The 461,373-nt window shown below is 41.3% G+C and carries 348 protein-coding genes, 16 tRNA genes, 1 other RNA gene, 12 pseudogenes and 2 riboswitches (2 of these 379 cut by a window edge); of the genes and pseudogenes, 119 read left to right on the top strand and 258 right to left on the bottom strand.

Going from position 1 to position 461,373, the window contains the following annotated elements:
- The 24 genes from hisS to HXT45_RS03790 all read left to right on the top strand — a co-directional run.
- A protein-coding gene (gene hisS, locus HXT45_RS03905; protein ID WP_421782296.1) for a histidine--tRNA ligase crosses the window boundary here: on the top strand, positions 1-666 show its end. It extends 735 nt beyond the left edge of the window; 666 of the gene's 1,401 nt are visible here — the last part of the coding sequence; its start codon lies off the left edge, out of view; its stop codon occupies positions 664-666.
- A 142-nt stretch (positions 667-808) separates the two neighbouring features.
- Positions 809-2,605 carry an aspartate--tRNA ligase gene (gene aspS / locus HXT45_RS03900; protein WP_016840150.1) on the top strand — a complete coding sequence of 599 codons (1,797 nt, stop codon included), beginning with the start codon at positions 809-811 and terminating at the stop codon, positions 2,603-2,605.
- A gap of 202 nt (positions 2,606-2,807) precedes the next feature.
- Entirely contained in the window at positions 2,808-3,578 is a 771-nt protein-coding gene (locus HXT45_RS03895; RefSeq protein ID WP_004137994.1) for an amino acid ABC transporter ATP-binding protein, read from the top strand.
- 55 nt (positions 3,579-3,633) lie between these two features.
- Positions 3,634-4,506, top strand: coding sequence for a glutamate ABC transporter substrate-binding protein (locus HXT45_RS03890; protein WP_421781308.1), 873 nt, complete (start codon positions 3,634-3,636; stop codon positions 4,504-4,506).
- 1 nt (position 4,507) lies between these two features.
- A complete protein-coding gene (locus HXT45_RS03885; RefSeq protein WP_421781306.1) occupies positions 4,508-5,185 on the top strand; it encodes an ABC transporter permease subunit in 678 nt (225 codons plus the stop codon).
- Positions 5,186-5,190: 5 nt separating this feature from the next.
- Positions 5,191-6,294, top strand: coding sequence for an amino acid ABC transporter permease (locus HXT45_RS03880; protein ID WP_421781304.1), 1,104 nt, complete (start codon positions 5,191-5,193; stop codon positions 6,292-6,294).
- 259 nt (positions 6,295-6,553) lie between these two features.
- Positions 6,554-7,303: a UMP kinase gene (gene pyrH, locus HXT45_RS03875; protein ID WP_421781302.1), complete on the top strand. Its 750-nt coding sequence runs from the start codon at positions 6,554-6,556 to the stop codon at positions 7,301-7,303.
- 153 nt (positions 7,304-7,456) lie between these two features.
- Entirely contained in the window at positions 7,457-8,011 is a 555-nt protein-coding gene (gene frr / locus HXT45_RS03870; protein ID WP_421781300.1) for a ribosome recycling factor, read from the top strand.
- Positions 8,012-8,015: 4 nt separating this feature from the next.
- A complete protein-coding gene (locus tag HXT45_RS03865) occupies positions 8,016-8,957 on the top strand; it encodes a phosphatidate cytidylyltransferase (protein WP_004130869.1) in 942 nt (313 codons plus the stop codon).
- 97 nt (positions 8,958-9,054) lie between these two features.
- On the top strand, positions 9,055-10,014 hold the full coding sequence (gene lgt, locus HXT45_RS03860) for a prolipoprotein diacylglyceryl transferase (RefSeq protein WP_115793941.1): 960 nt from the start codon (positions 9,055-9,057) through the stop codon (positions 10,012-10,014).
- 62 nt (positions 10,015-10,076) lie between these two features.
- Positions 10,077-10,742, top strand: a complete 666-nt coding sequence (gene rpe / locus HXT45_RS03855) for a ribulose-phosphate 3-epimerase (RefSeq protein ID WP_004130865.1) — start codon at positions 10,077-10,079, stop codon at positions 10,740-10,742.
- Between the two features lie 95 nt (positions 10,743-10,837).
- Positions 10,838-11,440 (top strand): CDP-alcohol phosphatidyltransferase family protein, encoded by a 603-nt coding sequence (locus HXT45_RS03850; RefSeq protein WP_004130863.1) that lies wholly within the window; start codon positions 10,838-10,840, stop codon positions 11,438-11,440.
- A gap of 44 nt (positions 11,441-11,484) precedes the next feature.
- Positions 11,485-12,516, top strand: a complete 1,032-nt coding sequence (locus HXT45_RS03845; protein WP_004130861.1) for a DUF881 domain-containing protein — start codon at positions 11,485-11,487, stop codon at positions 12,514-12,516.
- A gap of 27 nt (positions 12,517-12,543) precedes the next feature.
- A complete protein-coding gene (locus HXT45_RS03840) occupies positions 12,544-12,876 on the top strand; it encodes a small basic family protein (RefSeq protein WP_004130859.1) in 333 nt (110 codons plus the stop codon).
- 14 nt (positions 12,877-12,890) lie between these two features.
- Positions 12,891-13,772, top strand: coding sequence for a DUF881 domain-containing protein (locus HXT45_RS03835; RefSeq protein WP_004130857.1), 882 nt, complete (start codon positions 12,891-12,893; stop codon positions 13,770-13,772).
- An 18-nt stretch (positions 13,773-13,790) separates the two neighbouring features.
- Positions 13,791-14,231 carry an FHA domain-containing protein gene (locus tag HXT45_RS03830; RefSeq protein ID WP_004130855.1) on the top strand — a complete coding sequence of 147 codons (441 nt, stop codon included), beginning with the start codon at positions 13,791-13,793 and terminating at the stop codon, positions 14,229-14,231.
- Positions 14,232-14,240: 9 nt separating this feature from the next.
- The gene (locus HXT45_RS03825; RefSeq protein ID WP_421781296.1) at positions 14,241-14,759 is read left to right on the top strand and encodes a MerR family transcriptional regulator; all 519 of its coding nucleotides are present in this window, start codon (positions 14,241-14,243) and stop codon (positions 14,757-14,759) included.
- A gap of 269 nt (positions 14,760-15,028) precedes the next feature.
- Entirely contained in the window at positions 15,029-15,193 is a 165-nt protein-coding gene (locus HXT45_RS03820; RefSeq protein ID WP_004130853.1) for a hypothetical protein, read from the top strand.
- 14 nt (positions 15,194-15,207) lie between these two features.
- Positions 15,208-15,411, top strand: a complete 204-nt coding sequence (locus HXT45_RS03815; protein WP_004130852.1) for a hypothetical protein — start codon at positions 15,208-15,210, stop codon at positions 15,409-15,411.
- A 238-nt stretch (positions 15,412-15,649) separates the two neighbouring features.
- On the top strand, positions 15,650-15,940 hold the full coding sequence (locus HXT45_RS03810) for a hypothetical protein (RefSeq protein ID WP_421781294.1): 291 nt from the start codon (positions 15,650-15,652) through the stop codon (positions 15,938-15,940).
- Positions 15,941-15,968: 28 nt separating this feature from the next.
- Complete coding sequence (locus tag HXT45_RS03805) at positions 15,969-16,922, top strand: hypothetical protein (RefSeq protein ID WP_018639284.1); 954 nt, start codon at positions 15,969-15,971, stop codon at positions 16,920-16,922.
- 2 nt (positions 16,923-16,924) lie between these two features.
- On the top strand, positions 16,925-17,215 hold the full coding sequence (locus HXT45_RS03800; RefSeq protein ID WP_018639283.1) for a hypothetical protein: 291 nt from the start codon (positions 16,925-16,927) through the stop codon (positions 17,213-17,215).
- Positions 17,212-17,910, top strand: coding sequence for a zonular occludens toxin domain-containing protein (locus HXT45_RS03795; protein ID WP_018639282.1), 699 nt, complete (start codon positions 17,212-17,214; stop codon positions 17,908-17,910). The genes HXT45_RS03800 and HXT45_RS03795 overlap by 4 nt, the downstream gene beginning before the upstream one ends.
- A gap of 141 nt (positions 17,911-18,051) precedes the next feature.
- Positions 18,052-19,155 (top strand): protein rep, encoded by a 1,104-nt coding sequence (locus tag HXT45_RS03790; protein WP_004130846.1) that lies wholly within the window; start codon positions 18,052-18,054, stop codon positions 19,153-19,155.
- 5 nt (positions 19,156-19,160) lie between these two features.
- Here the strand turns inward: HXT45_RS03790 and HXT45_RS03785 are convergent, their stop codons facing one another.
- The 12 genes from HXT45_RS03785 to HXT45_RS03730 all read right to left on the bottom strand — a co-directional run bounded on the left by HXT45_RS03785 (position 19,161) and on the right by HXT45_RS03730 (position 33,024).
- Complete coding sequence (locus HXT45_RS03785; protein ID WP_016635311.1) at positions 19,161-19,874, bottom strand: HAD hydrolase-like protein; 714 nt, start codon at positions 19,872-19,874, stop codon at positions 19,161-19,163.
- 81 nt (positions 19,875-19,955) lie between these two features.
- Complete coding sequence (locus tag HXT45_RS03780; protein WP_004130843.1) at positions 19,956-20,303, bottom strand: RNA polymerase-binding protein RbpA; 348 nt, start codon at positions 20,301-20,303, stop codon at positions 19,956-19,958.
- Between the two features lie 58 nt (positions 20,304-20,361).
- Positions 20,362-22,944: a DEAD/DEAH box helicase gene (locus HXT45_RS03775; RefSeq protein WP_253254087.1), complete on the bottom strand. Its 2,583-nt coding sequence runs from the start codon at positions 22,942-22,944 to the stop codon at positions 20,362-20,364.
- Between the two features lie 10 nt (positions 22,945-22,954).
- The gene (locus HXT45_RS03770) at positions 22,955-23,329 is read right to left on the bottom strand and encodes a hypothetical protein (RefSeq protein WP_004133149.1); all 375 of its coding nucleotides are present in this window, start codon (positions 23,327-23,329) and stop codon (positions 22,955-22,957) included.
- A 1-nt stretch (position 23,330) separates the two neighbouring features.
- On the bottom strand, positions 23,331-25,259 hold the full coding sequence (locus HXT45_RS03765; protein ID WP_115793940.1) for a helix-turn-helix transcriptional regulator: 1,929 nt from the start codon (positions 25,257-25,259) through the stop codon (positions 23,331-23,333).
- Between the two features lie 227 nt (positions 25,260-25,486).
- The gene (locus HXT45_RS03760; protein ID WP_004133153.1) at positions 25,487-26,914 is read right to left on the bottom strand and encodes a UTP--glucose-1-phosphate uridylyltransferase; all 1,428 of its coding nucleotides are present in this window, start codon (positions 26,912-26,914) and stop codon (positions 25,487-25,489) included.
- A gap of 155 nt (positions 26,915-27,069) precedes the next feature.
- Positions 27,070-27,921 (bottom strand): translation elongation factor Ts, encoded by an 852-nt coding sequence (gene tsf / locus HXT45_RS03755; protein WP_004130831.1) that lies wholly within the window; start codon positions 27,919-27,921, stop codon positions 27,070-27,072.
- 29 nt (positions 27,922-27,950) lie between these two features.
- A complete protein-coding gene (rpsB, locus tag HXT45_RS03750; protein WP_016792016.1) occupies positions 27,951-28,751 on the bottom strand; it encodes a 30S ribosomal protein S2 in 801 nt (266 codons plus the stop codon).
- A 269-nt stretch (positions 28,752-29,020) separates the two neighbouring features.
- On the bottom strand, positions 29,021-29,509 hold the full coding sequence (locus HXT45_RS03745; protein ID WP_016801421.1) for a peptide deformylase: 489 nt from the start codon (positions 29,507-29,509) through the stop codon (positions 29,021-29,023).
- A 126-nt stretch (positions 29,510-29,635) separates the two neighbouring features.
- The gene (locus HXT45_RS03740; protein WP_004130827.1) at positions 29,636-31,693 is read right to left on the bottom strand and encodes an AMP-dependent synthetase/ligase; all 2,058 of its coding nucleotides are present in this window, start codon (positions 31,691-31,693) and stop codon (positions 29,636-29,638) included.
- A 263-nt stretch (positions 31,694-31,956) separates the two neighbouring features.
- A complete protein-coding gene (locus tag HXT45_RS03735) occupies positions 31,957-32,538 on the bottom strand; it encodes a hypothetical protein (RefSeq protein ID WP_116689559.1) in 582 nt (193 codons plus the stop codon).
- A 410-nt stretch (positions 32,539-32,948) separates the two neighbouring features.
- Positions 32,949-33,024, bottom strand: a tRNA-Gly gene (locus HXT45_RS03730).
- Positions 33,025-33,351: 327 nt separating this feature from the next.
- On the opposite strand from HXT45_RS03730, the gene adhP reads away from it, so the two are divergent.
- Positions 33,352-34,362 (top strand): alcohol dehydrogenase AdhP, encoded by a 1,011-nt coding sequence (adhP, locus tag HXT45_RS03725; protein WP_016792006.1) that lies wholly within the window; start codon positions 33,352-33,354, stop codon positions 34,360-34,362.
- Positions 34,363-34,448: 86 nt separating this feature from the next.
- Here adhP and HXT45_RS03720 read toward each other — a convergent pair whose 3' ends face one another.
- Positions 34,449-35,465, bottom strand: coding sequence for a glycosyltransferase (locus HXT45_RS03720; RefSeq protein ID WP_421781290.1), 1,017 nt, complete (start codon positions 35,463-35,465; stop codon positions 34,449-34,451).
- A gap of 120 nt (positions 35,466-35,585) precedes the next feature.
- Positions 35,586-35,738: riboswitch (FMN riboswitch) on the top strand.
- Positions 35,739-35,743: 5 nt separating this feature from the next.
- On the opposite strand from HXT45_RS03720, the gene HXT45_RS03715 reads away from it, so the two are divergent.
- From HXT45_RS03715 to HXT45_RS03705, 3 genes are all read left to right on the top strand, one after another.
- A complete protein-coding gene (locus tag HXT45_RS03715; RefSeq protein ID WP_421781289.1) occupies positions 35,744-36,343 on the top strand; it encodes an ECF transporter S component in 600 nt (199 codons plus the stop codon).
- 58 nt (positions 36,344-36,401) lie between these two features.
- On the top strand, positions 36,402-38,795 hold the full coding sequence (locus tag HXT45_RS03710; RefSeq protein ID WP_421781287.1) for an energy-coupling factor transporter ATPase: 2,394 nt from the start codon (positions 36,402-36,404) through the stop codon (positions 38,793-38,795).
- A 235-nt stretch (positions 38,796-39,030) separates the two neighbouring features.
- A complete protein-coding gene (locus tag HXT45_RS03705; protein ID WP_004117809.1) occupies positions 39,031-39,336 on the top strand; it encodes a YhbY family RNA-binding protein in 306 nt (101 codons plus the stop codon).
- Between the two features lie 76 nt (positions 39,337-39,412).
- Here the strand turns inward: HXT45_RS03705 and HXT45_RS03700 are convergent, their stop codons facing one another.
- From HXT45_RS03700 to HXT45_RS03685, 4 genes are all read right to left on the bottom strand, one after another.
- Positions 39,413-40,786 (bottom strand): replication-associated recombination protein A, encoded by a 1,374-nt coding sequence (locus tag HXT45_RS03700; protein WP_018639249.1) that lies wholly within the window; start codon positions 40,784-40,786, stop codon positions 39,413-39,415.
- Between the two features lie 110 nt (positions 40,787-40,896).
- Positions 40,897-43,425 carry a DEAD/DEAH box helicase gene (locus tag HXT45_RS03695; protein WP_421781285.1) on the bottom strand — a complete coding sequence of 843 codons (2,529 nt, stop codon included), beginning with the start codon at positions 43,423-43,425 and terminating at the stop codon, positions 40,897-40,899.
- Positions 43,426-43,507: 82 nt separating this feature from the next.
- Positions 43,508-45,715 carry a bifunctional cytidylate kinase/GTPase Der gene (gene der / locus HXT45_RS03690; protein ID WP_018639245.1) on the bottom strand — a complete coding sequence of 736 codons (2,208 nt, stop codon included), beginning with the start codon at positions 45,713-45,715 and terminating at the stop codon, positions 43,508-43,510.
- Positions 45,712-46,485 (bottom strand): pseudouridine synthase, encoded by a 774-nt coding sequence (locus HXT45_RS03685; RefSeq protein ID WP_421781283.1) that lies wholly within the window; start codon positions 46,483-46,485, stop codon positions 45,712-45,714. Before HXT45_RS03685 ends, der begins: the two co-directional genes overlap by 4 nt.
- A gap of 238 nt (positions 46,486-46,723) precedes the next feature.
- Between HXT45_RS03685 and HXT45_RS03680 the strand changes: the two genes are divergently transcribed.
- On the top strand, positions 46,724-47,662 hold the full coding sequence (locus HXT45_RS03680) for an MIP/aquaporin family protein (protein WP_018639242.1): 939 nt from the start codon (positions 46,724-46,726) through the stop codon (positions 47,660-47,662).
- Between the two features lie 24 nt (positions 47,663-47,686).
- Here HXT45_RS03680 and HXT45_RS03675 read toward each other — a convergent pair whose 3' ends face one another.
- The 15 genes and pseudogenes from HXT45_RS03675 to HXT45_RS03605 form a co-directional block, all read right to left on the bottom strand.
- The gene (locus tag HXT45_RS03675; protein WP_373271614.1) at positions 47,687-48,016 is read right to left on the bottom strand and encodes a DUF3017 domain-containing protein; all 330 of its coding nucleotides are present in this window, start codon (positions 48,014-48,016) and stop codon (positions 47,687-47,689) included.
- A 200-nt stretch (positions 48,017-48,216) separates the two neighbouring features.
- Positions 48,217-49,857: a bifunctional phosphoribosylaminoimidazolecarboxamide formyltransferase/IMP cyclohydrolase gene (gene purH / locus HXT45_RS03670; protein ID WP_032819170.1), complete on the bottom strand. Its 1,641-nt coding sequence runs from the start codon at positions 49,855-49,857 to the stop codon at positions 48,217-48,219.
- A gap of 71 nt (positions 49,858-49,928) precedes the next feature.
- Positions 49,929-51,257, bottom strand: coding sequence for a DUF6350 family protein (locus HXT45_RS03665; RefSeq protein ID WP_060785988.1), 1,329 nt, complete (start codon positions 51,255-51,257; stop codon positions 49,929-49,931).
- Between the two features lie 95 nt (positions 51,258-51,352).
- A complete protein-coding gene (locus HXT45_RS03660) occupies positions 51,353-51,934 on the bottom strand; it encodes an adenine phosphoribosyltransferase (RefSeq protein ID WP_004130797.1) in 582 nt (193 codons plus the stop codon).
- 17 nt (positions 51,935-51,951) lie between these two features.
- Positions 51,952-52,371: a preprotein translocase subunit YajC gene (gene yajC, locus HXT45_RS03655; protein ID WP_060785989.1), complete on the bottom strand. Its 420-nt coding sequence runs from the start codon at positions 52,369-52,371 to the stop codon at positions 51,952-51,954.
- Between the two features lie 68 nt (positions 52,372-52,439).
- Positions 52,440-53,519 carry a Holliday junction branch migration DNA helicase RuvB gene (gene ruvB, locus HXT45_RS03650; RefSeq protein ID WP_060785990.1) on the bottom strand — a complete coding sequence of 360 codons (1,080 nt, stop codon included), beginning with the start codon at positions 53,517-53,519 and terminating at the stop codon, positions 52,440-52,442.
- A gap of 5 nt (positions 53,520-53,524) precedes the next feature.
- The gene (gene ruvA, locus HXT45_RS03645; protein ID WP_060785991.1) at positions 53,525-54,163 is read right to left on the bottom strand and encodes a Holliday junction branch migration protein RuvA; all 639 of its coding nucleotides are present in this window, start codon (positions 54,161-54,163) and stop codon (positions 53,525-53,527) included.
- A gap of 60 nt (positions 54,164-54,223) precedes the next feature.
- The gene (gene ruvC / locus HXT45_RS03640) at positions 54,224-54,805 is read right to left on the bottom strand and encodes a crossover junction endodeoxyribonuclease RuvC (RefSeq protein WP_004130785.1); all 582 of its coding nucleotides are present in this window, start codon (positions 54,803-54,805) and stop codon (positions 54,224-54,226) included.
- A gap of 6 nt (positions 54,806-54,811) precedes the next feature.
- On the bottom strand, positions 54,812-55,570 hold the full coding sequence (locus tag HXT45_RS03635; RefSeq protein ID WP_004113651.1) for a YebC/PmpR family DNA-binding transcriptional regulator: 759 nt from the start codon (positions 55,568-55,570) through the stop codon (positions 54,812-54,814).
- A 76-nt stretch (positions 55,571-55,646) separates the two neighbouring features.
- Positions 55,647-56,297 (bottom strand): CDP-alcohol phosphatidyltransferase family protein, encoded by a 651-nt coding sequence (locus HXT45_RS03630; protein ID WP_004133174.1) that lies wholly within the window; start codon positions 56,295-56,297, stop codon positions 55,647-55,649.
- Positions 56,298-56,431: 134 nt separating this feature from the next.
- Positions 56,432-56,502 (bottom strand) — tRNA-Gln (locus HXT45_RS03625).
- Positions 56,503-56,588: 86 nt separating this feature from the next.
- Positions 56,589-57,611 carry a ribose-phosphate diphosphokinase gene (locus tag HXT45_RS03620; protein ID WP_421781280.1) on the bottom strand — a complete coding sequence of 341 codons (1,023 nt, stop codon included), beginning with the start codon at positions 57,609-57,611 and terminating at the stop codon, positions 56,589-56,591.
- A 148-nt stretch (positions 57,612-57,759) separates the two neighbouring features.
- The gene (gene nadD / locus HXT45_RS03615; RefSeq protein ID WP_004130778.1) at positions 57,760-58,539 is read right to left on the bottom strand and encodes a nicotinate-nucleotide adenylyltransferase; all 780 of its coding nucleotides are present in this window, start codon (positions 58,537-58,539) and stop codon (positions 57,760-57,762) included.
- Entirely contained in the window at positions 58,540-59,175 is a 636-nt protein-coding gene (locus HXT45_RS03610; RefSeq protein WP_248901168.1) for a phosphoribosylglycinamide synthetase, read from the bottom strand. It abuts the gene before it with no gap.
- 16 nt (positions 59,176-59,191) lie between these two features.
- A pseudogene (locus HXT45_RS03605) lies at positions 59,192-60,549 on the bottom strand (glutamate-5-semialdehyde dehydrogenase).
- Positions 60,550-60,621: 72 nt separating this feature from the next.
- On the opposite strand from HXT45_RS03605, the gene thrC reads away from it, so the two are divergent.
- Positions 60,622-62,139: a threonine synthase gene (gene thrC, locus HXT45_RS03600; protein ID WP_128814095.1), complete on the top strand. Its 1,518-nt coding sequence runs from the start codon at positions 60,622-60,624 to the stop codon at positions 62,137-62,139.
- 11 nt (positions 62,140-62,150) lie between these two features.
- Here the strand turns inward: thrC and HXT45_RS03595 are convergent, their stop codons facing one another.
- The 7 genes from HXT45_RS03595 to HXT45_RS03565 form a co-directional block, all read right to left on the bottom strand.
- Entirely contained in the window at positions 62,151-62,861 is a 711-nt protein-coding gene (locus tag HXT45_RS03595; RefSeq protein WP_128814094.1) for a regulatory protein RecX, read from the bottom strand.
- Between the two features lie 22 nt (positions 62,862-62,883).
- The gene (gene recA / locus HXT45_RS03590; protein ID WP_128814093.1) at positions 62,884-64,041 is read right to left on the bottom strand and encodes a recombinase RecA; all 1,158 of its coding nucleotides are present in this window, start codon (positions 64,039-64,041) and stop codon (positions 62,884-62,886) included.
- 243 nt (positions 64,042-64,284) lie between these two features.
- Positions 64,285-64,518, bottom strand: coding sequence for a DUF3046 domain-containing protein (locus tag HXT45_RS03585; protein ID WP_004130765.1), 234 nt, complete (start codon positions 64,516-64,518; stop codon positions 64,285-64,287).
- Positions 64,505-65,245, bottom strand: coding sequence for a CinA family protein (locus HXT45_RS03580; RefSeq protein WP_421781277.1), 741 nt, complete (start codon positions 65,243-65,245; stop codon positions 64,505-64,507). Before HXT45_RS03580 ends, HXT45_RS03585 begins: the two co-directional genes overlap by 14 nt.
- Before the next feature lie 4 nt (positions 65,246-65,249).
- A complete protein-coding gene (gene pgsA, locus HXT45_RS03575; protein ID WP_004130762.1) occupies positions 65,250-65,864 on the bottom strand; it encodes a CDP-diacylglycerol--glycerol-3-phosphate 3-phosphatidyltransferase in 615 nt (204 codons plus the stop codon).
- A 124-nt stretch (positions 65,865-65,988) separates the two neighbouring features.
- Positions 65,989-68,688, bottom strand: a complete 2,700-nt coding sequence (locus tag HXT45_RS03570; protein ID WP_421781275.1) for a DNA translocase FtsK — start codon at positions 68,686-68,688, stop codon at positions 65,989-65,991.
- 255 nt (positions 68,689-68,943) lie between these two features.
- Positions 68,944-69,019 (bottom strand) — tRNA-His (locus HXT45_RS03565).
- A gap of 132 nt (positions 69,020-69,151) precedes the next feature.
- On the opposite strand from HXT45_RS03565, the gene purT reads away from it, so the two are divergent.
- The 6 genes from purT to purD all read left to right on the top strand — a co-directional run bounded on the left by purT (position 69,152) and on the right by purD (position 79,374).
- Complete coding sequence (purT, locus tag HXT45_RS03560) at positions 69,152-70,525, top strand: formate-dependent phosphoribosylglycinamide formyltransferase (RefSeq protein ID WP_421781273.1); 1,374 nt, start codon at positions 69,152-69,154, stop codon at positions 70,523-70,525.
- Between the two features lie 170 nt (positions 70,526-70,695).
- Positions 70,696-71,475, top strand: a complete 780-nt coding sequence (gene purC, locus HXT45_RS03555) for a phosphoribosylaminoimidazolesuccinocarboxamide synthase (protein ID WP_004133193.1) — start codon at positions 70,696-70,698, stop codon at positions 71,473-71,475.
- Positions 71,476-71,600: 125 nt separating this feature from the next.
- Complete coding sequence (locus HXT45_RS03550; RefSeq protein ID WP_421781271.1) at positions 71,601-75,374, top strand: phosphoribosylformylglycinamidine synthase; 3,774 nt, start codon at positions 71,601-71,603, stop codon at positions 75,372-75,374.
- 86 nt (positions 75,375-75,460) lie between these two features.
- Positions 75,461-76,954 (top strand): amidophosphoribosyltransferase, encoded by a 1,494-nt coding sequence (gene purF / locus HXT45_RS03545; RefSeq protein WP_421781269.1) that lies wholly within the window; start codon positions 75,461-75,463, stop codon positions 76,952-76,954.
- A 75-nt stretch (positions 76,955-77,029) separates the two neighbouring features.
- Positions 77,030-78,064, top strand: coding sequence for a phosphoribosylformylglycinamidine cyclo-ligase (gene purM / locus HXT45_RS03540; RefSeq protein ID WP_421781267.1), 1,035 nt, complete (start codon positions 77,030-77,032; stop codon positions 78,062-78,064).
- Positions 78,065-78,096: 32 nt separating this feature from the next.
- Complete coding sequence (purD, locus tag HXT45_RS03535; RefSeq protein ID WP_421781265.1) at positions 78,097-79,374, top strand: phosphoribosylamine--glycine ligase; 1,278 nt, start codon at positions 78,097-78,099, stop codon at positions 79,372-79,374.
- Here purD and HXT45_RS03530 read toward each other — a convergent pair.
- Positions 79,371-81,452, bottom strand: coding sequence for an LTA synthase family protein (locus HXT45_RS03530; RefSeq protein ID WP_248901163.1), 2,082 nt, complete (start codon positions 81,450-81,452; stop codon positions 79,371-79,373). The two genes, purD and HXT45_RS03530, sit on opposite strands and share 4 nt — an antisense overlap.
- A 294-nt stretch (positions 81,453-81,746) precedes the next feature.
- Between HXT45_RS03530 and HXT45_RS03525 the strand changes: the two genes are divergently transcribed.
- Together HXT45_RS03525 and HXT45_RS03520 are read left to right on the top strand one after the other, a co-directional pair.
- Positions 81,747-83,126 carry an alpha/beta hydrolase-fold protein gene (locus HXT45_RS03525; protein ID WP_004133205.1) on the top strand — a complete coding sequence of 460 codons (1,380 nt, stop codon included), beginning with the start codon at positions 81,747-81,749 and terminating at the stop codon, positions 83,124-83,126.
- A 2-nt stretch (positions 83,127-83,128) separates the two neighbouring features.
- Positions 83,129-85,885 (top strand): bifunctional lysylphosphatidylglycerol flippase/synthetase MprF, encoded by a 2,757-nt coding sequence (locus HXT45_RS03520; protein WP_128831768.1) that lies wholly within the window; start codon positions 83,129-83,131, stop codon positions 85,883-85,885.
- 74 nt (positions 85,886-85,959) lie between these two features.
- Here the strand turns inward: HXT45_RS03520 and HXT45_RS03515 are convergent, their stop codons facing one another.
- From HXT45_RS03515 to HXT45_RS03490, 6 genes are all read right to left on the bottom strand, one after another.
- Positions 85,960-88,557 carry an ATP-dependent Clp protease ATP-binding subunit gene (locus HXT45_RS03515; RefSeq protein ID WP_421781262.1) on the bottom strand — a complete coding sequence of 866 codons (2,598 nt, stop codon included), beginning with the start codon at positions 88,555-88,557 and terminating at the stop codon, positions 85,960-85,962.
- Between the two features lie 82 nt (positions 88,558-88,639).
- Positions 88,640-89,845 carry a DUF3027 domain-containing protein gene (locus HXT45_RS03510; RefSeq protein WP_128814089.1) on the bottom strand — a complete coding sequence of 402 codons (1,206 nt, stop codon included), beginning with the start codon at positions 89,843-89,845 and terminating at the stop codon, positions 88,640-88,642.
- Between the two features lie 18 nt (positions 89,846-89,863).
- Positions 89,864-90,253 carry a cold-shock protein gene (locus HXT45_RS03505; RefSeq protein ID WP_115793912.1) on the bottom strand — a complete coding sequence of 130 codons (390 nt, stop codon included), beginning with the start codon at positions 90,251-90,253 and terminating at the stop codon, positions 89,864-89,866.
- Between the two features lie 121 nt (positions 90,254-90,374).
- Positions 90,375-92,432, bottom strand: coding sequence for a sensor histidine kinase (locus HXT45_RS03500; protein WP_421781259.1), 2,058 nt, complete (start codon positions 92,430-92,432; stop codon positions 90,375-90,377).
- A 2-nt stretch (positions 92,433-92,434) separates the two neighbouring features.
- Positions 92,435-93,175: a response regulator transcription factor gene (locus HXT45_RS03495; RefSeq protein WP_004130734.1), complete on the bottom strand. Its 741-nt coding sequence runs from the start codon at positions 93,173-93,175 to the stop codon at positions 92,435-92,437.
- A gap of 60 nt (positions 93,176-93,235) precedes the next feature.
- On the bottom strand, positions 93,236-93,970 hold the full coding sequence (locus tag HXT45_RS03490) for a hypothetical protein (RefSeq protein WP_421781257.1): 735 nt from the start codon (positions 93,968-93,970) through the stop codon (positions 93,236-93,238).
- Positions 93,971-94,131: 161 nt separating this feature from the next.
- Here HXT45_RS03490 and HXT45_RS03485 point away from each other — a divergent pair, with 161 nt between their 5' ends.
- A complete protein-coding gene (locus HXT45_RS03485) occupies positions 94,132-94,425 on the top strand; it encodes a WXG100 family type VII secretion target (protein WP_101889275.1) in 294 nt (97 codons plus the stop codon).
- Between the two features lie 114 nt (positions 94,426-94,539).
- Here HXT45_RS03485 and groL read toward each other — a convergent pair whose 3' ends face one another.
- Entirely contained in the window at positions 94,540-96,165 is a 1,626-nt protein-coding gene (gene groL / locus HXT45_RS03480) for a chaperonin GroEL (protein WP_004133211.1), read from the bottom strand.
- 323 nt (positions 96,166-96,488) lie between these two features.
- Entirely contained in the window at positions 96,489-97,169 is a 681-nt protein-coding gene (locus tag HXT45_RS03475; protein ID WP_421781255.1) for a LytR C-terminal domain-containing protein, read from the bottom strand.
- A 133-nt stretch (positions 97,170-97,302) separates the two neighbouring features.
- On the opposite strand from HXT45_RS03475, the gene HXT45_RS03470 reads away from it, so the two are divergent.
- From HXT45_RS03470 to HXT45_RS03415, 12 genes are all read left to right on the top strand, one after another.
- The gene (locus HXT45_RS03470) at positions 97,303-98,004 is read left to right on the top strand and encodes a uracil-DNA glycosylase (RefSeq protein WP_004133214.1); all 702 of its coding nucleotides are present in this window, start codon (positions 97,303-97,305) and stop codon (positions 98,002-98,004) included.
- A 109-nt stretch (positions 98,005-98,113) separates the two neighbouring features.
- A complete protein-coding gene (locus HXT45_RS03465; RefSeq protein ID WP_421781253.1) occupies positions 98,114-99,250 on the top strand; it encodes an AAA family ATPase in 1,137 nt (378 codons plus the stop codon).
- The gene (locus tag HXT45_RS03460; RefSeq protein WP_421781251.1) at positions 99,247-100,263 is read left to right on the top strand and encodes a DUF58 domain-containing protein; all 1,017 of its coding nucleotides are present in this window, start codon (positions 99,247-99,249) and stop codon (positions 100,261-100,263) included. The genes HXT45_RS03465 and HXT45_RS03460 overlap by 4 nt, the downstream gene beginning before the upstream one ends.
- An 18-nt stretch (positions 100,264-100,281) precedes the next feature.
- Positions 100,282-100,830: a hypothetical protein gene (locus tag HXT45_RS03455; protein WP_421781249.1), complete on the top strand. Its 549-nt coding sequence runs from the start codon at positions 100,282-100,284 to the stop codon at positions 100,828-100,830.
- Positions 100,827-102,017, top strand: coding sequence for a vWA domain-containing protein (locus HXT45_RS03450; RefSeq protein WP_421781247.1), 1,191 nt, complete (start codon positions 100,827-100,829; stop codon positions 102,015-102,017). The genes HXT45_RS03455 and HXT45_RS03450 overlap by 4 nt, the downstream gene beginning before the upstream one ends.
- The gene (locus HXT45_RS03445; RefSeq protein ID WP_421781245.1) at positions 102,014-103,051 is read left to right on the top strand and encodes a vWA domain-containing protein; all 1,038 of its coding nucleotides are present in this window, start codon (positions 102,014-102,016) and stop codon (positions 103,049-103,051) included. The genes HXT45_RS03450 and HXT45_RS03445 overlap by 4 nt, the downstream gene beginning before the upstream one ends.
- Positions 103,048-103,671 carry a DUF6466 family protein gene (locus tag HXT45_RS03440; RefSeq protein ID WP_421781243.1) on the top strand — a complete coding sequence of 208 codons (624 nt, stop codon included), beginning with the start codon at positions 103,048-103,050 and terminating at the stop codon, positions 103,669-103,671. Before HXT45_RS03445 ends, HXT45_RS03440 begins: the two co-directional genes overlap by 4 nt.
- Positions 103,672-103,804: 133 nt before the next feature.
- Positions 103,805-104,056: a hypothetical protein gene (locus HXT45_RS03435; RefSeq protein ID WP_128831774.1), complete on the top strand. Its 252-nt coding sequence runs from the start codon at positions 103,805-103,807 to the stop codon at positions 104,054-104,056.
- A complete protein-coding gene (locus HXT45_RS03430) occupies positions 104,056-105,678 on the top strand; it encodes an alpha/beta hydrolase (protein WP_421781241.1) in 1,623 nt (540 codons plus the stop codon). The genes HXT45_RS03435 and HXT45_RS03430 overlap by 1 nt, the downstream gene beginning before the upstream one ends.
- Before the next feature lie 64 nt (positions 105,679-105,742).
- Positions 105,743-107,185 (top strand): adenylosuccinate lyase, encoded by a 1,443-nt coding sequence (gene purB / locus HXT45_RS03425; protein ID WP_421781239.1) that lies wholly within the window; start codon positions 105,743-105,745, stop codon positions 107,183-107,185.
- Between the two features lie 59 nt (positions 107,186-107,244).
- On the top strand, positions 107,245-109,680 hold the full coding sequence (locus HXT45_RS03420) for a lysylphosphatidylglycerol synthase transmembrane domain-containing protein (RefSeq protein WP_421781237.1): 2,436 nt from the start codon (positions 107,245-107,247) through the stop codon (positions 109,678-109,680).
- A 243-nt stretch (positions 109,681-109,923) separates the two neighbouring features.
- On the top strand, positions 109,924-110,205 hold the full coding sequence (locus tag HXT45_RS03415) for an HU family DNA-binding protein (protein ID WP_004112617.1): 282 nt from the start codon (positions 109,924-109,926) through the stop codon (positions 110,203-110,205).
- A gap of 102 nt (positions 110,206-110,307) precedes the next feature.
- On the opposite strand, the gene HXT45_RS03410 is transcribed toward HXT45_RS03415, so the two are convergent.
- The 9 genes from HXT45_RS03410 to lepA all read right to left on the bottom strand — a co-directional run bounded on the left by HXT45_RS03410 (position 110,308) and on the right by lepA (position 120,319).
- Entirely contained in the window at positions 110,308-110,718 is a 411-nt protein-coding gene (locus HXT45_RS03410; RefSeq protein ID WP_004130708.1) for a Fur family transcriptional regulator, read from the bottom strand.
- 26 nt (positions 110,719-110,744) lie between these two features.
- Positions 110,745-111,917, bottom strand: coding sequence for a 5-(carboxyamino)imidazole ribonucleotide synthase (gene purK / locus HXT45_RS03405; RefSeq protein ID WP_016635808.1), 1,173 nt, complete (start codon positions 111,915-111,917; stop codon positions 110,745-110,747).
- A complete protein-coding gene (gene purE / locus HXT45_RS03400) occupies positions 111,901-112,365 on the bottom strand; it encodes a 5-(carboxyamino)imidazole ribonucleotide mutase (protein ID WP_410294377.1) in 465 nt (154 codons plus the stop codon). The genes purK and purE overlap by 17 nt, the downstream gene beginning before the upstream one ends.
- Positions 112,366-112,533: 168 nt before the next feature.
- Positions 112,534-113,175, bottom strand: coding sequence for an ABC transporter ATP-binding protein (locus HXT45_RS03395; protein WP_421781234.1), 642 nt, complete (start codon positions 113,173-113,175; stop codon positions 112,534-112,536).
- Positions 113,176-113,341: 166 nt separating this feature from the next.
- Positions 113,342-114,706, bottom strand: coding sequence for an ABC transporter permease (locus HXT45_RS03390; RefSeq protein WP_421781232.1), 1,365 nt, complete (start codon positions 114,704-114,706; stop codon positions 113,342-113,344).
- Positions 114,707-114,730: 24 nt separating this feature from the next.
- Complete coding sequence (locus HXT45_RS03385; RefSeq protein WP_016635812.1) at positions 114,731-116,101, bottom strand: ABC transporter permease; 1,371 nt, start codon at positions 116,099-116,101, stop codon at positions 114,731-114,733.
- Between the two features lie 517 nt (positions 116,102-116,618).
- Complete coding sequence (locus HXT45_RS03380; protein WP_415680804.1) at positions 116,619-117,074, bottom strand: tripartite tricarboxylate transporter TctB family protein; 456 nt, start codon at positions 117,072-117,074, stop codon at positions 116,619-116,621.
- A 45-nt stretch (positions 117,075-117,119) separates the two neighbouring features.
- Positions 117,120-118,385 (bottom strand): radical SAM family heme chaperone HemW, encoded by a 1,266-nt coding sequence (hemW, locus tag HXT45_RS03375; protein WP_421782293.1) that lies wholly within the window; start codon positions 118,383-118,385, stop codon positions 117,120-117,122.
- A gap of 53 nt (positions 118,386-118,438) precedes the next feature.
- Entirely contained in the window at positions 118,439-120,319 is a 1,881-nt protein-coding gene (lepA, locus tag HXT45_RS03370) for a translation elongation factor 4 (protein WP_101889263.1), read from the bottom strand.
- A gap of 182 nt (positions 120,320-120,501) precedes the next feature.
- Here lepA and rpsT point away from each other — a divergent pair, with 182 nt between their 5' ends.
- Positions 120,502-120,762: a 30S ribosomal protein S20 gene (gene rpsT, locus HXT45_RS03365; RefSeq protein WP_004130697.1), complete on the top strand. Its 261-nt coding sequence runs from the start codon at positions 120,502-120,504 to the stop codon at positions 120,760-120,762.
- A gap of 102 nt (positions 120,763-120,864) precedes the next feature.
- On the opposite strand, the gene HXT45_RS03360 is transcribed toward rpsT, so the two are convergent.
- From HXT45_RS03360 to HXT45_RS03350, 3 genes are all read right to left on the bottom strand, one after another.
- Entirely contained in the window at positions 120,865-121,593 is a 729-nt protein-coding gene (locus HXT45_RS03360; RefSeq protein ID WP_421781229.1) for a GntR family transcriptional regulator, read from the bottom strand.
- Between the two features lie 234 nt (positions 121,594-121,827).
- The gene (locus HXT45_RS03355; protein ID WP_421781227.1) at positions 121,828-123,201 is read right to left on the bottom strand and encodes a PTS ascorbate transporter subunit IIC; all 1,374 of its coding nucleotides are present in this window, start codon (positions 123,199-123,201) and stop codon (positions 121,828-121,830) included.
- Between the two features lie 390 nt (positions 123,202-123,591).
- Positions 123,592-124,785, bottom strand: coding sequence for an SLC13 family permease (locus HXT45_RS03350; RefSeq protein ID WP_116689595.1), 1,194 nt, complete (start codon positions 124,783-124,785; stop codon positions 123,592-123,594).
- Positions 124,786-125,048: 263 nt separating this feature from the next.
- On the opposite strand from HXT45_RS03350, the gene HXT45_RS03345 reads away from it, so the two are divergent.
- Positions 125,049-126,764: an acetolactate synthase large subunit gene (locus HXT45_RS03345; protein WP_421781225.1), complete on the top strand. Its 1,716-nt coding sequence runs from the start codon at positions 125,049-125,051 to the stop codon at positions 126,762-126,764.
- 150 nt (positions 126,765-126,914) lie between these two features.
- On the opposite strand, the gene HXT45_RS03340 is transcribed toward HXT45_RS03345, so the two are convergent.
- The 11 genes from HXT45_RS03340 to HXT45_RS03290 all read right to left on the bottom strand — a co-directional run bounded on the left by HXT45_RS03340 (position 126,915) and on the right by HXT45_RS03290 (position 142,839).
- Positions 126,915-127,880 (bottom strand): nucleoside hydrolase, encoded by a 966-nt coding sequence (locus HXT45_RS03340; RefSeq protein WP_101889260.1) that lies wholly within the window; start codon positions 127,878-127,880, stop codon positions 126,915-126,917.
- Positions 127,881-127,897: 17 nt separating this feature from the next.
- Positions 127,898-131,053 (bottom strand): alpha-mannosidase, encoded by a 3,156-nt coding sequence (locus HXT45_RS03335; RefSeq protein WP_421781221.1) that lies wholly within the window; start codon positions 131,051-131,053, stop codon positions 127,898-127,900.
- Between the two features lie 120 nt (positions 131,054-131,173).
- On the bottom strand, positions 131,174-133,276 hold the full coding sequence (gene dnaG, locus HXT45_RS03330; RefSeq protein WP_421781219.1) for a DNA primase: 2,103 nt from the start codon (positions 133,274-133,276) through the stop codon (positions 131,174-131,176).
- Positions 133,277-133,332: 56 nt separating this feature from the next.
- Positions 133,333-134,616 (bottom strand): deoxyguanosinetriphosphate triphosphohydrolase, encoded by a 1,284-nt coding sequence (locus HXT45_RS03325; protein WP_421781217.1) that lies wholly within the window; start codon positions 134,614-134,616, stop codon positions 133,333-133,335.
- Between the two features lie 72 nt (positions 134,617-134,688).
- A complete protein-coding gene (alr, locus tag HXT45_RS03320) occupies positions 134,689-136,044 on the bottom strand; it encodes an alanine racemase (RefSeq protein WP_421781215.1) in 1,356 nt (451 codons plus the stop codon).
- Positions 136,045-136,159: 115 nt separating this feature from the next.
- On the bottom strand, positions 136,160-136,705 hold the full coding sequence (locus HXT45_RS03315; RefSeq protein WP_016786277.1) for a hypothetical protein: 546 nt from the start codon (positions 136,703-136,705) through the stop codon (positions 136,160-136,162).
- Positions 136,706-136,765: 60 nt separating this feature from the next.
- Positions 136,766-137,266 (bottom strand): S-ribosylhomocysteine lyase, encoded by a 501-nt coding sequence (locus HXT45_RS03310; protein WP_004113527.1) that lies wholly within the window; start codon positions 137,264-137,266, stop codon positions 136,766-136,768.
- 208 nt (positions 137,267-137,474) lie between these two features.
- A complete protein-coding gene (locus HXT45_RS03305) occupies positions 137,475-139,163 on the bottom strand; it encodes an ABC transporter ATP-binding protein (RefSeq protein ID WP_421781213.1) in 1,689 nt (562 codons plus the stop codon).
- Positions 139,153-139,998 (bottom strand): ABC transporter permease, encoded by an 846-nt coding sequence (locus HXT45_RS03300; protein WP_032819335.1) that lies wholly within the window; start codon positions 139,996-139,998, stop codon positions 139,153-139,155. The genes HXT45_RS03305 and HXT45_RS03300 overlap by 11 nt, the downstream gene beginning before the upstream one ends.
- A gap of 23 nt (positions 139,999-140,021) precedes the next feature.
- Positions 140,022-140,990 carry an ABC transporter permease gene (locus HXT45_RS03295; protein ID WP_020759006.1) on the bottom strand — a complete coding sequence of 323 codons (969 nt, stop codon included), beginning with the start codon at positions 140,988-140,990 and terminating at the stop codon, positions 140,022-140,024.
- A 166-nt stretch (positions 140,991-141,156) separates the two neighbouring features.
- Entirely contained in the window at positions 141,157-142,839 is a 1,683-nt protein-coding gene (locus HXT45_RS03290; RefSeq protein WP_020759007.1) for an ABC transporter substrate-binding protein, read from the bottom strand.
- Positions 142,840-143,389: 550 nt separating this feature from the next.
- Here HXT45_RS03290 and pdxS point away from each other — a divergent pair.
- Both pdxS and pdxT read left to right on the top strand, forming a co-directional pair.
- A complete protein-coding gene (gene pdxS / locus HXT45_RS03285) occupies positions 143,390-144,223 on the top strand; it encodes a pyridoxal 5'-phosphate synthase lyase subunit PdxS (protein ID WP_042711222.1) in 834 nt (277 codons plus the stop codon).
- A gap of 28 nt (positions 144,224-144,251) precedes the next feature.
- The gene (gene pdxT / locus HXT45_RS03280; RefSeq protein WP_004133262.1) at positions 144,252-144,845 is read left to right on the top strand and encodes a pyridoxal 5'-phosphate synthase glutaminase subunit PdxT; all 594 of its coding nucleotides are present in this window, start codon (positions 144,252-144,254) and stop codon (positions 144,843-144,845) included.
- Positions 144,846-144,949: 104 nt separating this feature from the next.
- Here the strand turns inward: pdxT and HXT45_RS03275 are convergent, their stop codons facing one another.
- A complete protein-coding gene (locus HXT45_RS03275) occupies positions 144,950-146,713 on the bottom strand; it encodes a glycoside hydrolase family 13 protein (protein ID WP_004133263.1) in 1,764 nt (587 codons plus the stop codon).
- A gap of 202 nt (positions 146,714-146,915) precedes the next feature.
- On the opposite strand from HXT45_RS03275, the gene HXT45_RS03270 reads away from it, so the two are divergent.
- Positions 146,916-147,686 carry a type III pantothenate kinase gene (locus tag HXT45_RS03270; protein ID WP_004133265.1) on the top strand — a complete coding sequence of 257 codons (771 nt, stop codon included), beginning with the start codon at positions 146,916-146,918 and terminating at the stop codon, positions 147,684-147,686.
- A gap of 50 nt (positions 147,687-147,736) precedes the next feature.
- On the opposite strand, the gene HXT45_RS03265 is transcribed toward HXT45_RS03270, so the two are convergent.
- From HXT45_RS03265 to map, 12 genes and pseudogenes are all read right to left on the bottom strand, one after another.
- Positions 147,737-149,179 carry an extracellular solute-binding protein gene (locus tag HXT45_RS03265; RefSeq protein WP_421782290.1) on the bottom strand — a complete coding sequence of 481 codons (1,443 nt, stop codon included), beginning with the start codon at positions 149,177-149,179 and terminating at the stop codon, positions 147,737-147,739.
- Between the two features lie 16 nt (positions 149,180-149,195).
- A complete protein-coding gene (gene glmS, locus HXT45_RS03260; protein WP_421781209.1) occupies positions 149,196-151,103 on the bottom strand; it encodes a glutamine--fructose-6-phosphate transaminase (isomerizing) in 1,908 nt (635 codons plus the stop codon).
- 81 nt (positions 151,104-151,184) lie between these two features.
- Positions 151,185-151,313 (bottom strand): annotated as a pseudogene (locus HXT45_RS03255) (amino acid ABC transporter permease); the annotation flags it as partial.
- 398 nt (positions 151,314-151,711) lie between these two features.
- Positions 151,712-152,548: an amino acid ABC transporter ATP-binding protein gene (locus tag HXT45_RS03250; protein ID WP_421781207.1), complete on the bottom strand. Its 837-nt coding sequence runs from the start codon at positions 152,546-152,548 to the stop codon at positions 151,712-151,714.
- A gap of 83 nt (positions 152,549-152,631) precedes the next feature.
- Complete coding sequence (locus HXT45_RS03245; RefSeq protein ID WP_248901140.1) at positions 152,632-153,627, bottom strand: amino acid ABC transporter permease; 996 nt, start codon at positions 153,625-153,627, stop codon at positions 152,632-152,634.
- A 129-nt stretch (positions 153,628-153,756) separates the two neighbouring features.
- A complete protein-coding gene (locus HXT45_RS03240) occupies positions 153,757-154,683 on the bottom strand; it encodes an ABC transporter substrate-binding protein (RefSeq protein WP_020759049.1) in 927 nt (308 codons plus the stop codon).
- A 481-nt stretch (positions 154,684-155,164) separates the two neighbouring features.
- Positions 155,165-155,653, bottom strand: coding sequence for an SsrA-binding protein SmpB (gene smpB, locus HXT45_RS03235; protein ID WP_004130644.1), 489 nt, complete (start codon positions 155,651-155,653; stop codon positions 155,165-155,167).
- 53 nt (positions 155,654-155,706) lie between these two features.
- Positions 155,707-157,023, bottom strand: coding sequence for a CHAP domain-containing protein (locus tag HXT45_RS03230; protein WP_421782288.1), 1,317 nt, complete (start codon positions 157,021-157,023; stop codon positions 155,707-155,709).
- A 205-nt stretch (positions 157,024-157,228) separates the two neighbouring features.
- Positions 157,229-158,152, bottom strand: a complete 924-nt coding sequence (ftsX, locus tag HXT45_RS03225) for a permease-like cell division protein FtsX (RefSeq protein ID WP_415704738.1) — start codon at positions 158,150-158,152, stop codon at positions 157,229-157,231.
- On the bottom strand, positions 158,152-159,453 hold the full coding sequence (gene ftsE, locus HXT45_RS03220; RefSeq protein WP_421781204.1) for a cell division ATP-binding protein FtsE: 1,302 nt from the start codon (positions 159,451-159,453) through the stop codon (positions 158,152-158,154). Before ftsE ends, ftsX begins: the two co-directional genes overlap by 1 nt.
- A gap of 111 nt (positions 159,454-159,564) precedes the next feature.
- On the bottom strand, positions 159,565-160,686 hold the full coding sequence (gene prfB / locus HXT45_RS03215) for a peptide chain release factor 2 (protein WP_004130635.1): 1,122 nt from the start codon (positions 160,684-160,686) through the stop codon (positions 159,565-159,567).
- A gap of 130 nt (positions 160,687-160,816) precedes the next feature.
- A complete protein-coding gene (gene map / locus HXT45_RS03210) occupies positions 160,817-161,590 on the bottom strand; it encodes a type I methionyl aminopeptidase (RefSeq protein WP_018641288.1) in 774 nt (257 codons plus the stop codon).
- 91 nt (positions 161,591-161,681) lie between these two features.
- Between map and HXT45_RS03205 the strand changes: the two genes are divergently transcribed.
- On the top strand, positions 161,682-163,814 hold the full coding sequence (locus HXT45_RS03205; protein ID WP_421782256.1) for a M13 family metallopeptidase: 2,133 nt from the start codon (positions 161,682-161,684) through the stop codon (positions 163,812-163,814).
- A 155-nt stretch (positions 163,815-163,969) separates the two neighbouring features.
- Here HXT45_RS03205 and HXT45_RS03200 read toward each other — a convergent pair whose 3' ends face one another.
- Positions 163,970-165,190, bottom strand: coding sequence for a CAP domain-containing protein (locus HXT45_RS03200; RefSeq protein WP_116689610.1), 1,221 nt, complete (start codon positions 165,188-165,190; stop codon positions 163,970-163,972).
- Positions 165,191-165,590: 400 nt separating this feature from the next.
- Between HXT45_RS03200 and HXT45_RS03195 the strand changes: the two genes are divergently transcribed.
- The gene (locus HXT45_RS03195) at positions 165,591-166,169 is read left to right on the top strand and encodes a single-stranded DNA-binding protein (RefSeq protein ID WP_116689611.1); all 579 of its coding nucleotides are present in this window, start codon (positions 165,591-165,593) and stop codon (positions 166,167-166,169) included.
- Positions 166,170-166,374: 205 nt separating this feature from the next.
- Here the strand turns inward: HXT45_RS03195 and HXT45_RS03190 are convergent, their stop codons facing one another.
- From HXT45_RS03190 to HXT45_RS03135, 12 genes and pseudogenes are all read right to left on the bottom strand, one after another.
- The gene (locus HXT45_RS03190; protein ID WP_165845263.1) at positions 166,375-168,204 is read right to left on the bottom strand and encodes a proline--tRNA ligase; all 1,830 of its coding nucleotides are present in this window, start codon (positions 168,202-168,204) and stop codon (positions 166,375-166,377) included.
- 78 nt (positions 168,205-168,282) lie between these two features.
- Positions 168,283-169,740 (bottom strand): PIF1 family DEAD/DEAH box helicase, encoded by a 1,458-nt coding sequence (locus tag HXT45_RS03185; protein WP_116689612.1) that lies wholly within the window; start codon positions 169,738-169,740, stop codon positions 168,283-168,285.
- A gap of 93 nt (positions 169,741-169,833) precedes the next feature.
- Entirely contained in the window at positions 169,834-170,541 is a 708-nt protein-coding gene (orn, locus tag HXT45_RS03180) for an oligoribonuclease (protein WP_248901135.1), read from the bottom strand.
- Positions 170,542-170,628: 87 nt separating this feature from the next.
- Complete coding sequence (locus tag HXT45_RS03175) at positions 170,629-170,937, bottom strand: type II toxin-antitoxin system RelB/DinJ family antitoxin (RefSeq protein ID WP_050567581.1); 309 nt, start codon at positions 170,935-170,937, stop codon at positions 170,629-170,631.
- A gap of 209 nt (positions 170,938-171,146) precedes the next feature.
- A complete protein-coding gene (gene guaB / locus HXT45_RS03170) occupies positions 171,147-172,691 on the bottom strand; it encodes an IMP dehydrogenase (RefSeq protein ID WP_248901133.1) in 1,545 nt (514 codons plus the stop codon).
- Between the two features lie 166 nt (positions 172,692-172,857).
- Complete coding sequence (locus tag HXT45_RS03165) at positions 172,858-173,961, bottom strand: MraY family glycosyltransferase (protein WP_101889605.1); 1,104 nt, start codon at positions 173,959-173,961, stop codon at positions 172,858-172,860.
- Positions 173,958-174,635, bottom strand: a complete 678-nt coding sequence (locus HXT45_RS03160; RefSeq protein WP_421782251.1) for an L-threonylcarbamoyladenylate synthase — start codon at positions 174,633-174,635, stop codon at positions 173,958-173,960. Before HXT45_RS03160 ends, HXT45_RS03165 begins: the two co-directional genes overlap by 4 nt.
- Positions 174,628-175,536 carry a peptide chain release factor N(5)-glutamine methyltransferase gene (gene prmC / locus HXT45_RS03155; protein ID WP_004130604.1) on the bottom strand — a complete coding sequence of 303 codons (909 nt, stop codon included), beginning with the start codon at positions 175,534-175,536 and terminating at the stop codon, positions 174,628-174,630. The genes HXT45_RS03160 and prmC overlap by 8 nt, the downstream gene beginning before the upstream one ends.
- Positions 175,537-175,602: 66 nt before the next feature.
- A complete protein-coding gene (gene prfA / locus HXT45_RS03150; protein ID WP_004132881.1) occupies positions 175,603-176,700 on the bottom strand; it encodes a peptide chain release factor 1 in 1,098 nt (365 codons plus the stop codon).
- Positions 176,701-176,867: 167 nt separating this feature from the next.
- Positions 176,868-177,080, bottom strand: a complete 213-nt coding sequence (rpmE, locus tag HXT45_RS03145; RefSeq protein WP_004114884.1) for a 50S ribosomal protein L31 — start codon at positions 177,078-177,080, stop codon at positions 176,868-176,870.
- Between the two features lie 98 nt (positions 177,081-177,178).
- Positions 177,179-186,366: pseudogene (locus HXT45_RS03140) on the bottom strand (InlB B-repeat-containing protein).
- Between the two features lie 540 nt (positions 186,367-186,906).
- Complete coding sequence (locus tag HXT45_RS03135; protein ID WP_421782248.1) at positions 186,907-187,521, bottom strand: 50S ribosomal protein L25/general stress protein Ctc; 615 nt, start codon at positions 187,519-187,521, stop codon at positions 186,907-186,909.
- Between the two features lie 392 nt (positions 187,522-187,913).
- On the opposite strand from HXT45_RS03135, the gene HXT45_RS03130 reads away from it, so the two are divergent.
- Positions 187,914-189,983: an AMP-dependent synthetase/ligase gene (locus HXT45_RS03130; protein ID WP_421782246.1), complete on the top strand. Its 2,070-nt coding sequence runs from the start codon at positions 187,914-187,916 to the stop codon at positions 189,981-189,983.
- 883 nt (positions 189,984-190,866) lie between these two features.
- Complete coding sequence (locus tag HXT45_RS03125; protein ID WP_421782244.1) at positions 190,867-195,258, top strand: Tat pathway signal sequence domain protein; 4,392 nt, start codon at positions 190,867-190,869, stop codon at positions 195,256-195,258.
- 604 nt (positions 195,259-195,862) lie between these two features.
- On the opposite strand, the gene era is transcribed toward HXT45_RS03125, so the two are convergent.
- The 6 genes from era to HXT45_RS03095 all read right to left on the bottom strand — a co-directional run bounded on the left by era (position 195,863) and on the right by HXT45_RS03095 (position 201,594).
- Positions 195,863-196,933 (bottom strand): GTPase Era, encoded by a 1,071-nt coding sequence (gene era / locus HXT45_RS03120; protein ID WP_421782243.1) that lies wholly within the window; start codon positions 196,931-196,933, stop codon positions 195,863-195,865.
- A gap of 9 nt (positions 196,934-196,942) precedes the next feature.
- Entirely contained in the window at positions 196,943-198,478 is a 1,536-nt protein-coding gene (locus HXT45_RS03115) for a hemolysin family protein (RefSeq protein WP_421782286.1), read from the bottom strand.
- Positions 198,468-198,995, bottom strand: coding sequence for an rRNA maturation RNase YbeY (gene ybeY, locus HXT45_RS03110; RefSeq protein ID WP_421782241.1), 528 nt, complete (start codon positions 198,993-198,995; stop codon positions 198,468-198,470). The genes HXT45_RS03115 and ybeY overlap by 11 nt, the downstream gene beginning before the upstream one ends.
- A 2-nt stretch (positions 198,996-198,997) precedes the next feature.
- The gene (locus tag HXT45_RS03105) at positions 198,998-200,299 is read right to left on the bottom strand and encodes a PhoH family protein (RefSeq protein WP_421782239.1); all 1,302 of its coding nucleotides are present in this window, start codon (positions 200,297-200,299) and stop codon (positions 198,998-199,000) included.
- A 3-nt stretch (positions 200,300-200,302) separates the two neighbouring features.
- The gene (locus HXT45_RS03100) at positions 200,303-200,671 is read right to left on the bottom strand and encodes a histidine triad nucleotide-binding protein (protein WP_421782237.1); all 369 of its coding nucleotides are present in this window, start codon (positions 200,669-200,671) and stop codon (positions 200,303-200,305) included.
- A 125-nt stretch (positions 200,672-200,796) separates the two neighbouring features.
- Complete coding sequence (locus HXT45_RS03095) at positions 200,797-201,594, bottom strand: 16S rRNA (uracil(1498)-N(3))-methyltransferase (protein ID WP_421782235.1); 798 nt, start codon at positions 201,592-201,594, stop codon at positions 200,797-200,799.
- Between the two features lie 145 nt (positions 201,595-201,739).
- Here HXT45_RS03095 and HXT45_RS03090 point away from each other — a divergent pair, with 145 nt between their 5' ends.
- Positions 201,740-202,927, top strand: a complete 1,188-nt coding sequence (locus HXT45_RS03090; RefSeq protein WP_421782233.1) for a succinate dehydrogenase/fumarate reductase iron-sulfur subunit — start codon at positions 201,740-201,742, stop codon at positions 202,925-202,927.
- Between the two features lie 13 nt (positions 202,928-202,940).
- Here HXT45_RS03090 and HXT45_RS03085 read toward each other — a convergent pair whose 3' ends face one another.
- From HXT45_RS03085 to HXT45_RS03065, 5 genes are all read right to left on the bottom strand, one after another.
- The gene (locus HXT45_RS03085) at positions 202,941-203,786 is read right to left on the bottom strand and encodes a TIGR00730 family Rossman fold protein (RefSeq protein WP_421782231.1); all 846 of its coding nucleotides are present in this window, start codon (positions 203,784-203,786) and stop codon (positions 202,941-202,943) included.
- A gap of 100 nt (positions 203,787-203,886) precedes the next feature.
- Entirely contained in the window at positions 203,887-205,146 is a 1,260-nt protein-coding gene (locus tag HXT45_RS03080) for a Na+/H+ antiporter NhaA (RefSeq protein WP_115761834.1), read from the bottom strand.
- Between the two features lie 151 nt (positions 205,147-205,297).
- Positions 205,298-205,370: transfer RNA gene (locus HXT45_RS03075), tRNA-Ala, on the bottom strand.
- A 133-nt stretch (positions 205,371-205,503) separates the two neighbouring features.
- Positions 205,504-206,700: a hypothetical protein gene (locus HXT45_RS03070; RefSeq protein WP_115761833.1), complete on the bottom strand. Its 1,197-nt coding sequence runs from the start codon at positions 206,698-206,700 to the stop codon at positions 205,504-205,506.
- Between the two features lie 104 nt (positions 206,701-206,804).
- Positions 206,805-207,800 carry a DMT family transporter gene (locus HXT45_RS03065; protein ID WP_018619060.1) on the bottom strand — a complete coding sequence of 332 codons (996 nt, stop codon included), beginning with the start codon at positions 207,798-207,800 and terminating at the stop codon, positions 206,805-206,807.
- Between the two features lie 658 nt (positions 207,801-208,458).
- On the opposite strand from HXT45_RS03065, the gene HXT45_RS03060 reads away from it, so the two are divergent.
- Positions 208,459-208,863, top strand: a complete 405-nt coding sequence (locus HXT45_RS03060; RefSeq protein ID WP_004132948.1) for a pyridoxamine 5'-phosphate oxidase family protein — start codon at positions 208,459-208,461, stop codon at positions 208,861-208,863.
- A 223-nt stretch (positions 208,864-209,086) separates the two neighbouring features.
- Here the strand turns inward: HXT45_RS03060 and HXT45_RS03055 are convergent, their stop codons facing one another.
- The 6 genes from HXT45_RS03055 to HXT45_RS03030 all read right to left on the bottom strand — a co-directional run bounded on the left by HXT45_RS03055 (position 209,087) and on the right by HXT45_RS03030 (position 213,185).
- A complete protein-coding gene (locus HXT45_RS03055; RefSeq protein ID WP_115793872.1) occupies positions 209,087-209,536 on the bottom strand; it encodes a DUF3021 family protein in 450 nt (149 codons plus the stop codon).
- A 69-nt stretch (positions 209,537-209,605) separates the two neighbouring features.
- Positions 209,606-210,127, bottom strand: coding sequence for a LytTR family DNA-binding domain-containing protein (locus tag HXT45_RS03050; RefSeq protein ID WP_115793871.1), 522 nt, complete (start codon positions 210,125-210,127; stop codon positions 209,606-209,608).
- A gap of 178 nt (positions 210,128-210,305) precedes the next feature.
- The gene (locus HXT45_RS03045) at positions 210,306-211,127 is read right to left on the bottom strand and encodes a histidine phosphatase family protein (protein WP_060785516.1); all 822 of its coding nucleotides are present in this window, start codon (positions 211,125-211,127) and stop codon (positions 210,306-210,308) included.
- A 24-nt stretch (positions 211,128-211,151) separates the two neighbouring features.
- On the bottom strand, positions 211,152-211,574 hold the full coding sequence (gene rsfS, locus HXT45_RS03040; RefSeq protein ID WP_115793870.1) for a ribosome silencing factor: 423 nt from the start codon (positions 211,572-211,574) through the stop codon (positions 211,152-211,154).
- Between the two features lie 45 nt (positions 211,575-211,619).
- Entirely contained in the window at positions 211,620-213,029 is a 1,410-nt protein-coding gene (glmU, locus tag HXT45_RS03035) for a bifunctional UDP-N-acetylglucosamine diphosphorylase/glucosamine-1-phosphate N-acetyltransferase GlmU (RefSeq protein ID WP_115793995.1), read from the bottom strand.
- Positions 213,030-213,112: 83 nt separating this feature from the next.
- Positions 213,113-213,185 (bottom strand) — tRNA-Arg (locus HXT45_RS03030).
- A gap of 248 nt (positions 213,186-213,433) precedes the next feature.
- On the opposite strand from HXT45_RS03030, the gene HXT45_RS03025 reads away from it, so the two are divergent.
- Positions 213,434-213,507, top strand: a tRNA-Leu gene (locus tag HXT45_RS03025).
- A gap of 245 nt (positions 213,508-213,752) precedes the next feature.
- On the opposite strand, the gene pyk is transcribed toward HXT45_RS03025, so the two are convergent.
- Both pyk and HXT45_RS03015 read right to left on the bottom strand, forming a co-directional pair.
- Positions 213,753-215,192, bottom strand: coding sequence for a pyruvate kinase (gene pyk, locus HXT45_RS03020; RefSeq protein WP_115793869.1), 1,440 nt, complete (start codon positions 215,190-215,192; stop codon positions 213,753-213,755).
- A 203-nt stretch (positions 215,193-215,395) separates the two neighbouring features.
- The gene (locus HXT45_RS03015) at positions 215,396-216,742 is read right to left on the bottom strand and encodes an ATP-binding protein (RefSeq protein WP_421782226.1); all 1,347 of its coding nucleotides are present in this window, start codon (positions 216,740-216,742) and stop codon (positions 215,396-215,398) included.
- Positions 216,743-217,367: 625 nt separating this feature from the next.
- Here HXT45_RS03015 and HXT45_RS03010 point away from each other — a divergent pair.
- Positions 217,368-217,673: a type II toxin-antitoxin system RelB/DinJ family antitoxin gene (locus HXT45_RS03010; protein WP_421782224.1), complete on the top strand. Its 306-nt coding sequence runs from the start codon at positions 217,368-217,370 to the stop codon at positions 217,671-217,673.
- Positions 217,670-217,831, top strand: a pseudogene (locus HXT45_RS03005) (type II toxin-antitoxin system RelE/ParE family toxin); the annotation flags it as partial. The gene HXT45_RS03010 and the pseudogene HXT45_RS03005, both read left to right, overlap by 4 nt.
- 78 nt (positions 217,832-217,909) lie before the next feature.
- Here HXT45_RS03005 and HXT45_RS03000 read toward each other — a convergent pair.
- The 10 genes and pseudogenes from HXT45_RS03000 to HXT45_RS02955 form a co-directional block, all read right to left on the bottom strand.
- Positions 217,910-219,628: a DUF262 domain-containing protein gene (locus tag HXT45_RS03000; protein ID WP_101889618.1), complete on the bottom strand. Its 1,719-nt coding sequence runs from the start codon at positions 219,626-219,628 to the stop codon at positions 217,910-217,912.
- A gap of 8 nt (positions 219,629-219,636) precedes the next feature.
- A pseudogene (locus tag HXT45_RS02995) lies at positions 219,637-219,860 on the bottom strand (helix-turn-helix domain-containing protein).
- Positions 219,861-220,395: 535 nt separating this feature from the next.
- On the bottom strand, positions 220,396-220,677 hold the full coding sequence (locus tag HXT45_RS02990) for a type II toxin-antitoxin system YafQ family toxin (protein WP_421782222.1): 282 nt from the start codon (positions 220,675-220,677) through the stop codon (positions 220,396-220,398).
- Complete coding sequence (locus HXT45_RS02985) at positions 220,674-221,000, bottom strand: type II toxin-antitoxin system RelB/DinJ family antitoxin (protein WP_004130540.1); 327 nt, start codon at positions 220,998-221,000, stop codon at positions 220,674-220,676. The genes HXT45_RS02990 and HXT45_RS02985 overlap by 4 nt, the downstream gene beginning before the upstream one ends.
- A gap of 172 nt (positions 221,001-221,172) precedes the next feature.
- The gene (locus HXT45_RS02980) at positions 221,173-222,792 is read right to left on the bottom strand and encodes an InlB B-repeat-containing protein (RefSeq protein WP_421782220.1); all 1,620 of its coding nucleotides are present in this window, start codon (positions 222,790-222,792) and stop codon (positions 221,173-221,175) included.
- A 501-nt stretch (positions 222,793-223,293) separates the two neighbouring features.
- Entirely contained in the window at positions 223,294-225,408 is a 2,115-nt protein-coding gene (uvrB, locus tag HXT45_RS02975) for an excinuclease ABC subunit UvrB (protein WP_421782219.1), read from the bottom strand.
- Positions 225,409-225,498: 90 nt separating this feature from the next.
- The gene (gene coaE, locus HXT45_RS02970; RefSeq protein ID WP_018638941.1) at positions 225,499-226,179 is read right to left on the bottom strand and encodes a dephospho-CoA kinase; all 681 of its coding nucleotides are present in this window, start codon (positions 226,177-226,179) and stop codon (positions 225,499-225,501) included.
- Positions 226,180-226,248: 69 nt separating this feature from the next.
- The gene (locus HXT45_RS02965; RefSeq protein WP_004130533.1) at positions 226,249-226,797 is read right to left on the bottom strand and encodes a TM2 domain-containing protein; all 549 of its coding nucleotides are present in this window, start codon (positions 226,795-226,797) and stop codon (positions 226,249-226,251) included.
- 233 nt (positions 226,798-227,030) lie between these two features.
- Positions 227,031-227,147 (bottom strand): annotated as a pseudogene (locus tag HXT45_RS02960) (dephospho-CoA kinase); the annotation flags it as partial.
- Between the two features lie 55 nt (positions 227,148-227,202).
- On the bottom strand, positions 227,203-227,727 hold the full coding sequence (locus HXT45_RS02955) for a GNAT family N-acetyltransferase (protein WP_128831803.1): 525 nt from the start codon (positions 227,725-227,727) through the stop codon (positions 227,203-227,205).
- Positions 227,728-228,028: 301 nt separating this feature from the next.
- Between HXT45_RS02955 and HXT45_RS02950 the strand changes: the two genes are divergently transcribed.
- A complete protein-coding gene (locus tag HXT45_RS02950) occupies positions 228,029-230,464 on the top strand; it encodes a sialidase family protein (protein ID WP_421782216.1) in 2,436 nt (811 codons plus the stop codon).
- A 141-nt stretch (positions 230,465-230,605) separates the two neighbouring features.
- Here HXT45_RS02950 and HXT45_RS02945 read toward each other — a convergent pair whose 3' ends face one another.
- From HXT45_RS02945 to HXT45_RS02935, 3 genes are all read right to left on the bottom strand, one after another.
- The gene (locus HXT45_RS02945; protein WP_115793863.1) at positions 230,606-230,935 is read right to left on the bottom strand and encodes a TM2 domain-containing protein; all 330 of its coding nucleotides are present in this window, start codon (positions 230,933-230,935) and stop codon (positions 230,606-230,608) included.
- Between the two features lie 271 nt (positions 230,936-231,206).
- Positions 231,207-232,712 (bottom strand): 30S ribosomal protein S1, encoded by a 1,506-nt coding sequence (rpsA, locus tag HXT45_RS02940; RefSeq protein WP_004130522.1) that lies wholly within the window; start codon positions 232,710-232,712, stop codon positions 231,207-231,209.
- A 163-nt stretch (positions 232,713-232,875) separates the two neighbouring features.
- A complete protein-coding gene (locus HXT45_RS02935) occupies positions 232,876-233,760 on the bottom strand; it encodes a bifunctional methylenetetrahydrofolate dehydrogenase/methenyltetrahydrofolate cyclohydrolase (protein WP_004130520.1) in 885 nt (294 codons plus the stop codon).
- Between the two features lie 283 nt (positions 233,761-234,043).
- On the opposite strand from HXT45_RS02935, the gene HXT45_RS02930 reads away from it, so the two are divergent.
- Entirely contained in the window at positions 234,044-235,114 is a 1,071-nt protein-coding gene (locus tag HXT45_RS02930; RefSeq protein WP_415691273.1) for a metal ABC transporter solute-binding protein, Zn/Mn family, read from the top strand.
- Between the two features lie 83 nt (positions 235,115-235,197).
- On the opposite strand, the gene HXT45_RS02925 is transcribed toward HXT45_RS02930, so the two are convergent.
- The 5 genes and pseudogenes from HXT45_RS02925 to HXT45_RS02905 all read right to left on the bottom strand — a co-directional run.
- Positions 235,198-235,806: a pyroglutamyl-peptidase I gene (locus tag HXT45_RS02925; protein ID WP_415691274.1), complete on the bottom strand. Its 609-nt coding sequence runs from the start codon at positions 235,804-235,806 to the stop codon at positions 235,198-235,200.
- 140 nt (positions 235,807-235,946) lie between these two features.
- Positions 235,947-237,258: pseudogene (locus tag HXT45_RS02920) on the bottom strand (ISL3 family transposase).
- A gap of 159 nt (positions 237,259-237,417) precedes the next feature.
- Positions 237,418-239,058 (bottom strand): mercury(II) reductase, encoded by a 1,641-nt coding sequence (gene merA / locus HXT45_RS02915; protein ID WP_001031938.1) that lies wholly within the window; start codon positions 239,056-239,058, stop codon positions 237,418-237,420.
- Positions 239,059-239,086: 28 nt separating this feature from the next.
- On the bottom strand, positions 239,087-239,425 hold the full coding sequence (gene merR / locus HXT45_RS02910; RefSeq protein WP_115761820.1) for an Hg(II)-responsive transcriptional regulator: 339 nt from the start codon (positions 239,423-239,425) through the stop codon (positions 239,087-239,089).
- A 5-nt stretch (positions 239,426-239,430) separates the two neighbouring features.
- Positions 239,431-239,565 (bottom strand): annotated as a pseudogene (locus HXT45_RS02905) (pyroglutamyl-peptidase I); the annotation flags it as partial.
- Between the two features lie 346 nt (positions 239,566-239,911).
- Here HXT45_RS02905 and nox point away from each other — a divergent pair.
- Both nox and HXT45_RS02895 read left to right on the top strand, forming a co-directional pair.
- Complete coding sequence (nox, locus tag HXT45_RS02900) at positions 239,912-241,252, top strand: H2O-forming NADH oxidase (RefSeq protein ID WP_116285943.1); 1,341 nt, start codon at positions 239,912-239,914, stop codon at positions 241,250-241,252.
- Between the two features lie 196 nt (positions 241,253-241,448).
- The gene (locus tag HXT45_RS02895) at positions 241,449-242,582 is read left to right on the top strand and encodes a 4-hydroxybutyrate dehydrogenase (RefSeq protein WP_415696420.1); all 1,134 of its coding nucleotides are present in this window, start codon (positions 241,449-241,451) and stop codon (positions 242,580-242,582) included.
- Between the two features lie 162 nt (positions 242,583-242,744).
- Here HXT45_RS02895 and HXT45_RS02890 read toward each other — a convergent pair whose 3' ends face one another.
- From HXT45_RS02890 to HXT45_RS02880, 3 genes are all read right to left on the bottom strand, one after another.
- Positions 242,745-243,398: a TenA family protein gene (locus tag HXT45_RS02890; RefSeq protein ID WP_415696419.1), complete on the bottom strand. Its 654-nt coding sequence runs from the start codon at positions 243,396-243,398 to the stop codon at positions 242,745-242,747.
- Positions 243,399-243,698: 300 nt separating this feature from the next.
- The gene (locus HXT45_RS02885; RefSeq protein WP_004130169.1) at positions 243,699-245,777 is read right to left on the bottom strand and encodes a YhgE/Pip domain-containing protein; all 2,079 of its coding nucleotides are present in this window, start codon (positions 245,775-245,777) and stop codon (positions 243,699-243,701) included.
- Positions 245,767-246,534 (bottom strand): ATP-binding cassette domain-containing protein, encoded by a 768-nt coding sequence (locus HXT45_RS02880; protein ID WP_032819532.1) that lies wholly within the window; start codon positions 246,532-246,534, stop codon positions 245,767-245,769. Before HXT45_RS02880 ends, HXT45_RS02885 begins: the two co-directional genes overlap by 11 nt.
- A 671-nt stretch (positions 246,535-247,205) precedes the next feature.
- Here HXT45_RS02880 and HXT45_RS02875 point away from each other — a divergent pair.
- Positions 247,206-249,008 (top strand): ABC transporter ATP-binding protein, encoded by a 1,803-nt coding sequence (locus HXT45_RS02875; RefSeq protein WP_004130173.1) that lies wholly within the window; start codon positions 247,206-247,208, stop codon positions 249,006-249,008.
- Between the two features lie 369 nt (positions 249,009-249,377).
- Entirely contained in the window at positions 249,378-250,709 is a 1,332-nt protein-coding gene (locus tag HXT45_RS02870; protein WP_016636140.1) for a Na+/H+ antiporter family protein, read from the top strand.
- A gap of 157 nt (positions 250,710-250,866) precedes the next feature.
- Here HXT45_RS02870 and HXT45_RS02865 read toward each other — a convergent pair whose 3' ends face one another.
- From HXT45_RS02865 to HXT45_RS02855, 3 genes are all read right to left on the bottom strand, one after another.
- Positions 250,867-251,700: a nucleoside phosphorylase gene (locus HXT45_RS02865; RefSeq protein WP_421782210.1), complete on the bottom strand. Its 834-nt coding sequence runs from the start codon at positions 251,698-251,700 to the stop codon at positions 250,867-250,869.
- A 165-nt stretch (positions 251,701-251,865) separates the two neighbouring features.
- Positions 251,866-252,444, bottom strand: coding sequence for a LemA family protein (locus HXT45_RS02860; RefSeq protein ID WP_115757190.1), 579 nt, complete (start codon positions 252,442-252,444; stop codon positions 251,866-251,868).
- A 41-nt stretch (positions 252,445-252,485) separates the two neighbouring features.
- Positions 252,486-253,472, bottom strand: a complete 987-nt coding sequence (locus HXT45_RS02855; RefSeq protein WP_165845264.1) for a DUF3137 domain-containing protein — start codon at positions 253,470-253,472, stop codon at positions 252,486-252,488.
- A gap of 379 nt (positions 253,473-253,851) precedes the next feature.
- On the opposite strand from HXT45_RS02855, the gene HXT45_RS02850 reads away from it, so the two are divergent.
- The 6 genes from HXT45_RS02850 (at position 253,852) to epsC (ending at position 259,436) form a co-directional block, all read left to right on the top strand.
- On the top strand, positions 253,852-254,451 hold the full coding sequence (locus HXT45_RS02850) for a sensor histidine kinase (RefSeq protein WP_004130184.1): 600 nt from the start codon (positions 253,852-253,854) through the stop codon (positions 254,449-254,451).
- A gap of 76 nt (positions 254,452-254,527) precedes the next feature.
- Complete coding sequence (locus HXT45_RS02845) at positions 254,528-255,328, top strand: energy-coupling factor transporter transmembrane component T family protein (RefSeq protein WP_128831807.1); 801 nt, start codon at positions 254,528-254,530, stop codon at positions 255,326-255,328.
- Positions 255,310-256,164, top strand: a complete 855-nt coding sequence (locus HXT45_RS02840; RefSeq protein WP_128831808.1) for an energy-coupling factor ABC transporter ATP-binding protein — start codon at positions 255,310-255,312, stop codon at positions 256,162-256,164. Before HXT45_RS02845 ends, HXT45_RS02840 begins: the two co-directional genes overlap by 19 nt.
- Positions 256,161-256,964 carry an energy-coupling factor ABC transporter ATP-binding protein gene (locus HXT45_RS02835; RefSeq protein ID WP_421782205.1) on the top strand — a complete coding sequence of 268 codons (804 nt, stop codon included), beginning with the start codon at positions 256,161-256,163 and terminating at the stop codon, positions 256,962-256,964. The genes HXT45_RS02840 and HXT45_RS02835 overlap by 4 nt, the downstream gene beginning before the upstream one ends.
- A gap of 541 nt (positions 256,965-257,505) precedes the next feature.
- Positions 257,506-258,438, top strand: a complete 933-nt coding sequence (gene cysK, locus HXT45_RS02830) for a cysteine synthase A (RefSeq protein ID WP_016799380.1) — start codon at positions 257,506-257,508, stop codon at positions 258,436-258,438.
- A gap of 140 nt (positions 258,439-258,578) precedes the next feature.
- On the top strand, positions 258,579-259,436 hold the full coding sequence (epsC, locus tag HXT45_RS02825; protein WP_060785534.1) for a serine O-acetyltransferase EpsC: 858 nt from the start codon (positions 258,579-258,581) through the stop codon (positions 259,434-259,436).
- A gap of 7 nt (positions 259,437-259,443) precedes the next feature.
- Here the strand turns inward: epsC and HXT45_RS02820 are convergent, their stop codons facing one another.
- The 4 genes from HXT45_RS02820 to HXT45_RS02805 form a co-directional block, all read right to left on the bottom strand.
- The gene (locus HXT45_RS02820) at positions 259,444-259,866 is read right to left on the bottom strand and encodes a GNAT family N-acetyltransferase (RefSeq protein WP_018638233.1); all 423 of its coding nucleotides are present in this window, start codon (positions 259,864-259,866) and stop codon (positions 259,444-259,446) included.
- A gap of 126 nt (positions 259,867-259,992) precedes the next feature.
- Entirely contained in the window at positions 259,993-261,249 is a 1,257-nt protein-coding gene (gene sstT, locus HXT45_RS02815; RefSeq protein ID WP_060785535.1) for a serine/threonine transporter SstT, read from the bottom strand.
- Positions 261,250-261,443: 194 nt separating this feature from the next.
- Positions 261,444-262,745: an MFS transporter gene (locus HXT45_RS02810; RefSeq protein WP_421782202.1), complete on the bottom strand. Its 1,302-nt coding sequence runs from the start codon at positions 262,743-262,745 to the stop codon at positions 261,444-261,446.
- A gap of 594 nt (positions 262,746-263,339) precedes the next feature.
- Positions 263,340-264,482 carry a hypothetical protein gene (locus HXT45_RS02805; protein ID WP_421782200.1) on the bottom strand — a complete coding sequence of 381 codons (1,143 nt, stop codon included), beginning with the start codon at positions 264,480-264,482 and terminating at the stop codon, positions 263,340-263,342.
- A 626-nt stretch (positions 264,483-265,108) separates the two neighbouring features.
- Between HXT45_RS02805 and HXT45_RS02800 the strand changes: the two genes are divergently transcribed.
- Positions 265,109-266,218, top strand: a complete 1,110-nt coding sequence (locus tag HXT45_RS02800; protein ID WP_421782198.1) for a Panacea domain-containing protein — start codon at positions 265,109-265,111, stop codon at positions 266,216-266,218.
- A gap of 91 nt (positions 266,219-266,309) precedes the next feature.
- On the opposite strand, the gene ssrA is transcribed toward HXT45_RS02800, so the two are convergent.
- The 3 genes from ssrA to guaA form a co-directional block, all read right to left on the bottom strand.
- Positions 266,310-266,706: a transfer-messenger RNA gene (gene ssrA / locus HXT45_RS02795) on the bottom strand.
- Positions 266,707-266,873: 167 nt separating this feature from the next.
- Positions 266,874-268,556 (bottom strand): alpha-amylase, encoded by a 1,683-nt coding sequence (locus HXT45_RS02790; RefSeq protein WP_421782196.1) that lies wholly within the window; start codon positions 268,554-268,556, stop codon positions 266,874-266,876.
- Positions 268,557-268,657: 101 nt separating this feature from the next.
- Positions 268,658-270,220: a glutamine-hydrolyzing GMP synthase gene (gene guaA / locus HXT45_RS02785; protein WP_421782194.1), complete on the bottom strand. Its 1,563-nt coding sequence runs from the start codon at positions 270,218-270,220 to the stop codon at positions 268,658-268,660.
- 374 nt (positions 270,221-270,594) lie between these two features.
- Here guaA and HXT45_RS02780 point away from each other — a divergent pair, with 374 nt between their 5' ends.
- The 3 genes from HXT45_RS02780 (at position 270,595) to HXT45_RS02770 (ending at position 276,428) form a co-directional block, all read left to right on the top strand.
- Complete coding sequence (locus HXT45_RS02780) at positions 270,595-273,072, top strand: phosphoketolase (protein ID WP_421782192.1); 2,478 nt, start codon at positions 270,595-270,597, stop codon at positions 273,070-273,072.
- A gap of 300 nt (positions 273,073-273,372) precedes the next feature.
- Positions 273,373-275,031 (top strand): phosphate acetyltransferase, encoded by a 1,659-nt coding sequence (gene pta / locus HXT45_RS02775; protein WP_346284121.1) that lies wholly within the window; start codon positions 273,373-273,375, stop codon positions 275,029-275,031.
- Positions 275,032-275,198: 167 nt separating this feature from the next.
- On the top strand, positions 275,199-276,428 hold the full coding sequence (locus tag HXT45_RS02770; protein ID WP_004130229.1) for an acetate/propionate family kinase: 1,230 nt from the start codon (positions 275,199-275,201) through the stop codon (positions 276,426-276,428).
- 102 nt (positions 276,429-276,530) lie between these two features.
- Here the strand turns inward: HXT45_RS02770 and aroA are convergent, their stop codons facing one another.
- The 5 genes from aroA to HXT45_RS02745 all read right to left on the bottom strand — a co-directional run bounded on the left by aroA (position 276,531) and on the right by HXT45_RS02745 (position 281,562).
- Positions 276,531-277,910: a 3-phosphoshikimate 1-carboxyvinyltransferase gene (gene aroA, locus HXT45_RS02765; RefSeq protein WP_421782189.1), complete on the bottom strand. Its 1,380-nt coding sequence runs from the start codon at positions 277,908-277,910 to the stop codon at positions 276,531-276,533.
- A 50-nt stretch (positions 277,911-277,960) separates the two neighbouring features.
- The gene (locus tag HXT45_RS02760) at positions 277,961-278,854 is read right to left on the bottom strand and encodes an energy-coupling factor transporter transmembrane component T family protein (protein ID WP_353582659.1); all 894 of its coding nucleotides are present in this window, start codon (positions 278,852-278,854) and stop codon (positions 277,961-277,963) included.
- Positions 278,855-278,856: 2 nt separating this feature from the next.
- On the bottom strand, positions 278,857-280,434 hold the full coding sequence (locus HXT45_RS02755) for an ABC transporter ATP-binding protein (RefSeq protein ID WP_421782187.1): 1,578 nt from the start codon (positions 280,432-280,434) through the stop codon (positions 278,857-278,859).
- Positions 280,435-280,626: 192 nt separating this feature from the next.
- The gene (locus HXT45_RS02750; protein WP_020758098.1) at positions 280,627-281,229 is read right to left on the bottom strand and encodes an ECF transporter S component; all 603 of its coding nucleotides are present in this window, start codon (positions 281,227-281,229) and stop codon (positions 280,627-280,629) included.
- Positions 281,230-281,488: 259 nt separating this feature from the next.
- Positions 281,489-281,562 (bottom strand) — tRNA-Pro (locus HXT45_RS02745).
- A 135-nt stretch (positions 281,563-281,697) separates the two neighbouring features.
- Here HXT45_RS02745 and HXT45_RS02740 point away from each other — a divergent pair.
- Positions 281,698-282,750, top strand: a complete 1,053-nt coding sequence (locus tag HXT45_RS02740; protein ID WP_020758097.1) for a hypothetical protein — start codon at positions 281,698-281,700, stop codon at positions 282,748-282,750.
- Between the two features lie 126 nt (positions 282,751-282,876).
- Here the strand turns inward: HXT45_RS02740 and glgX are convergent, their stop codons facing one another.
- Positions 282,877-285,000, bottom strand: coding sequence for a glycogen debranching protein GlgX (gene glgX / locus HXT45_RS02735; RefSeq protein WP_032835868.1), 2,124 nt, complete (start codon positions 284,998-285,000; stop codon positions 282,877-282,879).
- A gap of 224 nt (positions 285,001-285,224) precedes the next feature.
- Between glgX and HXT45_RS02730 the strand changes: the two genes are divergently transcribed.
- The 6 genes and pseudogenes from HXT45_RS02730 to HXT45_RS02705 all read left to right on the top strand — a co-directional run bounded on the left by HXT45_RS02730 (position 285,225) and on the right by HXT45_RS02705 (position 291,087).
- A complete protein-coding gene (locus HXT45_RS02730) occupies positions 285,225-285,692 on the top strand; it encodes a YraN family protein (RefSeq protein ID WP_421782184.1) in 468 nt (155 codons plus the stop codon).
- Positions 285,692-287,030 (top strand): annotated as a pseudogene (locus HXT45_RS02725) (YifB family Mg chelatase-like AAA ATPase); the annotation flags it as partial. The gene HXT45_RS02730 and the pseudogene HXT45_RS02725, both read left to right, overlap by 1 nt.
- Positions 287,031-287,119: 89 nt before the next feature.
- Positions 287,120-287,377, top strand: a pseudogene (locus HXT45_RS02720) (ATP-binding protein); the annotation flags it as partial.
- Positions 287,374-288,900, top strand: coding sequence for a DNA-processing protein DprA (gene dprA / locus HXT45_RS02715; protein ID WP_421782182.1), 1,527 nt, complete (start codon positions 287,374-287,376; stop codon positions 288,898-288,900). The pseudogene HXT45_RS02720 and the gene dprA, both read left to right, overlap by 4 nt.
- Before the next feature lie 90 nt (positions 288,901-288,990).
- On the top strand, positions 288,991-290,934 hold the full coding sequence (locus tag HXT45_RS02710) for an FAD-binding protein (RefSeq protein ID WP_421782181.1): 1,944 nt from the start codon (positions 288,991-288,993) through the stop codon (positions 290,932-290,934).
- A gap of 66 nt (positions 290,935-291,000) precedes the next feature.
- Positions 291,001-291,087, top strand: a tRNA-Leu gene (locus HXT45_RS02705).
- A 91-nt stretch (positions 291,088-291,178) separates the two neighbouring features.
- On the opposite strand, the gene HXT45_RS02700 is transcribed toward HXT45_RS02705, so the two are convergent.
- The 8 genes from HXT45_RS02700 to HXT45_RS02665 all read right to left on the bottom strand — a co-directional run bounded on the left by HXT45_RS02700 (position 291,179) and on the right by HXT45_RS02665 (position 301,491).
- A complete protein-coding gene (locus HXT45_RS02700; protein WP_421782179.1) occupies positions 291,179-292,033 on the bottom strand; it encodes a Nif3-like dinuclear metal center hexameric protein in 855 nt (284 codons plus the stop codon).
- Positions 292,034-292,090: 57 nt separating this feature from the next.
- Positions 292,091-295,102 (bottom strand): DNA polymerase I, encoded by a 3,012-nt coding sequence (gene polA / locus HXT45_RS02695; protein WP_004132529.1) that lies wholly within the window; start codon positions 295,100-295,102, stop codon positions 292,091-292,093.
- A gap of 96 nt (positions 295,103-295,198) precedes the next feature.
- Complete coding sequence (locus tag HXT45_RS02690) at positions 295,199-295,987, bottom strand: ANTAR domain-containing response regulator (RefSeq protein ID WP_004130254.1); 789 nt, start codon at positions 295,985-295,987, stop codon at positions 295,199-295,201.
- Between the two features lie 214 nt (positions 295,988-296,201).
- The gene (menA, locus tag HXT45_RS02685) at positions 296,202-297,302 is read right to left on the bottom strand and encodes a 1,4-dihydroxy-2-naphthoate octaprenyltransferase (protein ID WP_421782176.1); all 1,101 of its coding nucleotides are present in this window, start codon (positions 297,300-297,302) and stop codon (positions 296,202-296,204) included.
- Between the two features lie 56 nt (positions 297,303-297,358).
- Positions 297,359-298,132 carry an energy-coupling factor transporter transmembrane component T family protein gene (locus tag HXT45_RS02680; protein ID WP_020759066.1) on the bottom strand — a complete coding sequence of 258 codons (774 nt, stop codon included), beginning with the start codon at positions 298,130-298,132 and terminating at the stop codon, positions 297,359-297,361.
- A gap of 14 nt (positions 298,133-298,146) precedes the next feature.
- On the bottom strand, positions 298,147-300,003 hold the full coding sequence (locus HXT45_RS02675; protein WP_421782175.1) for an ABC transporter ATP-binding protein: 1,857 nt from the start codon (positions 300,001-300,003) through the stop codon (positions 298,147-298,149).
- Between the two features lie 125 nt (positions 300,004-300,128).
- Positions 300,129-300,710 carry a tryptophan transporter gene (locus HXT45_RS02670; RefSeq protein ID WP_415688190.1) on the bottom strand — a complete coding sequence of 194 codons (582 nt, stop codon included), beginning with the start codon at positions 300,708-300,710 and terminating at the stop codon, positions 300,129-300,131.
- Between the two features lie 151 nt (positions 300,711-300,861).
- Entirely contained in the window at positions 300,862-301,491 is a 630-nt protein-coding gene (locus HXT45_RS02665; protein ID WP_115757230.1) for a tryptophan transporter, read from the bottom strand.
- A 591-nt stretch (positions 301,492-302,082) separates the two neighbouring features.
- Between HXT45_RS02665 and HXT45_RS02660 the strand changes: the two genes are divergently transcribed.
- Positions 302,083-302,155 (top strand) — tRNA-Arg (locus HXT45_RS02660).
- 29 nt (positions 302,156-302,184) lie between these two features.
- Here HXT45_RS02660 and HXT45_RS02655 read toward each other — a convergent pair.
- Both HXT45_RS02655 and HXT45_RS02650 read right to left on the bottom strand, forming a co-directional pair.
- On the bottom strand, positions 302,185-304,830 hold the full coding sequence (locus HXT45_RS02655; protein ID WP_421782173.1) for an ATP-binding cassette domain-containing protein: 2,646 nt from the start codon (positions 304,828-304,830) through the stop codon (positions 302,185-302,187).
- A 434-nt stretch (positions 304,831-305,264) separates the two neighbouring features.
- The gene (locus tag HXT45_RS02650; RefSeq protein ID WP_018641225.1) at positions 305,265-306,632 is read right to left on the bottom strand and encodes a dipeptidase; all 1,368 of its coding nucleotides are present in this window, start codon (positions 306,630-306,632) and stop codon (positions 305,265-305,267) included.
- A 137-nt stretch (positions 306,633-306,769) separates the two neighbouring features.
- Between HXT45_RS02650 and HXT45_RS02645 the strand changes: the two genes are divergently transcribed.
- Together HXT45_RS02645 and HXT45_RS02640 are read left to right on the top strand one after the other, a co-directional pair.
- Positions 306,770-307,426 (top strand): DUF3043 domain-containing protein, encoded by a 657-nt coding sequence (locus HXT45_RS02645; RefSeq protein ID WP_415696393.1) that lies wholly within the window; start codon positions 306,770-306,772, stop codon positions 307,424-307,426.
- Between the two features lie 171 nt (positions 307,427-307,597).
- Positions 307,598-308,383, top strand: a complete 786-nt coding sequence (locus HXT45_RS02640; RefSeq protein WP_102704984.1) for a DUF4191 domain-containing protein — start codon at positions 307,598-307,600, stop codon at positions 308,381-308,383.
- Positions 308,384-308,484: 101 nt separating this feature from the next.
- Here the strand turns inward: HXT45_RS02640 and HXT45_RS02635 are convergent, their stop codons facing one another.
- From HXT45_RS02635 to HXT45_RS02625, 3 genes are all read right to left on the bottom strand, one after another.
- On the bottom strand, positions 308,485-309,030 hold the full coding sequence (locus HXT45_RS02635; RefSeq protein ID WP_004130272.1) for a low molecular weight protein-tyrosine-phosphatase: 546 nt from the start codon (positions 309,028-309,030) through the stop codon (positions 308,485-308,487).
- A gap of 18 nt (positions 309,031-309,048) precedes the next feature.
- Positions 309,049-309,672 (bottom strand): dihydrofolate reductase, encoded by a 624-nt coding sequence (locus HXT45_RS02630; protein WP_421782282.1) that lies wholly within the window; start codon positions 309,670-309,672, stop codon positions 309,049-309,051.
- A 79-nt stretch (positions 309,673-309,751) separates the two neighbouring features.
- On the bottom strand, positions 309,752-310,624 hold the full coding sequence (locus tag HXT45_RS02625) for a thymidylate synthase (protein WP_421782170.1): 873 nt from the start codon (positions 310,622-310,624) through the stop codon (positions 309,752-309,754).
- Between the two features lie 116 nt (positions 310,625-310,740).
- On the opposite strand from HXT45_RS02625, the gene HXT45_RS02620 reads away from it, so the two are divergent.
- Both HXT45_RS02620 and HXT45_RS02615 read left to right on the top strand, forming a co-directional pair.
- A complete protein-coding gene (locus HXT45_RS02620; RefSeq protein ID WP_004132549.1) occupies positions 310,741-311,160 on the top strand; it encodes an OsmC family protein in 420 nt (139 codons plus the stop codon).
- 151 nt (positions 311,161-311,311) lie between these two features.
- Positions 311,312-312,550 (top strand): glycosyltransferase, encoded by a 1,239-nt coding sequence (locus HXT45_RS02615; protein WP_004130279.1) that lies wholly within the window; start codon positions 311,312-311,314, stop codon positions 312,548-312,550.
- Positions 312,551-312,657: 107 nt separating this feature from the next.
- Here the strand turns inward: HXT45_RS02615 and HXT45_RS02610 are convergent, their stop codons facing one another.
- The 3 genes from HXT45_RS02610 to HXT45_RS02600 form a co-directional block, all read right to left on the bottom strand.
- Positions 312,658-313,701 carry a universal stress protein gene (locus tag HXT45_RS02610; RefSeq protein ID WP_004132552.1) on the bottom strand — a complete coding sequence of 348 codons (1,044 nt, stop codon included), beginning with the start codon at positions 313,699-313,701 and terminating at the stop codon, positions 312,658-312,660.
- Between the two features lie 226 nt (positions 313,702-313,927).
- Positions 313,928-314,695 carry a C40 family peptidase gene (locus HXT45_RS02605; RefSeq protein ID WP_115757237.1) on the bottom strand — a complete coding sequence of 256 codons (768 nt, stop codon included), beginning with the start codon at positions 314,693-314,695 and terminating at the stop codon, positions 313,928-313,930.
- A gap of 99 nt (positions 314,696-314,794) precedes the next feature.
- Positions 314,795-315,820: a CHAP domain-containing protein gene (locus tag HXT45_RS02600; protein ID WP_421782167.1), complete on the bottom strand. Its 1,026-nt coding sequence runs from the start codon at positions 315,818-315,820 to the stop codon at positions 314,795-314,797.
- A gap of 145 nt (positions 315,821-315,965) precedes the next feature.
- Between HXT45_RS02600 and HXT45_RS02595 the strand changes: the two genes are divergently transcribed.
- Positions 315,966-316,232, top strand: a complete 267-nt coding sequence (locus tag HXT45_RS02595; RefSeq protein ID WP_004130283.1) for a hypothetical protein — start codon at positions 315,966-315,968, stop codon at positions 316,230-316,232.
- Positions 316,233-316,303: 71 nt separating this feature from the next.
- Here the strand turns inward: HXT45_RS02595 and HXT45_RS02590 are convergent, their stop codons facing one another.
- Positions 316,304-317,725 carry a sensor histidine kinase gene (locus tag HXT45_RS02590; RefSeq protein ID WP_421782165.1) on the bottom strand — a complete coding sequence of 474 codons (1,422 nt, stop codon included), beginning with the start codon at positions 317,723-317,725 and terminating at the stop codon, positions 316,304-316,306.
- Between the two features lie 166 nt (positions 317,726-317,891).
- Here HXT45_RS02590 and phoU point away from each other — a divergent pair, with 166 nt between their 5' ends.
- Positions 317,892-318,572, top strand: coding sequence for a phosphate signaling complex protein PhoU (phoU, locus tag HXT45_RS02585; protein WP_421782280.1), 681 nt, complete (start codon positions 317,892-317,894; stop codon positions 318,570-318,572).
- Positions 318,573-318,718: 146 nt separating this feature from the next.
- On the opposite strand, the gene HXT45_RS02580 is transcribed toward phoU, so the two are convergent.
- On the bottom strand, positions 318,719-319,459 hold the full coding sequence (locus HXT45_RS02580) for a phosphoglyceromutase (protein ID WP_004132563.1): 741 nt from the start codon (positions 319,457-319,459) through the stop codon (positions 318,719-318,721).
- A 156-nt stretch (positions 319,460-319,615) separates the two neighbouring features.
- Positions 319,616-321,292 (bottom strand): lysine--tRNA ligase, encoded by a 1,677-nt coding sequence (gene lysS, locus HXT45_RS02575; RefSeq protein ID WP_115793828.1) that lies wholly within the window; start codon positions 321,290-321,292, stop codon positions 319,616-319,618.
- A gap of 433 nt (positions 321,293-321,725) precedes the next feature.
- On the opposite strand from lysS, the gene HXT45_RS02570 reads away from it, so the two are divergent.
- From HXT45_RS02570 to HXT45_RS02560, 3 genes are all read left to right on the top strand, one after another.
- A tRNA-Pro gene (locus HXT45_RS02570) sits at positions 321,726-321,799 on the top strand.
- Between the two features lie 130 nt (positions 321,800-321,929).
- Positions 321,930-324,020 carry a DUF4037 domain-containing protein gene (locus HXT45_RS02565; RefSeq protein ID WP_421782162.1) on the top strand — a complete coding sequence of 697 codons (2,091 nt, stop codon included), beginning with the start codon at positions 321,930-321,932 and terminating at the stop codon, positions 324,018-324,020.
- An 85-nt stretch (positions 324,021-324,105) separates the two neighbouring features.
- Positions 324,106-324,756, top strand: coding sequence for a DUF4125 family protein (locus tag HXT45_RS02560; protein ID WP_421782160.1), 651 nt, complete (start codon positions 324,106-324,108; stop codon positions 324,754-324,756).
- A 25-nt stretch (positions 324,757-324,781) separates the two neighbouring features.
- On the opposite strand, the gene HXT45_RS02555 is transcribed toward HXT45_RS02560, so the two are convergent.
- From HXT45_RS02555 to hflX, 6 genes are all read right to left on the bottom strand, one after another.
- Positions 324,782-325,480: an HAD family hydrolase gene (locus HXT45_RS02555; RefSeq protein ID WP_421782158.1), complete on the bottom strand. Its 699-nt coding sequence runs from the start codon at positions 325,478-325,480 to the stop codon at positions 324,782-324,784.
- A 13-nt stretch (positions 325,481-325,493) separates the two neighbouring features.
- Positions 325,494-325,955, bottom strand: a complete 462-nt coding sequence (locus HXT45_RS02550) for a metal-sulfur cluster assembly factor (protein ID WP_101889654.1) — start codon at positions 325,953-325,955, stop codon at positions 325,494-325,496.
- Positions 325,956-326,032: 77 nt separating this feature from the next.
- Positions 326,033-326,692, bottom strand: a complete 660-nt coding sequence (gene sufU, locus HXT45_RS02545; protein ID WP_004130296.1) for a Fe-S cluster assembly sulfur transfer protein SufU — start codon at positions 326,690-326,692, stop codon at positions 326,033-326,035.
- A gap of 28 nt (positions 326,693-326,720) precedes the next feature.
- Positions 326,721-328,067 carry a SufS family cysteine desulfurase gene (locus tag HXT45_RS02540; protein ID WP_421782155.1) on the bottom strand — a complete coding sequence of 449 codons (1,347 nt, stop codon included), beginning with the start codon at positions 328,065-328,067 and terminating at the stop codon, positions 326,721-326,723.
- A 192-nt stretch (positions 328,068-328,259) separates the two neighbouring features.
- Positions 328,260-329,222 carry an L-lactate dehydrogenase gene (locus HXT45_RS02535; protein ID WP_004130300.1) on the bottom strand — a complete coding sequence of 321 codons (963 nt, stop codon included), beginning with the start codon at positions 329,220-329,222 and terminating at the stop codon, positions 328,260-328,262.
- A 130-nt stretch (positions 329,223-329,352) separates the two neighbouring features.
- Positions 329,353-330,822, bottom strand: coding sequence for a GTPase HflX (gene hflX / locus HXT45_RS02530; protein ID WP_020758225.1), 1,470 nt, complete (start codon positions 330,820-330,822; stop codon positions 329,353-329,355).
- A 168-nt stretch (positions 330,823-330,990) separates the two neighbouring features.
- On the opposite strand from hflX, the gene HXT45_RS02525 reads away from it, so the two are divergent.
- Together HXT45_RS02525 and hrpA are read left to right on the top strand one after the other, a co-directional pair.
- Positions 330,991-331,692 (top strand): class I SAM-dependent methyltransferase, encoded by a 702-nt coding sequence (locus HXT45_RS02525; RefSeq protein ID WP_016787395.1) that lies wholly within the window; start codon positions 330,991-330,993, stop codon positions 331,690-331,692.
- A gap of 28 nt (positions 331,693-331,720) precedes the next feature.
- On the top strand, positions 331,721-335,800 hold the full coding sequence (gene hrpA, locus HXT45_RS02520; protein WP_421782153.1) for an ATP-dependent RNA helicase HrpA: 4,080 nt from the start codon (positions 331,721-331,723) through the stop codon (positions 335,798-335,800).
- 27 nt (positions 335,801-335,827) lie between these two features.
- Here hrpA and HXT45_RS02515 read toward each other — a convergent pair.
- Positions 335,828-335,986 (bottom strand): annotated as a pseudogene (locus tag HXT45_RS02515) (nucleoside hydrolase); the annotation flags it as partial.
- A 101-nt stretch (positions 335,987-336,087) separates the two neighbouring features.
- On the opposite strand from HXT45_RS02515, the gene HXT45_RS02510 reads away from it, so the two are divergent.
- From HXT45_RS02510 to HXT45_RS02500, 3 genes are read left to right on the top strand one after another with little or no spacing between them, the layout of a single operon-like run.
- Positions 336,088-336,570: a hypothetical protein gene (locus HXT45_RS02510; RefSeq protein WP_018616207.1), complete on the top strand. Its 483-nt coding sequence runs from the start codon at positions 336,088-336,090 to the stop codon at positions 336,568-336,570.
- Between the two features lie 45 nt (positions 336,571-336,615).
- A complete protein-coding gene (locus HXT45_RS02505; protein ID WP_421782151.1) occupies positions 336,616-336,876 on the top strand; it encodes a hypothetical protein in 261 nt (86 codons plus the stop codon).
- The gene (locus tag HXT45_RS02500; RefSeq protein WP_421782149.1) at positions 336,837-337,445 is read left to right on the top strand and encodes a GIY-YIG nuclease family protein; all 609 of its coding nucleotides are present in this window, start codon (positions 336,837-336,839) and stop codon (positions 337,443-337,445) included. The genes HXT45_RS02505 and HXT45_RS02500 overlap by 40 nt, the downstream gene beginning before the upstream one ends.
- A 197-nt stretch (positions 337,446-337,642) precedes the next feature.
- On the opposite strand, the gene HXT45_RS02495 is transcribed toward HXT45_RS02500, so the two are convergent.
- The 13 genes from HXT45_RS02495 to HXT45_RS02435 all read right to left on the bottom strand — a co-directional run bounded on the left by HXT45_RS02495 (position 337,643) and on the right by HXT45_RS02435 (position 354,860).
- A complete protein-coding gene (locus HXT45_RS02495) occupies positions 337,643-339,046 on the bottom strand; it encodes an MFS transporter (protein WP_016635694.1) in 1,404 nt (467 codons plus the stop codon).
- A 130-nt stretch (positions 339,047-339,176) separates the two neighbouring features.
- On the bottom strand, positions 339,177-340,133 hold the full coding sequence (locus HXT45_RS02490) for a nucleoside hydrolase (RefSeq protein ID WP_174191378.1): 957 nt from the start codon (positions 340,131-340,133) through the stop codon (positions 339,177-339,179).
- Positions 340,134-340,566: 433 nt separating this feature from the next.
- Complete coding sequence (gene glnA / locus HXT45_RS02485; protein ID WP_004132594.1) at positions 340,567-341,904, bottom strand: type I glutamate--ammonia ligase; 1,338 nt, start codon at positions 341,902-341,904, stop codon at positions 340,567-340,569.
- Between the two features lie 188 nt (positions 341,905-342,092).
- Positions 342,093-342,785, bottom strand: a complete 693-nt coding sequence (locus HXT45_RS02480) for a hypothetical protein (RefSeq protein WP_004130326.1) — start codon at positions 342,783-342,785, stop codon at positions 342,093-342,095.
- A gap of 154 nt (positions 342,786-342,939) precedes the next feature.
- On the bottom strand, positions 342,940-346,491 hold the full coding sequence (dnaE, locus tag HXT45_RS02475; protein ID WP_004130328.1) for a DNA polymerase III subunit alpha: 3,552 nt from the start codon (positions 346,489-346,491) through the stop codon (positions 342,940-342,942).
- A 52-nt stretch (positions 346,492-346,543) separates the two neighbouring features.
- Entirely contained in the window at positions 346,544-347,518 is a 975-nt protein-coding gene (locus HXT45_RS02470; RefSeq protein WP_004130330.1) for an RluA family pseudouridine synthase, read from the bottom strand.
- Positions 347,511-348,005, bottom strand: a complete 495-nt coding sequence (locus HXT45_RS02465) for a signal peptidase II (RefSeq protein ID WP_020758213.1) — start codon at positions 348,003-348,005, stop codon at positions 347,511-347,513. Before HXT45_RS02465 ends, HXT45_RS02470 begins: the two co-directional genes overlap by 8 nt.
- A 71-nt stretch (positions 348,006-348,076) precedes the next feature.
- A complete protein-coding gene (locus HXT45_RS02460) occupies positions 348,077-349,390 on the bottom strand; it encodes a DivIVA domain-containing protein (protein WP_004132601.1) in 1,314 nt (437 codons plus the stop codon).
- Positions 349,391-349,654: 264 nt separating this feature from the next.
- Positions 349,655-349,948, bottom strand: a complete 294-nt coding sequence (locus HXT45_RS02455) for a YggT family protein (RefSeq protein ID WP_004130342.1) — start codon at positions 349,946-349,948, stop codon at positions 349,655-349,657.
- 212 nt (positions 349,949-350,160) lie between these two features.
- Positions 350,161-350,625: a cell division protein SepF gene (locus tag HXT45_RS02450; protein ID WP_004130343.1), complete on the bottom strand. Its 465-nt coding sequence runs from the start codon at positions 350,623-350,625 to the stop codon at positions 350,161-350,163.
- A 24-nt stretch (positions 350,626-350,649) separates the two neighbouring features.
- Complete coding sequence (ftsZ, locus tag HXT45_RS02445; RefSeq protein WP_018616189.1) at positions 350,650-351,858, bottom strand: cell division protein FtsZ; 1,209 nt, start codon at positions 351,856-351,858, stop codon at positions 350,650-350,652.
- Positions 351,859-352,087: 229 nt separating this feature from the next.
- On the bottom strand, positions 352,088-353,242 hold the full coding sequence (gene dusB, locus HXT45_RS02440; protein WP_421782145.1) for a tRNA dihydrouridine synthase DusB: 1,155 nt from the start codon (positions 353,240-353,242) through the stop codon (positions 352,088-352,090).
- A 97-nt stretch (positions 353,243-353,339) separates the two neighbouring features.
- On the bottom strand, positions 353,340-354,860 hold the full coding sequence (locus HXT45_RS02435; protein ID WP_004130346.1) for a glycine--tRNA ligase: 1,521 nt from the start codon (positions 354,858-354,860) through the stop codon (positions 353,340-353,342).
- A gap of 184 nt (positions 354,861-355,044) precedes the next feature.
- On the opposite strand from HXT45_RS02435, the gene HXT45_RS02430 reads away from it, so the two are divergent.
- Together HXT45_RS02430 and HXT45_RS02425 are read left to right on the top strand one after the other, a co-directional pair.
- A complete protein-coding gene (locus HXT45_RS02430; RefSeq protein WP_004132604.1) occupies positions 355,045-355,431 on the top strand; it encodes an MTH1187 family thiamine-binding protein in 387 nt (128 codons plus the stop codon).
- Between the two features lie 77 nt (positions 355,432-355,508).
- Complete coding sequence (locus tag HXT45_RS02425) at positions 355,509-356,738, top strand: M20 family metallopeptidase (protein ID WP_004130350.1); 1,230 nt, start codon at positions 355,509-355,511, stop codon at positions 356,736-356,738.
- 26 nt (positions 356,739-356,764) lie between these two features.
- Here the strand turns inward: HXT45_RS02425 and HXT45_RS02420 are convergent, their stop codons facing one another.
- The 6 genes from HXT45_RS02420 to HXT45_RS02395 all read right to left on the bottom strand — a co-directional run bounded on the left by HXT45_RS02420 (position 356,765) and on the right by HXT45_RS02395 (position 363,090).
- Positions 356,765-357,559: an isoprenyl transferase gene (locus HXT45_RS02420; protein WP_004112377.1), complete on the bottom strand. Its 795-nt coding sequence runs from the start codon at positions 357,557-357,559 to the stop codon at positions 356,765-356,767.
- Positions 357,560-357,639: 80 nt separating this feature from the next.
- Positions 357,640-358,857 carry a phosphotransferase enzyme family protein gene (locus tag HXT45_RS02415; RefSeq protein ID WP_115761786.1) on the bottom strand — a complete coding sequence of 406 codons (1,218 nt, stop codon included), beginning with the start codon at positions 358,855-358,857 and terminating at the stop codon, positions 357,640-357,642.
- 108 nt (positions 358,858-358,965) lie between these two features.
- Positions 358,966-359,889 (bottom strand): ABC transporter substrate-binding protein, encoded by a 924-nt coding sequence (locus HXT45_RS02410; protein WP_421782142.1) that lies wholly within the window; start codon positions 359,887-359,889, stop codon positions 358,966-358,968.
- Positions 359,890-360,061: 172 nt separating this feature from the next.
- Positions 360,062-360,682 carry an ECF transporter S component gene (locus HXT45_RS02405; RefSeq protein WP_004130359.1) on the bottom strand — a complete coding sequence of 207 codons (621 nt, stop codon included), beginning with the start codon at positions 360,680-360,682 and terminating at the stop codon, positions 360,062-360,064.
- 36 nt (positions 360,683-360,718) lie between these two features.
- A riboswitch (TPP riboswitch) is annotated at positions 360,719-360,820 on the bottom strand.
- Positions 360,821-360,906: 86 nt separating this feature from the next.
- Positions 360,907-361,659: a DNA repair protein RecO gene (gene recO, locus HXT45_RS02400; RefSeq protein WP_115793815.1), complete on the bottom strand. Its 753-nt coding sequence runs from the start codon at positions 361,657-361,659 to the stop codon at positions 360,907-360,909.
- Positions 361,660-361,713: 54 nt separating this feature from the next.
- Entirely contained in the window at positions 361,714-363,090 is a 1,377-nt protein-coding gene (locus HXT45_RS02395) for a DivIVA domain-containing protein (protein WP_415680725.1), read from the bottom strand.
- A gap of 164 nt (positions 363,091-363,254) precedes the next feature.
- Between HXT45_RS02395 and HXT45_RS02390 the strand changes: the two genes are divergently transcribed.
- Positions 363,255-363,328, top strand: a tRNA-Val gene (locus tag HXT45_RS02390).
- Here HXT45_RS02390 and HXT45_RS02385 read toward each other — a convergent pair.
- The gene (locus tag HXT45_RS02385; protein WP_396230237.1) at positions 363,319-364,236 is read right to left on the bottom strand and encodes a PDZ domain-containing protein; all 918 of its coding nucleotides are present in this window, start codon (positions 364,234-364,236) and stop codon (positions 363,319-363,321) included. The two genes, HXT45_RS02390 and HXT45_RS02385, sit on opposite strands and share 10 nt — an antisense overlap.
- Before the next feature lie 248 nt (positions 364,237-364,484).
- Between HXT45_RS02385 and HXT45_RS02380 the strand changes: the two genes are divergently transcribed.
- Positions 364,485-366,239 (top strand): zinc-dependent metalloprotease, encoded by a 1,755-nt coding sequence (locus HXT45_RS02380; protein ID WP_115793812.1) that lies wholly within the window; start codon positions 364,485-364,487, stop codon positions 366,237-366,239.
- A gap of 53 nt (positions 366,240-366,292) precedes the next feature.
- Here HXT45_RS02380 and HXT45_RS02375 read toward each other — a convergent pair whose 3' ends face one another.
- On the bottom strand, positions 366,293-367,933 hold the full coding sequence (locus HXT45_RS02375) for an ATP-dependent helicase (RefSeq protein WP_421782139.1): 1,641 nt from the start codon (positions 367,931-367,933) through the stop codon (positions 366,293-366,295).
- 151 nt (positions 367,934-368,084) lie between these two features.
- Here HXT45_RS02375 and HXT45_RS02370 point away from each other — a divergent pair, with 151 nt between their 5' ends.
- Both HXT45_RS02370 and HXT45_RS02365 read left to right on the top strand, forming a co-directional pair.
- Positions 368,085-369,728 (top strand): phosphotransferase, encoded by a 1,644-nt coding sequence (locus tag HXT45_RS02370; protein WP_421782137.1) that lies wholly within the window; start codon positions 368,085-368,087, stop codon positions 369,726-369,728.
- A gap of 59 nt (positions 369,729-369,787) precedes the next feature.
- Complete coding sequence (locus HXT45_RS02365) at positions 369,788-370,012, top strand: DUF3107 domain-containing protein (protein ID WP_020758939.1); 225 nt, start codon at positions 369,788-369,790, stop codon at positions 370,010-370,012.
- Between the two features lie 68 nt (positions 370,013-370,080).
- Here the strand turns inward: HXT45_RS02365 and HXT45_RS02360 are convergent, their stop codons facing one another.
- Positions 370,081-370,977: a PHP domain-containing protein gene (locus tag HXT45_RS02360; RefSeq protein WP_421782135.1), complete on the bottom strand. Its 897-nt coding sequence runs from the start codon at positions 370,975-370,977 to the stop codon at positions 370,081-370,083.
- A 79-nt stretch (positions 370,978-371,056) separates the two neighbouring features.
- On the opposite strand from HXT45_RS02360, the gene HXT45_RS02355 reads away from it, so the two are divergent.
- Positions 371,057-371,683: a vitamin K epoxide reductase family protein gene (locus HXT45_RS02355; protein WP_230953873.1), complete on the top strand. Its 627-nt coding sequence runs from the start codon at positions 371,057-371,059 to the stop codon at positions 371,681-371,683.
- Positions 371,684-371,739: 56 nt separating this feature from the next.
- Here the strand turns inward: HXT45_RS02355 and murI are convergent, their stop codons facing one another.
- The 5 genes from murI to HXT45_RS02330 all read right to left on the bottom strand — a co-directional run bounded on the left by murI (position 371,740) and on the right by HXT45_RS02330 (position 377,996).
- The gene (gene murI / locus HXT45_RS02350) at positions 371,740-372,522 is read right to left on the bottom strand and encodes a glutamate racemase (RefSeq protein WP_020758203.1); all 783 of its coding nucleotides are present in this window, start codon (positions 372,520-372,522) and stop codon (positions 371,740-371,742) included.
- Between the two features lie 53 nt (positions 372,523-372,575).
- Positions 372,576-374,198 (bottom strand): ATP-binding cassette domain-containing protein, encoded by a 1,623-nt coding sequence (locus tag HXT45_RS02345; protein ID WP_421782132.1) that lies wholly within the window; start codon positions 374,196-374,198, stop codon positions 372,576-372,578.
- A gap of 16 nt (positions 374,199-374,214) precedes the next feature.
- Positions 374,215-375,963, bottom strand: a complete 1,749-nt coding sequence (locus HXT45_RS02340) for an ABC transporter substrate-binding protein (RefSeq protein WP_116689699.1) — start codon at positions 375,961-375,963, stop codon at positions 374,215-374,217.
- Positions 375,964-376,104: 141 nt separating this feature from the next.
- Positions 376,105-377,112, bottom strand: coding sequence for an ABC transporter permease (locus HXT45_RS02335; protein ID WP_004130387.1), 1,008 nt, complete (start codon positions 377,110-377,112; stop codon positions 376,105-376,107).
- Positions 377,109-377,996, bottom strand: a complete 888-nt coding sequence (locus HXT45_RS02330; protein ID WP_116689700.1) for an ABC transporter permease — start codon at positions 377,994-377,996, stop codon at positions 377,109-377,111. The genes HXT45_RS02335 and HXT45_RS02330 overlap by 4 nt, the downstream gene beginning before the upstream one ends.
- A 464-nt stretch (positions 377,997-378,460) precedes the next feature.
- On the opposite strand from HXT45_RS02330, the gene HXT45_RS02325 reads away from it, so the two are divergent.
- A complete protein-coding gene (locus HXT45_RS02325; protein WP_116689701.1) occupies positions 378,461-378,736 on the top strand; it encodes a BrnT family toxin in 276 nt (91 codons plus the stop codon).
- A complete protein-coding gene (locus HXT45_RS02320; RefSeq protein WP_116689702.1) occupies positions 378,714-378,917 on the top strand; it encodes a hypothetical protein in 204 nt (67 codons plus the stop codon). Before HXT45_RS02325 ends, HXT45_RS02320 begins: the two co-directional genes overlap by 23 nt.
- Before the next feature lie 101 nt (positions 378,918-379,018).
- Here the strand turns inward: HXT45_RS02320 and ileS are convergent, their stop codons facing one another.
- From ileS to HXT45_RS02305, 3 genes are all read right to left on the bottom strand, one after another.
- Positions 379,019-382,429, bottom strand: coding sequence for a mupirocin-resistant isoleucine--tRNA ligase (ileS, locus tag HXT45_RS02315; RefSeq protein WP_421782129.1), 3,411 nt, complete (start codon positions 382,427-382,429; stop codon positions 379,019-379,021).
- Between the two features lie 263 nt (positions 382,430-382,692).
- Positions 382,693-382,998 (bottom strand): type II toxin-antitoxin system YafQ family toxin, encoded by a 306-nt coding sequence (locus HXT45_RS02310; RefSeq protein WP_004124725.1) that lies wholly within the window; start codon positions 382,996-382,998, stop codon positions 382,693-382,695.
- Positions 382,995-383,297: a type II toxin-antitoxin system RelB/DinJ family antitoxin gene (locus HXT45_RS02305; RefSeq protein ID WP_128831833.1), complete on the bottom strand. Its 303-nt coding sequence runs from the start codon at positions 383,295-383,297 to the stop codon at positions 382,995-382,997. The genes HXT45_RS02310 and HXT45_RS02305 overlap by 4 nt, the downstream gene beginning before the upstream one ends.
- Before the next feature lie 172 nt (positions 383,298-383,469).
- On the opposite strand from HXT45_RS02305, the gene HXT45_RS02300 reads away from it, so the two are divergent.
- Positions 383,470-383,619: a DNA-binding protein gene (locus tag HXT45_RS02300; protein ID WP_172534983.1), complete on the top strand. Its 150-nt coding sequence runs from the start codon at positions 383,470-383,472 to the stop codon at positions 383,617-383,619.
- 7 nt (positions 383,620-383,626) lie between these two features.
- On the opposite strand, the gene HXT45_RS02295 is transcribed toward HXT45_RS02300, so the two are convergent.
- The 4 genes from HXT45_RS02295 to HXT45_RS02280 form a co-directional block, all read right to left on the bottom strand.
- Positions 383,627-383,699: transfer RNA gene (locus HXT45_RS02295), tRNA-Arg, on the bottom strand.
- Positions 383,700-383,816: 117 nt separating this feature from the next.
- Positions 383,817-384,125, bottom strand: coding sequence for an exodeoxyribonuclease VII small subunit (locus HXT45_RS02290; RefSeq protein ID WP_128831834.1), 309 nt, complete (start codon positions 384,123-384,125; stop codon positions 383,817-383,819).
- A 122-nt stretch (positions 384,126-384,247) separates the two neighbouring features.
- Positions 384,248-385,588 (bottom strand): exodeoxyribonuclease VII large subunit, encoded by a 1,341-nt coding sequence (xseA, locus tag HXT45_RS02285; protein WP_421782125.1) that lies wholly within the window; start codon positions 385,586-385,588, stop codon positions 384,248-384,250.
- Positions 385,589-385,710: 122 nt separating this feature from the next.
- The gene (locus HXT45_RS02280; RefSeq protein ID WP_421782123.1) at positions 385,711-391,614 is read right to left on the bottom strand and encodes a S8 family serine peptidase; all 5,904 of its coding nucleotides are present in this window, start codon (positions 391,612-391,614) and stop codon (positions 385,711-385,713) included.
- Positions 391,615-392,052: 438 nt separating this feature from the next.
- On the opposite strand from HXT45_RS02280, the gene HXT45_RS02275 reads away from it, so the two are divergent.
- Positions 392,053-392,126 (top strand) — tRNA-Lys (locus HXT45_RS02275).
- 173 nt (positions 392,127-392,299) lie between these two features.
- Here the strand turns inward: HXT45_RS02275 and HXT45_RS02270 are convergent.
- The 17 genes and pseudogenes from HXT45_RS02270 to mraZ all read right to left on the bottom strand — a co-directional run bounded on the left by HXT45_RS02270 (position 392,300) and on the right by mraZ (position 414,558).
- Positions 392,300-393,443, bottom strand: a pseudogene (locus HXT45_RS02270) (IS1249 family transposase).
- A gap of 464 nt (positions 393,444-393,907) precedes the next feature.
- Positions 393,908-395,107: an elongation factor Tu gene (gene tuf / locus HXT45_RS02265; protein WP_102704959.1), complete on the bottom strand. Its 1,200-nt coding sequence runs from the start codon at positions 395,105-395,107 to the stop codon at positions 393,908-393,910.
- A gap of 170 nt (positions 395,108-395,277) precedes the next feature.
- Positions 395,278-397,407, bottom strand: a complete 2,130-nt coding sequence (gene fusA, locus HXT45_RS02260; protein ID WP_004130136.1) for an elongation factor G — start codon at positions 397,405-397,407, stop codon at positions 395,278-395,280.
- A 42-nt stretch (positions 397,408-397,449) separates the two neighbouring features.
- Complete coding sequence (gene rpsG / locus HXT45_RS02255; protein WP_004127577.1) at positions 397,450-397,920, bottom strand: 30S ribosomal protein S7; 471 nt, start codon at positions 397,918-397,920, stop codon at positions 397,450-397,452.
- A 3-nt stretch (positions 397,921-397,923) separates the two neighbouring features.
- Entirely contained in the window at positions 397,924-398,295 is a 372-nt protein-coding gene (gene rpsL, locus HXT45_RS02250) for a 30S ribosomal protein S12 (RefSeq protein ID WP_003813881.1), read from the bottom strand.
- A 274-nt stretch (positions 398,296-398,569) separates the two neighbouring features.
- Positions 398,570-399,772, bottom strand: coding sequence for a cell division protein FtsQ/DivIB (locus tag HXT45_RS02245; RefSeq protein ID WP_116689706.1), 1,203 nt, complete (start codon positions 399,770-399,772; stop codon positions 398,570-398,572).
- 128 nt (positions 399,773-399,900) lie between these two features.
- The gene (gene murC / locus HXT45_RS02240) at positions 399,901-401,409 is read right to left on the bottom strand and encodes a UDP-N-acetylmuramate--L-alanine ligase (RefSeq protein WP_116689707.1); all 1,509 of its coding nucleotides are present in this window, start codon (positions 401,407-401,409) and stop codon (positions 399,901-399,903) included.
- Positions 401,410-401,411: 2 nt separating this feature from the next.
- The gene (locus HXT45_RS02235; RefSeq protein ID WP_165845272.1) at positions 401,412-402,629 is read right to left on the bottom strand and encodes a UDP-N-acetylglucosamine--N-acetylmuramyl-(pentapeptide) pyrophosphoryl-undecaprenol N-acetylglucosamine transferase; all 1,218 of its coding nucleotides are present in this window, start codon (positions 402,627-402,629) and stop codon (positions 401,412-401,414) included.
- A 199-nt stretch (positions 402,630-402,828) separates the two neighbouring features.
- Positions 402,829-404,226 carry an FtsW/RodA/SpoVE family cell cycle protein gene (locus tag HXT45_RS02230; RefSeq protein ID WP_116689708.1) on the bottom strand — a complete coding sequence of 466 codons (1,398 nt, stop codon included), beginning with the start codon at positions 404,224-404,226 and terminating at the stop codon, positions 402,829-402,831.
- The gene (gene murD, locus HXT45_RS02225; protein WP_116689709.1) at positions 404,219-405,787 is read right to left on the bottom strand and encodes a UDP-N-acetylmuramoyl-L-alanine--D-glutamate ligase; all 1,569 of its coding nucleotides are present in this window, start codon (positions 405,785-405,787) and stop codon (positions 404,219-404,221) included. The genes HXT45_RS02230 and murD overlap by 8 nt, the downstream gene beginning before the upstream one ends.
- A 9-nt stretch (positions 405,788-405,796) precedes the next feature.
- Positions 405,797-406,900: a phospho-N-acetylmuramoyl-pentapeptide-transferase gene (gene mraY, locus HXT45_RS02220; protein WP_018619883.1), complete on the bottom strand. Its 1,104-nt coding sequence runs from the start codon at positions 406,898-406,900 to the stop codon at positions 405,797-405,799.
- Positions 406,897-408,687: a UDP-N-acetylmuramoyl-tripeptide--D-alanyl-D-alanine ligase gene (locus HXT45_RS02215; protein ID WP_165845304.1), complete on the bottom strand. Its 1,791-nt coding sequence runs from the start codon at positions 408,685-408,687 to the stop codon at positions 406,897-406,899. The genes mraY and HXT45_RS02215 overlap by 4 nt, the downstream gene beginning before the upstream one ends.
- Positions 408,688-408,761: 74 nt before the next feature.
- Positions 408,762-409,955, bottom strand: coding sequence for a UDP-N-acetylmuramyl peptide synthase (locus HXT45_RS02210; protein WP_116689711.1), 1,194 nt, complete (start codon positions 409,953-409,955; stop codon positions 408,762-408,764).
- A 28-nt stretch (positions 409,956-409,983) separates the two neighbouring features.
- On the bottom strand, positions 409,984-412,038 hold the full coding sequence (locus HXT45_RS02205) for a peptidoglycan D,D-transpeptidase FtsI family protein (RefSeq protein WP_115761767.1): 2,055 nt from the start codon (positions 412,036-412,038) through the stop codon (positions 409,984-409,986).
- Complete coding sequence (locus HXT45_RS02200) at positions 412,038-412,712, bottom strand: hypothetical protein (protein ID WP_115761766.1); 675 nt, start codon at positions 412,710-412,712, stop codon at positions 412,038-412,040. Before HXT45_RS02200 ends, HXT45_RS02205 begins: the two co-directional genes overlap by 1 nt.
- Positions 412,712-413,782 carry a 16S rRNA (cytosine(1402)-N(4))-methyltransferase RsmH gene (rsmH, locus tag HXT45_RS02195; protein ID WP_115761765.1) on the bottom strand — a complete coding sequence of 357 codons (1,071 nt, stop codon included), beginning with the start codon at positions 413,780-413,782 and terminating at the stop codon, positions 412,712-412,714. The genes HXT45_RS02200 and rsmH overlap by 1 nt, the downstream gene beginning before the upstream one ends.
- Positions 413,779-414,558 carry a division/cell wall cluster transcriptional repressor MraZ gene (gene mraZ / locus HXT45_RS02190; protein ID WP_421782116.1) on the bottom strand — a complete coding sequence of 260 codons (780 nt, stop codon included), beginning with the start codon at positions 414,556-414,558 and terminating at the stop codon, positions 413,779-413,781. The genes rsmH and mraZ overlap by 4 nt, the downstream gene beginning before the upstream one ends.
- A 199-nt stretch (positions 414,559-414,757) precedes the next feature.
- Between mraZ and HXT45_RS02185 the strand changes: the two genes are divergently transcribed.
- Positions 414,758-417,034, top strand: coding sequence for a HelD family protein (locus HXT45_RS02185; RefSeq protein ID WP_421782113.1), 2,277 nt, complete (start codon positions 414,758-414,760; stop codon positions 417,032-417,034).
- A gap of 234 nt (positions 417,035-417,268) precedes the next feature.
- On the opposite strand, the gene nrdR is transcribed toward HXT45_RS02185, so the two are convergent.
- Complete coding sequence (gene nrdR, locus HXT45_RS02180) at positions 417,269-417,715, bottom strand: transcriptional regulator NrdR (protein ID WP_032812895.1); 447 nt, start codon at positions 417,713-417,715, stop codon at positions 417,269-417,271.
- Positions 417,716-418,027: 312 nt separating this feature from the next.
- A complete protein-coding gene (locus HXT45_RS02175; RefSeq protein WP_016783656.1) occupies positions 418,028-418,390 on the bottom strand; it encodes a LysM peptidoglycan-binding domain-containing protein in 363 nt (120 codons plus the stop codon).
- A gap of 160 nt (positions 418,391-418,550) precedes the next feature.
- On the opposite strand from HXT45_RS02175, the gene lexA reads away from it, so the two are divergent.
- On the top strand, positions 418,551-419,273 hold the full coding sequence (lexA, locus tag HXT45_RS02170) for a transcriptional repressor LexA (RefSeq protein WP_004130078.1): 723 nt from the start codon (positions 418,551-418,553) through the stop codon (positions 419,271-419,273).
- A 186-nt stretch (positions 419,274-419,459) separates the two neighbouring features.
- Here lexA and HXT45_RS02165 read toward each other — a convergent pair whose 3' ends face one another.
- The 7 genes from HXT45_RS02165 to trmB form a co-directional block, all read right to left on the bottom strand.
- Complete coding sequence (locus HXT45_RS02165) at positions 419,460-419,939, bottom strand: GreA/GreB family elongation factor (RefSeq protein WP_016635771.1); 480 nt, start codon at positions 419,937-419,939, stop codon at positions 419,460-419,462.
- Between the two features lie 57 nt (positions 419,940-419,996).
- Entirely contained in the window at positions 419,997-420,404 is a 408-nt protein-coding gene (locus HXT45_RS02160) for an FKBP-type peptidyl-prolyl cis-trans isomerase (protein WP_004130076.1), read from the bottom strand.
- A gap of 268 nt (positions 420,405-420,672) precedes the next feature.
- Positions 420,673-422,151 (bottom strand): L-serine ammonia-lyase, encoded by a 1,479-nt coding sequence (locus HXT45_RS02155; protein ID WP_421782276.1) that lies wholly within the window; start codon positions 422,149-422,151, stop codon positions 420,673-420,675.
- 62 nt (positions 422,152-422,213) lie between these two features.
- Positions 422,214-424,928: an HAD-IC family P-type ATPase gene (locus HXT45_RS02150; protein ID WP_421782274.1), complete on the bottom strand. Its 2,715-nt coding sequence runs from the start codon at positions 424,926-424,928 to the stop codon at positions 422,214-422,216.
- A gap of 25 nt (positions 424,929-424,953) precedes the next feature.
- Entirely contained in the window at positions 424,954-425,691 is a 738-nt protein-coding gene (locus tag HXT45_RS02145; RefSeq protein ID WP_101896642.1) for a hypothetical protein, read from the bottom strand.
- 119 nt (positions 425,692-425,810) lie between these two features.
- Positions 425,811-425,882 (bottom strand) — tRNA-Glu (locus HXT45_RS02140).
- 144 nt (positions 425,883-426,026) lie between these two features.
- A complete protein-coding gene (trmB, locus tag HXT45_RS02135) occupies positions 426,027-426,968 on the bottom strand; it encodes a tRNA (guanosine(46)-N7)-methyltransferase TrmB (protein ID WP_421782111.1) in 942 nt (313 codons plus the stop codon).
- Positions 426,969-427,161: 193 nt separating this feature from the next.
- Between trmB and galE the strand changes: the two genes are divergently transcribed.
- Positions 427,162-428,172: a UDP-glucose 4-epimerase GalE gene (gene galE, locus HXT45_RS02130; RefSeq protein ID WP_415702543.1), complete on the top strand. Its 1,011-nt coding sequence runs from the start codon at positions 427,162-427,164 to the stop codon at positions 428,170-428,172.
- Between the two features lie 74 nt (positions 428,173-428,246).
- Here galE and HXT45_RS02125 read toward each other — a convergent pair.
- The 6 genes from HXT45_RS02125 to nrdD form a co-directional block, all read right to left on the bottom strand.
- Positions 428,247-428,319: transfer RNA gene (locus HXT45_RS02125), tRNA-Phe, on the bottom strand.
- Between the two features lie 42 nt (positions 428,320-428,361).
- Positions 428,362-428,435: transfer RNA gene (locus HXT45_RS02120), tRNA-Asp, on the bottom strand.
- Between the two features lie 143 nt (positions 428,436-428,578).
- Entirely contained in the window at positions 428,579-430,768 is a 2,190-nt protein-coding gene (locus HXT45_RS02115) for an ABC transporter ATP-binding protein (protein WP_421782108.1), read from the bottom strand.
- Positions 430,758-432,701, bottom strand: coding sequence for an ABC transporter ATP-binding protein (locus tag HXT45_RS02110; RefSeq protein ID WP_421782106.1), 1,944 nt, complete (start codon positions 432,699-432,701; stop codon positions 430,758-430,760). The genes HXT45_RS02115 and HXT45_RS02110 overlap by 11 nt, the downstream gene beginning before the upstream one ends.
- Positions 432,702-433,119: 418 nt before the next feature.
- Positions 433,120-433,827 (bottom strand): anaerobic ribonucleoside-triphosphate reductase activating protein, encoded by a 708-nt coding sequence (gene nrdG / locus HXT45_RS02105; protein WP_421782104.1) that lies wholly within the window; start codon positions 433,825-433,827, stop codon positions 433,120-433,122.
- A 144-nt stretch (positions 433,828-433,971) separates the two neighbouring features.
- Positions 433,972-436,419 (bottom strand): anaerobic ribonucleoside-triphosphate reductase, encoded by a 2,448-nt coding sequence (gene nrdD / locus HXT45_RS02100; RefSeq protein ID WP_421782102.1) that lies wholly within the window; start codon positions 436,417-436,419, stop codon positions 433,972-433,974.
- Positions 436,420-436,656: 237 nt separating this feature from the next.
- Here nrdD and HXT45_RS02095 point away from each other — a divergent pair, with 237 nt between their 5' ends.
- The gene (locus HXT45_RS02095) at positions 436,657-437,079 is read left to right on the top strand and encodes a DUF3052 domain-containing protein (RefSeq protein WP_004130062.1); all 423 of its coding nucleotides are present in this window, start codon (positions 436,657-436,659) and stop codon (positions 437,077-437,079) included.
- A 179-nt stretch (positions 437,080-437,258) separates the two neighbouring features.
- On the opposite strand, the gene HXT45_RS02090 is transcribed toward HXT45_RS02095, so the two are convergent.
- The 8 genes from HXT45_RS02090 to hpt all read right to left on the bottom strand — a co-directional run bounded on the left by HXT45_RS02090 (position 437,259) and on the right by hpt (position 452,697).
- Positions 437,259-439,097, bottom strand: a complete 1,839-nt coding sequence (locus tag HXT45_RS02090) for a DEAD/DEAH box helicase (protein WP_421782100.1) — start codon at positions 439,095-439,097, stop codon at positions 437,259-437,261.
- Positions 439,098-439,381: 284 nt separating this feature from the next.
- Entirely contained in the window at positions 439,382-445,045 is a 5,664-nt protein-coding gene (locus HXT45_RS02085; RefSeq protein ID WP_421782097.1) for a GA module, read from the bottom strand.
- The gene (locus HXT45_RS02080) at positions 445,005-445,166 is read right to left on the bottom strand and encodes a hypothetical protein (protein WP_347343772.1); all 162 of its coding nucleotides are present in this window, start codon (positions 445,164-445,166) and stop codon (positions 445,005-445,007) included. The genes HXT45_RS02085 and HXT45_RS02080 overlap by 41 nt, the downstream gene beginning before the upstream one ends.
- Before the next feature lie 278 nt (positions 445,167-445,444).
- Positions 445,445-446,533 carry a lipid II:glycine glycyltransferase FemX gene (locus HXT45_RS02075; protein ID WP_421782095.1) on the bottom strand — a complete coding sequence of 363 codons (1,089 nt, stop codon included), beginning with the start codon at positions 446,531-446,533 and terminating at the stop codon, positions 445,445-445,447.
- 281 nt (positions 446,534-446,814) lie between these two features.
- On the bottom strand, positions 446,815-448,491 hold the full coding sequence (gene ettA, locus HXT45_RS02070; protein ID WP_004130043.1) for an energy-dependent translational throttle protein EttA: 1,677 nt from the start codon (positions 448,489-448,491) through the stop codon (positions 446,815-446,817).
- 97 nt (positions 448,492-448,588) lie between these two features.
- Positions 448,589-449,098, bottom strand: coding sequence for a DUF3180 domain-containing protein (locus tag HXT45_RS02065; RefSeq protein WP_004132692.1), 510 nt, complete (start codon positions 449,096-449,098; stop codon positions 448,589-448,591).
- Entirely contained in the window at positions 449,098-451,935 is a 2,838-nt protein-coding gene (ftsH, locus tag HXT45_RS02060) for an ATP-dependent zinc metalloprotease FtsH (protein ID WP_421782093.1), read from the bottom strand. The genes HXT45_RS02065 and ftsH overlap by 1 nt, the downstream gene beginning before the upstream one ends.
- A gap of 207 nt (positions 451,936-452,142) precedes the next feature.
- Positions 452,143-452,697, bottom strand: a complete 555-nt coding sequence (gene hpt, locus HXT45_RS02055; RefSeq protein ID WP_004132695.1) for a hypoxanthine phosphoribosyltransferase — start codon at positions 452,695-452,697, stop codon at positions 452,143-452,145.
- A gap of 69 nt (positions 452,698-452,766) precedes the next feature.
- On the opposite strand from hpt, the gene tilS reads away from it, so the two are divergent.
- Entirely contained in the window at positions 452,767-453,837 is a 1,071-nt protein-coding gene (gene tilS / locus HXT45_RS02050) for a tRNA lysidine(34) synthetase TilS (RefSeq protein WP_421782090.1), read from the top strand.
- A gap of 468 nt (positions 453,838-454,305) precedes the next feature.
- Here tilS and HXT45_RS02045 read toward each other — a convergent pair whose 3' ends face one another.
- The 5 genes from HXT45_RS02045 to HXT45_RS02025 all read right to left on the bottom strand — a co-directional run.
- Positions 454,306-455,958, bottom strand: a complete 1,653-nt coding sequence (locus tag HXT45_RS02045) for a D-alanyl-D-alanine carboxypeptidase/D-alanyl-D-alanine-endopeptidase (RefSeq protein ID WP_421782088.1) — start codon at positions 455,956-455,958, stop codon at positions 454,306-454,308.
- A 162-nt stretch (positions 455,959-456,120) separates the two neighbouring features.
- Entirely contained in the window at positions 456,121-457,773 is a 1,653-nt protein-coding gene (locus tag HXT45_RS02040; RefSeq protein ID WP_421782086.1) for a hypothetical protein, read from the bottom strand.
- Between the two features lie 20 nt (positions 457,774-457,793).
- On the bottom strand, positions 457,794-458,672 hold the full coding sequence (locus HXT45_RS02035; RefSeq protein ID WP_421782084.1) for an ABC transporter ATP-binding protein: 879 nt from the start codon (positions 458,670-458,672) through the stop codon (positions 457,794-457,796).
- Between the two features lie 335 nt (positions 458,673-459,007).
- The gene (locus HXT45_RS02030; RefSeq protein WP_004130024.1) at positions 459,008-460,234 is read right to left on the bottom strand and encodes a glycosyltransferase family 2 protein; all 1,227 of its coding nucleotides are present in this window, start codon (positions 460,232-460,234) and stop codon (positions 459,008-459,010) included.
- On the bottom strand, positions 460,231-461,373 hold the 3' portion of the coding sequence (locus HXT45_RS02025) for an AI-2E family transporter (protein ID WP_004130021.1). Its footprint extends 498 nt past the window's final position; 1,143 of the gene's 1,641 nt are visible here — the last part of the coding sequence; its start codon lies off the right edge, out of view; its stop codon occupies positions 460,231-460,233. The genes HXT45_RS02030 and HXT45_RS02025 overlap by 4 nt, the downstream gene beginning before the upstream one ends.

The raw sequence follows: 461,373 nt of genomic DNA, 5'->3' as shown, positions 1-461,373 counted from the left end.
AACGCTTTATGCGATAAACACAATATTTCTAGAGATGCTAACAATGAATCTTACGCTTTAGCGATTGAAGGCGTAGAAACGCTTGCGATGATTGTAGACGATGCGTCAAAAATTCGTCCAGGATCCGTTGTTGCTGATTTGAAGATTGCGCGCGGCTTGGATTACTACACTGGCTCAGTCTACGAGACTTTCCTAGAAGGCGCTGAATCCTTGGGGTCAATCTGCTCTGGTGGAAGATACGACAATCTTGTTTCTCAAGGAAACAAAAAGTATCCAGGAGTAGGTCTTTCTATAGGACTTTCGCGCTTGCTTTCTTACATGCTTCACACGTCTGGAGCTACAGTTTCACGCGTTTCTCCTGCTGCAGTTTTGGTTGCAGTTTGGAATGAGGAAGATAGGCCATCTTGTAATCAGATTGCTCAAAAGCTTCGCTCTAGAGGAATCGCAACAGACGTATCTCCAAGTGCTGCAAAGCTTGGTAAACAAATCAAGTATGCAGATAAGTTGGGTATTCCTTACGTTTGGTTCCCAGCAGATAGTACAGATTCTGAATCCAGCAAAGACGAAGTAAAAAACATTATTACGGGAGAGCAAGTTTGCGCAGACGTTATGTCTTGGCAGCCAGATGACGCATATGCTCATCAAACTGTTTCTTGCGCCCAATAATTGCAATTTGATTTTAAGATTTAAGATTTAAGATTTGCAATTTGCTTTTTAAGATTTTAATATTTGAAAGCGCGATTCATGCGGTAAACTATTAAAGTCAAAACAAAAATTAACAAAATTATTCAAACAAGGAAGTGGACTTATGAGCCAGACGGCGTATCGCACACACCATGCCGTTGAAGTGACTGAGACATTAGTTGGACAAAACGTAACCATTGCTGGTTGGGTTGATCGTCGCCGCGACCACGGTGGCGTTGCCTTTGTAGACGTTCGAGACAACACTGGCTTAGTGCAAGTTGTTATTTACGATGAAGAAACTGCGCGACCATTGCGTAGCGAGTTTGTTGTGCAAGTTACTGGCGAAGTTCGCTTGCGTCCAGATGGCAATGAAAATGACCATTTAGCAACAGGAAAAATCGAAATCGTTGCAAATAAAGTAACAATTCTCGCTAAGTCCGATGCGTTACCATTCCAAGTTTCTACAGCTTTGGAAAACGAGTCCGAAAACAAGCTTCCTAGCGAAGACGTACGTTTGAAGTACCGTTATCTTGATTTACGCCGTCCATCTATGCAGCGTAATCTAAAGCTCCGCTCTAATATGGCTAAGGCAGCTCGTCATGCTTTGGAAGATATGGACTTTACTGAGGTAGAAACACCAACATTTATTAAGTCCACTCCAGAAGGCGCTCGCGATTTTGTTGTTCCAGCACGCTTGGTTCCAGGCTCTTGGTACGCTCTTCCACAGTCTCCTCAGCTCTTAAAGCAGTTGCTTATGGTTTCTGGTGTTGAGCGCTACTATCAGCTTGCTCGTTGCTATCGCGATGAAGACTTCCGTGCAGATCGTCAGCCTGAGTTCACTCAGCTCGATATGGAAATGAGCTTTGCAAGCCAAGAAGATGTTATGGCTATGGCAGAGCGCGTTATCGCTGCTATTTGGAAGGAAGCAGGCCACGAAATCACTCTTCCTTTGCCTCGAATCACTTGGCAAGAAGCAATGGATAAGTACGGTTCCGATAAGCCAGATTTGCGTTTTGGAAACCCACTTATTGAGTTGACTGACTTCTTTAAGAACACTCCATTCCGCGTGTTCCAAGCTCCTTATGTTGGCGCTGTGCTCTTTAAGGGCGGTGCCGAAACACCTCGTCGTCAGTTTGACGCTTGGCAGGATTGGGCTAAGCAGCGCGGTGCTAAGGGTTTGGCTTATGTAGTCTTTGGTGAAGATGGTGAGCTCAAGGGCCCTGTTGCTAAGAATCTTAGCGAAGAAGAACGCGCAGGACTTAAGGAAGCTGTTGGTGCGCAGGATGGCGATGCTGTGTTCTTTGCAGCAGGAAGCCGTGAATCTTCTCAGCTTTTGCTTGGTGCAGTTCGTGTAGAGCTTGCTAGCCGCGCAGGATTGCTTCACCCAGACGAGTTTGCTTTCACTTGGGTTGTTGACTTCCCACTGTTTAAGCGAACGGATGATCCAGACGATGACGATGTTGCAGTTGGCCACTCAAAGTGGACTTCTATGCATCATCCATTTACAATGCCATCTGCTGATTGGATTGACAAGTTCGATAAAGACCCAGAGCATGCAATGAGCGATTCTTACGACATTGTTTGCAACGGAAACGAGATGGGCGGCGGCTCTGTTCGTATTCATCGCGATGATATTCAAGACCGTGTGCTTGACGTTCTTGGAATCGACAAAGCAGAGGCAGAAGAAAAGTTTGGATTCTTGCTTGAAGCGTTTAAGTATGGTGCTCCACCTCACGCTGGTATTGCTTTGGGCTGGGATCGTACTGCTGCAATTTTGGCAGGTGCAAGCTCGATTCGCGACGTAATCGCCTTCCCTAAGGCTGGCGGCGGCCGCGATCCTCTAACTGGCGCTCCTGCTCCAATCTCTGCTGAACAGCGTGCAGAAACTGGCGTTGATTACGATCCAGAAGAAGACGAATAGTCGCAAGCGTTAAACAAGAATTAATATTCATATATGCCGTTAAGTCGTTTGGTTAACTAAACCAAAATCAAGGCTTAACGGCATTTTTTTAAGTAAAATTAACATTTTTGTATCATTTTTAATGTTTTTCGTAACTTTATAGGTGGTTAAAAGTAACTATTACGATAAACGCATGTAACACAAGAACATTAGAATCCTTTTTATGGATACTAAATTAAACAACACAAAAAAAGTAGCACAGCCATTGGTGGAACTTAGCCATGTTGAAAAACATTATGGCAAGCTTCACGTTTTGAAAGATATTAACTTAACAGTTAATAAAGGCGAAGTGCTTGTTATTATTGGACCTTCTGGTTCTGGCAAGTCAACAATGTGCAGGACGATTAATCGTCTTGAAACAATCGACTCTGGAGATATTCGCATTGATGGTAAGCCTCTTCCTCAAGAAGGAAAAGAACTTGCTGCATTGCGTGCGGAAGTTGGAATGGTGTTCCAATCCTTTAATCTTTTTGCAAACAAGACAATTCTAGAAAACGTTACGCTTGCTCCTATTAAGGTTCGCCATATGGAACAGCAAGAAGCGGAAAGTTTAGCAATGGATCTTCTTGCAAGAGTTGGTGTAGATAATCAAGCAAACAAGATGCCTTCTCAGCTTTCTGGAGGTCAGCAGCAGCGAGTGGCAATTGCTCGCGCGCTTGCAATGCACCCAAAGGTTATGCTTTTTGATGAGCCTACATCTGCGCTTGATCCAGAAATGGTTAACGAAGTTCTTGATGTTATGGTTGAGCTTGCAAAAGAAGGTATGACAATGATTTGCGTTACTCACGAGATGGGCTTTGCGCGTAAAGCTGCAGACAAAATCGTGTTTATGGCAGATGGTCGTATTCTTGAGCAAAATACGCCAGAAGAGTTCTTTGAGAATCCAAAGACAGATAGAGCAAAAGACTTCCTTTCAAAGATTTTGACTCATTAATTTGATTCTTAATTGAAATCATTAATATCGATTTTTAAGTCTTTAAGAGGTAGCTATGAAATATTTACACAATATTGCTCTTAAGTGTAAGCGTTGCAGACTGGGATTCAGGCATACATATCGCGCAATTTTATCTATGGTTTGCGTATTGTGCTGCGTTTTCCCGCTTAGCGCTTGCAGTAGCGATAATCGAAGCAATGTAATACGCATTGGTATTAAGTTTGATCAGCCTGGTCTTGGTTTCAAAAAGTCTGGAACCTACGTTGGTTTTGATGTAGACGTTGCAAAGTATGTTGCCAAAAAGTTGGGTTACTCCGAAGATAGGATTGTTTGGAAGGAATCGCCTTCAAAACAGCGCGAAGCAATGCTTCAAAATGGTGATGTGGATATGATTGTTGCAACATATTCCATAACAGATGCCAGAAAAAACACTGTTTCTTTTGCAGGACCATATTTTATTGCTGGTCAAGATTTATTGGTTCGCAAAGACGAGCATAAAGTAAGTGGCCCAGACGATTTAGATGGAAAGCGTTTATGCTCGGTAACTGGTTCTACGTCTGCAATAGTTATTAAAGAGAAGTACTCTTCAAAAGTTCAACTTATGCAACAGCCTGGTTATGCGGAGTGTGCAACAGCATTATTCTCTGGAATCGTAGACGCTGTTACAACAGACGATATTATTCTTGCTGGCCTTGCTACAGCATCGCGCGGCAGACTAAAGCTTGTTAGTAAGCCATTTACTGAAGAACACTACGGAATTGGCATTAAAAAAGGAAACACTAAGCTAGCTAAGCGAATTAATAATGCTCTTAAAGACATGATTAAAAATGGCTCATGGAAAAGAGCTTTAGACGATAACATGCGCGGAACTGGTTTTAAGCCAAACGCAAAGTATAATCCGCCAGTACCAAATGAGGGGGAGGAGTAAAATGCACGACTTTGTGCAATTATTTACCTCGTACAATATTCCAGGAGCATTCTTGGTAAATATTGAAATCACATTATGGAGCGTGCTTTTTTCCACGATTCTTGGTGTGATTTTAGTTATGATGAGGATTTGTCCAATTCATTCGCTTCGCATTATTGCAAGCGCATATGTTGAGTTCTTTAAGAATATGCCTCTAACTATAATCATGGTTTTTATGGTTCTTGGCGTGTACGCACAGCTAAAGCTCGGTTTTTCCACTGTTTTTAGCGTAAACTTCTTCTGGCTTGCAATTGCTGGCTTGAGTTTCTACACTGCAGCATTTGTTTGCGAATCTTTAAGATCTGGCTTAAATACAGTACCTTTGGGTCAGGCAGAAGCATGTAGAGCGCTTGGGCTTAACTTCTTCCAATCGGCTTTTAATGTGATTTTGCCTCAAACATTTTGCGGATCTGTAGCACCTCTTGGAAACACTTTTATTGCGTTGCTTAAAAATTCCACTGTTGCTGCTGCTGCATCTGTTGCAACTGAAACATCTACTCTTATGAGCGAGATGATTGAGAGGCATGCAGATTTGATTGTTCCAATCTTTTTGATTTTTGCGTGCGGATACATTGTGTTGATTATTCCAATTGGTATTCTTACAACTTATTTGTCTAATAAGCTTGCGGTTAGAAGGTGATAAAAATGGCAAAAGAACAAGAAAAATCTCTGTTATTTGATGCGCCTGGGCCTAAGGCTCTAAAGAAGATTCGCATTGCAAATATTGTTGCGTGCGTTGTGTTTGCGCTTATTGTTATTGCTTTGCTTTTAAGACTTAGCAATCCTCCAGAAGGCGAAAATCAGCTTTCGTGGGCATTGTGGAATCCAGCTGTAGAATCGGAAGCTTGGAGCGATTTTTATCTTCCAGGATTGTGGATGACTCTTAAAGCTTCGCTTCTTGCTGTTGCAGGATCAATAGTTTTTGGACTCTTGTTTGGTCTTTTAAGACTATTGCCTAGCTTGATTCTTCGTAGCATTTCTGCAGTTGTTGTTGAGTTTTGCCGAGCAGTACCAGTTCTTTTGCTTATGATCTTCCTTTGGCGAGGATTTGCATTTGCTGGAATAAGTGGAGCGTCTTATTGGGCTGTTGTTTTGTCTTTGATTTTGTACAACGGTTCTGTTGTTGCAGAGTTAGTTCGATCTGGCGTTGGAAATCTTCCTAACGGTCAGCGCGAAGCATCTTTAGCTCTTGGACTTTCGCAATATCAATCTTTAACACAAATCGAAATGCCGCAAGCAATAATCGCAATGCTTCCTGCAGCTGTAACTCAGCTTGTTGTTGTGTTAAAAGATACTGCATTGGGTTCCATAATTATGTACACTGATTTGCTCCAAGAATCTAGACGACTTGGATCAATGTACTTTAACATTTTGCAAACTTTGACTGTTGCTGCAGTTGTATACTTCTTGATTTGCTGGGCGCTTTCTTGGTTTGCTGAATGGCTTCCAGCAAAGCTTAGTAGCAGAACTGCAGCTCCAACAGAGCCAGAACCTGTTGCACCAATCGCAATTATGGATCCTTCTAACGTGAATCAGATTGCTGTTGCTAAGGAAGTTAAAGAGCTGCCACATGGTGGAACTCCTAGAAAGTACCACGTGCATCACCGCGGCACAAACGCTTCTATTCACCATTGGCGTCGTACGCGTTACTTGCAAGGCTACGATGAGCATCATCTAGAAACAGGTGACGAGAATCTAGAAGATAGTCAAAATACTAACCAAGATAAAAATAATAAAAAGCATGATTAATCTTAACTTTTAGATTAATCATGGATTGATAGCGCAATGGGTTTGATTCCGCCTATTGCGCTATTTTTATTCGTTTGATTTTATTCGTTTGAACAAAACGCTTTTTAGTATTTACTAAAACACGACTAAACATGTTCAAAATAAAAATCGATAAAAATCGACACAATCATGTTAAAAATCGTGTTGTGATGTGTCGTCATTGAAAGATATCATAGCAAAGATATGCTTGCGTTCGCCGTTATGACTGGAGGAAAGTTTTATGACTATCGCACAAGCGGGGGAAAGCAAGTCTCGTAGAGTTTTGTTAAAGCTCTCGGGAGAAGCATTTGGCGGTGGCGCCGTTGGTATAGATACTCATGTTATTCGTAGAATTGCTGGCGAGATTGTAAAAGCAGTGCATGAAGGCGTGCAAGTTGCAATCGTTGTTGGCGGCGGAAACTTCTTCCGCGGTGCAGAGCTTCAACAAGCTGGCATCGATCGTAGTCGTGGCGATTATATGGGTATGCTTGGAACTGTTATGAATTGCTTGGCTTTGCAAGATTTTCTTGAGCAAGCAGGTCAGGCGACTCGCGTTCAAACTGCTATAACAATGGGTCAAGTTGCTGAGCCTTATATTCCACTTAAAGCGATTCGACACTTAGAAAAAGGCCGAGTTGTAATTTTTGGGGCAGGCGCTGGAATGCCTTATTTTTCAACCGATACCGTTTCTATTCAGCGTTCTTTAGAGATTCATTGCGATGAAGTTTTAATGGGCAAGAATGGCGTTGACGGAGTTTATAGTGCAGATCCCCGCAAAGATCCTAATGCTAAGAAATTCCTCACTCTTAATTACCATCGCGCGCTTGTTGATGGTCTTGCAGTTATGGACGCTTCTGCGCTTTCTATGGCTAGAGACAACAGCCAAAATATTCGCGTATTTGGTCTAGAAGGAGAAGGAAACGTTACTCGCGCATTAGTCGGAGATCAAATCGGAACTTTGGTTTCTAACGATGAGCCTACATTTGCTTAATAGATGAAATATTAGTGAATAATCATCAATAAATAATCATCAATAAATAGAACATGCAAATTAGGCAATAACTTAATAACCTAAAATTTAACAAACCTAAAATTTATAAATAAAATTTTAATTGGCACAACTAATACCAATAAAGGAGAACACATGCCAGCTATTGTTGATCAGGCTCTTGAACAAATGAACAAGTCCATTGAAGCTACAAAAGAAAACTTTATGGGCATTAGGACTGGTCGAGCTAATCCTGCTCTTCTTAATGGAATTATGGTTGACTATTATGGCGCGCCAACTCCTATTAAGGCTGTAGCTTCTATTGGCGTTCCAGAGCCAAGAACTCTTTCTGTTACTCCTTTTGATGCATCGCAAGCAAATGCTGTTGAAAAAGCTATTCGCGATTCAGATTTGGGTGTTAGCCCTAACAGAGATGGCAATGTTATTCGCGTTACAATGCCAGAGCTTACTGAAGAGAGGCGCAAAGAATACGTAAAGCTTGCTAAGACCAAGGCAGAAGAAGGCAAGGTTGCTGTTAGAAATATTCGCCGCAAGACTAAAGAAAGCATTGATAAGTCTGTTAAAGATGGCGAAATTGGCGAAGACGAAGGCGACCGCTTGCAAAAAGAACTAGATAAAGTAACTAAGCAAGTTACTGATTCCTTAGACGCTTTGCTAGAAGGCAAGCAGAAGGAAATCATGGAGGTTTGATTCTTTGGATTCAAATGCTACGAACGATGCTTATGAAGCTTTAACAGATATAAACAAGCGAACTGGCAGGAACATGCCACAAGCTATTGCAACTGCAGTGCTGCTGATTGCTGTAATTGTGGCATGTCTTCTTGTAAGCATAGATGCTTTTGTTGTTCTTCTAACTGTTTTTATGCTTCTTGCATTGTGGGAATTGCACGTTGACTTTGCTACAGCAGGATTTAGGATTCCTTTTGCAATTCTGTCTATTTGCTCGGTTATTACGATTTTTTCAACCTTCTACGCAAAGTGGCATGCAGTTGCAATGGCAAGTGGAATAACAGCCTCGCTTATTTTAACTGTTATTTTTGCAACTCTAAATAGCACTGTATCTAAAAGAACTATGCGTGCTGTAGAAAAGAAACTACAGCATGCAACTTCTAAAAGCCCAAAAGCTAGTACTTTTACTAATACAGCTGTTTCGTTGTTTGTAGTGTTGTATATTCCTCTTCTTGCTTCTTGCATTATTTTATCTATAGCTGATTCTAAACAAGCTGTAGCGCACGCAATGCTACTTATATTTTTACCTGCTTTAAGCGATACGGGCGGACTTTTTGCTGGAGCATGGTTAGGTAAACATAAGCTTTCTCCACGAATATCTCCAAAAAAGTCTGTTGAAGGACTTATAGGATCTATGCTTCTTGCACTAATCGGAGCTTACGCGATTGTTGCTGGATTCTATGGAACATCTTGGATTAAATTCTGGTGGATGCCTGCTGTTATGGGCATTTTGTCTGGAATTGTTGGAACTTTTGGTGATTTGTGCGCATCTATGCTTAAACGAGATATTGGCATTAAAGACATGGGTCATTTGCTTAAAGGTCATGGCGGGGTTTTAGATAGAGTGGACTCAATCTTGCTGTGCGCGCCGGTTTTAATGGCATTAATCAAAGCTGTTGGATTCTAATATTAGTTTTTACCAATTAGAATTTACCAATTAAACGTTTTAACAAAAGTCCTTATGTTTTGTTGAAAGTAAAAGAAAATAAAGGAAAGTAAAGAATATGACAATTTGCGCTATTCCTAGTCCAAGTATTTCTCAAATTACATTCGGACCTATTACATTAAGATTTTATGCGCTTTCGATTCTTGCTGGAGCACTAGTTGCAATTTGGATTGCTAATCGAAGATGGAAGCGAGAAGGCGGAGATTTTAACCAAATTCTAGATATAGCCCTTGTAAGTCTTCCTATGGGAATTGTTGGCGCGCGTCTATATCACGTTATTACAACTCCAGAGAAGTTTTTTGGCGCAAATGGCGATTTTCTAGAAATTTTTAGGATTTGGAATGGTGGACTTGGAATCTGGGGCGGAGTAATACTCGGATCTTTGGCTGCTAGTGCATTTTGCGCGTACAGAAAATATCCTATAAGCCTACTTGCTGATTGTGCAGCTCCTGCATTGCTTGTAGCTCAAGGAATAGGGCGTTTAGGCAATTGGTTTAATCAAGAACTTTATGGCGCTCCTACAACACTTCCATGGGGATTAAAACTTAATTATTCGGCATCAAATGCAATTGGTCACGCTGAAAGATGCTACGACGGTCTTACATGCCCAGAAGGCACACTTTTCCATCCAACGTTCTTGTACGAGATGCTTTGGAATTTTGCAGGCGCTGCTTTGCTTATATGCTTTAGCAAAGCACTTAAAAGCAAGCTTAAGTCTGGTTCCGAGTTTGTTCTTTACGTAATGTGGTATACAGCTGGAAGAATGTGGATTGAAGCTTTACGCATTGATTTTTCACACACTTTCCTTGGAGTAAGAATTAACGTTTGGGTGTCGATTGCAATTTTTATTGCTTCGATTATTGTTTTTGTTATTTTGCAAAATAGTAAAAAATCGCGAGCAAATCTTGTGAACCGTTTGATTGACATTACAGCATACGAGCGTGAGCGCGAACTTCAATCCAAAACAAAAATGGTTTACAAAAACGAAGCGAAAGAGGAATCTAAGTTAAATAGTTAGATTTAGTTAGTTTGAGTTAGATTTTGTTTTTCTAGTCGCTTGCTTTTCTTAGAATGGAACACATGAATATACAAATAGCACCTAGCATTCTTTCTGCAGATTTTTGCAATCTTGAAAGAGATCTTATAGCAATTTCCAATGCTGATCTTGTTCATGTTGATGTTATGGATCATCATTTTGTACCGAATTTGACTTTGGGGGAGCCGATTGTAAAGCGCATTTGCGAAGTTACTAATCTTCCTGTAGATGTTCATTTGATGATTGAAGACCCAGACCGTTGGGCACCAGAATACGCTAAGCTCGGAGCTGATTCTGTTAGCTTCCACATGGGTGCAACTCACGCTCCTGTGCGTCTTGCGCGTCAGCTTAGAGATATGGGTTGCAAAGCTTGCTTTGCAGTTCGACCGGCCGAGCCAGTTGAGCCTATTTTCGATATTTTAGACGAGTTCGACATGGTTCTTATTATGACTGTTGAGCCTGGTTTTGGTGGCCAAAAGTTCTTGAGTAATCAAATGAACAAGGTTCGCCGTTTACGCGATGAGATTACGCGCCGCGGATTAAGCACGCATATTCAGGTTGATGGCGGTGTTAGCCCATCTACTGCTGCAACTGTTGCACAAGCTGGAGCAGATGTTCTTGTTGCTGGCTCTGCAGTTTACGGAGCAAGTAGCCCAGCTCAAGCAATTGATTCTATTCGTAATATTGCTCAAGAAGCTTGGCGCGCATAGAAATATTGGGGCATAAAAGTGCCCCAATATTTTATTATTCGCAATAGTACTAGTATTGAAAATTTTATTTTTAGCAAGTTTTAAGGAAATTAGGTATGGTCAAATTCGTTTATAGTCAGGAATATAGTCCTGAAGCGCTTAATCGAGTTCTTACTGTGCCTAATGTTATTAGCTTTTTAAGAATATGCTCAATACCTTATCTTGCTGTTTTAATTGCGCAACACAAAATGTGGCCTGCTTTAATTGTTCTTGCAATAGCTGCACTTTCTGATTGTATTGACGGTTATATTGCAAGAACTTTTAATCAAGTTAGCAAATTAGGACAGATTCTAGACCCCATTGCAGATAGGCTTCTTATAGTTTGCAGCACATTAGCTTTAGTATTTGCAAAGATTATACCTTGGTGGGCATTAGCTTTAGTTGTTTTGCGAGACGCAATAATGGCAATTTTAATTGTGATTCTTGCACAATACGACTATGGCCCTTTGCCTGTTAATTTTATGGGCAAAACTGGAACAGCATTGCTAATGGTAACTATTGTTCTATTTATGATTGTTTTCGCTATTGCAGCAGAGCCAATGCTTATTCTATATGCTGCTGCAATAGCGTGCGCAATTTGGGGAATCACACTTTATTGGTTTGCAGGAATACTATATTGTATACAAGCTTATAAGCTACTAATAAAAAAGGCTAAATAATCCTTACGATTTTTTAAAAACGAGTTAATAGCAACGGATAAATCATGGTGGAAAAGACTTCTAAGCTAAATCAAAGTGGGGATTATGCCTCTAGTGGCACAATCCCAGAGTCTTTTCCTGCTCCAACTGTTGTTTTGTTTTCTAAACGCAGAGCAGTATTTTCTAAATCCGTGTTTGGTTTAGGCGCTCATCATGTTACAAATTCATCTTATACTTTTTCATCGCATCGAGATAGGCATCGTAGGCTTGAAGATTATTCTCTTAGACTAATAGATGATTTAAGCAACAGGCCAGTTGATCCGCTTTTTATGGATTCTAGACTAAATAAGCAAAATGTTAGCAAGATTAGTCTTTGGATTACAAGAATAATTGTTTTTGTAATTTGCATTGCTGTTGGTACTGTTGGTAGTCAATTCGTACGTAAACTACACGCTGATTCGCGTAAAGCTATACGCGTATCTTTAGCGAACGAGCTTACGACTCACGCAAGCAGATTCGACAATCTTGTTAAAGAAGTTGCAAAGCTTCGCGCTAGTGTAGATAAAGAGTCTAAAAGAATTAACACTCCGTACGAAAATCAAGTTGATAAATCCGACAACATGACTAATGGCACTCACGCTGTATATGGCCCTGGTGTTGTTTTGACTATTGCAAATCCTATTTCTGCAAGTAACGATGTTTCTAATGGTTCTATTCCTAGAGAAATGTCTAAAGGCGCTAGAATCAAGGTTGTTAGCGATCGAGATATTCAAATCTTTGTTTCTATTCTTTGGGATGCTGGAGCAGAAGCAATATCAGTTAACGGATACAGGATTGGTTCTCAAACATCGATTCGTACTGCAGGATCCACGATTCTTGTTGGAGTTAATCAAACTCAAAGCCCGTATACAATTGAGGCAATAGGAGACAGCTCAAGCCTTATTGAAAAGTTAAATTCTCAAAAGCATTCTGAATGGTTTACATCTCTTACAAATGCTGGCATTAATCCACAAGTCTCAGCTACTAATAACTTAAAGTTATCGGCAGCTGGAACGGGAGAAGTAAATTTTGCAAAAGAGTTGACGAGTAGAAGATAGAAAAATAGGAAAGATAGGAAATAGGTTATGACAGCTATTCTTGGATTGATTTTAGGAGCACTTATTGGTATTGTTGTGCATCCAGATATTCCAGTGGTTATTCAACCGTATTTGCCAATCATGGTGCTTGCTGCACTAGATGCTCTTCTTGGCGCTGCTAGAGCTTATTTTGAGCGCAGCTTTTCCGACAAAGTGTTTGTTATTTCGTTCTTCTCAAATGTTATTGCTGCAACGCTTTTAGTTTTGCTTGGCAACCAGCTTGGAGTTGGTGCACAATTGCAAACGGCTGTTATTGTTGTTTTAGGAATACGAATCTTCTCTAACGTTTCTGCAATTCGTCGTTTTATATTTAGGGGATAGATTCAGGGGATAATATGAAACATCCACTTGCGAATACTTCAAAAAACAGCGTAAAAAACAATGAATTAAGCGATAATAATATTGATAAAAATATAGACAATATTGTTAAACGGCTTCATCGCCAGCATGCTAAAGATAGAGAAAGCGACCGCACTCAAACAGGTTCCTTCCCGAAAGTTACGCGCAAAAATAAGCCATCTTTGCAAGGTCATGTTACAAGAACGCGCATTCTAACAGGCTTGCTTGTTATGCTTCTTTGCGCTCTTCTTAGCTTTGCATATATGATTCAAGTAAATCGAAGTGCTCTTGTGTACCAAACTATGAGCGAAGACGAGCTTACACGATTGATCACGGAAACTAATTCTCAAATACAAAATCTTGAACAACGAAAGTTTGAATTAACAAGTCAGCTTAATTCTCTAAAAGCATCTGTGAATAAGCAAGAAGAAGCTGCTAGAATTGCTAAGCAAAATTCGCAAACAAGCGGCTTGATTTCTGGTAGACTTCCAGCAATTGGAAAAGGTGTTATTATTCATATTACAGCTGGAGAAAAAGAGCGCGTAGATGCTGCAACTATGTTTCAGCTTATAGAAGAGCTTCGCAATGCTGGTGTGGAAGTTATGTCTATTAACGACATTCGTATTGTGACTTCTAGCTATATTTCCGACGCTAAGCATGGATTGCTGTGTGATGGAATCGAGATAAATCCTCCTTACATAGTTAAGGCGATTGGCGATGCGCAAAATTTGCAAAACGCCGTAAATATTGCAGGGGGAGTTGGATCTAGATTAAAAGTTAAATTTGGCGCTTCCGTATACGTTTCAACGCCTGAAGAGGTTGAGATTCGTTCAACACGCGAACCAAAACAGTATCAATATGCAAAACCGGTCGAATAAGAAGGTAAAATAGCAATTATGACTGAACCTATTCCTACAGCTGGCGAAACAACCATTATTGGCATGCCAGCAATAACTATTCCTGTAAATTCTAGTGCAGACCGCCCTCTAAAGCAGGATGATTTAGACACAATAGCAAAACTACTGCCAGGCACCGCTTTGCTTATTTCTACACGTGGGGCAGTTTCTGGGTCTCGTTATTTGCTAGACGAAGATGTTGTATCGGTTGGGCGTGATTCCAGAGCAGATATTATGCTTGACGATTCTACTGTTTCTAGAGCGCATGCTGTTTTTAGAAGGAATGGGAACGTTTTTAGCATTGCAGATGCGGGCAGCTTAAACGGAACATATGTTAATCGTAATCGAGTTGATGAAGCAGTTCTTAATAATGGCGATGAGATTATGATTGGCAAATATCGCTTAATGTTCTTTACGCAAAGTGCTGTTAGTAAACGATAATAAACAATAATGATGTTAAAAAACTCTTCTAAAAAGAATGCGCTGGCCGATTTTGATGAATCTAATAATCAGCCAGTGCAAGGGGAGTTGTTTTCTTTTTCTAGCGATGGAGAAGAGTCTGTTGGGTATCGCGGAAGCGTTGCAATGAAGATTGCTGGAATAACCTATAGGCAACTTGATTATTGGGCTAGAAAAAACATTATTGAGCCTTCGATTAATCCTTCACACGGGTCTGGATCCAGACGTTTATATTCTTTCAAAGATATTTCTATTATGGCGGTTGCTAAGCGACTTTTAGACGCTGGAGTAAATCTTACAAATGTTACAACAGCTATAGTTTTTTTGAATTGTTATAGTGTTAGTCATCTTGAACGCATGACAATAATTTGCGATGGTCAATCCGTTATGGAATGTAACAATAATCAAGAAAACATGTTTAGCATGCTAGAAGGCGGCTCAGCTGTTTTTGCAATCGCAGTTGGATGCATTGTTAAGCAAGTACGAGCTGATTTATCTAAAGAATCTTAAAACTAAAGAATCTTAAAACATAAAATTTATATCATATTGAAAATATCGAAATATTAAGAATAAAAAAATAATGAATAATAAAAAATGAAAGTGGTGTGCTGATTCTAATTCTTATGTAGTGTGTTGTATTCGTGATTTATAACAAATCTGACATAACGTACATTATCGGATATTGTCGTCGTTGGCTTAGTTCTCGTGGTTTAACACTATATCTCAATCTTAAAGATGTTCCAAAACTAAAATCTAGATAATTGAAAGGGGGTGATTAAATGACTGATGTTAATGCTACTTTGCGACTTGTGCATGCAACGTCTAAGGCGAATAATCCTTATGATTATGTTGCTGTTATTGTTGCTGGTCAAGAGATTTCTCGTCTTTTTTTGAAACCTCTTGAAGTTAAGTATTTATTTGATTCTAAAAATGTTGTTATTTAGTAAGGAGTTTTATTATGTATTCTGCACAAATTTTAGCTGATGGTTCTGGTATGGCTGGTTGGATTGCTTCGTTTCAAACTGCTTGGAATACTGGAGCAATGTGGAATGAGCTAACTGCAGCGGGTGCTCTTATTGGTCTTGTTGTGGTTTTTTCTTTTGGTTACCGTATTATCCGTAAATTGGTTAAAGGCGTTTCTAAAGGTAAAGCTAATATTTAACGTTTATTGTTGTCATTGGATAAGCTATGTATGATTTTCAACCTTTTTATGATGTTATTGTTGAGTTAGGAAAGACGCTTGTTCCGCTTGCCGTTCCTGCTATTTGTACATGGCTTATCCTTTCCTGGATTTTTGATTTATTGTATAGATCATAATGCGTTTTGTTGATTCTCGTAATACTAAAGGTTTAAGTAAGCCTGTTTATGGTGATTCGTTTTGTATTGTTGATACAAATCGTTTGTTTTCTTATCGTGCTGGTGATTGGTCATCGAGACGTAAGTATGCTGTATATGTTAAGGCTGGTGTAAGTGCTGATGAGTGGTTTTTATCTTCGTATGCGCAAACCTATGATAGTCGTTCTCCTTGTGAGAATTATGAGACGTATTCGGTACAAGTGCAGCCCTCTACTCATTTTTTTACGGCAGAACTCGTTACTGATGCTTTGTTATGTACGACGATTATTTGTTCGATTGTTTGGCTTATTGTGCGTCCTATTTTTCCTCGTCGTTTGCGTTCCGACCGTCGCTAATGCTTCTATTAATACTCCTGTTGATAGCGTGCCCATTAATGGTAACATTACTGTTTCTAATGGTTCTCTTTCAAATTTAGGTACTGGTGCGGTTGCTTTAGCTCGTGGACAAATTATGTCTATTGATGCTATTTATCCCGTTGGTTTGCAAGCTGGTGATATTGTTGCTGTTTCGATTCATCAATTGAATTCTGATACTTCGTTTGGCGTGAAGTGGGGTGCTTTATCGAATTATCCTTATTCTTCCCTTTTACAGCTTGATGTTGCTGCTAAGACAGCGTATTTTAAGTGTCTTTCTTCTTCTTGCGCTTTATCGTCTGTGGCTAAGCTTCAAAATGATGCTAATTATTTCATTACTGCTTTTCGTATTCGGGGTGATAATCTTGCTGATATTAAGGCGTATTTGGATCAGTTTAATAATTGGTTTTCTACGCTTTCTAATCGTCTCATTAATGTGAATGATACGCTTGCTGATATTCGTTCTAAAATTGATGGTATTTTTACTTGGTTTCGTTCAATTAATGATTATCAAGATATACGCACTGGTAAAGTTTTAACTGAATTACATAAGTTAGAAAAGTTGTTGAAAGATCAGGAGCGTGATCGAGAAGAACAGAAGAAAAAAGAACAGCAAGCTAATGCTGATGCAGAAAAAAAGAAAAATGAGTTTTCTAAGAAGAGTGATAATGATACAAAAGCTGAAAATAATGTTAGTAAGCTTTCTTCGCTTTTTACGAATCTTTTTACTACATCTCCTAAACCTCCTAATATTAGTGCATCATATAATGGTGTAAAATTGGATTTTGATTTTGATGCTATTCCTGCTCCTCCTGCATGGCTTATTGCGTTAGAAGCTCTCCCCCTTTTTTATATTTCTTTACGTTGTTTTGCTAAATTGCTTCGTCTAATGCCTGAGCTTGTGCGTGCTTGGCGTGAGCGTTCTATGTCTTTGAGTATGGTTTTTGATTTCTTAGGAGTGTAGGTATGCTTGATTTTGTTCGTGTTGGTATTCGTACTGCTGTTATTACTGCTATTTTTGTGGCACTTGGTGTTCTTCTTGCTGGTTTGTTTAAATTATTTTCTATTATTCCGTTTCCTGATGTTTCGCTTGTTATTGATGCTTTTAGTATTGCTTTTTGGTTTCTTCATCGTTTTGCGCCACCGCTTGTTTGGACAATACTTTTTATTTCTTCTTTAATTGTTTTTAAGTTTACTGTGTATGTGGCGTATTTAGTTAATCTTGCGGCTAGTTGGGTTTTGGAGATATTTCAATGAAAATAGATTTTGAGTCTTTTAGGCATAAGTCACCTAAAGCTTTTACAGGTTTTCCTACAGGAACGCGCGTGTATAAGGGTTTTCAAGGATCTGGTAAAACTCTTAGTATGGTACATTATGCGCTTAAAATTTTAAAAGATTATCCGGATTGCATATGCTATAGTAATATTATTATTAATCATCCACGTGTAAATCTGTTTTTTACGAATGATGAATTAGAAAACATTCTTAATATGACCGTTGGTGATAAAGGGTTATTACTTCTTCTTGATGAAGCGCATCTATTTTTTAATAAGAAACGTGGTATTAGTCTTGATTTTCTTGCTGCGATCTCTCAACAACGTAAAAATCGTTTCCATATTGTTATGTCCTCACAAATATGGGAAGAACTCGACATTAGTTTACGTAAACAGGTAAAAACAATTGTTAATTGCCATAGCTTATTACGTACTATTATCGTTAATGATGTATCAGATGGTGAAACACTTTCTTATGATAAATTACAAGGCGCATATGTAGCTAAAAAATTGTATACGTATGTTTTTCATATGACAAAACGAGAAACTTCACTCTATGACACATACCAGCGTATCGCACGCAATGACGAATACTCACACACTTCTACACGCTCTACGGACTCGTCGTCATCCGCAATTCAAATCAACCTTCCCAAACACGCACTTCTCCGTGCGTAAAAATCAGACCGTCCGAACTGTTCGCACAGTACTGTGCGCAGTTCGAGACGGCAAAATAATACTGCAACCAATGGTTGCAGTATTATCATAATTTTTTTATAATAGCATAATCAATACAATTTCTCTTTAAGGATAATTGAAATGACAGTAAATATCAAGTCTCACAAGCTTCGCCAAGCTCTTGGTAATTCGGAAAAAGCTTTCAATATGCTCTGGTCTTTACGCTCTACAATGCAGAAAATTGCTTCTAAGCATACGTTGAAAGATTGTGGGCATGTTATTAATCATGCTGCTGCGGTTCAAAAAGTAAGATCAGACGGGTCTGCCACATTCGGTGGTCTTTCGACGTGTTCGAATGTTTGGTGTTGTCCTGTTTGCTCTGCAAAAATTTCACATTATCGTGTTGAACAACTAAAAGTTTTGGTTGACTGGGCTAAGCGCAATAACTACGTAGTGAGCTTATTGACATTGACTCAACGTCATCATAAAGGCGATAATCTTGCTGATTTATGGAAAAATATCAGTGCTGCATATGCTCGCTTGCAATCTATGTCTGGCTTTATGAATTTTCGTAATAATATTGTCGTTGGTTCTGTAAAAGCTACAGAAGTTACTTATGGTGACAATGGTTGGCATGTTCATTTTCATATTCTTTTTATAACTACTCGAACTTTTGAAGGTTATCACTGTAATAAACGTGGTGACACTATTCGCGATTATATTGCAGCTAAGTTTGGTTTATTTCTTCAAAAATTCGGTGGTGACTTTATCGCTGCGTCTGGTGGCATGGATTGGCAAATTTGCAAAGACGGCACAGAACGCATAGTCGCCAAATATGTCAGCAAAGTTCACGGAGATATTGCTAAAGAATTAACTTTAGGTAACTTCAAAAAAGCTCGCGTTAAGTCTTCTCGCACTCCGTTTCAGATACTTGCTGATATTCAAGAAGACAACTTTCAAAACAAGCAAGATATAGCTATTTTTCGTGAGTATGAGAAAGCTAGTCATTACAAACGACAAATGCATTTTTCACACGGTCTTTTTGACATGCTACCACTAGAAGATTTAGACGACGAACAAATCTTAGAACAGCGCAGTGATCGTGATACACTTTTCTTCATCTCAAAAGACGATTGGGAAGTCATACGCGAAGACGGTACAGCTCCCCAATTACTCGCTTTTGTTGAGTCTACAGATGACGTAAGAGACATTATCGGATACTTATATAGAATTATTTTTATATAGAAATATTATTTGCGCAAAGTATTATCAAAATATTCATCAATAGCAATGCTCAAATCACAAACATTGTCAATAATCCTATAAGCACCGTGCTTTTTAAGCTCACCAGGCTCTGCGTAGCCCCAAGCGCAACCAAGACAATCAATGTAGCATGCTAAAGCACCATCTGCGTCCGTCCATCGGTCGCCAACCATTAATGCCTTGTCTAGCGAATAGTCAAAACCAATATTTTTCAAAACATAGCGAATAACTTGGTCTTTTTTAATTCTAGACATATCGGCACTCGCGCCGTAAATTCCATCAATCAAATCTGTTAAACCAAAATAATCACAAATAGGCTTAACTTGATATTCTGGCTTGCAAGATGCTGTAGCAAGATAATATCCAGATTCACGTAGTTTCTTTAATTGTTCTGGAATACCTTCGTAAACCTTATTCAAAAGACTTCCAGTGATTTTACTACCACTAGGATTTTTCGGATCTGTAAAAGTTGCAACTTCGGAATAATACTTTCGATACAACTTTACGCCTTCTAATTGCAAATCTTCTGGCATGCCATTTCGTTGAAAAGATTCAAGAATAGACGGTCCTACAAAGCGCATCATCTCTTCATCGTCTGGAATTTGCATGCCTAAATCGCTCATAGCTCTTTTAGCACACGCAATAATTCCCATATGAGATTGAGTCAAAGTGCCATCTAAATCAAGCAAAACAACTTTCATGGAGTTTTCCCTAAAATCCTAAATTAAATAATTAATATTAGTGATTAATCACAAAATTAAAGTAAAACTACACATCAAAGACTACTCGTAATCAGGAATCCAACCTTCGTGATGCATTTTCAAGCGTTTATCAAGCAAAGCTTTTAGCTCTTCTTCGCTTCTACGCTCTAAAAGCATATCCCAATGAGTTCGAGTTGGCTTATTAAAATCATCATCTGGCCTATCTGCGTCGCCTTCTTTATGCGCTAAAGCACCGCAACGGCATTCCCATTCTTCTGGAACTTCTGCACCTTGAGCAAGAGGGAGAATAGTCCTATGCCCTTTAGGACAAACATATGTAACATCATTACGAGCTGCAAAATCAACATTATCGTCGGATTCTAGCGACTTTGCACCAATGCTCATACCACGTAAACTGCGTTCTGCCATATTATATTCTCCTTTTAGTTTCCATTATAAAGCTAGCGAATTGCACGGACTATAAAGATTAAACATCACAATAGGCTACTACCCCACGATTAATTATTTGAACTGCTTCATATGCTTTGTGTGCTAAAGAATCGTCTACATTAGGCAAAATTCTTAAATAATCGCTAAGAACAGCAAGCTGATTAAGCAAGTCTATAAGTCTTTTGGCAAAGCGCACAAAATCTCCACCCGTAATATCCGTATTTTGCAAAATATCAAGCAAGTCAGCGCCTTGTGCCCAATCGTATATAAGGTCTACTGCGCCAAAATCTAGCGATTTCAACGCATCAAGATGATTGTTTAAGCACATATTGCTTATGCGCATAAACAATTCTTTTAATCTAGAAACAGTATTGAATACAGCGCCGTCTAATCCACCAGGATATCTTCTTGGCTCTGATCCCACTGGCCCTCTAGACTCATAAACCAAAGAAGATACACAACTCAACAGCTCAATAGGAGTTAAATCGTTAAAAATACCTTCGCAAATGGCTTGCGCAAAAACAACATCAAGCTCGTTATAAAGTCGTCTAAGAAGCTGACCCTTATTAGTCAAAACAAACGTATTACCTGTTTGTTTTAAGTAATCCAAACTACATAAAACATTACAAATATTGTCAAAACATCTTGCAACAGAACCAGTTCTAGAATTATAACGTTCTTTAACTTGATTTAGCTCTTTTGTTTCTCTAGCCCAATAATATCCCCAATGTAAATGGTTTTGAATATCTGGACAATTTGCACAAGGATGGTTTCTTTCTTGAATGCGCAAGCTAGCAATTTTGTTATCTAACTCTTTGAATGCATTTGAACGCTCTAAATCGCTGGAAAACAGAGTATGCTTAAGTTTTCTACGCTGATCATGTTGAGCGTCTTTAAGGCGCATTCTAAGAGTCATAAACTCAGCAAAATCGCCATTAGAACAATGGAAAGCTTGCTCATAGCCACTAATCGCCTCTTGAAGTTCTTCAATACGACTCAAAAGGCGCGCTGCCGAAGCGTTCGCTTCCCATTGAGCAAATGAGCTACTAAGCGTTACTCGAGCTGTTTTTGCATCGCTATTATTAAGAAGATTAACAGCCATGTTAAAAGTTGGAACAAAGCTAGAGTGAAGAGGATAAACACGCTTACTAGAAAGAGAAGCCGCTTTAGCTGGGTCAAAATCAGGATTGTCTATTAAAACAGCATGACCAATATCGTCAATTCCGCGTCTTCCAGCTCGGCCAGTAAGTTGAGTAAACTCGCCAGGCGTAAGAGGAACATGACCTGTACCATCATACTTAACTAGCTTTTCTACAACAACACTCCTAGCTGGCATATTTAAGCCTAAAGCAAGTGTTTCTGTGGCAAAAATAATCTTAATAAGACCACGCTCAAAAAGAGTTTCAACAATATGCCTAAAAATCGCGATCATACCTGCGTGATGAGCCGCAAATCCTTGTTCCAAAGCGTATCTAAAGCGTTCAAATCTAAGCGCTTTTAAGTCACTTTTAGAAAGCTTATTTTGCGAGATCATTGAATCAACAATTCTACGAATCTCGTACATCTCTTCATCGCTTGTAAGAGCTAGACCAGCGTTTAAGCATTGCTGAACAGCTTGATCGCAACCAGAACGTGAGAAAATAAAGTAAATCCCAGGAAGCATATTAAGATAATCAAGCTCGTCAATAACAGCCCATCTTTTAGGAGTATGACGAACAGTTAAAGACGACTTGGAATTTTTTTGTAAATCACTAGAGCGATCGCGCGATTTTCTTTTAGAAAATCGCCCTTTAGAGAATCTCTTATCTTTACTTAAATAAGAAGATTTTTTGCGCAAAGCAGCATTTTCCCACTGGCTTAACTTTCTAGTTAAAGCAAGATTTACACGATTCGTTGGATTGCCATTTTTGTCTGAATCGTAAAGATTAAGAAGCTCTGGCTCTGTTTGGCCATCTTTTTGGATAATAACATGACGTTCAAGAGGAACAGGCCTATGCTCATCTACGATTAAATGAGTGTTTCCGCGAACAGAAGAAATCCATGCGCTAAAATCTTCAACATTAGAAACAGTTGCCGAAAGTCCAATAATTTTAACGCTTTGCGGAAGATGAATAATAACTTCTTCCCAAACTGCTCCTCGGAATTTATCTGCTAAATAGTGCACTTCGTCTAAAACAACAAATCCAAGCGAATTAAGTGTTATTGAACGCTCATAAAGCATATTTCGTAAGACTTCTGTTGTCATAACAACAATATCTGCTTCACTGTTAACAGACGTATCTCCTGTTAACAGACCAACTTTATTAGAGCCGTAAACTTCGCAAAAATCATGATATTTTTGGTTGCTAAGAGCCTTGATTGGAGTTGTATAGAAGGTTTTAACACCGCGATTAACGCCCAAAAAAACAGCAAAATCTGCTACAACAGTTTTACCAGCACCTGTAGGAGCAGCAACAAGAACGTTATCTCCATTTTCTAGAGCATCAATTGCCTCAAGTTGAAAATCATCCAAATCAAAGCTTAAGGAACTTTCAAATTTAGCAGCCATTGATTTAGAATGTTGCAAAGTCTTGCGAAACGCACTAAATCTTTGAGACGGAGATAATGGGAGCGTAGTCATAAACTATTCTTTAGTTTCCTTTAGTTTCTTTAGATTCATTAAAAATTGGATTGTCAATATCTTCTTTGCGCAAAGACAAGTTATTCCAATGTTGCCAAACAATTCTATGAGAATCTCCTACTTTTTCTCTGCGCTTTAAAACTCTAATTCTAGCCTCTTCTACACGTTGCGCAGCATCGAAAATCGGACGCGTAAAAAATGGATATGAATCCTTTTTCAACGAATCTTCACTGTTTTGCAACTTTTCAAAACAAGAATAAGCCTTAGTATAAAAACTCGTGCAATTCGTTAAAATCTTATACGCGCATTTAAGCGCGTACGCAAGCCCTGCGCCAATCATGCATAGCATAAAAAGAGTTAATAAAAGCCAAATCCACCATGGCATTTTAATTCTCCAAGTTTTGGCAATCGCTATTATTAACGCTTAATTCTCGCTGTGCTCGAGCAATAATCATAGTGCGCAAAGTTTCTGGAGAAACAGCTTTAATATGACGAGCGTGAGCAATGCAAAATGCAACAAACCAAGAGTCGGAAGAAACCGTTAAATGAACCTTAACGCCAGTTCCACAAGGCTCGATTGTAGCTCCAGAAAGACTCTTTAAGAAGTTCAAATCTGGCTCATCTGTAATAAAGCATGTTTGAGTACCATTGTCAAAACTCCATTTTCTAAGTTCGCTAACTGGAACATCTGGAATTTCTACAGGGCAAATAGGCTTAATAACTTCTGCACGCTCAATTCTTGCAACGCGCAAAACCTGCCAAATTCTCGGCAAACCGTTCGCTTTATTAATCGAAGTGTCTTTTGCAACAAAACTACGCTTATCTTGTGGAGTTTGATCTTCAACATCTGTCCAAACAGCAACGTAGTAAACGCCTTCATCAACAAAAATCTTAGAAGGAGCAACAATCTTTCTGCGTGTTCTACCAGCGCCATCTGTGTACTCCATGTCGATTAATGCATTAGCACTAATAGCGCTGCGAACAACAGAACAATTTCTAGGCTCTACCTCGTAACCAGTAAGGCTAAGCCAAGGAGTCTCCCCTGGGCTAACATGCCTACGCAAACGCATGTAAAGCGCTTTGGCTTGATCTCTTTGTTCAGCAGGCAAAAGAGGAGAATGCGCAAGGTAGTTGATAGAGGCCGTAAGCATACTCATATATTGTTGAGAAACTCCAGCTAAACGCTCAAGACCAAGCGAATTAGTTGCGGAAACAATACCTTCGGCTTCTAAAAGAGACCAATCAATATCGAAGAATTGGCTACCTGCCATCTCGCCATCGTCGGAAACAGTAGTAAGCGTATTAATGTCTTTATGCAAAATCGCAACAAATCTACGAAGCTCATCATCATTCTTAGGTTTGCCAATAAATCTTACAGCAAGCTCATTTAGTGGGAATTCTTCTCCAAGATGAGCAGAAAGGAAGAGCATTAGTCGAAGTCTGCGATCTACTTCGCTTCCAGTTTGGAAAGACGTCTTTTTTTGACGAGACTTGTCTGGCTCGTTTTCCGAAAGGGCTTGATTATCTTCCGCATTAGAACGTGCAGAATCAACGCTTTGATCAGCGTAATTCTCGTCGCATTCAACGAATTGCGTAGCAGCATTAAGTCTTCTATGGAAAGCGTCCACAGCTTCTTGAGGACTTACAACGCAAGAACCTGGGTGCTCAAGAACAAACATTGCTAAATCGTCGGAATCAGTGTATGCAACGTTCAAATGTTCACCATCAACGTCAACAGTTGCTGCAAATCTTCTAGAATCAATAACCTTAACCAATGCGTCTGGAATTGTTTGAGTTCCAAGACCAGGGGCAATCGAATCTAAGCCCAAACCAGGAATAGGTGTTTGAGGAACTCTAGGAGCAGTACGAGATGCAGAAGAATGTTGCTGATCTACTTTGCGCGATTCAGAAGAAGAAATCGACATAGAACGAGCTAAATAATTAGCAGCCGCAAGAACAGGAAGCTCTTCTTGTTCAAAACGAATACGCACGCGTGGTTCGTCACCAAGTTGCAACCTGTATGATGCAAAATCTTGGCCTTCTGACTTTGAAGAATATTCAGGCTGACGAGATTCAATCGCAATACCCATAGCTGCAAGCTTTGCACGATCTCTTTGGAATTGCTTTGCAAACGCAGCCTTTGCAGCTTGGTCGGCAAGCTCTCCATAAGAATCGGCATAAGCCTTAACTCGTTGCGCAATCTGACGCGAAGTCAGCCATTGTGGAAATGCGGAAGACAACACAGCTAGCACATCAAGCTCGTGTTTACCCCACTTATCGGAAAAACGACGTCTTCCGTTACTTCCTTCTGCCATTTGTCCTCACGTATCGTTTCTTTTGTAGTTTCATCTTGTGTTAAAAACATGCGAAAAATGCTAAATTCTCAACACACACCTTAACTATTTTAATGGTGTTTTGCCATACGTGTGGACATTTTCAAAAAAAGTCATCAATTTTCTTAAAAAGCCATTAATCAACACTATAAAAACGTTGGAATAAGGCCATTTTCCACACGACACGCCCGAATGAATTTATTTTGTGATTACACCCACTCATCTGGTTCAATGCCCTGAGGCCCCACAAATTCGCCATTTGGAACGTAGCTTGGCTCCCCCGCATCTTCTAAAACAGCATCCGCAAACATAGAAACTTGACTTCCAAAAGTCCAATCGCCTCGTATTGTAACGGATTTTGCAGCCGCCAAAGCTGGAACAGAATACGGGAATCTTTCGTTAAAATCATCAATAGTCTTGTAGAATCGTGGATCTAAATCCACATTTGGAAATATGTAATTGCCATCTTCCATCTCGTAAGAATCTGTAAGATGGAAGCGGTCAGAACGCATTATAAACAAATCGTTAGTTGTCTTTACAGGCAAAAATCGCATTCTATCAACCTCAACGCAAATTGCATCATCAAAAAGAGAAACAGCAGAGCCCATAGCAGTTTCAAGCTGAATCACTTTTTCGCTTGAATCATCAGTTGGGTCAACAGTCTTGTGATTGCAAATAACTGGAAGAGGGAGAACACCTTTATATTTTTTAAGAATCTTTTGCAAAGCATCAACACGAATCCAAATATTGTTAGTATTAAAATAAGGATGTTTATTAATACTTTGCGCACTTCTTCTATCTTCTGCAGCAACTTGAGTCATTTCACGAAGCATCATTCTGCCAGTTTCAAGACTTCTAACAATATGACCACCTTTACGGTCTGCTTGAGTACGCTTAGCAACCTCAATCATGATTGATGCACCAGTATTTTCAAAATGCTGAGCAAGAGTCCTAGACGGTCTCGCACCTAAATTGTCGGAGTTAGAAATGAACAAGTACTTAATGCCATTTTTCTTTAGAATATCCAACAATCCAGATTCCCAAATAGTTGAAAAAATGTCACCGTGACCCGGAGGACACCATTCTAAACTACTATCTTTAGAACAAGAAACAGGCTCACCCGTTTCCTCTAAAAGCTTTGGCTCTTGATGCTGAATAATTTCAACAGGAATATTTTCTTGAGAAAACTTTTTTGTACGCTTTAATACTTGCAAAGTATCTTTAGACGTGCGGAAAGAGTTCATAAAAATCAAAGGCAAATCAACGCCTAAACGTTGACGCGCTGTAAGAACTTGACCAATTATAATGTCAATAAATCTCATTTGACGAGCTTTATGCCTTCTAACTGGCAATAAAGACTTTGCGCAAGACAAGCCCATTGATGTTCCAAGACCACCATTTAGCTTAATAAATGCCGTTTTTGAGAATGCGTTAACAGCTTTATTATGATCAATTGTTTCATAAATCTCATGAAAATTTGGTACAGTCTTAATAGGCTCTACTGCGTTTTCGCGAATAAATCCGCCAGTTTTATCTTCATTCCACACTTTATAAAGACGTTCAAATTGGCTAATAGCAACTTCGCTCATACCGTGTTCGCGCATCTTTGCAGCGGACAATTCAAAAGTGTTGTCCATTTAACGCAGCCTCCCTGTATGCATTTTGATTAATAGTTTATCTGCTCAAACAATATGTTGCAAACAAAAATGGACTCACGCGTTAAACACGCAAGTCCATTTTTACATTTCAAATAGTTTTCAGTAAAAGAAAATTATTTGAAACTTGGCAAAAACTATTCAGCAGAGCCTTTGCCAACCTCAACACGAGCGAAAGCTAAAGCAGAGCCGCCAACTTCCTTGAACAAGTCGCCAATAGTCTTGGAAGGATCCTTAACATAAGCTTGCTCAAGAAGAACAGTTTCCTTGAAGAAGGCGTTCAAACGGCCTTCAACAATCTTTGGAACGATCTTTTCTGGCTTTCCTTCTGCCAAGGACTTTTCGGTAGCAACGCGACGCTCGGACTCCAACACATCTGCTGGAACGTCTTCGCGGCGGAGCCACTGAGCACCCATAGCGGAAATTTGCAAAGCAGCTTCGTGAGCAACCTTAGCGCCTGCTTCGTCGGTAGCAATCATAGAAACAATGCTTGGAGGTAATTCAACGGACTTCTTGTGAGCATAAACCTCAACGTGAGGACCGTTAACCTTGGCAATCTGGCCAACCTTAACGTGCTCGCCAAACAATGCTGCTGCTTCTTCAACTTCTTCCTTAACAGTAGCATCTCCAGCCTTAGCGGCAAGAAGCTCTTCTGCATTAGAAGCATTGGCTTCAATAGCATTGTTCAACACAGTTTCGGAGAATTCAACAAACTTTGGTGTCTTAGCAACAAAGTCAGTTTCGGAATTCAACTCAACTGCATAACCAGTTTCGCCTTCTGCAGTCTTAACAACCTTAGAAGCAACGGTTCCTTCTTGAGCCTTGCGACCTTCACGCTTGCCAGCGGCCTGAATGCCCTTAGCGCGGATGATTTCCTTAGCGCGAGCTACATCGCCTTCGGCTTCAGTAAGAGCCTTCTTAACGTCCATCATGCCTGCGCCAGTTTCTTCGCGCACCTGCTTAATCAACGCTGCAGTAATTGCTGCCATTTTGTTCTCCTCATTAACTGCCAACAGGCTTATTCAGCCTTGGCTTCATTGTCGGACTGTTCAGATTCCTTAGTGAGCAGTTCCTTTTCCCATGCTGCCATTGGCTGAGCATTGGCATCTTCAGCCTTTGCACCCTTGCCAGCGTGATCAAGCAAACCTTCTGCAACAGCATCGGCCATCAAGCTTGTAAGAAGCTCTACACCACGAATTGCATCGTCGTTTGCTGGAATTGGATACTCAACGGATTCTGGATCGGTGTTGGTGTCAACGATTGCCACAACTGGAATACCGAGCTTGTGTGCTTCTTCAACAGCCAAAGCTTCCTTGTTAACGTCTACAACAAACATTGCAGAAGGAGTACGGTTCATATTGCGAATACCGCCGAGCTGCTTGGAAAGCTTATCCTTTTCGCGCTCAAGAAGCAAAAGTTCCTTCTTGGTTAAACCAGATCCACGAACGTCGGTAAAGTCCATTTCCTCGAGTTCCTTCAAACGCTTTACGCGAGTAGAAACAGTTTGGAAGTTAGTCAACATACCGCCGAGCCAGCGCTCACTTACGTAAGGCATGTTTACGCGAGTAGCCTGATTTTGCACAGCTTCTTGAGCCTGCTTTTTAGTACCCACAAACAAAACAGTGCCATTGTGAGCAACAGTCTGCTTAATAAAGTCATAAGCCTTGTCGATCATGTCGAGCGACTTGAACAAATTGATGATATGAATACCATTGCGCTGAGTAAGAATGAACTGCTTCATCTTTGGATTCCAGCGACGAGTTTGGTGACCGAAGTGCAAACCAGCCTTCAGCATTTCGCTCATGGTAATCTGTGCCATATCTATATACCTTTCTTGTCGGTTCTTGCCTGGCCATGTCTGTTCGCATGCAACTTGGCTAGCATATAACTAAATCCAAGCCGACCGACACGAACGGACGCGTACATGGCGCGTATATGCGCATTCTGATAGACAATAAAAAACGAGCAATCGTATAACGCGACAACACTCATGCTCAAAGCGAACACGCAAATCCAAATTATAACAGAAGCTTTATACTAACTTTATAATCAATCTCTATAAAAAATCGCGATAATTTATTAAATTAGCTACTTAGAAGAGCTATTGCGCAATTGGCGTAAAGCTTGCTTTCTAACATCTTTTTCTAAACGGTCAATATACACATGACCATCAAGATGGTCACATTCATGTTGAATCATGCGGGCCATTAAGCCTTTACCTTCTAAAACAACAGTTTTACCGTCTAAATCTATTCCTCTTGCTCTAGCATAATCAGCTCTGCGGGTCTTGTACCACAATCCTGGAACCGATAAGCAGCCCTCATCTCCGTATTGTTCACCATTAAGCTCTTCTATAACAGGATTTAAAATATAGCCTATTGTTCCATCAATGTTATAAGAAAATGCTCTAAGATTAACACCAATTTGGTTTGCGCTAAGACCTGCACGACCTGGGTCGTTTACAGTTTCTAATAAATCTTCTACAAGACTTCTAACAGATGGTGTAATCTCGCGAATTTCATCACAAGGCGTTCTAAGAACAGGGTCTGGAACAACGCGGATTTGTCTAATAGTCACGGCACTCCTTAAAACAAAAGGCTAATTAAAATCGCAATCCATAATTATACAAGCTTTATCGTAATACCAGCTGTAAATCTATATTTGCAATTGTTAATTAGCCTATTAGTATCTTATTTTATAATCTTATTCACTAACGGTTTGGTTTACTCCATCTTCATTATTTGAATAAGATTCCTTAGAATCGGATTGCAAAGGTAAATCTTCTCCAAAACGCTTCAAATGCGTTGCAGCTTGATCAATAGCTTGCTTAACTTTAGGAGTAACAACCTCCTGAGCTTGCTTAACAGTTTCTTGAGCCTGCTTAACAGTTTCGGTTGTTTTATCTAAAATCTTAACCGTTGCAGGAAGTGGCCTACTATTAGGTTTTGGAGCATAAAGCTGCGTTTCAATAATATCGCTATATTTCTTCAAAACCTTTGGACGCACAACCTTCATGCTTGGCGTTAACGTACCAGCATCTTGAGAGAATTCTTCGTCCAAAATAACAAATTTACGAATAGACTCCGCTCTAGAAACTGTGCTATTAGCTTGATCAATAAATTGCTGAACAACAGATCGGATTGCATCATTTTGTGCAATATCTTTCATTGGAATAGTCTCATCCATTCCTTGATTATTAAGCCAAGAACGAACCATATCTGGCTCAAGCTCAATAAGAGCAGAAACAAATGGCTTTCCATCTCCAACAACCACTGCATGCGAAACAATAGGACACTTTGCAATAATGGTTTCAAGAGGAGCAGGACTTATGTTCTTTCCACCAGCAGTGATAATAATGTCTTTTTTTCTGCCAGTAATTGTTAAGAAGCCCTCATCATCAATCTCGCCTAAATCGCCAGAATGAAGCCATCCATCTTGGTCAATAACTCCTGCAGTAAGCTCTGGCTTTCCGTAATATCCAACAAAAACATTAGGACCTTTTACAAGAACTTCGCCATCATTTGCAATGCGAATTGTGATTCCAGGACCAGGCTTTCCAACAGAACCAACTTGATTAGCATGCTCAAAGTTAACAACACATGGAGCAGCTGTTTCCGTCATTCCATAACCTTGAATAAAAGTTATTCCATCTAATCCATTAAAGAAGTGAGCAAGCTCTGCATTTATTGGAGCACCACCACAAGCTAGCCACGCTAAATTAGGACCAAGTGCAGATCTTATAGAAGAACCAACAGTCTTCATATAAAAATCGTGCTGCAATTTTGCATAAATAGAATGCAATTTTCCTTCGACTTCGTCTTTAGACCACTCAACAAAATGCTGAACAGCCTTAGCAAAGATTCTACCGCGGATTCCAGCTCCAGCTTTTTGAGATGCTGCGTTATAAACTTTTTCAAACACTCGAGGAACGCCAAGCAAATACGTAGGCTTAAAACTACGCAAATCTGCCAACAAATGTTTAGCGTTTGGAACATATCCAATAACGCCATTCGCTCCAACTGCAACATATTGAATATACCTTGCAAAGCAATGTGCAAGAGGAAGGAATAGAAGTATTCTACTTGGCTTATACAACATGTCGTTTAGAACATCGTATGCTGCGTAAACAATGTGCGTAAAGTTTCTATTAGTAAGCATTGCTCCCTTTGGCTTGCCAGTAGAGCCAGAAGTGTAAACAATAGTTGCTAAATCATCTGCTTTTATTTGATTAATAGCATTATTTAGCTCATCGTCGCTTATTGATTTTCCAAAATCAATAACAGCATCAATACCATTGGCCTTAAAGTTAAAAACCGTTTTTAATGAAATTCGCTTATTGTCTTGACGAACTCTTTCCAAGCATTGCGCATGCTCGTCGTCTCCTGCAAAAGCGATAACAGGCTTTACTTCCGAAATAATATCTGCAGCTTGAAGAGCGGAGTCAGTTTCGTAAATAGGTATGCTAACAGCACCAATACAAGCGCACGCAAAGTCCACAACACCCCATTCATAACAAGTTGGAGAGTAAATAACGATTTTGTCTCCTTGCTTAACGCCAAGAGCGATTAAGCCTCTTGCAGTAGAACGAACTTTGGATAGCATCTGTGATGCGCTAACATCGTGCCATTGACGAGTATTGTCATCTTGCCATTGTGCAATCACACCTTGCGGGTCTCGCATTGCCCTATTGGCAAGCAATGAATAAATTGTGTCACCATCGTTAGTTGGGTGAATGTCTTCTACAGAAAATTCTCGCAGCATATTCTTAATTGTACGGTATAAGCATGCCAACACAAAACTATGAAGATACAAAAATATGCACAGAAAATTAGCGTTTTTTACAAAATAACAATTTAACAAATAACGATTTAGAAAACCCCTTGAGTAAAACAGCAAATGCAAATTATATTCTAGGGGCGTTACGCAAATAAGCTACATAATCCAACATGTTTATGCATGTACATACTTAATTAAATCAATAACTACTTAAAATTCATATTATGCAAACTACGATTAGGTAAAACCTAACCTATATCTGCTAACGTGCAAACCCATTTTCCCATTATGAATCTAAGTGTTAAAGATGTCCAATATTCTGTATCTCCAATATGAAGCAAAACGACTGCCTCTAATTGTGATGGAGAAACCAGTATTCCGTTTATCATCTTCGGTATTGTTGGATTACTTCTTAGCTTAGAAACTTCTGCCTCATTATGCTTATCTTTGTAGCATTCATTAATCAAGTACCACATATTCTCGAGTTTGTATATACACTCTTTTGTTAATGCTCTTTTCATCTCTGGCGATATTGGCCTGCCGTGAGAAATATCACCTACTATGCACGCTACTTTGCATATTTGCATTGCAAGATATAGGTACATCTTTTTACCATGCGTATTATTGAAACACGATGATACGTGATAACTTGCCATTGAGCGAGAAGACCCAACTGGTATTAAACCTTCATAAACTGGAAAAGGTCTTCTATTTTTAGTCTGGAACCGCGACGGATCTACTTGATCTGGGAAGTTACTATTAATAACCTCCCAAAATGTCTCATTATCATCGTCGTTTGCGTATAACAGAGTGTTAGAAAAATTTCTCATTCTCTCCTTCTTTCCTAAAATTTTGTCAAGTCATTTATTTTTTAATTCCTTATTTGTTAATTTTGTTTTCACATTATTTTCTAATGTTTAAGTAAAGCATACAGCTTATTGCAAAAAATAAAAGAGTTAATTTAATATGTGGATAAAACATTCATAACGCTTGAATTTTCACCGAAAAATCAAGGATTATCTAACAAAAGTTATACACATTGAATAAAAAGAATTGCTTTATAGTCCAAAGCTAAGCTGACTAATTCTATTTTCAGAATATTCATCAGCTTAGCTTTACGCACTTTTTTCCTATAACCCTTTTGGCTGCCTATAACCCAAAGCTGGCATACGTGCTGAGACATGTAATAGAAAATAAAAAAATCTCAGCAGATATGAGGAAAGTCTGCTGAGAAATCAAATGGAGCGGACAGCGGGACTCGAACCCGCGGTCTCAACCTTGGCAAGGTTGCGCTTTACCAACTAAGCTATATCCGCAAACAAGATGCCATAGTAGCCTGATTTATTGTTTAATGCAAGTTATAATCAAAAATAAAAAATGTATAGTGATTTTCTGCTGTATTCAAGCGATTTTACGGAGTGTTGAGCAGAAGAAAAAGATAAGAAAACGATAAGAAAAATATTGAATACGATAATTATTATCATTAAGCCATAAATTTTTATAAAACTTTTTCTTAAAATGTGATTTTTATCATGAAAAATCGTAAAAATAATGTAGAATAAAAATAGCTTTTACCAAACAGGTAAAAGAAAACTGAAAAAGCAATGTTTTTCAACGATGAAGCATAGAACAAGGAGGTTTCTATGAAGGCTATTGTTGCAACCAAAGATAAGAAGGCTCAGGTTGTAGAGAAGGAACTTCGTCCATTGGAATTTGGTGAAGCCTTACTCGATATGGAGTGCTGCGGCGTATGTCACACCGATCTTCACGTTAAGAACCAAGATTTTGGCGATAAAACTGGTGTTGTTCTTGGCCACGAAGGTATTGGTATTGTTAAGGAAGTTGGCCCTGGTGTTACAACATTAAAGCCAGGCGACCGTGCATCTGTAGCGTGGTTCTTTAAGGGTTGCGGTCATTGCGAATATTGCACCACTGGCCGAGAAACACTTTGCCGTAGCGTTTTGAACGCAGGATACACTGCAGACGGTGGCATGTCGCAAGAGTGCATTGTTGCAGCTGACTACGCTGTAAAAGTCCCAGAAGGCTTGGATCCAGCTCCTGCAAGCTCCATCACTTGCGCTGGCGTTACAACCTACAAGGCTATTAAGGAGTCGGGCGTACACCCAGGCGAATGGCTTATTCTCTTTGGCCTTGGCGGTCTTGGTAATCTTGCGTTGCAATATGCAAAGAACGTATTTGGCGCACACGTAATCGCAGTAGATGTTAACGATGCTCAGCTTGAATTTGCTAAGGAATATGGCGCAGATTTGTGCGTAAACCCACTTAAGGAAAATGTTCCTGAATTTGCTATGAAGAAGGTAGGCGGCGCTCATGGCGCTGTTGTAACCGCTGTAAGCAAGGCTGCTTTTAACAGCGCAGTTGACTCTGTACGAGCAGGCGGCACCGTTGCAGCTGTTGGTCTTCCACCAGAAGATATGGAACTCAGCATCCCTCGCCTTGTTCTCGACGGAATCCGCTTGGTTGGATCCCTTGTTGGAACTCGTAAAGATTTGGAAGAAGCGTTCCAGTTTGGTGCTGAAGGCAAGGTTGTTCCAAAATGCCATATGCGCAAGATGGAAGACATTAACGACATCTTCGACGAGATGCTCAGCGGTAAGATTCGCGGTCGAATGGTAATCGACCTCTCCCACTGAAAAAAGAGATAAAATAAAAAACTAGAAGCCACTTAGTAAACGCTAGGTGGCTTCTAGTTTATGTTTTAAGACTTAATGTTTTGTAGCTATTTTAACGGAGGCATTGGCTTCCAATTAGGATCATGCAAAATTTTTCTGCTTGCAATCCAACCAGTAAAAAGCTTTTTAACGCCACTTAAAATATGCTCACGATCTACAGCAACAAGCCTAATAAGCTCTTTTGCAGCAGTTAATGCTGTTCCAAGAGCAAACATAAATGGTCTAAAATCACCGTGGATCATAAAGTAGCGCGCCATAAAGCCACGATTTCTCATAATATGGTAACGATTCATGTCGGAAGTGGAATTTAGTTGGCGAACACCAGCAATATCCCAATTAGGAATATTACGAGTTCTGCGAAGAATAATGTCATTTACAACAATCGGATTGGTAACCTTGCTAGCAAGATAGCCATAAGTAGTGTCATCCCAATAAATAAAATAGCGCGAATCTGGAAGTCCGATTTTCTCTACAATATTGCGCTTAAACAATCCACCTTCAAAGCACATTGTGTTCATAACACGGTAGCCAGATGGCCCAAATGCTGCTGGCGCGATTGGATTAGGGATTCCAAGAGAAACAATAAAGTTATATTGCCAATAAAAATCGCCACCGTCGTAGTCCAAACGGCTTCCTTGAATAACATCGTGGCTTTTAGTCCACTTGCAAAGACGCTCAATAGATTCTGGAACAGTTTCAACATCATCGTCCATAACCCAAAACCATTGTGCGCCAAGCTCATACGCTTTTTTAACGCCAGCACTAAAACCGCCAGCTCCCCCAAGATTGCTACTTTGTGGCGCGTAAACAACTCGGTTTGAATCGCCAGAATCGTCCGCGCTAGAAGCGCCCCATCTGCGCGAAAGAATATCGCCTAAATCATCCACCATTTTGCGCGTTTTTTCGCTACTTTCGTTGTCTACAATAATAATTCGCCAAGGGCATTGATTCAGGCACTCAAAAGATTTAAAAAGATTTGCAAGAAGCTCCTGGCGCTTATAAGTAACAACAATAATCGCAAGCTTATCTATAGAATTAACAGAAGTATTCGTAATTTCACTCATGCTTTTAATCTTACACTTAGCATTGCCATCAAAAAAACGTTACAAGTCAAAAGTTACCCAAACGTGCTAAATGTTCTTAGCACTTAGCAATAAATGTTCTTAGCATAAGATAAAAATAAAGTGTAGTTTCAGGGAAGGTGAAAATCCTTACTGGCGGTAACGAGGTAATTCTTGAATTAGTGAATTGTCTCGAAGCCCGCGAGCGGCACCACTGCTGCTGATTCGGTTAAAATCCGAAGCCAACGGTTAAAGTCCGGATGAAAGAAACGGAGGCTCTAATGAGCATTTCACGCGAAAATAATCATAAAGCAAGCAATCACACAGCAAATAATCACGCAACTTACTCTGGCACAAACTATTGGTCAAGCGAAAAAATTGCTAAATACGCGCTATTCGTTGCGCTCTCTATTGCTGTAAGCTTTATAGAATTTCCACTTATTCCAGACGTAAACTACCTTAAATACGATCCTTCGGGAATTGTGTGTTTAATTGCAGGATTTGCCTACGGGCCATTCGCTGCTGTAATCGTAAGCGTACTAGGATTTGCTCCGCACTTCTTCACTAATCCGTTTGGCGCAATAATGGCAATATTGGTTTCAATGGGCGCTTCTGTTAGCGCTGCAATCGTCTACAAAAAAATTAGAACCAAAGAAGGCGCTATTATTTCGCTTGTGGTTGGCTCTGTAGTTGCGATTGCTCTTGCAATAGTCGGAAATCTTATTATTACGCCGCTTTATGCTCATATTAGCGTTGAGCAAGTTGCTGCTCTTATAGTTCCAGCTCTGCTACCGTTTAATGTGATTAAGCTTGCGATTCATTGCGTAGTAACTATGCTTGTTTATAAGCCTGTTTCAAAACTTCTTAACTACAACAAATAGTAAACAAATAGCATTAGCCAAAATAGCATTAGTCAATTAAGTAAAAAGCAAGCTAATTATGCAAAGCAATAAAGTTATTCAATATAAAACAAGTTGCAAAGACGAAAAAAGCAATATGGATTATTGTGCTAAAAAAGATAATGCTGTTTCTTTGCAAAAAGTTCGCTTTAGCTATGATGGCGGAAAAACTTGGATTCTAGACGGAATAGATCTTGAAATTGCATATGGTCAAAGAATCGCAATAATCGGCAAAAATGGTAGTGGAAAGTCCACGCTAGCTAAAATTATTGCAGGACTTTCTTCCCCAGATTCTGGAATTGTTACGCTATGCGGAATAAAAGTTTTTGAAGCAAACAATGTTGATTCAAAAGCGTACCAAAAAGCACGAGAATCTATTGGAGCATTGTTTCAAAGCCCAGAAGACCAAATCGTTACAACAGTTGTAGAAGACGATGTTGCTTTTGGGCTTGAAAACTTGTGCGCTTCTAAAGAATTTATGAAGCAAAATATAAGCAAAGCTTTACGCGCTGTAAACATGGAAAATCACCGTTTTAGCGACCCAAGCAATATGAGTGGAGGTCAGCAGCAGCGCGTTGCTATTGCGTCGTCGATTGCTACAAAATCAAAACTTCTTGTATTAGATGAGCCTACAAGCATGCTTGATTCTTGCGCAAAAGCAGACGTAAATAAGCTTTTTGACAAATTACAAACGCGCGGCACAACAATCGTTCAAGTAACACATAAGATTAGCGAATGCAAAAATGCGGATCGAATATTAATGCTAGAAAATGGAAAATTGCGTGATGTAAGTTTATTGGAATTAGAAGAATTCTACGCGGAAAAATCGCCAGCTGTTATTGGATCAAAAAGCATGACGGAAAATGTAGAAAAATCAAATGCAGAAAATTCGAATGCAGAAAGCAAAAATAAATGTGATTCAAATAAAGCAAGTAAGAATGCAGCAATTGAAATATCTAATTTAAGTGTGAGCTATGCAAATAGTCAAAATCCAATAATAAGAGACTATTCTCTAAGCGTAAAAGCAGGCGAAATCGTTGCAATAATGGGAAAAAACGGGTGTGGAAAATCCACGCTCGCAAAAGCAATATGCGCACTTATTAAATACGATTCTGGATCTATTTGCGTAAACGGAATAAAAATTAGCGAGAAAACAAGCAAATCACAAATGCGAGGAATTCGCAAAAACATTGGTTACGTTATGCAATTGCCAGAACAGCAACTTTTTGCGCAAACTGTTTTTGAAGACGTAGCATACGGTCCAAAAAACTTTGGATTAGAGGGATGCGAATTGCGTTCCATAGTATTGAACGCACTAAAATCATTGCATATTGAACATTTAGCGCAAAAATCCCCATTCGAGCTTTCTGGAGGCCAGCAACGATTAGCAGCAATCGCGGGAATTTTGGCTTGCAATCCAAAAATCTTGGTTTTAGACGAGCCTACAGCAGGATTAGATTTTGAGTATGCAAAAATCGTGCTAAAAATTTTAAGCGATTTACACAATAAAGGCGTAACAATTATTGTTATTACGCACGATTTTAGTGAAGCAAAAGCACTTGGAGCGCGCATAGTTACGTTAGATTCGCGCAAAAAGAAGGAAATTCAAGAACACGCACAAGACGAAAAGCTTGAAAATGCTAGCGAGAATGGTAGCGAAAACAAAAATAAGTCATTGCTAAGCTTATTCAATACGCGAATAATACTAATATCATGCTTAATTCTTATGTTTAGCGCGTTTAGCATTACAAACTTCTATCAACTAGGAATTCTTGCACTGTCAACGCTTGCTCTAATATTTCTCGCTAGAATATCGCCTATAAAATTATTCTTGTCATTGCACATGTTTATTGCAATATTCGTATTTTCTGGATTGTTTAATCTTCTAGTTGTGCATTCTGGAAGAGGACTTTTTAGAATCGGACCGATATTAATAACAGACGATGGAATAAAGTTTGCAATACTTTTCGCTTCAAGATTTTCGCTTGTTATACTAATCGGGTCAATAATTGTACTAACCATAAGCCAAACGCGATTGACTGAAGCATGCGCGTCTATTATTTCGCCTCTTAAAAGCGTAGGATTGCCAAGTCAAGAAATTGCTCTTATTATGAGCCTTGCTTTACGATTTTTGCCAACTCTTGCAAAAGAAGCAGAATCTGTTGCTTTAGCTCAAATTGCAAGAGGCGGAAACATAAAAGACGGGTCTATAAAAAAGCGATTGCAAGCAATAACATCTCTTATAGTTCCAGGATTTGCAAGCGTGATTCGGCACGCAAACACACTGGGACTTGCGCTAGATTCCAGATGCTACGTTCCTGGAGCTAAACGCACACACTTACATACAGAGAAAATTCACATAAAAGACTTTGCGCTTTTAATAATTACATTAGGCATTGTGTGCGGAATAATTTTTGCTGGAATATTTATATAACTGATAATTGGAATATTTGTATATTGAACTCATTGAACGTGTTGAACGCGGATTCTTACGGTTAATGTATAATCCGATAAGCATTGAAAATTTAAGCGTTACAAGTAGATAATCAATAGTCGATAGTTGGTTGTTGATAATTGCGTTTAACAATATAGCGTTTTGACGTTTTAATGTTTTGAAAATTGGCGTTTTAACGTTTTATGCATGTTGAACGCGATTTGGAAGGAAAATAATGGCATTAACTAAAAAGCAAATTAAGCAATTGCGCGCGCTCGCTAACACTTTAAGCCCATTGCTTTACGTTGGAAAAAACGATATTAGCGATGCTGCTGTTAAGCAAGCAGACGAAACAATGCAATCTCACGAGCTTATGAAGTGCGCTGTGCAAGATGGCTCTGGCTTAAGTGCTAAAGAAGCTGCGCAGGAACTCGCAGAACATCTTGGTGCAGAAGTCGTTCAAGTAATTGGCAACCGCTTTGTGCTGTTCCGCGTTTCAAATCGCGAAGATATTGACCACATTATGCTTGTTCGTGAATAAAACTCTCTTAAAAAAAAATAGTAATACTGCATTAAAAGGCTTCTTAAAATTCTAAGGAGCCTTTTAATTATCGACTTTATTTATTGTCATCGGGATTGTGGAGAATATTGCGGATTTGAGATAAACGTTGTGAAATCTCGTGCTCGTATCCGCGATTATTTGGGTGATAATATTCGCGGCCAACTAGCTCATCTGGCATATATTGTTGAGATGCAACAGCTCCTGGGTAGTCGTGAGCGTACTTGTAGCCTTCGTGATTTCCCCAACTTTTCATCAAAGCAGTCGGAGCGTTACGCAAATGAAGAGGAACTTGACCAATATTTCCAGCATCAACATCTTGCAAAGCCTTATTAATCGCATTATAGCTTGCGTTTGATTTTGGAGCAGTTGCTACAGCAATCACAGCTTCCGAAAGAATAATCCGCGCTTCTGGCATGCCAATTAAAGCAACCGCTTGAGCTGCAGCAACAGTTACTTGCAAAATTTGCGGAGCCGCCATACCAACTTCTTCGGCAGCAGCAATCATAATTCGCCTTGCAATAAAACGCGGGTCTTCCCCAGCTCTAAGCATTCGCGCTAAATAATGCAAAGAAGCGTCAACATCACTTCCACGCATTGACTTAATAAAAGCAGAAATCACATCGTAGTGGTCGTCTCCATCTTTGTCGTAACGAACTGTAGTAGTATCCATTACGTTAGAAACAATATCGGCAGTAATAACAGGCTTCTTTTTGCCATGCTGCAAAGCAACATCTCCTGTTACTGCTCCTGCAGCCGCCTCTAAAATCGTAAGAGTTTTGCGAGCGTCTCCCCCGCTTAAACGAATAATTGAATCTATTGCATCGTCATCAATCTTAAGCTGATTATTAAGACCATTTTCGCTTGAAATTGCGCGTTCTATAAGCGTGCGCAAATCTTCTACACTAAGAGACTCAAGTTTAACAACTACTGATCTGCTAAGTAGTGGCTTAATAATTGAAAAGCTTGGATTTTCGGTAGTAGCACCGATAAAAGTTACATCGCGATTTTCTACGCTTGGAAGCAAAGCATCTTGCTGTGATTTAGAAAAACGATGAACTTCGTCAATAAACAGGACTGTTTCTTGACTTTTACTAACTAAACGCTCATGCGCGCGATCTAACACCGCTCGAACATCTTTAACTCCAGAAGTTACAGCAGAAAGCTCTTCAAACACGCGACCAGACTGTTGAGCCACAATATAAGCAAGCGTAGTTTTACCAACTCCAGGAGGCCCAAACAACACAACAGAACTTGGAGATGTAAGAGAACCTTTAGATTGCGGATTTGCAAGCCTGCGCAAAGGCGAACCATCTTTTAGCGCATGAGTCTGCCCAAGAACGTCTTCGATAACGCTCGGTCGCATACGCACAGCCAATGGACGTGTTACATCGCTAGGCGCACTACTTGCTGTAAATAAATCCTGAACCATAATCTAAGTATACTCAATCCATAGAACAAACGTTCGACTATATTTTAGATTTTGCATAAAACATAAGTAAAATATAAGCAAAACGCAAATAAAACTTAAGTAAAACAACACTAAACGTGCGACACGCTGTAGTCAAAGAACACAACTTCGCCTGTATCTTGTGTGGAATCCAAATCAACAATTCCAGTAATAGCCCAATTATGGTCTCCGTCCGAATCGTCAATAATCTGCCGAACTTTCCACGAATGCTCATTTTTTTCTAGAGAATCATCCAAAATAAACAAGTCTCCGCCACGAGCTTTGGCATCTATCCCAACATACTCATGTTCGTCGTAATAGTCGTCAAGCACATCATTCCACTCATGAACGCCGTAACCCCAAGCTTTGTCAAGCTCTCCCAAAGCATCCGCATCTTCCAAATCCATAAGTTGCACGCGGCGGAACATTGCATTTCTAATCAACACAATAAGTCCTCTTCGATCCGCAACAACAGACTCAGAAGTTCCAGGCGCAGCCGTAGTTACTGCACTAGCTTCAGCGTCCGACCCTCCAGCACTCTCCCACTCGTCAACCAAACTCGAATCAATAGAGCGCACAACAAGTCGAAGCCACGAAATAATATCGCGCAATTCTTCGTTAAGCATGTCTTCTGGCACAGTTCGAGCAAGCGAACGATAAGCGTCCGAAAGGTAACGAAGAAGCGTTCCTTCACTTCTAGCAATGCCATAGCGCGAAATATAGCCAGTAAAATCAGAGGCGGTTTCAACCATGTCTCGAAGCACAGATTTAGGCTTAATCCAGTAGTCGTTTGCCCACGGAACATCTTTGCGATATTGCGCAAAAGCAGGCTCAAGCAAATCTTCAAGAGGCTTAGGGTAGCTAACTTCCGCTAAGCGTTCCATGCGCTCCTCGTAATCAATGCCATCATCTTTCATGCCAGCCATTGCAGCATCGCGAGCTTTACGCTCTTGCGCGCGAAGAACAGGCTTAGGATCATCTAAAGTTGACTCAACCATAGAAATTACGTCAAGCGCGTAGCTTTGAGATTCTGGGTCAAGAAGTTCCAAAGCTGCGAGCAAGAACGGAGAAAGTGGCTGATCTAAAGCAAAACCCTCTGGCATAGCAACATCAAGATCATAATCGCAAGAACCATCCGAAAACTCTCTGCATTCAATCACTTGAGTATCGAGCAGAGTTTGGAAAATATCGTTGCAACGCTCAAGCAATTTTTCTTTATCTTGCGGCTTTTGTGCACTATCTTCAATAAGTTTTTCAACGCGTGCTTTAGCGTCTCCGCCTTGCGTAACTTCGTTCAAAATCATTGAGTGCGTTACAACCATGTGCGGATTCAAAGTTTCTGGAGCGCTTTCAATAAGCTTAGTAAACGTTGGCTCACCCCAAACTACAAATCCTTCTGGAGCCTTTTTACGTTTAACTTTTTTAAGCTTTTTAGGGTCGTTTCCGGCTTTTGCAACAGCGCGCGCGTTTTCAATCTCGAACTCTGGAGCCTCTGCAACTACTAAGCCCTCTGTATCAAACCCCATTCTGCCTGCACGACCTGCAATTTGATGAAACTCGCGAGCGCGAAGCTTTCGACTACGGTTCCCGTCAAATTTTGTAAGAGCTGTAAGCACAACAGAGTGAATTGGCACGTTAATACCAACGCCAAGAGTGTCTGTGCCACAAATAACGGGCAGCAATCCTTGCTGAGCTAGCTGTTCAACAAGCCTGCGGTAGCGTGGAAGCATGCCAGCATGATGTACGCCAACGCCAGTGCGCAGTAGCCTTTGCAAAATTTTGCCGAAACCTGTAGTAAATTTAGTGCCTTTAATCGCTTGAGCAATTTTGTCTCGCTGCTCTTTGCTAGAAACTCCCGTGCTTGCGAGCGCTTGAGCTGTTTCTAGAGCTGCATCTTGGGAAAAATGAACTACGTAGATTGGCGTTAAACCCTTGTTAAATAAGAGTTCTACAGTTGCAGCAAGTGGCTTATCTATGTACTCGTATTCGAGTGGGATTGGTCTTGGAGCGTTAGCAATAATATCAACACTACGATTTGTTGATTTTTCTAATCGCTGTGCAATGTCTGACACATCTCCAAGAGTTGCGCTCATAAGCAAGAATTGCGTATTTGGAAGCGTAAGAAGAGGCACTTGCCAAGCCCATCCTCGCTCTGGGTCTCCATAGTAGTGGAATTCGTCCATTGCAACGCAATCAACTTTTGCGTTTACGCCTTCTCTTAAGGCTTGATTTGCTAAGATTTCCGCTGTGCAGCAGATTATTGGAGCATCCGCGTTAATATGCGAGTCGCCAGTAATCATGCCTACGTTGTCTCGCCCAAAAATCGCAACTAAATCGAAGAATTTTTCGGATACAAGTGCTTTGATTGGCGCAGTGTAGTAGGAGCGTCTGCCAGTGGCAAGTGCCGCAAAATGCATGCCGAGCGCTACTAGCGATTTTCCAGAGCCTGTTGGAGTATTTAAGATTACGTGGTCTCCTGCAAGCAAATCCATAACAGATTCTTCTTGATGCGGCCACAAATCTACATGCTTGTTAGTTTTAACCCAATCAACAAATGCTTGAAAAATCTCATCTTCGCTAGCATGATGCAAATCAAGAGCTAACTCGCCTAATCCAGCCATATTCCGCTCCTACTTTACTTACGCTTTAATCGCAACTTTAATCGCAGATTTATTTGCGATTTATTATGATTAACCTGCGATTTTACTTGCGCTTCTTTTTATCTCGTACTTTTACGGAGATTTGAATAGGAGTTCCCTCGAATCCAAATTCTTCTCTAAGAGAACGCTCAATAAAGCGACGGTAGCCGTGCTCTAAGAATCCAGTTGCAAATATTACAAAACGCGGAGGGCGCGTAGAAGCTTGCGTTGCAAACAAGATTCGCGCTTGCTTTCCACCTCGCAAAGGATGTGGATGAGCAGACTGAATACGGCCTAAGAAGGCGTTAAGCTTGCCTGTAGGAATGCGCTTATCCCAGTTTTCTAAGGCTGTTCGCATAGCGCGCGCAAGACGGTTAGTATGCCATCCTGTTTTTGCAGAAAGATTAACGCGTTCAGCCCAAGTAACGCGCTCAAACTCAGTTTTCCACAAGCGTTCCATGCGCTGCCTAGAGAATTCGTCCATCAAATCCCACTTATTAAACACAAGTACGATTGCGCGACCTGCATCCACAGCCTGGCTCATAACTTTTAGATCCTGCTCTGCAATCGGCTGAGAAGAATCAAAAAGAATCAAAGCAAGTTCCGAGCGTTCAATCGCAGCTTGCGTACGTAGTGAAGAATAGTATTCGGCGCCAGTAAGCTTGTGCTGCCTGCGCTTAATACCAGCCGTGTCAATAAACAGCCAGTCCTCGCCGTCTACGCGCACAACTTCATCAACAGGGTCTCGAGTAGTTCCAGCCAAGTCGTTTACAACAGAACGCTCTTCGTGAGCTAAATGGTTCAAAAGCGAAGACTTGCCAACGTTTGGACGTCCAACTAAAGCAACTCTGCGAAGACCTTGCGGAGTTAAGAATCCAGAAGTCTTATTCGCTTTCTTTAAAGATGCAAGAGCTGCGTCAAGCAAATCTCCCACGCCTCTTCCGTGCATTGCAGAAATTCCGTAAGGCTCGCCCATTCCAAGCTTCCAAAACTCTGCAGTCAAATACTCGCTTCTAGCGTCGTCAACCTTGTTAACTGCCAAAGTAATAGGCTTACCAGCAGCGCGAAGCATTGAAACAATACGCTCGTCGGTAGCTGTTAAACCAACTTGACCGTCTACTAGGAAAATCACAGCATCGCTTAAACGCACTGCTACTTGCGCTTGCTGAGCAATCGAAGAATCAATACCTTCAACATCTGCTTCCCAGCCGCCAGTGTCAACAAGCTTAAAGTTGGTTCCAGCCCACTCAGCATCGTAGCTTACGCGATCTCTAGTAACGCCTGGAGTATCTTCTACAACAGCAACTCTGTGACCCAAAATACGGTTTACAAGCGTTGATTTTCCAACGTTTGGTCGGCCTATAACGGCAATTACTCCAACAGCTTTAGCGTCTTTCGACTCATCTTCGCCTGCTAAATCTCCGCTAAGAAGCGCACGGTCTTCATCGTCAAGATCGTAGCCTTCAAGATTTGCAGCATAACGGTCGTACTCATCCTGCTCAATTGCATCGTCAACCATCTCTACAAGAGCGTCAAGAGTCTGCTCAAAAGTCAAATCAGAATTATCTAAAGTTGTAACACCGTCTGCTGCTTTAAGAAAATGCGTAACTTTAGCATCTTTAGCGTCGCGAGCGCGAATATCGTCTTCTTCTAAAGATTCATTATTCTTAGATTCATTATTTTGCGAATTTTCTTGCGCAATATCTTGCTTGTTTCTTCGAGCTTGGCGCACTTCTTCGCGCGCAGTAAGAAGCACTCGAACTTGCGCATTAGGAGCCACAACAGTAGTAATATCGCGGCCTTCTGCAACAATTCCTTCTCCGCCAGAGAAAGAATCCTCAGCAGACTCTGAAGCAATATATGCGCGTTGAGCAGCAATAAGCATGCGTCGAACTGCAGGAATCGAAGAAACAGTAGACACGTGCGAAGAAACTTCGCTGGAACGCAATTCTTCGCTAATATCTTCACTATCAATTACGACTACAGGATTTTTTGGATCAACGCTAAATTCAGCATGATCTTCCGTAAACAATGCTCCAACAGCTTCAACAATTTGATTAAAGCGTTCTGCATCTGCAGAATTTGTTGGATTTCCTTCTTCATCCAACTCAAGCTGCTTGCTTAAATCAATTCCTTGCTTTAAGCACCACCATGCGGCAGCTCTATACATTGCACCCGTATCTAAATACGCAAAACCGTAGTATTGTGCTAAAGCGCGAGAAGTAGAAGACTTACCGACTCCTGCTGGTCCATCAATTGCTACACAAATCACAGGCCAACCTCCTTAGAAAGCGAGCGCACTTCTACTTGCGAAAGCACGCGGTAAGACCCAGCTTTTAAGTCACCCAACTTAATAGGGCCGATTTGCGTACGAACAAGACGTTTTACAGGAAAGCCAACAGCTCCAAAAATCCTACGCACAATTCGATTCTTACCAGAATGCAAAACAACTTTTACGATTGTTGCATCGTGATTCTGATCGATTATTGCGCATCTGTCTAGCTTAATCCAGCCGTCTTCCAGATTTACGCCTTGCGAAACTAGCCTGCGGCAAACCATTCCGTTGATTTTGCCTTCAACAGTTGCAATATACGTTTTTTCAACTTCGTACTTTGGGTGCATAACATGCTGGCTTAACTCGCCATCGTTGGTCATTAAAATAAGACCTTCCGAATCGTAGTCCAAGCGACCCATGTGGAAAATTCGCTCGTATTTGTCTCCAACAATATCTCTTAAAGTAAAGCGACCTTTTGGATCATCCATTGCGCTCAAAACTCGCTTTGGCTTATTAAGCGCAAGCGTTACAAGCTTGTGATTGAACTTTACTCTGGATCCGTCTACGCAAATTTTTTGCTTACTTGGATCTACTCGAGTTCCGAGTGTTGTTACAAGCTCATCATCCACTTCAACACGCCCATCGAGAATAATCTCCTCACATTTGCGTCTTGAACCAAATCCCGCTTCAGCAAGTAGCTTTTGCAGTCGAACGGCATTTTTGTCATTTGAATGCGCCTGATTGGCGCGGGAATATGCGTTTGGCATCGTTCTCCCAACGTGACCTATTGTATTAATTTAATCTTATTGATGTTTTATTTATGGCCATTTTTGCGTATTTTTTAATGATTTTTAATCATTTTTTAATACTCACAGCAAATTGCCACGTTTTTCTATACTAGCGTATGGCATAGCCGTGATACTATAGCAAACGTTTGGTTGTGTTGCGAATAACAAAACAACATAAAAACAACACAACACGTACACATTAACGTAAGGAATTGTTATGAACAACACTTTGCAAAATAAATGTTCAAATGATGAGCAAAAAACATCTGCTCCTGCACCTCTTATTTTTAGGATTTTTGCTGAATTTATTGCAAGCGTTTTTGCAATATTTACTATTTACACGTTCTCTTCTGTTGTAACAGCAATGTACGGCGTGAACGTTCTTTTAATTGCTGCAGGAACAGGCTTAGCTTACGCAGCAGCAATCAGTATAGCAGCTAAGGTTTCTGGAGGCCACGTTAATCCAGCAGTAACAATCGCTTCTATGCTTACTGGAAGAACCTCTTATATCTCTGGAATTTTATACATTATTGCGCAAGTTCTTGGCGCACTCGTTGCTGCTTCAATAACTGTTTTTATTCTTCCTCAAACTAAAATGGTTCCAGAAAAAACATGGTTTGCTCCTGTTGTAAACGGTTTTGAAAGCGCTTCTATCTCTGCAAATCAGCTAAAAAGCGTTAATGCTTCTTTTGGCGTTATCTCCGCATTAATAGTTGAGATTATTGCAGTTCTTATTATTGTTGCAACAGCAATGACGTATACGCGCGAAGATGGTAGTGCTAAATGCACTTATGCAGCACACATGGGTATTGCATACTCGGTTGGAGCTTTTATTACATACCAAATTACTGGATCGGGTCTTAATCCTGCTCGCTCTACAGGTATTGCCATTCTTGCACAGTCTAAGAAATTAGCTACTGCACCATTAAGCCAACTTTGGGTATTTTGGATTGCTCCTGTTTTTGCAGCAGCTCTTGTTGGATTCGTTATGCTTATTAGCAAGCTTGTTCGTTCTTCTTCAAAAGACTCAAACAGTGTTAAAGAATCCAATAATGCTGGCGATTTAAGCTCGGATGATTCTTCCAAAAACACTTCAGCATCTAACGAAGAATCAGAAAATAGCGAGAATAAAGAAGTTAACCCATTCTATAACTAAGACAAATAGTTAAAACAAAATAGGTTACATAAAAACAAAAATAGAAAAATACGTTATTAGCAAACCAAGTCCTAGTGCAATGCTTATAAAAGAGTCAAAAGCAATGGATCTAACTTTCCAAGGGCTTCGTTGAGAGAAAATTAAGCGTATTATTCCAAGAATGATGGCTGTTGCAGAAATAATAACTGTAGCAGCCATTATTTTTCCTATGAAAGCTAATACAGCGCACACGCATACTATTATTGCCACAATCCATTGCGCATACGGCTTTCCCTCTTTTACTTCCGAAACGTAGATATGATTGTTTGAGTTGTTGGACACGTTGTTATTCACGCTGCTGTTCACATTATTCATTAATTCATCTTTATGCTCAAATTTTAATTCGTTATCTTGGTTCTTCTGGCTAATTGTCATACTTGTATAATACATAAAAAGCCTTGGAAAGTATATTAAATAAAATCCAAGGCTTTTTACGTTAATATGATTGATCGAGTTAATCTAACTGACTAATCAGCTATTTACATAAAGACTAATTTGCAAATAGCGATTGATTTTTAGTGGAAGAAGTGCCTTGTTCCAGTAGTGTACATTGTTACGCCAGCCGCGCGCGCAGCTTCAAACACTTCCTCATCTCTAATAGATCCTCCAGGTTGAACAATTGCGCTTACACCTGCTTCTATTAAGATTTGCGGACCATCAGCAAACGGGAAGAATGCGTCGGATGCTGCAACAGAGCCTTTAGCACGTTCAACGCCATCTGCCAAAGTATTAGCTCTTTCAACTGCAAGATGGCAAGAATCCACGCGATTAACTTGACCCATTCCTATTCCAACAGTTGCTAAATCATGCGCAAGCAAAATGGCATTAGATTTTACGCATCTAAGAGAACGCCACGCAAACTCTAAGTCTTTTAAGGTTTTTTCGTCTGCTGGATTTCCAGAAACAAGAGTCCAATTTTGTGGATTATCTCCAAAATCATCAATCTTATCTGCGCTTTGCACCAACGCGCCTCCGTCAATAGGATGCACTTGCAAACCTAAAACAGGAGGATTTGCAACCTTTAGTATTCGCAAATTCTTCTTCTTAGTGCGCAATAATTCCAAAGCCTCAGGCTCGTAGTCTGTAGCAATAATCACTTCTGTAAAAATTGGACGCACACTTTGTGCCATTTCTAGCGTAACAGTTGAATTGCAAGCAATCACTCCGCCGTATGCGCTTACAGGATCGCAAGCGTGAGCCTTCGCGTGAGCTTCGGCTGCTGTTGCGCCTATTGCTAAGCCGCACGGATTATTGTGTTTGCAAACAGCAACGGTAATTTGTGGAGCAAAATCCCAAACCGCACGCCACGCTGCGTCCGCATCAACATAATTGTTATAACTCATTGGCTTTCCGCCAAGAAGCTCAGCTTGAGCTAAACCGCCATTATGCAACGGATCAAGATAAAGCCCAGCATATTGATGTGGGTTTTCTCCATACCTAAGATTACGTTCAAGAGTCCATGTTCTTGTGTAGTCGCGTGGAAGTAACGAATCTTTGCTTGTTTTATCAAGCGAATCATCATTGTTATCCGTGTTTTCCATCATGCTTTGCGGCATTGGCCAAGCGTTATTAGTCCATTGGCATATTGCAGCATCGTAAGCGGCTGTATGCTCGAATGCTTTATGCGCTAAGTATTCACGCTCTTGCAAGCTAAAACCTTTGCCAGAAGCAATTCGATTAGCAAGCAATTTGTAATCTGCAGGATCTGTAATAACAGCTACAGACTTATGATTCTTAGCAGCTGCTCGAATCATTGAAGGTCCACCAATATCGATTTTTTCAATAATGGCGTCGTTTTTAGCACCGCTCATAACTGTGTTCACAAAAGGATACAAATTTACAACTACAGCATCAAATGGCTCAATATTCAAATCTTTAAGCTGCTTTACGTGATCCGAATTGGTCATATCTGCTAGGATTCCAGCGTGAATATGTGGATCGAGTGTTTTAACTCTACCATCTAAACTTTCTGGGAATCCTGTTACATCCGACACTTGCGTAACGCTTACACCCAATTCTTGAAGCTTTGAAGCAGTTGAACCAGTTGAAACAACTTGAGTTCCACACTTTCTAAAAGCATCTGCCAGCGTTTCTAGTCCTTCTTTGCAAAATACTGAAACCAGTACTCGCTTTATTGACCTTTTACCTGTGGTTATCAGCACATCTGCATTTTGTTCTTGCTCATGTATCTGTTGCACCGGTCTTCCTCCTTGTGTTGGATGAGGATTTATTTTTTATTAGCTTTTGAGCTGACTGTTCTAGTTGACTCAAGATTACTAGTTTCAGTTTTGCTCTCAAGCAAAGGTTGATTTTCGGATAAAATTTTATTGCTTAAAAGTCGAATACCAACTATTATTGCGCAAACAAAAAGAATAATAAGCCAAGAAAAGCCAAAACCATATATTGTTAAATGCCCTAAGGAACGAAGACTTCTACTTACATTAACTCCAACATGTGCTAATCTAAATCTTCCCAAACTACCATTTGCAAATAGAAGCAATACACTCATAACAAGTATTATTGCCATGCAAGACGCTACTAGAACTATTGCAGATTGAACAAATGCAAAAGCTGTTTTCTTCCAGTCTACTTTATTGTTATCAAATATGATTCTAAGGTTGCACAACTTTGAGTACAAAATTATAAACAATGCCAAAATAGCGCACAAAACAAACAATATACTAACCGAAGCTGTTCTATAGAATGAATCTTTTATAGCATCTGGGAATATTGCAAAAAGTGGAATAGGTGGTAACGATTTTTTGCTAACAGAAAAAATACTAAAGCTTGCAATATCTCCAATGTTGAATCCTGCTCCAGAAATCCAAGATAATGCCCATAGTGCAATATTCGGCAACCACACTAAACAGGCAATAGATGTTAAAATCCTAGAACCGATTTGCATCCCTAGCTTAGAAAATGCAATCTCAACGTTGCTTGAACCAACTACACACCAAAAGATGATTGTTAAAAGTGCAACAATTGCGTAAATTGCCAAAACACTTATAGAGCAATAAAAACAGATTTTTGCGCATTTAATTGTTCGCTCAGAAAAATGCTTTGCCAACTTTTGTTTTATTTGTGCAAACGTAGAAGAATATGGAAAAACGGCAATCATCATAGCCAAAATATACACACAAACACTTTTTAGCAATATTATTGGCGAAGAATCCAACAACTCAATATTAGTATTTTGGGATATTACATAATTTGCAAAAACCCAAACAAATAATCCTATTGAATTGGCTAATTGACCGCCTTTTAGCTTTCTCATTGCAATTGCAAGAGATGAAACTAAAAGAATTGTTAATCCAAGAGGAATAATCGTAAGAACAAAATCGTCAAAACCAAGACCAACACCTTGTGCAAAAAGAAGTACGGCCCATGTTAAAGACATTGATGAATCAGAAAGATTACCAGTTCCTTCTTCAATCGAAATTACTAAAAGCGTTAAAGACATAAACAATCCAACAATAAGAGCAAAAACAAAAATAGCTATTGCTGGAATAGCTAAACCCTTCAAAACGCTAATAAGAGAAGATTTTAGTTTTTTCAAAATTGTTTCTCCCCTACGTTCTTAAAGTTTAGACTTGGATTATTTTGGATTATCTATGTATTTAACGCTTTTCCTAAAACTATTATTTGCTGTGTTTAAGCTGGCATTTTCATTAAGCTAGAGCACTTATAGGATTGCAGGTCGCTCATTCCGTTAATGCCCGTTAGCTCCATTACAAAGCAGAATCCAGCAACAACACCTTCGGATCTTTCAACAAGCCTTGCAGCAGCTTTTGCGGTTCCTCCTGTTGCAATCAAATCATCAACAATAAGAACACGCTGGCCAGGTTTAATCGAGTCTTTTTCAATCTCGATTTTAGCTTCTCCATATTCAAGAGAATACGATTCGCTAATAACTTCTGGCGGCAACTTCCCTGCTTTTCTTACGGCAACAAAACCCTTATTTAAGCGTGCAGCTAATACTGGGCCAAATAAGAATCCACGAGCTTCAAGACCTGCAACTAAATCAAAAGAATCTTTAGAAACTGGCAAAGAATCAACAAGTGACTCAATAAGAATGTTCATACCACGAGCATCTGCAAATACTGGTAGAAAATCGCGAAAAACAATCTTTGGATTAGGGAATCCTGGAATTGTGCGAACAAGAGATGCTAAATAATTAGCATCTTCACTACTAACATTCTTTAGAGGCTTTACCGTAATATCAGTTGTTGTCATAATCCTAGCGTTCTATTCTAGTTTTCTTTATTTTCATTAGATTCGCTAGATTCTTGAACCTCGTTAGATTCATTGGATTCTTGCGATTCGTTATCTTCTGCGCTATCCGCATTATTATTAGCGCCTTCTGCACTATCTTCTTTATCGTAGCTATTAAAATCTACGCGAACGTAAACCCTGTTAACAGCACGGAAAGATACGCGAAGCAGACTACCTTCTGAATCTAAAACAATTTCTTCGTGATCTGCATCAACGCTAACAACTTTACCAATAATTCCGCCAATGGTTATAACCTCAACACCAGGCTTTAAGGAATCATGGAAAGAACGCAATTCAGTTTGGCGCTTTTTCATGTTACGAGATTGGAACCACATGATACCAACCATGGCAATTACAAGAACAATAAGCATGCCATACTGTTGAAAGAATTGGGGCACAATAAACTCCTTAAGTTATCCAACCCTAAGACGGCAAAACACCGTCCAAATCAACTATTTTATGTTATCTATCTGACATTATCGGGTGCTTTAAGACCTAAATGTTGCCAAGCTTTTTCGGTTGCAACTCTGCCTTTAGGTGTTCTAACAAGAAAGCCTTCTCGAACCAAATATGGTTCACAAACTGTTTCCACAGTTTCCGACTCTTCTCCAACCATTGCAGCCAAGTTATTAAGCCCTACAGGACCACCATTAAATTGAACCACAATAGCTTTTAGAACAGCAATATCTAAACGATCAAGGCCTTGAGTATCTATTTGATACAAAGATAAAGCCTCGATTACAGACTCGCGATTTACTTCTTTAAGATTATGGACTACTGCCCAATCTCTAACACGCCTCAAAAGTCTGTTTGCAATTCTAGGAGTTCCTCTAGAGCGCAAAGCAAGCTCTTTTGCCGCTTGGTCTGCAAGATTTACGTCTAAAAGTGCGGAAGAGCGCTCAATAAGCTTCTCTAGCTCTTCGTGAGGATAAAAATCCAAGTGAGCAGTAAAACCAAAACGCGCTCTAAGAGGAGAAGGAAGCATGCCTTCCCTAGTAGTTGCGCCAACAACCGTAAAATGAGGCAAAGTAAGCGGTATAGAAGACGCTCCAGGTCCTTTTCCAACCATAACGTCTACTCGAAAATCTTCCATAGCGATATAAAGCAACTCTTCTGCAGCGCGAGGAAGTCGATGAATCTCATCAATAAACAACACTTCACCTGTATCTAGAGAGCTTAAAATCGATGCTAAATCCCCAGCATGTTGAATAGCAGGGCCAGAAGTAACTCGAATAGAAACACCTAATTCGTTAGCAACAATCATTGCCAACGTTGTTTTTCCAAGACCAGGAGGACCCGCAAGAAGCATATGATCTGGAGGAACATTACGCAATCTTGCAGCATCCAAAAAAAGTTGCAACTGCGCTTTTAATAAAGGCTGACCAATAAAACCATCCAGAACATGAGGACGTAACTCCTCATCACTAATTTGCTCGTTTTCTATAGGGCTAGAAGATACTATTCTTAATGAATCTTCTGATACGCCAGTATTAACAGATTGAACGCTGTTTATCTTCTCGCTGTTGATTTTCTCGCCAAAACTCATAATCCTCACCTGCCTCTATCCAGCGAAGACAAAGCCATGCGCAAAACTGTTGGCATATCTTCATCTCTAATTGGCAAAGAAATATGCTCTTGTTTACAAACGCTTTCCACTGCTTTTTGAGCATCAAACTGCTTCCAGCCTAAAGACATCAATCCAACAACAACTTTTTGCATAGAAGAATCAATAAAATCGCTTATATTCTTGTTTACATTTTTATCCGCGCTATCTTGTTCTAATAAAGACACGTCAATAGAGCCTTTAAGCTCGAGGATAATTTTTTGTGCACCCTTTTTTCCCAGCCCAGGAGCGGAAGAAAGCGCGGAAACATCTGAATCCGCAATAGCCTTAATCAAACGATCTACGCTTAATGTTGAAAGCAAAGAAAGAGCTACTTTAGGACCCACTCCACTAACTTTTTGTTGAATTTGAAGAAAAATACGCTTTGCAGCTATACTTGTAAAACCATAAAGCGTAATAGCATCTTGACTAACTTGCAAAGACGTATAAACTCTAACTTCTTGACCTTCTCGCAAAGATGACAAATCTGACGAAGGCATATATACCTCGTAGCCAACGCCACAAACACAGACAAGCGCACAACGCGAATCGATAGATTCCACTACGCCATTAAGCATACCGATCATCAGCGCTCACCTTTCAAAATAAATCCCTACAGCCTATAGAACATCTGTTCTATAAACATCCTACATACCTCGCCCGACAGAACTTGATCCGCGCGCCGCACGCAAAGACTCGGCCCACTTTCTTTGAGCATCCGTTAAATGCTGCTCTCGCTCTCCGCCTTGCAACGCGCCTGCAGGTCTAAGAGCATGGCAAATAGCTTGAGCTAAAGCATCGGCAGCATCTGCAGGAGTTGGCAATATATTAAGATTCAAAAGACGCGCAACCATGCGCTCTACTTGCTCTTTGCCAGCACTACCACTGCCTGCAACAGCAAGTTTAACCTCCGTAGGAGTGTGCAAAGCAACAGGAATACCCCTTTGAGCTGCAACAAGCATAGCGATTCCTGCAACTTGAGCAGTTCCAAGCACCGTATTTCGATTTTCTTGAGCAAACACGCGCTCAATCGAAACAACATCTGGCGAAAACCTCTCGATTTTCTCCACAAGACCATTGTAAATTTCTAGCAATCTTAAATCTTGAGAAGTTTTTGGATTGCTTCTTAAAACATCGACGTGAATAAAAGAAAGCCGACGAGAAACGCCGGCTTCAATCACGCCGACCCCGCAGCGAGTAAGCCCGGGGTCAACGCCCAAAATCATCATTGGAAACTATTCTGCTTCCTCAAGCTGAGCCATAACTTCATCCGAAGCAGTCCAGTTGCTATAAATATTTTGAACATCGTCCAAATCATCAAGATTGTCAATCAAGCGAGACACCTTTTGAGCATCTTCAAAGCTCAACTCAACCTCGTTGTTTGGATGCATAACGATTTCTGCAGAATCGTAGTCAAAACCAGCATCTTGCAAAGCCTTACGAACAGTTACCAAATCGCTAGAATCCGTGTATACGGAATACACATCTCCATCGTCTGCAACGTCTTCAGCGCCTGCTTCTGCAGCAATATCAAAGAGCTTGCTATAGTCAACGCCTTCGCTAGGAACTTCAATCAAGCCCTTGCGCTCAAAGTTAAAGCTCACAGAACCACTTGTAGCCAAAGAGCCATTGCCCTTTGTAAGAGTGGAACGAACATCTGCTGCAGCGCGATTACGATTATCTGTAAGGCACTCAATAATCAAGCCAACGCCTGCAGGAGCATAGCCTTCGTAAACAATCTCTTCGTAGTTTGCGCCGCCTGCTTCTTCTCCAGAGCCACGCTTAACAGCACGCTTAATGTTGTCTGCTGGCATAGAAGCTTTCTTAGCTTTAACGATTGCATCGTACAAAGTTGGGTTACCATCTGGGTCTCCACCACCAAGACGAGCTGCGATTTCAATATTCTTAATAAGCTTGGCGAAAAGCTTGCCGCGCTTTGCGTCGATAGCGGCCTTCTTGTGCTTTGTGGTCGCCCACTTGGAATGACCTGACATGATACTCCTAAAAAGTGTACGGTTACGTAAACGTGATGATTTTAATGCGCTTTAGCGACAAATCACCAAATTGAATTTATTTCAGCAAATTTTTAACTTCAAAAATGCGCTGAAAAACAGTTATAGCTCCACCAATGCAAAGAATAATCATTGCCAAGCAAAGCCACAATAACCAACCCGTTAATCCGCTTAATCCCATTGAAACTAGAATTATGGCAACTCTATCGGCGCGAGTAATCAATCCTTTTTTAGCGTCTACTCCAACGGACTCGCCTCTTGCTCTCGCATATGATGTTACAAAAGCAAACATCATAGATACTAGCGAGCACACTAATCCGCAATATCTCAAAAAATTATTCACGTAAAATGGCAAATATAAGCAAATGTTTAGATTATTTGCTCGATATAAACAAATGCAAACACACGCAAAAAGCGACCAATCTGCAATTCTATCTAGAGTTGAATCTAAAAATGCGCCAAATTTAGTGCCACCATTCTTGTTTGTTAAAGCAGCAACAGAGCCATCCAAAGCGTCTGCAAGAACAAAAATCGTAAGCAAAATAGTGCCAATAAAAAGCTGGCCGCTTATAGAAATAAAAACAGAAGTTGCAACAAGTGCAATGGTGCCAAAAATCGTAACACTGTTAGCGCTACATCCAAATTTAACAAGAAGCTTTGCGATTGGCAAAATAACACGTTTGAATCCACTTCTTAAAGATTCCAACATATTAAGCCTTTCTTTGATTCAAGCACAGTATTCAAACACAGCGCTCAAACACGAGTATTCAAACACAAATCACTTCTAAACTCATCACCGTGTTAACAAAAACGCCGCTTAAAACTAAGCGGCGCTAATTCTAGCTCCCTCACCTGGATTCGAACCAAGACAAAGGGTTCCAAAGACCCGTGTGCTGCCATTACACCATGAGGGAACGGCGGAAAAAACCGCCAAGTCACTATTATGCCACAACAATCAAAATCGTCAAGCTTGGCGTGGCGAAATAGGATTTATGCAAATTTATGCAAACAAAAACCCTTTTCCGTGATGTTCTGGGTACGTGTCAAACAGCTTTGCAACAGACCCATCTTCAAACACAGCCTTAATAGCACTTGCCAAAAGTGGAGCAATTGAAAGGACCGTCAGCCCATCCCAACGCTTTTCTTGTGGGATTGGAACAGTATCTGTTAACACAACTTCTCTAGCGCCACAATTCTTCAAACGCTCAACTGCAGGACCAGAAAGAACGCCGTGCGTTGCAACAACAGTTACAGACTTTGCTCCAGCGTCTTTAAGAACATTGCAAGCACCTGCGATTGTTCCAGCAGTATCGATTAAATCGTCTACCATAACGCAATCGCGACCAGCAACATCACCAACTACACGATTTGCAACAGCTTGATTTGGACGCGTAATATCTCTAGTCTTATGAACAAAAGCCAATGAGCCTCCGCCCAATCTTTGCGCCCACTGTTCTGCAACACGAATTCGCCCTGCATCTGGCGAAACAACGGTAACATTGCCTAAATCTTCGCTAAAGCGATCCCTTACATAGTCCACCAAAACTGGCATAGCAATTAAGTGGTCTACAGGACCGTCAAAGAATCCTTGCGATTGCGCAGCATGCAAATCAACGCTCATAATGCGATCTGCGCCTGCAGTTTTAAGTAAATCAAACATCAAACGGCAAGAAATAGGCTCACGACCGCGATGCTTTTTATCTTGTCTAGAATATCCAAGCAACGGGCACACAGCGGTAATAGAACGAGCAGATGCGCGCTTTAATGCATCAATCATAATCAACTGTTCCATAATGGACTTATTAACAGGGTCACTATGACTTTGCAACACAAACACGTCTGTTCCTCGCACAGACTGAGTGTAACGAACATACATCTCGCCATTAGCAAAATCGTATGCTGTTGTTTCCAATACATCTATACCAAGCTGATTCGCAACATCTTTAGCAAGCTTAGGATGCGCGCGACCAGTTACGAGAACAAGGTTTTTATCTGGCTTTCCTTCAAGGACGATGCTCACCATATCTCCAAACGCTAGTTCGCTAACAGTCCACAAAAATCGGACTGAGTTCAATACTATCTATTTGCGCAGACTATAACCATTAAGCCGTTTCATACATAACAAATGCTTGCAAACAGTTGCAAATCCTTACAAAAAACATTACAAATCATTACAAATCGCGTATGTATAAACCGTGTTTAACTATGTATTGAACAACGCCGTCTGGAACCAAATACCAAACTGGCTCCCCATGCTCTGCACGCTTGCGAACGTCTGTTGAAGAAATTGCCAATGCTGGAATCTCCAATATGTCAACAGGAAAACGATGACTATGGCAATTAACCATGTCGTCACACGAATCGTAAGACGCGGAACGAGCTTCAATTTGTGTAAACTTTTCTGGACTTGCATAGCCTGGACGCGTTACAGCAACAAATCTAGCTAAACTCCATAATTCTCTAGCATTTTTCCATTGCATAATCTCTGCAATAGCGTCTGCTCCAGTAATAAAGAAAAGCTCCGCGTCTGGGTGTTGTGCGCGAATATCGCGAAGCGTATCGATTGTGTAAGTAACACCAGGCCTATCAATATCTACTCTAGAAACTGTAAATTTTGGGTTTGAAGCCGTTGCGATTACAGTCATCAAATATCTGTCTTCTGCATTTGTGACTTTTTTGTCTAGCTTAAAAACAGGCTTTCCAGTAGGAACAAAAATAACTTCGTCTAAATCATAAACCCACGCAACTTCGGAAGCTGCTACCAAGTGGCCATTGTGAATCGGATCAAAAGTGCCACCCATAATCCCTATTCTTGGGTGTTGATGAACATTTCCTCTTGCAGAATGCTTAAGCCTAGAAGAATTTGCCGAAACTGGCACGCTAGCTTGACTTTGGTCAAAAGAACCTTGGAACAAATCCGACATTCTGCGTTCTGTAGATGAATCACTCATTTAATTCATCCTAGATGCATTGCGTACATTGCGCGCGTTATTTGCATTAGACGCATCTGCAGCATCATCTGCTTTCGCTTCATCAATTACGCTGGAAGCAACATTTGCTTTGTCTGGATTAATGTTCCCCATTTCTTCATTCCACTCATCTTGAACAACGCGCTTAATTTCTTCAAACGTTGGAAGAGCAAAATCGGGTTGGAAAACGCCTCGAATGTTTGCAACGCACTCCGTAATCTCTACAAGAACTTCACTCATATTGTCTACAAGGCTAGCGCGCTCAAGCTTACTAAATTCAGCTATATTGCTTTCCATTTTTTGCAAATTCTTATTAACTTCATCTATTATTTCGCTGTTTTCTGGCGTAACAACATCTCGATTATCTCTATCTGGCCAACCCATTAAAACAGCGTCAGCATATTCAAGAGAAGACCTTTGACTTGCAGACGCAATCCCATCTTCTATTTGAACTAAAAACACGTAACGAACAATAGACAATCTTTCTGCTGCAACATCTAAAGCATCAAGCACATTAGAAGCACTTACACCATTAGATAGGCTTATAGATAGTCTTAAATCCTCGTTTGATTGATTTTTAGCAATTTTAGACGATTGTGATTGTGATGTATCAGGCATATTCTTAACCTTACTCTTAAGCCCTTATTTGTCCTTGACCGTAGCCAATCCACTTTGTAGTTGTCATCTCTACTAAGCCCATTGGCCCTCTTGCATGCAGCTTTTGAGTGGAAATTCCAAGCTCGGCTCCAAAACCAAATTCGCCGCCGTCTGTAAACCTTGTTGAAGCATTTACCATAACAACCGCACTGTCTATTGACGAAACAAACTCGTTAATCGTTAAGTAGTCTTGCGCAATAATCGTTTCCGTGTGACCCGTTGAATATTTTGAAATATGATTAATGGCATCTTTAACACCATCTACAACTTTTACTCCGATTTGCAAAGACAAGTATTCTGTAGACCAATCTTCATTATTTGCATGCTCTAATTTAATACCACTTATATTTGCGGATGATAAGATATTGTATGATTCTTCATCAGCATGAATTAAAACATTACGATTCGCTAATTCACTTGCAACTTTTGGAAGAAAATCTTTAGCAATGCTTCGATCTACAAGTAATTTTTCTGCAGCATTACAAACTCCGACTCGTTGAGTTTTTGCGTTTATAATAATCGGAATTGCTTGACTAAAGTTTGCTGTTTTATCTACATAAATGTGAACGTTTCCAGCGCCAGTTTCTATGACTGGAACTGTTGATTCTTTAACAACTGCCGCGATTAGATTTGCGCTTCCTCTAGGAACAAGAACATCAATATGACCATGTGCGTGCATCATTGATGTTGCACCGCTTCTACCTAAATCATCAACAGATTCTATAAGATTTTCACTTACACCAAAATCTTTTAAGACTTGCTTTAACACGCTAACAGTTGCACGATTTGTGCATTCGGCTGCGCTTCCGCCTCTTAAAATTACAGCGTTTGAAGATTTTACGCACAAAGATGCAACGTCAACAGTTACATTTGGTCTAGCTTCGTAAATCATTCCCATTACACCAATTGGCACTCTTACTTGAGAAAGTCTAATACCATTTTCCAGCGTGTACCCTCTAACAATTTGGCCAACAGGATCTTGTAATTGCGCTATTTTTCTAACACTTTGAGCTGATTTAACTATTCTTTCTTTGTTAAACACAAGTCTGTCTAGTTTTCCAGCGTCCATACCATTTTTTTGGCTTTTTCTAAATCTTGCTTATTTGCTTTTTCAATAAAGTCTGCATTATTTTCAAGAGAATCAGCAATAGCGATTAAAAGCTTGTTCTTAAAAGTGGCATTAGCTTTAGCAAATTCTCTTTGAGCAATTCGCGCATCATCTGCTCTAGAAAAAACAATAGAATCTGCAGAGTCCCCATGCTCTTTAGAACTATTGACTTGCTCACTATTATGCGTTTCGTCAAACTTTGTATTGAGATTAATCATATTGAACATATTAGCAATAGCAGTGCTTAGGCTCCAATGCTTCGGGTATTATGTATAACAATTGACACAGATGGAGGAATCATGGCAGAAAACACTACGAATACAGTTATGTTTCATAGCACTAGGTCTAACTCTAAAACCTATACGTCGAAGCAAGCTATTCGTAGGGGCATAGCCGAAGACGGTGGCCTGTTTGTTACGGATTGCCTTGGTGAAACTCGCTACAATATTTCTAATCTTGTTGGAAAATCTTATAAGCAAATCGCTAAAGATGTTCTTCAAATCCTCCTTCCAGATTTTACTTCTAGCGAGCTTGATGAGTGCGTTGAAAATGCTTATGGAGACCAATGGGAAGATTGCGAGATTACTCCATTAAAGCAGCTTGGCACTAACAATGATTTTGTTTTAGAGCTTTTCCACGGTCCTACTTGCGCTTTTAAAGATGTTGCTTTGCAAATTTTGCCACAATTTATTCGTTGCTCAAAAAATGCTTCTGACTCTAGCCAAAACGTTATGATTCTTACAGCTACTTCGGGAGATACAGGCAAAGCTGCGCTAGCTGGTTTTGCAAATGTTGAAGGCACTTCTATGGTTACTTTTTACCCAGAAGGCAAAGTAAGTAAAGTTCAAGAATTGCAAATGACAACTCAAAGCGGAAGCAACGTAAAAGTTTGCGCTGTTAGAGGTAATTTTGACGACACTCAAAGCAGCGTTAAGCAAATTTTTACTAACGACTCAATCAATGAATCGATTAAGAATAACAATAATGCTTTGCTTTCTTCTGCTAATTCGATTAATATAGGCAGACTTATTCCTCAAGTTGTTTACTACTTCTACGCTTATTCTAAGCTTGTTGAACGCGGATCTATAAAGCTTGGAGACGAAGTGGAATTTTGCGTTCCAAGTGGCAATTTTGGCAATATTCTTGCTGGATATTATGCAAAAATGCTTGGTCTTCCTGTAAAGCACTTGATTGTGGCAAGCAATAGCAATAATGTTTTGTTTGACTTTTTGGTTAGCGGAACATATAACAAGATTCGACCTTTCCATCAAACAGTTGCGCCTTCTATGGATATTCTTGTTTCTTCTAATTTGGAACGCATGCTTTATTACATGTGCAATAAAGATACGCGACTTTTGCAAATGCTTATGAATGATTTGCAACAATGGGGAGCTTTTGAAGTACCAGAAGACGTGCTTTCTAAAATTCGAGAACTTTTTGGATGCGGATGGGCAAACGAGGATCAAATTCGCGATTCCATAAAAGAATGCTGGAATAAGCATAATTATGTTATTGACCCACATACTGCTTGTGGATACTTTGTTATGAGCCATATTCCTCATGATTCTAGTGTTCCTCGCGTTCTTTTAAGCACTGCAAGCCCGTATAAGTTTCCTAGAGTTGTTTGCGAATCTTTAGGCTTAAATGTTGAAGGATTAGATGATTTTGCTTGCATGGATTTGCTAGAAAGCAAAACTTCTACAAACGCTCCTAAAATGCTTAGCGAACTTAAGAATAAAACAGCTAGATTCAACGATGTTATTAACGTTGAAGATATGCCAGATTACGTTCTTAAGTGCGCTAACGAAATCTGCTAAGTCCTAATAGTTTAAGACTTAAACAGAGCATAATATACTTCGTTTAACATGTTTAGATCGTGGCCTTTTCTAGCTCCTGCAGAGAAGAATCTTCGCCTTCTAACATCTGGTTCTAGATTTTTTGTTCGCTGTGCTACCTTTTTACCCAAATCCCATGCGCTTTGTTCAAAAACACCGTTTTCTCTAGCATCTTGCAAAGATGAGGTTATTATTGCAGAAGGAACTCCCTTTTTTTGCAACTCCATGCGAGTTGCACGTTCTCCTAATGTTCTACTTGAGCATGAGCGTATAACAGATTGAGCATATTGTTCATCGTCAATCAAGTGCAAATCTTCTAAACGAATTATTACAGATTCAACAATATTCTCTCTGTAGCCCTTATCTATAAGCCTATTTTTTAAGTCGTTTGAAGATCTTGCAGCATAATCTAACATTCTTAAAGCACACTCTTTGCAACTATCAAAGTCGCATGCTTTTTTAGAGTCTACTTTTTTAACAGCTTTATTATTAAAAGAGTTATACTTTTGCAATCTATAAGACGAATGGCATGAGTTTTCTTCGCAATCACCTATTTCAACACTATTCTCTGAATAATGTGAATTAACAGCTTCTAAACTACAATCATCTTCTGCACACACATTCTTGTTCTTAACATCATTTTTGTTAAAAACAGAAGCATCTACGGGCTTATGATTGCGAAGAAAACTCTCAACACTAATCATCTATCAGTCTTCTCATCTATCACTATTTATTCTTGGAATCTTTACTAGAAGCATCTGACTTATTTTCTGCATTAGAATTCGACTTTGCTTTTTCGCTATCGTCTTCATCTTCTACTTCAACAAATTGATCTTCTGGCTTCATTAGCCCAAAAGCAACTTTTACTTTATCGCTAATTTCTTCCGTAATAGCAGGATTATCTTTAAGGAATTGACGCACATTTTCTCTACCTTGACCAAGCTGTTCACCCTCATACGTAAACCAAGAACCAGACTTTTTAATAACGTCACACTGTACAGCCATATCAATTACAGAGCCTTCAGTAGATATTCCCTCTCCATAAAGAACATCAAATTCAGCTGTTTTGAAAGGAGGAGCCATTTTATTCTTAACAATCTTTACTTTAGTTCGATTGCCAACAGCTTCTTCTCCGTTTTTAATAGTAGAAACACGCCTAATATCCATTCGAACAGACGAATAGAATTTAAGAGCTTTACCACCTGTAGTTGTTTCTGGATTACCAAAGAACACACCGATTTTTTCTCTAAGCTGATTAATAAAGATTGCGGTTGTTCCAGCTTGAGACAAAGCTCCTGTCATCTTTCTTAAAGCCTGACTCATTAAGCGAGCTTGCAAACCAACATGACTATCTCCCATATCTCCGTCAATTTCGGCTTTTGGAACAAGCGCTGCTACAGAATCAACAACTATAACATCTAAAGCACCAGATCGAATAAGCATATCTGCAATCTCTAAAGCTTGCTCGCCATTATCTGGCTGAGAAACAATAAGAGAATCTGTATCTACACCTAATTTACGCGCATAAACTGGATCTAACGCATGCTCAGCATCAATAAACGCTGCAACTCCGCCATTCTTTTGAGCATTAGCAACAATGTGCAAAGCTAACGTTGTTTTACCAGAAGATTCTGGACCATAAACCTCTACAATACGCCCACGAGGAACACCACCAATTCCCAAAGCCATGTCTAGAGCTAAAGAACCAGTAGGAATAACCTCAACATCTTGCAGTGGCTTATCTCCTAATCGCATTGCAGAACCCTTGCCATATTGTTTTTCAACATTTGCAAGAGCCATCTCTAGCGCTGCTTTTCTACGTGGATCTGCCTTGTCGGCATCAATAAGACGATCCACAGCACCCTTTTTTGTTTGTTGTGCCATATTATTACTCCTTTCGCATGCCGATGTATTGATGACCATACTCAATACATGATGCCCGTGCAAGCGTTTTAGAGCAATGTGGTTAAAGGCTATCTTCCAATAACCAATAGGCACTTACACGCTGCAAGAAGACCAACAATTAAATATTATACACCACAAACGAACATTTGTTCGATATGCGTGTTGGCTTGAAATTCCAACAAAAACGCATACACGCAATCAAATTAAAAAATAAAATAACCCCTATTTTGCAGGAAGCGGCGGAGCATTATGATCTTTGCCCCACCTTTTATTATCTGGAATATTCATATGATCGCATAAAACATTCCAAACAATTCTAGGCTCCACGCCAGCATCAATCGCCTCGCGCGCGCTCATACCATCAAGCTTTTGCAACTCTTGATCTTTAGCAATACTCCTACCAAATTCTCTACCAAAAACTTCTTCAAGAAGTTCCCAAAATTCACGTTCGCGCATAAAAAATCCAATCTTCAAAAATAAGAGCATAGAAAATCCTAATTAGCGTACTAACAACACCAATACGAACGTCTTTTCTATCTCCAGAAATATTTAGTTGAGCGCAAAGCGTAAAACCGTGGTCAACTGAATAAGTAGAACATCTACTTAATGAAAGATTGCTTATTTTGCCACATTCACAATCAAAAACACGATCTTTAATATTGTTAATTTTTAGCGAAACTAAATCAAAATCGAGCGAAGAACAGCGCTTTGAAGCAACATTTGGAATAAAAATTCCAACGTAAGCCAATCCTTGTGGCTTTAAGCCATCGGGTCCAGGACCTGCAACGCCAGTAGTAGACAATCCAATAACAGGAAAATCTGCGCTATCAACATCTTTACTAGAATCCATGCAATCGTATTGCCACTTTGCGCCGCTATACAATCTTGCGCAACCAAACGCCATTTGCTTTGCAACACTAGGCTCTACAGCACCGCAAGTTTTAAGCAAATCGCAATCCACGCCAAGAATCTTAGATTTTTCGCGAATATCGTAAGTAACAGCCGATCCAAGAAAAACCTTTGAAGCGCCAGGAATGTTTACAAATGAATCCGCAAGAAGTCCTCCTGTTAAAGATTCTGCACAAGAAATATGCAAAGAATTATTCACACAAAAATCGAGAATCTTACTTGCGAAAACATCCGTAGAAGAATCCGTAGAAGTACTTGCCAAATCGTCACACATTTTACTATCGCTTAAATGCACCGCGCACGTAAAGGAATCCAGAATAAAGCGCAAAGCCAAGAGCAATGCCTATAAAACCGTAGCAAAGTGAGTAGTAGCACACAACCCAAACAGAAACATTATAAGCGCAAAACATTGGAACAATAGGCGCAAGCAACATTGAAATTCCAACAGATTGAGAAAGTGTCTTATACTTTCCTGCCCAAGATGCTGCAATAACTTTTCCACCTTTATCTATAACGTAAAAACGCAGAACAGTAATGCCTATTTCTCTAAGAACAAACAGTAGAGTAATCCACCAATAAAGTTCACCAAAAGCAGAAGCAATAATAAGAGCAGAAAGTATTAAAAGCTTATCGGCAATAGGATCTAAGAGTTTTCCAAGCTCTGTAACTTGATTATATTTTCTAGCCATCCAACCGTCTAATTTATCTGTTGAAGCTGCGATTATAAACATTGCAAACGCAGCCCAGCGAACCGAAGTAGAAGCATAGCCCCAAGGCCCAGAGATAAGATACAAAACGATGAATACAACAGAAAGAGCTATTCTTATGTAAGTCACAATGTTTGGAGCACAATTCCAACCTTCTAGCAACTTAGACTTACCATTTTGCAACATCGTTAATACCTCCATAACCGCTACACAAATATGGTATAGCAAACGCAAAACTTAATTAACAACTATCCTTTAGCAATGCTTTAACAATACTTAATTCAAAGTGCTTAATTATGCTTAATTATGCTTAATTCAAAGAATCAGACTCGCCTTTAATAAAAGCTAATACTTTAGGCAAATCTTGCGGTTGAACAAGAACCTCACGCGCTTTAGATCCTTCCGAAGGCCCAACAACGCCACGCGATTCAAGCAAATCCATAAGTCTGCCTGCCTTAGAGAATCCAACACGAAGTTTTCGTTGAAGCATAGACGTAGATCCAAATTGCGCACCAACAACAAGCTCGGCAGCTTGAAGAAGCTCATCCATATCGTCGCCAATATCTGTTGTTTTAGCTTGAATTTGAGCCTGTTCGTCTGCTTTTGCAGCCATTTGCTCAATGTCTTCCCTATATCTAGGCTTTCGCTGAGTTCTAACATATTCTACAGCTTTGCGAATTTCTGATTCACTAACCCAAGAGCCCTGAACTCGCTGAGGCTTAGCAGCACCCATTGGAAGGAACAACGCATCTCCTTGACCAATCAAAGTTTCCGCGCCAACAGTGTCTAAAATAACGCGCGAATCCGTAGCAGAAGACGTAGCAAAAGCCAAACGAGATGGAATATTCGCCTTAATTAAGCCAGTTACAACATCAACAGACGGGCGCTGAGTTGCAAGAACCAAATGCACACCTGCAGCACGAGCAAGCTGAGTAATGCGCTGAATAGAACTTTCAACGTCGTTTTTTGCAACCATCATCAAATCAGCCATCTCGTCTACAACAACAAGCAAATACGGGTATGGAGCAACTTTTCGCTCAGAGCCTTTTGGAGCATGAACCTTGCCTTCGCGCACGGCCTTGTTAAAGTCTTTAACATGACGGAAACCAAAGAATTGCAAGTCGTCATAGCGCGAGTCCATCTCTTCAACAACCCATTCAAGAGCTTGAGCTGCCTTCTTAGGGTCTGTAATAATCGGAGTTAGCAAATGCGGAATCCCAGCATATGCAGAAAGCTCTACTCGCTTTGGATCTACCAAAATCATGCGAACCTGCTCTGGAGTAGCACGCATAATAATCGAAGTTAGCATAGAGTTTATAAAGCTTGACTTTCCAGAACCAGTAGCACCAGCAACAAGCAAATGCGGCATTTTATCTAGAGCAGCAGTTACAAAATGACCCTCAACGTCTTTACCAACACCAGTAAGCATAGGATTTGAATCCTGGCGAGCTTTATCTGACCTTAAAACATCTCCAAGGTTTACAATCTCTCGATCTACGTTTGGAATCTCTATACCAATCGCAGACTTGCCTGGAATTGGAGACAAAATACGCACATCTGTGCTTGCTACAGCGTACGCAATATTTTTTTGAAGATTTGTGACTTTTTCAACTTTCACTCCAGGCCCCAGCTCAACTTCGTATTGAGTAACAGAAGGCCCTCTTAAAAAGCCAATAACTTTTGCATCTACTTCAAACTGTTCAAACGTAGAAGTTAGCGCGCGAATTACGCGATCATTTGCAGGAGTTCTAGTTGCATGCGGTTTTCCGTGAACAAGAATGTTCAAATCTGGCAATCTGTACGGCTCTTCGCTGTACTCACTTGAAGAATCGCTAGAATCATTCGCATTATTGGCGTTGTTCACACTATTTTCATCATTTTCTTGCGATGACCTATATTGATCCAACTGCTGACCAGGCATTTTACTCCATGGATCATTGCTATATTGCGATTCGCCACTAATTGGCGCTTTTGGAAATTCGTCAATATACATTTGACCAGAAGACGGCAAAGAATTAGCGCCATAAGTGCCATTAGAAACACCATTAGAACCAACAACACGCGGATGATTACTTTGATTCTGATCTTCTTGCGGGTCCGATTTAGAGCCGTAGTCTTCAATAGAGTAACCATCTTGACTTGGCTTAGAAGAAGCGCTAAGAAAAGCATCATCTCCAGCATACGCATCTAAAAGTTCGCTATTATTACGCTTCTTTTTAGAGCCAAACATAGAATTAAAAATCTTAGAGATTATTGAATTGTGCAAATCTTTACGCGACTTTTCGCCATCGGAAGAGTCGTGAGTTGGAACGCCTTCTGCAAACTCAAGATTATCGCTGCTATTACTCGAATTTTCAGCATCTGTATTCTCTAAGTCTTGATTATTCTTTGACTTTTTAGAGAAAACAGATGAAACAAATTGAGTCACGTCTTCAACATGCAATTTAAGAATCATTAAAATAGCAAAAATTGCAATAATAACAAAAATTGTAAGAGCAAAAATCCTAGATAATCCCCAGGCCAAAGGAGAACCTAAGAAGAATCCTAATAATCCGCCAGATTTTTGCAAATCATCTATATTAAATTCTTGATTTTTGCTTGCAATCAAAATGTCTAAAATTGAGCAAATTGACCATAGAAGAAGAACAAAACCACCTATAACACGAGGATTTCCAGATTTAGCACCACTATTTCGCATAAGCCTAATAGCAACCGCACTAAGCCACACTGGCAAAACAACGCTCATAATTCCAAAAACCGCGGAAGATAAAGAGTGCAACGCAACACCTAAGAATCCACTAACTCTAAACCATTCAGATGCGCAAAAAAGAACAGCAAGAATAAGTATTACAAAGCACAATCCATCTCTACGGTAGGCTTCATCGTATTGCCCAACTCCAAAAAGCGAGCGAACTGCTTTGCCAATAACACGCGGAACAAAAAGCAGAGCAGACTCCCAAAATGGCTCATTAGTCTGCGCTTTAGACTGCTTACCACCCTTGTTTGGCATATAAATCGCTCCTCCATAAAATGCGCGTACAAAAACCGCTAACAACTAGCAAGCTAATCGCCAGCAATCATTCACATTAAGTACAAACACCAACCGAATTACTTAAAATTATCCAATCAATATTATCAAATTAATAGCTTTACTTATTCTACTCCAAAGCGTGCTAACAAAATAAACGTGTTTGAACACAAAAACAAGACAAAACAGAAAGCCATACAGAGTAAAAAAAAATCGGCTGGGAAGCAGCCGATTAAGTGGGGTGGCTAACGCGGCTTGAACGCGCGACCTTCTGAACCACAATCAGATGCTCTACCGACTGAGCTATAGCCACCATTACAGCGCGAAACCCTTCGGGAATCGCACAACAGAGGAATACTATACACGATTTTTCTAATTTGCGCTACCCTTGCGATTTTCGGCGCGTCGCACAAAATACGACGTTACTTAATGACACAATAAGACTATGAGTTTTTTGCAAAAATCAAATGCAACCAGCATGCTCAATAAGCAAGCAGAACATTGGAAAAGCGTTGAAAACAATCGCACTTTTGGCATTCTAAATTCAACGTCACACACAACAAAAGCTCTTCTTTTAGGATCTGGAGAGCTTGGAAAAGAAATCGCTATAGAGCTCATAAGACTTGGTATTAAAGTATGTGCTGCAGATAGCTATGCAAATGCTCCAGCAATGCAAGTTGCGCAAGAAAATCGCGTTTTAGACATGAGCGATTCTAAAAAATTGCAAGAACTAATAAACAACATAAACCCGAACATAATAATCCCAGAAGTTGAAGCAATATCAACCGAAGTATTAAAAGACGTTGTTAAAAACAAAAAAATTCAAGTTGTTCCAAGCTCTAGTATCACTTCGATTGCAATGGATCGCGAAGCTTTGAGAAAAATCGCCCACGAAAAAATTGGTTTGCCTACTACACCATATTGTTTTGCGTCAAATTATAAAGAGCTAGAAATAGGCGCCAAAAAAGTAGGATACCCATGCGTAGTGAAACCAATTATGAGTTCTTCTGGTCATGGTCAATCTATTGTAAAAGATTCTAAAAATCTTGAAGATGCTTGGATAGAAGCACAAAATGGAAGAAGATCTAAGCATAAAACACAAAACTTGCAAAGTGAAGATAGTGAAAATAGTGAAGATATATCTCGCGTAATAGTGGAAGCACTTGCGCCTTTAGACTACGAGTTAACGGTTTTAACAGTGTGCTCAAGCGCTGGAATAACAACATGCGAACCTATTGCACAATGCCAAGAAAACGGCGACTACAGGCAATCATGGCAACCAGCGAACATACCAGAAAATGTTAGAAAATCCGCTCAAAATATTGCAAAAAAAGCCGTTGAAGGTTTAAGCAAAATAGCAAAAGAAAACGGCGAAACAGGCTGGGGCATTTACGGTGTAGAACTTTTTGTTCTTAAGAATGGAGATTTACTTTTTAACGAACTATCCCCTAGACCGCACGACACTGGCATGGTAACCATGATTTCGCAATATTATAGCGAGTTTGCTTTGCACGTTTTAGCAATATTAGGTGTTCCAATCACACAAAAACACGCTGCTCTTTGCTTAAAAGATAACGAAGTTGCATTAAGTCACGCGCTTGTTGTGCAAGGAAACGGTGCTGTAGGATTTACAAATCTTGCACAAGCATTAGATGAAGAAGATTGCGCAAGATGCGATATACGAATTTTTGGAAAGCCAGAAGTTCACGGCTCAAGACGAATGGGTGTTATTTTGACAGTATCGAACAGCGTAAATGACGCAAAATCTTGTGCGACACGCATTGCAAGCAAATTACACACAGTAGAACTGCCATTGTAGAACGCTGAAAAGTCAAGGTTTTTACTACTTTTATTAGACAAAAAATCAAAAAATAATACAAACAAAATGTAGGTAACAATTGTTAGTCTAATCTTGCTGGCGGTTGAATAAACTTTCAAATAATGATGGTTTGCAACACTCAGCCATGGATACAACGGAGAGGCACGTCAATGGAAAAACTTGACAAGTTGTATGAAGGTAAAGCAAAGAAATTGTATGCCACGAGTAACGATAACGTTCTGTGGGTTCAATACATGAATCAAGCTACAGCTGGCAATGGTCTTAAAAAGGCTCAAATTGCTGGCAAAGGAAGCTTAAATAATCAAATCACTTCTCTACTGTTCAATCTTCTTAAAGCTCGTGGAGTTAAAAGCCATTTTCTTGGCAGAATTTCAGATACCGAACAGCTTGTAAAGCGCATGAAGATGTTTCCGCTAGAAATAATAATGCGAAACACAGCTGCTGGTTCTTTTGCAAAACGATATGCCGTTAAAGAAGGAACTGCACTAAAAAAGCCTCTTTTGGAGTTTTGTGTAAAATCAGACGATCTTGGCGATCCTTTTATTAACCCAGAAGGCGTTGTGGCTTTAGGTCTTGCTAGCGAAAGCGAAATGGCAGAAATCACAAAGCAAGCTCACGCTGTAAACAATGCACTTTTGGATATTTTCAACAAAATCGACGTTCAACTCGTTGACTTTAAGATTGAAGAAGGCGTTGATGCGCAAGGAAATATTCTTCTTGCAGACGAGATAACGCCAGACACATGCAGACTTTGGGATAAGCGCAATACAAGCTCCGAAGTAAGTCATTTAGATAAAGACTTGTTCAGGCGCGATTTAGGAGACATAATTCCAGCCTACGAAGAAATATTCTCGAGGCTTAAATCTCTTGCGCAAAGCGAAGGAGTAAACTTCGACGAAGTCAATCCAAACGATTGCGCTGAGCAATGATTTTAATGTGGCTCGTACCTTTTAAGGTGCGAGCCACGCGCGTTCTTAAACAAATAAAATAAAACAAATAAAAAAAAATAGCCAAACACAAATAGCCAAAACTACAATTGCAAGGCAGGTTCACCGTGGTATTTCGCGTTTATGTTGAAAAACAATCTGGTTTCGATATAAAAGCCCAACATCTTAATCACGAGCTTAAAGAGATTCTTGGTATTGATTCTCTAAAATCAACGCGCATAATAAACAGGTATGATGTAGAAGGAATATCTAAAGATCTTTTTAACACTGCTGTTAAAACGGTTCTTAGCGAGCCTACAGTAGACAACACTTACGACTACTTGCCTATTAGCACAAATGAGCATGTTGTTGCTATAGAATTCCTTCCTGGCCAATTTGATCAGCGCGCGCAATCCGCAAGCGAATGCGTACAAATGATTAGTCAGGGAGAATGCCCTAAAGTTAGAACTGCTCAAATTCTTGCTTTTAATGGCAATTTGTCTAAAGAAGACATTGACTCAATTAAACACTACGTTATTAATCCAGTAGAAGCTCGCGAAGCATCGCTAGATAGTGTCGATACGCTTAAAAGTGAGGCGATTGTTCCAGCAAACGTAGAAGTATTAGACGGATTTAACGATTTAGATTCCAACGGCTTGCAAAAATTCATTGAAGATCGCGCGCTAGCAATGGACTTGGCTGATGCTAAATTCTGCCAAGACTATTTTAGAAGCGAAAATCGCAATCCAACTATTACAGAAATAAAAGTAATAGACACGTATTGGTCCGACCATTGCCGCCATACTACTTTTGGAACGCATTTTGAAAACGTTCAAATAGATGACGAGCAAGTAAAAGATGCATTTAATCGTTATCTTAAACTACGAGAAGAGCTTAAGCGCACAAATAAGCCGATTTGCCTTATGGACATGGCAACTATTGGCGCAAAATATTTGAAGCATACAGGAAAGCTTAAAAACTTAGACGAATCCGAAGAAATCAACGCGTGCACAGTAAAAGTAAAAGTTGACGTTAATGGGCACGATGAAGACTGGCTGTTTTTGTTCAAAAACGAAACGCATAATCATCCTACAGAAATCGAACCTTTTGGCGGCGCTGCAACTTGCATTGGCGGTTGCATTCGAGACCCTCTTTCGGGACGCTCCTACGTATATCAAGCAATGCGCGTAACTGGAGCAGCCGACCCTAGAACTCCTATTAGCGAAACTTTAGAAGGAAAACTATCTCAACGAAAAATTGTAACGTCGGCAGCTGCAGGCTACTCGTCTTACGGAAATCAAATTGGATTAGCTACAGGCGAAGTACACGAGATTTACCACCCAGGATATGTTGCAAAACGAATGGAAGTTGGAGCGGTTGTAGCAGCTACCCCAGCAGACCACGTTAGAAGAGAAACACCTGAGCCAGGAGACGTGATTATTCTTCTAGGCGGCAGAACTGGAAGAGACGGAATTGGCGGAGCAACAGGTGCTTCTAAAGCGCAAGACGCAGACAGCATTGAAGAGTGCGGAGCGGAAGTTCAAAAAGGAAATGCACCTATTGAACGAAAGTTGCAAAGACTTTTTAGACGCAAAGACGCATGCCGCCTTATTAAGCGTTGCAACGATTTTGGCGCTGGTGGCGTAAGCGTTGCAACCGGAGAAATCGCAGATGGCTTGATTATTAACTTAGACAAGGTGTCTAAAAAATACGAAGGTCTTGATGGCACGGAGCTTGCGATTTCTGAATCTCAAGAGCGAATGGCAGTTGATGTTTCTGCAAGCGATGCAGACGAATTTTTGAGCTACGCGCGTCAAGAAAATTTGGAAGCGCAAATTGTAGCTACAGTTACAAAAGAAGCTCGAATGAAAATGACTTGGCGAGGAAAAACAATTGTTGATCTAAGCCGCGAATTCCTAGCTTCTAATGGCGCTCCAAAAACACAAGATATTTACGTTGAAAATGGCAAAAAATATGCTACAAAGTGGCAAGACGAAAGTAGAGTTTACTCTGGAAAGTCTTTAGCTGAGCGCATTAAAAATCTTGTTTCTAACATAAACGTCTGCTCAAACAAAGGCCTTAGCGAAATGTTTGACTCCACTATTGGAGCCGCAACCGTTCTTATGCCATTTGGCGGCCGCCGCCAGCTCACTCCAGCACAAGCAATGGTCGCAAAATTCCCAGTATTTGGCGAAACAAACACCGCTTCTGCAATGTCTTGGGGATTTAACCCATACATTATGGAAAAGAACCAATTTACGGGAGCGTACATATCGGTTGTAGAATCTTTAGCAAAACTTGTAGCAAGCGGTTTTACAATCGAAAACGCTTATTTAAGCCTTCAAGAATATTTTGGCAAACCGCAAAATGTTCCAGAAAGATGGGGAAAGCCTACTGCAGCAGTTCTTGGTGCTTTAAGCGCGCAAATTGATTTTGGCGTTGGCGCGATCGGCGGTAAAGACTCTATGAGCGGAAGCTTTGAAAATCTTGACGTTCCTCCAACTCTTATATCGTTTGCTGTTTCTACAGGAGACGCGCGAAATGTTGTTTCTCCAGAATTCAAAAAAACCAATAGTAAAATCCTAAGAATACTACCTACGTATAAAGAAGACGGAATCACGCCTAACGCTCAAAGCTTCTTAGAAGCGATTAGGATTGTTGAAAATCTTACTTCAAACAAGCGCGCTCTAGCAATTAGCACTCCAGGTTTTGGAGCTAGTGCAGAAAGCTTGTTTAAGATGACTTTGGGCAACCATATTGGGTTAAAGCTTAACGACTCTGTTAAAACAGACGACTTGTTTAAGTCTAGATATGGAACTTTCTTTGTAGAAGTGGATGAAGATTTTAACGTTGATGATTTTGCAAACAAGGTTAGCGAAAATCTTGTAAACGTTGAAGTTATTGGACAAACGTGCAATGAATTTAAGCTTTATGCTTGCAACGAAATCATTAGTTTAGATGATTTACAGGAAGATTGGGAAAGTCCTTTAGAGAGCATTTTCCCATATAGAGGTAAAGGAAGCGCAGTTCGCGAAATAAATTCCACTAATCGCAAGCCTGTTAGAAATCATATGAAATATAATAGAAGAACGCCATTGAGCAAGCCGCGCGTAATCATTCCAGTTTTCCCTGGAAACAATTGCGAATACGACACTCAAGCAGCGTTTGAAAAAGCTGGAGCAGAATGCAAAACGCTTATAATCAATAATTTAAGCGCTGATGATGTTGTAGAGTCCGCAAAAGAGCTTGTTAAAGAGATTAATAAAAGCCAAATTGTTATGATTCCTGGCGGCTTCTCTGGAGGTGACGAGCCAGACGGTTCTGCAAAGTTTATAGCTGCATTCTTTAGAAACCCTGCAGTTAGCGACTCTGTTCGTGATTTGCTAAACAATCGCGATGGCTTAATGCTTGGTATTTGCAACGGCTTCCAGGCTCTTATTAAGCTCGGTCTTGTTCCATTTGGAGATATTGTTCCAATGGATGCAGAATGCCCGACTTTAACGTTTAACACTATTGGAAGGCATCAAAGCAAGATTGTTAGAACTCGCGTTGCTTCTAATCTTTCTCCATGGCTTTCAAATTGCAAAGTTGGCGATGTTCATAGTGTTGCAATATCTCATGGAGAAGGTCGATTCGTAGCATTGCCAGAAGTTATGGATACTCTTATACAAAACGGCCAAATTGCAACGCAATACGTTGATAGCAATGGCGTTCCAAGCATGAATCTTAAAGTAAATCCAAACGGTTCGCTTATGGCTGTAGAAGGAATCACTAGCCCAGATGGAAGAGTGTTTGGAAAAATGGGTCATTGCGAGCGCAGCGGTAACGGTTTGTACGTAAATATTCCAGATTTTAGAACACAAAACATTTTTAGCTCTGGCGTTGAATACTTTACGTCATGATTGGGGATTCACAATTTGTGATTTACGACTTACAACTTACGATTTACAACTTAAGATTTACAACTTTAAAACAATAGGGGGTGCGAATGTCTGCTGAACTTGAAGGAGTTCACGAAGAATGTGGCGTTTTTGGAGTGTGGGGTCATTCCGATGCCGCAAGGCTTACCTACTTTGGCTTGCACGCATTGCAACATAGAGGCCAAGAAGGTGCTGGAATAGTTGCAAACGATAATGGCCATCTTAAAGGATACAGAAACTTAGGTCTTTTAACTCAAGTTTTTGCAAACGAAGACATTATGAAGCATCTTACTGGAAACAGCGCGATTGGCCACGTTCGCTACGCTACTGCTGGATCTGGAAGTGTTGAGAACATTCAACCTTTTCTGTTTTCTTTCCACGATGGAGATGTTGCTTTAGGACATAATGGCAATCTTACTAATTGCACAACTCTTAGAAATAAGCTAGAAGATTGCGGAGCGATTTTCCACTCTAACTCCGACACAGAAGTTTTGATGCATCTTATTAAAAGATCGAACAAAACTTCATTTATGGATAAGCTTAAAGATGCGCTGTTAACTGTTCATGGCGGTTTTGCATACTTACTTCTTACAGAAGACGCGCTTATTGGAGCAACGGATCCTAATGGTTTTAGGCCTCTTAGTCTAGGAAGAATGAGTAATGGTGCTTACGTTCTTGCATCGGAAACTTGCGCTTTAGATATTGTTAGCGCGGAGTTTATTAGAGACATTGAGCCTGGCGAAATAATCGTTATTAATAATGATGGATACAAGATTGAGCGTTATGCAAAGAATATTCAGCACGCTGTTTGCTCAATGGAGTTTATCTATTTTGCTCGCCCAGATTCTAATATTTACGGCATTAATGTTCATTCTGCTCGAAAGCGCATGGGAGCACGCTTAGCTAAAGAGTCTCCTGTAAACGCAGATATGGTGATTGGTGTGCCTAATTCTTCGCTTTCTGCAGCTGCAGGATACGCCGAAACAAGCGGAATCCCTAACGAGATGGGTTTGATTAAAAATCAATACGTTGCGCGCACTTTTATTCAGCCAACGCAAGAGCTTAGAGAACAAGGCGTTCGCATGAAGCTTTCGGCTGTTAGAGGTGTTGTTAAGGGAAAGCGCGTAATTGTTATTGACGATTCAATCGTTCGCGGAACAACGTCTAAGAGGATTGTTCGTCTTCTTAGAGAAGCTGGCGCTAAAGAGGTTCATATGCGAATCTCTTCACCTCCTCTTAAATACCCGTGCTTCTACGGAATCGATATTCAAACTACTAAAGAGCTTATTGCAGCTAAACATTCCGTTGAGCAAATTCGCGAGTATATTGGCGCTGACTCTTTAGCATTCTTATCTTTAGACGGTCTTGTTGAGTCTATTGGGTTAAATAAGCCTGCTCCGTACGGAGGATTATGCGTAGCGTATTTTAATGGCGACTACCCTACTGCTTTAGACGACTACCGAGATGAATTCTTAGCTTCGCTTTCTAAAGAAGACAAGGAAGTTTTAGAGAATATTAAAAAGAATAGTAAATACAATTTTGCGACTAAAAACTGCGATTAAACTACGACTAAACTACGATTAAACTACGACTAAACTTCGACTAAACACTTAAAACAAACATGAAAGGATTCTTAAATGCCAAACGCATATGAACAAGCTGGCGTTAGCGTAGAAGCTGGCTACGAGGTTGTGCGAAGAATAAAATCCCACGTAAATCGTACAAAAAGACCAGGCGTTATGGGCGGAATTGGCGGTTTTGGAGGCCTATTTGATTTAGCAAGCCTTGGATACAAAGACCCAGTGCTAATTTCTGGAACAGACGGAGTTGGCACAAAGCTTATGATTGCGCAAATGATGCAAAAGCATAATACGATTGGCATTGATTGCGTTGCTATGTGCGTAAACGATATTGCAGCTCAAGGCGCACAGCCTCTGTTCTTCCTTGATTACATTGCTTGCGGAAAAAACAATCCAGAAATACTTGAGCAAGTTGTTTCTGGCGTTGCAGACGGATGCGTGCAATCAGAAGCAGCATTAATTGGCGGAGAGACTGCAGAAATGCCAGGAATGTACGATCAAAGTGAGTACGATCTTGCGGGGTTTGCTGTAGGAGTTGCAGAAAGAGAAAACATTGTTGACGGAAGCAAAATACAAGCTGGAGACACTCTTATAGGACTTGCATCTTCGGGAGTGCACTCAAACGGATTCTCACTTGTTAGAAAAGCACTTTTTGATGTAGCTAATTACAACGTAAATAGTAAACCAGAAGAATTGTGTGGCAAATCTATTGGCGAAGTTCTTTTAGAGCCTACAAAAATCTACGTTAAATCATTAAAACCGCTTTTTGCTAATCATCTTATTAAAGGCGTAGCTCATATTACAGGCGGCGGATTTATAGAAAACATTCCAAGAATGTTTGCAAATAATCTTGCAGCACAAATCGACACAAAAAAGTGGCAAGTTCCTGCAATTTTCAACCTTATTGAAAAGTCGGGTAAAGTAGACCACTCAGAAATGTTCAACGTTTTTAACATGGGAATCGGAATGGTATTAGCAATTGATGCAAATAAAGCCGACGAAGCTATGCAAATCCTTAAAAACAATAATGAACAAGCGTATGTTATTGGCAAAATGATTAAACGCGAAAACGTTGCAGTTGAGTTGTTATAATTCACAAAATCTTAAAGCATAAAGGATTAAAGATGAAAGTTTTAGTTGTAGGCTCAGGCGCACGAGAACACGCAATCGCAGTTGCATTTTTAGCAAGTAAAAGCGTTAGCGAAGTCACAGTTGCTCCTGGAAACCCAGGCATGATTAAAAGCGGAATCAAAATTGAAAACATTAGCAAATCGGATCACAACGCTTTAATCGAATTTGTTAAGAACAACAACTACGACTTTGCTTTTATTGGCCCCGAAGTGCCTCTTATGAATGGCATTGTTGACGATTTTGAAGCTAATGGAATCCCAGCATTTGGCCCAAACAAGGCGGCTGCTCAAATTGAAGGATCTAAGGATTTTGCAAAGCAACTTATGCAAAGGCATAATATTCCAACAGCCGCCTACCAAACATTTAGCGAGCTAGAACCAGCGATCGAGTACGTTAAAAATCAAGGCGCTCCTATTGTTATTAAAGCAGACGGCTTGGCTGCTGGAAAAGGCGTAACAGTTGCCACTAGCGTTGATGAGGCGATCGCAGCTTTAGACGATATTTTTATAGACCATCGTTTTGGCAAAGCTGGAGCAAAAGTAGTTATAGAAGAGTTTTTAGAAGGCGAAGAATTCTCATTAATGAGTTTTGCTAACGGAACAGATTTTTGGGTTATGCCAATTTCTCAAGATCACAAGCGCGCTCATGATGGCGATACTGGCCCAAACACAGGCGGCATGGGAGCTTATAGCCCTGTTCCACAAATTAGCGATGACGTTGTAAAACAAGCGATTAATAAAATCGTACGCCCAACTTTGCAAGCTCTTGCAAGCGAAGGCACGCCTTTTACAGGAGTTTTGTACGCTGGATTGATTAACACATCGCATGGCGCAAAAGTCATAGAATTTAACGCTCGTTTTGGAGACCCAGAAACAGAGGTTGTTCTTCCAAGACTTACTAGCGACTTTGGCGAAGCCATTTTTAACATCTTGCATGGCAAAGAGCCAACATTTACTTGGGCTAAAAATGGCATAACTCTCGGCGTTGTGTTAGCAAGCAAAGGCTACCCTGGAAAGATTGTTACAGGAACACCTCTGCCACAAATCACTCTTAATAGTGCAGATCAAAATGTTTACTATTCCGGTGTTAAATTAGACGAAAACAATAATCTTGTAACGTCTTCTGGAAGAGTGGCACTTTTGCAAGTAAATGGCAAAAATGTTAAAGATGCTCAATCAAAAGCCTATAGCATATTAGACAATCTTAATCTTTCTAACATGTTTTATAGGCACGACATTGCGTCTAAAGCACTTAAAGCATTGAAAAATTAAAAACCAAGAAAGTTTGTGTTTTTAAGATAATGCTTTCCAGCTGTAATATCATATTGAATCAAACGGTAATCATGCAATAATTGCTTAGTTTCTTTGTTCATACTACTAGCAATCATTGGCTTTCCATTTGGATTCAAATAGATGGACTGACCTTGCGGGATCCTATCCCAACCTTGAATCTTATTTACAACAGGAGGCTCCATTGCACTAATCTTTTCGTGCAATCTTGTAAGGAATGCAAGATATGGCGAAACTTTAGAATTTGTGTGAGATGCCACTTGAGATATAAAGAAGTTTGGCGAAGAATAAGAATCTTTGACTTTATTCTTATTAGCATTATTATTTCTAGCATTATTATCACTAGAATTATCTTCTTTTTGCTTATTTTCTCTAGCTTTTTTATTTGACCAAATAAAATAATCCGTTAAATGCAAATCTAGAGAATTATTCTCATCGTCGCTAGCAGTACTATATATTCCAGGAAGATGATCACCATAAAATACAACAGTCACTGGCTTATTTATAGAATCTAAATCATTTAAGAACGCTTGAGTTGCTTTATCGGTGTAATTCACTCCCTTAGCGTATGTTTCAATCGAAGATATTTCCGAGCTTCCAAGCTTTGGCGAGCCAGGCTTTGAACTAGCCTTAAAATCATTGTTCTTATACCAATTCCTAAATGGCATATGATTTTGCATTGTGACTATTTGCACAAATTGGTTATTTTTACCAGAAGCGATTTTTTCAAACGCGCTTTTATACGCAGACTCGTCGCAAACATAAGGCGATTTATCAAGCATATTTTTGTGCGCAATAACATTAGGAGCTTCTAGCGAGTAGAACTTACTAAAACCAAACTTCTTATAGTTTGTTGAGCGCAAGTACATACTCGGCTCATACGGGTGGAATGCTATGGAATTAGATTCACTCCCCCAATACCTGTTAATTGTAGGAGTCCAAGAAGAATTTGGAACAAGTTGCTGATACGGGCTTGTAAGAGATGAGTTAAAGTTCACCATGCTCAATCCCGTAAGAGACATGTATTCAAGGTTTGCAGTTCCTCCGCCGTAGCCAGAAGAAAGCATTAATCCACTATCCGTTTTCTCTTTCACAGAACTTATAAACGGCATTGGATTCTTATTTAGTTGCAATCCAGGAACTCTTATTGGATTAGAGAATGATTCCGAAAGCACATAAACAACAGTATTATCGGAGATTTTTGATTTTCTAGAAGCGTTTATTTTCTTTGCTTCATTATTGTATTTTTCTAGCAAAGCGCTCATAGTTCGCTCACTGTAATCCGCAGGCTTATCCATAACCTTTGGGTTTACTTGCCTTAAAAATGCCACTAATGCGCCGTTTCTTTGAGCGTCGTAAACGGAGTCCCACATTGATGGCGTGTCTCCCATAAACTTAGCAAAATTGTTTGCGCTAGAATCAACAGTTCCAACTGTGCAAATATACCATCCAAAAGTCGCTAATAATGCTATTAAAGTTACAACACGAACCAAAATCGAAGTTCTTAAATTTGAAATAATAACAATTTTTCCATGATTAACATCTAGAACATGCAATAAAAGCGCAATAACCCAAGTTATTAGAACAGCAACAATAGAGCTAAAAATAACAGCATTTGCGTTGTCTGGAAGAAAAGATGCGATATTTCCAGTATTACTTTTTAAAAAGTTTAAGTCAGCTGGAAGAATCGTTTCGTATCGAACATTCACTTTCATATATTCAATAACAGAAACAATTATAGATGCGCTAATCAAAATAGCAGACGTAATCCAAAAACGATTTATGATTATTAGCAAAATACCATAAATCAACGCAAGAATAAGAAGATTAAGCACAAAAACAAAATTAAGCTTAAGCCACATTTTTGAGATTATGTTCCAAGCGCTTGCCGAAAGTGATGAAGTCATTTCTACTCGACCAGAACGCTGTACAGAAAGCTGCACAATCATAACCATTATTGCGCAAAAAGCAACAAACATAACGGAGTACGTCCAACGAGCAAACCTAATCTTAAAACGCTCAAATTGCTTAAAAATTGTAAGAGAATTGCTTAATGGCAATTTTGCACCCTTCTGATTTACGCCTAATGTTTAATGCATATTACGTTTATTACGTTCTTAACGCATGTATGTGTACGCATCCATTTACACATATATCTTAAGTATCGCTATCGTCATACAAAACAACCGTATAAAACTATGCATATTCATACTTTTGATGTATTGTAATATGTTCTATAGCATTTATCATTATAATAGATGACAAAATATAGAAAATTTTAAGGATTATATACTATATTTGCAATGGTTGTGTTTGTTATCTTCAATCTAGCGAGGTTTTAAGGAACAGTAAGAATGAAGCAATTTATTGCCACAATTAACTTAATGCACGGCATTCTACCTATAAGCATATTCGCAATATCTGGATTATGCTTAGCTGTTCTTTTAATTACAAAACCTAAAAAGTCTAAGTATTTTTCAAAACTCTTAACTCAATTAGGCTCAGCATTTTTATTTGCCATTATTTTTGGATTCATAACTTGGCTAATATCCGACGTTTTTCTTGTGTTTGGCGTAAGTCTTGGATGGCTTGTGATTTTTTCGATTGCAGGAGGATTTGCTGCCGTAGGCTTTGCTCTAAGTGCTGCAATAATTTCTAAAGGATGCAGAAGAGCTTTCGCTATTTTTTCGATTATCTTATTTGTTTTAGCAACAATGATTCGCGTAAATATGATTTACGGAGAATACACAACTATTGGATCTGTTTTTGGATTAGGAAATTACCCAAAGCTAGAAGAGCATAATAAACACAATGCCATTATGGAGATTAAAGATTGGAACTCACTAGCAGATCAGAAAAAACTGCCTAAAATGCCATCCAAAGGCATTAGCCGCTCTGTTAGAATTCCTGCAACGCAATCAAACTTCCGCGCTAGAATCGCAAATGTGTATCTTCCTCCAGCTGCGCTAACAAAATTTGCTCCAAAACTTCCTGTAATGGTTCTTCTTTCTGGACAGCCAGGAAGCCCTAATAGACTATTTGCTGCAAGCGAAATAGTGAACACTTTAGATGCTTACGCTAAAAAACACAATGGTTTAGCTCCGATTGTTGTTTCCCCAGACCAAAATGGCACTTCAACGCACAATTCACTTTGCGCAAACACAAAGGTTTATGGGAATGCTCAAACGTACCTAACTAAAGATGTTGTTAGCTGGATTCGCAAAAATCTTCCTGCAAGCACAAATCCAGCACTTTGGCTTATGGGAGGATTTTCTCAAGGTGGAACTTGCGCAACTCAAATAGTTCCAGCATATCCAAAGTTATTTGGAAACATGTATTCTGCTGGCGGAGAATTAGAGCCAACTTACAAGAATAAAAACGAAACAATAAACCGCTATTTTAACGGGAATCGCAAGGAATACGAAAAACATATTCCAGCAAACATAATGAGAAAAAACGCTCCATTAAATCAAAATTATTATTCAATAGCAGGAGCATGGGATCCAAAATCACAAATAAACCAATCCACTATTGCTGTGGCAGCACACAAAGCTGGAATAAGCGTTATAACAATGATTTCTAAAGGCTCAGGCCACGATTGGCATACGGTTCAAAGCGGATTAAAGGTTGCTATTGATCATCTTTGTAAAGACGCTGGAATAGCAAAGCATAATCCAGATTTAAGCTCTTATAGTAATATTCAAGTGGTTGTTAATCAGAAGGTGAGGCGATAAACATGCCAAACTTTTTATCAAAAAATCACAAGTCAACAGCAAAACATCATTTATCTATACTAAGTAATGATGTTAGAATCTGGCTGTCTCAGCGAGTTCTTGCAGTAAAAATCACTCTTGTATTTTTGCTTATAAACCTTTTACATTGGATTTTCCGTACCGTAATGCACATTTACACTTACGGTACAAACGCTACTCTTGCACAGTTTTTCTCGTACCATAAGCCAAAAATTGGCTCCCCATTCCTTTTTGGTCATAGAAACGTTCCTCAACTTTTGCTTAAACTGTTCCACTCGCTTTTCCTTGTAAACAGTTTTCCGTCTTTAGCTGTTAACGCTATTCTTTCTTTGGTTTTAATCGGATTAGCAGAAACAAGAATTGGAAAAATGCGTTTGCTTTTTGTTTCTGTATCTAGCACGCTTATTGGAACTTTGCTAGGACTAACACTAGTTGGCAATCTTTCTGCGATTATTCGCAATATGCATTGGATTACTAGAATACCAATTAGACTTTCGCCTTTTACTCTTTTTGTTGGCGCGTTTATGTCTGCAGCAACATGCGAATCAATCTTGTGGCGTAGACGAATGCTTGTTTTAGGCTATTCAATAACGTCTGCAATGCTTCTTTATAGTGGAAATCCTGGGGATTATTGCACGATTTTTGCAGCGATTTGTGGCCATATTATTGGCAATTTAATGAACAAGAACATCAAAACTAATACTACTAAAAGCGCAAGTTGGTGGCATGGAACAGACTACGAAATTAGGCGTCTTTTTTCAATAGCACAACTTATTATGGCACTAGGCCCTGTTCTTGCTCTATCTTCAAAATCACATGCTGGAATACTAACAACTCTAGGCTTGTTTATGTCTCCACAAATGGGCACAAAACCTTGGCTTGCAAGATGCATATCGAACTATAGTTCTAGCAGCTGTTTGCTTCATTCTGGATTGCAACACGCAACAATTGGCGGTCTTTGGATTCGTATTCTTTTGCCTATTGTTACTTTAATGATTATAGCTTGGGGACTTTTACGCGGAAGAAGGCTTGCAGCATATGCGGCTATAACAATTAATGGACTTACTGCAGTTTATGCAACTATGTATTTTGCGATTTTGCCATTAATCGCAGCTAAGCAAGCTATGATTTTCCACAAGAATAATGCAACTTCTATAGCGTTTATGCTCACTGCTCTGCCTCCACTATTAATCGCAATACTATTGTTTATAAACATAAAGCATTTTCCAAATCATAGCGATAAGTTTGAACGCAGAATTGGATTAGTTGCAATTGTTCTTGCACTATTTTCTACTGGAATAGGATATGTTTGCTTTGGATTAATTGCTCCAAATGAGTTTAAGCCTACAGCAGATTTGCATCATTTACTCCGTGACCTCCCAGGACGTTGGATGCCTATGGGATTTGGAACAAGATCTAACGCAATGCTTATGCCATTAACTCCACTTGCTTCTGCTATTACTCAATGCGTTGGAGTGCTTCTTTGGATTGTTCTTTTCGTTGTTTGCCTTATGTGGTTTAAGAACAAAGTTACAATTAACGAAGAAGATCGTAAAAAAGCAAGTCAATTAGTTCATTTTGGCGGAGACACAATGAGCTTTATGACTACTTGGCCAGACAATCACTATTGGTTCTCTAACACAGAACGCTCAGCAATAGCATATAGGCTTAAGTATGGAATTGCTTTAACATTAACAGGACCTTTTGGAGATAAAACAGAATATAAGAATGATTTGAAAGCGTTTATTCAACTTTGCGAGCAAAACTCTTGGTCTCCAGCTTTCTACGCTGTGCATGAGGAAGACCGCAAAAACCTAGAATCTCTTGGTTTTATGTCTATTAAAGTTGGAAGCGATATGCTTGTTTACCCTAAAGAATGGCAAACTCGTGGAAAAAAGTGGCAAGATATTCGTACCGCTATAAACAAAGCAAAACGCGATGGAATAACAGATGTTCTTAGCACATACAACGATGCTCCGTGGGAAATTCAACAACAGATTATTGAGATTTCGGAAGAGTGGGCAGAGCTTAAATCTCTTCCAGAGATGAAGTTTACTCTTGGCGGATTAGAAGAATTGCACGATCCTCGAGTGAAAATTTTGTATGCAATTGACAATAACGGCAAGGTTCTTGGCGTTACGAGCTGGATGCCTACTTATAGCAACAATCGCGTAATAGGGTGGACTCTTGATTTTATGAGGCACCGTACGGATAGTCCTAATGGAATTATGGAATTGCTTATTGCAAGAATGGCGGAACGCTTAAGAGATGAAGGACTTGAGAATCCAGAATCTGCTGTGGAATTTATGAGTCTTTCTGCTGCTCCTCTTGCTGGAATAACAGATATTTGCGACTCAAACGATTCTAGTACTTCAACTTCTTTGCAAAATGGAGCGAACACTGTTAATAACAATGACGATATAGAAAATAATGATAATGATGGCGTAGAACATGCACGAAATGACGTAAATCACCATGAATCTAACGAGATTATTGTTCATGCTCTAGAGATGATGTCCGACATTTTGGAACCAGCATACGGATTTAAGTCGTTGTACTTCTTTAAGAAAAAGTTCCAACCAACCAATAGTCCTGTGTACATATGCTATTTGGATTCTGCAAAGCTTGCGCAAATATCGCTAGCTGTTACAAGCTCCTATTTGCCAGAAACTAATCCTAAGCAAATTTTAGAAATGCTAAAAACACTTAAGAAAGACGCAAATCAAAAAAATCTCCGTTAATTTGCGTGCTATAGCTTGCATATTAACGGAGATTAAGTTCATTAAGAGTTTTAATAGAAATCTTAATTGTGCAACTAAGACTCCGATTCAACTTTTGAAGCGGAATCAGATTCGGCTGATTTAGCTGACTCGGTTGATTCGGAAGAATCATTGGAATCAGTGGATTCTGCCGACTTAGAGTCGCTGCATGCGGAATCAAACTTCTTACCGCGGAAAATAAATTCTCCAAGCAACCCTTCGCCTTCGGCATCCACCTCAACGCATTCGCCGTCTGTTAAATCGCCAAGCAAAATCTTCTCGCTAATAGCATCCTCGATGTCTCGCTGAATAACTCTACGCAATGGCCTTGCTCCAAGAAGCGGGTCAAAGCCCTTTTGTGCAAGAAGATTCTTAGCTTCATCTGTAAGCTCCAAAGCCATATGACGCTCAAACAAGCGGTCGTTCAAACGCTTAACATCTAAGTCAACAATTTGACGAACCTCTGGCTCAGTAAGCTGACGGAACACAATAGTATCGTCTAAACGGTTAAGGAACTCTGGGCGGAATTGACGCTTAAGCTCGGAATTAACTTGATCCTTCATACGCTGATAAGAAGCATCCGCGTTATTACCAAGGCTAAATCCTGTGTTTGCTGCCTTAGCAATATCTCGAGTACCAAGATTCGTAGTCAAGATAATAATAGTGTTCTTAAAATCAACTTTTCGGCCTTGACCATCTGTTAAGTGGCCATCATCCAAAACTTGCAACAATGTGTTGAAAATATCTGGATGCGCCTTCTCAATCTCGTCGAACAAAACCACAGAGAATGGCTTTCTGCGAACCTTCTCCGTAAGCTCGCCACCTTCCTCGTAGCCAACATATCCTGGAGGAGCGCCAAAAAGACGCGAAGCTGCATACTTTTCTGCAAACTCCGACATATCTACGCGAATAAGCGCATCGTCGTCGTCAAACAAGAACTGAGCCAAAGTCTTAGCAAGCTCCGTTTTACCAACACCAGTAGGGCCAGCAAAAATAAACGAGCCAGCAGGACGCTTTGGATCCTTCAAGCCCACTCGAGCACGACGAATCGAGCGAGAAAGCGCACAAACAGCCTCATCTTGACCAATAATGCGCTTATGCAGTTCTGCTTCCATGCCAAGCAGCTTTTTAGACTCTGCTTGCGTGAGCTTAACAACAGGAATACCAGTTGTATTAGAAACAACAGATGCAATCACATCTTCGTCTACAACCATATTCACATTGGATTCGCCTTCGCGCCAAGCTTGCTCTTTAATCTTACGATCTTCTTCAAGCTTCTCTTGCTCATCTCGCAAGTCGGCAGCTTTTTCAAAATCTTGATTCTTAATAGCTTCGTCTTTTTTATCGGAAAGCTTAGAAATCTTAGAATCAAGTTCTTTAAGCTCTGAAGGCTCTGTTAAGCGCTTAATTCGCAATCGAGCACCAGCTTCGTCAATCAAGTCAATCGCCTTATCTGGCAAATTGCGATCTTGAATGTATCGAGCAGACATTTCTGCTGCAGATTGCAAAGCACCATCCGTAATGGTTACATGATGATGATTCTCGTAACGCGCGCGCAAGCCCTTTAGAATTTCAATTGTCTCTGCAATAGAAGGCTCTTGAACCTGAATTGGCTGGAATCTGCGTTCCAAAGCCGCATCCTTTTCAATATACTTTCTATATTCATCTGTAGTTGTAGCGCCAATCGTTTGCATCTCGCCGCGCGCAAGCATAGGCTTAAGCATATCTGAAGCGCCCAAAGCGCCATCAGCAGCACCCGCGCCAACAATAGTGTGAATCTCGTCAATAAATAGAACAATATCTCCGCGAGTCTTAATCTCTTTAAGCACCTTCTTTAAGCGCTCTTCAAAATCACCACGGTAACGAGAGCCTGCAACCATTGAGCCAAGATCAAGAGAATAAACTTGCTTACCCTTTAAAGTTTCTGGAACATCTCCAGCAACAATCTTTTGTGCAAGACCTTCTACAACAGCTGTTTTACCAACGCCTGGCTCGCCAATAAGAACAGGATTATTCTTTGTTCTACGAGAAAGCACAACCATAACACGCTCAATTTCTTTAGAGCGTCCAATAACAGGGTCAAGCTTGCCTTGTTGAGCTTCGTTAGTAAGATTTCTTCCAAACTGATCTAAAAGAGCAGAACCAGACTGATTGCGTTTATCTTGAACTCCACCAGCATTTGCAAGATCGGCACCTTGACCGTCTGCTGGAATGCCAGAATTGCCACGAATCAAATCCATTGCCGTGCTACGAAGATCTCCTAAATCAACCTCCATTTTAATAAGCACTTGCGTTCCAACGCCTTCGCCTTCTCTAATAAGGCCTAAAAGAATATGCTCAGTACCAATATAACTATGACCAAGTTGCAAAGCTTCACGCAAACTAAGCTCAAGCACCTGCTTAGCATGCGGAGTAAAAGGTATGTGGCCATTAGGCGAAACAGTGCCCGTGCCAATCATCTCTTTTACTTGTTTGCGAGTACCGTCTAAATCTACGCCTTTTGCGCTCAAAGCTTTCGCTGCTATTCCTTCGCCTTCTCTAATAAGGCCTAAAAGAATATGCTCCGTACCAATGTAGTTATGCTGAAGAGCGCGCGCTTCTTCTTGCGCTAGCACAATAACACGCCGAGCGCGGTCAGTAAACCGTTCAAACATAATTGCCTTCCGTTTTTATCCTTGTTCCATGGTAACGAGTTGCCATGACTCTAGAGCAATGCTCTCTATAGAATCCGTGGGACTAATCGTTTGGTTGCGGATTATTATTTGAGTCAAAATTATCTTCAGATTCTGCATTATCTACGATTTGTGCACTGCTTTTTGATTCTGCAACATCTTCATATTGCAAACCACTATTATTATTTGCAATATCTTCACCCTCATTGCGCAAACCATCGTCATCATGCTCTTTACTATCTTGATTATTTTCATCCAAAACGCGCTTACGCCTTGACTTGCGATTTTCTTTGCTATCTTCAATCGCTTCTTCTATAAGCTCAACATCAGCACGTTCTTCTCTAGGCGTTTGAGGAACAATCTCAATGTGATAGTCGTCGTAAGCAGGCTCTGATTGAACCCAAAGCTGCGATGGCTCAGGAGGCGCTATTTCGGAATGTTCTCCGCATCCATGATCAAGCGCAACTACTCGCCCATCGTCTGGGCTCCACATATTTGCGCAAACTCCAAACATGTTTCCAAGACTTCCTGCAAGAGGAATCATAAATCCACATGACGAGCAAGCTTTTCCATCCGCAATCTTAGTAGAAAGCGACTTTGGTCCATGTTGACCCGCATACCATCTTTTTGCAGTTTGAGCTATAGCCTGAGCAGTCATAACTCTTTTTCGAGTTAAGCGGAAAGTTTCAACAGCATCTTCAAAATCTTCTTTTGACTCCCCATTCTCAAGATTTTCATCATCTTCTGCACTTGCGTTATCTGCATTATATGCGCTTTTGCTATCCGAACTATCTGAACTATCCGCGCTATTTTCGCTATTTTCGCTATTTGCATCGTTATTAGTGTTTTCACTATCTTTAGCGCATTGCGAACCATCTTCAGATGCATTATTTTCTTGAATACCATCAAGCTTAACTCCATCTTCAAGCCTGGAGTCATCTTCTGCAGTGCCGATTGAATCCATAACCGAAAGATCCGTAGGCCTAAGTCTATCTTTCCAAGGAACCCAAGGAGGAGGAAGTAACGAATCTTCAGTTGGAGCAAGACTAGACTCGTTAACAGTCCAACGACCAGCATCTTCATCATGATACAGCGTTACCGACCATTGCCAGCCTTCATAGCCAAGCATAGTGCAAGCAAAACGGAAATCAGTAACATTACTACCAAGATTCGTTTTGCCTACAAAATCGCCTACAGCGTTTTTGCGCTCCGAAGTTTCCACAGCAACTTCATAAGCAAGCTCCTGCGGATTTATTACTTCATCTTCCATAAAAAATCCTGTTAACTATTAATCTTGTACGTCAAAATTATCTGCTACAGCACGCAACAAATGAGCAAGCTTTTTAGATTCTGCACTAGATGGATAATGGCGTCTGCGCAAGCCGTTGCCAGCAGAGTCCAAAAGCTTAATAAGGTCTTCTACGATTGCAGCCATATCTTCTGCTTTTGGCCTTGTAGCTTTTACAAGCGAAGGAGCAGAAGCTACGAGTGTAAGTCCCATTGCTTGCGGGCCTTTGCGCCCTTCTATAACAGAAAATTCCACACGCATACCTTTACGCAATTCCTTTATTGACGATGGCAACGCAGAAGAAGGCAAAAATACATCCTTGCCATCTTCATCTACTATAAAGCCATATCCCTTTTGGGAATCATACCAACGAACACGCCCGTTGGGCATAACACACCTCACTCAAATTCACTAAACTTTATGCGAATCATCAATTCTACTACATCCATATAACTCTACAGATTCACACTTTTTTAATTGTAGCGCATGAATCTAGAACAACCTAAATAATCTAAGCAATCTTCTTGTTTTCAACATCACTAATAGAGCCACTTGTAAGCATTTTATTCGATTTATCTACATTACTTTCTTTGCTCGCATTATCGTTATTATCGTTATTATCGTTATTATCGTTATTATCGTTATTATCGTTATTATCGTTATTATCACTATTATCGTCAATAATAACTTTTGGCAACACAACTGTAAGAGTTAAACCGTGAGGCTTAGAATCCAAAGATTCATCTCCATTCATTGTTATGTCTGCAGAAATATCTGTAGCAAAATCATCTTGGCTAGTTCTATACGCACAAGACGTTGTTGCGCAAATCAAACCGCGATGAGCTTTAACAACAGATTGTGCAATAGACATGCCTAAGCCTGTACCGCCTTTTTCTCTAGCTCTAGAAGGATCAGCAATATAGAAACGCTCAAAAATATGAGGCAGCGATTCTTCTGGAACTCCAGGGCCGTGATCAACAACCCTTATAACAACATAAGAACTGCCAGCACCTGTTGATTGGCTAACTTCTGCAGCTTCCAAAAAGTCCTTAAGAGACTTAGAAACAGAGCTCATTTTTTGCAAAGCTTCTGGAGTAATCGAAGCTTTAAAAATTCCCATTCCGATTTCTACAGGAGAATCACTTGGAGTATAACGATGAATGTTGCCAACAATATTAGTAAGAACTTGACGCAACCTTGCTCCATCGCCCTTTATAGTAACGTTAGGAAGCGAGCCTGAAGTAAAAATAAACTTTCTATCAAGATTACAATTTGTAGGCTTAGAGCAATCCATTAGCTTTAAGTCGTCTGCTAAATACAATGTTCCTTGCTGCACAACTCTAACTTGATCAAGCGCGCGCAAATCATTAGCAGCATCTTTAAGAATTGGAGTTACATTAACAGTTTGAGAAACATTGATTCCTCGCCCCTCGTCGAATCGCGCTAGCGAAAGCAAATCTTCAACAAGCTCCGTCATTCTTTCGCTAGAAGCCTTAATGTGAGCAATGGAATCATCAGCCTTATCTTGCTGGCCAGCAACACCTCTCCACATGTAATACAATTCTGCATAACCGTGAATCGCAGCTAAAGGCGTTCTAAGCTCGTGACTTGCGTCCGAAACAAAACGTTTCATTTTTTCTGTCATTGCTTCTTGATCGTTAAAGCCTTGCTCAATTCTAGAAAGCATTGAATTTAAGCTTGCTGCCAAAGACCCAACTTCCGTGTTTTCTGGAGCAGAAGGAACTCGTCTGCTTAAATCTCCAGAAGCAATTTTAGAAGCTGTTTTTTCTATTCTTTTTAGCGGAACAAGAGTTGATTGAATAATCAAAGCAGACAAAACTGCACCAAGCAAAATAACAGTTATACTAACCATTAAACAATAGCGCGTAAGAGTATTTAGAGTATCCATTTGGTCGCTTAGAGAAAGCGCTATATAAACGTAACCTCTAACGCGCATTTCGGAGTTGTAACCACTGCGATTACCCCATGTAAGAACTAGTACGCGCCACGGCGACTGAGCAACCTTTGCAGTTGCTTCATCAACGCTTTTAAGGTCGCCATGAACAACAGCAGGAGATGTAAACGGCTTTCTTTTTATAACAACGCTGTTGATTTCTCCATCTTCTGGCAGCGTTGGCATAGAAACAACGTCTCCTTTAAGCGGAGGAACCAAAGGCGTTGTAATAATTTTGTTATTAGTGTCTCGAATTTGCAAGAAATAGTCATTTGGACCAACAGTTGGATCTTTTGAATCCTTTTTTCTAAGCAAATCAATATTGTCGTAAATAAGCTGGGCTTGATCTGCCAACTGAGCATCGGTTTTATCTAGCAAATAGCTTCCAACTAATTGCCTAATCGACAATGATATGCAAAATGCTGCAATAGTTAAAACTACAAGCGTACATGCCACTAATCGAGTGCTTAACGGTATTGCATCTAGATGTTTACGTATCCATTTTGCTGCTTTATGCTTTTTATTAGGATTATTGTTTTTGCTTTTATAATCCGCATTTGCATTAGCAACTTCTGGATTATAAATAGCGACTTCCGCAGACTTGCCACTATTCATAATCAGGCTTGACCCGCCTTTGGTACGCGAATCATGTAACCAATTCCACGCTTAGTTTCAATAAGTGGAACAACTTTCTCTATAGAGCCATCGTCATTCTTAATCTCAATACCGTCGATTTTCTTTCTAAGATAAGAAATATAGGATTCAACGATTGCTGCGTCTCCACCCCAATCGTATTGCCAAACGTGATTAAGAATCTGACTTTTAGACAACACTCTGCCTTCGTTATCCATTAAGTAATGCAAAAGCTTGTATTCCGTAGGACTTAGCTCGATTGGAACTCCAGCTCTAGAAACATCGTGCGAGTCCTCATTAATCTCTAAATCTGCAACGCGCACAACAGGGGTGTCTTCTTCTGGCTCTTGAGTTCTGCGCAAAATCGCACGAATTCTAGCAACTACTTCTTCTAGGCTAAAAGGTTTTGTAACGTAGTCATCTCCACCAACTGTTAAACCCATAATCTTATCTTGAGTATCATCTCTAGCTGTAAGAAACAGCACTGGCACTACCACACCATTTTGGCGGATTCGCCTTGTAACAGTAAACCCATCAATATCTGGTAGCATAACGTCCATAACAATAAGATCTGGATGAACGCGCTCTATAACCTCGATTGCTTCCGATCCAGAGGCAGCGGTTTCTACGTCAAATCCAGCAAAGTGCAACGATGCAACCAAAAGTTCACGAATTGAAGGTTCGTCATCGACCACAACAATAGATGCTTCTACATTCTTACCCATACTGTTTAGCATCACTTATAAAGCTGAATGTTTCCTGAGTGTTTCCTGGAAAAAATAATTTTATTTATGCGATGCGTGCCTACGCTTAGCTTTTCTAAATCCTAGTTTAACTTGCTTTAGCACATAATTTCTTCTATAAAGTACAATCGCAACAATTACAAACAATGCTGCAATCACAACAATCATAACAATAGTTGCAATAATACTTGTTGAAGGCGTAACCGCTGTTTTTTTAGCTCTAGAAATCTGCTTCATAAGCAAAATCGCAGACTTAGCCCAGTCAGCACCTTGCGCGTTAACTAATGGCCTGTAAGCTGCACCCGACAATAAGTCAACCGTTGTTTTTCTTTTAAGCCATTCATCGGAATTAGGCGAAACTGCAACAACAAGCCTTCCATCATGAGTAGCAATTGCTAAAAGAACAGTGTTTGGAGCTGGATTCGTGCTTGTCAATAAATCGCTAGCCCACTTTGATGGGTCTTTGCTGCCGCTAAAATTAGCTAAGTAAAGAAGGCGCACAGATACGCCTGTTTGCTTTTTTGTGCTAGCAATCATATCGGAAACTTTTGCAACGGAATCCCCTAGAAGATTTTCCGTATCTGTAATTGAATCAGTAGCAACAATGCCATAATTATTAGAACTTTTATTTGCTAGATCACCATTTTTTGATTCATCTTCCGCAAAAGCAATGCTTGCAAATAAAGCAATTTGGCTTAAAAACGCAAGCATTATAAGTGCGCATAAGCCTTTAACCACATTAGTAAAAAAATCTTTGTCATAATCGCTTAATGGCATATATTCATAATACCGTGTTTTTAGATTACAAGAAACAATAGCAAAATTGAGTTTTAGACGCATCTTTCTGTACAAACACATTCTATACAAGCATTAGAGAACACGGAAATAAAAAAAAAACATAGAAAAACGCATACATTTACAAACATTAAGGAGTAAAAATGGCACAATTTAGAGTAGACTCAGAGCAAATTCAGCAATCTGCCGCAGCAGTCGGATCTTCGATTAATGCGATTCGAGATGCAACAAATGGAATGTACGCAAATCTACAGCAATTACAAAGCGTGTGGACTGGCCCTGCTGCAACTCAGTTTGCAACAACCGCTGGGCAATGGCGTGCAGCACACCAACAAATGGAGCAATCTCTAGAGGCAATTCAATTAGCAATGCAAAATGTTTCTAACATTTACATGGATACAGAAGCACAAGCAACTTCCTTGTTTGCAATGAACTAAACAAAAGTCACAAATCACAAAAACAAAAACAAAAACAAACATGAGCGGCAAAGTCAAAACTTTACCGCTCATGTATTGATAACTAAACAGACTCAATCAAAGAGTTAATTTAATTTAGTAGCCCATCTCTGCGCCGCCTGCAGGAGCTGCAGCTGGCTTTTCTGGCTTATTTGCAACAACAGCTTCGGTTGTTAAGAACAAACCAGCAATAGAAGCAGCATTCTGTAGAGCAGAACGAGTTACCTTAACTGGGTCGGTAACGCCAGCAGCCATCAAATCTTCGTAAGCGTTGGTTGCAGCGTTAAAGCCTTGGCCTTCTGGAAGCTCGCGAACCTTGTTAAGAACAACATCTCCAGAAACACCGCTATTTTGAGCAATCTGCTTGATTGGAGCTTCTACAGCGCGGAACACGATTGCAGCGCCAGTAGCTTCTTCGCCCTTAAGATTTGCGACTTCGGCAGACTTCTCAACCTTTGCAGCAGCTTGAACAAGAGCAACGCCACCACCTGGGAGCAAGCCCTCTTCGATTGCAGCCTTAGCGTTACGCACTGCATCTTCAATGCGATGCTTGCGCTCCTTGGCTTCTACTTCTGTAGCAGCGCCAACCTTAATAACGGCAACTCCACCAGCAAGCTTTGCAAGACGCTCCTGAAGCTTTTCGCGATCGTAATCGGAATCGGTATTTTCGATTTCGCCGCGAATCTGAGCAACACGAGCCTCAACGTCTTCCTTAGAGCCAGCACCAGAAACAATAGTTGTTTCATCCTTAGAAACAATCACCTTAGATGCATGACCAAACACAGATGCATCGATAGAATCAAGCTTTAAGCCAAGGTCGTCAGAAACAACCTGAGCGCCAGTCAAAATTGCCATATCTTGCAACATTGCCTTGCGACGATCGCCAAAGCCTGGAGCCTTAACAGCTACAGTGTTGAAAGTGCCACGAATCTTGTTAAGAACAAGAGTTGGCAAAGCTTCGCCATCAACATCTTCCGCAATAATAAGCAATGGCTTACCAGACTTCATAACAAGTTCTGCAACATGAACAATGTCTTGCTGGCTAGAAACCTTGCCAGAAGTGAGCAAAATGTATGGATCTTCCAAAACAGCAGTCTGATCTTCTGCGTTAGTTACAAAGTAAGGAGAAATGTAACCCTTATCAAAGCGCATGCCTTCTGTAAAGTCCAAATCAAGACCAAACTTGTTGTTGTCTTCAACAGTAACAACGCCGTCTTGACCAACCTTATCTAGAGCTTCTGCAATCTTTTCGCCAACTTCTGGGTCGGCAGCAGAAATCGTAGCAGTAGCAGCGATTTGATCCTTTGTTTCAACATCTTTAGCAGACGCAAGCAATTCCTTAACAATTGCTTCGGAAGCTTTTTCAATGCCGCGGCGAAGAGCAATTGGATTGCTACCAGCAACAACGTTCTTTAAGCCTTCGTGCACCAAAGACTGAGCCAAAACAGTAGCGGTTGTAGTGCCGTCGCCTGCAACGTCATCAGTCTTCTTAGCAACTTCCTTAACTAATTCAGCACCAATACGCTCGTATGGGTCTTCAAGGTCAATCTCTTTAGCGATTGAAACGCCATCATTAGTGATTGTTGGAGCGCCGTAAGACTTATCTAGAACTACGTTACGACCCTTTGGTCCAAGAGTGACCTTTACTGTATTTGCAAGCTTATCAAGACCAGCAAGCATACCCTGGCGGGCATCCTCTTCATAGGCAATAATCTTTGCCATTATTCCTCCACATAAATTAACTATGGACACTCACTCATGCTTCTTTTAGCTAATCAACCGTCAGCTGTTGACTAAACCGTTAAACTGAGTGCTAAATGAAGATTAGCACTCTACATGCCCGAGTGCCAACTATAATCAAAAATCTATAGAAAAAATCTATAGTATAAAATCAAAAATAGCCAATCAAAAAGCCACTTATTGTAGTTTTTCAATTGACTATTTAAGTATTTATTTATTAATCAAATTTATTACATCACTTGTTGCGTCACTTATTTAATGCACTCGCACATATGCAATCGCACACATGCAATCTAATTGCACATTTACTTGCACAAAACAACAACAATAGTGGTTGCTATTTGATTTGCAGGCTCAACATTGCTAATTCCAAGCGTCTTAGCAATATCTTCAGCAGCAGATCGATTCTCGTCTCCCTTATACCAAACAACGGAATCAGCAGGAACGTTTCCAGAAGGATTTGCAGCTTCTACGCTTGCATAGCCTGCTTGCTTAAGCTTTGCTGCTTCTTGAGCCGCATGACCCTGAATCTTTGTTGCGTTAACAACTCTTACTGGAACAGTCTTGTTAATAGGTTGTTCAGAAGAATTTGAGTTGCTTGCATTATTGTCTTTAGAATCCTTAGAGCTATTATCATTTTTATCTGTTTTGTTTGACTTATCTTCTTTTACTGGATCTCTATCTTCGTCTGAATCGTCATTAGCATTATCAGACTTGCTCTTGCGCTCATCAATCTTACCGCTCTTAACGTTAGAAGACTTAGCAGTTGTTGACTGATTTGCACTCCAAGGCAAACGAATATTGTTGATTTCTCCAGACATAATAGCCCATGCAAAAACGCCTAAAATAACAGCCATAGCTATGACTATTACATACGGGAGCAATACAGCATACCAAGAGCGATTTCCGCGATGAACACCAACAGGACCTTCTGGTGGATTATCAAAAGCATCTGGCGTAAACGACACGTTCTGCTTATGCGCCATAATTGCATCCCTTCTAAAAACTATCTAAACAATATGAATCCATATTAGCGAATGCCGCGCACAAAGCGTAAAAAATTTATTTATTTTTATATTTGATTTTGGATTTATCACCCTTGTTTTAGAGTTGATAAACATGAATATTAAGCAGCGAAAATCTTTACACGAACTAATAGACCCAGATTGGGCAAATGCTCTTGAGCCAGTTGAGCCGCAAATCCACAAAATGGGAGACTTCTTACGCGAAGAGATGGCATGCGGAAGACGATTTTTGCCAGAAAGTCATAATATTCTTAGAGCTTTTACTATTCCATTTAATCAAATAAAAGTTCTTATTGTTGGTCAAGACCCATACCCTACTCCAGGCCACCCCGTTGGTCTTAGTTTTTGTGTGGATGCTCGCGTTAAACCTTTACCTAAAAGTCTGACTAATATTTACAAAGAATTAGTTAGCGACTTAAATGTTCCAATGCCTAAAAATGGTGATTTAACACCTTGGACTAAGCAAGGCGTAATGCTTTTGAACAGATGCCTTAGCGTAGAAGCTGGAAAAGCTAATAGCCATCAAGGAAAAGGTTGGGAACAAATCACAGATGCAGCAATAACAGCATTAAATAATCGTAAAGATGCTAATGGCAAACCACTTCCACTTGTGGCTATTCTTTGGGGCAGAAACGCTCAAAGCCTAGCACCTCTTCTTACAAATGCAATAATTATTCAATCCCCTCATCCAAGCCCACTTTCTGCTTCAAGAGGATTTTTTGGATCAAAGCCATTTTCTAGAGCAAATCAAGCATTAATATCTCTAGGCGCAACACCAATTGACTGGAGTTTATAGAAATCTAAAGCACATAGCAAGATGAAGTTTATAGAAAAACGAGTAAAGACTTGCCAAAAATAGAAACTAAAAACATCTAAGGTAGCGCATATCGGTTAAAATAAAACGCATGGCATTATTCCCTCCACAACCAAATAGTCAAAATAATAGCGAAAATACTGGTGTTTTCTCTCTTCCACCTCAACCGCGCATACCTGCTTCTAATGGTGTTGCTTCTAGCACAATAGACGAAGTAAATCAGCCAATATCTGCAGGCGTGTCTAACGAAAGCATTAAAAAAGCACAGCAAATAGCTGCCATTCTTCGCTCCAGATTCACGCAAACGCTTGTAGGCCAAGATTCACTTAGAGAATCACTTATTTTGACGCTTATTGCTGGAGGCCACATTCTTATTGAATCAGTTCCAGGACTTGCAAAAACAACTGCCGCGCAAACTCTTGCAACAGCTATGTCTGGAAGTTTTAAGCGAATTCAATGCACTCCTGATTTAATGCCAGCAGACTTAGTTGGAACACAAGTTTTTGACTTTGCTTCTCAAAGATTTACCACACAAATCGGCCCTATTCACGCAAACGTGATTCTTCTAGACGAAATCAATCGTTCTAACGCAAAAACACAATCCGCTATGCTAGAAGCAATGGCCGAAGGCTCAACAACAATCGGCGGAGAACGCATTAATCTGCCTCAGCCTTTTATGGTTATTGCTACGCAAAATCCTATTGAAGAAGAAGGCATATTTAATCTTCCAGAAGCTCAAATGGATCGTTTTATGCTTAAGGCAGTTATGACTTATCCTTCACCTAGCGAAGAAGTAAGTATGCTAGAGCTTCTAACAAACAGAGGAAGTGACGTTTTTAATCCTCAAACGCTTAATAGTCAAAAAATAAGTTTGCAAGATGTTACTTTTTTGCGCGCAGCTGCTAAGCGAGTGCATGTTTCGGAAGCTGTTATGAACTATGCTGTAGATATTGTTGCAACTTCTAGAGGCCAAGGAAGTCATCCTCTTAAAACTATTTCTTCGCTAGTTAGAATGGGAGCAAGCCCTAGAGCTTCTATTGCTTTGATCCGCATTGGTCAAGCTCAAGCTTTGCTTTCTGGAAGAGATTACGTTATTCCAGAAGATGTTAAAAAGTTTGCTCACGAAGTTCTTAGACACAGAATTCTTTTGACTTTTGAAGCTTTAGCGGATTCGATTACTAGCGATCAAGTTATTGATGCAATAGTGAAGACGGTTCCTGCACCATGATTTTTGCAAAACTGATTAACTCTTATTCTCATCCAACTTTTGTTGCTAATAATGCTAAAAGAAGTTTGCTATGCTCCGATTCGTCTAAAAAAGTTAGAAGAAAAATCGAAGTATTAGACAATCGCCTAAATTTGCCACTTGCAAAAAAATCTTTAAGCATTTTCGAAGGAGAACATCCTTCTAGTCAAAAATTTGGCAATGGCGACTTAGTAGACGTTCACGCGTGGCAGCCTGGAGACGAAGCCAGAATGATTAATTGGAAAGCCAGCGCAAGAGTTGGCGAGCCAATGGTTTCTTCCAGGCAGCGCGAATCTTCTTCTAAAACTTGGATTCTTGTGGATTCTAGCTTAAACATGAATGCCTCTTGCGCATCTAAAAGCAATGAGTACTTATATGAGACTGCTTCTAACACAGCATGCTTTTTTGCGTCTTTAAGCTTAAAACGCAATGACTCGCTTGATTGCACTTTATTTGATGGAGATAATATTTTAAGAATCCCATCTTGCAGGAATCTTCCTGATTTTGAACGTAGCTTAGATATTTCACTATGCAACGCACGTAAAAATCCTAGAAACACAAATGCAATTATTGATTTTGCTAATTCGATTACTCAAAAACACAGTTTAATCGTAATAATTACGGACGAATACGCTATTTTGCAAAAGCATTTTAATGATTTACAAAAAATCGCAAGTTTACATTCTTTAATAGTTGTAACAATAAATCCCGTGAATCCATTTAGTGCGTCTAAAAATATTCCAATAGTTGACGGAACAACTATGCGCAAAATACCAGCATTTTTAATAGACGATTCATGCTCTAAGGAAGTAAAAGCGCATAGAGCATTTGTAAACAACGCTTTACACGAGTGCTTAAATACTTCTAAAGCTTGCCTTATACGAGGGTCTTCCAGCAACCAAATATTTCATTCTTTAGCTAAATTTATTTGCAACGCAACTTTGCAAAATAGCGTTTTTAATGTTAAGAAGAATCAAGATTTACTCTTGGAGTAGTTTGGGTTGGTGTAATCAGTGAGTATTCTTAATGTTCAAAAGGTTTTAAACGACGAAACAATGCTTCTTGCTTTTATTGGTTTAAGCATAATAGTGGCACTTTGTGCAAGCGCAATGCTCTATTTTGCTATATGCAAAATCAATCCTAAAGTTAATGATAAAAAAGATGTAAAGAATGCTGCGCATACTCTAAATGCAAATAAGCAAGAATGGCGTAAAAAAATCGAGCAAGTTGTTAGCGACTATAATCAAAAAAAGATTAAAAAAGATCAAGCTTTTGCAAAATTAGCTCAAATTGCAAGACAATATGTTTCGATAATCAGTGGCGAAAACATTAAATCACACACTCTTTCAGACATAAGTTCGCTTAGAAATTCTTGGAAGAACACGCATGGAGCAGACTTATTGCGCCAAACTATTGCAGCACTATACCCTACTGAATTTGCAGATACTAAATATAATAATCAAGCTAAAAATACGGATGTTGATCAAGGCGCAAGGTGGGTTCTTGTTCTTCTTGAAAGTTGGAAAACAAAAGAAAACAAGCCAAAGGAGAATAAAAAATGACATTCTCCAATTTAACCACATGCACTTTGGCAATACCTAATTTAGAAATGAGCAAAATATTTGCTTCTGCACTATTTTCAATGCGATTAAAATGGCCACTAATCTTTGTTTTTGGCATTTTAATAAGCGTAATCGTTGCAATATCAGCGTTTGCAATAAGTGAGATTAAAAAACGTAATTCTAAAAACTACAAAATTAAATCTTCCAAAATACTAGAAACAAGCTTTTTAACGTCTTTTTCTTTAGACGAAGACCTTAAAGGAAGCATATGCTCAAGAAGATGGCGATTATGGAATATTTTGCGAAGAACATGTGCTTTAATGCTTTCTCTTACGCTTTTATGCACACTCGCTATTAGCGCAAGGCCTTCTAGAGTTTTAGACGCAAACGAGCAATCGAGTTCTAGAGATATTGTGCTTTGCTTAGACGTTTCTGGCTCCACTCTTCCCTACGATTTAGAAGTTATTAACGCTTACTTAAAATTTGTTGAGCATTTTCAAGGCGAGCGCATTGGCTTGAGTATTTTTAACTCAACATCTAGAACTGTTTTTCCACTAACAGACGATTATTCGCTTGTTAAAAAGCAATTGCAATACGCTTCTAAACTCTTGGACGGAGTTCAAACTCAAGACAAAATCGACAATATGCAACAAAAGCAATATCAGCAAATTTCTACATGGCTTGATGGAACTCAAAATCGGAAAGAAGCAACATCTTTAATCGGAGATGGTCTTGTTAGTTGTGCTGCAATGATTCCTGGAGTTGTATACGGCTCTTCTAACAATTCTAAAAAGCCTCATAATCGCCTTAATCGTAGTGCTTCTATTGTTTTAGCAACAGACAATGTTGTTTCCGGAAAGCCGTCTTATTCACTTAAAGCAGCTTTAGACTTAACAAAACAAGCGAATATTCAAGTTGACGGATTGTATTCTGGGTCTGCTCAAACCGAAAACGAGGCAACCACTAGGCAAATGCGTGATCTAATTACTCAAAACGGAGGCATTTTCTTAACGCAACATAACGCTGATTCTGTAATGGCTTTGGTTCGTAAAATCGAGCAGCAACATACGAGTATTCCAAATGATTCATCTCAATCAGCTTTAAGCGATGACCCTAGTATTGCAACAATTTTGGCGGTTATTTTTGTGTCTCTTTGGCTTATTTTTGCAAGAAGGATAAAACGATGAGAATATATTTTAGTTGGATTTCGTTAATCTTAATTGCAATTCTTGCTGTTTTAGCACTATTTGAGATTTTCCCGCTAAAACGCAACTCTTATAACACAGATGAAACTATTTATATGCGTGTTCGCAGAGTTTTAATATGCGTTTTGCTTGCGATTTGCGCATTATGCCCTTATGTTATGAAAAGTACCTTGCAACGCTCTCTTAATGCTACAAACGTAATATTTGTTTTAGACGTTACTGGCTCTATGAACGTTAATGATTCTAAAGACTTAAATAACAATCTCACTACTAGATTTAACAGTGCAAAGCAAATAATAAAGCAAGTGACGAATAATTACGCAAACGCAAGCTTTAGCGCAATCAGATTTGGAGCGTCTTCTAGTGTTGACGTTCCTCTAACTCCAGACGCAAATGCCATTGAAAATTGGGTTAACACTATTAACACAGAGCCTGTTGGAGTTTCAAATGGAACTAGCTTAGACGCGCCTTTAGATAAAACTCTTCTTGCCACTAAAGCAATTCACGACGCTCATCCGCAAGATGTTACTGTTTTGTATTTGATTAGCGATGGCGAAGAAACTACTAGCAGAAAGCGAAGAACATTCTCATCTTTGCGCGGCTACATAAATCATGCTTACGTAATTGGTGTTGGCTCTAAAAATGGCGGAAAAATACCAAATAAAAGCACTAAGTTAGATAATTTAGACGATATTAATGTAACTGATTCTTCTATAAAACAGTCTGAAAAATGGGTTATTGACCCTTCTACAAAAAAGCCTGGAATATCTAAAATGGATTCAAAAAATCTTAAGAATATTGCAGACGAGCTTAGCGGAAAATATATTGATTCTAGTAAAGACCATTCTATTGGCATAGAAGCAAAGCAAATTCTTTCTAAGCAATGGAGACAAAACAACACTGTTAAACCAAGGATTAGGCCGTATCCAATCGTTTGGCCGTTTGCTATTCTTGCAAGTGTATTAATTCTTTGGGAATTGGCATGCTGGATTACAAAGTCGAGGAAGCTTATATGATTAGCAAAATCACACCTAAGTCGTTCCTAAGATTTTCTATTATTGCAATATCTTCTATTGTTATATTTCTATGCATGGTATCAATCTATTTAATTGCAACTAATCTTAAAGCAGAATCAACGTATAATGCTGCTACAAAAAGTCTTATAAACAACATAAAAGCATCGAAGAAGGTTGATGCAGATAAAGAAACGTTGGTTGTATCTCAAAAACAGGTTGATGACCAATTTAACGAAGCAAAATCGCCTTACACAATTTTAATGCCACACTTATTAAAGAGCATTAATCATAACGCAATAATATCTAAAGAGCTTACTAAAAGCTTGCAAAACCAGCTTAACCAAGATAAAAAAGATACGGATTCTAATGCGCAAACAAGCCAAAATAATCGCAAAAATATGCCTAACAAAGCGCAAGAAAAATCTAATAAATCAAGCTTAAGCAATTCTCAAAAAAGTAAGATTCAAGACTTGCTAAAGCAAAATAATCAAAGCGATTCTAGCCAAAATTCGCAAAATCAATCAGATCAAAATAGCGATGATTCCACTAAAGACGAATCAAACAAGAATGAAAAAACTAAGTCTTCTAAAAAAGAAGATTCCAGTAATAAGCCTTGGTAGATTGCGATAAAAATAAAATCAAAATAAAAAATAAATCAAAAACACAAAATCCTTATATTTCAAGGCCTATAGCCTTTAACCACATTGCAAGAATTTTCGTGACTATTTGAAAAACATTGTGTGTAATGTTTGTATGCACATATTTAACGACTACCAGTGGCTGTTAGAAAGAACAGAACAATGCTCTAACAGCGTGCTTAGCGAAGCACACTCCAACACTCTTAAAGACTGGCACGGAAGAGCCGCAAACGCGTTTAACGAAGAGATGGCTAAAACTGCTAGACAAGCATGTCAAATAAGCTCTGTTAACACTAGTTTTGTTGACGCTGATTTTATTAACGCTAATTCTACTTTTAGATCGATGCTAAACTTTGGGGGTAAATAATGCCTTGGAGAGTAAAATCCACAATAACTGGCGGCGAACCTCTTAGTGTTGATGATTCTAACGCGTATAGAACAAAAGCTGCAAGACTTAGCGAACTATCAAACGATTTTCACTCACTAAGCGCTTGTTGGATGCAAACTGCAATGCAAATCGAAAGCCAAAAAGCAGCTCTTGTACAAAACCAAAACAACTGTTTTAGCGAAAACATTAATCAACATGCTTTGCAAAACTTGCCTGATTCTAACGAATGCAGAATAAAGTCAAGCCAATGCGAATCAATGTCTAATAATCTTAGTGAATTAGCAACTCTAATAGTCAGAGCAAATAACTTATATTCTGAAGCAGAATACAAAAATAGAGAAACCTTAGATAACCTTGTTTCGATTGGAACTACCATCTTCCCTATTGCTGCAGTACCATTCTTTGCAAGCGTAGGGTTCAGCGCAATTTTAGACATGACTCAAAAAAGTGGCATGAAAAACTTTTCTAAGTGGAGCCACGCAACAGCTCCTATTCAGCAAGGATTTATTAGAGGCTTTTCTAAACATTTTCTAATAAACCCCATAACAGGAATCCCTATTCGTCTTTTTTCTAGTATTCAAGAAAAGAACGATGTAAAACATTCAAAAGCACCAGTTTCCACTTTTGCAAGCGCATTAAGCATGTTTAGCTCAAAAATCAACGATGCAAACCAAGGGAACAATCTTAAAGTAACAAAATTAGTTTTGCCTAAAAACGCGCAATCTAAAATATTCCTCTATAAAGGAAACAATATTGGTCAAGCGCTTGAAAATCTTAACAATCTTTCTAGCGGCAATCTTTCTGTGCATCCTCCAAAAACAAATCCAGATGCTGCAACAATCGCAATTCAACGTTTTAGGCAAAAAGACGGTAGCACGTCTTGGCTTGTTACAATACCTGGAACAGACGGTAAGCCAAAGTCTCCTTTTGGATGGCCTCAAAATGCAGAGGTTATGAGCAGTTCTAGAAGCGTAAGAATGAACGCAGACAGCACAAGAATGGTTGTAGAAGCAATGAAGAAAAGCGGCATTAAACCAAACGATAGCGTTGTTCTTCTTGGACATTCTCAAGGCGGAATTGTAGCTGCAGGAATTGCTAGCGACTATTCAAAACAATACAACATAAAACACGTTGTAACTGCTGGGTCTCCAATAGCAAATCACGCAATTCCAAGCAAAACTTGGGTTACGAGCATAGAAATGGAAGATGAACTTGTTCCAACATTAGACGGAGCAAGTAATCCGAGCAGAAATAATTGGGTTACGATTCACGCAGTTGCAAGCAAAGCAGTGGCAAGTAAAAGCGTTAATAGAAATAAAAGAAAAGAAGAAGATGAGGAAAATGTCTCTAAACAAAATCGTAATAAGATTGGCAACACAAATCGCAACACAAAAAATATCTTTGAAAAAGACGGAATATTAGTAAAAAATGTACCAGAAGAAGGAACACTCACACACGATTTGAACTATCATCAAGCAGCATATGCAGACGCTCACCAACTTGCGTCTAAAGAAATTAGAACTCAAGAATCGCATTTTAATAAGATATTAAGCGGAAAATTAGAAGAAACAACGTTATGGCAAGGAGTTATGAAGCACTAGCACAAAAGTAAAATAGCAACGCTCAAAAGTTAGTAGTTTCATGCCATGCTGTAACCTTTAAGGTATGAAGCTTACTGATATTTGCCCTGCTATTGCTTTAACTCCTCTAGATGGAAGATACCACAACCAAACCGCAAGCCTTGTAGAATATTTAAGCGAACCAGCATTAAATCGCGAGCGCATACGTGTAGAAGTTGAATGGATGATTCTTCTAGCAAACGGTTATAAGGGAAACGATTTTAAGACGATTGTAGATGGCGTAAAGCCTTTAACAGACGAGGAATGCGATTATTTGCGCGCAATCCCAGAAAACTTTGGAGCAGAAGGCATAAAACGCCATGCATCTCACGAAGCTGTTACACATCACGACGTTAAAGCTGTTGAATACTATATTGACGACGAGTTAGACAAAGCAGAGCAAGTATTAGGGCATAAAACCCAGCTTAGCAATCTTAAAACATTAGTTCATTTTGCTTGCACAAGCGAAGATATAAACAATCTTTCTATAGCTCGTTGCGTAAAAAACGCTGTTGAAAATGTTTATAGGCCAAATTTGCAAGCTATTGTTGATTACTTGACTCAAAAAGCGCAAGAGTATAGAGATATGCCAATGCTATCGCTAACTCACGGCCAGCCTGCAACTCCTACAACTTTAGGCAAAGAGCTTGCTGTGTTTGTTTATAGGCTAAATCGCCAGCTAAAACACCTTAACTGCCAAGAGTATCTTGGAAAAATAAATGGCGCTACTGGAACTTTTGGCGCTCATCTTGCTGCTTTCCCTAATGTTGATTGGCTTAACGTTTCTAAAGAATTTGTAGAAAACAGAATGGGTCTTTGCTTTAATCCTCTCACAACGCAAATCGAAAGCCACGATTGGCAAGCGGAACTTTATAGCACTGTAAGTCACATTAATCACATTCTTCACAATCTTGCTGTAGACGTGTGGATGTACATTTCTCGCGGCGTTTTTGTGCAAGTTCCTGTTAAAGGCGCTACTGGGTCTTCCACAATGCCTCACAAAGTGAACCCTATTCGATTCGAAAACGCGGAAGCAAATCTAGAGATTTCTTGCGCACTCTTCGATACACTTTGTGCAACACTTACCGAGAGCCGATGGCAGCGCGATTTAACAGATTCCACTACTCAAAGAAACGTTGGATCCGCATTCGGCTACGCTCTTCTTGCTTTGAACAATCTTCTTGGCGGCTTAAAGTCAATTCATCCAAACACGCAAATGATGAGCGAAGAGCTTAATAGCAATTGGGAAGTTCTTGGAGAGCCAATCCAAACTGCTATGCGCGCTCAAGAGATTGCTGGTGTAGAAGGAATGGAAAAGCCGTACGAGCAAGTTAAAGAGCTTATGCGCGGTCATAGTATTTCTAGACAAGATGTTGAAGATTTTATATCTTCTAGAAACTTCGATGCTCAAACTGCAAGTAGGCTAAAAAATCTTACTCCAGAATCTTATACTGGAATTGCATCACAGTTGGTGGATTTTATTCAATAACTATTTTGTTCAATAACTTATTAAACATTAATAACTATTAAATAAATAAACGGTGTACTATGCAATCGCAAGTAAAAGATGATTTAGTTATTAACGACGTTGAGCCTAAGCTAGTTCGCAATTGGGCAGATCTAATCTACTCAATTGCATCTGCTGGCGTAGCTACAGCAGTAGTGTTATTTGCAACGTGTTTTTCGGGAACAACAGCAGGCGTAGAACACGACGCAAAAAATGCTGGGAAGATTATTGAGTGGATTGTAAAAGGACTTCCATCTTCTCTTTTTCAGCAAGCGCTTACAATCGCAATTGTTGCTGGCGTAATCGTATCAATGATCGATTCGAAAAAATGGATTAATACAGCAATATCAACAATAACTTTGCTTTTAACGTATCCGCTTGTATGGTATATTTCCTACATTCTTACAACGCTAAACAATCCTTCGATATTCGCATCTCTTAATTCAATATCTAATAGTCGTGGCACAGAATTATTGCCAGACATGTACGCGGTTTTGGTTGCTTTTCTAACTGTTAGCGGCCCTAGAAGAGATAACAAAATCGTAAAACTCTCTTGGCAAGCGCTGCTAATTGCGTCTCCAATATTAATCGTAACTTCTTGGCATTCGCTAGCAGGCGCATTAACCTCTTGGTGCATTGGACGTTCTTTTGGAACACTAATTCGGTTTATTAAGGGAACACAAAGCAAAGGAGCGTGGGGCAAAGATATTGTTGAAGCACTAGAAAACATTGGCATTACGCATCTTGTTCAGCTTAATAGAAGAACACTAACAACCGACCATAGTGGAGTTCTTAAGTCTAGTCTTGACGACGATTTGATTGAAAATTCAAGGCTATACGATGCGATTGATATTCACGGAACAAGATACGTTATATCTGTATTAGACAATCAAGTGCATTTGCCTGGGTATCTAAATCAGCTATGGCAATGGGTTAAGCTAATTGATATTCCAGTTAGACGAGACCGTTCTGCAAGACACTCAATACATCACCATCTTTCTATGCTACTTGCTCTTAGAAACTTGCATCTTGCTACAGCAAACGTGTATGGGGTAACAGATCTAGAAAAATCATCAATAATGGTATTTCATACTAGCAATGTTCTTGTTCCTTGCAATCTAAACACACTTACAGCTAAAGATGCTCAAAGACTTATGCAATATCTTGATATTGCAAACTCTAGAGGTATTACACACAGAAGAATAGGACCCGAATCGCTTGCGCGACTAGAAGATGGGACTCCCCTAATTGCAGGTTGGCAAAATGGCGATGTTGCTAGTGATTCAACTAATATTGCTTTAGATAAAGTTCAACTTTTAACAATAATCGCATCTTGCATTGATGCAAAAACTGCTGTTGAGTCAGCAATAAACGTTTGGGGCGAATATAAGGTTGCGCAAATACTTCCATTTATTCAAAAAGCGGCCGTTCCAGCGTCTACAAGGTCACTTTCTTCTTGCAACAAAAAGCTTTTTGAAGATCTTAAAAATGAGATTAGCAAAAAAGTTTGCACGCTTAACAACGAAGAAGACTACGACACTGTACGCTTAGCGCGCTTTAATATTAGATTCTTTGTTAGCTTAATCCTTATTATTGCTGCGATTTCGGCTATTGTTACTCAATGGCATCCGCAAGAATTTATTTTTGCGCTTAAAAAAGCAGATAGCGTGATGGTCTTTGCTTGCTTTGCATGCAGCATGCTTGCTTGGGTTGGGTCTTCTATTACGCTAGGATCTTTTATGGATGACTCAAAGCCAAATGCTGGTGTTTTATTTACATCGCAAGCAGCTTCTGGATTTACTGCCGTATCTATGCCAGCTGGAGTAGGTCCTGCGTTTGTAAACATGCAACTTATAAAGAAAAATGGTAGTTCAACATCTCAAGCAACAGCGATTACAAGCGCAGTATGGCTTTTGCAATCGCTAGTAACCGCTCTTGTTATATTTAGCGTTGGAATTTTTACTGGTAAAAACCTTCTTTCTGGAATGATTCCTACGCATATGCTTATTACCGTAATAGGAATTGTTACTATAATCCTATGCGCGTTTATGGCGATTACTCCTATTCGCAAATTTATACGCAAAAAATATCTTCCAATTCTTTCGGACTATGGCAAACAGATAAAAGAACTTGTAACTAAACCAAAACAGCTTTTTAACGGCACTTTGGGCGGTTTGATTCTTGTTTTTGCAACAGGACTAGGATATTGGGTTGCTCTTTTGGCTTTTGGATACTACGCAAACCCTTGGGAAACAGTTCTTCTGTTCTTAGTAGCAAACACTGCTGGATCCGCTGTTCCAACGCCTGGCGGATTGGGAGCTGTTGAAGCATCTTTGACTTTTGCATTCACTTCGGTTGGCGTTCCTCCAACAATCGCATTATCTGCAACTCTTCTTTACCGCCTTATGTTCTATTGGTTACGAATACCAATAGGCGCTTTTGCAATGAAAAGTCTTAGCAATAAGGGATTAATTTAATAACAAATTAGCGTAAATTTAACGAGTCAAAAAAAGAATATATTTAGTTAAAAACCGCATAAATAAGCCTATATAAGGCATTTTTGCGGTTTTTATACACTTTATTCACTAAAAAAAGTAAAAAATCGTAAAAAAATCTTAATAAAACGCTGAAAAACCGCGCATTTGTAGGGAAAATGTACTAATATCTATGAGTGAAAGTGGTCTTTGGAAGAGAAGGCCCCTAACACAAAGGATGCTTGTATGGCATACAACAAGTCTGATCTCGTTTCGAAGATCGCTCAGAAGTCCAACCTTACCAAGGCACAGGCCGAGGCCGCTGTCAACGCATTCCAGGATGTGTTCGTTGAGGCTTTGCAGTCTGGCGAAGGATTGAAGCTCACTGGTCTGTTCTCCGCAGAGCGCGTAAAGCGCGCAGAGCGCACTGGCCGCAACCCACGTACTGGCGAAACCATTAAGATTCCTGCATCTTACGGTGTTAGAATCTCCGCTGGTTCTTTGCTTAAGAAGGCTGTTACTGAGTAAGTTGAACCTTTAAGCGTAGACTTACAAGAACGAGGAACATTCCCAAAGTTGGATTTGTTCCTCGTTCTTTTGTTTTATGCGCTGTGTTTTATGCGCTCTAACTCAGTGCTCTAGTTTCTCACTATTGCAATCTTTGCAAAGCCCAAACACTTCCAAAGTGTGGTCTATAACCGTGTATCCGTGAGATTCAGCAATCTTATGAATCCAACCTTCGTCATCTGGAGGCTCTATGTCTACAGTTTTGCCACACTTTTCGCACACAAGATGATGATGATGCGTGTTCTCGTCGCAAATCCTAAAAAGCTGCTGACCGTTAAAACGCACAGTATCAACATCTCCGCTTTGTGCAAGCGTATTAAGCTGGCGATAAACGGTGGCCAAACCAATGATTTCCCCATCTTCTACAAGCGCGCGATGCAAATTTTGAGCAGAAACAAAATTACGCGAAGCTCTTAAATGCTCAAGAACTGTTTCCTTTTGCTTAGTGTTTCTGCGTATTGGCTCACCAACCATTATTTAACCTTTCGCAACAAAAACTTTTAATCAAGCTCGTCATCCCAACAACCTGTAGAGTCTAACACATTGGCTTCCTCAACAGGATTATTGCAAAGAACAGTAATATGGCCCATTTTGCGATTCTTACGAACCTGTGCCTTGCCGTAGTCGTGAACATGCCATTCTGGATGCTCCGCAATAAGCGCGCGAGTAGGCGCAACATGCTGACCTAAAACATTAACCATAACAGCAGCAGAAAGCAGCTTAGGCTCTTTTAGTGGCCATCCAACAATACCGCGAACATGAGCTTCAAACTGATCCATATCGCAAGCTTCAATCGTATAATGCCCCGAATTATGCGGGCGTGGCGCAAGCTCATTTACTACTACGCGATTATCTTTAGTAATAAACAGCTCAATTCCAAGCGTTCCAGCAAGCTTAAAGCCTTGAGCCAATCTAAGCGCTAAGCTATGCGCAGCTTCTTGAACCTTAGCATCAACATTTGCTGGAGCCAAAGTCATGTGCAAAATGCTATTGTGATGCACGTTTTTTACAAGCGGATAAGTCACAAATTCGCTTCCATTTCCCGAAACAAGAATTGATGCTTCAAAAGCAAAGTCAACAAAACCTTCGAGAATAGAAGGCGGCATCTCTTGGCCATTTTCTACGCGATTACGAACATTATTAACGTCTTCTTTAGTGCGCAAAACGTCTTGACCGTGGCCGTCGTAACCACCTCTGCGCGTTTTAAGAATTGCAGGCAGACCTATTTCTTCGATTGCTTTATCTAAATCGTCTAAATTGTTGACTTCACACCATTTAGCAGTTTCAATACCGTGATTGTTAATAAAGCTTTTCTCAAAAACACGGTCTTGCGTAACTCGCAATAAGTCGGTTCCTTGAGGAACTGCAACCAAATCGCGCACACTATCTAAAGCATCTGCGTTTACGTTTTCAAATTCGTACGTAAGCACATCGCAACTTTTAGCAAGCTTTTTTAAAGCTTCCAAATCATCATACTCAGCTTCAACTTGAAAATCCGCAACTTGGAACACTGGGCAATTATGCGCTGGGTCTAAAACGCCGATTTTAAAGCCCATTCTTCTAGCAGCAATCGCCATCATGCGACCAAGCTGACCACCGCCTATAATTCCAATAGTTGCCCCTGGCATTAAGCACTTTACAGCACCATCAGTAGCTTCACATAAGCTCGGCATTAGATTCCTCAACCTTCTTTTTTAATTCTTTGCGGTAATCTTCAAGTTCTTTTTCTAGGCGACTATCTGTTGTGCTAAGCATACTTACAGCAAGCAAGCCCGCGTTTGTAGCGCCAGAATTGCCAACAGCGGTTGTTGCAACTGGAATTCCGCCAGGCATTTGCACTATAGAAAGCAAAGAATCCCAGCCCGAAAGAGCATGGGATTTTACAGGAACACCAACAACTGGAAGCGTTGTTTGAGCAGCAATCATGCCTGGTAAGTGTGCAGCTCCACCAGCGCCAGCAATAATCACACGAAAACCGTTTTTTCTAGCGCTATGTGCAAAATCTGCCATAAGTTCTGGAGTGCGATGTGCAGAAATAACTTGCTTTATATACGGCACTCTAAATTTTTCTAAGATTTCACATGCGTGACGCATTGTTTCCCAATCGCTAGAAGAGCCCATAACAACTGCCACAACAGGTTTTGAATCTAAAATATCTGCCACAACAACCTCCCGTATATGCGTAAACACGCAGCTTATGCGCAAAGTTTATACGCAAGTTTTACTTTACGCATAAGCACGGAAAAATGGCTAATAATTGGTGTTTTATTAGCTTCTTTATTAGCTTCTTTATTGCTTCTTTATTAGCTGCTTATTTTTAAGAACATATTTTACGTCTGCAGCATCCGCAACATCACTAGAATGCGTTACAACAATCACGCATTTTCCGCGTTTATGAGCGGCATCTTTTAAGATTGCTATAACTTCTTGAGTTGTGTTTGGATCCAAGCTACCTGTTGGCTCGTCGGCAAGAATAACAGGCGCAGAAGATACAAGCGCTCGCGCAATAGCTACTCGCTGCTGCTGGCCTCCCGAAAGCTTTGTTATATTTCTAGTGGACTCGTCTTCGCTAAGACCCAGCTCTTTAAGAATCGTAGAATCCGCCTTTGGGCTAACAAGACGCAAGTTTTCTACAGGAGTCAAATAGTCGATTAGATTAAAACTCTGGAAAACTAAAGAAACATTGTTCTTACGATGATTAGCATAACCACCATTCTTTGAAATATCTTCCCCGTTAAACAATACTGTTCCGCTTGTTGGCGAGTCTAAACCAGCTAGAAGAGATAACATGGTGGATTTTCCAGCTCCAGATGGCCCTGTTATGCTATAGATTTTTCCAGCTTCAAAATCTGCATTAACATTTTTAAGAACCGCAATATTAGTTGCTCCATAAGAGTAATCAACGTTGTTTAGTTTTAATAAAGTTGTCATAATAAACTCCAATATTCTATTAATCTGTGTTTCTATTAATCTATATTTTTATGAATCTGTGTTATAAATTTATCTATTATTTTTATGATTATTTTGGCCTATGTATATATTCCGCGCACTAATCGCAAGCGCTATATGCATACAAAATACGCCACTTTAATCTCCTCTAACTAATTGAGCTGAGTATAGAACGCGGCTTTTTAAACATTATTGGCGCAAGAGCAATGCATAGAGATACAAACGCTATAGCGAATCCTATAAGAATAGCAAACGCTGTTTGGCTAGTTAGCAAAGGCTGATTTGATGAGTACGTAATTGCACCATTTGCAACATTTGCTAATAGCATTGATCCAACACTGGATGATATTGCACCACTAATAGCAGTAGACAGCACTGAGCAAAATGCGGATATTATAAAAACTTCTATAATCATTTGCAAAGCTATAACACGTTTTTCTACACCAATTGCCATTAAAACGCCAACTTCGTGAAGCCTTCCTCGAACCCAAAATACAAGAACTAAGCCAAGAATTATTACTGCAACAATCGCAAGGCAAAATAGAATCATAAACACTAATTGCCTAACTGTTTTTACAGATTGAAGAACAGAGGCAAATCTTTGCGCATTATTTTCTACAGAAAGCATGCCATTGCCATAGTTTTTAGCGATTTTATTGGCTTCTTTTAAAGCTTTTTCTAGATTATTTGGATTTTGCATAACGCACTTTATAGAACTGCGATTTTTACTTCCAAACAAGTAAAAAGCGGATTCTAAATCAGTTATTACGCGATTTTCGGAAGAATCGGAAGGAAGAGCACCTTTTGTTTGCATCTTGCCAGAAAAAATGCCAACAACCTTAAGATTAATGCTTTTACTGCCTTGTTTTAGAGTTAAAACAGACCCAAGTTTAAGATTATTTTGTTTAGCAAAGCTCTTGTGAATTATTGCAGATTTTGCGCGCTTAAAGCTACCAGGTGCCGAAGAATCAATATGATTGCCTTCATCAAGCTTATATAATCCTTCTTGGAATCCCTGCGCTAACTGTGATTTAGTTGTTCCCGTTATGGAAACAAGCGAGAACATTTCATCATTGTCTAAACGCGGACCATTTATTGGCGCTACGATTTTAGCGTTAACAGGATTTGCTAAAACATCTTTTTCTTCTGCAATGGTTTTTATTCCACTAATCTTTTTAAATTTTGCAATAAGACTTTCGGGAATTCCTTCGTTTTTTTGCAAATCTTGAGGAATATCTTGCTGCGATTGTTTAGCGGAATCACCAGTAGAATCACCAGCAGAATCGCTGGAAGATTCAGACTCTGGCAAAGTCTGCCCTTGCGTTTTTGCGTAAACGCTAAAGCCTAAACCAATGCTGGAAGTTATTTGATTCTCTAGATTTTTTACGCAAGCAATAACACTCGCTTGGCAAATAAGCGCGCTAAGAACAACCGTAATAATCAACGCTAAAATAGCGCTACGCCTTGGTTTTCTAACTATAGCTAGCCAAGATCTTTTTATAATTTGAGTCATTTTACACCTACTTTTGCACGTCAACTACTTTTGCATTCCAAGCAAATCTCTAGGAGACTTTCGCAAAATAGGAAGATAAGACAGCGCAACCGCAACAATAATAATCATTAGAACCATTAATGACGATTGAATTAAGCAATCTGAGCTAACTTGAACAGCAATCTTATCTAATGTTCTAGTGGCCATGCTTGATTCCAAGTTTCCTCCAGCTTGGCCCATTGAGCTAAGCTGCTGCGCGGCGGAATTTTTTACCGATCCTAATGCGCAGTCGCTAAACCATGGAGATATTGCGCTAGCAAAACCATAACCTATTGCAATAGCTGGAATCGCAAGCAACACAAGCTCAAAAAGTTGCTGCAACACAAGGGAAGCTTTTCCAACGCCAATGGAAGTTAAAACGCCAATTTCTTTTCTACGCTCATTAATCCAAAGAATAAGAACCAATCCAAGAGCTACAACAGCAAACGCGCTTACTGCAATAACCGTTATGTTCATCATGGATTTTACGCCTTTTGCTGCGCCAATCATGCCTTGTACAAACTGGTCATCTCGAGTAATTTGATAGTTTTGCAAATCAATCGGCAGCTTAGACGCTTCTTCAATCACAGAATCTGCGTCCACTCCTTTTTTAACCTTAAAACTTGCGTCCTGGTATATCTCTTTTCCAGGCTTATATTTGTAAAGCTCTCTGGTTGTTTTTAAATCTGTATACACAGTATTTGCAGTTAATTCTGCACGCGTTGCAACTGGGCGATTGTTAGCTCCGCCGTAAATTCCAACTATGCGTGTTTTTACTTGCTCCGTAGAATGGTTAAGGTTATCGGCGTCGAAAGGGTTTGCTTTAAGCGTTAGCGAATCGCCTAATTTTAAGCCATTTAGTTTTGCTAAATCTTCGTGGATTAAGGAAGCATGCTCATCTGATTCACGCAAAGCCCTTCCTTTAACCATGTGAATTGATTTTGTTTTGAACGCATTTAAGCCCTTAGAAGAGTTTGTTCCTTCTAGATTTACAGCATTGCCAAATTGCTTTTCTCTGCGCGCATCGTAGTCTTGAACACCTTTGATTCTAGCTGCTTTTGCATCAACTAAATCGGCTGTAACATTTTGACGCAAAACATACGAATCAACGTTTTTTAGTGACGCGATTTTTTTAACATCACTTGGTTTAACGGTTCCCGCTCCCCTAGGAGTTCCAGGATTTACTTGCGGATTATTTGCTAAAACAAAACTAGATTCCGCTTGCTCTTCTACCTTTTTTCCTTCTTTTTCTGCAGCAATCGCAACTGCAGAAGATGCTAGCAAAAGCGTTGAAATCAAAGCTAGTATTACAAACACGATTGCTGTTTTTACTCTTTTTCTCAAAACGTAGCGTATTGCGCGAGAAATAAATGTCATTGACTACCATCCTCATCGAACATTTGTAGTTAAATCGTAGTTATTCAATCATTAATATCAGTACTAAGTACAAGCCGCACGAATAATACAAAATCGTATAAGCCACAAAATCGTATAGCCACACAGCAAGTACAATCACGTAGCCTATATTATTTACCCTTATAAAACACTGTGAATAATCTGTTTATTATCTTCAAAAATCTTAGAAAATTTTATGAAAATTACTGATTTTCAATGAAAAATATATGACATGTCGTTATAATCATTTGAAATAATTTATGTGACTAAATGTTAATGAAAGAAAATTTATTAATCGATTAGCAAGTTTTACAACTTGAGACTTTACAGTCAAAAAAATTTATTTTGCATGATTTGACGAGGATTTGCATGGATAAAGGCACATACAACAACAATTAAGGCGAGCACATTGCGTTACCAAAGTGCCCGCCTTAATTTATTAATTTATTAAAAACAGTTTTATTTATTTATAAACGCGCCTAAATCGACCTAAATACACTTAAATCGCAGTGCCATGCTCGTCGAGACGCGGATTTTGCTTAGCGTTACTAAAACTAAAGAACAGCCCAAACACGCCCAAAGCAAACAACACAGCAATCGTTACAACAAGCACCAACGGCTGACTTGGCAACCACATAACAACCAAGAACGCAAACGCAGAAAGCAAAAGCACAGCCCAAGAGCACACGCCAATAACCTTGCGAACAGCATTCCACTTATCATCTCCAGCCTGCGCGCGCTTAATATTGCGTTCCATCTTGCTCTGGCTTTGCGTAACGCTAGAAGATGGCTTCCATCCATCAACGCCGTTTTCTTGAAGTCTTCTTGAATGTTCTTGCAGATTGTATTCATCAATCATTCCGCCACGACCGCGGCCATTTGTTTGATCGTATTGAGACGGGATTCCCCTACGATTCTGCCTGGCTTTTGCTCTACGCTCCTTGCGGTTTGCCATGATTGATTCCTTTCTGCGTTGAATTTTCACACAATACGAATCATTTTAACGCATAACTACGCCATTTTGGCACGCATCAACAATTTTTTCGATTAATAAATCGTTTAATAAACGCCCTTTTTGAGTGGCAATAATACGATTCTCGTTCAACACTGCCAAATCTTCTTTACACACTTCGATTAGCACTTTTTGCAAATACGAATCGTCAAATCCGCAATTGGCTTTACGCATTTTTGTGCACAATTCATCAACGCTAAGCCCTTCCCTAATGCGCAAACCAAGCATTACTTCTTCTATTAACGCGTCCTCGCTATTTATGCACTCGTAGTTTTGCCAAGGCACGTTTCCTGCATTAATCGCCTGCGCCCAGCGTTTTGGATGCAAAATATCCCAAGATCTAAGATTGTAAAACTTGCTTGAATCCGCCAAAACAGCACAATCATCCATGCTTTGCTTATTAAGACCACTCGCCGAATTGTAATGCGAATGCGCTCCAGGGCCAATTCCTGCCCAATCAATGTTCTTCCAATATCCAAGATTGTGGCGAGACTCAAAACCAGTGCGCGCCCAATTAGAAATCTCGTACCACTTTAAGCCAGCAGAACTAAAAAGACTATCTGCCAACTCGTATTTTGCTGCTTCATCATCGTCATCTGGCGCTTGAATTGTGCCAGCAGCAATTTGACGACCCATTTTTGTGCGAGGCTCTACTGTTAGCGCATATGCGGAAACGTGATTAACTCCCAGGCTCAAAGCCATTTCTACTGACTTTCGCCAATCGTCTATGCTCTCCCCTGGAGCGCCATAAATCAAATCAACACTAGATTGCAATCCGCAAGCATCCGCCGCTTTAACTCCGCGCTCTACGTTTTCTGGAGTATGTGTGCGGTCAAGCGTTTTTAGCACGTGTGGCACAGCAGATTGCATTCCAAAAGATATTCGCGTAAATCCGCCTTTTGCAAGCGTTTCAATATAAGACTCGTCTGCGGTATCTGGGTTTGCTTCCGTAGTGACTTCCGCACCAGGCATAATGCCCCACAATTCGCTGATTTCACGCAAAATTCGCACTAAATCTTGCGCTTTAAGAACAGTCGGAGTGCCTCCACCAAAGAAAACAGATTGCGCTTTCGGCTCGAAAATCCCGTGGAATTCCTGCCACTTTTTTACAAGACACATCTCGCGAATTGCAACATCCGCGTATCCGCTTCGACTTGCGCCCTCCCCCAAATCGTGAGCTGTATACGTGTTAAAATCGCAGTAACCGCAGCGTCGCAAACAAAACGGCACATGCACGTACACTTCAAAAGGCATGATTGAACGCGAATCTTCACTAGACTTGTTCGATTCAAAATTCAATATAAGCCTCAGCCTTCGGATTTTTGCGCAGCGCGAATCTTATCTTTAGTGTCTCTATCGTTCGCATTATCATCTGTAGCTAAAGCTGCAACAAATGCTTCTTGAGGAACTTCAACGTGTCCGAGCATCTTCATGCGCTTCTTACCAGCCTTCTGCTTTTCAAGAAGCTTGCGTTTACGCGTAATATCGCCGCCGTAGCATTTAGCAAGCACGTCTTTTCTAAGCGCACTAATCGTTTCGCGAGCAATAATTCTAGAGCCAATCGCAGCTTGAATTGGGATCTCAAACTGCTGGCGAGGAATAAGTCCGCGAAGCTTCTTAGTCATCATAACGCCGTAAGAATAAGCCTTATCTCGGTGAACAATCGCACTAAAAGCGTCGACCTTATCTCCTTGAATAAGAATATCTACCTTAACAAGATCTGCAGCTTGCTCGCCATCTTCGTGGTAATCCAGCGAAGCATAACCCTTTGTGCGGCTTTTAAGCTGATCGAAGAAGTCAAAAACAATTTCCGCAAGAGGAATCCTGTAGTGCATTTCCACACGGTCGGCACTAATGTATTCCATTGTGCCCATTTCTCCGCGATGATCTTGGCACAAATCCATAATCGCACCAATAAAATCTTTTGGAGCAATAATATCGGCAGCAACCATTGGCTCAATAATGCGCTTGATTTTGCCTTCTGGGAACTCGCTAGGATTAGTCACATGATGCTCGGTACCGTCTTCGCTAGTAACGTCATAAGTTACATTTGGAGCAGTTGAAATAAGATCCAAGCCAAACTCGCGACTTAAACGCTCGGAAACAATCTCCATATGCAACAAACCTAAGAATCCGCAACGGAAACCAAAGCCCAACGCCACGGACGTTTCTGGCTCGTAAATAAGAGCAGCATCGTTAAGTTTTAGCTTATCGAGCGCATCTCTTAGCTCTGGGAATTGCGCGTTATCAATTGGGAAAAGACCTGCGTAAACCATAGGCTTAGGGTCTCTGTAGCCCTCCAACGGCTTAGCCGCAGGATGCGCAGCACTAGTAATAGTGTCGCCAACTTTAGACTGGCTAACGTCTTTTGCACCCGTAATTACATAGCCGACTTCCCCAGCACCAAGCGCCTTAGTTGGAGTCATATCTGGGCTAATAACACCGATTTCAATAGGATCGTGCGTCATGCCAATGCCCATCATATGCAATTTTTCACGCGACTTAAGCTCGCCATCAACCATACGAATATAGGTGACGATTCCGCGATAAGAATCGTAGACGGAGTCAAAAATAAGCGCGCGAGCAGCACCATTAGGATTTCCACTAGGAGCTGGCACTTCCAGCACGATTTGGTCGAGAAGATCTTTTACGCCTTCGCCAGTTTTTCCAGAAACGCGCAAAACTTCATTAGGCTTGCATCCAATTAAGCCAGCTATTTCTTCTGCATGCTTATCTGGCTCCGCACTAGGCAAATCGATTTTGTTTAATACAGGAATAATTGTTAAATCGTGTTCAATTGCCATATAAAGGTTAGAAAGCGTCTGCGCTTCAATACCTTGAGTTGCGTCCACAAGCAAAACCGCACCTTCGCATGCTGCAAGCGCACGCGAAACTTCGTAAGTAAAATCAACGTGACCAGGAGTATCAATCATGCCGAGCGAGTACTCTTTACCGTCAAAAGTCCACGGAACTCGAACAGCTTGCGATTTAATAGTAATTCCGCGCTCTTGCTCAATATCCATGCGATCCAAAAATCGGTCTCGCATCTCGCGCTCTGGCACAATTCCCGAAAGCTGCAAAATGCGATCTGCTACAGTAGATTTGCCGTGATCTATATGCGCAATAATGCAGAAGTTGCGTATCAACGATTGATCCGTAAATCCTGGCTGGTTATGCGGTGTAATCAAAGCAAATATCTCCTTTTAAGACTATACGAGCAATCAAATATGCGAAAAGCATTGCAACTAACTAATGTTAGCAACTTGACTACCCTAGAAACACTTGACTGGCCTAGAAACACTTATCCATAAACCATGCTATGCTTGCACACTGTATGTCCTTAGTATAGTAAACGTCGTTTGGAGTAATAGTGGCAAACATTAAGTCGCAGAAAAAGCGCGTGCTCACCAATGAAAAGGCACACAAGCGTAACGTGGCAGTAAAGTCTGCTTTGAAGACTGCTATCCGCGCTACTCGCGAAGCCATTTCCGCTGGTGACAAGGCTGCTGCACAGGCTGCTTTTGCAGTAGCTTCTCAGAAGCTCGATAAGGCTGCAGGCCGTGGCGTGATTCACAAGAATCAGGCTGCAAACCGCAAGTCTGGCCTTGCTGTAGCAATCAACGCTCTTTAATAATCGCATAATTGCGAATTAATTAGAGTTTGAAGAATCCCCGCTACCATTTGATTTCATTTGGCAACGGGGATTTTTGTATCGTACAAAACAGCGCAAAGCTTACGAATTAACGTGCATCTTAAACTGAATATCTCCATAATTAGGCGTATGTATACCAACACCAAAGGCGATTATAGAGCCAAAAGAATCTTTAACAATCGACTCAACAGTAAGCGCTGGCGTTTTTGGCTCAACATGCAAAAATTCAGACATATCGTCGCATAACTGTTCAACGCGAATCAATAAATCATTTTCGTAAAGCTTTACAGCATAATCGCTTTCCAAGAAATTTACTATTGATTGCTTAGAAAAATCGATATTCAAAACCTTAGGGAATCTAGATGCCGAAAGATAAACAACAATATAACTTGATAAAACGTTATCAACGTATTTTAGTCGCTTTATGCAAATCAAGTCTTCTGATTCGTCTAGCCCAAGTTTATGCGCAGCCGACTCGTCTTTAACAATGCTGTTTTGAATAACCTTGATTCGCACGTTTGTATTGTTTTCGGAATAATTTTGATAGAATCCTTGAATTTTATCTGATATAACTTCTCGATTAGAGCTATGAACAATATTCTTTGCTCTAAAAGTTCCTTTTCCTTGGATTCTAACAAGCAAGCCTTCTAGTATCAAACTATCTACTGCATGCCTAAGCGTTATTCGACTAACGTTGTATTGTTTGCATAATTCTAATTCTGGAGGGAGCTGCTCCTGCGGCTTCATTAAGTCAATGCGCTTTCTAAGATTATCGCGCACTGCTACATATTTAGGTACACCTTCAGCCACAATTCACTCTCCAAACAGGATGATTAGAAAAACAATTGTAAGAATTGCCTAAAATCTTACGATTCAAGAACCCTGCGATTCAAAAACAATACGATTCAAAGACCTATGATTCCAAAATCTTACGATTCAAAGACAATTCTTACAAAAGTGCTTTTTGAACATATATTAGCTTAATTGTATCAGTCTATTAGGTCAATCTATAATTCGACGCGCTAGAAGCGGAATTGTTTGTTGCTAGCGATTTAACTTTTTCTTTTCTAAACGAGTCAATATTATTGACGACGCATAGAAAAGAACGTAGAAAATAGCGATTGCAACAATAATCAAAATTCTTCCGCCAGCAACGTTTGCGTAGCCAAGTATTACGCCTGCTACACCGTAATCAGCATCGGAATAGGTTGAATTTGCAGAGCCAATATTACCCAAAACAGGCAAAAGAAGCAAAGGCAAGAATGTAATAACAAGGCCATTAACGAAACCGCCTATAATGCATCCTCTTCTACCAGCCTGACCATTGCTAAACACGCCAGTAACACCGCCAGCCATAAAGTGCGCAACAATTCCTGGAATAATAACTGTTGTGCCAGCCAAGGCCATAATAACCATTCCAACGATTCCGCCTGCAAAGCTTGCAAGGAATCCAATAAGAACGGCGTTTGGAGCAAAGCCAAAGGTCATAGGAGCATCCAATGCTGGCTTAGCGTTTTTAACCAATTTTTCGGATATTCCCTTAAATGCTGGAACAATCTCATCTAAAACAACTTGAACGCCTGCAAGAATAACAAATACGCCTGCAGAGAACATTGCTGCTTTAAGAATAACGAACACAATAAAGTTCTGACCGCCCGAAAGCTTTGACTCAATAAACTCAGGGCCTGCAAAAAGAGCAACCACAACGTAAATAATGGCCATTGAAAGCGCAATCAAAACCGTAGTGTCTTTTAAGAATCCAAGAGCAGATGGGAACTTAATATCTTCGGTAGACTTAGACGGATGCTTTTTAGAACGCGTAAGCTTTGCAACTAAAGTTCCAATAAGAACACCACTGCTAGCAGGGTGGCCAAGTGCTACGTCATCTTCGCCAGAAGCTTTACGCATAAACGACTGCACCAACGCTGGTGAAATCGTAATAAATAAGCCCTGTGCAAGAGAGCCGAAAATAATAACGGCTAAAGTGTTAAAACCTGCAACATTGAAGATTACTGCAATCATACTAGCCATGTAAAAAGCAACATGACCAGTTAAATAAATGAATTTGAAGCGAGATGTTAGAGAAAGAATAATGTTTACAATCATTCCAAAGAAGAAGATGAGAGCAGATTCCGAGCCGTACTTTAAAAGAACGGTTCCAATAATTGCCTCATTGTTTGGAACTACACCTTGAACGTGGAAAGCATATTGGAACATACTTCCAAACGGATCAAGCGCTTGAGTTACAACGCCAGAGCCTGCAGCTAAAACCAAAAATCCAACCATTGTACGAATAGAACCTTGCACAATGTTGGAAAAACTTTTGCCTTGAACTGCAAGTCCAATCAAAGAAATCATTGCAACTATTACAGCTGGCTGACGGAAAACATCGAGCAGTATAGAAAGAATACCGTTCACAGTTCTCTCCTTATTTTGTATGTTAATATTTTTAGACACATTTTGGCATGAAAACGCAAATTACAAGAGAGATAGTGTAATTAGCTAAATCAAACCAGAATATGCACAAATTTGTTTAATTCAAAAGTCATAATAATGGATAAGCCAAGACATAAATTTGTTATAACGTTATATCCAATTTATGGCGATTTTTAGGCATATCGCAAATAAAATGAAAATAATTATGCATAATCGCGATTTAACAGAAAATAATATAACAAAATCGTATATAATATGAAAATTAATAATCTTTTATTCGTCAATAACTTAAAAATATGTGAAAATAATCACAATAATTCTTATACAAGACACGCCGCATGGCAACAAAAATCGCGCAAAACCAAAAAGACGCTACTCAATAATCCAAGCTAAGCCAATCAGAACAGCCAAGAAAAGAAGATTCACAATTGTGTACATAAGCAAATAGCGACCCTTATTATGAGGGTACTTATGCGTAATACTCTTGTACGAAATCAAAGATGCCATAGACGCAATAAGCGTTCCCATACCGCCAAGATTAGTGCCAATAATAAGCATCTTCCACTGGTCGCAGAAGCCAGAAAGTAAAATAGTAGTTGGAACATTACTAATCATTTGACTAGAAACAACCGAAACTTCCATAGGATGAGAGCCAACCCACATTTGCGCAATCTCGGTAAATCCAGGAACCCTGCGCATGTTTCCAATAAAAATGAAGAACATTATAAACGTAAGAGGCAAAGCCCAATCCAAAGCACGGAACACATGCGAATCGCAAATAATAAAGGCAATAACAACTGCCAAAACCATAATCCAGTCTGGAATCCAGCCAGCTACTCCACACAAGCACAAAATAAATAAAAGGCTGTAAACAACAACTCGCCATTGAGTAAAGCCAACACCGTAGCCCATAACGCGAATCTCGTCTGGCTTAGGTGATTTAGAATGCGGAGCTAAAACGCCTTGCTCAATATCGTCTCCGTGCAATCCTTCAAACTGATCGACTTTTTTAGAACTAAAGAACACAAACGCAAACGCAATCATAAGAATCGCAGCAGTAAGCGTGTACGGAGCCATAATGGAAAGAAAATCGCCCGTAGACATTCCAGTAAGCGCTTTAAGATACAAATTATGCGCGTTGCCAATAGGAGTTAGCATACTCCCAACGTTTGCGCCAATCGTCATTAAAGTCACAATAAGAATTGCGTGCTTCTCGGCATTTGCCATCATCAAAACAGAAATCGCAAAAGGAACAAAAGTCACAAGAGCAACATCGTTAGTAATAAGCATTGCCGAGAAAAACGTTAAAGACATAAGAACCAGAACTAATCCGCGCTCAGTCCTAACTCTTCTAAGAAGATTCGCGCCAATACTTCTAAAAACGCCTATTCGCTGGAATCCGCAAACAACCATCATTAAGCAAACAAGCTGAGAAATAGTGTTTACGTGAATGTAGCTAAAATATTGCGCATCGGGCGGAACGAAAAAACAAGAAATAACAGCTAAAACGGCGGCCACAATAAGGATGGTCTCACATTTGACCAAATTCAGAAGCCAACGCCTCATCATTCCTCCGCAACTAAAATACACAACTTATAAAATTGTATAAGAAACCCAATCCAAAGAGGCAAAAATTCCCGACAAAATCGTTGAAATAACAAGGCATAGGGTGCTAAAAGCGCTTTAGTTTTGCCACAAAGCGAATATGCAAAAATCCGCCCATTTTTGTGACACGCGCAAGCAGCACATGTCTTAGATGCCTATATTATAAATGGAAAAGAAGTCGTAAGGCTAACAAGCATATTAAGCACAAAGCGAGAAACGCAATTATGACAAATCAAGAATCGCAAGCTCAAAAAACAGCAAGCCATAAAAGAAACACAGCCGACTTAATCGTAGAATGCCTTGTAAACGAAGGCGTTGAGGTTGTTTTTGGAATTCCAGGAGAAGAAAATATTCCACTTTTAGAGGCAATTGAGCGAAATGGAAATATACGCTTTGTGCTTACTCGCCACGAGCAAGGCGCTGGATTTATGGCCGCGACTTATGCGCATATTACTGGAAAGCCAGGCGTATGCTTGGCAACGCTGGGGCCTGGAGCACTAAATCTTACACTTCCTGTAGCTCAAGCGAATGCAAGCACAACTCCACTTGTTGCAATATGCGCTCAAGGAAACGTTTCTAGACTTTACAAGGAATCTCACCAAATCATTGATTTAGTAGCATTATTCCAGCCAATTACGCAGTGGTCTTCTATGATGCTTGCTCCAAGCACGGCTCCAGAAATGGTTCGCAAAGCTTTCTCAATCGCTCAAAGAAAGCGCCCAGGAGCAACATGCCTTGTTATTCCAGAAGATATTAGCGAAATGAGCGTTCCAGAAGACGCAAAGCCACTTCCACTTCCAAAGCCGTTACATATTCTTCCAGCTCCAGACACAATTTACGAAGCTGCTAAAATAATTAGCCAAGCAAAAAGGCCGATTATTCTTGCAGGAAACGGCGTTGCAAGAAGCCACGCTCAAGACCAGCTTCTCGCTTTTGCAGAACAGCTTAATGTTCCAGTTGCAACAACGTTTGAAGGCAAAGGCGTGTTCCCAGACAACCACCCGAATGCTCTTGGCGTAGTTGGATTTATGCATAGGGATTATGAGAATTTTGCTTTCGACACAGCAGATTTGATTATTGCTGTAGGATTCTCAATTCAGCAATTTGACCCTAAGAAGATTAATCCAAATATTGACAAGACGATTATTCACATAAACACATTTGTTGAAGACACAGACGCTCACTACCCTACTGCACTAAACATTATGGCAGATATTGGCCAGACGCTTAAAACGCTTACAAGTGTGCTTAAAGACAGAAACGTTACTTTTGACGTAACTCACCCGAAGATTCGTCAAATGATTACAGACGAGTTGCATTCGTTTGAAAACGATAACAGCATTCCTATGAAGCCTCAGCGCGTTGTTTACGATACTCGTCGCGCTGTTGCCGAAGGAACTAAGGTTCTTGTAGATACGGGTGCGCTAAAAATGTGGATGGCAAGGCTTTACCCAACAATGCATCCAAACACTTGCATTATAGACAACAGCCTTTCTACAATGGCTTGGACTTTGCCTGGAGCTGTTGGAGCATCGTTTATTAAAGACAATAGCGGAAAAATCAACACAAAGCCTGTTCTTGCTGTTATGGGCGACGGCAGCTTTATGATGAACGTTCAAGAGATTGAAACCGCCGTTCGCGTAGGCTCTAGAATGGTGATTTTGGTTTGGGAAGACAACGCATACGGTTTGATTAAGTGGAAGATGGACTTGCACGCAGGAGAACACGAATACGTTGATTTTACTAATCCAAATGTTCCAAAATTGGCAGAAAGCTTTGGAGCAAGAGGCCATGTTGTGCAAAAGCCAGAAGATTTATACAACATGCTTAAAGAGGCTTTGGCTCAAGAAAGCGGTGTTGACGTTATAGCTTGCCCAGTGGATTATAGCGAAAACATGAAGCTTATTGAAAAGCTTGGAGACATTGACTTCGGCAACTAAAGTATATTTATACTGAAAATATACGCATACTGAAAATATACGCATTAAATATAAATACGACCGAGAAAGTTTGTGAATAGCCATAAACAAACTCGGTCGTATTTAAATATTATTTCAATATAGAAAGCATGTTGGTAAAAACAAATTTTGCTAATCTACAACATGCAAAGTACGATAAATGTAATTTTTATATTTTTCGGGATTAAGCCTACTACATATTTCAACATTCGGAGTTTTACCAGAGAAGAAATTAGCATCAACAAGAACTGAGCCATAACTTGGTCCAGGAGTTGCATCAACTTGGCAATAATATTTTGTGCACTCGCTTATACATTCAGGATATAACGCAGCGGCAACAGCAGATGGATCAGCCATATCTAGATAAGCATCCCCAAAACGGCTAACATTCATTTCCATTAATTCCCTATTACAATCAATAACAAACTTACCGAGTTCTCCACTTTTGCGAATATTAGCAATTTCTTGTGGATTCAGCATACATTCTCCCAAGCATGCGTCCCATCCAACAAACATAATATTTTTAAGACCAGAATCAACTAATATCTTTGCAGCTTCTGCATCTTGCCAAATATTGAATTCTGCTACAGGAGAAACATTTCCACGGCCTAAACCAGCAGATCCCATAACGACTATGCGACCAACTTTTTTCATCGCTTCATAATCAACCTTAATAGCTAGAGCAATATTAGTTAATGGCCCTAATGCAATAATGTCTATTTCACCATCTTCACTGTTTCTCAAAGTTTCAATCATTTTCAAAACAGCATTACCATTACTTTCTTTCAAACGATGAGGCACTAGACCAATATCACCCATTCCATCTCTACCATGAGTTTCATGAGCATAAGCCAAATCGCGTAAGAGCATGCTTCTGCTTCCTTTATATACAGGTGGCTCATATGAACCAGCATGCTCGATAGTAGTAAGCGTATTAATAGTCGCTTGTTCCATGCACACGTTTCCTGATACAGTGCAAAACATTAATATCTCATATCTAGGATCATTTAAAGCCATGGCAATTGCCATAGCATCATCCGAACCACAATCTGTATCTATTATTATTTTCTTTTTAGAATCAATTTCTTTATTTTTCATAAACTCTCAACATCCTATCAATTAATAGAAACTGTAGTTTCAGATGCAATGTGAATACGCAATGAGCATAGCTGAAAAGGACGTAACTCTATATTTAACGCGTCATTATTCTTATGCAAAGCTGTAGACATACCGTGCAATGCTGGCATTTCCATAAGATCTACCTCTTCAATTGAGGCTGCACGCAAGATTTTATTGAGTTTTATTTGCCCATTTGCGTATCCACCAGATGGCTCGTGAATACGTAAAATTATATCTCCAGAACAATCATCGGCCAGCTTAACCCAATCTAATGCAATTAGACCTGAGTTTCTGCGAATCGTAAACAATGGATCGACTTCTGGTAGCATATCAATAATTGGCGAATTCAAAAAATCAGCTGTACTTAGAACTGAGTCCATATTTGCATCAGCAATAAATGACCAAGTAAATTCGTGCTTACCTTGATCCGTATTTGGATCTGGGTAAAGAGGCGCGGAAAGCAAAGATAATCTGAGCATAGTTCCATAAGATGAAGAATAATCGCCAATAGGAGAAGCATCAGCGCCATAAGTAGACGAATTCGCAACAGCAACAGCATACGAGGAATCTTCTATGCGAACAAACCTATGCGTGCATGATTCAAATTTTGCATCATCACTACGAGTATTTTTTACTATTGGCCTTTCGACTAAACCATATTGACACTCATATTGCGCATTATTTGAACATATAGATGTTGGCATATCTACCTTTAGAAATTGCTCTTTAGCATTCCAATCAACTTGAGCATGGAAATCAAGTCGTTTAACACATGGCTCTAAAATTATATTTGTTTGAATCTTAACATCTTTTTTACATGCCAAGATTTCAACAGATACACCGCCCGATAAAAGTTCTTTAACGTCAACAATTGAAGAATCATAAATCTTACGATTCCGCATAAACGCATCTCGCTCAACATCCCACGCATCCCACTGAGATGGCTCATCTTTTAATATCTCATATTGCGCCATGCGATAACCAGATGGAATTAGCTCGCGATTAAATTTAATATCTTTAACAGAAGACACTGTGCCATCGCGTTCAATAGTAACACTTAAAACACTATTATTAAGAATTATTCCACCATCATTTTTGTGTTTTACAGTTGTTTTACTATTTTTACTGCTTTGATTGCATTGATATAAATTCCAAGCAACATCATTTTTACCTGTATAAGTCAATAACTTTACATTTTTACGCGCGTTGATAGCGTTAATAGCGCTGTTAGTGCTGCTAGTTTTTACAATCGCATTAGCAATATCTGAAATAATTTTACGCAAAGAAGAAATATCTCTAGCATATTCTTCTCTAGCTTGTCTATGAACCCATGCAATAGCTGAGCCTGGAAGAATATCGTGGAACTGGTTCAATAATAAAGTCTTCCAAATTCTAGTAAGCTCATCATTATTAAAACGGTATTCTGGCGCATAAACTCGAGCTAAAACAACAAGATATTCAGCAACGCGCAACAATGATTCCTCTATGCGGCAATAGCGCTTCATATCTTGCTGAGAAGTAAGAGTTTTTCTATGCAACTCTAGATAAAGCTCACCCTTAAACACTGGCATATTGCCATTTGAATCGTCAACAATATCTTTTCGTATTTTTTCAAACAACTCATCAGGAGTGCCGAAATCAACTCTAGGAGCACCCTCTAAATTGCGATCGCGCCTAATGCGAGCAGTCATCTCGCGAGTAGGGCCGCCACCGCCGTCGCCAAAACCGTACAACAATATTGCATGATCAGATAAATCTTTATCCAAAAAATTGCGCTGAGAATAAACTAGCTCATGCATGTTCACAGATGAAGCATAAGTATTAGATGGAGGAAAATGAGCTAAAATCCTAGAACCATCTATTCCCTCCCAAAGGAAGGAATGATGTGGGAATTTAGTGGTATCGTTCCATGAGAGCTTTTGAGTTAAGAACCAATCAAAACCAGCGCGACGAGCGAGTTGAGGCAATGCACCTGTGTAGCCGAAACTGTCTGGCAGCCAAATACCATGCGGCTCAACACCAAGATGCTCCTTAAAATAGCTCTTACCAAAAGTCATTTGGCGAATTAAAGATTCACCGCACGGCATCATTGCATCAGACTCAACCCACATACCTCCAACAGGTATAAAACGCCCTTCTTTAATCCTATTTTTCATACGCTCAAACAAATCAGGATGCTCGTTTTCTAGCCACTCGTATTGTTGAGCAGAACTCATAGCATAAGTAAAATCAGGATCCTCATCCATAAGAGCTAAAACATTAGATACTGTGCGCGCAACCTTTCTGTGCGTCTCTCGCACAGGCCATTGCCAAGCAGAATCAATATGAGCATGACCAACAGCCGTATGCTTTATAGAACTTGCTGCAGCAGGGCTGCTTAATACATCATGCAACGCTTTACGAGCATTTTGAACAGTAGAAGAATCATGCTCATCATAGGCATTTAAGGAGTGCTGTAAAGCTTTAGCTAGTTTCCAATAACGCGGATTATCATCGCTTAATTCGCGCATCAAAGAACTTACAGTCTGAAGATCCATGTAATAATCAAAAATATTACGATTAAAAACAGTAACGTCAATATACTTCAACATATATTGGCATTCAGTTTTTCCAGTAGCACGCTCTCCTAAATCAGTAGGAGAAAATGGAGTAGATCCTTCAACAAACGGATTGTCTGCAGCTTCCAAATATAAAGTAAAATTACCATTTTCATCAATACTAATCGAACGATTATTATGCTCATCAATCAACGGAACCCAATGATTACAAGGGTTTACAGCTTTGATAACTCTTCCGTCAATGTTATACACTAATCCTTCTGCCTGAAAACCAGGAAAAAGATTCTCAATCCAACCTAAATCAACATTTAGCTCAACTTTGCGCCCTTTTACCTTTGAAAAATCAATCGACCCTGTAATTTCAAACCACGTTGTGCCCCAAGTTGTTCCCCAAACGCCTGGAACATTGAATGAGCGAAAAACAATATCGTTTCTTTTTAACTTAGAGAAGAATTCGCTAGAAGAAATAGGTTCTCCAGCAATCTCATACGCTCCAATTTTACAGTGCGATAAAACAGTATTTATATACGGGTATAAGCGTTGTTGCATAACTCTTGTACAGCGACTCAATTGCTGCTCAGGTAATAAAAACATTGTTCCTACACTTCTTTCTTACACAACTACACATTTATACATAAATCGCTTATACGTAAATCTTGTATACGTAAATCGCACGTCTCTTTATGTAAAAGCAAAACAAGTGATTGATGCACATTATAGAATTTGCGATTGAAGATCTTTTCGAGCAGATTCTAATCTAGTAATCTGACCTAAAAGATTGAGCTTTTCACTCCCATCTTCTAGCTTACTCATTCTAAGCTTAATAGCTCCGATTTTTCGCATAAAGCCAACGTCTAGAAGCTTAATAAGCAGCTCATTTGCATACTTTTGTTCTTCTTCGCTAGGAACGCGCAAAAGATCGGATGGAGATTCATTTGTAGAAACACCACTCGAATCGTAAGCAGCCGACGAGTTAATAGAAGAAGCCCCACTCAAGACTTTATTAGAAGACAATGGAAGAGGCATTACGGAAAGCTCGTTAATAACGCCTTCTAGCATAGGTCCTGCAGCTTTAGTAATCATGTGCAACCAAAGACCTTTACTAACGCTTGTATTAGGCAATCCACCAGAAGCCACAAAAGCCTGGAAAAGCGTTCTAAAAACTGGCGTAATAAAATTATTCAAAGTAAGATGCGCAAAAAGCTGATTGCTAAATGCTAAAGGGGATTGCATAAGAACAGCCATAAATTGCTGCTCGCACATAAATACAGAATCATCAACCTTGTAGTAGCTTTGATTCTTGTACGCGCTTCTAAGCATAGCGGTTTTTGCAGCAGCCTCATTCATGCTTTGAGAACGCTGATCAAACACTCGAGAATCCGCATAAACGTTGGAAGAGTAGCCTTTAGAATAAGCGTCATCGTCTACAACGTGCAATCGCCTTCTAGCAGACTCCACTTCCCTACGCATAACGTCTAAATCAACACCAATATTTCTAACAGCTTTCCTAGTGTATAAGTCCAGCAAAGACCTGTCTCGAATTTGCGCAACAAGAGGAGCAACCGCCTTAACAGCCCCCATCTGACCTGTTGCAAAAGACGTATCAAAACGGCGAATAACAGTGTCGATTACAAAATCGTAAAGAGGATTAGCGCGCGCAATCAAAGAGCGAACAGCCTCGTCTCCCCTTTGAATACGCAAATCGCAAGGGTCTAAATTATTATCTGCAACAGCAACAAAAGTCTGTGTTAAAAACGCTGAATCTAAGCCAAAAGCATGCAGAGCAGCTTTCTGGCCTGCCGCATCTCCATCAAAAGTAAAAACAATACGCGAGCTAACTTTTTGACCTTCTACTTTTACAGGGCCAACAAGCTGAATCGCTCCCAAAGAATCGTCGGCAATAAGTCGGCGAATAATCTTCGCATGCTCCGCGCCAAAAGCCGTTCCACAAGTTGCAACAGCAGTATCTACGCCAGCTAAATGGCAAGCCATAACATCTGTGTAGCCTTCCACAATCACAACTTGGCGCTTTTTAACAATATTCGACTTAGCAATGTCAATTCCGTAAAGAACTTGCGTTTTTCTATACAACACAGTGTCTGGAGTGTTAATGTACTTTGCGCTAATAGAATCGTCGTCGTAAAGCTTTCTAGCGCCAAAACCCAAAGTACGTCCAGTAGAATCTCGAATAGGCCACGTTAATCGGCCGCGGAAGTAATCGTAAATTCCGCGCTGACCTTGACGCGCCAATCCTGCATCCAATAATTCTTGACGAGTAAAACCCTTATTAGACAAATAGCGAACAAGATTATCCCATCCGTTAGGCGCGTATCCGCAACCAAAACGCTCGCATTGCGCTTGAGTAAAATTACGACCAGCAAGCAAACTACGCGCTGCAGACGCTTCATTAGAGTTGATTTGAGACACAAAGAAACGTTGAGCTTCCTCGTTTGCTTCTATAAGACGAGCGCGCTTGGAGCCAGCATGAGAATTATCTTTAGCATCCTGCGATTTGTCATAATGAACTTCAATGTGGTAGCGATCCGCTAGTAGCTCTACTGCCTCGCGAAAATCAATGTTTTCTTTTTGCTCAACATACTTAAAAACATCTCCGCCAGCACCGCAACCAAAGCAATGCCAGACACCCAAGCTTGGACGAACGCTAAAACTAGGCGTTTTTTCATCGTGAAACGGGCAAAGCCCCACAAAAGTACCCGTTCCAGAAGGCTTAAGCGTAACAGTCGCAGACACAATATCATACAAATCTGCAGCAGCGCGCACACGCTCAACGTCTTCTTTTACAATCATTCCAGCCATAGTCTCTAGCTTATCGCAAGCCGAAGGCTACAGACACTCTATGAAAAACTCGTAGTTTAGCACAAAGCGGCATGAAGAGCTGTAGCAGATCCATCTGTAAGACTTGCAACTTGATCAATCGCAACTCTTAAACACTCGTCTTCGCTAGAGCAAGCATTCCAATCGCTTATAAACACAGATTCCATAGCATCGTGTGCTCGCGGAGACTTGCTCATAAACACCTCCACCAAATCCGTTAGAATCTTTTGCTCACGCCTATAAAACTCGCGCTCTCTAGGTTGGATTATAAAATGCACAGCCAAGCTTTTAAGAACGATTATCTCGTAAGATGTTTCTGGCGGAATCACAACGTTTGCGCGGTAGCGAATTAAAGCGCCGTTGCCGTATTTTTCTCTAGTTGCTTTCTCAACAGAGCTTGCAAACCTGCCGATTAAAGCACTAGTAATATTCTTTAGATGAGCTAGCGACCTTCTAGAGCCGTCATAAGAATCAGGGAACATATTAAGAGCGCGCAAACGCTTAAAAGCTTCCAAAAGACTATCCGCATCCCACTGGTTGCCGTACCAATTATGAGCTTCTTGAATAACTTGATCCGCAACGCTTGAATCCCAAACAAGCTCCGTATTAAAAGCGCCAGTCACAATCGCGTCTTCAATATCGTGAACACTGTATGCAATATCGTCGGAAAGATCCATAATTTGGCACTCTATAGGCTTCGATTCGCGCGGAGAGCCACTTTTTAGCCAATCAAAAACTTCCCTATCGTCTGGGTAAACGCAGAATTTTAAATCGCGCTCGCCTTTATCGTGCGCTTTTGCTTCATCAAAACCCCAAGGATATTTAACAGCAGCATCCAAGCTTGCACGCGTAAGATTTACGCCTGCGCTAGCGCCATTTTCTCTAAAAACTTTAGGCTCTAAGCGCGTTAAAAGTCTAAGAGTTTGAGCATTTCCCTCAAAGCCACCAATATTGCTTGCGATTTGAGCAAGCGCGCGCTCGCCATTGTGACCAAAAGGAGGATGACCTAAGTCGTGAGCTAAGCAAGCGCAATCTACAACATCTGGGTCCGCGCCAAGCATCGCAGCAATCTGGCGACCAATTTGCGCAACTTCCAAAGTATGAGTTAAACGCGTGCGAGCAAAATCGTCGGAGCCAGCTACAAGCACTTGACTTTTAGCGCCGAGTCTTCTAAGCGCTGAAGAGTGGATTATTCTGGCTCTGTCTCGCTCAAACGGTGTGCGAGCGCGCGTGTGGTGAGGCTCGCTAGCCCATCGCTCAGTATCGTGCAAGCTGTATTCGCCAACAACTTCGTTATCGGAAGCAATCACATCGTTACACATTAAAAACCTCCTCAACTAATCGCAAGTAGCAAATCGCAAATCTAAAATCGCAAGTAGCAAATCGCAAAATCGCTAGATTAAGCTTTTTTCATCCAACATTTTTATGTCTTTTTCAGGCAAAACTTCGTAAGCATTCTTATACAATCGCGGAACTCTAGGGCCAATCCCAGTCATAATCTCGTAGCTTATTGTTCCTGCAGCCGCTGCCCAATCGTCTGCCGTTGGCTCCGCATATTCAAGACCCCTGCCTGGCCCAAAAAGCCTGACCGTATCTCCTTCTTTAACTCCAAGCTCTTTAGCGCTGCCTTTTAAGTCAACAATAAATTGATCCATGCAAACGCGCCCCGAAACATGCAAAATCCTAGCGCCGTTCTTAGTTTCCACGCGCACAGGGCCTCCAGGCTTATTAACATGACGAGATCCTTGCATATCGAATCCGCTAGATGCGCGCAAAATACCATCCGCATATCCAAGTGGAACTATTGCTGTGCTTGTATTGTCTGGCGTTAAATACGTGCGCCCGTAAGAAATGCCGTGCCCTGCTTCTACAGATTTAACTGTTCCTAATTGCGCTTGTAAAGTCATAGCTGGACGCAAGTCGTAAGTTTGAGGCGCTCCCATAACAGGGTCTGGCTCGTATCCATATAATCCAATTCCTGGGCGAACAAGCTCAAAACGTATCTCTGGCCTGTTAAGAGTTGCAGCCGTATTAGCTAAATGTCGGATTTTAGGCTCCAACCCAGCTTCGCGCATTCTTCTAGTAAAATCGTGGAATTGCTCAATTTGCCTATCTGTAGATGCAACAAACTCTGGAACGTCTGGGCAATCAGCAACAGCCAAGTGACTCCATTGCCCAATAACTTCGATTAATCCCTGGCTAGAATATTCACTAAGTTTTTCTAAAGCATTACTAAAGCCAGCAGGCGTAAAACCGTTTCTGCCAAATCCCGTATCTACCTTAACGTGCACACGTGCAACAGCACCAAGCGATTTAGCAGCGAGCGCAACAGCGTCAATAGAATCAAGTGAGCCAACAGAAATATCAATATCTGCTTTTATTAAATCCGCAAAAAGAGACGTTGGAGCGCTAGTAAGCCACGTAAGAATACGGCACCTGCTTGAGTCAATTCCACATTTACGAAGCCGTAAAGCCTCATAAGGCTGAGCTGTGCCAAGCCAAGTTGCTCCTCCTGCTAAAGCTGCGAGCGCACTAGGAATAAGCCCGTGACCATAAGCGTCTGCTTTAACAACTCCCATAACTGCTGGCGACTTTTGACCAGGCTTCAAATCTTTAGAAACGCGCTCAACAAGAGTTCGCATATTATCTCTTAGCGCTTTTAGATCAACGATTACCTGCCCAGGGTATGTACTTAAGGCGCGAGCGTAGTTTTCTTGCAAAATCGCTTGTATACTCGAATTTTTACACATATCTCACGCCTTTACTCTTAGTTTTTAGCTTTTACTTTTATAATTATTTTTTTATCTACTATATCTACAACTATTTTTGAGTTACGTTTTAATACAGCTAATACATGTAATACCGCTAATACCGTATTACATGATTATGCGAGCGCAACCATTGATACGCGATTCTAGTTGCACTATGCGCGCGATCTGGAATTACAACAAGACCACACTTGCTAAAGCCTTCTCGCAAAATAACTTTTTGCATAATCAAGTTGTCGGGATGAGTATCGATTCTAACATTAGAGTAATTGCGCTTAGCCCATCTTAAACATTCGCTTGCCATTTTTGGCTTAACTCCCGAAGATGCAAGCCTATGGATTGTAACGTATGGCAAAACGTCATCTAGCCACGCTCCATCAATCTTTGCGTAGACTTCATCAAGACCCTCGCACAGTGCAAATTGTGCCAAAATGCGCTCTTCGCCAAAATCTGGGTCCGTGTCTACAAGAAGATTAAAACGATTCAAACGAATATCTTCTATAACACTAGATGTTAGAGGAAAGCGATCTCCCCATTGATGAGGATTGCCATTATTTGCCATAAACACTCTTGCTCTCTCATAAATATTTTCAATATCTTTTAGATCGCTAAGAGTTGCTTTCCTCAATCTTATTTCACACATACACCCCCCTATGCTTAGAATATGGCGATTTTACAGTCTTACACAATCAAACGCAACAAATCACACAATCTTGCGCTCAAAAGGATCGGAGCTAATGCCTTTGTCTAAAATATCTTTGCACCATTGACGCGCTCCAAACAAGCTATGATCGCGGTAGTTTCCGCAAGACTCAATAGTTGTAGCTGGAACATCTTCCCAAGTAGCTTTATACGCAATAAATTCAAGCGATTCCTTTAACGCGCGCGCAACATCTTCTGTACTATGAGTGCCCCAAGTTAAAAGGTGGAATCCTGTACGGCAACCAAATGGAGAGCAATCAATGTAGCCTTCAATGCGCTGACGCAAAAGAACAGCAATCGTGTGCTCGATAGTGTGCAAAGCGCCCGTAGGAATAGCCTCTTGGTTAGGCTGAGTTAAGCGAATATCGTAGTTAGAAATAACATCTCCATTCGGGCCTTTTTGAGTGTCAATATAGCGAACATATGGAGCTTTAACTTTAGTGTGGTCAAGCTCAAAGCTTTCTGGACGAGGTGTTGGCTGATTGTTTTGATTTTCGCTCATTTTATTCCATCCTAACTTATATTCCATGCGCCAAATGTATGCGCACAATCCATGCGTAAATAACGATTACTAAATAATATTAGACGCTATTCTTGCCAAACACACATGAACACGAGTCTAAAAATATTTTTTATTGACTTATTAACTTATAAGACTTACAGATACAGACTTGCAAACTTGCAAACTTGCAATACTTACAAATACAGACTTACAAAGTAGCAGCATCAATAAGTTCGCGAGTGTAGCTATGTTTTGGATTAGTTAAAATTTGACTTACATGCCCAGATTCAACAACAACGCCATCTTGTAGAACAACAACACTAGACGCTAAATGCTGAATCATACCAAGATCGTGGCTAACAAATACGCACGCCATATTAGGGCGATTTGCGCGAATCACATTAAAAGCATCTAAGATTCTTGTGCGCTCAGCAACATCGATTGCGCTCATTGGCTCATCTGCAACCAAAACTCTAGGATTATTGATTAGCGCTCTAGCAATCGCAACGCATTGAGCCTGTCCGCCAGAAAGCTCGCACGGATATCTTCCAGCAAAAACTTTAGGATCTAATCCAACTAAATTCAAAACATCATCCACTTTAGAGTCAATAGCATGTGAATCAACATCATGTGAATCAATATAACGTGAGCCAACAGTATTTGAATCAGAACTCATGTTTTTACGCCATATTTCAAGCGGCTCAGCAACGCTTTTTCTAACTGTCCAACGCGGGTCTAAAGCTGCAAAAGGATGCTGAAATACAAGCGAACATTGTCTTCTCATATTTACGTAAGCAGAGTCTTTCAAATTTAACTTTTTAGCGTTTTCAACGGTTTCAACAACTTTGCCGCAATACTCTATTCTTCCTTCACTTATTTCTTGCAATCCAAGTAAAGAGCGAATCAAAGTTGTTTTACCACTTCCAGATCCGCCAATTAAAGCTAAAGATTCGCCAACTTTAAGATTAAAGTCAACGCCTTTTAATGCTTCAACGCGGTTTTTTGAGCTTCCTAAAACAACGTGAACGTTTTTAGCTTTAAAAATGCAATCATCTTTAGAAGAATCGCCTTTATCTAAATCGCTTTTATTATCAAAACTTAAATCATTGTCATAAAAACTCGAAGAATTTTTACTAAGACTTAAAGCGCGCGCTGCAAAAACAAGTTGCTTAGTAGAGTGAACCTTAGGATTTTCTAGCAATTCACCAACACGCGCACTATCGACTAATCGCCCAGAATCCAAAACATAGCAACGAGTAGCAGCGCTAGAAAGAACCGAAAAATCGTGAGTAACAAAAAGCATTGAAGCGCCCATATTATCAACTAAAGAAGTGAGCATATTTACAACATCTTTTTGTGTAACAGAATCAAGAGCAGTAGTCGGCTCGTCTGCAAGAATCAACTTAGGGCAAGTTATAAGCGCTGTAGCAATTCCAACTCGTTGCATTTGCCCACCCGAAAGCTCAAAAGTGCGCTTATTCAAAATATTCGCGCCTAAACCAACTTTTTCAAGCATAACTTTAACGCGATTTTGAATATCGTCTTCGCACAAATTGTAGTGGAGCCTAAGAGGTAAGGCGATTTGCTCGCTAACACTCATAATAGGGTTAAGAGCACGATCCGCTTGCTGAAAAACAACGCCAACATACTTACCGCGAATGTTTGCAAGCGCAGAATCGTCAGCGCCAGCAGTTTGGGCATTGCCAACATGGCAAGAGCCAGTGATTTTGCAATTAGACGGAACTAGACCAATCGCAGCTCTTAAAAGCATTGATTTACCCGAGCCAGAAGATCCAACTAGCCCAACGCGCTCGCCATCTTTAACGTTAAGTGAAACATCACTTAAAATGCGCGAAGATCCAATGCTAAGCGATAATCCTTTTATATCAAGACTCATTCTTAGACTCCCTATTCGCTGGATTTGTAGCACTTCTTAAAACATCGCCAAAAAGATTAAGAGACAAAACTGTTAATGTAACAACAAGACCAGGCCATAGAGCCGCAAGCGGATAAACGTGAATCAAAGTAACCGAAGTAGAAAGAACGCGACCCCAGCTCGGCACTCCCGAAGGAACACCAACACCTAAATAAGTCAATCCGCTTTCCGCTAAAATAACAGTTCCTGCAGAAAGCGAAAGCTGAACGGAAGCGATAGGCAAAATATTAGGAAAAACATGCTTTAGCAAAACGTAACTTCTGCTAGCACCATTAGAAACAGCGCAATCAACATAGTTTGACTTAAGAACAAGAACAGCACTTGGTCGCAAAATACGAGCAAGATTTAAGCCATATCCAAATCCGCATGCAAGCATGATTACAAGAACGGATGCTCCAAGAGGTACAGCAAGCATAAGCGCAATCAAAACTGTTGGAATAGAAATTAAAGCGTCTACTGCCATAATGCTTACGGAACGAATTTTTTGAACGCGGCAAATCGTAAAGCTTAAAATCACAAATCCAACAACGCTTGCAATCGCAACTGTTGAAATAACAAGCAAAATCTCTACTCTAGAACCAGCCATAAGCCAGCTAAGCATATCTGCACCCGTTCCATCTGTGCCAAGCCAATGCTTTAGAGAAGGCTTTTGCCATACCTCGTACCCGTTTGTTTCTAGAAGAGAGTAGGGCGTCCACACAAAAGAAAGCGCAGCTACAAAAATCCACAAGCACAAAATAATGCAAACGAATTTTCCAATAACTCCGCGCCAAATGCGTCTTAAAAACTTAATCATTGCTTGAATTGCCCCCACTTAAATCACTCCCCACTCGAATCTTGGCTAAGCCTTGAATCCAACAAACGATGCAACACGTCAATCGCAAACCCAACAAGCAAGAACAATGCAGAGAGCATAAAAAGATTGCCTTGAACAGATATAAGATCTCGCAAGCCAACATCGCGCACAAGACCCATACCCATTCCAGGAAGCGAAAACAGATTTTCAATAACCATTACGCCCATAATCATATGTGCAAAAGTTAAGCCGATTACAGACACAAGCTGCGGCAACGCTAATCGCAAGCCAACTCGCCAAATCATTTGCTTTTTAGTCATCCCACAAGCCATAGCTTGCAAAGCAATGTCGCTATTAGAAATCTGCTCTAATGATGCTGAAGTGTAACGCATAAAACCAGATCCAACAATAACGCCAACTGTTAGAGCTGGAAGAATCAAAGACAAAAATGCGCTACCAAAATCTCGCCAACCGTCTGTTGGAAAACCTTGAGTAGGAAAAATCCCAACTAAGCCAATGCCATTGCCAAAAATCATGATTAAAATCATTCCGCCCCAAAGAGCAGGAACAGATCCGCCTGCAATCGCACAAAACCTTAAAAAGCCTTGCAAAGACTTGCCAGAATACAAAACTTGCAAGCATCCAAGAGGAATACCAATTGCGAGCGCAATTAAAAGTCCAAGAAAAATGAGCGGAAAAGTTATGCTAGCACGCATAGCAATAGTGGACGCAACGGAACGACCCGTAAGCATTGAAACGCCAAAATCGCCTCTAAAAACGCCAAAAATCCACTCTAAATATTGAACGAAAAGGGGCTTGTTTAATCCTAAATCGCGTCTTAATTGCTCAACTTTTCCATCTGGCGCGTTTAAGCCAGCCATAACTTGAGCAACGTCTCCAGGTAAAACTCTAAGAGCAAGAAATACGATTGCAGAAATAAATAGCAGCGCTACAAAAAACAACGCGATGCGTCGAAGAATCATGCGCTTCATACAAACCCCTTACTTAGTTTAATGTTCCCGATTTTGTAGCTTTACGAGCTAGTTTGAGCAACATTTTCGGTAAATCGCTCGCGCGGATAATCGCGCTAGAGCTATTTGCGCTTTTTGTTGCTCGACATGCCAATTAAAGCTACAAAATCGGGAAATTTAGACCAAATCACTTAAGTCGCAAGTTGTATAGCGGCAAAAGAACCTGATTAATGTCAAAAGGCATGCCTTCAAGGTTCTTTACCTTAGCTGTAACAACTTTATAATTAAGCAACCAATCTGCAGGAGCATCCTGGCTAACGATTCGCGCAGCTTTAGCAAGAAGCTTATTAGACTCCTTAATATTCGCGCAAAGCATTGCCTTAGCATACAAATCCTGAACCTGCTTATTGTTGTAACCGTAGTAATACTTAGGATCTGCCCACTGGCCAAAATCGTGACTTTCGTTGTGATCTACCATAGACAAATCGTAGTTTTTATTGGTATAAACGTCGTGAAGCCAAGTAGTAAATTCAACAACGTTTACTTTTAGATCAATGCCAATTTGCTGTAATTGAGATCTTAGCTGCTCACCAAGTTGCGTTCCATAAATATTCGGGTAAGTAAGTGAAAGATGCAAAGGATTCGACTCACTAAAACCAGCTTCCTTCATTAACGACTTAGCACGCTTAACATTATGCGCGTAAATCTTAGTTAAATCCTCATATCCTGGGTCAAGAGAAGGAATTGGTCCGCCAAGCAAAGCATCCGTACCTCCACGCGAAGCAATAATTTGCTTATGGTCAATCGCATAGCGAATCGCTTGGCGCACACGCTTATCTTTGGTTCGCTCACCATTCATATTCATAGCAAGCACAAATTTATCGGTAGTGTTTCCAGCTTTAACAACATAGCGTTTTGAATCCGCCTTAAAAGGCTTAGCAAGCTGACCCGAAATAGGCGCCAAAGCTTGAACAGACCCCGAAGAAAGCGCATTTACAGCAGCAACATCGTCTACAAAATAGCGAACAACAACTTTTTGAGTTTTTGCCTTATTAATTCCCTTGTATCGCGGATTTACCTTTAACACAACTCGGTCGTTTGGCACAAACTTCTCCACCAAATACGGACCAGATCCAACAGCTTGAGTTTTAGCGTCATAATTCGCAAGCTTATCGAAAACTAAGCCAGCTCTAGAACACAACGCCCACAAAAGCTTTGCATTTGGCTCTTTAAGCTTGATTTCAAACGTGTAATCATCTTTAGCTTTAGCAGATTCAACTTTTCCAACCATGTTTGATCCGCGATATTTCTTTGCAACAAGCTCGTTAAAAGACCACTCAGCATCTTTTGCAGTAAGCTTATTCCCATTAGAAAAAACAACGCCTTTACGAATGTGGAATGTGTACTTTAAGCCGTCTTTGCTTATTTCCCAACTCTTTGCAAGGGAAGGAACAACTTGATTTTTAGAATCCCTAGCTACAAGACCCTCATACACGTTTCCAATCAGCAATTGTTCCAAGGAAGAGCCAGATTGATTACGAATATCAAGATTTGTAGGAGCAAGTTTTAATCCGATTGACACAGTTTTATTTGAAACTTGCGCAGAAGATGTTTGACTTGCAGGATTTTTTTGCGGACCTGTAAGCGTTGCAACAATCGCGCTAACTACTGCGATTACTACGATTGCTACAGAAACAAGCCAGAATTTTCCCAAACCACGCTTATTGGTTTTATACGCACTTTTAGACGCAGCGTTAAGCGAAGCATCTGTGCTAAAGGCAGCTTGCGATTCTTGCGCGTTTTCTTGCCCATAGAATTTATTGGTCGCATCTTTAGAGTATGCGCCATCTTTGGGTTCTTTGTTATCCATTCAACAAACCTTTCTGGATTGAATTAGATACATTTATTTAATTGTTGTTTATGTTGTTATTTAATTGTTTAAGCTCGTCGCTTTATCTAATTGCAACACTTGCAACACAAAGTCAACGGCGTATATAATCGTAGCTTGCTAGCAAGTCAATCAAAACTAGGGCGAGTCTAAAAACTTCGCTATAAGTCATTGATATTTATGCGTTTTTACAAAAAATTTGACATCATTGTGTAAAAAATTTAACACGATTCTATAAAAATTTGACGTTATTCTAATCACATATCCTATGAATGTGGTTAAATGCCATCAGACGTAAACTTGCAAACCTGCGCAAAAAACAATACGATAGCTTGCATATTTGCAAAAATGTATAACAGACGCATAAAGATGTTACACACAGCATGCATGCAAAATGCGCCAATAAAACGCCAATAAAAAGCGAGGAATAATGGCAGAAAACTTGAATACTACAGTAACAGTAAACGAATCCTCAGATCCGCAAAATAACGGCAGCCAAGACCGCACTGCTCTAAATCGCCAGCTTGCACAAATGCTTAAGGGCGGCGTGATTATGGACGTTACCACTCCAGAGCAGGCGCGAATTGCTGAAGATTCTGGAGCTTGCGCTGTAATGGCGTTGGAGCGTATTCCTGCCGATATTCGCGCAGCTGGTGGCGTTTCTAGAATGAGCGACCCAGCTATGATTCACGGAATCCAAGAGGCTGTGTCTATTCCTGTTATGGCAAAATGCCGTATTGGTCACTTTGTAGAAGCGCAAGTACTTGAGGCTATTGAGATCGATTACATTGACGAAAGCGAGGTGCTTAGCCCAGCAGACGATGTTTACCACATTAACAAGCGCGATTTCGCAGTTCCATTTGTTTGCGGCGCTAAGGATTTGGGCGAGGCTTTGCGCAGGATTAACGAAGGCGCTTCCATGATTCGCACTAAGGGCGAGCCTGGAACTGGAGACGTGATTCAGGCAGTACGCCACATGCGCATGATGAATTCCGCAATTCGTAAGCTTACAAGCATGCGCGAGGATGAGCTTTTTGAAGAAGCTAAGACTTTGCGTGTGCCTTTCGATCTTGTAAAGTATGTTGCGCAAAACGGCAAGCTTCCTGTTGTAAACTTTGCAGCTGGCGGTGTTGCTACCCCTGCAGACGCTGCTTTAATGATGCAACTTGGCGCAGAAGGCGTGTTTGTTGGCTCTGGCATCTTTAAGTCTGGAGACCCAGCAAAGCGCGCTGCTGCAATCGTTAAGGCTGTTACTAATTACAAAGATGCCAAGATGATTGCTAAACTTTCCGAGAATTTGGGCGAAGCTATGGTTGGCATTAACGAGCAAGAAATCAAGCTTTTAATGGCTAACCGCGGCGAGTAATTGAGACGAGTGATTGAGGCGAATTATTTTGGCAAACTCACCTATCAACACAAATAATTGCGCGCACACTGTAGCCGTTCTAGCTGTTCAAGGAGCTTTTCTTGAGCATCGTTTAATGCTAGAAAAGCTTGGCGCGCGCGTTATTGAGCTTCGTCAAGCGCGAGATTTGGAGCAATCTTTTGACCGCCTTGTTTTGCCTGGCGGCGAAAGCACTGTGCAAACTAAGCTTCTTAAAGAGCAAAATATGCTTGAGCCTTTGCGCGAGAAAATTGCAAACGGAATGCCTGTTCTTGGCACTTGCGCAGGGCTGATTTTGCTTGCAAAAAACGTGGAAGGAAACGAAGTTAGCGGATTTGGCACGCTAGACGTTACTGTTAAGCGCAATGCTTACGGCCGCCAGCTTGGAAGCTTCCATTGCAATTCTGATTTTGGCAATCTTGGAGCTGTTCCAATGACGTTTATTCGCGCGCCTTATATTGCGCAAGTTGACTCAAATGCCGAGGCTCTTGCAACTGTAGATGGCAACGTTGTAGCTGCTCGCCAAGGAAATCAAATCGGAACAGCTTTCCACCCAGAGCTTGATGAAGACACAAGAATACACCAGCTTTTCTTGGATTTGTAAATATCTTAGACTTGTAAATAAATGTGGCACTTAAATCACTTGTTTAAGTGCCACTTTTATTATGAAACTCTATTAATGCTCCATTAAAAAACGCTATTAAACCGCTATTTTACCTCAAAAATCGCGTATCCAAAGGCTCCAAGAGCATGATTTTGAGCATCATAATTGTAGCTAATAATCGGCTCACAATCAGGCAAAGAACTAAACGAATCATTAGATTCATTGAACGCATTTAAAGCCACAACAACACGCTTAGAATCAGTTGCTCGCGCAAACACAAATTTTCCGCGCTCATCATAGTCAAGAACTCTAAAATTGCCATGACTAAAGCAATCGTTACTTTTACGCAAGTTTATAAGTTCGCGGAACAAGTCGCGATTATCCTTTACAGGATTTGCCCAAGGCATAGCCGCGCGATAATCACACTCTTCAAAACCAACTACCCCAAGCTCGTCACCGTAGAATACGCTTGGAGTTCCAACAGATGTAAGCAAACAAAGCTCAGCCAAGCGGAATCGCTTATCCACCGCGGAAGAATCGCCAAAATCCGCGGAATTTTGCGCACACAAGCTCCTAAAGCGACTAACGTCATGACTATCAAGCAAATTCAATTGACCCTGAACAATCGGGAATGGGTATCTTAAAAGCATATCCACAAATCGACTATTAAACTCGCGCGCATTAATCTTACCAAAAGCAAAGAAATCGCGGCAAACTTTGCGGAATTCGTAGTTCATAGTGGAGTCAAACATGTCTCCTTGCAGCCAACGCTCAGAATTCTCCCAAATCTCCGCAATTAGCACACTATCTTTTTTAGTCTTTTTAGCAACAGAGCGGAAGGCACGCCAAAAGTCTTTATCAACCTCATTAGCAACATCCAAACGCCAACCGTCAACATCAAAATCTTCAAGCCAATAGCGGCAAACGTCCATAAAATAGTCGCGAACTTTTGGATTAGAAGTATTAAGCTTTGGCATTTTACGCTCATACGCAAAACACGTATAGCTTGGGCGCTCGCCATCTTCGGGGCGCTTAACAGGGAACTTTAATCCATAGAACCAATCCTTGTATTGCGAATTTTCGCCATTTTTAACAACATCGTCAAACGCAAAGAAATACCAACTAGAATGATTAAAAACGCCATCAATAATTATGTGCATGCCGCGATTATGAACCTCGCTAACAAGCTCCCTAAAATCGTCGTCCGTTCCTAAATTAGGGCAAACATGATAGTAGTCAAGAAGATCGTAACGATGGTACTCTGCAGCTGTAAAAATAGGATTTAAATACAAGCAATTAAAGCCCAAATCCTCAATATAATCAAGATTTTCGATTATGCCTCTAATTGTTCCGCCCAAACGAGTGTGTAAAGTTTGGCCAGTTTTCTCATCAAAATAATCTTTTGCAATGCAACTTATGCCGCGTTTAGAATCTGCAAAACTATCTGGGAAAATGTTGTAAACAACAGCCTCTTTAAGCCAACGCGGAACGTCGCTAATCTCTTCGCGGCGAATAAATGGGAACTGGTAGACTTCTGTACGATCTTCTGGGAAATCAGACGCAATAGTATCGGCGTACAAATACAAGTGCTCATACGCATCTTGCATCTCAAAGTAATAACAAACTCTATCTAAATCGCTGCTTATATTCGCTTCATAGTAGTCAAAGTAATCGTCGCTTGCAATCTTTTCCATTTTCAGCGTGCAAAACTTGTCTAACGGAGTTAAATCAACGCGATTCCCGTAGTGCAAAACGCATGAACAAAGATTATTCTTTGCTGCACGCAAGCGAATTGTTAAGCAATATTCTGCCGTAGAATACGCGTATTGTGAAAGTGGCCTATGCAATATTGCTTGACGATTTATCATTTACAATTCCTTTCTAGCCTCGCTGCCATTGTTTTCGACTTTATCACCTACTGTGCCACACCGCCACACTTTTATGTGATTTCCTAAAACAGCAAGCACAAACAATCAAATTGCACGCAACGACTTAGCATTAATGTAGTATTGCTCTAAAGATGCGCATACTTAAGTTTGGCAACACGCAACAAACACACTGGAGGCGAATATGCTTTTAGCAGTAGACATTGGCAACACGAATATTGTGCTTGGATTCTTAGATAACGGCAAGATTGTTGGCACATATAGAATGACTACAAAGGCAAATCACACTTCCGACGAATACGGCATTATGATTACGCAATTCCTTAATTTAAGCGGTTTTAGCGTAAACGATGTTGAAGATGTTATTGTTGCTTCGGTTGTTCCAAAAGTTATGCACTCTTTCCGCGCAAGCATTGTTAAGTTTTTGCAAATCGACCCTATGATTGTAGGCCCTGGAGTAAAAACTGGCGTAAATATTAGGATTGACGAGCCTCGCTCTTTGGGCGCAGACTGCTTAGCAGATTGTGTTGGCGCGTTTTACGAATACGGCGGCCCAGCATTGGTAATTGATTTTGGCACAGCTACAACTTATAACTACGTTGATAAAAGCGGAGCAATTACTTGCGGACTTATTTGCACGGGAATAAGCTCGGCTGCGGCAGCTCTATGGGATAATACTGCTCAGCTTCCAGAAGTTGAGATTTCTCGACCTAAATCAGTTCTTGCAAAATCAACTCGTCCTGCTATGCAAGCTGGCCTCTACTACAGCTTCCTCGGGGGCATTGAGCGCACAATTGAGCAATTCAAAATAGAGATAAATGAGCCTTTTAAGGTTGTTGCTACAGGCGGATTAGGGCGACTTTTTGAAAAAGACGTTACAGCAATCGATTACTACGATCCAAATTTGATTTTTAAGGGAATGTACGAGATTTATAGAAGAACAATCGGCTGCTAACGACTTTTCCTTTGGATTACAAACCTAAAGAGCATAGTCTTAGCGAATAATTATCGCACAACAAAACCTTGATTATACCCGTATTCTTTTAAGTCTTTTTTCCAAAGCGCGATTCCGTCTTTAAGACGAATTTTAGGGCCAGGGTCGTCTGGAAGAACAAAATCTTTTCCGTCATCTTGCTTAATTCCAGCGTCAGTCATAGCTTTAGTATTTAATCGCGCTTTTGACTTTCGATTCCAATCGTAAGCCAAGCCAACTGTGGAGCGAAAATCACTACGCGAATATACTTCAAATGGCAAATACTTGTACCCCGTATACACATGTTGTGCTGCGTCCGCAAAGACGCGATTAAAGCGTTGACCGCCAAAGTATGGCACTTTAATTCCTCTAGAATCCAAAACAGTAGTCTTATTCAAAAATGCGCTATCTCTAAGAGTTACAACATCTGCTGGGAACGCTCCCGAACTAACGCGCTCTTTAATACCTTGTTGATTGTGGCAAACAAAATCAACAAAACGCATTGCAGCTTCTGGCTTCCTGCTAGATTGCAAAACGCTTAGCGCAGATCCGCCCATTTGCGCATTATGATTTTTACCATCCATTGTTGGAACTCTTGCAACACGCCACAGCCCTGCTCCGCCTGGAATATCGTGCATTAAAAGCGAAGTCATCCATGCTCCAGCAAAAACGGAAGCAATATTGCCAGAGCCAACAGCGCTCTTCCAGGCTGGAGTCCACGTTGTAAACCTCGTATCAATTAAGTCTTCGTCAATCATTAATTGCCAAAATTTTGTAAAGTCTTTTGTTCCTTTATCTTTGCTTAAGCGAACAGTAACGGTTTTTCCGTCGTGCGAAGTTATAAACGGATGCCCGCCAGAAAGCCAAATCATAGCGTTGTAAAAGCTAGCATCCCCAGAATCTGCAGCAATATAAACGCCAATATTTTTTAGCTTTCTTGCTGCATGAATGTAGTCTTTCCAAGTGTGAATTTGCGTAGCATCCACACCTGCTTGGCTAAACACATCTTGATTATAAAACCACGCTAAAGGCCCTGAATCCATTGGCAAGCCGTATATTCGGCCTCCTAATTGCACAGAAGACCATGATCCTTGCGTGTAAAATGTTTGAGTTCCCTGTACCCTATCTGTAATGTCTAAAAGCTGACCGCTAACAGCGTATTGTGGCAAAGCATAGTACTCAAGCTGAGCAACATCTGGCATGCCGTAACCATCTTGAATAGCGCTATTAAGATTGCTATACCCACTTGTGTCTTTAACACTAACGCGAATATCTGGATTTTGCTTCTCAAAATCTGCAGCAATCCGCTTCATGCTTGGCTCCCAAGACCACACCGTGATTTTAGTTCTAGAATCAATAGATCCGCATGACGCACAAAAAACAACAGCAAAAACGCATAAAACAACAGTTATTATGCGCCTAACAAAATAGTCAGCAATCTGCTTGCGATTTTTGAGCGGTCTTCTTGCACTCATAACACTCATTGTATTGCTATTCCACAGTTACGGATTTTGCAAGATTCCTAGGCTTATCAACGTCGTAGCCTTTAAGCTTTGCCATATTCATAGCAAAAAGTTGCAATGCTACAACATCTACAAGAGGGCTTAGCAACGTTGGGCACTTAGGGCGCCAAAAAACAATATCTGCGTAACGCTCAGCGTCTGGATCTCCGTCTTCTGCAACCGCAATCGTAAACGCTCCACGAGCCTTAACCTCTTCGATTCCCGAGATCACTTTAGCGTGCAAAACGTCTCTTCCCCTAGAAGATGGCACTATAACAACAACTGGCTCTCCCTTATCTACAAGAGCAATCGGGCCGTGCTTTAGCTCTCCTGCAGCAAAACCTTCTGTAAACGTGTATGCAATCTCTTTTAGCTTTAACGCACCTTCTAGCGCCACTGGGTAGCCAACATGCCTGCCAAGGAACAAGAACGATTTTGCGTCCATTGTTCGCTTTGCAGCTTGCATTATTGAATCCGTTTGAGTGTCTAAAACGTTTTGGATTTTAGATGGCATTTCTTTAAGCTGAGACACGATTTGCTGAATCTCATCCCTGTACATTGTTCCTTTAACTTGAGCCAAATAAAGCCCAAGCATGTATGCAGCTACGATTTGTGCAACAAATGCTTTTGTAGAAGCAACTGCAATTTCCGGTCCCGCATGCGTGTAAAGTACAGCATCCGATTCTCGCGGAATACTCGAACCTTGAGTGTTGCATATTGCCAGCACACGACTACCCTGCTCACGCGCATGTCTTAACGCCATTAGCGTGTCCATTGTCTCGCCAGACTGTGAAATTGCCACAACAAGCGTTCTATGCGTTAAAATCGGGTCTCTGTACCTAAATTCGTGAGCCAGCTCCACCTCCACTGGCACGCGCACCCAATGTTCAATCGCATATTTTGCAACTAATCCTGCGTAGCTTGCCGTTCCACAAGCCACAACTATTATCTTGTCTATTGATCGCAAAACATCTTGACTAATCCTAACTTCGTCAAGAATAATATTCCCTTTTGCATCGAATCGCCCGCGCAAAGTATCGGCTACAGCATGCGGATCTTCGTGGATTTCCTTATCCATAAAGGAATCCCATCCGCCTTTTTCTACTGCCGAAGCATCCCAGTCTACTGTAAAATAGCTAGGGTTTTTAATCTCGTTTCCGTCAAAATCTGTAAGACGAAGCTGCGCTTTTTTGCATCCATTTATATCTCCGATTAAAACAGCTTGATCTTGACCAACTTCAAGCACTTTATCTGTGTATTGAACAAAAGCAGCAACGTCGGAGCCTAGAAAATACTCGTTATTTGAAACACCTACTACAAGTGGCGAATCATGGCGAACAGCAGCAACAATATTAGGCTGTCTAACGTCCACTGCAAGTAGAGTAAAAGCTCCTTTAAGAATTTTTGCAACTCGTCTTATTGCTTCAAAAAGATCTGGCTTACCAGTTTCTTCAATTATTTGATTCGCGATTTTTCCAAGCGCTTTTGCTGCAACTTCCGTATCTGTTTGAGACGAAAACTCTATGCCTTCTTTTTGCATTTGTTCTTTAAGACTAATAGCGTTTTCAATAATACCGTTGTGAATAAGGGCGATTTTTCCGTCTGCACTAACATGAGGATGCGCGTTTAAGTCGCATGGAGCGCCATTTGTAGCCCAACGCGTGTGTCCTATTGCAACGCTCGCTTCTGGCATTGGATTTTCGGCTATATCTTTTCTTAAAACAGCTAAGCGACCAGCTTTTTTGCGTACGCATATAGAATCCATTCCTGGAGCAGCAAGAGCAACTCCAGATGAATCATAGCCTCTGTACTCTAAGCGTTCTAATCCGTTTAAGCAAACTTCTAAAGGCTTTGCGCAAACTGTGCCAAAACCTGCGTATCCAACAATTCCACACATAATTTTCTATTCTACGTTATAAAACGTGTGTGTTTCTACATGTTTTGCAATTATGTTTTGAATTATGTTTTGCAATTACTGTTATCTGTTGCTATGAATACTATCTGCTTTTGCTTCGAATCCTTTGCCAAAATGCTTTTCCAACATAACCTGCAAAACCATCAAAACAGACGTAATCACCAAATACCAAACACTAGCAACAATAAGAATGCGAGCTAAAAGAGAATCTAGCCCAACAGCATCGCTTGTTCCGCAAGCACTGGAAAATCCTAGTAAAGATAGCGACGTAAACGCAGCAACAAATCTTAGCCAACGAGATATACGAACGCCGTTCTTACTATGCGAGTTTGATTCGCATGAAGAACATGCATCACTCATACTAATCTCCGAATAAATTGGATGGAATATTCAAACAATGAACAACTTTACACTATGTTTGTTATTACACAAACACGCTAAACACTACGCAAAATATTCTTTGCGTAAAATTGTTTGAATAATATTACTAATCAAAATAAAAAGGCTGCAGCAAACACCACAGCCATAAATTATTCATTATTTTACGCAAAATGCCTTAATTTTTACGTATTTACATTTATATGTTAAGCTTACAAAACGTTGTGCAGAAAATCCTTGAATCTTTCAGTTTGAGGATTATCAATAATCCCAGACGTTCCACATTCAACAACTTTTCCGCCATCCATAAACACAACTTGATCTGCAACTTCTCTAGCAAAACCGATCTCGTGAGTTACAACAATCATTGTCATTCCATCGTTTGCCAAGTCGCGCATAACATTAAGCACTTCTCCAACAAGCTCTGGGTCTAGCGCAGAAGTAGGCTCATCAAAAAGCATGATTTCTGGCTTCATAGCAAGCGCGCGAGCAATAGCAACGCGCTGCTGCTGGCCGCCAGAAAGTTGCGAAGGATAATGATCTACGCGGTCTGCCATTCCAACGCGCTCAAGCTCTTTAACCGCTAAATCGTGAGCTGCAATTTTGTCCATGTGCAAAACGTGAACTGGAGCTTCCATAACGTTTTCAATAGCAGTCATATGTGGGAACAAGTTAAAACGCTGGAACACCATTCCAAGCTTTGCGCGCTGCGCTGCAATCTCTTTATCGTTTAACGCTTGCAAAGCTTCTTTACCATTACGAACAACAGTTTTTACGCCAATGCGCTCGCCGTAAATGGTGATTTTTCCAGATGTGATTGTTTCAAGCTGGTTCACTAATCGCAGCAAAGTTGACTTTCCACTTCCCGAAGGACCGAGTATAACTGTTACACTTCCTGGCTTTACAGTCATATCAATTCCCTTAAGAACTTGCAAATTGCCAAAGCTCTTATGCAAATCGCTTATAACTACAGCCGGAACATCATCATTATGATTCTGATATTGTACGCTTTGTACGTCTTGCTCTGTAACTGTTAGATTATTTGTCATTTTTCCTCAAATCTAATAAAAACTAATGGAATTTTACCATTTATAATGCACTTATTTATGCTTGTATTATGCAATCAATACGACTATGCGTTAAATCCAAGCATTGTTGCATTATTGCGACCATTTACAGCATCGCTAGCAGCTTTAATGGCTTTATCTCCACGCTTTGCAGCATTCGAGTTGATTTGCGTATTTTTTACAATGTCTTTTGCTTCGAATCCTTTGCCAAAATGCTTTTCCAACATAACCTGCAAAACCATCAAAACAGACGTAATCACCAAATACCAAACACTAGCAACAATAAGAAGCGGAATCGGCTTATAAATACGATTAGCAACAGCATTAGTAGCAAACTGAAGCTCCAAAGTAAAAGGAACAGCCAAAACCAAAGACGTAGTCTTAAGCATACCAATAGTCTCATTACCCAAAGGCGGAACAATAATACGCATAGCCTGAGGCAAAACAACCCTACGCATAGTCAAAGACCTACCCATACCCAAAGCCTGAGCAGCCTCAACCTGACCAGCATCCACAGCCTCCAAGCCAGCACGAACAATCTCCGACAAATACGCAGCCTCATTAAGAGACAAACCAATAACAGCAGCATTCAAAGAAGTCATAACAACATTAGAATCAATCGAGAAAAACTCAACAGACGTAAACGGAATACCCAAACTCAACTTAGGAACAAGAACCGCAAACATACCCCAAAAAACAAGCTGCGTATAAACAGGCGTACCACGGAAAAACCAAATAAAGAACCAGCTAACACCACGCAAAACAGGATTAACACTCTTACGCATCATAGCCAAACAAACAGCCAAAACAATCGCAATAACCATAGAAAGCAAAGTCAACAACAAAGTCCAACCAATACCAGCAAGAACATTATTGCTTATAAGATAAATTCCAACAACATCCCACTCAAATCGCGGATTTGTGACTATAGAATAAAGCAGTGAGCATGCGATTATAGCTACGATTACGCCAGCTACGATTGGTCCAGGATTTTTGACTGGCAAAATACGCTCGTTCCCTTGCGAATTTTGTAAAGGCTTTTTAGTTAAACTGTTAAACATACTTTCTCCATAAAGGCTTTTGGTTGCAACATATGCAAATTACTAACTAGCAATCACTATATATTAAATACAAAAATTGGCGTGCGATTTTACTTATGCAGTAACTGTAAACGCACGCCAACTTTAAGATCATACTTCTGGGTTTACTTGCGCTTCCTTAATGGCAACGTTTTCAACACCCCACTTCTTTAGAATGTCTTTGTAAACGCCATTCTTCATAAGCTTATCAATTGCGGCCTTAATAAGCTTTAGCATCTTAGCATCGCCCTTCTTAACGGCTGCACCCATTGGCTCCGCATCGTTGCTGCTTTCTAGAATCTCTAGCTTTCCACTGTTCTTTATTGCAGCGTATCCAGCAACAGGAGTATCGGCATACATAACGTCTGCACGGCCAGAAAGCAAAGCTGTAGTGGCATCTGTCTGATCCTTAAAGCTTAAGATTTCTAGCGGCTTATTGTTATTCGCCTTGCATTGCTTTTTGGCTTCTTCCATAATCGGCTCGCCAACAGTGCCAGTTTCTAATGTAACTTTTTTGCCGCAAAGATTCTTTGTATCTACTTTAGTTGGGTTTCCTTTACGAACTTCAAAAGATAAGCCAGCGTTTGCGTACGTTACAAAATCAACTGACTTCATACGCTCAGCGTTTACGGTAAAGCCCGAGATTCCAACGTTATACTTGCTTCCGATTGCTGGAATAATGGAATCGAATTGCGCGTGCATAATCTTTGCTTTTAAGCCCATCAACTTTGCTAGCGCTTTAGAAAAGTCGATTTCGTAGCCGACTGGAGTTTTTCCATCTGCAGCAAAGAATTCCGCTGGAGCATAGCTCACATTTACGCCAACAGTTAGCTCGCCAGTTTTTGCAACGCTTTCTGGAACAAGCTTTTCAATCTCTTCGTCTTTTTGAACTTTGCTTACATCGTAGCTGCGTGCCACATCTGGGTCTGCTGCTTTAGAATCAGCAGGGCCGCAAGCGCATGTGCATCCAATCAATGCAAGAGTTGCAATTGCAGCAATTGGCTTAACTAGCATAAAAATCTTATTTGACTTAAGCATTTTCTTCTCCTGTTCAATCCTTCAATCTTAAAGAATAAATAACTTATAATTTACAGTGATATGCATAACTATACACGATATTGCTACTAAATTGCGATTATTAAAATACAAAAACTGAATATTCATAAATTGCCATACACGCGTATGCTGAAAAATAGCGAAAAATAACGAATTACAAATCAAAAAGCCGTATATTATTCGTAAAAATGAATAATATACGGCGTGTCGTACTGCAAAACCCGTCAATCTTTTCCGCATGCTGTAGTGTGTTTGTATCAAAAAACACCGAAATTAGGTACAAACGCACTACGGTTTTGTTTGTTTGTGTAGTGTGTTTGTATTAAAAAACGCTGAAATTCGGTACAATCGCACTACAGTTCTGCGTGTTTATGTAGTGCGTTTGTACTGAATTTGCGTCGTGTTGTGTTGTTCGCGCGCTACGCTCTAAGCGAAAAGGCAGGTCGTCGCGCAATACAGAAAATCACCTAGATTGCATATTCTTGTATCGCATAGCGCGCAACGCCTCACGCTTATCTTGTTCTTCGCGCAAAGCTTGACGCTTATCGTACTCTTTTTTGCCTCGCGCCAAAGCAATCTCAACTTTAGCGTAGCTGCCCTTAAAATAAATTCTCAAAGGCACAATCGTATAACCTTTAGCTTCAATTTGCCTAGAAAGCTTAGCAATTTGAACAGCATGAAGAAGCAGCTTACGCTTGCGTTTTGGCGCATGATTATTCCACGTTCCATTTAGATACTCTGGAATATTTGCGCCTTCTAGCCAGATCTCACCACGTCTATCAATATTTACAAACGCTTCAGCTAAAGAAGCTCTGCCTTCTCGTAAAGACTTAACTTCGGTTCCAGTAAGCGCAATACCTGCTTCGTAGCAATCTTCAATCGCATAGTCGTGATTAGCTTTCTTATTCCTTGCAACAGTTAAAGTACCATCTGAACCAGGTTTCTTATCCAAACTACACCAACCTAAATCGAGTCATACCTAAATCAAATCATAAAAATTAAAAATTAATAGTGAACGTACTCATAGTTTCCAGCATTGCTGATAGTCCTATAAGACGGGAAAGTTGCAAACCCAACACCGCCTTCGGATATAAGCACGGAGCCATCGGAATTTACACGCTCAACAACAGCAACATGGCCGTACGTAGGGTCGGACCCAGCAGCACCTCTAGAAAACACCATAACGGCACCAACGTGTGGAGTGCGATTTACAAGATAACCGAGTCTGCGCCCAGAATTTGCCCACTCTGCGCCGTTTCCCATAAATGATCCAACAGGCAAACCAAGCTGCGACCTACGCAAATATGCCCAAAGCGTGCACTGGCGAGCAGGGTATGCAGAACCTCCAGCAGTATTACCAGTATTATGTCCGTAGCAATTACCAGAACCAGCAGGGCAATTGCCAGGAACTGAGTAATTCATACCACTTGCAGCACCATTAGAAAGAGGCAACGCAGGCAAATAAGGCGCACTCCAGCCACTACCACGCATTTGTTGGCGATTAGCATTTGGATTCATGCGAGCTGCAGCAGACGCAGCCAAAGCCCTAGCTTGAGCGTCGATTTGAGACTTTAACGCAACGATTTCTGCAGCCTCACGAGCAGTACGAGACGTAAGACTGTTCTTTTGACTTTCCAACTGCTTTCTAAGAACACTTCCCTGGTCTCGCAGATTTTGCAAAGAACGCTGCTTATCTACAGCAGCTTTTGCTGCAGCTTGCGCGCTTTGCGCTTGATCTTGAGCTTTTTGCTTTAATTTTTGAATCTCATCTTCTATAGCAGCCAAACGCTGACGCCTATTCATTGAGTTGTTCAAAGTAACAGCAGCATCGTTAGCAGCATTCGCCTCACTACGAACAACAGCAGCTTCCGATTGAAGTTTTCCAACAAATTGCTCGGTAGTTGTTGAATTGGTTACCATAGCCATTACATTAGAAGCGTTTGAACCGTGGAAACTTTTTCGCGCAAGCTGAGCCACAGCAGCCTTTGCGTCGTCAAAATCTTCGCCAGTTTTTTTAATCTTTTCTTCCAAATCGCGCTTATCTTTTTGAGCAGATTGCAAACGTTGATTTGTTGATTCAACAAGACTCATTGCTTGTTGCGCTTGATCTTGAGCCTGTTGAGCTGCTCGAATCTGGTTTGGAATTTGATGCTCGTTAATATCATTAAGCTCTAAAATCTTATCTGCAAGCTGCTTACTAACTCCAGCCAATTGCTTTCTAAGAGCCGCATTACTTTGCACTTTTCTGTTGTAATCTTGCATTGTTACAGCATTCGCACGCAAAGGAGTATACGCAAGTAGAATAGTAAATGCAGAAAGCATAAGAACGCCTAGCGCAATCACGCTAGTAACAACGCGTTTAGAATAGTAAAAATAGCATCCTTTGCTTTCAAACTTTCTACCCAACTTGCTTTCCTTTCAACCTTTACAAGCACTAATGCGAATTATACATTAAAAATCTTATTAACCGTAAGCGTTTCAAACCAATCTTAAGTTTTATATCACTTATATTTATATTTAAGACAATTTACGCTTGCAAATATCGTCTCAAAGCAAACGCAGAGGCGATTATTGAAAGCAAAACAGCTCCAATAACCAACGCTGGAACAGTCATCCAAACAGTTGCTTGATTAACAAACGGCATCCAACGAACGTTTTGTGCGAGCCAATCCGTAATAAACACTTTAACAACAACACTTAGCGCGCAACCCGATAGCAAAGAGCCTATAAGAGAGGCAAACGCTCCCTCTAAAATAAACGGCATGCGAATAGTCCAATTAGAAGCACCAACAAGTCGCATAATCTCCGTCTCTTGCTTTCTATAAGCCGCAGACATGCGAATCGTAGTGCCTGTAAGCATAATCGCTACAACAACCATAACTGCAGCAAGCACAATAGTCACAGCTGTTGCGTGATTCAAAACACTAAACACGGGGTCAAAAATCTGCCTTTGATCCACAACTTCTTCTACGCCTTCACGCCCAGAAAGAACTTCGGAAACAACTTGATATTTTGTTGGATTTGTAAGCTTTAGTCGCAAGGAATCTTGCATATCTGCAGCTGTTAAAGTGCGGCCTTGATATAAGCCATTAGGATATTGCTTAAGAAAAGTGTTTTTGTAAAACTCACTTCTGCTAACGTAAGTTATGTTTGAAACGTCTGAGCCAAGTTCTTGGTTAATAATGTTTTCTAACTTTACGATTTCGCTCTTTGTTGGAGCTTTTCCAGAAGCGCAAGATGCTGCCTGACTCGTACCATCTGGGCAAAGCCACGCAACCACTTCTACTTTGTCGTACCAATCGCCCTTAGCTTTTGTGATTTGTGCTTGCATAAGAACAGATGCGCCTATAAACAAGAACGATATGAAGGTAACGAGCATTACCGAAATAATCATAGAAACGTTTCTGCGTAAACTAATCCACGTTTCGGAGAATATGAATCGCAATCGCATTACTCGTCTCCTTCGTTCTTAAGATTTTCGCTATTATTCACTTCTGTTTTATTCGCTTCGCTTTTATTTACTTCTGTTTTATTTATTTCTGTTTTATTCGCTTTACTATCGCTAGCTTTGCTATTAGAGCTTGTTTCATTCGACTCGTCAACGCTACTGGCATCACCCTTATCTTCTAACTTTTTTGCAGGAGGAGCAGGCGGAATCGAAAGCCCACGCCCCCAAGTCATAGTTGTTTCTAAAGGCTGAAAAACTTCGCCATATCTACCCGTTCTACCAGAATGAACTGATTGCGCAAGTCGAGCAATGCCCTCATTAGAATCAGACCCATTTTGCAAAGTTTGAGCAACAGCATCCATTGCCTTTTTTGCTTGAACTGCACGCTTTGCACGTTTAGACATAAAACGATAATTTTCTTGCGACTCATCAAAACCATTTGCATTTATAGGCGATTGACTATTAGCATTTGAGCTAGATTCGCCATTTGAACCGCCATTTGATTCGCTCTTAGAATCGCCCTTAGAATCAGCAACAGCCGCACTAATGGAGTCTCCTTCTACAGCTTGTTGAGCTTTCGACTTTTGCTCAACATCTGCGTCTGGGAAGTAAAGCGCAGAATCGTAAGAACCCTCGTGCTCATCTCGCACAATATGACCAGAATGAAGCTCCACAACGCGCTTTCGCATAGAGTTAACAATTTCCTCATTGTGCGTAGCCATAACAATCGTAGTGCCCGTGCGATTAATGGCGTCCAAAACTTCCATAATTCCAAGCGAAGTTGTAGGATCCAAGTTTCCAGTAGGCTCGTCTGCAAGAAGAATTTGCGGATGATTAACGTACGCGCGAGCAATCGCAACTCGCTGAGCCTCACCACCCGAAAGCTCGTGCGGATAATTATTCTCCTTGCCAGTTAAACCAACTGTTTCCAAAACTCGCGGAACAAGCGACTTAATCGTAGAGCGGCTTGTGCCAATAACCTCTAGTGCAAAAGCCACATTTTGATACACAGTTTTATTATTAAGCAGCTTATAATCCTGAAAAATAAAGCCGAGCGACCTTCTATACTGCGGAACCTGGCGATTTACAAGGCGTCTCAAGTCGTTGCCAGCAACGTGAATCTCGCCCTTTGTGGCTTCTTCTTCTCGCAAAAGCAAGCTCAAAAGCGTTGTTTTACCGGACCCGGAAGCACCAACAAGAAACACAAAGTCGCCGCGATTAACGTCTAAAGAAATATCGTCCAAAGCGGGGCGCGTGCCCTTAGGATAAATCTTCGACACATGTTCTAGCGAAATCAGAGACATATCTGCATTTTCCTTTACGAACTATTGAACGATATTCTTTACTTTTTACTATCTTATAGATTGTTTTTGATTTTAGGCGCTTTACGCTAAGTCAAAACAACCTAGACGCAATTATCCGCGCTTTGCAGCAACTCGCTGCTCGTGTCTCCAGCGAATGCCAGCTTCAATAAAACCGTCAATATCTCCATCGAAAACAGCTTGAGTTTGTGAAGTCTCGTAGCCTGTGCGCAAATCCTTTACCATCTGGTACGGGTGAAGAACGTAGGAGCGCATCTGGTCTCCCCAACTTGCCTTAATATCTCCAGCAAGCTCCTTCTTTTTCGCAGCTTCTTCCGCATGTTTTAACACAAGCAAACGTGATTGCAAAACTGCCATTGCAGCAGCACGGTTCTGAATCTGGCTGCGCTCATCTTGCATAGAAACAACCAAACCAGTAGGCAAATGCGTAATACGAACAGCAGAATACGTAGTGTTTACGCCTTGTCCACCAGGGCCAGACGCTTGGAAAGTATCTACGCGAATGTCGGAATCTGGAATGTCAATATGATCCGTAGCTTCAACAAGTGGGATTACTTCCACTGCGCTAAAGCCAGTTTGACGCCTGCCTTGATTATCGAATGGCGAAATACGAACCATTCTGTGAGTTCCGCCTTCTACAGAAAGACGACCATACGCGTATGGAGCATCCACCTGGAAAGTCGCAGATTTAATACCAGCTTCTTCTGCATAAGACGTGTCCATCATCTTAGTTTTGTAGCCGTTTCGCTCTGCCCAACGCAAGTACATTCTAAGAAGCATTTGCGCAAAATCAGCCGCATCCACGCCGCCAGCTCCCGATCTAATAGTAACTACAGCTGCACGCGCGTCGTATTCGCCATCTAGAAGAGTCTGCACTTCCATATCGTCCAACTCGTGAGCAATAGCGCCAAGCTCCTCTTGAGCCTCGCTCATAGAATCGGCATCGCCTTCTTCTTGCCCAAGCTCAATCAAAGTTTTAGCATCTTCAATGCGCTGATCTACAGCTTGCAAACGCTTTAATTGAGACTGAGCTGCCGAAAGCTTACTCGTAACTTGCTGAGCGTGCTCAGAATCGTCCCAAAGTCCAGGCTGTGCAGCTTGCTTTTCTAAATCTGCAATCGTAGACTTAAGCGAATCAATATCTATTGCTTTAGAAATCGAAGAATACTTTGCTTCAACATCATTTAACGCTTGAGCAAAATCAAATTCCGCCATTTACTTAAAGTACCTCTTTATGTTCTATTATGTTCGTTTTACGCAATTACTATTTAACGCTATTTAACGCTTTATGCTAAAACTTTACGCAATTATTTACACAAGTAATTACACAATTACTATTAAAAGTTTAGCGAACAGTCAAAATCTCTGGACCATTCTCTGTAATTGCAATCGTATGCTCGCTATGAGCACCGCGCGAACCGTCAGCAGATCGAAGAGTCCAACCGTCTTTTGGATCTTGATAAATCTCGTCAGTAGTCTTTAAGAACCACGGCTCAATAGCAATAACCAAGCCTGGGCGAAGCTTGTAGCCGTGGTGAGCTGTGCCATCGTTAGGAACGTGCGGATCGCCATGCATAATATGGCCTACTCCGTGACCTCCAAACTCAAGATTTACGCTGTAACCATACTCGTGAGCAACGCATCCAATAGCTGCAGAAATATCCCCAAGACGGTTGCCTGGCTGAGCCATGTTAATGCCAGCTTCCAGCGCTTCCTCCGTGCACTTAATCAATCGCAAATCCTCAGGATCTGCATGCTTTCCAACAACAAAGCTAACAGCAGAATCTCCAACCCATCCGTCAACGTTAATCGCTAAGTCAAGCGTTAGCAAATCGCCGTCTTTAAGGTTGTAATCAAAAGGAACGCCATGAAGAACAGCATCGTTTACAGAAGTGCAAATGTAGTGCGCAAAAGGACCAGTTCCAAAATCAGGAGCGTAATCAACATAGCAAGAAGATGCACCTTTACGGCTCACAATGCGTTGGCGAACAAAGTCATCAATCTCAAGAAGATTTGTACCAACTTTTGTCATTGCTTGTAAATCTTTAAGAATACTACCAACGAAGCGACCCGCAGGCTTCATAGCTTCAATTTCGGATGGAGTTTTAAGTTCAATCATGATTTAAGACTAACGCGCAGGCACGAAAATAGCACAAAATATGGCGAAAATACTAGCCAATGATGTCGCTTAATACTTGTAATCTAGGCACATGCCTAATAACAATGAAAATAATAATAAAGAATCGCAGAAGGAAATTTCTGCTGTAAATTTTGACCCAGCTTCCTTCTCTTCAGTTATTCGACCACAAGACGATTTATTCCGCTACGTAAACGGTCCTTGGATTGACACTTACACTCTTCCAGAAGATAAGCCAATGTTTGGTGCTTTCTACAAGCTTGCAGAAGATGCAGAGACGCAAATTCGAGATATTTTAGAAAGCGAAGATTGCCCAGCCAAAAAGTCGCGAATCTTATACCGTAACTATTTAGATACTGCATCTATTGAAAAAGCTGGAATTACGCCAATTAAGAGCGATTTAGACGCTGTTGATGCAGCCAGCAGCAAAGAAGACTTAGTTCGCACTATTGCTTCTCTTACTCCATACGGCGGTCCAAATGCAATGTTTGCTTTTGGCGTATGCGGAGACCCTAAAGACCCTAAGACGAATATTATGCACATTGAGCAGGCTGGATTGGGCTTGCCAGACGAAGCATATTACCGCGAAGATAATTACGCTCCGATTCGCGCTGAATACGTAAAAATGGTAGCAAAGTTGCTGCGATTAGCTGGTTACGGAGATGCCACTACTACAAGCGAGCAATCAGAACGTTTCTTGAAGGTTGAGACACAAATCGCAAGCAACCATTGGGATAATGTAGCAACACGCGATTCTCAAAAAACTTATAATCCTTACGATTATGCGGATTTGGCAAAAACGCTTGAAGCGTTAAATCTTGACGCCTTCTTAGATGCTGCTCAAAAAGCTTACGATAACTCGGAAGAAGCAAAGAATCAGCTAATAGATTTTCGTAAAGCTTTTAGCAAAGTAGTAGTTCACGAGCCAAGCTTTATAGAAGGATTGAATAAGATTTGGCAAGAAGCCGACTTAGAAGATCTAAAGCTTTGGGCACGCGTTCATGTGATTTTGTGCTGGGCAAGCATGTTAAGCGAGGACTTTGCTGGAGCTAGATTCGACTTCTACGGCAAAGTGCTTTCTGGCGCCACCAAGCCACGCGACCGCTGGAAGCGCGCAATCGGAGTTGTTGACGATGCTTGCGGCGAAGAAGTTGGCCGCGAATATGTGCGCTTGCACTTCCCTGAGTCTTCTAAAAAGTACATGGAAGGCTTAGTTAGCAATCTTATTAACGCATACCGCGTATCGATTTCTAACAGCAGCTGGCTTGGCGAGGAAACTAAGGCAAAGGCTTTGGAAAAGCTTAGCAAGTTTGAGCCAAATATTGGTTATACAAACCATTGGATTGACTACTCTGCTCTAAATATTAAGGAAGACGCTGGCTTAATTGAGAATATGCGCGAAGTTTCTCGATTTGTGTTTGGTAGGTATACTGCAAAAGCTGGAGAACCTGTGGATCGCGAAGAGTGGCAGATGACTCCGCAAACCGTAAACGCTTACTACGATCCACTGCTTAACGTAATCGTGTTCCCAGCTGCGATTTTGCAACCGCCATTCTTTAGCCCAAGCGCTCCAGACGCAGCAAATTACGGCGCTATTGGTGCAGTAATTGGCCACGAAATCGGCCACGGTTTTGACGATCAAGGTTGCGAATACGATGGCGACGGCGTGCTTAACAATTGGTGGACTGAAGAAGATAAAACCAACTTCACTGAGCGCACTAAAGCGCTTATTGAGCAATACAATGCTTTTACGCCAACGCAGCTTATTGTTAAGTATTCTCACTTAAAGAGCAAAGAAGAGCGCAATGCAATGCCTCACGTAAATGGCGCTTTAACAATCGGCGAAAATATTGGCGATCTAAGCGGCGTAACTATTGCGCTTAAAGCGTACGCTTTTGCTTTGCAAAAGAGCAATGGTCAAGAGATTGACGGAAGTGACGATGCAATTCGCGAAACTTTGCTTAACGCTCCTAAGGTAGATGGCTTCACTGCTTTGCAACGATTCTTCTTAAGCTACGCGCTTGTGTGGCGTTCAAAGTCTCGTAACGAGATTGCGGAGCAATACCTTCAAATCGACCCGCACTCCCCTGCAGAGTGCCGCACTAACGGCATTGCGCGCAACGTTGACTTGTTCTACAACGCATTCGACGTTAAAGAAGGCGACGAGATGTGGCTCGACCCTGCTAAGCGCGTACACATTTGGTAAGTCGCAACATTTTGTAAATTGCAAAATAACATAAACAAATAATATAAACAAAAAGCCTGCAAACGTTTAATACGTTAGCAGGCTTTTTATATTGATTCTTTTTATGTTTATATGACTTGCTAATCAGACCAAATAATCAGACCAGCTAATCAGACTCACACGCCAAATGCGTATGTCTTAACATCCGACAAGTTGCCGTTCTTATCATATGCTTCAAAATGAGTCCAATAGATACCTGGACGTGGGCTCCACAAAGCCCAAGGACCATCAAATCCTTCAACCCACTGCTTAGCGTTGTAATCGTAAATCTTAATCTTGGTAGAGCCATTAGGATTATTAGTGGATGCACCAAGAAGAACACTACTGCCTTGCCAACCAGCATAGGTTCCAGTAATAACTGTTTGGCTTGGAACTGTGTAGTGGAAAGCAATTGTCTTTTCTAAAATAACTTTCTTGGTATAAGGATCGCGTACTTCGCAATGCAACCAATAGTCGCCTGGCCTTGTAACCCAAGAAGCCCAGTTTCCAGTACTCCAATCAGCAATAGTTGCCCACTGTTGAGTACTCAAATTGTAAGAAAGCCAACGATACTCAAGAGTCTTATTGCTATATGCGTTTGCACCAACAGCAATGTCGTTGTCTCGAACAATCCAAGCAAAATCAAGGTGAGTAGGGTTATTGCTATTTAGCTTGCCATCTTGATAGTCGGTATCTCCAACTTTAGTTGACAAAGTTAAAGCAGATACTTTTCCATAAGGACCACCACTAGCTTCACCATAGCCGAAGGAAATGTTTTCTGGGTTCAAAATCTGATATAAGTGAGCGTTATAACTGTTTATCATGCCATTAGCTTGATGCAATTGGGATTCCTCATCCTTCCTCGCCCAATCGTGCATAGATTCTTTTGCATCTTCGCCCCAAGCAAGGTTTTCGCCCCAAGCCTTACGACCAGTGTAGTCTGGAAGGCTTACGCCATCTGGACCCAAATGATCAATCTTGCCATGCTTAGCAGTCTCTTCTGCGCGACGATACGCATCTTCTTCGTTTGCGCGATCGTAGCGAATACCATCAATATATTGCTCTTTTGTAAGACCCTTAGAAGCAACATAGTCTACAAGAGGCATGCCATTAAGAAGTGTAACGCCATCTTGATAATACTTTAAGCGCAAATTACGTATTTCGCCTAAAATGTAGCTTGCGACTTTATTGTCTTTAATCTGCCAATTTGTATTAACATTTGCAACGCTGTTATTAGGCAAATCAACCAATGCACTAGCAGATACTGCAGTAGATCCAATCATTGCCACACAAGCAACAGCCGATGTTGCAACAGCTAGGCATTTCTTTACAGAAAACACATGCAACTTATTGCGCATAAGTGTAGTCCTCTCTCGTATACGAACATAACTATCTATTAGCAATTTTATGTTCACATAGCAGTAAGTAGAAAGTAAGTAAAATCTAAGCTCACTCTATGCTGCAAAAGAAAATCACTGCTTTGAGTATACCCCCCCCCCAATTACATATCTACATATATTTTAGACTTTTAATCCGATACTCGCTTTTGCATATTTTGTCAAGATTTTTTAATCAATGTGAATAAAACATAGGCTTTAACCACATTTATAAAAATATATTGCACAACTATTTTCCATAATTCATAGTTGATTCTACTGCGGCGAATTTGCCAAAAGCCACGATAATCAACACGATTTTGCGCGATGAACTTCGAGACTTAAATTAGTCGCAGTCCAAACTCTTGAAAGGTTGAAAAATATGGCACAGCAACAAGCAACATTAACAATCAGCGGATACGTTGGAAGCGACCCTGTAAACTTTAGTCGAAATGAAAACTCGCCCGCATGCTCACTAAGAATTGGAAGCACATCTTCTTACTATCATAACGAAGAAAAAGCATGGAAGGAGCGTCCAACAACATGGATGACCGTAAAAGCGTACAAGTCGTTAGCATCAAACGTGTTAAAAAGCGTGCATAAGGGAGATGCAATCGTAGTTTGCGGAAATTTAAACACGGAATCTTGGCACAAAGATGGAGAAGACCGATCGCGAGTGGTTCTAGAAGCAACATCAATCGGACACGACCTAAATCGCGGAATCAGTGAATTTACTAAGACTTCGTACGCTAGAAACAGAAACGTTGCAAACGCAGAGTCTAAAAACAAAGACTATAGCGAAAATGGAGATAGTCAAAATCAAAACTTTGCAATGAAAAATCCAATGTCTTCTAAATCAAATTCTTCTAATTCTCAAGAAAATGAAGAGATAAATGATTTTGGAGGCCAATTAGATGAAGAACAATACAACGATATTGAAGAAGGCGCCAATGATTTTTAGAAAAGTCTAATAGGCTTAAACATTAGACTCAAGCATCGTGTTCATTAAAATTGTTGTTACTATTCATAGCAATATTGCCGCTGAAAATAATGCGCACACATGCAAAACATGCAAATAGCAAATGTGCAAAGCATTATATCAACGGCAATATTGTTTTAATCGTTCAATTGTTTAATCGCTGATTAGTTGTTACAAATTATTGCGATTACAATTGCTCGCGAACGCGCTCTACAATGCGGCTAGCAGCCTCATCAACTGGAACTGCTTCAACATTTGAGCCATTACGATTGCGGATTTCAATCGTGCCATTATTCACAGTATCTCGGCCAGCAACAGCAATAAGCGGCACGCCAACAAGCTCCGCGTCCTTAAACTTTACGCCTGGAGAAACCTTTGGGCGATCGTCAAAGATAACTTCGATTCCCTGCTTGCTAAGCTCTTCAACAACTTTCTCGGCAGCTTCGAAAGCAACTTGATCTTTGCCTGTTGCAACAACATGAACTTGAGCTGGAGCAATCGCCATAGGCCATGCAAGGCCAGCATCATCATGATGCGTTTCTGCAAGGCATGCAATCACGCGGCTAACGCCAATACCGTAGCAGCCCATCCAAACTGGCACAGCTTTGCCGTTTTCGTTAAGAACGCTTAAGCCCAAAGCCTTAGAATACTTTAATCCAAGCTGGAACACCTGGCCAATTTCCACGCCGCGCTCAAAGCTCAATGGACCAGAACCGTCTGGGCTCATATCGCCATCGCGCACTTGAGCTGCCTCAACAACGCCGTCCGCTTCAAAATCGCGGCCGTATACAGCGTTGTAAACGTGCTTGCCGTCTTCATCAGCTCCTGTAATCCAGGTGCTTCCCTTTGCAACGTGAGCATCCATCAAGTAGCGAACAGGGCAAGCAATTTTGCTACCATCTTTGCGAGCTTGTGGACCTAATACGCTAAAGCCAATATAGCCCTTTACAAACTCAGGATGAGACTTTAAGTCATCCTCAGTTGCTTCTTCGATTTCTGCAGGAGCAAATTGAGCTTCAAGACGCTTCATATCTACTTGGCGATCTCCTGGAATACCAATAGCAACGATTTCGCGCCATGGTTCCTCGTGCTCACCACCCTCAGCATCAGCCGGGTGCTTAACAGCAATAATCAAGTTCTTCAAAGTGTCGGAGGCTTGCCATTCGCGACCATCTTTACGCGGATGCAAATCGTTGGAAACCTTAACCAAAGCCTCAATCGTCTTAGCATCTGGAGTATCAAGAGCTTCCATTTTAGGAGTTGCCGAGCAGTCAACATCTTGCATTTCTGGAGTGGTCAAAGCCTCAACGTTCCAAGCTTTTCCAGAAGGAGCAAGAGCAAAAGTATCTTCGCCAATTGCCATTGGAGCCAAGAATTCCTCGGAATCCGATCCACCCATAGGGCCAGAAACAGCATGAACAATCACGTATTTAATGCCTAAACGGTCGAAAATTCGAGCGTAAGCAGCGCGCTCTTCAACATAAGCAGACTTCAAACCATCTTCGTCAATCGAGAACGAGTAAGCGTCTTGCATAATAAACTCGCGTCCGCGAATAAGGCCAGCGCGCGGACGGAATTCGTCGCGATACTTAGTTTGAATCTGATACAAAGTAACTGGCAAATCCTTGTAAGAAGAATACATATCCTTAACAAGGAGCGTGAAGACTTCTTCGTGCGTTGGAGCAAGAAGATAGTCAGCCTCATGGCGATCTTTAAGGCGGAAGATGTTGTCTCCGTACTCTTCCCAACGATTAGTAGCCTCGTATGGCTCGCGTGGAAGAAGCGCTGGGAAGTGAACTTCTTGCGCACCAATACCGTTGATTTCTTCGCGAATAATCGCTTGAACTTTGTTAAGTACTTTTAGACCAAGCGGCAACCACGTCCACACGCCTGGAGCGGATTTACGAATGTAGCCTGCGCGCTGCATAAGTTTTGCGGAAATCACGTCCGCATCTGCTGGATCTTCGCGCAGCGTACGAAGAAACAGTTTAGACATACGAAGTACATTAGAACCCATGCGTTCCAATCTATTTGCGCATGAGGACATAAACACTTGTTTATGCTACTAAACAAACTCACAATACGTAATTTTAAACTAAAACTCGTTATCGAAGGAAAATTCGTCATTATCTGCATAATTGACAGCGCCAAAAATGTCAAACTCTTGCTGATCGGCAGAATCGCCATTTGCCTTACCAGCTTCAAACGCGCGAACGCCATCGCTTGCAAGAATCTCACTAGCTCGTTTAGAAGCTTCGCGCAAAGATCCATCTAGTAGCACAGCATCCGCGCAAACGCTAAACGCGCGGTCATTAATGCCCTCTAAATAAAGTCCACTCAAATTTTCCACTCTAGAAAGCGCAACGTAGCCCATTCCAGGCGCAAAAGTGCGGCGCAAATCCATAACAGCACTATCAAGCGTCATTCCTTGCGACTTATGAATCGTAATTCCCCATGCGCATCTAAGTGGCACTTGATTTACGCTAGCAAGAACCGTTTCGCCATCCGTCATCTCCCAAGCAGCAGGCTTAAGAGTAACAATATTGCCGTTTTCAAACTCAACAATTGGCCAGCCACCTTTGGATTCAGGTGCAAATCGCAATACGCGTCCAACAGAGCCATTCACATATTGCTTATCTTGGTCATTTCGCAAAGCCATTACAGCCGCACCAGCCTTTAGCACAAGACGCTCAGGCGCAAGCATGTTCTTTTTTAAGCGCTCTACAAGATTTTTAGGCCCAGCTTCCGTTGCTACGAATTCGTGAGGCTCCGCATCAATCGCAGCAAGTTGCACATTATTTAAGCCGTCCGCTTGCGCGTTTGTTGGAAAAAGATGAACCGAAACTTCGCTATCTTGAGGATATTCGCCAAGTCGACTAGCAAGAACTTGCTTATCTTCATCGCTCACTATGCCACTTCGAATATCCGTTAAAACGCTAAGAAGCTTGCCATCATCTTGCCTGTGTTGCTCTGTTAAATAGCACACAACAGGTTTTAGAGAATCCCACGCAAACGATTCCGTAATATAGCCTTCGGGATTTTTGCCAGCAGCAGCATACTTTTCGCGTGACGTAATAAACTCGGGGCTAGGCTCGAATACGTCGCGATTTCGCGTAGACGTGCTAACTGGCGGCAGCTGGAAGAAATCGCCAGAAACCACCACTTGCAGTCCGCCAAAAGGCAAATCATTTTTGCGCACCTTGCGGCACACTTCGTCAACCATGTCGAAAAGCCAAGCGTGAATCATGGAAACTTCGTCCAACACAAGCACATCCGTGGCTTTTATGCGCTTTCCTCGCCGAGCTCTAATGGTTTTAAGAAGCGAATCGGTAAGCGCGTTTGCAACGCCTGTTCCACTCCACGAGTGAATGGTTTGGCCGTTCAAATGCGTTGCTGCAATGCCCGTTGAAGCCGTTACTGCAACGCTTAAACCGTTCTCGCGCATTGAGCGCACAGCACGATTTAGAACATACGTTTTTCCCGACCCAGGAGCGCCTGTTAAGAACACGCTTGCGCCTGCGTTTATTATTTCTAACGCTTCCGATTGCTTCATTGGCAGCACCCTTTATTTGCGCTATTTGCGCTATTTGCGCATTTACGTTTAATGCGTTTATTACGTTTAATGCGTTTAATAATCACGCTTTGTTTAATAATCGCGCTTTTCTGCGGAATTTACATCTTCTAGTGCTTCACCGCGGCGCTCGTAGTCGCGAAGCAAGCTCGTGCTCTCAATGTGTTGTGCTCCCGCTTTTGCCTGGGATTCGCTTGGTCCTGGAGCTGGAACGAACATCATATCGCGGTAGTAGCGCAACTCGTCAATCGACTCAATAATATCCGCGAGCGCACGGTGGCCGCCGTGTTTTGCTGGCTTATTGCGGTAAACATCTGGGTAAAGTCTGCGCGAAATCTCCTTCAACGTGCTTACGTCGATTACGCGGTAATGCAAATTTGCCATTAAATCTGGCATGTAGCGGTCGAGGAACTTTTTATCGGAGCCAACAGAATTTCCAGCAAGATGTGCTTTTCCATGCTCTGGCAAAAAGCGCTTTACGTACTCAACAACCTGCTTTTGTGCTTCTTCTAGAGGCAAACCGTTTTTATTCCACTCGTCAACAAGACCAGAAGATGTGTGCATATTGCGCACAAAATCGTTCATATGAGCCACAGCAGCATCGCTTGGCTTAATCACTAAATCAATGCCATCGTCTAGAACTTTCAAATTAAAGTCAGTTGGAACTACAGACACTTCGCATAATTCGTCGTGGAAAATATCGAGACCAGTCATCTCGCAATCAATCCAAATTAAGCGCGATTCTTCCGGCGTAAACGTAAGATCTTCCTTAGCTTCTGCCATTTTCGTTCCTTTCCTAATATTTTTTTGAACCCATCAGCCTACATCTTCCCACCGACTACTATGAACTGAGACGAGCGAAATATTGATTTAAGCATCTAATAAATCCTGCATAAGTTCATCTGTGTTATTAAATGATTTTCCCTCATGTGCTTCAGATTGACGACGAGCTTCAACACTCTCACGGCTTTCACGAGTAATCAAAAAAGGCATAGCCTGATCAACAATTGACTGTCTTAAAAATACATTAATCGCAGTCGACAAATCCATTCCCATTGAAGAAAATAATTTTTTTGCTTCCTCTTTAACTCTAGAATCTGTGCGAAAACTCACAGTTGCTTGAGACGTATTTTCAGTATATTTACTTTTGGCGCTATCGCTAACCAATATCGCAGACAATTTTATACACACTTTCTAATGATTTTTATTTTTATTAAATTGCTATTGTAATACAATATACATACAACAGCAATCATAATGTTTAAACAAACAAAAACGACGAAAAGTTAGAAAGTAGCAAATAAGACTTAGCTAACTCTTCGCCGTTTAATGCAAAATTACTTGCGATTTATACGCGACTTATACGCGCAACTTACGCAACTTGCGACTTAGTTGTGGAAACCGCTGTAATTTGGCGCTTCTGCAGTCATCACAATATCGTGAGGATGCGATTCCCTAAGGCCTGCATCCGTAATGCGAATAAAGCGACCGCGCTCCTGAAGCTCCTTAATATTGTGAGCTCCAACGTAGAACATAGACTGATGCAAGCCACCGAGCAACTGGTAAAGCACAGCGTTAAGTGGACCGCGGTATGGAACTTCTCCTTCCACGCCTTCTGGAACAACCTTATCGGAGCTAGTAACATCTGCCTGGAAGTAGCGATCCTTAGAATAAGACTTCTTACCACGAGGAGCCATTGCGCCAAGCGAGCCCATTCCGCGATAAAGCTTGTACTGCTTTCCGTGAAGCAAAACCTTCTCACCTGGAGCTTCCTCACATCCAGCCAAAGTGCCGCCGAGCATAACGGTGTTTGCGCCTGCAACCAAAGCCTTAGCAATATCTCCAGAATAGTGAATACCACCATCAGCAATGCATGGAATTCCAGCAGCCTTGCAAGCTTGAGCCGCATCATAAACAGCTGTAAGCTGAGGCACACCAACGCCTGCAACCACGCGCGTAGTGCAAATAGAGCCTGGTCCAACGCCAACCTTTACAGCGTCAACGCCAGCGTCAATCATCGCCTGCGCACCTTGGCGAGTAGCAATATTTCCGCCAATAATTTGCACGCCGTCAAAAGCCTTATCTGCCTTAATTCTGCGAATCATGTCTAGCGCCAAGCGAGCTTCGCCGTTTGCTGTATCAACAACAAGTACGTCAACTCCAGCTTCCATAAGAGCGCACGCACGCTGCCAAGCATCTCCAAGGAAACCAATTCCAGCAGCAACGCGCAAACGACCCTGATCGTCTTTAGTGGCGTCTGGGTACTGCTCAGTCTTAACAAAGTCCTTAACAGTAATCAAACCTGTAAGCTTGCCTTCATCATCAACAAGCGGCAATTTTTCAACTTTGTTTTCCGCAAGCAAGCGATGCGCGTCTTCTTTAGAAATATTAGATGGACCAGTTACAAGATTTTCGCGAGTCATAACGTCTTTGACTTTCAAGCGATCGTAATCCTCGGAAGCAATGAAACGCATATCGCGATTGGTAATAATACCAACTAAACGATTTTCGCCATCTACTACTGGCAAGCCCGAAATATGGAAGCGCCCGCACAATTTATCTAAATCGGCGAGCGTTGCATCTGGGTGAACAGTGAGTGGGTCGGTAATCATACCAGACTCACTGCGCTTAACAATATCTACTTGCGCAGCTTGATCATCAATAGAAAGATTGCGGTGAAGTACGCCAATTCCGCCATTTCTAGCCATTGCAATAGCCATATCCGACTCGGTCACTGTGTCCATTGCTGCAGAAATTGCAGGCACTTTCATAGTGATTTCGCGAGTTAGATGAGTAGTCGTATCCACTTCGGATGGAATTACATCGGTTTCGTTTGGAAGCAGAAGCACATCGTCATATGCGAGGCCGAGCTTTTCAAAAATTGGTGGAACAGGAGTATATGCAGATTGCATGTTCATATCAGTTGTAACCATAGGGTCACTATACTTTTTTGCTATGACGTTTGCAAAAGCCGCGTTTCATACACAATATTTAGTAGCCACTTTGCGTCAAATCTACTACAGCGCTATTATCTACGGCTATCTACGACTAATGCGACGGGTACTGCGATTAGCATCAATTCAAACACTACTCCACTTTTTACGAATTTCGCAGCTCTGGCAGCCGCCTGCGCAAATATGGCATCATTGTAAGAATCGTAAGCAACGCCGCCGCAATAATCATGCCAACAAGCACGTAAACTGCTTTAAAGAACAGAATCATTATTGATCCAAAAGATATGAGAGCCGCCCATCCCCACAAAATAAGCACCGCGCCTTGCACCGAGTGCCCAATGCGCAACATTCTGTGATGCAAATGCATGCGATCTGGATGCATTGGCGACTGCCCTTTTGCAAGCCTTCTGCATATTGCTAAACACATGTCTAGAACTGGCAAAAACAGCACTAAAATCGGAAGCAAAATCGGCATAAATACTGGCAAATAGATGCTTGTGTGCACTGCAGATGGATCTAAGTGGCCTGTCATTATAATAGACGCGCAAGTTATTAAATACCCGATTAGCATGGAGCCAGAATCACCCATAAAAAGCTTTGCAGGATGCCAATTGTGCAAAATAAACCCTAAGCACATTCCAACCATTGCAACGTCTATAAGAGTTGCCATTGAAGCGTAGCTTGGAGATGTGCGCGCAAGAATATAAGAGTATGTTGCGAATGCAATTCCGCCAATTGCCACAATTCCAGAAGCCAGCCCATCTAGTCCGTCTACAAAGTTGACTGCATTAATTGAAGCCACGATTAGTATTGCGGTTATTGCGATTGAAAGACTTGGAGAGGCTGTGACTAGCGATCCGAGTGGCAGCGCTACGATTTGCAATCCGCCCCACGCTACAAAAACAGCTATTAGCAATTGACCTGCAAGTTTTAGCATCCAATCTAAGTCCCAAATATCGTCGCAAACACCCAAAAGGCATATGAGTACAGCTCCAGCCAAAACCACCCACGGCTGGTGCGTTCCTGCAAAAAGCCCCGAAATAAAAGGCATGGAGCTTGCAAACGCCATTGATACCGCAAAGCCGAATAGCATTCCAACTCCACCCATACGGGGCGTAGGTATTGTGTGCACGTCGCGAGCGCGCACTTTTCCAACGGCTCCTATGCGAATAGCAAGATGACGTATAAGCGGCATTATTAGCCACGTTGCACCGCCTGCGATTGCTGCTATAAACAGGTATACCCTCATTTCTTGCGACTTTCTGCTCTTATCTGTTCTTCACTTATTACACCTTCGCGCAAAATCACAATTCCGTCCGCGTCTGCTGAATCCGCGCCGACTACTGTGCTCGCTACGTGCGAGCGCGTTGGACCGGCATTTAAATACAGCGGAATCTCGTCTCCAAAAGCCGCAAACGCTTCTTCTACGCTATCTGCGCTCTCGTTTCCACTGCGATTTGCGCTAGATGCCGCCAATGGCCCCGTAACGCGCAAAATTTTCATTAGTTCTGGGCAATCTGGAACGCGCACGCCTTGCGTTGCTTCAGCTTGCGTTGCTTGACTTTGCTCACTGCTCTCATCTGCTTTACAAAGCGTAGCAAGCCTTGTAGCTACCGAATCCTTTTTTGCGCGCGCGATTGGTGAATATCCGCCTGGCAGGAATTTTTCCGCAAGCACGTCTAGCGGGTTTGGCAAGTAAAGACCAAGTTTTTCTAAGTCACTTACACTGCTCATAAGTATTTGCAAGGCTTTTGTGCGCGGCCTGCGTTTTAGTTGGTAGATTTTCGCTACTGCCGCCTCGTTAAATGGGTCGCACGCCACTCCGTAAACCGTGTCTGTTGGCACTACGATTACGCCGCCCGCGTTAATTATTTGCGCTGCAAGTTGCAATGATTCTTCGTTAATTGTGCAAATTTTACTCATTTTTAGCCCCTTTTTTGCATACTACAAATCTTGCTCTGTTTGTTAAGTCGTTTTTGACTTTTGCACTGCTAAATCCTATGTTTTTTGCATAATCTGCAAGCGCTTTTCCTTGCGTAATATCGTGTTCCATAATCATTATTCCACCCATACGCAAATATGCAAAACTCGCTTTTACAATTTTTTGCGGTATTAACAATCCGTCTTTAGATCCCCCGTATAGCGCCATTTTTGGGTCGTAGTCGCGAGCTTCAATCTGCTCGACTGGCTTGCTTTCTGGCACGTATGGAGGATTCGTAATTACTACGTCTACTAGTCCTTTAATCGCACTTATTTCAGGCAGATTAGCGTTTGTAGCATCGCCTAATATTGCGTGATATCTGTTTGAAATATCATATTTTTCCGCGATTTTGCGATAGTTTTTTTGCAAATATTCAAAAGCTTCATGCGACTTTTCCACAGCCCACACTTGCGCGTTTGCAACTTCGCTTGCTACCGATAATCCAATCGCTCCCGACCCTGCACATAAGTCTAAAACAATAGGATTTTTTAGATTATTTGCGCGAATCCAATCTATTCCCTCTTGAACTACCACTTCTGTCTCGGGACGCGGCACAAAAACGCCTTGCCCAACTATTAGGTCTATGTAGCGAAAAGTGGCGAATCCAATAATGTGTTGCAATGGCTCGCGCGATGCACGTCTAGATATAAAATCGCTATATTTGCTAGCATAATCAGGCAAAAAATCCTTAAAATCGCCAAGTATTAGCGCTTTGTTTAAGTCTGCTAAACTTACGCCACAAGCGTGAGCCAGTAGCAAACGTGCGTCGTATTCTGCCGACTCTACACCTGCATCTTCAAGTTTTTCGGCAGATGCGCGCAAAATGTGCAAAATTTCTTGCATTTTACAAGCCACGTGGTGATTTTACTTAGAGTACTTAGCTTACTTGGCTAACTTAACTTACTTGGCTTAATTGGCTTTAGCTAAGCGATCGGCTTCATCTGCCTGAATATCGCTGTCTATAACCGCTTGCAAGTCGCCGTTAAGCACCTGGTCAAGATTGTATGCCTTGTAGTTTGTGCGATGGTCCACAATACGGTTTTCTGGGAAGTTGTATGTGCGGATTCGCTCGGAGCGATCCAACGAGCGCACCTGCGAGTGGCGCATATCCGCCGCCTCCGCCGCCTCCTGCTCGTGCTTCATAGCGAGCAAACGCGACTTTAGCACGCGCAAGGCTGCAGCACGGTTTTGAATCTGCGACTTTTCATCTTGCATGCTAACCACAATTCCAGTTGGAATATGCGTCATGCGAACCGCGGAATACGTAGTGTTAACAGACTGTCCACCAGGACCAGAGCTCATGAAAATGTCGATTTTAAGGTCTTTTGGATCGATTTCAATTTCGTCATCGTCTTCGTCTGCTTCTGGGAACACGATTACGCCAGCCGCGGAAGTTTGAATACGCCCTTGCGATTCAGTTACTGGGATTCGCTGAACGCGATGCACTCCGCCCTCGTACTTCATGCTTGCCCACACGCCGTCTTCTGGAGCAGGTGTGCCTTTTGCGCGAATCGCAAGCTGCACGTCTTTTACGCCGCCAAGCTCCGTCGCATTTTCGCTTTGGATTACTGTAGTCCATCCGCGCTTTTCCGCGTAACGCATGTACATACGCAATAAATCGCCAGCAAACAGAGCTGCTTCTTCGCCGCCCGTACCAGCTTTGATTTCCATAATCATGTCTCGCGCATCGTCTGGGTCTCTAGGAATCAGCGCTGTGCGAAGCTTTTCTTTTGCTGCTGGAATCTGCTCTTCTAAATGTTTTGCTTCTTTTGCTAAGTCTTCATCTTCGCTTGCCATCTCGCTAGCTACTTCGTAGTCTTCGCAAAGCTGTTTGTAATTTAAGTATGCGCTTACAATCGACCCGAGTTCTGCGTGCCTACGACCGAGCTTGCGAATTGCATCTGGATTAGATGCTACTTCTGGCTGCCCCATGCGATTTTCAATATCGCGGTATTCGTTTAGAGCTGTAACCGCTGCTGGGAATTGCTCATCTATTGACTCGGCCATTTTGTTCCTTTGTAGTCGCGCATAACGCGGATTTTGAATCGAAAAATTAAATATTAAATTAAGTATTAAGTATTAAATAATACACATGAACACATGCACGTCTAGCACATAAAACGCCAGCCCCGATTCCGCGAAGTTACACGAAAGCAGGGCTGGCGATTAAAAAGCTACTTAGTCTTCTTACCGTAGCGCTTCTCGAAGCGAGCCACGCGGCCGCCGGTATCGAGAATCTTCTGCTTGCCGGTATAGAATGGGTGGCACTTTGAGCACACGTCAACCGTCATATGATCGCCATTAGCGGTGGAACGAGTTACAAAAGTGTCTCCGCAGGAGCAGGTAACCTGCACTGCGTGATAGTCGGGATGAATACCCTGCTTCATAATGTCTCCTATGGAATTCGGGCGACCCGGGTCGCAAAGCCCCAATAGCTAAGCGTGAACCGGAACCTTCGCTATTCTAGTCACTACCCTCGACTCGCTTAGTTATTCTTACCATCTTCGCGCTTTCGCCTATGCTTAGCAGCGAAGCTAGCAAAACCAACAGATGCCAACAAGCTTGCGATTAACGCAGATTGCGAAGCATCAACACCCGTTTGAGGAAGCAAATCGCCCTTAACTCCCGTCTTTTGCTTATCTTGCAAAGGAACAACAGGAACAGGAGCTGGCGCAGGCTCATACGCTGGAACAACATAATCCGAAGGAACCGTTGAATAATCAGGCTCAGGCGTTGGCTCAGGCTTTGCCGAATCCACTATGTCAATATACACAACAATCTCCGCACGACGCCCATACTGGTCAACAGTTGTAAATTTAACTTCCACTTTAGGCTTGCCGTCTACAATCTTAGGCGTGCCAGAAATCTTGCAAGTAGTGCCATTGCAAGAAGGAAGAAGACCATTAGAGCCAAAACTATTAGTAGTCAACACATTAATAGGACTATTAACACCATCTACACTAACAGTCGCATTCCCACTCGAATTCTCCGTTAAGTTTGCAAGGGTAAACGTTGCAGGAATACCCGAAACCGCAGAACTTCTAAACTCAAACCTCATAGGCTTCATAAGCTCAAAGTTTGCAGTAATCGTAGTTTCGCGCGTTGGCTGTGGCTCAGGCATCGAAATCTCTGGATTTACTCCAGCATTGCGCAAAACCTGCTTCAAAGCTTCCAAACTAGACTTCTTGGAGCTGCGAATTATCTTTGCAACAAATGGCTTATCTGCTTCATCAGCAAGCTCAGCGAGCACCTCTCGCTGTTCATCACTGACATCACTCTTATTAGTTTCCTCATAATTAGCAAATGTCAAGTCTATTCCAGCTTCCTGCATCAAATTCTTCAAAGATTCTATTGAAGAATGCTTGGAATTGGAAATTTGCTTGGCAAGCCATGGTTTTACAGCTTCCTTAGCAATTTTTGCAAGCAAAGCTTTTTCATTAACTTGTTCAATGATTTTGTCAACATCAATGCCATTTTGAACAAGCTTATCCTTAATCTCTTGTAAGGAATCATGAGACTGACGAATTTCAGAAGCTAGATTATTGTTACCCTCACTTTCTGCAATCTGAGCTAATTCTTCGCGCTTAGCATTGTAGATTTGCTCAGCGTGTTGCTTTCGCGCTTCGTTCAGAAGATTTTGCAAAGCAGCAGGCGTAGAGTTATGCGAATCACTAATCAGCTTTGCTGCATATGGCATACCATACATAATCGCCATTCGATACAGAGCTTCGCGCTCTTCTTCTGTAGCCTTGCGCTTATCTACTGGAGCCGCTGGAGTCTCAGTCGTGATAGAAGTCCAATCCTTGAACACGTAGCCATTAGCTGCAAGCACATCTGGAACTGGCATGTGCAAATCCTTAGCGCCTTTACGCACCCAGTATGTGAACACAGGAGACTTCATTTCTCCTCCCTTACCAGCTACATACGTCACCTTTCTATAGTTCTTTTCTATGAACTTTGCTTCCGCAGTGCCTTTAGCTGGCAAATCGTTATCTGCAATCACATTAGGCAAAACGTACACACGCACAGGCAACTTAGTTGTAACAGTTTTTTGCTTTCCTGTAGTCTTATCAATTTCATCAGTAGGCTTAGTTACATTCACCATAATTGTTGAAATTCCAGGCTTCGAAACATCAACAGTAGAGCTATCATCTATAGATACACTCACTCTAGGGTCAGTGTTATGTACGAGCTTATTAGCGTTTGGAATACCCTCACCCACAGCAATAACTGTCTCTGGAATCTTCACATCGTCAACGCCATTTTGCTCAGCAACAAAGATGCGCGGCTTACTAATATCCCAATTGTCATGTAAGAGTATGTTCGATTTAACGCCTTTTGCATCAAACATTTGCCACTTTGTAAAACCAGAAAGTTCTGCAGCAGTATCGCTTGCAACTTTTTGAGCAAACTTAATGTTATCTTCTTTATCTTTTCCGTGACGAATATACAGCAGTTTTGGCTTATGCGAACCATCGGCCCACGTTCTACCAAATCCTGGCATAAAGATGGTTGCAACATATCCATCTGGAATCTCGTCTTGCTTGGAAGCGTCGATAACGTTTGGCGTTTTATTATACACTGCCGTAAAAGTAGTGTTTTTATCAAACTTCATACCAGCAATTTCAGCACTAGAATATAGCTTAATTTTTGGCGGATTCGACACAGTAGTAGGTGTTGGAGCCGCAGAAGCAAACAGTGTTACAACAGGAACTACTGGTGCAGCAGCATTTGTGCCATCCGTAGCATTTGGCGTATTAGCCGAATTTGCTACAGATGCAGCATTTTCACGCATCTCCCAGCCTTGGAACTCGTAATGGTATCCATTTGCATCGTAATCTTTGCCAATAACCTGCGGTGCTCGAACACCACTAGCAGATTGCTTATACGCGTAGTACAACTTGCGCGAACCTTGAGCAAATTCACCCTTGCCATTTGGTGACTCACTATCATTCTGAGCATTCTCAAATTTGACTTGAACGTAATATTTTGGATCAAGAACTTTATTACGTTCAGCATTAACACCAGTTTGCGCTTCAGGATGTTTAGTATCTTCCTTCGGCAAGCTGTCTGGGTACATCAACTGATAAAGCACCTTTAAGCGTCCTACAAGTCTATAAGTCTTGTAATCTGCTGCATCCTTATACTTAACTGTAACTTTCAAAGGAACAGTGTACAAAGCAGGCTTCTTAAGCATCTTCTGCTTTAACTTATTTTGTTCAGCTTCAGTTGGCAAATCATATTCGACTTTTATGTCTTCTATGCCATTATTCACAGCAGCATCTGCTTTGAGCTGAGACATATTAGTTATAAAATCGGTTAACTTTGGAAGCGTGTCAGGCTTATCTTGCACAGCGACCAAGTAATCAGTCTGCACTGCTGGCTCTGTCCAAGGAGTTTGATCTGCCACGAACTCTTGGAATGGTTTATCAACTTTCCAATTCGAAACATCATCTATAGGCGTTACTTCTTCTTTGCCATTAATCATGCTGCTTCGATTCCAAGTTCCCTTAGCATTGGTTAGGTTCTCTTGAAGCCTTGTCAACGCACTAGTCTGGTCGCTAGCACTGTACGGAATATGCGAAAGATCAGTACCCTTCTTTACGTAGAACACCTTAGGACCGTCTGTGCCGTCCTTCCACAATCTACCTGGAGCAGGCTTGAAGATTGCAACTACAGAATCTTCTGGAACTGTTCCATTGTCGGACGAGCTGGAGAAGTAGTCGATTCGCTTGTAAACAGCGGTGTAAGTAACATCCTTATTAAACGTGTCTTTTTTGTAGCGATCTTCAGACTTAATATCGTAATTAGTTATATTTGCAGGATCGGTTTCAGTGCCAGTAGTCCAACCCTTAAACACGTAGTGATAATGATCGTCCTCGTATTCCTTACCAAAGGCTTGCGGCACGCGAACAGAAATATCCTTCTTACCCTTATACACGTATGCAACAAGCGAAGGACTATTCGCGCTAGTCTCGCCGTCATGACCAAGAATCCTACCCTGCTGTAAATCACCAGTAAAAGTGACTTTAACATATTCGTTATTCTCTACATGGCTCTTGCCGTAGTCGCTAGTCTTAAACTTATCCCACTCGCTTGCGTACACCAAATCTGGAAGCACGCGGTACAGCACTTCAGTTTCAGCAGTGTTATTGCCAAGATGCACTTGCACTTTAATCTTGTGCAAGCCTGGAGTGTTGTCAAACTTTTCACCATCAGCAAAGCTGAACTTAGCACCATCTGGATAATCACCAGCATTCGTTATAAGCTTCTTAGCATCATCACTATTTGCAATACTAATATTCTCAGTTGGCTTAAGCACTTGCGGAGCTGCAGCAACAGGAGCTTTTAGCTTGAATTTAGCAGTGTAAATTACCTCAGGACTGTTCTGCTCTTCAGAGCGAATCGGCAAGCGACTTACGCCATCAGCATACTGAAGCTTCGTAGAGCCAGCATCATACGAACCGATTTGCGAAGTCCAGCCATCAAACTCATAGCCTTGCTTCGCTTTTACTGTTGGAAGCGGCATCTGGTATGCCTTCGTGCCCTTAATTGCGTCGTACACAAGAGCAGAGTCGTCAGCTACATCCTTGTTCTGCCAGTCAACAACGCTGCCCATAGAGCTTTGGTTATCAGCCACTTTAAACACGTAGCGCGTGTAGTAATCCGGGCGAGCTTGCTTATCGTCATTGCGTTTAAGCACGCGAACGTCTTTATATTTGAAGGTGACTTTATATTCTTTAGTCTGCTTGCCTTCGCTATCAGTAGTATAAATAATATCCTGCTGCGTATTTTCCGGCATAAAGCCTTCAATCGGCTTGTAGAACGCTACGTCATACTTTCTGTTTACAGAGCTGACTTCGCTTTCTGGAAGAAGCTCCTTACCGTTTTGATCAATATACTTTACCTTATACTTGCGCGTATTGTACGTTTGGTAAATAAACTCGCCAGTATTCTGACTCTCATCACTCGAAGCTTCAAAGCTCGTGAAATGCTTATCTGGGAAGTGCGTTTCGTCACTGTAGACTGCTTCCGCATTGTAGCGCAAATGCTCGCGCAAGCCTGAAACCGTTTGAGTAGAAACGTGATCCACCATTGCGGCTTTGGCTGTATCATCAATAGCATTCTTATAGTCAGCAAACGTTACGCCTGGCTTTAAGAATATGTGCTTAAAAGTACCGTTGTAGCGAGTATCCTTAACCCACACTGCATCAAGCTTTATATCTTCTACTACTTTGTTTCCAAAAGCGTACGGCAAAGTCGTGCCGTTCTTTTTAATCTCCCAGCCGTAAAAGTCGTAGCCCTTGCGCGTTGGGGTGCTTATTTTCTTTTCGTCAATAACATGGTAGCGAGGGAACTTCTTTTCCGTAACTACGTCAGAGCCACTTATTTCATTGCCGTTGTCGTCGGTTTTCGGCATATGGTAGTCAAACGTTACAGTGTGCTGAATATCAGTTGGAAGACCCCACGCAGCGTAAAGCTTAATGCCGTTAACTGGCACTGTAATATCTTTGTTTTCGCCATTTATAAACTGAGTGCCAGCCTGATCAACAGCCCAGCCCTTAAACACATAGTCTTCTGGCAAATCAGCAGGGCGAACGATGGAGTAAGTTTTGCCGTTAAGTGTGAAAGTGTACTTGCCGTCGAACTGCTTAGACGTATTACCGGCATCGTCTTTAGTTACAGAAGCATCGTAAGACTTATCGTTTCCGTATAGCTCTTTGTCTTCGCCCGTCAAATCTTTTTTGCCGCGCTTAGTCAAGCTATACTCGAACGGCAGGCTCTCTGTAGCAGCACTACCGTTTGTAGTTATAGCTTGCCATCCGCATTATAAAACTGCACATCGTACGACTTGCGGTTGTACCTAAATTCAAGTAGTTTGTTAGTTTCAAATTCAGTTGCATCACCGGAATAATCTTCTTGTTCATCTACTGGAACGCCCCTATACTTTCGAAATGCTAAATGATACTTTTTAGCAAAAGCATTCTTCTCATCATCACTTAAATCATCCCAATTCCCATGACCATGAGATTCGTTATACCACTCTTCCCGATTATCTTCAAACTCGAATGAATCTAACGAATCACCAACATTTTTCTTATCATAACCATCAGCAGGATTAAAACCTGCAATAGATGGAGCTGTATATTTATAGCTATCGTTGGAAGTATCATCTTTGCTATATGAATCAGTTGAAAGCTCATAATCATTGTCGTCTATATCATCGCCACCGTTTTTAGCAGACGCAATACTTTGCTTCCTAATAATCACCTGTATAGGAGTACTTTTACTGCTGGTATCAGCTGTAAGCAGACGCTGATTATCTTTTAGCTCGTATGTATTATTTGGAGCATTATCAGGGTCATTGCTAATTCTAGGTGCTATGCCAGCACCATTCTTAAGATCAACACGCAAACTAGGGTCAGCGAATTCTTTTTTAGTAAAACGATACGGAGGAGTGTCACGATAGCAACGTCTATCATCTCCTGCATATCCAAGTGTCCAACCTAAAGAGCCTGTGTTTTCTTTATTAAAATCTAATTCATTTACATCAGGCCAAATATCAGTAAGCCTTTGACCGTAACGAACATTTACGCGGTAACCTTTATGGTTAATTGCATTACTGCTGTCATCTTCGTTTTTGTCATCATACTCATCTGAGCAATTGCCGCCGCCAGCATAGCAATAAATAGTTGTTTTGCCGTTTTCTTCTTTTCTTTTTATAGCAGCATTGTTTAAGCTATCATTTTTTATACCAGCAGGCTTAGCAAAAATAAGCTCGTAAGTATTGCGGTCGTAAACTAAGTTAAGAGTGTTATTTAAGTCGTTCGCGCAAAGCTGCGATTTACTGCGTTTGCCTAAATCTGGTCGGTCAGGCACAAGATCATATTCAGCACTGTTAAGCTTTTTAGTAAGATCCTTATTCACGTGGAAGTAGCGCGTGAATATGTCCTTACCATTGTTTGTAGCAGCACCAGGATCCTCAGTATTGTACCCGTCTAAGTTTGTTACAGGCGTATCGTTCATCCAGTTGAACTTTGAAATTAAGCCAGTCTTATGGTCAGAATCTTTTCCCTGCAGCTCTTCTTTAGTTAAGCCAAGCTCTGGGGCACTTACATAATCATCCGCGCTTGTTCCATTAAGAGCATTAGCGTCCTTAATAACGCCGGCATCATCCATTTTATTAAGCGCAACTTCACTGTCTGTCTTCACGTTCTTGCGCTCAACAAGACCAACAAAGTCGTAGTTTGCAAGCGAATTCGGATGCTCTTTATCTACCAAATCCGCTTTTTGCACCCACACATTCACGCGGTAGCTGGTAGTATTGTTCGCTTCCCAATTAGCGCGGAATTGCACATTGTGATCCGGCATCTTGTAGTCATCAAGAGAAACAATAGTATTCTCATCATAAAGCGGATCACTCTCTTTGCTAGGATCTACTAAAGACCATCCTTTAAAAGTGTAACCGCGCCTAGTTGGTTTCGTAACTTGTGGCACATCTTGCTGGTAATACACTTTTTGAGCAGTAACATCCGTGCCGCCAGCAGAATCGTAAGTAACTTCATACGCTTTACGGTAGTAGCGAAGGTTCAAAACAAGCTTGTCGCTTTCATCTTCAGAATCCGAAAGCGGCGAGCTAATAAGATTATGCTCCGGTTCGTAGCCTGGGATGTACGTTGAAACAGCTGTTACATCCGAGCCAACTGTGCCAGTAATCTCTGTAACGTGAATATTCTCAGTACTGCCATCCTTATGCTTTACAGTAATTACTTTACCTATATCCAAATTCGGAGCATCGTGGAACTCATCCTTATGATCGAGATCTTGCACCAAGTGACGCACATAGTACTTAGCTGTTTTAGGAGCGTAGTTGATGTTCAACTCGCCGTAATACTGAATGCCGTCTTCTGCTGGCATCTGCGTAGAGGATGAAGATTGCGGATTTGTAGTTGTTTGAGATGATGAGGCTTGCGGAGCTTGAGCGCCGTTATTTCCCCCAACAACCTGCCTTTTCTTTACAGCGTATTCTTTAATAAGATTTTTGTCTAGACGCAAGTAGCGAACAGCGTCCGCATTAGTACCGTCGTCAATAACGAACTCGTTTTTATCGTTTTTAATGTAGTACTGGTATGTGCCTGAATGATATACAGATGGGCGGTATCCAGCAGACTTTGGAAGCTCAATATATTCGTACTTGCCATCTTTGCCAAGATTATCGAAGCCGGCTTTGTCAATCGTAAGCTCGTACGGCTGCACAAGCTGCTTATTCGCAGCACCGCCAATCGTATAGCGAATTTGCAAATTGTATGTAGCTTTTGGCTTTTTGTCAGTTTGTACCTGTTCGTTGGCTTGCTCTGTGGTTTTAGCAGTTGGATTCTGTTCATTCGGCTTAATTACCTGGCTGTTTGCATTCGAATTATTATTAGAGCCATTCGCGCCTTCACCGCTTCTATCTGTTACAGCACCATTTGCACTGCCTTCTGCAACTGGCTCTTTTGCACTAGGCTTTTCTGTACTTGGGTTCGTTGTATCCCCAGCATCAGCACTAGAACCTGCATCTGCAGGAGTTACACTACTCACCTTGTTGGAATCTTCAGCATTTTGATTAGTATCTCTACGCTTACGCACTCTTGGCGTAGTGGAATCATTCTTCGTCTTTGCGGCAGGCTGCGCACTTTCAGTGCTTGCAGACTGTTCGGCTGCAGGTTGTGCGTTTTGCGCATTTTCAGGCTGTTCGTTTTCTGTGCTTGCAGGCTGCGCTGACTTTTGATCTGGCTCAGTCTTTGCATCAGAATTCGTCTTTGTTTCCGAATCTGTCTTTGCAGCAGGCTCAGAATTTGCAGGCTCCGTCTTCGATTCAGTCGCTGGATTTACAACTTCTGTTTTTGCAGAATCCGTTTTTGCAGAATCTGTATTTGTTTGCTCCGTCTTTGCTGCAGGAGAATCATCTTTCTTTGCTTCTGCTGATTGCTCTTTCTTAGCCGCTTTACTATCTGGCTTTGCTACCTTTTGATTATTTTGCGCACTCTTAGTCGCAGACTGAACCTCAGTTGTAGTCTTGATTCGCTTGTTGCTTGATTCTTCGCTAACATCATTGCTATTGTTATTGCTTTCATCAACAGTGCCATTTATACCGCTATTATTATCGCCATTACCGACGCCATTACTAACCTCAGAACCAGCCCCAGAACGTTCGCCAGAATCCTTAACGCCCACAGAAGAATCGCCAGCAGCCGCCTGCGGATTCTTAACGCCTTCCGCACTATTGTTAGAATCTGCATTTTTAACTAAAGGTTCCTCAGCAGAACCAACTATATGACGCGCAATACGATCAAAAGTAGCACCTGTGTTAAGCAATTCATTCTTATATAAGCCGTTTCCATTGCCCTTTCCAGCACCCTTGCCAGAAGTCTTAGCAGCACTCTTTACATAAGACGAATCAAAAGAATCAGCGTTAAGAGGAGTCTTAGCTAAAGCAGTTGCACCGGGCAACAACATAGACAGCGTAGATGCTAAAGCTACAGCAGCAACGCCGATGCGACCAGAAGCATTATTCGCATTCTGCGAAGAAACATTCTTTAAGCTACTAGCGCCTTTATTTTTAGCGCTTTTATGCTTAACTTGCTTGCTGCTCGAATTAACCTTGCTAGCAACGTCTTTTGCTTTATCCACGGAAACTCCCAACTCGTAATACTTAACCTTTGCATTTTATCAGATAGCACGGATACCCCCCCCCCATAAGTATTTTTGTTTCAAGGGTTTTTGCACTAAATGTTTAAGCGATACGCAAAAGTTCAAGCACGTAAGAGGGCTGGGTGATTCTTGGTCGAACAGTATAAGAGCGGCAGCCGATACCAAATAATCCAATGGCACACGCCTACAAACAAACTTCAATCCAAAAAAACAAAATCAAAGCCGAATCGGAACAACCGCAACAACAAACTACACGTAAGAGGCGGAGCGTTGTGAGACAAGAACTAGCCAGCCCTCATACAACAGTAAACAAAGAATACCGTTCGCACGCGTAGACAGCGCGAACGATTTGTCTTGTAGTGCGTTTGTATTAAAAAACACGGAAATTCGGTACAAACGCACTACAGTTTTGTGTGCAAAAATAACAAAAACCGCGAAAGTCAATAAAATCTTGACTTGCGCGGCTTATAAATCTTAGAAAAGCTTAGAAACTTTTAAGAAAAATTCCTAAGCAAAACCTTACTCGGCAGCAGGAGCTTCTGCAGCAGGAGCAGCAGCATCAGCAGGAGCAGCAGCTGGCTCTTCTGTAGCAGCATCTTCTGGAACGGTAACGCTAACAACAGACTCTTCGCCATCCATGTCGAGAACAACGCCCTCAGGAAGCTTAACGTCTTTAGCAAACACCTTGGTGCCATCGGTTAAGCCGTCAACATTAACAACCAAGCGCTCTGGCAAGTTGGCAACGTCTGCGCGAACCTTAAGCTCCTGAACGTCTACGAATGCAACAGCAGCACCCTTTGGAGTGCCTTCAACAAACACTGGCACCTCAACGTCAATCTTCTCGCCAGCCTTAACTTCGTAGAAGTCAATGTGCTCAACAATGCGCTTAACAGGGTTGCGCTGAACATCCTTAACAACTGCGATTCGCGATTCCTTACCAAACTTAATGGTAAACAAGGCGTTTGCGTGACGAAGCGAAAGAGTGGTCTCCCTCATTGGAAGAGTAACGTGTACAGGTTCAGCACCGCCAGCGTAAATGCTTGCTGGAATCAAATTTGCAACACGCAAACGGCGAGCAACGCCCTTACCGAATTCATTGCGCACATTGCCTTCAAGTGTAATCTTTGTAGCCATATCGGTCTCCTTATGGTCTGGATTATGCGGATAATCTTATTTAAATCCAGCTTCAGGCGCACCGACGCGCCGAAAACCATATTGGCATCAGCCCAGTCGATAACGGAACTTACACAACAATCGCAGTGTTATTCCCTCGCCAAAGCAACTTGTCTAGTCTACAAAAACACTTTGACATGCGCTTATCCAAAAAATATCAACACAGAATCAAGGCAATATCAAGGCAAAAAGTGACTTGAGCCACACAAGCTATTATCATATATAAAAGAAGTAAGCGCGCATTAAATTGTGTGCTTAAAAAAACAAGCTGATTTTGTGACTCAAGTTGTAACACAAATTACACGTTGCAACACAAATTTATGATTCAAAATTGGCACAATTAAGGAGCAGACGTGTCCGTGCTAAACACACTCCAGCAGCAAGCTTTTAATCTTGCTCGCAAGGCTTTGCAAATTGGCAGCAACTTTGCGCATCCAGTTAGCGACGATCGCTCGGGAAGCCAAAACTACTCGCAAGTCGAAGAAAAACAAGAAGCAACAAACACGCTACTTGCGCAAAAATCGCGTCTGCCTCTCGTAGATTTGCCTCGCATAGAAGAGTGGGGCGCAGAGATGCCAACCACAACGTTCTTAGACCCACAAACTGGCTTGTTGACTACAAAAACCGAGGGAAGCGCTCCGCTAGATGAAGGCACAAGCATCTACGACTTGTATGCCGATAGAGCAGCACGCATGGGGGACGATCCGCTTTACACATACAAAGAAAACGATGAATGGGTTACAAAAACCGCAAATCAGTTCCTTAAAGAAGTGCGAGATGCCGCAAAAGGCTTAATGCACTACGGTTTGCGCAAAGGCGATGCTGTTGCGTTAATGTGCAAAACCTCGTACGAGTGGGATATTGCGGACGCTGCAGTTATGGCTTGCGGAGGCGTGCTTGCTACGATTTACGACACTGATTCTGCCGAGCAAATTCGCAACATTGTAAACAACTCCGATTCGCGCTTTTTGATTGTTGGAACAACAGATATGAAGGAAAAAGCAGATGGCGCAATCGAAGAATGCCCAAGCCTTGAGCGCATTATTTGCATAGAAACAGGCGGATTGGCGGAACTTCAGGCTTTTGGATACGCTGTTAGCGATGAAGAGCTAGACGAGCGCATTGACTCGGTTAAAAAAACCGACTTGTGCTCAATCGTGTACACTTCTGGCTCTACGGCTGCGCCAAAAGGCGTGGAAATGACGCATGAGCATTATTGCACAACGGCATTAAACTTGCCGATTTATTTGCCAGATTTACTTAGCGAGCCTGATGGATCTGTGCTTCTGTTCTTGCCTCAAGCACATTCGTTTGCGCGCGCAATCAACTATATTGTTGTTGCTAGCACACTCAGAATCTACATTGCACAAGGCATTACAACGCTTATATCCGATCTTCAAGTTGCAAAGCCAACCGTTATGATTGTTGTTCCACGTGTGCTCGAAAAAGTGTATAACGCGGCTTCGCAAAAGGCAGGTCACGGCGCTAAGGGACTTGCTTTCCAGGGTGCTGTTGTTACAGCTCAGCAATATATGAAGGAAGTACAGGATTCTGGAGACGCTAAGGCGCTAACAAAGGCTCGCCGCGCTGCTTACGATCCACTGGTTTACCGCCCGATTCGCCAGGCGCTTGGTGGGCGCGCGCGCTGGATTGTTGCTGGCGGCGCGCCGCTTGATCCAGAGCTGCTAGCGTTCTTCCGCGGCGCAGGCGTGCCAGTTTACGAGGGCTACGGTCTTACGGAAACCACTGCCCCATGCGCATTTACACCTATTGGCGTTCCATTCCGCGAAGGCTCCGTTGGCATTGCTTTCCCAGCTTTCACTTTGCGAATTGCTAAAGATGGCGAAGTGCAAATTAAGGGCACTTGCGTGTTTAAGAAATATCACAAGAATGAAGAGGCCACCGAGACTTCGTTTACAGAAGACGGATGGTATGCTACTGGCGATTTGGGCAGAATTGACGACGATGGCATGATTTACATTACTGGTCGCAAGAAGGACTTAATCATTACTGCTGGTGGCAAGAATGTGGCTCCTGGCCCTATTGAAGAAGTGATTAAGCGTTGCGATCTTGTGTCTCAAGCGCTTGTTCTTGGAGATAAAAGACCATTTATATCTGCTCTTGTTACTTTAGACGAGGAGATTTTGCGCAACTGGCTTAAGACCAAGGGCTTGGACGAGACTATGAGCATGGAAGATGCCGCAAATAACGCGGTTGTGCGTGCGGAAGTCCAAAAGTTTGTGGATATTGCAAATGAGGGCGTATCGCGCGCGGAATCTGTGCGAAAGTTCATTATTTTGCCAGAAGAGTTTACTCAAGAAAACGGCTTGATGACGGCTTCTATGAAGATTATTCGCCCTCGAGTTATTAACCGATACGCTAATTTGCTTAACACGCAAATGTACACGATTCGCAAGAAGTAGCGCTTATGCGCGCTCCGACCTGCCTGAGCGCTTAAAGCGTAGCGCGAAGGCAATTCGGAGCGCTGAGCTTGCTTAAGGTTGAAAGCACAGTGTGCTTTCAACGCAAGCGAAGACGTGAGCGCGCTGTAACGCGCGAACGACGACCTGCATTCGAGCATAAATCGTGATGTGAAGCGTGGCATTAATCGCCAGCAAATCGACTTGCGATTTACGCTCGAACTACTCAAAACCGCGGTTGACTGGTCTTATAACTGACTTGTCTTCCGCGGTTTTTTAGTATCTACTATGCACAAAAATAAGGTTATGTCGCTCGCACATTCTCTTTATCTGTTGTTGCGCGAGGTTTGAGTATTTCTCTCCTCGCAAGTCCCGTCGCTACGCTCCTCTTTTATTGCTCGTATAGAAATACATCAAACCTTCTGAATATCTAGAACAATTGCGTAGCTTTCATCACCGAGATTCTCGATTTTTCTTGCTCTCTCGGCGAGTCACCACCTTCGGCGCTGCGAATAGACTTGCATGAGCGCTTAAAGCGTAGCGTGCGAATGCACTTCGATTCGCTGAGCCGCTCAAAACAGAAGCACTGCTTCTGTGCGGCGAAGGCGTTAGCGCGCTTAGACCGCGCTAACGATACGCCTCTTTCGCTGCGAAAAATCTCGAATCTCCACATAGTTTGGTGTAATCATGTGTACACTCTGAGCACTCATTTCTTCGCTTACGTTAATCCATAGGTATTTGATAAAATCGCATTGAAAACTTGATACCCCCCCCCGGTAGAAAATATGTTTTCCAAAACAAGACGAACGGCAAGAAATTGCTAAAAATCTTGTTCAAAAACACGAGAACTAACGATTTCCTATTATCAAACATGAGGAGAGGTTTTATGAATGCTAAAATCGCAGCAGCTATATCTTTAGGCGCAAGTTCACTGGCATTATTCGCAATGGCAAATGTGGCAAATGCCGATGTTGTAAATCAAAACTCAGATAATGCAAATGTTGAAATTAATGCTAATCATGAGAATCCTAATCCACAGGAAGCTAAAGCAAATGAACTCGCAAGAGAAGCTGAAAAGCTTGAGCTAGAAACCAAAACAGAAATAGACAAAGCCGATGAAACTGTTAAAAACGCAAATAGCAAGCTTGCAAAAGTAAATGAAAAAGTAGAAGACGCATCCAAAAAAGCAGCCGAAGCTATAGAAGCGAAAAATCAAGCAGAAAAAGATGCAGAGGATGCAAAGAAGCAAGATGCAGAAGCTAAAGAAAAAGTAGATGCAGCTCAAAAGAGAGTTGACGAAGCCGAAAAAAATAAAGAAAATGCGCAATTAGTGGCAACTAACGCCGATGATGCAAAGAAGCAAACAGAAAACACTGAAGCACAAGCTATAGATGCAAAGAAGCAAGCAGAAACACAACTTGAACAAAATCAAAACGAACTACAAAATGCCCAAAAATCTGTAGATGAAGCAAAAACAAATCTGAATGAAGAAAACAAGAATCTAAACGCAGCTAAAGAAAATCTTGAAAAAGAAAAGTCATCTTATACTTCTTTAGTTGAAAGCGCAAAATCTCTTGAAGAAGCAAAGAAGAAAACAGATAATGAGCTTAAAGACAAAGAAACAGAATTAAAAGAAAAACAAGCACAGTTAGAGCAACTTAAAAAGTCTGATTCTGCTTTAAGTAATGCGGATTTGGAAAAAGTAAAACAAATTGCTAAAGAGAAAGAATCCGTTTATAAGCAAGCTCAAGAAAAAGTAACAAAAATTAAAGAAACGCTTACTGCAAATACCCAGAAAATTAACAAAACAAGTGAAGAACTAGAATCTAAAGAAAAAGAACTAGAAAAAATCGGTGATTACAAAAAGCTAGTTGAATCTTACAAAAACTTAGACAATCTTAGAGGAAAAGCAGATGCAGCAGAAAAGGTCTACAATGCTGAAAGCAAAAATGATTCTAATACAGAGAATTCATTAGAGAAAAAGTCTGACTTCTACAAGTTCTTGCAATATGTGATTAACACTGAAAAAGCTAAGGAAAATAACAAGAACGAATCTCTTATTGCAGACGCTGAGCGCGCTCAGAAAATTCTTAAAGGCGAATCATATGTGATTCCAAGGCAAGATTTCAAAGATGAATCGTATAAAGAAGCACAAACAATAGAAGCTCCAACGTGGTATGAAGATATTGTAAAACCTGGGCTTGGTAGAATTGGCAGCGCTGACTCTTTGCAAAACATGAAGGAAGCCGCTGAGTATTACGATGCTTTAAACGAGTACAGAAGAAACGATAACAACGCGTTGCAAAATGTAAACGTGCGTTTAAGCTTGATTGCCGAAAGCATTGTGCATTCCTTCTACTCGGCTGCAATTAATAATCATGCAGTAAACCATGAAAAGTATGATAACGCTAGCGTTATGGACACTACACCGTACAAAACTGCAGAAAATCTTGCTTGGGGTGATTACGACGGCCATAAAAATGGTCGAATGAAATATTCAAATAACGATTGCAAAGTTCTAGATGACGGTAAAACTTCATGCTTAAAGCAAATTAAAACGCAAAGCACAGAACCTAAACCTACGGACAACAAGTGGAATGCCTTAGACGGCTGGTATACGATTGAAAAGAATCGCTATGAAGAAGCTAGAGATAAAGGAATCTTCTACACATTCAATGGCGATACAACGATTGAAAACAAACTTTCTGAAGCTGGCAAGCAATTCCTTAAGGACAATCAATATGATTTTGGAATGAAATTAAGCCAAAATCCAAACACAAGATTATTCGAAAAAAATGACGAAAATGGCAAGCTAACTAATTTATTTAGTCTTTCCGTAGGTCATTACACTACTTTTGCTAGAAAAGATATAACCGCTGGCGGTTTCGCAGAAGGCGATTTATATATTCAAGAAATTCCTAAGATTTCTGGCGGTAAACAAGAAACTGTTACAAAAAATGAAGACGTTGCCGTATGGCACGGAAGCAATGAATCTTCGATTAGTGTTTCCGAATACAAGAATCTTCTTAGTAATTATGAGAATAGTCTAAAGCAAGAAAAAGCTGATGAAATCGCATCTGAAAATACAGATGAAATCGCTATATTGCAAAAGTTGAATGCTGAAGCAAATAAAGCAAATGCAAATTTGTTTGAAGCTAAGTACAATCTTCGAAAAGTACAATACGATTTGAATGTGCCAGACAAAAAGAGCGCTAAGGGTCTAAAGGAACAAGAATTAGAACATGTAAAAGCCGAGAAAGAAAAAGCAAATAGTGAAGCTAAAAAATATGGCGACCCTAGCGCAAACTGGGGAAGCGAAGAAAATGCAGCTATTGCAAAAAAGCTTGCTCAGCAGTGGCAAACAAAGTACACGCATCTAGATGGAAAGGTTAAAACTCTTAGTAGCTCAATCGATGCTGCGAATGCAAAGAACTCAGCAAATAAAACTGTCTTGGATGCTTTTATAAATGCTGTATACGATTTTGATAGCGCTAAGAACGAGTTAAAAGAATCTCAAGAAGAATTTGCAAAGCTCACTATTGAAGCAGAGAAATACGAGAATGAGTATAAAGTTGCAAGCAAAAATGTAGAAGAAGCCGAGAAACAGTCTCAGTTAACTGGTGAAGCAAAGCAAGCTAAAATCAGCGAGTTTGAAGAATCTGTAAGGAATCTCGAATCTGCTAAAGACGATTTGCAAATCAAAGCTAATGAGACCGCTACTAAATTTGCAGAAGCCAACGAGAAGGTCACGAAACAAGATGAAACTGTTGGTAATGCCACACGGTTGCGTGATTCTGCTCGTAGCAAAGTTAGCAAAGCAGAGAAACAATTAAAACTTGCAAACAAAAATGTAGAAGAAGCTGAACAGAAAGTTGCGAAAGCTAAAAGCCAAGTTAACAAAGCACAGAAGCAAATTGAAGGTGCAAGACAACAAATTGATTCTGCTAACAGAAAAGTTATAGAAGCTCAAAGCCAAGTTAACAAAGCACAGAATGAAGTAGAAAAAGCTAAAGATGAAAAGCAAAAGGCTGATTCCAATAAGGAAAATACAGCTAAGCTAGTATCTGATGCTGCTGCTAAAACCGCTCAAGCGAAGCAAAAAGCTGATGAAGCAAAGTCTGCTATTGAGCAAGCACAACGCATTACAAAAGAAGCTCAAAGCCAATTTGAATCAGCAAAGAAAAAGGCTGAAAACGTTAAAATGCAAGTTTTGCAAGCAAAGCAAAAAATTGCTGAATTGCATGAGAAAGTTAAGACGCTTTTGGCTGGAGCTAAAAATAACGTAATTGAAAGGTACAACGCTACTTTTGCTGCCGTAAATCAAAGCTTCAACGATCTTGAGAATATGTTTATTCTTCGTTTTAAGACGCTTAACACAGTGGAACAGTCTCTTAATAAATCTACTTCTACTTTAGATGAGTCGTTAAAGAAAGTGAATTCGCTGAATGGGACTTCAGAGAATGGAAATGCTGGTAATGGTGGCAATAATGGTGGTAATAATGAATCTCCAACAGTGCCACAAACAGTGCCACAAACAGTGCCACAAACAGTGCCACAAACAGTGCCACAAACAGTGCCACAAACAGTGCCGTCTCATGATGCAAGTACGGATTCAGCGCCTGCTCCTACCCCATCTAAAGAAGTAGAATCAGGCAACGCTAATCAAAATACTGGTTCAACTAGTGAAACACAAAATAACACTAGCAGCAGTACGAGCAACAATAAGAGTTCTAATGAATCATTCGAAAACTACTACAACCAGTATCTTGCAGGCTACGCTAAAAATCTGTTTGGGAACAAGCAACTTGGATTTAATGCAACGATTCCAGCTGCACAATCGCAGAGCGTAAACGGAGCAAACGGTGCAAACGGAGCAAATGCTCAGAACGCTAATTCTGTTGCGGCGAATAATGTTGCAGGCGCAGCGCACGCTAACCGCATCGCAGCAGCGCTTGCAGCCGCTGGCGCTAAAACTGCAGCCAAGGATCTTGCTAAAGCACAAGATGCTGCTAAGGATTCTGCTGCTAAGAGCGAGTCCGCAAAGAACGATGCAAAGGATTCCGCAAAGAGCGAATCTAAGAACGACTCCAAGAATGATTCCAAGAGCGAATCTAAGGATGATTCTAAGAACGCTCAGGCATCAGGCAACGCACAAAACGGAGCACAAAGCACATCCAACAGCACTACGCTTAAGGTTGTTGCAGCTATAGCGGCTGTTGTTGCTGGAATCGCAGCAATCGGAGGCGGCACTTACTTCGCTCGCCATCGTCGCGCATAATCAAAACTAAAGAAAACAAAAACCGCGGTCGACTGGTCTTAACTGACTCGTCTGCCGCGGTTTTTTGTATCTACCATGTATAAAGATCAAATTTTGTGTAGTGCGTTTGTATCAAAAAACACTGAAATTCAGTACAATTGCACTACAGTTCTGCGTGTTTGTGTAGTGCGATTGTATGACGACACGCCGTAAATCAGGTACAAACGCACTACAAGGCAGGTCGTGTCGTTAGCGCGGTCTAAGCGCGCTCACGTCTTCGCTTGCGTTGAAAGCACACCGTGCTTTCAACCTTAAGCAAGCTCAGCGCTCCGAATTGGCAAATCGTTAGCGCGGTCTAAGCGCGCTATTCCTCGCGGCTATTAGTAGCCGCTCGGCTGATTTGGCACATAAAGTCCACTGGACTTTATGCTTGAGCCAAATCACGCTTTGAAGGAGCTTGAAATGCGTTTTGCAATTTCAAGCTCAGTCAAAGCGCTTTGCAGCACAGAAGCAGTGCTTCTGTTTTGAGCGGCTCAGCGAATCGAAGTGCATTCGCGCGCTACGCTTTAAGCGCTCATGCAAGTCGATTCGCGACACGCTCTAAGCGAAAAGGCAGGTCGTCGCGCTAGAAACCCAAGCGCTCAAGCTTCTTAGGGTCGCTCTGCCACCCCTTTGCAACCTTTACGTGCAAATCGAGCACAGCTTTAGCGCCCGTAATACGATTCACCGCAGTACGCAAACGCTTCTTAACGCGCACAAGATGCTCCGCACCGCGCCCAATAATAATCGGCTTTTGCGAATCGCGCTCAACATACACCGACACAATCACATGCGTTTTGTTATCATTATATTGCGCATAGTCCTCATCTTCTGGTCGCACAATACTATCTACAACAACCGCCAGCGAATGTGGCAACTCGTCGTCAAGTTCCTCAAGAAAAGCCCCACGAATCAGCTCCGCAATCATGCTCGAAGGACTCTCTTCGCTAAGCTGATCGTCTGGATACATCTTCGGTCCTTCTGGAAGATTGTCAATCAAAACCTTCTTAACTTCGTCAACATTGTCGCGTTCTAGCGCGCTAACTGGCACAATATCTGTAAAATCAGCAAACTGTTGAATCTCAATCAAATGAGACACCAACTCATCACGGCTTAGCGTATCAATTTTTGTGACGATTCCAATAAGCGGAACCTTCCACACCCAATTTCCAGACGCGTCTCTTTTAGCAAAATCGGAGCGAAGTCGGCTTAAAATCCTGCGGTCTCCCGGCCCAATCTCTTGATCTGCTGGAAGCAAGAAAGCGATAGCATCAACATCTGCAAGCGACTCGTCTACAATATCGTTCAAGCGCTGACCTAGCAAAGTGCGCGGCCTGTGGATTCCTGGCGTATCAACTAACACCATTTGCGCGTTTGGAGTTGTTAAAATTCCGCGAATCGCCTTGCGCGTTGTTTCTGGTCGAGAAGACGCAATTGCGATTTGCGTTCCGATTAGCGCGTTCATAAGCGTTGATTTTCCAACGTTTGGCCTGCCTACTACAGCAACAAATCCCGATTTATAGCCGTTAAAATCAGGCACTTCTACGCTCGCTTTTAGAGAAGGATCTAAATTAGCAAACATTTCGTCATTCATATCGTCCATATAGTCATCGTCCATATCATTACTCATATCATCAACATCTTTCATATCATTCATAATTCAACACTATTTATCGCCATCAACTTGCGATGATTCACTATCTTTATCGCCATTCTTGGCATTATTCTTGCCCTCGCTCCTGCTGTCACTCTTTCCAGCACTCTTTCCGCCGCTCTTTCCAGCGCTATCATCTTCTTCTTTAAGACCCTGAATATCTTTAAGACCCTGAATATCTCGCTCAACGAGAATCGTGGAGACTTTCTTGCGCCGCCCAGCAGAATCAACCGCTGTCAACTTAAGGCCGCGAGTCACAGCACTCGACCCAACAATCGGCACGTTTCCAAGCAACTTAGTAAGCAACCCAAACACAGTGTCCACATCGTCTTCGTCTATATGCACTTCAAAAATATCTTCCAAATCGGCAATCGGCGTGCGCGCAGGCATTTTCCACACACCCTTACTCACCTCTTGCGGATCCGCGTGCTGAGTGCGGTCGTGCTCATCTTCTAGCTCTCCAACAATTTGCTCAATCGCGTCTTCAATCGTCACAAGCCCTGCAATTCCGCCATATTCGTCTACAACAACGGCAACGTGCTGGCGGATTCGTTGCATTTCGTGGAACAAATCATCCACTGGCTTGGATTCTGGAACAAGCATTGGGCTTCGGCCAATCGTAGAAACCGCGCGCTCAGATGCAGCAGGATTAAACACAGTTGCGCGCACAGCATCCTTTAAATACGCAATTCCTTCCAAATCGTCAACCGACTCGCCAATTATAGGAACGCGAGAAAATCCAGATCTTGAGCATAATTTTAGGAAATTTTCCAGCGTTTCGTCGTTTTTAACGCAAATCATATCGGTTCGCGGAACCATGATTTCGCGCGTTAACGTGTCGGAAAGTGTAAGCACATTGCGCATCATCTCCGAAACTTCTGGGTCAAAATCATTTGCCTCTACAAGCCTGTCAATACTCGCTTTAGCTTGATCTAATTGAATATTTTCCAACTCTTCGTCGTCGGAAAGAGCAGCATTTTTCTTATGATTTTGGCTTTGACTTTGCGAATCTCCGCGGCTTGCGATTTTTGCAAACGGATTCATAAAAACAGCAATCGAAACTATTCTAGACAAGCGCATTAGCTTAAACACTGGCTGAGCCGCGCCCACAGACCTTGGCCGCACAAGAATAGAAACAATTGCAACAATCATTGCCACTATTAGTCCGATTAATAGCGTTAGCCAAAAAGACGCACCAAGAGCTGCCGCGATTGCAGCAAAAGCCACGCCGTCCAGCACATTACACACGATTCGCACAAACGCGCACGCTCCGCTCGTTGCGTACCTATCTGCTATAAGCCTCTTTGCTCTGCGAATTCTAGCAAGCTTCCTCAAGCGAACGACTTGACTTTCGTTATCGTTCGTTTGTTCTTCAATCATAAGATTATTAAGACTAGACCTTGTAACTCTTGGCACAGCCCCTTCCGCCGCCGCCATTGCAAGCGAAAGCCACACAAGCAAAACTGCGACTATTGCAATCGCACCCAAGCAAGCCCACATATGCACAGGCAAATCGGGAATCGGCGGAATTGTAATGTTATTTAGCATGATTTTTCTCGTATTCTTCCAGCTCATTTACGGCACCTGCTGGCAAAGTGGCGTCGTAAAGCTCGCCAGATCTAGCTGCAAAGAACGTTAGCAAAAGCTGCCTTTGCAAGCCAAACATTTGCTTTTCTTCTTGAGGCGTAGTGTGATCATATCCAAGCAAATGCAACATTCCGTGAATCGTAAGCAATAGCATCTCTTCCATCGTGCTATGCCCTGCCGCCGCCGCTTGTTGAGCCGCCACCCACGGGCAAATCACAAGGTCTCCAAGCATTCCTTCACTCACTTTGTCGTCGCTTCCAGGAGTCAGCTCGTCCATTGGAAAGCTCATAACGTCTGTAGGTCCTTCTAAGTTCATCCATTTTTCGTGAAGACTAGCGATTGGCTCTGGGTCTACAAAAGTAATCGACAAATCGGATTGAACGCTTACTAGCATTTGTTGCAAAACCCACATTCCAAGGTCGGAGAATATTTTTGGGTCGATTTGCCAAACGGTTTCGTTCATCACTTCAACACTCATGATTACTTGATATTCCTCTCAAGATTTTGCGATTCAAGATTTTGCGATTCGTTGGTTGCTTGCGATTGCTCGGTTTCTTGCGACTTTCCACGCGCATCCCCAGCCTCGCGCTTTGCACCATTCTTCTCGCGCTTAAAATCAGCCTCGCGCTTTTCCCACGCTTCGTACGCTTCTACGATTCGCCCAACAAGCTCGGCTCTAACAACGTCTTGCGCATTTAAGTGAACGAACGCAATACTTTTAACGTCTTTTAGCACGTTCTCAATCGAAGCTAAGCCAGATTTTGGAACCGCTAAATCAACTTGCGTTCTATCTCCCGTAATCACCATTGTGGTGTTAAATCCAAGACGCGTCAAAAACATCTTAAGCTGCTGAACAGTAGCATTTTGCGCTTCGTCTAAAATAACAAAAGCGTCATTAAGCGTGCGACCTCTCATGTACGCAAGCGGAGCCACTTCCACAACGTTCTCGTCCATATACCTCTTAAGTTGCGGCGCGCCCAACATGTCGGAAAGCGCATCGTAAAGCGGCCTTAAATACGGGTCTACTTTGTCGTTTAGCGTTCCAGGCAAGAATCCAAGATTTTCCCCAGCTTCTACAGCAGGGCGCGTCAACACTATTCTTCGCACGCGACCATCTTCTAAAGCTCTAACCGCCTTAGCAACCGCCAAATACGTTTTTCCAGTACCAGCAGGCCCAATACCAAACGTTACGGTATTTGATTCCATTGCTTGCACATAAGCCGTTTGACCCGCGGTTTTTGCGCGAACAGGATTTCCGCCTGCAAAAGTTATAACGCCTTTAGCCATTCGCGCTTTCCGGCTCATTGCGCGCCTTTTAGCATCTTCACTAGATGGCATTAAATCGGCAGAATCTCGAGCAAAATCGCTTTCCATTGCACCAGAACCAAAGCCAGAACCAAAGCCAGCACCATCTCCAGCTCCAGCACCAAAAGACTTTAATCCGCCAAAAACTCCGCCATTGTGCCCAATCCTATCGATTCGCACATTATGCTCACTACCTTTAAGCACATCTCTTTCTAACATGCGTTTTACAGCATAGGAATCAACAGGAGCTTCGTAAGCGCAGTCAACTATTTTGCGCAACGCGTGTTCAGCTTTGCAAGCGTCTTCCTCACTTCTTGCGCTTCTAGATACGATTTTCACACAATCCGCGTGAACGGAAATATCTACGCTTGGAAAAGCCTTCTCCAACTCTCTTAAGTTTGAATCTGCTGCTCCCAAAACAGCAACTGGGCTTAATTCGCTTGGAATTTGAACAATACGCGTTGTACTATTTGCCACGATTTATAAACTACCTTCTTCAAGTTTTTCACCTGTTAAAACATGAGCGTGAACATGGAACACGGTTTGACCAGCTCCCAAACCAGTGTTGAAAACAAGGCGATAATCGCCATTATAAAAGTCGTTTGCAATTTTTTGCGCAACGCATGCAATATGAGCCAAAACATCACAATCATTTTGTGCAAGCTCTGCAACATTCTTGTAATGATTGCGCGGAACAATCAAAACATGCACCTTGGCTTGTGGATTAATATCGTTAAAAGCCACTACTGCATCGTCTTCATACACTTTGCTGCTTGGGATTTGCCCATCAATTATCTTGCAAAAAATGCAATCTTTGTCAGTTATGTATGTTTTGCATGCTTTATCCATTATTTTGCCCACTTTTCAATAATTCTTATTGCAATTCTTATTGCCGAACACCATTTACTATTTTACACAAAACACGCACAAAGCTCGCAAAGATTGCTCTCAAAAATTGCTCGCAAAATTGCTTACTATTCATACCTTCCAAGCGCTCTAGAAAGCAACGATAAGCATACTGGCCCTGCTGTAGATGCGCGTAAAATATTGCTTCCTAAAACGCAACTTTTAGCTCCAGCATCTATAAAACTTTGCACTTCTTCTTCGCTAATTCCGCCTTCTGGCCCTACAATTACGTAAACAGTGCGCGTTTTGCCGTCTTTTAAGCATTTTTCTGTTAAGTCGTTTACGTAGTTTTCGATTTGACTAAAAGAATCCGTTGCGTCTTGATGCAAAACAACTACAAGACTTCCGTAAACACATGCACGCCTACAAATCGCTAGAATCTGCTTGCTTGTTACTGGCTCTAAAAGCTCTGGCATCCACGCTCTGCGCGATTGCTCCGTAGCAGCCTCAAGCACCTGATTCCAACGCTTATCTGTGCGCCCTGGCTTCCATTTTGAGATTGACCTATTTGCGCACCAAGGAATTACTTCGTCTACTCCGATTTGCGTAGCCATATCTATTGCTTGCTCGTCGTGACCCGTTTTTGCAAGCGCCTGAATTAACGCTAATCTGGTTGTTGGCGCTGGCTCTTTTATAAACGAATCTACTTTAACTAAGCCGTTTTCGCTGTCTGTAATCGTTGCGTGAATTCGCACTCCTTTTCCGTCCGAAAGGTCTAGCGAATCGCCATCCGAAAGTCGCATTGCGCTTATTGCATGCCTTTTAACGTGTTGAGGCAAGCTAAGAGTCCAGCCCTCTTCAATCCCATTTGCAAGAACGGGCGCATCGTCTTTATTTGTATCCAGCAAAAACAAAGCATCTGTCATAATTTAAGCCTAACGTTAGGCGCAGCCAACATTTTTGCTACTTCTGTGATTCTGGGCAAGTATTTCTACTTCTGCATTTTCGCTCAAGTATTTCTGTGCAAGTATTATGGCAAACTAGAATTATACGAATTGGAGGTATGCGCAAATGGTTGACGATTTTAGACGCAACTTTGCGCATTCCATTAATCAAGATTGCACTACAAGCGATGAAGCTTTTGTGACTTTTCGCGTATCTCGTTTTACGCCAGATGATGATTCTTGCGATTCATCGATTACTGGCGATTCTTGCGATTCTTTCAATTCCGCAGTTGCTTGCGATTCAAGCACAAATTCAAGCACCAATTCAACCGATTCAACACCAAACGCTTCCGCCAGCTCCCCTGGTTTAGTTAGAAGACACCGAGAAAGCCCTTTTGCAAAAAAGCGTAAAAGCAGCCCATTCCAGGCGCAAAATTCTGGCGATTTACAAGCTAAACCATTAAGAGGAAAACATTGGATTCAAGATTATACGATTCGTGCGCGCAAAAACGACACTATTTTAGACTGCTTGCTTAAAATTAAGCGCACACTAGACCCCACTTTGGCATTTAGATACTCTTGCGGTCACGGCGTTTGCGGATCGGATGCTGCAAACGTAAACGGCATGCCAACTTTACTTTGCACAGCTACAATCGCTCAAAACGCTAGGCAAAATACGCAAACTCAAGGCGTTCGATCAAGCGGTTTTAGAAAAACTGGTAGCCTAAAGTCGCAAGCAACCACAACATCAGTCGCCGAAAATCACAATCTGCAGTCACAATCTAAAGAAATATCTTCACTAATCCAAAATGGAAGCTTTGGCATTATTGAGATTGCGCCACTTTCTGGCTTTGCTGTTCAAAGAGACCTTATTTGCGATCTTTCCCCAATGATTGCGCAGCTTAAAAGACTTGAGCCATACTTGCAAGCGCAAAATGTTCAAACAAGAAACAGCAGCGGAAAGCTTGCGATTATTGAGTTTTTGCAACACCCAGAGCAGCTTGCAAAGTTTGAGCTTTTAAGCAATTGCATAATGTGCGGCGTGTGCGAAGGAATTTGCCCAGTCTATGCAGGCGGAGAAGCGTTTATTGGACCTGCAGCGCTTATAAATGCAGCGCGATTTATTAACGATTCTAGAGATAACGCCACTAATCGAAGATTAGAGTTGGCGGATTCTAGCGACGGCATAAGCGCGTGCCAATCCGTGCGCGCATGCTCTAGGCAATGCCCACGCGGAATCGACGTTGGAGAAGAGATTTGGCAACTTACAACGCTTATAAATGAGCGAAAAATAAGCCAAAATAAGCAAGAATAAGATAAGACTTAAGCTAATTATCTCCGCTAGCAATTCGCACAGCTTCTAGAGGATCGTCTGTAATCGCAAGCAAACTAGGGTCAAAAGACGATATAAGTCCTCTTTCTTTAACCGTAGTTTCAATCCAATTCATAAGACCTTTCCAATATTCGCTGCCGAAAAGCACAACAGGAATTTTAGAAACCTTATGTGTTTGAACAAGCGTAAGCGACTCAAAAAGCTCGTCCATTGTGCCAAAACCGCCTGGGCACACAATAATTCCCGAGGAATATTTTAGGAACATTGTTTTGCGAACAAAAAAGTAGCGGAATTGCATTCCAAGATTCACCCATTTGTTTAAGCCCTGCTCGTGAGGCAATTCGATTCCAAGCCCAACGCTTGTTCCACCAGCTTCTGCAGCTCCGAGGTTTGCTGCTTCCATAATTCCAGGGCCGCCGCCTGTAATCACCGCAAAACCGCGTTTTACAAGCTCTTTGCCCATTATGCGAGCGCTACTGTATTCTGGCTCGTCTGGCTTTATGCGAGCAGAACCAAACACGCTAACAGCTAATCCAAGTTTTGCTAAAGCGTCGAAGCCATCAATAAATTCGGCTTGTATTCTAAGAACTCGCCAAGGGTCAAGGCCTTGCCACGCGTAATTATTATGCGAATCGCCGTTAGGCAAATCGTGTTGCAACAGTGTTTCCGTTGTGCTTTCCTTAGGAATCATTGGACCGCGCATCATTACGGCACCGCTGTAATAAGTGTCTTTCCAAGGTGAATTCTGTTCGGTGTTTTGCGAGCGCGAATCGCAGGAATTATCTGGATTATCAGATTTACCAGAATTATCTAAATTACCTAAATTATTATTAGAAACCATAAGTCACCTTCTAAAACCTTCTAGTCACTTTCTAGTCGTCTTATAATCGCGATTAAAAAGCGCATTAAAGTCAATCTTAATCACTTTTAATTGCTATTAATCACTCTTCAATATCGTCTAATTCTTCTTCCATATGATTCGATTGCTTTGCAAGCAAGAATCCAGAAACAGCAGCCGCAATAATAGACGCCACTAGTACGCCGAATCGTGCCTCGCCCGAAAGATCCGCGTCGCTATAAGAAAGCGAAGCTATTAACAAAGACACAGTAAAACCAATTCCGCACGCGCATGCTGTAGGAAAAAGATCGCGAACGCGCAAATCGTCTGGAACGCGCAAGCCCATAACTTTCTTAGCAATCCAAGCAGTAATCATAATTCCAAGAGGCTTTCCAACAACTAGCGCAATCGTAATCGCAATTAATATTGGAGACAAGAACAGCTGCCAAGTCAAAGTTTCAAAATGAACTCCAGTTGCAAAAAGTGCAAAAATTGGAAGCGCAAACAAAGAAGACAAAGGCTGAATTTTTTGACGATACCTTTCAGCTCTAAGCGACTTTTCGCCGTGAACAAGATGCGCAGGAGTTAGCAAACCAACCATTACGCCTGCAAGAGTAGGGTGAACGCCAGCTTGATACATCATAACCCACGCAAGCAAGCCAACAAGCGCCACAACAGGCCATGGAACGCGCTTTAATCGCACAAGCATAGTCCACACTAATCCGCATAAAACAACGCCTACAAACCAATACCACGCGTTAAGCGAAGAGAAGAATAATGCGATTAATGCAATTCCAAGAAGATCGTCGACTGTAGCCAAAGTCATTAAAAATGCGCGCAATGCTTTAGGAAGCGTTTTAGCAAAAAGAGCAAGAACCGCTAGCGAGAACGCTATATCTGTTGCTGTAGGAATAGCCCAACCAGAGCGAACCATATCTAAAGACGGAAGCGCTCCAGAAGTAAGTCGCATAATCTCTTGACCAGCGTGCAACTCCGAGAATATTGTAACAGTTCCAACAAAAAGAATCGGCGGAACAATCATGCCGCCAACCGCGCAAATCATTGGCATTGCTGCCGCGCGCGGGTCTCTAAGAGATCCTGCAATAAGCTCGTGCTTTAAGTCTAAACCAACTGTAAGGAAGAAAATAGTTAGCACACCGTCTTGAACCCAGTGGCTAATCGACATGTGAATGTTGGTGTATGGAATTCCGATTTGCGTGTGAGAAACAGCTTCAAAAATAGGCGACGCAAATGGCAAATTTGCAAGCATTAATCCAGCTAAAGCGAATCCGAGCATAATCAACCCAGACGTACGCTCATTATTGGCTATTTTGCATGCCACTTTCCACGCGCGCTTTAACATGCTGAATTATCTCCTATAAGTTCTAAGTTAAGTTTTAAGTTTAGAATGCTTGTGCAAAATACGTTACATGCACTAGGACTTACAAGTATATAAGATACGTATCGAAATATAACAAAAACGCCACTCCGATTAGAAGTGACGTTTCAAATTGTGGAGCTAGGGGGATTCGAACCCCCGACCCCCTCCATGCCATGGAGATGCGCTACCAGCTGCGCCATAGCCCCGTTTTAGTCGTATAGCTCAAACGAACCTTTGATAGAATACAACAGATTTTGCTACCAACCAAACTCGGCGTGTCGTATGCAGCGGTTTTTAGCGCTATTCCTATTCGCTGCCGACTACTCACGCCGCCTATTCTCAACTGCCAGATTGCTGCGAGCCAGATTCGCCTTGTTGCGAAGCAGATCCTCCACTCACTCCGTTAGTCGAAGTCGAAGGCGAAGACGGCGAAGAATCGCCAGAAACCGAGGAATCACCTTTAGACCCGCGCGCACCAGAATACGCTCCAGAAACGCCAGAATCCTCAGAGCTTTGATCGCCAGAATCTGCCTTAGACCCATTTGAATCTAAAGAAGAAGAGGAAGACCCTTCGTGAGTCTTTTTATCTTGCTTTTCGCTAGGATTCTTGCTCGAAGAATTTTCACCGTCTTTACTATCTTTGCTGTCTTTACTATCTTTCTCATTTTGCGCATCTTGAGAGTCTTTTTGCACATCTTTAGAGTTCTTATCTTGATTTTGAACGCCATTATTTTGGCCATTTTGCCGCATTTGATTATTTGGATTCTGGCCATTATTCTGCTCGGTATTCTGGCCAGAATGCACTAAATTATCTGTACCCTTTCCTTGAGTAAACAGAAGCACAATGCCAGCAGTAAGAAGAACAGCCGCGAGCGCGCTCAAAATAGCAATAACAATCGTAAGCTTCTTATACTTCGCTTCACTATTTGCGTAATAGCTACCGCCACCTAATTCGCGTTTAGCATCGTTAAGAGTAAGAATCGAGTCTTCGTCTCCTTCCGAAAGCGCATTATCTTCTTCTTTTAGTTTTCTTAAGGAAGACAATTCCATAACACTCGTGCTTTCGGCACTAAGTGCTGGCGCCTTACCCAATTTTGCGTTTTGTGAGTTTGAAGAATCGCCATCTAGTGAAGAATCGCCAGCAAAATTTGCATTATTTGCATTAGAAGCCATTGCAACAACTCTTCTAGCTTGTTTTTCTTTGCTCGAATCAATCATATTATTGTAAACTTCGTATTCTTTAGGCATATCATCCTCTAATGCAATAAAACGCGCATTATTTACCACTTTAGTGTCATCTTCTTCATAGCGGCTTGAACCTGACTTTAGCGCAGAAGAAGACTGTATCTTTTTAGAAGACGCGTGAATAACATTTTGATAAAGTTGCGATGCTACAGCAGACACAATCGAACCTATTGCAACGCCAATAACAGACCCCGCAATACCAATTTTTGACGAAAGCAAAAACGCCGTCACAGCTGCAAGAGAGCCAGCTAGAACTTGCGTAAATGATATTCCCTTAAAGAAGTTCTTCACAAGCACACCTTAAAAATCGTTATCTACTACTATTCACTAAGCAATATGCACCAATTAGTAATCACCAAAAATATTCGCTAATTAGTATTCAAATTGACTACTACTTAGATTGTAGATGCTGGCGCAGATGCCACTTTTGCTTTAGATTTATAAGCGCTCTGCTTTTTTCTTGCTTTTATAAGCTCAATATGCTCTGCCAAACTTGCAAGCAAAATCGCAGCAAAAATCAACGCAAATCCAACAAAAGCCATGCTTGTTACTCGCTCATTGTAAAGAATGCTAGAAAATAGCAATGTAAACAAGCATTCTGTGCACATAATCACAGAAGCATTAGCTGTAGAAAGATAAATCAGCGTGTAGTTTTGAATAATTTGCGCAAGAACAGTTACTATCACTATAAGATAGAACATGTTTGTAAACGTAATCCAATTATCTTCTGCACTAAAGTTAGGCAAAGGCTCGCTTACTGCAGCTCCAAACAAAAATAGAACTCCAGAAACACTAAACTGGCCGAATGTTAAAGCAACGGGATTGTATTGTCTAGAATAATACGCTAAATATGTTAAGTTAAACGCAAAAACAGCAGCACAAATAAGAGTTAAAATATCTCCGTGAGAAAGCGTAAGAACAAGAGAGCCTGGCTTTAATGCAACGAATCCAACGCCAACAACGCATGTTAAAGCAGCAATAATTCCTAAAAGCGTTGGCTTTTTTCTAATAATCATCCACGCGGAAAATGGCGCTATAACGCAGTAGGCTGCTGTAAGAAAAGCGCTTCTGCCTGGATCAATCCACCTTAATCCTTCTGTTTGCGTAACTAAAGATGCGTAGTACGTAACGCCCGTTAAAAGAGAAGGAATTATTAGCTTTTTAGTAAAATTTTTGCGAATCGTCTTAAAGAAGACTACGCCCATTATTATGCACGCTCCAAGCATGCGAACTCCCATAAGCCATTGCGGTGGGAATACCTCTAGAGCGTATTTAGACGAGACGTAGCTTCCGCCCCAAATCGCGGCACATAAGAGCAACATGATTCGCGCGATGTTTACGTTAATTCGATTATTCTGCCTTGGTTGAACCGCGCTATTTATTTCACTCATGTCACTCCCCTCATTATTGCAAACAACAAGTCTATAGCATTAAATTTTTCTTTAAGTTAGCTAAATTGCCTTATAAACTTTATAGAATAGCCACAAAAACAAGAAAAGTACAACCCATTGGCGTTCCTTCGGAAAATTTACTACTTTATTGCGAAATCAGCACTTGATAGCACGCTATTGCCTTAAGATTTACACCAAAGATTTATGCGCTCCGACCTACCTTTTCGCTTAGAGCTACAAAATCGCGAGTCTTGTAGTGCGATTGTATGACGACACGCCGTATTTTAGGTACAATCGCACTACATATTCGTTAGATTTGTCTCGCTGGTGAGACAAATGTTACGTTTTTTGGCTTAAATCCGTTACATTTGCATCATTGATGAGACATTTGTTACGTTTTTAGCTGTAAAAACGTAACAAATGTATTACGCGCACTACAAATATAACGCAACTACTATTATCCCTGTGTTGAGCAACACAAAGCGGAACTCTTAGCATTATACAATTAGTGATTTATGTCACAAGTTTAGGTGTATTTGCAAAAACTTGCCGATTTTTAAGCCTTTATATGCACGATTGCGCGTAATCTTAAAAGTGATTGAAACATAATCGCATGATTGCGCGATTGCACAATAATCAGTTGAAGAAAGGACTCAACATGGCAACTCTTAGTGAAGATATGAAGACTTTTATTGAAAACAATTTGGCTTGGATTGCAACGATTAGCAAAGATGGCGAGCTTGATCTTGGCCCAAAGATGTCGATGTTTGTTCTAGACGATAATCACCTTGCTTACCACGAGCGCACTGCAGGTCAGCATTTTAAGAACTTGCAAGACGGCAGCCAGCTTGTTGTTGCTGTTGCAAATTTGGCAGAAAAGAAGGGCTATCGCTTCCGCGGAACAGTTACACTTCACACAGATGACGCGATTTACAACGAGCAGGTTCGCGTTGCAGAAGAAAAAGGCACAAAGAAGCCAGCTGCTGTTCCTGTTATGGAGATTAATGAGATTCAGGATTTGACTTCTGGAGCTAATGCTGGAAAGACGATTGCTAAAGATTAGTCAATTAGTCAATTAGCCGATTAGTGAACTGCTAAAGATTAATCAAAATACTAATTTTTAGCAAAAATCTAGCAAAACGCCGAATAAATTATGACCATTCTATGACGCGTTTTAGAATAGCGAGTGGCGTTCTTCTTCAAAGGCGAAGATGAACACCACTCAATTTTTATTTGATTATTTTATTTACTTAAATTTTTACTTAAATTATTTAATTGTCATTAATTTACTTGTTTTCTTTACGCAATTCGCGCAATCTAGCGTTCATTTCTTCCGCTTTCTTCTTCTCGAAGTAATAGATTATTGCAGCAATAGCAATCGGGAAAATAACAGTGAACGCAATCCATCCGCAAATCACAGCTGGCTCATCTTTGAATGAAATCCATCCAACAATCACCGATACAATAAATTGAATAGCAATTGGCGGAACTAGCGCAAAAACGAATTTTGCAAGATTTGACATACGCTCATTCGACCAGAAAATAGCGAACACTCCATAGCCTATGCCAATAACAAACGACGCTACAGCATAAGATGCAATTCTGTTTCCAACTGCGGTATGCGCTAACAGGCTCGACACAAAACTAATTGCAGTAAAAATAGTGCACGCTATGCCAATGCCTTTAACAATGTTTTTTACCATTGTTTTACCAAAAGTTTTAACTTGCTTTTCCATAATAATCGTTTCCTTTTTAAGTATTAAAAAATTAGTATTAAAAATTAGTAATAAAAACTACGCTTAAAGCTACATTCCTAAGCGCTTTTTGAACCCTGCTAAGCATCTGCGACTAATCCACTCAACGCTTCCGTCGTCCATTTTTACGCTCATACTTCCGCCGAATCCTGGATCAACTCGAACAATGCGATTTAAGTTCACGATTGCGGATTTAGATATGCGCACAAACGACGCGAATTGCGGATTATCAAAATCCATTAGGCGCTTGTAAGACACGCACTCGCCTTTATCACTGTGAATGATTACACGCGAATTTTCTACGCAAATCATAATCACATCTGGCTCGTGCATAACAATAATCGAATCATTAATATAACCGTATATAAATGAATTATTGTTGCTATTTGCCGCATTCACAGTATTATTTTCGGCAATCTCAGTATTATTTTCAGTATTGCTTGATTTTGCATCTTTAGAATCAATGCTTTGCAAGCTGGCTATAATGCGTTTAAGATTATCGTCAATATTGTGAACTGACAATTGAGCGCGCTGCTCTTCTTCTGGCGGCACAATAGCAATTGTTACTTTCATCAGGCCCCCTTTCGTATACTACCGTTAGCGTTTACTAGCTTTTGCTAACTTTTCTTAGCTTTTGCCAGCTTTCTGTTTTGTAATTTTGACTATACGGCACTGTAAATAGTCTGTCTTTACAAAACCGCTAAACGGTAGTTTTAAGAATATAAGCGGCAAAAAAGAGAAATTATGCTGCTTAAGCTGCTCCCCAAATGCGAATAAGACGCTGGCTTGTAGGGTCTGCTGCAGGACCTTGATCGTAAGCATCCAAGCGCCAATGAATTGAGCCATCCGCATTAAGGCTTGGAATTAAACGCGCCCAACGGCCGTTTCCCATTCCGCCAATCGTCTTATAAGAAGGATCTACCTTGTCTAATCCAAGAAGCTTATGAACAGTTTGAGAAAGGCAAGATCCGTGCGAAAACACTAGTAAATCGCGGTCTGAGCCAGTTTTGCGCGCCCAATCTTCTACAGCTTTCGCAGCGCGCTCGCCAACTTCTTGCTTAGTTTCTGCACCGTGATTAAGCTCTCCACCTTCGCCTTTTACCCAAGCATTAAAATCTTCAGGCCATTTTTCGCTAATTTGCTGGCGATTAAGGCCTTCCCACTCGCCAAAAAATCGCTCGCGCACGCCATCTTCAACATGCACATTAAGACCAATCTTATCTGCAAAAGCGTGAGCCGTTTGTTGTGCGCGAATAAGCGGCGAAACAATGGCAACAAAACTAGCGTCCGCTTCTTCTGGAGTAATGCGCACGTGCTCCTGGCTATTTGGATTCTTTGGGTCTTCTAAGTCGGAAGCTCCAAAAAGCACTCGCAAAGCCTTGCCAGAGCGAGTCACCTGGTCTATTCCAGACTCATCTAAAGCAATATCAATCATGCCTTGAAGTCTAAATTGTGCATTATAAGGCGTCTGACCGTGGCGAACAAGCATTACAGAACGCGCAATGCCCTCGTGAGCGCTGTTTTTATTTGCATTATGCGCAATTTGCGTTGCGCTTTCAACAAAATCCACCATTATCTTGCGCTACCTTTCAGACTCTTAATCGCCATTTTGTGCATTATCACCATTATCACCATCCGCATCGCTCTCGCTATGCTCTGGAAGTTGCAAATCAATTACAGGGCAATCATTCCACAAACGCTCAAGGCGATAAAACTCGCGCGCTTCCTCGTGCATAATATGAATCACAAAGTCGCCAAAATCAAGCAAAACCCACTGTGCTAGTTCTAAGCCTTCTCTAGATATTGGCTTGCGCTTGTTGTCTTTTAAATACAAATCTTTTTCGATTTCTTCACTAACAGCTAAGACTTGACGCTCGTTAGATGCAGAAACAACCAGCATTGCGTCTGTAATTCCAAGCAGATTGCTAACGTCAAAAGCTTGGCAATTAGTGGCTTTTAACCTATCGGCTGCAGCCGCAGCAATCCTAATCGCGTTAACAGAGCTTTCTAAAGCTGCCATTGTTTCTCCTTAACTATCGAACTAGCAAACTATCGAACTATCGAACTAGCGCTCCCAAGCTGGCTTCCAGCCTTCTACAACGTGCTGCGTATTTTCCGAATACACCATGGAATCCGCTGGAACATCGTGACGCACAACAGAGCCTGCACCCGTTGTAACTCCATCTCCAACAGTAACTGGAGCTACAAACAGGTTTCCTGCACCAACATGCGCGTTAGAGCCAATAGTCGTATGGTTTTTATGCACGCCGTCATAGTTTGCTGTAATCGTGCCACCGCCAATATTCGTGTGCTCTCCCAAATCAGCGTCGCCCATATAGCTCAAGTGCGGAACCTTAGTGCCGTTTCCAATATGCGCTTTCTTCATTTCCACAAACGCGCCAGCTTTACTCTCCTCGCCAAGCACATTTCCTGGTCGCAAGTACGTCCACGGACCAATGTTTGCAGCGCGGCAAATATGCGATTCTTGCACACGCGAGCGCTCCACAACCGCGTCTTCGTCAACTTGCGCATCAATAAGCGTAGTGTACGGTCCTACAACAGCGCCGCTTTTAACAGTTGTATGCCCTTGCAAGAAGCAGCCTGGAAGAACCGTAACGTCTTCTTGCAAAACAACATCGTCTTCAATCCACGTGTTTTCTGGGTCTAGAATCGTTACGCCTTCAAGCATCCACTTTTCGCAAACGCGCTTGTTGTATGCTTTTGCAAGCGCAGCTAACTGAACGCGCGTATTCACGCCTTCTACACTCAACGAATCTGCTGCCGCCATTGCTCCAACTCGTCCCATTGTGCGAGCGTGCTCTAGCGCATCCGTTAAGTAAAACTCGCCTTGAGCGTTCTTGGAGTTAAGGTTGGATATTGCGTCTGTAAGCACTTCCGCATCGAACACGTACACAGACGTATTAACTTCCTTAATCGCAAGCTCTCCTGCATTGGCATCTTTGTGTTCTACAATTCGCAAAACATCACCATTTGCTTCTCGCACAATTCGCCCGTAGCCAGTGGCGTCGTCTAAAACAGCGGTTAAAACAGTTGCCACATTGCCTTGATTATTGTGAAAATCGATTAATGATTGCAATGTTTGCGTGTCTAAAAGTGGCATATCGCTTGCTGCGATTAACACAGCCCCTTTAAGCGCATTACCGCATTCTTGTTTTGAAGCCTCGTTAAGGTCATGCATTGCGCATTGCACAGCCCTACCCGTTCCAGGCTTATCATCCTGGTTCACAATCCGCACAGCATTGTCGTAGCTTTGCGCAGCTGCCGACACTCGTTGCGCTTGAGCGTGCACTACAACAGCAAGCTCCTTAGGATTTACGCCTGCCATTGCGTTCATTACGCGATTTAGGAATGTTTTTCCAGCAAACTTATGCAATACTTTCGGCGTTGTTGAACGCATGCGCGTCCCATCACCTGCTGCCAGAATTATTGATGCTGCTACACTAGCATTTTCCATTACACTATGATTTTCCACAAGTGCTCCTTATTTTGCATAATACGTGACAAACATTTTTCACATAACACAAGAGCAAAGCAAAGTGCCCCCGACGCGATTCGAACGCGCAACCAACGGATTAGAAGGCCGTTGCTCTATCCATTGAGCTACAGAGGCGCAAGTTGCAATTATACCAAAATTCTTACATCAACACACCCAGTCTTAAAGAATTTGCAAATTAATATTTCTGTTTTGATTTATATTTATTTATTTTTATTTTACTTTGGGTTTTTGGCGCGCGGTTGCTGGCGATTTTTCCGCGCGTTTGCAACTCGCTTCCTTACGCGCAACACGCGGTATATTTGATTACTCTACAAAATGTGGTATAGTCATCAAGTCGCGTTAAAACGCGGATAATTTAAGATGCCCCTGTATCCCAATTGGTAGAGGAAACAGCCTCAAAATCTGTGCAGTGTGAGTTCGAGTCTCACCGGGGGCACGTGCACAACGCCGCTTACATTCTAAGCGGCGTTTTTTTATCCTCTCTCTCATGCGATTTTGCACAACACACAAACAACACATCTAATCCTTGTAGTGCGTTTGTATAGCGACACGCCGTAAAACACGTACAAAAACACTACACATTTATGTAGTGCGTTTGTACAAACAAAAACGCGCACCCAAAAGGATGCGCGTTTAGAAAACTAACGATTAACTAGCAATCAGCTATCGATTAGCTAGCGATTAATCGCAAGCACCAACGGTGTGAACGTAAATAGAGTCTGTACGACCAGCCTGACGCTCACCCTGAGCAGTGCTCAAAACAACAATCTTGTCGCCGTCTTCAACCTTGCCAGCTTCACGAAGAACCTTGTCGGTAAAGATCATAAGATCGTGACGGTTCATATCGTGGTAGTCCTCGCTAATCAAGAAGCCTTCAGTGCCCCAGCTCAAAGCCAACCAGTGATAAGTGTGCTCATTGTTGGTCAAGCCATAGATTGGAGCAGCTGGGCGTTCGCGAGAAATGCGATGAACGGTACGACCAGTCTGCGTGTAAGCAACAATTGCCTTAGCGTTGAGCTTGTCTGCCAAGTCAACAGCTGCAGAAGAAACTGCACCCGTGCTAGACATGTCAAGCTCCACAGCTGGAATGCGATCGTAACCGTTTTCAGTAGCGTATTGAGAAATACGAGACATGGTCTGAACGGTAACCGCTGGATACTTGCCGACTGCGGTCTCGTTAGAGGTCATAGTTGCATCGGCGCCGTCAAGAACAGCGTTAGCGCAATCAGAAGCCTCTGCGCGAGTTGGAACTGGAGAGTTAACCATAGATCCAAGAACTTCGGTAGCAACGATTACTGGCTTTGCGTATTGGCGAGAAAGCTCAATGCAGCGCTTGGTAACGAGTGGAACCTGCTCAAGTGGCATCTCCACTGCCATATCTCCACGAGCGACCATAATGCCGTCAAAGGTCTTAACAATCTCTTCCAAGTTTGCAACAGCCTGTGGCTTCTCAATCTTTGCAACGATTGGAATGCGGCGGCCTTCTTCGTCCATGATTTCGTGAGCGCGATCAATATCGGTAGCAAAACGCACGAAGGACATTGCAATAATGTCTGCACCCGTGCGAATAGCCCAACGAAGATCGGCCTCATCCTTTTCAGTCAATGCTGGAAGAGAAACGGCAACACCTGGAAGGTTAATACCCTTGTGGCTAGAAACTGGGCCAGCAACAACAACCTTAGTGTGTACGTCGTTGCCTTCTACCTTGGTAACCTCAAGACGAACCTTGCCATCATCAATCAAAATTGGATCGCCCGCGTGGCAATCTCCTGGCAAACCCTTGAAGGTTGTGGAAGTGCGATGCTCATCACCCTCAATATCGTCTGTGGTTATAACGAACTCTTGGCCCTCTTCCAAATAAACCTTGTCTTCGCCGTCAGCGTTCTTCTTGAACCAGCCGCAACGAATCTTTGGACCTTGCAAATCAACAAGAGCAGCAACATTACGACCAGTGGTCTTTGAAGCTTCGCGCACATTGTTGTAAACGCGCAAATGATCTTCAGGAGTGCCATGCGAACGGTTTAAGCGAGCAACATCCATGCCAGCTTCAACAAGCTTGGTAATGCCCTCTAACGATTCGGTAGCTGGTCCAATAGTATCAACGATTTTGGCTTTTCTCATAATGCCTGCCTGTTTCCTTTGTTTATTTTTAAATGGGAAAATACCCACTTTCCGAGTAATAGTGTACCAGCAAATTGTGACCTATGCGCAAAACTCGCGCTTATTTATTTACTACGATTAAACATGACTAACTTGCGACAGACTTACGACTAACTCACAATTAACTTGCGATTAGCTTGCGATTAGTCACGCTAACTTATCAATCATTTTCTTTCAGTGCAATCTTTCAGCGCAAGTTCTATAAGCTTATCCGTGTAATCAGCCATAAATAACGGAATATTCAACATATCATCGTCTAGTTTTAGATTATTCAGCGAGAATCGTATACGTAATTTCGTTTGATTAGGGAATAGTTCTTTAAACTTTTTCAAACTTCTACTGTTAATATTTGCTTCAGATTTAACCTCAACAGGGAAAATATCATTTTCTCGTTGAATAAGAAAATCCACTTCATAAGGCGGATTCGTTTGAGACCAGTATCTAGGCATAACTTCAAATTGAGTAAGTAACGCCTGCAAAACATAATTTTCTGTTAAAGCACCCTTAAACTCAGTAAACAGCCTATTGCCTTCCGCAAATGCAGTAGGAGCAAGTTGTGCTAATCGCCTTAACAAACCAACATCTGCCAGATAAATCTTAAAAGCAGATACATCATCATAAGCAGCAATAGGTAAATTCGGCGCAGTATTTCTATAGATTTTATACACCAATTGTGCCGACACCAACCATTGCAAAGCGTCTTCATATTCTCTTGCCCGAGCACCATTTTTAACAACTTTATACAAGAATTTTTTGTTTTCACGCGCCAGTTGAGATGGAATAGAATTCCAAATCATTGATATTTTAGGAAACTCACTAACATTAGGATGTTTCGCAAAATCTCGTTCATAAGCTGTTATAATTTCAAACAATGTTTCTTGCATTGCGTTTACATCTCGCGCTTTAGCCCACATTAAAACTGACTCAGGCATTCCCCCTGTAACATAATACATTTTTAATTTCTCGTATAGAGGATTAAAAAATGCGTCTGGAATCGGCTCTATTTTATCGATTTGTTCAATATACTTCGCTAGATTTTCATCTCCATTAGCAAGTAAAAACTCTGTGAAATTCATTGGGGTTATTTGCATAAAATTAACTTTTCCAACTGGGAATGAAGATGGTTTTGCAAGCGTTATTCCAAGTAATGATCCAGCGCAAGCAACATGATATTGCGGAGCGTTTTCGCAAAAATATTTCATAGAGTTTATTACTTCTGGGCAGTCTTGAACCTCGTCAAATATGATCAGCGTGTTTTCTGGTTCGATTTTTTGGCCGCTTGCAAGCGTGAGGTTTTGTAAAATTCGCTCCACATTTTTAGTGGTTTCAAAGAATTGCTTATATTCTTTGTTTTCATCGAAGTTAAAATAAGCAATATTTTTGTAGTAAAGCTTACCAAATTCTTTTAGTATCCAAGTTTTACCAACTTGACGCACGCCTTTTAATATCAATGGTTTACGATACGGCGAGTTCTTCCATGCTAAAAGTTTGCTCATAATCAGCCTTTTCATGATTACTCACCTTTCATCTTGCATTACGCTATTAGATATTGCAGCCGTATTAGTGCGTTGCTGTTTTTACGCGTGATTGTTCTGCTACGTTATTATGTTGCAACAATTCTGCGGTTATTCTGTTATATTTTGCGTTATCTTTTATCGTGTATCACATTATTATACATAATTTAATGCATTTAATCACATTATTATACATATTTTGGTGTTTTTTATCACATTATTATACGATTATACGCATTGATACGCATTACGCATTAAGTAGCGCTCGCATAAAACATGAAAATACACGCAACAAAAGAATTGCTGCACACACTAAATATTTTGGCCTTTATGACTTGACGACATGTATTTCACACACCGCGCTTTCCAATCGTCCTCACTAAAGCAAACTCAAGCTAGCATTAAAATCAGCTTTTTCTAGCAATTCTTGCACATCTTAATATTTTGCAGCCATCTTCACACTCCTTCAGGTTTACCAATACGCCTAATTTCCATCCAACAAAAAATACCTAAACCAACAACGGAAAGCTATAATCTGAATAGTAGTTAAACTTTTGCTTTCATTTGCTTGCATATGCTTGCAACTATTTTGCAAAATAAACGCATAAAGGACGGTAACACAATGACAAACACGAACGCTGTATATGCAAGAATCGATACAAATCTTAAAGAAAACGCTGAAAGCATCTTGAACCAACTTGGAATAACACCATCTTCAGCAATCCAAATGCTTTACAGCCAGATTGTTTTACAAAAAGGCATGCCATTTGAACTCCGCTTGCCAACTAATAAGCCTACTGCTTTAGGCAGCTTAACAAGAGCCGAGTTGGATAAAGAATTACAAAAAGGCATCGACTCTATTTCAACTGGCAAACAATACAGTGCAGATGAAGTAGACCAATTCTTCGCTAAAGAATACGGAGTATGAGCAAATCATACAGAATCATTTATTCTCCACAAGCGTTCCTTGATCTTACAGAGCTATACGAATACATTCGTTTTACATTATAAGTTCCAAGAATAGCTGAAAAACAAGTCAACCGCATTAAGCATGCTATACGTTCTCTTGAGACTATGCCTATGCAATAACAGTCATCCCCCTGAAAATCGGTATGTCGAGCCGACACAAGCGTTGGGTTGCCTTATTGCTTGTATAGGAAAATACTATAAAAGAATATCCTTTAATGCATTGCTCATCAATTCCTGACGTTTCTCCATAAACTCTTCAAAATTTGAAAGTTCATAAGAAATATCACACGGAATGTACTTAGCATTTTCACTATTTTCAGTAATCTTCAACCAATCAACGAGTGGTGTCGCATTCTTGGATTCATTCTCTCTACCTTCCAACAATTGAAGGTTTGCTAATGTGTTCCTTCTTCTACGCCAATCTTCTTTAGTATCATCATCAATCACTGTTCCGTCCGGCAATATCAAACCATCAATTTTGCTTTCTTCAAATCCCGTATACGGATGCATATGATCTTGATGAAATCCCTTCTGACTATATTTCAAATTTGGATACAGAAGAGATAACAACATAAATGTATAGGCACCAATCTCATATGTGTCAAACATTGCATCAATCTCATCCGCAGTATATCTAAGAGTTCTGCCACCTGTGAATCTAATCCCATTTAGATTTTTCATACTAAATGAATTAGATGGCGCAGCCTTCAATGCCTCTCTTATGCTTGTCAGCGCAGAGTTTGATGCGGTGCCAAAAATCTGTCTTACCTGTGCGATTACAATATATTTTCTTAATTCAGCTTTACTGCTTGAATCGAAATTACCACCTTTGTATCTGTAGTAAACCATAGGAGAAACAGCCACATAAGAAATCATGTTTTCTGAATTAAATCCGAACTCATTTAACAAATCAACTGTATCCTTGATGGCTTTTCGGATTGCAGCCCAGTTTTGTTTTATTTTTAATACACTGTCTTTTTTGAATGTTTCTACTTTTAATGCTACGGACATATCTAAAAGATACAAACAAGTTCGCATTATAAAGTCATTAGAGAATTTGAATCCTTCGCCTTTCTTATTTATTTCAGAAAGCAACTTATCAATTTCATCCCTTGCCTTATCCCAATGAGAAACAATAGTAGAGAATAACAAGTCACTCTTTGAAAGAACGGTTCCACCAGAATTTACTCTAACGAAAATATCTAATACGCTGTCAATCGAATCTTTTTCTACCTCAAAGTAGTTGATAATTTCATCAGTAACAAGTCTTGTATGTAAAAGCGAAATGTTCTTTGTTGCAACTTTATCTGTTGCCCAGCCATTTGGAATGATAACTTCTGTTAATAAATCTTCAGCTGAATACTTAAGAATATCTTTTACTAAATACCATATCTTATTGTCCTTATTCTTTGCGGCTTCTTCTGCTGTTAAAAATCTGAAATCGTAAGAAATGTCCTCATCATCAGTTTTTTCACTGTGCAAATCAAAGTACAGTTCTTTCTTCGGAAATGCATCATCATTCTTCCATCTTTTGTTTGGAAGTTTTCTGCTCATACTTCCTTGCAAAGCTATGTATAGAGAAGTCAATCTCTGCTGGCCATCCAAAACAGCCCAGATCGTTTCATCTCCACTACCAAACGGGAACGGCTGCGGTGCAGCCGGATTCTTACACATATCTCGCTCATGGTAATCTTTTATAAATTCATACATTGAATACTCTTTTTGGTTCACAATAGTTTTCTTAACTTTCCAAAAAAGAAAAGTTCCAATAGGATATCCAAGCATGATAGAATCCATTAATCTTGTGATCTGTGAATCTCCCCACACATATTTTCTTTGAATAGCAGGAAGATAGAATCTTCTACTATTTACATCATCTATTATTGCTCTAATACTTTTCTTTTCGTATGCCATGATTTCTCTCACTCATTACTTGTTTTTATCATTTCTCCACCCGGGAAGATAAATGATTGCTCAAAGGTAACCTTCATAACATCATCTATCTGTTTCAACTCCTCAAGAGTAACTGTATCTCGTTTCAGTTTCTTACCAAAGTTCTGCGAAGTCTGCCCTATCCGTCTGGCAAGTTCCGAAACGCTTATATTTTTTTATTACATAATTCTTTAATCATATCAAATGTCTTCATCGTTATCCTCTATGTCTAAAACACACCTAAACTTATTACGCTATAAACTATTTGGTTGATAAATTCAATCCTGGCATAATTCCACCATATAAATTTTCTATAAATGACAAAAACACCATGTATTGCTGCAAGGTGTCCGTTCTCATCTTTGGTGTATCCCAAGAACCAGTTGTGATTGATATGAATCTCGCAGTTCTGATATCTGAACTGAATACCCATCTTAACATTCTTTGAAAGCTACTCCGATTCCTGCCATGCAAGAGAGGCCATAATCATAAGCAACACATCACCTTTAGATTCCATCGCATTGATGAGCCGCCACTAATTAAACCTTTTAACGTTTAGCACTTACAACCACATTTCTAAACATAGCCAATCGTCATATCAATATCTCGCCAATCGTCGGAACAAAAACTCGCCAATCGTCGTACTAATATCCCACCAATTCGCAAGGAAAACTATGAAACATCGCACTTACGCTTGCACATTAAACCTTTTATCAATAAAAAAGCTGTAGATTTAAAAATGTGTTATTTTATTTCTTAAACGATTCTGAATGCGTACCAAGCCTATATAACATCAAAACAAGAACTTCATTCTTAATTTCATATACTAAAAGCCAATCTGGTTCAATATGACATTCTCTTGTTCCGCTATATTTTCCAGTCAGAGAATGATCGCAATATTTAGCTTCTAGCACGCCACCATTGGCTAAAACATTAATTACTTCTGAAAGATTATCCGTATTTTTATTTTGTTTCTTAGCTAATTTAAGATCTTTTTTGAATTGATTCGTGAATTTTACTTCGTATTTCATAAATCAAGAGCCGCCTTAAGATCTTCCATATTCCTATAACCCTTTACACTAGGATCAGATGCAATTCGTCTACCCTCCTCAATAGCAGCAATCGTTGTATCATTTGGAACCTCTAATTTAAGAGAAAATGGAATCCCGTTCTCACGAATAGTTGTTCGCAAAAACATGTTAATTGCTGTTGTCATATTGAGACCGAGTTCTGAAAAAATCTTATCAGCTTGTTCTTTAATTCCCTTATCTGTTCTGATATTTAAATTCGTAGTAGTCACAACAATACCTCCATCTTCTTTTACTATACGCAAATATTCGTTTATATTCAACATATTATCATTACATTGTATATAATTCAGACCAACTAAAGTAATATAACTGAATAGGAATTGCAAACGCAAACGACAAAGCGCAAGAAACAATAAGGCAATCTAAAAGAACAAGGCGAGCACCGTTTAACCAGTGCCCGCCTTAATTTATTTATGACTTACACAATAATGCAAACTAGCGCAAATACTTAGCACGCTTGCGATTTAGCACAGCTCCAGAAGCCACAAACAAGCCAAACACAATAGAGACGAAGGACGCAAGAGTTACTCCAGAGGCATCCGCACCACCATTTGGCAGCACTCCAGAAGAGCGCGTGCCAGCAGTCCGCGACTTAGCAGAACCGCTTCTGTTTGCGAGACCGTTTGACGAGCCATTGGCAGCTGCACCATTTGCAGCACCATCTGCCGAGCCGTTCGCAGCACTGTCTAACGTTCTATTGTTATTTACGCTGCCGCCTCCAACATTCAATTCAGGATTATCGCTTGAATCTGGTTCAACACTTCCGCTGTCATTGTTGTCGTCATTATCGCCACCATCATCGCTGCCTGTATTCTTCGTAAAGATGGCATACACAGTCAAATCACTATCAACAGTCGTTGTGCCAGTAAATGCTTTACCTTTACCATCCGAGCTTGTATTCCACTCTTTGAAAGTATAACCATCCTTCGTTGGATTCTTAGGCATAGACTGGCCAGTCAAGGCATCCGTATCAATAGCCTTACCAGTTTCCACCTTTACCGTTTGAGTCTTATCGCCGTTCTTGAAAGTAACTGTATTGCGAATCTGCTTCCACTCGGCAGTAAACACGGTATTAGCATTCAAAGTATAAGTATCACCTGGATTGTAAGTGTTACCAGCAGCATCCGCCCAGTTTAAGAACTGATAATCTTCGCGCGTAGGCGCTTGAGCAAACGTAATTTTTTTACCAGCTATAGTTACTTCGTACTTCGTGTTCTCATTTTTATTATTGAACACTCCTCCATTTGCGTTAAAAGTCGCACGAGCATTCCATTGTGCACGGAGTAAAAATATGCCGTCATACAATGGGTCTAATTTCTCATCGTTCCACGACATCCAATCACGACTATAATCAGAAAATGGCGATTTATTATTCCAATAGTAACGTTTGCCTACAGTGCCACTCTTCCGATAAGGTTCAATATCAGGTAGCTCGGTAAACCATCCGCCAAACACTAAATTATCTTTTGTTGGATCAGCTGGAAAATCAACCGTATTATCTTTTTTTACAGTATTTATGATTGCATCTGATTTACCGCCAATATTTCCTCCTTGTAAGTCGAATTTCACCTTCATTTGATTTAGCGAAATACGTACAGGCGTACTACTATCAACAACTGCTTGAAATTCAGCATAATTCCTAGTTGGTTTAGGATACGTATAATCAGACTCCCAAGAAAGATTATAGCTATCAGGAAGCTTTGAAGTATCAACTTTTATAGTTACTTTTTCGCCATTCGCAAAATTGCCAACAGTGCGTTCACAGTGACCATTTAATTCTTTCTTAACTTCAAGCTCTTTACCATGACTATCGATAACTGTTATTGGAAGATTTTTCCACATATTTTCCATGTCAGAGCTAAGCTGTCCAAGCGCCCCAGGCGTTGTATGACCTTTGCCTAATTCTTTTGCATAGTTCATAGATATGTGTAGCGGTTGCTTATTCGTATTATTAACTTCAACTGCTTGTGCAGTGACTATACCAGCAAAAAGTCCAATCGTAGCTATAAAAGTAACTACTAAACTAATAACTTTATTTATTCTTTTATTATTCATTTTTATTCCCAACCAAATTAATGATTATAGTAATAATAATTTTTTATTAAATTCAAAAATTTATATAGCGCAAATATAGGTTTATAGGCCAAAAATGTATAGAAATATGCGCAGACCACTCATATGTGCGAATTCAAAATAAATAGTTTATAGAGTGGTGAAAATTGTAAAAAATTATGTTACAAAAAAGACAAAATCACGCTGTCTGTCTGTCTGTCTGTCTGTCTGTCTGTCTGTCTGTCTGTCTGTCTGTCTGTCTGTCTGTCTGTCTGTCTGTCTGAGCATGCTCTCTCTCAATCCTTTTGTCAAGTATTTTTTCAAAAAAATAAAATAAATTTATTTTTTCACATTAACAAAATTTAGAATATTCCATGGCTGATTCTCTATCAATGCAAAGACATAGCAAAAACAGAGATAATCAATAATCACTCACATAACATAACTAAATTTCGCACGATTAACTCACGATTAACTCACGATCAATCACGCTAACTTAATACATCACTTATTAGCCGCATCCATTTGACGCAACTCTTTTTTAAGATCGCGTATCTCGTCGCGCAAACGAGCAGCAAGCTCAAACTGCAACTGTTCTGCAGCAACATGCATTTGCTCGCTCAAATTCTTAATCAAAGACATAATATCGCTTTGCGGCAAGGCGGATATATTCGCCATACGCTTTTCTTTACTTTGCTGCCCAAGATTTGGCTCTTTTGGCACTCCATAATGCGAATTCCCAGCCTTATTAGCATTCCTGTAACCGCCTGCTAGCAAAGTTTGAGTATCAACATCCTCTTTAGCAAGCATGTCGTTAACGTCACTAATCTTCTTTCGCAAAGGCTTAGGGTCAATTCCATGCGCCTTGTTATACGCGATTTGCTTTTCGCGACGCCTCTCCGTCTCGCTAATCGCCTTGCTCATAGCATCCGTAACGCTATCTGCATACATAAGCACAGTTCCCGAAACGTTACGAGCAGCGCGGCCAATCGTCTGAATAAGCGAACGGTAAGATCTTAAGAAGCCTTCCTTATCTGCATCCAAAATCGCAACAAGCGAAACTTCTGGCAAATCCAAGCCCTCACGAAGCAAATTAATGCCAACAATCACATCAATTTTGCCTTCGCGAAGCTCGCGCAAAAGCTCCACTCTGCGCAAAGTATCAACATCCGAATGCAAGTACTCAACTTTAATACCAAGCTCCAAAAAGTAATCAGTTAAGTCTTCCGCCATTTTCTTTGTAAGCGTAGTAACAAGCACGCGCTCATCTTTTGCAACTCTAGCCTTGATTTCCGCAAGCAAATCGTCAACCTGCCCTTCCACAGGCCTAACCTCAATCTTAGGATCCAGCAAGCCAGTTGGGCGAATAATCTGCTCAACTACGCCATCCGAAAGCCCAAGCTCATAGTCTCCAGGCGTTGCAGAAAGATACACAGTTTGACCAACATGCTCCAAAAATTCGTTCCACTTTAACGGGCGATTATCCATTGCAGATGGCAGCCTAAAGCCATGCTCTACAAGCGTTCTTTTGCGCGAAGCATCTCCCTCGTACATAGCTCCGATTTGCGGCACGGTTACATGCGATTCGTCTAAAACAAGCAAAAAGTCGTCTGGGAAAAAGTCAAGAAGCGTATGCGGAGGCGTGCCAGCCGCGCGGACGTCAAAATGCCTCGAATAATTCTCCACTCCTGTGCACACACCCACTTGGCGAAGCATCTCTAAATCGTACGTAGTTCGCATTTCCAAACGCTGAGCTTCCAGCAATTTATTTTGCTTTTTAAGCTGCGCAACGCGTTCGTCACGCTCTTTCTCAATCGCCTCAAGCGCACGCTCCATGCGCTCCGGACCTGCAATATAGTGAGACGCTGGGAAAATATGAACGCTACTCTCTTGGCGAATCACTTCCCCAGTAAGCGGATGCAACATTGTAATTCTGTCGATTTCGTCACCAAAAAACTCAATTCGCACAGCTAATTCTCCGTAAACTGGAATAATCTCAACCGTATCTCCGCGCACTCTAAAAGTTCCGCGCGTAAACGCAATGTCGTTACGCTTGTATTGCATACTAACAAATTGACGTAATAAATCGTCTCGCTCAAGTTGCTGGCCAACACTCAGCATAAGCATTCGCTCGGCATACTCCTCTGGGGTACCGAGTCCATAAATGCACGAAACAGTAGCTACAACAACACAATCCCTACGCGTAAGCAAATTCGCTGTAGCTGCGTGACGAAGACGCTCAACATCGTCGTTAATATTCGAGTCTTTTTCAATATACGTGTCTGTTTGCGGAATATACGCTTCTGGCTGATAGTAATCGTAGTAAGACACAAAATAGCTCACAGCATTATCTGGCATAAGCTCGCGAAATTCCGCACAAAGCTGAGCCGCCAAGGTTTTATTTGGCTCAATAATAAGTGTAGGCCTTTGCAAACGCTCAATAAGCCAAGCGGTTGTAGCAGTTTTACCAGTGCCAGTTGCGCCCATTAAAACAACATCGTTTTCGCCGTTTTCAATGCGATTCGCCAGCTCGTCTATTGCTTGCGGCTGGTCGCCAGAAGGCTTGTATGGCGCTTTTACTACAAAAGGCTTGTTTGTGCGCTGAATTTTATTCGACATTACTTTTCTCCAAGAGCATTTTATTTATTTTACTAAAACCCAACAATCGCGCGGTTGCTGGCGACTTTTCCTTTGGGTCTCTAATGCTCCTTACTCATCCTTACTAATCCACGTTTTAATTTTTGAATCAACGCTTTTAAGCATAACTTCCATAGGTTTTGTAGAATCAACCACAAAATCCGCGATTTTCCTTCGCACAATCTCTTCAACTTGATTATTTATGCGCTGCTGCGCCTGATTCTGGCTCATTTTGCGCTCGATTATCATTCGCGCAATGCGAACATCTTTAGGCGCTTCAACTGTAATAATATGGTCAAAACTAAATGGAATGCTGTCAATTACTTGCGCGAGAAGCGGAATATCGTGCACAATAATCGAGCTCAAAGCGCCGACTTTGCAACGGTTTTCTTTGAGCTGACTATCATGCTTGCTTTCATACTCGCTTATATACTCACCTTCTAAAGTCTTCGCTAAATCATAAATAGCAGGATGAATAAGCGATTCAATCCTGCTTAACGCTTGCTTATGATTTACATCATCACCAAAAATATGCTCCGCAATAAACTCGCGATTCAAAGAGCCATCATTCAAAACGGCATCTTCCCCAAAAATGCCTACGATTTTCCGCAAGACTACGCTTCCTGGTTCCACTACTTTACGCGCTAAAACGTCGTAATCTATAACAAACGCGCCAAGCGAACGCAAATGGTTTACTACAGTAGATTTTCCAGCCGCAATTCCGCCCGTTACAGCAATACGCATCATTGTCATATTTTGATTATAATTAATGCCCCAGTAACTAATTACCGGGGCATTATATGCTAAATAGTAATTGTAAAATTAGTCTTGAAGTTCAGCACCATCGGCATCCTTATGCCACTTAGAACCAGGCTGAGAGCAAAGAATGCAAATTCCTTCAATAAATGCCCAAATTCCAGAAACAAAAGCCAGCAAGCCGAAAGAAAGAATAGAAATAAGAAGCTGGGCAATAGCCTTGCCTTTAAAACCAAGATAGAAATTGTGCACACCCAAAGCGCCCAAGAAAATCGCTAACAGGCCTGCAGCAATCTTGTTACGAGAGCTTCTGTATGTGTTTGATGAATAATTATTAGACCCATAGTTAGAGTAGGAAGACGCTTGATTGTACTGAGGAGCAGACTGAGAGTACTGACCATACTGAGGCTGAGAATACGAATTCTGGCCATACTGAGGCTGACCATACTGTGGCTGAGCATTGTACTGAGGCTGAGCACCATACTGGGATTGGTCGTTATATTGTGGCTGAGCCTGGTTGTACTGCTGAGACTGATCATTGTACTGTGGCTGTCCGTACTGAGTCTGATTGTCAGAGCCTGAGTAATCTCCAGTTTGATTATCCAAATCACTCACAATAATTACACTTTCTCTCGTAAGAAATTTATTTTCTTAAAAACTATATAATAAAAAATTAATAAATCAAAGCGTTATTACTAAAGATATTAAAAGATGCCCCGATGATTACTCACCGAGGGCATCTTGTTTATAAGCTTTTAGTAGAAAACTACTTCTTTTCGCTCAAAAACTGTTCGCGCAAAGCTGCGAGCTGATCGTAATCAGCTAAAGCACCTTCGTTAGAAGCCTCATTTACGCGCTAAAACATCGTAATCTATAACAAACGCGCCAAGCGAACGCAAATGGTTTACTACTGTAGATTTTCCAGCCGCAATTCCGCCCGTTACAGCAATACGCATCATTGTCATATTTTGATTATAAACGATACATTTCTCACAATAACGTAAGTTTTAATTGACACAACTAAAACTTCTTATATAGCACGCAGTAAATAGACCCGTAATAAGATTTCCAATTATCGGTTAATAAACTGTATCCAAGCTTATTATAAAAATCTAAAGCAACAACATTATTATCTTTTTCTGTAGATAAAATTATTGTTTTATATAATTTAAGATTTTCGACTTTCTTCATAAGCGCACTGCCAACGCCTATATGCTGAAACTCAGGATCTACAAACAACTCATTTAATTCTAAGCTTTGATTGTACCAATCATAATTTTCTGATAAAAATGGCTTAATTTGATTCGCATACCAATTATCTTGTAATAATTCTATGCCATATAAAACACCGATAATACGATTATTCATTGTAGCAACAAGTAAAAGCGCACTATTGTTATCTTTCAAACTATCTAATATGCGCTCACGAACATTATCTATACGATCCAGTTCTTTAGGGAATGCTTTTAGATATAAATCTAAAATTATATTCATATTATCTTTGGCTTCTGAATAATCTAATTTTTTAATTTCAATGTTCTTCATAAAAATCCTTTATACAAGCTACTATCCGTATTACAACACAACATATTTAATCGACATATGCATATTTGATTTTACATAACCATCGTTATATAAGTACTAATTATTATTTTCGAAATATTTTCGCTTATATTCACTTAATCAATATAATTTCTTCTTTTTATCATAAAATTCAACATACGTCACATGTCATATGAATGATTTAGAATCTACAGATACGAGGTAATTGTTCTCGCAAACTATAAAGACAAAGATGTAATTTATAGGTAATTACTTATACGCCTTCAATGAAGAAAGGAATATAATGATTGGAACAGCGCATAAAGTTTGCAAAAATATTTTCTCAGCAATTCTTACATCTGCAACAATTGTGTCACTTAGCATAGGTGTAGCATCAGCAACTACCCCCCCCCCTGAACAAACTGAACCAGTAACATTTACGATTACACGTACGGATGATTTAAAAAATGATGTTCGAGTTGGGGATACGCTAAGATATAAGCTGACTTACACAAATAACACTAATCACAATGTGACTGTTTGGCCAACTAACAGTAATCTCACTGCTGTGGCTGTTGAAGGGAATAACGGTAACTGTAGATGGAGAAATCTGCAACCAGGAAAAACTGTATCATGCACGCAAGGATTCCATATAACAGAGGATTCTGATATTAAAGAAAAAGGTTTCACTCCAGCAGCCGATTGGAAAATTAGCAAAGATGCAAATGGTAATGAAGTTATATCTACTCCAAAATTAATTGGAGACAAAGTTACAAATATTAATCCAGTTCCAAGGCCTAGAAAAGACGGAGATCCCGTTAGATTAGCAACAATAGGTCAAACTGTAGAAGGACTAACTGGAAAACCTTATTATAGAATACCTGCAATAGCTGAAGCTAACAATGGTTGGATTCTTACAGCTTGGGATTATCGACCAAATAGTGCAGCTGATGCTCCTAATCCAAATTCTATTGTTCAAAGAATATCTAAAGATGGTGGAAAAACTTTTGAAAAAATACAAATCGTAGCAAAAGGAAAAGAAAACCCAAATAAATATGGATTCTCTGACCCTTCATATGTTGTAGACCAAGAAACAGGCAATATTTTCTTATTCTTCGTCAAATCATACGATGGTGGAGTATGGGATTCTACAGCTAGCACTAATCAAAGTGATAGACATATTTTAGATGCTGCTGTTACTTGCTCAAAAGATAACGGTTTAACTTGGAGCGAACCAAAAGTTATAACTAAAGACATAACTAAATATCCAAAAAATGAACGAGCTAGATTTGCTACTTCTGGACATGGAATTCAACTAAAATACGGAAAATATAAAGGTCGTTTAATACAACAATACGCAATAGTAAACAGTTCCAATGGAAGTGTGCAAAGAAACAATGAGAAGTGGCAAGCCGTATCTGTATACTCTGATGACCATGGAGTAACTTGGAAAGCTGGAAATCCAGTTGGACTAGGTAAAGAACAAAGCCATATGGATGAAAATAAGGTTGTAGAGCTTTCTGATGGAAGAATTATGTTAAACTCTAGACCGCATGAAGGTGGTGCAAATAATCATAGAATCATTGCTTTTTCTAATGATGGCGGAGAAACGTATGGTAAAGCATACAAAGATGAGACACTGCCAGATCCAGGTAATAACGCTCAAATAACAAGAGCATTCCCAGATGCTCCAATTGGATCTGATGCAGCTAAAATCCTCTTATATTCATCTTCTTCTGGTTCTGGAAGAGCAAATGGTTTGATACGTGTCTCATACAATGATGGAGAAAATTGGACAGAAGAAAAGGGATTCAAGAATGGCGCAATGGCTTACTCCACTATTCAAGCTTTAAGTCAAAAAGCAGGAGGCGGCTATGGTCTTCTATATGAGGGCGATAATAATGACATAATGTATACGAGAATTTCTGCTGAATGGTTAAGTATACGTCCTAACATAACCTTAGGTTCTACAACTAAAATCAATCTATCCACCAAAGAGATAAGTCTTCCTGTGGTAAATCCTACGAGTACTAAATATGAAAATATTAAAGTTACGTCTATAAACACAAGTGATTTTACTGCATCAAGCGATTCTGTAACAATCGAAGCAAATAAAACTACATATATTCCTTTGAAAATTGAAGTGCCTAAAACAGCAAAAGTTGGAGATAAACTTACTGCAAAAATTCGTATTGCGTCTGCAAATAAAAATCAAGATCGTTCAAACACAGAATTATCATTTGAAACAACTATAACCTTAAATGTTGCAAGTGAAACTAAAAATTCTAGTACTCAAACAGATCCTCTACCTAACAATCAATCACATACTGATACACAAACAGGAAAAGATCCTGATACAACACAATCTGAAAAGGAGATAAATAAGAATATTAGTCCAAATATAATTCCAAATAAGAATAACAATAAACAGAACAGCAGCACATTTAACATAAATAAAGAATATTCTCAAAATTACAGAAAGGATTACTCTAATACGGACAATTCCAGAACGAATTATCATTACTCTTCAAAAGCAAAACATGATAATTACAATGTGGATAATAACAGCATTGATAATGAAAATAATTATAAGCATTATAGTAAATCTGGCAATGCTTTAGCAAAGAATAGAGGAATGATGCAAAAAACTGGAATCAACACAACTATTCCTTATGCTTTAATGATTCTATTAATAGCTATCTCTGCAGCATTAATGAAATTAAAAAATATGCAATATTAAAGAATAAGTGTATTTGCTATATTATTCATTTGTTCTAATGTTTTAGGCATAAAAATAAAAGATGCGTTTTGGAAATTGAATTCTAAAACGCATCTTTTATTTGTAAAATTACTTATAAATCTTAATACTAAATATTTATTTTTAGTCTTTTAACTCAGCACCATCAGCATCTTTGTGCCACTTACTTCCAGGCTTTGAGCAAAGAATCAAAATACCCTCAATCAATGCCCATATTCCCGTAATAATCAACAGGAAACCAAAAGAAAGAACAGAAATAAGCAGCTGCGCAATCGCCTTTCCTTTAAAACCAAGATAAAAATTGTGAATACCTAAAAATCCTAAGAAAATCGCTAGCAAACCTGCAACAATTTTACTGCGCGAGCTTTCTAAAGTTCCTTTAGCGTTTTCCTCATTATTACCATCATACGAAGGGAACTGAGGATTTTTCTGATTGTTTTCTAAAGTGCTCATATTTTCACCATCCTTTTAGTAAATACGATTAGTAAATATGATTGACGTTTTACATCATATAATCACGATTCTTAAAAGAAAATTGATTGTACCTATATTTAATTACAAAACTTGAGTTATAAAATACTTGTCAAATGTACTCAAAATAGACATCAAACATAATCAAGATACTCGTAAAACATTATGAACAACAATACGCAAGATGCCCCCGATGATTACTCACCGAGGGCATCTTAGTTTTTATTTACAAGCTTCTAGTAGAAAGTAGAAACTACTTCTTTTCGCTCAAAAGCTGTTCGCGCAAAGCTGCGAGCTGATCGGAATCAGCTAAAGCACCTTCGTTAGCAGCCTCAGAAGAATAGTTGGAAGCAACTTCTTCCTTCTTTTCTTCCTTAGCTGGCTTCTTTTCTTCAGCTTCTTCGCTCTGGCCATCAGCGGCTGCGGATTCTGCTGCAGCTGCGAGTTCCTTAGCGGCGAACACCTTGTGCTGCTCCCACAATTCGTGAGCTGCTGCATACTGTGCTTCCCACTCTTCGCGCTGCTGCTCGTAACCAGCAATCCACTCGTTGGTGTTTGGATCGAAGCCTTCTGGGTACTTGTAGTTTCCTTCTTCGTCATACTCAGCTGGCATGCCGTAGAGAGCTGGATCGAAATCTTCAGAATTTGGATCAACAGCCTCGTTAGCCTGCTTCAAGGAGAGCGAGATCCTGCGACGATCGAGGTCTACGTCAATAACCTTAACGAATACTTCTTCGCCACCCTTAACAACAGTTTCTGGGTTCTCTACATGACGGTTAGCAAGCTCGGAAATGTGAACCAAGCCTTCGATGCCGTCTTCAACGGAGATGAACACACCGAACTGAACAATCTTGGTGACCTTGCCCTTAACAACCTGTCCAGGAACATGGGTACGAGCGAAGCGCTGCCATGGATCTTCCTGAGTTGCCTTAAGGGAGAGGGAGATGCGTTCGCGATCGAGATCAACGTCGAGAACCTCAACGGTAACCTTATCGCCAACCTTAACAACCTCAGATGGGTGATCGATGTGCTTCCAGGAAAGCTCGGAAACGTGAATGAGGCCGTCAACACCGCCGAGGTCAACAAACGCGCCGAAGTTTACGATAGAAGACACAACGCCTTCGCGAATCTGACCCTTCTTAAGCTGCGAGAGGAAGGTCTCGCGAACTTCGGACTGGGTTTCCTCGAGGAACTGACGACGAGAAAGCACAACATTGTTGCGGTTCTTATCGAGCTCAAGAATCTTAGCCTTAATCTTCTGACCAATGTATGGGGAAAGATCGCGAACGCGACGCATTTCAACGAGGGAAGCTGGCAAGAAGCCGCGCAAACCGATGTCTACAATCAAGCCGCCCTTAACAGCCTCAATAACGGTACCTTCAACAATGCCGTCTGCATCCTTGATCTTCTCAATATCACCCCAAGCACGCTCGTACTGTGCACGCTTCTTGGAGAGAATAAGACGTCCTTCCTTGTCTTCCTTAGTTACAACAAGGGCTTCGATGGTGTCGCCAACTTCAACAACATCATCTGGATCAACGTCTTTCTTGATGGAAAGTTCACGGGAAGGGATTACACCTTCAGTTTTGTAGCCGATATCCAATAATACTTCGTCGTGATCAATCTTTACGACGGTACCTTCAACTAAATCACCATCATCAAAATTCTTGATGGTTGAATCGACTGCCTTGATGAAGTCTTCTTCGGTGCCAATATCATTAATCGCAACCTTGGCGACTTCGTTATTATTCTCTGCCATTACTTATTAGTGGTTTCTTCTTGGGGTGGATATTACTCGATATTAAATTATGACTTTTGCACGCGCACTATGCACGCGCTCTGTCAATGTTATATACAGGCATAGCCAAAAACGCCGTTTTACTTCGGGCGTGTCGTGCGACTTGATATTTGCTACTTAACACTTACTTGCCACTCGCTGCTCGCTCAGCCATGTCAACAACATTAGCCAATAGCATTGCGCGAGTCATTGGTCCAACTCCACCAGGATTTGGCGAATACGCTCCCGCGACTTCTCTACAAGCAACATCAACATCGCCTTTTACGCGATATCTTCCCACTTCTTCATCAAAAACGCGCGAAACACCAACGTCAACCAACACGGCTCCAGGCTTAACATCGCACGGCTTTACAAATCCCGCGCTGCCCATTGCCGCAATAATAACGTCGGAGCGCATCATAATATCGTGCAAATCACGAGTGCGAGTGTGGCACAATGTTACAGTTGCGTCTACTCCCCTGCGCGTAAGAAGGAGCCCGATTGTTCGGCCAACCGTGATTCCTCGTCCAAGTACGCACACATTTTTGCCTTCAAGATCAATGTTATAAGCATCTAAAAGCGCCAAAATTCCTCGCGGCGTGCATGGAAGAGTCGTAACAATATCTCCCGAAATATGCATAACCAGCTCGCCCAAATTGTACGGATGCATTCCATCGCAATCTTTTGCAGGGTCTACTGCCTCAATAATTTTTTGGGAATCAACTCCCTTTGGCAAAGGCAATTGCACAATAAAACCTGTGCAAGAAGGGTCATTATTAAGCTGATTTACGGCTTTAAGAATTTCGTCTTCGCTAGCGTCTTCTGGCAAATCGCAGCGGATTGAGCGAATCCCCACTTCTTCGCAATCCTTGTGTTTTCCAGCAACATACTTCAGCGAGCCAGGGTCGCTTCCAACTAAAAGCGTTCCAAGCCCTGGATTAATGCCTTTTTCTTTAAGCTTTTCTACTCTATTTTTTAAGTCGCTTTTAATACTTGCAGCTAGCGCTTTTCCATCTAACACAACAACCATGATTCACTCCCAACTCGCATGTTAATTCTTATGTTCAACTTACAAATCTTCTAACACAATTCGTACGCGTAGGATATTCGTATGGATAGGCTATCGTGAGGTATCGAAGTGCGCGACACAAAGCATCGCGACACAACTGTTAATAACTGAATATTATAATAGAATGGTATTTGTATTGCATAAGAAAGCTACAATAAACCTTAGCTACAATAAACCTTGCAGCAAACTAGAACGAGTTTTAACAAGTGCTAATGCTAATAACACTGACGGAAGGGGCGCAAAGATGTGCGAAAATATTTTTCATTTAACTCGCGCAAAGAAAATATGCAAAGCTGTTTTAGCGTGCATAATTGTTCCATCAATGTTGCTTGGCATAGCTGGGTGCGGTGAAAGCTCGCAATCTTCTAAAACTCCAACGCAACCCAAAAAAGAGGTTAAGCAAATTAAGGTTGTTTCCACTCTTGAATCTTGGGCAAGTTTGGCTAGAGAAATCGGCGGAAACGATGTTGAAGTGCAATCTATAATCAGCAATCCAGATACCGATATGTCTACTTTTAAGCCGTCTAGTAAAGATTTGCAAAAGCTGTATTCTGCGCAAGTTGTTGTGTCAAATGGCGCTGGCTACGATAGTTGGGTTGCAAAGCATACGTCTAAAAGCAGCGAGATTGTAAACGCAGCTTCTACAGTCGGCGCGCTAAATGGCGATAACCCTTATCTTTGGTTCTCAAAAGATGCTAGAAACGAGATGGCTTCTAGCATTTGCAACGCTTTTTCTAAAGTCCTTCCTTCAAAAAAGAAGGTTTTTGCTAAAAGACTTGACGCAGTTAAATCGCAAGAAAATAAGCTTGATGAATATCTTTCAAACTTCGCTAAAAGTCACAAAAAGTTTAAGTACGCTTCAATAAATCCTGTTCTTTTCTGGCTTATGTCCGATATGGGAATCAGCGATTCTGCGCCTAAGGCATACGCTAAGCAAGTAGCGCAAGGCGAAGAAGTAGACAAAGCTAATATAGATGAATTCCAAAAGCTTATTGAAGAACGAAAATTCGACGTACTTATAAGCAATAGTCAACGTAAAGGCGACGATATTAGCATTTTGACGGGAACTGCTGGCAGAAGCTACACATCTGTAATGTGGGTTAATGAGCTTATGCCAACGTATGCAACAGATTTAAGAAAATGGGTTATGAAGATTTGCGAAGACATTGATAACGCAAGCAAAACTACGACCGATATGCGCAAAGATTTAGCAAAGCAAGAAGCTGATCAAAAGAAGCCTATTACCGAAAAGCCTACTGTTTCTCAGCCAGATCCAAACAGGTCTAACGAAGGCCAGCAAGATCCTGGAAAGTAGGCGCACGCTTGAGCAATTATAGACAATAAATACTTCATACTATTTATTAGCAATTAGTTACGAATTAAAGATTTGCTGGCGATTTACTTGCAATCACTTGCAATCACTTGCAACGCAACTTCAATACCTCGAAGCATATCATCTAAACTCATAGAACTCGTGCTCGGCTTATTGAGAACCTGTTCAGGCAAATACGGAACGTGAATAAAACCGCTCTTAATTGGCAATTTTTTAGTCTGGCAATAATTACAAACACTGTAAAGCACGTCATTACACACGTATGCGCCAGCAGAAAAAGACACAGCCGCAGGCAATTTTGCTTTATTTAAAGCATCAACTATGTTCACAACTGGCAAAGTCGCTTTATAAGCCACATCACCATCCTGCACAACAGGCTCATACCAAGGCTTATATCCACTATTATCTGGTATGCGTGCAGCTCTACAGTTAATGCCAACATACTCAACGTTAAAACAAGCAGAACCGCCAAATTGCCCTAACGAAAGCACAGCATTAGGGTTAACTTCCTCTATTTTCTCAATAACTTTTTGCGCGCCCTTGTTAAATTCCGTAGGAATCTGCAAACGAACAAGTTCCACACCCTCAGGCGCATGCACTGATTGCGCAATCTCCCACGAAGGATTTATAGACTCATTATCAAACGGCGTAAAACCAGTAATCAAAATACGCATTACAATACCCCCTCATACAACTCTCACTTATCAAACTTTATAAAACTTTATCAAACTTTATCAAAATACATTGCAAAAACTGTATATACACTAATGCACTTGTATAAAACGGGTATTCGGATTTTATGGTGGAAAAGGGCTTATAAATCACCCTTCTCCAAATTCTTAATAAGTGTGGAAAAATCGACACCTAAGTTGTCTGTAATGTCGTGATCATTCACTTCATACCAATTGAAAGTATCGTATAACATAGCTTTATTGAAAGCACTTGAATTAAATCGTGGCTTACGCTTTTTATGGAGCTTCTCATTGAAAAGGATTTTGGCTCGTAAGGCATCAAACGAGTAACCTCTACCCATTCGCTCTACCTGCCTAATAATGCTGTTAATTGACTCCGTATAAGCATTAGTGAGCCTTTTATCAAAGTAGTTGAATATTTTTGTCTACGGCTCTCACGAGGTCTTTATATGCGTCTTTAGAGTTGCTGGACATACAACGGTGTCTCCATTGACTATAACGAAGATGACCTTCATCTGGATCAGGAGTATCCCATATCCAGTAAAACTCTTCTTTGAGTTCATAGGCTTCTTTTAAAGCAGGAAGATTACCTAACCAAGTATCTAAGAGGAATGATTCACGTTCATTTAGATCGTGTTTACGCTTTAGAAGGATAAACCTTTCACGCATAAGGGTACGTCTTTCTTTTTGGCCCATATGGGCTTTCAAAGACTTTCTGACGTTATCTAAGGCTTGATTAGCCATTCTAACTACATGAAACTTATCTACGACAACTTTAGCTTGTGGAAGGATAGTGTTCACTGCGTCTTTGTAGGGCTTCCACATATCCATTGTGACGTACTCAATGTAAGTCCTGTCACTGATTTCTGAAAGACGTTGGATGACTGTTTCCTTGTTACGGTTAGGCTTGATGTCATAAATAGTCCTGCGTTCAATATTAGTCAATACAAGCCGAGGTCTACGGATAATATGTATCTCGTCTATCCCAAGCCACTTAGGAGTTTCAAACTGGTATTCACGTTCTTTGAGTGCCACATAGTCCTTAAAAACGTTCCTAATGGTTTTCTCGTCAACACCAACGCTTTCTGCGACTTCTACAAAGGTCTTAGACATGGATTGCTCTTGAATGGACTTTAAAAGCCTTTCGGTCATACTACGCTTTTCATCTACAGATATTAGGCGTTCCCAGAAGGTAGATCCGCATTCACGACACTTGTATCGTCTACGGTTCAAATGTAAGCCCACTCGCTTTAAACGAATGGGCAAATCCATAATTAGTTGATTTCTTGAACTGTGTTTGTACAACTTGTCAAAACCACATTCAGGACAACGTTCAGGTGGTCCGACTGCTTCAACTTTAAACATCATATCGGTTTCATTTTCTTGTGGCGGTTCTATTGTTTTAATGTCTGGTAGGGATAATAAGTCTGACATATTATTCATCCTTTATTACTCTGCGGTGTTAAGGTATCAATTATAGATTTGATGTCGAAATCATCAGTGTTAAATTATTTTTGTGACCACAAATGCACTTAGAAAATCCCTTAAAGCATTAGCTGGTTCACTTGAATAGGGAGTTGTAAAAAAGTTCCCTTAGCCTGCACAACAAGATAATTTCGAAATATCTTTATCGAACGTAAGTGCAACTAATTTTAGCCCTTCAGCCATTGTTAAATATGGTGCTAGGGTTTCTGTTAAATCTTCTATCGTTAAGCCAAATTTAACAGCTAATGATGCTGCATAGATGACATCTCCTGCATTTTCAGATACAATATGAACCCCTAATACTTTTAGTGTTTCTGCATCTGCTACTAGTTTAAATACACCGGTTGTTTCACGGTTTACAATTGCTCTTGGAACAGCATCTAAAGGTAATACAGATGTCTTCACATCATACCCTTTCTCTTTTGCTTGTTCTTCTGTTAAACCAACCGTTGCAACCGTCGGATTCGTAAACGTAACAGCAGGAACTACCGATAAATCTATTTTTTTGTTTAATCCACCAATAGCATTATCAGTAATAATTCCACCTTCATAGGCTGCTACATATACAAATTGTGGTCCTAAAGTCACATCTCCTGCTGCATAAATCTTTTCATTACTTGTTTGACCAAAATCATTGATCAGGATTTCATTATTTTTTCCAGTTTCAACACCTGCTGCACTTAAATTTAAAGAATCCGTATTTGGTTTTCTTCCAGTGGCAACAAGTAACTGATCTGATTCAATGACTTCTCTACTGCCATTTACTGTTACGTAAACCCTTTTTATCTCTCCACTTTGTTCAACACGCTCAAAAGTTGCCCCTTTGACAAGGTTTATACCCTGTTCAATTAACGCTTTTTCAACTGACTCTGAAATCTCAGGATCATACTCCTTTAAAAGTCGCTCACTTCTTTGCATAAGCGTTATTTCTGAACCTAAATGATGAAATAGTTGTCCAAGCTCCATTCCAATGTATCCTGAACCAATTACAGTTAATCGTTTTGGTATTTTCTTTAACTCAAGAAGTGTTGTACTAGTTAAATAGTCCATTTTTTCAAGTCCTGAAATTTGGGGCAACGAAGGCGATGCACCTGTTGCAATTAAAAAGCGTTTTGCAGATAACTTTGTCCCATTGACCTCAACAGTACTAGCATCAACGAATTTTGCTTCACCTTTAATTAAATCAAAATTATATTCATCAATTAAATCCATATATTTTTGATTCCGAAGTTCGCTCACCAATTTATCCTTTTGCGTGATTAAACTAGCTAAATCCACTTCTCCAGCGGATGTTTGTAAACCTATAAACGGATTGTCTTTTGATAAATGATTGATTTCCCCTGCCCTAAGAAGAGTTTTTGACGGAACACAGCCAATATTCACACAGGTTCCCCCAACCGTTCCACGCTCAATCATTCCAACTTTTGCACCGTATTCTATAGCTTTAATTGCCGAAGAAAAGGCAGCAGCACCAGAACCAATAATAAGAAGGTCATAATTGTCTTCATTAATTAACGCCACGTTTTCTAGTGATGATACTTCTTCAATTTCTCCGGCTTGGTAATTTGCTTCATCAATCGCCTTTATTGCACTTTCAACCTCAATATCATCGGGCAGTTCAAATACTGCTTCACCACGACGATAACTAGACTCAATATTTTTAGCACCTATCTTTTCAAGTGCTGATTCTACGTGTTTTTCACAACCCGTACAAGTCATTCCTGAAATGTTTACCTTAAATTTATTCATAAAAAAGCTCCTTTCGTTAATTAATCTCTCATGTTAATGTTTCTATTATTGGACACGAATGTAATTTCTTTTCATCTGGACATCGTTGTTTTAAGTCGTCTAACATAGTTTCAATTCGTTTTAAATCCTCTATTTGTTTTTGCACTTCCTTTTGTTTTTTAGAAACAAATTCGAACATATCTTGACAACGAACTTCATCTTTATCTACAACACCAAGTAATTTATAAATCTCGCTTAAAGAGAAACCAAATTCCTGTATTCGTTTAATAAACCCAACACGCTTAACGTCATCATATGAATATATCCGATAACCAGCTTCCGTTCGGTGAGGTTCTTGTAATAAATTTTTTCGCTCGTAATATCTGATCGTTTCTTTATTAACTCCACATTTATCTGCAAACGAACAAGTTCCACGCCTTCAGGCGCATGCACTGATTGCGCAATCTCCCACGACGGATTTATAGACTCATTATCAAACGGCGTAAAACCAGTAATCAAAATACGCATTACAATACCCCCTCATACAACTCTCACTTATCAAACTTTATAAAACTTTATCAAACTTTATCAAAATACATTGCAAAAACTGTATATACACTAATGCACTTGTATAAAACATTCATGATTCTATTACTTATTTCACTTTTATAGCAAAGATTAAATGGTAATTACAACTTATACAATAATCGCAAAACAACACACCTAGACTCACGATTAGCCAGACTCGTCGTAGTGTAATATGATTAGCTACTAGCGCGTGCTTAACGAACAATGTTGTTAACAGCGCGCATAAAACCATATAAATACAGAAAATACAGATAAATCAAAAGTCAATGACGAAAAGAGATTACCGATGACCAAGATTATTCAGATTGGCGCAAATCATGCTGGCACTGCCTGCGCTAACACCATTTTGAGCTACCCAGGAAACGATCTTACAATCTACGATCAAAATAGCAACATTTCCTTCCTTGGCTGCGGTATGGCTTTGTGGATTGGCAAGCAGATTCAAAGCAGCGATGGCCTGTTCTACCAGAAGCCAGAAGATTTCGTTAAAAAGGGCGCTAAAGTAAATCTTGAAAGCAAAGTTCTAGACATTGATTATGCAAAGAAAGAAGTAACAGTCGAGCTTAAAGACGGATCTGTTATTCACGATTCTTACGATAAACTCGTTCTAGCTACTGGCAGCCTTCCAAACAAGCCACGCATTAAGGGCATTGACTTGGAAAACGTGCAAATGGTAAAGCTTTTCCAAAACGCGCAAACTGTTATTGCTAAACTTCAAGAGCGCGATTTTAATAACGTTGTGGTTCTTGGCGGCGGCTACATTGGCGTGGAGCTTGCGGAAGCTTTTAAGCGCCTTGGCAAGAACGTGACTCTCATTGACATGGAAGACCATATTCTTAACGGCTACTTTGACCCAGAGTTTTCCGATAATTTGAAGAGAATTATGGAAGATAAGGGCATTCACTTTGAGCTTGGTCAAGCTGTTGAAGAGATTGTTGGAGATACTGAAGTTAAGGCTGTTAAAACAAGCAAGGGCACTTACGATGCCGACATGGTGATTTGCGCTATTGGATTCCACCCAAATGTTGCTCTTGGAAAAGATCATTTGAAGCAATACGAAAATGGCGCTTTCCTAGTTGATAAAAAGCAGCAAACTTCCGACCCAGATGTGTACGCTATTGGCGATTGCGCTACAATCTACGACAACGCTCGAAGCCGCGTAAACTACATTGCGCTCGCTACTAATGCCGTTAGAAGCGGCTTGATTGCAGGCCACAACGTTTGCGGAACTCCTGTAGAAACCGAGGGCGTGCAAGGCTCTAGCGCAATGATGATTTACGATTACAAGCTTGTTTGCACTGGTTTGAGCTTAACGGCTGCTCAAAAAGAGGGCATGGACGTTGACTACGTTGATTTTGAAGATACACAAAAGCCTGCGTTTATGGAAGTTGAGAATCCAAAAGTTAAGATTCGCATTGTTTACAAGAAGGATTCTAAGGTGATTGTTGGATGCCAATTGGCTTCTAACTACGATATGTCTGCAGCAATCCACCTGTTCTCTCTTGCTATTCAAAAGAAAGTCACGATTAAAGAGCTTGCATTGTGCGATATCTTCTTTATGCCTCACTTCAACCAGCCATACAACTACATTACGATGGCAGCTTACACGGCTTTGTTGAAGGGATGATTAGACTTTTCTGATTAGCTTAGGCTGAATCACTTTTTCTGATTAGCTTGTAATTAGCTTAAATCGCGTTTATTAAACCAAGCAATTTGTTCTATAATGGAGCGGTTGCTTGGTTTTTTAATCATCCGCGCACAAATCGCGAACCAAAACGCGCATATTAGCGTAAGACGTACAAATTAAAACAAAGGAGTCTAGGATGAAGCAGCTATCTATTAAGCCAACTATTCACAAATTTGAAAATACGCGCGATTTTGCGCAAGAATTTAAGCTTGGCAAAGACGATTTGGTTATTACAAACAAGTACATTTGGGAGCCTTATTTTGGCAGCTTGAACCTTGATTGCAATGTGATTTTCCAGGAAAACTACGGCAAGGGCGAGCCAAGCGACGAAATGGTTGATGCAATTGTTCGCGATATTCACACTACCCCAAAGCGCGTGATTGGCATTGGCGGCGGCACCGTTTTGGATATTTCTAAAGTTTGTGCTTTGAAGCAAACAAGCCCACTCGAAGACTTGATTGATGGCAAGATTCCTGCACAAAAAGGCGCGGATCTTATTCTTGTTCCAACTACTTGCGGAACTGGCTCCGAAGTTACCAACGTTGCCGTGTTCTCTCTTACAAAACGCAACACTAAAAAGGGCTTGGCAAACGATGCTTGCTACGCTACAGACGCGGTTCTTATTCCAGAATTATTAAAGAGCCTTCCAGATTACGTTTTTGCAACCAGTTCTATTGATGCTCTTACGCATTCTATTGAGTCTGCACTCTCCCCTATTGCAACCGAGCTTACAAAAATGTTTAGTTACAAGGCTTGCGGACTTATTTTGCAAAGCTACATGCGAGTTGTTAAGGAAGGCAGCAGCGCTAAAAGCCAAGTTGTAGGCGACTTGGTTTCTGCAAGTCTTTACGCTGGCATTGCGTTTGGTAACGCTGGCTGCGGTTGCGTGCACGCTATGGCTTATCCACTTGGCGGCACTTTCCACGTGGCTCATGGCGAGACAAATGCTGCTCTTCTTACAAGCGTTTTGCGCTACTACTCTAAGCACAACTCTGAAAACAGCACTAGCGCTGAAAATACTGAGCTTTCTAAGCTTTTTGACTTTATGGCAAATATTCTTGAATGCCAAAAAGCAGACGTATTAAACAAACTTGACGAAGTTCTTAACACAATTTTGACTAAGCACAAGCTTCACGAGTATGGCATGACCAAAGACATGATTCGCGACTGGGCTTCAAGCGTTGTTAAAGAGCAGCAGCGACTCTTGAAGAACTCATACATGCATATGAGCGAAGATGCCATCGCCGAAGTCTATGCATCTACTTTCTAATATATAGTTAACAGTGAGATTTTCAATTATTAACGAAAATTTCTCATCTTCTCAAAAATAGACCCTACAAATCTTGTAGGGTCTATTTTTATTCTCACAGCTTGCTTACTTCGTCAGATTTCCATCCGTTAGATTTTCGTCCATTCGTTAGAATGCTGTTCGTTAGATTTCAGCAGGAGTCTCATACGAATTATCGAAGAACATGCGCTCCAGCTTTACTGCACGCGCAAAATATTCTCGAGCAATATCAGCATCCTTAGGACCAATACGATCCAACTCATCACGCAAGAACCCTACAAACTTGTGGAATCCTTCATAATCATGCAGGTCGATCCACTGGTAATGAACCTTGCGTTCAGGACGCTTACCTTCAGCGTTTGATGCCCACGTAAGATATATCCATTCCGTAACGTTTAACACGGCTAGCACGGCAGCATAATGTCCACTGTGAGCCGCGTCTAAAAACATCTTTTTAAATTCGCGAGTTGCTTCAGTGTCTGGAATTTTATTGCGGAAAGATTCAGGAGTATTAAATTCGTTAAACGCATCCACAAAATACGTATTCTCATCTCCAGCTACCTCACCAATATATTTCGAAAACACGAGACGAGAATCAAGTGTGTCTGCTGTCGTAACTGCAGCACCAAGCAAAGCCAAGAAACTATCTAAAAATCGGTAGTCTTGAATTAAATATCCAGCTAATACAGCATCATGAATAGTGCCCTCAACTAACTCGTTAACAAAACGATGATGAATAGCAGCATCCCATGTTTCGATATTCTCATTTTTTAATTCGTCGGTAAATCGTGCAGTCATTGACACGTCCTTTCCCTCTGTAACTCATATAAGCCCTTAGGTAGCTTAATATAATTGCGCATAGTTGCGTTAGCCATACAAGTTACGTCATATACGGTTCACATATAGTCGTATAGTTATGCACAACCGAGCACTGCTCGTACACCCAGCTGAACAACTACGCTAGTATGAACAATATCATAAGTAGTCATACTTAACTTGGGTACAAATTTGAGCAGCACTCGGTTGCAATTTTTATATTATGGTAACTTCAGTAACTTCAGCAATCACAGTAATTACTCCCTACTCATTGTCGTATTCTCATGCATCCAATGTAATTACAGGATGCAAATCAAACATTTTTACAGTACGCTTCATGCGGAAGGCAATGCTTGTTATAGCAATCGCAATAACGCCGAAAAGCACAAGCATTCCAACGCCAGAGACTATTTCACCACTGTTCTTTCCAGACATTGCTTGACGCAACCCCATAATCGAGTACGTCATTGGCAAATATGGGTGAACAGCTCTAAAGAACGATGGCGTCATTTGTACTGGGAACGTTCCTGCAGAGCTTGTGATTTGCAACATAAGAAGCACAATAGCAACTATTCGCCCTGGCATTCGGAACACCACCATAATCATTTGCATTATTGCCATAAAGACTATTGACGCTATAATCCCCAGCGCGTAGAATGCACCAACATTATCGATTTGGAACTTCAACGCTCCTTGAACAACGCCCATAAGAATAATCGCTTGCACTACGCCCATAATCACAAACGGCGTCAAGCTAACAAGCGCGCTTTTAAGCGGATTCATGCCGTTTAGTATCGCTCGCCTATCCATAACTCTCAAAACGAATGTTGTCATAAGAGCACCAACCCAAAGGGCGATAGAAATAAAGTAAGGTGCAAAACCGGTACCGTAGTTTTCAACGTGCGAATACTCGTGCTCCTCCAAGGAAACTGGTGCGCTCATCATCTTACTTTTTTGCTTAATATTGTTGATTTTGCTAGAGTTTTGTGCGCTTTTAAGACCTTCATGTAACTTTTTAGCTCCATCAGCAAGCTTTGGAGTATTTTCAGAAAGCTTTTGAACTCCAGAATTCAATTGACTTGATCCATCAACTATTTTTGCAGACCCAAGCGCAGCAGAATTAATACCATTATTGAGCTTTTCACTTCCGTTGCTTACAGCGCTAAGACCTTCCGCCAGCTTATTTGCTCCAGCGGAAAGCTGCGATGAGCCACCTCGAACGCTTGATATTCCTTTAGAAACGGCGTCAACTCCAGCTTTTATCTTCAAGCTACCAGAAGAAAGTGCTCCAGCACCTTGGCTCAACGCCGAAAGATTCGTCTCTAAGAGCTTAGAATTTTCGCTTAATCCTCCTGCAAGACCTTGCAATTTTTCTAACACAAGCTCTTTTGTTACAAGCGGATTTTGCGCTTCAACAAGCAATTGAGCAAGCTGATTTTTTGTAGCCTCGTTTCCAGCCTTAACATGCTGTTCAAGCTGCGCACTAGAATCTGAAAGCTTTTGAGCACCATTATATAGTTCGTCTGTAGCGTTATATAACGTTTGCGCTCCACTATTTAGCTGATTTGCGCCATTTGCCAAATCGTTAGTTTTTTGAGCTAAGAATTGCGCTCCATCTTTGCTTTGCGCATTTGCATTTTTAAGCGATTGCGCTCCCTTTTGAAGTTCGCTTAATCCGTTTTGTAGTTTTTGCAAAGACTGAGTAAGCTTAATCGATCCATAAGCAAGCTTATCTACTCCGCCATTAAGCGATTGCATTCCAGCGCTTAAATCGCCAGAACCACTCACTGCTGAATTAAGAGAATCAGAAGCAGAATTTACTTTTTCAAACATATGCTCCCAATATTCTTGAACAATCGCCTCACTAATTTCGCTTCTCATAGTGCGGAAAGCAGTTTTACCGATTTGTGAAGCCAGCATATTGCTTGCTTGATCGTATTTTACGTGAAGCTTTGCTTTAGTAGGAGTATCGTATTGCGCAGAAGCAATGCACTTACTAAAAGACGATGGAATAGTTGCTACCATAAAATAATCGCCATTTTTAAGGCCTTTATTTGCTTTAGCGCTATCTACAAAGTTCCACTGGAATCCTTCACTTCCATCTTTTTGATTCTTTAAACGATTCTTGATTTCATCGCCAACATTGCGCATTTTGCCATTTATCATCGCACCGTCATCTTCCACAACAAAAGCGACTGGAACGGTGTCTAGCGTTTTGTAAGGATTTGTAAACGCCCACAAGTAAAGCGATCCGTATAAAAGTGGAATCAAAGCTACGGTTCCAATAACAAGCTTTCTAGCTTTTCCTTTCATCGTATTGTTAATCTCACGAAATGCAAGAGCAATAGTATTAACGTGCATTGTTTTCACCACCATTTGCTTCACTTGTAGCAAGTTGAGAATCAGTATGAGAATTTTCTGTTTTCTCATTATTTGGCATAAGTCTTAAGACTTGATCCGCTTGCTTTTCTAACTCACTTTGCAAAACTCCAACAAGGCAGGAGCAGTAGTTTTTGCTAACATATTCGCGAATGTCTGCAAGTAAGCATTCGCTTTGCTCACTAGTAAGCTCCATCTCAATTCCATCAACAAATAGCAGCCACGGCTTTTTTAGCAAAGCCAACGCAATTGCCAAGCGCATGCGCTCGCACGGAGTCAACTCTCCTATTGCTGTTTTGTGAGGAGAAAATACTTTCCATTGAGTTAGCACGTTGTAAGCGTACTGCTGTAAAGCTTCACGGTTTTTAACATCATTTTTGTATTGCTTCAAAAATAGAGGCGAACGCGCTGCTAGTTTCAGCTCGCTCATAAGAACTTCTTCTATTGTTTGCATTTTGTAGAATTCGTTAATTCCGTTGAATAATCCCAATCCCACATATTTACGCGATTCTTTAAAATCGTTAGGAAGAGTTGCGTCCGCAATAGTAAGAGTTCCGTTCGTAAATTTCATATAACCAGACAATGCAAGCAGCAAAGCTGATTTTCCAGAGCCGTGTTCGCCTGATATTGCAACGATTTGATGAGGCTCTACTTTTAACGATACGTCCCAAAATGGTGTTCTTCTAAATATTTGTAAACCTAATTCTTTCGCTTCTATAAGCGTTTGTTCTTCTTGCATAATTTGCATGATTTGTTTGCTGCAAAATACCGATGGTATACATTTCTAAATGGTATACATTTTTAATGTTGCTATCGAAATTGCTATGCATTCCTCCTTTGTATCTAACTTTTTCAATTTTTCAATTTTTTGATTTTTTGATTTTTCAATTTTTTGATTTTCCTAACTTCAGACTCAATATTTAATTCTGATATCGCCTACAATGATTTTGGCGACTACCTCATATTGCTATGTTGCAACAAAAGGTTATAAATAAAGAGGCCAATTATTGACGTCAATCCCCCGAAAGTACTTTCATTGTACTCTTCAAGGTGAACAAATACTAACTTATTTTTGAACATTTTGTTCATTTGTCTATGTTTTGGTCATAAAAACACGCTATATATAACAAAATCTCACATTTTTGATTTAATCGTGTGACTTCTAATATTATTTCTGGTGAACATTACCTATAAGTTTGTCTAAGTATTTATATAAGTATTTATATGTGTTGTCATATGTTGTCAAGTAGATAATTGTGACCAATCAGAATGAGTATGATAATGTAGCTTTCAACGTTTTGTAGCGAGCGAATCAGAAAAACAGAAGCGAAAATGCTAGCTACAAAAATACCATTAGAGAAAAATAGCAAAATAGCAAAATAGATATAAAGGAAGCGAGAGGTAGCGAGAATGAGCAAAACTGACAACACGGCAAATCAGAATTCACGCGCAAATCAAAATACTGCGTCGAATCAGCAATCGCCTGCGAATCAGCAATCATCCAAACTACATCCCGACGTAAAAAATTACGTAAAACTATTTTTCAAAGAAAACAAGCTTGTAGCTTTTCTTTCGATGATAGTTTTTATTGCCTTGTCTATGATTTACACTGCTATTTCTTGGATTTTGCAAATTATTTTCGATTATATGGCTGGTAAAGGAGCTTTTTCTTTAGCTACTATTTTGCTGCTTGTAGTTTCCTTTATGCTGGCAATCTCCCTGATTTTCGCGTTAAAGCGCAGCGCGTATCCTCGCTTTCTTGAAAAAGCAATGAATCAGTATAAAGAGTCTGTTATTAAAAAGCTGTTAAAAAAGAGTTATAGCGATTTTTCGCTTGCAAATTCTGGAACATATCTTTCTGTGCTCACTAATGATTGTGAGCGTATTCAAGAAAAGTATTTGAAGAAGATTTTTGACTTTGTTCAAGACGTTCTTATGCTTGTAAGCTCGCTAGCTCTTATGATTTACTATAGTCCGTTGCTCACTGTTATTGCTCTTATTATTTCTGTGCTTCCAATGGCGTGCTCGATTCTTACAGCTAGCGGAATTGCCACTCGCGAGGAGCAGGTTTCTAAATCGAATGAGTCTTATACGGCCCTGACGAAGGATGTTTTGAACGGAGTTTCGGTTATTAAGAGTTTTAAGGCGGAGCAGGAGGTTATTAACCGTTATCAGAATCAGTCGATGGAGCTTGAGCATACAAAGAATCTTCGCGAAAAAACGATGACTACTGTTTCTGCTCTTGGCACAATTTCCAGCCTTGCAACTCAGCTTGGCGTAATGCTTGTTGGCGCTTGGATGGTTAACGCTCATGTTGGTGTTATTACTGCTGGAATGGTTTTAGCTTTCACTAATTTGATGAATGGCGTACTTCAGCCTATTGCAAGTCTTCCACAAATGCTTGGCGAGATGAAGGGTGCTAAGAAGCTTATTAGTAAGATGGCTGATTACATGAGTAACGCTAAAGAGGATTCTGGCGAGATTATTGACGATCCGATTAAAAGTGTTGTTTTGCGAGATGTTTCATACGCTTATGATGCGGATCGTAAAGTCTTGAAAAACGTAAATCTAACTTTGCAAGCTGGAAAATCTTACGCGATAGTAGGGCCTTCTGGTGCTGGTAAGAGTAGTTTGATTAATCTGCTTATGGGCTACTACAAGGATTATAAGGGTAGCGTGCAGCTGAATAATCACGAACTTAGCAATGTGAGCAAGAGTTCGCTTTATGATAAGACGACTCTTATGCAGCAGTCTGTGTTTATGTTTGATGCTTCGATTTTAGATAATATTACGCTTTTCAAGCCGTTCCCGGATGCGGAAGTGAATCGCGTGATTCACTTGGCTGGTTTGGATGATTTGATTGCCGCTAAAGGCAATGATTATCAGTGTGGCGAGAACGGTAGTCATCTTTCAGGCGGCGAAAAGCAGCGTATTGCTATTGCGCGAAGCTTGCTTAAAAAGTCCGAGATTCTGCTGGTTGACGAGGCAACGAGCGCGCTAGATAACGAGACGAGCGTTAACGTAACGCAGTCTATTTTGGATTTACAAGGAATTCTTCGACTTGTTGTAACTCACCGCTTGGATGCCAATTCTCTTAAGCAATATGATGAAATTCTTGTGATGAAAAGCGGCGAACTTATTGAGCGCGGAAGCTTTGAGGATCTTATGAATCAGAAGGCTTACTTCTACTCGCTTTACACTGTGTCTATGTAATACTGTTACGCTGGTTTTGGATTGGCTTGCGCTGTACAATTTAGCGCAATAAATTCTGAAGCAGCGCTAGTAACCATTAGGTGCAATTTTGCGGTGATTGGGTACTAGAGATAACAACACAGCTGAGCCTACTCTTAAATGCTATTGCTAACAAACTATTGTGAACGAATCTGCATTAATGTATTAATGTATTTAACTTTTAAAGAGTGATTTATAAAAGCGTAATCTAAGTTTTACTTTACGAATAAAACTTTACGTAAGTCTTTATGATATTGTCTTTAATTATTAAAATTTAAAAATTATAAAAATTGAAAAACATATTATTACAAACATCAAAATGAAGATAACTTTAAAAAGAGGTGAAAGAGTATGCAAATTTTAAACATTCTATGCAACCCAGTAATTGTATCGGTTGTAGTGTTATGCGCGTTAAGTCTCGCTAAACTCAATGTTTTACTCGCAATGATTGTTGCGTGCGTTGCAGGCGGCATTGCCGGCCATCTCCCTCTTTTTGGAGATGGAAGCCATACTATTATGGCGCTGCTTTGCGATGGATTTTCCACAAACGCGCAAACTGCGCTCGCCTACATTCTTCTTGGTACTTTTGCAGAAGCCATTACAGCAACTGGTCTAGCTCAAATCATTTCTAAAAAAATCAGTAAACTTATTGGCGCAAACAAATTTATTCTTCTTGCAGTTCTAACGATTATTGCATGCATGTCTCAAAATATTGTGCCAGTTCATATTGCTTATATTCCTATTCTTATTCCACCAATTCTTTCCATTATGAACAAGCTTAAGCTAGATCGCCGTGCTGCCGCTTGCTGTACTGCGTTCGGCCTAGAAGTTCCATACATTGCTATTCCATTTGGCTTTGGCTTAATTTTCCAAACAGTTATTGCAACTAATCTTTCTAAAAACGGCATGAAAGTTAGCGTTTCAGACGTTAGCGCTGTGAATTGGTATTTAGGTGCTGCAATGCTTGCAGCTTTACTGTTTGCAGTTTTTGTTCTATACCGCAAGCCTCGCGAATATAAAACAACCGAAGCAGATACTCGCGCTGCGGACGCTGTTGTTGGCCCGCTTACTAAAGCACACTACGTAACCATTCTTGCGATTATTGTTGTTGTAGTAGTGCAAGTTATTAGTAAGGATCTTTCGCTTTCTTCTCTTGCAGGTCTTGCAACCATGATTATTTTTGGCGCAATAAAGTGGAAAGACATCGACAAGCAGCTTATGGGCGGCGTTAAGCTTATGGGTCTTATTGCATTTATTATGCTAATTGCTGGAGGCTACGCTAACGTGATTCAAGCTACAGGCGGAGTTAATGAGCTTGTACACCTTGGCGTTGCTTTTATGGGTCAAAACAAGCTAATCGCTGCATTCGTTATTACGATTATTGGCTTGCTTGTTACTATGGGCATCGGCACCTCGTTTGGCACGGTTCCTATTCTTGCAGTTTTGTTCGTACCGCTTTGCCAAAGCATTGGTTTTAGCACTCCTGCAACAATTCTTCTTATGTCTTCCGCTGCAGCTCTTGGAGACGCAGGTTCTCCTGCTTCCGATACAACGCTTGGTCCTACTTCTGGCTTAAATGCAGATGGTCAGCACAGCCACATTTGGGATACTTGTGTTCCAACATTCCTTATTTTTAACATTCCACTTATGGCTGCAGGCATTGTAATATCGCAGTTTATTTAGCATTTAGCTGAAAGTCACCAACAATATACATCTAATAAACGCTGGTGAAGATTTTTGCCATTTGCGGCTATTTTCTTCACTACCCCAAATTGTAAAAAACAGGCAAAGTTTGATACACGTCGAGCCCATTAATTAGCTCTGTAAACGCGTACAAAAATCAAATGCGCAACACTGCTTCAATACAAAGCTCAAGCGCATACGCTTTAGAATCCCCACCCCAATTGCGCTCATCGTAATTTTCAACATCATGCAAAGTATCTGCAGTATAAAGAATCTCGCCCCAAACAATCCCACGCATTTGCGCGCAAGCCGCTAAAGCAGAACACTCCATCTCCACAACCGCGCATCCCTCTTGCTTACGATTAGCAACTTTCGTCTTAGTTTCACGGAAAAACCCATCCGTAGTCCACGTTTTAACTTCATGATAAGGCAAATTGTGCGCTTGCAAAGTTTGTAAAATAGCACGTCTCGAACGCTCTGAAACGTCAACATAACGACTTGGAGGCAAATAATGATAAGAAGTTCCCTCATCTCTTAAAGCTTTATACGGAACCAGAAAAACGTTTTCCGCATAATCAACTAGCGATCCGCAAGAACCGGCACTAATAACTTCACTAACGCCGTAAGAAATCAACCAATCTAATATCTGAACAGCGGCAGGAGCGCCAACTGGGGCCTGTACCAAGCAGATTTTTTGCGTTTCTTCTTCTACTTTTTCATCTACTTTCTCACCTGCATTCTCACCTGCCTTATCCCCTACTTTTTTCTCTACTTTCTCTTCCAAAACATATATTGGATATACTTTAGTTGCAGATTCAAAATTTGCTACAATCGTAGCTTTCCTGCTTAAAGCATACTGATCGATTTCATCGCCTAAGAAAGCAAAAACCGCTTTAGATGGAAGCTGAACAGAAATATTATCGTGATTTGGCATTAAAACTGCACTTTTATCTGAATCATACTCTAAAATCGGTAAATCATATTCTGCCATATAATCAGCTCCTTCACACAATCAGCTCCATCCTATAATCACTCAATACTATATACAAATACAAGCATTAGTACGCAAAGATTATAAAAAAATAGCCAATCACTGCAAATTCGCGGGCGATTGGCTACTTCATATATGTATATGCTATCTAGCTCAATATAGTGTCTAGCCCAATATGCTATCAATATTCTTCTTATTGCTTAGATCATCTTCATCAAGAAAAGCCATCTGCTTTATTCCGCTTAATCTTGCAATAAGCGAAACTGGGAAGGTAACAATATTTTGATTAAGAGTACTAATGTTACTATTTACTATTCTTTTTGCTGCAGCCAGCTGCTCGTTTTCGTCGTTCACTTCTTCTTGCAAATTCAAAAATTGTTCTGAAGACTTTAATTCTGGGTAAGCTTCTGCCAAAGCATAAATCTTCCCTATTGCATGATTCTGATTTTTCATTGCTTCGCTAGAATCCGCAGAGTTTAATCCTTCTCTTAAACTCACCAAATCAACTAATGTTGTTTTTTCGTATTTTGCAAACGATTGCGCAACTTTAAGCATTTGGCAAATCGTGTCGTACCTTTTAGCGAGCGCAATGTCAACGTTTTTTTGCGACTCTTCTATAATCACCCTATATTTTCTTAGTCTATTTAACGTACCAATAAACCAGCCAATAGCCACTACAAGCACTGCCGCAATAACTATTAAAATAGTCTTATAATCCATAATGCTATCCATAATGTCACTCATAATGTCTCCTTTATTTTTAGTTTTTCTAGTCTTAATTATCTCTAATTTTGCAATTTCTCTCTAATTACGCTGATTATTTCGTAATACTCAGCCAAAACATCCCTAAATCTTGCATATTCTCTTGTTAAAGATAGGTTTTCTATTCCAGATTTTCCAGGATTTCCTAATATATACCGACCAGAGTCAAAAGATGCAATAATATGCTCGCTATCTATATATATGCAAACTCTCATTCGTTTTTGCAAATTATTCAATACTTCTATAAAACTTGGATCCAACACAAGCTTTGTATAAAAATCGTCTGTAGAAAAGATTGAATACGAGTTGTTAAACTCAATGGATTCTGTTTGAACTTCACTCTCCCCTTTTGTTTTTTTGCCATAGTATCCATTTAGTTTTTGCCCCATAAAGGTCTTTCCAGTAACGGGAACAATTCTAATATGACCATTTATATTGGTTTTTGCGTTTATTAATAAGACTTGACCAATAAAATCAGTTTTTTTGACAGTTTTTCCACTTTCAGTTCTAGAAAAGTGCATTGCTTGCATATTTGAAAATTCAGTTTTAGATTCATCGCCAAAAATTATGTGTTTATTTGAATAATACCTACTAGATATTGGCAGAAGATTATTAAAAATACTATTGTCAATTCCTTCGGAATTTTCTAATACCGTTCCAGGCAGAATCGCATTCAAAATCGGCGTTAAAACATTATCCGCGTATAGCGCGCTTACATCAACCTTATTATTTACAAAAAACTTACCAGCAAAGCAAACAACAAAAGCAACTATTATTAGTAAAGGATATTTATAAGTAGAGTAGTCAAACGAAGGCAGATAATTGCCAACAGCACCAATAATCAGGACTACTGGTATTAATGGGATTAAACGCATTGGGTCAAAAGCGTTATTTTTTATGCCTTCTTTTAACTCATTTAGTTTCCCTTGCATTTGGGGAGATTTTTCTAATTTATTAAGTCTTTCTAAAACTTCGGGATTTGTAAACACGCTACTATGTTTTACATTCATCGTCATCTCCCTCTTATAATCGCCAATATTTTTGTAACAATATTTTTATAACAACATTTTTGCAAAAGGCATAAAAGGCTCTTATATTTTTTTATCATAAATAACCATTATTTGGAATAGTAAGATTTGTGATAGTTGAATTTGAAATAGTGAAATAATAACCACTTTGATTTTGAGCCACTTTGATTTTGCTAGCAAAGTATCTTAAACGTGATTATTTTCAATAAAGATTTAATACAAAACAAATAGTAAAGAACAAAATAACACAAAATAAACAATATAACAATTTATAACACATTAATTTTCAACTACTTTAATAACATTTGGCAAAGCGTATAATGAACTTGAATTTATTCCTTAACTGATAGGAAATTCCAAAATGGTACAGAAACTAAAAAATATTTGGAGCGTTAAATTAACTACTGCTTCACTCGTACTAATACCAGCTGCAATCGGCATAAATTATGTTGCAAAACTATTTGCAAGCATGCTAAAACTACCACTTTGGCTTGGCACACTAGGCACTTGCATTTCAGCTTGCTTAGCAGGACCAGTTGTAGGCGGAATTGCAGGATTTTTAACTAATATTGTTTACGGCTTAACGATTGATCCAATTTCTACAGTCTATAGCATTACAGCTGCAGCAATTGGCGTAAGCGTTGGAATCGCTGCACGACTAAAGTACATGAACAAAGGCCTACACATTTTTATAACAAGTCTTATTGTTGCAGCAATCGCAATAATCATCTCTACACCTCTAAACATGATTTATTGGGGCGGAACCACTGGAAATGTTTGGGGTGACGCTGTTTTTGCAGCAATGGGTTCCAAAGGCTTCTTTGCATCATTCGTAGATGAGCTTGTTGTAGATATACCAGATAAGATTGTTGTTTTGTTCCTTGCAGCTGGAATCTATAAAGTTCTTCCTAAGAGTTTAATAGCCATCTATCAATCCGATGACGAAGATCTTGATAAATAAACGTTTATCTCAAGCAAATAAATCGCATAAACGTTAAGTTCTACAAGTTTTTATAAGCGCAATAAGACGAGATACTATGAAAAGCATCAGCCTATTTGAAGATAAGAATTCGTTTCTAAACGGATTATCTGCAAAAACCAAGCTTGCATACGTAATATGCGCTACAAGCACGCCGAGTTTGCTTGGAGGCTATACTTCTTTCGCTATCTTTATTATTTTGAGCCTAATATTACTTGCAACATCAAAGGTTCTAGCAAAAATAAAAATCGTAATACAAGTTACTGGTTTTATTATTGTAACTATTTTTATAGTTCAAACTTTCTTTAGATCGGGAAACTACACGATTTTATTCAAACTAGGACCTTTGATTGCTCGCAAAGAAGGTTTTGAAGTAGCAATGAAGATTGTGCTAAATATATTAAATATTTCGTTTGCATTTTGTGTTTTAACTCTTACAACTAAACCTTCTAATATGATGCAAGAGATGATACAAGCTGGTTTACCACCTAAAATGGGCTATGTTTTTGTCTCGCTATTTCAAATCATTCCTCAAATAACACAGCAAACTTCGACTATTGTTGACGCACAAAGAAGCAGAGGATTACAAACAAAAGGTTCCCTAATAACTCGTTTCAAAGCTTTTTTGCCTCTAATATCCCCGATTATAATGTCTTCGTTTATGAGTTCTAAAGAAAGAACTATAGCTTTAGAAGTTCGCGGATTTTCGTGCAATAATCAAAAAACATTCATAAAACCATTTAAGCCAAGTAAATACAATACGCTATTTTTATGCGCTTGTTTAATCGTAATAATCGCATCTATTATTTATGCGTTACTTAATAATTTAGGATATGTAGCATGGAAGCTATTCATATAGAGCACTTAAAATATCGCTATCCTTATAGTAAAACTCTTGCACTTAATGACATTTCTTGCGATATTCATAAAGGCGAATTTATTGGAATAATAGGCGCTAATGGAGCTGGAAAATCAACATTATCTCAAGCTATTTTAGGTCTTGTTCCTAATCTTTACCACGGAGCGTACGGCGGAAAAGTCGAAGTAGACGGTCTTAACGCAAAAACTACTCCAATAGACAGTCTTTGCAAAAAAGTTGGATTGGTTTTTCAAAATCCTTTTAATCAAATTACTGGCTCTAAGCTTACTGTGTATGAGGAGATTTCTTTTGGTCTGGAAAATATTGGCATTGAGCAAAGCGAGATGCAAAGTCGCGTAGAGAAAATTATGGAGATGCTTAATATTGCGCATCTTAAAGATTGCTCTCCATACGATTTATCTGGCGGTCAAATGCAACGCATGTCTATTGCCGCTATTTTAGTTATGCAACCAGAAGTAATAATTTTAGACGAGCCAACTTCGCAGCTTGATCCTAAAGGTTCAGAAGAGGTTTTTAAAGCAGTAGAATCCTTAAAAAATCAGGGCCAAACTATTATTATGGTTGAGCACAAAATGGAAAAAATCGCGCAATATAGCGACCGCGTAATGCTTTTAAGCGAAGGAAAACTCATTGATTTTGATACTCCGCAGAAAATCTTTTCTCGCGAAGACTTGGAAGAATATGGCGTAAATCCTCCTGTTTATACTCAAATTTGCAAAAAACTTTCGTTAAAAAACAATAATGGCTTGTATCCAATAACTCTTGAGCAAACATCACGAATTTTACGCTCGCACGAAGGGAATCGCTTACAATGACTCCTACTATTGAAATACGAAATGTGTCTTTTTCTCATACTCCAACATCACAAATATTCAACAATCTAAATTTGTCTTTTGTTCCTGGAGCATGCGCTATTGTTGGTCAAAATGGCACTGGAAAAACAACTTTACTTAAAATCCTTAGAGGACTTCTTACGCCGAAATCTGGAAGCGTTTTATTAAATGGTAAAGATATTGCAGAATGTACTGTTCCCTCTCTTGCTAAAGATATTGGATTTGTATTCCAAAATCCAGATGATCAGATTTTTGAATCAACTGTTATACGCGAAGTGATGTTTGGGCTTTTAAAAATTGGAATTGATAAGAGTAAAGCATTGATTCAAGCAAAAGAAAGTCTAAAACTTGTAGGACTTTTAGATAAAAGCGAGGTAAATCCTTACGATTTAAGTCTTTGTGAAAGGAAAATGGTTTCTATTGCGTCAATTTTAGCAATGGATACGCAAGTTGTTATTTTAGACGAGCCTACAATCGCCCAAGACGATCGCGGCAAAAATTGTATTGAATCAATTATTAAACACCTTGTTTTGCAAGGAAAAACTGTTATAGCTGTTCTTCACGATATGAATTTTGTTGCTCGAGTATTTAATCGAGTTGTTGTGCTTTCCAATGGCAAGGTTCTTTTTGACGGCACTACGCGAGACGCATTTATGCAAGATAACATACTTTCTAGCGCACAACTAGATAAGCCAGATATTGTGAAGCTGTGTGAAAATCTGGGTTATGAATACACATTCCTATCTGTTGAAGAGTTTGTGAACGACTATTACGAACAATAAAACTACCGACTATCAAATGAAGCAGCAAAGAAAGCAAATGCACAAATCGCGTAGTTTCTTAAAATTAGCATTTGTTAATAAACATTAGTATCAGCAGACGCAAATCAAATTTGACAAACACAAATCCATTCGCTATAGTCTTCACTTATCACCATTTCGACGAGTAAAGGAGTGCACATGTATCATACAAATATGATGACAAATTGTTGTTGTAACGTATGCTGTTGCGCATTTCTTAATCGAAATGATGTTTGCAAACACTAAGTATGCATCATCTAGCCTGTGTTAAAAAGCATTTACGTTAAAACACAGCAAATTACGATTCAAGAAACAGCGCGCTGTTTCTTTTTTTTATGCCAAAATTCGAATATAACGTTAAAAAATAACAATTTAATACGTGTTAAATATTAAAACGAATAAATGGCATTTTTAGCAACAACTAATAAATAATCACTTTATTAATAAAAATTGTTTTTTAAAAATTAAAAACAAAACAGAAACAAATTAAATTAAACAAAACAAATAAGTAAGGGGAAATATTATGTCTAATATTTACAAGTCCGTGCAAGAACTCGTAGGAAACACTCCACTTATGGAGCTTACACACATTGAAAAAGAGTACAATCTAGCAGCAAAAATCCTTGTAAAACTCGAATACTTTAACCCAGCAGGCTCCGTAAAAGACCGCATTGCAAAGCAGATGATTGAAGAAGCAGAAGCCGAAGGCACGCTTAAACCAGGCTCAGTAATTGTTGAGCCAACTTCTGGAAATACTGGCATTGGTCTTTCAATGATTGCGCAAACAAAAGGATACAAAAGCATTATTGTAATGCCAGAAAGCATGTCTATTGAACGCAGAAAACTTATGAAAGCATACGGCGCCGAACTCGTACTCACTCCAGCTAAAGATGGAATGAAAGGCGCAATTGCCAAAGCGAAGGAAATCGTTGAAAACACGCCAAACGCGTGGACTCCTGGGCAGTTTACCAATCAAGCAAATGTGCACGCGCACTACAAAACAACAGGTCCAGAAATTTGGCAAGACACTGATGGAAACGTGGATATGCTCATTGCTGGCGTTGGAACAGGCGGCACAATCACGGGTACTGGCACATACCTAAAGGAGCAAAATCCGCAGCTTGAAGTAATTGCAGTAGAACCAGCCGACTCCCCTGTGCTCGCAGGCGGAAAGCCAGGAGCGCACAAGATTCAAGGAATCGGCGCAGGATTCGTTCCAGATGTGCTTAACCAAAACATTTATAATCGCATTGTTCACGTAACAAATGAAGACGCAATCGAAAGCGGCAAGCTTATAAGCAAAAAAGAAGGCGTGCTAGTGGGTATTTCTTCTGGAGCTGCAATCTGGGCAGCAATCCAAGAAGCAAAAAGAGAAGAAAACGCTGGCAAAACCATCGTTGCAATACTGCCAGATTCAGGAGATCGATACTTGTCTACAGCATTATTTGAAGACTAACTAAATTTAGGAGCACTACTGTAAATACGCAAGTTTTGATTAAATAATATATGGATAATAAATGGATAATAAATAACATTATTAGATAATGATCAAAACTATAAAATAAAGGAAAATAATAAAAATAACGGGAGAAATGTATGAGTGATCGCCTTGACCTTATAAATCAACTAAACTCAATTAACGATTCAGACATAAGGCAAGCTACATTCATACCTAATTACCGCAATATTATTGCACTCATACATGCAACTCAGGCTCTACTTTTGCCTGAGTTGCATGTGCGCAATGAAAGCAACGAGACTACGCAACTCAACGCTAGTTTGAATAATAACGCTAGTTTGAATACAATTGCTTCAAACGCGTTAGACACTATAGAACGCATTATATTCCACGAACTTCAATGCTACACAAACAACACAATTAAAATTCGAGAAACTTGCGATCAATTTATAAATACTCTTCCTGCAATTAAAAAGCTACTTTTAACAGATATTCAAGCCATATACGAAGGCGATCCTGCTTGCACAAGTAAAGTAGAAGTCACGCTCGCATACCCTGGTTTTTATGCAATGCTTATTCACCGCACAGCGCACGCACTCTACGAACTTAATGTACCGCTAATTCCTAGACTTATGAGCGAATATGCACACAGAAAAACTGGAATCGACATTCATCCAGGAGCAAAAATTGGCGCACATTTCTGCATAGATCACGGAACTGGTATTGTAATCGGCGAAACAACTGTAATCGGCGAGCATGTTAAGCTTTACCAAGGCGTAACACTGGGTGCAAAAAGTTTTGCGCTAGATAATTGTGGAAATCCTGTAAAAGGCGGAAAGCGGCATCCGAATATTGGAGATAATGTTGTAATCTACGCAAACGCAACAATCTTAGGCGGAGAAACCACAATCGGCAGCGGAAGTATAATCGCAGCAAATGCATGGATTAACCGCAGCATTCCTGCAAACACAACCTACCACTTTCCTAAAGCCTAATACGCTATCATGCTCTGTCTTTTATAAAACCGCAGCACTCAATTTCTGCTAACTCAATAAAACCAGCAGATTTATAAAAAGCAATAGTTTTTTCGGTGCAATCCGTAGTCAATTGAATTTGACGAACATTAGGGTAACAATCCACAATCGCATTTAACAAAGCAGAGCCTATCCCCTGGCGTTGATACTCTGGCAAAACGAGAATATCTTGAATAAGAACAACCGTGTATCCATCGCCAACAGCTCTAGCAATGCCGACCAGCTCATCATTTTTATACGCAGCTAAAACCTTGAGCGAATTATTAAAGCCATTTTCCAAGGCGGGTAAATCATCTGTATATGAAGACCAACCAACAGAATCATATAGTCTTAAAATATCTTTGCTATTATATTTTTTATACTCTTTTATTTGCACGTCTGTTAAATTCATTTACAATAACACCTCGCAAAATATAGCAAAAGTACGCGATTCTAAAACGTAAAAATGTAAAAACATAAAAACGTAAGAACGCGTACTTGTAAGAATACTTAGTAACCGCTACAACAGCTACAACAGCTACTTGTTAAGTTGCACAGTCTCGTGATCCATGCCCATCTTAAATTTAAGACCTGCACGCTGCCACATGCGATATTCACCAACTGCCGTAAAGAGAACATCTGTTGAAGAGTTAAGAGCGGTTTCACACGAATCCTGAATCACGCCAATAATAAGGCCAATTGCAACTACTTGCATAGCAATATCATTTGAAATACCAAACGACGAGCACGCAAGAGGTATAAGCAAAAGCGAGCCACCAGCTACACCAGATGCACCTGCAGCACTAACAGCAGAGAGAGCAGACAGAATAACAGCTGTTGGAATATCAACATAAATCCCAAGAGTGTGAGCAGCGCACAAAGCCATAATCGAAATCGTTATAGCAGCACCACTCATATTAATGGTTGATCCAAGCGGTATGGAAACCGAGTAATTGTCTTTGTTAAAGCCAAGCTTTTCGCACAAATTCATATTTACAGGAATATTCGCCGCAGAAGAACGCATAAAGAACGCTGTAACTCCCGAATCGCGCAATGTTCTTAATACAAGAGGATACGGATTCTTGCCAGTAAGAACAAAAACCAAAATAGGATTTACAATCAAAGCAACAACAGCCATAGTGCATACTAACAAGGCAATAACGGAACCGTATTCACTAAAAATACGAAGACCATTGCTTGCCACCGTTGCATAAACAAGACCCATAATGCCAAAAGGCGCTGCGTTAATAATCCAGTGGACAATTTTTCCAATAGCAGACGAAACGTTGTCAAAGAATGCTTTAGTGGAAGGCTCAGCCAAACGAAGCGCTACGCCAAAGGCGATTGCCCAGAATAAAATACCAATAAAATTGCCCTTAGCAAGAGCATCTACAGGATTTACAACAATATTTAACACAAGAGAATTAAGAACTTCACCAATTCCTTGAGGAGATGGAGAAGATGCTGCTTCAACATGCGCAAAAGTGAAGTCAACAGGGAAAATCATAGCTGCGCAAACAGCTATAAGGCTTGCAATAAATGTGGAAAGCGCATACAACACGATTACTAGCTTCATGTTTCCAACACTTTTTGCTTTTGCAAGCGCGCCAATCACCAGGCAGAATACCAAAATCGGAGCAACAGATTTAAGTGCGCTTACAAACAGCTTTCCCATAAGATCTAGCACGTAAACGTGAGCTGGCACAAAAAGACCAAGTGCAGCGCCAAGAAAAAGACCAATAACAATACGCAAAATAAGGTCAATGCTATTCCACTTTTGAACAATCTTGTGCATGAGAGTCTCCTGTAATTTAGTTTGTGCAGAATATTTTATACTCTTTTATTTGTATTCATACTCGCAAGATTTTCTATTTTTACATATTATACACATGCATGCATACGTATGCAAATCGTTAGGTTTTAGCGATTTAACAATGCCTTTTGCTTAAAATTAGTCCTTATTAATCCTTATTAATCGTCATTAATCACCTAATCTGCATAACTAGTATTTGGTAATTGAGGCAAAACAACAAGCAATCCTGCTGTAAAAATCAACGCGAGTATAGGCAAAAGCTGCCATTGGAACGTAGATGAGAATGCAAATCCAATCCAAGAACCAGTAGTAGCACCAATCGCAAACGCAAGGCGCGCCCAACCAGAAAACTTAGCGAGAGTACTTCCCTTAAACAGAATCTGACGCGAAACAATAATCGGCTCTACTAGTAGCATTCCGCCAATCGCTTCAAGTAAGAATGCAAAGCACATTATTGGCAAAAGATTAATAAACATAAAGCAATAAGCAAATGCGCTCACAATAATGCCTAAAATAGCAACTTTTCTTAAACCGAGCTTTTGAGACGAATGCGCATACAAAATGGATGCAAGCACGCTTCCTACACCAGTGAAAATATACAATATCGTCAAAGATTTAGAGCCATATTGCTTACCTAAACCAAGAAGAATATATGAAACAGAGCATGCAGGAATAAAAGCAACCAAGAGAGACCCGGCAAGAAGCATGATTTTACTCTTTAGTAATGGATTCGCAGATTGCTTAACTTTAGATTGATTATCTGCAGATTTGGAATCTGCTTTATTTTCCAGTTCCGTCTGCGATTCCTGCAATTCTTGCGATTCATTCTCTACCTCTTGCTGCGCTTCCGCTACTTCGCAAGATGCTTGCGCAATGTCTTGTTTCATAATAAATCGCGTAGCACAAGCCGCAAAAGAAGTCACGGACGAGAAAATCAAAACCGCAGGAATCGACCAGCTTGCAATCCAAGATCCAAGCGGAGAGCCGAGCAAGGTTCCTGTAATACTTGCCAAAATACTCACAATGCCGCTGTAGTTTACAATCATGCCGTCATCACCGCCGGCAGCATCAACCTCGAAAACTTCGCTAGCAATATCAATCACTTGACCTGTAATCAGCAATGCGCAAGAAAGAGCCACCAGCGACCACTTCCACGCAGGAGAGCCAAGCATAAGAAGCGGTAGTAAACTGAGCACGCCTTCTACGCCTTCAGTCATAGCAAGAGCGCGAAAACCGCCAAGCTTATCAACAATCCAACCAGAGCATGGCGAAAGAAAATCGGCAACTGTCATAAAAGTCTTACGAAAACCAATCACCCAAGCTGGCAAGCCCACAATAATAATAGAAGGCAAAACCGAGCCTTCATACGCCTGATTGCCAAGCATAGAAAAACAGAAGCCAACCAAAGCCCATCGCAATGCTGGACTAATAGATCTCATGCGAATAAAAATATTATTCTTACTAAAAATTGACTTCACAGCAACCAACTCTCCCTTAAAGCTCTTGCAAAATCGAAAATCATAATGCAAGTTTCTGCAAATGCATAACTACTCGCAAATCACTATCAAACTTAAATAATTCACTACAAACTACACAAATCCAATAGCTTATTCTACAAATTTAGTAACACTATACTCTTGTTCAAGAAAAAAACAACAAATAATAATACAAAATAACAAAAACACTACAAAAGAAAACAGTGGTTAGCTATAGACCAAAAACAGTTTAGACAAAAAGTGAGGGTTATAGGCCAAAAGTAAAAAAAAACAAAAAGTGAAAAACAAAAAGTGAAAAACAAAAAGTGAAAAACAAAAAAGCTTTCGGTTTTAAATGCCCCTAGTAGCAAACAAAACCGAAAGCAACACACTCAACACTCAAAACCCCGCAACCAACGCCCTAACTCTGGGAAGAAAAGAAAATAATAGCAAACCAGAATTAAAACAAAAGTGCAAGAATCAAGAGCAAAACCAGTGTGGCATTTCCCTACAAAACACCACACCAGTCGTTAAGTGCAAACTCTAAAAGAGCATAAGCACGCACTCACACACTTAGCATAAGTGCGCGCGCAATGCTTAGTGACGAGCCTTACGAACAGCAGCACCCATGCCAGCAAGCATAGTGGCAGCCAAAGCGGTCAAAGTTACGCCAACACCAGTACCAGGCAACTTCTTACCGCCATCCTTCTTCTTCTCAACCACAGTGGTCTTAGCACCAGCAGCAGCATTAGCGCCAGCCTGGCCAGCAGCCTGACCTGGCTTGCCTGGCTTTGCAGCACCTGGCTTACCAGCGTGGGAAGCACCTGCACCTGGAACAAAGCCTTCGCCTGGCTGATACTCAGAGGTGAAATCATGGTTGAGAGATTCTGGAGTTGCGAAAGCAGAGACATCAGCCTTTGCAGCCAAAGCAGCCTTGTACGCAGCAGCATACTTGCTGAAAGCCTTCTCGAAAGCAGACTTTGCCTTACCAAAATCAGTCTTTGCGTCGTCGCATGCCTTCTGAGCCTTAGTTTCAGCTTCCAAAGCAACATTCAAAGCCTTGGTCAAACGAGCAACTTCAGCATGATAAGCTGCAGGAGTTTCATTATCGCTATTACGCTTGTAATCTTCAAGAGCCTTCTTTGCATCAGCAGCAGCTTGCTTAGCCTGCTTGTAAGCAACGTAAGCAGCGTCATACTTGCCAAAAGCTTCATCAAGCTTGGTCTGAGCTTCCGTCAAAGGCTTCTCAGCATCCTTCAAAGTAGCAAGAGCAACATTTGCAGAAGCCTTTGGAGCAGCTGGAGTAGCATCCTTAACATTCTTCTCAGCAGTTGCTACAGCAGCGAGCTTTGCATTGTAGTCAGCAAGAGCATCGATGTAATCGTTGACTTTCTTAGCCTTAGCCTCATCGCCAGCTTTGCCTTCAACCTTAGAGACCTTGCCGTCCTTCATCTCGTAGTTAACTCGATCAAGAAGATCAACACTCTTATCTTCCTTAACAGCAGCTACATCAGCTGGAACATCAGCCTTCTTAGCAGTAAGAGTGCCTTCAGCAGTATCAGCAGCATCATAAGCACCCTTCAATACATCCTTCAAAGCCTGGAGAGCAGGAGAATCACTTTCAGCCTTATCAGTGCTGACAGTACGTGGAACAGCAGCGAATGCTGGGGTTGCCATTGCGAAGCCGGCAAGCAAAGTTGCGCCAGCAGCGAAAGCGGCGATAGCCTTCTTATTCATCATTTTATTTCCTTTCTTCTTCTCCCCCATTCACATCGCAGAAAACCCGCGATAGATCGGGGAAAATCTAAAACACGCGTTCGCGCATTTCCACCAACGGTTATCCACCGTGTGATGTTGCTATTAACATACCCCCCCCCCGTTTGAAAAAGTCAAGCCCCAGCCACACATGCTAAACCGAAAAAAATGATGTTATACACAAACTAATCCACAATTAAGCCACACTCGCCGTAAAATTTGTGGATAAACAACACTTAAACCGTAAAAATACGCATTTCAAGGTTTTTGAAGAATTTTCCCAGGTTTTTTTAAGGAAAGGATTTTCGGGTGTGTCGCGTCGCTTGCGAGTCCTAGGCGCTCAGGCAGGTCATGTCGTTCGCGCGTTACAGTGCGCGAACGACTTCGCCGCATGTAAAGTCCACTGGACTTTACATTTGAGCCAAATCACGCTTTGAAGGAGCTTGAAATGCGTTATGCAATTTCAAGTTCAGTCAAAACGCCCATGCAAGTCGATTCGCGACACGCCGCCAGTTTGTACCATACGCAACTCATATGGTAACGTTTTCGCAAACTAAAAACCATTACCCCACCAATAGTCATGTCTTTTCAACGGTGAAAGGAATACTAAAATGTCTACAATCAAACGCGTAGCATACGCAATACTACACAATTACGGAAAAATGAGCCACGAAAGACTAGAACTACTCACATACTACTGTCAAGCACAATACTTATCTACAACAAGCCTACAATTATTCCCCAACTCATTCCAAGCATGGAAAAACGGGCCAGTATGCCTAGAACTATTTAACATATGCTACCTAACACAAGACGAAGTAAGTGAGAATAATATTATCTTCAGCCCAGTCGAACTATATAAATCGTTTAACTGCTCCCAACTACGCGTAGTATACGCCGTTTGCGAAGCGTTAAAAAACTACGCTACACAAGACTTAGCCGCCAGAGCGCGCAGTGAACTACCATGGGTTGACGCTAGAAGAGGCGTTGACACTAACAACGCATGCGATACTGAACTATCACATAAAATCATCCACGACTATTACGCGAAAAACCCTGTAATTGCCGAAGGGCGCGCGAACACAAGAAGTAGAAGCGTTGAAAACGCTATACGCCGTCTAAGAGACGCGCATCTTAAAAAATGCAAGCAAGCAGAAAAAGAAAAACTAGAAGCACAAAATCAAGCGCACGCGGTTAATAATCATTGTAAAGAACTCATAGACGCTGAAAACATGGTCATGCGTAAAATCAGCATGCTAAACGAGTTCAAAAACATGTCGGATAATAATATTAAAACTCGAGCACGCATGATAGCTAGAAGCATAGGAAAACAATTATGCGAATACGAGCAAAACGAGATTAAACGCCAAAACTTTCAACATAACCTAGAAGCAGCAAAACAACAAAACACGACTCAAAACACGAGTACAAACACGACTACAAACAGTGCAAACACTGCAAACAACACAAACACTACGACTGGCTCTAGCAGCACTAATGCAGCCAGCAAAAACACTGCAACTAACGCAAACGTAGATAAGACTGGTAAAAAAGCTAAAACCAGCACAAACACTATGACTGGCGAAAAAGCTGCAGCCAGCAAAAAATCCAAAACTGGTGAGAAATCCAAGACTGGTGGAAAAACCAATACTAACGGAAAGAGTGAAGCCAACAGAAAAGACGAAGCTAGCGGAAAAGTCCGCAAAAACGAAGCTAGTTAACGCATTTTGCGCGACTTTACAGCAGTTCATGATATGTTAAACAACAAAACAACAAAAAAACGCCACTGTTTGAGCAGTGGCGTTTTTGCGTTTGTGGAGTCGCGGGGAATTGAACCCCGGTCCGGAAACCGTACCCTCGGTCTTCTACGTGCGTAGTCTGCTGGCCATTCGGCAGTTTTTCTGCCCCCATGTTATCGCAGACAATTCATGGCGAGCATATCTACAGTAAAAGTCCCTGAACTACCCTGCAGCTCGGCAATTCAAGCAAGTCTTCTAATGACGTTTAGCACCACTCCGAAGACGTGAGTGGGTAAACGGAGCAGCTGCTCACTGGTTAATCCTGGCGCGAAGCTCAGGCAGCGAGAGCGAACTCAGTGCGATTAGATTTAGCACTTATTCTTTTGCGAAAGGACGTTTACGAGTGGACTTTCGTATTCTCGGCACGCTTCCCCGCGGCGAACAGATCACCGTCGAAACCGATCGACCCCTTTTGATTTATCAAACTATCATTTAAATACTGGCATAAAGCCAGAATAATCATTATAAATAAACGTTTTAACAGAGTCAACCTGTTTTAGAATATTGATTTATTTCAGACTCAACTAAAGCTCACATAAAGCTCAACTAAAGACTCACCTAAAGATTTATTCCAGAATCACTTACCTTCAGTCTCACCTGTTTTAACACCATCACTATTGCCTTTAGCAAGCTTCTTCGATTTTTCAACAAATCTTCTATTAACAACAAACGCACAAATTGACACAGAAAACACGCAAATAAATATTGTAACGTTTCTAGCTTTAGCATTTCCAAGGCTTTTTACAGCATTAGCATGAAGAGCAACAGCAGATTCCGCATCAATAGTGGTCTCTACTTTGCCGCCACTAACGCTCACAGTTTTAGTGCAATCTTTAGACTCATAAACATTGCAATATTCGCCATCTGGCAAGTCGGTTTTATAATTCACTTTTTGAGGCTTTTCCGTGTTGTTAATCGCAAGAAAACCCTTGTTTCCTCGGCTAAACGCAACGTTATTATCGTCATCATCTTGCCAATTAGTAACCTTAGTGCCTCTAACAGCGTTGTAAAACCCAATCATTCCGCGAATCGAAGTTAACCTCTGCGTGCATTGCCACTTAGAATCCTTTGCACAACTCACATCAGGAATCGAAGTTTGCATAGCTCCAGGTGCTCCCTCATCTCGTTTTGTAAACTCATAACCAGAAAACACATTTGGAGTTCCATACGGATACGCAAGCATAAACGCGTTTGCAAGCTCATACTTTTTGCCATCTTTATACGTCAAAACTCTGCTTGCATTGTCTCGCTCAGTATCCCAATTCGTAACGAAAATCGCAGCTTTTTTGCTTGGAATCAGCTTATCTGTAATATGTTTAAGATTCTCAATAGACCCATAAAAATAGTTTCTAAGCCTATAAGAGTACTCAAATTCGTTCACTTCGCCAGTTTGTAAATATTGGTCTGGCTGAATTCTAGGGTCTTGCTCGGGGAACCCTATTGTTTCTTGCATCCACCAAATCTTATCTGGCGTTGTTCCAGCAGAATCCGCAGCCGCAGCTTTTATAGCCTTTACATCTTGCGGAGACATGTGTTTTGCTGCATCAACTCTAAACCCAGCCACTCCAAGCTTTAGCATATGCGCAAAGTACTCTCCCAAAGTTTTTTGCACATGAGGATTAGAAGTGTCTAAATCCAACAGTCCAACAAGTCGATGCGTCCAAACGATTTCTGCTTTTCTATACGTGTTTATATCTTCCGTTGACTTGTGAAAATCGTCTTTTGTATATCCAGCATCTGGGAACGATTGATTTGCAGCATCATACTTGCTTCCGCCAACGCCAAGTGTGTCTTTGTTTGAAAAACCAGTTGTGTGGTTTATTACCGCATCTGCAATAATTCCAACACCCGAAGCTTTGCAAGTTGTAATCATCTTCTTAAACTCGTCTTCTGTGCCAAGTTTTGAATTTAGCTTATAACTTACAGGTTGATAACTTGTCCACCATTGATCGCCCTTAATATGATCTTGCGGAGGAGAAACTTGCACGTATTTTACACCCTCTGAGCCGTACGTTTTTTTGCATTCCTTTGCTATACTTTTCCAATTTTGTTGGAATGCTGTTACGATTACGCCTTTTTGTGTATTTTTTTGAGATGATTTTGCGCTCTCATTTGCAATCGCTGGGCTGCTTGCGATTACTGCTCCCGCCAAAACGGTAGCAGCACAAGATGTTATAGCCGCAACTCTTGCCAACACAAACTTTAACTTTACAAGCGTCTTTTTATTGAAGCCTGTAAATATTTCTATGCCGTGGATCATCGTTGTTCCTTTCTGCAAGAATTGCGGCTTTGCTTTGCTCTTACCTTGTTCTTACTTTGTTCTTTTTAGATCTAGATTCTACCTCACTATATTAGGCTCATCTATTCCCACTCGATTGTGGCAGGTGGTTTAGATGTAACGTCTAACACAACGCGATTAATCTGACGGCATTCGTTTGTGATTCGAGTAGAAATCTTTGCCAATACATCGTAAGGAACTCGCGACCAATCAGCAGTCATAGCATCTTCCGAACTTACTGGTCGAAGCACGATTGGAGAACCGTATGTGCGCTCGTCTCCCTGAACTCCAACAGAGTGAACATCTGCCAAAAGAACAACTGGGCATTGCCAAATATCGCGATCCAATCCAGCTGCAGAAAGCTCTTCACGCGCAATAGCATCTGCTTCTCGAAGCACAGCTAAACGCTCGCGCGTAATCTCACCAACAATGCGAATTCCCAATCCTGGCCCTGGGAACGGCTGGCGCCACACAATAGCGTCTGGAAGCCCAAGCTCCGTACCAATTGCGCGAACTTCATCCTTAAACAAAGTGCGCAAAGGCTCAATAAGCTTAAACTTTAAGTCCTTTGGTAAGCCGCCAACATTGTGATGCGACTTAATATTTGCAGCACCGTCCCCGCCGCCAGACTCAACAACATCTGGGTAAAGCGTGCCTTGTACAAGGAACTTAACTTCTGCTCCAGATTTTCCAGCTTCTTCAATAACTTGACGCTGAGCTTTTTCAAATGTGCGAATAAACTTTTCGCCAATAATCTTGCGCTTGCGCTCTGGCTCACTCACGCCTTTAAGCGCATCTAAAAAGTCATCTTCTGCATCTACTGCAATAAGCTTGATCCCAGTTGCCTCAACGAAATCATGCTTAACTTGCTCGACTTCGCCTTTACGAAGAAGACCATGATCCACAAAAACGCAAGTAAGCTGATCTCCGATTGCTTTATGCACAAGAGCCGCAGCAACAGCGGAATCGACTCCTCCAGAAAGTCCGCAAATAACTTGTGCATCTCCAACTTCGGCGCGAATCTTTGCAACCTGGTCTTCTATAATGCTCGAGGGATTCCAATCATTCTCCAACCCTGCACATTCATGCAAGAATGTAGAAATAAGCTTTTGACCTAAAGGCGTATGCTTGACTTCTGGATGCCATTGCACTCCGTAAAGCTTGCGACTTTTATCTTGCATAGCTGCAACTGGAGCGCCTTGAGTGTGCGCAAGCACCTCAAATCCTTCTGGCGCGTTCTTAACTGCCACTCCGTGGCTCATCCAAGTGTTTTGCTCTAATGGAGAATTTGCAAGCAATCCTTCTGCTTCATCAATAGTTGCATGCGTTTTTCCATACTCGCCCAATGCTGCTTTGTCTACAACGCCGCCAAGCTCGTGAGCCATAACTTGGGATCCGTAGCAAATTCCAAGCACTGGAACGCCTGCTTCAAAAATCTTTGTGTCAATTTTTGGCGCTCCTGGCTCATAAACAGAGGCAGGTCCGCCAGAAAGAATTATGGCTTTTGGATCTTTTGCCAGCATCTCCTCTACTGGCATAGAGTGTGGAACAAGCTCCGAATAAACGTTTGCTTCTCTTACTCTTCTAGCGATTAGCTGGGCATATTGGGCACCGAAGTCAACTACAAGTACCGGACCGTTTGCCATGATTCTCCTTATATATAAGAAACACATTTATAGGTGATTCAATTTATACTAATGGCGCTTTGAGACGTTGGCGTTGTGCGAAACGCCGCAACTTAACAAATTATAAAAATTACAAAAATAAACAACATTGACATTACAACAAAGTGAACATCAAACATAACATAATTGATACTTTTAAGGTGATTTTTGTTAACACTTTAACACATTTTTTCAACAAATTCGCACGTAGTAACTAATCAAACGCACAAAAGTCAAAAGCTGTTACTATACTGAAAAAGATGGAAAAAGAGGCTAATACGTTTGTTTTTTGGCCTCTATAACCAAATGGTAATGATTAAAATCGCACTGAAAAGTGCTTGAGTACAGGAGTACACATGACGAGTCCTGTTATTGGCACCCCTTGGAAGAAGCTTAACGCTCCAGTTTCCGAGGCGGCCATCGAAGGCGTAGACAAGTATTGGCGCGTTGCTAATTACCTCGCTATCGGTCAGATTTATCTTCGCAGCAATCCTCTAATGAAGGAGCCATTTACTCGCGAAGATGTTAAGCATCGTCTAGTCGGCCACTGGGGTACAACTCCAGGCCTTAACTTCCTTATTGGACACATCAACCGCTTTATTGCTGATCACCAGCAGAATACCGTGATTATCATGGGTCCAGGCCACGGTGGCCCAGCTGGTACTGCTCAGTCTTATCTTGACGGTACCTACACTGAGTACTATCCAAAGATTACCAAGGACGAAGCTGGTTTGCAGAAGTTCTTCCGCCAGTTCTCTTACCCAGGCGGTATTCCTTCTCACTTCGCTCCTGAGACCCCAGGCTCCATCCACGAAGGTGGCGAGCTTGGTTACGCTCTCTCCCACGCTTACGGCGCTGTTATGAACAACCCAAGCTTGTTCGTTCCAGCAATCGTTGGCGATGGCGAAGCTGAAACTGGTCCTTTGGCTACTGGTTGGCAGTCCAACAAGCTTGTGAACCCACGTACCGATGGTATTGTGCTTCCAATCTTGCATTTGAACGGCTACAAGATTGCTAACCCAACCATTCTTTCCCGTATTTCCGACGAAGAGCTTCACGAGTTCTTCCACGGCATGGGTTACGAACCATATGAGTTCGTTGCTGGCTTCGATGATGAGGATCACCTTTCCATTCACCGTCGCTTTGCTGATATGTTTGAAACCATCTTCGATGAGATTTGCGATATTAAGGCCGAGGCTCAGACTAACGATGTAACTCGCCCTTACTACCCAATGATTATCTTCCGCACTCCAAAGGGTTGGACTTGCCCTAAGTTCATCGACGGCAAGAAGACTGAAGGCTCTTGGCGCTCTCACCAGGTGCCACTGGCATCTGCTCGTGATACCGAAGCTCACTTCGAAGTTTTGAAGAACTGGATGAAGTCCTACAAGCCTGAAGAACTCTTCGACGAAAAGGGTGCTGTTAAGGAAGACGTTCTTTCCTTCATGCCAAAGGGCGAACTCCGTATTGGCGAAAATCCAAACGCCAACGGTGGTCGTATCCGCGAAGACCTTAAGCTTCCAAACCTTGACGATTATGAGGTTAAGGAAGTTAAGGAATTCGGTCACGGCTGGGGTCAGCTCGAAGCTACCCGTCGCCTTGGTGTTTACACTCGCGACATCATCAAGAACAACCCAGATTCCTTCCGTATCTTCGGACCAGATGAGACCGCTTCCAACCGTTTGCAGGCTGCTTATGAAGTAACCAACAAGCAGTGGGATGCTGGCTACCTTTCTGGCTTAGTCGATGAGCACATGGCAGTTACCGGTCAGGTAACCGAGCAGCTCTCCGAGCACCAGATGGAAGGCTTCCTCGAGGCTTACTTGCTCACCGGTCGTCACGGCATTTGGAGCTCCTACGAGTCCTTCGTACACGTTATCGACTCCATGTTGAACCAGCACGCAAAGTGGCTTGAGGCTACAGTTCGCGAGATTCCATGGCGTAAGCCAATCTCCTCCGTGAACTTGCTTGTGTCCTCTCACGTATGGCGTCAGGATCACAACGGCTTCTCGCACCAGGATCCAGGCGTAACCTCCGTGCTCTTGAACAAGACCTTCAACAACGATCACGTAATCGGCATCTACTTCCCAGTGGATTCCAACATGTTGCTCGCTGTTGCAGAGAAGGCTTACAAGTCCACCAACATGATTAACGCCATCTTCGCTGGTAAGCAGCCAGCTGCTACTTGGTTGACTCTCGACGAAGCTCGCGAAGAGCTCGAGAAGGGTGCTGCTGAGTGGAAGTGGGCTTCCAACGCTAAGAACAATGACGAAGTTCAGGTTGTTCTTGCTGGTGTTGGCGATGTTCCACAGCAGGAATTGATGGCTGCTGCCGACAAGTTGAACAAGCTTGGCGTTAAGTTCAAGGTTGTTAACGTTGTTGACTTGCTCAAGTTGCAGTCCGCTAAGGAAAACAACGAAGCTTTGACTGACGAAGAGTTCACTGATCTCTTCACTGCAGACAAGCCAGTCCTCTTCGCTTATCACTCCTATGCACATGACGTTCGCGGCTTGATTTACGATCGTCCAAACCACGACAACTTCAACGTTCATGGCTACAAGGAGCAGGGCTCCACCACCACGCCATACGATATGGTTCGCGTGAACGACATGGATCGTTACGAGCTTACTGCTGAAGCGTTGCGCATGGTTGACGCCGCTAAGTATGCCGACGAAATCAAGAAGCTCGAGGACTTCCGCCTCGAAGCCTTCCAGTATGCAGTCGACAAGGGTCTTGATCACCCAGACTACACCGATTGGGTATGGCCAGGCGTTAAGACCGACAAGCCAGGCGCCGTTACCGCTACCGCCGCAACCGCTGGCGATAACGAGTAGTTTTAAGCTATCAACGCTAAAATTGCTTAGCTGATTTTTAGGGAGTCAATCGAAAGGTTGGCTCCCTAAAAAATTAGTCGCACAAAAAAATTAATAATAAAACATATAAAAATCAAAATTTCCGCTTGTTGTTTTGCAAATAGTCTTAAAATAGCTAAGGATTCTTCGTTCGACATGCAATTTTCAACGTTGAAACACGAAGAATAGCAAAAACGAAAATGCAAAGCAAAATAAAATGCAAAGCAAAATAAAATGCAAAGCAAAATAGAATAAACACAGACGCATCAAAGGAGAAAAGTCGTGTCGTTAGTTAACGTAACTATTATTAGCGCAGATTGCGCGCAAAGTCGCAATGTTGTAGCACTAGGAGTTGCAAAAGCTCTCTCTAATCATTATTCAACAACTGTTTTTAGACCATCCGCAAAGCATGATGACGCGTTTACAAGCGAATTGATAGCTGCAAGCAACACAAAACCAACGCTGGAACAAGTAATCGCAGCATGCCCATGCGCAGTTCGTAAAAACAAAGACACACTAAGAGGAGACATTGTAGCTCATTACAACGAGCTGATTAGCGCAACAAACGCTCAAGGATGCGTTATTGTAGCAAGTGATTCTACTTCTGTATTTGATCCAGATTTATTCCGATTCGATGCAAGTGTGGCAGCTGATTTAGCTTCTCCTGTGTTCCTAAGCATTTGCGCAGAAGGCAGAGATAGCAAGCAAATCTTGCAAACAATCGAAGCGCAATGCGCAAGCGTCAGCAAAGAATACACAAAAGTATTCGGTGTGTTTGTAACTGATTGCAAAGAAGACTTAGCAAAAGAACTAAAAGAAGACTATACTCAAAGCAATAATGGCACTCCACTTTGGACTTTGCCTTCTATAAGCGAATCAGAATCAGATAAATTCAACGATTATGTTGCAGATGAAGAAATCATCAACGCTTTGCAGCAGCCATTTGCCGCTCCTACTACCCCATATGCCTTCCAATACAGCTTGCTTGGAAAAGCTAAAGCAAATAAGAAAACAATAGTACTTCCAGAAGGCGAAGAAGATCGCATTCTAAAAGCAGCTGATTACTTGCTAGAGAGAGACATTGTAAACCTCATTATTGTTGGAGAACGCGAATCTATTCTTGCAAGAGCACAAGAGCTTGGATTAAAGTCTCTTAACAAAGCAAGCTTCCAATCTATGAGCGACGAAGAGATTCTTAGCAAAATGATTAGCAAGCTTTGCGAATTGCGCGCAAAGAAAGGCATGACCGAAGAGCAAGCTAGAGAACAGCTTAAAGACGCAAGCTACTTTGGCACAATGCTAGTGGTACTTGGATTAGCAGACGGACTTGTTTCTGGCTCTGTTAACTCAACGGCAAATACCGTTCGCCCTGCTCTTCAAGTTATTAAAACTAAGCCTGGATCTAAGCTTGTTTCTGGCGCATTCATTATGTGCTTTAAAGATCATGTAGCAGTATTTGCAGATTGCGCAATCAACCTTAATCCAGACGCTCAGCAACTTGCAGACATTGCTCTTCAATCCGCACAAACTGCTAAAGCTTTTGGCTTAGATCCTAAAGTTGGAATGCTATCTTACTCCACTCTTGGATCTGGAAAAGGCCCAGACGTTGATCTTGTAGAAGAAGCAACAAAGATTGTAAAAGAAAGCGACCCAGACTTAAAGGTTGTTGGATCTATTCAATTTGACGCTGCATGGTCGGAAACTGTTGCTGCTTCCAAAGCTAAAGGCAATGATGTAGCAGGACACGTAAATGTGTTTGTGTTCCCAGACTTATGCGCTGGAAACATTGGATACAAGGCCGTTCAGCGCTCCAGCGGCGCTTTAGCTGTTGGACCAATCCTGCAAGGCTTAAACAAGCCTGTTAACGACTTGTCTAGAGGAGCATTGGTTCAAGATATTATCAACACTGTTGCTCTTACAGCATTGGAAGCGCAGTTCTAATAATCGCAAGCAATAATCGCAAGCAATAATTTAATAATTGCAAGTTCTTACAATGATTTGCAAATGTAATAATAAGTAAATACAAAAGCACTCATTGTAGGAACTTGCATGTAAACTTAAACATGGCAATTTACTAGCCTTATCAACACTTTATGGAGGATGCCCTCATGGCAAAAACCGTTCTTGTTATCAATTCTGGTTCTAGTTCTATTAAGTACCAGCTCGTCGATTTGGAAAGCGGCGAAGGTATTGCGTCTGGTATCGTAGAAAAAATTGGCGAACCAGTTGACGGACACTACAAGCACGTATTCAATGGCGAAAAGCATGAGTTTGACGAGCCAGTGCACGATCACGAGCAAGGCTTAAAGCGCGTACTCGGCTTCTTCGAGGAATATGGTCCAAATCTTTCCAAGTCTGGAATCGTAGCTGTTGGACACCGCGTTGTTCAGGGTGGCTTAACATTCCCTAAGCCTGCATTAGTAAACAAAAAGACCATTAATAAGGTGAAGGATTTGGCTGTTTTGGCTCCACTTCACAACGGCCCTGAGGCTGTTGGCGCTGAAGTTATGACTGAACTTTTGCCAGATGTTCCACAAATTATGGTGTTTGACTCTTCGTTCTTCCACGATTTGCCACAGGTTGCTGCTACTTACGCATTGAACAAAGATATTGCAAACCAGTACCACATTCGTCGCTATGGCGCTCACGGCACTTCCCACGAGTACATTGGCTCTGTAGTTCCAAGCGTTGTTGGAAAGCCTGCAGAAGGCTTGAAGCAGATTGTTTTGCACATTGGTAATGGCGCTTCTGCTTCTGCTCAGGTTTCTGGCAAGCCAATTGAAACTTCAATGGGCTTAACGCCTCTCGAAGGTTTAATGATGGGCGGCCGCACTGGAGATATTGACCCAGCTGTAGTGTTCCACCTTATTCGCAACGCTCACATGAATGTGGATGAGCTTGATACGCTCTTTAACAAGCGTTCTGGCATGATGGGCATGACTGGCCACGGCGATTTGCGCGATATTCATAAGCTCATCGCAGAAGGCGACGAAGACGCTAAGCTTGCTCTTGGCGTGTACGTTCACCGCATTGTTGGCTACATTGGCAACTACACTGCTCAAATGGGCGGCGTGGACGTAATCACATTCACCGCTGGCGTTGGCGAAAACGACGAGATTGTTCGCGCTCTTGTATGCGAAAAGCTTGCTCCATTCGGCGTTAAGCTCGATAAAGAGAAGAACTTGGTTCGTTCTAAGGAGCCACGCATTATTTCCACTCCAGATAGCTCTGTGATTATTGCTGTAATCCCAACTAACGAAGAGTTGGCAATCGCTCGAAAGTCTGCACAAATCGCAGAAGCTGGAGTCGATTCTTACGGCAACAAGTTTGAGCGCTAAATCGTAGTGTAAAACAACGTAACGTAAAAACGTAACACATAAATAATCCCGGGTTAAAAAAACTCGGGATTATTTGTTATTTAAGCTCACTATTTATGCTAACTATTCAAGCATCTTATTCCACATACCAGGAAAATCAGGGATTGTTTTGCGCGTAGTGGCAATATTTTTTACGCTTATATTAGATATACGAAGACCTAACATTGATGCAAAAGTTGCCATTCTGTGATCCGCATAAGTCTCCATCACTTCCCCATGCATATTTTTGCTAGGAATAATACGAATTCCATCATCTAGCTCATCAGCACCTATTCCAACGCGATTTAGTTCCGTAACTATTGCACTCAAGCGATTCGTTTCGTGGCCTCTTAAATGCGCAATACCGTGCAACTCGCTTACACCATCTGCAAACGCAAGAATCGCAGCAATACTTGGCGCAACCTCGCCAGCAGCAGCCAAATCAAGCGACTTAATTGCACGAATTATGCCGCTACTAGTTACGCACAATGTTGAAGAATCTGCGCTAGAATGCTCAAAAACAATTTTTGCGCCCATTTGCTCAAGAATCCCAGGCAACAATCCCCCAGGCTGAGTTGTTTTAAGCGGCCAATTAGGGATTTTAACGCATCCGCCAGCAATCAACGCTGCTCCAATAAAAGGCGCTGCGTTAGAAAGATCTGGCTCTACAACAACTTCATCTGGCAAAATCAAATCATGTTCTTTAACACGCCATACTCCGCTTTCTGGCATATCTACTACTCCGCCAGCTTTGCGCACATCTTCCATTGTCATTTGAATATGAGGCATACTAGGCAATTTGCTTCCAATATGCTCGATTTGTAATCCTCCTGGAACGCGAGATGCAATTAGCAACAGCGCAGATATAAATTGAGACGATGACGAAGAGTCAATGCGAATAACGCGATTATTGCAAGAATTTTGCGCACTATTTACATCATATGATTCAAGATTTTTGGGCGGAATAACGCTAAATGGTAAGAATCCGACTTTTCCGCGATATACGATTTTTGCGCCCAACTGTTCCAATCCATCTAGAACAGGCTTCATTGGACGAGCATACGCTTGCTCATCTCCATCAAATTTCACACAATTATTTGCAAACAGCGCTAAAGCCGTTACAAAACGCATAACTGTTCCAGCCAAGCCACAATTAACAACCGCATTATCATCTACGCTAAAAACGCCATTTTTGGGCGGAATAACACAAACTGCTGTGCCGTCGCGACTTAGCGAATCGCATTTAACTCCAAATACGCTTAGCGCGTTAATCATAAGTTCCGTATCTCTCGATCTCAGCAATCCCTTTAGAACAACTGGCTTATTTCCAAGAGCTGCCAAAATCAAATATCGATTAGATAACGACTTGCTTCCAGGAATATTCACTGTTGCATTCAAAGGAGTATTGCATGATGGAGCTTGCCAAACATCATCATGATTATAAGGATTCATTATTCCGCTCATATTATGAATACTATCTATGAATATGTACGCATTGCAATTTTCACAATGCTTTACATATGAATAAACGCATTATGCCAATATCCTGTTTGTATTGAAGCATATAAAGCAATAGTAGGAACAGCAATGCAAATTACATAAAATATCCAATCGTATGCTGTTAACTTCGATTTTCGCGCTGGAACGCGTTTAATACTACTTCCAAAAGCCCTAGCTTCCATAGCTGTAGCAAGTTTCGTACCTCTGCGAATAGATAACACAAGCAAGCCAAAAGATTGCGAAAGCATGCGCTGTAACGCTTTACCGTCCGATATACCACGAGACCTGCGAGCTAAACCAAAAGCACGCCAATCATTTTGTAATAGACTAAACATTCTCAATCCAGCTAATGCTCCGTACACAAATCGTGGAGAAAAATGCAAAATCTGCACTAAGCCGTCTGCTAAATCAGTTGGATCTAATCCAATAGCTAATATAACGCCTGGAACTGCTACAGATGCAACGCGAACAAACGTACAAATTGCCAAATACAATGAGCCTTGGCTTATATGCATCCAGCCGAACTTAAATATATCATCTCCAGAACTTTGGCCATATAAAAGCACCGATATAAAGCTACCCGAAGCAGCAATCCAAACTGGCCAAGTATGACGCAAAACATACCAAGGAGTTACTCCAGCAATCGCAAATAACAGTATATCTAAACCGAATGCAATAGAAGCAGAAACAATATCTAATGTAACAAACATAGGCAAGCAAAGTAATAATGCCCCAATAAAACGACTTATTGGATTGAGCTTACGAATAAACCAAGAAGGCGAAACTAGTCGTTCACTTTCTAAACGTTTAGAAGACGCTGTTACATCAATATGTGAAACTTTTAGTAAACTTTCAAAATCTTTAACTTGAATACTAGACGATTCTTCTGCACTACTAGTTTTATTCACTTCTACTCATTCCATTCGCTATAGTTATGAGCGGACTCTACGATTTTTTCGTACTCAACTCTTATTACTCTTGCATCTAAAGACTTTACAAGCTCATCATCGTGAGTAACAACAATCACCGCTGAACCACTATCGCGGATTTGCGCAATAAGCTTTACCATTGCTGTCCAAGTTCTAAAATCTTGCCCAAAAGTAGGCTCATCCATAATAACAACGCGCGGAGCGGCAGCTAAAAGTGTAGCTACAGAAAGTCTACGTTTTTCTCCTCCAGATAATGTATAAGGATTAGCAAGAGCAAAACGCTTCAAATCCATACGTTCAAGCATGCTATCGGCAATATCATAAGCTTCCTTTTCGCTTTTTCCTTGCTTTTTAGGACCTACAGCAACTTCATCTCTTACAGACGATGTTATAAATTGATGTTCTGGCTCCTGAAACACCATGCCGACTCGCCCTAGCAATTCTTGACTTTTCCAAGTAAAAAGATTATTTTTACGTCGTTTTGGAACATACTTTTCCATCATGCACACACTGCCAGCAATTGGTTTTAATAATCCTGCAAGCGTTAACGCTAGCGTGGTTTTACCAGCACCATTAGGCCCCATTAAAGCCGTTACTTCGCCAAAACGAAAAGCTACATTAACATGTTCTGCTAGTGGCAGAGTTCTTCCAAAAGAGCAATCATTAGTATAGAGCGCAACAGATTCTTCCGTATCTTTGATTTCGTCTTTGATTTCGCTATCGCAACGTTTAGGTGCAAAAGATTCAACTGTTCTTCCTGGAACCCAAGCACCACCTTTTGCGAGCATATCGCCATATTTTTCAAAAACATCCTCAGGCTTACCGTCTGCAATAACGCATCCTACATTTGCATCATTATTATTTTCGTTTTTTCCAATAACAATAACTCTATCAATCAAATCCAGCCACACATCAATATGATGTTCAACTACAATCATTGTAGAACCTGTTTTTTTAAGAATATTCGCCACAGCATCATGAACTTGCTTAACACCTTTAGGATCTAGATTAGCTGTAGGCTCATCTAAAAGCAGCAATCCAGGATGCATTGCAAGCACTCCTGCTAAAGCAAGACGTTGCCTTTGACCTCCCGATAAAGATTGTGTTGAACGTCTAAGACCCTGACTTCCTTGAGTAATATTGTCTAAACCAACAGCTTTTAGCGAAAGCTTTACGCGGTTCCAAGTCTCTTCGCTATTAACTCCAAGATTCTCACTTCCAAAAGCTACGTCGTCGCCTACTCTTTCAAGAATGATTTGAGAATCTGGATCTTGCATAACAAGTCCAACTTTTCCGCGAGCGTCTCTAGCATGAACACCACCGATTAGAAGGCTACCTTCTTCCATGCCTTCTGTTTCATCACCTAAAACACCTGCTAAACCAGCCATAAACGTGCTTTTCCCAGCGCCAGAAGCACCTAAAAGCAACACATGCTCACCAGGCTTAATATCAATATTTACATTCCTTAACACAAAATCTTTGCGCGTAGCGTGTCTCCAACCCCAGTCTTTAGCAACTACGCTCGCTGGAGTCCACTCGTTTTTATCAACAAATCGCATACAAACAAACTTTCATTGCATAGCAAAATTTAAAAATATAAAAATCTAAAAATATAAAAATTGCATAACACAATTTCAAAAAATATAAAACAAGTACAAAATATAAGCATCATACGAGTAAACTACCGTGTTTTTGCATTTTGAGCATTAAACACGATAGTTTACAAGTTGCAATTAGTATTTAGATATAACTCACACTAATGCTTGAGGACGGCCCGATTCAAAACGATCAAGCACACCAGTTGCAGCTAATGCCTTTTGAACAAGCCACACAACAATACCTGCAACAATAAGGCCAGAAATAATAGAAGTAATGAGATTTGCAATAATATATTGAGCATTCCAGCCTTGACCGCCGCTAACCCAATTGTAGATAAAGCAAGCTACGCCTGCTAACGATCCAGATATTGCAGTGGAAAGCAAATTCCATGTTTTGTACATAAAGAAAATGAATGCGAGTTCAGCGCCAACGCCTTGAATAATACCAACGATTAACGATCCGCCAACACCCCACTGATTTCCTAACATAAGTTCCACAAAAGCAGCAAGCGTTTCGGCAAACAATGCAGCGCCAGGCTTACGCACGATTATTGCAGCTAAAGGTCCAGCAAAAAGCCAAAAACCATTAGATAAACCTTCAGCACCAGGCAATAAGCTTGCAAAAAGATTAGTAGGAGCTGCGCACACAATATCCCAAGCCCAGAATAATACGCCAGATGCAACAGCGATAATAGCAGCTATGACGATATCAAGAATACGCCAGCGATTAGAATGTTCCATTGAAACATTAGTCATAATAAGTGCCTTTCTTCAATATTGAAAGATTTGGGCACGGGAAAAGAGCGACATCCGTTGCTAACATTACTTAGCACACGTTCAATCGGTCGAAGCTTTCGCTTCCTCTCAGCCAGAAACGGCTCCCGAGTCAAATATTTATAATCACAGTGTAAGAATGTAATGCAAATAATACATCAAAAACTTACCTACACAAGAATACACATAGAGTGCTTTTTTGTATAGTAGATGTTCAAAAAACAAGCAGATATAAAAAAAGTCGGGGTGACAGGATTCGAACCTGCGACATCCTGCTCCCAAAGCAGGCGCGCTACCAAACTGCGCTACACCCCGATGCTTTCTAGCTGATTACCAGCCCCAAGCACAATCAAATACAATAGCGCACATTGCAGACAAACGCAAATTTGCAACACGCGCGATAGAATAGAACAAGCATTGAAAAATAGGAAACGGATTTTAGAGGTTCATATGGGGCGTTTTCAACGTGCAGAAGCAGCTGGATTAATCGCTTTTCTAGCGTGCGCATTATTTGGCATGATTGTAATGTCTATATACATAAACACAATGCCAGCAATATGGCAAGTTACACAACGCTTGTTTACAATGGCGTCTGGAGTGGTTGCCGCTTGCAGCATGTGCACTTTTGTAGTCGGATATTTAAGAACACACAAAGGAATACTTAAAAAGAATTGGTTGCAAATCGCAAAACACGCTTTTGAAATAATCGCGCTTTCTACGATTTATGGCGCAACAATGCTACTTATGTCTTTTGCTCTTCTTTCTATAATCAATAGCATTATTGGAAGAAGTGCCGTAAACACTTATCTTCCTGTTCTTTGTTGCGCATTAAGCGGAATTGTTGGATACGCAACTCTTGTACAAGCAGAACTTTTAGAAGCAAAAACCGTTGCTTCGCTTCTTCCACTATTTGTGATTTCTGGAGCTGCAACTGCTGGATTAACTTCCGACGACCCGTATTGGTACAACAATAACTTCTCTCAACTAGGAGACAGAACAACGTTTGCAGCAAGCATGTTTAATGCAACGCTAATTCTAGCTGGAATATGCATTATTATTACAAGCTACTTTGCTATAACCGAGTTTGTTGCAACACAGCACGAAATCTTGCAAAATAAGGGCACTAACACTACAAAGCATTTTAAGACTCGAACAACCATTATGGCAGCTTTGCTAATTCTTGGAGGAATAGCGTTTATTGGGATTGGAACGTTCCGCTATACTCCTCACCCAGTTATACACGATTTATGCGCTAGAGGCGTTACTGGTCTTATTTGCACAATGCTTATATGCCTTCCATGGCTTGCACCTAGGCTTTCTAAAACATTCTACGTTGCTTCGGATTTAGCTGTTATTCTTACTGCTTGGGTTGGAAATCAATGGGTTCACGGTAATAACACTTTAACAAATGTAGAAGCTTTATCTTGTTTACTATTTTTAGGGTGGATAATAGTGTTTTCAAGGCAAGTCGCAGCTATGCAAAGCGACCGTTTAAGGTCTTAAGTCAAATCTTAAATAATGTATTAAATAATGCATTAAATCAAGATATTAAAAATGTGACCTACAACCAGCTAAAATCAGCAAAATCATAGGTCACAATTAATTACTTTGCTTATATTATTCTTAATATTATTCTTGCTTCTCGCTCATAAGAAGAAGGAAACTTCTTGATTGAGCAACAATATTAAAACCAGATTCGTAATGCAATTGCGGACCTTTTGGATTATGAGTGTCTACAACAAGAGTCCACTTTTCGCCATAACGCTTATCTGGCAAAGTGAAAGTTATAGGCTCGTAATGCGCGTTGAAAATAAGAATAAAGTCATTATCGACCATTCTACTTCCGTACCAATCGGTTTCTGGAATATCTGAACCATTCAAATAAATCATCACCGAAAGCGCATGAGTATTACTCCAAGCTTCCATATCCATTACGGAACCCGTGTGATCAAACCACTCTACTTGCGGAATCTCTGAAGCATCATCCGAAGGCATACGACCAATAAAGAATCTACGCCTATGCAAAACAGGGTGATCTAGTCTTAAATGAATAAGCTTAGAAACAAAGTCAAACATATCTTTTTGAGTGGAATCAAAATCCCAATTAATCCAAGAAATAGAATTATCTTGGCAATATGCGTTGTTGTTTCCATTTTGAGTACGCATAATCTCGTCTCCAGCGCAAATCATAGGAATGCCCTGGCTCATTAGCAAAGTGGAGAAAAGATTTCGCATTTGGCGCTGACGAAGTTCGTTAACATCGTGAATATTTGTAGGGCCTTCTACTCCGCAATTCCACGAACGATTGTCGTTAGCGCCGTCGTTATTGCCTTCCTTATTTGCTTCATTATGCTTTTCGTTATAGCTCACCAAATCGTTCATAGTAAAACCATCGTGAGCAGTAATAAAGTTTACAGAAGCTACAGGCTTACGACCATTTTGCTCATATAAATCGGAGCTTCCCATAAGTCGACTTGCAAACTCTGGCAAAGTCGAAGGTTGCGAGCGCCAAAAATCGCGTACGCAATCGCGGTAGCGACCATTCCACTCGGACCAGCTTGGAGGGAATCCACCAACTTGGTATCCGCCAACGCCAATATCCCAAGGCTCTGCAATAAGTTTTACGCTAGATATAATAGGGTCTTGCTCGATAATGTCGAAGAATGCAGAAAGCTTATCTACTTCTTGGAATTGACGGGCAAGTGTTGCAGCCAAGTCGAATCGGAATCCGTCTACGTGCATTTCGGTTACCCAATATCGCAAGCTATCTGTGATTAATCGCAAGGCTTTAGGAGATCGCATAAGAAGCGAGTTTCCTGTGCCAGTAGTGTCAAAATAATGACGCTGATCGTTGTCTACCAAGCGATAGTAAGCGCGATTGTCGATTCCTCTAAAGCTTAATGTTGGTCCCCTATCGTTTCCTTCTGCAGTGTGATTGTAAACAACGTCTAGAATAACTTCCATTCCTGCAGCATGATAAGCCTTAACCATTGCCTTAAACTCGTTTACTTGCTCGCCGCGCTGACCAGAGCTTGAATACGAGTTTTGAGGAGCAAAGAAGCCGATTGTGTTATATCCCCAATAGTTGCTTAAGCCTTTATTTTGCAAGAAAGAATCGTTTACAAATTGATGAATAGGCATAAGCTCAATTGCAGTAATTCCAAGCTTTTTTAAGTAAGATATTACACTTGGATGAGCTAATCCAGCATACGTTCCGCGAATTTCTGGAGGAACATTACGATTTAGATTCGTCATTCCTCTAACATGAGCTTCGTAAATCACGCTATCGTGATACGGGATCATTGGATGCTGGTCGTTCCCCCAATCAAAATATGGGTTTATAACAGCAGCTTTCATAGTGTGATCTGCAGAATCCAAAGTGTTCATTGCTGCTAAATCATCTGGATTTGCAAACCAATAAGAAAACAGGCTCTCGTCGCCGTCAATATTTCCCTCAATCGCCTTAGCATATGGATCCAAAAGCAGCTTGTTTGGATTACACCACAATCCATGATTTGGATCATACGGACCGTGAACTCTATAGCCGTATCTTTGGCCTGGCTGTATTCCAGATATGTAGGTATGCCAAACGTAAGAATTCTGCTCAGTCATATCGATGCGCGTTTCGTTGTCTTGCTCGTCAAACAAGCACAACTCAACATGCTTTGCTACTTCGGAAAACAATGCGAAGTTTACGCCCGCGCCATCGTAGGTAGCTCCAAGCGGATACATAGAACCTGGTCTAATTTGCATAATTCAAGTATTGCATATATTTATATAGTTTTCATCAATACATAAGGCGATTCTTAAAAAAGATTAAACTTTTACATAATGCAAGCTTTTTTAGAAAATAAAAAAATACTTTATTAAACAGTATGATTTTTCCCTAGATTAAAGGCAACACGCCGAAGTGTAGCCTTTAACCACATTGCTCTAAAAAGCTAGAAAAAAGATTTTGAGCTTGATGAAATTGCATCATGATAAACGAAGAAGACATGATATTAGATATACAACAAGAAAATATACAACAAGAAGAGCTGCTAAGCCGCGTAGCAAAAGTCGAAAAACAACTATGCGACTTTTCAATACCAAATAAAACAATAGGCAGCCTTGGCGAAGAATACACGTCACTAAAACTAATGCTTAAAAATTGGATTTTGCTAGATAGAAATTGGCATAGTCGTTTTGGAGAGCTTGATGTTGTAATGATGAACACAGAAGGAATAATCGTATTTATTGAAGTAAAAACACGACGAAGCACAAGATTTGGTACCCCTTTAGAAGCAGTAACAGAAGAAAAACGCATAAAAACGCATAAAGCTGCATTTAATTGGCTCGAAGATCACAAAATGTTTAAGCATAGAAGAATACGATTCGACGTTGTATCAATCCTTATTTCCAAAAACAAAAACATTCAAATACACCACATTTTAGGAGCATTCTAATGATTATTGGCAACGCATTATCTGTAGGACTACTAGGATTAAAGGCCTTTACAATACAATTGCAAGCATTTATATCTAGCGGCCTGCCTGGATTCTCAATTATTGGCCTTCCCGATACTTCTTTAAGCGAAGCAAGAGAACGAGTTAAATCGGCATATATGTCTTTGCGATGCGAATGGCCAGACACAAGGCTAACAGTAAATCTTTCTCCTGCTTCTATGCCAAAAAGTGGAGCATCTTACGATCTTGCAATCGCAGCAAGCATACTAAGCGCTAGAGGAATTATTCCACTTAGCGAGCTAGAAAACACTATTATTTTAGGCGAGCTTAATTTAGACGGATCCGTTTTGCCAATTCAAGGAATGCTGCCAATCGCACTATACGCTAAGCAAAAAAATATTACAAAAATGATTATTCCATACGGAAATCTTGAAGAAGCAAAGCTAGTAAATGGGATTGAAGCAATTGGTATTAAGCATATTTTGGATTTAGTAGACGAGCTAAATGGAAAATTAGAAGACGAAGCTAGGCCGATTGCCGAAAATAACAGAGAACGCGCACTAAATGCGATTAACAAGTACGACCACATTAGAGTAGAAGAAAGAGAAAAAGCTGGCGATTTGCACAATTTTAATAGTAACGGCATTAAATACTCGAGCAAAAATATGGCAGATAGCGTTGAGCCTGTAAATAACGATAGGCCATTAAACGAGATTGGAGATATGTCGGAAGTATTAGGTCAAGAGCACACAAAGTGGGCTTTGCAAGTGGCGGCAGCTGGAGGACACCATGTTATGATGATAGGTCCCCCTGGGTCTGGAAAAACAATGCTAGCTTCTAGAATGCCAAGCATAATGTGCCCACTTAATGAGCAAGAACAGCTAGAAGTGGCATCTATTAGGTCACTTTGCGGAACACTTCCCTACTACGGAATAACAGACGTTCCGCCTTTTGAAGCACCTCATCACACTTCTTCCGCAGCATCTCTTATAGGAGGCGGCGCAGGTTTAGCCAAGCCTGGAATCATAACTCGCGCGCATTGTGGAGTTTTATTTATGGACGAAGCTCCAGAATTTTCGCCACGAGTTTTGCAAACACTTAGAGAACCATTGGAATCTGGCCATATTGCTGTTTCTAGATCTAAAGGAACAACGCTGTATCCTGCTAAATTCCAACTCGTTATAGCAGCAAACCCGTGCCCATGTGGATATGCGTACGGAAACGGAGAGCGATGCACTTGCAAAGAGAAGGAACGCATACGCTATTTTTCTAGACTTTCTGGACCAATTTTAGACAGGATTGATATTCAAATGGATGTTCCGCCAGTAGAAAAAATCATAACCAGAAAAGCCATGTTGGAAAACGGATCAAGTCAAATGTCGGAAAAGATTTTGACTAGCGCAATGATGCGTGAAAATGTAAAGAACGCAAGACTTGTTGCGCAAGATCGTTTTAAGAAACTTGGCTGGAGTTGCAACGCTCAAGCTTCTGGAACGTGGCTTAGAAAATACACATCTCAAAAAGCGATTGAGCTTATAAATAAGTCTCTTGAAAACCACAAGTTGAGTTTACGCGGCGCGGATAGAGCACTTAGACTTGCTTGGACTTTGGCAGATCTTTGTGGTCGCACTTGCCCAGATTTAACCGATATGGCTCAAGCAATTAGCTTAAGGACAAGAATATGATTAGTACAAATAATGCAAATAATGCAAATATAACAAACACACAAACAAGTGATATTTATGCAATAAATGACGATACTTTAGCGCGCGCAATCCTAACGTTTTGCACAGATGGAGCAGACGCAATAATGTACACGCTTACTATAGGAACTGTTAATGCTACAAGCATTGTAGATGCACTATATTCTATTTGCGAATCAATCACTAAAAACGCAAGCAAAATAAGCAATAAACAATTAGAGCTTGATTTTACAACAAATAGTCATCAAAAAGATTCTAGCGAAAATAAACAGCAAGAAGGCAACACCGATTCAAGTACAAACGATTTAGACAATGTTCTTACAAACATTGTAAAGAATCACCCACAAATCAAAGTTTTAGAAAAATGCTTTTTGGAAGGTCTTAAAATTTGGGGCGGTAAAAGTGAAAACAATAAAAACGAAGTAAATAATTTTGCTGTATTGCATAAGTCTGTTAAAAAATGGTGCCTACGAATGCAAAAACTACCTTTTTGGGATGCAAACAAACTCAAAAAATGGTTTAGTTCAAGCGGATCGCAATGGATTATATCTCCAAAAAGCAAGTATTGGCCTAAACAATTACAAGATTTAGCAACAAAATGCAAAGTTGCTCCCCCACTTTGCTTATGGGGAATTGGAGACCCAAACGCTCTTGTTCAATGCAAACAACCACTTGCAATCGTTGGATCTAGAGGATGCAATGACTACGGGTACGAACTTAGCTTTACTTTCGCAAAATCGTGCGCTAAAAAAGGGCACACAATTGTTTCTGGCGGAGCTTACGGAATTGACGCTGCAGCACATTGGGGAACATTAGACGCATTGGATTGCCACGCAATAAACGCAAGTCCTGCAGGCAAAACAATAGTCGTTTTTGCTGGAGGACTAAACAACATGGGTCCAAGTAGTAATGCTCAACTTTTTAACGCAATACTTGCAAGCGGAGGCGCGTGCATAAGCGAGCTTTGCCCCGAAACTATTCCAGAAGCACGCAGATTCTTGCTAAGAAACCGCCTTATTGCAGCCCTTGCTAGCAAAGTCATAGTTTCTCAAGCTAGATTAAGGTCGGGAGCGTTAAACACAGCAAATTGGGCATTGGAATTAAACCGAGAATTGTATGCAGTTCCTGGAGACGTAACTTTGCCAAATAACGCTGGATGCAACATGCTTATTCATGACGGAAAAGCTATGATGATATGCTCACACAGAGATATAGAAGACATCTACCCTAATTCACATCATTATTTACCACATTCACTAAGTAATAATGAAAGCATTCCAGACACTTGCAATGATTTACAAAAGTTTATATTAAAAGCGATTTACAAGTGCAAGCACAACAAAGTATGTGCAAATATAGACAACATTAATGAAGTTATTGCAAAATCAGAAACAAATGACGATTTTTCAATATCGCAAATATCAGGAGAGCTTGCGATTCTTGAGCTAGATGGATTAATCAAAAGTCAAAATGGCGTTTTTAGCATAAATCGAAAAAAGACTTAAGTCTTAAATAAAAAGTCCTAAGACTTAAGTCTTAAATAAAAGTCTTAAAGTCTTAAATAAAAATGCGAAAAATATGAGAAAATAAGTGTTATGCAATCAAACTTTGAGCAAAGCGAATCAAACGCAAAAAGTCAAGAAAAAAGCGAGCAAATAAAAATAAATAACTCGTTTTACAACGTTTTAATTATTGGAGCTGGAGCCGCAGGACTTTCAGCCGCATTAGGCTTAGTAAAGTCTAAAGAGTACCAAACGCTAAAAACGCACGGAAAACAGCCTAAAATATTAGTGATTTGCAAGCTTCAAGCATTAAGGTCTCATACAGGCTCTGCTGAAGGCGGAATCGCAGCATCATTAGGAAACGTAGAAAAAGATTGCTGGCAATGGCACTATTACGACACTGTTCACGGAGGCGACTGGCTAAGCGATCAAGACGCAGCAAAAATGCTAGCAAAAGAAGCTAGAGAAACAGTTATTGAACTTGAGCACTTTGGAGTTGCTTTTTCTAGAACAAAAGACGGTCACATTAATCAAAGATTCTTTGGAGGCCACACTGCCGACTTTGGAAAACAGCCAGTTAGGCGAGCTGCATACGCTGCAGATAGAATCGGCCACCAAATTCTATACAGTTTGTGGCAAAAATGCTTAGAAGAAAACATTAACATTAGCGAAGAAATTTACGTTACAGATATTGCAATAAATAGCGAAACAAACAGCGTAGAAGGAGTTATAGCGCTAAACGAAAAAACAGGAAGCGTAGAAAAAATAAGCGCAAACAATGTTCTTATTGCAACTGGAGGCGCTGGAAGATTATTTGCAACAACTTCCAACTCTTGGGATTTAACTGGAGATGGAATGGCTTTAGCGCTAAACGCTGGATTGCAATTAGAAGACATAGAGTTTATACAATTCCACCCAACTGGATTAGCGCACACTGGAATATTGCTTTCGGAAGCTGCGCGAGGAGAAGGCGGAGTGCTTAGGAATTGCAAAAACGAAGCATTTATGAAGAACTACGACAATACGCACGCGGATTTAGCTCCAAGAGACGTTGTAAGCAGGGCGATTATAGCAGAAGTAGATGCAGCGCGAGGAGTGGAAGACACAACTAGCAACGTTGATAAAAAAGATTGCGTTTGGCTAGACATGACTCATATAGAAAAACAGCACATGTTAGATGCTCTTCCGCAAGTTGTTGAGACGATTGAAAAATATGCGCATTTAGATCCTTCAAAAGATCTTGTACCTATTAAGCCTACTGCACACTACACAATGGGCGGAATACCAATCACTCTTAACAGTCAAGTCTATAAGTTAGATAGAGGGAAAAAACAAAGCATAAAGGGATTATACGCTGCTGGAGAATGCGCTTGCTCAGGAGTACATGGCGCTAATCGCCTTGGCGGAAACTCGCTTCTTGACGCTTGCTTATTTGGAAAAATCGCAGGAAAATCTATTGCAAAAGACTTGCAAAATCAAGAAGAAACTCAAAATCAAAATAATTTGCAAAACAAAATCCAAAAAATAGACGAGTTAGCTAAAAAGCGAATCCAAAAAATACGCGCTCTTATGCAAAGCGAGAACGATTCAAAAGATGAGCAAAATCCATACATGCTTTTAGATGCTCTAGAAGAGATTATGGAAACAGCTGTTGCAGTAAGATGCAACGAACAGAGCATTAAAGAAGCTTTGCAAAAAATAGATACGCTTATTATTCCAAAAGCTAAAATGCTTATTTTGCATTCTAAAAATCTTGTTTTTAATCAAGAACTGACAGCTATTTTGGAATTGAAAAACTTGATTACATTTGCAAAAGCAGTTTTGCAAGCATCACTTGCAAGACATGAATCTAGAGGATCTTTTACAAGATTGGATTATCCACAGCATAACAACAGCCAAAATCCGCAACATTCTATAGTGGATTTAAGTGGAAAAGTGCAAAATATTCCAGTTGTAGTAGTGGATTTTGACCCAAATCGTCCAATTAACGCTCAAAATGCTAGCGAAATTAAAGAAATTATTACAAAAATCAATTAATTTGCAACACGCCGAAGCAAAGAGTTGAAAAAAATGTTATAGTTCTATCTGTTGTCTAAAACACCCGTCCGGGTGGCGGAATGGTAGACGCGCTAGCTTGAGGTGCTAGTGCCTATTTGTACAGGCGTGCGGGTTCAAGTCCCGCTCCGGACACAAAATAAAGTCTTGCTGAGAAATCAGCAAGACTTTTTTGTTTCGTATTCGCAAACACTAATCGCGTAAATAATCGCACTAACTAATCACGCTAGTTAATCACGTAATTCCAAGGGTCAAAAGCTCTACCAATCCAAGAAACATCTAATGATTCACCAAAATTCTTACATATAGAATCGTGAATATCTTTAACAGCATACTTAAACCACAAAGATTCAATAGCGCTATGAGGAGTGTTTATAAGCATAGGCTTAATAATATTAGAGTGCGTTAGTTGCGATTCATAAATAGCTTGCTCGTACGCGTCCGTTGCAGGATGATGCCTTAAATCACTTGTTACATACACGTCCGCTCCACAAGCGCGAACTTCATCAAATAAGGAATCACCAGATCCTGGAAGAACAGCTATTTTACTAACCATTGCATCAACATCTCCGCACACTTGAACGCCTAGCTTAGTAGCAGGTAAAGCGTTAAAAACGCGCATAGCAAACTCTTTAAGTGTGATTTTTTGCTCAAGCACTCCAACTCTGCCAAGCCCAATAGAAGGGTTATTATTTGCTGGAACAAGAGGGTGCAAATCCTTAAGGCCAAAAGCATTAGACGCAGCATCTGCTACTCCCCTAAAAGCTGCATCCGCATTAGTGTGACCAACCCACAATCCGCAACGATTTTCAATAAGAGTTTGAACTATTTTTCCGCGAACAGAAAAACCAGAAACTTCGTGAACCGACTTAAAAAACAAAGGATGGTGCGAAACAATCAAATCAGCACCCATTTTGCATGATTCTTCAACAGCTTCTAAAGTTGGATCCGATAAGCAAATAATTTTATTAACTTTATGCGAAGGATTTCCAACGATTAATCCTGGATTATCCCAAGGCTCAGCAAGACACAGAGGATACAAGTCTTCTAAAACCTTAACAATATCACCCAAAGTTGCCATATTCACACCTTTACAATAATCCTACAGTGGTCTTTACAATAATTCTCACAAACAAAATCAATGCGCAGCAAGCTGCCAATCAGCACCAACTCCAGTAGAAACACTAAGCGGAACAGAAAGCTCAACAGTATGTTCCATAGCATTTTTAACAATATCTTCTACAACATCCGCCTCGCCATGAGCAATCTCAAGAACAAGTTCGTCGTGGATTTGCAAAATCACGCGACTCTTAACATTAGCTTTTCGCAAATCATCGTCTACTCTAATCATTGCAAGCTTCATAATGTCTGCAGCACTTCCCTGAATAGGAGCGTTTAGAGCAGCTCGTTCTGCAGCTTCTCTAGATGCCCTGTTCGTAGAATTTAACTTTGGGAAATATCTTCTTCTACCAAACATTGTTTGAGTGTATCCAAGCTTTCTAGCTTTATCTACTAAAGACTCCAAATAGTCGTGTACTGCACCAAAAGTATTAAAATACTTTTCTTTAAGAACTTCTGCAGCAGCAGGACTAATTCCTAGTTGCTTTGCAAGACCATACGTACTGAGTCCATACGCTAACCCGTAGCTCATTGCTTTAACGTGGCTACGCTGATCTGCACTAACTTGCTCTATTGGAATCCTATAAACTAAGCTCGCTACAAACTTATGAAAATCAACACCAGACTGGAAAGCATCAATAAGCGTTTTATCTTCAGAAGCATGAGCCATAATTCTAAGTTCCACTTGCGAATAATCGCAGCTCATAAGCTGCTCATAGTCTCTTCCTGGAACAAAAGCCGCTCTAATCTCCCTACCATCAACATTCTTGTTTGGTATATTTTGCAAATTTGGGTCCGAAGAACTTAATCGACCAGTAGCAGCAATAGTTTGCTCAAAAGTTGTGTGAATCCTACCGTCTTTATATCTTGCAGCATCAATAAGGCTTTGAACAATTTGCTTTAATTTATTAGTTTCTCGATACTTAAGCAAAGCGCCTAAAAATTGACTTGACTTTTCATCTGGATCAATTTTTGCATACAACGCTTGTAAAGCTTCTGCATTAGTAGTATATGAGCCACTTTTTGTTCTACGAGTAGGCTTTAGACCCATGTCTTCGAACAGCAATTGCTGAATTTGCTTAGGACTTTGCAAATTTATTGGCTTAGCTGCAACGTCTAGCGCCATTTTTTGAGCAAAATTCGCTTCACTTGCAAAATTATCTTTCATAGACGCAAGTCGTAGCATATCTACAGCAGCGCCCGTATCTTCCATCTTCCTTAAAACTCTAGAAACAGGCATTTCAACGTCTATCATTAAGCCAGTTTGCTTGCGCTCATCCAACTTTTTCGCATATTGTTTAGAAAGCAAACGTATAGTCAAAGCTGTTTCTAGCATGCTTTCTTCTAATTCTTTGTTATCTTGACTTTGCGAATATTGCTCTTTAGAATCTTGGCTGCTATCAATATCAAAATCAAGTTTGCCTTGCGTCGGTTCATCGTTTAATTGCGAAGAGCCTATATGAATATTCAAAACATGCTCAGCCATATCGCAAAGATTTTCGTTCTTAAAATCTGGCTCAATTAAGTAAGATGCTAAACGAGTGTCGACTAGTGGGCTAAAAGAATAATTATCTTCTACGACTCTTAGAGACGCTAAAAGAGCAATATGCTTTTTATAATCATGCAAAACAACTGAAGACTCATGCTTTTTTATAAAATCTCTTAGTTTAGAAGCGATTCCGCTATTTTCATTAAGAACATTTGCATACACAATTGCAGCGTCGTTACCAGCTAGGATTATTAATGCTTTTGCAAAAATACCAAACTGATTAGTGTTGTTTTTTTCTTCTACAGCAAATACTACTAATTCTTTATGCTCTTTTATTGTTTTTGCGCATTCTAAGTCGTTTCTTATAAGATTTGCACTATTTATATACGAGTCGGAAAAGTCGCAAGAATCCGCAACACAAGATTTTGCAATACTAATCCAATTATCTGCATCAGACTCGGAATTAATATTATGCACGTTTATTTTATCTAACAGAGCTTTAACGTCTTCTATATCATCTGAATCATTTGATTCCGTAGAACCACTATTTTCTGCATGCGCACTTCCAGCAGAAATCATTGTTTTAATATTCTCATCTAAAAGCTCTTTGCTCCCGCGCGTAAACTCTTTTAGAATCTTTCTTCTAGTACGTGTACCAAATTCAAGATTTTCGAACAGCTCTCCAACAGACGCAGCGTTTACATTGCCAAAATCAAGATCGTTAACACTAACTCCAAGGTCTAAATCTTTAACAAGAGTATTAACTTTTTTATTTAATCGAATCTGATCAATGCTTTCTCGTAAAGACTCGCCTTTTTTACCACTGATTTGACTTGCGTTTTCAATAATGCCTTCTAGACTGCCAAATTGATTAATCCACTTAGCAGCATAACCATCTCCAACTCCTGGAACTCCTGGAATATTATCAGACGTTTCCCCGCGCAATGCTGCTAAATCTGAATACTGACTAGGCGTAACATTGTATTTTTCAACAATCGCATTAGGATCCATTTGCTTTAGATCCTTAAAATGCCTGCCTGGGTACAGCACGTTAATAGTGTTATTAATTAGCTGAAAAGCATCGCGATCTCCAGAAAGCACAAGCGTTTTATAACCAGCATTAGCACCCATAGTTGCCAAAGTAGCAATAATATCGTCGCCTTCGTAGCCCTGCTTTGTAATGTACTTAACACCTAACGCACTAAGCATTTTTTGAATAACGGGCAACTGAGATATAAGTTCTTCTGGAGCAGCTTCACGAGTACCCTTATATTGCGGCAAAAGCTTGTTTCTAAAAGTTCCACCTTTAACGTCGAAAGCAACCGCAAGCTTATCTGGCTTCTCTTTTTCTATGACTTGCGAAAGCATAGTAGAAAAGCCCCATATTGCATTAGTAGCAAAACCAGATTTTGTGGAAAAATTATCTGCCGATATTGCGTAAAAAGCACGAAACGCAAGTGAGTGGCCATCTACCACCAACAACGTTCCCTTATAATCCTCATTATTCAAAGAATCCTCGTTTGCAACGATGCTGGTATCCACTTAACACCCACCTGCGTTTTTTATAAAATAAACTTTTGAAATTATTTATGCATAGCTCGCGCAAGAAACCGCGATTATCAAAATTATTTTGACTTACTACGCTTCGTCAGATGGCTTTTCTTCGCCATACTTAGCGATAATAGCCAACGCAAGACGCTTCTTTGGAATACGCTGATCCATAGAAGTTTTTTGGATCCAACGGAAAGCACCCTGCTCCGAGAACCCAGCTTTATCCATAAGTAAGCCTTTTGCTCTATCTACAAGCTTGCGCTCTTCGAGAGTATCTTCTGCTTTCTTAAGCTTTTCTTCTGCTTTACGAAGCTGATCTTGAGCATCTTGAAGCTTGTTTTCTGTACGTTCAACACTATCGAGCAAATCGTTAATCTCGCTAAATCTGCCCATTGCAACTTCTAGAGCTGGCAAAAGCTTTGACTCTTCGTAAGGCTTTGTAACATACGCCATTGCTCCAGCGCCAGTAGCGCGCTTAACTAAGTCCGATTGCGAAAAAGCAGTTAGCATAACAACAGGTGCAATATTTTCGTCGCAAATCGTAGCAGCCGCTTGAATTCCATCCACACCAGGCATTTTAACGTCCATGCAAACAACGTCTGGACGATTTTCACGAGTAAGGTCAATAGCCTCCTGCCCATTTGCAGCTTGACCAACAACCTTATATCCGTTATCTTCTAGCATTGCTACAAGATCCATACGGTTTACTGCTTCATCTTCTGCAACAACAACAGTTTTAACGCTGTTTTCTTTTTGCTCGCTATTTTTATTATTGCTTTCTACGCCATTCGACGATTCATATGCATTACGCAATTCATCATCTGTAAGCACAACAGGCGCATTCCCCATCTCTTCATCGCTGTTTTCAGCCGACATTCTAACCTCATTTCCTTACCAAAACACAAGGCAACAGCGCTATGCATTCCACTAACACATACATTCGCACACTTAATACTCATACTCGCCATCTTTGCGTTTATTTTTAGGCTAGCATCATGCAAGTTTTATGCACAAACACCAAAAGCACACTGTGCGCGTTGCCAACGATTTTACTCGCATGCGTGTATAAAAATACGCTACAAACCGCTTTTTAATGCGGTAAAGCACATGCAAATAATGACAATACAAAAGTCAAAGCACCGAGCATTGCTAACTGTACGCACAATGGAAAAGCACTAGCATAATTCCCATTAATAACTGCGTATATTAGCGAGCACGCTTTTTTAATAAACACGCAAGTAATCAATAGTAACAGAATGCAAGAAACAACAAACACACCATTATTAAATAATGTATTGCTTAACGCGAAAACAGTTTTATAAGGGTTATCAATGCTTAAAAATACACCTATAAATCGAGAAGCGAACACATATAAGAGCACATAAGATGATTGTAAAATCGCCACTAAAACAGCAACACAAGTAAATACAACACTACCCTTGCGTTTGCCAAGCAAAGCCATTGCAGTAATCTTTTTATGTTGCGTATCGCTTTCTATATCTCTTAAATTGTTAATCATCATAAGGCAAGCAGAAAATCCGCCTGGAATAAAAGATAATAATACGCAAAAAACAATTTGCTCAATGCTTGCTGCAGTTATTGAGTCTTTAGAAAAACCACTTGCATAAAAAAGAGCACACAATGTTCCCAAAAACGCAACAGGTCCAAAGAACAAAAACGCACTAAGCTCTCCCCAACCCCTATATCCGTATGGATGTGATCCTCCTGCATAAAACCAAGCTGCTATAACACAAATTAATCCAAGAGGAATAAACATCCAAATTCCACTTCTAATCGTAATAACTAGTCCAAAAACGCACGATATTAGAGCAGATATGCAAGCAGCATACAAAACCGATTTTGGCTTAATACCAGCGTTTGCAAGTCTCCAAGACACATCGCACAACGCTTTGTTTTTTACGCTTACATCTCTCTTAGACCTTTGATTATCTAATCCGCGCAAACCGTCACAATAATCGTTTGCATAGTTTACTGAAATTTGCATAAAAACAGCAACACACAAACACAAAAACGCTTGCAAAACAAAATTCTCAACATTATAGGTCTTTACAAGTATTTGACCGCTAAATAAATACCTTGCAAAAATCGAAATTGCCATAACAACTGGAACAATTCCGATTGGAAGAGTATAAAGTCTTGCACCTTTAAGCCAAAACTTAATATTAGTCATTAAAATCGCCTAAATTCTAGAATTTTTTAATTGATTCTAGATTAGTTTAGACTATTTTAGATTATTTGTGGAGCAAACATAGACGCAAGAATTGGCAAAGCAATCATTAAAACAGATATAACAAGAAGAACAAATCCACGCCAGCCAAAAGGATATTTTCTAAAAGAAGACTTACGTGTGCGCAAATAGAATCCTCGCTCTTCTGCAGCCAGCGCACAGCTATCTGCTTTACGAACAGACAAAACTAAAAGAGGCACAATCAAAGGCATCATAAGCTTAATCTTTTTGAAAGGATTCTTTGTATCGAACTCCACTCCTCTTGCCATTTGAGCTTCTGTAATTTGAGACATCTCGTACGCAAAAATAGGAACAAATCGCACAGCTGTAGTGATTGTAAAAGCATAGCAATATGGGATGTGTAAGTATTGAACAACCGCATTAGCTAAATCATTTAGTTTTGTAATGCTAAGAACGCTTACAAGAGGCAATGCAAAGCAAAAAAGTCTTAAAGATGCTCGCAATGCAACAGAAATTCCCTTTGTGCTAAACCATAAGAACATGTAGTTTCCGCCTTGAGCAATAACTGTTTGCAAAAAGAACATTACAACGCCAAGAATAAGCATTGCGCGCACAAGAGGAAACAGCGCTTTAAGAATACCAGCCATAGCCATGCCAGCAAGAATAAGAACTGCAATAAATACAAGAATGCTAAATTGTTGAGCTATAAAAGCAGACACAACAACGCTTACAGCTAATATGAGCTTTGCAATAGGATTTGCTTTGTGAAGCAAAGTTGAGCCTTCGTTATACGTTAAGATTTTAGTTTGCATAATTACACCTTGCTTTACAAATTGCTACTCTTTTTAAGAGCATCAACCAACATATCCCTTTTATACAAGCCTTTGCACGCATCAAAACCATTTTTGACTAAGCCTTGAGATACAGCACACAAAAGTGGAGCACATAATGCAGCTTCTTTGCAAATCGCATTGTTTTCAAAAACGCAACTTATGCTTCCATCTTCTAGAATTTTGCCATCGTTTACTACGATTAAACGCGTTGCAAAGTCAAGAACCACTTCCATATCGTGGCAAACCATTATTATGCAACAACCGTGATCTCTAAGGTCTTCTACAACTTGCATAATGCGCAAGCATTCCATGTAGTCTAAGCCACACGTTGGCTCGTCTAAAACAAGAATCTTAGGTTTAGTTACAACAGTTGCAGCCAAAGCAACCATTTGACGCTGGCCTCTAGAAAGCATAAATGGGCTTGCTTTAGGATCTAGATTTAGCTTTTCAATCACTTGCATTGCATGATCATTAGCATCTTTAACAGACTCTCCTAAAAGAATGCAACTAAACGCTACTTCTTCTAAAACAGTATCTTTGCAAAGCTGACGATCTGGATTTTGGAAAAGCGTAGAAACATAGTGAGCAATTTGGCTAATCTTCATGTTGCTAGTGTCTTTACCATCAATAAAAATGTTGCCACTGCTCGCCTTAAGCAAACCGTTGATTAGCTTAGTAACAGTTGTTTTTCCAGCGCCATTTCTTCCAACAAGAGTTACAAGCTCCCCAGCGTAAGCTTCAAAAGACACGTTTTTTAGCGCACTAATGCCACTTGGGTAGGAAAAACTAACGTTTTTAAGCGAAAGACATGGAGAAGTGTTTTGCTCCGGCTGATGTGCTGAAGATTGTGTGGAAGATTGCGACTCATTGGAAAAGTCGCCAGCAACCGTCGATTTATTTGAATCGTATTCACTACTATCAAATTCACTATGTGAATCAACATGTGAAGTCAAAGATTTTCTACTATTAATCGTATTAACAATAGTATTTACCGTATCTTCTACAGACACAGGCAAATCGCTTTTAGAGCAAACATTCTCACGCTGTAGATCATTAACCAAATGCGTAGTGCGCGGATAATTTATTCCAATAGAATAAAGCAAATCCATGTTTTTTAGCGCTTTGCTAACAGGCAAATCAAGCGACAAAGTGCCATTAGAAAGCACAACTAAACGCTTGCAATACTCGCTTAAAAGCGCCACTTTTTGCTCAATTACAACAACCGTTATTCCAAAATTCTTGTTCAAATCTTTAAGAATCGAAAAAATCATTTTAGAAGAAACAGGGTCTAAAGCGCACGTAGGCTCATCTAACACCATAACTTTAGGCTTTAGCGCAAGAATAGCAGCGATCGCAACTTTCTGCTTTTGACCTCCAGAAAGAGTGTCTAAATCGCGGTTACGCAAGTCACTAATTCCAACAATTTGCAAAGCTTCATCTATTCGACTTGGTATTTCGCTATGCGCAACACCAAAATTTTCTAAGCCAAAAAGAATCTCATCTTCCACATTTGCAGCAACCATTTGCGCATCAATATCTTGAATAACAGATCCAATTAAGCAAGCAATGTTAGTTAAAGCAAGATTTTTAGTGTCTTGACCAGCAATCTTAACACTTCCTAAGAGTTCGCCAGAATAATGATGCGGAATCGCGCCAGAAAAAAGCGAAGCAAGCGTTGTTTTTCCAGACCCAGAAGGGCCAATAATACCAACGAATTCGCCAGACTCTATGCTAAGACTCACATCTTTTAGTGCAAAAGTGGAATCTTGTGCCTTTGAAGAGTCTAAAGAATCATCTTTATTCCGATTCACATACTTAAAAGACACATCTTTTAACTCAAGCAAAGGCACAATAATTCCTAACTCTTAAAACCAATAAATTGATTACTAATTATTGATTATTATCTAACGATTATATAATTTACCAAACATTCCTAACACATATTGCGTAGTACATATTGCAAACACAAACTGTGCTACTTGTGCAAAACGAGTCGAATTGGAGTGTAAAGAACTTCAACAACAACAGCATTAAACACAGCAGTTCCAAAAATGATTGGAAGCATAACAAGAATCGTCTTAGGAGAATGAAGAACAAAGAAAGATGCAGTAGATGCAAATATTAAACCAGAAACAACTGTAGTTATAAAAGTTGCTATAAGTGGGAAAATACTGAACTTTCTAGCAGCATCCTTAGGGAAAACGTGAATATAAGCCATAATCATCAAAGTCATAACAATTGCTGCTGGAATATCGCAAACATAATTAAGACCAGGAATAGATGCGTTAAATTGCATTAAAGTAGCAGCCAAAGCACCAATAATCGCACCCTGAATAACATTTGGGCGAACCAGCAAAATCGCAAGACAGAACGATGCGATTAAGAAGTTTGGTTTAATGTTTCCAATTGAAAGTGCTTTTGCAACTGTAAAGTCAAGAATACATCCTGCTGCAAAAAGAACAGCAACCAACACTAAAGACGTAACATCTAAAGCGTGCTTTTTAACACTTACAGCATTGATCATGCTACCTGCATGTTCGTTAATTCCCTGATTCATAATCTTCTCCTTTATGTTGCGATAATCAAGTTTTAATTATCGACTTTTGATATTTATTTATGTTTACTTACATTCATTTATGTTTGTTTATATTTGCTTACGTTGATTCAAGTTAATTTATTTCTCATTTTCAATGGCGATTTACTTGTGCTTACTTGTGCAAAACGAGTCGAATTGGAGTGTAAAGAACTTCAACAACAACAGCATTAAACACAGCAGTTCCCAAAATAATTGGAAGCATAACAAGAATCGTGTTTGGAGAGTGAAGAATAAATAAGGATGCGATTGTTGCAAAAATCATTCCAGAAATAACAGTTGCAACAAACGTAGATATAAACGGGAACACGCTGAACTTTCTAGCAGCATCCTTAGGGAAAGCTTTTAGATATCCCATAAGCGCTAACGTCATAATAATTGCTGCTGGAATATCGCAAGCGTATTCAAGACCAGGAATCGAAGTGTTAAATTGAATCAAAGTAGCAGCCAAAGCGCCAATAATCGCACCCTGAATAACATTTGGTCGAACAAGCAAAATAGACAAGCAGAACGATGCAATAACAAACTCTGGCTGAATATTTCCAATCGAAAGCGACTTTGCAACTGTAAAGTCAAGAATGCATCCTGCTGCAAAAAGAACAGCAACCAAGACTAAAGACGTAATATCTAAAGCGTGCTTTTTAACATTTACGCCTTTTAGCAAAGTAGCTGCTTGATTAATTTCGGACTGTGCAGATGCTTGCTCTGTGTTGGTAGCTTCTACGTTAGTTGACTCTTGATTCATGATTTTCTCCTTTACGTAAATTTTTACGTTGTTTGTTTTTCAACAATTTTGGTTTAGATTGTTGTTGGTTTGTAAATTGTTATTGGTTTTAGATTGTTTTAGATTTGGATTAAAACCAAATAGATTTTGCGTTTTAGGATATAAAAAAGACCCCTAGGTTTACCCTAGAGGTCTTTTATAAGCCTAAACAAGCAGCTTCTAAAACTTTAGAGTAAACTACGCCAAAGAGAAGTCTGCCACCACCACATACGAGCAGCATCAAAAGTATCGCGAGCTTGAGCATTCATGTTACGCATGATAGCCGCCTCCTTAAATACTTTAGCTGCAAAGCTAAATGCCTATGTGGTCAATCACAAACCTAACACCGTAAAATTTACGATATGCGTTTGTGTTGTGTTCGATGCTAACACTATAAAAGTACAAATGCAAACAAAAAGATAAAATTAGCAAAAAATCACACAAAACACGTAAAAATACCCATACTTAAATCGGCGCAATTCCAGGCAAAACGCCGTAAGCGCATAAAACGCATGTCTAAGCTTATATAAAACAATCTCAATCCCTAGCAACGTGTATACTTTCACAAGTTGCGGGCTTGTAGCTCAGTGGATAGAGCGTCTGCCTCCGGAGCAGAAGGTCGTGGGTTCGAATCCCATTAAGCCCACGTTTTGCGTTAATTAACTTCCACAAAAATTAATTTCCGCCAAGAAGCGCAAACGTACCGTAGTAAACAGCTGCGATTAATGCAATTGCAGGAATAATTAAGCACACAACCATAAACACATAATCGCGCTTATTTACGTAACTTATGCGTGCATGAGATCTTGGATTTTCTCCACCAAAACCGCGCGCTTGCATTGCTGTTGCCAAAGTACTAGACCTACGAATCGAAAGAACAAGAAGCGCAAAAGCTTGAGGCATAAATGCGCGAATCTTACTATCGTCTCCAAGACCGCGAGATCTTCTAGAAGCAGTAAGAGCTGCCCAATCGTCTTGCAAAACGCTAAAAAGCCTCATTCCCGCTAATCCGCCATAAACAAACTTATCTGGCAAATGCATAACTTGACTAAAAGCATCTGCTAAATCAGTAGCATCAATACCAATAACAGTAACAATTGCAGGAACACCAATAGCCAAAATACGAATAAACGTTGCAATTGCAAGAGTTGTTGAGTGCTCACTTACGTGAATAATTCCCCACTCAAACAACGTTTGGCCGCCAGATTTACCGTATAACCACACTGCTAGAGCAGATCCAGGCGCACCAACCCAAACAGGCCAAGAAAGCTTAACAACACGCCAAGGACTCATTCCAACAATCCATAAAATTATAAACTCTAAAACAAGTGCAATAGTCGAAGAAAGCCAATCAAGAGTAAACAGCAAAGGAATGGAAAGCATAAAAGCTCCAAGCATGCGGTAAACAGGATTTAGAGAAGCCAAAAATGGCGAGCAACTTGCGGCTCTTTCTTTCTCATCACGCTTATTTACGGCGCTAACTTTTATTCGAGAAATATTCGTTGAATTAGTTGTAGAAGACAAGCTTTGCGATGATTCCAAAGCTTCTTTTGCTTGCGATTCTTGTAAATCTGATAAATCTCTAGAATCACTATTCTTATCATTGTTAACTGGCAAAAGTTCAACCAAACGCGCGCCCAGAGCGTCTACTAGCTCTTTATCGTGAGTAACAACAATAACGCTAACGCCGTCTGCTCTAAGGCTTGCAATCAGCTTTATAATTTGCATCCACGTTTTTCGATCTTGGCCAAAAGTTGGCTCATCTAAAATCAAAACCCTTGGAGCTGCAGCCAAAGATGCAGCAACTGTAAGCCTGCGCTTTTCTCCTCCAGAAAGCGTGTACGGATTGGCGTTGGCATATCTGCCTAATCGGAATCGCTCTAGCAATTCTTTAGCTTTTGCTCGAGCATCCTCTTCGCTCATGCCTGTTCTAATAGGGCCTAACATAACCTCTTCTAAAACAGTTCCGCAAGCAAATTGGTGTTCTGGATTTTGGAAAACATACGATATTCTTTTAGCGAGTTCAGTTGACTTCCACTTTATAGGATCACTTGAGTCTAAATCTTTACAAAGTTCCTCGCTTGCTACAACTTCGCCTTCTATTGACGGAATTAATCCTGCCAAAGTTAGAGACAAAGTTGATTTTCCAGCACCATTTGCGCCAACCAAAGCCGTTATTTGGCCAGAATTAAATTCAAGATTAATGTTTTTAGCTATTGGAGTATCCGTATGACTAATCGCAAGGTTTTTTGTAGATAAAACTACTTTCCCATCTCCTACAGAAGGATCGCAATCAGGCTCTCCTTCAACATGAATCCTACCTATATTGCGATTTTTTGAATCCTTATACTTATCCGGGAGCCATATTCCAAGATTTTCAAAGTCAAGATCCTTGCGATTAAACACCTCGTCTGGAGTTCCGTCAGCTACGATTACTGTTTTAGCGCTCTCGTCTCTTGCAATATCATCATCGTGAACAAAGTTTTTGTTATCTTCGCTATTACCGCTATTACCGCTATTTTCAAGCCCCAAAACAATTACTCGGTCAATTAAATCAATCCAAGGTTGAGCATGATGTTCAACAAGAACCATTGTTGCATGAGTATCGTCGAGCACTTTTCCAACTGCTGAAACAATTTGCTCAACGCCGTCTGGATCCAGATTTGCTGTAGGCTCGTCTAAAAGAAGAACACTAGGCTTCATTGCCAACGCACCAGCAAGAGCCAATCGCTGCATTTGACCACCGCTTAAATGTGCAGTAGAGCGATGAAGTTGCAAGCCATCTAAGCCAACCTCTTTAAGACTTTCGTCAACAATATTCCAAATCTCTTTACGCGGAACATTCATGTTTTCTGGACCAAACGCAACGTTATCTCCTAAACGTTGAAAAATCGCTTGAGATTCTGGGTCTTGTAAAACTAAACCAACGCGTCCGCGAGCCTTATGAACTGGTACATCGTCTACAAATACTGCGCCTTCACTCACTCCGCCATCTTCGTCTTCAACTAAAACATTATGCGAAGAAGAGTTACTATTTTTATCGTTTGAATCACTTTTAAGAATAATATCGCTGCCGATTAATCCAGCAGCACCTTCAAGAATAGTGGACTTGCCTATGCCCGATGCTCCTAATAGCAATACTCTCTGCCCTGCTTCAATAGTCAGGTTCAAACCACGAACAGCAAACGCTTTGCGAGAGGCATGACGATAACCCCAATTCTCAAAACGCAACTGAGCAGCACTAAAAGCCGATGGAAGGAAAGTTTCAGCTTTGTACTGGTTAGTATTGTTCAAAACCTGCGTTTTAGATTCATCGGGCATAGCAAATCCTTTATGGCAATGATTTTTATTTAATTATTTATTAAATTATTTTTAGGATTATTAGACTTTACTATAGATTTTTAGAATCTTAACAAATCTTAGAATCTTAGCAAATCCTACAATCCCAAAACGCCTACTTGCTTAGAAAAATCTAAACAGCATACAGCATTTAATTGCTATATGCATAGAAGACGCTTGTTGACATGATTGTGCCTTTTTACTTTTAGGCACGGGAAAAACAGATCTCCGTGCGCCAGTATTACCTGGATTCACGTTCAAGCGGTTTCTCTCAGCTTTACGAATTAACGCAAAGCACCCGTGTCGAGTGAAAATTTTACGGCATTGTGTAGACTCGCGCACAAAATCCATCAAAATTCATATACCTAGGTACTTTATGCGCGAGTTAGAACTTACAATATTACTTCACTGCTTTATTACTTCGCTAAACGGCTAAGAAGCAAAGCTTCCGTTACAATATTTGACTTCAAGCCAGAAAGAGAAATCGACTCGTTTGGGCTATGAGCATTAGACTTTGGATCTTCTGGACCTGTAACCAAAACTTGAGCTTTAGGGAAGATTCTTTGCAATTCTGGAATAAATGGAATCGAACCACCTTCGCCCTTATTAATAGGATCCACACCAAAAGCGTCTTTCATAGATGCGAGCGCATCTTTAGTTGCAACAGCATTTGGATCCATAGCCCAACCCATGCCATTATCTAGAGGCTCTACAGTTACTTGCGCGCCAAACGGTGCATTTTTAACCAAAAAGTCACTCAATGCTTTTTGTGCTTCCTCAGGACGCTGGCAAGGCGCAGTTCTAAGCGAAAGTCGCAAGCGTGTCTCGTGAGCAATAACGTTAAAGCTTTCCTCTACTGGATGAGCGTCCATTCCAATAACAGTCAAACTTGGCTTAGTCCACATTCGTGCAGCCAAAGATCCAGTTCCTGCAAGCTTGTATGAATCCACTACCGAAGAATCGGCTCTAACTTGCGACTCGTCTAAATCGCGTTGCAAGCCACCAACAGGCTCTTGCGATTCAATTCCAGGAACATTCAAATCGCCGTCTTTGTTGTAAAGAGAAGCAACAAGCATTGAAGCAAGCGTGTATGCATCTAAAATAGGTCCACCAAACTGACCCGAGTGAACTTGATGATTAAGAACCTTAACCTTAACGTCTACAGTAGTGTTTCCACGCAAGCTAGTTGTAAGGCTTGGAATTTCTGCAGACCAATTTCCAGAGTCTGCAACAATAATTACATCGGATTCAAACTCATCTTTGTGAGACTCAATAAAAGGAATAAAGCTTGGAGAGCCCATCTCCTCTTCGCCTTCAATAAACACTTTAATGTTTACGCCTAAATCTTCACTTAAAGCGCGCAAAGCACCGTAGTGAATGGCAATTCCGCCGCCATCGTCCGCGCTGCCGCGACCATACAAGCGCCCATCTATCTCGGTTCCTTTAAAAGGATTCGTGTTCCACTCGCTTGCATCTGGAACAGGCTGAACATCGTGATGAGCGTAGAGCAAAACAGTTGGAGCATTTGGATTTACAATTCTAGATCCAACAACCTCGAATGCGCCTGGAGTGCCATCTGGATTTTGAGACTGCTCAACGCGAGCATCAACGCCCACTTCGCGCAATACTCCAGCAACGTATTCAGCCGAAGCGCGCATATGATCCCCAGTAATGCCTTTAGCAGAAACAGCTCCAAGCTCTATCTTTTTACTAAGAACGGATATAACATCATTCCACGCAGCGCTAACACGATTCTTAACATCTTCCACATTAAGATTAGCCATACAAATCTCCTTAAAACAAATAGCCAAAACAAATAGTCAAGCAGTTAACTACTATCTAACCACTATCACACTATTAACAACATTAACAGCCAGCAAAATCTATGGAACGCGTCTAGTCTGTTGGGTAATCTGCAAACATGACATGGAATCCATTTGTAAAAAAAGATGCTGATAATAATGCGCAAAATGGCAATCAATCAGCAGCCAATGAAAATAGCGAAAATAAAGTAGAAAATAAGGCAAAAACTCGCACAAAAAACGCTCCAACTCCAAAGCAAAGCGAAGCTGCAGCGCAAAATCTTAGGCCGCTAGTTCCAACCGATAGAAAAGCTAGCGCAAAGGCTGCGCGAGCACGATTGCGCGAAAGAGAAAACGCACAATACGAAGCTATGAAAAATGGCGATTTAGCGCATATGCCAAAGTCGGAGCAGCTTCCTTGGAGAGTTTATATTCGCGATTACGTAGATGCACGCTTTAATATTGGCGAGTTTTTCGTTCCATTCGCAATCGTAATTATGATTTGCATCTTCTTTACACAAAACTTCTTGTCTACTAAGTATATTGCTCTTTATTTTGCGCTTGCGATTATTCTTTACGCGTATCTTTTTGCTGCGATTATTGACGTTTTAATAATGTGGCGAAAACTTAGAAAAGAACTTGTTAAAAGGTACGGCCAGGCTGCTGTTGCTAAAAGCTCTAGGTCTGCAATGTATGCTTGCAGTCGCGCAATACAAATGCGCAGATGGAGGCTACCAAAGCCGAGCACGCCAAAACGCGGTAATTGGCCAAAGTAAAACGCTAGTATACCAACAAAGATATGATTTATAGAAATGTGTGTTTGTAGCATGCTACTTAAGGCTACTTAAGTAATAGTTGCACAAATGTGGTAGTAAACCCGTTGTAGAAAACCTTGCAATAAGCACAAACAAAATTAACGCGAATATCGTATAGGGGATAAACGCAAAATGGCAAACGAAAAGTCAAAGAACACTAAGAAATCGGGCATGATTTCACAAATTGTGCGCATTTACAAGTACACGTATACAGAAGATAAGCAGCTTCCGCTTTGGCTTGGCTTGGCTTTTGTAGCCCCTGTAGTGTTATGCGTTATAGCTGGCGCTATTTTACGCTGGTCCATTTTTACGTGGATTATGATGATTGTAACAGCGCTTATGCTTGGTCTTTTGCTTTTTACTGTTGTTCTAACAAAGCGCGCAGATAAAGTTGGATACGCAAAACTAGAAGGTAAACCTGGAGCTGCAGCTGGAATTTTAAGCGCAATCAATAAAGGCGGTTTTACTTTCCCACAACAGCCAGTATGGGTTGATCCTCGCACCAAAGATGCAATTTGGCGTGGAACTGGTTTTAACGGAATATTTCTTGTTGGAGAAGGCAATTACGAACGCCTAACTCATGCTATGGAACGCCAAGAGCATGCTATTAAAAGTGTTACAGCTGGATCCAATATTCCTGTTTACCGCATTTGCGTTGGAAATGGCCAAAATCAAATTAAGCTTAAGGATTTAAGGAGTAAAGTTCTAAAGTCTAAAACTTTGATTCCTACAAATCACAAGTTTGCTCCTCTTGCTGCAATTCATCCAAATCGCAGATTCTTCCTTACTAAAACAGAGCTTGCGATTCTAAACGACCGTTTACGCACTTTGCAAGGAAAGCAAGGGTTTGGAATTCCAAAGGGAATTGACCCAACTCATACTCCACGCGTGAGCCGCAGAGCTTTAAGAGGAAAATAAATTCTTAAGTTTTTTCGTATAAAATAAACCAGACGTTCCAAGCGGTTCGTCTGGTTTTAATATATTTATACGCGATTTTACTTGCGATTTATATGCAAATACTATTCACGCGTTATACGCGACTGAACCCAATCAACAATGTACGGAGCGCACTCCTCCACTTGATCCATTGCAATCTCAAACTCTTTAGGACCACCATACCAAGGGTCTGCCAAATCTAAAACAGCTTCGCGACCAGCTTGTGGCTTTTCTAAAGACGGATCAAAAGACCTATACATGTGTACAAGACTACGCTTTTGCGGCGGAATAATCCTAAGCAAAGATTGCATATGCGAAGCCGTCATTGGAAGAAAAAGATTCGTCTCTTCTATTTCGTCTCGCTCAATCCTATGCGCAAAATGGCTTAATGGCAAAGAATATCCCCTACTTTTAAGCTCTTTTTGCGCACGCCTATCAATCGGATTTCCGTATTCTTCGTCGCTTACACCACACGATTTTACAGCAACAACATCGCTTAATCCTCTAAGCTTAAACTCGTTACGCAAAACAATTTCTGCCATTGGAGATCTGCAAATATTCCCCGTGCAAACTGTCATAACAACATACGGATGCTTAGCATCTACGTGAATTTTGCTTAAAGATTCCATACATATCCTTAATCTAGCTTATTTTTTAGATTTAACTGGCTCATAAACCATAAACTTATATTTTGTATTGAATTGTTTTTCGCCAACTTTTATAGGCGATTCCTGCCAATCGCCATCGCGCGCAACTTTCCACAATCCATCATCTACAAGTTTTTGAATGTTTGGAGCAAACGTGTCTGCTTCTACTCTAGCGTCAATTTGAGTTACATAAGATGCGTCAACAATTTGTGACTCAATCACTTCTCTAAAGATTGCGCCGCCACCAATAATCCAAATTGCTCTGCCATCTTTTGGCAAATCAAAAGAATCTACATGCTCAATAGGATTATCTTCAATCCACTTTTTTGCGTAGCATATTGCGTCTTCGATCTTTGTAAAACTTTTTGCTCCATTTGGATTAAAGTCTGGATTCCTAGAAACAACAATATTTTCGCGACCAGGAAGAGGCCTAAATTTTTCTGGCATAGAATCCCAAGTTCCTCTACCCATTATTACTGGACAAGAGATTGTCATTGCCTTAAGATAGCGCAAATCTGGGGAAAGTCGCCAAGGCATACCGCCATTTACACCCATAGCGCCTGTACGGCCTTCAAAATCGTATGCTTGCCCCCAAATTAAACGAACGGGAATATTGTTAGTCATAATATTGTTAGTCATAAAACTCCTACGTAAGCCTACTAATCAATCACTAAACAAAGCAAACAAGCAAACAACCAAAAGCTCACACAGCTACAGGAGCTTTAATCGTAGGATGATGCTTATAATCAACAACCTTAAAATCGCTATAGTCGTAGCTAAAAATGGAATCAGCTTTGCGAATCTCAAGCCGCGGATACGGGTAAGGCTCGCGCGAAAGCTGCTCAAGCACTTGCTCAACGTGATTGTCGTAAATATGGCAATCGCCACCAGTCCAAACGAACTCTCCTGGCTCTAATCCTGCTTGTTGAGCCATCATCATTGTTAAAAGCGAGTAAGACGCAATGTTGAATGGCACGCCAAGGAACATATCGCAAGAACGCTGGTAAAGCTGGCAAGAAAGCTTGCCATCGGCAACATAGAACTGGAAAAGCGAGTGACAAGGCGGCAAAGCCATATTCTCTACTTCTGCAGGATTCCATGCGCTAACAATCATTCGACGAGAATCTGGATGATTCTTAATAAGATCCATAACGTTTGCAATCTGGTCGATTGTGCGATTTGGATTTTGCGCGGTTGGAGCTGGCCAACTACGCCACTGAACGCCGTAAACAGGCCCTAAATCGCCATTTTCGTCTGCCCACTCATCCCAAATATGCACACCGTTTTCTTGCAACCAACGCACATTGCTAGAGCCTTTAAGGAACCAAAGAAGCTCGTACGCAAGCCCCTTAAAGAACACGGTTTTTGTTGTTATAAGCGGGAAACTCTTGCTTAAGTCAAAGCGAATTTGCTGACCAAAAAGAGATATTGTTCCCGTGCCAGTGCGATCTGATTTTAATGTGCCTTCCATAAAGATTTTTCTAACCAAATCCTCGTAAGGAGTAGGAATATTTGACACTGGTTTTTGCGGCACGCGCGCGCGCAAATCTGCAAGTTCTTGTTGAGTTAAAGCCATACGTTTATTCTATCATTAGCTAAATTCAACACTACCAATGCATGTGCAAATATACTTATACTGTACATCTCTATATAATTGTTTTAGCTAAGCACAACAAATGCAAAGGAGCAAAAATGTCTAGAAGAATATGGGTTGAGCGTTTAGAAGACGGCTCTTGGATTGCAAAAAGCGAAGACGGAGCAACACTAAAATTTGGCAAAGGCGAAGGGCAATTTTCTCCCGTAGAACTAATGCAAATAGCTCTAGCTGGTTGCACAGCTTTAAGCAGCCAATACGCTGTTGAGCATGCGATTGGAGAAGGAAAAGGCGCGCGCGTAGTTGTAAATGGCACTTACGACCCAGAAGAAGGAACTTACTTAAGATTCCAAGAAGACTTAACAGTAGACGCTACAAGCGCAAAGCCTGCGCTAACTAACGAAGATGCACAAGCACTAAAAGAGCGTATGGAAAAGCATATTAGCAAGGGTTGCACAGTTAAGCACACTCTTGAACGTGGCGCACAAGTGCGTGTAACAGTAAATATAAGACACTAAGACACTAAGACACTAAAACATTAAAAACACCAAATATAAAACGCTAAAAACGCAAAAAATCACAATTTGTGGCGCAATGCTAAACACAATGCTAAACTTTTAACGTTGTTAGAGCTATTTATGTAAGCTATTTATGTAATCGGAGGAAACTTTGAAAATCGCGATTTTTACAGAAACGTATCCACCATACATAAACGGCGTAGCAACACAATCCTACATGCTTAAAAAAATGTACGAGGAACTTGGTCACGAAGTTCTTGTTGTTACAGTTGGCTCCGAAAAACAGCGTAAAACCAAGCTTGTAGACGGCGTTGTGTACGTTCCAGGCATTCTTTTGAAAAAGCTTTACAAGTATAGGGTTGCAATTCCAATTGGAAACATGCGCAAAAAGTTCCCGATTAACTTTAAACCAGATGTTATTCATATTCAAAACGAATTTGGCATTGGAGAAATAGGCCTAGAAGTGGCCAAAAAAGAGCATGTTCCTGTTGTTTACACGCTACACACCGAATACGATAAATTCCTGTTTTACATTGGTCTAAAGCATTTTACTGAGTTTTCTAGGAATATATCGGCAAAATATTTTACGCGATTTTCTAAAAACGCAACAATTATTACCAGCATGTCTGCTAAGGCTCAAGCTTATATTGACCGACAAAAAGTTGATAAAAAGGTTGTTGTTCTTAGCAATGCTGTTGAATACAAAAAGTTCTTGCCAACACCAGAACGAATTGCTTTTAGAGAAGAATTCCGTAAAAAATACGGCATTGCAGATTCTACAAAGCTGTTTGTTTTTGTTGGAAGAATCGGAGCCGAAAAGAACATTAGCGAGTTGATTGACAACTTTATGTATTGTGATTTTCCTCGCGATTTAGCTCGACTTGTTGTTATTGGCGGAGGCCCTGATCTAGAAGACTTGCGCAATAAGGTAGCAAGCAAAGGATTTGAAGATAGAATCTACCTTCTAGGACCTATTGAACACACGCAAATTCCTAAATATTTGCACGCAATGGACTACTACACTACCGCTTCACTATCAGAGATGCACTCGCTTTCTATGCTGGAAGCAATGGCCTCTGGCTTATTTGCGCTTGTTAAGCACGACGCTCCTAATGAAAATCAAATTATTAGTGGCAAAAATGGATACCAATGGGATTCTAAAGAAGACTTTAAGCAAGTGTTTAGCCGCGTTCTTAATATGAGCAAAGAAGAGCAAGAGCAGCTAAAAGCAAATGTTCTTGAATATTCAAAAAACAATGACTTTAAAAAGCAAGCTCAAGAGTTAATTAAGATTTATGAGCGCGCAATCAGCATTAACAATCAAGAACTTGCTAAAAAGCGCGCTGCTCGAGAGGCAAGACGAGCGCGTTTCTTGCTTAAGAAAAACTAAAAGCATATTAGCATATGTATGTTTGAAAAATCGCGTATAAAACACAATTAGTGCCTTATACGCGATTTACGTTTTAACGCTTAGTGTTACTACTTAGCGTTACTACTTTAGTGAAGCGGATCGATTGTTTGCTCAATTTGCTTAGCTTCTTCAACACCAGCCTTTGGAACATCAACTTTATGAACACCACTTATAGAATCAATAGCACTAGTATCGTTACTTACCTTAGCCTGCTGAGCCACTTGTGCAGCGCTCAGCTCCACATACTTGCGAGGAACAACATACACTGGTCTAGACGAATGCTGAAGCAAACCTTGACTAATCGAGCCAAGAAGCAAACCAGTAAATCCACCCCTGCCCCTAGATCCAACAACAACCAAATCGTTGTTTAAGCTAGCTTGAGTCAAAGCGTTTACAGCAGAGCCAGGAACTACAGAACGATGAATCTTTAAGTTTGGCAAGCGTTGCAAAATTGGCTTTACACGCTCGTCAAGATCTTCCATATAAGATCCCATAACTGCAGTATCTCCCTCGGCTCCTTGAACGCTAGGAACAGCAGAAATCACATCTAATTGAGCATTCCAACTATCTGCCAAATCTGCAGCAATCTCAAGTGCCTTTAATCCCCACTTAGACTCGTCGGAGCCAACAGCAATCTTAGAAATCTTATTGTTCAAGTGGATTCGTTGACCATCATCATCCGTATATGGAACAACAACAATTGGGCAATAAGCGTATGCAGGAAGCGAAGAACTTGTTGTGCCAAGTAAACGCTCTGCTAATCCGCCTTTGCCACGGTTTCCAATAACAATAAGTTGATAGTTTCTAGAAAGCTCCACAAACACAGAAGATGGGTCGCCAGTAACAATCAAAGTTGTTGCATCCACACCCTGCTCTAAAGCTACAGCTTTAGCTTTAGAAAGAATCTCTTGAGCGTCTTGATGAGCAACATTATCGTCTCCGATGGCAGTATAAGTTGCGTCAAAAGACACAGCAGCATAACTTGGCAAAGAGTATGCACAAACAATTTGAAGTTGCAATCCAGCATGCTTAGCGTAGTTTGACGCCCACCAAACAGCCTTATAGCTTGCATGAGAACCATCAACGCCTACAAGAACAGCTTTTTCTTGTGTAATAACATTCTGTGTCATCTAGATCCTCCTAGTATTGCGCGAATTTTGCAATCTTTGCTTAAATACTACAATAGCCGTTTAATTGTTTTGAGTCTATCGCGACACAGAAGATTTGCTATTTATGACTTGCCAATTGCCGATTTCTGCTAAAACAACTTGCGACTAACGCTAGAAAACTAACGCTAGAAAACTAACGCTAGAAAACTAACGCTAGAAAACTTGCGACTTACGCCAAAAACTTATGCTAGAAAACTCGGCGAATGGAATAAGCAGATGTAAAAACGTAAGGAATAGGACTATACTTTGTTCCGCCATATTGCGAATTAATAACCATTCCATTGCCTACGTAAATCGCGGCGTGAGTGCCATTTGCAATAATATCTCCTGGAGCTGCTTGAGCAAGACTTGGAACAGCTGTGCCAACTGTTGCTTGCGCACCAGAAGTTCTAGGCAAAGAAACACCCATATTTGCAAAAACGTATTGTACAAAGCCAGAGCAATCCCAACCAGCAGGAGTTGTTCCACCAGAACGATACGGCACTTTGTTTAAGAATTGAGCAGCAAAATTAAGCATTGCCGACGTAGAAGAACCATCTGGAGGAGCAACAAAATAGCTTTGCGATGTTCCTCTAGCACCAGAACGGCTTGCAGCGGAATCGTAATCGCCATCATTATTGCGAGCAGCATTACGCGCATTTTCCTCTGCCGCTTGAGCAGCAGCCTGAGCAGCCAACTCTGCAGCACTTTTAGTTTGAGGAACATTTAAAGACTCAATCCCACCCCAATGTGAATTAGAATCAACGCTTGTAGAAGTAGATTCTGTTAATAAATCACGCTTAACAGATGTGACTTTCGGGAAGGAACGCGTAGAAGTAACTGCAGACTCTTCTGCATAAGCACAAGCAAAAGGAACCATAGTAGCAAGAAGTGCTGTGCATACAGCTCCCGCAACTATAGAAGAAAAAATCTTATTTTGTTTAATCTTTTGTTCAAACTTTTGCTTAACCATCATTAGCGATGTTAACACGTTAACAATACAAAGCACCTAAAAACGCATAATAAACCAACAAAAGTTGATAAATCTAATATTATGCAAGTAACTCTTAAAAGATTAGTAGTGAATAAACTCAAAAGCGGAAGCATCTTTAGCACTAACAGCTCTTGAATAAGTTCTACCATGATATTCGGCGCTAGATTCAGATGTTTCTATAGAACCATCTTGATTAATCTTTTCTACGATTGCAACGTGGCCATAAGCGCGGTTAACTCCAGCCTGACCACGGCCAAACACCATTATGTCTCCAACATGACGAGGTGTGTTATCTACCCAGTAGCCAAGCTTGCGAGCAGTCCAGCCCCACATCCATCCGTCTCCCATATTGGAGCCAACTGGAAGGCCAAGCTGATGCCTGCGAACATAAACCCACCAAGTGCATTGGCTAAATTCGTAAGCATTTCCTGAATCGCCAGAATCGTGATTTGGATTAAAACCAGATGGAACAATCTTTGCGTCTGAATCCAAGAAAACAGCAACATTCGGATTATTTGCTGCAGACTTAGACATTTCCGACACCTTAAAATCGGAATTAGAACCCAAATCCCACTTAGACTTATGAGAAGACTTAGTAGAAAATGCGCTTAAATCAGATTCAAGGCCAGCAACTGCACTGCTAAAGTTCAAATATTTATTAGCGCGATTAATGCTTTCTCGCATACTCGAACGAGATGCTGCTTGAGCAGAAGAATCGTCTACAAAACTCAACTTAGAAGAATAAGATTTAGAAGCCAAAGAATCAATGCTATTAGGCTTGTTCAACGTCATAGAAGTTAAAGCAGCTCCGACTAACGCAAACAAAGAAGCAGAAACAATCATGCGATTCTTACGTTCTTTAGCAACACGTGCTAAACGAAGCTGGCGACGAGATAACGAAACAGCAAATTCTTGATTTACGTTCTCTAAATCTACGTTTTCTAGGCTTACAACAGCACCATTATTTGCTAAAACGGCTGCACTATTATTGCTAGAAAATGCATGATGATTGTTAGAAGATGCATGCGAACCGCGCACAGAGGTAAAAAGCATAAAAGGCGAATTAAACCGCCCCTTTGCTTTAGCACCATGCTCAGCATGCTTCATAAAATCGCTCCTAAAATCTTCTAAATGTATTCACAAATTCACACTTACAAATCTAAAGGATACAATGTGGTACGGATACGCAACGCAATACGCAACACAATACGCAATGTAATTCTTAAAATTGATATTGAACACGCAAAGATGTATGGTTAATCATATGAAGCTAGCACCGATTATTAATCCAGATGCGCGCAAAGAAGCGCCTAAGCCATTGCGAGTAGACTTGTGCAAAGCATTTATGGCTGGAACGATTATTTGGCTCATAGCATCATTAATCACAGTTGTTCTTGCTATTTTACACTTTTTATTGTGGTTCTTTGCTGTAATTTGCCTTAGCGGATTTGCAATTGGAATTTTGCTTTTAATCTGGGAACACTTTGATCGCTGGGATTATAGAAGATTAGGAAAATAAGTTACTAATCAAGCTTTGCAACAAGACTTTGCATAAGACTTTGCGCCCTACTTTGCGGCTTACTTTGCTCACTACTTTGCAAGCGGAATAGCAAAATTAACAGTAGTTCCCTGCCCAGGCCTGCTCCACAATGTTATGCTGCCGTGATGCGTAAGAGCCACGTGCTTAGCAATAGCAAGACCTAATCCAACGCCGTCTTTACTAAAGTCATTTTGATTACTCGATCTATAAAAACGTTCAAAAATACGCGGCTGATCTTTTAGCGGGATTCCAATTCCAGAATCAACAACGCGAATAACAGCAAATCTATTATCTTCTGACTTTAAAGCGCAAAGCGCAACAACACTATTTTTATGAGAATAGATAATAGCGTTTTCAACAAGTTTTCTAATCGCACTGCTTATTTGATTAGAATCCGCTAAAATGTTAAGTGAAGAATCTGCTTTAATAATTACGCGAACATTTTGACTAGACGAAAGAGCAGAAACAAGATTTTTAACATCTTCCAACACTTTCAAAACGTTTACAACACTAGCTTTTGAAGTATCAATAGGACTTTGCGCTCGCATAAGAAGAAGCAAATCTTCTAACATATGTTCCAAGTGTTTAGACGATTTTTGAGCAGACGCAGCAATATCTTTAATACGACTTGCATTAACATCTTTGCATTGCAAAACATTAGTAAGGCTGGAAATCATGCGTGTTGAGCTAATAAGTTGATTGGAGACATTGCTTATAAAATCGTTTCGCGTTTGCTCAAAAAGATGCTCCGCGCTGGAATCGTTTATAATAACAACAACTTTGCCGGCTCCAACACTTCCAACTGTAATATTAAGCCAATTAGGTCTAGAAATTGTAGAAGGATTAGACGCGGAATCGCTAGATTGTGTTGAAGAAGAATTGAAAGCAGGCGAAGATTGCAAATACGAAGTTTTATCTACATTATCTACATAAAAATCATTATCTTCACTAATTGTTACATACTGTTTGGGGGTAAATGTCACTAAATCAAAGCTTTCATAGCCTCCAGAGAAACGCACGTTATTTACAGCTTGCAAAACGCGCGGCTGAACAATCGAATCGTCTAAAACAACTCCAAGAGTGTAACTTTGTGAACTTGCGCGCAAAACGTCGTTATTTTTATCAACAACAATCGTAGCTCCTGGAAGCATAGCTAAAACAGCGCAAGCGTCGGAGCTAATGTCTTCGGAACTATCGTCTATATCAAAGTCGGAATCGGAATCAAAGTCGGAATCGCCTAAAACTTTTTGCATTTTCTTATGAAAAATGATGCGAAAGATGCGCTTAGAACCACGTCTAAAAGTCATAAAAATACGACTAAAAGTAGAATCAAAAAATGGAACAAAAACATTACGAAATGCCGATAGAACAAAGTCAAAAGCAAACATAACCACAACAATTGCAACGCAAAGTGCAATCAAAGCAAAAACAACAAACACCATTAAAGGCGAATATGGCGAATCTTGAAGCATACTCTTAAAGAATACTCTAACGCGCTCACATTTAAGCGACTAATACAGTGACTAATACGTTTAACGCACGTGCGCACAGTAGTCTATACTTGATTAGGGCAATCTAAACAAACGCGAATATGCTCCAATGCAATTTAGCGCGATTGAACGCAAGAAAGGACACACCATGCGAGTGATTTTCAACGAAGAGATGAAGGCAGTTGCATTAAACATTGAACGCATGGCAGAGCTTGTTGCAAAAGCCATGAACGATGCTGGAAGCGCTCTAGTAAACGCAGACTTAGAAGCTGCGCAAACGGTTATAGATAACGACGCAAAGCTAGACGCACTAGAAGCAAACGTTATAGATCAATGCTTAATATTGCTTGCACGTCAAAATCCAGTTGCAACAGATTTGCGAGAAGTAGTTGCAACTATGAGGCTTGCTGCAACTTTTGAGCGCATGGGAGATTTAACAAGTCACGTTGCGCAAATCGCAAGAAGAAATTGGCCTGATTGTGCAATACCAAGTCAAGCAAAAGAAACTGTTGAAAAAATGGTTGACTTTTTGCGCGCTCTTTCTACGCAACTAACAGACATGCTTTCAAATAGAGACGTTAATGTAGCAGATGCAATTATTCACGGCGACGATGTAATGGATAAGTTGCACGAACACATTTTTGCGCTTGTAGAAGGCGAAGACTGGAACGGCACTAGAAAACAGTTGATTGACTTAGTGCTTTTAAGCAGATTCATGGAGCGAATCGGCGATCATTCAGTTGCTGCAGCAAGGCAAGTTGTATTTATTGTTTCGGGATTTGACCCAACTAAGAAGCCAGAACCAGATAAAGACACAGTTGTAGCATAAAACACAAGTGGCGTAGAACACGATTTTTGAATAGAAACCTAAAAAACGTAGCTTGTAAAACAAAAGTAGGCTTGCAATTAATTTTGCAAACCTACTTTTTATTTAAGTTAATTTAAGATAATTAAGCTAACTTAAGCTAATCAAACTCACTTCTGACCCTGAGCAGCCACGGCAGCAGCACCAGCAGCAGCAGCTTCTGGATCCAAATACTCACCGCGAGGCTTGATTGGCTTAAAGTTCTCGTCCAACTCGTAAAGAAGAGGAATAGCCGTTGGAATATTCACCTTGGAAATCTCTTCTTCGCTCAAGTTGTCGAGCATCTTAACGATTGCGCGCAAGCTATTGCCGTGAGCTGCAATCATTACAGTCTTGCCAGACTTAAGCTCTGGAATAATATCCGACTCCCAATAAGGAGTTACGCGAGTCACAACGTTTGCCAAAGCTTCAGTTTCTGGAACTGGGTCGCCTGCGTAACGAGGATCATTCGCCTGAGAATACTCATCGTTTGGATCAATCTGTGGAGGTGGAGTTGCGTAAGAACGACGCCAAATCATAAACTTCTCATCGCCATATTCCTGACGAATCTCAGACTTGTTCTTGCCTTGCAAAGCACCGTAATGACGCTCGTTCAAACGCCAGCTGCGGCGAACTGGAATCCAAAGGCGGTCGGCTGCATCAAGCGCGTAATTCGCGGTATTGATAGCACGACGAAGCAAAGAAGTGAACACGATGTCTGGAAGAACGTTCTTCTCTTTAAGAAGCTCGCCACCATGCTTAGCTTCCTCAACACCCTGCTCAGTGAGCGGTACATCAACCCAACCAGTGAACTGATTGGTCTTATTCCATGCGCTCTGACCATGTCGGAGCAATACTAATTTATATGTCATAATTACCTAGTCTATTCGTTTCGTACGACTACTTACAAAAAGTAAACAAACACGAAAAATTTAATCAAAAAAGTCGCCGAACACTAAAAACAGCATTCAACGACTTTTAAGATTAATTCAGCTGATTATAACTGATACAACTAGCGATAATCACAACTAGCGAAGTGGCTTTACGAGTGGGAACGTAATCGTCTCGCGAATGGTTGCGCCCGTAAGTGCGATTAGCAAGCGGTCAATTCCCATTCCCATGCCGCCAGCAGGAGGCATACCAACGCCGAGAGCCTCAATAAAGTCCTCGTCAATATCCATTGCCTCAACGTCTCCAGCCAAAGCGTCCTTAGCTTGAGCAACAAAGCGCTCGCGCTGCACAACAGGATCGTTAAGCTCGGAGTAGCCGGTTGCAAGCTCAAAGCCACGCACGTACAAATCCCACTTTTCAACCATTCCTGGCTTTGTGCGATGACCCTTAACAAGTGGGCTTGTCTCCACTGGGAAGTCGCGCACAAACGTTGGCTCATAAAGCTTATCCTCGTAGAAGTGCTCCCACAAGTGCTCAACCAACTTGCCGTGATTCTCAACTTCGTCGCGCTCAACGCCAAGCTTGTCTGCGATTGCGCCCAAATGCTCAACAGAAGTTTCTGGTGTAATCTCCTCACCCAAAGCTTCGGAAAGCGAACCGTACATGGTGATCTGCTTCCATTCGCCGCCAAAATCATACTCTTCGCCATTAAGCAAAGTCACCTTAGTGGAACCAAAAGCGTCTAGTGCAGCCTTTTGAATCAGCTCTTTAGTAAGAGCACCAATAGTATCGTAAGTGCCGTAAGCCTGGTATGCCTCGAGCATTGTAAACTCTGGTGCGTGAGTTGCATCCACGCCTTCGTTTCTAAAATCACGGTTGATTTCAAACACGCGGTCAATGCCACCAACCAAGCAGCGCTTCAAGAAAAGCTCTGGAGCAATACGCAAGTAGAGATCAATATCGAAAGCGTTCATATGAGTTGTAAACGGACGAGCAGCAGCACCGCCGTGAACCGTTTGCAACATTGGTGTCTCAACCTCAAGGAAGTCGTGGCTGTCGAAAGTGCGGCGAAGAGAAGCCACAGCATGCGAACGCCTACGAACCATATCGCGAATCTTCTCGTCTGCAATCATGCCAATATATGGCTTGCGAGTACGAGTATCGTCGCTTAATTCCTTATGCAAAGCTGGAAGCGGCTGCAAAGCCTTAGCAGCAATCGCCCACTCGGTTGCAAATACGGAAAGCTCGCCAGTCTTGGAAGAAATAACGCGACCGCGAACATACAAATGGTCTCCCAAATCAACCATCTGCTTGAAGCTTTTAATGGATTCTTCGCCGATTTCCTTCTTGGAAACCATTGCCTGAATCGTAGTGCCATCTCCTGCCGCAAGCTTAACGAAGCACAAGCCTCCAGCGTTACGCAAGAAAAGCACGCGGCCTGCAATGCCAACCTCGGTATCTGTTTCTTCGCCAGCTTGAAGCTTACCGTCAAAATCAGCGCGCACTTTTTCGATTGTATCTGTAACATTAAGATGCACTGGGTATGGTTGCACGCCTTCCTTAAGCATCATCGCGCGCTTTGCAACGCGCATTTGCACCTGTTCTGGGTGGGCAAGCGGACCAAACTCTTTATTGCTTGGGTCAATTGCTTCGTCCAGACTTGCGCCCTCGTTTACACGCTTAGCAATAGCCTCATCCTGCGCGAGCAGCATTTCGGCATGCTCAACGGTGTCAATTTTGTTGACGTTGTCTGTTGATTCATTTTCTGCTGCATCGTTTTGCGCAGCGAGCATTGTAGTATTCGTGTCACTCATAGTCGCTAATTGTAGCTACTAGGTAATACAGATAAGTGCACAACAAATACGTTTTATTGCGTTATTTAGTTGATTGTGCGAATCATTTTTACATCAAATACACATTTTTATAGAAATATTTATATTTTTCTGTTTTCGGAAGAAAAATAGATTTACAGTAAAAATTTTTATTATTTTATTAAGATATACAAAATTATTTACGAAAAGAGACATGATTTTGCAAATATTGCAGATTGCATGTAAGCCATAAAAAGTGAAAGTAAATTTTTAATAAAATCTCAAAAAATTTATTTACTAGCGACACACACTAACGACACACAATTATATTTTGTAGCAAGTTCACGCTATTATAACCAAGTTATTGTAGTGCTGCTTGCACAATTCAATATGTAGTTGCATCATGTATTTGTAAGATGAATTCACACAATAACATCGGGCTGTAGCGCAGTTTGGTAGCGCGCTTCGTTCGGGACGAAGAGGCCGCGGGTTCAAATCCCACCAGCCCGACTTTTGATTTTTGCACAATCGCGCGTATTGCAACACTCTTATAAACTTATAATTCTGTATAAACGCATAATTTTGTATGATTGAGTAGTGAGCAAAACGGAATTAAATCGCAAGAAGCAAGGTGGCTTAAATGTTAAGCGTTTCGCAATTGTATAAAGAACTAGACAATATGTTTGCTAATCACGCAAACGCACAAGAAATCGAAAAATACTTGCTAAATGCTCTGCACGAAGCAAATTGCGAGCCAGACGAATCGCAAGATGCAAGCCAAGAATCAAACCAAGAAAAAGCAAGCGCTCAAGCATTGCAACTATCTGTGTTAAATGAGTTGATGGGATTTTATAGGTCTAGAGGAGAATACGCAAAAAACAAGCCAATCATTGATAGTGCGCTAAAACTTTCAGATAAAATGCAACTAGCAGGCAGTGAAGCTGGCACAACAACACTTATAAACGCTGCTACTAGCCTTCGCGCAGCTGGCGATTATGAGCGCGCAACAGAAATATATTCTAAAGCTCTTAAAGAATCATCGAAAACACTAAAACCAAACGATAGAAAGCTCGCTGCCCTTCACAACAATCTTTCAATGCTTTATAGCGAAACAGGCAAAATTAAAGAAGCAATAGATCAGCTTGAAAAAGCATTAGACATATTGCAAAAATCGAGTATCAATCCTTCAACAGACATAGATATAGCAGCAACTCACACAAATCTTGCGCTTGCGATTTTGCAAGAATGCTCGCAGCCTAGTGAAAGCACGAATAGCAAATCTAATAGTCTTAACGCTGCTTTTGAACACGCTTCAACCAGCATTCGCATGTACATTGCAGGAAACAACCAAAATCAGCCACATTACGCATCTGCTTTAGCTGGATATGCGCAAGTTCAATACGCACGAAAAGAGTATTCCGATTCTGTAGACGCATACAGTAAAGCGCTTGATTTAATAGCACAATGTTACGGAAAAGATAGCGAGTCCTATGCGATTACGTTGGAAAATCTACAGCAAGCACAGAAGGCAGCAGAAAAATTTACGGAGACTGGCGTGGCGGATGCGATTCAGTGCGCTGCGGAAAAATCGCCAGAAACCGATGAGCCGCATCCAGAATCAAATAAAACCATAAAAATAGATAAAACTATACAATCAAATAACACTATAAAATCAAGCAGAACTATAAAAACAGAAGATAATACAAAAATTAAAAACGGCATGCAACTTGCAAAAGAATATTGGCAAACCTACGGAAAGCCGCTGCTTGAACTTGAAGAATTTAGGGACTATAAAAACCGCATAGCTGCAGGATTAGTCGGTCACGGATCGGAATGCTACGGATTTGACGACGAGATTTCTAGAGACCACGATTTTGGCCCAGGATTCTGCATATGGCTTACAGATGAAGACTATGCGAAAATTGGCGATGATTTGCAAGCAGCTTACAACGATTTGCCGCAAGAATTTGCTGGATTTGGCTCTCGCGAAGAAACTCCGCGCGCTAAATCATGCGAAAGCAGCAAGCGAGTCGGAGTATTTAGTACAAGCGAATTTTTTGAAAACATAACGGGATTTGCTACTGCTCCAAGCCAAGACGAGCCGTATTTGTGGCTTTCGCTAAACGAGTCAACACTTGCTGCAGCTACGAACGGCCAAATTTTTGCAGACCCACTTGGAGAATTTAGCAAAACGCGTCAAAGTTTTAAGCTTATGCCAGACGATGTGAGAATCTCGCTAATCTCTAGAAGGCTTGGCATGATGGCTCAAGCAGGCCAATACAATGTTCCACGAATGCTAGCGCGAAAAGACGGAGCTGCAGCATGGCTTTCTATAAACGAGTTTGTGCGCGCAGCCGCTTCAATCGTATTTTTGCTAAATAACCCAATAAGTGCAGGATATTTGCCATATTATAAGTGGCAATTTGCAGCTTTACGCAAGCTCAGCGCGCGAATGGCGTCTAGACTTTCAAACGTGTGCAATCAGCTTGAATCGCTTATGCGACTAAGCTCCGCGGCGTGCTTTGGTGGAATCGGATTTGGCGAAGGCACAAAAGGAAGTAGCGAAGCCGAATCTAAAATAAACGAGATTATTCAAAACGTGTGCAACGAAGTAGTGAAAGAGCTTAAATATCAAAGCTTAAGCGATTGCGGCGAAACGTTTTTAGAATGGCAGCGCCCGTATGTTGAAGCACATATTAAGCAAAAAGATTCATGCTTGCATAGCTTGTAAAACTCGTGAAAATTAAAACTCGTGAAACTCTATTAGCGCACAACAACGCTAATCGAAAATAGTATAAAAATCGGTAGGATTAAAAATGATTAGCAAAGAAGACAACGCACAAATAACGCAAATAGACAGCAAAAATCACACAATTGCGGAAGAAATTACAAAACTAGAATGGCAGCAATTCCAGCTTACAGAAAACGAAGGTGGGCGCGCAAACTGTCAAGGAAACTGGCCAACATTCCACATTATGCGAATGAGCCAATTTTTAACTTGGCCTCTGGATTTGCAAGAATCTTATAAGAAAGATCTTGAGCGCGCAAATAGCAATGGCAGAAATTTGATAACAGAAAAATATGCAAGAATGATGGAGTCTACTGCGCCAGAGATTTTTGAACGCACGATTAAGCCTTATATTAAGCCGATTTTAGAGCCTAGAAAAAGCGAGCAAGAGCAGATTATTTTAACGCAAGTTAAGTGGGCAGATGATTTTCGAAATCACTACCCTCATTTAGGTCTTGCAATGCGCGTTCTAAAAACAAGCGAAGATACAGCAGAAAATACGTCTTTTGAAACGTATTTGAGAGGAGAATTAAGCACGTATTCTGCTGAAACTTTTGCTAAATATAAAACTTTTATAGAAGATTTAACGGCAAAAAATCTAAATCTTACGCAAATGATTATTACGAATACTGTGCACATGTATGGCTACGATTCACTCGAAGCGGCCAACAAATGTTGAGGCAACTACAGCGTAAATAGTTTTATTACAGCGTAAATAATTTTGTAGATGCACACTCAATTCTTTGCGCAGTTTTTAAGCTAAGCAAATCAGATTCAACAAAAACAGTAGAAGATGCACGCAAACAATTTTTGCTCAAAAAATCCCGATAAATCATAATATTCGGTTTGCGCAAATGAGACTCGTAAGATGCACTAACGCCATTTATCTCGCCAAGTATTGGGCAAGTTTCGCGCGCGCAATCAATCCACTCTTGCGAAGCATTTCCCAGCGCCCAAACGCGTACACCTTTTGCAATCAAATCGCGAGCAAAAGAGGCAAAACGCGCTCGCTCCCCTAAAAATCCGCGTGAAAAATTCTTAAAATACAAGCGATAAAGCCATGTTACGGCAGGTCCGTGATGCTTGCTAAACGATTCAAGCGCGCGCTTACTGCTCCACGCTGCTTCTCGCAAAGCTTCGTGAAACTCAAAACCCCATTCTGGTTCGTAGCTAAACAGAACTTCGCCAATATAATCTGGGTAATCTGATTCCAACGTGCGCCGCGCATCCCAATCAACAAGAAGATGCAAGTCAAAAACAACATCTGTTATGCCGTTTTCAATAATTTTTTGCGCGCACAAATCGCAATAATCGTCGCTATTCCTGCAATCATTAATATTCCTGCAATCGTCACTATTCTTAAAATCATTGCAATTAGGCGAAAAATCTTCTGTGCAAACCATTAAAAATCCTAAATTATTCGGTTGGTGAAATTCCGCCAACATAGGATGACATTCCAGAAGTGCCAGGAGCTACAGAAACACCAGCCCCAACCCCAGCCCCAAAGTTAGCAGGCAAATTGTTCAAATTATAACCAAGCGCCTCAAGCTGCGCGCGCCCATCTTCCGTAATATTTTCAACGCTCCAACGCGGCTTCCAAGTCCAATCAATCCTAAATTCGTCTACAAGTCCAACCAGCGCACTCGCGCACTCGTCTTCAATCAAATCTGTAAGCGGGCAAGCAGGTGTTGTAAGCGTCATAGTAAGAATTGCACGCCCAAGCTCGTCAATCTCAATCCCGTAAACTAATCCCAAGTCAACAACATCAATACCAAGCTCTGGGTCCACAACATTGTGCAAAGCCTCTTGAATATCTTCCTCAGTTACGCGCCCAATATTGTTTGCGCTAAGAGTTGATTCTGCTTGATTTTCTGCCATCTCGTTCCTTATTTTTAAGTGTTACAACGCGATTTTTTTAAGTGTTACAACGCGATTTTATAAAGCTACATACGATTTTATAAAGCCTCAATAGCCTTTGCAATACCGTCTTTTAAGCCTTCCCACGCAAGCAACGCACACTTGATTCGCATTGGATATTTAGAAACGCCTTGAAAAACCATAGCATCTTCCAACTCATCTTCGTCTTGCTCGCTTTTTAATCCAACTCCCCTAGATTCCATAAGTTTGTGGAAAAGAGCGGCCAATCGCAATGCATCCGCAACGGTTTTCCCCTCAACCAAATCAACCATAATCGAAAGACTCGCTTGCGAGATTGAGCAACCGTGTCCATCCCACTTAATACTTTTAATAAGCGCATTGCTTGAATTATCAACGTTTTTAGCGAGTTCCACATGCATTGTAACCTCATCTCCACAAGTTGGGTTAAATTGATGAGATTCGCCAAAAGCATAATCTTTATTAGCTTCTACAGCACAATTTTCGTGATGATTTGTAATTGTTATATTAGAATCGTTTTTTAGCTCATCGGTTGCTGGCGATTTACCAGAAGCCTCCTCAACTTTCTCTTCACGCTCTTCTGCTTTAGAAAGACTCTCTGTGCTTAAAAAATGTGTTTTTCCGTGCGGATTTCTAGCAGCATCTAGAATAACTTCTTGATACATGCTTTCTAAGCTGTTACTTGCACCGTTAGCGTCATCAAAACTCATATCAAACATACGCTCTCCTTGCATTAAAATATTACGACTATGCGCCAAAATATGCGCGAACTTGGGAAACAGCTTCGATTAATTCGCGAACTTCTTCGATTGTGTTATAAACTCCAACAGACGCGCGATTCGAAGCGTACACGCCAAAATGGCGATGAATCGGCTGAGCGCAATGATGCCCAACGCGAATCGCAATCCCTTGCGCATCCAAAAACTGGCCAACGTCATGCGGATGCACGCCTTCAACTTCAAAAGAAACCGTTGCAATGCGCTTGCTTAAATCAAGTGGGCCAAGCACGCGAACTCCTGGAACATCTTGCAATTTAAGCAATTCTGCAGCAATCTGACTCTCATGCTGTGCAACTCGATTCATGCCCAACTCTCGAAGCCAATCCGCAGCTACTCCTGCAGCGACCATTTGCGCAACTGGCTGAGTTCCTGCCTCAAAACGGTAAGGCGCTTCCATATATTGCGCTGGCTTATTAAGCCACGCAAGCTCCACCATGGACCCCCCAAAATTAGCAGGCGGAAGAGCTTGAAGAAACTCACGTCGACCATACAAGAACCCAACTCCCGTCGGTCCGTACATTTTATGAGCACTAAAGGCTGCAAAATCAACATCTAGCGCGTGAAAATCAACTGGAATATGCGGAACGTACTGACAAGCGTCAAGAACAAAAATCGCCCCAACCTGGTGCGCGCGCTTGCAAATCGGCGAAACATCCGTGATTGCGCCCGTAACATTGCTAATATGCGTAACTGCAACGATTTTCGTGCGCTCATCAATAACAGTGCTCAAATAATCCGCATCCGCTCGCACTCGGCCATCTTCAGTTACATCAATCCAGCGAAGCTCCGCACCCGATCGAATCGCAAGCTCTTGGAATGGCAATAAAACGGAATGATGCTCTGCGCGAGAAACAACAATATTATCTCCCTCATTAATCACAAAATGCTGGCGCAAAATTAAGTTATCTTCCGCAAAACCAGAGCGATTTAGCTTAGCGTTAATAGTGGCATTTCCAATAGAAGTTGCAAGAAGATTCAACGCGCCTGTAGCGCCAGGCGTAACAACAATCTCTTCGCTGCCTTCTTTGCTACAAGCACCAACGAGTTTTGCAACCTTTGCGCGCGCTCCTTCAAACGCAACTGTGCTAAGCGCTGCCAACTCGTGCGCTCCTCTATGCACTCCAGCATTAATCGTTTTATAAAACTCGCTTTCGGCATTAATTACAACTTGCGGCTTTTGAGAAGTTGCTGCAGAATCCAAGTAAATCAAGGGTTTTGAATGCACTTTGCGACTTAAAATTGGAAATTGGAGCCTTAAATCTTCAAAATCGCGCATTAGCGCAAAGTCTGTATCAAGATTTTTATGATTAAACATTCAAAATCCCCTTTTAAGCAATTTATGCAACTCAAATTTTATAAATCTTATTTATAACTTAAAAGCCGCTCCCCCAAAACAATGATTGAAGGAGCGACTTTCAAGACTTAAATCTTAGTAATTAGCGCTTTACGAACAGCTAAGCCTAAAAGCATAAAAGCATAAACGCTTAAATCATAAAGCAAAAACTAATTAGAATCCAAATTGTGCCGCAGCTTGACGAAGAGTCTCTGCAGAACGCTTCAAAGCAGCAAGCTCGCGATCCGAAACTGGAGTATTCAAGCGAGAATTTACGCCGTTGCGGTTCAACAAAGTTGGAACCGACATGCAAACGTCTGAGATTCCATGGAAGTCTTCAAGCAAAGAAGAAACTGGCAAAATGCGGTTGGTGTCTCGAAGAACAGCCTCAACAATATCTACGCCAGACATTGCAATAGCGTAGTTTGTAGCGCCTTTACCGTTAATAATCTTGTATGCTGCGTTCTTAACTTCCTGATGAATCTCTTCGCGCTTAGCTTCATCCAATGGCTCATGTCCTGGAAGAGCATTCCACTCGCACATTGGAACGCCACCAATAGTTGCAGAAGCCCAAAGAGGAACTTCGGAATCGCCATGTTCGCCAGCAATATAAGCGTGAACGTTCTTAACATTCACACCAGTATGCTGAGCAATAAGGAAGCGCAAACGTGCAGAATCAAGGTTTGTACCAGATCCGAACATTTGATTAGCAGGAAGACCAGAAAGCTTCATAGAAACATGCGTAACAACATCAACAGGATTTGTAATAAGCATGTAAATTGCGTTTGGAGCAACCTTAACAACATTAGGAATAATCGACTTCATAATATTTATGGTTGCACCTGCAAGCTCCAAGCGAGTCTGTCCAGGCTTTTGACGAGCGCCAGCAGTAATAACAACCATATCGGCATCGCGGCAAATTTCAACATCGTCGGAGCCAGCAATAGAAACAGCTGGGTAGAAGCTAGAACCGTGCTGCATATCGAGCACTTCTGCTTCAACACGTTCCTTAGCGATATCCTCAAGCACAATTTCACGAGCAACACCGCGCTGAGCAGCAGCAAACGCAAGCGTAGAACCTACTGCGCCAGCACCAATAATCGCAAGCTTTGTTGGCTTAACCTGAGAATTCACCATTAGAAAACCCCTTTTCCACAAACCGAATCAGCCCTCTAGCTAATAAATAACTCAAAATATAAGGGCTGCTCTAATAATAGAGATATATGCATGAACAGTTTTTACTTTAATCACACCTAAGGAGTTTTGCTTAAAACGCAATTTGCATAAGTTTTGCCGCCAAAGAATCTCCAACAAAAGCATCTAATTCTATGCCAGAATCCTTATATTCCGCCGATTTTACAATGCCATTTTCTCTAACTTTAGATAGCAAAGATCCAGAATAATCACTATAAGGAAGCCTAACTTTAACATGAACGTGTGGTGAAGGTAACAAATTTTCTATGCGCGTTCTTAAACGGTCAATATTTGTTCCACTTGCAGCAGACACAATTAAAGAATCAGGGTACAACGATTGCAAGCGCAAACGCATTGGCTCTTGCATAACATCCGACTTGTTAAACGCAATAATTTGCGCAATGTCTTCCACTCCATCAATTTGAGCTAAAACCTCGTTAACTGCTTCAATTTGAGAAACAGGGTCTGGGTGAGATCCGTCAACAACGTGCAAAATAACGTCTGCTTGGCCAACCTCTTCCAAAGTGGACTTAAACGCTTCTACTAGCTGAGTTGGCAGCCTTCGCACAAAACCAACCGTGTCTACAAGCGTATAAGCGCGACCATCTTTAGTTAAAGACTTTCGAACAGCAGTATCCAAAGTGGCAAAAAGCGCATTTTCTACAAGCTCCTTAGAGCCAGTAAGCCTATTTATAATCGAAGATTTTCCAGCATTTGTATACCCTACTACTGCAACGGTTGGAATATCTTGACGACGCCTAGATCCGCGCTTTGTCTCGCGAGTTGGTGCCATTAGCGCAATGTCGTGACGCAATTTTGAAATTCGATTCCTAATTGCGCGCCTATCCATCTCGATTTTTGTTTCGCCAGGACCTCTAGAGCCTATTCCAGCGTCTCCAGCAGCGCGGCCGCCAGCCTGCCTAGAAAGAGCAGCACCCCAACCTCTAAGTCGCGGAAGCATGTATTGGAGCTGAGCAAGCTCGACTTGTGCCTTTCCTTCCCTACTTGTTGCATGTTGAGCGAAAATGTCTAGAATAACAGCCGTTCTGTCTACAACCTTGACTTTAGTGGCATCTTCCAAAGCTCTTCTCTGGCTTGGTGGAAGATCGTCGTCTACAACAATCGTATCTGCATCATTTTGTGCCACAACTGCCGCAAGTTCACGCGCTTTTCCAGAACCAACATACGTTGCTGCATCTGGCCTATATCTTTGCTGCAACATGCCGTCACACACTACTGCTCCAGCGGTTTTAGCAAGAGCGGCCAACTCTCTAAGAGACTCTTCTGCTTGGCTTAAAGTTCCGCGAGCGCTAGACCACACACCTACTAAAACAACGCGTTCCAGCCTTAGTTTTCTGTACTCTACTTCGGTTACGTCTTGTAATTCTCCAAGACCAGCAACTCGTTTTAACGCGTTTCTTGATTCACGCTCTTGCCAAGCTTCGTCGTTACTTTCTATGCTTGATCCAGCGTTTGCATCGTCTAGCAGAACTTCACTATGGCCTGAAAGAAAGTCTTTATGCTCATTTTTATGCTCGGGCATATTATTATCACCACTTGCCAAATCACTATTTGCTAAAGTATCTACCAAAACTATGCCCTTTGCTATTTTTCTTTAACTACTTACGTTAAATCCTTTATTAATACGCGATTTACAACGTTTGTTTTATTATTGTGAATCTAGAAGACATAATTTTTAACCAACACTAAAATGACTATTAACACTTTTAATAAAACTAAAAAGACAAGCAGCATTAATGCTACTAAAACAAACAAAAATGCTAAAGAATCTAAGACTAGCGGCGAACAGTATTTTTCCACTAACCCAAATTCTTTAGACTTAAGACGAACTTTGCAAGTTGATTTGCGAGGCAAAGAAGTTAGCGTGCAAGTTTCTAACGGAGTTTTTAGCTCTTCTAAACTTGATTTAGGAACTGCAGTTCTTCTTAAACACGCTCCACAACCCCCAGAAAATGGGCGATTTTTCGACATCGGTTGCGGCTGGGGCGCTATTAGCTTGGCTTTAGGTTTTGAATCCCCTAATGCGCAAATTTACGCTGTAGACGTTAACGAGCGCGCTCTAGAGCTTACTAATATTAACGCCAAGAATGCTGGATTAAATAACATTCACACTTATCTTGTAGAAGATGCGCTAAAAGAAGATTCATCTAAAAACATTGATCTTATTTGGTCTAATCCTCCAATACGCGTTGGAAAAGACGTTTTACACAATATTTTGCTCACGTGGCTTCCTCGCTTAAAAGTTGGTGGAGCTGCTTATTTGGTTGTTCAAAAAAATCTTGGCTCCGACTCCTTAATCCCTTGGCTTTCTAAAAATCTTGGTGAAGATTTTAGCGTTGAAAAATACGCAAGCTCTAAGGGATACAGGATTATAGAAGTCTTAAGAAAATAGTATTTAGCAAGATTTAACAGGATTGAATATGAACTTTGACTATCCTAGTGAACTGCCGATTTGTTCCGCACGCAACCAGATTATTGAAGCTATTAAAGAGTCACAAGTTGTAATCGTATCTGGTCAAACGGGTTCTGGCAAAACCACTCAAATCCCAAAAATGGCTTTGGAACTTGGCAGAGGCGGTCGCGGAAAGCAAATTGTTCACACGCAACCTCGTAGGCTTGCTGCGCGCACAGTTGCCGAGCGAATCGCAAGCGAAATGGGTGTTAAGCTTGGCGAAGAAATCGGCTACCAAGTGCGTTTTAACGACGAAAGCTCATCTAAAACAAAGCTTCGCATAGTTACAGACGGTATTCTACTTGCTCAAATTCAGCGCGATCCACTTCTTACGCGCTACGACACGATTATTATTGACGAAGCTCACGAGCGCAGCCTAAACATTGATTTTTTGCTTGGATATTTAACAACTCTTTTGCCAAAGCGCAAAGACTTAAAGCTTATTATTACTTCTGCAACAATCGATTCTGCAAAGTTCAAAGACCATTTTGAGCAAGCTTTGCACATTAAAGTTCCTGTTATAGAGGTTTCTGGGCGAACATACCCCGTGCGCGTACTTTACGAGTCGCTTGGAAGCGCGCCTTCGCTTATGAAGCATGTTCCAGGTTTTGCAGATATTGCTATGGATGATGAAAGCGTTGCGCAAAGCCAAAGTCTTTCTAGTTTTTCGCAAAGCGGAGATATTTGCGATGAAGACATTGCTTCTGCTGTAACTCGCGCATGTGCTCAACTTGTTATTCATTCAACACACACTCAAGGCGCGCGAGATATTATGGTTTTTGCTTCTGGCGAGCGCGATATTCGCGAGTTTGAAGCATCGTTGCGTTCTTATTTCGGTACACGCACAAGCGACATGAATCGCAGTGACGCCATTGAGATTGTTCCACTTTTTGCGCGTCTTTCTTCTAAAGACCAGCATCGCGTTTTTGAGCATCACACTCATCAGCGTATTGTAATCGCCACTAATGTTGCAGAAACTTCTCTTACAGTGCCTGATATTCGCTACGTTGTAGACCCTGGTTTTGCTAGAATTTCGCGCTATTCTAAGTCTGCTAAAGTTCAGCGTCTTCCTATAGAACCTATTTCTCAAGCAAGCGCGGATCAGCGCTCTGGTCGTTGTGGGCGAATTGCAGATGGCATTGCTATTCGCTTGTATTCTAGGGAAGATTACGATACTCGCCCGCGCTTTACCGATCCCGAGATTTTGCGCACTTCACTCGGCGCTGTTGTTTTGCACATGCTCTCTGTCGGTGTTGCTAAAACTGGCGAAGATATAACGAATTTTGGATTTATTGATCCTCCAGATATTAAGGCTGTGAGCGACGGCTTTAACGAGCTTAGCGAGCTTGGCGCAATAAGCAGAAAATCTGGTGTTATAAGCTTGACTCGAATTGGCCGCGAGCTTAGTCATATTCCAATTGACATTCGTTTAGGCCGCATGATTATTGAAGCTGCGCGAAACACTACGCCTAATACTTTAGCTGCGATTCTTGTGATTGTTGCATTTTTGAGTTTGCAAGATCCGCGCGAGCGCCCAGAGGACAAGCGCGACGAAGCAGATAGATTACACAATCGTTACGCCGATGAGTTAAGTGACTTTTTAACAGCATTGAATATTTGGGATCGCATATTCCAGGCAGATGGCGAAATCAGCAACAACGCACTAAGGCGACTTTGCAAAGAGGAATTTTTCCACTTTTTACGCCTAAAACAGTGGAAAGATTTAGTTAATCAGCTTAAAGATTTATGCAAAGAACTCCATTATAATGTTGGCGAAGCTCTGCCAATTAAACGCGCGCCTTTGCAAATCCGCCAATTGCCAAACAATCAGCAGGCGGCTCACAGTCTTTGCTGCACTTGGGATTATCAAGGAATCCACTCTTCTATGCTTTCTGGCTTGCTTTCTATGATTGGCATGCAAGTTATTCGCGAGCCTAAGGCTTCGGATTTTGCAGGACTTCGAGGAACAGCCAAAATTCGCGCAATTAAGCGCGCTCAAAAAATGGCAAAAAACGATTATCAAGGCGCTAGAAGCACAAGATTTTCAATCTTCCCATCTTCATCTGTTTCTAAAGCAACTCCTTCTTGGATTATGTGTACGGAATTGGTTGAAACTTCTAGACTTTGGGCAAGGTATTGCGCGCAAATCGACCCTGCTTGGGCGGAATCTTTAGCTAAGAATCTTACTCGCGTAACATATTTAGATGCTCATTGGAGCGCAAGCAAAGGTGCGGCAATTGCTCAATCGAAAGTGCTTTTGTACGGCTTGCCTATTGTGCAAAATCGCACTGTTCAATGGTCTAAAATCAACCCTTACGAATCTCGAATGTTAATGATTCGTCAAGGCTTAGTCGAAGGAAACGTTCAGCAGCGTTTTCCATTCAACGATTTTATCTCCTCAAATATTAACGTTTTGAACGATGCCGATAATCAAACAAATCGCACTAGGCAGGCAAGCGAAACTGTAAATGACGAGGATTTGTTTACTTTTTACGATAATAAACTTCCTCAAGAAGCTACGACTATTGCAGATTTAGCTAAATGGTGGAAAAATTACAGACTTCAAGACCCGCATTTTCTTGATTTTAACCCAGATTGTGTTGAGCGCTTGCAATACGCAAATGACACTGATTTAGCAGACTACCCCGATACTTGGCATACGATTGGAACAGACGGCCAGAAAATTAATTTGCGCTTAAGCTACATTTACGATCCGCATAATCCTTTAGATGGCGTAACTGTACACGTTCCGCTTCATGCGCTTTTGCGACTTAAGTCTCAAGAGTTTACTTGGAATGTGCCAGGCTTATTAGATGAGCTGATTATTGGCATGATTAAGTCTCTTCCTAAGACTTTGCGAGTACAATTCGTTCCAGCTCCAGATACTGCGCGTAAGATCCGCGAGTGGATTGACGAAAACTACGATTATCTTCCAGGAATAAACGAGAATCCACAAGAAGATTTTGTTTGGCAAGACTTTAGCGAAGTCTTTACTAAAGCTGCGATTAGTGTTGTTGGAGCGCAAATCCACCCAGAGGTTTTAAGCGATGAACAGTTGCAACGGTTATCTCCTTATTTGCGCGTAACTTTTAGCGTTGAGCAAAAGAAAACTAATAAAAACAAACCTAATCAAAACAATTCGCATAATCAAAGCAACAAGCGCATTAAGCCTACTGTTTTAGGAACAGATAAGTCGCTAATAAGTCTTCAGCATCGATTTGCAAAATCAGCTCAAGAATGTGCATTAAATGTTGTTAATAGCAAAGCGCTTAAGGCTGCACAAGCTGGAAATGTTGTTGAGAGAGCAGATTTGTTACACAAGTCTGGCGCAACTAATCTTTCTAGATCTCAAATGGTTTGGCAAGGCGCGCTTAACATGCTTATTTTAGACGATAAGCGCATTACATCTAGATGGCTCGGCAGCGAGGCTTTGCTACTTGCTTCTGCACCTTATAAGTCTTCTAAAGATTTGGCTCAAGATTTGCAAATGGCTGCTATTAAGCGCCTTATACCAAATACGCAAAAAATTACTAACGATGTTGAACTTAAAGAAGCCGTTGGAAATATTGCCGAAGTTTACGAAGACACGGTTTATAGCGTTGCACACAGTGTTATTGCTATTTTGGAGCGATTTGCTAAAGTCGAGTCTGCTGTCAGCGGCAAAGCCGACTTGCCAATGCTTAGTGTTCTTCAATCGATTAAAGAACACGCATCTTCGCTTGTTTTTCCTGGATTCATTGCAAAAGCAGATTCTAGCGCACTTAGTTCAATAGAGCGCTACTTACATGCGGATTTGATTCGACTTAACAAAGCTAAGTTAGACAAAAATCGAGATGTTCAATGGGCTTGGCAGGCAGATGAAGCTCATAAGCTTGTACTAGAAGCTCAAAAGAGAGCAGAAAGCTTGCCTGCTGGGCCTAATAGAGATGAAGCTCAAGAAAAAGCTCAAAAACTAAAGTGGATGTGCGAAGAATTCTACGTTTCTCTTTGGGCGCAAGAGCTTGGAACGGCATACCCAATTAGTATTCAGCGTATGAAAAAGATTTGATAGCACAAAAGTTAAAAATCCACATACTCATCCAGCGATTTTAGCCAAGCCAGAAATGCGCGTCATAAACTCGTTCAAGAATCGTGGAACATTTATGCCAACAGCAACTTGCGTGGCATTAACATAGTCATTCAAGCGCGCAACATCACCAATTGTGCGTCCACGAGTTGAGCCATAAACATCAATTAATGTAAATATTTTCATAAGTAGTTTTAACTATTGCATTTACATTTTATAATTGTCATATTCCACAAAAGCTAACAACATAAATAAAGGAATATAATAAGATGCAAAACAATAAAGATTACAAATTAACTGCTTCTATATTTAACAAAAACAACAAAGACTCACTTACTACAGATTTAATTTTTGCACCAGTTGATACAGAAGATGCTAACACAACATTAAATAAATCTATGGAATTTATAAAAAACATAACAAGCCCAAACAATCAAATGGGTTTAAGCAATGAAGATATTTTGTTGGTTGCAAAAGGCTCTGTTCTAAAATTAGTTCAATCAGAACAAAAAGACCTCAATAATGCCGTTGATGAAATTAGTGAGCAAATTGATAACATAGACAGCAATTTAATAAAAGGTGGCGCCTTAATATACATAGAGAATGGCATAAATCTTTCCACAAAAGATACAAATAACATAATTGACGCAATCTATAAAAAATTAGATAAAGATTCTTCAATCTATTCATATGTACATAATAGTGGCAGTACACTTAGAATTAGCGCAATGATTGCACTAAAACATGCATAAAAACCAACGAAGATTTATGCAGATAATTTAGAAGCAAGGAATAAAATGATTAAATTAAATGATTTGCTAAATCTCACAGAAGAACAGGCAGCAAATACAAAAATACGTTTTAATATGAATAATGGCTATTGCGATCCTATTCAGCTTTATCAAGATGATCGTGAGAAAATCAATAAAGAATGGCTTTACAAGAATGGTAATAAGTCCCTATTCCAAGTTGGACAAATCGCAATATGTTTAGTACGCATGCTCAAAAACAAAGATCAATGGCTATTAACAACATCGACACCGTCAGCAAAGATTTAAATAAACACGATGGAGTAGGCTATGAAGGAACTCCAATAAAGGAATATGAAAAATATTTTGGAAGAATAATTGTAAAATTCCACAATGAACATGAACAATTAGTTAGATGGCTTAACAATCTTAAAAGCGACTTAGAAGTTTCTCAAATTTTACCAGACACGTTCAGAGATGATAGTTTTCCTGGATATGACAATGTTAAACTTTCATATTCAGATTTAAAACGTATTGTTAAAAACAGTTATAATGATTGGATTGCAGCCCTAAGCAATCAAAAGGCAGTATATCTAATAACAGACACGAATACAGGTAAATTGTATGTTGGCTCTGCAACTTCAGAAAATGAAATGTTGCTAAAACGCTGGAAGGACTACTTAGAAACTGGTCATGGCGGAAATAAAAAGCTTATAAAACTAGTTGAAACTGAGGGAATCAAATATATTGAAGACCATTTCCAATATTCAATTCTTGAAAACTATAATGCGAAAGTTAAAGATGATTTTGTTTTAGGCAGAGAATCATGGTGGAAAGAAGTATTAAAAAGTGAGGATTTTGGCTATAACGGTAATTAATTTAAATAATCATTAGAAATAAGCTTCACCAATCCAACATCAAAAGATTAGTGTTCAGCGTATGAAAAAACTATGTTAGTGTAAAAACTATGTTAGTTTAAAAATGCGCGGCATAAGACTACAAAAAAGTGGTCACTATCCACGCAGCCAAAGATGACTGCAAGATAGTGACCACTAACATATTGAGTAAATAATAATTACTCTTTAACCATAAGGCTACGAGCAATGTAAACTACTAAGCCAATAAAGGCTACAATAGCGCCCATCATAAGCAAGTTAGAATAGCCTGCACCTAAGCCTTGGATTCCAGCAAAAGAGAATCCTTTTAGCAAGTTTCCGCCAAAGAATCCGCTGAAAATGGAAATACCGATTGATGCTGTAACATTCATAACTAAATCGTTCATACCGCATCCACGACCCGATTCTTCAACAGGCAATGCGCTAAGAACCGTTGAAACGATTGGCGAATACATAAGTCCGCAACCAGCGTAGTAGACGCATGCGCACAAAGTTAGAACAAGGAATCCGCAATTTATGAATACAGCAGCTCCAACCCATCCAAGAATCATAAGAACAGCAGCTATAATAATGCCAGCTTTACGTCCAATGAAACCGATAATTGTTCCAGAGCATGTTCCAAACACTGCTGCTACAACGAATGCCCATACAAGGTAGGAAGAAACTGCCTCAGTGCTCATATGATACAAAGCTCCACCAATAACATTGTAAATTGGAGGCATGCAATAGTTAGTAAAGTAGAAGATGAAGATCAAAATAATGCCCGAAAGCCAACGCTTATTCTTAAAGAATGCAGGAGTTACAAACGGGTTCTTTGCCTTCATAATGTATCCAGCAAACACAACAAACAGCACGATGGATCCAAGCAACAATCCCCATGCCTTGTACGAGAAGAACAAAGTCAGCAATGCAACAGCAATACCAAACACTGTAAAGCCAAGCTTATCTATCTTTCCACCAATACCGTTCTTTGTAGGCAAGAACTTAACAAGAACTGGCAAGAACAGAATAGTAATTGCAGGAATCAAGAACAAATACTGCCAAGCAATAGAGCTAAGAGCACCAGCAGCAAAAACGCCAATAGAAGCAGAAAGCTGATAAGCAGCAGTAAAGAGTCCAAAGAAAATTACCTTAAGATCGTTGCGCAAATACTTAGTTGCAATAACAAGGAAGGAAGAACCTGCTACTTGCTCGCCAGCGGTTTGTAAAATACGCGCAATAATAACAGTCCACAAGTTTGGAGTGAAGAAGAAGTTTGCAATAAAACCAAACAACGATCCAACAAACAGTGTTACAAGTCCGATTGTTATGAGTCTACGAAGCGACACAAAGTCACCCAAAGAGCCGTAAATAAAGCACACAATGCCTAAAACAATAATTGGCAAACTCGTAATAAGAGAAGCTTGATCAGGAGCGCCAACAGCTTTACCAATCTGATCGAATACCAGATTAAATCCTTGCAAACACAATGTTCCAAGAATAAAAGTTATAAGAAGTAAAATTAGCGAGTAAATCGCCACTTTGTCGCGGGTTTTTGGATCCTCATATGGGTCTACCGCGCTAGATTTTGCAATCTCAGTCATAATAATCCAATCAATTAATATTTTTAGTTTCTACATTGGCAAATAAGGCACGTCGTATATTGCGGAAAATGTTGCGATTTACGGCGTGTCTAACAACAAAAAGCGGAGTTAAAACTCGTAAAATCCACACTCAGCCAGCGATTTTTACCAAGCCAGAAATACGCGTCATAAACTCGTTCAAGAATCGTGGAACATCAACACCAACAGCAACTTGCATTGTCTTAACAGGGTCATTCAGGCGCGTAACATCACCAATTGTGCGTCCACGAGTTGGGCCTTCAACATCAACTTGCATATTGATTGGAAGCGTTGTAACAAGTGTTGGATCCACAGCTACAGCCACTGCCAAAGGATCATGCAAACCGCATCCGCCAAGGTGTGGAGCTGTTGTCTCATATGCCTTAATGTAAAAGTCAGTCATATCTGCAAGGAACTTGCCAGCCTTTGTACCAAGGTCACGCCACTGCTTTGTCTCCTTGTAGGTAAGCAAAGTCTGTAAAGTAACATCCAAACCAATCATTGTTACTGGAGCACCAGAGCGGAATAGTACATCTGCAGCATCTGGGTCTTGAGATATATTCGCTTCGGTCCAAGCGTTTACGTTTCCATGAATGGTAAGCGCTCCGCCCATAAGAACAATCTTTCCGATTTCGTCCTTGATTTCTGGAGCTTTCTTCAATGCAGCAGCAATATTTGTCATTGGTCCTGTTGGAACATACACCAAGTCCTTGCCATATTTCTTTACAGAATCGATAATAAAATCAACAGCTGATTCATCTTCTGCTTTGCGCGCAGAATCTGGAATCTCAACATCGCCAATTCCGTTATCTCCATGAATAAATGCAGAAATTGGAAGAACTTCAAAAGAATCTTTTTTGCTTGCGTGCGAAAGTCCCTTATAAACTTTTACTTCGGGATGCCCAAGTAAGTCTGTGATTGCAAGCGCGTTACGAACACCTTGCTCCATTAAAACGTTGCCATACGTGCCAGTTATGCCAATAAGCTCCATTTCTGGGCTTCCAAGAGCATAAGATATAGCGAGAGTATCGTCAACACCAGTATCAAGATCAAGAATCAGCTTCTTCACTTGAGTTACCTCCCTTTGTGTATTTGGCATGATTTTACAGTCGTTGTAAATCATGGATTGCGCGAATATTTTCAAAATTATTCAAATGCAACCAAGCAAAAATTCTATTATCATAATTTTGAAAATCAACATTACAATTGGATAATTTTAGATATATCATTGTTTCTTTATTGTGCAATAGTTTGCGATTTTTGTTATAAAATGTTTCAATCTTCAACAAAAGTTAAATTAAATAAACAAACGTTTAAATTATGCTTAGAAACTAGCATTCAAACATAAACATTCAGATATAACAATATGAAAAAATTTTGCGAAAAATGTTAAAAAATAATCAAAGAAAAACCTAAAAATAAATCGCGCGACACGCCACCACAGCACATCGCGCGATTTTAATAGTCAACACAAACTAAATTCGCAAATACGTTGCAAAAACCTACAGTCTAGGCAAGTATTTCTCTAGCTCGTAAGGGGTTACTTGGCGACGATACTCTTCCCACTCTTTGTGCTTATTGCGCAAGAAGTATTCAAACGCATGCTCGCCGAGTACGCTAGCCACAAAATCAGACTTCTCCATAATCTTCAAAGCTTCATCCAAAGACTCAGGAAGAGGCTGAATGCCCATAGCTTGACGTTCAGCATCCGTAAGCTCCCAAACGTCGTCGCTAGTAGGATCGCACAAAGTCATTTGCTTTTCAATGCCATCTAAGCCAGCAGCCAACAAAACAGAGTATGCAAGATACGGATTCGCAACAGGGTCGAGCGCGCGAAACTCCATTCTGCAAGAATTACCTTTGCCAGGCTTATATTGCGGCACACGCAAAAGCGCAGAACGGTTGCTATGACCCCAGCAAACATAGCTAGGAGCTTCCGCCCCACCCCACAAGCGCTTGTAAGAATTAACGTATTGATCTGTAACAGCGCAAATTTCTGCAGCATGATGCAAAATACCAGCCGCAAATTGGCGAGCAATAAGCGACATATTAAACTCTTGGCCAGCCTCATAGAAAGCGTTTGAATCTCCTTCAAACAGGCTTAAATGCGTGTGCATACCAGAACCAGGCTGGTCGGTTAGCGGCTTAGGCATAAAGCTCGCATACATTCCGCGCTCAAGAGAAATCTCCTTAACAACAGTGCGGAAAGTCATAATGTTATCTGCAGTAGTAAGAGCGTCTGCATATCTTAAGTCAATCTCGTTTTGACCAGGACCGCCTTCGTGATGAGAATACTCAACAGAAATACCCATCTGTTCAAGCATGCTCACAGCACTACGACGAAAGTCCATTGCCGAACTTCTTGGAACGTGGTCAAAATACCCACCTTCATCAATAGGAACAGGTGTTTTAGACCAATCGTCTTGCGCTTCAAATAAGTAAAACTCAATTTCTGGATGAACGTAAAAAGTAAAGCCTTTTTCTTTAGCTTTTGCGAGCGCAGTTTTAAGAACGTGACGCGGATCTCCAAGAGATGGCTCCCCATCTGGCGTTAAAACGTCACAAAACATGCGCGCCGTGCCTTCTGGACCGCCATGCCATGGCAAAAGTTGGAAAGTCGAAGGATCTGGCTTAACAATCATGTCGTCTTCTAAAACGCGAGTCATACCTTCAATCGCAGAACCATCGAAGCCAATACCCTCTTCAAATGCAGCTTCAAGCTCTGCTGGAGCAATAGCAACCGATTTAAGCGTTCCAAGAACATCCGTGAACCATAGTCGAATAAAACGAACGTCACGCTCTTCAACTGTACGCAAAGCGAATTCTTGCTGTCTATCCATATCTACAGTCCAATCAATTTAAGTGTGTAACTATGTGTTTTTCTCTCATACTCTTTAACTAATATTTAAGAGACTAATTATTATATTATCTCTTACTTTTCGCTTTTATTTAGCTTTATGAGCATGAATTTACTTATTTTTAATGTAACAATCTAATAGCAATCTAGTAGCAATCTATTTAACATAGACTACATCTTTTTGCCATATTTATAAAAAATCTCTTTGGCTTGATCATCGCTTAAATCATCTGTACTTGTAACTTCAATCCCAGATTCTTTAAGATCTTTAACACTTGAGTAACAAATCATAAGATCTTCAACACATCTAGCAGCCATTGCAAGAATCATAGGAGGAACAACGTCTAAAACGCCTCGATTGTATTCATAAACTTTTGCATCAATCTTATTAGCGCGATTTACCATTAGAACAGCAGGCATTCCACGAAAATAGTCGGTAAATTTTTTAACTGATTTTTCTGGATTGTCTTCGTCTAAATCACGTAAAACTGCGACTCCACCATTTTCGTCGTTAAAACAATCCGCATTAACTCCAGCCATTTTGCAAAAAGATGCAAGAAGCTCTCCTGGCTCTATAGCTGTTAAGAACAGCGCGCACTTTGCCTTTTTTCCAAGCAAACCTTGCAAATCTTCTTCAAAATCCGCTTGCTCAATCTTTTTTACAGCATCATCGATTGAATCACGATTTTGCTCTTCGCTAAACTCTTTTTCAAAACCAAGCAACGCGTCTTCCAGCTCTTTATCGGTAAAAGAAGTACGAACATCGTTAGAATCATTAGAACCAACGCCATTATTGCCATTAACGCCATTATTATTATCGCTAACGTTATTGTTTTTACTCAAATCGTCGTTATCTTTACACATATCTTTTACCTTCTAAATTAAAAAGCCTTGCTTTACTTGTTTTTACTTATCTTCACTTATCTTTACTTATAACTATCACTTCTTAAAACGCTTAAAATCACTCTAAATCACTCTAAGAATATTCTACGCGATTAGCTTATTTTAGGCGCTTATTTTAAGCACTTGGCAAGCAAGCTGGGCCAAACAATATTTTTAGCTCTGCAAAAAGTGACGTATCTCGCTTGACTCTAAATCTATCTCCAAAAGATAAGACTTTTGCGCACCCCTTAGAGTCAATCAAAGCAAGATTTACTTCACAACAACCGGGATGCCTTGTAACAATGTTTTCAAGCTCTTTTATACGAGACTTTTCTAGCGCTTGCAAAGGCAAAACAATAGTTACAGGTTGAGCGTCTTCTGCCTCTAAGCTTGGAACTTCAAAATCCGTAGCTCTTAAAGAAACAGTTTCGTCTCGAACTTCTACCTGGCCCCTAATTCGCACAACTTGATCAATCGCAAGTTCTGCAGCAGAAGACTCGTAAACTTTGCCAAAGAACATGCATTGTATTGAGCTTTCCATGTCTTCAATAGTTACAATCGCCCAAGCATTACCTTTTTTAGACACTCGCCTATCTACGCTAGTAACAAGTCCTGCAAGAGTTACTTGTTGATTTTCGCTCATAGTTCTAGCACGGTTTAGAAGCTGCGCAATCGACATTTCTCTAAGACCAGCCAAAACAGCAGAAAGTCCACTCAAAGGGTGATCCGAAACATAAAGTCCAAGCATTTCTCGCTCAAAGTTTAGCTTCGTTTTTTTATCCCACTCTTCAACATCTGGAATATTGATTTGTGCATCTCCAAGCTCATTACTTGAATCATCCAAATCGGCAAAAAGGTCAAATTGGCCACCTGCCTGCTTTCGCTTAATAGAAATAACTGAGTCAATTAGTGGATTATAAACTTCAAAAAGTGCTCGCCTACAAGTGCTAATTGAGTCAAAAGCACCAGATTTAATAAGCGATTCAACAAGTCTGCGATTCAGAGATTCAAACGATACGCGATTTACAAAATCCTTAAAATCAACGAATTTTCCGCGCTCGCTTTCCCTCTCGCTAATAATATCGTTAACTGCTTTATCTCCAACGTTTCGTACAGCTCCAAGGCCAAAGCGCACAACATCTCCAACTGCTGAATATTCAAGAACCGACTCATTAATATCTGGTTGCAAAACGCGAATACCCATGCGCCTTGCTTCGCCTAAGTAGAGTGCTGTCTTATCTTTATTAGTGCGCTCGTTTTGAAGCAATGCAGCCATAAATTCCACAGGATAATGCGTTTTTAAGTAAGCAGTCCAATAAGAAATCAAACCGTATGCAGCCGAGTGAGCCTTATTAAACGCGTAACCCGAGAATGGAACCAGAACATCCCAAACAGCTTGGGCAGCTTCTTCTGAATAACCATGTTCCTTCATGCCTTTAAAGAACGGTATTTTCTCTTTAGCTAGCACTTCTGGCTTCTTTTTACCCATGGCTCTACGCAAAACATCTGCCTTGCCAAGGCTGTATCCAGCTAAAATACGAGCAGCCGACTGCACCTGCTCTTGGTACACAATCAAACCATAAGTTTCTCCAAGAACATCTTTTAGTGGCTCCGCAACCTCTGGATGAATAGGCGTAATATCTTGCAAACCGTTCTTACGCTTAGCATAATTGGTGTGCGAATCCATATCCATAGGACCTGGTCTGTAAAGCGCAATCAAAGCAGAAATATCGTTAAAGTTATCTGGTTTTAGAGTGCGAAGAAGCGCACGCATACCGTCGGAATCAAGCTGGAAAACGCCTAAAGTATCTCCTCTTGCAAGAAGCTGATATGTTTCTTTATCGTCAAGCGGAATTTTAGTATAGTCAATAGGCTCTTTTCCATTATTTTCAACGTTTTTAAGAGTATCTCTAATAACTGTTAAATTAGAAAGACCCAAAAAATCCATCTTAACTAAGCCAAGCGTTTCGCAAGTGTGATACTCAAAGGTAGTTGTAATCGTGCCATCAGTGCGCTCCAACAGAGGAGATGTATCTGTAATAGGCTCCGAACCCATAATCGTTGCACAAGCATGTACACCCGTTTGGCGAATCAGACCCTCAATACCCTTTGCTTCTTCTGTAATTCGCTTTGTATCTGGGTCGCTATCATACATCTCGCGAAACTCGCGAGCTTCCGCATAACGCTTTGACTTTTCGTCAAAAATATCGTGGAAACTCATATCTTTGCCGTTTTTTGGAGGCGGCAAAATCTTTGTAATTTTTTCTCCAACAGAAAACTCATAGCCCATTATTCGAGCAGAATCTTTAAGTGCTTGTTTTGTTTTAATTGTGCCATAAATCACGCATTGCGCTACTTTGTCTTTTCCATATTTTTCGCCAACGTATTCCAAAACTTTGGCTCTACCTTCTGGGTCAAAGTCAACGTCAATATCTGGCAAAGATACGCGCTCTGGGTTTAAGAATCGTTCAAAAATCAAGCCATGCTTCATTGGATCTAGTTCTGTAATGCCCATTGCATACGCAACCATTGCGCCTGCTGCACTTCCTCGGCCAGGTCCAACCATAACGCCATGCTCTTTTGCCCAATTAATATAGTCTGCAACAACTAAAAAGTAGCCACAAAATTGCATTTGGCATATAACGCCGCACTCGTAGTCTGCTTGTTTTAAGACTTCAATAGGAACGTTATTGTTATATCTGCGCTCTAATCCTTCTTCGACTTTTTTAAGAAATAGCGAAGTCTCATCCCAACCTTTAGGGCAGTCAAATTGCGGCATAAAAGCGCCATCTTCGCCGTCATCAAACATAACATTGCATCGGCGAGCAATCTCAAGAGTATTATCGCAAGCTTCTGGGAACTCCTTAAAAAGCTCACGCATTTGCTCAGCAGACTTCAAATAATAGCCAGAACCGTCAAACTTAAAACGATCTGGATCATCTAAGCGAGATCCAGAATTAATACAAAGCATTGCATCTTGCGCTTCGCGATCTTCTTCGTGCACATAGTGCAAATCGTTTGTAGCAAGAAGTGGAGCATTCAACTTTTTAGCAATCTCGAGCAAATCTTTTGTAACGCGTGTTTCAATAGAAAGCCCGTGATTCATAAGCTCAATAAAGAAATTATCTCGACCAAAAATATCTTGGAACTCACCTGCAGCGCGTAAAGCCTCATCAAATTGACCCAAACGAAGACGCGTTTGAATAATTCCAGATGGGCATCCAGAAGACGCTATAACGCCTTTAGAATACGTTGAAAGCACATCTTTATCCATTCGAGGATATCGCATAACGCGACCTTCCAAATTGGCTATAGACGATGCTTTAAGTAAATTTGTTAAGCCTTCATCATCTTCGGCCCACATTGTCATGTGAGTAATCAAACCACCGCCAGAAACATCGTCGCTTCTTTGCGCTTCCGTTCCCCAATGAACTCGGCTTTTGTCTTGTCTGGCTATTTCTGGAGTCACATAAGCTTCGATTCCAATAATCGGCTTAATCCCAGCTTTTACAGCCGTGCTCCACATCTCGTATGCTCCATGCATATTGCCGTGGTCTGTAATCGCAATAGCTGGCATACCCAATTCTTTTGCACTCGCAACTAGGTCTGGTATCTTTGAAGCACCATCCAAAAGCGAATAATGCGTGTGATTATGCAAATGTACGAAGTTTGTTTCTGGCCTAGTCATGCTTGCTATTTTATAGATGCAATATGACCTGCTTTGCTAAATATGCTCGCTTTTATAGTTGCCGCACGGCTTGTAAAGCGTGTTGCAAATCTAGCGGATACTCCGATTCAAGCTTAACTAATTTTCCTGTTCTAGGATGCTTAAATTCTAGCTTAGTTGAGTGAAGCCATTGGCGTTGTAACTCTAGTTTTTCCGCGAGTTTTGGGTTTGCTCCATACATTTTATCCGCCACTAACGGATGGCCAATCGAAGAAAAATGCACGCGTATTTGGTGAGTTCTACCCGTCTCTAAATTTACGCTAACTAAAGTTGCAATTCCAAAGCGCTCCAAAACATCCCAATGTGTTACAGCTGGCTTGCCATTTTTTGTTACAGTAAACCTAAAATCAGATACTTTCGACCTTCCAATCGGAGCTTCAATAGTCGCTTTGTTTTGCTCCAAATTTCCTTGCACTAATGCCGTATAAGTTTTTGAAACACTATGACTAGCAAATTGCTGCTTCATCTTTTCGTAAGCAAAATCCGTTTTGCAAACGAGCATAAGGCCGCTTGTTCCAACGTCTAACCTGCTTACGATTCCTTTGCGTGATTCGTCGCAAAGCGTTGTGTTTATTCTAATCCCAGCAGCTTCTAGGCTTTCTGGAACAGTAGGCCCGTTCCACCCTTTTGCTGCGTGAGACGCCATTGCAACAGGCTTGTTTATTACTACAACATCGTCATCGTTGTATACGATTTCTAAATCGCACATAGCGGGCTGGCTTTGAAGATTACTGGAAGAATCGCAAGCACTAGCACAATCACAATCACAATCACAAGCACTAACACAATCGTCTTCTTTATTTACAACAATCACATAAGATTCTTGCAAAATAGACGATTTTTGCGACTTTCTATTTAAGATTTTTGCTTTGCCACTATCGATTAGCGATATTGCGTTTGCACGCGATACTCCCATAAGCTTCGACAAGCACACGTCGAATCTGCATCCGGCAAATTGACTCGTAACAGTAAAACGAATATCACTCATCAGCGCGCTCTATAAGAGGAATCCCAATCAAAATAAGGCATATAACTGCGATTCCTGCAAACATAAGCTCAATATCTGCCACATTTCCAACGGACCATCCGTAGTTTATAAAATCTACGACTTTTCCGTTCAAAAATCCTTGAGCATATTGCGCTCTATCAATAAGATTTCCAAAAGCTCCAGCAAAAGCTAAAGCAAGCGCAATAGTCCAATATAAGGATTTTGTGTGCTTAATAACCGCAATCATAGCAGCGCACGCAGCGCACGCTAACACGCTAATAACCCAAGTAAAAGAAGATCCTAAGCCAAAAGATGCTCCAGGATTCCTAACAAGAGTAAAAGAGAGCAAGTGTGGAAGAATCTCAATGTTTTTTCCGCCACTAAGCGCTGCTAATGCCCAAACTTTGGTTATGCGGTCTAGAACCACGCCAATAAAAGCAATCAGTGCAAAAACGGCTGCGCGATTACGCAGCCGTTCTACACGCACATAACTATGCGTCAATGTATTTTCCAATCTAAAGGGATTTAGTAAATACTACTAGCAAATTTTAGTAAATACTACTTATCCTGCTTATCTTGATTTTCCATAGATGTATACGTGTTTTCGTCGGAAACTTGAGCAACAAGCTGACCCAAGAAGTCGGTCAAGCGAGTACGATACTCAGTTTCAAACTGCTTAAGGCTTTGAATGTTTCCTTCAATAACCTTAGTTTGCTTCTCGAGATTCTCACGTACTTGTCGAGCATATGCGTCTGCAGAAGTGCGAGTCGTGGAATCGTAATCCGCAGCTCTATGCTGAACTTCTGCTTCGTATTGATCAGCTTGATCGTGAGTTTGCTTGGAGTAGTCATCTGCAGCTTGACGAACCTTGCCAGAGTAAGCGTCTGCCTCGTTGTGAGCGCGAGCCGCATAAGCATCGGCGTCTCCGCGAGTACGCACCGAGTAATCATCCGCATCCCCGCGAGTCTGCTTATTGTATTCATCCGCCTCGGTGCGCGTACGACCAGAGTATTCGTCTGCTTTAGCAACTATATCGTTGTAGCGCGCTTGGCTTTCTTCTACAATCTGCTGAGCCTTTGCCTTGCCCTTGTCTACGTATTGATCATGCAATTGCATTGCAAGAGTCAACATTGCAGTAGCACGCTCTGGCTCCGAACCTTGAGCTTCCGCACCCGCGCCTGCAATCTTTTGCAAGCTACCAGTCTCCGTGCTTGGTTCCATCTTAGAAACCTGCTCGCGAAGCTGTTCTTCTCTCTTATGCGATTCTTCGAGCTGCTTGTTAAGATCTTGAACCTTAGCATTTTCTTGCTGAGTTACAACAAGCTGCTGGCGAACCTCTTCTAACTCACGACCCAAGTTTTCGCTGCTTGCACGGAAGTCATCGCGCTCGCGCGTAACGTTTTCAAGCTCTTCTTGAATCTTCTTATCAGCATCTGCCTTAGCATTATCTGCATTTGCAGCTTGAGCTGTAAGCTGATCTACTTGAGCACCCAATCCATCCAGTTGCTCCTTAAGCTGCTGATTTTGCTCGCTCAATGCACGGTTGTTTTCTTCCGCTTCCTTAAGCTTTGCTGCAAGATCGTTATCACTCTTGCTTGCATTGCTGGATGCTTCTCGCAAATCATTATTTTCTTTAGTTAAAGATTCAACCTGATTTGTTAAGTCTGCAATCTTATTGTTTAAGCTAGCAACATCAGCGCCAAGAGACTGCGTAGAAGCCCCAAGTCCTTGCACGGCCTGCTGACCAAGCGCTTCGATTGTTTCTGTAACCTGATCTAAAAAGTCATCAACTTCGTCAACGTCATAGCCTCCCTTGAATCTAACGATCTGGAAGGTATGCTCGCGAATGTCTTTAGGCGTTAACAGAGCCATAATGCATTACACCTCACTTTTGGGCGCGCAGCCCTTTTGATATATCTCTTCGATGCTATCACGTCCATAGAAAAAATTGTGTAAAAAGCAATTATTTTTTACGAAATCTGCCAATATTTTATTATTCAGACTTATGTTGAGTAAATGTTAAGTAAATAATGCTGATTAAATAACGTGATTAATAGATAATAATACGAATATCATTTAAGAATAGTAGCGATTGCGCGCATATAGTAAACATTCTTAATGTCTTAATAAAAAATCTTAATAAATCATAGATAAAAGCATTTGTAAAACAATTATCAAAAAGTAAACAACCATAAAACTTACGTCTAAACTTATGTTACCAAGCCTTACAGGTGGTATGAATCTACGCGCAAATCTTAAAAGCGGTTCCGTTAAATAATATATAATTTGAGCAAATTTTCTAACAATCGCATTTGGCCTAAACGAATGAAATACGATTGGAATCCAGTCTAAAATTGCGCGAATAAATAGCACTGTTAAATATGCGCTTAGAAAAAGATTAATGATTAATATTAAGCTGTTAAAAATCATAAACTCACTTCCGTAAATAAACTTTCTTAAAACTTTCACAAGTAAACAATCATCACAATAAAAGTTAAGAAGATTTTTGTTATTAGATAATTTTTATTCGATAATTGATATTAGATAATTTAAGGCAGAAATCTCAAAGAGACTCTGCCTTAAATCTAAATAACGCATAAAGCAAATGCTATAGAGCGGTCTTTGCTACTAAGCTTGTATCTTTACGAGAACAATTCTCTAGCAGAACCGCCATTAGGAGCGTCTTCTACCTTTATGTTTACTTGCGAAGGACTTAGAAGAAACACTCTTGGCGTTACTCGCTCAATAGACCCACGAACACCAAACACAACTCCAGCAGAAAAGTCAACAATGCGATACGCAACAGATTCACTAACACCAGTAAGATTCAAAACAACTGGAGTTCCATCTCTTAACGCACGCCCAACTAATTGAGCATCGTCATAAGACTTTGGATGAATCGTTGTAATGCGACTCATGCGGACTGCTCCAGCACGAGAAGAAGTGCCATTACCCAACTGCGATTCTGAATTATGCAGACTTATAGGAGCAACGTTGTGATCGTTGTCAAACGAAGTTTCTTGCGCTTGAGAATCAACGAAGTCATCGTCGTCTTGAACATCACTCATGCCTACGTAAGACATCATGTTCTTCATAAAGCCAGCCATTAAGCTGCCCTCCTATCGCTATGCTTAACGTAGAAAATCAGGAATATCCAATTCGTCTGGTTCATCTTGAGGCTTATCTTTAGAAGCCGATGCTTGGTAATTCTGGCTTGGTGCAACAGAATCAAACATGGAAGAAACAGGATGCGAAGATTCTTCAGCAACAACAGGCTTTGCGGGAGGCGCGACTGGAGTTGTTGACTGAGCTGGGGCAACAGAATCAACTCCTGCTTGCATATCTACAAAAGCACCAGCCTTATCGTCTTCCACCTTAGGGTGGGAATCAAAACCAGCGGCAATAACCGTAACGCGGACTTCGTCTCCGTAAGAATCGTCCAAAGAAAGACCCCAAATAATCTGGGCTTCTGGATGAATCGCCTTGCGAACAAGTTCTGTTGCAGCACTTGCTTCTTGCAACTTCAAATCGCTTGGACCTGCAATGTTAATCAAAGCACCGTGAGCACCTTCAATGCTCTCTTCGAGCAATGGGGAGCTAATAGCAATTTCAGCAGCTTGAGTAGCTCTGTCTTCTCCCTTTGCAGCGCCAATTCCAAACAGCGCGGTTCCAGCACCACGCAAAACGGCGGTAACGTCCGAAAAATCAACATGAATATAAGAATTCATGGTAATCAAATCGGTAATACCTTGCACGCCTGCAAGCAATGCGGTATCTGCCGTCTTAAAAGCTTCAATAATTCCGATAGTTCGATCTGAAATTTCCAACAAACGATCGTTTGGAATAACAATCAAAGCATCGACTTCTTTACGAAGATTTTCAATACCAAGTTTTGCCGATGCAGCACGCTGAGGTCCTTCAAATCCGAAAGGACGCGTAACTACTGCGATTGTTAAAGCACCCTGCTGGTGTGCAGCTCGCGCAACTATTGGGCTTGCACCTGTACCAGTTCCACCGCCCTCGCCGCAAGTTACGAACACCATATCGGCGCCCTTTAATGCTTCTTCAATGTCGGATTGATGATCTTGTGCAGCTTTTGCACCCTTTTCTGGATCAGCACCAGCACCGAGACCACGACTTGAAGCATCAGATAATGAAATCTTTACATCAGCGTCGGAACGCAACAAATCCTTAGCATCAGTGTTGATTGCTACGAATTCTACGTTCTGTAAACCCTCGGTGATCATTCGGTTGACGGCGTTACCACCGGCTCCACCGACGCCGACTACCTTGATTATGGTTTTGTCGTTGAAATTGTCAGTCTGGGCAATCTCGCTCACCGTTGTCTCCTGTCACTCACACGCACGTTTTACGCAATACTTTAGCGCAAAACGCTCGATAATGGCGACGTTTTACAAATAAAAACTTAAAAAATGTCACCGATTCGATAATACACCGTGCTATACGCAAATATTTAAGGCGTTTTACCAACAAAAGTTTGGATCATTAAGCAATAGTTTAGACGACATTTTTAACAGCCGCTAAACCCTAGAAAACTCTAGAAAAACGCTAGTAGCTAGCATCCATCGGGTCATTGCCAAAAAGCTCTTTGCGTTCATCGCTAGTGGTAATTCTTGAATCCAACCAGCCATATGGCAAATGAACTTTTTTAGCAAAACGAACTCGTCCGCGCGGCGTGTCTAAAACCTGCTCAGGAAGCTTAAGCGATAAATCCAATGTATCAATATTGCGTTGAACATCCTCAATAGACTCGCATTCCATAAAGCTTTTGCGAGTTCCTCCTCCAACTGGGAAGCCTTTCAAATACCACGCAACATGCTTTCGCAAGTCATGAACAGCCATTCGCTCGTCACCATCATAAAAGTCAACAAGAAGTTCCAAATGCCTTAAAATCACCTTGCAAACTTCGCCAAGACTTGGATTAACGCGACTATCGCTGCCATTGCAAGCAGAGCGAATATCAGCAAAAATCCAAGGACGCCCCTGGCATCCGCGGCCAATCGCAACGCCTGCACATCCTGTTTCTTTAAACATTGCAAGAGCATCATTAGCTCCCCAAATATCGCCATTACCAAAAACAGGAATATCCAAAGCCTCTACAAGCTCGCTAATACGGCTCCAATCGGAATGACCACCGTAGTATTCCGCAGTTGTACGCGCATGCAAAGTAACAGCCGCACAACCCTCTTCTTGCGCAATATGACCAGCTTGCATAAAAGTCTGGTGGTCTTCGTCAATTCCAACGCGGAATTTAGCTGTAACTGGGATTCCTGCTGGATTACACACGCTTACAACGCGATGCAAAATCTCTTGAAGCAAATCCGTTTTCCAAGGAAGAGCAGATCCGCCACCGCGCCTTGTAACTTTTGGCACTGGGCAGCCAAAGTTTAAGTCAACGTGATCTGCCATATTCTCGTCAACAACAATTCGAGCAGCTTGCTCCACAATTAAAGGATCCACTCCGTAAAGTTGCAAGGAGCGCACTTTTTCGCTAGGCGCAAAACGGCATAAGCGCAAGGCTTTTGGATTTCTTGCCACCAATGCGCGAGCAGTAATCATTTCTGCAACATACAAGCCATCTGGCCCGTATTCTCGGCAAATCACGCGAAAAGGCCAGTTAGTAATACCAGCCATTGGAGATAAAACAACAGGAGTTGCAATATGAATTTTCCCTAAATCCACTGGTTTAATAGAAAAATCCATATTGCTTTAACTCCGTTCACTTTAATATTTTTGCTAGATATATTTTTGCTGGCGATTTTACGCGACTTTTCACTAGCGACTTTTTACTAAATACTTATTAGTACAATCCGCCAGCTTGAGCAATCTTTACAGGCTGCGACTCGTCAACGCCGCTTTCCTTAGAAACATCCACACCGCCGTCTGCAGCACGAGCTCCAACAATCTCTACAGGACCTTGCGGATACTTAACGCGCTTTTCGTTAATGCGGCTTGCTACGTAATCTGCAACCTTGTCTAAGGAAACACGCTCTTGTTGCATAGTGTCGCGCTCGCGGATTGTTACAGCATGATCTTCCAAAGTATCGAAGTCAACTGTTACACACAAAGGAGTACCAATCTCGTCTTCGCGGCGATAGCGGCGACCAATAGCACCAGCCTCATCGTAGTCAATAACCCAATCATGCTGTCGAAGATCCGCAGCCAAATCTTGAGCAACCGATTGCAATTCTGGCTTCTTGCTTAATGGCAAAACAGCAGCCTTAACAGGAGCCAAGCGAGGATCAAGTCTAAGAACCGTACGCTTATCCACTCCACCCTTAGTGTTTGGAGCTTCGTCAACATCGTAAGCATCAACCAAAAATGCCATAAGCGAGCGCGTAAGACCAGCAGCAGGCTCAATAACGTAAGGCACGTACTTTTCGCCAGTAGCCTGATTAAAGTAGCTCAAATCCTCGCCAGAATGCTTAGCGTGAGCAGACAAATCGTAGTCGGTACGGTTTGCAATTCCTTCAAGCTCTCCCCAGTCAGATCCTTGGAAGCCGAATTTGTATTCAATATCTACAGTGCGCTTGGAATAATGGCTTAGCTTCTCTTTAGGATGCTCATACATGCGCAAATTCTCTGGCTTTACGCCCAAATCAACATACCAATTTACGCGCGTATCAATCCAATACTGATGCCAAGCTTCGTCTGTTCCAGGCTCTACGAAGAACTCCATTTCCATCTGCTCAAACTCGCGAGTGCGGAAGATGAAGTTTCCAGGCGTAATCTCGTTACGGAAAGACTTACCAATATTCGCAATGCCAAATGGCGGCTTCTGGCGAGTAGAAGTCATAACGTTCTTAAAATCAACAAAAATACCTTGCGCTGTTTCTGGTCGCAAATAATGCAAGCTGTTTTCGTCTTCTACTGGCCCCAAATGAGTGCGAAGCATCATGTTAAAATCGCGAGGCTCCGTCCAATTTCCGCGAGTTCCGCAATCTGGGCAAGCAATGTCTTTTAAGCCATTTTCTGGCATTTTATCGCCATGCTTTTCGGCATAAGATTCTTCGAGCTTATCTGCACGATGGCGCTTATGGCAATTCAAGCACTCAATAAGAGGGTCGTTAAACACAGAAACGTGACCAGACGCAACCCAAACTTGAGAAGGCAAAATAACAGACGTATCTACGCCAACAACATCGCCACGAGTAGTGACCATATAACGCCACCATTCGCGCTTGATATTATCTTTTAACGCAACGCCCAAAGGGCCATAATCCCACGCGGAGCGAGTTCCGCCGTAAATCTCTCCAGCTGGAAACACAAATCCACGACGCTTAGCCAGCGACACAACTTCATCAAGCTTTGAAACAGCCACAATACACCTTTTTCGTAAATCTAGAAAATTCGGGTGAAACGGTGTTTATTATAGAAAAACCCTGTGACGCTAACGCAACATATAAAGCTACATAAACATATAAAGCTACATATATAAGCTAAACGAATACAATAATGTATAAGCATAATTTTGCACACGCATTTGTATTTTGAAAGGACTTAAAATGAGCGAAAACAATGTTGAAAAGACTAATGATAACAAGACTTGCGATACTTGCAATAACAAAAATTCCCACAAAACTAATACAGTTGCAGCATTATGCATTGCTCCTAGCGGAGTTGGCGAAGAACTCAGCGAATACGTAGCAGATTGCGTTAAAGTAATTCGTGATTCTGGATTAAAAAACGAAACAAACGCAATGTTTACAAACATCGAAGGCGAATTCGACGACGTTATGCGCGTTGTAAAAGACGCAACTATGGTTCTTGTAGAAAAAGGCTACCGCACAGGCGTTATATTAAAACTAGACATTCGTCCTGGTTTTAGCGGTCAAATCGACGCAAAAGCTGCTCTTGTAGACAAGATTCTTGAAGAACGCGAAAACAAGTAATTTGTTAATAAATAATTTATAAATAAAACATAAAATAGAGCTAAATTGCAATAAGCAAAATAAGAAAGCAGAAATTAATGCTGCAAATTAAATCAGTTAAGCAAATATTGTCCAACATAAAAGAAACTCAAGCAGATAGAGAAAAGCAGTATAAATACCTGCATCAGCATCCTGAATTATCTATGCAAGAAACGCATACAGCACAAGCAATCATAGATATTCTTACTAAAGATGGAATTGAAGCAAAGCGCGTTGGAAAAACAGGAGTTGTAGCAATAATCAAAAATGGAGAAGGGCCAATAGTTGCTATGCGAGCAGATATTGATGCTCTTCCTGTTACAGAAAATTCAGGAAAAGACTACGCTTCAACAGTTACAACACAAGATGAAAATGGTAAAACAGTTGGAGTTTCACACGCTTGCGGTCACGATTTTCATATTGCAAGTTTACTTGGATCTTTACAAGCTTTTAACAATCATAAAGAAGCATGGCATGGAACCTACATTGGAGTGTTTCAACCAGGAGAAGAAACAGCTCAAGGCGCAAAAAGCTTGGTAGAAAATGGCATTACACGCATTATTCCAAAGCCAGATGTTTATCTTGGTCAGCATGTTCTTGCAGCAATTCCTGCAGGAACAGTTGGTATTAAATCAGGAGCATTTTTAACTACCGCATCTTCAATCCGCGTACACATTTTTGGTAAAGGATCTCATGGATCTATGCCAGAATTAAGCGTTGACCCTGTGGTTTTAGCTTCGTCTATTGTGTTGAAATTGCAAACGATTGTGTCTCGTGAAGTAGCTGCTAAAGATTACGCAATAGTTACAGTCGGCGCAATAAACGCTGGAAGTAAGTCAAACATTATTCCAGACGATGCGGAACTTTTGATTAATACTAGAACATACAGCGAAGATACTCAAAAATTTGTTCACTCTGCCATTGAGCGAATTGTGCGCGGAGAGTGCAATCTAGCACGATGCCCAAAGGAACCAGAATTTACATACTATGACCGCTATCCATTAACCAATAATGACGAAGCATCAGTTTATCGCGTGCGCGAAGCTTTCGACGAATATTTTGGTGAAAATTCTGTACAAATCAGCAAACAGTCTGCTTCTGAAGATTTTTCTATTGTTGCAAATGCTTTCAATACACCTTACGCATACTGGGGATTAGGTGGATTTGAAGACATGAAAAATGCTCCAGGAAACCACAATCCAGCTTTTGCTCCAGATTTGCAACCAACTCTAAATCGTGGACTTGAATCAGCTGTTGTTGCAGCTTGCGCATGGCTAGCTTGCGACTAATAAATTAATTCTACTAACAGATAAGTTTAAGCGTTTTTTACGCCACCAAACCTGCGGTCGCGATGCGCATAACGGTCAATTGACCTCCACAACGCTTCGCGACCATAATCTGGGAAGAGTTCTGGAACAAAATCAAGCTCCGCATAAGACGCTTGCCAAGGCAAAAAGTTGCTAGTGCGCTGCTCTCCCGAAGTGCGAATCACAAGATCGCAATCTGGAATATCTGGATTATACAAATGTTCTGCAATCATCTTCTCGCTAATGCGATCACCCTTAATTTTGCCGCTTTTAACTTCCCTAGCAATTGCCGCGCAAGCATCTGCGATTTCCGCGCGACCTCCATAGTTTAAGCAAAAAACAACGTCAATCGTAGTGTTATTTTTTGTGATTTCTTGAGCTTTTTCCAACTCGTCAATAACAGACTTCCACAATTTCGGCCGTCTTCCAGCCCAGCGCACGCGCACTCCCCACTCATTCATTTGCGCAACTCTGCGATGAATAATATCTCTAGAAAATCCCATCAAAAAATGCACTTCTTGAGGAGATCTCTTCCAATTTTCGGTAGAAAACGTGTACAAGCTTAAGTAGCGAACACCTGCTTCTATAGCACCTGCAATAGTGTCAAAAACCACTGGTTCCGCCGCTTTATGCCCTTCTGTGCGAATCATTCCGCGCTCTTTAGCCCAACGCCCATTGCCGTCCATAATCACGCCTACATGGCGAGGAACTTTGCCTTTAGGAAAATCTGGCACACGGCTAGGATCACTAAATGGAGCTGCTGGAATATTTAACGAAGTGTAGTCAACGTTTTCAAAACTCATAGTTAAAATCTAACAACCCCATTGAACGAATAGCTAAAGCGTTTTGCAAAGCTTGACTAAAAAGCACACTAAAAAGTCCGCTATATTTTTTGCAAAACTTCTGTTAGATAATTCAAATATCTTTTCCCAAAGCAAGATTTGTACCATCTAGCATGATCTAAGAATCCAGTATCATAGCCCCAAATCTTAAAATCGTAAGATCCATTTGACTTTAAGTAATAGTCTACAAATTCTACGCATTGCTCGATTTGACTTACAGATAAAACAAGCGGAAGCAGCTCTTTTTCAACATCTGTTAACGGTCGAACGCTAGCATATCCTTGCAAAATTGACTTAACTAAGTCCGTTCTAAATGAATCTTTTTTGCCATTCGCAATATCTACCCATTGAATTGTGTTGCGTTCTAAAGTCATTGCTAAATCGTAGATTGCTGTGTTTGTATACGCCATTCCAAAGTCAAATACTGCGCTTGGAGCGCTATCTTTCCACATAAAATTAGATATATGCGGATCCCCATGAGTCCACTGCTTTTTTAGATTCGCGTACCCCAAATCGTAAATTTTTTTGCATGTTGGAGCAAATTCACTTAAATCTTTTACAAAATCACGATTCTGCTCTTTTAAGAATTTCGCTAAATCAGGTCTATTTTCCAACCAAACTTCTGCAGCTTTTTGCACATCTTCGCTTGCACAAAGACTAAATCTTGATTGAAAAGCGTTGATTTCCTTAGGATTTGGCTCGTCAAAACTTTGCGAAGCTAAGGCGATTTTTGCCATCATTACTCCAAGATTTTTGGCTTCTTCACACGTTTTAGGCGGATCCCAAGTGTACGCGTCTTTGTATCTATCTTCTCCGCTAGCTTTTAAAGTCACTTCGTAAGCGCAATCGCCTATTACAAGAAGAGTGCCGTCTACGTAAATATCGCCAGCAGTATTCTTTTCTAAACCTAAAAACTCGCTATTTTTGTTAAAATACAAGTACTTTGGCGTGCTTATTTTATTTTTTAAAAGATGCTCAGCAAAACGATGATACGGCCTAATTGTGCTTGCTTGCCTAACTTTTGTGCTGCATCTTTTAATATAAACGTCTAAATTTTGTGATTTCTTTGACGAATCATCTTTGTAATGCGCGCGAATCAATGAACCTGCAGCCATCGGGCGCAAACTATGACTTAAAATGCAATCAGCTTCTAGCGGATCCTCTAAAAGAGAACACACAATATTTGCCTCATCTAAATCAACATTTGCCCATCTTTGAGCAACAATATCTAGCTGAGGGTCGTTGCTTTCGTTTTCCATATTTGCTCCAATTATTGCCACAGGTTCATTGAATTGTGATATTTATTTGCGCTTGTAATTGCGTTTGCAATCGTTATTATGCTTGCGATTCAAGCACATGCTGGCCGACTATTCTGGCAAATACTCGTTTGTTACGCATCCGCTTTCTATGCTCTTTAGCGCGCAATCAAGAGGCACGCTTAAATGGCCATTTTCACCCATCCAACGAGTGTAGTTTTCCACCAAAGCCATGTCTGCTGTACCCCAACGACCATTCTTGTCGTACCAAGACGGAATCACTTCGTCTAGCGAGGCGCGCAAAGCCTCTGGGCTAATGTGGCAAAGCGCATTTTGCAAAGCATCAACACCAGCCTGAGGGTCTTTTCCTGCAAGCTCATAGCCCTTAACTGTTGCGCTTGCAAAGTTGCGTATTAATTGCGGATTTCGCTCAATCATCTCTTGGCGAGCGCAAACATAGTAAGAATGATGCGGAGCTACGCCAATAGAATCGAATGGAAGAACAACAACTTGGTCAAATGGAAGCGAACCCTGGTATGGCTCCCACCAAGCAACATTAATAAAAGCGTCACACATTCCGCGCTCTACGGCTCGAATGTCTGGCTCCCATGGGCCTGGGTCAATTGTAATCAGCTTGCTAAAGTCGCCTCCGTCGGCAGCAACCGCCTGCTGAAGCTCCGTGTATAAGCGCTTAACGCCCATAGGGATTACTACGCGCTTTCCTTCTAGATCTTTAAATCGCGTAATGCCCGTGTTTTTATTTGTTATGATTCCACCAATTTGAGATTGATTCATTACAGCAAACGACGTTAGCTTGTTTGCGCCATTTTGATGAGCAAAAAGCTGATTTAAGCGAACAAGAGCTATGTCTACTTCTCCGCGCTCCAAGCATGCTGGAACATCTCCACGCTCCGTATCTGTGCTTGTAAACTCTACGTCTAATCCGTATTGCGCATATAATCCGCGCTTTCTTGCAAGGTACATTCCTGCGTGATTCGTCCATGGATGCACATATTCAAGACGTACTCTTAGCATACTAACTCCTTTGTTTTATAGTGATTTGTGATTTTATCTTGACTTTTATTTGCGACTTTTCTTGCGACTTTTGCGCGCTGCTAACTTGCGATTTTTCTTGCGACTTTACAAAAGTGGGCGAGGTGATTAATCCCCCGCCCACAAATCAAATCTTACTAGCAAAAGTTAAGACTTAAGCGCGTACTTCTTTGCCAGAAGCAAAACGGCTCAATGCGCCAGTAGCAGCAATACCCTTGTACAAGTACCACATAACTACACCACCAATTACAGCACCAGAAATCATGCTGCAAAGTGTGTGAATCATCATGAATGCGCCAAAGATTGGAACACCTGCGTAGTAGAACGGATAGGTTGAAACGATTCCACCCAAACCAGCTAATGCGCCAGAAAGTGCAGTCAAACCAACATTCCACTTGCGATACATAACAAACAAGAATGCAAATTCAGCGAACAAGCCCTGAACAAAACCAGGAAGAACGGTACCAATACCGCCCCAGTGGCTACCAACAGTCAACTCAACCATTGCAGCAATAAACTCGCCGAATAGTGCAGCGCCTGGCTTGCGAACCATAATAGCAGCTAAAGGACCAGCGAAGTAGAACAAACCGTAGTACAATGCGCTAACGCCTGGAACTGGAATAAGCTTAAGAGCAGCAGAAATAGGCTCACTAATCAAGCCGATGCCCCAGAAGATAATACCAGAAGCTACAGCAATAACAACCGTGAGCGTAACATCGGCTACGTTCCAACGCAAGGATGGACGCACGGTCTCTTCTTCAACAGATGTACCCATTAGGGTCTCCTTTCATCTTTAACCAATCAAACAAAGGCGACCCTGCAGAAAACTCCGTACGTCGGCATTACCCGATTCACGTTAAACGGTTAGACAGTAATCTTCTCAGCTCTTAAAAGAGCACCCGTGCCTGATATCATTCATATTGCATCAGACAGCGAGGACAAATTTTATAAAATTCAAACATAAAATTAACAAAATCGCTCATTAAGATAATAGAAACTCTAATCAAAATACAGCGAATTAGAATTTTTTTCGCTTAAACGCATAGATCTAATAGGCTTTTCTAGCCAATATTCACACCATTGTTCAACGCATTTAGATGTTAAATCGTCTATACTTGTTCCGTCTAAATTTTGCCAATCGCCATTAATTAATGAAATCATTTGAAAACGCGCTAAATCATTGCACTTAATAGACTCTAAAGCATGATCTTTAGAGCACATAACTCCACCACTAGCTGCCGAGAAATAGGCTAAATCATTGCGTGTTGAACAAATAACGCACTCATTTAACCTAGGAGACCATCCAGCTAATTGCAATGCTCTTAAAACGTACGAAAGCGCGATTGATTCAGCACTATGCAAACTTTTAGAAAGAGCAGATAAAGCAGCTATAAGAAGATTGTATTGTGAGCAAGAATCCGAATATTGCGCGTGAGACGAGACTAAATCGTCCGCAATCTCTGCAATCATGCTAGCACAACTATACAGATTGTAATCCGCACAAATGCTACCAGCATAAGGCGAAACTAAAACCGCTTGAGAAATAACATCAAAAGTTTTGCCAGTTGCAAAAAGTGCATTAACACGCATAAATGGCTCTAAGCGCCCGCCAAATCTAGATTTTAACCGCCTTACACCTTTTGCAACAGCTCGAACCTTGCCATGCTTTTTAGTGAGCATAACAATAACTCGATCAGCTTCCCCAAGAGGAAAAGTCTTAAGAACAACAGCTTCATCGTTATATAACGGCATTAATCAATAACTCTTAGCTTGTATAATCCCTAAATCTAAGTGAAAAATAGACTATTAATTATGATTTGGGTTTACAAATCCGCCAAAATTAGATTCGCCAGTATCGTCAAAATCATCTGAATCATTATTTGCTTCGCGAGAAGAATCTTCAACCGAAGTGTCAAAATGGTTCATAACAGGGAACGAAAGATCTGGAATATCTAAATTAAGACTTTGCGACGGCTCGAACTTAGGCGAAGCAAGAAGTGAAAGATTCAAATCTCCAATGGATTTAGAATCATTTACATTGTTATTACTTGCATTGTTTGCATTTGCATTATTTACACCATCAGCATTCGCACTAACAACATTAGCGCTATCTTCCTTCTTTCCTGCATCTTTAACTTTTCCAAAATCATTATTGTTAGTAGCAGAATTGTTGGAAGCAGCATTAGGATCATAAGACGGAGGGAATGCTGGAGGCATAACAGTAGACGCTTGCGACATTTCGTCGTCTGTATCGTCACTAGCTTCAACACTCACAGAGTGAGGAGTAAAAATCGCCTTCTGTGCATGATGCTCAACAGGAATCGATGGAGGAATTGCTGGAGGCATTAATGGAGCTGGAGCTGGAGTGGAAACTGGAACTGGAGCTGACTTAGGTTCATCAACACTAGGCACATCAACACTAGGCGCAACAACACTAGGCGCAGAAGATGTTTTAGAAACAACATTTTCTTGTAAATCATTATTAGACTTAGCAAAAGCGCCAAAATTAACAGAATCACTAGAATCACTAGAATCGAAGTCTGTATACTTAGCAACTCGATCATAAGACTCAAGTCTGCTTAATAAGCGAACGCAAGCATTTAGATAATAGTCCACTTGGCGCTCGTCGTATCCGCGTTTTCCAGAACGTTGAGTAAACAGAACATTAGAAACAAACATTGCGTCAATTTTGTCTAAATCACTTAAACTGCTTCCCCAAACTGGATTATATCCAAGAAGAACAGCAATCTTATCTAGCGACTTATTTACAACATTGTCTACTTGTTTTTTATCGTAAGAAGGCTTACGCGACTGCGCGGAATCAAAACGCATTTTATAATCGCGCTGGGAATGAGAAAGCAAAACTCTATATTCTTCGTCTGCTTGCGCCTTCCAAACAACCTTGCCGCGATTAGAAATCTCGTACTGCGTAGTCTTATCTACAACTGCACGCTCTAATCTAGAAAGAGCAGCATCTACTTGAGGAATAGCATATCCTTCATCTTCTAAATCGAAAGATACGTCTTGAATATCTTTTTGAGTAAGACTAATGTCGCTAGATTCATACAAAGAATGAGCACGCTCAAGAAAATCATTAACTTGCTCTACGCTGTAACCCTTCTTGCGCTTACCTACACGCTCAATACCCGAAGAATTACGCGCGGTATCAGGTTTACTCGCCATAAACAATAGACCTCCTGAACAGATTCGTATTCAATACACTTTACGCGATTGTTAAGACGCATAAACAAAACACACGCAAAACACGCAAATGATATATGCGCAAAACACGCCTAAAACACAAATCAACGTTTCTAGTACACACCATACTGTATCTTGTTTCAAGCGGGCGATTAGCTCAGCTGGCTAGAGCGCCACCTTTACACGGTGGATGTCGGGGGTTCGAGTCCCTCATCGCCCACTTTCCGCTTTGCAAGTTCTTAAAGAATCTAGATTTTTACCAGCCTTAATTTTTGCTAACGCTTTGTACGCGTCGTCCAAAGTTTTTACGCTTACAACTTTTAAGCCTTGCGGAATATTCCCAACAACTTCATTGCAATTGCTGTTTGGCGCCAAAAACCATTTAGCTCCATCTCTTTTTGCAGATATCATCTTTAATCGAATACCGCCAATTGGACCAACTTTCCCAGAGTTATCAATGGTTCCCGTTCCAGCGATTATTTTTCCACCAGCCAAATCTGCGTTTGTAAGCTTGTTCAAAATACCCAAAGCGTACATCATGCCTGCAGACGGTCCACCAATATCGTCTATATGCAACTTAATTTTTACGTTTTTTACATTCACATTAAGATGCTTCTTCGCATAATCCAAAGCCGCCACTTGCGCAGAAGATTGCGAAGAAGCCATTTGCTTACTTGTTTCTTTCTTATAATCGCTTGCGTTTTGATTTACTGGAACAAGAACTTCTCTAGGTAAAACTTGCTTTTTAGAATCGAACCAAGATGCAATCGCATATATATTTGGAATCTCGTATCCTGGTATTCCAGACGTATTTACTGTTACTAAAAGAAGCTTTCCACTTTTTGACGAAGATTTATAGTCAGTATTCTTAACAGCGCCATTTTTAACATTAATCACATATTTTCCAAAAGACTTTCCTAGAACATCTTGAGTTGGCCCAGGTTCTTCCACAACATATGCACTTGGTAGAAAAAGCGCGATAATCGACATAACTACAATAAATAACCCAACAAAATACCTAAATGACTTAGCGGAAAAATATTCAACAAGATCCCCAACAGTATTTTTAAGAGTAGTGAATATATTTTTATTGATTTTATTAAACATGTACGTAATCTTATTAGGCATCTTATTAGGCATAAAATTAATAGTATATGTAAATGTGCATAACCTACACTCTAAAAACCCTAACAAGATGCGGTTTTTGAAAAAATTTGAAAAAGTTATACACATTATTAATTTATTAGCAAAAATCGCCATGTATCGAGTAGAATCTTTTATACATAGTTAAAACCGTATAGTTAAAGACTATGTAAACAAACATAAAATATACGCAAATATATTTAACTTAGGTACAAACTTCATAAGGATTGAATATGAGCGAAGAAGAAATTCACCAATGGCTTGTTAGCTGCTTTGGCCCCGAAGAAGGAGAAAGAGCTTGGTCTAACTTTGAAAATCTTCCTTTTGAAGTTCGCGATGACATTCTTACAAGATGTTCAAACGGAGGCCTTCCATCTCCAGAAGAAGTTCATTCGTTAATGAGTGCCTTTGCTAATGGCGGCTTAAACACGCCTTTTGAGATGACGGAAACACTTAAAGAAGGTCCAATCAATAAAAGACTTGCTCAATTGCTTGCTTGCCAAAAAGCAACTGGAGACGGCGGTACAGTAAACGCACAAGTTGCAGATGCAACAAGAAGAGCGCTAAGTGAAGCAAACTTATGGCTAGACGCGAATTGCAATCTAAATCCAGTATCTGGAACCCCCGATGTTCTTTCAAGAGAAGACTGGGTTAATGGAACTATAGATTCGTGGATTAAGTTTGCAAATCCTGTTGCCAAATCGGTTAGTAACGCTTTTTCGGATGTTATTGCCGAAAAATTTGGAGAAGACCAAGACTTAGAAGTAGAAGGATTATACGACGGCGTTATGCCAATACCTATGCCAGATGGCGTAAAAAAGCCAGAACAAATGATGAGCCTTCTTGCTAACACGTCTTTTGCAATGCAATTAGGATATGCTGCTGGAAATTTATCTCACGAGATTCGCGGAAGCTTTGATCAAGGTATTTCACTTCTTAAAAACCCTGCAGGCGGTCTTGTTCCTTACAATTGCATAGATTACGCAAAAAAGTGGGGATTAGACATTAACGAAGTTATGAATTATCTAGCATTGCGAGAGCTTGCTCACGCACGATTGTTTGCGTCTGCACCTTGGCTTATGCCTCGTTTTGAAGCACTAATAATAAAGTATGCAGCTGGAATTTCTATCGACTTAAGCGCTATGGAAGAACAGCTTAGAGATATTGAAGGAATGAACCCAGAGTCTATTTCGGGAGCTGTTGACTTATGTAATATTGCTCGAAACGATACAGAAGGTCAAAAACAAGCATTAAAAGGATTAGAAACACTTCTTGCACTTAGTGAAGGTTGGGTTGATTGCGTTATTTGGCGTGCTGGAATGGCACACATTCCACACATTGAGCAGCTTAGAGAGATGACTAGGCGAGAACGCGCTGCAGGTGGCCCTTCAGAAATGACTTTCCAAGCTTTAACTGGATTAAAGTTGCGTCCTAGAGCAATGCGCGAAGCTGCATCAATGTGGGATGCGATTACAAATGAAAAAGGCATTGAGGAACGCGATGCCATGTGGAATCACCCAGATCTTTTGCCAGAATTACCAGATTTTAGCGAAGATAAAGAAGATACTAAGGATAATAAAGATAAAGAAGATAATAAAGACGATACTAATAAAGTAAATAAAAATAACGAAAACAATAAAAACAACGAAAACAACACTAATAGTCAAAACAATACGAATAGTCAAAACAGCGATAATACAAATAAAAAAGAATCTGAACAAACAGATAGCAATGATTTAGAAAACGCAAATCTAGAAGAATTAAGCAAGAATATGCTTGATTTAGAAGATTTTAAGAACAGTGACGATTTAGAGCAAAAACTTAAAGACGTTAATTGGGACGACGAATTAAGTAAATTATTGGCATCTAGCGATAGTGACAGCCAAAACGACGAGCAAGACTCAAACCAAGATTCCAATGCGAACTCTGGCGAAGATTCTGGTACAGACTCTGGCGAAGACTCTAATCAGCACAAAAGCGACAAATAAAGTCATAAACTAATTTATAAGCGATTTACGTTAGAACAATTGCATAAATGCATTTATTCTAAAAAGTGGCTTACAGACCTTTGCATTCCATTGCCGTAGTCTTTGCAAATTGCATAAGACATGTGCAAGGTTGCTTCCGCGCGCGTTATTGCAACATACATAAGTCTGCGCTCTTCTTCGTCTGTATCTTGAGTTCTATTAACGCTTCCAAATGGAAGTAGTCCTTCGCTGCAGCCGATTAAAAACACGTGCTTAAATTCCAAACCTTTAGATGCGTGAATCGTAGAAATCGTTACAGGAAGTAAAGATTTTTTGATTAAATCTACTTTTTCGCGCTCGCTTTCGCTTTCTTTTGCAAAGTCAATGTCTTTTGCATCGCCACTTTCGACGTATTTTTCTAAATCACTCAAATCGCTAGCGTTTGAATCTTCAAAATTGTTTTCTAAAACATCAATCTGCAAACCAGCATCTTTTCTAACAGAAAAATGTATTCCTAAATCACCCAAAGTTTTGCAAAATATATTCTGTTGAGCATTAGTGCGAGTTAGAATAGCAAAATCTGTAGGGAGTGCTTTGCCTGATTTAACAGCATTATAAATTCGTTGAGCAACATCAACAGCTTCGTCGTAATCCGTGTTATAAACAGTTTTAGTAACGCGAGCGCCACCCTTATTTTTTGACACGAGTCTTAAATAATCACATCTAAAAGCAGACTTAGAAAGAACCCGATTAGCAAGACCTACAATACGTTCCGTAGATCTGTAATCCGTATTTAGACTAATATCTGCACAAAGCGGCGCAAACTCGTTAGGAAATTCAAGTAAATCGTAGCTGCTTGCTCCTGCAAAAGAATAAATCGTTTGCGCAGGATCTCCAACAACGCAAATATTTCGATTATTGCCAAGCCAACATTTAAGAAGCTCATGTTGAAGAGGAGAAACATCCTGATACTCGTCAACAGTAACCCAGCCGATTTTACTACGTATTTTCTCACATGCTTTAGGAAAAGTGCGCAAAACATGGCATGCAAGAAGTAGCAAATCGTTAAAATCAATAAGATTCCTTGTGTTTTTTTCTAACTCGTAAGCTTTATATGCTTCAACAAATTGATTAACGTCTAGAGCTGCAGGAAGATCTCGGCTAACGCAAGAATATGCGCGCGCGTAATCATCTGGAGCAATAAGACTAACCTTTGCCCAGTTGATTTCTGCAATAATGTCTCGTATTTGTGCAGAAGTCATATTTGCAAAATCCGTGTAGTGGATTAATGCTTGCTCAGTAACACTTTTTGGATCATCCATTATATTTGGAAAAGGAGCTTCGCAAACGTCATTCCAAACTCGTCTTAAATGCTGTAAAGCTGCAGAATGAAAAGTTGCAACAGTTGCATTATTTACGCCTAATTTTTTAAGGCGATTTTGCATTTCTTTAGCAGCTTTTACAGAAAAAGTAACAGCTAAAACGCGATTTTCGTCCCACTCTCCTTTTGCACACGCGTACGCGATTCTTCGCGTAATAGTGCGAGTCTTACCTGCTCCAGCGCATGCAGTAATGCGCACTGGCCCTTGTAACGCCATTGCTGCTTTGCGTTGAGAATCATCTAAACCTTCTAGCAAAGACTGTGCGTAATCTTTACCATGATTTTTGTTAGATTCGCGCTTCTTGCTTTCTAAAGACTCTTGAGTAGAAATCATAATTCTATTGTTACAACAAATAAAGAAAAAATAAAAGCATAAAACGCTAATGTGGTTAAAGGCTATTTAGCTATATCTCGTTGCTTTGTATTAATGTTGAACTGTGACACAGATAAGCAGATTCAAGTTGGTAGCGCTGGCCTCATCGGTCATGCCAGAAGTACAATTCGCCGGAACGCGCCAAAGCGAGCAGGCAAACGCCACCGATGCCGCTGCTGGCATATCTCACGCTGTTATTCAAGACGTTTCGGGCAGACTTTACGACATTTTTGTTAGCTCTAACGCTAAAGGTCAAAAACGTTTGCACGATAGAGCGCGAGCAGCATGGGTATTGCAAAAAACTAAGGGTCTTGCAGCTCTTGGATTTGCTCACGAAGAAATGCTTAAGTTTGTTCCTGGGTCGCTTTCAAATAAGGCAAATCAAACTAATCATGCAAACCAAGCAAATCAACAAGATTCCACTAACAGTCAAAATCAAAACGAATTACATTTTGACTCAATAGGAGAAGCTGATTTTAACAATCCAACAGTGCTTATTTGTAATCATCTAAACGGAAATGCAAGAGAACTAAGCCTTCTTACAACAGATGATTGTGTAAACGCTGGAACTGCAATAGGCGCGATTCATAGACTAAGTCCGTCGTTTTTAACTAAAAGCGATTATCCTTCTTTTACTACTGGTCAAATTCGCACGCAATTAACATCTTGGATTAAAAGATTGCGCCAAGCAGGCCATATTCCTACAGAAATAACAGATAATTGGTCTAGAGTTTTAGAAACTGATGGATTGTGGTCATTCGACACTTGCCCAGTTCACGGCGGATTCAAAGATGGTGATTTTCTATTTTCTGGGTCTACTATTACAGCTATAACCAATTGGCAAAGCATGCAAATCAACGATCCTGCTCGCGATTTAGCGTGGATTTTTGCAAAGCTTAACGAGCAGCATAGAAACGCTTTGCTAAGTGCCTATGGAAGAATGCTTGGGTCTAGATTAGACAGCATGATTATGCTTCGAGCAAATCTTTGGTTGCAAATGGAGCAAGTTGGAGACTTTATTCAAGCTTTGCAACGCGCAGATACAACTGGAATCATGCGATTTAAGGCGCAAGTGGAACGTCTTGCTCACGAGCTTACGCGCATAAATAACTCCAGAGCAGCAAGCGCAAATCAAAACAATAATAGCGCAAATCCAGCGTCTTCTCTTACTGTAGGAGATATTGTTAAAGACGATATTGTTAAAGATAATGCCGTTAAAGACGATACTATATCTTCGGATGCTACTAACGAAAAAACTGTTGTAACGCTCAAGCAAGAAGATCAAAAAGACTATAAAGATAATACATACGAACAAACTATAACTATAAACGACAACACTAACGCCACTGAAGCTGCCACTAAAACAGCCACTATTGCAGACGGCTTGGAAACGCAAGTTATAAGCAGCGTTAACAAAACTAACAACGTTAATAACAATTCAACGAACGAAGTTAACGATAGCAATAATGATTTTGTAGATAAAGCTAATGCAAATAATAGTGTAGAAAGTGCAGACAGCGGCGAAAGTGCAGACAGTAACAATAGTGTTGAAAGCGTCGATATAAATAGCAACGATGGTAATGGCAATAATAGTAATGGCAATAATGGCAATAAAAATGAAGATTTAGATAAGCCAGCAACTATTATTATTCCAATGCTAAAAGATGCAGAACTTGCTATTAAAGACGCAAAAAGCAAACTAGAAAGCACAAGAACAAGCGCAAATACAGGTGAAAGCACAAACGCCCAAAACTAATACATAAGCGCATAAAACACTAAATAACAATAATTAATCTAAACAATTAAGGAATAAAAATGAAGGTAACAATTGGCGTTAAGCACGTAAAAGACACTATTAGCTTTGAAAGTGATCAAAGCGAGCAAGATATACAAAACATTATTGAAAGCGCTATTAAAGACGCAAAAGCGATTAATCTTACAGATAAAAATAATCGAAAAATTTTTATTATGGCAGACTCTTTTGCATATGCGATTATAGGAGATACGCCAACTCACACCGTTGGTTTTAACGCGTTTTAACACTGCTAGAACACTACTGAACACTGCTAGAACACTTAACACGTTTATAACGTTTTAACAGCGCAATTTTAATTCATCTGGTAATTTAGGATTTTAGAAACAACATTGCAACTTGTTGTTTCTTCTCCGATTTTATTTGGCTTGCCACTACCATGCCAATCGGAGCCACCAGTAACAAGCAAATTCAAGTCTTTTGCTAACTCCAATAGTCTTTGTCTTTGCGTTAAAGAGTTTCCACGATGATATACTTCTAAACCGTTAAGGCCAACGCCTGCATAGTGTTCTATTTGAGAATCCGAAAGAATAACAAGATTCCTGCTATAATCCGCAGGATGCGCAATAACGCTTACTCCCCCAGCGTGTTTAATAACTTTAATAACCTCATCAACACTTGGAGATGGCGTTGGAATGTAGTATGGGCCATGTGGAGCAACAGGGCCTGCAAAAGCTTGTGACCTTGTTTCAAAAACGCCTGCAGCAACAAGAGCGTCTGCAATATGCGGGCGACCAATCGTAGTTAGCGCACCTTGCCCTGCTTGTGCAAGAACATCTTGCCAAGTAATCGGAAAGTCGTGCGACATAAGATCAACCATTTTGCGCGTGCGTTCCAATCTGCGTTTTCTTGTAGTTGCAAACATTTCATTAATGCACTCGTCGTTTGGATTGTAGTTATAAGCAAGCACGTGAACCGATATGTTTCCTTCTACAGCAGTTATCTCCGATCCAAAAATAACTGGAAAATCAGCGTTTTTAGCAGCTTCTTCAAAATCATGCCAGCCAGCAGTAGTGTCGTGATCGCTAATAGCTACTCCACTAAGTCCAAGATTTTTAGCTTCATCTACTAATTCTTTTGGAGATTTAGTGCCATCCGAATATAAAGTATGACAATGCAAATCCCACCCTAAATCTTGCGATTTAGAATCCAAACTAAAGTCGTTATTCGCACTACTACCTATTACAGTCATATAATTATCGTAAACTGTGGCATGTAACGGTTTTAAGTCTAAACAATATCTAAATACATTAGCGCTTTGAGGAGTGTTTATGGGTAACCACAATAATCGCATGAATTCTTGGCGACATTCTGCCGCTTGGGTTTACATGATTATGCTTATTTCATCCGCAATTGCACTTTTAACATCGCTAATACTTTCTTCCGAAACTTTAGCTCTTGCACGCGCACCGCATAAAGCGCTTGGATGCGACGTAAACACCGTTGTTTCGTGCTCTAAAGTGGCTCAATCTTGGCAAGCGGAATTCATAAGATTTGGCGAACTAAGCTTCCCTAATGCTTTCTTTGGAATTGCAGCAGAAAGCGTTTTCGTAACGCTTGCTGTAGTTGGAATAGCAAAAGTAAAACTTCCAAAATGGCTAGCAACTTTTAGCTGGATTGGTGGATTATGCGCACTCTTGTACGCTTATTGGCTGTTTACGCAATCTATGTTTGTTATACAAATTCTTTGCCCATGGTGCCTTGTTTTAATGTTTTGCACAACTTTGCAATTTATGTCACTTACACACGCAACATTTAGTGTGCAAGAGATTGGATTAAAAAATAAGATTTTAAGCGCTTACTACCGACTAAATTACGATTTAATCGTGGATTTGCTTTGGATTTTTGCTCTTGTATTGCTTATTTTAAGCAAATACGGCAATGCTATATTTTCATAAGTCGCAAGTAAAATCGCAAGTAAAATCGCATTAGATAAGACGCAATTTAATTGCAATCAGAAATCACCATTAAGTAACGATTGAGATAGCTTAGCAATACGATTACTTGAATCGGAGTTAGTAAGCACAACACTTCCACTATTTTCGATTGGCGCAAGCAAATCATTAGACTCTAAAACGCTTTTAAGATGGTGAATAGTGCCATCATTACCGTCTACAATATTCACGCAATCAGGCAAAAACTCACGGAAGTAGCTTTTATAAAACACAAAATGAGTGCATCCTAAAACAACTGAATCAATGCTATTTAAGTCGTAAGAATCAAAATACTTGTGCAAAGCGCTCATAACAATATTTTTATTGCCTAAATCGCCATTTTCCACAATTTCTACCAAATCTGGGCAAGGCCTAGAAAAAATCTTGTGATTTTGCGTAAAACGATTCATAAGTTCTGCAAACTTGCGCTCTCTAAGCGTTAAAGGCGTAGCTGCAACGATTACGCGCTGAGGCTTGCCGCCGCCCAAATCGCAAGCAAGCTTAAGAGCAGGCTCCATGCCAATAATCGGCATATTGTAATGCGCGCGCAAATCTTTAACAGCAGCAGAAGTGGCAGTATTGCAAGCAATTACAACAGCTTTAACATTAAGACTTGCAAAATGCTCAACAATCTTAAAACTAAGATCTCGAACTTCTTGAGGAGTTTTTATGCCATAAGGCGCGTTTGCAGAGTCGCCAAAATAAACAATGCGCTCGTTAGGCATAGCTGCGCTAAGTTGACGAACTACAGAAATGCCACCAAGCCCTGAGTCAAACACACCAATTGGAGCGCATGAAGTCATAAAAACCTCCTAATAGACTCTTATTATGTTACTTTTTAGCACAAACATAAGCGTTACAAAACAGCATCAATAAGGCTTTGCGTGTAGGAATTCTTAGGGAAACGCAATACATCTTTAACGCTTCCCTGCTCAACAATTCTTCCGCCTTTTATAACGCTAACTTGGCTAGCAATACGGCTTACTAAAGCCAAATCATGCGTTATAAACAAGCACGAAAAGTTGTACTGCTTTTGCAAGCTACTTAGAAGATTTAAGATTTTTAGGCAATGGTTTGCATCTAACGCCGAAGTTGGCTCATCTGCAATAATCAAAGAAGGACGATTTATTAACGCTCGCGCAATGCCAACTCGCTGTTTTTGGCCGCCAGAAAGCTCGTGCGGGAACCTGTTTATTAAGCTTAATGGCAAATGCACTTGATTAAGAACAAACTCCACGCGCTTTTTGCGCTCTTCTTCGCTAAGACTTTTATTGGCAAGAATAGGCTCGGCAATGCTCCAGCCTACTGTTTTTAAAGGATTTAACGCCGAGCCAGAATCTTGGAAAATGAATCCAATATTGCTTAAAATCTTGCGATTCGCGTGCTTTTTGCAATCGGAGTATAAATTAAGGCCCTCTATGCTTATGCTGCCAGATTCTGGCTTAAGCTGGCCAGAAATAAGCTTTGCAATCGTTGTTTTTCCAGCACCAGATTCGCCAACCAGCGCATGCGTCTTCCCCTTTAAAATATTAAGGTTCAAATCACTTATTGCGGATTTGGAAGAGTTGAAAATTTTAGAAGACTTAGCATATTTGGCAGAAACATTTTGAATGTTTACGCAAAAATCGCCAGCATCCGAGCTAGTTGATTCGCTAGCTAAATTATTAATATCAAAATCAACAATAGAGTCTAAAAGAGAGCGCGTATAGCTGTTTTTAGGATTAGAAAACACATCTTTAACTAGTCCACTTTCAACAATACTGCCACTGTTCATAACATAAACTGTGTTTGCAACAGCCTTAACAACGCTCATATTATGCGTAATAATCAAAACCGCAATATTATGCTTTTTAGCTAAATCGCGCAAAAGCTGCAAAATCTTACGCTGAGTTGTAACATCTAAAGCTGTTGTAGGCTCGTCTGCAATAAGCAAAGAAGGTAGATTAATAATTGCCATTGCAATCATTGCGCGCTGAAGCTGCCCGCCAGAAAGTTCGTGCGGATAAGACCTATAAACGCGATTTACATCCTTTAGGCCAACCTCGCTAAGGGAATCAAGAACTCGCGATTTTCTAGCGCGAGCGCTCATCTTGCCAAACTTTTCGGGATGATATTTTAACGCCTCTTCAATTTGCTTGCCAAGACGCATAACGGGATTAAATGCAGTAGATGGCTCTTGGAACACCATTGAAATAAGCCCCGAACGAATATAAGAATACGGAGCATTATTGCTTAGCAAATCCAAACTGTCATTAGCGCTTGTATTAATAACCGCTTTGCCAGAAACACTAAAATCGCCTGGAAGAAGACCCATTAACGCCAACGAAGTTAATGACTTTCCCGAACCAGATTCGCCAACCAGCGCGCTAATTTTGCCCGCATATAAGTTTAAATATACGTTATGCGTAATCTGATTTTTGCCAATCGCAATAGACAAGTTGTTAACACTAAGCACTGGGTTTTCGCGATTTTCCAACATTTTATTAAATCCTTTTCTAGTTTCTAAGCGAAACTCGCGCATAGTTTGGATAAGCCGGGAAAGACCCAACGAAGAAGTTTTCCACATTGCTTCCGTGAATATAAGTGTTCTTAGAGTAAATAAGCGGAACAATTGGAGAATCGCGCATAATCTCTTTATCAACCTGCTGCCAAAACAAATCTGCACGCGACTTATCTATAACGCCAACAGCTTGGCGAATCAAGGAATCCACTTTTGGATTCGAGTAACGAGATATATTCCAATTGCCACCGCCTATTTGCGAAGAATCAAAAAGCGGACCAATATTTGCATACGCAGAAGGAAAATCAGGCTGCCATTTAGACAAAGCTAAATCATAATCGCCAGAATCGCCAGTAATCATATCTGTAAAAATCTGCGAATCCACAGTTCGTATAGAAACATCAATTCCAACGCGCTTTAAGCTTGCTTGAATAGAAGATGCCACTTGCGCCTGATCTGGGCGAGCAATAAGACTAAACTTTAGTTTAGATTTACCCGATTCCTTTAATAATTGTTTAGCCTTTTCTACGTCCCCACGCGGATTTGCAGAATATAGATTATAGACTTTGCGCTCGCTTACGCCTGGAGTAATAAGCGTTGTTGCAAAACCGCCAGCAACCGCACCGCCCTTTGCTCGCTGATACGACTGCTTATCTACAGCGTACTGAATTGCCTTGCGAATCTTAACATCTTTAATACGTCGATTGTTCATGGCCAAGTATTCCAACGCTCCGTCACCGCTTGTAATTAAAAGATTGCTTGACTTGTAGCTTGCTTTAGCTTGCGCGCGTTGAGCTGGAGGCACAAAATCTGCAAGAATAGCATTGTCTGCACCAGAATTGCCTTGAATCATAGATTGTGCAGCAACAGAAGGATCAACGCCAAGCTTCCAAATTATCTTGTCTGGGTAATTAGCTCGAATTGAATCCGCGCTGGAATCCCAATTAGTGTTTCTAACCATAACAATTTGCTTGCCAACTTCGTTTTCAACAATTTTGTACGGTCCAGAAGCAACTGGGCTTTTGCCATAATCCTGCGCATTACCAGAATTTAGTGGAACGGGAGCGAATGCAGCCAAAGACGCAACCCAAGGCCAATTAGCAAAAGCAGCATTTAGCTTAAAAAAGATTGTTTGATTGTCTGGAGTTTCAATCGAATCCAAAGATTTACCACTAAACGGACCGGCATAGTCTTTAGCGCCTTGTAAAAGCGCTTTGTGGTAACCAAATCCGCCTGTAAGCGAGTTTGCAAAAGAACGCTCAAGACCATATTTAATATCTTTAGACGTTATTGGGCTTCCATCCTGGTATTTAATCCCTTTTTTAAGAGTGTACTTCCAAGTTTTTCCGCCGTCTAAAGCAGTTCCTGTATCTGTTGCTAAATCGGCAACAACACTCGTTTTGCCACTTGGCGTTACTTTCCACGTTGTTAAAGCGCGGAAAACTAGGCTATTAGAGGTTATTGGTAAACCCTGACTTCTTGCAGGATCAAAATCCATTTTTGATTCGGAGCTTAGAATCGTAAGCGTTCCGCCCTTTTTTGGATTGCTATTAAGCACAGAAGCATTAGGGAGTCTTTTTTGTAGATTTTGACCACTTTGCACAGCAGATCCGCAAGCAGAAAATGCATAAACCAGCGAAAACACTAGAATTACGGAAATTGCTCTTAATGTATTTAGAGCAAAACCACGATTAACTTTTTTGATGATTTGATAATAATTTTGCATATTTTGTGCATTTTGCATGATTTTTCCTTAATTTTTTATAAAGTTATAAAGTTATTAAAAATTTTTATTATTGTGATTTAAAGAAGACTTTAGTAGCGACTTTAGTTGCAACCTTAATGGCGATTTTGCTGGCGATTTTAACGCTCACTAATCACCGCTTTAAAGGGCGACTTTAGCCGCTCTAGGATCAAGCAAACAATAACAGACGTCAACAATAAGATTTGCAATTATTACAAGAGCGGCCGAAAACAGCGTAACTCCAACCAAAACTTGCAAATCAAAAGTCTTAACAGCGTCTAAAAGAAGCGAACCCAACCCGTGCATAGAGAACACGCGCTCAGTTATAACCGCTCCACCAAGAAGACCGCCAAGATCTAAACCAAACATTGTAAATATTGGTAAAATCGCATTTCGCAAAGCATGATTTAGTACAACATGTGAATCGGGCATGCCCTTTGCTCTTGCAGTTCGCACATAATCTTTACCAAATTCCCTAAGCATTGTAGAACGAGTAATGCGCGCATAAAAAGCGCCATTTATCAACGCTAAAACAATCCAAGCGAGTAGCAGATGCCAAGCCCAGTTAAAAGGATTAGCAAAGAAGCTAACATATCCGCCCGTAGGAAAAACGGGAATGTAAACCGCAAAAGCAATAATCGCCAGCAAACCAATTAAGTAGGTAGGAGACGAAATACCAATCGAAGATAACGCTACGATTATGCGGTCAATCCACGAATCACGCTTAACAGCTTGCAAAACGCCTGCAAATACGCCAATTAGCATCCACAAAACAGCAGCGCCGATCGCGATTGATGCAGTAACTGGAAAACGACTAAAAATCAGACCAGTAACAGGCTCATTAAGAGCAAAAGACCATCCTAAGCAAGGAGCCGCGCAAACAATTGCGCTGGCAGATGCAGAATCGCCAAAAGTACGGCCAACAAAAATACCCTGCAAATAGTTAAAAAGCTGACTATACCAAGGCAAATCAGTTCCCATAAACGCAGAGACTTGGGCTAAACGTTCAGGCGTGCAAGGTTTGCCGCACATAAGCTGCGCAGGATTTGTTGGAGTCATAAAGAAAATCAAAAACATTGCCATTGCAATAACAGCAATAACAGCCAAAGCGCTTGCAACGCGCCTAATAATGTAAAGAAAAACGCTCATGCTGCTATCTCCATTTTTGAAGAAAGCCAATCGCCCATCATATTAAACCCGAGCGCAAGCAGGGACAAAGATAAACCTGGGAATATTAAATACCACGGGTCTACCAATGCCCACTGCACTGCGTCGGATATTGAGCGTCCCCACGAAGGCGAAGGCGGATTCATGCCAACGCCAAGAAATGAAAGTGCCGCTTCGAGCGCAATACGGCCTGGTATAGAAAGTGTTGTATTAACAATGATTATTGGAAGCATGTTTGGCAAAATCTGATTGCGCAAAACATGAAAAGCACTAGCGCCCATAACTCTGGAAGCCACAGCAAAATGACGATTTTTAAGGCTAAGTGTTTCGCCGCGTACCAATCGCGCCATACTAGGCCAACCAAAAAAGCCGATTACAAGAGTTAAAAGAAGCGGACGCGGGAAAGTTTGAGGAACAATCGCAGAAAGCGCAATCGCAAAGATTAGGAATGGGAACCCAAAGAACACGTCCATAATGCGAGAAATTGCAAAATCAACAAAACCACCAAAATAACCAGCAATAACGCCAATTACAACGCCTAAAACAACGGAGATTGCAGTAGAAGCTAAGCCAATTCCAAGAGAGATTCTTGCGCCGTGAGAGATGATTGCAAATAAGTCAATTCCGCGCAATGGTGTTACGCCAAACCAATGTTTTGAGCTTATTCCGCCTATGCCTGTAGGCAACGAAGAATCCGACAAAACATCGGGATTTTCGCTATATGGATCATTACCTGTAATAAAAGTAAAAAGGTCGGCAAAAATCGCCAACAAAACAAACAGTGATATTATTGCAATTCCAATAATTGCGGTAACACTTGATAAGTCGCGCTTACTACGCGAATAAAATACACCGCCCCTTTTCATCGCCACTCATTTCGTTACCTGCACTTTCATATTGCAATTTTTCTATAAAACTAACAAATACAAACATGAGTAAATTTGTACTGTTGTTATAACGAATCTATAGGAAGGTATGGAAGTGTAGAAAATCGGAGTGTCGCATTGCTTCGCTTTTCGCTTAGAGCGTAGCGCGAAAAGCGACTCAATGCGATAGCGCTTGCTCAAAGTGGAAAGCCAATGCACTTTCCACGCAAGCGCGACCCCGATTTCGCCTACACTTAGGCGAAATCCGAAGACCAGCAAAACACACATAACAAAGCGACTCAATGCGATAGCGCTTGCTTCTATAAATAGCCTTTAACCACAATGCGTAAAAAATCTAGGAAAGCTGACTTAAATCATTTACGATACCTAATACAAAACAACAATCATTAAAAATAGTTTCAATTGATGCTATTTTACGTTAAACTAAATGATAGAAGGTGAGTATGAATTTTGAGTACGATCCTGCAAAAAGCTTAAAAAATTTAGCTAAACACGGTATCAGTTTCAAAAAAGCCCAAATACTGTGGAACAATGAAACAGCTGAAATCAAATCCAAAAATTCAGGCACCGACAACGCTCGCTACTTAGTTTTTGGAAAGATAGACAGCAAATATTGGACTGCAGTAATAACAAAAAGAAATAATCGAATTCGTATTATTTCTGTAAGAAGATCACGAAAGAAGGAGGAACAATATTATGAAAAACACCACAAAAAGTAAAGAAATAAGTGGCAAAGAACTCGATAAAAAATTCGATAACGGCGAAGACGTACTTGAGTACTTTGATTTGGAGCATCCAATTATAGAGAACCACTCAAATGAACAAAAGCACGTCACTTTTATTATGCCTGAATGGATATTTAGAATAATGAAATTCTTTAGAGTAGCTACAACACGGTAGTCAAATAAAGAAGCAAAACTAGAGATAAAACAAAACGTGCCGACGTATTGAATCATACAACGGCACGTTTTTTGTTTAGTTAATTAGCTGTTAGCTGTGTTTTACGCACGCTTAAGACTTACGCTAAGCTCAGTTGCGCTAGAATCAGCCTCTGTAACTTCAAAGCTTGTAGCCAAAGTCTCCTCCGCAATCAAATCACGGAACTGCTCAACTTTAGAAACATCCGAAGCAGGCACGCTCAAAGTCAAAGAGATTCGGTCGCTAATATCCAAACCATTCTCCTTACGAGCATCTTGAACAGCGCGAATAGCATCGCGAGCATAACCTTCCGCAAGCAAATCGCTAGTCAAAGCAGTGTCAAGCATAACGAAACCGCCAGTTGGCATTGCAGCAGAAGCAGTATTTGCAGCCGCTTGAGCATCCGAAGACTCAACGCGATTCACAAGATCATATTCGCCTTGTTCAAGCGCAACTTCGCCGTTTGGAGTGTTAACAACAGGAGCACCAGAGCCGTCCACACGCCAATCGCCACTCTTAGAAGACTTAATAGCAAACTGCACTTGCTTACCCAAACGAGGACCAGCTGCGCGCGCATTCACCTTAAGCTCGTGAACAATCTTCAAACCATGGCTGCTAGCATCTTCCAAAGTGCAGAATGTAACATTCTTCACATTAAGCTCGCGCTCAAGCACCTGCTCGTAAGGCTCTACAGCATCAGTATTCTCTGCAACAACCGTCAAATTTGCCAACGGCTGGCGCACACGCAACTGTTCCGCCTTACGCAAAGAAAGCGTAGAAGAAACAACCTCGCGAACCTTATCCATAGCAGCAACCAAAGCATCGTCGTGCGCAAGAACCGCTCCAAGCTCAGTCACTTCGCCAGCCTTAGGGTTTTTCTCTCCATCCGAAAGCATTTGCGGTTCAACCAAATAAGGCCAATCAACCAAATGCACGGATTCGCCGCCAGTAAGACCACGCCACACAGCCTCTGCCTCCATAGGAGCAAGAGGAGAAATCGTGCGCATGAACACTTCAAGAACAGTGTAAAGCGTGTTAAAAGCAGTCTCGTCTTCATTCCAGAATCGGTCGCGGCTGCCGCGAATATACCAATTCGTAAGCACGTCAATAAAATCACTTACTGCCGCGCAAGCATCGCTAATCACAAACTCGTTCAAACACTTTTCTACGCGCTCAACAAGCAAACGCGTGCGAGCAAGCAAGTAGCGATCCATGTTGCAAAGGCCTGCAACCTCGTCCGCGCGAAGCCTGCGAGCATCGTAGCCCTTGCCACCGTTTGCAGCATTCGCATACAAAGTGAAGAAGTAGTAAGAGCTCCAAACTGGAAGCATAACCTGGCGAACAGTATCCCTAATGCCGTCGGCAGTAACAATCAAATTGCCACCGCGCAAAATTGGCGAAGACATAAGGAACCAGCGCATAGCATCCGAACCGTACTCGTTGAAAACGCCATTAACATCTGGGTAATTGCGCAAATGCTTACTCATCTTCTGGCCGTCGGAACCAAGCACAATGCCGTGGCAAATCACGTTCTTAAAAGCTGGACGGTCGAATAGAGCTGTAGCCATAATGTGAAGCGTGTAGAACCAGCCGCGAGTCTGACCAATATATTCAACGATGTAATCGCATGGGAAGTGTTCTTCGAAGAAGTCCTTATTTTCAAACGGATAATGGAACTGTGCAAAAGGCATAGAACCAGACTCAAACCAACAATCGAGAACGTCCGTAATGCGGTGCATTTGCGACTTTCCAGTAGGATCGTCTGGGTTCGGTCGAGTAAGGCGATCGATATACGGGCGGTGCATATTCACATTGCCATCATCGTCGCGAGGATAGTCGCCAAAATCAGCCTTAAGCTCATCCAAGGAGCCATAAACGTCTACGCGAGGATACTTTGGATCATCACTCACCCACACTGGAATTGGCGATCCCCAGAAGCGATTACGGCTAATCGACCAATCGCGAGCGTTAGAAAGCCACTTACCAAACTGGCCGTCCTTAACGTTCCCAGGAATCCAATTAATCTGCTGATTAAGCTCAAGCAAACGCTTCTTAATCTTTGTAACAGACACAAACCAGCTAGAAACAGGCTTATAAATAAGCGGAGTTGCGCAACGCCAGCAGTGAGGATAGCTGTGCACGTAGCTTTTTTCTTGGAACAGCAACGCGCGCTGATCTTCTGGCATTTGAGCAAGCGGGCCGTCTCCTGCACGCAAGTTGCGCAAAATTGGCAAATTCGCGTCGAAAACGTACAAGCCTTCGTAATCTGGGCAGTCGCTTGTAAACTTGCATCCTGCGTCAAGCACGTCAACGCTGCGAATTTCGTGCGCGTTAAGCGTGTTCATATCGTCCTCGCCGTAAGGAGCCTGGTGAACAAGACCAGTACCTTCAGCGGTATCAACATAATCTGCTGTGAAAATCGTAAAAGCGTTAGGACCAGGAGTGCCACCCTCTGCGAGCGCAGAATCGCTTGCAAAGTATGGGAACACTGGGTAGTAGCGCCAACCAGCCATCTGCGCGCCCTTAAGTTCGCGCACAACTTCGTAATTTTCGCCAAGTTCCTTAGTGTAGGAGCCAAGCAAAGGCTTACCAATGTAGAACTTTTTGCCTGCAAACTTGCCTTCAGTTGGACGAACTTCCACGTAATCGATATCTGCACCGACTACGATTGCGAAGTTTGTTGGAACTGTCCAAGGAGTGGTGGTCCAGAATACTGCGTAAGCATCGTCTTCGTCGCGAAGCTTAACGGCGACGGAAACAGTGGTATCCTGGCGATTCTGGTATACGTCCGCATCCATACGAAGCTCGTGGGCGCTAAGCGGAGTCTGGTCCTTTGGGCAGTACGGAAGAACGCGGTAGCCCTTGTAAGCTAAGCCTTTATCGTAAAGCTGCTTAAACGCCCACATTACGGATTCCATGTATGGAATATTCAGCGTTTTGTAGCCGCGCTCGAAATCAACCCAGCGAGCCTGACGATGCACGTAGTTTTGCCACTCGTTTGTGTACTTCAAAACGCTGGCGCGGCAAGCATCGTTGAACTTTGCGATGCCCATTTTTTCGATTTGATCAACAGACTCGATGCCAAGCTCTTTCTGCGCTTCCAACTCTGCAGGAAGACCGTGAGTATCCCAGCCAAAAACGCGGTTTACTTTGCGTCCGCGCATAGTCTGATAGCGCGGAACCACGTCTTTTGCATAACCTGTAAGAAGGTGACCGTAGTGAGGAAGACCGTTTGCGAATGGAGGGCCGTCGAAGAACACGAACTCGTTTTGGCTACCTTTGCCAGAAGGGCGATATTCGATTGACTTGCGGAAAGTGTTATTTGCATCCCAATATTGAAGAACGGACTCTTCAAGCTTTGGGAAGGAAGGATTTGGTGCAACTTGCGCGCCAGCGTTTTCTTGCGTTGATACAGAAACACTTGCCTTTGGATATACGTGATTTGCGCATGACTTTTCGGACGCGTTTGCTGCTGGATTAGTGGATTCGCTCACTGTGCTCTCCTCGCTCAACAGGGTGAATATTTCCCTGCGAGGACGACAGTTATTGCCGCGGTACCACCTCGCTTGCTGCAAAATGCTTATGCAACGTTTGCAGCCTCTCGTGTTTGGCTATACGGGCCAACCCCGTCGGTTCTAATAAGCGAGAACCTTACGAATCCTCGCCGTTCTTCCGAAAACTCCCCGCCGATAACGGATCATCGCTTAAGTTAGAAATAATCTAACACTATCCCCTAACATTGGGAACTTTCACAATCTCATTTATGCCCATTATGAAATAAATTATTATGAGATCCTATGCGCACAAACCTAATAACAGGAATATTATATCGGTAATTATAAATGAGAATTACATCAAATTTTCCTTCTTGCAAATGCAATTCCCAATATCCGCTGTACATCCCACGAGGATGGCTCAATTGGTGAGGATTGTAAGATTCAGGAACTTCTTCAAATTCATAAATACTGTCAATTAAGTCCTCTAATTCGTGTTTAATTGATGGATTCTCTCGAAGCAACTTCCGTAAATCTGCTTGAAATTGAGTATCAAAAATAATTTTCATGACATATTATCCAAAAATGCTTTAGCTTCATTAGCATTGCTAAAAACAATGCCGTCTTCAGAAATTTTGCCATCTATAATTTGATTAGCGTGATTCATAGCTTTAAGCGTTGCTTCGTTGGGAACAGACGTAACGAGCGACGGACTAATAGGTAGAGCTTGTTCACGTACTGCCTGCTTAAGAAACATGTTTAAAGCAGTAGACATATCAAGACCTAAAGCATTAAATAAGACTTCTGCTTCTTGCTTAGTTTTCTCATCTGTTCTGAAATTAATTCTTGCGACCGTGGAAACAACCATAAAAAACACCATCCATTGTCATAATTACATACAATATATGTCTATTGTACACATATAAGTCAAAAAACAATATTATATCTATAAATTGTTGCTCTTTAGTATATAAGTTAGAATTTCATATATATACAGGGATTAAACAGGCAATTAAGAAAATTACGCGAGGAACAATAAGATGGATAAGGTTAGTTTTTCAACGTTTGACGCAAGTAAATACTTAGACACACAGGAAGCAATTGATAAATATCTTGCTATCGCACTAGAAGATGGAGATACTAAAACAGTCCAACTTGTTCTAAGAGATATAGCGAAAATAAACAAGTAATAAAAAGTGCCCCGAATCAGAATCGAACTGACGACACCCACTTTAGGAGAGTGGTGCTCTATCCACTGAGCTACCGAGGCAGTTTAGTTGATTGCAGCGCGCAACACGCAAAACGAAACATGCGCACGCTTCTTACAAAGCAACAAATGGCAATTATACACCATGGCGTGGTTTACGCGATATAACGCGCTCAAGATTCACGATTCAAGATTCGACTGTGTTCCAGCCGTCGCAGCTGTAGCCGACTGCTCTGCCTGAGCCGCATCAAGCTTAGCGCGAACCGATGCAAGCAAGCCCTGCGCACGCTTTGCTAGCGCTTCTCCAAGTTCCCATTGATGCATAGACTGATCTAAAGTCAAACCGCCAGCCTCAAGCGCTTTAACAGCTTGCACAAGCTTTTCACGCGCTTCTTCGTAAGGCATTGCGTTAATCGCAGCTCGCTCTTCGCTGCTAAGCGTGCTAATCGCATCAACTTTTGCACTTGCGTCTTTTATTTCGTCACTCATAATCATCCTTTTCTAATATTTTATTTAAGATTTTTATTTAAGATTTTGCGTTTTAGTTTTATAATTTTACGACTTTACGACTTTACGACTTTACGACTTTATAACTTTATAACTTTACAGCTTTACGACTTTTCTACAGAAGTAACATTAGCTGTAATCAAGCCACTTTTAAGAGTAACTGTTATATTATCGCCAGCTTTTACACGACTAGAATCGTCAAGTACTTTCCCACCGCTAATTTGCACAACCGCGTAACCGCGATTAAGCGTTGATTGCGGACTGAGAGCCGTAATGCTGGCATGTGCCTTTTCAACAGTCAAACTAGCGTCGTCCAGAAGCCGCACCAAACCATGCCTCATGCGTTCAACCGCCTGCTGCACAAACAACTCATGCGGCTCCAGCATAGTGGTTGGCTGAGTAATACTTGGCCTATTTGCGTATCCCTCAATAAGCTGAATCTCGTTGCTAACTCGCGCAGAAATCCTCATGCGCGCGTGTTGCAAAGCGTTATCAATCAACTGCCATTGCTCGTTAACATCTGGAACAACGCGCTTTGCCGCATCTGTAGGAGTAGAGGCGCGCATATCTGCCGCCAAATCAATAAGCGTCCAATCGTCTTCGTGACCAATCGCAGAAACAATCGGAGTTACGCAAGCAGCCGTAGCGCGAACCACGCCTTCGTCCGAAAATCCAATCAAATCCTCAAAGCTGCCGCCACCGCGCGCAACAATAATCACATCAACCTCTGGGTCTGCGTCTAACTGCTTAATGGCCGCAATTACGTCTGATGGACATTGCACACCCTGAACATGCGCGTGAACCACCTTAAAACGCGTTACAGGCCAGCGCAAATTGACGTTTGTAATAACATCTCCCTCGGCTCGAGCTTGAGGCGCACACACCAGTCCAATGCACTTTGGAAACTCAGGAAGCGGCACTTTATTTTCCGCGTCAAACAAGCCTTCACCTTTAAGCTTTTTGCGCAACTCATCTATTTGCGCTTTTAAGTCGCCAGCACCAACACGCCTAATTTCGTCGGCAACAAAGCTCAATCGTGTTGCTTTTACCCAAATATCTGCCTTGCCGTGAACAACTACCCTATCGCCTTGATGCAAATCTTTAGCTTGCTGAACAAACTTACTAAAGCCCATTATGGAGATTGAAACGTCTTCATTGCTGTCTCTAAGCGTTATGTAGCCAGATGTAGACCTTCGCATGTTGATTTCAACAATCTGACCTTCTACCCAAGCCGCAGGCCACTTTTCTACAGCACCATGGAACTTTTGGCTTATAACACTTACTGGCCAAGGATTTTCAGCACTTGTTTCACTTGCGCGTAAAGGTAGCGTGCGATTAGATTGCGCTTTAGGCTGCAACTCTGAGTCTTGATGCTCATTTTGCAATTCTTGCAACACCATACTTAATGTCATGCTTACAGCTTGACTGTTAAGAAGGACAAACATGCAAACACGCCAATTTAACAAATGAACATACAAAACATAAAGCGCACTAACCAAATATTCCCCATGCTGTTACACATGGGGAATATATCTATTTTAGAACTTAAAGGTAACTAGTTAACACTTTACATGCGCATTTTGCGAACAAAAAGTGCAAAAGTGCCACTTAGCAGCAACAAAGCCAATGTAGACAGTGTGAATACTATTCCAGCACCAGTCACACCTAACTTTGAAAGCATTCCCTTTGTATTAGTGTTCTTTGAAGAAGATAATGAGTTACTTAAGGAAGAATTAGCATTATTATTAGCATTCTTACTATTGCCATTAACATTGCTACTATTAGCATTACCATTAGCACCTGCATATGCTCCTGAGTTAGTCTCAGAACCATTTACCTCATTATTATCTGCAATATTACTTGCAGATTCATAATCTTCATCACTATACGCAAAAGTAAATCCAGAATGACTTTCAGAATGTCTCAAGTTATATTCTGCGATAGTCTCATCGAATGAAGTTGCATTAGCTGGAATAACCCACACATTAGTCCAAGCAATTTGTAATCCTCTGTTATCAATAAGAACAATTGTATGTTTACCCGAATATCCTTCTGGAATCTCAGCATCAAAATGAGGCTGACCTTTATCGTCCAAAGTAACCTTTACGTAGCTAGCACCATCTTTGCCATGCAACAAAACAGGAAGAGAATAAATGTACGCATATGCATATACAACTTTATTCTTCTTAAGCTGCTTAATAATATCACTATTTTGGCTAAGTCGAAGCTTCATAGGATTTTCGACACCTGCACGGGCAACATTGTTTTCATATTTACCAACTAAAAGATTACTCTTAAGAGCTTTTGTTAATTCAACAACACTCTTAGGAGCTACTGGAACAGGAGTATTTACATCTGGAGGAGCAGGAATTTCTTGCTTCTTTGGAACATTTGGATTCACATTATGACCAGGCACATCTGGCTTAGAATGATCAGGCTTAACTGGTTCAGCATGCTTCTTTTTAACAAACGGAATAGAAGTTCGCTGATTATCTCCAGCAGCTGAGTTTCCAGCATAATCAGTAGCTTCTACGCGAAGAATATGATTACCTTCTGCCAGATCTTTAGCATGAATAACTGCCTTTAATTCCAAATGATCCTTTTCAGGTTTATCTACTTCAGTATAGGAACTATATCCTTGAGTTAACGAAAGCAACGTGCTTTCTACAGGATGAGGAGCTAAATTCGTATTAGAAACAGCACTGATTGGCTTGTCGTCAACATATGCAGCTACGGATTTAAGATTTGCATCTTTAGCCTTTATAGTAACCGTATAGTCACCTTCTACTGATTCATCGTCTTTCATGCTTACATCTACAGTTGGATTTGTTTTATCAACAACAACTGGAATGGAACCATAAACAGATGAATTAACCTTGTCTTCAAGCTCAAGAAAAACATGATCTCCATCTTCTACATCAACATCACGCTCAAATTCTTTTTTGTTTGCTTCTGAACCATCACCATTTTCCAAAGAAGTAAACTCTGCAACAACAGAATGATTAATAGAAAGCCTATATCCAGAAGCATTATCTTGAGCACTACCCTTAAACTTTACGGTATCTTTGTTTGTAAACAATGTATGACCATATAATTGAGGATTAGCAAAAGTAGCTTTTGGAGCTTCTTTATCGAACAAGAAAGCAACAGCAAAGTCCATAAGATTCTTGCCATCAGCAGTTTTTACAACAGCGCGAAAATCATTAATTCCCGTATGCATTGGCAAATCAATAGAGAAACTATGCGCTTGACTGTCTATTTTTGCAGCAATAGCTGGCTCTACCACATACTTGCCATCTTTATTAAGACGCGTAGAAGGAGTAAATTCTACACTCTTGATATCTGGCCCAACAGTACCTTGCAAAGTAAAGGAGTCTAAGCTTGGCCCTGCAGTAATAGGATTAATCATCCAAATATTTGCGCCAAGTGGAGTTACATTACTTGGATAGAACACGCCATTGCTTACTTCCATAAAGTTTGGCTCGTTACGACCCTGAAGCTTAACAGACTTAATTTTAAGATTCTGACCGTTACTTGCGCAGAGAGTAACCTGATACGCCTTAGCAGAAGGCTTTACTGTTACTTCAAATGTTCCATCCGAGTTAATCGTTACTGGATCCTCTTTTGTCTCAGTGTCATCTACATCTTCAGCAGATTCGCTGCTTGAATTAGAAGAACCAGGATCAGTAGAACCAGCTGCTTGCTTCACTTTATCCACTTGGTAACGAATTGTTAGATCAAGCTTTTGCTTAGGCTCAGAACTATCTTTTACTTTGCCTTTTACAGTTACACTACCATCACTTGCAACCGGCAAATTACCGTCACTATCTCCAGTGTCCGTATTAGTAACACTAATACGCGGACGCTCTGGATTGTATGTTAATGCGAACTCTTCACTAGCTATTTGCGTCTTGCATTTATCGTCGGAGAATCCAAGCACCTTTACAGTATTTTCACCACGAACAATCTTTATATTATCAGTGGTAAACTTCGGAGCTTTATTTAGATTCACTTTAACTGTTGTTTTAACAATTGATCCATCGTATTTCTTGTAACTTGCTAGAACTTTCATGGATTTAACATCATCAGAAACATAACCTTCAAGATTTAACTTATTGTCATGCACTACCGATGTTCCAACCATCTTCCCGTCCATTTCCTTTCGACGAGAAATGAAGATTTTATGATCTTTATTAGCAAACACTTTAACTACACGAGTTCCATTCATTCCTGCATCTTTAGCAACAACGGAAATAAATGGCGTTGTGTTACCAACATTTATTTTGCACACACGCTTATGATGTTCTTTATCTAAAGTGCAACTAGTTGCATCATCATACTTAAATACATCATCATCACCAACACGGCGAATAACTGGAAGACCAGGATCTTCACTTAAGTTATCACTTAAAGTGATTGTTACAACGCCATTAGAATCGCGGTCGGAAACATTCACATTAGGACCATGCGTATCTAGAGCAAACTTCATGTCGTAGTTTTGCCACTGGAAGCCTTTGCCCAAACGTGCTTGAATGCGATACACGTAATTTCCATCCTCAAACCGCACAAACTGCGCGATTTTCGGATCATAACGCTTACCGTCAAAACGACCATTCACGCCTTCATGGCCCATTGAATCTGCTGCAGAAGGAAAAGTAGGTCTAGAAACATTGTGGTCTTCACCTAAAACTCGTAATACCTTGCTTGCATTTTCATCCATAATCTCGTAGCGAATGTCTGCCGCACTACGCAATAACGGCACATATGGTGTGATTAAATCATACCAGCCATCATCATTAGGTGAGAACATAAATCGTTTAGATCCATTTATCTTAACTTGCATACTTCCGTCTGCTGAATCAGACATAAGGGCAGTAGTTGAATCAATTTCACCATTACTTTCATCGGCAGACTGGTTCGGAGCTGCAGGAGAAGGATTTTGTGCAGGATTAACAGGCTTATCTGGTTTATCAGCATTCTTATACTTTTCACCAGGTTTAACCAAAATCTGCTCAGCATTCCAATTGCCAACAAAACCAAGATATGGAACAGACAAATCAGGCTGACCTTTAGTCTTAGACTTTAAGCAAGCCCATCCTTCAATGTAATGGTTTTCCCCATATTGAGGATTCAATGTGAAAGTAATATCAACTGTTTTACCAGCCTCTACAGTTACGGAAGACTTATCTGCAGTTAATGTTTCTGTATCATTCACAAATGTGGATGTTTTTTCACCAGGTTTATTCGTCTCGTTTACAACAACCTGATTCGGTATGCTATATTTAACATTCTCAGAACCATAATTGTGCAATGTTACATTAAACTTGCGTTCACCCTGCTTTAACTCATAAAGAGAAACATATGCTTTACTTTCATTACTGCGACTATCTTTAGTAGTTGCAACAACATCCGTCTTAATGGCTTTGTCGATCTGCGCTAAACCAGCGCCAATTTGTCTAGGAGCATACGGAACTTTTTTATTACCATCATCGCGAGTAAGAATCTTAGCTGTATTCATCAACACTTGCTCAATGCGATCAACTAATTCAGAAGACTTAAGTTCTTTGCCCTTAAAACGCTTCTTGTAATTTTCCATCAGCAAAGCAGAAAGACCTGATATATTTGGAGCTGCCATAGAAGTACCAGACATGCTTCTGTACTTATTATCATTCTGCGTAGACCACACATTCCCACCAATACCAGAAATATGAGGCTTAAAATTAAGATCTGGAGTTGGCCCCCAAGACGTAAATCTAGATGGCTTTAACGAATCTGGGTTAGCAATAGCAACAAAATCATTGGTGAAAGTTACTTCAACTTTTCCATTATTCTTCTTGATTGCTTGATAGATTGCCTCACCATCTTCATATCGTATTGATGTTACAAAAACATCTTTAATCTTATCAACTCCTGCCATATCTAGGAATTGAGTAGGATCATCCTTTACGTTGTATACAACAACACCTTCAGCACCTTTTTCTTTTGCGTTATTAACCTTTTCTGTAAACGCAATATCTCCACGTTTAACTAATGCATATTTACCCTTTAGGTCAAGGTCTTTAACGTCATCTTTTTTGCCAAGGTTAATATCAACAATTTCATGTAATCTTCCATCAGCTACACCTGTAGAAAGTGAATAAGGAAAATCATTTTTCTTAGAATCATTAGAATCAGAATTTGTAGCAGATGCATTATTAACAAACCATTGTGCTTTGGTTTGTGTAACTTTTGAATTTTCAACAGAAGCAACACTAAAAGCATCTGGGAAAGAAGATGGAGACCCCAAAGTGCCATCATCCCATTTTCCAAACACATCATCTAATCCACCAGAATTCGAGAAGTTCAATCCAGAATTTCCAGCCGAAACAACAGGCAACACTCCAGCTTTTCTAGCCTTCATTAACGCTAACGCAGCAATACTTGAAGTAGAATCAAGTCCATTATCGGAGCCAATAGACATATTTATAACGTCGGCACCAAGCTTAACAGAATCTTCTATAGCTGCCACAACATCCGCATCACGGCATCCAGGCATATCTGGGTTGTTAGAAAACACTTTCATAGCAAGCAGCTGTGCATTAGGAGCTATGCCATTAACACGATGATTGCTAGTTGCAGGAGCATTTTCTTCATCTCCATTAGCTCCAACAATTCCAGCAACATGCATGCCATGCTGTTCAGCATGATTATCTTTCACTTCATTAGTTTCATCTGCATAATTAAATCCTGCAGGAACTTTATCTGTAAATCCTGGTTGTGGATTTAACTTTTTTGCACTTTTAGCAGATGAATCCAGCTTCATATCTTTACTGTTAATATCAATTCCAGTATCGATTATTGAAACCAACATGCCAGTACCATCTAAGTTTTTATTACTTTCTCGGAAAGCCTGCGTAAGACCCTGAAGCTCACGAGCAAAATTTTCCAGCGGATAATATAAACGCTCTTTTTCTACAGATCTAACTTCTGGCTCATGGCGTAAAGCTTGCATACGGTTTGCTGGAATTGTTGCTTCAAAGCAATTCATTAAATATCCAAGCTGACGTCGAACACTCATATTGTACTTTTTACGCCATTTATCAATTAAACGATTTTGCTCATCTTTATTTGATTTTTCCGATGCAACTGAAGGACGACTCGGCTGCTTACGCAGAGTAACAATAACAGCAATAGGCTTATTGGGCACGCTAGCACTGTTCTTTATAGCATATTTTTCAAGCAATGCAGCTTTATTTGAATCTAAGTATAAATTCTCATCTCTAGTAAGCTTATGGCTTACAGAGTTATTTTTATACATTCTAAACTGCTTTTTAATAGAAGACGCATTTGCATCATTTACATAAGCACTGTTATTACTAACTGAATTCTTAGTATCCGCAGCATTCGCTGCACCAAATGGCACGATAAGGGTTGCTGTAGCAACTCCTAATGCAGCTAAGCGAGTTAAATATGATGCTCTTTTGAACTTCATAAATACGCTCTCCTTCAATGAAATACTTATAAAATATTTTTCACAAGCCTAGCATTGAGGAAAATAAAAAAAAAACATAAATATGTAAATTTTTATGCATAAACAGTTAACAAATACGAATCAACCCACAAAGAACGGCTAAATATAGCCATTTCTAAAGAGAAAATTTTTCAGAATTGCGTTGATTATACAACTATAAATTAACATGTTGTTCACACAAAAGATTGAAAACTCGTTTTTTGTTACTATTTTTTATAAATATTGCTTATATTTATAAACATATGTTACTTTAGCTAAACCTCTTATCGGAATTTTTCCGAGATATGAAATATGCAATTAAAACGTGTTTATAGCACTAACAACAAAATACGACACGCCGTAACTTGCAAATAAATCGATTCTGAGTATAGTTATTACTCGGCTCAAGAAAAAGCCAACGCCCCTTTAGCTCAGTTGGCTAGAGCAGCTGACTCTTAATCAGCGTGTCCAGGGTTCGAATCCCTGAGGGGGCACAAACAAAACCCAAGCTTTACGGCTTGGGTTTTTTCGTATTTAGATTTTTAATTACACAAATATGGGGTTATAGGCCAAAAAGTGTGTAAAGCGGGTTATAGGCCAAAAAGTGTGTAAAGCTAAGCTGATGAATATTCTGGAAATAGAAGTAATCAGCTTAGCTTTTTAATAACTACTGGTAGTATTCACTACTCTTATGAAACTCATTCCAATCAACACCAGTACCATATCTTGCTGATATTCCAAATACTTCATATAATCCTTGATTAGAACGCTCCCAGGCTTGCCTATAGAGTTGTTCTATACGTTTACTAGTAAAAGAATGAATGACTATCCAAGACTTATCTCTTGGCTTACTCGTGTTTAAATAACACCACCAGCATATAGCGTGTATACGTTTTAACAAGCTTAATCCACGATGATTACGTAGCATAGCGCGAATTCTACTATTCATTGATTCAATAGCATTATTAGTTGGTGGAATAGGATGATTGCAATCTTCTGGAGGATTAAGAAAAGTAAACATATAGCCCTCGCGAATACGCCTATCAATCATTGATTTAGCACGAACTAGTCTTTGATGAGTATCAGCAATACTACCATCACAATACTTGCTTTTCTCTTTAAGAAAATCACTCCAAGTATTCACCCAATTATTGTAAGAAATAAGCCAATGACGGGCTTGATCTTCTGTTTTTACGTCAGAAACAATGTTAGCTAATGATAGTAATTGCTTACCAGGAGTAAGACGAGGATTAACTCCAGTTAAGGCTTTAATGTTAAGACCTATATGGAATAAGCAACGTTGTATTTTCGTGTTAGGCCAATATGTTTTTACTGCTTTACGAATACCACCAGAACCATCACAAACTACTACTAGCGGTTCCGCAATACGCTGCATGAGGTAACCCCACGCGCGACTATTCTCACTACGAGCCACGTACCAGCCTAAAACATGTTTACCAGAGTAAGCGATTAATACTACAGATTTACGTCCTAAATGAATACCATCAACATGAATGTAATCATAAACTTTGTCCACGAATGGTACCTGTGGCCATAAGTCCCATAAAAGCTTATTCTTACGTCTTAAGGTACGGGCTGAGAAATCGTATGAATACTTATCCTGAGTCTTATTAGATAAAAGCCAATTTAAGCCAACTGTTAAATCGTTTGATTGTTTATCATACGATCTACTTTTAGAAGCCCCGCAGTTAGGACAACGGTATCTAGTAGTGCCAGCATTGGTGTGACCATTCTTGCTCATTTTGTTATGACAATTAGTTATGACAATTATTGCATAGTGGGTTATTCATACAAATGAAGAATAACCCACATTCGATATACCACGAGCCCTACTGCCATAAGGCTTATGAGCTGATTTTTTACACACTTTTTGTCCGAGTGGCGAATGTGCGTAAAACAGATTCGATTACCGCAAAACGCTTGTATTGCAATGCGTGAGACATGATTTTTTACACACTTTTTGGCCTATAACCCCTAATATGATTCATATATGATTTCTTCCAGTATTCCAACAAAAATCTGAATATTAGAGACGCTTTCTACATTTGCACAATAACGCTTAAAACACAAAAATAAACATTTTACGATGATTATAATAAAGATAAAATTCAAAGAACATAAAACGACACACAAAACGACACACAACGAGCTATGTGCAATTCTTCAATAGAAAATACAAAAGACCCCACGAGTTTCCTCATGGGGTCTTTTCTAAGCCTTAGCTAATATCTTCAGATTAGAAAATCAGAAAATACTAGGCAAGAATCTTGGTCACACGACCAGAGCCAACGGTACGGCCACCTTCACGAACTGCGAAGGTCAAGCCCTCTTCCATTGCGATAGCCTGAATCAACTCAACAGTGAAGGTTGCGTGATCGCCTGGCTGAACCATTTCGATGCCGTCTGGCAAGGTGATAACGCCAGTAACATCAGTGGTACGGAAGTAGAACTGTGGGCGGTAGTTGGAGAAGAATGGCGAGTGACGGCCACCTTCGTCCTTGGTCAAGACGTAAACTTCGCCTTCGAACTTGGTGTGTGGTGTCACAGAACCTGGAGCAGCCACAACCTGACCACGCTCAACATCGGTACGGTTGATACCACGAAGAAGAAGACCAGTGTTATCGCCAGCCTCGGCCTCATCCATCTGCTTGTGGAAGGTCTCGATAGAGGTGACGGTGGTGGTCTGAGTATCGCGCAAACCAACAATCTCAACTGGGGTGTTGATTGGGAGCTTACCACGCTCAACACGACCGGTGACAACGGTACCACGACCGGAGATGGTGAACACATCTTCGATTGGCATCAAGAATGGCTTGTCAAGATCGTGAGTTGGGGTTGGGATGTACTCGTCAACAGCCTTCATGAGTTCCTTGACGGTCTCTACCCACTTGTCGTGATCTGGAGCGTCATCATGCAAAGCGCCGTAAGCGGAAGTACGGATGACTGGGCAATCGCGATCGAAGCCATTTTCGTCGAGGAGGTCACGAACCTCTTCTTCAACGAGGTCGATAAGCTCTTCGTCGTCAACCATATCGCACTTGTTCAAAGCAACAAGAATTTTTGGAACGCCGACCTGCTTAGCAAGCAAGACGTGTTCACGGGTCTGAGCCATTGGGCCGTCGGTAGCAGCAACCACGAGGATTGCGCCATCCATCTGAGCGGCACCAGTGATCATGTTCTTAACGTAATCAGCGTGGCCTGGAGCGTCCACGTGAGCATAGTGGCGTGCATCCGTCTGATACTCGATGTGGGCGATGTTAATGGTAATGCCGCGCTCCTTCTCTTCTGGAGCGGCGTCGATCTGATCGAAGTCATACTGAGGGTTCAGATCTGGATATTCGCCATGAAGCACCTTAGAAATAGCCGCGGTCAAGGTAGTCTTACCGTGATCAACGTGACCAATGGTACCAATGTTAACATGCGGCTTAGTACGCTCGTACTTTTCCTTTGCCATGTGTTTGTCCTCCTGGACGTCTCGTAGTTTGCTTCACACTCTTATGTGAAGCCTCTAGCTACATATTTACTGGGTTTCTGGGTTAGGTGCCACTTCGGTGCCAGAACCCAGTCAACGTACGAAATTCTAGCGTTGACTAGGGACACAAAACACCGAAGTAGCGTGCGCTTTTACTCGCCGCGCTGGGCTTTAATAATCTCGTCCGAAACAGCCTTTGGAACTTCCGCGTAAGAGTCCATCTGCATGGTGAACATTGCACGTCCCTGAGTCTTGGAACGAAGATCACCAATGTAGCCGAACATCTCGCTCAGTGGAACCTTAGCGTCAATAACCTTAACGCCAGTAGCGTCGGTCATAGACTGAATGTTTCCACGACGGGAGTTCAAATCGCCCATAACGTCGCCCATGTACTCTTCTGGAGTACGAACTTCCACGGCCATAATTGGCTCGAGGATTACTGGGTGAGCCTTAGGAGCAGCTTCCTTGAAGCACATGGAACCTGCAATCTTGAAGGCCATTTCCGAAGAATCAACGTCGTGAGTCTGACCGTCGGTAACGGTTGCTTTAACGCCAACCACTGGGAAGCCAGCCAAAACGCCAGATTCCATAGCTTCCTGCACACCTGCGTCGATGGAAGGAATGAATTCCTTAGTAATGTGGCCACCAGTGACCTCGTTAACAAACTGATAGACTTCGCCAGATTCTGGATCGATTGGCTCGAAGTTCATCAAAACCTTTGCGAACTGACCAGAACCACCGGTCTGCTTCTTGTGAGTGTATTCCTGGTTCATAACAGCCTTACGAATGGTTTCGCGATAAGCAACCTGTGGCTTACCAACATTCGCTTCAACCTTGAACTCGCGGCGCATACGATCCACAATAATGTCGAGCTGAAGCTCGCCCATACCAGAAATCAAAGTCTGACCAGACTCTTCATCGGTCTTAACCTGGAAGGTAGGATCCTCGTCGGAAAGCTTAGCCAAAGCCAAGCTCATCTTTTCCTGATCTGCCTTCGTCTTTGGCTCCACAGCAACCTCGATAACAGGATCTGGGAATGTCATGGATTCCAAGGAAATTGGGCTCTTTTCGTCGCACAAGGTATCGCCAGTGCTGACGTTCTTCAAACCGACGAAGGTGTAAATGTTTCCAGCTTCTGCAGAATCTACAGGATTTTCCTTATCTGCGTGCATCTGGAAGATCTTACCAACGCGTTCCTTCTTGGACTTAGTGGAATCGTACACGGAATCGCCTGGCTTAACTTCGCCAGAGTACACGCGCACGAACACAAGCTTGCCATAGAACGGATGAGTGGAGATCTTAAAGACCAATGCAGCAAATGGATCTGTATTTACTGGCTTACGATCAATCTCAACGGATTCGTCGCTTGGATCAAAGCCCTTAATAGATGGAACATCTTCTGGGCTTGGAAGGAAGTCAACAACAGCATCCAGCATTGGCTGAACGCCCTTATCCTTAAATGCAGAACCGCAAGTTACTGGGAAGGCTTCGCGAGCAATAGTAAGCTTGCGAATACCCATGCGAATCTCTTCTTCGGAAAGCTCTCCCGATTCAAGATACTTCTCGAGCAACTCTTCGTCGGCTTCTGCAACCTGATCCATAAGCTCGGCACGATATTCTTCTGCACGCTCTTGCAAGTCGGCAGGAATGTCAACGGTGTCGTAATGAGCACCCATATCGTCCTTAACGTCATTCCAAACGTAAGCCTTCATACGAATCAAGTCAACAACACCAAGGAAGTCGTTTTCAGCGCCGATTGGAAGCTGAATAACGAGTGGCTTAGCGCCAAGCTTTTCCTTAATTGTCTTAACAGAATAGTAGAAGTCTGCGCCCAACTTATCCATCTTGTTGATGAAGCAAATACGTGGAACGCTATACTTATCTGCCTGACGCCAAACGGTTTCGGACTGAGGCTCCACGCCTTCCTTACCGTCGAACACTGCAACAGCACCGTCGAGAACACGCAAAGAACGCTCTACCTCGGCGGTAAAGTCAACGTGTCCTGGTGTATCGATGATGTTGATTTGATAGCGGTCATCTGTGTCATGGGTTTGACGCTGCCAGAAGCAAGTGGTTGCAGCAGACTGAATAGTAATACCGCGTTCCTGCTCCTGCGCCATAAAGTCCATGGTAGAAGCGCCATCGTGAGTTTCACCAATCTTGTAATTCTTACCAGTGTAGTAAAGAATACGCTCGGTGGTAGTAGTCTTACCAGCATCGATGTGCGCCATGATGCCGATGTTACGAACCATATTAAGGTCGTTAAGCACATCTTGTGCCATATTATTATCCTTAGCTCTTTAAGATACCGATTATCTTGTGGATTACCAGCGATAGTGAGCAAAAGCCTTGTTTGCTTCTGCCATCTTGTGGGTATCCTCGCGGCGCTTTACAGAAGCACCCAAGCCATTGGAGGCATCGAGAATTTCGTTAGCCAAACGCTCAGCCATAGTCTTCTCACGACGAACGCGAGAGAAGTCGGTAAGCCAGCGCAACGACAAGGTGTTTGCACGAGCAGGCTTAACTTCGACTGGAACCTGGTAGGTTGCGCCACCAACGCGGCGGGAACGAACCTCGAGGCTTGGACGAATGTTATCGAGAGCGCGCTTCAAAACAGAAACTGGCTCCTGCTCGGTCTTTGCCTTCACCTGCTCAAGAGCGGTGTAGACGATGTTTTCTGCGATGGACTTCTTGCCATCGAGAAGAATTTTGTTAATCAACTGAGCCACGACGGTCGAGCCGTAGATTGGATCAGGAAGCAGCTGATGCTTTTTTGCAGGTCCTTTACGTGACATGTTTTACTTCGCCTTCTTTGCTCCATACAGGGAACGACCCTGCTTGCGGTCCTTAACACCCTGGGTATCGAGAGCGCCACGCACGATGTGGTAACGCACACCTGGGAGATCCTTCACACGGCCACCGCGCACAAGCACAATGGAGTGCTCCTGCAAGTTGTGACCTTCGCCTGGAATATAGGCGGTTACTTCAATACCCGAGCTGAGGCGCACACGAGCAACCTTACGAAGCGCAGAGTTTGGCTTCTTAGGAGTGGTTGTGTACACACGAGTGCACACGCCACGACGCAACGGGCTACCTTTCAAGGCCAAAGTCTTTGACTTCTTAGGCTTGGCCTGACGTCCCTTACGGACGAGTTGTTCAATCGTAGGCAACTTAAGTTCTCCGATTCATTAATGTCTTCTATTTGGTGAAACCGCAGCACTGCAGCACACCTTAAACCTGAATCGGTTAAAGAGAAAAGCCACAGTCCACCGGCCCGATGGCCCTTGCACCTCCAGCCACGCATTACTGCGCGCTATCTTTGGCACTTGGGATATCCCAACCAGCACGCCTATAACATAAGGCACGCCGTTGGCACACACAAACTATTATTATACACATTTGCTTGACAATTAAAAAACCGCTTAAACAAGCTACTCAAGCAAACTATTTAAGAATCGGCCTTGCAGGAGCAGAAACATCCAAAAGCTGACGATTGCCGATTTTACTTGGATCGCTAATAATCGTTTCCACAATCGCCTTTTTAAGCTCCAAATCCGAAGAATCTCCCCAAACAACAATCCTATGAACGTCTCCACTTGGGCCAGGGTAAGAAACTTCTGTTTCAACAGAATCCTGCGTTTTTGCACTAACACGAATAACGTGAGACCTAAAATCTTGAGAAAGCGAGCTTACAATTTTCAACGCTTCCTTAACAGCTCTACTGTTTAGACTTTTACTAACGTCGCTAACTTCTATAACTGGTATTCCGCTTGTAGAAACGTTTTGAACAGCGTTTAAGACTCTACCTTTAACATCTACAGCCGTAAGTTTTCCACCATCTTTTGCTTTAAGCATTGCAGCAGGCTTTTGCGCACGAACAGTTATTTGCAAACCGTGCGGAAATTGCTTTACAACCTTTGTTTCTGTTACACCAGGTATGTTATTTAATTGCTCAATTATTTGTTGAGAAGAAACTAAAAACAGTGACTTATCTACCTGATTAGACGCAATTGACGCGATTTTCTGTTCACTCACCCATTCGTTAGAGCCAAAAATGCGTATATTTTTAGAATCAAGACGGAAAAATGGAGATAAAAACAGCATCCAACAAAGCAAAGCGATTAACGCAAACGCAAGAAAAGCGTAGGCAAATCGCAGCAAAATGGTACGTATTTTAGCAAAATTCTTTTCTTTTTCGCGAGCGCTAAAATCTATTACTTTAGGTCTAGATGCAATTCCAAGAGGACCAGAACTAGACTTTAACGTTTGCTTTACAAAATCAACTACGGAAAGTCTTCTTGCATCTACAAAAGCATTTTTAGAAGATTGATTTTCTAACGAGCTACTCGTAGTCGCTTTTTTGCTATTAGATAAATCATTTTTAGCTAATCTTGTAGAATCTTGTGAGTTTAGATTGGATTGAATTGACCTTTTATGCGCATCAAGATTAGAAGACTTAGAAAAATTAGTAGACTTAGGGAAATTATCAGACTTAGGGAAATTATCAGTCGCAGCAAAGGTATCGCTTGTAACAAAAGTGGATGCAATAGACCTAGTATGCTTAATAGAGCTAGCAGATTTATTAGGATTATTAAGCTCATTGGATTCATCATTGCTGGAAGACTTGCCAAAAATCATTCGACCCATAGCTATCACTCACCTACTTCCACTTGCATCTACACGCGACTTTATTTACTACTTTATTTGCGACTTTATTTGCGACTTTACAGATTGCTTATTATCGCTTGTTTGCCGACTATTATTGCCCATTTAGCTTATTGCTTTAAGCGCAACTCTTCTAGCATAACAGACGTCATAGTGGTAATGCTTCCAGCACCAACCGTAAAAAGTACATCTCCACTATTAGCTCGGCGAGCAAGCATTAAAGCACCATCTTTCATGTCTTCTACAGCTTCAATATTGCAATTAAGCGCACATTCTTTAGCTGCGTTCACAATAGTCGAAGCGTGAATATTTGGAAAATCTTCCTGCTTTTCTCGAGCTGGGAAAATGCCTGTTACGATTACGTCATCTGCAAGAGATAAAGCAGAAGCAAATTCGCGCGCAAAAGAGCGCGTTCTAGAAAACAGATGTGGCTGGAAAAGCACGCGAATCGTAGAATCTGGGTATCTTCTTCTTGCAGCGCGCAAAAGAGCGTCGATTTCTGTAGGATGATGCGCGTAATCGTCTACAACCGTTACTCCGCCAACGCATCCGCGAATGTCAAATCTTCTAGAAGCACCAAGGAAGCTCGAAGCTCCATCTGCTGCATCTTTAGGATTCATGCCCAAAAGTGTTGCTGCAATAATCGCAGCACACGCGTTTCTAGCATTATGTAAGCCTGGAATCATAAGATTAACGCTTATAGAATCGCCGTTAAAGTCAATAGCAAACGACTCACTGCCACTACCCGTCTGTTCGCTTTCGTGATTAATAAACGCAAACTTTACAAGGCTTTTTACTCTATTACTTAAGCAAGAAACACTATTCTTACTACTTGCGTAGGCGATTGTTTTTTTAAGAGAATCATCGCTTAAATCCTCTAAAACAGCGCGAGCGCCATCATCATCTGCACAAATCACAACAAATCCTAGAGCATGGCTTAAATGCTCAACAAACGCTGCGCGATAATTTTGCGCATTTCCATAATGGTCTAGGTGGTCCGCTTCTACGTTTGTAACAATTGCAATATATGGATTGTATTTTTCAAAGCTGCCGTCTGATTCGTCCGCCTCCGCAACCATAACACTTCCGCAACCAGCATGACCTCCGTCAACTTCGCCGCCGCCCTGCGCTTGAATCGAACCGCCAATCGCATAACTCGGGTCTGCTAAATCGCCTTTACCACAAACTTTCAAAATATGAGCCAAAAGAGAGCTTGTTGTAGTCTTACCATGCGCTCCCGCAACAGTCACACCTTTTTTAGAGCTTAAAAGTAAAGATAAAATGTCACTTCTGTGAACAAGTTTTACGCCATTTTGCGCAGCCGCCACTACTTCTGGATTATTTGGCTTAATCGCGCTAGAGTACACAAGAATATCTGCATTTTTTACATGGCTTGCACTTTGACCAATTTGCACATTTATGCCGAGTTCTTCTAAGCGACTTGTGTGGTCGCTTTCTTTACTATCGCATCCGCTTACACTAACGCCTTCTTCGTGCAACATCTCTGCTAAAACGCTCATTCCAGCGCCGCCAATGCCAATAAAATGCACAGAACCTAAAGAATTTACAGTTTGATCTTTACTAAAAGCAGCACAAATAGGATTCATATTAATTTCCATGATTATTTTTTGCTTTCTTTTGCAATCTTAAGAATATGCTCTGCCATTACTCTTGCAGCATTACGAATGCCGTATTTCCAAGCCTTTTCGCGCATCTTGCAAAGCTCGTCTGGGTTATTAAGCAATTTCAACACGTTTGCGCGAATCCAATCATCGCTAAAATCGCAATCGTTTACAATAATCGCCCCCCCTGCGTTTGCAACAGGTTGTGCGTTAAATCGCTGCTCACCGTTTCCAATTGGAAGCGGCACGTAGATTGCAGGAACGCCAATCGCAGAAACTTCTGCAACAGTTCCAGCGCCCGATCGGCAAATAACCAAGTCCGCGCAAGCAAAAGCCCAATCAATTCGCTCTAAATATTCACAAATATGGTAATCACCAAGGCCTGCATGCTCTGGCTTAATGTCGTTTATTTGATTAAGACCAGCCGAACGCTCAACATTATCTTTAACTTCTTTAGATTTTCCGCTACCTGTAAGATGAATGATTTGCGCGCATTTTAGTAAATCGCCAGCAGCAATAGAAACAGCTTCATTAATGCTTTTAGCACCCAAAGACCCGCCAGTTACAAGAATAATCGGCCTGCTAGGGTCTAGTCCAAGATTTTTAGCGCCTTCAAATCTAGCTAAATCAATGTCTTGAGTAATCTTTGCGCATAAATCGGATATGGATTTTCTAAGAGGAAGACCAACTCTTATAGCTTTGCTATTCGACGCTGCCCTTGCGACTAAACCAGTGCCATCGTAAACGCACCCAATCATGCTTGCCCAGCGCGCGCCAAGCTTATTTGCCATTCCAGCGCGCGCATTTTGCTCATGAATCACAATAGGCAAATGCATTCTATGCGCTTGTGCATAAACTGGCGCAGACGCGTAACCGCCAAATCCAACAACAATATTCGCATGCCTTTGCTCAAGAATCTTAGCAACCTTGCGCGTTTCGCGAATCCACTTAAAAGGAAACTTAAGCATGTACAAATTAGGTTTTCTAGGAAATGGAACTTTTTCAATAACGTCTAATGGCAGACCAGACTTAGGAACTAGCGTTTTTTCTAAACCAGCATTAGTGCCAATAACACTGATTTCTACCGACTCATCTAAATCTTTTAATGCATGCGCTACAGAAAGAAGAGGATTAACATGACCAGCAGTGCCCCCGCCTGCTAGAACAACATGCAAAGAATTGCTATCTTTATATTGATCTTGTGCCAATTCAGCCACCTCAATCTGCTTATTTAATAATCCCAATCAGAAATCCCAATCAGAACTAATCTACTTAAAACTTTAATATATGACTTAACAATTAAATATAAATTAAACAAAATTTTTACGAAAAGCGGATTTTATTATTTTATAATACTTTCCCAATTTTGATTAACACTTGTTTTTGATTAACGCTTGTTTATATATATTGAGCGGATTAATCACCACTTTGCTGCCGCGATTTTGCACGCTTTAATGACCATTTATTCCCAAATTTTATGTTCGGATTGCTCTTAATAAAACTATCCGCAACACCCATCGCAAGAAGACACATAACAAGAGAAGATCCACCTGCGGAAACAAATGGCATAGGAACGCCCATAACTGGCAAAATCTGAACAACAACCAAAATGTTTATTAGTCCTTGGCCAACAATCCAAGTAGCAATGCTAATAAGAGATATTGAAACAAGCTTATTTGTTGATTGCAAGGCAGAAGTTAGCAAGCACCATCCAATTACAATGTAAAGAAGGATTACGCAAGAAGCAACAATAAAGCCCATCTCTTCGCCAATGATTGCAAAAATAAAATCGTTGTGAGCATACGGCAAATAATTCCACTTTTCTCTAGAATTACCTATGCCAACTCCCATTATTCCACCAGACGCCATTGCGTATTGCGCATGAATCGACTGAAAACAAACGCCTCTAATCGACTTTGCATCGCATCCATGAATCGTAGCAAGAATACGACGCATACGATTTTGGCTAGTCACAACAAGCAATAAAACTGCTGCACAAGCCGTTATAAGGGCCACAACAAGCCATTTTGTAGGGAATCCTCCCACATAAAACGCCACAACAGCAATAAGCAAAATAATAAGAGCTGTACCAAGATCCTTGCCTGCAACAACTAAAAGAACCGAAACACCCAAAGCTACAACTGTTGGAATATAGGCGCGCATAGCAACACGCTTATAAGCCTTTTTTGCAAGAATAAGTGCCATTGGTAGCCAAATGCATATAGCAAGTTTGGTGATTTCTGCTGGTTGCATTGTAAGCGGGCCTATTTTAATCCAGCTAGCATTACCATTAACCTCGTGCCTAATACCTGGAACAAAAGTCAAAAATTGCATAAAAACCGATATTGCGTAAATGGTAATAATCCTGCTTTTATAAAAATCAACAGGAAGATGTGAAAAAATCAAATATCCAACAAGACCAATAACGCAATAAAACAGTTGGCTCATTCCAGAACCCCAAGGGCCAGCTCCGTAGGTAATCATCGTTACCGACGAGCTTGAAAACACCATAAATAAGCCAAAAACGGTTAATATTACAACAGATATTCTTAGTCCAAAAAGACACCACAATGGGTTAAAAATACTGCGAATACCAACGTATTGCTTAAAAGCCTTTGTATTATCACTAAATGTTTCTTGAACACCCGAAATATTAGTAGATGAATCTGCCTTAGTTCCAGAAGATTTACTACTAAAAGATCTGCCACCAAAAGATCTGCCGCTAAAACCGCTAAAAATGCCAAAACCGCGTTTTTTAAGCTTTTTAGGATTTCTAGAACTTGATGAGCTAGCTTTTTTATTGTTCTCATTCATGGCTCTTAACCCATCGCTCAGATTCTTTAGCAAAACGATTGCCACGATCTGCGTAAGAAACAAATTGATCCATAGAAGCGCATGCTGGTGCCAGAAGAACAACATCTCCAGGCTGCGCGTACCTTCCAGCAGCTTGAACAGCTGTAGAAATAACTTTTTGACCCAAAGTAGAATCCGCGCTAAGGACTGGCGACTTTTCAACCTCTTTAAGAACGCGATCATCTACAGAATCAAAAGATTCGCAACTTTCGCCATTCGCAGAAACTATTGTTACAGGAATACCTTGACCTTTAGAATTAAGCGCTTCTACAATCGGCTTTTGATCTAGCCCAATAACAACAACAGCCTTAATAATACTACGATTTTGATTAACTAAATCTTCAAAATGGCCACCTTTTGCAAGACCTCCAGCAATCAAAATTACGGATTTTTTGCCAAAACTAGAAATAGAGGCTGCAGCAGCATGAGCGTTAGTAGCTTTTGAATCGTCAACAAAACGAATCGCGTGTTCTGGAAGATTATCTTTAGCATTTAACGTTGCAACAGTTTGAATCCTATGCCCTCCTGGAGCAAAGTTGCACAATGCTTTAACTGCATTTTCAACGTCTTGTTTTAAGCCAAGAGTTAGAGCTAGTGCAATTAGTGCGTCTGCAAGAAGATGAGGATACACGCTTCCATCTGGCTCGCATAAGTGTTTTAGTTCTTTTAGCGCTACTATTTTGACTGGATCACCAACTTTTGCGCCAGCAACGCCACTTTTGTCTACAATCCAGCCATTTTCAACGCCTATTTCTCCGCATTTTGGAGCGCTGAGCGTAAAACCGATTTTTTTACAACCATCTTTGACTTGTGCATTTTTTGCTAATTCGCTAACTCGTGAATCTTGAGCATTATACACAAGCGCTTTTTTAACACAATTAAAAACTTTCGACTTATCTTTTGCATAAGCTTCAATGCCGCCGTGCCAATCCAAATGGTCAGCCGCAATATTAGTAATCGCAGCGCAATCCAACTCTAAGGAATTAGTAAAATGAAGTTGGAAAGAGCTTAATTCAACACATAACGCGTCGTGTTCTTTTTCTAGCGCAGCATAAGAAACAGACTTGCCAATGTTGCCAACTGCAGGAGCATCTAGACCGCAAGCTGTAAGCATATCGGAAGTCATCTCTGTTGTAGATGTTTTTCCATTTGTTCCAGTAATTCCAATCCATGCAGCTGGAAGATTTGTTTTAAGCGACTTTACGCGCACAAGCCACGCAAGCTCCACTTCGCTGATGACTGGAATATTGCGCTTTTGAGCCTCTAGAATAAAAGGCGTTCTAGGGTTAAAAACTGGCGATGTTACAACAGCATCAATCGTATTCCAATCGATTTTAGAAAAATCGTGGATTTGTGCCTCTTCCTTACGCTCGTCTGCGCTAATCGCATTAGCGCCAACAGTTTTAAGCACTTCCATGGCTCCTATGCCAGAAACGCCTAATCCTGCTACAAGAACGTTATGGAACGGGAACTCATTGTGCAAAGAGAACTCCTTGCACAAATCATTTGCAACATTGCTCATATAATCACCCTAAATCAACAATCCAGAACGGCCTGCCCAATCCGCATAGAACGTCATCAATGCAGACAGAACAAACATAAGCTCAATCATCCAAAAACGAACAACAACTTTGCCTTCTGCCCATCCAACAAGCTCAAAATGATGGTGGATTGGCGCCATTTTGAACACGCGCTTATGCGTCAACTTAAAGCAACCAACCTGAATCACATCGCTGCAAGTTTCTGCAACAAAAAGTCCGCCTAAAATAACAGCCAAAAACTCTGTGTGAGTAGCAATGGAGAGCGCAGCAAAAAGGCCACCTAAAGCCAAGGAACCAGTGTCTCCCATAAACACTTGAGCAGGATTTGAGTTGTACCACAAGAATCCAAAGCAAGCAACAGCAGCACAAACAGAAATAATTGTTAAATCAAGCGGATCCGATACAGCATAAGAGAATCCAAAATGACCGCCGCCTTTAACGTGGTAGCTTTCCCAAAAAGCAATAAGCGCATATCCTGCAAAAGCAATCATAGAAGATCCAGCAGCAAGCCCGTCTAATCCATCTGTAAGATTTACAGCATTAGACCATGCAGCCATCAAAAAGTTTACCCAAACAATAAAAATTACAATTCCTATTGCTTTGCCAAACATAGAAAAATCAAAGAATGGCTTTTCTATAAAACTCATGCCAGGCTGCGCGCTTGCAATGCCCGACTGAGTTGGAAGCATAAGAGCCAAAAGCGCATAAATGCTTGCAAAAATAATCTGACCGAATAACTTTGCTCGCACAGAAAGGCCAAGATTCTGCTTTTTTCTAACCTTTGCAAAATCATCAACAAAACCTAAAAAGCCCATTGAAAGCATTGCAAAAAGAACAAGAACTGCAGACCAAGAAGGCGTTCTGCCAACAGAAAAATACCTGTATAAAGCAGATGCAGCCCAGCCAACTACAACAGCAAGATTAATAACAACACCGCCCATTGTAGGAGTGCCACGCTTAACTAAATGGGATTGCGGGCCGTCTTGGCGAATGTATTGTCCGTAATTTAATCGGTGTACTAAGCGGATTAAAAGCGGCGTGCCAACAATAGTTACTATTAGCGAAACCACTATTCCCACAATAAGCGCAATCACAGGTTAACCTCCGTATTTTTGTTAAGGCTAGTGTTAAGGCTCTTACTAAGTTTAGCCCAGCTTTCAGCCAAAACGCTCAGCCCCGAAGCATGAGACCCCTTTAACAACACAACAGTACTAGAATGCTCAGCCACAAGACTCCAAACAATATTATTCGCCTCAACGCAATCATGAACAAAATACACGTTGTGTTTAGAATCAACATTGTCATTTTGATACTTATTTACACTGTTATTTCTGTTATTTCGCCAATTATCTCTAGCACCTTTAGCTACGCAAGAAGCTAATTCATCTAATTTTTCACTCGTGGAAGATCCAACGGAAATTATTGCGTCAATATTCTTTTGTGCAACATATTTTCCTATAGACTCATGCATATTATATTCGTCTTTTCCAAGTTCCAACATTGAGCCTAAAACAGCGATTCTAAAAAGTTTAGTGGATGAAGACTTGGCAGAATCTGCAGAATTGGCAGAATCGTCGGAGTCAGAAGAGTTAGCGGAATTAGAAGAATCATCGGACTCATAAGAGCATAATCCGTCAATTCCTGCTTTCATAGAGTCTGGATTTGCATTAAACGAATCGTCAATAAGTGTAAACTTTTTATCATCTTTGCAAATAACAGAAATTTGCATACGATGCGGGCTAATATGCGAAACTTTATTCAAAACTAGAGAAATGTTTTTAAGACTCATTCCAAAATATCGTGCAACATTTGATGCAGCAAGAGCATTCATAACATTGTGCACGCCAGGAAGCGCAAGATGTAGTGTTGCACTATTTTCGCTAATCGCACTATTTTCGCTAGTCGCACTATTTTCGCTTTCGATAATCGTAAATTTTGCACAACCACTTTCGTCTAAAGAAATATCTTGCGCGCGCAATTGATAATTACCATTATTCGACGCATCAAAATTGCCATTATTATCAACATTTAAGCCAAACCAGCGAACTTTATCTTGATCAGCCAGCTTGCTCATAGACGCAACGCGAAAATCATCTGCATTCAAAATCGCAACACCATGAGGCAAAAGTCCCCTAACAATCTCACTCTTAGCTTGCGCAATTTTTTCTACAGATCCAAATTCGCCCAAATGAGCAACACCGACTTTTAGCACAACCGATAAATCAGGAGGCGCAATAGTTGTGAGCATTGCAATTTCTCCAACATGATTTGCACCCATCTCCGCAATAAGGAATCGCGTATTCTCGTTTACACGCAAAGACGTTAATGGCAATCCAATCTCGTTATTAAAAGACCCAACGGGCGCAACTGTATTGCCAAGCGTTGAAAGCAAAGCATTAAGCATATCTTTTGTGGTAGTTTTTCCAACGGAACCAGTTATGCCAATAATGCTAAACGGCGTATTTAGCGCGCGGCGGCGAACTAAATTATGTTTTGCTAAAAGTCCAAGCGCTTCAACCGAATTTTTAACAACGATTTGAGCAATCTTGTTTTGCACACTTTCATCTAGCAAAACAGCATGTTCCACAATCGCAGCTTTGGCTCCAAGCTGAGCCGCTTTTTGAACAAAATCGTGTCCATCTACTCGTTCGCCCTTTATAGCAATGAATACCGCTCCGCAAGAAACATTACGCGAATCACTTGTAGCGGAATTAACAATGTCGGTGCTTTTTACCGAATCGCAAGACACCGAATCGCAAGACACCGACGAACCACATAAAAGCTCGCTTGCGTTAACAGCATCTGCTACCTCTTTAATGCTCATAGGCATCATATGAGTACTATCTTGCGTAAAAACAGTGTCTGTAATTTTATTTTGCATGCTATTTTGCTTGCTATTTTGCTTGCTATTTTGCTCTATTGAAAACATTTTCTGCTCTTAAAATATATTGGTTTCTATTTTAGTTCGTGAGATACTCGCAACGCGCTCTTAATTGTACCTCTTCTAACACCAGCAGCAAGAACCATTGCGATTGAAAGAGAAAGATGTTTACTAACACTTTTGCCGCCGATTTGATCTGCTAATGCAGCTAACTCATCGGATTCCCTAGAACGCATTACACAATAAGATCTTTCGTGACTTATAAATCCATACCTTTGTTGCAAATTATAAAAACTCATTACAGGGCGCGCAGATTTTATGCTTGATTCGTCAATCTTAGAATCAATCTTGGAATCAATCTTAGAATCAATCTTAGAATCATCTTTTCTATTACTATATATAAGTGATTCCGATGATTCTTTAGACTTAGACTCATACGAATCTTGCGAATCTTCTGAATTAGCATTCACTTTAGATTTGGCTTCTAATGCGCCGCTTGCTTGCGACTTATCTTTTGAATTTGCCAAGCTTGAATCATATGCCAAATCGCCACCACTGTGTTCAATAGCTTGCAAACTGGAATCTGACTTATACAAATCAAGACTTCCTGCCATTGCGAGAGCATTATTGCTTTCAACTCCAAGAACATCAATGTTTACAGATTGCAAAGCGTCTTTTTTAAGAGTTGCAGAATTTAACGCTATAACAACAGCTGCAGCACCATCTTCTACACATACCGACAAATTGTGCTGAATATCCACGATTCCAAGCGGATATTCTAAATCCAGTTCTCGCTGAAGAGAATTAGACCCTGCAGCGCTTATAACACCAATTGGGTTGCCAAGCATATGAAGAAAATCAGCTAATCGTATAACATTTGCATAGACTTCGTCATCATCATCGCCAGCAACCGCAAAAGTCGCTATAAAAGAAGATGGGTCATTATTAACATCGCAAGCAAGTTTACCCAAAGTTACTGGATTGTTAGAAGAAACTAAAAGTGGAATACCAACGCTCATCGCTTCGGACCTAAACTCTGGAGTAACCATTGCTGCGTATGCTCCAGCATCTCTAGCAGCTTCCAATTGTCTTTTATCTACGCGATTTGCAGGAATAAAAAGACACCCAGGCTTAACATTCCTAACGTCGCACGCTAAAGAAGTAATTGTTATTCCAGAAGCAAAAGATGGTATTACTTCAAAACCATATTGTTGCGCAGCAAAACCAAGAGTTACTCTTGTTCTAGAAAATTCATCAACAGCATTCATACTCGCACTCGCCCTCGTTCGCTATCTATTACCATTGTACAGCAATAGGATCGGTGCGAGGAGTCGATACTGGAACGTTGTACTTTTGCATTAGGAACTCGCCTATTGTTTTTATAATAGTCGCCGCAGTATAAACACCGAATGTACCTTCTGGATTGCTTAATGCTACAGTTATTGCAAAACGTGGATTATCTACAGGCAATATTGCTGCGCAATCTGCAACAATAGAGCTAAGAGCTCCGCCAAATCCAGCAACTTCTGCAGTACCACTCTTTGCAGCAATGCGATATCCATTAACAGATATGTAGCTACCGTAATATTCTGCAGCGGACTCCATAGCATTTAACATTTGATCAGCAACATGCTCATCCAACACCCTAGTGCCTTCTGGCCTCTTGCGCTCCGTAACTCTACCATGAGGGTCAATTACAGACTTTATAATCGATTGCTTAAGTCTTACGCCTTTATTTGCGATTGTTGATATAGCATTAGTTATTTGCAAAGCGTTTGTTGCATAACCCTGACCGAACAAAACAGTGTTTTGCTTACGACCATCCCACGATTGAACACTCGGAAACAAACCTTGGGATTCTCCTTGCAAGCCTAATCCAGTATATTGTCCAATTCCAAACTTAGACAAAAACTCATAACGCTTGTTATTTGGATATTTTTCGCCAGCCATAATCATGCCAACGTTAGAAGATTCCTTCAAAATGCCTGCCAAAGTGAGCCTCATAACACCATGATTATGAGCGTCGTGGAAAAGCTGACCCTGCTTTTCAATGCTTCCTGGAACAGCAAACTTATCTGATAACGAGCGCGCGCCCGTCTGAAGCATGCCTGCAACTGAGAAAACTTTACCAATGGAGCCTGGCTCAAACACTTGGCTAACAGCTTTAGAAACAGACGCTCTAGCTTCGGCAGAACCAGCTTTAATACTATCGCTATCTTCTAGAGCAACGATTTCTCCAGTGCGAATATCTTGAACAACAGCAACGCCCCATCCAGCTTTATACCTGTTAATGCCATCTAGAAGAACCTTCTTAACGTACCAATCTACATCGCTATCAATAGTTAGCTTTATGTCGTTACCGTTTACAGCATCTTTATATTCGCTTACCGTTCCAGGAATTTTCTCATTTCCAACGTTATTTCCCTGATATTTTTGATAACCATCTTTACCAGTTAGAACCTTATCTTGAGAAAGCTCTAGTCCAGATTCGCCAATTTCTCCTCTTCTGCCCTTTGCTTCCTTGCGAGCGCTTTCTTCAGCGTCTTTAACGGAACCGATTAAAGCACCAAGAATAGGGCCACTCGAGTATACGCGTTCGCTACTGTTTTCTGCATAAACACAACCAGAAAGATTAAGCTTGTCTATTGCGCGCTTAACAGAAGGCTTAACATTTCTTTTAATAACAGCGTAACGTCCTACGCCTGCAATCTTGCCGCCTATTTCAACAGAACTCATATGCAAAATAGGAGCCAAAAGACGTGCTACAGCAACAGCGCCAGTTCCTTCAACATCTTTGCCATTAATTGCATGACAATTCCCAGCAGTTTGCTTTGTGCAAGGAGTTGGCTTAAAAGACTGAGCGTTCATAGGGTCTGCGATTATGTTGTATCTTTCAACGCTTTGAGCTAAAACGGTACCGTTTGCGTCTAAAATACGACCTCTACGAGCGAGTATTGGACGAGTTCTGCTACGTTCTGCCTGCGCCGCCTGAGCAGTAGAACGTGCATTGATTAACTGTATAAAGCTAAGCTTTACTATTGCTATAGACGCAATAAACGCGAATATCATTGCAACAGCAATACACTTTTTTGCAAAAACCGTGTTTCGTATAACGCTAGTTTGAGCGCCATAACGTGCATTAGCTCCAGAAGAAGCATAACCAGAACCAGAACGCGCGGCATTACTGCCGTATGATCTGTACAACTTACTCGTATTGAATCTGCTCTTGCTGATTTTGCTCACTCTGCTTGTAGTAGAGTGCAACTTTTTACCAGCAAGTTTGGCATAATACAATACTGTTTTCATTTTGCCTGAGTATTTGGCGAAACGTTGCTTGATTAGGCGGTTCATCAATGTTTCTCCTTATTTTTTTGTTCTGGCTGTTGTTTAGTTTGTTGTTTAGTTTTGTCTGATTTAGTTTTGTCTGGTTTAGTTTTATCTGGTTTAGTTTGTTGTTGTTTAAGTTTTTGCTTTGCTTGCTGCTGTTTAGCTTGCTCCTGTTTAGCTTTTTGAGCTTCAATAGCAGCTTGTTCTGCCTTCTTTTTATTGGCATAAGCACTTAAATCAACTGTTATTGCTCCCTGTTGTGGAATCATTCCCATATCTTGTGCTTTTGCTGGAAGATCCGCTTCTAGCGCATCTAACTTTGTTTGCGCAGTTTCCACATCTTGACGAAGCCTAGAGATACTTGATTGAGTGGCAGCTTGTTCAAAAGATATCTCCGCCATTTTTGTTCGCAACAACAAAGACGTAGTAGGCGTAACAAAAAGGAAAATAACAACAATAATCAAGTTGAAAAGAGGAGCTTTACGAGTGTTACTCCACTCTATAACTCTATGTAAGTGATTCATTACTGTGTAAGACCTACGGTCAGAGGCACTAAACACTAATGGAATCGACTTTAAAACGCGATTTTGCCTTGAATTATTACCAGCTGCCTTCTCGTTTACTCGCCCAGCAGGAGCAGATGAATTTGCATAAGACGCAGCAATCCTAGAAGCACGGTTTTTACTTGGCTTATCCATTAGAACCTGCCTCCTTTGCTGTTATTTACACCATTCGCTTTAGAAGAAGAACGATGCAAAGATGAATCTTCTCCTTGAGCAATAGCTGTAAAGTCTTTAATCCACCTATCTGGAATATCTCTAATAAGCTCCACTGCGCGTAAGCGAACAGAAGAAGACCTTGTATTATTTGCAATTTCTTCTTTAGATGCTTTAATAGCTCCGCGAGTTAAAGACTTAAAGAAAGGTTTTGCACTTTGCGGAATAATTGGCATATTTGCTGGAACATCTACTTCTAAGCCTTTATTCATAAAACGCTTAACCGTAATATCTTCCAAAGAATGATAAGACTCAACAACAATTCTGCCACCGTTATTTAAGCGCAAAGCAAGCTTTGGCAGAGTCCTAGAAAGCTTATCTAGCTCTCCATTAACTTCGATTCTAAGAGCCTGAAAAACTCGTTTAGCTGGATTTCCTGGAGCACGATGAGCACGCGGAATAACATGATCCACTAAATCAACAAGTTGACCAGACGTTTTTATTGGATTCTCTTGTCTAACTTGCACTATTTTTCTTGCGATTGGCCCAGAAAAACGTTCTTGACCATACTCACGGAATATTTGAGCAAGACTGGATGCACTATAAGTAGCAAGAATGGTTTCAGCAGTAACACTTTGAGTTGTATCCATACGCATATCTAAGGCTGTGTTATGAGAATAAGAAAATCCTCTATCTTCCTCGTCTATTTGCAAACTAGAAAGACCCAAGTCCATAAACGCTGCGTCAATCTTATCGATTTCTAAATCTTCAAGAACTTTGTCAACTTCATCAAATGCAGCATGCACTGGAATAAAACGAGTCTCTAAGCCTTCGTCGCGCATTCTTTTTGTCGCTAAGCCAAGAGCTTCACTATCTCTATCTATTCCAATAAGAGTTGCAAGTGGAGCAGCTTTAAGAAAAGCTGTTGCGTGACCCGCAAGTCCAAGAGTGCAATCAACAACAATAGAATCTTTGTGATCTAATGCTGGAGAAACAAGATCTACGCAGTCTTCCAACAACACTGGCGCATGAATTGTAGATAAATCTTTCATTGTGCCACCGCCGGAAGAACATCATTTGCAATATCTGCATAATCTTGCTCTTTATCTGCAAGATAATTGTTCCAAGCAGATTTGTTCCATATTTCTGCGCGAGTTCCAACACCAATTACAACAATCTCATCTCCAAGATTTGCATAATCCCTTAGCATTGGAGGCACCACTATACGTCCTTGCTTATCTGGCTCCTGATCAACAGCGCCAGAAAGGAAGACTCTAAGGTAGTCTCTTGCAGACTTATTACTCATAGATGTGAGCTGAATCTGAGTTGTAATACGCTCAAACTCTTGCATTGGAAGAACATAAACGCATCGCTCTTGTCCGCGAGCCATAACAAAACCATCACCCAACTGGGATCTGAATTTTGCAGGTAAAGCAACGCGACCCTTTGCATCTATTTTTGGAGAATAAGTTCCAAGAAGTATCGGATTCTTTACGTGATTATTAGCCTGACTTTGCAAATTATTAGCACCAAAAACCGCGTCTTGAGGCAAAGGAGTGGATGTAAAAGCCGAAGACATAGGTTGAGGTTGCATAACAGGCTGCATAACAGGCATTTGAGGCACTTGCTGCGCTTGATACATTTGCGGCATTTGCGGCATCACATAATAAGGCTGAGCGTACGCTTGAGAATTTTGCATTGGCATATGCGCATCTTGGGCATTAGCTTGAGCCGTATTTTGAGAATCATAACCAGATGGATTTTGAGCATGCTTAAAGGAGGAATTGGCTTTATCTTGCGCATTTGCGCCAGCTTTATTACTAGCCATAAATCCATCTCCTTTTCAACATGCAATATGCCACTTGCACATCATTCACCATTTTACCCCATTTCTCACCAAAAATCCCCACTTTTTTGTAAAAAAATAATATTTTTTTAACTCAGATTGGAAACATGCAACGTGTATTAGCCTCGAGGTATACTTAAACGCCTAGTTTTAGCCCAACTTTTAAGAAGAACGGACACAAATGTCTACGTACTCCTCACAACTCAGCGAAGAACAACAAGCGGTTGATTGCGCCTACAATCGATTAGATAACTTGCGTTCAACAATCCGAGCAAGACTTGATTCTGTACGCGCTGCAGGCTCGCATGGCTCACCAACTCAGCGAACAGAACGAGATTCTTTTGCAACAATGTACGAAGATCGTTTAACGCAACTTAGAGCTGTAGAAGATAGACTCGTGTTCGGCAGACTAGACAGCCTAGAAGGCATAAGACGTTACATTGGAAGAATCGGTTTACTAAGCGAAAATCACGACCCAATCTTAACTGATTGGAGAGCAGAAGCAGCCAGACCATTCTACGAAGCAACTCCTTCAAATCATGGAGACATTGTTATGCGTAGGCACATAACTCTTAAATTCCGAGAAGTTGTAGGAGTTGAAGACGAGATTCTAGATATTCATTCAGACGAAGTAAACAAAGCATCTAAGCAAGGAACACTTACTGGCGAAGGTGCATTGCTTGCTTCTCTAGGTTCTCGTAGAACTGGAAAAATGACGGATATTGTTGCAACCATTCAGGCAGAACAAGACCGCATTATTCGCGCTCCTCTAGACCGTACAATTGTTGTTCAAGGTGGACCTGGTACAGGCAAAACTGCAGTAGCTTTGCACAGAGCAGCATACTTGCTCTACACGCATCGCAGAAAGCTTGAAAGATCAGGCGTTTTGATCGTAGGACCAAGCTCCGCATTCTTAAGATACATAGATCAAGTTTTGCCATCTTTGGGTGAAACTGGTGTTGTTAGCAGAACTATAGCGGATTTAATCCCAAACATTCATGCAACAGTGCAAGACACTCCTCATGCAGCAAAACTTAAGGGAATGTACCGCATGAAAAACGTTATTCAAAACGCTATTTGCGCAAGAATACGCGTTCCTAAAGATTTGCCAACACTACGCATAAATGGTTTTGCTGTGCAATTAAAGAAGGAAGATATAGAGCTTGCGCAATTAGACGCTCAGCGCACACACCAGCCTCATAACCAGGCGCGTAAAACATTTGTAAAGTCAGTTATAAGTTCGCTTAGAAACAGGTATCTAGAACAACTTGATTATGTTCCTTCCCAAGCGGAGATATCCGACATTACTTCGCAACTTAGAATGGAAAATAAGCTCAAGATTACATTAAATCTTGCTTGGCTACCTATGAATGCCAATTGGCTTATAGACCAACTCTTTTCTAAACCTGAACAACTTCGCATATATGCTCCTTGGTTAAGTGAAAATGATATTCGTGCATTGATTAGACCAAAAGGAAGTCCTTTAACTCAGTCCGACATCCCACTTCTTGACGAAGCTATGGAGCTACTAGGCCCAGATCCAAAGATTGAAGCACAAAACGCTGCTCTCGCTCGTAAAAAACTCGAAGAACAGCAATATGCTTCCGATACTCTTGCACAAAATGGCATAGGGAATGGCATTATTACCGCCGATATGCTTATTGAGAATATTCAAGGTAACGATGCAAGTATGGTTGCAAATCTTGCCGCGTCGGATAGAGAGTGGACTTATGGCCATGTTGTTGTAGATGAAGCGCAAGAGCTTACTGCAATGGATTGGCGTATGCTAATACGCAGGTGCCCTTCACGCTCATTTACAATTGTTGGCGATGTTGCACAAACCTCCTCTTTAGGTGGTACACATAGTTGGCAAAAAAACATGAGCTCATTGTTTGGAAACGAAAACTGGGATCTTTATGAACTAACAATTAATTACCGTAATCCTAAAGAAGTTTCTGAAGCTGCAGGAAAAGTTGCAAATAATTCTGGCTTATATATATCAACAGTTAATGCAGTTAGATCTGTTCCAGATTCGCTTGTTACACATACGGTTCAGAATCAAAATGAGCTTAATAATATGCTTTCTAAATATTGCATTGACTTATTTAACGAATTTGTTTCCGAAGACGGAAGCGGACGCGTAGCAATTATTGTTCCTCAAGAACTAATAGAGCATGCAAACAAAATCGTTAAAAATACTCTTAGCAAGAATCTTTCGACTAAGGAATATGCACGCATAATTCAGCAAAACTTTGACGATAGTCAAATTAGCGTTTGCAATGCGGAAGATGTTAAGGGATTGGAATACGATGCGGTAATTCTAATGCAACCTTCTGCCATCGAGCAGGAAGCAGCATCCAGACTTAGCGCAGCGGCAAATCTATACGTTGCAATGACAAGACCAACACAGCGTCTTGTTGTCTTGCGCACACAAGACGACGCCAATTTTTCAAAGTAATAATCACGAAGTAAAAGTACTGAGTAAACCCAACTATTAACAACCTTGTTATTTGTTTGACCCTTTAATTGGGTCAAACAAATCAGGTTATCCCTCACACTATAACCATATTTATTCTAAGACTCAACGATTCGCTAACAAACAGCAAATCAACATTCACACAAACTCAAATACTCAAACCTATGCTTTTAGCAACATTCACAAAGTGTTCACTCAATGTAAAACATTGCACAATCACTTACTTTTCTTAAGATCATCTATTGCACGTTCAAAATCTTCCAAACCAGTAAAATTCTGATATACGCTAGCAAAACGAAGATACGCCACCTCGTCTAGTTCACGCAACGGCTTTAATATTGCTTTTCCAACATCTTCGGATGTGATTTGAGCTAATCCACGAGCACGTAAATCAGCTTCAACTTCCATTCCAAGAGTCTTTAGCTCCTCAGAATCTATTGGTCTACCCTGGCAAGCTTTTCCAACACCAGCAACCACTTTTGCCCTATCAAAAGGTTCCACAGAACCAGAACGCTTCATAACAAGCAATTGCGTAGTTTCTACTGTTGTAAAACGATTACCACACATCTGACACTCGCGCCTACGACGGATTGAATATCCATCCTCGCTGATTCTAGTGTCAATAACCTTAGTATCGGAATTCTTACAAAAAGGACAATGCATATATACAGCATACTAAAAATTAATTAAATATGTTATATATATTTCAATGTTTTATATAAATAAATCGATTTTTTCATATTTTTCCTCGTATATTTTATAAAATTTATCGCAAAACACTCGAATAGATGGATATATAGATACATCCATAACAACAAGTGGTTCAACAATTGGTTTAACGCTTAGATCATTACAACTGCAACATGCAGAATCATCGCAATAATATAATGCAAACAAATCATATGAATCTGACGAATCATATTCATAATCCGAACTCATAAATACTCCATTCTAATAATATTTGTAATAACAAAATCAGTCGTCAATAAAAGGTACTCGTATAGACTGCCCTACTTCTAAATCTGTAGAATCAAGATTATTTAATTGCATAAGGTAATCAACAGAATCAGAAATATTGCCATTTTTATCTGTTATGGATTTTGCATAACTCCATAAGGTATCTCCAGGTCGAACAGTATACGTTACAAAGGATTTTGATACGGCCGAAACAGCTGGCTTTGGCATAAAAATAATCCAAGCAAAACAAACTAACGCAGAAAAAACTATAAAACGAATAAATAATTTATTTTTGCGTTTTTTGTAACCCTTATTAGCCAAAGCGGCACGATTTAGCGTTGAATAACTAATACCATTAGAGGAGTTCAAGTTCTTATACATAACTATCCTTTCTTACGTTTTAATTGACATGAACATTTGTTCTATCGAACAAGTGTATTAATCTTGACACATTTGTTCTAAAGATGCAACGGCGTGTCGAACATATGTTTGATTTTTTTAGAAAAGTGTATTAGAATGTAAAACAACGAAAGGAGACACCATGAATACCACCCAAAACGAGCTTAGTGATTCTGCGGCGCACAACGCTGAGCCACTAACAGATCGCCAGAGAAAAATCATGGATGCTATACAGCAATGCCTCGAAGAACATGGATTCCCTCCATCATTTAGAGAAATAGGTGAAGCTGTAGGCTTAAGAAGTCCTTCTTCCGTAAAACATCAATTACGAGCACTCGAGATGAAAGGATTAATACGAATAAGCGCAAATAAAGGTAGAGCAATTGAAGTTATCGGAGATTTTATACAAAAGAATAAAGAAAAAGCCCATGCATTGCTTGAAAAACAATCAGCTATCGATGTGAGCATGTATAACAGTGAGTCTTTGATAAACTCTCACGATGTTCCTCTTGTTGGAAGAATCGCTGCAGGAACACCTATAACAGCTGAACAACATGTTGAAGATGTTATGCGTTTGCCAGAAAGACTTACTGGAAGCGGAAATCTGTTCATGCTAGAAGTGCATGGAGATTCAATGATTGACGCAGCAATTTGCGACGGTGATTATGTTGTTGTGCGAGAACAGAACGAAGCAACAAATGGAGATATTGTTGCTGCACTGCTAGATAACGAAGCAACTGTAAAGACGTTTAGAAAAGAAAATGGTCACGTTTGGCTTATGCCTCACAATCCAGCGTATTCCCCTATAGATGGGTCTCACGCAAAGATAATGGGCAAAGTTGTTACCATTTTAAGAAAAATTTAATGATTTAAAAGATTTACAAGATTTACGAGATTAAAACAACTAAAGAGCGATACTGTTAAACGGATACAAATAAGCATATAAATAAAATCGCTGTGACCTATAAATCATATAGATTCTAGATCACAGCGATTAGAGAAAATAGATAGATAACAAGTATGTGCTCGCTTATTAAAACAAATTCATTGTTTAAGCAAGTGGATGAGAATCCTTAATGGTTACAGAAATTTGGCGACCATTTGGAGCAGAGTAGCTAACAGTATCACCCGCTTTAGCGCCAATAATTGCAGCACCAATCGGAGATTCTGGACTAATAACATCGTAATCGGTAGCAACAGCAATATCACGAGAGCCAAGAACATAAGTCATCTCTCGACCAGCAAGATCTAAAGTAACAACAGAGCCATTGCCAACAAGGCCTTCCTCTGGAGCCTCAAGAATCTTTGCGTTGCGTAGCTTAACAATAAGCTCGTTAATACGACCCTCGTTCTTGCCCTGCTCTTCGCGAGCAGCCTGATAGCCACCGTTTTCAGACAAATCGCCTTCGGCGCGAGCAGCAGCAATACGCTCGGTGATTTCATCACGATATTCACCTTCGCGATGAGCTAATTCTTCCTTAAGCTTATCGTAGGCTTCTTTAGTCAATAGAATTACTTTTTCTTCAGCCATTTTGCAATCTCCTTAACAAAGAATAAAGAATAAAAGCAACAAAACAATCACTCGCGTTTAGCGAGTAGAAATAATATCAATCACAAAAACGAGGGTGTCCGAACCACCAATTCCAGCCTGCGGAACACCTCGTGAACCATAACCATACTCAGGCGGAATAGAAACAAGTAAGCGAGAACCAACATTATGTCCTGGAACAGTACGATCCCAACCCTGAATAACCTGACCAACACCAATACCAAAGCTGGCAGGAGTATGACGAGCAAAACTAGAGTCAAAAGGCTCACTTGCTCCCCAAACAACGCCATGGTAATTAACGGTAACAGTGTCTCCAGCACGAACCAAAGGCCCATTGCCTTCTACCAATTCAACAACCTTAAGCCCTGCTGGCGGCTCAAGCGCTGGGAACGTCACCGTTGGCGTAGTACCAAATTCCGCAACTACTTCTGGCATATCCTGTGCCATTTTGCCTCCTTTATAACCTCTTATAATCCCTTACAAACATGTGTAAATGCTTGCAAAAAGCCACTAACACTTACAAACTATTCATTAAAAACTTTGAATATTATAACATTTTTGCAATTTTATAGCGTGTTTTAGATTAGCACTCAACCGCTACCTATGCCAATACGCATATAACTTGCATAACAGTATAGCAACACAATGCAAGCAAATACGCAAAACATGCTTAAGGAAAATGCAATAAAAATAGCTATAAATGCAACGACTATAACTAGCACTCAACTACGTTCACAGCTAAGCCACCCTTAGATGTTTCGCGATATTTAGACATCATGTCTTGGCCAGTTTCCTTCATGGTTTTAATAGCACTATCTAAGCTAACAATATGAGAGCCATCACCTAGAAGAGCCATTCTAACAGCGTTAATAGCAGTGTTGGCAGCCATAGCATTGCGCTCGATACAAGGAATCTGAACCAAGCCACCAACCGGATCACAAGTGAGACCAAGATGATGCTCAATACCAATTTCGGCAGCATTTTCAACCTGCTGCGGAGTTCCGCCAAGAACTTCGCACAAGCCTGCAGCAGCCATAGAACACGCAGAGCCAACTTCTCCCTGGCACCCAACTTCTGCGCCAGAAATAGAAGCATTGCGCTTAAACAAATAGCCAATAGCGCCAGAAGCAAGAAGGAACTTTATTATTCCCTCCTCGCTAGAACTATCTACAAAACGCCAATAGTATTGCAAAACGGCTGGAATAATACCAGCGGATCCATTAGTCGGAGCTGTAACAATACGGCCACCCCCAGCGTTTTCTTCACTTACTGCAAGAGCAAAAAGATTTACCCATGCAGAGTCAGAAGCTTCCAGAGCACAATCAGCTCGCCTACGATTTTGCTTAAGCATATCGGAATTCGCAGCAAGACGAGCATACATACGCGGAGCACGCCTATGAACCTCAAGTCCGCCTGGAAGAATCTGCTGCTTAGAGTTACATCCATGTTCAACACACTCTTCCATAACTTCCCAAACATGCAACAAATAGGAACGAACATATTCGGAATTACCGTTATGCAAAGCAAGTTCGTTTTGCCAAACAATGTCACTTATGCTCTTATGCTCTTTTTTGCAAATCGAGATAAGTTCTTTGCACGTTGTAAAAGGATATGGAACAGACGAGTCTTCACGCGAATCACTAGAAGATTCAGAATCTTTAAGATTAGAATCTTTAGTTTTATCTTCACTTTCTTCCACATTTTCATCAACGCGGTCATGCAAACCAATCATCTTATCGTTGGCATTGCCTTTGCGAATAAATCCGCCACCAATCGAATACCAAACTTGTTCGTCAACAGTATTACCAAAGGAGTCCAAAGCAACAAACCGCATGCCATTAGGATGCGCAGCCATGCGCCGCCACTTTTCAAAAACAACATCGGAATCGTAATCAAATTCGATAGTATGACTATGCGCAAGTGTTAAAGTTCCGTTTTTCTTACAATCTTCGCGAATAGTCATCATGTGTTCCGTATCAACATCGTCTGGAAGATTACCTTCAAGACCAGCAACAGATGCACGATCCGTGCCATGCCCCAATCCAGTAAGAGACAAGGAGCCATACAGTGTGACTCGCACACGCGAAACGTCTTTAAGCTTTCCATTCTTTTGAAGAGAAGTCACAAAAGCATTCGCTGCGCGCATAGGTCCAACCGTGTGTGAAGAACTAGGACCTACACCAACCGAGAACATTTCTAAAATACTGAACACATATCTATTGTAAGCACAATTGCTAGTAGGCACGACACGCTACGTCAACGATCACTATCATAAGAGTGCAAAACACTACCGTCGTTTACATTATCAATCCAGTTTTCAATCAAGTGACTAACAAGATGCAAAACTAACCAGATAACAAAGGCAAAAATTACAGCACAAATCATAACAAACATTGCATTTCCACTCACAGGAACATGCAAATCAAAGAAATGCGCAACAAACGGTATAAATGCACCAATAACTCCAGCAGCAGCAAAGCATAAGACCATAATTCCACGCCAGGAGATAAGTGGCTTAGAAACTGTAGCCAAAACTGCAACACCGAGCACAAAAACAGTAACAGCACAAATAGTGCGAGTTACACCAACAGCGTGCACAGATTCAACAATAAGCCTAGAAGCGTTAGCGTTAGAAGAATCAAGACCGCGCGCAAGCATTAAAGGAGCAAAAATGGACACAACCAAAACAGACACAGCAACAGCTATGCCATTTGGCAAAGCAAAACGAACAACACGATGCAAGAATCCAGGAACGTAGCGCCTTGTATTAGGAGCCAAAGCGAGCAAAAATGCTGGAATACCAATGGTTAACGAACCGATATAGGTTATGTGACGAGGCAAATATGGGAAATTAAGACCAAGCAAAACCACACCTGCAGAAATCAGTGCAGAATACACGGTTTTAACAAGGAACAGTCCTGCAACACGTTCCATGTTTGCCATTACTTGACGACCTTTAGCAACAACGTCTGGAAGATGCGAGAAACGTGAGTCAACAAGAACAACTTGCGCAACAGCTTTAGCAGCTGGAGCAGCGTTACCCATTGCAACGCCTAAGTCTGCCTCTTTGAGCGCAAGCGTGTCGTTTACACCGTCGCCAGTCATAGCAACGACGTGGCCTTTAGAGTGCAAAGCTTGAACAATCGCCTTTTTTTGATCTGGCAAAACGCGACCAAGAACATCAACGTTTTCAAGAACCTCGGCAAGTTGATTTATATCTTTAGGCAACTGCCTTGCGTCCATCGAAACAGGCTTTGAGTCACCAGTTAGACCAACTTTTTCGGCAACAGATGCAACGGTTGTTGGATTATCGCCAGAAATAACGCGACACCTAACACCTTGCTGTCTAAACCAAGCAAGAGTTTGACGAGCATCATCACGTATTTTCTCTGAGCATCGAACTAAAGCAACAGGGCGAGCGCTTGTGGACACTACTGGAGAACTGGAGAACGTTGCGTTATTAGAATCGCCAGAATCACTATAAGCAACAGCTAGAAGAAGAACACGATTACCCTGCTGAGCGTATTCGTTTACACGATTCAAAATTTGCTTAAACGAATCCGTTAAATGGTAATTATCGAGAGGAGAATCGCCAGCAACCGCAGAATCGCTGATTCCGCCTTCTGCAACCGCTGGAGCAATAGAACCGTGCAAATCGCCAGAAGCAACGCTAGATTTGCGTGCACAAATCGCAGTTGCTAAAACCTCTGGAGCACCCATATACCACGTTTCAAATCTACCGTCTTTTAGCGCGTAGCGTATTGCGCTCCACTTTCTTGCAGACGAAAATGGCAAGCGAGCGCTAACACTAGAAGCAGAGGAAACACCTTGATTTTTAAGACCTTCCATAATGGCAGAACCTGTAGCATTTGGATTTTCTTCGTTAGACAAGTCAAACAAAGCTTGATTCACCAAACGATTCGAGCCATCACCAATCAAGTCAACACCAACAAACGCGATTCCACCATCCGTAATCGTGCCAGTTTTGTCTAGATTAAGGCAATCCACTCGAGCCAAAGTTTCAACAGATTCAAGCTCCTGAACCAACGTTTTTTTACGCGCAAGACGCATTGCAGCAACAGCAAAGTTAAGCGAAGTTAAAAGAACAAGCCCTTCTGGAATCATACCAACAACGCCAGCAACAGCAGAAACAACAGCGCTCTTCCACTGCCCCGTCTGTAAAGCTACAGCAAATCCGCCAACCTTATTGATTTGCGACCAAACAAGCAAAACGCAAAGAGGAACAACAACAATAGTCATCCACTTTAGAATCGTGTTAATTCCACGACTCAAATCGGAGATTGTTTTTGTATAGACCTTTGCTTGTGCAGCAAGCTTAGACGCATAGCTGTTATCTCCTACAGCTGTAACGCGCATTAAAGCAACGCCAGAAACCGCAGTAGACCCAGAATAAACAAAGTCGTCCGCAGCCTTACGAACGGTCACAGATTCGCCCGTAAGCATGGACTCGTCCATTTCTAAGCCCCAAGATTTAACAACATTTGCATCTGCAGGAACCTGGTCGCCAGAACGAACCCACAACAAATCACCAAGCACAATATCGCTATGATCAACATAAACATTTTTGCCTTCTCGCCGAACAATCGATTTGGAAGCAACAAGAATCGAAAGACGGTCGAGCGTACGCTTTGCGCGCAACTCCGTAACAACACCAATACCCGTGTTAATAAGAATCACAAAGCCAAAAACAGCGTCTTTCCAAGAACCAGTGACAAGCACAACAACCATTGCTGCAAAAATGATTGCGTTAAAAAGAGTAAACACGTTTGCGCGCACAATAGAAAGAACGGACCTAGATGTGCGATTATTTGTAACATTTACAAATCCGCGATTTACAGCATCAAAAACTTCGCTTTGCGTTAAACCTTGTTCGCTGACATCTGGCAAATCAGGGAAATCGGAGATATTCACAGAATCTGTAGAATCTGTAGAGCTTTGCGAATCATGCATTTTTTGCAAACTCGTAACGTTAGCGCTAATCTTTGTCATTTATAACCACATCCCTACTGTGAGGCGTATTGTCAATCACAGATTGAACGATTTTTAGAAGACTAGAATGTTGGATTTTACCGAAACTCTTAATTAGATTTGCGTCAAACAAATTCTCGCCATCTAAATCCTTAAGAATATAAAGCTTTGCTGCATACAAAGTGCGGTCCTTAGGTGGATTTTGTGGATTAACAAGCACAACAGGAATCCCAGCAGAGCGCACATATTCAAGCGCATTAGTCCAAGCTTTGCGAGCCTTTAGATCAACATGCGCACCACCAGCATTGCTTTTAACGCTATAATCAACGCGATCTAATCTATCAACATTAATATTGTTTATCAAAATAATAGACACAGGCTGATTTGAAGCATCTGTAATTGCCTCTTGCGAAGCAAAATTAGCATTTTTGACGTCTGCAATCGAAGTATATGATGCATGCAAACCAGATTTCTCACACATATGCAAAAGCTTAGAATCAAGAGCCGCCTGCCTGGATCCAACTACAAACAACTTTATGTCTTCTACATCAATACCATCATGAACAATGTCATCCAAATGCCCGCTATCGCCAACAGCGTGGCCCTGAGGAGTGCAAGCACTTAGAGACGCAAATAAGAAAATCACCAATGCGGACGCAAAAGCCGAAACAACATAACTACGTTTGCACAAAACAGAACGAATCGCACGCATAAGAACGTGTTTTGTTTTGCGCATAAAGACCATAAGACTTTTATAGCACAAATTAGGAACGAAGCATATCAAAGAACAGCGCAAGAGTTCGTGGTAAGCGGCAAACATCGTAGATAACAAAAACGCCGCTAAAACTAGCGGCGTAAAATTTGTACCCCCTAAGAGAGTCGAACTCTTGTTGTCAGATTGAAAGTCTGGTGTCCTAACCGTTAGACGAAGGGGGCTTTAACCAAACCATATGATATTAACACTCATGCGCAGTTCTTGCAAATTACGGCGTGTTGAAGGAAGACAACGCGATTCTAACAAAGCACACCACACAAGCACGCGCTACGCATTACGCACCGTATCACAATCAAATTCACAACTCACTTTTTAACAACATACGCAAAATCATGAATCACGCGACCAGCTTCCAATCCCTTGCGCTCAAAATTCGTCAAAACACGCCCATCAAAGCGACGCGACTCCACAAAATCAGCATGAGGCAAATCCGCAGCATCCTGCGCATTACCCTTTCCAACATGCTCCGTAGGCAAGCTCACGCGCAAATCGCCATCGTTTTCAAAGCACACCAAAGAATCCATAACTTCGTGAACATGCAACGCGTAATCCTCAATATCTGTAGCAATTCGCCAAACTCCGCCTGCAACAAGCGCATTATGCACAGACTTAGCTAAAGATGGCTGAACAATTCGGCGCTTGTGATGACGCATTTTAGGCCAAGGATCTGGGAAAAATGTCCAAACTTCTGCCAAAACACCACTTTTGCACGCTGCAAGAAAATCAGGAGCGTTAACTTGAGCAATTCGCAAATTATGCAAATCCTGCTTTCCAGCCAAAAGCATAGTGTGTGCTACGCCTGGGTCGTAAACTTCTAGCGCAAGAAAATTCGTATTCGGATTTGCTGCAGCAGCCGCCACAATGTTTTCTCCCTGACCTGATCCTATTTCGACTATAAGCGGATTAGCATTGCCCCAATTGGCCTCAATCCACTGCGAATCCACACACAAATCGCTTTTTACGCGCAAAGACCCATCGCCATCCGCAATGCATAGCAAATAAGCGCCTGAGTAGCGCTGCTTGGCTTTCTCTAAGCGCGCGTCGAGCCTAGCAGACCTTCGTACAAAAGAAAGAATCGCCCTAGCGGATGCGTGAGGCTGTTGAGGCTTGGAAGAGTCGCAAGCAACCGCGCAATCATACGCGCCAGCAGTCAAATCACCAAAAGAGTGGCCACTATGCAAATCGTCACTTGCACTATCTACATTAAAATCGTTCATTTTTAGCCAATCTTCCTTATTTTCTTGCATACGCGACTTAATCACAACTCATCGCATAATATCAAACGCGCAAAACACTGGCACAAATACCAACACAATCACAAACAATCACAAACACTGGAACAAATACAAACAATGCCAAAAACACAATATGATTCAAGCGCTATAATTTCACTATAACATTATGCAAAACAGCATATGTAAGAAAGGAAAACGGTAAACAATGACTATTCTAGTTACAGGCGGATGCGGCTACATTGGCGCACACGTTGTACACGCTCTTCACCAAGCAAAGCAAAACGTTGTAGTTGTAGACGATTTGAGCTACGGAAAACCTACAAGAATCGAAGGCGCACGACTTTACGGAATGGACATTGCTTCCCCAGACGCTGGAGCGCGACTTGCGCAAATAATGAAAGAAAATAACGTTGATTCTGTAATTCACTTTGCTGCGCGAAAGCAAGTTGGAGAGTCCGTAGAAAAGCCGCTTTGGTACTACCAGCAGAACATTAACGGCATGCTTAACGTTTTAGAAGGAATGCGCCAAAGCGGTGCTAAAAAGCTTGTTTTTTCGTCTAGCGCAGCCACATATGGCAAGCCGCCTGTAGAAGTTGTGCCAGAAGACGTTGTGCCAATGCTTCCGATTAATCCATACGGCCAAACTAAGCTTTTTGGCGAGTGGATGGCACGCGCTTGCGAACACACTTACGGAATTCGTTTTTGCGCGCTTCGCTACTTTAATGTTGCTGGATGCGGGCCTGTGGAGCTAGAAGATCCTGCGATTTTGAACCTGATTCCTATGCTTTTAGATAGATTGCAACAAGGCAAAGCTCCTGCGATTTTTGGTAATGACTACCCTACTGCCGACGGCACTTGCATTCGCGACTACATTCACGTTTCAGATCTTGCAGACGCGCACATTGCAGCGCTTACTTATTTAGATCGCGATGAGCGCAAGTATGACGCTTTTAACGTTGGAACAGGCAAAGGCACTTCTGTTCGTCAAATTGTAGACGAAGTTAGGCGCGTTACTGGATTGCCATTTAGAGAGGCGATTTTAGGGCGTAGAGCTGGCGATCCGCCACAATTGATTGGAAGCACTAAGCGCATTAACGAAGAGATGGGGTGGCATGCTCGCTACAGCGTTAAAGATATTGTGGAATCTGCTTGGGCTGCTTGGCAAGCAAATCCAAATCATCATATTGATGTTGAATCGTGGAAGCAAGTTGACTAGTCAACTCAGATAAACAAAAAACGCGCGGCAAAAATGCTGCGCGTTTTGTTATTTAGTTTTTGTTTATTTACTTGTGGCTCCGAGCGGGATCGATCCGCTGACCTAGCGATTTTCAGTCGCTCGCTCTACCAACTGAGCTACAGAGCCATGATGAATAAAAAACCCGGCGAACCGGGCCTTTACTAATCGCGACCCCGGCCGGACTTGAACCGGTGACCTCCGCCGTGACAGGGCGGCGCTCTAACCAACTGAGCTACGGGGCCGTGGCTTTGTTCCATTGAACAGCCGAGTTACTATCTTACAGAATCCACGCAAAAATGCAAGCTCAAAAGCGTGTTCGGCGTGTTGCCGCGGAATATCAAGCAAACGCACATTATGTTCAATACGTGCAAACACACAACGCTGGCTACTCCAGCTCCATTGCACCCGTGCAAAGTTGATAATATTCGCCGCGCTTTTTCATCAAGTCTTCGTGAGACCCACGCTCAACAATCCTGCCATGCTCCAAAACCATAATCACATCCGCGTTTCGCACTGTGGAAAGCCTGTGCGCAATCACAAACACAGTTCGATCTTGCATCAAAGCATCCATCGCGCTCTGCACAAGCGCTTCCGTATGCGTATCTATCGAAGAAGTTGCTTCGTCTAAAATCAAAACTGGCGGATTTGCAACAGCAGCGCGCGCAATCGCAATCAACTGCTTTTGGCCCTGCGAAAGCTCTGCTCCGCCGTTTTTAATATACGTGTTGTAGCCGTCTGGCAGCTTGGAAATAAAGGAATCCGCATGCGCAAGAGTTGCGGCAGCAACGCAATCCGAATCGCTAGCATTAAGACGTCCGTAGCGAATATTGTCCATTATGCTTGCACTAAACAATCCAACATCTTGCAAAACAGTTGCAACGGCATGTCGCAAGTCACTTTTGCAAATATTGCGAACATCGATTCCGTCATACAAGATTTGACCATCTGCAATGTTGTAAAAACGCGTAAGAAGATTGGCGATTGTGGTTTTGCCAGCTCCAGTGGCACCTACAAGCGCAACTTTTTGACCCGCGTGTGCATACCAAGATATGTTATGCAAAACGGTTTTAGAAGGCTCGTAGCCAAACGTAACGTTTTCAAAGCGAACATCTCCCCTAACAAGCGTATACACGCCGTCTTTAGAGCAAATCGCGTGTTTTTGGGCATCTGTGCAAGAATCGCAACTTGAAGAATCGTAGCTTGACTTTTCAGAGCAATTTTTCCACGCCCAATACACGTTATTCCCACAAGAATCTTCGCTTACTTCGTTAAAAACTTGCAAATAAGAATATTTAGATGCTGTAGAATCTACTTGATTTACTTGCGATTTATCAATATCTGATAGCGATTTATCGCCACTATCATCACTATCATCACCATCTCCACTACAACACTCAACGATTTTTGCGCGAATTTTAACGAGCTTAACTGTTACATCATCTTTTTCAACAGGCTCATCTAAAAGCGCAAAAATGCGATTCGCGCCTGCAGCTGCCATCATAAGCGAATTTAATTGCATTGTTATCTCGCCAATCGGATTTATAAACGCGCGAGAAAGCGTAAGAAGCGATATAAGCGTGCCGATTGTAAGCGTGCTTGAATTATTCAATGCATCGCCGCCAAACGCGCCACTCAACCCAGCAGAAGGCACGCCAGCATTTACAGCCCACGCTCCAAAAATCGCAAGCAAAACGTAAAACAGATAACTCGCGTTACTAATCACAGGCATAACATTATTTGCGTAAGAATTGGCGCTAGCAGAAATTTTTTGCACTCGAGAAGCCAAATCACCTAATTTTTCCACCGCCGCGCGCTCGTGATTAAAAATCTTAATAACTTTTCTACCAGAATCCGCCTCTTCTACAAACTCGTTCAAATCACCCAAAGCTGCCTGGAATTGCACAAAAAGCTTGCCCGAACGCTTAAGCATAAAACGCACTAGAAGCAAAAGAATTGCAGTAAAAATCACAATAAAAATCGCAACAGGAATCGAAAGCCAAATAATCGCGCAAAACGCCGCCGCAATAGACATTAGCGCGCTAAACGAGTCTGGAAAAGACCAAGAAATCGCTTGATGAAGCGCTTCCGTGTCGTTTGTGTATCGGCTCATAACATCGCCATATCCATGAGCATCTAAGTACCCAAGCGGAAGATCTTGATGATGCTTAAACATTTGATTTCTAAGGTTTCGCATTACACTTTGCGCGATTTTTACAACCAGCCTGCTCCAAAGCCAGCTAAAGAACACGCCAACAGCGCACACGCATGCCATAATTGCAATCATTCGCAAAAGTGGCGCAAAATCGGGATTACGCTTGCCAATTAGAGGCAAAATGTACGCGTCTACAAGCGATTGCAAAAACATTGCGCTTACAGCTTGAACAATGGAACTTACAATAATTGACACAATAACAACAAAAACTTGCATCTTGTAAGCCATAATATAAGACGCTAAGCGCTTTAGAACGCGCCAATTTAGAGCGGATTTTTCTTGCGATTTTTGCTCTAAGTTTTCTTGCGACTTGTGCGAAGACTGTTGAGCCAAGTTTTCTTGCGACTTTTCATTATTTTTCATTGTTAATCCTGCCGCCTTCGCTACCTTTGACGCCTTCACTGCCTTCGCTGTTTTTAGACTCAATCATTTTTACACCTTGAGAAATCGCCATTTTTCTATAAATTTCGCACGATTCCATCAACTCGCTATGCTTCCCTTTAGCAACAACACGCCCATCTTTAAGAACAACAATCAAATCCGCATGCATGCAAGAAGACACGCGTTGCGCAACAATGATTTGCGTGGAATCGGGCATAAAATGCCTTAAATTCTCGCGAATCTTGGCGTCTGTTTTAACATCTACCGCACTCATTGAATCATCTAAAATCAAGATTTTTGGCCGCTTTAACAACGCGCGCGCAATGCAAAGTCGCTGTTTTTGTCCGCCAGAAAGATTCTTACCGCCTTGCTCAAGATTCGTGTTATATGCATGCGGCAAATCGTTTATAAACTCTTGAGCGCAAGCGATTTTGCACGCTTCGCGCAAGTCGGAGTCACTGGCATCCTCATTGCCCCATCGAAGATTTTGCGCAATAGTGCCGCTAAACAGAATATTTTTTTGTAACACAATTCCTATCTGGTTGCGCAAACTTTTGGAATCATAAAAACGAACGTCTGATCCGCCTACAAAAACAGTGCCTTTTGTTACATCGTAAATGCGAGCAATCAAATTTATAATACTTGACTTTCCGCTACCCGTTGCGCCCACAATCCCAACAGTAGAGCCAGAAGGAATGTTTAGATTTATGTTGTGTAAAATTTCCTGACTATCTTTAATTTCCTGATTGCCTTTCGATAAATCGCCAGCAGCCGAAGATGAATCGCCATTAACGCGCGCAAAATCATGCTCAGAATCATTCGCAGAATCATATGCAAAATCAACATTATTAAAGCAAATCGAAGCATCTGCAAGCTCTGTAATCGGGTTTTTATGAACATACTCACTGTTATGCGATTGTAAAACATTTGCAACACGATGCATTGACGTGCGCGCAGTAACCGTCATAACAAAAATTACAACCAAATTAGCCAACGCAAACAAAATTTGCAACGCATACACAACCAGCGCCGCAAGATTTCCCGTAGTCAAGCCAAATGCAGGATTATTTCCAGAAGCAACGATTTGCTTAGAAGCCATCCACGCAATAAGAAGCAAACACGCATAAAAACACAAGTTAAAAAGCGGAATACTGCAATTTAGAACATACTCTGCTTTTAAAAAATAGCTGTAAATCTTATGCGATATGCGCCTAAAACGGTGGTTTTCGTAGTCTTCCCTAACATACGACTTAACAATGCGAATATTGCGCAAATTTTCGCTAACCATGCTGTTCATGATGTCAATCGTGCCGTAAATTCGCGCAAAAGTAGGCGCAACAATCTTTGCACCAATACCACAAATAACGCCAACAATTGGAATAAGACTAAGAAAAACCCAAGAAATAGAAGGGCTTATGCAAAAAGTAAACCACCATGCTGCAACAATAATCACAAGGCTGCGAACGCCTGCGCGAATAACCATTTGATACGCAAATTGAATATTAGAAACGTCGCTAGTTAGGCGCGTAACAACCGTTCCAGTAGAAAAACGGTCAAGATCGCAAAAACTCAACGATTGCAAGCGACTAAACATCTTGCATCGCAAATTTTTGCCAAAGCCCGCGCTAGAATGCGCGCAACAAACGCCAGAAATAACGCCAAAAATCATTGATATTGCGGCAAAAGCGAGTAATTGCAAGCCGTAGTATTTAACAGCATTTTGGGATTTTGCGGCAATTCCAAAGTCAATAAGACTAGACATTACTGTTGGAATCGCAATTTGCATAGATGCTTCCACAAAAATCGCAGCAGACGTGATTACACCAAGCATACGATAGCGCTTTAACAGCGGCATTATTGTGCGAAACGCATTAGGCGCGTAATCCTTGTGTTTTTTATGCGATTTTGCTTTCATGCGACCTCTCTATTAAAAGAATTTATACGCTTAATCATATCACTTCTGACTATTTTGGCTTGTAGTGCGATTGCGAATCAACGACTTCGAGCTGCATAATGCGCGAGAAGTCACCTCGATTCGCTGAGCCGCTTAGAGCAGAAGCACTGCTTCTGTGCGGCAAAGCGCTTTGACTGAGCTTGAAATTGCATAACGTATTTCAAGCTCCTTCAAAGCGTGATTTGGCTCAAACGTAAAGTCCAGTGGACTTTACATGCCAAATCAGCCGAGCGGCTGCTAATAGCCGCGAGGAATAGCGCGATGTAACGCGCGAGCGTAAACACCCAGCCCTCCTACACACCAAATAGGAAGGTACGCGCAACGCTAAATAGGAAAATCACTTGCGCGGTCTAAGCGCGCTATTTCTAACAACCATTAGCTAACTCGCGTCAGCTTCGCCTTTCGCTCGATCCTTGCCATAGATTGATGGAATAAAACGCTCTTGATCGTGAAGCTTTTCCCAGATTACAGGCGGATCACTCGGATTTTTCAGCGACTTTGGCACGTCAATAATCCGCTGATTACTAGATCCGCGGAATTGCAACAGCGAATCGTGAAGATTCTTCATATATCGTCCGTCAACAAGAATGTCAATATATTGCAAAAGCTCAAGCTTATCTGGCGTCTCGCCTTCGCGCATAAGCTCTTCCCAAGTGTAACCAGTCCAACTCCAAATGTCTTTTGTATTGCCAAACTCGCTTCGAATACGCTTGCAAAGCGGCAGCAAAATGCCAGTGTTAAGAAGCGGCTCGCCGCCAAGAAGAGTCAATCCTTGCACGTACGGAAGCGCCAAATCTTCCATAATCTGGTCTTCAAGCTTTTGCGTGTATGGGTATCCTGCGCGAAAATCCCAAATCGACTCGTTATAGCATTCAACGCAATGGAACGGGCAGCCAGAAACGTACAGCGAGCAACGGATTCCTTCGCCATCCGTCATCAAAAAACGCTTATAATCCGCAATCATGCCCTTGCTCATGCGCTCACTGGACCACTGCCCTGCGCGCGGATTATTAGAAAGAGAGGTTGGAATCCAAGGCCCGCGGTTAACGTCTGCAGGTGCAAAATCGTGCAAACTTATACGAGCCATGGTTCCGACCTTTTTAGTAATTTAGCCTAGCTTTTACCTTATTTTATGCGACTTTATGCGACTTTAAGCTGCGACTTTATGCGACTTTAAGCTGCGACTTTACGCGATTACACGCTCCGCAATTTTACGCCGCAATCCTACGCACTACTTAGTTTCCTCGTACCACTCGCGAGACTCGCCATTGTTAAGAACAACATGGCCAGTTTCGCCAGACATGTGCTTTACGCGATGAGCGATTTCCTCGTGGCGGCCGTGAACCATTGGTCGCTGAACAGGATTACCCAAGTAGCCGCAAGTGCGCTTAGTCACATTGCACTTATCTGGGTCACTATTGCCGCACTCTGGGCAGCGGAAGCCTTCCTTCGTTGGCTCAAAATCGCCCTGGAATCCGCAAACAAAGCAATGGTCAATCGGAGTGTTCGTACCCAAGTAGCCAATGCCAATCTTATAAGCGTAATCCCAAACAGCCTCCAAAGCCTTAGGATTCGCTTGCAAGCATGGGAACTCGCAGTAGTTAATAAATCCGCCGGAAGCAAGATATGGGAAGTCAACCTCGTAGCGGAGCTTCTCCATAGGAGTTGGCTGCAACCACACTGGGTAGTGGAAGGAGTTGGTGTAGAAGTCGTGATCGGTAACGCCTTCAATGCTGCCAAACTTCTGGCGATCCATGCGGTTAAAGCGATCCGTCAAAGACTCAGCAGGAGTGGAATATACCGAGTAATGGTATCCCTCCGCCTTCGACCACTGCTGGCAAAGCTGATTCATACGGCGAACCATAGAAAGCGCAAATTGCTTGCCATCCTCATTCCAGCTGTGATCTTGCATCCAATCCTTGCCAAAGAACACGGATGTAGCTTCATACAAGCCAATGTAGCCAAGAGACACAGTTGCGCGCTCATTGCGGAACAGCTGATCCACGCTCTCGTTAGCTCCCAAACGGCCAAAAGCACCGTAGCGGAACAGAGTTGGAGCGTTTACAGGAGTTGCCTGCTTGCAACGCATAATGCGGAATCGCAAAGCTTGATGCGCCACTTCCATGCGCTCGTTAAAAAGCTTCCAGAAGCGGTTTACGTCTCCGTGAGACTCCAGCGCAATGCGAGGCACATTAACTGTTACAACGCCAAGATTCATGCGGCCGTCTTCCACGTCTTTGCCAGTCTTTGGATCAATCCAGCCCTGAAGGAAGGATCGGCAGCCCATAGGCGCCTTAAAGGAGCCTGTAATCTTAACAATATTCTCGTAGAACACAACGTCTGGATACATGCGCTTTGTAGAGCACTCAAGCGCAAGCTGCTTCAAATCGTAGTTAGGGTCGCCAGCATCTGCGTTAACGCCGTGCTTAATAGTAAACACAAGTTTAGGGAAGATAGCAGTATGACGGTCCTTGCCGAGTCCGCGAATGCGATTAAGCAAAATAGCGCGCTGAATTTCGCGAGCAAACCAAGACGTACCAAGACCAAAGCCAACAGTTACAAACGGAGTCTGGCCGTTAGAAACGCGGTTGGAATTAATCTGATATTCCATTGTTTGCATAGCGTCGTAAATCGCCTTGCGCGTCATAATCTTTGCGTAAACTTCGCGAAGCTGATCCAACTCACTCAAATTCTCGTCAAAAGGAGTGTCTTCTGGAAGAGGATCCCTATCTAAACAATGAAGATTCTTAGGCTCCTGAGCCTTTAAGCCGTCAATCATAGCCTTAGCAACTTCGATTGGCGTGGAATCTGGAATCATGGCATGAGCCATAGCAAGATTCTTGTCGTAATCACACTTAGCGTAAGGCTCCAACATCTCGTCTGCGCGGTTTACAGTCTGACCGCCGTATTGAGCGCCTGCAATATCCTTAATAATCTGCGTAACTTGAGTAGCTGCCGTGCCAATCGACTTTGGACTATCCATCATTGCGTTTCCAAGCGCAAAACCCTTAGCAAGCATGTTTCCAAAATCTGGAAGCGAGCAATTGCTCATGCAAGTAAATGGCGAATAATCAGCATCGTGGAAGTGAATATCGCCCTTCATATGTGCGTTAGAAACTGCGTGCGGAAGCATAGAGAACGCGGAAGCCTTAGAAACGGCGCCTGCAAGAAGATCGCGCTGAGTGGCGTAAACGTTGGAATCTTTGTTGGCATTTTCGCGCACAAGCGACTCATCGCGGTTTACAAGACGATTCACAGCTTCGTTAATGTCGGTTGCCTTAGCGCGGTCAATATCTCGGTTTAGGCGGTAGCTTGTGTAGCAACGCGCAACCTCGTAAAGATGATTTTCAATAAGACCATGCTCAACAAGAGTTTGAATATCTTCGATTTTTGCAGGGCCATTGTAACGATCTTGAATTTCGGCCTCAATATGATCCGTAATATCGCGAATCATCTGCTCTTCTTGAGGACCGACTTCTTTGCGCAAATCCTTAAAAGCGGCCTTGATTGCCATAATAATGTTCATCTGATCAAAGTCAACAACGCGACCATCGCGCTTTTCGACTTGCACGCGAGACTTCTTAGAAGAGTCGTTTGAAGCTACATTAAAATCACCCAAAGTGACGGCTTCTTCATCTTGCAAAGTGGCATCCTCTAAAGTCATATCAGAGACCTGCATTCTACAGACCTTTCTCAAGCTAACGTGTATTTTGAATCGCAAATCTACTTATGATTCGCAACAACTTGCTCTACTATAGCCCATAGCATGCACAATATCTAGGGTAATTTACATAAATAACAAACTACATATAGTGATTTTGTGGTTTCTGGCGATTTTCCAGGCGTGTCTCAACGTGCCGTGCGTGCAGATAGGGCGAGTCGCGCAAATTCTTGACGCTTTGATATATTGAGTCACGTGGAACAGACAGCTTTTCAACATGCAGAAGAATTTGGATTCCAACCTGGAGACATCGTACAGCAGTGGCTGTGGGACGATGACGTTGACGATGCGATTTGCAGCAATATCGAAGAATTGACTGGCGAAGAACTTGTTGACGAAGATTACAGCTCCACTGTTGACGGAGTGATTATTTGGTGGCGAGACGGCGACGACGAAGACGAGCTAGCAGACACCATTATGGACGCAACAAACATGTTGAACAGCAACGCACCTATGTGGGTTTTAACGCCTAAGCCAGGGCGTGCTGGTTCTCCAAGCTCGAGCACTGTTCAAGCAGCAGCAATGACTGCTGGAATGAACGCCGCAACGCCTTTAACAGTTAGCGAAGATTGGAACGGTATTCGCTTGCGCGCATTCGGCAAAGGTCAAAGCAAGTAGCGCATTAGCGCATTAGATAGCCGACGCTTTTTGTTGCTCTAAACGGCATTTTGAACAACATTTTCGGGAAAAGTTGACGCACTTTGTAGCGATTTACGGCGTGTTGAACAACAAAAAGCGGAAAACAACTCCGCACTTTGTACCAAATTCGACCTAAATCACGTACAAAAAGCGGAAAATTATGCGTTACGTTGCGAACTATGCGAGTCACGCGAACTGCGCGAATCATGCGAACGTCCGCGTCCTCTACCTTTGCCTCGGCCTTTTCCTCTTCCTTTGCGCTTTGGCTGCTCTGGCATACTCCAGCCCTCTTGCAAATCCGCCAAATCGCCAACAATCTCTTGCAAAATCGGCGACTCTGGCTTAACGTCTTGCGCTTTAGCATTAATGCCAGCACGCCTCAACATAGTGTGAGCCATGCGCTTTTGATTCGGCAACACAAGAGTCACAACATTGCCCGACTCGCCTGCGCGCGCAGTACGCCCCGACCTATGCAAGAACGACTTTGGATCCTCTGGCGGCTCCGTTTGCACAACAAGCGCAACATCGCTAATATCAATGCCTCGCGCAGCAACGTCCGTAGCCACTAGCACGCGCACGTCTCCACTAGCAAAAACGCTCATATGCCTATCGCGTTGATTTTGCGACAAGTTTCCTTGCAAATCAACTGCAGGAATCCCCTGTTGCACAAACTTTTTTGCCATATTCTTAGCCTGATACTTTGTGCGCGTAAAGAATATTGAGCGCTTTTTGCCAGAAGCTAGCTTTCGCAAAACTTCGTACTTATCTGCCGCAGAAACGCCAAAAACGTAGTGTGTCATTGTGTCTACTTGCGAATCCGCGTCATCCACAGCGTGAACAAGCGCATTTGGCAAGAAGCGATTTACTATAGTCGCAACTTGCTTATCTAAAGTAGCAGAAAATAGCATGCGCTGACCGTTTGGATCAGTCTGCTCAAGCAAGCGCGTAACGGCTGGCAAAAATCCCATATCTGCCATTTCGTCGGCCTCATCTAAAACGCTTACCATCACTTTTTCGAGCGTTAACGCGCCTTGACGCAGCAAATCCTCTAATCGCCCTGGGCAAGCCACTACGATTTGCGCTCCCTGCTTAAGAAGCGCCATTTGCTGCTTGTAGCGCACACCGCCATAAACCGTTACAGTTTTCATGCCGTAAGCAGCCGCTAGAGGCGCGATTACGTCGTCTATTTGATGCACCAGCTCGCGAGTCGGCGCCAAAATCATTGCGTGAGGCGCTGGAATATCGTCTTCTTTGCGATTCTTGTTTTTTCTAGAAGCGCGACCCGAGTTGATTAAATCAACAAAGTTCTCAGCCAATCGCGCAACAAGCGGAATAGAAAACGCTAGCGTCTTGCCACTTCCCGTTCGGCCGCGTCCTAGAATGTTCGCGCCTTGCAAAGAGTCTGGCAAAGTCGCTTGCTGTATTGGAAAAGCCGTGGTTTTGCCGTCTGCGCGCAAAACTTCCACCAAAGGCTGCGGAACGCCTAGCTGCGCAAAAGTCACGTCATCGCTATAGTTTTCGCGTGATTCCACAGCTGTATCTGGAATCATTACGGAGTTTTTTTCGACTTCTTGATTTTGCTTATATGAATTTTGCTTATTTTGATTACGATTATTTATACGACGATTCTTAAAATCGCGCTTCTTAAAATCGCGCTTATCAAAATCGCGCTTGCTAAAGTCCTGCGAAGTAAAGCCCTTCTCTCCAAAGTCCTTCTCAGCTTCTTGAATTGCCATCTCTTCGTATTGCAAAGCTTTTTCTCTAGCGCGACTTCTAGCTTTATCTGCCTTACGATTGCGGTTCTTACGAGCGTTAAACTCGTTATTCTTACGATTTCTTCTATATTCAAATGGATTTTCTTTGGACTTATAACCTTTTTTAGAAAAATTCTTATTATCTTTTTGACTTACAGCGGATTTTTTACTATTCGATTTTCTAGCAGCAGTTTTCTTAGAGCCTTGCGTTTTAGCAAACGCATCATAATGAGTATGTGGCACAATAGCCTTTCGTATTTTATGATTGAACAATTCGATTGACGAATCGATAAAAAGTCATGAGCTAACCGAGATTAGCACACGCCCCACACAAAACTGTTGCGCAGTACGCGATTTTCCCGAGTTTGTAGCTCTAATCGGCATTTTGAGCAACATTTTCGGGAAAACAAAAGCCTCGCTCGGCAAAAGACCAAACGAGGCTTATGAGTATATATGCTGTAAGCACTAATAAAGCTAATCAGCTATCAGTAAAACACTAGTAAAGCTAATAAGCTTACAACTAAACGCTAGTCGCGATTAGCGTGCTTTGTGCGCATGCGACGAGTTGCAAATGCTCCGCCGATTGCAGCAATCATAGTTGCCATCAATCCAGTAGTTGCAACGTTTGCACCAGTCGCAATGCCTGCATTTCCGCGAGAACGCATGCCCTTTATAACGCGGCTGCGAACAGCTGCACGCACTTTTGCTGCATTGGCTTGAGCATCCGCAAGCGCCTTACGTGCATCCGCAAGCTTAGCTGCCGCAGCGTCGACTTGCGCTTGCGTTGCGTGCGGATCTGCAGCAACACGCTTAGCTTGTGCCAAGGCTTCGGCTAGCGTAGCAGCAGCTTGCTTAACAGCAGCATCCGCTTGCTTTACTTCTGGAGCGTTTTCTACAGCGTTGTTTACAGCCTTGTTGTCAACACCTGCACTGGCTGCGCCCGCAGCGCCAGTGCCAGCAGCACCAGCGCCTGAACCTGGGGTTACAGCACCCATACCAGCGCCTTGCGCACCTGCACCTGGCGTGCTTGGATTTGTGCCAGCAGCACCAGAGCCTGGATTAGCACCACCTGGATTTTCAGTGGTGTTAATCTGATTAATCAAATTCTGCTTATTAACGCCACCGCTCGTGCTTGTGGAATCACCAGAGCCAGAATCCGATTCCGAACCAGAGCCAGTATTGTCATCATCGCTTGGAGGAACTGGAGTTGTATCCTTGCCGTCAAGAGCAGCAGCCGCGTCTCTCAACGCCTTAAGAGCCGCATCCAAAGCCTGCTGCTTCTGTTCCTTAGTCTTAAGCTCTGACTGCTGAGCGCCTTGACCGCCCTGCTGAGTATCTTTACCAGTCAACTGTGCAATGAGCTTCTCAGCAGCTGCAAGAGCCTCGTCATACGCCTTCTTCTTAGAATCAGAAGCCTTAGTGTACTCTACAGACTTCTTAATATCTGCATCTTTAGCGATTTGTTGCTCAAGAGGCTTGGTGTTAACACCGTCCAAAGCAAGGCGAGCCTTAATAAGCTTGTCTAGAGCTTCATCAACAGCCTTCTGAGCTTTTGCTTCCTGTTCAGGAGTTCGCGGAGTCCTGTTAGGATTCTTAGCGTTCTCATTCTCTTCGTTAGCAGTCTTCAAAGCAGCTTCAGCCTCAGTCAAAGCGTCATCAAATGCTTTTTTCTTATCTGCAGAAGCGGTGGTATAAGACGAATCACCTGGAGTCTTAGGGTCAGCCTTATCATTTGGCTTCAAGTTCTTGTCGGACTCAACTTCCGCAGCAAGAGCATCGGTCTTAACTCCTGCACCCTTAACTGTGTTATCAATCGCTTGCATTGCTTTAAGAAGATCCGCGTAGATATCGTTGACCTCGGCAGCGCTCTTTGCGTCGCCCTTAGCTTTGTCTAGCACGGCACCTGCCGCGGTGGAGGCGGTATTAAACGCATCCTTCTTTTCTTGAGAAGCACCTTTATACTTTTCGCCATTAGCGAACTTATCCGCAATAACCTTCAACTCTTCAAGACGAGCCATAGCATTATCGGTGTTTGCAGCATTAGCAAGCGCATCATCAATATCATCAGACGTTGTGCCATCAGCATTGGTGTGATCACCAGCATCAGTATCTTCAATAATCTTCTTGAAAGCTTCCTTCTGCGCTTTGTTAAGATGATTGAAGTCTTTATCCAGCTTGTCAAGAGCATCCGCAATCTTCTTGGCCTTCAGCGCGCGATCAGCAATACCCGTTGGGTCGCCAAGCTTCTTTGCATTATTGATATCATCAATAGCCTTCTGCTTGTCAGCATCTGGAAGATTGCTATCTTGAATGCGCTTCTTCTGAGCTTCCTTTTCCTTATCAAGTTCAGATTGATTGTCGTATGTGTTCTGGGAAGTATCGCGCTTAGGCGTATTATTCTTGATGTCTTCCTTAGCAGCATCAATCTTAGTATCTACGCCACCAACAGCAGTCTTGATGTCGGAAGGCTTGGTTGCGCTATTAACTTTGCCTTTAGCTGTATTTATTTCGTTAACAGCAGCATCATACTTAGCTTTCGCTTTCGCCTGTTGATCAGCTGCTAAAGCATTATATGCTGCATCAAGATCTGCCTGCTTAGCATCAAGCTTCGCAATACCAGCATTCTTAGCATTTTCTTCGTTAATCGCATTCTGGCGCTTGGCTGCGGCAAGAGCATCCTTAATCTCTTGTGCAGTGGCATCCTTCTTTGCAAGAGCAGTTTCCAAATCGGTAAGCGTTTTATCCTTACCAGGAGTTCCTCCGAGCAGCTCGTTAAGAGCAGCATCGTCGGCATGCGTAGCCTCTGTGTTGCCTTTAGCGCCAGTACCGTGATCAAGGAACGGAAGAGCGCCCTTTGCAATGTCATTTTGCAACGCACCCTTGGCGGCATCAATAGCCTTGGCTTTTTCGAGAATCTTCTTTACATCATCAGACGTTGTTGCGCCTTGTGAGCCTCCTGGCGTACCATCGCCGTTGATCTCTTTCTTGAGAGCCTCTTTTTCTTCATTACTCAGATTACCGAGCTTGTCAATACTCTCAGAAGCTTTCTTTTTGTCGTCTTGGAGTTGTTGCGCTTGCTTCTTTTCGCGCTCCTTCTTATCTTTCTCCTTTTGCTCTTTTTCCTTCTTATCCTTTTCTGTCTTTTCCTTCTGCTTTAACTGCTCAGAAGTGACATTATTATTAACAGCCTGCTTGTTCGCTTCCTTAAGAATATTCTGGATTTGCTCCTTGGTAGTAGCATTTTCAATCTTATTCTTATACTGGGTTTTCTGATCATCAGTAAGCTTAGGATTGCGATCAATAATCTCCTTCGCCTGCTTCTTCATCTCTTCGAGTTGCTTCTTATCAGGCTTTGGAGTTTCAACCTTCTTCTTGAAGAGCTTATTTGCAGGTACGGTGAACAGTGTGTCATTACCACACTTAAAGTCAACGCTCTTGCCGTCATCATTCATGCTAAACGAATCAATACCACCTGGCATAATATCTGATTTCATCTCAAGATTCTTAGTGCCATCTTTAGGATTCCACGTTATGTTATTAAAGTTGCCACTATTGCCAGTTATAGCATAGTTATCAATCGTTGTTGCAGCGCCATTGTCGGTGTAGTTTGCCTTAAGGAATGCTTTTACGGCTTTTTGAACATCTCCGTCAGAAGCATTATAGGTAGTACTGGTTGGATCGTTATCGATTTCAACTGGGTTTGTATTGTACTTATACTCCGTCTTCTTGGCGTCGGTAAGTTTACGGATGAGGTTGCGAAGTTGCTGCTCGTTCATGCCATTGATGGTATTGTCATCAGTATTATCGATAATACCAGCTCGCTTGAAATCGTTGTCTGTTACACCACTATTTTTCTTTTCATCGCGAATCTTTTTAGCAAGATCCTTCAAATCTGAAACAGTGTGATCAGTATGAGAACCTTTTTTAACATACAACTCGCTTGCAGGAACGGTGAATAGAGTCTTCAGATTATTATCTCCATTTTCGTAACCTTGTATTTCTAAGACTCCATTATCACCAATATGAATAGTAGTTACACCACTATCGTTATTTTTACCTTTAACGAAACGTTGTAACCCTTGAGTACCTTCTGTAGTGGTTATACCTTCAGGCAATACATATGTTTCAGTAACTGTAGAATCATTCGTTAAATCTTTGCCGTAGTTAGACTTAACAAACTGCTTTAAAGCCTTTATCCAGTCTTGAGCGTTAGCGGTAGCACCTTCATATTCTACAGGCTGAACCTTGTACTTATACTGAGTCTTGCCTTGTGGACTATGCTCAGTTTCCTTAGGAGTTTGCTTATTAGGGTTCTGCTTAAAGAACATACTCATTGGATACTTTACATCTTTGTATCCGTTTGCTTTAAAAGTGATGTAGCCCACACCATCTTTGCCAACGCTATATTCAACGTCAGTAATAGTTACATCTGACTGATCTTTAGAATCCATACATTTTATACTCTTGAGTGTTGATTTAAGGTTATCAAGCTGAGTCTTAATATTACCCGTAGTTATTTCTTGGGTCGTTGTCTTAAATGGGTCAAACATAACCACCTTTTGCTGACTAAGCGCACCAACAATGAACGTCTTTTCTTCAGCAACAGGTGGATTCGGAGTTGGAGGCTGAGGAGCTGGAGTCTTCTCTTTTTCCTTAAGGAATTGCCATGCATCAATAACTGTTGTAGAGCCATCTTCCCACTTGATTGTGGCATTTCCGGTATTTTTATCAATTGTTAAATAGCCAGTAGAATCCTTAGTCTTTGCATTCTTATAGACATCCAAATCACTATTGGCCGTGTCGAATTTATTCTTAATCTTAGTTACGTCATCATCAGAAAGCTGCTTCAAATTATCAACCTGAATCACATCAGGCACAACGTATGGCGCCCAGTCGGAGATTTTTGGCCCCTGGAACACAAGCTCAGACACAGGAATCATAGCCTTGGAGCCATCCTTGTAAGTTACAACAAGGTTCTTTCCGTCTTTATCGAAAGCAATAGCATTATCCTTGGCAAGATGCTTGCTAAATTCGCTGCTATCAGGGTTCGCCTTCTTGAACGCAGCAATAACAGCTTCCTTATCTTCCTTCGTCAAAGCGCTCGGATTTACAACAGGAGTTGCAGCAGGCAAAGTCGGCTTATACTTATCACTATCGGACTCGTCTTTTGTTACAAGCAAGCTAGCTGGCATAGTGCGAGTCGTATTATCTTTAAAGGTGATAGTAGCCACACCCTTTTCGGATACTTCTACTTTTTCTACCAAATCCGAGTAATACTTTGCATTTTTATTTGCATTTTCAATTTTTTCTTTAACAGCTTTCTGTTCGTCATCAGTGAGCTTTTTGGTATCCTTCACCTTAGTCACAGCTGGATAAGTAAGATTGAAATAATCCGCAATCTTTGGCGTATTGTGCTTTTGACCAACAGCATAGTGCCAGTTACCAGCAAAACGATACACGCCAGCAGCAAATCGCAAAGGATTCTTATCACGATTCTTCCATGCAGTATCTTCCATCTCGGAAACGTAGGTCATGTCATACCAACGCCGACCAGCAGATTCCCAGTCTACAAAAATACCCTTAAGACCTTGAGTATCTTGCTTATAAATATTCCACTGCTTCTCTGTATCACCAGCATTGTCGTAAGTCTTGCTACCAGCTTTATCAGAAAGTCCAACAAGCCGCTTCCAACCTTTGCTTGCAATATTTTCCCCACTAAAGTAGAAGTTTGAAATATTATTCCATTCCTTAGGACTGTTAAAATGTTTGTCAGAAACAGCACCATAACCATTTGCGTCGGTTTGAACATATTGCGAAGAACCGGCAGGTTTAACAGATTGCTTTCCACCGTTTGTTAACTTTTCAATACGCTTAAATTGTATATCTTGAGGATCCTTCAAACCAGCAGGAACGCCAAACCACCACATTGGGCGGAATCGCCAGTCATCTGCTGTAGCATTGTTGTTGCAATTAGAAAGATAATGAACGCGAACAAATTTACCAAGAGGATCTATGCCTTCGGTTCCGCCAGCTTTGGCATGCTCAAAGGTATCGTAATACTCAACGTCAATGTTGAAATGAGCCTCGGCATATTTTGCATCAGTTTTGAAACCGTAGTAAATGTTGTTGCCCGTGCCGTCTACATAACCGTCAGCATAGGCAGGTGAGGAAACGAATACCCCCCCCCCCAAGCACCATTGCGCCAGCTAGCATTGCAGCGCAAACACTCTTTGAAAGAACTGGCTGAGAATCAGCCCCAACACCAGAATAAACGCCAGAATAGTGCTTAACTACACGAATCTTCTTAGACATACTCTTACTCCATTATCTTTTTCTTTGGATTAATGCGCCAACCATACCGCAAAATCCATATAACTATGCAAGGCATATTTTACTCATTGTTTTATACAATTTAAGATTAATTCGTATGATGAATTTTGTGTAATTAACGCACTTTGTACCAAATTCGACCTAAAACACGTACAAAAAGCGGAAAGACTCGCACGGAAAATAAAAGCGACTAGCCACAAAAACATGCAACTAGTCGCAAAAGCGCCATTAAAAGCTATTAGAGCTTTAGGAGTTAAATACTACTCTGCCTTAGCAGACTCACCTGCAGACTCACCTGCAGACGCAGCATCTGCCTTATCAGCATCACTCTTAGTCTCTGGCAAATCATCCCACCTGCCAACAAACTTCTTGTAAGCGTCTTGGTCAACAACAACGTCTAACTCGCCAATCCAAGTAAACGGATCATTCGCTCTGCAAAAACCGTTCTTAAAGAAGTAAAGGCCTTCGTCCATGCTAAGCGAGTAAGTGCCGCCCATGTTGAACCACGTTAAGCCAAGCTCCTTAGTGCGCAAAATCAAATTCCAAATACACGTATAGCCTGGAGCAACCTTTCCATGCATGGTCTGCGTTGCGCCGTAAATGTACCACAAAGTGTCTTTGTACGGGAACGAAAGCATGCTTGCAACTGGCTCTCCCTCGTACTCGCAAGTGCAAATCTCAATCTGCGGGAATGCAGCAAGCAAGCGCTCAAAGTATTCAAATGGCCTATATTTAATGCCATGCCTGTTTGCCATAATCTTTGTAAGCTCGTAGAAGGTTTGCAAGTCTTCTTCCGACCTACTCCAGCGAGTTACAACACCAGCCTTAATGCCAGCACGAATATGCCTTCTTGTAAGCGTGCTAAAACCAGCCATAAGCTCTTCTTCGGTTTTTCCCTCAACCTTAAGCATAATCTCGTGAAGCGGGTTGGAGTAAGACTTAGGGTGGAATCCCTGGCCTCTAAACGTGTAGCCAGCTGCCCTGTACTTTTCTATAAGAGCCTCGTCGGTTTGAACGCAAGGGTCCATTCTAAGCAAAAATGCATTGTACTTTTCAAAAAGTGGCTTTGCTTCGTTGATTAGCTTTTTAGTGGTTTCAACGTCGTAAAAATCGCAAACTGGGCCTCTAGGAGCGTAAAACAGCGTTTTATCGTCTACAGCCTTAATGCCAAGAATAGACACTGCAGCAGTAATCTTGCCGTTTTCTTCCAGATAAACGTATTCGCTAGACCAGTTGTTTTTAACCTTTGCCCATGCCATGTCTTGCATTGCATTAGTGTACGGAGAATTTTTTACAAAGTCCTCGTATTCTTTAACTTTAGCAGAATCATTTTTATCTAGTATTGGCATTTGCACTCCTTTTTTAGCTCAATACACGATTTTAGCGCGACTACCGTTTAAGATATTTGCTTTAGCGTTTTACAAGGCGATTTGCCGCCAACAGACTGTGTCTTGCTGCTAAAAGCTTGCGACTTGCGACTAGCAACTTACGATTAGCGACTTGCCACCAACAGCTTGCGACTAACGACTAACAACTTACGATTAGCCGCCAGCCGCCAACAGCTTGCGACTTGTGCTGGCAGCTTACGACTAACCGCAAACCGCCAGCCGCAGCAACACACAACTTGCGATTAGCGCGTAAGCTTTCTGTGCAAGCGATGCGGACGAGCAGCTTCCTCACCAAGGCGCGCAATCTTGTTTTCCTCGTACGCCTGGAAGTTACCTTCAAACCAGTACCAATTTGCAGGATTCTCGTCTGTGCCCTCCCAAGCAAGAATATGCGTTGCAACGCGGTCTAAGAACCAGCGATCGTGTGAAACAACCACAGCACATCCCGGGAAGTCAAGCAAAGCGTTCTCTAAGCTTTCAAGAGTTTCAACATCTAAATCGTTAGTAGGCTCATCAAGCAGAAGCAAGTTGCCGCCCTGCTTAAGAGTCAAAGCCAAATTCAAGCGGTTACGCTCGCCGCCAGAAAGCACTCCCGTAAGCTTTTGCTGATCCGAACCCTTAAAACCAAAGCTTGCAACGTATGCGCGAGTAGGAATCTCAACGCCTGCAACCTCAATAAAATCAAGGCCTCCCGAAACAGCTTCCCACAAATTCTTATTTGGATCCAAGCCTGCGCGATTCTGATCTACGTACGAAATCTTTACAGTGTCTCCAACAGTAAGCTCGCCGCCAGAAAGTGGCTCCAAGCCCACAATCGTCTTGAAAAGCGTAGACTTACCAACGCCATTCGGACCAATCACGCCAACAATGCCGTTACGAGGCAACGTAAACGACAAATCGTCGATTAGCACGCGATCGCCAAAAGCCTTGTGAATATGCTTCGCTTCCAAAACTTGCGATCCCAAGCGCGGACCTGCTGGAATTTGAATCTCCGAAAAATCAAGCTTCTTGGAATTGCGTGCCTCTTGCTCCATTTGGTCGTAACGCTCCAAACGAGCCTTATTCTTGGCCTGGCGAGCCTTTGGCGAGCTACGCACCCAGTCAAGCTCATTCTTCAAGCGCTTAGCAAGCTTTGCGTCCTTAGCGCCCTGAATCTCCATACGCTTGGCCTTAGTTTCCAAGTAAGTAGTGTAATTGCCCTTGTATGGGTAAAGCTGGCCGCGATCCACCTCGCAAATCCACTCTGCAACGTTGTCCATAAAGTAGCGATCGTGAGTTACAGCAATAACAGCGCCTTCGTACTTGTGCAAGAACTGTTCCAGCCAAAGAATCGACTCCGCATCCAAGTGGTTTGTAGGCTCATCAAGCAGAAGTAAATCTGGTGCTTCAAGCAAAAGCTTGCACAATGCAACTCGTCGTCTTTCGCCACCCGAGCACACAGAAACAGGCGAATCTGGGTCTGGGCATTGCAAAGCGTCCATCGCCTGCTCAAGCTGAGAATCCAAATCCCAACCGTTAGCAGCGTCAATCTCCGTTTGCAGCTTGCCCATTTCTTCCATCAACGCATCAAAGTCGGCATCTGGATTTGCCATCTCTTCGCCGATTTTGTTGAATCGATCAACCTTTTGAGCAATCTCACCAAAAGCCATCTTAATGTTTTCGCCAACGGTTTTAGTCTCATCCAGCGGCGGCTCCTGTTGCAAAATGCCAACAGTGTAGCCTGGCGTAATCGAAGCTTCGCCGTTTGAAACATTTTCCAATCCAGCCATAATCTTTAGCAACGTTGATTTACCCATGCCATTAGGGCCAACAACGCCAATTTTTGCGCCCGGCAAGAAGCTTAAGGTAACGTCGTCTAGAATTACGCGATCTCCGTAAGACTTGCGTGCCTTAATCATTTGGTAAATAAATTCAGCCAAAGTAATACCTTTCTTAAAATTGTTAAACCGCTATTTTAGTTGCAATTTTGATTGCCATTAAGCGCCGTTAGTTGCCATTAATCGCAGCTAACCGCCATTAAACCGCCGCCGCTTGCTGCGCTCGATCCGAAGAATCGCCAGCAGCATCCGCTCCATCTTCTGGAGGAATCTGACACATCCATTCGCCAACAATGCCAATAATCATATCTATAATGCACACGATTCCCGCAATAACACATTCGCGAATAACGTTGGAATAAAGCGGAATATCGGCGTGCGGCCAGCAAACAAAAATCTGACCTGCATACCAGCCCGTTAAAATAGCACCAGCCATTCCAAGCGATTTTGCAAGCATTAACGCCGAAACAGCCATTTGCATGTTAAAAGGCTTGCGCTCTTTTGGCTTAGAAGTAGCGTATTGATGCGTCTGCCAAGCAAGAACAAACGTGACTATTCCGCCGATTATCATAACAGCCAAAACAATCCACGGAGCTCCCGAAAGCGATATTGCGCTAGATTCTGTAATCGAGACCAAAAACGCGCCGAATACGAATCCAAACAATAGTCCAAGCGCAAAATACCACCAAGGCGTACGGTAAGCTTTCATCAGCACTCCCCAATAATCCAGCGCTCAGAATAAACGCCAACTTGCGAAGCATCTTGCAAAAGCGCAAGTTTGTAAGAGACTGGCTCGCCATCAATTGCAGCGTCTGGCTCAACTTGCATCCACGGCTCCAATTGCGCAGCACTTAAGTGCAAAGGATTGCTTGAATCCATTGACTTTGTAGACGCGCTATCTAAGCCGTATTCTCTTGTTCCAACAACGTTTAAGCGCAAATCTAAAGAGCTGGCAGAATCGGCAGAATCGCCATCAATTTGATCGCGTTGCATTTGCTCGATTCTTTGCGCAAATTCCTGATTGCTCATTGTTGTAGACGCCACTACAACCGCGCAAAAATCTTCACCGTTTGCATTGCTTGCCTGGTAAAGCGCCGAAACGCCTTCGACTTGAGTTACGCTATGCGAATCTTTATACTCAAGTCCGCTTAACACGTTTAGCATTGCGCGCATTGTTGAATCGCTCTTTTTGCCTTGCATAGAAACCACTGCGGTTGTTTGCATTGGGCTATTTAGGGCATTTGTAGTATTTGCGATATTTGAGTTATAGGAAGACTCGTGCGATTCTTGCACTTCTGCGGTTGCTTGCGACTTTTGCGCTGCAGAATCCGCTGCAACACCAGCATTAGAAGCATTAGAATCCGAATCCTTATCGCTCTTCTCTAAACTCGCACCTGCAACATTCCTCTTTAAGCTTTCTGGAATCTCCACAGGCGGGAGCGGCGAATCTGGGCGATCCGCATTAGAAAGCCACAAATCGCGCTCTGGCGCCTTACGAATCTTAGAAAAGATTTGCTCAAGTTCCTTCTCGTTAAGAGTCTCCTTAACAAGAAGCTTGCTAACAAGCTCATCCAAAATATCGCGATTATTATTAATAATCTGCCAAGCCTCGGTATGAGCCGTTTCAATAAGCTTATGAACTTCTTCGTCAATCACTTCCGCAGTCTTATTAGAGAACTTACGCGATTGCAAAGAATCCAAAGAACCAGAAGAATCCTGATCCGCATCCATCCACTTTACAGCACCAAGCTTAGACGAGAAGCCATATTCAACAACCATCTTGCGAGCGATTGCTGTAGCCTTTTCAATGTCGTTAGAAGCACCAGTAGTTGGATCGTGGAACACAACCTCTTCCGCAGTACGGCCGCCCATAGCATACGCCATTTGATCGAGAAGCTGGTTTCGAGACTGAGAATAGCGGTCGCTAGTTGGCATAACCGCCGTGTATCCAAGAGCGCGGCCGCGAGGCAAAATCGTAACCTTAGTAACAGGATCCGTGTGATGCAAGGCCGCAGCAACAAGCGCGTGTCCACCTTCGTGATAAGCCGTGTTACGCAACTCATCCAAAGCCATGCCCTTAGACTTCTTTCTAGGACCAGCCTGGACGCGGTCAATTGCCTCATCAATAGCGCGATTGTCAATAAGCTGAGCGCCAGAGCGAGCGCAAAGCAAAGCCGCCTCGTTAAGCACATTAGCCAAATCCGCGCCCGTAAATCCAGGAGTTCTAACAGCAACCATATGAAGATCTACGTCTGGAACAAAAGGCTTGCCTTTAGCGTGAACCTTAAGAATCGCCTCTCGGCCTTCCAAATCTGGAGCTTCCACAGCCACTTGGCGATCAAATCGGCCTGGTCGCAAAAGCGCAGAATCAAGCACATCTGGTCGGTTTGTAGCAGCAATAATAATCAAATTAGTGTCGTTATCGAAGCCGTCCATCTCTACAAGCAGCTGATTAAGAGTTTGCTCGCGCTCATCGTGGCCGCCAGTCATGCCACTTCCGCGGCGGCGTCCAACAGCGTCAATCTCGTCAATAAAGATGATTGCTGGAGCGTTCTTCTTAGCTTCATCAAACAGCTCGCGCACGCGAGACGCGCCAAGACCAACGAACATCTCAACAAAGTCCGATCCAGCCATGGCGTAGAACGGAACGCCAGCTTCGCCTGCAATAGCACGCGCAAGAAGAGTTTTACCAGTTCCTGGAGGGCCATAAAGCAGCACGCCACGCGGAATGCGCGCACCCAAAGCCTTGTAGCGAGAAGGATCCTTAAGAAACTCCTTAATCTCCTCAACTTCTTCTACAGCAGACTGCTCGCCTGCAACATCCGCAAACTTAGTTTTAGGCGTCTGACCTTCCAAAAGCTTTCCACGGCCGCGGCCGCCACCCATGCCAAGCATTCCGCCGCCTGCGCTTGCCATTCTGCCAAACATAAACCAAACAAGTCCAAGCAGAATCAAAATCGGCAGCATAGACGTAATCAAGTACGAGAAAAAGCTAGAAGTTTGTATGCTAACAGTCCAACCGTTTGCTGGCTTAGCCTTTTGAATCTTTTGCACAACTGTCTTGCTTTGAGCAATCGTGTAGTAGAACTGAACGTCTTTTCCGTAATCGTGCTTTTGCTTATCGCGCTTATCTAACTTAACGTACTTATTGTTTAGAGTAAGCTTAACAAGCTGCTTATTGTCTATAACCTCAACGTAATTTGCACTACGATTATCGAGCAACTCTAATCCGTCTTGAGTGTCGATTGTTTGCGAACCATTATGCACAAACAATTGGAATGCAGCTACAGAAAGCAAAACTAAAATAACAATCCAAGTCCAAGGCGACTTAAAGAATTTACGATTGGAATCGGAATTATTGCCATCCTTTGGATTGGCGTTATTCTTATTGCCATTATTCTTATTGCCGTTATTGTTCTTATTCTTATTCTTATTTGAATTGTTTCCAAAATTAGGAGGCAAGAACGGATTGTTGCCGTTTCCTCCCATAGGACTTTTCATAGGTCCACCCATAGGTCCGCGAGGCGACATTGGAGAAGCGCCCATACAATCAGACTCCTTTCAGGATTCTAACTAACAACACTCGTCTAAACATGTAATTACTAATCGCAAGCAACCAAAGCGTAATCGCTGTAATCGCTGTAATTAATCCCTTTAATTAATCGCTGTAATTAATCACTAAATAAATAGCATGTAATCAATCAAGATTACTCAATTGCAACCATCTAATCAAGACCGCTAATAAAGAACCAATCAAGACTCATACACAGAAGGCTTAAGAACCGCAATAGAATTAAGATTCCTGTACTTTTCGTCGTAGTCCATGCCAAAACCGACCACAAACGCGTCTGGAATCTCAAAACCAGTGTACGCAATATCTACTTCCACTTCTCGGCGAGCTGGCTTTGTTAAAAGCGCAAACACCTTTACACTTGCAGCTCCCCTGCCCTTAAGCTCCCTAACAAGCCAGTCCAGAGTCTTGCCCGAATCAACAATATCTTCCACAATCAGCACATCTCGACCGCGAACATCTGTAGTTAAGTCCTCGCGAACCGTAATCTGGCCGCTGGTCTTAGTGCCACTGCCGTAGCTAGAAAGACTCATAAAGTCCATCGGCGCGTTAAGACTAAGCTCCTGCGAGAAAACAGCAAGCGTGTTTACAGCGCCTTTAAGCACTGCAACAAGCAAAATATCGCGGTTTTGGTAGTCTTTGCTAACTTGAGCGGCAACCTCGCGAATGCGCTTCATAAGCTCTTCGTGGCTGATTAATTCGTAATCAATATCATCTCTTATATCTGCAACTTGCATGCTAACTATAATTGCATAAGAGAATGACGGACATGTTACAACTTACACATTAGGATTTAGACTATAAGCATGGTGTACTCATCTTGTTGGCGCAAAGGAATCGGCCAAGTAAAACGTTGCTTTAGTAATATTGGATTAGAAGTGCAAGACCCTCAATTCTTGCAACACGGCGAGCATGCAACTTTGCCATCCGCTCCTATTGTGTTGGTCGCATGCTCTGGCGGTCGCGATTCACTTGCGCTAACGGCGCTTGCATCAAAAGTGTGCGCAAGCAGAGGGATTCGATGCGCTGCAATAATCGTAAATCATAATCTTCAAAAAGACTCCGACAAAGTGGCGTTTAATGCAGCTAAAACCGTTGCAAAACTTGGAGTAGACGAGTCGCTTGTATTTGTTAAATCCGTTCAAGTTAAAGATGACAAAAAGGGAGAAGAAAGCGCAGCTAGGGATGCTAGATACGACGCGATTATTGAAGTTGCAAAAGATTTGCGCGCGTCGGCGGTTCTTTTAGCGCACACAGCAAACGACCAGGCAGAAACGGTTTTAATGGGATTGCGCAATTCTGCTGGCTTGGAGGCCGTAGCTGGAATGAAAGACGTTACAGTTAGGGAGAATGTGCTATTTGCTCGGCCGCTAATTAATCTTATGCGACTTGAAACCACGCAGATTTGCAAGGATTTGGGCGTTGAATGGTGGGACGATCCAACAAACGGCGATTCATCGCCAATCGATGTTGAGCTGCCAAAATCCTACCCGCTGCGCTCTAGAATCAGGCATACACTTATGCCGTATATTTCGCGATTTTTTGAATCAGATATGACTTTGTTGCTTGCAAAAGGAGCGAAATTTGCTCAAGACGACCTAGACTACATAAACTCGCAAGTAAATCTTGTAGAAAAAGAGGCGATTGTAAAAGAGGATTGCAAAGTCAAAATCAAACTTGCGACTTTAGCAAACAGCCACATCTCGATTAGGCGACGAATCGTAGCTCGCGCGCTAAGTGCTGCTGGAATACGCTTTTCGTCAAATCATATAGAATCAATCGACGAGTTAATAACAAACTGGCATGGTCAAAAGCCGATTTCGCTTCCAGGAGGATATTCAGCAAGCAGAAAATCGCAGACTATAACGATTTCATAGCACGCGCGCTTTGACCGAGCTTGAAATTGCATAACGCATTTCAAAGCGCTGAGCCGCTCAAGGCAGAAGCATTGCTTCTGCGCGGCGAAGTCGTAAGCGCGCTGTAACGCGCGAACGGTTGACGCATTTTGTACGTGATTCAGGCCAAATTTGGTACAAAGTGCGGAAGTTTTTCCGCCAAGTGAAGTAGAGATTCGAGATTTTTCGCAGCGGATGAAGCGAACCTCAGCATGAAATGGTGATTCGCTGAAGTAGCAAGAAAAATCGAGAAGCTCAGCGATGAAAGATACGCAATTGTTCTAGATATTCAGAAGGTTTGATGTATTTCTCTACGAGCAATAAATAGCGCCATCCTAAAACCTAAAACCTTATAATATTAACGTTCATAAACTATCCGTAAAAGTGCGCGTCACTTGCGAGGAGAGAAATACTCAAACCTCGCGCAACAACAAGCAAAGACGCGAGCAACTAAAGATTGGTCAGCTCTGCCATCATCTTATTAACGCCAACATAAGTGTAGTTAACGTCTCCAGGAGGATTAACAACAACCGCAAAGGTTAGCGCTCCCCCCGACTTTCTAGAAACGTTGCCAACCATAGACGAAACATCACCCAAAAATCCAGTTTTAACACGCATCAATCCAGCTGCCGACTTATCAACAAGACGCTTTCTAGCAGAAGTACACCAAACGCCTGGCAAAGCCAAGCCTTCTGCTGCAGCAGCACCAAGCCCCGCCTTAAGATTTTGCGCTTGAACCTGAATCAAAGTAACCGCGCGAACAGCGGATTTAGGCGAAAGTCCCGAGCAATCCGACATATGCAATCCGTTTATATCAATACCTAAATCACGCAAAACATCTTGCACAGCCAAAGTTGCACCCTTTGGAGAATTTGGCTTGCGCATTGCGAGCGCAGTTAAACGCCCGAACTCTTCCGCAAGGGAATTGTCGGAATGCCTTAGCATATACGCCATTATCTCGCTTAGCGGCGCAGAACAAACGCGCGCAATCTGGCTAAAATCGGCGGAAATAAGCGATTTTTTGTAGCTAACATGCATGGAGTCTGCGCCAGAAATTTTAGCCGCCTTAGTGATTTTTGCAGAATCACCATTCCATGCGCGAACGTCAATGCCAGCCTTTTGCAGCAAATTTGCAAAAATCAAACCCGTACTAACAGCAGGATGCCTGTCTAAAAGCGGATAATCGTCGGTATCGTCCGCGTCGTTTCCGTACGAAACCCACGCCGCAAAATCGCGATTACGCCCCTCATCTACAGCCACAGAAGACGTTGGCGCATAAAAACGGCCTTCCTCATCGTTTTCGCTAATAAGCTCAGGATATCTTTTTGCACCAAACAGCGAATCGTCAACAGCAAACTGAACAATCTTAACGCCCCGCTTTTTAAGAGCTGCAGCCGTTTTATTTGCAAGAGTTTCTAAACCTGCTCTACCGTTTACGTGATTCGGGTCGCTTTGCCCAGCACCAAGCAGCATATCTCCGCCGCCGCGCAAAACCAAACGCGCAGCACTCCCACTATCGTCGCAGCTTGCATAAACCAGCGTGTCTAGCGTTGAAACCATGTCTAAAATATGCGAGGCAGCTAGTGCTGTAAGCGTTTTCATTGTAGACGCTGGTTGCAAAGCAAGATCTTCGTTTTTTGCAGCAATAATCTTCCCGTTTGCATCCGCTATAACAGCTGCCGCATTTGGCCCAAGCGCGGGATTTTCAAGGAATGTTTGCAAAACCTTTTCCGCAGCATCTTTGTCAACTGGCTTGTTTTTATCTAATTGCTTTATTAAAGACGCGTAATGCGCTATTTTCTTAGGTTTTGGACTGCTTAGCTCTTGCAAAGATTTATTGTTTTTAATTGCCATTCGCGACTGAATAAAATCGCGATTTTGCAAAAGATCTTTGCTATCAAACAGAATGTATCCGCACATTAGTGATACAACGCTTGCAGCTGCGATTAAGCACACAACAGCGCGATTACGTGACTTTGGCGGCTTTTGCGCACCTAAGCTAGACGTAAATCCAGCTTTTTCTCTTGATTCTTTAGACGTAAAAGCATCTTCTGGAATCTCGATTATATTATCTGGATCCTTAACGTTTTCATCGTCTTGCATGCGCACGCCGCCTGTTTTACCGATTAATTGCAACTCTGTATAACTATACAAGCCATGTAGACTATATAAGAACTACATAAGAATTATATAAGAACTACATAAAGTCTACATAAGCTATACGCTTGCACACATAAATCGCAGCTCTTACGTGCGCATTAATACTCAAGCAGTAATCGAGACAAATCTGCGCAAGTTTTCTACAATGCGAATCATGCGCTTATCCATTACTTTGCCACTAATAATTACGCCAACAGCCAGCACAATCAAACCATTCACTACGAACAGAATGCATGCAATCCACAGCAGTTGCGGCGCAAGAATAATAAACGCAATCACAGCCGCAACCGAAGGAATCATGCAAACTACAGAAAGAAGCATAAAGCCGATAGCTGCAAAACTTCGCCCGCCAGCACTTCCTTGCGGCCTAGAAAATGGCTTTTCGATTGACGCTACAGGGTACATTGCTATGCACGAAGAAATTAAGCCAATGCCTATGGTCGCAAAAGCTACTCCAATTGGAGAAAGAGTTTGGAACATAACTGCATTCACATTTTGCTTAACATTTGCTACAAAGAAAAGGAAAGCATAAACCCCTATTCCAAGAATTGCAAAGTACACAGCGCAAATCACGGACCAAACTATTGCGTGCGCTAAACGATCGTGCAAACCTTTTACGCCAATAATCGCATGCATAGTAAAAGCTGTTCCATCGTATGCAATATTGTTTCCAACAACCATTCCCATAAGCATCGCAGCATTTATCATACAGACAGAAACACCTATGTCCTGTGCTATAGAACCAAATCCTTTAGCATTAAAACTAGTTCCTCCTGCAACTACCAGCATAAAAAGCGGCGTAATAAGCAAAAATAGTTGACGCATATCTCTTCTCATAACGCTAATAATTCGCGCAATAATCGCACCAACTATGTTGTCTGGAACTGATGCAAAGAAGCCGATTCCCTTAGTTTTAACAACTGTTTTTTGCTCACCGCGAAGTAGCTTAGGCTCTAATTTTGCGCAAAATACAGAGATTGCAAAGCAAGCAGCAATCGTCACAACGCAAATAAGGAAGCGAATAACAAGCGCAAGCCAATTGCCATTAATGGCGTCAAGAGGCAAAGCCATAGCCGCACTTAACGGCGTAAAAGCGGAAACAGCGCAGAAACCAAAGCCGAGCACAATTCCGCTTGGATTTTTGTTACCAATATTCACAGTGGCAACAAAAATCATGTACGCTACAAAAATAGCAAAGTAAAAAATGTTTCTTGAATGCTTGTTTATTAAAATAGTGTCCAAAAGCTCAATAAGCATTTTGCTTAAAGACACGATTGTTGCAACGTAAAGCGGAGCTGCAATTACGCTGACTAAAACTGGCACAATTCCAAAGCTTCTGTACGCTAAAGACCACAAAGCAAGCGCGATTGTGCAGCTTATTGAAAATGCTCCAAAAAGAGAGCCAAGAAGCATGCCAGCTTGCTGCTTTACGTAAGGAATGCCATAAAGCGCAAAACTGCGCGATTTTAGAGTTGTATCGCTGCCAAACATAAACACGTTTATAAACAGCGTAAAAATTGACACAATAGACGCAACCATTATTGGAAGAGCTTGGAATTCCTGCCAATTTTTAGTATCTGGAAGCATCCCTGGATCAAGATACTTTCCTGCTTCCCAGCCTGCAAAACCAAGAGCGCATATAATCGCAAGCCCAAAAACAATGACTATACCAAAGCCAATTTTTTGCCACATTGACTTTCGCATAACAGAAAAAGTAAGCGCCCAGCGAAGGCGAACCATTGTAAAAATCATAGACATGATTACTTACCGCCCTTCGCTCACGCGTTGTGGTTGCTTGCGATTGGTGTTGCGCTATCAGACTTGCCGCCGTTAAGCCAGTCGATGCGCGCAGCAGCGTGACGTCCACCAACAAGCTCCATAAAGCGATCCTCAAGATTCTTGCCCTGAGCCACCTCTTCAAGAGTGCCAGAAGCTGCAACGTGGCCTTCGTTAATAATCGCAACGTGCGAGCACATTTTTTCAACCAATTCCATAACGTGCGAAGAAATAATCACCGTGCCGCCAGTAGAAACATACTCGGCTAGAATATCCTTCAAATTTGCGCTAGAAACAGGATCCACTGCCTCAAAAGGCTCGTCCAACACAAGCACGCGAGGGCTGTGAATCATAGCTGTTGCAAGGCAAATCTTCTTAGTCATACCAGTTGAATAGTCCGAAACCATAGTGTTTGCAGCTTCTGTTAAGTCGAAAGCAGAAAGCAAGTCGTTCGCGCGCTTTACAGATTCCGCGCGACTCATATCGCGAAGCATGCCAGCATATGTTAAAAGCTGAAGGCCAGTAATTGTCTTAAAAATCTCGTCTGCTTGAGGCATTAAACCGATTGCGCGCTTAGCGCTATTTACGTTACTCCAAACATCGTTGCCAAAAATCGAAGCCGAGCCAGCATCTGGCATAAGCAAGCCCGTAAGCATTTTAATCGTAGTAGTTTTGCCAGCACCATTAGGGCCTACTAATCCATAGAAGGATCCTGCTGGAATATCTAGCGAAAGATTATCTACAGCAACTTTTTTGCCAAAAGTCTTAACAAATCCGCGAATAGAAACAGCTGGAACATCTTCGTTAGTAGCGTCGTAAGCGTTTGCGCCAAAAACTGGAACGCTGCCAGACGCATTTGCAGAAGGAGCAAAATCTACCATAAAAACCTCGCAACATACAGATAAACGCACGTATTGCGCCACATTAATTGCGCAATCGCACGTTTACACCAAGGCTTCCATTATCTCATATATTGCGTATAAACACACTACGAGATTGTGTAAACTACGCTAAGTGCGGTAGAGATTCGAGATTTTTTGCGGCGAATCGACGACTTCGAGCTGCATAGCGCGCGAGAAGTCACCTCGATTCGCTGAGCCGCTTAGAGCAGAAGCACTGCTTCTGCGCGGCGAAGGCGTGAGCGCGCTGTAACGCGCGAGCGTAGAAACACCCAGCCCTCCTACAACAGCAAGCAAGGAAAACCGCTCGCTCCGATTTACCGCCCCGTGTGATGAATCGGCTTCCACTCGCTCTTAGAGAACACAGCTTGGAACGCAATCGGCACATACGAAAGCATAAAAATCGGGAAGCTAAGCACGTACGCAAAAAGCTCTTTGTTAGTAGCTCCAAGCTTATCGTGTTCTACAAGAATAGTAAGCGAAACAAACACCATCATACCCAAAACGCTTGTAACAGTAGTTGTTATAAAGCTAAGCGTTGAATCAATCTGACTTGCCCACGTAACAAATCCAAATGCTGCAAAGATAAATCCGAGTATAAGGCGAATAATCGCAAGCACCATAAACGGGCAAAGCATAAGCGTAAAATCAACCGACGAAAAATCGCGCTCGCGGATTCCGTGGCGTATAAGAGCCGCTCCGTAATAGCGAAATACTTGCAAGAAGCCCTTACTCCAACGCAGCCTTTGCCTCCAGCTTTGCCTAAACGATACAGGCTGCTCGTCGTAAAGAACCGCCGATCCGCAATAGCCCACTTTGTCGCCATGCAAAATCGAGTCCATTGTAAACTCAAGATCTTCGGTAAGCAGATGGAACTTCCACCCACGATTTCTGTGCATGATTTCGCGCGAAAACATGAATCCCGTTCCACCTGCGTGGCAGCTAGATCCAAAAAGCATGCGCGAATTGTTAGTAAATCGCGATTCGCGTATAAACCACAATGCAGACCCAGAAGACACCCAATTATCCGATAGGTTAACAGAATTTCTGTAGCTTGTTAAAATCTGATACCCAGCGTGGAATCCCTTGTTCATCTCTTCAAAATAGTGCAAATCCAGCTTATTGTCTGCGTCAAAAACAAAGTACGCGTCATAATCTTTGTCTTTTCCAAGCTCCATTATGTGGTCCAAAAGGTAGCTAAGCGCGTAACCTTTGCCAATATGCTGCTTATCGAATCGCTCTATAACATTGCACCCATACTTTCTTCCAACTTGCGCCGTGCTGTCTGTGCAATTGTCGGCAACTAGCCAAATATCTATTAGCTGCTGATTATAAGTTTGATGCTGTATGCACTCTATAAGATTCCCGATTACAGCTTCCTCGTTTCGCGCAGATATTAAAACCGCATAATGCTTGTCCATTGGAGCATTCGGAAACACTACTGGCTTTGCAACAAGCGACGCCACTGCGCAAACGCCTTGGTAAATAACGCTGCTCACGCCGATTATGATTACTAAAACGTCGAAAATAGACAAAAGAATCATTTATTCCACCCGCTTCGTGGATTTGTGTTTGTGTTCGATTTTTTGTTTTTACTTTCGTTTGGAATTGTAGCAGATTTATTTGCTTTCGACTTACCTTGCGACTTATCTTTAGCATTTGCATGCAACCCGTCGGCTGCTTGCGATTCGCAATCCACTTGCCCACTATCCAAATCCGCATTTTCCGCACGCTTCTTAGCAATATCGCGATTAACTGCATCTAAAACATCGCGCGAAATCGCCATAGTAGCAATATATCCAGAATCTTCTTGAGAATTTTGACTTTCGCTAGCATCACTAGAAGAAACACCAGAATCACTAGAAGAAACATAAGCTTGCTTATACCAATACATAATGTCTTCATTAATCGAAACTCTAGAAGACGAGCCTTTCATAACTCGAAGAACCTTGTCTTTAACAGGCTTTACAAAACTATTGCCAATCGCTTCAACACTCGTAACCATAATCGACTTGCGATTAGGCTTTGGATCGTTCATTAATGGAGAATCAACAAGCTTGTACTGCTTTGTGCAAACCTTAAGAATGGCCTGCAAACTTGCGGTAACAGGAAGCGCCAAAAATGCGCCTAGCGCCCCAAAAACAGCACCCATTACCAACACCGACAAAAATGCTACAGCAGGATTTAGGTCCATTGTTTTTTCGGAAATCTTAGGAGAAATCACCATATTTTCAATCTGCTGATAGATGGTCACAAAAACAAGAACAGCCAAAGCTGATGCAAAACCGTTGGAACTCCAAGCAAACACGATTGGCAAAGCTCCACCCAAATACGTACCAATCGTAGGCACAAATTGCGAAACTATTCCACAAAACAGCGCAAGCGGAAGCCAATACGGAACTTTCATAAATATTAGGAAAATCGCAGTACCCGTTGCATTAATCGCAGCCAAAATTGTGCGCGAGAATAAGAAGCTCGATATTTGCTCTTGAACAACCGACCATATAAACAAAAATCGCCTTTGAGACTTAGGATTCAGCAAGCGACACACGCTTCTACGCATTGCAGGACCTGCAGCCGAAATATAATAAGTAACCATCAAAATGGTAAGCAAATCAAGCAAAGCGGCCATCAAACCCCAGGTGGTGTTAAGTGCAAAACCGCCAAAATCCACAACCCACGA

It is taken from the genome of Gardnerella sp. DNF01199S (assembly GCF_049244155.1).
Lineage (GTDB): Bacteria > Actinomycetota > Actinomycetes > Actinomycetales > Bifidobacteriaceae > Bifidobacterium > Bifidobacterium piotii.
Note: the sequence above shows the minus strand (reverse complement) of the source record. Positions and strands in the feature narration are given on the sequence as shown.

Coding starts and splice junctions, on each gene's coding strand:
- HXT45_RS02635 (WP_004130272.1), bottom strand. CDS start 309,030: ATGGAATCTTTAAGCAAAATTCACGTAGATGCTAAGCATCCGTATGTT.
- HXT45_RS03635 (WP_004113651.1), bottom strand. CDS start 55,570: ATGTCAGGTCATTCCAAGTGGGCGACCACAAAGCACAAGAAGGCCGCT.
- HXT45_RS03300 (WP_032819335.1), bottom strand. CDS start 139,998: ATGATTAAGTTTTTAAGACGCATTTGGCGCGGAGTTATTGGAAAATTC.
- purE (WP_410294377.1), bottom strand. CDS start 112,365: ATGGGCTCTTCTAGCGATTGGGAAACAATGCGTCACGCATGTGAAATC.
- nrdD (WP_421782102.1), bottom strand. CDS start 436,419: ATGCAGGTCTCTGATATGACTTTAGAGGATGCCACTTTGCAAGATGAA.
- HXT45_RS02210 (WP_116689711.1), bottom strand. CDS start 409,955: ATGAATGCTGTTGATGAATTTTCTAGAACAAGAGTAACTCTTGGTTTT.
- dusB (WP_421782145.1), bottom strand. CDS start 353,242: ATGGATTTTTCTATTAAACCAGTGGATTTAGGGAAAATTCATATTGCA.
- HXT45_RS03680 (WP_018639242.1), top strand. CDS start 46,724: ATGAACAACACTTTGCAAAATAAATGTTCAAATGATGAGCAAAAAACA.
- HXT45_RS03715 (WP_421781289.1), top strand. CDS start 35,744: ATGAGCATTTCACGCGAAAATAATCATAAAGCAAGCAATCACACAGCA.
- HXT45_RS02890 (WP_415696419.1), bottom strand. CDS start 243,398: ATGACTGCACGATTTACCGACGAATTAAAAAATGAGAATATCGAAACA.
- nrdG (WP_421782104.1), bottom strand. CDS start 433,827: ATGGCTCGTATAAGTTTGCACGATTTTGCACCTGCAGACGTTAACCGC.
- HXT45_RS03820 (WP_004130853.1), top strand. CDS start 15,029: ATGACTGATGTTAATGCTACTTTGCGACTTGTGCATGCAACGTCTAAG.
- HXT45_RS02065 (WP_004132692.1), bottom strand. CDS start 449,098: ATGAAAGCTTACCGTACGCCTTGGTGGTATTTTGCGCTTGGACTATTG.
- HXT45_RS02800 (WP_421782198.1), top strand. CDS start 265,109: ATGTCTACAATCAAACGCGTAGCATACGCAATACTACACAATTACGGA.
- purB (WP_421781239.1), top strand. CDS start 105,743: ATGAAGCTTACTGATATTTGCCCTGCTATTGCTTTAACTCCTCTAGAT.
- HXT45_RS03050 (WP_115793871.1), bottom strand. CDS start 210,127: ATGAAAGTAACAATTGCTATTGTGCCGCCAGAAGAAGAGCAGCGCGCT.
- HXT45_RS03310 (WP_004113527.1), bottom strand. CDS start 137,266: ATGAGCGAAAATCAAAACAATCAGCCAACACCTCGTCCAGAAAGCTTT.
- HXT45_RS02990 (WP_421782222.1), bottom strand. CDS start 220,677: ATGAAATACGAAGTAAAATTCACGAATCAATTCAAAAAAGATCTTAAA.
- HXT45_RS02245 (WP_116689706.1), bottom strand. CDS start 399,772: ATGGGTCGAATGATTTTTGGCAAGTCTTCCAGCAATGATGAATCCAAT.
- HXT45_RS02045 (WP_421782088.1), bottom strand. CDS start 455,958: ATGCAAGACGATGAAAACGTTAAGGATCCAGATAATATAATCGAGATT.
- HXT45_RS03165 (WP_101889605.1), bottom strand. CDS start 173,961: ATGAGGGTATACCTGTTTATAGCAGCAATCGCAGGCGGTGCAACGTGG.
- HXT45_RS03495 (WP_004130734.1), bottom strand. CDS start 93,175: ATGGGTAAGAATGTAGAAGCATCTATTGTTGTGGTCGATGACGAACCT.
- HXT45_RS02840 (WP_128831808.1), top strand. CDS start 255,310: ATGGAAGCTATTCATATAGAGCACTTAAAATATCGCTATCCTTATAGT.
- HXT45_RS03510 (WP_128814089.1), bottom strand. CDS start 89,845: ATGGAAGATGAAGTAATAAATCCGCAGGAGCTTGCTTATGAAGTTGCT.
- pyk (WP_115793869.1), bottom strand. CDS start 215,192: ATGAGAAAAGCCAAAATCGTTGATACTATTGGACCAGCTACCGAATCG.
- HXT45_RS03385 (WP_016635812.1), bottom strand. CDS start 116,101: ATGACATTTATTTCTCGCGCAATACGCTACGTTTTGAGAAAAAGAGTA.
- pyrH (WP_421781302.1), top strand. CDS start 6,554: ATGACTATCGCACAAGCGGGGGAAAGCAAGTCTCGTAGAGTTTTGTTA.
- murC (WP_116689707.1), bottom strand. CDS start 401,409: ATGGAAATTAATATGAATCCTATTTGTGCTGCTTTTAGTAAAGATCAA.
- lysS (WP_115793828.1), bottom strand. CDS start 321,292: ATGAGTGACACGAATACTACAATGCTCGCTGCGCAAAACGATGCAGCA.
- HXT45_RS02925 (WP_415691274.1), bottom strand. CDS start 235,806: ATGCGTATTTTGATTACTGGTTTTACGCCGTTTGATAATGAGTCTATA.
- HXT45_RS02415 (WP_115761786.1), bottom strand. CDS start 358,857: ATGGAAAACGAAAGCAACGACCCTCAGCTAGATATTGTTGCTCAAAGA.
- HXT45_RS03335 (WP_421781221.1), bottom strand. CDS start 131,053: ATGTTTTTATTACCTGAGCAGCAATTGAGTCGCTGTACAAGAGTTATG.
- HXT45_RS02395 (WP_415680725.1), bottom strand. CDS start 363,090: ATGGCGAGTAAACCTGATACCGCGCGTAATTCTTCGGGTATTGAGCGT.
- hflX (WP_020758225.1), bottom strand. CDS start 330,822: ATGCCCGAGCATAAAAATGAGCATAAAGACTTTCTTTCAGGCCATAGT.
- HXT45_RS02650 (WP_018641225.1), bottom strand. CDS start 306,632: ATGGCTAATCTTAATGTGGAAGATGTTAAGAATCGTGTTAGCGCTGCG.
- HXT45_RS02600 (WP_421782167.1), bottom strand. CDS start 315,820: ATGAAGCATGCTGAGCATGGTGCTAAAGCAAAGGGGCGGTTTAATTCG.
- HXT45_RS03850 (WP_004130863.1), top strand. CDS start 10,838: ATGGTCAAATTCGTTTATAGTCAGGAATATAGTCCTGAAGCGCTTAAT.
- HXT45_RS02730 (WP_421782184.1), top strand. CDS start 285,225: ATGATAAACGAAGAAGACATGATATTAGATATACAACAAGAAAATATA.
- HXT45_RS02230 (WP_116689708.1), bottom strand. CDS start 404,226: ATGAATGAGAACAATAAAAAAGCTAGCTCATCAAGTTCTAGAAATCCT.
- ftsX (WP_415704738.1), bottom strand. CDS start 158,152: ATGCGATTGCGATTCATATTCTCCGAAACGTGGATTAGTTTACGCAGA.
- HXT45_RS02325 (WP_116689701.1), top strand. CDS start 378,461: ATGAATTTTGAGTACGATCCTGCAAAAAGCTTAAAAAATTTAGCTAAA.
- HXT45_RS03420 (WP_421781237.1), top strand. CDS start 107,245: ATGCAATCGCAAGTAAAAGATGATTTAGTTATTAACGACGTTGAGCCT.
- HXT45_RS02110 (WP_421782106.1), bottom strand. CDS start 432,701: ATGAAAGCAAAATCGCATAAAAAACACAAGGATTACGCGCCTAATGCG.
- HXT45_RS03060 (WP_004132948.1), top strand. CDS start 208,459: ATGGCAACTCTTAGTGAAGATATGAAGACTTTTATTGAAAACAATTTG.
- nox (WP_116285943.1), top strand. CDS start 239,912: ATGACCAAGATTATTCAGATTGGCGCAAATCATGCTGGCACTGCCTGC.
- pdxS (WP_042711222.1), top strand. CDS start 143,390: ATGCTTAAGGGCGGCGTGATTATGGACGTTACCACTCCAGAGCAGGCG.
- HXT45_RS02665 (WP_115757230.1), bottom strand. CDS start 301,491: ATGAATCAAGAGTCAACTAACGTAGAAGCTACCAACACAGAGCAAGCA.
- HXT45_RS02595 (WP_004130283.1), top strand. CDS start 315,966: ATGGTTAATCATATGAAGCTAGCACCGATTATTAATCCAGATGCGCGC.
- HXT45_RS02145 (WP_101896642.1), bottom strand. CDS start 425,691: ATGGTCTTTATGCGCAAAACAAAACACGTTCTTATGCGTGCGATTCGT.
- HXT45_RS03345 (WP_421781225.1), top strand. CDS start 125,049: ATGACAAATCAAGAATCGCAAGCTCAAAAAACAGCAAGCCATAAAAGA.
- purC (WP_004133193.1), top strand. CDS start 70,696: ATGGAAAAACTTGACAAGTTGTATGAAGGTAAAGCAAAGAAATTGTAT.
- HXT45_RS02805 (WP_421782200.1), bottom strand. CDS start 264,482: ATGATGAATAAGAAGGCTATCGCCGCTTTCGCTGCTGGCGCAACTTTG.
- HXT45_RS02340 (WP_116689699.1), bottom strand. CDS start 375,963: ATGCAAAATGCACAAAATATGCAAAATTATTATCAAATCATCAAAAAA.
- glmU (WP_115793995.1), bottom strand. CDS start 213,029: ATGGAAAATGCTAGTGTAGCAGCATCAATAATTCTGGCAGCAGGTGAT.
- murD (WP_116689709.1), bottom strand. CDS start 405,787: ATGAGCAATGTTGCAAATGATTTGTGCAAGGAGTTCTCTTTGCACAAT.
- ruvA (WP_060785991.1), bottom strand. CDS start 54,163: ATGATCGGTATGCTTAATGGCGTAGTGGAATCTATCGATTCGCGTTGT.
- HXT45_RS02155 (WP_421782276.1), bottom strand. CDS start 422,151: ATGTTCTCGGTTGGTGTAGGTCCTAGTTCTTCACACACGGTTGGACCT.
- HXT45_RS02040 (WP_421782086.1), bottom strand. CDS start 457,773: ATGTCTATGATTTTTACAATGGTTCGCCTTCGCTGGGCGCTTACTTTT.
- HXT45_RS02855 (WP_165845264.1), bottom strand. CDS start 253,472: ATGAATGTAAAACATAGTAGCGTGTTTACAAATCCCGAAGTTTTAGAA.
- HXT45_RS02335 (WP_004130387.1), bottom strand. CDS start 377,112: ATGAGCGTTTTTCTTTACATTATTAGGCGCGTTGCAAGCGCTTTGGCT.
- aroA (WP_421782189.1), bottom strand. CDS start 277,910: ATGAGCGGAATAATGAATCCTTATAATCATGATGATGTTTGGCAAGCT.
- HXT45_RS03490 (WP_421781257.1), bottom strand. CDS start 93,970: ATGCCATTAAGCGATTATGACAAAGATTTTTTTACTAATGTGGTTAAA.
- HXT45_RS02470 (WP_004130330.1), bottom strand. CDS start 347,518: ATGAGTGATATTCGTTTTACTGTTACGAGTCAATTTGCCGGATGCAGA.
- rpsA (WP_004130522.1), bottom strand. CDS start 232,712: ATGGCAGAGAATAATAACGAAGTCGCCAAGGTTGCGATTAATGATATT.
- murI (WP_020758203.1), bottom strand. CDS start 372,522: ATGACTTCATGCGCTCCAATTGGTGTGTTTGACTCAGGGCTTGGTGGC.
- lexA (WP_004130078.1), top strand. CDS start 418,551: ATGAATACCACCCAAAACGAGCTTAGTGATTCTGCGGCGCACAACGCT.
- HXT45_RS02885 (WP_004130169.1), bottom strand. CDS start 245,777: ATGCACGTTAATACTATTGCTCTTGCATTTCGTGAGATTAACAATACG.
- HXT45_RS03000 (WP_101889618.1), bottom strand. CDS start 219,628: ATGGCATACGAAAAGAAAAGTATTAGAGCAATAATAGATGATGTAAAT.
- HXT45_RS03135 (WP_421782248.1), bottom strand. CDS start 187,521: ATGGCTACAAAGATTACACTTGAAGGCAATGTGCGCAATGAATTCGGT.
- HXT45_RS03570 (WP_421781275.1), bottom strand. CDS start 68,688: ATGCCAAACAAGGGTGGTAAGCAGTCTAAAGCGCAGACTAATGAGCCA.
- HXT45_RS03390 (WP_421781232.1), bottom strand. CDS start 114,706: ATGACTCAAATTATAAAAAGATCTTGGCTAGCTATAGTTAGAAAACCA.
- HXT45_RS03315 (WP_016786277.1), bottom strand. CDS start 136,705: ATGTGTGAAATAAGATTGAGGAAAGCAACTCTTAGCGATCTAAAAGAT.
- HXT45_RS02950 (WP_421782216.1), top strand. CDS start 228,029: ATGATTGGAACAGCGCATAAAGTTTGCAAAAATATTTTCTCAGCAATT.
- prfA (WP_004132881.1), bottom strand. CDS start 176,700: ATGGCCGAGTCAATAGATGAGCAATTCCCAGCAGCGGTTACAGCTCTA.
- HXT45_RS03440 (WP_421781243.1), top strand. CDS start 103,048: ATGATTAGCAAAATCACACCTAAGTCGTTCCTAAGATTTTCTATTATT.
- HXT45_RS03450 (WP_421781247.1), top strand. CDS start 100,827: ATGACATTCTCCAATTTAACCACATGCACTTTGGCAATACCTAATTTA.
- HXT45_RS02850 (WP_004130184.1), top strand. CDS start 253,852: ATGGTACAGAAACTAAAAAATATTTGGAGCGTTAAATTAACTACTGCT.
- HXT45_RS02640 (WP_102704984.1), top strand. CDS start 307,598: ATGGCAAACGAAAAGTCAAAGAACACTAAGAAATCGGGCATGATTTCA.
- guaA (WP_421782194.1), bottom strand. CDS start 270,220: ATGGCAAACGGTCCGGTACTTGTAGTTGACTTCGGTGCCCAATATGCC.
- HXT45_RS03825 (WP_421781296.1), top strand. CDS start 14,241: ATGATGTTAAAAAACTCTTCTAAAAAGAATGCGCTGGCCGATTTTGAT.
- HXT45_RS02740 (WP_020758097.1), top strand. CDS start 281,698: ATGGGGCGTTTTCAACGTGCAGAAGCAGCTGGATTAATCGCTTTTCTA.
- HXT45_RS03010 (WP_421782224.1), top strand. CDS start 217,368: ATGACAAACACGAACGCTGTATATGCAAGAATCGATACAAATCTTAAA.
- HXT45_RS02770 (WP_004130229.1), top strand. CDS start 275,199: ATGGCAAAAACCGTTCTTGTTATCAATTCTGGTTCTAGTTCTATTAAG.
- HXT45_RS03275 (WP_004133263.1), bottom strand. CDS start 146,713: ATGATAAATCGTCAAGCAATATTGCATAGGCCACTTTCACAATACGCG.
- HXT45_RS02305 (WP_128831833.1), bottom strand. CDS start 383,297: ATGGTTGTTTCCACGGTCGCAAGAATTAATTTCAGAACAGATGAGAAA.
- HXT45_RS02525 (WP_016787395.1), top strand. CDS start 330,991: ATGACTATTAACACTTTTAATAAAACTAAAAAGACAAGCAGCATTAAT.
- HXT45_RS03770 (WP_004133149.1), bottom strand. CDS start 23,329: ATGCCATGGTGGATTTGGCTTTTATTAACTCTTTTTATGCTATGCATG.
- HXT45_RS02345 (WP_421782132.1), bottom strand. CDS start 374,198: ATGTTGGAAAATCGCGAAAACCCAGTGCTTAGTGTTAACAACTTGTCT.
- uvrB (WP_421782219.1), bottom strand. CDS start 225,408: ATGTCGAATAAAATTCAGCGCACAAACAAGCCTTTTGTAGTAAAAGCG.
- HXT45_RS02605 (WP_115757237.1), bottom strand. CDS start 314,695: ATGATGGTTAAGCAAAAGTTTGAACAAAAGATTAAACAAAATAAGATT.
- HXT45_RS02075 (WP_421782095.1), bottom strand. CDS start 446,533: ATGCCAATACTAGATAAAAATGATTCTGCTAAAGTTAAAGAATACGAG.
- HXT45_RS02790 (WP_421782196.1), bottom strand. CDS start 268,556: ATGATCCACGGCATAGAAATATTTACAGGCTTCAATAAAAAGACGCTT.
- HXT45_RS03055 (WP_115793872.1), bottom strand. CDS start 209,536: ATGGAAAAGCAAGTTAAAACTTTTGGTAAAACAATGGTAAAAAACATT.
- HXT45_RS02895 (WP_415696420.1), top strand. CDS start 241,449: ATGAAGCAGCTATCTATTAAGCCAACTATTCACAAATTTGAAAATACG.
- HXT45_RS02035 (WP_421782084.1), bottom strand. CDS start 458,672: ATGGTAGATTTTGCTCCTTCTGCAAATGCGTCTGGCAGCGTTCCAGTT.
- HXT45_RS03125 (WP_421782244.1), top strand. CDS start 190,867: ATGAATGCTAAAATCGCAGCAGCTATATCTTTAGGCGCAAGTTCACTG.
- HXT45_RS03515 (WP_421781262.1), bottom strand. CDS start 88,557: ATGTTTGAACGGTTTACTGACCGCGCTCGGCGTGTTATTGTGCTAGCG.
- HXT45_RS02215 (WP_165845304.1), bottom strand. CDS start 408,687: ATGCAAAATAAAATTACAGACACTGTTTTTACGCAAGATAGTACTCAT.
- HXT45_RS03675 (WP_373271614.1), bottom strand. CDS start 48,016: ATGAATAATGTGAACAGCAGCGTGAATAACAACGTGTCCAACAACTCA.
- era (WP_421782243.1), bottom strand. CDS start 196,933: ATGAATGATATGAAAGATGTTGATGATATGAGTAATGATATGGACGAT.
- mraZ (WP_421782116.1), bottom strand. CDS start 414,558: ATGGCTAGTAATAAAGCTGGCGCAAATGCGCAAGATAAAGCCAATTCC.
- HXT45_RS02555 (WP_421782158.1), bottom strand. CDS start 325,480: ATGGTTTGCACAGAAGATTTTTCGCCTAATTGCAATGATTTTAAGAAT.
- hrpA (WP_421782153.1), top strand. CDS start 331,721: ATGAACTTTGACTATCCTAGTGAACTGCCGATTTGTTCCGCACGCAAC.
- sstT (WP_060785535.1), bottom strand. CDS start 261,249: ATGCACAAGATTGTTCAAAAGTGGAATAGCATTGACCTTATTTTGCGT.
- HXT45_RS03520 (WP_128831768.1), top strand. CDS start 83,129: ATGCCAAACTTTTTATCAAAAAATCACAAGTCAACAGCAAAACATCAT.
- menA (WP_421782176.1), bottom strand. CDS start 297,302: ATGACTAATATTAAGTTTTGGCTTAAAGGTGCAAGACTTTATACTCTT.
- HXT45_RS02460 (WP_004132601.1), bottom strand. CDS start 349,390: ATGGCTCTGTTAACGCCTAAAGACATTCGCGAGCATACCTTCCAGATC.
- rsmH (WP_115761765.1), bottom strand. CDS start 413,782: ATGAAAGATTTATCTACAATTCATGCGCCAGTGTTGTTGGAAGACTGC.
- fusA (WP_004130136.1), bottom strand. CDS start 397,407: ATGGCACAAGATGTGCTTAACGACCTTAATATGGTTCGTAACATCGGC.
- HXT45_RS03045 (WP_060785516.1), bottom strand. CDS start 211,127: ATGGTGGATTTTGTTGAAAGCGCAACGCAAATTGCGCATAATGCAAAT.
- epsC (WP_060785534.1), top strand. CDS start 258,579: ATGAGTGATCGCCTTGACCTTATAAATCAACTAAACTCAATTAACGAT.
- HXT45_RS03250 (WP_421781207.1), bottom strand. CDS start 152,548: ATGACAAATAATCTAACAGTTACAGAGCAAGACGTACAAAGCGTACAA.
- HXT45_RS03705 (WP_004117809.1), top strand. CDS start 39,031: ATGGCATTAACTAAAAAGCAAATTAAGCAATTGCGCGCGCTCGCTAAC.
- HXT45_RS02430 (WP_004132604.1), top strand. CDS start 355,045: ATGAGCGAAAACAATGTTGAAAAGACTAATGATAACAAGACTTGCGAT.
- purD (WP_421781265.1), top strand. CDS start 78,097: ATGAAAGTTTTAGTTGTAGGCTCAGGCGCACGAGAACACGCAATCGCA.
- HXT45_RS03435 (WP_128831774.1), top strand. CDS start 103,805: ATGCACATATTTAACGACTACCAGTGGCTGTTAGAAAGAACAGAACAA.
- HXT45_RS02865 (WP_421782210.1), bottom strand. CDS start 251,700: ATGGCAGAATATGATTTACCGATTTTAGAGTATGATTCAGATAAAAGT.
- HXT45_RS03190 (WP_165845263.1), bottom strand. CDS start 168,204: ATGGGTTCTAATGTACTTCGTATGTCTAAACTGTTTCTTCGTACGCTG.
- HXT45_RS03410 (WP_004130708.1), bottom strand. CDS start 110,718: ATGGTTGGTGAGCCAATACGCAGAAACACTAAGCAAAAGGAAACAGTT.
- HXT45_RS02300 (WP_172534983.1), top strand. CDS start 383,470: ATGGATAAGGTTAGTTTTTCAACGTTTGACGCAAGTAAATACTTAGAC.
- HXT45_RS03780 (WP_004130843.1), bottom strand. CDS start 20,303: ATGGCAGAACGCAGTTTACGTGGTATGAGCATTGGTGCAAAGTCGCTA.
- HXT45_RS03760 (WP_004133153.1), bottom strand. CDS start 26,914: ATGGACAACACTTTTGAATTGTCCGCTGCAAAGATGCGCGAACACGGT.
- HXT45_RS03895 (WP_004137994.1), top strand. CDS start 2,808: ATGGATACTAAATTAAACAACACAAAAAAAGTAGCACAGCCATTGGTG.
- orn (WP_248901135.1), bottom strand. CDS start 170,541: ATGGCAGAAGCTAAGGAAGATCTTACGTTTACGCCGGAAGAATCGCGC.
- HXT45_RS03200 (WP_116689610.1), bottom strand. CDS start 165,190: ATGCGCAATAAGTTGCATGTGTTTTCTGTAAAGAAATGCCTAGCTGTT.
- HXT45_RS03115 (WP_421782286.1), bottom strand. CDS start 198,478: ATGCTAAATAACATTACAATTCCGCCGATTCCCGATTTGCCTGTGCAT.
- HXT45_RS02375 (WP_421782139.1), bottom strand. CDS start 367,933: ATGATTTCTACTCAAGAGTCTTTAGAAAGCAAGAAGCGCGAATCTAAC.
- HXT45_RS03630 (WP_004133174.1), bottom strand. CDS start 56,297: ATGTTGGAATCTTTAAGAAGTGGATTCAAACGTGTTATTTTGCCAATC.
- purK (WP_016635808.1), bottom strand. CDS start 111,917: ATGCCGAGCTTATGTGAAGCTACTGATGGTGCTGTAAAGTGCTTAATG.
- HXT45_RS02500 (WP_421782149.1), top strand. CDS start 336,837: ATGGCTATTAACAACATCGACACCGTCAGCAAAGATTTAAATAAACAC.
- HXT45_RS02780 (WP_421782192.1), top strand. CDS start 270,595: ATGACGAGTCCTGTTATTGGCACCCCTTGGAAGAAGCTTAACGCTCCA.
- glmS (WP_421781209.1), bottom strand. CDS start 151,103: ATGTGTGGAATTGTTGGATACGCAGGTTTTGGCACAGTTTGCGCAAAG.
- xseA (WP_421782125.1), bottom strand. CDS start 385,588: ATGTTTGTCCTTCTTAACAGTCAAGCTGTAAGCATGACATTAAGTATG.
- HXT45_RS03500 (WP_421781259.1), bottom strand. CDS start 92,432: ATGAATAGTGGCAAGTCTGCGGAAGTCGCTATTTATAATCCAGAAGTT.
- HXT45_RS02985 (WP_004130540.1), bottom strand. CDS start 221,000: ATGTTGAATATAAACGAATATTTGCGTATAGTAAAAGAAGATGGAGGT.
- HXT45_RS03775 (WP_253254087.1), bottom strand. CDS start 22,944: ATGACTACGCTCCCATTATCTCCGTCTCAAAGATTTAGTGCGTTTCGC.
- HXT45_RS03475 (WP_421781255.1), bottom strand. CDS start 97,169: ATGGCGCATAAGCAGAACGTGTCGTTTACGCCAGATGCTTTTGATAAT.
- ruvB (WP_060785990.1), bottom strand. CDS start 53,519: ATGAGTTTTGGCGAGAAAATCAACAGCGAGAAGATAAACAGCGTTCAA.
- HXT45_RS02510 (WP_018616207.1), top strand. CDS start 336,088: ATGCAAAACAATAAAGATTACAAATTAACTGCTTCTATATTTAACAAA.
- HXT45_RS02370 (WP_421782137.1), top strand. CDS start 368,085: ATGCCAGAAGTACAATTCGCCGGAACGCGCCAAAGCGAGCAGGCAAAC.
- rpe (WP_004130865.1), top strand. CDS start 10,077: ATGAATATACAAATAGCACCTAGCATTCTTTCTGCAGATTTTTGCAAT.
- HXT45_RS03325 (WP_421781217.1), bottom strand. CDS start 134,616: ATGTGTAACGATGTGATTGCTTCCGATAACGAAGTTGTTGGCGAATAC.
- purF (WP_421781269.1), top strand. CDS start 75,461: ATGTCTGCTGAACTTGAAGGAGTTCACGAAGAATGTGGCGTTTTTGGA.
- HXT45_RS02200 (WP_115761766.1), bottom strand. CDS start 412,712: ATGGATAAGCCAAGTAAAAACCGTGCTTCTAGGATTGCTGCGTCTTAT.
- cysK (WP_016799380.1), top strand. CDS start 257,506: ATGTCTAATATTTACAAGTCCGTGCAAGAACTCGTAGGAAACACTCCA.
- hpt (WP_004132695.1), bottom strand. CDS start 452,697: ATGCAAGTTGCAGATATAAGAGATGATATTGATTACGAATTAATCAGC.
- HXT45_RS02115 (WP_421782108.1), bottom strand. CDS start 430,768: ATGAAAAATAATGAAAAGTCGCAAGAAAACTTGGCTCAACAGTCTTCG.
- HXT45_RS03700 (WP_018639249.1), bottom strand. CDS start 40,786: ATGGTTCAGGATTTATTTACAGCAAGTAGTGCGCCTAGCGATGTAACA.
- phoU (WP_421782280.1), top strand. CDS start 317,892: ATGCGAGTGATTTTCAACGAAGAGATGAAGGCAGTTGCATTAAACATT.
- HXT45_RS03460 (WP_421781251.1), top strand. CDS start 99,247: ATGATTTTTGCAAAACTGATTAACTCTTATTCTCATCCAACTTTTGTT.
- HXT45_RS02980 (WP_421782220.1), bottom strand. CDS start 222,792: ATGAATAATAAAAGAATAAATAAAGTTATTAGTTTAGTAGTTACTTTT.
- HXT45_RS03270 (WP_004133265.1), top strand. CDS start 146,916: ATGCTTTTAGCAGTAGACATTGGCAACACGAATATTGTGCTTGGATTC.
- guaB (WP_248901133.1), bottom strand. CDS start 172,691: ATGGTTACAACTGATATGAACATGCAATCTGCATATACTCCTGTTCCA.
- HXT45_RS02455 (WP_004130342.1), bottom strand. CDS start 349,948: ATGATTTTTAACAGCTTAATATTAATCATTAATCTTTTTCTAAGCGCA.
- HXT45_RS03230 (WP_421782288.1), bottom strand. CDS start 157,023: ATGCTTTCTGCATTTACTATTCTACTTGCGTATACTCCTTTGCGTGCG.
- tsf (WP_004130831.1), bottom strand. CDS start 27,921: ATGGCAGCAATTACTGCAGCGTTGATTAAGCAGGTGCGCGAAGAAACT.
- HXT45_RS02425 (WP_004130350.1), top strand. CDS start 355,509: ATGCTGCAAATTAAATCAGTTAAGCAAATATTGTCCAACATAAAAGAA.
- HXT45_RS03095 (WP_421782235.1), bottom strand. CDS start 201,594: ATGACAGATGCTTTGTTTTTGCTGGATACAAATAAAGACGATGCGCCC.
- prmC (WP_004130604.1), bottom strand. CDS start 175,536: ATGCAAGAAATTTTGCACATTTTGCGCGCATCTGCCGAAAAACTTGAA.
- HXT45_RS02360 (WP_421782135.1), bottom strand. CDS start 370,977: ATGACTGTAATAGGTAGTAGTGCGAATAACGACTTTAGTTTGGATTCT.
- HXT45_RS02380 (WP_115793812.1), top strand. CDS start 364,485: ATGAGCGAAGAAGAAATTCACCAATGGCTTGTTAGCTGCTTTGGCCCC.
- HXT45_RS03735 (WP_116689559.1), bottom strand. CDS start 32,538: ATGAGAAATTTTTCTAACACTCTGTTATACGCAAACGACGATGATAAT.
- HXT45_RS02580 (WP_004132563.1), bottom strand. CDS start 319,459: ATGACATATAAATTAGTATTGCTCCGACATGGTCAGAGCGCATGGAAT.
- HXT45_RS02710 (WP_421782181.1), top strand. CDS start 288,991: ATGCAATCAAACTTTGAGCAAAGCGAATCAAACGCAAAAAGTCAAGAA.
- groL (WP_004133211.1), bottom strand. CDS start 96,165: ATGGCAAAGATTATTGCCTATGAAGAGGATGCCCGCCAGGGTATGCTT.
- HXT45_RS03695 (WP_421781285.1), bottom strand. CDS start 43,425: ATGGCTGGATTAGGCGAGTTAGCTCTTGATTTGCATCATGCTAGCGAA.
- tilS (WP_421782090.1), top strand. CDS start 452,767: ATGGTGTACTCATCTTGTTGGCGCAAAGGAATCGGCCAAGTAAAACGT.
- hemW (WP_421782293.1), bottom strand. CDS start 118,385: ATGCCTTTTGAAGTGTACGTGCATGTGCCGTTTTGTTTGCGACGCTGC.
- HXT45_RS03610 (WP_248901168.1), bottom strand. CDS start 59,175: ATGCCTGATACATCACAATCACAATCGTCTAAAATTGCTAAAAATCAA.
- HXT45_RS02560 (WP_421782160.1), top strand. CDS start 324,106: ATGATTAGCAAAGAAGACAACGCACAAATAACGCAAATAGACAGCAAA.
- HXT45_RS02820 (WP_018638233.1), bottom strand. CDS start 259,866: ATGAATTTAACAGACGTGCAAATAAAAGAGTATAAAAAATATAATAGC.
- aspS (WP_016840150.1), top strand. CDS start 809: ATGAGCCAGACGGCGTATCGCACACACCATGCCGTTGAAGTGACTGAG.
- dnaG (WP_421781219.1), bottom strand. CDS start 133,276: ATGGCTGGAATGATTGTAAAAGAAGACGTTGAGCGTGTGCGCGCTGCT.
- HXT45_RS02935 (WP_004130520.1), bottom strand. CDS start 233,760: ATGGTTGTTGTGTTAGATGGAAAAGCGCTAGCTGCAAGTATTAAAAGC.
- HXT45_RS02320 (WP_116689702.1), top strand. CDS start 378,714: ATGAAAAACACCACAAAAAGTAAAGAAATAAGTGGCAAAGAACTCGAT.
- HXT45_RS03100 (WP_421782237.1), bottom strand. CDS start 200,671: ATGGATAAAGCATGCAAAACATACATAACTGACAAAGATTGCATTTTT.
- galE (WP_415702543.1), top strand. CDS start 427,162: ATGACTATTCTAGTTACAGGCGGATGCGGCTACATTGGCGCACACGTT.
- HXT45_RS02505 (WP_421782151.1), top strand. CDS start 336,616: ATGATTAAATTAAATGATTTGCTAAATCTCACAGAAGAACAGGCAGCA.
- HXT45_RS03340 (WP_101889260.1), bottom strand. CDS start 127,880: ATGAAAAATAAAGAAATTGATTCTAAAAAGAAAATAATAATAGATACA.
- HXT45_RS02680 (WP_020759066.1), bottom strand. CDS start 298,132: ATGCAAACTAAAATCTTAACGTATAACGAAGGCTCAACTTTGCTTCAC.
- HXT45_RS03305 (WP_421781213.1), bottom strand. CDS start 139,163: ATGAGTCTTGATATAAAAGGATTATCGCTTAGCATTGGATCTTCGCGC.
- recO (WP_115793815.1), bottom strand. CDS start 361,659: ATGCCGTTATATAACGATGAAGCTGTTGTTCTTAAGACTTTTCCTCTT.
- HXT45_RS02945 (WP_115793863.1), bottom strand. CDS start 230,935: ATGAGCACTTTAGAAAACAATCAGAAAAATCCTCAGTTCCCTTCGTAT.
- adhP (WP_016792006.1), top strand. CDS start 33,352: ATGAAGGCTATTGTTGCAACCAAAGATAAGAAGGCTCAGGTTGTAGAG.
- HXT45_RS03595 (WP_128814094.1), bottom strand. CDS start 62,861: ATGATTAGTGTTGAGAGTTTTCTTCGCAATCATAAGCCCGTAGATGCT.
- HXT45_RS02405 (WP_004130359.1), bottom strand. CDS start 360,682: ATGGGTACATCTGTTGAAGAAGAGACCGTGCGTCCATCCTTGCGTTGG.
- HXT45_RS03505 (WP_115793912.1), bottom strand. CDS start 90,253: ATGCCCAACGGGCGTGTTCGTTGGTATGATTCCCAAAAGGGATATGGC.
- HXT45_RS03740 (WP_004130827.1), bottom strand. CDS start 31,693: ATGCTGCGAGAATTTTCTGTAGAAGACATTCACCCAACTAACGATGGT.
- thrC (WP_128814095.1), top strand. CDS start 60,622: ATGGCAGAAAACACTACGAATACAGTTATGTTTCATAGCACTAGGTCT.
- HXT45_RS03265 (WP_421782290.1), bottom strand. CDS start 149,179: ATGAGTGCAAGAAGACCGCTCAAAAATCGCAAGCAGATTGCTGACTAT.
- HXT45_RS03720 (WP_421781290.1), bottom strand. CDS start 35,465: ATGAGTGAAATTACGAATACTTCTGTTAATTCTATAGATAAGCTTGCG.
- nrdR (WP_032812895.1), bottom strand. CDS start 417,715: ATGCATTGTCCTTTTTGTAAGAATTCCGATACTAAGGTTATTGACACT.
- HXT45_RS03660 (WP_004130797.1), bottom strand. CDS start 51,934: ATGACAACAACTGATATTACGGTAAAGCCTCTAAAGAATGTTAGTAGT.
- HXT45_RS03580 (WP_421781277.1), bottom strand. CDS start 65,245: ATGTGTGACGATTTGGCAAGTACTTCTACGGATTCTTCTACGGATGTT.
- HXT45_RS03685 (WP_421781283.1), bottom strand. CDS start 46,485: ATGCCAAACGCATATTCCCGCGCCAATCAGGCGCATTCAAATGACAAA.
- HXT45_RS02700 (WP_421782179.1), bottom strand. CDS start 292,033: ATGGCAACTTTGGGTGATATTGTTAAGGTTTTAGAAGACTTGTATCCT.
- HXT45_RS03845 (WP_004130861.1), top strand. CDS start 11,485: ATGGTGGAAAAGACTTCTAAGCTAAATCAAAGTGGGGATTATGCCTCT.
- HXT45_RS02310 (WP_004124725.1), bottom strand. CDS start 382,998: ATGAAAATTATTTTTGATACTCAATTTCAAGCAGATTTACGGAAGTTG.
- HXT45_RS02175 (WP_016783656.1), bottom strand. CDS start 418,390: ATGTATAAGAACTTGAACTCCTCTAATGGTATTAGTTATTCAACGCTA.
- HXT45_RS03080 (WP_115761834.1), bottom strand. CDS start 205,146: ATGTTAAAGCGCGCGTGGAAAGTGGCATGCAAAATAGCCAATAATGAG.
- HXT45_RS02385 (WP_396230237.1), bottom strand. CDS start 364,236: ATGCCTAATAAGATTACGTACATGTTTAATAAAATCAATAAAAATATA.
- HXT45_RS03890 (WP_421781308.1), top strand. CDS start 3,634: ATGAAATATTTACACAATATTGCTCTTAAGTGTAAGCGTTGCAGACTG.
- HXT45_RS02955 (WP_128831803.1), bottom strand. CDS start 227,727: ATGAAGAACATTGAAATTAAAAAATTAGATTATTCAGAAGCCAAAGAT.
- recA (WP_128814093.1), bottom strand. CDS start 64,041: ATGGCACAACAAACAAAAAAGGGTGCTGTGGATCGTCTTATTGATGCC.
- sufU (WP_004130296.1), bottom strand. CDS start 326,692: ATGTTTGATATGAGTTTTGATGACGCTAACGGTGCAAGTAACAGCTTA.
- HXT45_RS02625 (WP_421782170.1), bottom strand. CDS start 310,624: ATGGCTTTAACTCAACAAGAACTTGCAGATTTGCGCGCGCGCGTGCCG.
- HXT45_RS02750 (WP_020758098.1), bottom strand. CDS start 281,229: ATGACTAATGTTTCAATGGAACATTCTAATCGCTGGCGTATTCTTGAT.
- HXT45_RS02655 (WP_421782173.1), bottom strand. CDS start 304,830: ATGCCCGATGAATCTAAAACGCAGGTTTTGAACAATACTAACCAGTAC.
- HXT45_RS02535 (WP_004130300.1), bottom strand. CDS start 329,222: ATGGTGAATTCTCAGGTTAAGCCAACAAAGCTTGCGATTATTGGTGCT.
- HXT45_RS03090 (WP_421782233.1), top strand. CDS start 201,740: ATGGTTGACGATTTTAGACGCAACTTTGCGCATTCCATTAATCAAGAT.
- HXT45_RS03380 (WP_415680804.1), bottom strand. CDS start 117,074: ATGGCAAACCGCAAGGAGCGTAGAGCAAAAGCCAGGCAGAATCGTAGG.
- purT (WP_421781273.1), top strand. CDS start 69,152: ATGAGTTTTTTGCAAAAATCAAATGCAACCAGCATGCTCAATAAGCAA.
- HXT45_RS03465 (WP_421781253.1), top strand. CDS start 98,114: ATGGCATTATTCCCTCCACAACCAAATAGTCAAAATAATAGCGAAAAT.
- HXT45_RS03785 (WP_016635311.1), bottom strand. CDS start 19,874: ATGAAAGTTGTTTTGCTTGATTTAGATGGCACTTTGACTCAATCTCAT.
- HXT45_RS03085 (WP_421782231.1), bottom strand. CDS start 203,786: ATGGTTTCTAATAATAATTTAGGTAATTTAGATAATTCTGGTAAATCT.
- HXT45_RS02165 (WP_016635771.1), bottom strand. CDS start 419,939: ATGGCTGAAGAAAAAGTAATTCTATTGACTAAAGAAGCCTACGATAAG.
- map (WP_018641288.1), bottom strand. CDS start 161,590: ATGATTGAACTTAAAACTCCATCCGAAATTGAAGCTATGAAGCCTGCG.
- HXT45_RS03790 (WP_004130846.1), top strand. CDS start 18,052: ATGACAGTAAATATCAAGTCTCACAAGCTTCGCCAAGCTCTTGGTAAT.
- HXT45_RS02495 (WP_016635694.1), bottom strand. CDS start 339,046: ATGACTGAGATTGCAAAATCTAGCGCGGTAGACCCATATGAGGATCCA.
- HXT45_RS02290 (WP_128831834.1), bottom strand. CDS start 384,125: ATGAGTGACGAAATAAAAGACGCAAGTGCAAAAGTTGATGCGATTAGC.
- HXT45_RS03620 (WP_421781280.1), bottom strand. CDS start 57,611: ATGGTGAGCATCGTCCTTGAAGGAAAGCCAGATAAAAACCTTGTTCTC.
- HXT45_RS03885 (WP_421781306.1), top strand. CDS start 4,508: ATGCACGACTTTGTGCAATTATTTACCTCGTACAATATTCCAGGAGCA.
- HXT45_RS02160 (WP_004130076.1), bottom strand. CDS start 420,404: ATGGCACAGGATATGCCAGAAGTAGTTGCGGAATTTGGTACTACGCCA.
- HXT45_RS02365 (WP_020758939.1), top strand. CDS start 369,788: ATGAAGGTAACAATTGGCGTTAAGCACGTAAAAGACACTATTAGCTTT.
- HXT45_RS02480 (WP_004130326.1), bottom strand. CDS start 342,785: ATGTGTAAAGATAACGACGATTTGAGTAAAAACAATAACGTTAGCGAT.
- alr (WP_421781215.1), bottom strand. CDS start 136,044: ATGTGTAAAAATTCGAGTATACAAGCGATTTTGCAAGAAAACTACGCT.
- HXT45_RS03195 (WP_116689611.1), top strand. CDS start 165,591: ATGGCACAGCAACAAGCAACATTAACAATCAGCGGATACGTTGGAAGC.
- HXT45_RS02330 (WP_116689700.1), bottom strand. CDS start 377,996: ATGAAAAGGGGCGGTGTATTTTATTCGCGTAGTAAGCGCGACTTATCA.
- HXT45_RS02690 (WP_004130254.1), bottom strand. CDS start 295,987: ATGTCGGCTGAAAACAGCGATGAAGAGATGGGGAATGCGCCTGTTGTG.
- ruvC (WP_004130785.1), bottom strand. CDS start 54,805: ATGATGATTTTGGGCGTTGACCCCGGGCTTACTCGCTGCGGGGTCGGC.
- HXT45_RS03295 (WP_020759006.1), bottom strand. CDS start 140,990: ATGAAGCGCATGATTCTTCGACGCATCGCGTTGTTTTTTGTAGCGCTG.
- HXT45_RS03015 (WP_421782226.1), bottom strand. CDS start 216,742: ATGAAAAGGCTGATTATGAGCAAACTTTTAGCATGGAAGAACTCGCCG.
- tuf (WP_102704959.1), bottom strand. CDS start 395,107: ATGGCAAAGGAAAAGTACGAGCGTACTAAGCCGCATGTTAACATTGGT.
- HXT45_RS02755 (WP_421782187.1), bottom strand. CDS start 280,434: ATGCGATTTGTTGATAAAAACGAGTGGACTCCAGCGAGCGTAGTTGCT.
- HXT45_RS02150 (WP_421782274.1), bottom strand. CDS start 424,928: ATGCATGATTCGCAAAGCTCTACAGATTCTACAGATTCTGTGAATATC.
- lgt (WP_115793941.1), top strand. CDS start 9,055: ATGACAATTTGCGCTATTCCTAGTCCAAGTATTTCTCAAATTACATTC.
- prfB (WP_004130635.1), bottom strand. CDS start 160,686: ATGGCGGAATTTGATTTTGCTCAAGCGTTAAATGATGTTGAAGCAAAG.
- HXT45_RS02410 (WP_421782142.1), bottom strand. CDS start 359,889: ATGCTAAGAGTACGTCTTGAATATGTGCATCCATGGACGAATCACGCA.
- HXT45_RS02645 (WP_415696393.1), top strand. CDS start 306,770: ATGACATGGAATCCATTTGTAAAAAAAGATGCTGATAATAATGCGCAA.
- HXT45_RS03065 (WP_018619060.1), bottom strand. CDS start 207,800: ATGAGTGAAATAAATAGCGCGGTTCAACCAAGGCAGAATAATCGAATT.
- glnA (WP_004132594.1), bottom strand. CDS start 341,904: ATGGATAGACAGCAAGAATTCGCTTTGCGTACAGTTGAAGAGCGTGAC.
- HXT45_RS03485 (WP_101889275.1), top strand. CDS start 94,132: ATGGCACAATTTAGAGTAGACTCAGAGCAAATTCAGCAATCTGCCGCA.
- HXT45_RS02880 (WP_032819532.1), bottom strand. CDS start 246,534: ATGCAAGAAGAACAAACGCTTATAGAAGCGAAAGAATTAGGTTTACAA.
- HXT45_RS03395 (WP_421781234.1), bottom strand. CDS start 113,175: ATGACAACTTTATTAAAACTAAACAACGTTGATTACTCTTATGGAGCA.
- dnaE (WP_004130328.1), bottom strand. CDS start 346,491: ATGACTAGGCCAGAAACAAACTTCGTACATTTGCATAATCACACGCAT.
- HXT45_RS03470 (WP_004133214.1), top strand. CDS start 97,303: ATGAATATTAAGCAGCGAAAATCTTTACACGAACTAATAGACCCAGAT.
- merA (WP_001031938.1), bottom strand. CDS start 239,058: ATGAATAAATTTAAGGTAAACATTTCAGGAATGACTTGTACGGGTTGT.
- HXT45_RS02185 (WP_421782113.1), top strand. CDS start 414,758: ATGTCTACGTACTCCTCACAACTCAGCGAAGAACAACAAGCGGTTGAT.
- HXT45_RS03430 (WP_421781241.1), top strand. CDS start 104,056: ATGCCTTGGAGAGTAAAATCCACAATAACTGGCGGCGAACCTCTTAGT.
- ftsE (WP_421781204.1), bottom strand. CDS start 159,453: ATGTCTCTGATTTCGCTAGAACATGTGTCGAAGATTTATCCTAAGGGC.
- trmB (WP_421782111.1), bottom strand. CDS start 426,968: ATGCAAGAAAATAAGGAAGATTGGCTAAAAATGAACGATTTTAATGTA.
- HXT45_RS03415 (WP_004112617.1), top strand. CDS start 109,924: ATGGCATACAACAAGTCTGATCTCGTTTCGAAGATCGCTCAGAAGTCC.
- HXT45_RS03185 (WP_116689612.1), bottom strand. CDS start 169,740: ATGAAGCAATCGGAAGCGTTAGAAATAATAAACGCAGGCGCAAGCGTG.
- HXT45_RS03445 (WP_421781245.1), top strand. CDS start 102,014: ATGAGAATATATTTTAGTTGGATTTCGTTAATCTTAATTGCAATTCTT.
- HXT45_RS03350 (WP_116689595.1), bottom strand. CDS start 124,785: ATGAGGCGTTGGCTTCTGAATTTGGTCAAATGTGAGACCATCCTTATT.
- HXT45_RS02590 (WP_421782165.1), bottom strand. CDS start 317,725: ATGCTTCAAGATTCGCCATATTCGCCTTTAATGGTGTTTGTTGTTTTT.
- HXT45_RS02845 (WP_128831807.1), top strand. CDS start 254,528: ATGAAAAGCATCAGCCTATTTGAAGATAAGAATTCGTTTCTAAACGGA.
- HXT45_RS02610 (WP_004132552.1), bottom strand. CDS start 313,701: ATGACACAGAATGTTATTACACAAGAAAAAGCTGTTCTTGTAGGCGTT.
- nadD (WP_004130778.1), bottom strand. CDS start 58,539: ATGAGTGATTCATCTACAGAACGCAGAATGTCGGATTTGTTCCAAGGT.
- HXT45_RS02355 (WP_230953873.1), top strand. CDS start 371,057: ATGGGTAACCACAATAATCGCATGAATTCTTGGCGACATTCTGCCGCT.
- HXT45_RS03240 (WP_020759049.1), bottom strand. CDS start 154,683: ATGCTTAAGTCAAATAAGATTTTTATGCTAGTTAAGCCAATTGCTGCA.
- HXT45_RS03795 (WP_018639282.1), top strand. CDS start 17,212: ATGAAAATAGATTTTGAGTCTTTTAGGCATAAGTCACCTAAAGCTTTT.
- HXT45_RS03765 (WP_115793940.1), bottom strand. CDS start 25,259: ATGGCAGAAGGAAGTAACGGAAGACGTCGTTTTTCCGATAAGTGGGGT.
- HXT45_RS03815 (WP_004130852.1), top strand. CDS start 15,208: ATGTATTCTGCACAAATTTTAGCTGATGGTTCTGGTATGGCTGGTTGG.
- HXT45_RS03585 (WP_004130765.1), bottom strand. CDS start 64,518: ATGCGCGAACGTGAATTTTGGGAACTTCTTGAAGAAGTTTTTGGTAGA.
- HXT45_RS02870 (WP_016636140.1), top strand. CDS start 249,378: ATGCAAATTTTAAACATTCTATGCAACCCAGTAATTGTATCGGTTGTA.
- rpmE (WP_004114884.1), bottom strand. CDS start 177,080: ATGAAGCAGGGTATTCATCCCGACTATCACGCAGTGCAGGTTACCTGC.
- HXT45_RS03835 (WP_004130857.1), top strand. CDS start 12,891: ATGAAACATCCACTTGCGAATACTTCAAAAAACAGCGTAAAAAACAAT.
- HXT45_RS03205 (WP_421782256.1), top strand. CDS start 161,682: ATGCCTAATAACAATGAAAATAATAATAAAGAATCGCAGAAGGAAATT.
- ybeY (WP_421782241.1), bottom strand. CDS start 198,995: ATGAGTGTTGAAGTGATGAACGAAACCGTTTGGCAAATCGACCCAAAA.
- glgX (WP_032835868.1), bottom strand. CDS start 285,000: ATGCAAATTAGACCAGGTTCTATGTATCCGCTTGGAGCTACCTACGAT.
- HXT45_RS02875 (WP_004130173.1), top strand. CDS start 247,206: ATGAGCAAAACTGACAACACGGCAAATCAGAATTCACGCGCAAATCAA.
- rpsG (WP_004127577.1), bottom strand. CDS start 397,920: ATGTCACGTAAAGGACCTGCAAAAAAGCATCAGCTGCTTCCTGATCCA.
- HXT45_RS03290 (WP_020759007.1), bottom strand. CDS start 142,839: ATGGATAACAAAGAACCCAAAGATGGCGCATACTCTAAAGATGCGACC.
- HXT45_RS02450 (WP_004130343.1), bottom strand. CDS start 350,625: ATGGCTGGCTTTATGAAGAACATGATGTCTTACGTAGGCATGAGTGAT.
- HXT45_RS03830 (WP_004130855.1), top strand. CDS start 13,791: ATGACTGAACCTATTCCTACAGCTGGCGAAACAACCATTATTGGCATG.
- HXT45_RS02280 (WP_421782123.1), bottom strand. CDS start 391,614: ATGAAGTTCAAAAGAGCATCATATTTAACTCGCTTAGCTGCATTAGGA.
- HXT45_RS02030 (WP_004130024.1), bottom strand. CDS start 460,234: ATGATTCTTTTGTCTATTTTCGACGTTTTAGTAATCATAATCGGCGTG.
- pgsA (WP_004130762.1), bottom strand. CDS start 65,864: ATGTTGCAAAATGGTAAGTCTAAGTTGCTAGAAGGTTGGAATTGTGCT.
- HXT45_RS03840 (WP_004130859.1), top strand. CDS start 12,544: ATGACAGCTATTCTTGGATTGATTTTAGGAGCACTTATTGGTATTGTT.
- HXT45_RS02420 (WP_004112377.1), bottom strand. CDS start 357,559: ATGAGTTTTGAAAACGTTGACTACACTTCGTTAAATATTCCAGCAGCT.
- HXT45_RS02835 (WP_421782205.1), top strand. CDS start 256,161: ATGACTCCTACTATTGAAATACGAAATGTGTCTTTTTCTCATACTCCA.
- frr (WP_421781300.1), top strand. CDS start 7,457: ATGCCAGCTATTGTTGATCAGGCTCTTGAACAAATGAACAAGTCCATT.
- HXT45_RS02565 (WP_421782162.1), top strand. CDS start 321,930: ATGTTAAGCGTTTCGCAATTGTATAAAGAACTAGACAATATGTTTGCT.
- HXT45_RS02550 (WP_101889654.1), bottom strand. CDS start 325,955: ATGGCAGAAAATCAAGCAGAATCAACTCTTAGCGCAAACAATATTGGG.
- dprA (WP_421782182.1), top strand. CDS start 287,374: ATGATTAGTACAAATAATGCAAATAATGCAAATATAACAAACACACAA.
- HXT45_RS02670 (WP_415688190.1), bottom strand. CDS start 300,710: ATGAATCAGGGAATTAACGAACATGCAGGTAGCATGATCAATGCTGTA.
- HXT45_RS02630 (WP_421782282.1), bottom strand. CDS start 309,672: ATGACTAACAATATTCCCGTTCGTTTAATTTGGGGGCAAGCATACGAT.
- HXT45_RS03245 (WP_248901140.1), bottom strand. CDS start 153,627: ATGTTTAACAGTTTAACTAAAAAGCCTTTACAAAATTCGCAAGGGAAC.
- coaE (WP_018638941.1), bottom strand. CDS start 226,179: ATGACAATGATGCGTATTGCTGTAACGGGCGGAATTGCGGCTGGAAAA.
- rsfS (WP_115793870.1), bottom strand. CDS start 211,574: ATGGCAGCTTTAGAAAGCTCTGTTAACGCGATTAGGATTGCTGCGGCT.
- ftsH (WP_421782093.1), bottom strand. CDS start 451,935: ATGGGCGCTTCTCCAATGTCGCCTCGCGGACCTATGGGTGGACCTATG.
- HXT45_RS03880 (WP_421781304.1), top strand. CDS start 5,191: ATGGCAAAAGAACAAGAAAAATCTCTGTTATTTGATGCGCCTGGGCCT.
- HXT45_RS02930 (WP_415691273.1), top strand. CDS start 234,044: ATGTGCGAAAATATTTTTCATTTAACTCGCGCAAAGAAAATATGCAAA.
- HXT45_RS03710 (WP_421781287.1), top strand. CDS start 36,402: ATGCAAAGCAATAAAGTTATTCAATATAAAACAAGTTGCAAAGACGAA.
- purM (WP_421781267.1), top strand. CDS start 77,030: ATGCCAAACGCATATGAACAAGCTGGCGTTAGCGTAGAAGCTGGCTAC.
- HXT45_RS03525 (WP_004133205.1), top strand. CDS start 81,747: ATGAAGCAATTTATTGCCACAATTAACTTAATGCACGGCATTCTACCT.
- rpsB (WP_016792016.1), bottom strand. CDS start 28,751: ATGGCACAGATTACCATGAGCGAAATGCTGAAGGCTGGTTTGCACTTC.
- HXT45_RS03160 (WP_421782251.1), bottom strand. CDS start 174,635: ATGAGTAAAATTTGCACAATTAACGAAGAATCATTGCAACTTGCAGCG.
- HXT45_RS02080 (WP_347343772.1), bottom strand. CDS start 445,166: ATGTCTAAGAAGATTCGTGTAGTTAAGCACTATTCTGGCGTTTATTCT.
- HXT45_RS02860 (WP_115757190.1), bottom strand. CDS start 252,444: ATGAGTGACATTATGGATAGCATTATGGATTATAAGACTATTTTAATA.
- HXT45_RS02540 (WP_421782155.1), bottom strand. CDS start 328,067: ATGTTTAATCATAAAAATCTTGATACAGACTTTGCGCTAATGCGCGAT.
- HXT45_RS03800 (WP_018639283.1), top strand. CDS start 16,925: ATGCTTGATTTTGTTCGTGTTGGTATTCGTACTGCTGTTATTACTGCT.
- HXT45_RS02620 (WP_004132549.1), top strand. CDS start 310,741: ATGTCTAGAAGAATATGGGTTGAGCGTTTAGAAGACGGCTCTTGGATT.
- HXT45_RS02205 (WP_115761767.1), bottom strand. CDS start 412,038: ATGAACCGCCTAATCAAGCAACGTTTCGCCAAATACTCAGGCAAAATG.